Source organism: Leifsonia sp. 2MCAF36 (assembly GCF_052115525.1).
Taxonomy (GTDB): domain Bacteria; phylum Actinomycetota; class Actinomycetes; order Actinomycetales; family Microbacteriaceae; genus Leifsonia.
Genome location: NZ_JBFRGV010000003.1, coordinates 57,672 through 381,320 on the forward strand (window position 1 = coordinate 57,672; position 323,649 = coordinate 381,320).

At 69.2% G+C, this 323,649-nt stretch carries 306 protein-coding genes, 3 tRNA genes, 3 pseudogenes and 1 riboswitch (1 of these 313 cut by a window edge); of the genes and pseudogenes, 106 read left to right on the plus strand and 206 right to left on the minus strand.

From position 1 onward, the window contains the following. Together AB4079_RS05640 and AB4079_RS05645 are read right to left on the minus strand one after the other, a co-directional pair. Positions 1 to 673 carry the 5' portion of an MFS transporter gene (locus tag AB4079_RS05640; protein WP_441786316.1) on the minus strand. It extends 608 nt beyond the left edge of the window, so 673 of the gene's 1,281 nt are visible here — the first part of the coding sequence; the start codon lies at positions 671 to 673; its stop codon lies beyond the left edge, outside the window. After that, the gene (locus AB4079_RS05645) at positions 670 to 1,407 is read right to left on the minus strand and encodes an ArsR/SmtB family transcription factor (RefSeq protein WP_441786317.1); all 738 of its coding nucleotides are present in this window, start codon (positions 1,405 to 1,407) and stop codon (positions 670 to 672) included. The genes AB4079_RS05640 and AB4079_RS05645 overlap by 4 nt, the downstream gene beginning before the upstream one ends. Positions 1,408 to 1,491: 84 nt before the next feature. Here AB4079_RS05645 and AB4079_RS05650 point away from each other — a divergent pair, with 84 nt between their 5' ends. From AB4079_RS05650 to AB4079_RS05660, 3 genes are all read left to right on the plus strand, one after another. Next, on the plus strand, positions 1,492 to 2,940 hold the full coding sequence (locus AB4079_RS05650; protein ID WP_441786318.1) for an MDR family MFS transporter: 1,449 nt from the start codon (positions 1,492 to 1,494) through the stop codon (positions 2,938 to 2,940). 169 nt (positions 2,941 to 3,109) lie between these two features. Further along, a complete protein-coding gene (locus tag AB4079_RS05655; RefSeq protein ID WP_441786319.1) occupies positions 3,110 to 4,015 on the plus strand; it encodes a DsbA family protein in 906 nt (301 codons plus the stop codon). 179 nt (positions 4,016 to 4,194) lie between these two features. Further along, entirely contained in the window at positions 4,195 to 4,518 is a 324-nt protein-coding gene (locus tag AB4079_RS05660) for a hypothetical protein (protein WP_441786320.1), read from the plus strand. Here the strand turns inward: AB4079_RS05660 and AB4079_RS05665 are convergent. Then, entirely contained in the window at positions 4,515 to 5,147 is a 633-nt protein-coding gene (locus AB4079_RS05665) for a TetR/AcrR family transcriptional regulator (RefSeq protein ID WP_441786321.1), read from the minus strand. The two genes, AB4079_RS05660 and AB4079_RS05665, sit on opposite strands and share 4 nt — an antisense overlap. Positions 5,148 to 5,279: 132 nt before the next feature. On the opposite strand from AB4079_RS05665, the gene AB4079_RS05670 reads away from it, so the two are divergent. The 3 genes from AB4079_RS05670 to AB4079_RS05680 are packed head-to-tail and all read left to right on the plus strand — an operon-like array spanning position 5,280 to position 7,125. After that, the gene (locus tag AB4079_RS05670) at positions 5,280 to 5,876 is read left to right on the plus strand and encodes a DUF6230 family protein (protein WP_441786322.1); all 597 of its coding nucleotides are present in this window, start codon (positions 5,280 to 5,282) and stop codon (positions 5,874 to 5,876) included. Next, positions 5,867 to 6,412, plus strand: coding sequence for a DUF6114 domain-containing protein (locus AB4079_RS05675; protein ID WP_441786323.1), 546 nt, complete (start codon positions 5,867 to 5,869; stop codon positions 6,410 to 6,412). The genes AB4079_RS05670 and AB4079_RS05675 overlap by 10 nt, the downstream gene beginning before the upstream one ends. Beyond that, positions 6,409 to 7,125, plus strand: a complete 717-nt coding sequence (locus tag AB4079_RS05680) for a hypothetical protein (RefSeq protein ID WP_441786324.1) — start codon at positions 6,409 to 6,411, stop codon at positions 7,123 to 7,125. The genes AB4079_RS05675 and AB4079_RS05680 overlap by 4 nt, the downstream gene beginning before the upstream one ends. A gap of 192 nt (positions 7,126 to 7,317) precedes the next feature. Here AB4079_RS05680 and AB4079_RS05685 read toward each other — a convergent pair whose 3' ends face one another. Beyond that, on the minus strand, positions 7,318 to 7,938 hold the full coding sequence (locus tag AB4079_RS05685) for a J-domain-containing protein (RefSeq protein WP_441786325.1): 621 nt from the start codon (positions 7,936 to 7,938) through the stop codon (positions 7,318 to 7,320). 269 nt (positions 7,939 to 8,207) lie between these two features. On the opposite strand from AB4079_RS05685, the gene AB4079_RS05690 reads away from it, so the two are divergent. Then, positions 8,208 to 8,825 carry a class I SAM-dependent methyltransferase gene (locus AB4079_RS05690; RefSeq protein ID WP_441786326.1) on the plus strand — a complete coding sequence of 206 codons (618 nt, stop codon included), beginning with the start codon at positions 8,208 to 8,210 and terminating at the stop codon, positions 8,823 to 8,825. A 71-nt stretch (positions 8,826 to 8,896) separates the two neighbouring features. Here AB4079_RS05690 and AB4079_RS05695 read toward each other — a convergent pair whose 3' ends face one another. Further along, entirely contained in the window at positions 8,897 to 38,485 is a 29,589-nt protein-coding gene (locus AB4079_RS05695; protein WP_441786327.1) for a hypothetical protein, read from the minus strand. Between AB4079_RS05695 and AB4079_RS05700 the strand changes: the two genes are divergently transcribed. Continuing rightward, entirely contained in the window at positions 38,472 to 39,890 is a 1,419-nt protein-coding gene (locus AB4079_RS05700) for a hypothetical protein (protein ID WP_441786328.1), read from the plus strand. The two genes, AB4079_RS05695 and AB4079_RS05700, sit on opposite strands and share 14 nt — an antisense overlap. Positions 39,891 to 40,189: 299 nt before the next feature. Here AB4079_RS05700 and AB4079_RS05705 read toward each other — a convergent pair whose 3' ends face one another. Then, positions 40,190 to 40,534: a YciI family protein gene (locus tag AB4079_RS05705; protein ID WP_441786329.1), complete on the minus strand. Its 345-nt coding sequence runs from the start codon at positions 40,532 to 40,534 to the stop codon at positions 40,190 to 40,192. 131 nt (positions 40,535 to 40,665) lie between these two features. On the opposite strand from AB4079_RS05705, the gene AB4079_RS05710 reads away from it, so the two are divergent. Continuing rightward, a complete protein-coding gene (locus tag AB4079_RS05710) occupies positions 40,666 to 41,208 on the plus strand; it encodes a GNAT family N-acetyltransferase (protein ID WP_441786330.1) in 543 nt (180 codons plus the stop codon). A 52-nt stretch (positions 41,209 to 41,260) separates the two neighbouring features. Next, positions 41,261 to 41,458, plus strand: coding sequence for a hypothetical protein (locus tag AB4079_RS05715; protein WP_441786599.1), 198 nt, complete (start codon positions 41,261 to 41,263; stop codon positions 41,456 to 41,458). 14 nt (positions 41,459 to 41,472) lie between these two features. Here AB4079_RS05715 and AB4079_RS05720 read toward each other — a convergent pair. Continuing rightward, a pseudogene (locus tag AB4079_RS05720) lies at positions 41,473 to 41,799 on the minus strand (IS110 family transposase); the annotation flags it as partial. 319 nt (positions 41,800 to 42,118) lie between these two features. Between AB4079_RS05720 and AB4079_RS05725 the strand changes: the two are divergent. After that, on the plus strand, positions 42,119 to 42,304 hold the full coding sequence (locus AB4079_RS05725; protein WP_441786331.1) for a hypothetical protein: 186 nt from the start codon (positions 42,119 to 42,121) through the stop codon (positions 42,302 to 42,304). Positions 42,305 to 42,713: 409 nt separating this feature from the next. On the opposite strand, the gene AB4079_RS05730 is transcribed toward AB4079_RS05725, so the two are convergent. After that, positions 42,714 to 45,035, minus strand: coding sequence for a hypothetical protein (locus AB4079_RS05730; RefSeq protein WP_441786332.1), 2,322 nt, complete (start codon positions 45,033 to 45,035; stop codon positions 42,714 to 42,716). Between the two features lie 3 nt (positions 45,036 to 45,038). Then, entirely contained in the window at positions 45,039 to 46,148 is a 1,110-nt protein-coding gene (locus AB4079_RS05735; RefSeq protein WP_441786333.1) for a ribbon-helix-helix domain-containing protein, read from the minus strand. Between the two features lie 159 nt (positions 46,149 to 46,307). On the opposite strand from AB4079_RS05735, the gene AB4079_RS05740 reads away from it, so the two are divergent. The 4 genes from AB4079_RS05740 to AB4079_RS05755 all read left to right on the plus strand — a co-directional run bounded on the left by AB4079_RS05740 (position 46,308) and on the right by AB4079_RS05755 (position 49,559). Continuing rightward, positions 46,308 to 47,075 (plus strand): NgoMIV family type II restriction endonuclease, encoded by a 768-nt coding sequence (locus tag AB4079_RS05740; protein WP_441786334.1) that lies wholly within the window; start codon positions 46,308 to 46,310, stop codon positions 47,073 to 47,075. 138 nt (positions 47,076 to 47,213) lie between these two features. After that, complete coding sequence (locus AB4079_RS05745; RefSeq protein ID WP_441786335.1) at positions 47,214 to 48,392, plus strand: DNA cytosine methyltransferase; 1,179 nt, start codon at positions 47,214 to 47,216, stop codon at positions 48,390 to 48,392. A gap of 200 nt (positions 48,393 to 48,592) precedes the next feature. After that, a complete protein-coding gene (locus tag AB4079_RS05750; protein ID WP_441786336.1) occupies positions 48,593 to 48,985 on the plus strand; it encodes a very short patch repair endonuclease in 393 nt (130 codons plus the stop codon). Beyond that, a complete protein-coding gene (locus tag AB4079_RS05755; protein ID WP_441786337.1) occupies positions 48,951 to 49,559 on the plus strand; it encodes a hypothetical protein in 609 nt (202 codons plus the stop codon). Before AB4079_RS05750 ends, AB4079_RS05755 begins: the two co-directional genes overlap by 35 nt. Before the next feature lie 22 nt (positions 49,560 to 49,581). Here the strand turns inward: AB4079_RS05755 and AB4079_RS05760 are convergent, their stop codons facing one another. The 3 genes and pseudogenes from AB4079_RS05760 to AB4079_RS05770 form a co-directional block, all read right to left on the minus strand. After that, positions 49,582 to 50,004, minus strand: coding sequence for an HIRAN domain-containing protein (locus tag AB4079_RS05760; RefSeq protein ID WP_441786338.1), 423 nt, complete (start codon positions 50,002 to 50,004; stop codon positions 49,582 to 49,584). Between the two features lie 251 nt (positions 50,005 to 50,255). Then, a pseudogene (locus tag AB4079_RS05765) lies at positions 50,256 to 50,432 on the minus strand (RtcB family protein); the annotation flags it as partial. 67 nt (positions 50,433 to 50,499) lie between these two features. Next, positions 50,500 to 51,246, minus strand: a complete 747-nt coding sequence (locus tag AB4079_RS05770; RefSeq protein ID WP_441786339.1) for a hypothetical protein — start codon at positions 51,244 to 51,246, stop codon at positions 50,500 to 50,502. Positions 51,247 to 51,459: 213 nt separating this feature from the next. On the opposite strand from AB4079_RS05770, the gene AB4079_RS05775 reads away from it, so the two are divergent. Together AB4079_RS05775 and AB4079_RS05780 are read left to right on the plus strand one after the other, a co-directional pair. Further along, entirely contained in the window at positions 51,460 to 52,119 is a 660-nt protein-coding gene (locus tag AB4079_RS05775) for an MmpS family transport accessory protein (RefSeq protein WP_441786340.1), read from the plus strand. A gap of 56 nt (positions 52,120 to 52,175) precedes the next feature. Then, entirely contained in the window at positions 52,176 to 53,087 is a 912-nt protein-coding gene (locus tag AB4079_RS05780) for a DUF2510 domain-containing protein (RefSeq protein ID WP_441786341.1), read from the plus strand. 3 nt (positions 53,088 to 53,090) lie between these two features. Here AB4079_RS05780 and AB4079_RS05785 read toward each other — a convergent pair whose 3' ends face one another. Both AB4079_RS05785 and AB4079_RS05790 read right to left on the minus strand, forming a co-directional pair. Then, positions 53,091 to 53,744: a response regulator transcription factor gene (locus AB4079_RS05785; RefSeq protein ID WP_441786342.1), complete on the minus strand. Its 654-nt coding sequence runs from the start codon at positions 53,742 to 53,744 to the stop codon at positions 53,091 to 53,093. Between the two features lie 38 nt (positions 53,745 to 53,782). After that, a complete protein-coding gene (locus AB4079_RS05790; RefSeq protein ID WP_441786343.1) occupies positions 53,783 to 55,051 on the minus strand; it encodes a sensor histidine kinase in 1,269 nt (422 codons plus the stop codon). 169 nt (positions 55,052 to 55,220) lie between these two features. Between AB4079_RS05790 and AB4079_RS05795 the strand changes: the two genes are divergently transcribed. Together AB4079_RS05795 and AB4079_RS05800 are read left to right on the plus strand one after the other, a co-directional pair. Next, on the plus strand, positions 55,221 to 55,769 hold the full coding sequence (locus AB4079_RS05795) for a DUF4352 domain-containing protein (RefSeq protein ID WP_441786344.1): 549 nt from the start codon (positions 55,221 to 55,223) through the stop codon (positions 55,767 to 55,769). 81 nt (positions 55,770 to 55,850) lie between these two features. Further along, positions 55,851 to 56,219, plus strand: a complete 369-nt coding sequence (locus tag AB4079_RS05800) for a hypothetical protein (protein WP_441786345.1) — start codon at positions 55,851 to 55,853, stop codon at positions 56,217 to 56,219. Positions 56,220 to 56,282: 63 nt separating this feature from the next. Here AB4079_RS05800 and AB4079_RS05805 read toward each other — a convergent pair whose 3' ends face one another. Beyond that, complete coding sequence (locus AB4079_RS05805) at positions 56,283 to 56,792, minus strand: DUF1003 domain-containing protein (protein WP_441786346.1); 510 nt, start codon at positions 56,790 to 56,792, stop codon at positions 56,283 to 56,285. 124 nt (positions 56,793 to 56,916) lie between these two features. Here AB4079_RS05805 and AB4079_RS05810 point away from each other — a divergent pair, with 124 nt between their 5' ends. After that, a complete protein-coding gene (locus tag AB4079_RS05810; RefSeq protein ID WP_441786347.1) occupies positions 56,917 to 57,510 on the plus strand; it encodes a hypothetical protein in 594 nt (197 codons plus the stop codon). A 21-nt stretch (positions 57,511 to 57,531) separates the two neighbouring features. On the opposite strand, the gene mctP is transcribed toward AB4079_RS05810, so the two are convergent. The 3 genes from mctP to AB4079_RS05825 form a co-directional block, all read right to left on the minus strand. After that, positions 57,532 to 59,208, minus strand: a complete 1,677-nt coding sequence (mctP, locus tag AB4079_RS05815; RefSeq protein ID WP_441786348.1) for a monocarboxylate uptake permease MctP — start codon at positions 59,206 to 59,208, stop codon at positions 57,532 to 57,534. After that, positions 59,205 to 59,477, minus strand: coding sequence for a DUF3311 domain-containing protein (locus AB4079_RS05820; RefSeq protein WP_441786349.1), 273 nt, complete (start codon positions 59,475 to 59,477; stop codon positions 59,205 to 59,207). Before AB4079_RS05820 ends, mctP begins: the two co-directional genes overlap by 4 nt. A gap of 166 nt (positions 59,478 to 59,643) precedes the next feature. Next, the gene (locus AB4079_RS05825) at positions 59,644 to 60,174 is read right to left on the minus strand and encodes a hypothetical protein (protein WP_441786350.1); all 531 of its coding nucleotides are present in this window, start codon (positions 60,172 to 60,174) and stop codon (positions 59,644 to 59,646) included. A 251-nt stretch (positions 60,175 to 60,425) separates the two neighbouring features. Between AB4079_RS05825 and AB4079_RS05830 the strand changes: the two genes are divergently transcribed. After that, positions 60,426 to 61,544 (plus strand): chitinase, encoded by a 1,119-nt coding sequence (locus tag AB4079_RS05830; RefSeq protein ID WP_441786351.1) that lies wholly within the window; start codon positions 60,426 to 60,428, stop codon positions 61,542 to 61,544. Between the two features lie 54 nt (positions 61,545 to 61,598). On the opposite strand, the gene AB4079_RS05835 is transcribed toward AB4079_RS05830, so the two are convergent. Then, positions 61,599 to 62,741, minus strand: a complete 1,143-nt coding sequence (locus AB4079_RS05835; RefSeq protein WP_441786352.1) for an epoxide hydrolase family protein — start codon at positions 62,739 to 62,741, stop codon at positions 61,599 to 61,601. A gap of 64 nt (positions 62,742 to 62,805) precedes the next feature. On the opposite strand from AB4079_RS05835, the gene AB4079_RS05840 reads away from it, so the two are divergent. After that, positions 62,806 to 63,786 (plus strand): helix-turn-helix transcriptional regulator, encoded by a 981-nt coding sequence (locus AB4079_RS05840; protein WP_441786353.1) that lies wholly within the window; start codon positions 62,806 to 62,808, stop codon positions 63,784 to 63,786. 88 nt (positions 63,787 to 63,874) lie between these two features. Beyond that, on the plus strand, positions 63,875 to 64,279 hold the full coding sequence (locus AB4079_RS05845) for an aldehyde dehydrogenase (protein WP_441786354.1): 405 nt from the start codon (positions 63,875 to 63,877) through the stop codon (positions 64,277 to 64,279). 7 nt (positions 64,280 to 64,286) lie between these two features. Here the strand turns inward: AB4079_RS05845 and AB4079_RS05850 are convergent, their stop codons facing one another. The 3 genes from AB4079_RS05850 to AB4079_RS05860 form a co-directional block, all read right to left on the minus strand. Beyond that, entirely contained in the window at positions 64,287 to 64,622 is a 336-nt protein-coding gene (locus AB4079_RS05850; protein WP_441786355.1) for a hypothetical protein, read from the minus strand. An 88-nt stretch (positions 64,623 to 64,710) separates the two neighbouring features. Beyond that, positions 64,711 to 65,685: a hypothetical protein gene (locus tag AB4079_RS05855; protein WP_441786356.1), complete on the minus strand. Its 975-nt coding sequence runs from the start codon at positions 65,683 to 65,685 to the stop codon at positions 64,711 to 64,713. A 195-nt stretch (positions 65,686 to 65,880) separates the two neighbouring features. Beyond that, entirely contained in the window at positions 65,881 to 66,597 is a 717-nt protein-coding gene (locus AB4079_RS05860) for a DUF4190 domain-containing protein (RefSeq protein WP_441786357.1), read from the minus strand. A 142-nt stretch (positions 66,598 to 66,739) separates the two neighbouring features. Here AB4079_RS05860 and dinB point away from each other — a divergent pair, with 142 nt between their 5' ends. Continuing rightward, positions 66,740 to 67,936, plus strand: coding sequence for a DNA polymerase IV (gene dinB, locus AB4079_RS05865; protein WP_441786600.1), 1,197 nt, complete (start codon positions 66,740 to 66,742; stop codon positions 67,934 to 67,936). A 4-nt stretch (positions 67,937 to 67,940) separates the two neighbouring features. On the opposite strand, the gene AB4079_RS05870 is transcribed toward dinB, so the two are convergent. From AB4079_RS05870 to AB4079_RS05900, 7 genes are all read right to left on the minus strand, one after another. Then, positions 67,941 to 68,288, minus strand: coding sequence for a LysR family transcriptional regulator (locus AB4079_RS05870; RefSeq protein WP_441786358.1), 348 nt, complete (start codon positions 68,286 to 68,288; stop codon positions 67,941 to 67,943). A 77-nt stretch (positions 68,289 to 68,365) separates the two neighbouring features. After that, positions 68,366 to 68,584, minus strand: a complete 219-nt coding sequence (locus AB4079_RS05875; RefSeq protein WP_441786359.1) for a dodecin — start codon at positions 68,582 to 68,584, stop codon at positions 68,366 to 68,368. A gap of 102 nt (positions 68,585 to 68,686) precedes the next feature. Continuing rightward, the gene (locus AB4079_RS05880) at positions 68,687 to 68,974 is read right to left on the minus strand and encodes a hypothetical protein (protein WP_441786360.1); all 288 of its coding nucleotides are present in this window, start codon (positions 68,972 to 68,974) and stop codon (positions 68,687 to 68,689) included. Between the two features lie 360 nt (positions 68,975 to 69,334). Next, a tRNA-Arg gene (locus AB4079_RS05885) sits at positions 69,335 to 69,406 on the minus strand. A 24-nt stretch (positions 69,407 to 69,430) separates the two neighbouring features. Further along, on the minus strand, positions 69,431 to 69,946 hold the full coding sequence (locus tag AB4079_RS05890) for an HNH endonuclease (RefSeq protein ID WP_441786361.1): 516 nt from the start codon (positions 69,944 to 69,946) through the stop codon (positions 69,431 to 69,433). Between the two features lie 382 nt (positions 69,947 to 70,328). Continuing rightward, entirely contained in the window at positions 70,329 to 71,192 is an 864-nt protein-coding gene (locus AB4079_RS05895; RefSeq protein WP_441786362.1) for a C40 family peptidase, read from the minus strand. A gap of 224 nt (positions 71,193 to 71,416) precedes the next feature. Further along, a complete protein-coding gene (locus tag AB4079_RS05900) occupies positions 71,417 to 72,109 on the minus strand; it encodes a metal-dependent transcriptional regulator (protein ID WP_441786363.1) in 693 nt (230 codons plus the stop codon). Between the two features lie 127 nt (positions 72,110 to 72,236). On the opposite strand from AB4079_RS05900, the gene serC reads away from it, so the two are divergent. Together serC and AB4079_RS05910 are read left to right on the plus strand one after the other, a co-directional pair. Next, complete coding sequence (serC, locus tag AB4079_RS05905; protein ID WP_441786364.1) at positions 72,237 to 73,352, plus strand: phosphoserine transaminase; 1,116 nt, start codon at positions 72,237 to 72,239, stop codon at positions 73,350 to 73,352. A gap of 8 nt (positions 73,353 to 73,360) precedes the next feature. Continuing rightward, positions 73,361 to 73,516: pseudogene (locus AB4079_RS05910) on the plus strand (DUF2530 domain-containing protein); the annotation flags it as partial. Here the strand turns inward: AB4079_RS05910 and AB4079_RS05915 are convergent. Beyond that, complete coding sequence (locus tag AB4079_RS05915) at positions 73,445 to 74,377, minus strand: DUF3027 domain-containing protein (RefSeq protein WP_441786365.1); 933 nt, start codon at positions 74,375 to 74,377, stop codon at positions 73,445 to 73,447. The pseudogene AB4079_RS05910 and the gene AB4079_RS05915 overlap by 72 nt on opposite strands. After that, a complete protein-coding gene (locus AB4079_RS05920) occupies positions 74,370 to 74,750 on the minus strand; it encodes a cold-shock protein (RefSeq protein WP_441786366.1) in 381 nt (126 codons plus the stop codon). The genes AB4079_RS05915 and AB4079_RS05920 overlap by 8 nt, the downstream gene beginning before the upstream one ends. Positions 74,751 to 74,806: 56 nt before the next feature. On the opposite strand from AB4079_RS05920, the gene AB4079_RS05925 reads away from it, so the two are divergent. From AB4079_RS05925 to AB4079_RS05940, 4 genes are all read left to right on the plus strand, one after another. Next, positions 74,807 to 75,124 (plus strand): hypothetical protein, encoded by a 318-nt coding sequence (locus tag AB4079_RS05925; protein ID WP_441786367.1) that lies wholly within the window; start codon positions 74,807 to 74,809, stop codon positions 75,122 to 75,124. Between the two features lie 24 nt (positions 75,125 to 75,148). Next, a complete protein-coding gene (locus AB4079_RS05930; RefSeq protein WP_441786368.1) occupies positions 75,149 to 77,011 on the plus strand; it encodes a helicase-associated domain-containing protein in 1,863 nt (620 codons plus the stop codon). Between the two features lie 135 nt (positions 77,012 to 77,146). Further along, on the plus strand, positions 77,147 to 77,569 hold the full coding sequence (locus AB4079_RS05935) for a hypothetical protein (protein WP_441786369.1): 423 nt from the start codon (positions 77,147 to 77,149) through the stop codon (positions 77,567 to 77,569). A gap of 88 nt (positions 77,570 to 77,657) precedes the next feature. After that, the gene (locus AB4079_RS05940; protein ID WP_441786370.1) at positions 77,658 to 79,301 is read left to right on the plus strand and encodes a DNA repair helicase XPB; all 1,644 of its coding nucleotides are present in this window, start codon (positions 77,658 to 77,660) and stop codon (positions 79,299 to 79,301) included. Positions 79,302 to 79,461: 160 nt separating this feature from the next. On the opposite strand, the gene AB4079_RS05945 is transcribed toward AB4079_RS05940, so the two are convergent. The 4 genes from AB4079_RS05945 to AB4079_RS05960 are packed head-to-tail and all read right to left on the minus strand — an operon-like array spanning position 79,462 to position 83,235. Then, the gene (locus tag AB4079_RS05945) at positions 79,462 to 80,334 is read right to left on the minus strand and encodes an aminoglycoside phosphotransferase family protein (protein ID WP_441786371.1); all 873 of its coding nucleotides are present in this window, start codon (positions 80,332 to 80,334) and stop codon (positions 79,462 to 79,464) included. Next, positions 80,321 to 81,100: a pyrimidine reductase family protein gene (locus tag AB4079_RS05950; RefSeq protein ID WP_441786372.1), complete on the minus strand. Its 780-nt coding sequence runs from the start codon at positions 81,098 to 81,100 to the stop codon at positions 80,321 to 80,323. Before AB4079_RS05950 ends, AB4079_RS05945 begins: the two co-directional genes overlap by 14 nt. Next, a complete protein-coding gene (gene folP / locus AB4079_RS05955; RefSeq protein ID WP_441786373.1) occupies positions 81,093 to 82,061 on the minus strand; it encodes a dihydropteroate synthase in 969 nt (322 codons plus the stop codon). The genes AB4079_RS05950 and folP overlap by 8 nt, the downstream gene beginning before the upstream one ends. Next, complete coding sequence (locus tag AB4079_RS05960; protein ID WP_441786374.1) at positions 82,015 to 83,235, minus strand: NAD(P)/FAD-dependent oxidoreductase; 1,221 nt, start codon at positions 83,233 to 83,235, stop codon at positions 82,015 to 82,017. The genes folP and AB4079_RS05960 overlap by 47 nt, the downstream gene beginning before the upstream one ends. 103 nt (positions 83,236 to 83,338) lie before the next feature. Between AB4079_RS05960 and AB4079_RS05965 the strand changes: the two genes are divergently transcribed. Next, positions 83,339 to 84,031 (plus strand): response regulator transcription factor, encoded by a 693-nt coding sequence (locus AB4079_RS05965; protein WP_374009860.1) that lies wholly within the window; start codon positions 83,339 to 83,341, stop codon positions 84,029 to 84,031. A gap of 78 nt (positions 84,032 to 84,109) precedes the next feature. Further along, the gene (locus AB4079_RS05970; protein ID WP_441786375.1) at positions 84,110 to 85,795 is read left to right on the plus strand and encodes a sensor histidine kinase; all 1,686 of its coding nucleotides are present in this window, start codon (positions 84,110 to 84,112) and stop codon (positions 85,793 to 85,795) included. 206 nt (positions 85,796 to 86,001) lie between these two features. On the opposite strand, the gene groL is transcribed toward AB4079_RS05970, so the two are convergent. From groL to msrB, 4 genes are all read right to left on the minus strand, one after another. Beyond that, positions 86,002 to 87,621, minus strand: coding sequence for a chaperonin GroEL (gene groL, locus AB4079_RS05975; protein WP_441786376.1), 1,620 nt, complete (start codon positions 87,619 to 87,621; stop codon positions 86,002 to 86,004). Positions 87,622 to 87,812: 191 nt separating this feature from the next. Further along, a complete protein-coding gene (locus AB4079_RS05980; RefSeq protein ID WP_441786377.1) occupies positions 87,813 to 88,016 on the minus strand; it encodes a cold-shock protein in 204 nt (67 codons plus the stop codon). A 169-nt stretch (positions 88,017 to 88,185) separates the two neighbouring features. Then, complete coding sequence (locus AB4079_RS05985) at positions 88,186 to 88,737, minus strand: nitroreductase family protein (RefSeq protein WP_441786378.1); 552 nt, start codon at positions 88,735 to 88,737, stop codon at positions 88,186 to 88,188. Further along, positions 88,737 to 89,162 carry a peptide-methionine (R)-S-oxide reductase MsrB gene (gene msrB / locus AB4079_RS05990; protein ID WP_441786379.1) on the minus strand — a complete coding sequence of 142 codons (426 nt, stop codon included), beginning with the start codon at positions 89,160 to 89,162 and terminating at the stop codon, positions 88,737 to 88,739. Before msrB ends, AB4079_RS05985 begins: the two co-directional genes overlap by 1 nt. Positions 89,163 to 89,302: 140 nt before the next feature. Here msrB and AB4079_RS05995 point away from each other — a divergent pair, with 140 nt between their 5' ends. Next, on the plus strand, positions 89,303 to 89,626 hold the full coding sequence (locus tag AB4079_RS05995; protein ID WP_441786601.1) for a DUF3263 domain-containing protein: 324 nt from the start codon (positions 89,303 to 89,305) through the stop codon (positions 89,624 to 89,626). A 21-nt stretch (positions 89,627 to 89,647) separates the two neighbouring features. Then, on the plus strand, positions 89,648 to 90,214 hold the full coding sequence (locus AB4079_RS06000) for a LytR C-terminal domain-containing protein (RefSeq protein WP_441786380.1): 567 nt from the start codon (positions 89,648 to 89,650) through the stop codon (positions 90,212 to 90,214). 24 nt (positions 90,215 to 90,238) lie between these two features. On the opposite strand, the gene AB4079_RS06005 is transcribed toward AB4079_RS06000, so the two are convergent. The 5 genes from AB4079_RS06005 to pdhA all read right to left on the minus strand — a co-directional run bounded on the left by AB4079_RS06005 (position 90,239) and on the right by pdhA (position 94,935). Beyond that, complete coding sequence (locus AB4079_RS06005; protein ID WP_441786381.1) at positions 90,239 to 91,186, minus strand: DMT family transporter; 948 nt, start codon at positions 91,184 to 91,186, stop codon at positions 90,239 to 90,241. Between the two features lie 80 nt (positions 91,187 to 91,266). Further along, positions 91,267 to 91,389, minus strand: coding sequence for a hypothetical protein (locus tag AB4079_RS06010; protein ID WP_441786382.1), 123 nt, complete (start codon positions 91,387 to 91,389; stop codon positions 91,267 to 91,269). Between the two features lie 23 nt (positions 91,390 to 91,412). Next, positions 91,413 to 92,762, minus strand: coding sequence for a dihydrolipoamide acetyltransferase family protein (locus AB4079_RS06015; RefSeq protein ID WP_441786383.1), 1,350 nt, complete (start codon positions 92,760 to 92,762; stop codon positions 91,413 to 91,415). After that, positions 92,759 to 93,787, minus strand: coding sequence for an alpha-ketoacid dehydrogenase subunit beta (locus tag AB4079_RS06020; RefSeq protein WP_441786384.1), 1,029 nt, complete (start codon positions 93,785 to 93,787; stop codon positions 92,759 to 92,761). The genes AB4079_RS06015 and AB4079_RS06020 overlap by 4 nt, the downstream gene beginning before the upstream one ends. Next, the gene (gene pdhA / locus AB4079_RS06025) at positions 93,784 to 94,935 is read right to left on the minus strand and encodes a pyruvate dehydrogenase (acetyl-transferring) E1 component subunit alpha (RefSeq protein WP_441786385.1); all 1,152 of its coding nucleotides are present in this window, start codon (positions 94,933 to 94,935) and stop codon (positions 93,784 to 93,786) included. Before pdhA ends, AB4079_RS06020 begins: the two co-directional genes overlap by 4 nt. Positions 94,936 to 95,062: 127 nt before the next feature. Between pdhA and AB4079_RS06030 the strand changes: the two genes are divergently transcribed. The 5 genes from AB4079_RS06030 (at position 95,063) to AB4079_RS06050 (ending at position 99,844) form a co-directional block, all read left to right on the plus strand. Continuing rightward, positions 95,063 to 95,491, plus strand: coding sequence for an Lrp/AsnC family transcriptional regulator (locus AB4079_RS06030; RefSeq protein ID WP_441786386.1), 429 nt, complete (start codon positions 95,063 to 95,065; stop codon positions 95,489 to 95,491). Between the two features lie 272 nt (positions 95,492 to 95,763). Then, complete coding sequence (locus AB4079_RS06035) at positions 95,764 to 96,933, plus strand: low temperature requirement protein A (protein ID WP_441786387.1); 1,170 nt, start codon at positions 95,764 to 95,766, stop codon at positions 96,931 to 96,933. 45 nt (positions 96,934 to 96,978) lie between these two features. Then, positions 96,979 to 98,163 carry a thiolase family protein gene (locus AB4079_RS06040; RefSeq protein ID WP_441786388.1) on the plus strand — a complete coding sequence of 395 codons (1,185 nt, stop codon included), beginning with the start codon at positions 96,979 to 96,981 and terminating at the stop codon, positions 98,161 to 98,163. Then, the gene (locus AB4079_RS06045) at positions 98,160 to 98,906 is read left to right on the plus strand and encodes an enoyl-CoA hydratase/isomerase family protein (RefSeq protein WP_441786389.1); all 747 of its coding nucleotides are present in this window, start codon (positions 98,160 to 98,162) and stop codon (positions 98,904 to 98,906) included. Before AB4079_RS06040 ends, AB4079_RS06045 begins: the two co-directional genes overlap by 4 nt. After that, on the plus strand, positions 98,903 to 99,844 hold the full coding sequence (locus tag AB4079_RS06050; protein ID WP_441786390.1) for a 3-hydroxyacyl-CoA dehydrogenase family protein: 942 nt from the start codon (positions 98,903 to 98,905) through the stop codon (positions 99,842 to 99,844). The genes AB4079_RS06045 and AB4079_RS06050 overlap by 4 nt, the downstream gene beginning before the upstream one ends. Here AB4079_RS06050 and AB4079_RS06055 read toward each other — a convergent pair. Further along, the gene (locus AB4079_RS06055; RefSeq protein ID WP_441786391.1) at positions 99,822 to 100,223 is read right to left on the minus strand and encodes a PaaI family thioesterase; all 402 of its coding nucleotides are present in this window, start codon (positions 100,221 to 100,223) and stop codon (positions 99,822 to 99,824) included. The two genes, AB4079_RS06050 and AB4079_RS06055, sit on opposite strands and share 23 nt — an antisense overlap. Before the next feature lie 36 nt (positions 100,224 to 100,259). Here AB4079_RS06055 and paaZ point away from each other — a divergent pair, with 36 nt between their 5' ends. Continuing rightward, positions 100,260 to 102,323 (plus strand): phenylacetic acid degradation bifunctional protein PaaZ, encoded by a 2,064-nt coding sequence (paaZ, locus tag AB4079_RS06060; protein WP_441786392.1) that lies wholly within the window; start codon positions 100,260 to 100,262, stop codon positions 102,321 to 102,323. A gap of 99 nt (positions 102,324 to 102,422) precedes the next feature. Here the strand turns inward: paaZ and AB4079_RS06065 are convergent, their stop codons facing one another. Then, complete coding sequence (locus AB4079_RS06065; protein ID WP_441786393.1) at positions 102,423 to 103,046, minus strand: TetR/AcrR family transcriptional regulator; 624 nt, start codon at positions 103,044 to 103,046, stop codon at positions 102,423 to 102,425. A gap of 85 nt (positions 103,047 to 103,131) precedes the next feature. Between AB4079_RS06065 and paaA the strand changes: the two genes are divergently transcribed. From paaA to AB4079_RS06095, 6 genes are read left to right on the plus strand one after another with little or no spacing between them, the layout of a single operon-like run. Continuing rightward, positions 103,132 to 104,106: a 1,2-phenylacetyl-CoA epoxidase subunit PaaA gene (paaA, locus tag AB4079_RS06070; RefSeq protein ID WP_441786394.1), complete on the plus strand. Its 975-nt coding sequence runs from the start codon at positions 103,132 to 103,134 to the stop codon at positions 104,104 to 104,106. Next, positions 104,103 to 104,405, plus strand: a complete 303-nt coding sequence (paaB, locus tag AB4079_RS06075; protein ID WP_441786395.1) for a 1,2-phenylacetyl-CoA epoxidase subunit PaaB — start codon at positions 104,103 to 104,105, stop codon at positions 104,403 to 104,405. The genes paaA and paaB overlap by 4 nt, the downstream gene beginning before the upstream one ends. Next, positions 104,402 to 105,256, plus strand: coding sequence for a 1,2-phenylacetyl-CoA epoxidase subunit PaaC (gene paaC / locus AB4079_RS06080; RefSeq protein WP_441786396.1), 855 nt, complete (start codon positions 104,402 to 104,404; stop codon positions 105,254 to 105,256). The genes paaB and paaC overlap by 4 nt, the downstream gene beginning before the upstream one ends. Beyond that, entirely contained in the window at positions 105,250 to 105,732 is a 483-nt protein-coding gene (paaD, locus tag AB4079_RS06085) for a 1,2-phenylacetyl-CoA epoxidase subunit PaaD (RefSeq protein WP_441786397.1), read from the plus strand. The genes paaC and paaD overlap by 7 nt, the downstream gene beginning before the upstream one ends. 2 nt (positions 105,733 to 105,734) lie before the next feature. After that, the gene (gene paaE / locus AB4079_RS06090) at positions 105,735 to 106,823 is read left to right on the plus strand and encodes a 1,2-phenylacetyl-CoA epoxidase subunit PaaE (protein ID WP_441786398.1); all 1,089 of its coding nucleotides are present in this window, start codon (positions 105,735 to 105,737) and stop codon (positions 106,821 to 106,823) included. A gap of 12 nt (positions 106,824 to 106,835) precedes the next feature. Beyond that, a complete protein-coding gene (locus AB4079_RS06095) occupies positions 106,836 to 107,606 on the plus strand; it encodes an enoyl-CoA hydratase/isomerase family protein (RefSeq protein WP_441786399.1) in 771 nt (256 codons plus the stop codon). A 42-nt stretch (positions 107,607 to 107,648) separates the two neighbouring features. Here AB4079_RS06095 and AB4079_RS06100 read toward each other — a convergent pair whose 3' ends face one another. From AB4079_RS06100 to AB4079_RS06140, 9 genes are all read right to left on the minus strand, one after another. Then, positions 107,649 to 108,383 carry a hypothetical protein gene (locus AB4079_RS06100; RefSeq protein ID WP_441786400.1) on the minus strand — a complete coding sequence of 245 codons (735 nt, stop codon included), beginning with the start codon at positions 108,381 to 108,383 and terminating at the stop codon, positions 107,649 to 107,651. 110 nt (positions 108,384 to 108,493) lie between these two features. After that, positions 108,494 to 108,973, minus strand: a complete 480-nt coding sequence (locus tag AB4079_RS06105) for a hypothetical protein (RefSeq protein ID WP_441786401.1) — start codon at positions 108,971 to 108,973, stop codon at positions 108,494 to 108,496. Between the two features lie 62 nt (positions 108,974 to 109,035). After that, complete coding sequence (locus AB4079_RS06110; protein ID WP_441786402.1) at positions 109,036 to 109,191, minus strand: hypothetical protein; 156 nt, start codon at positions 109,189 to 109,191, stop codon at positions 109,036 to 109,038. A gap of 3 nt (positions 109,192 to 109,194) precedes the next feature. Then, entirely contained in the window at positions 109,195 to 109,725 is a 531-nt protein-coding gene (locus AB4079_RS06115; protein ID WP_441786403.1) for a hypothetical protein, read from the minus strand. 5 nt (positions 109,726 to 109,730) lie between these two features. Next, complete coding sequence (locus AB4079_RS06120; protein ID WP_441786404.1) at positions 109,731 to 110,093, minus strand: hypothetical protein; 363 nt, start codon at positions 110,091 to 110,093, stop codon at positions 109,731 to 109,733. A 3-nt stretch (positions 110,094 to 110,096) separates the two neighbouring features. Then, entirely contained in the window at positions 110,097 to 116,036 is a 5,940-nt protein-coding gene (locus tag AB4079_RS06125) for an RHS repeat-associated core domain-containing protein (RefSeq protein ID WP_441786405.1), read from the minus strand. Between the two features lie 236 nt (positions 116,037 to 116,272). Next, positions 116,273 to 116,947, minus strand: a complete 675-nt coding sequence (locus AB4079_RS06130) for a hypothetical protein (RefSeq protein ID WP_441786406.1) — start codon at positions 116,945 to 116,947, stop codon at positions 116,273 to 116,275. A 107-nt stretch (positions 116,948 to 117,054) separates the two neighbouring features. Next, entirely contained in the window at positions 117,055 to 118,392 is a 1,338-nt protein-coding gene (locus AB4079_RS06135) for a maltokinase N-terminal cap-like domain-containing protein (protein WP_441786407.1), read from the minus strand. A 54-nt stretch (positions 118,393 to 118,446) separates the two neighbouring features. Beyond that, positions 118,447 to 119,853, minus strand: coding sequence for a peptidoglycan DD-metalloendopeptidase family protein (locus AB4079_RS06140; protein ID WP_441786408.1), 1,407 nt, complete (start codon positions 119,851 to 119,853; stop codon positions 118,447 to 118,449). 129 nt (positions 119,854 to 119,982) lie between these two features. Here AB4079_RS06140 and lepB point away from each other — a divergent pair, with 129 nt between their 5' ends. Next, positions 119,983 to 120,717 carry a signal peptidase I gene (gene lepB / locus AB4079_RS06145; protein WP_441786409.1) on the plus strand — a complete coding sequence of 245 codons (735 nt, stop codon included), beginning with the start codon at positions 119,983 to 119,985 and terminating at the stop codon, positions 120,715 to 120,717. 17 nt (positions 120,718 to 120,734) lie between these two features. On the opposite strand, the gene AB4079_RS06150 is transcribed toward lepB, so the two are convergent. Continuing rightward, positions 120,735 to 121,697, minus strand: a complete 963-nt coding sequence (locus tag AB4079_RS06150; RefSeq protein WP_441786410.1) for a siderophore-interacting protein — start codon at positions 121,695 to 121,697, stop codon at positions 120,735 to 120,737. Between the two features lie 186 nt (positions 121,698 to 121,883). Here AB4079_RS06150 and AB4079_RS06155 point away from each other — a divergent pair, with 186 nt between their 5' ends. The 3 genes from AB4079_RS06155 to AB4079_RS06165 are packed head-to-tail and all read left to right on the plus strand — an operon-like array spanning position 121,884 to position 124,193. Next, on the plus strand, positions 121,884 to 122,228 hold the full coding sequence (locus AB4079_RS06155; RefSeq protein WP_441786411.1) for a YciI family protein: 345 nt from the start codon (positions 121,884 to 121,886) through the stop codon (positions 122,226 to 122,228). Then, positions 122,225 to 123,778, plus strand: a complete 1,554-nt coding sequence (locus AB4079_RS06160) for a carboxylesterase/lipase family protein (RefSeq protein ID WP_441786412.1) — start codon at positions 122,225 to 122,227, stop codon at positions 123,776 to 123,778. Before AB4079_RS06155 ends, AB4079_RS06160 begins: the two co-directional genes overlap by 4 nt. A 22-nt stretch (positions 123,779 to 123,800) precedes the next feature. Next, positions 123,801 to 124,193: a PLD nuclease N-terminal domain-containing protein gene (locus tag AB4079_RS06165; RefSeq protein WP_441786413.1), complete on the plus strand. Its 393-nt coding sequence runs from the start codon at positions 123,801 to 123,803 to the stop codon at positions 124,191 to 124,193. A gap of 25 nt (positions 124,194 to 124,218) precedes the next feature. Here the strand turns inward: AB4079_RS06165 and AB4079_RS06170 are convergent, their stop codons facing one another. From AB4079_RS06170 to AB4079_RS06180, 3 genes are all read right to left on the minus strand, one after another. Then, on the minus strand, positions 124,219 to 124,536 hold the full coding sequence (locus tag AB4079_RS06170) for a hypothetical protein (RefSeq protein WP_441786414.1): 318 nt from the start codon (positions 124,534 to 124,536) through the stop codon (positions 124,219 to 124,221). 55 nt (positions 124,537 to 124,591) lie between these two features. Then, positions 124,592 to 124,664, minus strand: a tRNA-Thr gene (locus AB4079_RS06175). Between the two features lie 46 nt (positions 124,665 to 124,710). Next, positions 124,711 to 125,613, minus strand: coding sequence for a DsbA family protein (locus tag AB4079_RS06180; protein WP_441786415.1), 903 nt, complete (start codon positions 125,611 to 125,613; stop codon positions 124,711 to 124,713). 326 nt (positions 125,614 to 125,939) lie between these two features. On the opposite strand from AB4079_RS06180, the gene AB4079_RS06185 reads away from it, so the two are divergent. Both AB4079_RS06185 and AB4079_RS06190 read left to right on the plus strand, forming a co-directional pair. Next, entirely contained in the window at positions 125,940 to 127,034 is a 1,095-nt protein-coding gene (locus AB4079_RS06185) for an ABC transporter ATP-binding protein (protein ID WP_441786416.1), read from the plus strand. A 98-nt stretch (positions 127,035 to 127,132) separates the two neighbouring features. Beyond that, complete coding sequence (locus AB4079_RS06190; protein ID WP_441786417.1) at positions 127,133 to 128,434, plus strand: DUF4032 domain-containing protein; 1,302 nt, start codon at positions 127,133 to 127,135, stop codon at positions 128,432 to 128,434. A gap of 73 nt (positions 128,435 to 128,507) precedes the next feature. On the opposite strand, the gene rlmB is transcribed toward AB4079_RS06190, so the two are convergent. The 5 genes from rlmB to AB4079_RS06215 all read right to left on the minus strand — a co-directional run bounded on the left by rlmB (position 128,508) and on the right by AB4079_RS06215 (position 133,286). Next, the gene (gene rlmB, locus AB4079_RS06195) at positions 128,508 to 129,527 is read right to left on the minus strand and encodes a 23S rRNA (guanosine(2251)-2'-O)-methyltransferase RlmB (protein ID WP_441786418.1); all 1,020 of its coding nucleotides are present in this window, start codon (positions 129,525 to 129,527) and stop codon (positions 128,508 to 128,510) included. Continuing rightward, the gene (gene cysS, locus AB4079_RS06200) at positions 129,524 to 130,957 is read right to left on the minus strand and encodes a cysteine--tRNA ligase (protein ID WP_441786419.1); all 1,434 of its coding nucleotides are present in this window, start codon (positions 130,955 to 130,957) and stop codon (positions 129,524 to 129,526) included. The genes rlmB and cysS overlap by 4 nt, the downstream gene beginning before the upstream one ends. A 26-nt stretch (positions 130,958 to 130,983) precedes the next feature. Next, the gene (locus AB4079_RS06205; protein WP_441786420.1) at positions 130,984 to 131,376 is read right to left on the minus strand and encodes a nuclear transport factor 2 family protein; all 393 of its coding nucleotides are present in this window, start codon (positions 131,374 to 131,376) and stop codon (positions 130,984 to 130,986) included. 119 nt (positions 131,377 to 131,495) lie between these two features. After that, positions 131,496 to 132,650 carry a 2-C-methyl-D-erythritol 4-phosphate cytidylyltransferase gene (ispD, locus tag AB4079_RS06210; RefSeq protein ID WP_441786421.1) on the minus strand — a complete coding sequence of 385 codons (1,155 nt, stop codon included), beginning with the start codon at positions 132,648 to 132,650 and terminating at the stop codon, positions 131,496 to 131,498. Between the two features lie 153 nt (positions 132,651 to 132,803). Further along, the gene (locus tag AB4079_RS06215; protein WP_021763858.1) at positions 132,804 to 133,286 is read right to left on the minus strand and encodes a CarD family transcriptional regulator; all 483 of its coding nucleotides are present in this window, start codon (positions 133,284 to 133,286) and stop codon (positions 132,804 to 132,806) included. Between the two features lie 139 nt (positions 133,287 to 133,425). Between AB4079_RS06215 and AB4079_RS06220 the strand changes: the two genes are divergently transcribed. Continuing rightward, the gene (locus AB4079_RS06220) at positions 133,426 to 133,932 is read left to right on the plus strand and encodes a hypothetical protein (protein WP_441786422.1); all 507 of its coding nucleotides are present in this window, start codon (positions 133,426 to 133,428) and stop codon (positions 133,930 to 133,932) included. A 38-nt stretch (positions 133,933 to 133,970) separates the two neighbouring features. On the opposite strand, the gene AB4079_RS06225 is transcribed toward AB4079_RS06220, so the two are convergent. Beyond that, complete coding sequence (locus AB4079_RS06225; RefSeq protein ID WP_441786423.1) at positions 133,971 to 134,654, minus strand: response regulator; 684 nt, start codon at positions 134,652 to 134,654, stop codon at positions 133,971 to 133,973. Then, entirely contained in the window at positions 134,651 to 135,802 is a 1,152-nt protein-coding gene (locus tag AB4079_RS06230; RefSeq protein ID WP_441786424.1) for a sensor histidine kinase, read from the minus strand. The genes AB4079_RS06225 and AB4079_RS06230 overlap by 4 nt, the downstream gene beginning before the upstream one ends. A 187-nt stretch (positions 135,803 to 135,989) precedes the next feature. On the opposite strand from AB4079_RS06230, the gene phoU reads away from it, so the two are divergent. Then, positions 135,990 to 136,646: a phosphate signaling complex protein PhoU gene (gene phoU, locus AB4079_RS06235; RefSeq protein WP_441786425.1), complete on the plus strand. Its 657-nt coding sequence runs from the start codon at positions 135,990 to 135,992 to the stop codon at positions 136,644 to 136,646. Positions 136,647 to 136,756: 110 nt separating this feature from the next. On the opposite strand, the gene AB4079_RS06240 is transcribed toward phoU, so the two are convergent. Further along, positions 136,757 to 137,179, minus strand: coding sequence for a 2'-5' RNA ligase family protein (locus AB4079_RS06240; protein WP_441786426.1), 423 nt, complete (start codon positions 137,177 to 137,179; stop codon positions 136,757 to 136,759). A 53-nt stretch (positions 137,180 to 137,232) separates the two neighbouring features. Next, on the minus strand, positions 137,233 to 137,982 hold the full coding sequence (locus AB4079_RS06245; RefSeq protein ID WP_441786427.1) for a phosphoglyceromutase: 750 nt from the start codon (positions 137,980 to 137,982) through the stop codon (positions 137,233 to 137,235). Between the two features lie 54 nt (positions 137,983 to 138,036). Here AB4079_RS06245 and AB4079_RS06250 point away from each other — a divergent pair, with 54 nt between their 5' ends. Further along, on the plus strand, positions 138,037 to 138,858 hold the full coding sequence (locus AB4079_RS06250) for a class I SAM-dependent methyltransferase (RefSeq protein WP_441786428.1): 822 nt from the start codon (positions 138,037 to 138,039) through the stop codon (positions 138,856 to 138,858). Between the two features lie 9 nt (positions 138,859 to 138,867). Here the strand turns inward: AB4079_RS06250 and ygfZ are convergent, their stop codons facing one another. The 3 genes from ygfZ to AB4079_RS06265 all read right to left on the minus strand — a co-directional run bounded on the left by ygfZ (position 138,868) and on the right by AB4079_RS06265 (position 141,110). Beyond that, entirely contained in the window at positions 138,868 to 139,983 is a 1,116-nt protein-coding gene (gene ygfZ, locus AB4079_RS06255) for a CAF17-like 4Fe-4S cluster assembly/insertion protein YgfZ (protein WP_441786429.1), read from the minus strand. Between the two features lie 7 nt (positions 139,984 to 139,990). After that, positions 139,991 to 140,587, minus strand: a complete 597-nt coding sequence (locus AB4079_RS06260; RefSeq protein WP_441786430.1) for an FABP family protein — start codon at positions 140,585 to 140,587, stop codon at positions 139,991 to 139,993. A gap of 172 nt (positions 140,588 to 140,759) precedes the next feature. Next, positions 140,760 to 141,110, minus strand: coding sequence for a hypothetical protein (locus AB4079_RS06265; protein WP_441786431.1), 351 nt, complete (start codon positions 141,108 to 141,110; stop codon positions 140,760 to 140,762). 98 nt (positions 141,111 to 141,208) lie between these two features. On the opposite strand from AB4079_RS06265, the gene AB4079_RS06270 reads away from it, so the two are divergent. From AB4079_RS06270 to pstB, 9 genes are all read left to right on the plus strand, one after another. After that, complete coding sequence (locus AB4079_RS06270; RefSeq protein ID WP_441786432.1) at positions 141,209 to 141,964, plus strand: response regulator transcription factor; 756 nt, start codon at positions 141,209 to 141,211, stop codon at positions 141,962 to 141,964. A gap of 82 nt (positions 141,965 to 142,046) precedes the next feature. Continuing rightward, positions 142,047 to 144,257, plus strand: coding sequence for an RNA degradosome polyphosphate kinase (locus AB4079_RS06275; protein WP_441786433.1), 2,211 nt, complete (start codon positions 142,047 to 142,049; stop codon positions 144,255 to 144,257). After that, positions 144,254 to 145,192, plus strand: a complete 939-nt coding sequence (locus AB4079_RS06280) for an NUDIX hydrolase (RefSeq protein ID WP_441786434.1) — start codon at positions 144,254 to 144,256, stop codon at positions 145,190 to 145,192. Before AB4079_RS06275 ends, AB4079_RS06280 begins: the two co-directional genes overlap by 4 nt. A gap of 105 nt (positions 145,193 to 145,297) precedes the next feature. Further along, positions 145,298 to 146,110 (plus strand): hypothetical protein, encoded by an 813-nt coding sequence (locus AB4079_RS06285; protein WP_441786435.1) that lies wholly within the window; start codon positions 145,298 to 145,300, stop codon positions 146,108 to 146,110. Positions 146,111 to 146,232: 122 nt separating this feature from the next. Next, a complete protein-coding gene (locus tag AB4079_RS06290; RefSeq protein WP_441786436.1) occupies positions 146,233 to 147,093 on the plus strand; it encodes a L,D-transpeptidase in 861 nt (286 codons plus the stop codon). A 157-nt stretch (positions 147,094 to 147,250) separates the two neighbouring features. Beyond that, positions 147,251 to 148,345 carry a phosphate ABC transporter substrate-binding protein PstS gene (gene pstS / locus AB4079_RS06295; protein WP_441786437.1) on the plus strand — a complete coding sequence of 365 codons (1,095 nt, stop codon included), beginning with the start codon at positions 147,251 to 147,253 and terminating at the stop codon, positions 148,343 to 148,345. Positions 148,346 to 148,444: 99 nt separating this feature from the next. Beyond that, on the plus strand, positions 148,445 to 149,392 hold the full coding sequence (gene pstC / locus AB4079_RS06300) for a phosphate ABC transporter permease subunit PstC (RefSeq protein ID WP_441786438.1): 948 nt from the start codon (positions 148,445 to 148,447) through the stop codon (positions 149,390 to 149,392). Next, positions 149,392 to 150,489 carry a phosphate ABC transporter permease PstA gene (gene pstA / locus AB4079_RS06305; RefSeq protein ID WP_441786439.1) on the plus strand — a complete coding sequence of 366 codons (1,098 nt, stop codon included), beginning with the start codon at positions 149,392 to 149,394 and terminating at the stop codon, positions 150,487 to 150,489. The genes pstC and pstA overlap by 1 nt, the downstream gene beginning before the upstream one ends. Positions 150,490 to 150,535: 46 nt before the next feature. Beyond that, complete coding sequence (gene pstB / locus AB4079_RS06310) at positions 150,536 to 151,315, plus strand: phosphate ABC transporter ATP-binding protein PstB (RefSeq protein WP_441786440.1); 780 nt, start codon at positions 150,536 to 150,538, stop codon at positions 151,313 to 151,315. Between the two features lie 119 nt (positions 151,316 to 151,434). Here pstB and AB4079_RS06315 read toward each other — a convergent pair whose 3' ends face one another. The 3 genes from AB4079_RS06315 to AB4079_RS06325 form a co-directional block, all read right to left on the minus strand. Continuing rightward, complete coding sequence (locus AB4079_RS06315) at positions 151,435 to 152,172, minus strand: anti-sigma factor (RefSeq protein ID WP_441786441.1); 738 nt, start codon at positions 152,170 to 152,172, stop codon at positions 151,435 to 151,437. Then, complete coding sequence (sigK, locus tag AB4079_RS06320) at positions 152,169 to 152,744, minus strand: ECF RNA polymerase sigma factor SigK (RefSeq protein ID WP_441786442.1); 576 nt, start codon at positions 152,742 to 152,744, stop codon at positions 152,169 to 152,171. Before sigK ends, AB4079_RS06315 begins: the two co-directional genes overlap by 4 nt. A 241-nt stretch (positions 152,745 to 152,985) precedes the next feature. Further along, positions 152,986 to 153,615: a DNA-directed RNA polymerase subunit beta gene (locus AB4079_RS06325; protein ID WP_441786443.1), complete on the minus strand. Its 630-nt coding sequence runs from the start codon at positions 153,613 to 153,615 to the stop codon at positions 152,986 to 152,988. 56 nt (positions 153,616 to 153,671) lie between these two features. Between AB4079_RS06325 and AB4079_RS06330 the strand changes: the two genes are divergently transcribed. Continuing rightward, positions 153,672 to 153,744, plus strand: a tRNA-Lys gene (locus AB4079_RS06330). A 91-nt stretch (positions 153,745 to 153,835) separates the two neighbouring features. Continuing rightward, entirely contained in the window at positions 153,836 to 154,099 is a 264-nt protein-coding gene (locus AB4079_RS06335) for a type II toxin-antitoxin system Phd/YefM family antitoxin (protein ID WP_441786444.1), read from the plus strand. A 17-nt stretch (positions 154,100 to 154,116) separates the two neighbouring features. On the opposite strand, the gene AB4079_RS06340 is transcribed toward AB4079_RS06335, so the two are convergent. Both AB4079_RS06340 and AB4079_RS06345 read right to left on the minus strand, forming a co-directional pair. Then, a complete protein-coding gene (locus AB4079_RS06340) occupies positions 154,117 to 155,058 on the minus strand; it encodes a DUF6578 domain-containing protein (RefSeq protein ID WP_441786445.1) in 942 nt (313 codons plus the stop codon). A 55-nt stretch (positions 155,059 to 155,113) separates the two neighbouring features. After that, positions 155,114 to 155,833, minus strand: coding sequence for an Ltp family lipoprotein (locus AB4079_RS06345; RefSeq protein ID WP_441786446.1), 720 nt, complete (start codon positions 155,831 to 155,833; stop codon positions 155,114 to 155,116). Positions 155,834 to 155,957: 124 nt separating this feature from the next. Between AB4079_RS06345 and AB4079_RS06350 the strand changes: the two genes are divergently transcribed. Then, the gene (locus tag AB4079_RS06350; protein WP_441786447.1) at positions 155,958 to 156,551 is read left to right on the plus strand and encodes a transporter; all 594 of its coding nucleotides are present in this window, start codon (positions 155,958 to 155,960) and stop codon (positions 156,549 to 156,551) included. Positions 156,552 to 156,612: 61 nt separating this feature from the next. Then, complete coding sequence (locus AB4079_RS06355; RefSeq protein WP_441786448.1) at positions 156,613 to 157,707, plus strand: calcium:proton antiporter; 1,095 nt, start codon at positions 156,613 to 156,615, stop codon at positions 157,705 to 157,707. Between the two features lie 20 nt (positions 157,708 to 157,727). Here AB4079_RS06355 and AB4079_RS06360 read toward each other — a convergent pair whose 3' ends face one another. Then, positions 157,728 to 158,306 carry a TetR/AcrR family transcriptional regulator gene (locus AB4079_RS06360; protein WP_441786449.1) on the minus strand — a complete coding sequence of 193 codons (579 nt, stop codon included), beginning with the start codon at positions 158,304 to 158,306 and terminating at the stop codon, positions 157,728 to 157,730. Positions 158,307 to 158,405: 99 nt separating this feature from the next. On the opposite strand from AB4079_RS06360, the gene AB4079_RS06365 reads away from it, so the two are divergent. Then, positions 158,406 to 159,110: an SDR family oxidoreductase gene (locus AB4079_RS06365; protein WP_441786450.1), complete on the plus strand. Its 705-nt coding sequence runs from the start codon at positions 158,406 to 158,408 to the stop codon at positions 159,108 to 159,110. On the opposite strand, the gene AB4079_RS06370 is transcribed toward AB4079_RS06365, so the two are convergent. Continuing rightward, positions 159,089 to 160,024 carry an aldose 1-epimerase family protein gene (locus AB4079_RS06370; RefSeq protein ID WP_441786451.1) on the minus strand — a complete coding sequence of 312 codons (936 nt, stop codon included), beginning with the start codon at positions 160,022 to 160,024 and terminating at the stop codon, positions 159,089 to 159,091. The two genes, AB4079_RS06365 and AB4079_RS06370, sit on opposite strands and share 22 nt — an antisense overlap. Before the next feature lie 16 nt (positions 160,025 to 160,040). Beyond that, positions 160,041 to 160,826, minus strand: a complete 786-nt coding sequence (locus tag AB4079_RS06375) for a DeoR/GlpR family DNA-binding transcription regulator (protein WP_441786452.1) — start codon at positions 160,824 to 160,826, stop codon at positions 160,041 to 160,043. A gap of 81 nt (positions 160,827 to 160,907) precedes the next feature. Between AB4079_RS06375 and galT the strand changes: the two genes are divergently transcribed. The 3 genes from galT (at position 160,908) to AB4079_RS06390 (ending at position 164,209) form a co-directional block, all read left to right on the plus strand. Continuing rightward, a complete protein-coding gene (gene galT, locus AB4079_RS06380) occupies positions 160,908 to 162,095 on the plus strand; it encodes a galactose-1-phosphate uridylyltransferase (RefSeq protein ID WP_441786453.1) in 1,188 nt (395 codons plus the stop codon). Then, positions 162,092 to 163,252 (plus strand): galactokinase, encoded by a 1,161-nt coding sequence (gene galK / locus AB4079_RS06385; RefSeq protein WP_441786454.1) that lies wholly within the window; start codon positions 162,092 to 162,094, stop codon positions 163,250 to 163,252. Before galT ends, galK begins: the two co-directional genes overlap by 4 nt. Positions 163,253 to 163,402: 150 nt before the next feature. Beyond that, positions 163,403 to 164,209 carry an MBL fold metallo-hydrolase gene (locus AB4079_RS06390; RefSeq protein WP_441786455.1) on the plus strand — a complete coding sequence of 269 codons (807 nt, stop codon included), beginning with the start codon at positions 163,403 to 163,405 and terminating at the stop codon, positions 164,207 to 164,209. 111 nt (positions 164,210 to 164,320) lie between these two features. On the opposite strand, the gene AB4079_RS06395 is transcribed toward AB4079_RS06390, so the two are convergent. The 3 genes from AB4079_RS06395 to glyA form a co-directional block, all read right to left on the minus strand. Then, entirely contained in the window at positions 164,321 to 164,803 is a 483-nt protein-coding gene (locus tag AB4079_RS06395) for a YbaK/EbsC family protein (RefSeq protein ID WP_441786456.1), read from the minus strand. Further along, positions 164,800 to 165,681 carry a bifunctional methylenetetrahydrofolate dehydrogenase/methenyltetrahydrofolate cyclohydrolase gene (locus tag AB4079_RS06400; protein WP_441786457.1) on the minus strand — a complete coding sequence of 294 codons (882 nt, stop codon included), beginning with the start codon at positions 165,679 to 165,681 and terminating at the stop codon, positions 164,800 to 164,802. Before AB4079_RS06400 ends, AB4079_RS06395 begins: the two co-directional genes overlap by 4 nt. Before the next feature lie 100 nt (positions 165,682 to 165,781). After that, positions 165,782 to 167,107, minus strand: a complete 1,326-nt coding sequence (gene glyA, locus AB4079_RS06405) for a serine hydroxymethyltransferase (RefSeq protein ID WP_441786458.1) — start codon at positions 167,105 to 167,107, stop codon at positions 165,782 to 165,784. Between the two features lie 33 nt (positions 167,108 to 167,140). Continuing rightward, positions 167,141 to 167,240: riboswitch (ZMP/ZTP riboswitch) on the minus strand. Between the two features lie 147 nt (positions 167,241 to 167,387). On the opposite strand from glyA, the gene AB4079_RS06410 reads away from it, so the two are divergent. Beyond that, on the plus strand, positions 167,388 to 168,917 hold the full coding sequence (locus tag AB4079_RS06410; RefSeq protein ID WP_441786459.1) for a family 20 glycosylhydrolase: 1,530 nt from the start codon (positions 167,388 to 167,390) through the stop codon (positions 168,915 to 168,917). Between the two features lie 19 nt (positions 168,918 to 168,936). Here AB4079_RS06410 and AB4079_RS06415 read toward each other — a convergent pair whose 3' ends face one another. From AB4079_RS06415 to AB4079_RS06430, 4 genes are all read right to left on the minus strand, one after another. Then, complete coding sequence (locus AB4079_RS06415; protein WP_441786460.1) at positions 168,937 to 170,181, minus strand: hypothetical protein; 1,245 nt, start codon at positions 170,179 to 170,181, stop codon at positions 168,937 to 168,939. Between the two features lie 82 nt (positions 170,182 to 170,263). Further along, positions 170,264 to 171,157, minus strand: coding sequence for a carbohydrate ABC transporter permease (locus AB4079_RS06420; protein ID WP_441786461.1), 894 nt, complete (start codon positions 171,155 to 171,157; stop codon positions 170,264 to 170,266). Next, positions 171,154 to 172,110 carry a carbohydrate ABC transporter permease gene (locus AB4079_RS06425; RefSeq protein ID WP_441786462.1) on the minus strand — a complete coding sequence of 319 codons (957 nt, stop codon included), beginning with the start codon at positions 172,108 to 172,110 and terminating at the stop codon, positions 171,154 to 171,156. The genes AB4079_RS06420 and AB4079_RS06425 overlap by 4 nt, the downstream gene beginning before the upstream one ends. Before the next feature lie 6 nt (positions 172,111 to 172,116). Beyond that, entirely contained in the window at positions 172,117 to 173,358 is a 1,242-nt protein-coding gene (locus AB4079_RS06430) for an extracellular solute-binding protein (RefSeq protein ID WP_441786463.1), read from the minus strand. A 362-nt stretch (positions 173,359 to 173,720) separates the two neighbouring features. Here AB4079_RS06430 and AB4079_RS06435 point away from each other — a divergent pair, with 362 nt between their 5' ends. The 7 genes from AB4079_RS06435 to AB4079_RS06465 all read left to right on the plus strand — a co-directional run bounded on the left by AB4079_RS06435 (position 173,721) and on the right by AB4079_RS06465 (position 180,982). After that, the gene (locus AB4079_RS06435) at positions 173,721 to 174,602 is read left to right on the plus strand and encodes an SIS domain-containing protein (RefSeq protein ID WP_441786602.1); all 882 of its coding nucleotides are present in this window, start codon (positions 173,721 to 173,723) and stop codon (positions 174,600 to 174,602) included. Further along, positions 174,599 to 175,627, plus strand: a complete 1,029-nt coding sequence (locus tag AB4079_RS06440) for an ROK family protein (protein ID WP_441786464.1) — start codon at positions 174,599 to 174,601, stop codon at positions 175,625 to 175,627. The genes AB4079_RS06435 and AB4079_RS06440 overlap by 4 nt, the downstream gene beginning before the upstream one ends. Continuing rightward, positions 175,624 to 176,535, plus strand: coding sequence for a 1-phosphofructokinase family hexose kinase (locus tag AB4079_RS06445; RefSeq protein ID WP_441786465.1), 912 nt, complete (start codon positions 175,624 to 175,626; stop codon positions 176,533 to 176,535). The genes AB4079_RS06440 and AB4079_RS06445 overlap by 4 nt, the downstream gene beginning before the upstream one ends. A 29-nt stretch (positions 176,536 to 176,564) precedes the next feature. After that, entirely contained in the window at positions 176,565 to 177,440 is an 876-nt protein-coding gene (locus AB4079_RS06450) for a class II fructose-bisphosphate aldolase (protein WP_441786466.1), read from the plus strand. Continuing rightward, positions 177,437 to 178,222 carry a DeoR/GlpR family DNA-binding transcription regulator gene (locus AB4079_RS06455; protein WP_441786467.1) on the plus strand — a complete coding sequence of 262 codons (786 nt, stop codon included), beginning with the start codon at positions 177,437 to 177,439 and terminating at the stop codon, positions 178,220 to 178,222. The genes AB4079_RS06450 and AB4079_RS06455 overlap by 4 nt, the downstream gene beginning before the upstream one ends. Then, the gene (nagA, locus tag AB4079_RS06460; RefSeq protein ID WP_441786468.1) at positions 178,219 to 179,379 is read left to right on the plus strand and encodes an N-acetylglucosamine-6-phosphate deacetylase; all 1,161 of its coding nucleotides are present in this window, start codon (positions 178,219 to 178,221) and stop codon (positions 179,377 to 179,379) included. The genes AB4079_RS06455 and nagA (AB4079_RS06460) overlap by 4 nt, the downstream gene beginning before the upstream one ends. A gap of 268 nt (positions 179,380 to 179,647) precedes the next feature. After that, complete coding sequence (locus AB4079_RS06465; RefSeq protein WP_441786469.1) at positions 179,648 to 180,982, plus strand: alpha/beta hydrolase; 1,335 nt, start codon at positions 179,648 to 179,650, stop codon at positions 180,980 to 180,982. A gap of 31 nt (positions 180,983 to 181,013) precedes the next feature. On the opposite strand, the gene AB4079_RS06470 is transcribed toward AB4079_RS06465, so the two are convergent. From AB4079_RS06470 to AB4079_RS06490, 5 genes are all read right to left on the minus strand, one after another. Next, a complete protein-coding gene (locus AB4079_RS06470; protein ID WP_441786470.1) occupies positions 181,014 to 182,243 on the minus strand; it encodes an MFS transporter in 1,230 nt (409 codons plus the stop codon). A gap of 140 nt (positions 182,244 to 182,383) precedes the next feature. Continuing rightward, a complete protein-coding gene (locus AB4079_RS06475; protein ID WP_441786471.1) occupies positions 182,384 to 182,938 on the minus strand; it encodes a cysteine hydrolase family protein in 555 nt (184 codons plus the stop codon). Continuing rightward, entirely contained in the window at positions 182,935 to 184,401 is a 1,467-nt protein-coding gene (locus tag AB4079_RS06480) for a purine-cytosine permease family protein (RefSeq protein ID WP_441786472.1), read from the minus strand. The genes AB4079_RS06475 and AB4079_RS06480 overlap by 4 nt, the downstream gene beginning before the upstream one ends. Before the next feature lie 45 nt (positions 184,402 to 184,446). Beyond that, complete coding sequence (locus tag AB4079_RS06485; protein WP_441786473.1) at positions 184,447 to 184,863, minus strand: PIN domain-containing protein; 417 nt, start codon at positions 184,861 to 184,863, stop codon at positions 184,447 to 184,449. Then, a complete protein-coding gene (locus AB4079_RS06490) occupies positions 184,860 to 185,072 on the minus strand; it encodes a hypothetical protein (protein WP_441786474.1) in 213 nt (70 codons plus the stop codon). Before AB4079_RS06490 ends, AB4079_RS06485 begins: the two co-directional genes overlap by 4 nt. 71 nt (positions 185,073 to 185,143) lie before the next feature. Here AB4079_RS06490 and purU point away from each other — a divergent pair, with 71 nt between their 5' ends. The 3 genes from purU to nagA (AB4079_RS06505) are packed head-to-tail and all read left to right on the plus strand — an operon-like array spanning position 185,144 to position 187,548. Continuing rightward, entirely contained in the window at positions 185,144 to 186,007 is an 864-nt protein-coding gene (gene purU / locus AB4079_RS06495) for a formyltetrahydrofolate deformylase (protein WP_441786475.1), read from the plus strand. A gap of 24 nt (positions 186,008 to 186,031) precedes the next feature. After that, on the plus strand, positions 186,032 to 186,394 hold the full coding sequence (locus AB4079_RS06500) for a YrdB family protein (protein ID WP_441786476.1): 363 nt from the start codon (positions 186,032 to 186,034) through the stop codon (positions 186,392 to 186,394). Continuing rightward, positions 186,391 to 187,548 carry an N-acetylglucosamine-6-phosphate deacetylase gene (nagA, locus tag AB4079_RS06505; RefSeq protein WP_441786477.1) on the plus strand — a complete coding sequence of 386 codons (1,158 nt, stop codon included), beginning with the start codon at positions 186,391 to 186,393 and terminating at the stop codon, positions 187,546 to 187,548. Before AB4079_RS06500 ends, nagA (AB4079_RS06505) begins: the two co-directional genes overlap by 4 nt. 130 nt (positions 187,549 to 187,678) lie before the next feature. On the opposite strand, the gene nagB is transcribed toward nagA (AB4079_RS06505), so the two are convergent. From nagB to AB4079_RS06540, 7 genes are all read right to left on the minus strand, one after another. Then, positions 187,679 to 188,464 carry a glucosamine-6-phosphate deaminase gene (gene nagB, locus AB4079_RS06510; protein ID WP_441786478.1) on the minus strand — a complete coding sequence of 262 codons (786 nt, stop codon included), beginning with the start codon at positions 188,462 to 188,464 and terminating at the stop codon, positions 187,679 to 187,681. Beyond that, positions 188,464 to 189,366, minus strand: a complete 903-nt coding sequence (locus AB4079_RS06515; protein ID WP_441786479.1) for an ROK family protein — start codon at positions 189,364 to 189,366, stop codon at positions 188,464 to 188,466. Before AB4079_RS06515 ends, nagB begins: the two co-directional genes overlap by 1 nt. Further along, positions 189,363 to 190,922 (minus strand): glycoside hydrolase family 3 protein, encoded by a 1,560-nt coding sequence (locus AB4079_RS06520; RefSeq protein ID WP_441786480.1) that lies wholly within the window; start codon positions 190,920 to 190,922, stop codon positions 189,363 to 189,365. Before AB4079_RS06520 ends, AB4079_RS06515 begins: the two co-directional genes overlap by 4 nt. Beyond that, complete coding sequence (locus tag AB4079_RS06525; protein WP_441786481.1) at positions 190,919 to 191,827, minus strand: carbohydrate ABC transporter permease; 909 nt, start codon at positions 191,825 to 191,827, stop codon at positions 190,919 to 190,921. The genes AB4079_RS06520 and AB4079_RS06525 overlap by 4 nt, the downstream gene beginning before the upstream one ends. Beyond that, positions 191,824 to 192,780 carry a carbohydrate ABC transporter permease gene (locus AB4079_RS06530; protein ID WP_441786482.1) on the minus strand — a complete coding sequence of 319 codons (957 nt, stop codon included), beginning with the start codon at positions 192,778 to 192,780 and terminating at the stop codon, positions 191,824 to 191,826. Before AB4079_RS06530 ends, AB4079_RS06525 begins: the two co-directional genes overlap by 4 nt. A gap of 89 nt (positions 192,781 to 192,869) precedes the next feature. Continuing rightward, on the minus strand, positions 192,870 to 194,219 hold the full coding sequence (locus AB4079_RS06535; RefSeq protein ID WP_441786483.1) for an extracellular solute-binding protein: 1,350 nt from the start codon (positions 194,217 to 194,219) through the stop codon (positions 192,870 to 192,872). 71 nt (positions 194,220 to 194,290) lie between these two features. Continuing rightward, positions 194,291 to 195,472, minus strand: a complete 1,182-nt coding sequence (locus AB4079_RS06540) for an ROK family transcriptional regulator (protein WP_441786484.1) — start codon at positions 195,470 to 195,472, stop codon at positions 194,291 to 194,293. 90 nt (positions 195,473 to 195,562) lie between these two features. Here AB4079_RS06540 and AB4079_RS06545 point away from each other — a divergent pair, with 90 nt between their 5' ends. Then, entirely contained in the window at positions 195,563 to 196,351 is a 789-nt protein-coding gene (locus AB4079_RS06545) for an SDR family NAD(P)-dependent oxidoreductase (RefSeq protein WP_441786485.1), read from the plus strand. Between the two features lie 85 nt (positions 196,352 to 196,436). On the opposite strand, the gene AB4079_RS06550 is transcribed toward AB4079_RS06545, so the two are convergent. Then, positions 196,437 to 197,651: an NADP-dependent isocitrate dehydrogenase gene (locus AB4079_RS06550; protein ID WP_441786486.1), complete on the minus strand. Its 1,215-nt coding sequence runs from the start codon at positions 197,649 to 197,651 to the stop codon at positions 196,437 to 196,439. A gap of 145 nt (positions 197,652 to 197,796) precedes the next feature. Here AB4079_RS06550 and AB4079_RS06555 point away from each other — a divergent pair, with 145 nt between their 5' ends. The 3 genes from AB4079_RS06555 to AB4079_RS06565 all read left to right on the plus strand — a co-directional run bounded on the left by AB4079_RS06555 (position 197,797) and on the right by AB4079_RS06565 (position 199,123). After that, a complete protein-coding gene (locus AB4079_RS06555; protein WP_441786487.1) occupies positions 197,797 to 198,249 on the plus strand; it encodes a GNAT family N-acetyltransferase in 453 nt (150 codons plus the stop codon). Beyond that, complete coding sequence (locus tag AB4079_RS06560) at positions 198,233 to 198,622, plus strand: MGMT family protein (RefSeq protein WP_441786488.1); 390 nt, start codon at positions 198,233 to 198,235, stop codon at positions 198,620 to 198,622. Before AB4079_RS06555 ends, AB4079_RS06560 begins: the two co-directional genes overlap by 17 nt. 78 nt (positions 198,623 to 198,700) lie before the next feature. Beyond that, entirely contained in the window at positions 198,701 to 199,123 is a 423-nt protein-coding gene (locus tag AB4079_RS06565) for a hypothetical protein (protein ID WP_441786489.1), read from the plus strand. 45 nt (positions 199,124 to 199,168) lie between these two features. Here AB4079_RS06565 and AB4079_RS06570 read toward each other — a convergent pair whose 3' ends face one another. The 3 genes from AB4079_RS06570 to AB4079_RS06580 are packed head-to-tail and all read right to left on the minus strand — an operon-like array spanning position 199,169 to position 202,032. After that, positions 199,169 to 200,992 carry a histidine kinase gene (locus AB4079_RS06570; protein ID WP_441786490.1) on the minus strand — a complete coding sequence of 608 codons (1,824 nt, stop codon included), beginning with the start codon at positions 200,990 to 200,992 and terminating at the stop codon, positions 199,169 to 199,171. 4 nt (positions 200,993 to 200,996) lie between these two features. Continuing rightward, positions 200,997 to 201,680: a response regulator transcription factor gene (locus tag AB4079_RS06575; protein ID WP_441786491.1), complete on the minus strand. Its 684-nt coding sequence runs from the start codon at positions 201,678 to 201,680 to the stop codon at positions 200,997 to 200,999. A 4-nt stretch (positions 201,681 to 201,684) separates the two neighbouring features. Further along, positions 201,685 to 202,032: a response regulator gene (locus tag AB4079_RS06580; protein WP_441786492.1), complete on the minus strand. Its 348-nt coding sequence runs from the start codon at positions 202,030 to 202,032 to the stop codon at positions 201,685 to 201,687. A 180-nt stretch (positions 202,033 to 202,212) separates the two neighbouring features. On the opposite strand from AB4079_RS06580, the gene AB4079_RS06585 reads away from it, so the two are divergent. Further along, the gene (locus AB4079_RS06585) at positions 202,213 to 203,175 is read left to right on the plus strand and encodes a hypothetical protein (protein WP_441786493.1); all 963 of its coding nucleotides are present in this window, start codon (positions 202,213 to 202,215) and stop codon (positions 203,173 to 203,175) included. Positions 203,176 to 203,263: 88 nt separating this feature from the next. Here AB4079_RS06585 and AB4079_RS06590 read toward each other — a convergent pair whose 3' ends face one another. The 10 genes from AB4079_RS06590 to sucC form a co-directional block, all read right to left on the minus strand. Next, positions 203,264 to 205,078 (minus strand): ABC transporter ATP-binding protein, encoded by a 1,815-nt coding sequence (locus AB4079_RS06590; RefSeq protein WP_441786494.1) that lies wholly within the window; start codon positions 205,076 to 205,078, stop codon positions 203,264 to 203,266. Continuing rightward, a complete protein-coding gene (locus tag AB4079_RS06595; protein WP_441786495.1) occupies positions 205,075 to 206,943 on the minus strand; it encodes an ABC transporter ATP-binding protein in 1,869 nt (622 codons plus the stop codon). The genes AB4079_RS06590 and AB4079_RS06595 overlap by 4 nt, the downstream gene beginning before the upstream one ends. A gap of 411 nt (positions 206,944 to 207,354) precedes the next feature. After that, a complete protein-coding gene (ddaH, locus tag AB4079_RS06600) occupies positions 207,355 to 208,554 on the minus strand; it encodes a dimethylargininase (RefSeq protein WP_441786496.1) in 1,200 nt (399 codons plus the stop codon). A gap of 24 nt (positions 208,555 to 208,578) precedes the next feature. Beyond that, positions 208,579 to 209,634 (minus strand): Glu/Leu/Phe/Val dehydrogenase dimerization domain-containing protein, encoded by a 1,056-nt coding sequence (locus AB4079_RS06605; RefSeq protein ID WP_441786497.1) that lies wholly within the window; start codon positions 209,632 to 209,634, stop codon positions 208,579 to 208,581. A 100-nt stretch (positions 209,635 to 209,734) separates the two neighbouring features. Then, on the minus strand, positions 209,735 to 211,315 hold the full coding sequence (gene purH, locus AB4079_RS06610; RefSeq protein WP_441786498.1) for a bifunctional phosphoribosylaminoimidazolecarboxamide formyltransferase/IMP cyclohydrolase: 1,581 nt from the start codon (positions 211,313 to 211,315) through the stop codon (positions 209,735 to 209,737). After that, positions 211,312 to 211,905, minus strand: a complete 594-nt coding sequence (gene purN, locus AB4079_RS06615) for a phosphoribosylglycinamide formyltransferase (protein ID WP_441786499.1) — start codon at positions 211,903 to 211,905, stop codon at positions 211,312 to 211,314. The genes purH and purN overlap by 4 nt, the downstream gene beginning before the upstream one ends. 39 nt (positions 211,906 to 211,944) lie before the next feature. Beyond that, positions 211,945 to 213,234, minus strand: a complete 1,290-nt coding sequence (locus tag AB4079_RS06620) for a cell division protein PerM (RefSeq protein WP_441786500.1) — start codon at positions 213,232 to 213,234, stop codon at positions 211,945 to 211,947. A gap of 55 nt (positions 213,235 to 213,289) precedes the next feature. Then, positions 213,290 to 214,672 (minus strand): hypothetical protein, encoded by a 1,383-nt coding sequence (locus AB4079_RS06625; protein WP_441786501.1) that lies wholly within the window; start codon positions 214,670 to 214,672, stop codon positions 213,290 to 213,292. 179 nt (positions 214,673 to 214,851) lie between these two features. Next, positions 214,852 to 215,739 carry a succinate--CoA ligase subunit alpha gene (gene sucD, locus AB4079_RS06630; RefSeq protein WP_441786502.1) on the minus strand — a complete coding sequence of 296 codons (888 nt, stop codon included), beginning with the start codon at positions 215,737 to 215,739 and terminating at the stop codon, positions 214,852 to 214,854. Positions 215,740 to 215,755: 16 nt separating this feature from the next. Then, positions 215,756 to 216,919 carry an ADP-forming succinate--CoA ligase subunit beta gene (gene sucC / locus AB4079_RS06635; protein ID WP_441786503.1) on the minus strand — a complete coding sequence of 388 codons (1,164 nt, stop codon included), beginning with the start codon at positions 216,917 to 216,919 and terminating at the stop codon, positions 215,756 to 215,758. A 234-nt stretch (positions 216,920 to 217,153) separates the two neighbouring features. Here sucC and AB4079_RS06640 point away from each other — a divergent pair, with 234 nt between their 5' ends. Both AB4079_RS06640 and AB4079_RS06645 read left to right on the plus strand, forming a co-directional pair. Continuing rightward, the gene (locus tag AB4079_RS06640; RefSeq protein WP_441786504.1) at positions 217,154 to 218,764 is read left to right on the plus strand and encodes a hypothetical protein; all 1,611 of its coding nucleotides are present in this window, start codon (positions 217,154 to 217,156) and stop codon (positions 218,762 to 218,764) included. A 57-nt stretch (positions 218,765 to 218,821) separates the two neighbouring features. Beyond that, a complete protein-coding gene (locus AB4079_RS06645) occupies positions 218,822 to 219,664 on the plus strand; it encodes an oxygenase MpaB family protein (protein WP_441786505.1) in 843 nt (280 codons plus the stop codon). Here AB4079_RS06645 and AB4079_RS06650 read toward each other — a convergent pair. The 3 genes from AB4079_RS06650 to AB4079_RS06660 are packed head-to-tail and all read right to left on the minus strand — an operon-like array spanning position 219,661 to position 224,423. Next, entirely contained in the window at positions 219,661 to 220,707 is a 1,047-nt protein-coding gene (locus AB4079_RS06650) for an FUSC family protein (protein WP_441786506.1), read from the minus strand. The two genes, AB4079_RS06645 and AB4079_RS06650, sit on opposite strands and share 4 nt — an antisense overlap. Next, positions 220,704 to 223,241 carry an ATP-dependent helicase gene (locus AB4079_RS06655; protein ID WP_441786507.1) on the minus strand — a complete coding sequence of 846 codons (2,538 nt, stop codon included), beginning with the start codon at positions 223,239 to 223,241 and terminating at the stop codon, positions 220,704 to 220,706. The genes AB4079_RS06650 and AB4079_RS06655 overlap by 4 nt, the downstream gene beginning before the upstream one ends. A 60-nt stretch (positions 223,242 to 223,301) precedes the next feature. Next, on the minus strand, positions 223,302 to 224,423 hold the full coding sequence (locus tag AB4079_RS06660) for a glycerophosphodiester phosphodiesterase family protein (protein WP_441786508.1): 1,122 nt from the start codon (positions 224,421 to 224,423) through the stop codon (positions 223,302 to 223,304). A 93-nt stretch (positions 224,424 to 224,516) separates the two neighbouring features. On the opposite strand from AB4079_RS06660, the gene AB4079_RS06665 reads away from it, so the two are divergent. Beyond that, entirely contained in the window at positions 224,517 to 225,122 is a 606-nt protein-coding gene (locus tag AB4079_RS06665) for a hypothetical protein (RefSeq protein ID WP_441786509.1), read from the plus strand. 58 nt (positions 225,123 to 225,180) lie between these two features. Further along, the gene (locus AB4079_RS06670; RefSeq protein ID WP_441786510.1) at positions 225,181 to 225,972 is read left to right on the plus strand and encodes a Bax inhibitor-1/YccA family protein; all 792 of its coding nucleotides are present in this window, start codon (positions 225,181 to 225,183) and stop codon (positions 225,970 to 225,972) included. Between the two features lie 70 nt (positions 225,973 to 226,042). Here the strand turns inward: AB4079_RS06670 and guaA are convergent, their stop codons facing one another. The 7 genes from guaA to AB4079_RS06705 all read right to left on the minus strand — a co-directional run bounded on the left by guaA (position 226,043) and on the right by AB4079_RS06705 (position 233,962). Then, complete coding sequence (gene guaA / locus AB4079_RS06675; protein ID WP_441786603.1) at positions 226,043 to 227,629, minus strand: glutamine-hydrolyzing GMP synthase; 1,587 nt, start codon at positions 227,627 to 227,629, stop codon at positions 226,043 to 226,045. Between the two features lie 37 nt (positions 227,630 to 227,666). Next, the gene (locus AB4079_RS06680) at positions 227,667 to 228,116 is read right to left on the minus strand and encodes a DUF3817 domain-containing protein (protein WP_441786511.1); all 450 of its coding nucleotides are present in this window, start codon (positions 228,114 to 228,116) and stop codon (positions 227,667 to 227,669) included. Between the two features lie 4 nt (positions 228,117 to 228,120). Then, positions 228,121 to 228,930 carry an SURF1 family protein gene (locus AB4079_RS06685; protein ID WP_441786512.1) on the minus strand — a complete coding sequence of 270 codons (810 nt, stop codon included), beginning with the start codon at positions 228,928 to 228,930 and terminating at the stop codon, positions 228,121 to 228,123. A gap of 56 nt (positions 228,931 to 228,986) precedes the next feature. Continuing rightward, positions 228,987 to 230,351, minus strand: a complete 1,365-nt coding sequence (locus AB4079_RS06690; RefSeq protein WP_441786513.1) for a cation:proton antiporter — start codon at positions 230,349 to 230,351, stop codon at positions 228,987 to 228,989. 6 nt (positions 230,352 to 230,357) lie between these two features. Then, on the minus strand, positions 230,358 to 230,891 hold the full coding sequence (locus tag AB4079_RS06695; protein ID WP_441786514.1) for a cation:proton antiporter regulatory subunit: 534 nt from the start codon (positions 230,889 to 230,891) through the stop codon (positions 230,358 to 230,360). A 111-nt stretch (positions 230,892 to 231,002) separates the two neighbouring features. After that, on the minus strand, positions 231,003 to 232,802 hold the full coding sequence (locus AB4079_RS06700; RefSeq protein ID WP_441786515.1) for a glycerol-3-phosphate dehydrogenase/oxidase: 1,800 nt from the start codon (positions 232,800 to 232,802) through the stop codon (positions 231,003 to 231,005). A 41-nt stretch (positions 232,803 to 232,843) separates the two neighbouring features. Then, on the minus strand, positions 232,844 to 233,962 hold the full coding sequence (locus tag AB4079_RS06705) for a GuaB3 family IMP dehydrogenase-related protein (RefSeq protein ID WP_441786604.1): 1,119 nt from the start codon (positions 233,960 to 233,962) through the stop codon (positions 232,844 to 232,846). A gap of 70 nt (positions 233,963 to 234,032) precedes the next feature. Here AB4079_RS06705 and AB4079_RS06710 point away from each other — a divergent pair, with 70 nt between their 5' ends. Continuing rightward, complete coding sequence (locus tag AB4079_RS06710; protein ID WP_441786516.1) at positions 234,033 to 235,199, plus strand: MalY/PatB family protein; 1,167 nt, start codon at positions 234,033 to 234,035, stop codon at positions 235,197 to 235,199. 86 nt (positions 235,200 to 235,285) lie between these two features. On the opposite strand, the gene guaB is transcribed toward AB4079_RS06710, so the two are convergent. Further along, positions 235,286 to 236,788: an IMP dehydrogenase gene (guaB, locus tag AB4079_RS06715; RefSeq protein ID WP_441786517.1), complete on the minus strand. Its 1,503-nt coding sequence runs from the start codon at positions 236,786 to 236,788 to the stop codon at positions 235,286 to 235,288. Between the two features lie 449 nt (positions 236,789 to 237,237). Between guaB and AB4079_RS06720 the strand changes: the two genes are divergently transcribed. Further along, positions 237,238 to 237,417, plus strand: a complete 180-nt coding sequence (locus AB4079_RS06720) for a hypothetical protein (protein WP_441786518.1) — start codon at positions 237,238 to 237,240, stop codon at positions 237,415 to 237,417. 81 nt (positions 237,418 to 237,498) lie between these two features. On the opposite strand, the gene rarD is transcribed toward AB4079_RS06720, so the two are convergent. Together rarD and groES are read right to left on the minus strand one after the other, a co-directional pair. Continuing rightward, entirely contained in the window at positions 237,499 to 238,440 is a 942-nt protein-coding gene (rarD, locus tag AB4079_RS06725) for an EamA family transporter RarD (protein WP_441786519.1), read from the minus strand. Between the two features lie 163 nt (positions 238,441 to 238,603). Beyond that, complete coding sequence (gene groES / locus AB4079_RS06730) at positions 238,604 to 238,900, minus strand: co-chaperone GroES (protein WP_055894868.1); 297 nt, start codon at positions 238,898 to 238,900, stop codon at positions 238,604 to 238,606. Between the two features lie 143 nt (positions 238,901 to 239,043). On the opposite strand from groES, the gene AB4079_RS06735 reads away from it, so the two are divergent. Further along, on the plus strand, positions 239,044 to 240,231 hold the full coding sequence (locus AB4079_RS06735) for a THUMP-like domain-containing protein (protein ID WP_441786520.1): 1,188 nt from the start codon (positions 239,044 to 239,046) through the stop codon (positions 240,229 to 240,231). A 33-nt stretch (positions 240,232 to 240,264) separates the two neighbouring features. Here AB4079_RS06735 and AB4079_RS06740 read toward each other — a convergent pair whose 3' ends face one another. The 8 genes from AB4079_RS06740 to glmS all read right to left on the minus strand — a co-directional run bounded on the left by AB4079_RS06740 (position 240,265) and on the right by glmS (position 247,046). Beyond that, entirely contained in the window at positions 240,265 to 240,897 is a 633-nt protein-coding gene (locus tag AB4079_RS06740) for a DUF4190 domain-containing protein (protein ID WP_441786521.1), read from the minus strand. 119 nt (positions 240,898 to 241,016) lie between these two features. Beyond that, positions 241,017 to 242,102, minus strand: coding sequence for a tRNA (adenosine(37)-N6)-threonylcarbamoyltransferase complex transferase subunit TsaD (tsaD, locus tag AB4079_RS06745; protein WP_441786522.1), 1,086 nt, complete (start codon positions 242,100 to 242,102; stop codon positions 241,017 to 241,019). Continuing rightward, positions 242,099 to 242,584 (minus strand): ribosomal protein S18-alanine N-acetyltransferase, encoded by a 486-nt coding sequence (gene rimI / locus AB4079_RS06750; RefSeq protein WP_441786523.1) that lies wholly within the window; start codon positions 242,582 to 242,584, stop codon positions 242,099 to 242,101. The genes tsaD and rimI overlap by 4 nt, the downstream gene beginning before the upstream one ends. Further along, a complete protein-coding gene (tsaB, locus tag AB4079_RS06755; RefSeq protein WP_441786524.1) occupies positions 242,581 to 243,201 on the minus strand; it encodes a tRNA (adenosine(37)-N6)-threonylcarbamoyltransferase complex dimerization subunit type 1 TsaB in 621 nt (206 codons plus the stop codon). Before tsaB ends, rimI begins: the two co-directional genes overlap by 4 nt. Before the next feature lie 9 nt (positions 243,202 to 243,210). After that, positions 243,211 to 243,657 (minus strand): tRNA (adenosine(37)-N6)-threonylcarbamoyltransferase complex ATPase subunit type 1 TsaE, encoded by a 447-nt coding sequence (tsaE, locus tag AB4079_RS06760; RefSeq protein WP_441786605.1) that lies wholly within the window; start codon positions 243,655 to 243,657, stop codon positions 243,211 to 243,213. A 50-nt stretch (positions 243,658 to 243,707) separates the two neighbouring features. After that, positions 243,708 to 244,838 carry an alanine racemase gene (gene alr, locus AB4079_RS06765; protein WP_441786525.1) on the minus strand — a complete coding sequence of 377 codons (1,131 nt, stop codon included), beginning with the start codon at positions 244,836 to 244,838 and terminating at the stop codon, positions 243,708 to 243,710. Further along, on the minus strand, positions 244,835 to 245,191 hold the full coding sequence (locus AB4079_RS06770; RefSeq protein ID WP_441786526.1) for a holo-ACP synthase: 357 nt from the start codon (positions 245,189 to 245,191) through the stop codon (positions 244,835 to 244,837). Before AB4079_RS06770 ends, alr begins: the two co-directional genes overlap by 4 nt. A 4-nt stretch (positions 245,192 to 245,195) precedes the next feature. After that, complete coding sequence (gene glmS, locus AB4079_RS06775) at positions 245,196 to 247,046, minus strand: glutamine--fructose-6-phosphate transaminase (isomerizing) (RefSeq protein WP_441786527.1); 1,851 nt, start codon at positions 247,044 to 247,046, stop codon at positions 245,196 to 245,198. A gap of 67 nt (positions 247,047 to 247,113) precedes the next feature. On the opposite strand from glmS, the gene coaA reads away from it, so the two are divergent. Both coaA and AB4079_RS06785 read left to right on the plus strand, forming a co-directional pair. After that, the gene (gene coaA / locus AB4079_RS06780) at positions 247,114 to 248,052 is read left to right on the plus strand and encodes a type I pantothenate kinase (RefSeq protein WP_441786528.1); all 939 of its coding nucleotides are present in this window, start codon (positions 247,114 to 247,116) and stop codon (positions 248,050 to 248,052) included. A 78-nt stretch (positions 248,053 to 248,130) separates the two neighbouring features. Beyond that, positions 248,131 to 248,439, plus strand: a complete 309-nt coding sequence (locus AB4079_RS06785) for a helix-turn-helix domain-containing protein (protein ID WP_441786529.1) — start codon at positions 248,131 to 248,133, stop codon at positions 248,437 to 248,439. A 42-nt stretch (positions 248,440 to 248,481) separates the two neighbouring features. Here the strand turns inward: AB4079_RS06785 and glmM are convergent, their stop codons facing one another. The 41 genes from glmM to AB4079_RS06990 all read right to left on the minus strand — a co-directional run bounded on the left by glmM (position 248,482) and on the right by AB4079_RS06990 (position 276,929). Then, positions 248,482 to 249,843, minus strand: coding sequence for a phosphoglucosamine mutase (gene glmM / locus AB4079_RS06790; protein WP_441786530.1), 1,362 nt, complete (start codon positions 249,841 to 249,843; stop codon positions 248,482 to 248,484). Positions 249,844 to 249,870: 27 nt separating this feature from the next. Further along, the gene (gene rpsI, locus AB4079_RS06795; protein ID WP_441786531.1) at positions 249,871 to 250,371 is read right to left on the minus strand and encodes a 30S ribosomal protein S9; all 501 of its coding nucleotides are present in this window, start codon (positions 250,369 to 250,371) and stop codon (positions 249,871 to 249,873) included. A gap of 48 nt (positions 250,372 to 250,419) precedes the next feature. Then, entirely contained in the window at positions 250,420 to 250,866 is a 447-nt protein-coding gene (rplM, locus tag AB4079_RS06800; protein ID WP_441786532.1) for a 50S ribosomal protein L13, read from the minus strand. A 177-nt stretch (positions 250,867 to 251,043) separates the two neighbouring features. Next, a complete protein-coding gene (gene truA, locus AB4079_RS06805) occupies positions 251,044 to 251,937 on the minus strand; it encodes a tRNA pseudouridine(38-40) synthase TruA (protein ID WP_441786533.1) in 894 nt (297 codons plus the stop codon). Next, complete coding sequence (locus AB4079_RS06810; protein ID WP_441786534.1) at positions 251,927 to 252,961, minus strand: GNAT family N-acetyltransferase; 1,035 nt, start codon at positions 252,959 to 252,961, stop codon at positions 251,927 to 251,929. Before AB4079_RS06810 ends, truA begins: the two co-directional genes overlap by 11 nt. Positions 252,962 to 253,044: 83 nt before the next feature. Beyond that, the gene (rplQ, locus tag AB4079_RS06815; RefSeq protein ID WP_441786535.1) at positions 253,045 to 253,629 is read right to left on the minus strand and encodes a 50S ribosomal protein L17; all 585 of its coding nucleotides are present in this window, start codon (positions 253,627 to 253,629) and stop codon (positions 253,045 to 253,047) included. Between the two features lie 55 nt (positions 253,630 to 253,684). Beyond that, on the minus strand, positions 253,685 to 254,683 hold the full coding sequence (locus AB4079_RS06820; protein ID WP_441786536.1) for a DNA-directed RNA polymerase subunit alpha: 999 nt from the start codon (positions 254,681 to 254,683) through the stop codon (positions 253,685 to 253,687). A 116-nt stretch (positions 254,684 to 254,799) separates the two neighbouring features. Continuing rightward, on the minus strand, positions 254,800 to 255,198 hold the full coding sequence (gene rpsK / locus AB4079_RS06825) for a 30S ribosomal protein S11 (RefSeq protein WP_018191944.1): 399 nt from the start codon (positions 255,196 to 255,198) through the stop codon (positions 254,800 to 254,802). A 41-nt stretch (positions 255,199 to 255,239) separates the two neighbouring features. Further along, positions 255,240 to 255,614, minus strand: a complete 375-nt coding sequence (gene rpsM, locus AB4079_RS06830) for a 30S ribosomal protein S13 (protein WP_374009700.1) — start codon at positions 255,612 to 255,614, stop codon at positions 255,240 to 255,242. A gap of 168 nt (positions 255,615 to 255,782) precedes the next feature. Next, entirely contained in the window at positions 255,783 to 255,896 is a 114-nt protein-coding gene (gene rpmJ, locus AB4079_RS06835; RefSeq protein ID WP_267181943.1) for a 50S ribosomal protein L36, read from the minus strand. Between the two features lie 80 nt (positions 255,897 to 255,976). Continuing rightward, positions 255,977 to 256,198 carry a translation initiation factor IF-1 gene (infA, locus tag AB4079_RS06840; RefSeq protein ID WP_011186713.1) on the minus strand — a complete coding sequence of 74 codons (222 nt, stop codon included), beginning with the start codon at positions 256,196 to 256,198 and terminating at the stop codon, positions 255,977 to 255,979. Between the two features lie 157 nt (positions 256,199 to 256,355). Further along, positions 256,356 to 257,186: a type I methionyl aminopeptidase gene (gene map, locus AB4079_RS06845; RefSeq protein WP_441786606.1), complete on the minus strand. Its 831-nt coding sequence runs from the start codon at positions 257,184 to 257,186 to the stop codon at positions 256,356 to 256,358. 17 nt (positions 257,187 to 257,203) lie between these two features. Continuing rightward, a complete protein-coding gene (locus AB4079_RS06850) occupies positions 257,204 to 257,818 on the minus strand; it encodes an adenylate kinase (protein ID WP_441786537.1) in 615 nt (204 codons plus the stop codon). Next, positions 257,815 to 259,137 (minus strand): preprotein translocase subunit SecY, encoded by a 1,323-nt coding sequence (gene secY / locus AB4079_RS06855; protein ID WP_441786538.1) that lies wholly within the window; start codon positions 259,135 to 259,137, stop codon positions 257,815 to 257,817. Before secY ends, AB4079_RS06850 begins: the two co-directional genes overlap by 4 nt. Positions 259,138 to 259,217: 80 nt before the next feature. Beyond that, the gene (gene rplO / locus AB4079_RS06860) at positions 259,218 to 259,907 is read right to left on the minus strand and encodes a 50S ribosomal protein L15 (protein ID WP_441786539.1); all 690 of its coding nucleotides are present in this window, start codon (positions 259,905 to 259,907) and stop codon (positions 259,218 to 259,220) included. Further along, a complete protein-coding gene (gene rpmD / locus AB4079_RS06865) occupies positions 259,907 to 260,092 on the minus strand; it encodes a 50S ribosomal protein L30 (protein ID WP_267182178.1) in 186 nt (61 codons plus the stop codon). Before rpmD ends, rplO begins: the two co-directional genes overlap by 1 nt. Next, entirely contained in the window at positions 260,092 to 260,814 is a 723-nt protein-coding gene (gene rpsE / locus AB4079_RS06870) for a 30S ribosomal protein S5 (RefSeq protein ID WP_441786540.1), read from the minus strand. The genes rpmD and rpsE overlap by 1 nt, the downstream gene beginning before the upstream one ends. Beyond that, the gene (gene rplR, locus AB4079_RS06875; RefSeq protein WP_441786541.1) at positions 260,811 to 261,182 is read right to left on the minus strand and encodes a 50S ribosomal protein L18; all 372 of its coding nucleotides are present in this window, start codon (positions 261,180 to 261,182) and stop codon (positions 260,811 to 260,813) included. The genes rpsE and rplR overlap by 4 nt, the downstream gene beginning before the upstream one ends. Positions 261,183 to 261,184: 2 nt before the next feature. Further along, positions 261,185 to 261,721: a 50S ribosomal protein L6 gene (gene rplF, locus AB4079_RS06880; protein WP_441786542.1), complete on the minus strand. Its 537-nt coding sequence runs from the start codon at positions 261,719 to 261,721 to the stop codon at positions 261,185 to 261,187. Positions 261,722 to 261,727: 6 nt separating this feature from the next. Continuing rightward, on the minus strand, positions 261,728 to 262,126 hold the full coding sequence (rpsH, locus tag AB4079_RS06885; protein ID WP_441786543.1) for a 30S ribosomal protein S8: 399 nt from the start codon (positions 262,124 to 262,126) through the stop codon (positions 261,728 to 261,730). 99 nt (positions 262,127 to 262,225) lie between these two features. Continuing rightward, the gene (rplE, locus tag AB4079_RS06890) at positions 262,226 to 262,813 is read right to left on the minus strand and encodes a 50S ribosomal protein L5 (protein ID WP_441786544.1); all 588 of its coding nucleotides are present in this window, start codon (positions 262,811 to 262,813) and stop codon (positions 262,226 to 262,228) included. Continuing rightward, positions 262,813 to 263,172, minus strand: a complete 360-nt coding sequence (rplX, locus tag AB4079_RS06895) for a 50S ribosomal protein L24 (protein WP_374009690.1) — start codon at positions 263,170 to 263,172, stop codon at positions 262,813 to 262,815. Before rplX ends, rplE begins: the two co-directional genes overlap by 1 nt. 3 nt (positions 263,173 to 263,175) lie before the next feature. Then, positions 263,176 to 263,544 carry a 50S ribosomal protein L14 gene (gene rplN / locus AB4079_RS06900; protein WP_018191958.1) on the minus strand — a complete coding sequence of 123 codons (369 nt, stop codon included), beginning with the start codon at positions 263,542 to 263,544 and terminating at the stop codon, positions 263,176 to 263,178. Then, positions 263,541 to 263,846, minus strand: a complete 306-nt coding sequence (gene rpsQ, locus AB4079_RS06905) for a 30S ribosomal protein S17 (RefSeq protein ID WP_441786545.1) — start codon at positions 263,844 to 263,846, stop codon at positions 263,541 to 263,543. The genes rplN and rpsQ overlap by 4 nt, the downstream gene beginning before the upstream one ends. Further along, positions 263,846 to 264,178: a 50S ribosomal protein L29 gene (gene rpmC / locus AB4079_RS06910; RefSeq protein ID WP_441786546.1), complete on the minus strand. Its 333-nt coding sequence runs from the start codon at positions 264,176 to 264,178 to the stop codon at positions 263,846 to 263,848. Before rpmC ends, rpsQ begins: the two co-directional genes overlap by 1 nt. Continuing rightward, on the minus strand, positions 264,178 to 264,597 hold the full coding sequence (gene rplP, locus AB4079_RS06915; RefSeq protein WP_426625144.1) for a 50S ribosomal protein L16: 420 nt from the start codon (positions 264,595 to 264,597) through the stop codon (positions 264,178 to 264,180). Before rplP ends, rpmC begins: the two co-directional genes overlap by 1 nt. A 2-nt stretch (positions 264,598 to 264,599) precedes the next feature. Then, positions 264,600 to 265,379: a 30S ribosomal protein S3 gene (gene rpsC, locus AB4079_RS06920; RefSeq protein WP_441786547.1), complete on the minus strand. Its 780-nt coding sequence runs from the start codon at positions 265,377 to 265,379 to the stop codon at positions 264,600 to 264,602. Beyond that, positions 265,379 to 265,771 carry a 50S ribosomal protein L22 gene (rplV, locus tag AB4079_RS06925; protein ID WP_441786548.1) on the minus strand — a complete coding sequence of 131 codons (393 nt, stop codon included), beginning with the start codon at positions 265,769 to 265,771 and terminating at the stop codon, positions 265,379 to 265,381. Before rplV ends, rpsC begins: the two co-directional genes overlap by 1 nt. A gap of 25 nt (positions 265,772 to 265,796) precedes the next feature. Continuing rightward, on the minus strand, positions 265,797 to 266,078 hold the full coding sequence (rpsS, locus tag AB4079_RS06930; RefSeq protein WP_441786549.1) for a 30S ribosomal protein S19: 282 nt from the start codon (positions 266,076 to 266,078) through the stop codon (positions 265,797 to 265,799). A gap of 12 nt (positions 266,079 to 266,090) precedes the next feature. Further along, the gene (rplB, locus tag AB4079_RS06935; RefSeq protein WP_374009686.1) at positions 266,091 to 266,930 is read right to left on the minus strand and encodes a 50S ribosomal protein L2; all 840 of its coding nucleotides are present in this window, start codon (positions 266,928 to 266,930) and stop codon (positions 266,091 to 266,093) included. A gap of 24 nt (positions 266,931 to 266,954) precedes the next feature. Beyond that, positions 266,955 to 267,254 (minus strand): 50S ribosomal protein L23, encoded by a 300-nt coding sequence (rplW, locus tag AB4079_RS06940; RefSeq protein WP_441786550.1) that lies wholly within the window; start codon positions 267,252 to 267,254, stop codon positions 266,955 to 266,957. Continuing rightward, complete coding sequence (rplD, locus tag AB4079_RS06945) at positions 267,254 to 267,904, minus strand: 50S ribosomal protein L4 (protein WP_441786551.1); 651 nt, start codon at positions 267,902 to 267,904, stop codon at positions 267,254 to 267,256. Before rplD ends, rplW begins: the two co-directional genes overlap by 1 nt. A 4-nt stretch (positions 267,905 to 267,908) precedes the next feature. After that, positions 267,909 to 268,568 (minus strand): 50S ribosomal protein L3, encoded by a 660-nt coding sequence (gene rplC, locus AB4079_RS06950; RefSeq protein WP_441786552.1) that lies wholly within the window; start codon positions 268,566 to 268,568, stop codon positions 267,909 to 267,911. A 14-nt stretch (positions 268,569 to 268,582) separates the two neighbouring features. Next, positions 268,583 to 268,891 (minus strand): 30S ribosomal protein S10, encoded by a 309-nt coding sequence (gene rpsJ, locus AB4079_RS06955; protein ID WP_018191969.1) that lies wholly within the window; start codon positions 268,889 to 268,891, stop codon positions 268,583 to 268,585. Positions 268,892 to 269,322: 431 nt separating this feature from the next. Further along, the gene (locus AB4079_RS06960) at positions 269,323 to 270,312 is read right to left on the minus strand and encodes a hypothetical protein (RefSeq protein WP_441786553.1); all 990 of its coding nucleotides are present in this window, start codon (positions 270,310 to 270,312) and stop codon (positions 269,323 to 269,325) included. A gap of 471 nt (positions 270,313 to 270,783) precedes the next feature. Further along, on the minus strand, positions 270,784 to 271,977 hold the full coding sequence (gene tuf / locus AB4079_RS06965) for an elongation factor Tu (RefSeq protein WP_441786554.1): 1,194 nt from the start codon (positions 271,975 to 271,977) through the stop codon (positions 270,784 to 270,786). Positions 271,978 to 272,091: 114 nt separating this feature from the next. Beyond that, positions 272,092 to 274,206 carry an elongation factor G gene (gene fusA / locus AB4079_RS06970; RefSeq protein ID WP_441786555.1) on the minus strand — a complete coding sequence of 705 codons (2,115 nt, stop codon included), beginning with the start codon at positions 274,204 to 274,206 and terminating at the stop codon, positions 272,092 to 272,094. Positions 274,207 to 274,303: 97 nt separating this feature from the next. Beyond that, positions 274,304 to 274,774, minus strand: coding sequence for a 30S ribosomal protein S7 (gene rpsG, locus AB4079_RS06975; protein WP_441786556.1), 471 nt, complete (start codon positions 274,772 to 274,774; stop codon positions 274,304 to 274,306). After that, positions 274,774 to 275,148, minus strand: coding sequence for a 30S ribosomal protein S12 (gene rpsL / locus AB4079_RS06980; protein WP_011186743.1), 375 nt, complete (start codon positions 275,146 to 275,148; stop codon positions 274,774 to 274,776). The genes rpsG and rpsL overlap by 1 nt, the downstream gene beginning before the upstream one ends. A 338-nt stretch (positions 275,149 to 275,486) precedes the next feature. After that, positions 275,487 to 276,533 carry a hypothetical protein gene (locus AB4079_RS06985; RefSeq protein ID WP_441786557.1) on the minus strand — a complete coding sequence of 349 codons (1,047 nt, stop codon included), beginning with the start codon at positions 276,531 to 276,533 and terminating at the stop codon, positions 275,487 to 275,489. Positions 276,534 to 276,632: 99 nt separating this feature from the next. Beyond that, complete coding sequence (locus tag AB4079_RS06990) at positions 276,633 to 276,929, minus strand: WXG100 family type VII secretion target (protein WP_374009678.1); 297 nt, start codon at positions 276,927 to 276,929, stop codon at positions 276,633 to 276,635. Between the two features lie 153 nt (positions 276,930 to 277,082). Between AB4079_RS06990 and AB4079_RS06995 the strand changes: the two genes are divergently transcribed. Continuing rightward, the gene (locus tag AB4079_RS06995; protein ID WP_441786558.1) at positions 277,083 to 277,841 is read left to right on the plus strand and encodes a hypothetical protein; all 759 of its coding nucleotides are present in this window, start codon (positions 277,083 to 277,085) and stop codon (positions 277,839 to 277,841) included. On the opposite strand, the gene AB4079_RS07000 is transcribed toward AB4079_RS06995, so the two are convergent. Genes AB4079_RS07000 through AB4079_RS07015 form a run of 4 tightly spaced genes read right to left on the minus strand, consistent with a single transcriptional unit; the run spans position 277,798 to position 280,674 of the window. Next, on the minus strand, positions 277,798 to 278,409 hold the full coding sequence (locus tag AB4079_RS07000; protein WP_441786559.1) for a hypothetical protein: 612 nt from the start codon (positions 278,407 to 278,409) through the stop codon (positions 277,798 to 277,800). The two genes, AB4079_RS06995 and AB4079_RS07000, sit on opposite strands and share 44 nt — an antisense overlap. Next, the gene (locus tag AB4079_RS07005) at positions 278,406 to 279,026 is read right to left on the minus strand and encodes a hypothetical protein (protein ID WP_441786560.1); all 621 of its coding nucleotides are present in this window, start codon (positions 279,024 to 279,026) and stop codon (positions 278,406 to 278,408) included. Before AB4079_RS07005 ends, AB4079_RS07000 begins: the two co-directional genes overlap by 4 nt. 14 nt (positions 279,027 to 279,040) lie before the next feature. Next, positions 279,041 to 280,390: a putative T7SS-secreted protein gene (locus AB4079_RS07010; protein ID WP_441786561.1), complete on the minus strand. Its 1,350-nt coding sequence runs from the start codon at positions 280,388 to 280,390 to the stop codon at positions 279,041 to 279,043. Beyond that, on the minus strand, positions 280,387 to 280,674 hold the full coding sequence (locus tag AB4079_RS07015; RefSeq protein WP_441786562.1) for a hypothetical protein: 288 nt from the start codon (positions 280,672 to 280,674) through the stop codon (positions 280,387 to 280,389). Before AB4079_RS07015 ends, AB4079_RS07010 begins: the two co-directional genes overlap by 4 nt. Before the next feature lie 137 nt (positions 280,675 to 280,811). Here AB4079_RS07015 and AB4079_RS07020 point away from each other — a divergent pair, with 137 nt between their 5' ends. Continuing rightward, on the plus strand, positions 280,812 to 285,326 hold the full coding sequence (locus AB4079_RS07020) for an FtsK/SpoIIIE domain-containing protein (RefSeq protein WP_441786563.1): 4,515 nt from the start codon (positions 280,812 to 280,814) through the stop codon (positions 285,324 to 285,326). Between the two features lie 21 nt (positions 285,327 to 285,347). Here AB4079_RS07020 and AB4079_RS07025 read toward each other — a convergent pair whose 3' ends face one another. The 17 genes from AB4079_RS07025 to AB4079_RS07105 all read right to left on the minus strand — a co-directional run bounded on the left by AB4079_RS07025 (position 285,348) and on the right by AB4079_RS07105 (position 307,939). Further along, positions 285,348 to 285,842, minus strand: a complete 495-nt coding sequence (locus tag AB4079_RS07025) for a DUF6121 family protein (protein WP_441786564.1) — start codon at positions 285,840 to 285,842, stop codon at positions 285,348 to 285,350. Between the two features lie 15 nt (positions 285,843 to 285,857). Continuing rightward, on the minus strand, positions 285,858 to 287,042 hold the full coding sequence (locus AB4079_RS07030; RefSeq protein WP_441786565.1) for a hypothetical protein: 1,185 nt from the start codon (positions 287,040 to 287,042) through the stop codon (positions 285,858 to 285,860). Positions 287,043 to 287,131: 89 nt separating this feature from the next. Further along, a complete protein-coding gene (locus tag AB4079_RS07035; protein ID WP_441786566.1) occupies positions 287,132 to 287,875 on the minus strand; it encodes a hypothetical protein in 744 nt (247 codons plus the stop codon). Next, the gene (locus AB4079_RS07040; protein ID WP_441786567.1) at positions 287,875 to 288,636 is read right to left on the minus strand and encodes a hypothetical protein; all 762 of its coding nucleotides are present in this window, start codon (positions 288,634 to 288,636) and stop codon (positions 287,875 to 287,877) included. The genes AB4079_RS07035 and AB4079_RS07040 overlap by 1 nt, the downstream gene beginning before the upstream one ends. Beyond that, positions 288,633 to 289,685: a type IV pilus assembly protein PilM gene (pilM, locus tag AB4079_RS07045; protein WP_441786568.1), complete on the minus strand. Its 1,053-nt coding sequence runs from the start codon at positions 289,683 to 289,685 to the stop codon at positions 288,633 to 288,635. The genes AB4079_RS07040 and pilM overlap by 4 nt, the downstream gene beginning before the upstream one ends. 24 nt (positions 289,686 to 289,709) lie before the next feature. Next, complete coding sequence (locus AB4079_RS07050) at positions 289,710 to 290,537, minus strand: prepilin peptidase (RefSeq protein WP_441786569.1); 828 nt, start codon at positions 290,535 to 290,537, stop codon at positions 289,710 to 289,712. Positions 290,538 to 290,539: 2 nt separating this feature from the next. Then, a complete protein-coding gene (locus tag AB4079_RS07055) occupies positions 290,540 to 292,177 on the minus strand; it encodes a hypothetical protein (protein WP_441786570.1) in 1,638 nt (545 codons plus the stop codon). Positions 292,178 to 292,194: 17 nt separating this feature from the next. Beyond that, positions 292,195 to 292,767, minus strand: a complete 573-nt coding sequence (locus tag AB4079_RS07060; RefSeq protein ID WP_441786571.1) for a PilW family protein — start codon at positions 292,765 to 292,767, stop codon at positions 292,195 to 292,197. Next, complete coding sequence (locus tag AB4079_RS07065; RefSeq protein ID WP_441786572.1) at positions 292,764 to 293,177, minus strand: type IV pilus modification PilV family protein; 414 nt, start codon at positions 293,175 to 293,177, stop codon at positions 292,764 to 292,766. The genes AB4079_RS07060 and AB4079_RS07065 overlap by 4 nt, the downstream gene beginning before the upstream one ends. Before the next feature lie 123 nt (positions 293,178 to 293,300). Continuing rightward, the gene (locus AB4079_RS07070) at positions 293,301 to 293,777 is read right to left on the minus strand and encodes a type II secretion system protein (RefSeq protein ID WP_441786573.1); all 477 of its coding nucleotides are present in this window, start codon (positions 293,775 to 293,777) and stop codon (positions 293,301 to 293,303) included. A 146-nt stretch (positions 293,778 to 293,923) separates the two neighbouring features. Then, positions 293,924 to 295,153, minus strand: coding sequence for a type II secretion system F family protein (locus AB4079_RS07075; RefSeq protein WP_441786574.1), 1,230 nt, complete (start codon positions 295,151 to 295,153; stop codon positions 293,924 to 293,926). Next, positions 295,153 to 296,598, minus strand: a complete 1,446-nt coding sequence (locus tag AB4079_RS07080) for a type IV pilus twitching motility protein PilT (protein ID WP_441786575.1) — start codon at positions 296,596 to 296,598, stop codon at positions 295,153 to 295,155. The genes AB4079_RS07075 and AB4079_RS07080 overlap by 1 nt, the downstream gene beginning before the upstream one ends. 16 nt (positions 296,599 to 296,614) lie before the next feature. Further along, positions 296,615 to 298,285, minus strand: coding sequence for a GspE/PulE family protein (locus tag AB4079_RS07085; RefSeq protein WP_441786576.1), 1,671 nt, complete (start codon positions 298,283 to 298,285; stop codon positions 296,615 to 296,617). Positions 298,286 to 298,536: 251 nt separating this feature from the next. Further along, positions 298,537 to 298,761, minus strand: coding sequence for a hypothetical protein (locus AB4079_RS07090; protein ID WP_441786577.1), 225 nt, complete (start codon positions 298,759 to 298,761; stop codon positions 298,537 to 298,539). Between the two features lie 355 nt (positions 298,762 to 299,116). Further along, positions 299,117 to 302,992 (minus strand): DNA-directed RNA polymerase subunit beta', encoded by a 3,876-nt coding sequence (rpoC, locus tag AB4079_RS07095; RefSeq protein ID WP_441786578.1) that lies wholly within the window; start codon positions 302,990 to 302,992, stop codon positions 299,117 to 299,119. A 47-nt stretch (positions 302,993 to 303,039) separates the two neighbouring features. Then, the gene (rpoB, locus tag AB4079_RS07100) at positions 303,040 to 306,537 is read right to left on the minus strand and encodes a DNA-directed RNA polymerase subunit beta (RefSeq protein ID WP_441786579.1); all 3,498 of its coding nucleotides are present in this window, start codon (positions 306,535 to 306,537) and stop codon (positions 303,040 to 303,042) included. Between the two features lie 289 nt (positions 306,538 to 306,826). Beyond that, complete coding sequence (locus AB4079_RS07105; protein WP_441786580.1) at positions 306,827 to 307,939, minus strand: SDR family oxidoreductase; 1,113 nt, start codon at positions 307,937 to 307,939, stop codon at positions 306,827 to 306,829. A 152-nt stretch (positions 307,940 to 308,091) separates the two neighbouring features. Between AB4079_RS07105 and AB4079_RS07110 the strand changes: the two genes are divergently transcribed. Then, complete coding sequence (locus AB4079_RS07110; RefSeq protein WP_441786581.1) at positions 308,092 to 308,973, plus strand: spermidine synthase; 882 nt, start codon at positions 308,092 to 308,094, stop codon at positions 308,971 to 308,973. A 9-nt stretch (positions 308,974 to 308,982) separates the two neighbouring features. Here the strand turns inward: AB4079_RS07110 and AB4079_RS07115 are convergent, their stop codons facing one another. Genes AB4079_RS07115 through AB4079_RS07130 form a run of 4 tightly spaced genes read right to left on the minus strand, consistent with a single transcriptional unit; the run spans position 308,983 to position 311,940 of the window. Continuing rightward, the gene (locus AB4079_RS07115) at positions 308,983 to 309,897 is read right to left on the minus strand and encodes a biotin-dependent carboxyltransferase family protein (protein WP_441786582.1); all 915 of its coding nucleotides are present in this window, start codon (positions 309,895 to 309,897) and stop codon (positions 308,983 to 308,985) included. Beyond that, positions 309,894 to 310,511, minus strand: a complete 618-nt coding sequence (pxpB, locus tag AB4079_RS07120; RefSeq protein ID WP_441786583.1) for a 5-oxoprolinase subunit PxpB — start codon at positions 310,509 to 310,511, stop codon at positions 309,894 to 309,896. Before pxpB ends, AB4079_RS07115 begins: the two co-directional genes overlap by 4 nt. Further along, positions 310,508 to 311,269, minus strand: a complete 762-nt coding sequence (locus AB4079_RS07125; RefSeq protein ID WP_441786584.1) for a LamB/YcsF family protein — start codon at positions 311,267 to 311,269, stop codon at positions 310,508 to 310,510. The genes pxpB and AB4079_RS07125 overlap by 4 nt, the downstream gene beginning before the upstream one ends. A gap of 26 nt (positions 311,270 to 311,295) precedes the next feature. Continuing rightward, positions 311,296 to 311,940: a CGNR zinc finger domain-containing protein gene (locus AB4079_RS07130; RefSeq protein WP_441786585.1), complete on the minus strand. Its 645-nt coding sequence runs from the start codon at positions 311,938 to 311,940 to the stop codon at positions 311,296 to 311,298. Between the two features lie 87 nt (positions 311,941 to 312,027). Between AB4079_RS07130 and AB4079_RS07135 the strand changes: the two genes are divergently transcribed. After that, a complete protein-coding gene (locus AB4079_RS07135) occupies positions 312,028 to 312,636 on the plus strand; it encodes a GNAT family N-acetyltransferase (protein WP_441786586.1) in 609 nt (202 codons plus the stop codon). A gap of 23 nt (positions 312,637 to 312,659) precedes the next feature. Here AB4079_RS07135 and AB4079_RS07140 read toward each other — a convergent pair whose 3' ends face one another. From AB4079_RS07140 to AB4079_RS07165, 6 genes are all read right to left on the minus strand, one after another. Then, a complete protein-coding gene (locus AB4079_RS07140) occupies positions 312,660 to 313,157 on the minus strand; it encodes a SprT-like domain-containing protein (protein WP_441786587.1) in 498 nt (165 codons plus the stop codon). 48 nt (positions 313,158 to 313,205) lie between these two features. Further along, the gene (locus AB4079_RS07145) at positions 313,206 to 313,670 is read right to left on the minus strand and encodes a hypothetical protein (protein ID WP_441786588.1); all 465 of its coding nucleotides are present in this window, start codon (positions 313,668 to 313,670) and stop codon (positions 313,206 to 313,208) included. Positions 313,671 to 313,843: 173 nt separating this feature from the next. After that, positions 313,844 to 315,010, minus strand: coding sequence for a PQQ-dependent sugar dehydrogenase (locus AB4079_RS07150; protein ID WP_441786589.1), 1,167 nt, complete (start codon positions 315,008 to 315,010; stop codon positions 313,844 to 313,846). 15 nt (positions 315,011 to 315,025) lie between these two features. Beyond that, a complete protein-coding gene (locus AB4079_RS07155; RefSeq protein WP_441786590.1) occupies positions 315,026 to 315,328 on the minus strand; it encodes a DUF427 domain-containing protein in 303 nt (100 codons plus the stop codon). Between the two features lie 40 nt (positions 315,329 to 315,368). Further along, entirely contained in the window at positions 315,369 to 315,950 is a 582-nt protein-coding gene (locus tag AB4079_RS07160; protein WP_441786591.1) for a 2-phosphosulfolactate phosphatase, read from the minus strand. Next, a complete protein-coding gene (locus AB4079_RS07165) occupies positions 315,947 to 316,444 on the minus strand; it encodes an EVE domain-containing protein (RefSeq protein ID WP_441786592.1) in 498 nt (165 codons plus the stop codon). The genes AB4079_RS07160 and AB4079_RS07165 overlap by 4 nt, the downstream gene beginning before the upstream one ends. A gap of 126 nt (positions 316,445 to 316,570) precedes the next feature. Here AB4079_RS07165 and AB4079_RS07170 point away from each other — a divergent pair, with 126 nt between their 5' ends. Genes AB4079_RS07170 through AB4079_RS07185 form a run of 4 tightly spaced genes read left to right on the plus strand, consistent with a single transcriptional unit; the run spans position 316,571 to position 319,528 of the window. Continuing rightward, positions 316,571 to 316,903, plus strand: a complete 333-nt coding sequence (locus tag AB4079_RS07170; RefSeq protein WP_441786593.1) for a YciI family protein — start codon at positions 316,571 to 316,573, stop codon at positions 316,901 to 316,903. Then, positions 316,900 to 318,237: an RNA polymerase sigma factor gene (locus AB4079_RS07175; protein WP_441786594.1), complete on the plus strand. Its 1,338-nt coding sequence runs from the start codon at positions 316,900 to 316,902 to the stop codon at positions 318,235 to 318,237. Before AB4079_RS07170 ends, AB4079_RS07175 begins: the two co-directional genes overlap by 4 nt. A gap of 53 nt (positions 318,238 to 318,290) precedes the next feature. After that, positions 318,291 to 318,857 (plus strand): hypothetical protein, encoded by a 567-nt coding sequence (locus AB4079_RS07180; RefSeq protein WP_441786595.1) that lies wholly within the window; start codon positions 318,291 to 318,293, stop codon positions 318,855 to 318,857. Then, positions 318,854 to 319,528: a DUF1684 domain-containing protein gene (locus tag AB4079_RS07185; RefSeq protein WP_441786596.1), complete on the plus strand. Its 675-nt coding sequence runs from the start codon at positions 318,854 to 318,856 to the stop codon at positions 319,526 to 319,528. Before AB4079_RS07180 ends, AB4079_RS07185 begins: the two co-directional genes overlap by 4 nt. A gap of 38 nt (positions 319,529 to 319,566) precedes the next feature. On the opposite strand, the gene AB4079_RS07190 is transcribed toward AB4079_RS07185, so the two are convergent. Next, positions 319,567 to 321,831, minus strand: coding sequence for a HelD family protein (locus tag AB4079_RS07190; RefSeq protein ID WP_441786597.1), 2,265 nt, complete (start codon positions 321,829 to 321,831; stop codon positions 319,567 to 319,569). Between the two features lie 259 nt (positions 321,832 to 322,090). Between AB4079_RS07190 and AB4079_RS07195 the strand changes: the two genes are divergently transcribed. Then, positions 322,091 to 323,649: DEAD/DEAH box helicase (locus tag AB4079_RS07195; RefSeq protein WP_441786598.1), on the plus strand; the 1,559-nt coding region annotated here is incomplete at its 3' end.

Consider the following 323,649-nt stretch of genomic DNA (forward strand, 5'->3'; position numbering starts at 1 on the left):
GGATGCGCCACTCGGTCGCGGTGGCGGGCTCCTGGCTGACGTGCTGCTGCGTCCCCGGCTTCTCCCCCGCCGGGTCGGCGAGGGGATGCGGACGGCTGAGCGCCACCAGCACGGCCGTGATGACGTAGGAGGCGGCATCCGCGACGACGACGCCCGGCAGCCCCCACAGCGCGAACGACAGGCCGCCGAGGGGCGACCCGACCAGCCGCGCGAGGTTGTCGCTCACCGCGATCAGCGCGTTACCGCGAGCCAGCTGGTCGGCGCCGACGAGCTGCGGGATCATCGCCTGCCGGGCCGGGTTGATGACCGCGCCGAGCACCGCCTCCACGGCCGCGACCGCGTAGACGATGCCCATCCGGTCGGCGCTCGCCGCCAGCAGCGGCAGCAGGAAGAGGCCCTGCAGCACGGCCACCACGACGATGGTGCGGCGGTGGTCCCAGCGGTCGACGAGCACGCCGAGGAAGCTGCCGAGCAGGAGCATCGGGACGAGCTCCACCAGGAAGACGGTCGAGGCCCCCAGCGCCGAGCCGGTCGCCGACAGTGCGAACAGCGGCAACGCGATCCTCAGCAGCCAATCGCCGGTGTCGGAGACGAGGCCCGCGGTCCAGACCAGGGCGAAGTCGCGGCGGAGCAGCGGGGAGGGCGAACGCTGCTGCGTCCCGGCGGCGGTCACGACTCGTCGCTCCCCGCCGCCCCGCGGCCCGAGTCAACTCCCGGCCGTCGCTGATTGCCCCCGATCGGAACTTGTGCTGCCGCTCGCGCCACCGCAGACGTTCCGAACAGCCGCCCTCGCTCGGCGTCCGCGTGGGCGGCGGCGATCGCATCCGGGTGCCGGAAGGCGTTCAGGTGCAGCGCCACCACGTCGCTGCCGGCCGGGGCGTCGGCGCGGGTGAGGGCGATGTAGGGGCGGATGAGCGCATCCAGCCGCTCCCCCAGCTCCCGGAGCTCGACCGGCGTCAGCTTGAGTGCGTAACCGGACAGCATGCTCGCCTCACGCCACTCCACCGGCTGCTCGTCGCGCTGGGCGATGGCGCGGTGCACGAGCGCGCGCTCGTCCTCCACCTGCCGGTCGGCGAGCGCGCGCTCGACGGTGTCCGACCCGATCAGGTACTCGGGGTCGTCGGTCCGCCCGAAGGCCAGGCCGGTGTTGGTCGAGCGCCAGGGACGTTCGCGACCATCGTCCGCCTCCACCGCCTCCACCAGCCCGACCTTGCCGAGGGCGCGCAGGTGGTAGCTGCAGTTGGAGGGGGTGGAGCCGACGACGGCGGCGCACTCACTGGCCGTGCGCGGACCGAACGACATCAGATGGTCGAGCAGCGCGAGGCGGAGCGGATGCGCGAGCGCCCGGAGCGCGCGCGGGTCGGTGACCGTGGTGCGCCGCTCCGCCTGGCCAGATGTGAAAGACATGTTTCAGAGTTTCGCGCGTACTCTCTTTCACGTCAAGTACCCACCCCGGGGAATGCCTCCCCCTCCCCCACGTTGTTGATGGATATGAACGAGCCCACCCGAGCGAGCGTCGGCTTCCGGTCCGAGCGCGGCCCCATCCTGATCGCCCTCATGCTGACGACCGGGCTGGTCGCGATCGACTCGACGATCCTTGCAACGGCGATTCCCTCGATCGTCAAAGACCTGGGCGGGTTCGCGCAGTTCCCGTGGCTGTTCTCCATCTACCTGCTCGCGCAGGCCGTGTCCGTCCCGGTGTACGCGAAGCTGTCCGACACGGTCGGCCGCAAGCCGATCGTCCTCATCGGCATCGCGCTGTTCCTCCTCGGCTCGGTGCTCTGCGGCTTCGCCTGGAGCATGCCCGCGCTGATCGCATTCCGTGCGCTGCAGGGCCTGGGTGCCGGCGCCATCCAGCCGATGTCGATGACCATCGCCGGCGACATCTACACCGTCGCCGAGCGCGCGAAGACGCAGGGGTACCTGGCCAGCGTGTGGGCGATCTCGTCCGTCGTCGGGCCGACCCTCGGCGGCGTGTTCTCGCAGTACCTGTCGTGGCGGTGGATCTTCTTCGTCAACGTGCCGCTCTGCATCCTGGCCGGGTGGATGCTGATCCGCGCGTTCCACGAGAGCATCGAGCGTCGGCGGCACCGCATCGACTACGCCGGAGCTGCGCTCCTCACCGGCGGTATGACGCTGCTGATCCTCGGCGTGCTCGAGGGCGGCCAGGCGTGGCCGTGGGACTCCGTGTGGAGCATCGGCGCGTTCGCCGTCGGAGCCGTGCTGCTGGCCGCCTTCGTGCTCGTCGAGCGGCGCGCAGCCGAGCCGATCCTGCCGCTGTGGGTGTTCTCCCGCCGGCTGCTGATCACCACGACCCTGATCTCGCTGGGCGTCGGCGGCATCCTGATCGGGCTCACCTCGTACGTGCCCACCTACCTGGAGGGGACCATCGGCGTCGTGCCCATCGTGTCGGGCCTCGCCGTCGCGGCGCTCACCCTCGGCTGGCCGATTGCGGCCAGCCTCTCCGGGCGGTTCTACCTGCGCATCGGGTTCCGCAACACCGCGCTGCTCGGGATGGGGATCGCGATCGTCGGTGCGATCTCTCTCGCCGCGACCTCCGTTGCTCCGTCCGTGCTGTTCGTCGCGGTCAGCTGCTTCGTGGTCGGGCTCGGGATGGGCCTCATCGCCACCCCGACGCTGATCGCCGCGCAGTCCAGCGTCGCGTGGAACGAGCGCGGCGTGGTCACCGGCAGCAACATGTTCGCCCGCTCGATCGGCAGCGCCGTCGGCGTGGCCGTCTTCGGCGCGATCGCCAACGCGATCATCGGCGCGTCCGCCGGCGGCGCGCACTCGCCGGCGACCATCCAATCGGCGTCGACCGCGGTGTTCGTCGCGGTGGCCGCGGCGGCCGTGCTGACCATCGTGGCCGGACTGGCGATGCCGCGCTCCCGCGTAGAAGACGTGGAGCTCGGCCGGGCTGCGCCCGCCACCGCCGACTAACCCGTCGCCACCCACCTGGTTGACGCAACACGCCGCGGCGCCCGTCGTGCGGACGGCGTGTTGCGTCAACCAGCCGGGCCCAGCGGGTGGAACCGGCGGTACAGCGCCTTCAAAGCTAAAGCCCCCTACGATCGTGGGAGAAGTGTCCGACGGCGATGGGATGAGCTGAATGTCAACTGGCAGGGGAACCACTGGTCCCACCAAACGCGACCGCCGTGAGGAGGCGCGCGAGACCGCCAGGAAGATGCGCGAGGAGGCCGCCAGGAAGGCCAAGCGCCGCAAGGTCGTCGTGCAGAGCTCGGTCATCGTGGGCATCGTCGCGGTGCTCGCGATCGTCGGCGTGGTCGTGTTCACCAGCGTCGGCGGGAGCACCAGCGCCGCCAACCCGAAAAACATGGCGAGCGGTGGACTGCTGCTCACCTCGTCGACGAAGGCGACCACGACGCCGGCCATCCCGGCAGGCGGCAAGCCGACGCCGACCAAGATGGAGCTCAACGGCACGACCGCGCACATCCAGATCTGGCTCGACTACCAGTGCCCGTTCTGCGACCAGTTCGAGACGACGAACAACAGCCAGATCAAGCAGTGGCTGGACGAGGGATCGGCGACGCTCGAGATCCACCCGGTCGCCATCCTGGACAGCACGCAGAACAAGCAGTACTCGACCAGGGCCGCGGCCGCCGCATCCTGTGTCGCCAACTCGCAGCCGAACACCCTGTTCGCCGTCAACGCGGCGCTGTTCGCCAAGCAACCCGACGAGCAGACCGGCACCGGGCTCACGAACGCGGAGATCACCACGATCGTGAAGGGTGCGGGAGCGGATTCGAAGGCCGTCAGCGACTGCATCGACAAGCAGACGTACGCCCCCTTCGTCACCTCGATGACGCAGGACGCGACCGGCAACTCCCAGCTGAAGAACCCGACCTCGGGCGGCTTCGGCACCCCGACCGTGTTCGTCAACGGCGAGCGCTACCAGGGCGGCTTCACCGACGCCACCCAGTTCGCGGCCTTCAAGGACGCCGCCGTCAAGGACGCCGGCTCCAACAAAACGATCACCTTCCCCACCACCAAGTAGCCCGCTCCCTTCCGCCCCACCCCCACCGTCGAGTCCTCACAAAGTGCACGCCGACACGGCGTGTCGCGTGCACTTTGTGAGGACTCGATGGCGTGCGGGGTGAGGGGAGGTGTACGGTCCGAGACGGAGCGGGACGGACGGAACCGACGTGATCGGCTGGAGCGAGAAGGGGGCACGGCGTGGAGCGCATTCCTGAGGACGGCGTCGACGACGTCGAGATCGGCGAGACGGACGCGGGCGAGACGCCCGGCTGGGCCGACCCGGCCGACGGCGACGTCGACTACGCGCTGAACGACCCCGAAGCCGAGGCCGACTTCGCCGACGAACTGGTGACCAACGACGCCGTGGCGGGCGAGACCATCTGGTCCGGTCCGGGCGACGGCAACGACGGCCCCACCGGCGGCCAGGCCCGCGAGGCCGAGCCGGTCTACGACGAGCACGGCGACGACGACGAGGACGACGGCGTACTGACCGAGGACGATGTGGAGGAGGAGGGCATCTAGCCCTCCCCGACCGCCCCCTCCCCGACCGCCCTCTCATCGGGCTGCTCCAGCGCATCCACCACACCGCGGGCGCTGCGCTCGAGGAAGCCGACGATCTGCGGCGACGGCAGGTCGGTGCCGACCGCACTCTCGACCAGCGCCTCCTCGGCGAACGCGACCCAGGAGCGCAGGGCGATGCGGAGCAGCGGCGTGTCCGGCACGCCCAGTTCGAGGAACACCGCGATGACGCGTTCCGCCTGCTCGCCGCGCGCCTCCTCGACGACCGCGCGCACCTCCGTGTCTCCGGATGCGACGCCGCGCACCAGCGAGTAGAACGTGCCGCTGTGCTCGCGGACGAACGCGACGATGCGGGCGAGGGTGTCGTGGAGGCGGTCCAGCGGCGGCAGTCCGGCGATCGGCTCCGTCGCGTGCAGCATGCTGTCGCGCGCGGTGCGCACCACCTCGCGGTGGAGGCCCTGCTTGGAGCCGAAGTAGTGGAACAGCAGCCCCCGCGACACGCTGGCGCGTGCCGACAGCTCTTCGATGGACAGCTGGTCCAGCGGGTTGTCGGCCAGGAACGCCACGCCGAGCGCGACGAGCTGAGCCCGCCGCTCGTCCGGCGTGAGTCGCGTGCGCCGGTCCGTCTCCATGCGCCGAGCCTAACCGTCGCCCCTGCGAACATGGTGCGCGCGTTCGACTATTGACAGGCGGTCAATAACGTCTAAGCTCACACCTGGACCTGACTGCGCCGACGCTGTCAAGTCCCCCGAACAGGAGGATCGATGAAGTTCCGAAAGCTCGCCGGGTCGCACGCCGGACGGATCGTTCTCGCAGCCGTCCCCGTTGCCGTCGTCTCGACTCTGCTCATGACCGGTGTGGCCCAGGGCGCCGTGCCCGTGTCGTTCGCGGTCTCGGGCAGCCAGTTCCAGATCAGCGCGTCGAAGCTCGACGGCACCGGCTTCTCGCAGTACGCGGGCGTTGCGCCCGACACGGCGGGCAAGGACCACCAGGTCGCCATCGCGAACATCAAGTCGGCCACGCTCGCCGACCTGTGCCAGTCGGTCGTCACGGACACCCCGCTGGGCAAGGTGGGGATGCTGATCACCGCGGGCGGCGGCGGCGCACCCGCCAGCGCGACCGACCTGCAGATCGGGATGACGGACCTCAAGGGCGACTCCGAGTTCCACAACATCCGCATCGGCGTGGACGCCTCCACTGTGAACACGACCGCGAAGGGCAGCGCCGGTGACTTCGCTCAGGATGCGGACACCGTCACGATCACGAAGCTCCAGCAGACCGCGTGGAGCACCCAGGCGTCCGTCTTCACCCTCACCGGCATGCATGTGCAGCTGACCGACGGCTCGAAGGGATGCTTCTGATCGTGGGAGCGCACGCGACCGGCGCCGAGCCGGCCTCCGCCGCCGCGGCGGGTGCCCGGGCGCGCTTCCGCGCCTGGCGGCGGCAGCGTCCGTTCGTCGGCGGCGTCCTGACCGCCCTCGGCGGTATCGAGATGTTCTTCTCCGGGCAGCTGGACATCGGCAAGATCCACGTGCAGCTCGGCATCGAGGGCCTGCAGGCGACGATCATCCCGATCCTGCTGGTGCTGCTCGGCGTCCTGGTGATCGCGATGCCGGCGCACCGTATCTTCTACGGCGTGATCGCGCTGGCCGTCGCCGTGTACTCGCTGGTCGGCGTGAACCTGGGCGGTTTCTTCATCGGGATGCTGCTGAGCACCGTTGGCGGCATCCTCACGGTGGCGTGGATGCCGAAGAAGGATGCGCTCGCGGCGGCCGACGAGGTCGCGGGGGCGAGCGACGACGTCAAAGTGGATGCCGATCCGGCTGACGACGCCGACCCAGCCGACCTGTTCGCCGACCCGAGCGAACCGGCCCCGCGGGAAGGCACGACCGCATGAGGCGCGCACGCCAGGGTGTCGCCGCCTGGGCCCTGGTCGCCTGCGTCGCCGCGGCGCTGACCGGGCTGGGTGCCGCCCGGGTGCCGGCCGTCGCGCCGGCAGCGTGGTGCATCCCGATCCTCGTGCAGTGCGGTGGGTCGAGCCCGACGCCGACCCCGTCGCCCTCGCAGGGGCCGGGCGCCCCTGGCGTGCCGGGCGTCCCCTCTCTTCCGGTTCCCGGGACATCGGGCGCGCCGGTCGCGCCCGTCCCGACCCCGACCACAACCGCTCCCCCGGCCCCCGCCGGCCCGGACGCGGGTGCCCCGGTCTTCACCCAGCCGCCGGCGCAGCTCGGCAGCCGGTCGATCTCCTTCTCGGGACTGAAGGGCGTGAGCGTGGTGACCGTTCCGCTCGCGGACGGCAGCCGCATCCCGGTGCTGAAGATCTCCGCGGACAGCATCACCATCGACGGCTTCAGCCTGACCGTCCGCAAGGAGACCGGCCCGAAGCTCGCCACCACGGCCGACCAGATGGCTCTGCGCGGCAACGTGCAGGTCTACGTCGACTCGGTGACCGCCACCGGCCCGGACGGCAATCCGTTGACCCTGGGCGCCGCGACCCCTCCGCCCGCAGACGGCCTGCCGCAGCAGCTGCTGCGCGTCACGCTGGGCCTCGTCGGGGTGACGGCGGACAGCATCCACTTCACCAACCCGCACCAGCAGCTGACGGAGTAGGCGCGGCCGCCGGCCATCTGTGGGACGCAACACGCCGTTAACCGCGTGCGATAACGGCGTGTTGCGGCCCATGGATGCGCGCGGGCGCCACGGGACGCGGATGCGGGCGCGCGGCCGCCTGCCACCTGTATGACGCAACACGCCGTCATTCACGTGGCGGTCGCGGCGTGTCTCGTCAACTGGATCGCACAGCTAGCGGCCGGACTCGCGGCGCAGGCGGCGGCGCTCGCGCCGCGACAGCGCGTCCCACGCCTCGCGCTGGGCTCGACGGTCGGCGTCGGCCTGGCGGATGCGGTCCTCCCGGCGCTGACGCCACCGGTCGACCTCGGCGTCCACGTCGCGGGTCGGTGTGACGACCGGCGGCCCGCCCTGCAACTGCCGCCGCGCCTCCACGATGCGGCGGTTGAACGTCTCCAGGTGCTCCCGCACGGACGTCTCGGACGCCAGCCGGTCGAGCCGGGCCTCCAGCTCGCGATCCTCCGAGCGGAGCAGGAGCGCCGGCGGCCCGAGCCCGGTGAGCTGCTCGCGCTCGATCTTGCGGCGGATCCACCAGTCCGGGTCGTGCGTGCCGGTGAGTCCCGGCAGCGGTTTGCCCGCGCCCGGCAGGTTGTCGAAGTCGCCGCGGCGGATCGCCTGCTGGATGGCCGTCTCGACGACCTGCGCGCGCTGCTCCATCGACGGCTGGCCGGCGTTCGCCTCGTCGACCTCCTCGCCGCGGGCCTCGGCCTCCCGGCGCAGGCGGTAGCGCGCGGCGTCGACGAGCGGGTCGGACTCGCCAGCCGCTGGACGATTCTCGTCGCGGTTGCGGGCCATGTCATCCACCCTACGCCGGTCGGCGCACCGGTCTTCGGCGCCTCCGCCAGCCGTCTGCTTCGTGAACGGTAGGTGAATATCCGAACATCGCGACCCCCGCTCGGTTGACTTTCCCCCCGACACGATTACTGTGTGCACTAAGCAACCGGATGGCAGGCTGAACCGCAGGGGGCGGGCAGCTGTACTGCATTCCCGGTGCGCGGCGGTCGGCTTTTTCGGGTGAGCCGACCGCCGCAACTTTTAACTCGCCACGCGTTACGCTGGCCCCCGTGAGCGACGACCAGCACCTGAGGATGGTTCGCGAGCGTTTCGACGACCGCGCCGCGCACTACGACGACAGCGCGATGCACCGTGGCCTCGCCGCCGCGGTCGCCGCCTTCGCCGACCTGGACGGCGTGGATGCGGTACTCGACATCGCGACCGGCACCGGGCTGGTGCTGCGCGCGCTTCGCGACCGTGGTTTCGCCGGCGCTCTCTCCGGCGTGGACCTGTCGCCACGGATGGTGGATGAAGCCCGCCGTCACCTCCCGGACGCCCAGCTGCTCGAGGCCGACGCGACTCGCCTGCCGCTACCGGATAATGCGTTCGACCTCGTGACCTGCGTGACTGGTCTGCAACTCTTCCCTACTCCGGCCACCGCGATCGCCGAGTGGGCGCGCGTCCTCCGCCCTGGCGGGCGTGCGGTCACTGCGACGTTCCTCGCCGTCGACCCGTCCCGCCACCGTGCCGCACCGCAGGCGCACGCCGATCACATCCCGTTCGACTCGGTCGAACAGTTGGATGCCCTGGTCGCACCCGCGGGCTTCTCAGTCGGCCGCACCGAAACGTGGGTGGACGGCGCGGACGAGCTCCTGATCGCGGAGCTCGCTCTGACGCAGTCCACCTGACCGCCTCCGACCCCACTGAGGTGCTCGTAGTTGCGTTCCTCCCCGGCGTGTCGGGCGCACCTACGAGCACCTCAGTGCGCGGCGCGGCGACGGCGCGACACCAGGAGCACCAGCCCCAGCCCGAGAAGCAGGAGCAGCAGCCCCCCGGCGAGCGGCGCAGCCGCCAGCGACGACCCCGTAGCGGCCAAACCTCCGGCGGCGCCCGCCCCGGTTGCCGCGGTCGCGTTGCCCGCGCCGCCTCCTGCCGGCGTGACCGGCACTGGCGGAGCAGGCGGCCCTGGCGGCGTGGGCGGCCCCGGCAGCGGCTGCGGCGCGGGCTCGTTGACGTAGACGTTGCGCACGCTCGCCCGGTTGTAGAGCGGGTCGGCGCTCTCGGTGGAGGTGCTGATCGTCTCGACGACGTATCCCGGCGGGAAGGACACCACGCCCGGGTTGAGGCGGACCGTCACCGTCTTGGGGCCGACCTCGCCGGCTGCGAAGATCAGCACCACGCTGTCGGCGTAGGTGAGGCCGCCGTCGATCGACAGCTGGGCGTAGGGCGTTCCGCCGCCGTAGCCGGCGGAGAGCGTGAGGAAGACCGTCGCCGTCGGCGGCGTCGCCAGCTCGATCGTGTACGTGTCGGTCAGCGGACCGCCGGGGAGCACGACGGTGTCGCCGCCCGACTCGATCACCGTGATCACTCCGGCGCCCGGAACCGGGATGACCGGCGGGATCACCACGACCGGCGGCGGGTCCTCGCCGGGGAGGAGGAACGGCGTGGGCGTCGGCACCGCGCCGGAGAACAGCGAGAGCGCGGCCGCGGCCGTGAAGTTCCGGAGAGTGACCGTGAGGCCTTCGCCCTTCAGCCCGTTGATGTTCGAGACGAAGGAGGCGAGGGAGTCGAACCCGGTGACCCGGACCGTGCTCGTGCCTGCCCCGCCGTCGAGCGACACCAGACCGTCGGTCAGGTAGCCGGCGACGGCGGGGAGCCGCGCCGCAGTCAGAAGGAAGGTGTCGTTCCCGGTCCCCGCCTCCACCCGGAGCTCGGCGAGGTTGTGGTTGATGACGAAGGTGTCGTTTCCGGCGCCGCCGTAGATCGTGGTCGGGAAGCTGATCCCGTCGCTCAGCAGGCCCAGCGCGGTGGCGAGCAGCGGGAACTGGTCCTCCGGATGCACGGCCGGTGGGGTGCGGGGAGCATCGTAGAGCTGCCCGATGATGAAGCGGTCGTCGCCGAGTCCGCCATCAAGGGTGGTGATGGCGCTGTTGTCGTCGACGACGAAGGTGTCGTTCCCGGCGAGGCCGTTGACGGTCAGGCGGCTGTTGATGTGGTCGTCGTAGTTGATCCGCTCGGCGGCGAGCAGGCCGTGCAGCAGCGCCACGAACGCGGGAAGCTCCGCTCCGGGCTGGTCGGGGATGATCGTCACCCCGCGGAGCAGGAAGACGTCGGCGGCGCCGGTTCCGTTGACCGTGAGCGTGTTGAGGCCGCCCCACGGGCCGGAGTTCAGCACGTTGAGGAGATAGTCGTGGTCCAGCGGGTCCGCTCCGCCCCAGGTGTCGACCGTGTAGCTGTTGTTGCCGGTCTGGCCGTCGAGCAGCAGCGCGTCGCGCACCGGCAGTCCGGCGTAGGCATCGCCGGTGAGGTCGAGGTGCGTGGTCGTCATGGTCTGCAGATGATCGACCACGAACACGTCGTTGCCGTCGGGGCCCGCCGCGGTCGCGGTCGCTCCGCCGTAGACGTTGGTCTGACCGCCGAGGAAGGTGTGGTCGAACAGGTAGGTGTCGACGCCGTTGCCGCCGAAGATGTCGGTCGGATGCCCGGTGACGGTCCCCGCGAAGTGCATGGTCGAGCCGACCGGGGCGAGCGGGTTCTGCAGGAACTCCCCGAGGATGGTGACCGTGGCGCCCTGGATGAGGCTGGTCACGGCGGTCTCCAGGTCGTCGCCGATCCGGAGCGTGACAGCGCCGAGGGCGACGATGCGGCCCTCTGCGAGGGTGATCGCCGCATCCAGCGTGCTGCCGGCGTCGAGCAGGTCGAGGTCGGCGTCGGTGCGCCCAGTGGCGAACGGCACGGTCAGTCGCACGTCGCCGAACACCGACTCGGCGCTGAGGACCCGGAGTGCGCCGGACGTCTGGGTGACGTAGATGTCGCCGTTCGGGGAGCTGCCGACCGGCAGCGCCGCTGTCCGGTCGGTCAGGGCGAAGAGCCGGCCGCCCTGCGTCGCGTCCGTGCTGACCTTAAGGTCGGATGCTCCGCTCGGCGACGCGGTGCCGATCGAGCCGTTGTGGGCGATCAGGTCGATGTTGGTTCCGACCACCTCAGCTGTGGTGCCGTCGACGTCGTTCAGGATGGAGCCGTTGTCGTCGATCAGCGCGACGTCTCCGCCGAGCGAGTCGACGAGTCCGACGTAGAGCGGGCCGGTGGTCTGCGCCAGGTAGATGCCGTGCAGGGCGAGCGCGTAGACGTGTCCGCGTGCCGCGTTGGACGAGTGGAATTCCAGGTAGTTGACGCTCGGCGCGAGGAAGCCGATCCCGCCGGTCGGCGCGAGCAGCGTGATCGTGTTGCCGGTCACCCGCGCTGTGGTGTCGTCTAGCGCGCTCACGTCGAAAATGGAGGCTGCGAGGTCGGGCGCGATCAACGTGACGTCGCCGCCGGTGGAGGTGATGGTGCCCACCCGCAGGTCGCCGACGGTCTCCGTGTCGGTGATCGACCCGTTCGTGAACAGGTCGATCTCGCCGACGCCGTCGCTGGTGGAGAACGGGATGGGCAGCTCGATGCCGGTGAGCGTCGCATCCACGTCGGTGTGGGCGATGAAGACCACCGACGCTCCGGTCGCCGTGTGCCGCACGTTGATGTTCCGTCCGGCGCTCAGGTCGCTGAAGACGTAGGTGCTCGGGAACGGGCTGTTGTTCGTACCGAAGGCGACGAGGACCGGGTCGGTGTCGCTGAAGGTGCCGCTGTCGGGGTGGAAGAACAGCTGGTACAGCCCCGAGAGCGCGGGGGTCTGCTGCACGTTCACCTGGATGGCGTTCGACCCGAACGGCGGCACGTCGTCGCCCTGCAGGCTGTCGCCGATCACGATGTCGATGTCGCGACCGGCGTGGATGAGCGGGAGGGTCGGTGTGAACGTGCTGGGCGCCGCCCGGAGGATGGAGGTGATGTCGAGCACCACATCCACTCGGGCGTCTGCGATCAGGGAGACCAGACGGGTCGGGTCGACATTGTCGATGAGGTAGTCGCTCTGCACCAGGACGACCGGGATCGGAACGCGGACACCGGAGGATGCGTCGAGCAGGCCGATGGTGCCGTCGTCGGCGAGGATCACCAGGGTGTTGGTGACGATCGAGGGGCCGTCGGGTCCGGCGAGGATGTCGCCGTGCTGGTTGTCGACGCGGGTCGAGCCGATCGGGTTGTCGATGACACCGTCGAGCACGAGCTGGTCGGTGCCGTTACCGGAGACCAGGTAGTTCTCGATGTCGACCGCGGTGGGGATGAAGATCGGGTTGCCGATCGAGAACAGGAAGCCGGAGCTGACTTCGAGCTTGATGTTGACGGTCGCCGCGACCGACGTCAGGTTGGCGACGGTGATCGCGTGCACGGTCATCGAGCGGCTGGAGGAGTTGTACAGCTTCACGAAGTCGAAGGTGTTCTGGATGACGAACTTTCCGTCCGTGCCGGTGATGGAGCCCTGCGGTGCGCTCCCGCCCGCCTGTGAGCCGACCGCGTTGGCGTAGAAGGTGGCCTGCGCTCCCCCGGCGTTGACGATGTCCTGCACCTCGATGATCCGGCCGACCGGGATGACCGAGCCGAGGCCGTACGTGTTGCCCAGGTCGTCCTTCACGACGACGCCGTACAGCTTCACGATCTTGCCCGTATCGTCGACGACCAGCTGCGGGTCGGCGGCATGGAGGTACACGGTCGCGTGCCACTGGATCAGCCGCTGCGCGTTCTCGTTCGTGCCTCCGTGCGAGCCGCCGCCGTCGAATGCGGCGCCGTCGGAGTCGGTCGGGCGGCTCCAGCCGGTGAGGTTCTCGAGCGCGTCGACCTCGAGGACGGCGGTGCGGATGACGGAGCCGAGATCGGCCGTCACCGTCGAGGTGCCGGTGTAGTTGATGTTGGAGGTGGAGTTGGTGTCACCGCCGAGGCAGCCGCAGTGGGCGTCGGAGGAGGCGATGAGGGTGATCTTGTCGTTGACCGCGACCAGCGTGACCGTCTCGTAGCCGACGATCTTCACGTCGTGCTCCAGGTGCACGAGGGTGTTGCTGGTGACGTACACGTCCGCTTCGGCGTCGGAGGCGGCACCGAGCGCCTTGGCGTGCGTGTGCGCGTTGTTGTGCGCGAAGACGCTGTCGACGCTCGCCGTGACGTTCACGTTGTCGGCGGTGAGGTGTGCGAACGGCTGCAGGTCGACGGTCGTGGTGATGCCGATGTTGAGGTCGCACTCCGGGCCGCCGCAGGTGCCCGCGTGGGCCGAGACGCCGAGGCCGCCGCCCTCGGCGTTGGTGCTGACGTCGCCGTTGGCCGCGGTGTGCGCCGAGACCGCGATGTCGTTGCCGGCCAGGATGGTGCCCGCGACCGTCGTCACCGTGCTGATCGTCAGGGTCGCGCCGGCGTGCGAGCTGACGCCCGAACCGAGTCCGCCGGCGTGCGACTGCGAAAGCGCCACGGCCTGGCCGAAGGTGAGGGGGTCGATGGTGACGTCGGCGCCCGCCGTGAGGATCGCGCCTGCGGCGACGAGGACCTCGGTGTCGGTGGTGGTGCTCGACTGAGCTGCAGCGCTGCCGATCGCGACCAGGCCGCCGCCGCCGTTTGCCGAGTCGGCGCTGACGCCGGCGTTGGAGCTGGTGGTGAGGATGATCGAGCCGCCGGCGGTGATCGTCGCGCCCTGGTCGATGGTCACCGTGACCGTCGCGTCCTCCGTCGCGGACGTGTTGGCGTGTCCGGAGCTGATGATGCCGCCGCCGGAGCCGTTGACCGTCGCCGTCGAGAGCTGGCCACCGCCGGCGGTCGCCCCGCTGATCCCGACGGCCGAGAGCGTCTGCGTGCCCGAACCGGCAGCGGTCAGGTCGATCACGAGTTGCTGGATGCCGCCCCCACCGGCACCGAGGTCGATCGGTGCGGCCGTGAAGGTTCCGGAGCCCGTGATCCCGGTGCCGTCGAGGGTGATCGCCGCCCCGCCCGGGGTGGTCGCCAGCTGGAAGCTGGTCGCTGTCGCACCGACGATGTAGTAGCGGCCGCCGTCGACCAGTCCCGTGATCGGCTGCTGTCCGGGGGTGAAGAACCGGTGGATGACCGCGCGTCCGGCATCCGAACGGTCCGGGGTGAGCGCGACGGCGGTGACCGGGATGGGGTTGTTGCTGCCGTCGAGGCAGGTTCCGGTGGCGTTGCACAGGTTCGCCGCGAGCCGGATCTGGTTGCCGTTGAGCGTGATGACGTAGTACGTGGCGCCGTTGACGAGGCCGCCGACCGGGTCGGTCGCTCCTTCGTAGACGATGGCCTGACCGGTGGTGAAGCCGTTGTTCGGGATGGTGATCGTGTTGTCGTCGACGTACGTGAGCGCCGGCGGGTTGCCGGAGATGATGGGCTTGAAGCTGCCGTCGACCGCGATCTCGACCTGGTCGGTCGTGAACGACTGCAGGGCGTTGCCGTTCGTGTAGGTGACCGCATCCCCGTTGCCGTAGCTGTTCGTCTGGGTGATGGTGTTGCCGCCGGTGACGTTCGAACCGGTCGCGCTGACCGCTCCGGTCGGCGTCGACGGGTCGAACAGCTGGATGTCGGAGTCGTCGATGACGTGGACGCGGTACTGGTGCCCCGAGATCAGTCCGGGGACCGCCGTGCTGCCGCTCGGCACGACGTAGATGACGAGGTCGCCTTCGTGCAGGTTGTGCCGGAGCGGGACGAAGTCGGCTCCGGAACCGGTGCCGAACTGGATGGTGTCGGTGGCCGGGTCGATGTTGGACGCGTCGAAGAGCGAGCCGAGCTGGATCGCGTTCTGGTTCACCACGATCACGTTGTACTGGGCGTTGTTGGTGAGACCGCCCACCGGCGTGCCGCCGTTGGTCGTGTAGGTCACCGTGCCGCCGGTGGTGAACGAGTGCGGGGCGGTCAGGGTGATCGTGTCGGTCCCGGTGTTGACGCCGGTGGCGCCGTCGAACTGGCTCTGGTTGAGGCTGGGCGGGGCCGTCGTGTTCTGCTGGGCGGTCAGGGTGACCGTACCTCCGGCGTAGATGCGGGCGTTCTTGGCGACCAGGAGGGTGACGGTCGGCGAGTTGACGACGGTCGCGTTGTTGGAGTCGATGTTCAGCAGGATGCCGACGGACGTGCTCAGCGCGGACGAGATGGACACCGGGTTGGAGGCGACTCCGACGGTGATGTCGCCGACGGTGACGATCGGTGCGTCGGCCGAGGCGAAGTCGGTCTCGGCCTTGGTCTGGGTTGTGGCGGTCGCTCCGGCGTCGGAGATGGCGACGCCCGCACCGCTGGTGTCGCTGATGAGCGCGGTCGTGGTGTCGACCGTGCTCGACTGCACTGCGATGGACAGGGCGCCCGGCGTGGTCGCGGTCGCTCCGTGGGCGGCGCCGAGCATCTTGGCGAACGTCTGCGCGCTGTCGGTCGCCGCGGGGTGCGCCGACGAGACGGTGCCGAGGCCGCCATTGACCGATCCGCCCTTCGCCGTCGTCGTCCCGGTGGAGCTGGCGAGCACGGCGATGGCCGCGCTCGGCGCGTTCAGGAGTGCGCTCTGGTCGATGCTGGCGGTGGTGATGACCCCGTTCGTGATGATCGCGGCCGGCGACGAGGTCGTCGCCGCGATGGCGCCGTAACTCTGCGCGCCCGCGGTCGTTGCGACCGTGTTCGTCGAGGTGGCCTGCACGGTCAGACCGGTCGCGAGGGTGAGCGTGCCGCCGAAGCCGGCAGTCGTCGCCGCGGCGATCTGGCCGGTCGGGACGGTGACGCCGAACTCCAGGAAGCCGCCCGAGGCCGTATCCGTCGAGGCGGTGACCGTGTTCGCCGTCGTCGCGGTGACGGCTCCGTTGCCGCTGGTGGCCAGCGCTCCGGTGCCGTACTGGCTCGTGACAGCGGCCGAGGACAGCAGCTCCGCATCCACCAGGGCCGCCGTGATGCCGGCGAGGCTGATGTTGAGCGAGTTCGCGACGGCGGTGACGGTGCTGGTCGCCGCAGCGGCGACGGTCGCTCCGGTCGACGCCAGCAGCGAGCCGCTCATGGTGGCCGAGACAGGTGCGGCGATCGTCGCGCCGGCGAAGAAGACACCCGCGGCGATCACGCCGCCTGCGGTGCTGCTGGCCTCCGCATCCACGCTGTTCCCGCCCGGGTTCAACGCCGAGACGGTGAACTGGCCGGATGCAGTGATCCGCGCGCTGGCGGCGACGGCGGCGGTGATGGCTGCGCTCGCCGCGATGTCGGCGCGGACGATGACGCCGGTGACGCCGCCGATGCTGAAGTTGCTGACGTTGCCGGTCGCCTTCGCCGTGTTGTGACCGCTCGCCGTGACGGTGAATGCGCCGGAGGTCGTCGTCCCGCCGTCGAACTCGGCTTTCGTGGCCGCCGCGATGTTCGCGATGGGCGACAGGCCGAGCAGGGCGATGCCGCCGCCCGACACCCGCGTCGGCGTCGAGGTCGCGCTGTTCGCCGAGGTCGCCCGGACCAGCAGCGCACCCGCTCCGGCGTCGACTGTCGTCGCGGCCGAGTCGACCAGCGCCTGGACGGCGGCGGAGGACAGCACCTTCGCGACCGTGTCACCGAAGGAAGCGGCGATCAGTCCGATGGAGACCACGGCGGACGTCGCGGACGTGGTGCTGGTCGCATCCGCGGTCACCGAGAGCCCCTGGCTGTGCAGGGAGTCGGCGAGCTCGGCCCTGGTCTCGTCGGCCACGAGGGCGGTGGAGGCGTTCGCCGCGCCGGAGTAGATGCCGATGCTCGCGGCGTCGGTGCTGGTGGTCGCGGTGTTGGCACCGGTCGCGACGACCTGCACGCTCCCGGTGGAGGTGAGGCCGCCTCCGCTGACGATGGCCACCACGCCGGCGCTCGACTGGACCTCCGCGTCGACGAGCGCGAGGGTGACGGTGAGCAGCCCCAGACCTGCACTCGTGCTGGCGGCGTTCGCGGTGCTGTCACCCGCTGCCTTGACGAGCACCGACCCGGAGGCCAGGACGGATGCCCGGAGCTCGGCCGTCGTGGCGCCCGCGAGCAGTGCGCTCGCGACGAACGCGCCCGCGTTGATGAGCCCGCCGCCTCCGCTGGTGACGCTCGCCTCGGCGTAGTTCCCATGGCTGCCGTCGGAGACGATCGTCGCGGTGACCGACACCGCGCCGGTGCTGCTGAGGCCGGCCGTCGAGCCGACGCTGGCAAGCACGTCCGCGTTGGAGGTGACCGTCGCGAGCGCGCTGACGCCCTGGCCGCCGCCGAGCAGGCTGACGGTGACGACGAAAGCGTCCGCGGTGGCCTGGTTCTGGCCGCTGGCGGTGACGGCGATCGATCCGGATGCGCTCACCACGCCATCCAGGTGCGCCTCGGTGGCTCCGTTGACGGTCGCGATCGGGAGAAGCAGGCTGAAGCCGATCAGGCTGAGGGCGGCGCTCGGGGTCTGCGCGGACGCGTGGTTGGTGGATGCGGCACCCACCGCCACCGCGCCGCCGGCGGAGATGCTCGACCCGCCGGTGAAGCGTGCGACGGTGGAGCGGTTGGTGACGGACCGGGCGACGTTGATTCCGGAGGTGATCGCACCGGTCGCGACGCTGAGCGTCGACGTGGTCGGCGTGCTGACGCCGATGGCCGAGATCGACGCACCGCCGCTAAGGGTGGAATGGCCGCTGTAGGTCGCCGCGGTCGTGCCGTCGATGGTGGCTACCGCCACGGCGCCCGAGATGCCGCCGCCGATCCCGGCCGCGACCGAGTACGCCTGCACCGGCGCGACGATGGTCGACTGGGCGAGCTCGCTGATGCCGCCGGCCGGTGCCAACGAGCCGATGACGACGTTCCCGATGCTCGCCGTGGTGTCGCCGTCGATGCTGGCGACCGCGACGGAGGCTCCAGCCGCTACGGCGCCGATCGCGCCGCCGATGGAGAGCGGCGAGACCGTGCGGGTCGCGATGGCCTCCACGTCGACGATGCCACCGGCGGTCGGGATGACGGCCCCGGAGTCGATGTGCGCGTTCTGCGTCGCGTGGCTGGTGATCAGCACGACCTGGCCGAAGACGGCGACGAGGCCGCCGACACCGGCGAAGCCGAGTCCGTCGTCGGTCTCCGTCAGTGACGTCGTCACGCGGACTCCCCCGCCCGCCGTGACGCTGGCGCCGGTCTGGATGGACGACTCGACGTTGCTGGTGATGCCCACGACCAGGATGGAGCCGCCCACCGCGACCGCTCCGCCCGCGGCCGTTCCCGCGACGCCGTCGAAGTGGATGTTCTCCCCGGCGCCGACGTGCAGCCCGCCACCGATGACGATGACGGTGTTCGCGCCGATCGTCGCGACCGTCCCTGCGGCGACGCTGTTGCTGAACTGGCTGCTGACGATGTTCGAGCCGGGCGCCGCGGAGTGCACGGTCTGGTTGGCGGAGGTCAGCGACGGCTGCATCCGGCCGTTGGTGTTGTCCGACGTGTTGTGCATGTCGGCGGTGCCGTCGAGGATGCCCTGGAAGCCGCCCTGGCCGGACCCGTTGGCGTGGCCACCGGCCTCGGTCGCCGCGTCCGGGCTGCTCGACGAGGTGTTCAACGCGTCGGTCGAGCCTTCCCAGGTGCCGCTGCCGTCGCCGACCGGGTTCACGCCGGAGTTCTCGGTCTTCGCGCCGTAGCGCTTGCCGTCGGAGCCGGTGACGACATCCCCCTGCTTGTACGCCGTCGCGCCCGACCAGGTGCCCTTGTCGGTGCCGTAGCCGCCCTCGTTGTAGGAGCCGGTCGGCTGCGTGCCGACGCCCCACACCGAGACCGAGCCGGCCGCTCCGACGAACCCGCCGCCGACGCTGACCGCGTAGGTCTGGATCTGCTTGCTGGTCATGGCGAAGAACGACGCGTCCTTGGCCGCGTGCAGTGTCGCGTACGCCCCGACGTAGGCCTGGGCCGTGACGTCGGCGACGCCGATGTCGATGCCGCCGGCCACCCCGACGAACCCACCGGCCACGCCGCCGCCGATCGTGAACGTCTTCACCAGGTCGGCCGCAGAAACGTTGATCGACTGCTGCGAGCCGGCGCCCGCCAGCAGGTTGATGCGCGTGCGGTTCAGCGTGTTGCTGTCGATGAAGGCGAGGGTCGTCGTGTGCACCAGCGTGACGTTGAGCGCCCCGGCGACGCCGACGAATCCGGCGCCGGCCGTGACGGCCATCCCGAACACGTTCTCGCTGGAGCCCGCCTGCACCGCCAGCCCGTTGAAGGCGGGGAGCGTGCCGAAGGAGGTGGCTCCGACCGTGCCGTCGTAGACGCCCGCCAGCGAGACGCCCGGCTGCTGCGCCAGCGCATCGACCGAGCTGCCTGCGCCGATGAAGGCTCGGGTGTCCTTGCTGACCGACGTTACGGCGACGCCGATGCCGACCCCGACCGCTCCGACCGCGATGCCGCCGGAGACCACGGTGATCTTCGAGGCGTCGTGCGCGGCGACGAGGATGTTGTTGCCGGCGACGATGGTTACCCCGAGTCCGGTGTCGGCGTAGGTGTGCAGCGTCAGCACGATCACGGCGGCGACGCCGGCGACCCCCACCGCGCCTCCGGCAGCGGCGGCAGCGACCGCGGTGACCTGGTCGGAGGCGGTGGCCGCGACGATGACGTCGCGTGCCGCATCCACCACCGCGCCTGCGCCGATCGAGCTGTCGGTGTTGATGGTCACGATGCCGACCGCGGCGTTGGCGCCGACGCCGACCGCTCCGGCCGCGACCGACGCGGCGACCATGAGGAGCTGGAAGGCGTTGCCCGCTCCGACGATCACGCTCTGCGCCGAGGACGCGCCCGCGTTGCTGGTGTTCACCTGGGCGATCCGGCCGATCGTGGCGGAGGTGTTCGCCGTCACGATGTTGACGCTGCCGCTGACCGACACCCCGACCGTGCCGAAGCCGGCCGCGACGCCGTAGCCGCCGATGGTGTCGCTGTTGTTCGCGGTGACCGCGACGCCGTGGAAGTTCGCGACCGTGTTCGGCGTCACGACGCTGGTCCCGGTCACCGCTGAGGCGTCGCCCGGAGGCTGGTCGCCCTGGCGCAGGATGCTGTGGGCACGGTCCGCGCCGGCCGTCGCTGCCGTGAGCGTGATCGGCGTCTGCACGGCGCCGCTGCAGTTGCTGCCGCCCGGATTCGCCTGGCAGGCGGTCGCCGCGAGCTCGATCGAGTGCGGGCCGGTGACGATGACGTAGTAGGTCTGGCCGTCGACGAGTCCGCCGATCGCCGTGCCGCCGCCCGCGCGGTAGACGACCGGGTCGCCGTTGGCGAGGGTCACGTCGTAGGGCAGGTTGATGACGTTGCCCGTCACATCCAGCGACGGGGTGAAGTACTGGCCGGCCGCGACGGGTGCTGCCGCCCTGTCCGTGGCGAGGATGCGCTGCGACTCGCCGCCGCGGACCGGCGGCGTCAGCGCGATGGTCGCACCGCCCTGCGTCGCCGACAGCTGCACCTCGTGCGCCGAGACCACGTGCACGTAGTAGACGCCGCCCTGGCTGAGGCCGCCGATGGAGGCGCCGCCGCCGTTGTCGTAGAGCACCTGCTGGCCCTCGGTGAAGCCGTGCACGTAGCCCAGGTCGATCGTGCGCCCGTCGGCTTCGATGGCGGTGGCCGGGGTGAACCGGGTGTCGACCGCGGTGACGGTGAAGCCTCCAGTGCCCGCCGTGATGCCCGCGCCGGTGCCGCGGGCATTCACGATCGAGTTGTCGCCGATGAAGGCGGTCGTCGTCTTCGTCACGACGGGCACGGCTGCGGAAGCGCCGACGCCGACCTCGCCGCCGATGGCGAGGCTGCCGGCGATGACGCTCAGCGTGAGTTGCTCGGTGGCAGCGATACGGGCGCTGCCGCCGGCCAGGATGGTGGTCCGCGAGGTCGCGCAGCCCGCGGCGGTAATGGTCGGTGCGGTGCACACCTCGCCGACGAACGCCTTGGTCACGATCGTGAAGACCGAGACCGCTGCGTTCAGCGCGACGCCGACCGCTCCGCCGGCGGAGGCGCCGGCCGAGATCGAGGTGACATCCTCGCTCGAGGTGGCGTCGACCGTCACCGAGCCGTTGGCGACCACGACGACCTGGGGTGCGATCCAGGCCTGGGTGTCCTTGTCGATGACCTCGACGTCCGCGCCCGCTCCGATTCCGGCGGACCCGCCGACGGCGAGCTGCCCGGCGATCCCGCGGACCGTGGTGGTGTCTGTGGCCGAGAGCGCGACTCCCTCGGTGGCGGCCGCCCCGACGTTGCCGCCGTTGATGGTCGCGCCGCGGTCGATGTGGGCGTGCGTGGTGTGATCGAGCACATCCACCGTGGCCGATCCCGCGACTCCGGCGGATCCGCCGACCGAGCCGCCGACCGCGATCAGCTCGATGCTCGCGCTCTGCGTTGCGCCGAGGGTCAGCCCGGTCGCGCCGTGCGCCCAGATGTCGTCGCCGCCGTCGATGTAGGCGTCGACGATGCTGCTGCGCGTCAGCACTGCCGAGGAGATGCCCACACCGGCGGATCCTCCGACGCTGATCTGTCCGGCGTAGAGGCCGAACGTCCCGCCGTCGTCCGAGGCCAGGATGCTGACGTCGCCGCCGGCGTGCACCGTCGTGGCCCGACCCGCGCCGCCGTCGATGTAGGCGCGCGTGCCCGGCGAGCTGGAGCCCGGGTTCAGCACCAGGACGATGATCGAGCCGGTGACTCCGGCGCTCTGCGAGGCCGCCGCGCCGATCGCGATCTCGGTGAAGCTCTCCGGGTCGGTCGCCCGCAGGCTGACGCTGCCGCCGACCGTGGCGACCACCGACGACCCGAGGTAGGCCCGCACATCCTTGTTGATCACGCCGACGATGACGCTGATGCCGACCCCGACGCTGCCGAGGCTCAGACCGAGAGAACCGGCGAGCTCGAACATCCGGATGTCGTCGGAGGCGGCGATGGTGATCGACTGGCCGGGAGTGGAGGCGATGGTCTGGTTGATCGAGGCGTGGTCGGCGATGTACGCCTGCGTGGTCAGGTCGAAGACGTCGACGATGAAGGCGCCGCCGACCGCCACGCCGCTGGTCCCGGCGCCGCCCGCGACCGCGACGCCGCTCACATCCGGCAGCTGCACGGCCGGGATGAGGCTGATGCCGAGCGGGACCAGGGACGCCGTCGCGCTCAGCGAGATCGCGCCGCCGGCGTTCACGACGGTCGGCTGCTGGGTGTTGGAGTCGATGGAGGCCAGCGTGCTGATCGACAGCACGTTGACGACGATGGCCGCGCCGACCCCCGAGCCGTCGAGGGAGAGGCCGCCCGCTCCGGCGATCGACTGCAGCCCCATCGGGTCGCTCGCCGCGAGGACGAGAGCGCCGCCGGAGGTGATGTGCGAGCCGGCGCCGACGACGGCTGTGTTGGAGAGGGTGAGCACCTGCACGCCGACCGAGCCGGCCACGCTCACGTCCCCTGCTCCGCCTGCGGCCGAGATGCCCCAGACGGTGAAGTCGTTCTCGGTCCCCGCCGCCGTGACGCCCTGCACCACGACGCTGCCGCCGGAGATGGTCGCGCCCGCGCCGATCGTGCCCGCGTTCGTGACGGTGGCGACGTTCAGAGCGATTCCCGCGCCGATGTTGTTGCTGTTGATCGCGGTGGAGGTGCCGACCGCCTTGGCGAGCGCATCCGTCGAGTTCGTCGCGCTGACGCCGATCGCGCCGGTCGCGGTCACCGTGAGGCCTGCGGCGACGCTGGCGGTGTTCGTGTCGGTCACCACGTTGACGCTGACCGCGGCGCCGACGCCGACGCCCTGACCGGAAGACTGCCCGGACTGGCCGCCCGATTCGGTGTTCGCCCCGCCGACTGCGCCGCCTGCGGACGAGCTTCCGGTCGGCAGCAGACCCTCGTTGCCGCTGGTGCTCGGCGTGTTCTGCACCGCGTTCTTGGACTGGCCGTCCGAGCTGCCGCCCGTGCCCGGCGTCGTGCCCTGCGCACTGGCGGTGACGTCGGCGCTTCCGGAGGTGGTGGTCGTCGCGGTCAGGATGACGGAGGCGCCCGAGATGTTGCGCACAGTGGCCGCTGTGGTCGTGACGATGACGACGTTGACCGCGATGATCGCGCCGACGGCCACGCTGCTGCTGGCCGCCTTCGCATCCCCCGTGATGGCGGCGGAGCCGGTGTGCGTCGCCGAGATGAGCACGGCGCCCGTCGCGGTGAGGCCGCCGGCGGCGGGCGTGCCGCTCGCGTTCGGCGTGCCGAGCCGTGCAGTGGTGACGCTGATGACGATGTTGATCCCGACCGCCGGGCTGACCGCGACCGACGAACCGGCGGAGCCGGCCGTGACCTGGTTGACGACAGGCTCGGCGGAGGTGGCGCTCAGCGTCACCGCGCGGCCGCCGGTCAGGATCGCGCCGTCCTCGACCTCGGCCCGGGTGACGTTGGTGGTGAGCACGTTGATGGCGATGGATGCGCCGACGCCGACGGTTCCACCGCCCCCGATGGATGCGTCGGCGAGCGCCTTCGCCGAGTCGGAGCGGAGGTTCTCGGCGATGAACGCGATGTCGCCCGTCCCGGCCGCCACCGTTGCGCTGCCCGGAATGAAGGCTTCCGTCGTGTCGGTGACCAGGTTCAGCGCCAGCGCGCCGGCCACCCCGATCTTCTTCGACCCGGCCCCCGCATCCGCCTCGACCGTGAAGGTGTGCATGGTGTCGGCTCCCAGGGCCGTCATCGTGGCCTGCACCTCGAAGCCGTTGCCGGCGACGTGGGTGCGCTGGCCGAGGAACGAGCGGTTCGTGATGGTGACCAGGTTCAGCGCGACGGCCGCGCCGACTCCCACGTTGGTCGCCTTCACCGCGGTGCCGTCGGCCTTCACCGCGCCGTCCACGTTCTCGGAGCTCTTCAGGCTGACGACCCCGCCCGCGATCAGCGTGAGGCCGTCCGGCAGCGTGGAGGTGGCGGTGACGTCGGCGATGTTGAGGGCGACCGCGGCTGCGACCGAGACCTTGCCGTCCGAGCTGGCGGCCGACGGGTTCGCGCTGGCCGTCGATCCCGTACCGCCGTTCGCCGTGTCGGTGTCGATCGCGTTGGTGCGCTCCTTCTGCGCCTGACCGTCGACGCCGCCCGCGGGCGCTCCGCCGTCGCCCTGCTGGGGCGCACCGCTGGCGGAGGCGCTCGCCGTCGCACCGTCGACCGACGAGCCGAACGCGCCGAACGCGATCCCGCCCCCCGCCGTGATGTTGCGGCCCGTAGTGCTGGTGACGCTGTGGGTGACCAGGTTGAGGGCGAGTCCGACACCGATGGAGGCGTTGGATCCGCCGGTCGCCACCGAACCTGCGCTCGTCGCCGCACCGGCGGTCTGGGTCGCGATCGCGGAGAACGATCCGGTGAGGACGATGGTCCCGTTCGCCGTGAGGGTGCCGATGCTCGCCGTCGTCGTCACGTTCGAGATGGTCACCGCGATGGCCGGCGACACATCCACCTTGCCGCCGGAGGCGCCCATCTTCGCGTCGGTCGTCGCGATGTCCCCCGCGGTCGCGGTCAGCGCGAAGTCGTGAGCACCGAGGACGGCGATGCCGTCATCGAGGAGCGCCACGGTGGTGTCGGTGATCAGGTTGAGGGCGACGGATGCGCCGACCCCGACGTTCGTGGCGGTCACACCGCCTGGTGTCGGCTCGGCACCGACGGTGAACACCGCATTGCTCACGGCCGTGACCGCGACATCCCCACCGGTCAGCGTCACCGTGCCGGAGAGCTCGGCGAGCGTCGCCTGGTTGATGATCGCGAGGGCGACCGACCCGGCGACCGAGATCTTGCCCTGTCCGGCCCCGGACACCGCCTGCGCGCCGTAGGTCGAGGTGGTGTCGCCGCCGTTGTTCGTCACCGTCGCGGAGACGGCGAGTGCGTGCGCGTGGATGCTGTCGCCCACCGGGAGGATCGCCTGGTTGGTGACATCCGCCAGCGTGATCGCGACGCCCGCGCCGATGGTGGCCGTCGCGCCGTGCGAGGCCGAGCCGTCGGCCGAGCTGGCCGCGTCGGTGTTCGCGCTGGAGGCGAGGGTGACGAGCCCGCCGGCGGTGAGGTCGAGGCCGGTCCGCTCGAGGGTGGCACGAGCGACGATGGTGGCGATGTCGATGCCCACGGCTGCCGCGACGTTCACCTTGCCGTCGGAGGTCGTCGCGCTCGGCGAGCTGGTGGAGCCGGAGGTCTTGCCGCCGTTCGCCGCGGACGTGGTGTCGGCGTTGTCGCGCTGGGTCGTGACCTGCTGGTCGACGCCGTCGCCCGCGCCGCCGCCCGAGGTCGCGCCTCCGGAGCCGGCGGCGCCGTTCTCCGGCGCGCCCGATGCCGAAGCGCTGGCCGACGCCGAGGACCCGCTGACGCCGGAGGCGACCAGGGTGATGGTGCCGCCGGCGATGATGCTGCGCGCGGTCGTCGCGGTGACCGTGTGGTTCGCGATAGTCAGCGCCAGGCCGACCCCGACCGCGGCGGTCGTGCCGCCGGAGACGATCGCACCGGCGGTCGACGAGGCGCTCGCGACCTGCGTGGCGGAGCCGGAGAACGACCCGGTGAGGGTGATCGGGGTGCCGAGGGTGCCCAGTCGCGCGGTGGTCGTGACGTTGGAGAGGGTGACCGCGACAGCGGGGGCGATGTCGACCTTGCCTCCCGCGGCCCCCATCTTCGCCTCGGTGACCGCCGCGTCCCCCGCCGTCGACCTGAGGCTGACGTTGGCCGCGCCGGTGAGGGCGATGCCGTCATCCAGCACCGCAGTGGTGGTGTCGGTGATGAGGTTGAGCGCGACGGAGGCTCCGACGCCGACGTTGGTCGCGGTGACGCCGCCGGGGGTCGGTTCTGCCTTGACGGTGGATGCGGCGTTGCTGGCCGCGACGATGGTCGCGTCGCCGCCGGTCAGCACCACGATGCCGGCGAGTTCGGCCGTGGTCGTCTGGTTGATCACTGCAAGGCCCAGCGAACCGGCGACCGAGATCTTGCCGCCGCCCGCGCCGGAGGTCGCCTGAGCGCCGTAGGTCGAGGTAGCGTCGGCGCCGTTCACGGTCTCCGTCGCCGACATGGTCAGCGCCTTCGCGTGCACCGTGTCGCCGGTGGGCAGCAGCGCCTGATTGGTCACGTTGGCGAGGGTGATCGCGACCGCGGCGCCGATGGTGGCCGTGGCGCCCTGCGAGGCCGACCCGTCGGCCGTCGTGGCAGCGTCGGTGTTCGCGCTGGATGCCAAGGTGACCAGTCCACCCGCCGTCAGCGCGAGGCCGGTGCCGACGATCGTCGCCTGCGACATGGTGGTCGCGAGGTCGAGCGCGACAGCCGCTGCGACGTTCACCTTGCCGTCCGAGGTGGATGCGCTCGGCGCGGTCGCCGCACCGGAGGTCTTGCCGCCATTGGCCGCCGAGGTCGCATCCGCGTTGTCGCGCTGCGTCTTGACCTGCTGGTCGACGCCATCGCCGGAACCGCCGCCACCCCCGGTCCCGGAACCGGCCGCGCCATTCTCGGGTGCGCCCGACGCGGACGCGCTGGCCGATGCATCCGAGCCGCTGACGCCCGACGCTTTCAGCGTGAGCGTCGTGCCGGCGGTGATGCTGCGTGCGCTCGTCGCGGTGACGGTGTGGTTGGCGATCGTCAGGGCGAGACCCACGCCCACGGCCGCGGTGGTGCCGCCGGAGACGACCGCACCTGCCGTCGACGAGGCACCGGCGACCTGGGTGGCCGTCCCGGAGAAGGCACCCGACAGGACCAGACCCGCGCCGAGCGTCCCGACGCTGGCGGTCGTGGTGACGTTGGACAGCGTGACCGCGACGGCCGGTGCGATGTCGACCTTGCCACCCGCCGCGCCCATCTTCGCCTCGGTCGTCGCCGCATCCCCGGCCGTCGCGCTGAGGCTGACGTTGGCCGCGCCGGTAAGGCTGATGCCGTCATCCAGCACCGCAGTCGTCGTGTCGGTGATCAGGTTGAGGGCGACGGATGCGCCGACGCCCACGTTGGTCGAGGTCACGCCTCCCGCGGTCGGCTCCGCCTTCACGGTCGATACGGCGTTGCTGGCCGCGACGATCGTCGCGTCACCGCCGGTCAGGACCACGTTCCCGGCCAGCTCGGCGGTCGTGGTCTGGTTCACCACGGCGAGGCCGAGCGAACCGGCCACCGAGATCTTGCCGCCGCCCGCACCCGAGGTCGCCTGTGCGCCGTAGGTCGAGGTCACGTCGGCGCCGTTGACCGTCTCGGTCGCCGACACGGTCAGCGCCTTCGCGTGGACCGTGTCACCGGTGGGCAGCAGCGCCTGGTTGGTCACGTTCGCCAGCGTGATCGCGACCGCGGCGCCGATCGTCGCCGTCGCTCCCTGCGAAGCGGACCCGTCGGCGGTGGTCGCGGCGTCCGTGTTCGCGGACGAAGCGAGTGTCACGAGCCTACCGGCGGTGAGGGCGATGCCGGTACCGACGATCGTCGCCTGCGAGATCGTGGTCGCCAGGTCGAGCGCGACCGCCGCCGCGACGTTGACCTTGCCATCCGAGGTGGATGCGCTCGGCGCCGTCGCCGCACCGGAGGTCTTACCGCCGTTGGCCGCCGACGTGGCATCCGCATTGTCGCGCTGCGTCTTCACCTGCTGGTCGACGCCGTCGCCGGACCCGCCGCCTCCACCCGTCCCGGACCCGGTCGCGCCGTTCTCCGGCGCGCCCGACGCGGACGCGCTGGCCGAAGCCGACGATCCGCTCACTCCCGAGGCCCGGAGCGTGAGCGCGCCGCCTGCGGTGATACTCCGCGCCGTCGTCGCGGTGACCGTGTGGTTCGCGATCGTCAGCGCCAGCCCGACGCCGACCGCCGCCGTCGACCCGCCCGACACGACCGCCCCGGCGGTGGTCGAGGCGCTCGCCACCTGCGTCGCCGTCCCGGAGAACGCGCCGGACAGGGTCAGTCCGCCGCCGGTCGTTCCGACGCGAGCCGTCGTCGTCACGTTCGAGAGCGTGACCGCGACCGCCGGCGCGATGTCGACCTTGCCGCCGGCCGCCCCCATCTTCGCCTCAGTGGTCGCCGTGTCGATGGCGGAGGAGCTGAGCGTCACGTTGGCCGCTCCGCTCAGGCTGATGCCGTCATCCAGCACAGCGGTCGTCGTGTCGGTGATCAGGTTCAGCGCCACGGACGCGCCGACACCGACGCTGGTCGACGTCACGCCCCCGGCGGTCGGCTCGGCCTTGACGGTCGACGCCGCGTTGCTGGCGGCCGAGATGAGCGCGTCCCCGCCGGTCAGCACGACGTTGCCCGCGAGCTCGGCGGTTGTCGCCTGGTTGACCACGGCGAGCGCAAGCGAACCGGCCACCGAGATCTTGCCGCCGCCGGCACCGGACGTCGCCTGGGCGCCGTAGGTCGAGGTCGCATCCGCGCCGCTCACGGTCTCGGTCGCCGACACGGTCAGCGCGTGGGCGTGCACCGTGTCGCCGGTCGGGAGGAGCGCCCGGTTGGTCACGTTCGCCAGGGTGATCGCGACGGCCGCCCCGATGGTCGCGGTCGCTCCCTGCGACGCCGACCCGTCCGCAGTGGTCGCCGCATCCGTGTTCGCGGACGACGCCAGCGTGACCAGGCCACCGGCCGTCAGTGCGAGTCCGGTGCCGACGATCGTCGCCTGCGACACTGTCGTCGCCAGGTCGAGCGCGACCGCAGCCGCGACGTTCACCTTGCCGTCGGAGGTGGATGCGCTCGGCGCCGTCGCCGCACCGGAGGTCTTTCCACCGTTGGCCGCCGAGGTCGCATCCGCGTTGTCGCGCTGCGTCTTCACCTGCTGGTCGACGCCGTCGCCCGCGCCTCCGCCTCCGCCCGTCCCCGACCCGGCCGCGCCGTTCTCCGGCGCACCCGACGCGGAGGCGGCGGCCGACGCATCCGACGAGCTCACACCGGAGGCGGTCAGGCTGAGGTCGCCACCCGCCGTGATGCTGCGCGCGGTGGTCGCCGTCACCGTGTGGTTCGCGATGGTCAGCGCCAGGCCGACGCCGACCGCCGCGGTGGATCCGCCCGAGACCGTCGCCCCCGCGGTCGACGAGGCGCTCGCCACCTGGTCGGCGGTCGCCGAGAACGACCCGCTCAGGGTGAGCCCCGCTCCGAGCGTCCCGACCGTCGCCGTCGTGGTCACGTTCGACAGGGTGACCGCGACGGCGGGCGCGATGTCGACCTTTCCGCCCGCCGCTCCCATCTTCGCCTCGGTGGTCGCTGCGTCGGTCGCGGTCGAGCTGAGGGTCACGTTCGCCGCGCCGGTCACGCTGATGCCGTCACCGAGCGCCGAGGTGGTCGTGTCCGTGATGAGGTTGAGCGCGACCGACGCCCCGACACCGACGCTCGTCGACGTCACACCGCCGGCCGTCGGCTCCGCCTTCACCGTCGACGTAGCCGCACTCGCGGCCGTGACGGTCAGCTCGCCTCCGGTCAGCGCAACGGCGCCCGCCAGCTCGGCGGTCGTCGTCTGGTTCACCACGGCGAGCGCCAGCGAACCGGCGACCGAGATCTTCCCGCCGCCCGCACCGGAGGTGGCCTGCGCGCCATACGTCGAGGTCGCGTCGGCGCCGTCCACTGTCTCCGTCGCCGACACGGTCAGCGCGTGCGCCGTGACGCCGTCGCCGATCGGGAGCAGCGCCTGGTTCGTGACGTTGGCGAGCGTGATCGCGACCGCGGCGCCGATCGTGGCCGTCGCACCCTGCGACGCCGAGCCGTCCGCGGTCGTCGAGGCATCCGTATTCGCGCTCGAGGCCAGCGTGACCAGGCCGCCCGCGTTCAGCACGATCCCGGTGCCGACGACCGTCGCTCGCGACACCGTGGTCGCCAGGTCGAGCGCGACCGCCGCTGCGACGTTGACCTTACCGTCCGAGGTGGATGCGCTCGGCGCGGTCGCTGCACCCGAGGTCTCGCCGCCGTTCGCCGCCGAGGTCGCGTCCGCGTTGTCGCGCTGCGTCTTCACCTGCTGGTCGACGCCGCCGCCCGACCCGCCACCACCACCGGTTCCGGACCCGGCCGCGCCGTTCTCGGGCGCGCCCGACGCGGACGCACTGGCCGACGCCGCAGAGCCGCTCACTCCGGATGCCGTCATGGTCAGGGCGCCGACGGACGAGATCGCCCGCGCGGTCGTCGCCGTCACGGTGTGGTTCGCGATCGTCAGCGCCAACCCGACGCCGACCGCCGCGGTCGAACCTCCGGACACCACCGCCCCCGCCGTGGACGCCGCGCTCGCGTTCTGCACGGCGGCACCGGTGAACGCGCCGAGGACACCGAGGCCGCCACCGGTCGACCCGACCCGCGCCGCAGTCGTCACGTTGGACAACGTCACGGCGACGGCGGGCGCGATGTCGACCTTGCCGCCGCTCGCCCCCATCTTCGCGTCGGTCGTCGCGGTATCGGTCGTGGTCGCGGTCAGACTGACGTTCGCCGCCCCGGTCAGGCTGATGCCGTCATCCAGCACGGCCGTCGTCGTGTCGGTGATCAGGTTCAGAGCGACGGATGCGCCCACCCCGACGCTCGTGGAGGTCACGCCAGCGGCGGTCGGCTCGGCGCTCACCGTGGAGGTGGCGCCGGACGCGGCCGTGATCGTCGCATCCCCACCGGTAAGCACCACGTTGCCCGCGAGTTCGGCGGTTGTCGCCTGGTTGACCACGGCGAGCGCCAGCGAACCGGCCACCGAGATCTTGCCGCCGCCCGCACCGGACGTCGCCTGCGCGCCGTAGGCCGAGGTGGCATCCGCGCCGTCGACCGTCTCGGTCGCCGTCACGGTCAGCGCGTGCGCGTGGACGGTGTCGCCGGCCGGGAGCAGCGCCTGGTTGGTCACGTTCGCCAGGGTGATCGCCACCGCCGCGCCGATCGTCGCGGTCGCGCCCTGCGACGCCGACCCGTCCGCCGTGGTCGCCGCATCCGTGTTCGCACTCGACGCGAGGGTCACGAGGCCGCCGGCCGTCAGAGCGACGCCCGATCCCTCCACGGTCGCCCGCGAGCTCGTCGTCGCGAGGTCGAGCGCGACCGCGGCGGCCGCATTGACCTTGCCGTCGGAGGTCGACGCGCTCGGGGTTGTCGTGGTGCCGGAGCCGGTGCCGCCGTTTGCCGCGGCGGTCGAGTCCGCGTTGGTCCGCTGCGCGGCGACCTGCTGGTCGACGCCGTCGCCCGCGCCTCCGCCGCCACCCGACCCGCTGCCGGCGGCGCCGTTCTCCGGCGCCCCCGACGCCGACGCGGTCGCCGACGCCGACGAGCCGGAGACGCCGGATGCTGTCAGCGCCAGCGTCGTCCCCGCGGTGATCGAGCGTGCGGTGCGCGCGCTCACCGCGTCGGTCGCCAGGGTCAGGGCCAGCCCGATGCCCACCGCCGCCGTGGACCCGCCGGTCACCACGGCACCCGCGACGGAGGTCGCGCTCGCCTTCTGCGTGGCCGTCGCGCCGAACGCACCGCTCACCGTGAGCGTCGCCGAGCCGGTGCCTACGCGGGCGGTCGTCGTCACGGTCGCCAGGGTCACCGCGACGGCCGGTGCGATGTCCACCTTGCCGCCGGCCGCGCCCATCTTCGCCTCGGTCGCCGCCGCATCCACTGCCGTCGCACCCAGCGTCAGCGCTCCCGCACCGATGACGGTCGCGGCGTCGTCGATGAGGGCGGAGGTCGTGTCCGTGACGATCGCCAGCGCGACCGACGCACCCACTCCCACGCTCGTCGAGCTGACGCCGCCGGCGGTCGGCTCGGCCTTCGCCGTGGTCGTCAGGTTCGACCCGGCCGTCAGGGCGACGGCACCGCCGGTGAGGGCGACGTTTCCGGTGAGTTCGGCCGTGGTCAGCTGGTTGACAATGGCGAGCGCGAGCGACCCGGCGACCGAGACTTTGCCGCCGCCGGCCCCGGAGGTCGCCTGGGCGCCGACGGTGGAGGTGGTGTCGGCACCGCTCGGGGTCACTGTCGCGCTGATGGTGAGCGCACCCGCCTGGATGCCGTCCGCCACCGGCAGGACCGCCTGGTTGGTCACGTTCGCCAGGGTGATCGCGACCGCCGCACCGATCGTCGCGGTCGCGCCCTGCGACGCCGACCCGTCGGCCGTGGTCGCGGCGTCCGTGTTCGCCGACGACGACAGCGTGACCGCTCCGGCCGCCGTCAGAACCAGGCCGCCGCCGACCACCGCGGCTCGGGATGTGGTGGTCGCGATCACGATCGCCACCGCCGCCGCGGCGTTGACCGTGCCGTCAGAGGTCGACGCGCTCGGGCTCGTCGTCGCCCCCGATCCGGCACCGCCGTTCGCGGCAGCGGTCGTGTCGGCGGTGGTGCGCTGCGCCGCGACCTGCTGGTCGACGCCGTCGCCGGCTCCCCCGCCTCCTCCGGAGCCGCCGCCGCTCGCACCGTTCTCCGGGGCGCCGGATGCGCTGGCGGTCGAGTTCGCGGCCGAGGTGCTCGTCCCAACGGCTGCGAGCGTCAGCGACGTCCCGGCGGTGAGCGTGCGGGACGTCGACGCGAGCACGGAGTGGTTGGCGATGGTGAGCGCCAGGGCGATGCCGACCGCGGCGGTCGAACCGCCGGCGACGACCGCCCCCGCGGTGGATGTCGCCGCCGCGACCTGGGTCGCGGTCGCCGAGAAGGCTCCCGTGACCACGATCGCGCCACCGCCTCCCGCGACTCCGACGCGCACCGCCGTCCTCACCGTCGACAGCGTGACGGCGACGGCCGGCGCGATGTCGACCTTGCCGCCGGACGCGCCCATGCGCGCCTCCGTCGTGGCCGCATCCGTCGCCGTCGCCGTCAGGGTCGCGTTCGCCGCGCCGGTCAGCGCGGCGCCGTCGTCGACGGTCGCCGTCGTCGTGTCGGTGACGATCGCGAGGGCGACCGACGCGCCGACGCCCAGGTTGGTGGAGCTGACACCGCCCGGCGACGGCAGCGCTGTCACGGTCGTGGCAAGGTTGGACGCGGCCGTCAGCGTCAGGTCGCCGCCGGTCAGGTGGGCCGCTCCGCCAAGCAGCGCGGTGGTGGTCTGGTTGACGATCGCGAGCGCCAGGGACCCGGCGACCGAGATCTTCCCGCCGCCCGCCCCCGAGACCGCCTGCGCTCCGACGACCGATTGGGTGTCCGCACCGTTGACCGTCTCGGTGGCCGACACCGCCAGCGACCGCGCCGCGACCGTGTCACCGGCCGGAAGCGAGGCGACGTTGGTCGCGTCCGCGAGCGTGACGGCGACCGCCGCGCCGATGGTCGCATCCACCCCCTGCGAGGCCGATCCATCGGCGGACGTCGCCGCGTCGGTGTTGGCCGACGACGCGATGGTGACGAGCCCCCCAGAGGTGAGCGTCAATCCCGTGCCCTCGAGTGTGGCCCGGGATGCGGTGGTCGCCACGACCATGGCCACGGCCGCCGCCGCGTTGACTTTGCCGTCGGAGGTGGAGGCGCTCGGCGTCGCGGTCGCCCCCGTGTCCGCACCCCCGTTGGCGCTCGACACGGCGGACGCGTTGCTCCGCTGCGCGGCGACCTGGTCGTCGACCCCGGAGCCGGCTCCCCCGCCGCCACCCGTGCCGGACCCCGCGGTCCCGTTCTCGGGCGCCCCGCCGGCCGAGGCCGTCGCGGTCGCCGAGCTCGCATCCGCCCCGGCCGCCGTCAACGTGATCGCGCCACCGGCCGTGATCGACCGGGCCGTCGTCGCGGTCACGGTGTCGTTCACGATCACCAGCGCGAGGCCGATGCCGACGCCTGCGGTGCCTGCCCCGACGACCGTCGCTCCGGCGGTGGAGGCGGCACCCGCCGTCTGAGACGCGGACACCAACACGGCGCCGGTCGCGGCGAGCGCCCCCGCGCCCGTCCCGATGCGCGCCGCCGTCGTGACCGTCGCCAGCGTGACCGCGACCGCGGGGACCACGGCGACCTTCCCTCCGGTCGCCCCCATCTTCGCCTCGGTCGCCGCGGCACTGACGGCGGTTGCCGTCACGCTCACTCCCGCAGCGCCGGTAACCGTCGAGCCATCGGCGATCGCCGCCCGGGTGGAGTCGGTGAGCAGGTTGAGCGCGACGGACGCCCCGACGCCGACGTTGCCGGACGCGACCCCCGAGCCGTCGGACGGGTCGGCCGCGACGGTCGACGACACGTCCGATGCGCCGGTGATGGTCAGCGCACCCCCGGCGAGCGTCACCGTCCCGGCGACCTGCGCGACAGTGGATGCGTTGACCACCGCGAGCGCGAGCGATCCCGCCACCGACACCTTCGCATCCGGCGCCCCCGCACCGCTGGTCGCTCGCGCGCCGATGGTCGAGGTGTGGTCTCCCGCGTTGTCGGCGACGGTCGCCGCCACCGTGAGCGCAGCCGCGGCCACAGTGTCGCCGACGGGCACGAGCGCCTCGTTCGTCGTGTTCGCCAGCGTGATCGCGACCGCCGCGCCGATCGTCGCGGTGCCGCCGTGGGCGGCCGAGCCGTCCGCCGTGCTGCCCGCGTCCGTGTTCGCCGCCGATGCGATCGTGACCGCCCCGGTCGCGGTGAGCACGACTCCGGTGCCGACGATCGCCGCCCGCGAGACCGCGTTCGCGACGATGACCGCGACGGCCGCCGCGACGTTGATCTTCCCGTCCGCGGTGGATGCGCTGGGCGCCGCGGTCGCGCCGGAGCCGGTCGCGCCGGTGCTCGCCGCCACCCCGTCGGCGTTGGTCCGTGCCGCGCCGACCTGGTCGTCGACGCCCGGCCCCGGTGCGCCGCCCCCGGCGCCCTGACCGGAGTCGGCCGGGTTCTGAGGCGCTCCGGAGGCCGAGGCGGTGGATGCTGCCGAGGTGACGCTGATCCCGGAGGCGCTCAGCCCGATCCCGGCACCGGCCGTGACCGACCGTGCCGCCGTCGCGAGCACCGAGTGGTTCGCGACGGTGAGCGCCAGGCCCAGGCCGACCGCGCCCGATCCGCCGGCGACGGCGCCCGTGGCGGACGTCGCGGCCGTCGCGTTCTGGCTGGAGGAGACGGTGAGTGTGCCGCTGAGGGCGAGCAGCATCCCCGTCCCGAGCCCGGCCGTCGTCGTGACGTCGGAGATCCCGACGGCCGCGTACGGCGCGACGGCCACGTTGGCGGCCGACGCGCCGCACTTCGCGGTGACGCTGAGCGCATCCGTCGAGCTGGCCGTGAACCCGATGTTGCGCGCCCCGGTGACGACCGCGCCGTCGCCGAGCGACGCATCCGTCACGTCGTTGACGATGCCGACCGCCGAGGCCGCGCCGATGCCGGTGGTCGGGGTGCCCGTCCCACCGTCTGCCATGAGGGCGGAGGTGGTGGTCGCCGCGTTCGAGGTGGCGGAGGCCGTGAGGTCCGCGCTGCCACCGGTGAGGGTCACGGTGGGGGCGGTGCCTGCGCCTGCGCTGAGGGAGGCGGTGGTCGACAGGGTGACGGTGGACACGGCCACCGCTGCGGCGACCCCGAGTGTCCCTCCGCTGCCGGCGCCTGCCGTCGCGGTGGTGGTGAAGCGATCCGTGCTGTCGGTGACCCCGGCGGCGTTGCTGGGGTTCACTCCCGCGAAGAGGGTGAGCGTCTTCGCGGTGATGGTGGTCTGCGGGCCGACGTTCGCACGGACGGTTGCGTCGGCCAGGGTGAGGGCGATTGCTGCGGCGATGGTGGCCGTGCTCGGTGGCCCGCGGTTCGCCGGGCTGCCGGTGGCGGTCGACGTCGCCGAGTCGTTCAGCGTCGCCCGGAGGCTGACGTTCCCGGCGGTGATGGTCACCCCGGTGATGGATGCGTCCGCCGACGCCGTGTGGATGGTGAGCGCCAGCGCGGCCGCCGCCGTCACGACTCCCGCCGGGGTGCTCGGCTGCGGCGGTGTCGCTCCGCCGCTGCCTCCGCTACCGCCCGGCAGAGCGCCGCCGGTGGTCGGCGCCGCGTTGTCGGCGAACGTGCGAGCGTCGGTGGCCTGCGAGCTCGGCGTCGCCTGCGCGCCGTCGCCCGGTGCTCCGGAGGCGGAGGCCGACGCGACCGTCGTGGTGGACGACGCCCCGGTCGCCGTGAAGGACACGTCGCCCGTCGCCGTGACATCCCGCAGCGTGGTCGCCTGCACGAAGTGCGTCGCGAACGTCAGCGCGATGGCGATCCCGACCGCCGCGCCCGCCGCATCCACTTCGCCGGTCGCCGTGGTGGACACGGGAGCCTGCTGGGTCGCCGTCGCCAAGAACGTACCGGTCAGCACCAGCGGCGCCCCGGTGCCGACCAGCGCCGTCGTGGAGACGTTGGAGGTGGTGATCGCGATGACCGGCGCAATCGCGATGTCGGGCGATGCCGCTCCCCCGTGCGCTTCGGTCGTCGCGGGAGAGACGGCGGTGGAGGTGAGCGTCAGGTCGTGTGCCCCGCTCAGCGCCGCGCCGTTCTGGATGCTCGCCGACGTCGAATCGTTGACGATGTTCAGCGCGACCGTCGCGCCGATCCCGACCGTCGTCCCGGACACCGTGCCCGGGAGCGCCTTGACCGTGTTCGCGTTGTTGGAGTGGGCGGCGATCGAGAGATCGGAGCCGGCGACCGTCACGGTTCCGCCCGGTGCGACGCTCGCTTCCGTGTTCAGGGTGACGACGTTGACCGCGAGGGAGCCAGCCACGCCGACGCTTCCGGAACCGCCCGCACCCGACGTCGACGTCGCGCCGAACGTGTTGGCCGCTCCGCCGGCCGGCTGCTGCGCGGCCGCGTCGATGGACACCGCGGGAGCCGTCAGCGTGACGCTGCCCACGTACGACGACGTGTCCACGCCCGCGACCGTCACGGCGACCGCCGTTCCGACGCCGGCCGAGCTGCCGCCGACCCCGCTGCCGTCCGCAGCGCTCGTCGCCGTGCCCGACGACCCGGCGTGCACCGAGATGGGCGCAGAACCTGCGACCGGTCCGCTGGAGTCGCTGACCGCGATCACCAGGCCGCCGCCGACCGGCGCGATGTACGCCGTGGTCCGCTGCGTCACATCCGTGAAAGCGAGTGCGCCCGCAATGAGGATCGCGCCGCCCGGTGCGTTCGCGTAGCCGCCCGGGTGCGAGCCCGTCGAGGTGCTGCTGTTCGGGCTGGAGTTGTTGCCGGTCGAACCGCCCGGGCTCGCGTTCGCGACCGTCACCACGGTGGCATTGGAGTCGGCCGCGACGACCAGGCTTCCCGCATCCACCCCCGCACTGCTGTGCGTGTCGATGTAGGCGGCCGTGTTCGTCGTCACGTGCGAGACAGCGATGCCGGCTCCCGCCGTCGCCGCCGTCGCATCGCCGGTGGTGGTCACGCTGGTCTGGTTCTTGGCGATGACCATCAGCACCCCGTGGGCCGAGATGGTGGACGCATCCGACACGTGGGTGATCGCGCTGCTGTCGATGTTCGCCGTCGCGACCGCGGCATCCACGTTCGTGCTCGCGCCCGTGCCGGTGGAGGTGACGTTCGCGTGCATCGTCGACGAGCTGCGCAGCGTGACGTCACCCGTCGCAACCAGCAGCGACGCCCCCAGCACCGCGACCGTGGCCGACGAGGATGCGGTGACCGTGTTGATCCCCGGGATGGAGCCGGCCCCCGGCGTCTGGGACGCGGTCGCCTCCAGGTCGATGGCCTTCGCGTGGATGGTCGCGCCGTTCACCGTCACGGACGCCGAGGCCGGCGAGCCGCCCGTCTGCGTGTCCGCAGCCGCGAGCGTGACGTTGCCCGCACCTCCCGCCCCCCGGGTGTCGATGGTCACACCCGAGTTGACGACGATGGTCGGCGCGTCGATCTCGAGGTCGGCCCCGGCGAGGATCAGGTCGCCGATGACGACCACGGTCACCCCGGTCGCGGTGTCGACGATCTTCAGCGACCCGGTCGGCGCCGCGAACGACACCGACTCCATCGACCCGGTCAGGCTGGTCACCGTCAGCTGGCCGCCGGTGCCCGGTCCGACCTGCAGCGTGTCGTTCGCGGCGCTCCCGTTGATCACCAGGTCGGTCGTGCCGGTCACCGTGATCGGCTCCAGCCCCGCGTACGTGATGGCGTGGCCCTCGAACGTGATCGTGCCCGAGTGGGCGTCCGTCGGGGTGCTGACCACCTGGCCGCCGACGCCGTGGAGCACCAGGCTGTCGAAGCCGCTCCCGCCGCCGTCGAGCGAGCCGCTGATGCTGCCGCCGTGCTCGAACGTGAAGGTGTCCGTGTTGCCGGACGCGCCGGCCAGGTTGCCGAAGCCGCCGAACTGCTGTCCCGCCACGGCGCCCGAGTCGGTGCCGTCTACGGTCCAGTCGGTGTCGCTGCTCGGGCCGTGCAGGGTGTTGCCGCTGCCGGTCGCCGCGATGGAGGCTGCCCCGGTGTAGTCGAGGGATGCGAGCCCGGTGCCGGTCACGCTGCCCGCGCCAGCTGCGCCGACGTTCCACTGCAGCTGGTCGCCGATGACCTTCAGCAGGTCGGCGCCGGTGCCCGCGTACGAGACCGGAACCGAGATCGGACCGGCCGACGTGTCGAACGTGATCGCGATGACCTGCCCGCCGACCGTCGTCACGCTGAGGCCGGTGAGGTCGGACAGTGCCCGGCGCGTGTCGACGCCGTTGTCGGTGACGACCAGGTCGGTCCCGTCGACGTGCACCGAGATGGTGTGCGCCGAGGACGCGGCGTCGGGTGCGTAGGTCCACTGCGCCGGGGTGGCGGCGGGGGTGGACGGGGCCATCGCCGCGAAAGCGGCGAACGTGGTCGGGGTGGATGTGGTGGTCGGGTCGGTGGGAGAGGTGCTCGGGTCGGTTGGGGTCGTGCTCGGGGTAGTCGGTGTCGTGCTCGGGTCGGTCGGGCTCGTGGTGTTCGCCGGGGCGGAGGTCGGAGCCGTCGCGGCCGGGTCGGTCGCCGCCGGGGTGCTGGAGTCGGTGGGGGCCGGGTCCGTCGTCGAGGTCGGGGCCGGAGTGGACGTCGGGTCGGGTGCCGTCGACGGCGTGGTTGCCGCGCTGGTCGCATCCGCCGGCGTGCTCGTGTTGGTCGGTGCGCTCGTGTCGGCCGGCGTGCTCGTGTCGGTCGACGTGCTGGTGTCGGTGGGAGTCGACCCATCGGTGGGCAACACGGCGGCCACGTCGACCGACGCGAGCGACATAGTGGACAGCTCGCGTGCCGCTCCACGTCCGCCGAGCATGACGCCCGCCTGCGCACTGGCGCCGTTCGACACCGGGGTCGACGTGTCGGTCGGGGTCGGTGTCGGAGCGGGGGTCTGGGTGGGTGTCGGAGTCGGAGTCGGAGTCGGGGTCGGGGTCGGGGTCGGGGTCTGCGTAGGCGTCGGCGTCGGCGTCGGCGTCGGCGTAGCCGTAGGCGTCGGCGTGGGCGTCGGCGTGCTCCCGACCTGCGTCGGCCCGGTCGTGCCCGGACCGCACGTCAGCGTGCTGCTGGACGTGGACGTGCTCGACGAGCTGGTGACCGTCCCGTTCCCGCTCGTCGAGGTGGGCGCCTGCGACGGTGTGGATGACGGCGTGCTGCCGGAGCTCACACAGTTCGTGCTACCCGGTGTCGTCGTCGTGCGCGGGGCCGTCGTGGTGGTCGTGCTCGCCGCCGCGCTCTGCTGCCGCGTGAGTTCCGCCGCGGCAGCCGCGACGATCGCCGCCAGCACCCGCGGATCGACCGACGTGACCCGCCGGACCACTGTCGTGGACGGTCCAGACGCCGGTGCCTCACCCGTCCCGGGCACCGTGATCGTGGTGGTCTGGACGACGCTGTACGGCGGTCCAGCGACCGGCACGAGCCGCATCTTCGGAGCCGCGGACTGCGTCCCAACGCTCGGCGAAACCGCCGCAACGGCCGTCCCCGGCGCACCGAAAACTGCCGCCTGCGACACCCCAAGAGCCACCGCCGCGATAATCGCCACGGGCATCCAAATGGCCCGATGCCAGAGCCTCAGCGGAGCATCCGTTCGGGCCTCGCGGACGGCCTCCGGGGCGTGCGTGTTCTCGGCGTCGCGGACGTTCCGTCCGATCGAATGCCGGGACACGTGGCACCCCCAATGCCGTAACAGCGCGGTACCACGACCATCTGGAACGTCATGCGTACTCGAAAAACAACGCTGCCGTTGGAGGCGCCCGAAAAAACCGTGTCTATAAAAAGTGTTGAATGGCCGCGGGTCAGTTTGCGAGAATCCCCGTCACCGAGCCTGAAGATACGCCCGCCGCGAGCGCCCGCGCAACAGCGTCTTCTCCCCTGTGGAAACGGGTGCGACCGACCGCGACCGTCTCGTAATCCCTGGTCAGGCCCGAATCCGGGAAGCACATCCCACACATCCCACGATCAAGGCCCCCAGATTGGGGGTAGGACTCGGCGGCCACCGTCCCGCCTTCACGCCCACCCGCATCCACACTCACGGCCGTATGCCGACCCCGGAATGGAGCCGGCCTCGCGACCTTCAGTACGAGTCCGGGTCGAAGACGAACGGCCGAACCTCCTGCGAGCACCGACACGCCACCGCGATCTTCGCGGCCCACCCCATCGCCTCGTCGAGCGTCGGAACATCGATGATGGTGAGGCCGCCGCTGAACTCTTTCGTCTGCGGATACGTGCCTTCGGTGACCGTCCCGTCCCCCGCGACGAGCACCGGTGCGACGCTCTCATCCTGCCCGCCGGCGAAGACGAGAACGCCGGCCGCTTTCGCCTCCCGAACGACCGCCCGGGCCGCGTCGGATACCGCGGGCAGCTCCTCCTCGGTGACCTGCATGGCCGGGCTGGGAAACAAGATCATGTACCGCGTCATACGTCTCTCCCGCTTCGTCCGCACTTTGTGCCGCCGACCCTACCCCGCCGCCGGCCGACACGGGAATGACCCGCGCGCGACCCGGCCGACACCCGTTGCGGCCGCCGCGACGGGTCGGCTAGGAAGGGTGGATGCTGACCGGAACGGCAGTGGCCCTGCGCGCCCGCCACGAAGACGACATCCCGATCCTCCTCGCCGAGCTGTACGACGACGAGGTCACCGGTTCGCGCGCCCAGGGCCGGCCGTGGCGTCCCACCGTCCCCGGCGCGCAGGACGCGCGCCTGCTCGGCGACAACTCGAAGGACGACGTCGTCTCGTTCTCCGTCGTCTCCCTCGCCGACGACTCCCTCGTCGGAATGGCCACCCTTTGGGGCATCGACACCCACAACCGTTTCGCCCACATCGGCCTCGGCCTACTCCCCTCCGCGCGCGGCCGCGGCTTCGGGACGGACGTGGTCGCGGTCATGTGCCACTACGGCTTCGTGGTCCTCGGCCTGCAGCGCCTCCAAATCGAGACCCTCGCCGACAACCACGCCATGCTCCGAGCCGCCGAACGCAACGGCTTCGTCCGCGAGGGCGTCCTGCGCGCGTCGGCCTGGGTGCTCGGCTCCTTCGCGGACGAGGTGGTGCTGGGCGCCCTGGCGGCGGAGTGGATGGGCGCGCAACCGAACTAGAACGAGCGTCCACCGATCGCCCCCGCCGAACTATGGTCGGACTGTGAAGCGAATGTGGCTGTTCCTCGTCCTCGGCATCATCCTCGTCCTCCTGGGACTGGTCTGGACCCTGCAAGGTTTCAACGTGATCGGCGGCTCCGCCATGAGCGGCTCGACCGTCTGGGCCACGGTGGGTCCGATCGTGCTGGTGGTGGGGGTGGTGCTGATCGTGGTCGCGGTCGTGCGGGGTCGGCGCCGCGGCGCCGGTTGACCAGGTGATGACGGCAGACCGCGCAACCGGTTCGCGGTGTGGTTGATCTGCTTCACAATGTCTTCGTCGAACCCGCAGAGCACGCCCAGCTCGGCGACCGCTTCGGCCTCGATGTTGATCGATCGCAACGCATGCGGGAGAGTGCGGGCGGCCTGGGCGATGATGAACGCGTCCCGCGGGTCGGTCTTGGCGTGCCCGGCGTGCAAGTCCGCGATCCGCCGCATTGCCAGGCCCGGCAGATAGCCGACCAGGATCCCCTCGGCTTGCGCGACCGCGACCGGGAGCGCCCCGATCGTCGCGGGCACGGCCCTCCTTACCGTAGTCGTGCTGAGCGCTTGCATTTCGAGTTCTTACTCGTACGACGAGCCCACCGCGTTACGCCCTGCACCGGTTGATCGGGCCGCCGCGTGTGGGGCCCTCGTGGGCAGCCCCGACAGGACTCGCCCAGCAGAAGGCCGACGAATTGGCTTGTGTCCAGGACGCTGCCGGGAAGTAAGTCCCCAGCAGCGGATCCGCACCAGCCGGGGATCCGCCGCCCGCCACCTCACCTTCCGATCAGCGACCGGGTGGCGGCGTCGCGTGGAATGAGGCGGTTCAATACGCCGAGACCTTTCAGCGCGTCTGCGGCCCGCTGGCGGGTGGGGCAACCCTGAGGACGACGTGTTCCTCAACCTCGGCGGGGACTATCCGGACCCCGACCGCTTCCAGATCGTGGTCTGGGATATTGGAGCGTTAGAGCCGATTGAGAGTGGAGCGACGGTCTGCACATCGGGCCGGATCACCCTGTACAAGGGCGTGGGCCAGATCGAATTGACCGACCCGAGCAAGATCGAAATCTACCGATAGAGAGACGCCTGATGCGCCTGCCCAGGCGGCCCGGCACATGGGAGGGGTCCGCAATCAGCACAGGCGCCCCGTCTTGCAGACTCGAGACCGGAGGACGGCCTTGTGGTGCTGGATCGGTCGAGATTGCCCCCCTCACCGACCACCATGAGTCCGCTAATGTGCATTGCGCAATCGGCCATTAGCGTAGGGTGCGCGCACATCAACACAATTCATCCACCTCAACCGTGACGGCGGCTCCGGGACATTACCGGCTCTAGCCCCGACTTCAGCAAGTATGTCTCTGACGGGACGACCCACGAGCTTTGTCCTTCAGCCGTACCAAGTTGTGCTCTACAGCACACAATCCTCCGCAGCAGCGGCCTACCATCCAGAGGTAGGCCACCGCGTCGCTTGTCGTCACGAATTGCTGTTACAGGTCTTCGTCCAGTCCCATCTGCTTTGTGAGGTCGTCGTAAGAAGGCATCATGAACAGCACCGACCGGGCCACTGCTTGCTGAGCGATCCGGATTTCCGCCTCATTCGCTGGCTTCCCGGAGCGATGCGTCTCCTTGGAATACTCCTCGTCGATGATCAGGAGCCCTAGTCCCACCCCAACCGCATAGCGGTCGGACGAGCGCTGAGCCCCTACGTCCTTCAAGTCTTTAGCTCGCGCAGAGATGTAGGCCTTGTATGGGGCGTAGGTCTCGTTGAGGAAGAGCGTCTTGACCGGAGTCTCACCGAGGGAAGCCAACTCTTTGTAGTCGTCCCGCTCTGCCAATGTGGCCGCGGCAACATCGTCGATGCTTCCGGGAGTTCCGTTGTTCCATGACTCGCCATAAGTCTCTGGAGTCGTCCATACGACCGCGACCTGGCTTCCCGCCGACGACCCTTTAGTGCCTGTCTTTGGTCCGGACGCTCCGCCGGTCGAGATTTCATCGACGATCTGGATCTTGGTTGTGTACGCGAAGCGAGGGCCCATTCCACCAGACGCCTTCAACCATCCATCCAGCTCTGCCACCAGTTCGAACTCCCCTTCAGCAGCTCCCTCCGGCACGTGTAGTTGCACGCGGACATATCCGTCGCGGAGCTTTCCGACGTGAATGTGCTTCGATACATCGATGTCCGCGCTCGTCGTGGAGAATGTCAAATCTCCACGTGCTCCGAGGAAGTCATCCGTAGCATTAAGCATGTACTCGACGTATCGATACTTGCCGTCCTCTAGCACGAGGCGATCCGGACCCTCGAAGGTGGTCGGGTTTGGATAGGTCTCGACCCGCTTACGGACACGAGGTCCCCCGTTGCCTCCGGCGGAGCCGCCCTTCGTGCCAGAGCCGCTGGTCCCGAAGCCCCGGAAGTTGAACGCAGACGAGATCCTACGGCTCACGTCCGTCATTGAACGCCCTGAGCTGGTGTTCGCAACGGCTTCGCGAACGAGTTGGTCATTGATCTTCGCCAGCTGCGGCCAACCACTAATGAAGTCCGCTACCTGGTCTTCGAGCTGAATGGCCGCCTCGTTGGACAGCATCTGCGACCTATCAGGAGTAAAGAGAGCGGTCCGGAGCTCGATGGGTAGGTTGTCCGTCTCGACCAGTACGAAGATGCGCTCGTCCAGCTTGTGAAGTCGTGTCCTCAGCTTGAACTGCGCCGAAGACCAGTGATGGTGGATCTGACCGTTGGACGTAAAGGCCAGAGTGTGGCCTTTCGCCACAAACCTTCTGCGGGACCCCTTGTCCCCGGTCGGGAACACCCAGTACCGGATGGGCAACTTGTAGGTCTGCCCGCCGTAAGAGTAGAGAACCTCATCGTCGTCCGTCGGCCGGTCCGGGCTGGGATTGTCGTCCAGGCGCTTTCCAAGCCCGCGGAGATACTCCCGCTTGCCGCGAGTGACCTCGTTCGTGAACCGCACGGGCATGACAGGGCGGAACAAGCGAGTGTTCAGGATGGTATCGAACGAACGCTCGTCGCCGGACCGGAGCGCCCGGTGGATGCCCTCGACCCCGTACGAGATAAGCGACAGCTGGGTACCGTACGCGAATTCGGGATAGTCGCTCGCCGGCGCGGACCAGGGAACGCCCCCACCAGGAAGCTCCGGGTCCGATGCCACCAGGTAGAACGCGGATTGGGCCTTCCCGAGCGCCTCCCACTGAACCACGGCCACGGAGATAAGGTCCTCGTGCGATCCCATTTCGGGCGCACGACGCGTGACCAACACCACCGCCTTCGCATTCCGATAAGTGCTAGCGCCGCCGATGCCGTACGCTCCCTGGTGCCATGCACTCGAGGTCTTGTGGCTCGACCCCAGTGCGAAAACCGTGTTCGGGATTTGCTCGGGTGTCATGCCGCATCCCTCATCGCGGTACACCACAGTGAGAAGCTTTGTCGATCTGGCAGGATGGTCCGACTCTTTGAATGCAACGGTCACCGTGTCTGCCTGCTGCTGGTAGTTGAGACCGCTCAGCAAGTCGTCCGCCGCCTCTTCGGGGGAAGAGTAAGGCACGCCTTCGATCGCTCCCCATTTCCTGACGGCGAGGCGCTCGAGAACGGCGTCCTGGCTGTTCGTGACCGGTTCGAGGGCCTTGTACTCATAGGAACCGCTTGATGCAAGCAAGCCGTAGTTGTTGTATCGATCTCCTACCGGGCGCTCCCACCGTGTGCCGATCGCCCCTTCGATCATCGCTGCTAGTGCATTCGCGTCCTCGACCGTGGCTGCGTTGATCGCAGCCTCGATGATTTGCCGGTTCGTCTGGTTCATAACTTACTGCTCGCTTTCGTTGAAGATCGACGTCGCTTCGTTGCTGGTTCTTTCCTTCTGGCTCCGCCCTCGAGCGGTCAGCCAGTACCGACCGTCGACGAGTTTTGGCTCGATCAGTCCCCACTCGCGGGCGCGAGCGATGTACCCCTGCGCGATCGAACTCGCGGTGGTGCGCGACCAGGACGGGTTGGCGGCCGCGAAAGTCGCAACGACCTGCTCCCTGTCCGGCGCCTCCGCAGCCACACTTAGGATCTGTCTGAATCCCCACATGTCGCCGGGAGCCCAAGTCTCGAGATAGGTGAGAAATGTCACCATCAGATCTTCCGAGTGAGGAAGGCTGAGGTTTATCCCCGACAGGCCCTTGACCAGGTCCCAGCCGCGCTGAGTAAGCGATGTGGCCTGGTCAGCACCTCGTCGAATGTCGAGCGCTTGCCAGGCGAAGAGGGGCCCGCTGGTCGAAATCGTGTTGTCTTGCTGAGGTGCGCCGATAGAACCGATCGCGAAGGCCTGAAAACCTCTTTCCGCGGACGGCTGCTTATTCACGTTGGTCGGAAAGAGAATGGTCAGCTTTGAAAAGCCGTCCGTAAGGGGTGCACGCTGAAGGCCGGCGCCGAATAGCCACGCGGCTCGAGTAGCGCGGCGCAGGTATTCATCGAAAGGAATCGGTCCGTCTTGCGTATACCTCGCAAGACGGTGCAGAGCCCAGATGGACACGTAATCGCGATTGTGGAAGCCGAGCAATGGCCCTTCAGGTCGCGATACAACGCCGTCGCCTGAGATGACCGGCGCCCGGGACGGCGCGAACAACGCAGTGCCAGCGAGGTCCCGAACCTCCACCTCTTCTCGCTCCCACTCCGGCAAGCCCGCGAGAAGATCCTCCGCGAGGCGGGAAGGAGGTAGCGGCTCGGAACGGACCGGTTCCGCGAGGGAATCGGGCGCTGCCGGATGCACGAGCTCGTTGAGGAGGTTTTCCACCGCTTCCTGAACGAGTTCCGCTCGCGTACGAAAGCCCCCGAGGCCAGCATTGATCTTCTCGTCCATGTCTCGAATGAGGGCGACAGGGAGCGGAATCTTCACTATACGGGAGCCAGCGTCCGGATAATTTGTGCTCATATAGCGACTATATTTGCTCATTGGCCTTTGCGCAAGAGATATATTCGCTATACCTCGTTTTGGGGGGCCCTTCGTGGTGCGTGTCTTCCCCATCTTCGGGTTTGGCGCCGTCTAGGTTTGGTCTCGGCGCCGACCGCAAGCGCCGGAACTGGACGGGCTATGAGCAACGCTCCCTTTGCCGACTCACTGCTGGGATGGAAGAAGGGTAAGTCTGGCCTGGTGCCCAATGCCGCGGACTCCAGCAGCGAAATGTCAAGGGAGATCGCAGCAGCGACTCTCGATCAGCTCGGTATAGATCGCAACACCCAGTCGGGCGTTGTGAATGCGACTACTGGACGCCCGTTGGAACTCGCGGTCGCTCGGACGCTGAAGCTCGACCTCGCTCACGCCGCCCCCACCCGGTCGTTCGAGGTACTGGAAAAGCCGGGCGACGTCACGAATTTCCTGCAGTACGAACATTTGAAGCGAGTAGACGACATAGCGAAGCGCAGTCCCGAACTCCGTACAACCCTGGGCACGGACTACCTGATCAAGCCGGACGTCGTCGTGGCATTGCCGGGCGTCGGCAACAAACGACTCCCGTTTCTTCATGCAGTCGTGTCGTGCAAGTGGACGATCCGTAGCGACCGGGTCCAGAACATCAGGCACGAGTACAACCAACTGATCCGGCACCGACGTGAACGGCTGCCGCACTTGATGACCGTCACCGCTGAGCCGCTGCCAACTCGACTCGCTTCTATTGCGCGGGGCACCGGGGAGGTGGACGCTACCTATCACATCGCGTTTGACGCGATGCAGATGGCCATTACTCGGCTGGCCAAGGCCGGAACGCTGACGAAGGACCAGAAGCGCGCGTGGGATGAGGTAGTCGATCTGGGAAGAGTCAGGCCGTACTCGGACCTTGCCGAGACCATCGCGCGCTGGTGAATGGGCGTTCTCTCGGGCTGCCGACTTCGGCGGGCTACCCAGCGCAGCTGACCGATCACCGGCGAAGTCCATTACTAGTGGGACGATGGAGGTTGCGCGCCTACGCGTTCTGTCGGAGGTCCCACGTACGATGAAGCCATGAGCTCTCCCACCATGATTGATCTGTTCGCTGGCTGCGGCGGTATGACCGTTGGATTCGCGGCGGAGGGCTTCGAACCGATCATGGCAGTCGAATGGGACAAAGCGGCCGCGGCAACATACGCCGCCAACTTCGGTGAAGGTCACGTAATCGCTGGAGACATCGCGCAGGTCGCGGACGAGGACATTCCCGAGGCAGACATCATCATCGGCGGACCGCCATGCCAGGGATTCTCGAACCTTGGCCTCAAAAACCTGGACGACCCGCGCAATCAGCTTTGGCGCGAGTACATGCGGTTTGTCGCAAGAGCGCACCCCAAGGTCTTTGTCATTGAAAACGTGGACCGATTCTCGAAGTCGCCAGAGTTCCAGATGCTGTTGGCCGAAGCTGACCATGGAGCACTCCAAGAGTACGAGCTGCGATTCGGAGTGCTCAACGCTGCCGACTACGGAGTAGCCCAACGCCGGAAGCGAACGATTATCATCGGCTCCAGGATCGGCGCCATCGAGCTGCCGAGCCCCACGCACGATCGTCAACCGCAAGATGAAAGCCTGAAGCGGTGGAGAACTCTGCGCGATGTCATTGCCGGCCTTCCTGCCCAGCCCGCCTCGACAGAGCTGCCGGAGGGCAGCAGCCAGTTCTTTGGGGAATTAATGCCGGGCGTGTTCACAGGTCTGGACCTGCACATCCGAAGGACACCCACACCAAAGAGCTTGGACAGGTACAGCTTCGTTCCGCCTGGGGGCGGCCGCTTCGACCTGCCCACGAAGCTCCTACCGAATTGCTGGGCGAACAAGCCCACCGGCACCACGGACGTCATGGGGCGCCTCCGCTGGGACTTGCCTGCAGTCACCATCCGGACAGAATTCTTCAAGCCCGAGAAGGGCCAATACCTTCACCCTCAATGGGAGCGTGGCGAGTGGGCCGAAGAGTTCGGTAAGCACCGCGGAAACCCCGCTAAATCGGTTGACCGCGTGATCACGCATTTGGAAGCGTCCCTGATTCAGGACTTTCCGCCCAACTACCGGTGGGTCGGGACCAAAATTCAAATAGCCAGGCAAATAGGCAACGCCGTACCTTCCGGGCTTGCTCGCGCGATTGCAAAGCAGATCCGCCCGTCTTTGGACGAGGGGGCGTCAAAGGACGTGCGCGAACTCGATCTTGAGCTCGCATTTTGACTTCTCTGGCGTGCTCGCGCCGCGACAAATAGTTTGGCCCCGAACACAGTCTCATCGTCTAGTTGTGGCGACCCGCGGGAACCAGTGAGCGGATAATTGGACCATGCTCCGGATTGTGCGCAGAGACGCTGCACTTGACAACGCGGTCGGCTGAGTTGCCTCGGCCTAATCCGGCGGTCTCCTGGGCCTCGTCTCCGTCGGTGCAGCGTTCAATGCGATCAAATCGCGGACGCGACACCGCTCCTGAGCTCGCGATTCGGCGGGAGCTGCACAAGTTGGGGCTCCGCTATCGCGTTGACTACTCGCCGATGGGTAATCGGCGGCGGGCAGACATCGTGTTCACTCGAAAACGCGTGGCGATATTCGTGGACGGTTGTTTCTGGCACGGCTGTCCTCAGCACGCGACGTTGCCTGTCCAGAACAATGCTTACTGGGCGCCGAAGCTCCAGAGAAATATCGACCGCGACAGAGAAACGAACGTCGAGCTGGAAGCCGCCGGCTGGACCGTGATCAGGATTTGGGAGCACGAAGATCCCGGAGTAGCGGTCCGCAAGATAGGTGTGGCGCTTCGTCTGGCGACGCCTGCGGGCTAGACCAGCTCTGGCTTCCGCTGATCTCAAGGGCGCAGCCTTCGAGCGGCTGATCTCAGAGGACCTGCGGCTTGCTTCAATTGAGCTTCGCAAGGACACACTCCCCGACAATCGTGGTTCGGACTCATGGAGTCAGACGGATAGCATTTTAGTTGTGCAAGGTATTTCACGAGCCGCATTCGGCCTGGCCTTCTTCGGAGTTGGGGCGACCCTGCTTTTTGGAGCACCCGTGGCGCTAATCAGCGGGTTTCAATACTGGCCGCAAGTCGGTCTCTTCTTCGTCGTACTCGGCGTGGTGCTGCTGATCTGGGGAGCTGTACGCATCACCGCTTCCGCTCGCCGACTTGCCCGAGAGCGCAAGGTGGCCCGCGAACAACGGCGTCGAGGTTGGAAAGACCAGATCGTCGATGCGACTGCCCAGCTACAGAAACTGAGATACTGGCGTTCGGTGGCGGAGTCTTATGGGGACGAGCTCCGTCTCGCGGAGATCGAGGTAGATATTCGCGCCCAAGAGGGACGTATTCAGTCCGCCGTCAATCACCTGAGTATCGACAAGACGGCGCCAGACGATATCTAGCTCGCGCCGGCGTGCGGCCGAGTTAGCGAAGACGAACCCCGCCATTCAGGTGTCGCATGATTTCTGGCTTGGCGGCGACAACTTTGAGCGGCTCGACAGACACAATGATCGCATCCAACACCTGGCCTTCGTCGAGCACCTTCGCGAGTCGACGAGCCTTCTGCGCGTTGTAGTAGCCCACCTTGTGACCCTGGATCACGATCGCGACCGCATTAGGATCGAACGCGTTCATCGGCTCCCGCTTCAGAAAAAGTATGAAGGAAGCCAATAAAGAAGGGGCGAGGAAACGAAGAGGGGAAGGAGCGAATACACGCAGGCACTCTCCGCCCGCGTGGATCTTCGGCCCGCGTTCTTCGCGCGCGATAGCGAATTCAACGTGAGCCGGCGGAATGCTGATGCAGGAGCGAGCAACCTTGACTCGCACGCGAACGAAAGGACGCAGCACCGTGTCCGTAGCGCAGGCTACGACACTGTGGTATCCGGTGCCAGATGAGAGGCTGTCTGCGCCGCGCGCACCCCGCGCTACCGTGAACCATGGTGACCACCCACGACCGATTCGATGACATCGTGACCGCCTTTGTCGGCCGCCCCGGAGTCACACCGCCCACCGCGGGCGGCCCGCGCCGGTTCGGTTCCGACACCCTCCGCGTGAACGGCTCCGTGTTCTGCATGGTCTCCAGCGGCGACCGCTTCGTCCAGCCACACGCTCTTCCCCCAGTGCGTCTCCTTCTGGGTGAAGTTACGGTGGCAGTTGATCCGCTCCACCTCGGTGACACTGGCGCCCATCCACTCGCTGAACTGTCGGACGACCCGGTCCATCATCTCCTCACGGTTGAGCAGGGCGTAGTGCTGTGCCCACCGCAGCTCGGTGATTCAGATTGGCCGCGACGACCCGATCTTGACTCACCCAGTTGCAGGCACGATAGAGGCGATAGGGCAATCAGCCGCCCGACTTCCCCAACCCGTACGTGTACTCGCCCGAGGTCCAGTTGATGGTCGCGTTGAAGAAGTATCCAGACTGTGTGCCGTCACCGTTGTCTTTGTTGCCAACGAAGCAATCGAATGTGGTGGTCGTGTCCGTCAGGTCGTCGGCGGAACCGGACACGGGGTTGCAACTCACGCCGAGTACGGGACCGGTCAATAAGCCCTTGGCGATGTCGTCCTCAGCCATCTTCTTGATGGCAGCCTCGACGGTCGTGATCGTCTGAACTCGCTGCGCTCGCTTGGCATCGTCGGCCGCTTGCTTGGCGGCCGCGGCAACTTTGGCCGCCCGGGCTGCCTCTGCCGCCGCAGCGGCTCGATCGTCGGCCTTTTTCTTCGCAGCGGCTTTCTCCTGCGCCACCTCTTGCATGTGAACGTTGTTCGCGACAACTGCCGCTGTCACCCCACCGGCGACCAGCAGGGCTACGACAACGGCAAGACTCATCCAGAGGACAGATCGCTTTTTCCTGGCGGTTCCCTCGGGCACGTCCGTGACGCCTGAGGCCTCGACGCCCTCGGCAGGGTCGGCAACCTCCGACGGGGCATCTTCCGTTTCAGCGGGCGCTTCGTCTCCGGATACCTCGGACCGCTCCTGCGGGACGACGCCATAGACCGGGCGCGCGTCGCCGGTCCACTTGTCACCGTCCCAATAGACTTCCTCGTCGCTGTTCTGCGGATTGGGGAACCAGCCGGGTGGAGTGCTCATTCGGGTGCCTCTCGCTACTCAGACCCGACCGTACCGAACCTGAGAAGACCCACACGACCCCACCTTTGGGGCAAAGGATGCCGACACGCTTCTCTCAGCGAACACTCACCCCCACTCTGGGGTTGGAAGAGGATGTCTCAACTCTGAAAGTCTGTAAAGGCTTGGGGGCTGAGGCCTCCACTGCGCTTCCCACACAGCAAAGGACCTTTGAGAATGAGCACCCTTCCTCCGCCGCCCGCACCCGAACAGCAGTACGCGCCCCCCGCACCCGCCCAGACCGGTAATGGTCTCGGCGTCGCAGCGTTGATCCTCGGAATCCTCGCGCTGATCGGAGCGTTCATCCCGTTCCTCAACTACGGTGCGTGGTTCCTCGGCCTGATCGGACTCATCCTCGGCATCATCGGCCTGCTCCAGAAGAACAAGAAGAAGGGCGTCGCGCTCACGGGCACGATTCTTTCGGGAGTCGCGATCATCCTCTCGATCGTTCTCGCCATCGTCTACACCGCAGCCTTCGCGTCCGCGGTGAACACGGAGATCAAGAAGCAGGATGTTGCGGCAACCCAGCCCGTCGACGTTGTCTACGACGTGACCGGCACGAGCACCGCCACCAACATCGTGTACTCGACGTACTCCGACGGTGGCTCGAAGTCCGAGACCGCTTCGGACCAGCCGCTGCCGTGGACAAAGTCGATCACCGTCAAGAAGGGCGGCACGTTCGACTTCAGCAGCTTCAGCGTCGTCGCGACCGCGGGCGCTGATGGCGGAGATCTCGCCTGCAAGGTCACCGTGGGCGGCAAGGTCGTATCCGAGCAGACGTCGTCCGGCCAGTTCGCGACGGTCAGCTGTTTTGCGACCGGAACCGACGGCAAGTAAAGCGACACTGGGTCCCGGCCGGAGAATTCCGGTCGGGACCCGGCCTCGAAACAATCGTGACTAACGCTCCCGCCGGGTGGTACCCGGACCCCGAGTATCCCGGACAGCAACGGTATTGGGATGGTTCCTCGTGGACTGTCAACCGTGCCCCGACTCTGACTCCCGCCACCCCGAACTCCGCCCCCGCGGACCACACCCCGAGTCGTCGATCCGGGGACTCCACGCAGGCCGTTCTCGGTCTGGTCCTCGCGATCCTCGGCTTCGTCCTCGGGGTGATCCCCTTCGCCGCGTGGTTCGCCTGGCTGCTGTTCGTTCCAGCGCTCATCCTCGCCATCCGTGTTCTCGTGCAGCGCCGGCCCGGCAGAGGGCAATCCACTTCCGCGATCATCGTCGTGGGAGTCGGGTGGATGATCTCCCTCGTCATGGGACTTGGATCGTTCGGCGCACTCGCTGACAACCCCGAGTCGCAGGCGAACGTCCCCACAGTCGCGTCATCTACGCCGTCCGCGAGTGCGACGCCGGCAAGCCCCACGCCCCCGAGCACGAGCACACCGACAGTGCCCGCTTCGCCCCAGACTCCGGGGATCGGCCAGGCCGTCACCAACCGTGCTGGTGTGTCGTTCACCGTCACTGGCGCTCAGTGCGGCCTCGGCGCTCAGGACAACGTGTTCGGCGATGTCGCTCCGAAGGGCCAGTTCTGCAAGGTCGACTTCGTCGTGGCCAACGGAAGCACCGGACCGCAGGTTCTAACGACGACGGACGTATATGGGTATATCGGGAACGGCCGCTACCAGGCGGAAACGAACCTGGGCACGTTCGGCGACGACTTCTACTCCACGACGGTCAACCCGGGGCTCAGCGTCAACTGCACCGTATTCTTCGACGTCCCGTCGGGCGCATCGCTCGATCGTGTGAAACTGATGACCGGTTGGTGGGGAGGCGATGGAGCGACTGTGACGCTCCGTTAGCGGTCAGGCGCCGGAGCGGGCAACCACGACGGCGAGCTCGGTGCGCGTCCGCACGCCCCACTTGGTACGAATGGCCGCGAGTGTCGACTTGACCGTCGTCTCCGCGACGAAGAAGGCTTGAGCCAACTCGGCATCCGACGCACCATTGGTGAGGGCTACCGCGAACTCGCGCTCTCGCGGCGTGAGCTGACCCATCTTCGCGACGGCCTCGCGGCGTGCGTCTGCACCACGCGAGTCCCGCACCCACATCGAAAGCTGACGCGCCGCACGCGGCGAGAAAGCCGCGTCGCCGGCCGCGACCTGCCGGACCGCGTCGATGATCCGCTGCGGGTCCTCGTCCTTGAGCATGAATCCGGACGCTCCGGCACTGACCGCGTCGAGAACGCGACCGTCTTCGTCGAACGCGGTCATCATCAGGAATCGCGGTGAGGCCTCAGCGAGCGACTGGACGACCGCCACTCCATCCATCCGTGGCATCCGCACGTCGCACAGCACGACGTCCGGGCGGTGCACCGTAATCGCGGCGGCGACCTCGTCGCCGTCGGAGCACCGAGCGACGACCTCGATGTCGTGCGAGGCACCGAGGACGGCGGTGATCCCAGCTGCCGCCATCGGGTCGTCGTCGACGACGAGCACACGGATGCGGCGGTCGGTCACGAACGGATTCTATCCAGCCGAGGACGCGCCACCCAAGCTCACGGGCGTGCCGGTGACCACGGCATCCACGCGACTACCGCAAAGGTGCCATCCGCGGTCGCACCCGCCCGGAAGGAACCTCCGACCAGCGCCACTCGCTCGCTCATTCCGCCGAGCCCATGGCCACCGCCGACCGACGTCGGCGAGGTTCCGGACGAAATCCAGTTGGATGATGAGACCGTAATCCCCGCGCCCGGGCCGCCGCGCACCTCGAGGCGGACGGGAGAGCCGGGCGCATGCCTGCGTGCGTTCGAGAGCGACTCCTGAACGATCCGGTAGCAGGCGTGGGCGACCTGCGGGTCGCAGGACGACATGTCTTCGACGAGCAGTTGCGCGCGCACATCGAGGCCATCCCGAAGCGCGTCATCGATCAGGCTTGGGATCTCTGCCAGACCCGTGCCGCCCGGCGTCGCGGCCGGATGCCGCAGCACGTGAACGACGTTTCGCAATTCGTCGAGCGAGGTCTGAGCCGTCTCTCGCACCGCGCGCGCCGCTGCGGCCGCCTTCTCGTCCGATCCTCCGACGGTCAGCTCCAAGGCGCCGGCGTGAAGGGACAGCGAACTCAGCTTGGCGGCGAGCGTGTCGTGCAACTCGCGCGCGAGCTCCTGCCGCTCGCGTTCCCGCTCGACCTGCTGGTGGAGTACGGCAACGTTGCGGTTGGCTGCCGCTGTCCCCCGCGTGGCCGCGTCCCTCTCGGCCCGCAGCCGCTGGGCGAACCCGAAGGCCGCGAACGGGACCACGGCCACCGCGGCGAGGATGGGCACCACCCAGAACAGTGCCAGGCGCGCGGGCGTGCCCTCGGCGGGGTCGCCCACGAAGCCGGCGAGCAGGGACGCGTGCGTCGCAACATCCCACGAGAAAGCCACAACGACCCCGACATACGTGCCCACCACGAGAGCCCAGCGGCGCCAGCCTGACGTCGCCGCGGTCACCGCAGCGACACTGACGAGGACGGTCATCGGGGATGTCGGGAAGACGATCGTCCCGCTGATCGCCAGAACCGACACCAGGAGCGGGTACTTGTGCCTCCACACCAGCATCACCGAGACGCCGATCATCGCGAAGGTCCCGGTTGTCGCGAGCAGCTGCACGGGAGCCGGGAACGTGGTCGTCCCCGCGCCATGGATGCCTCCCGCGGAGATAGCGAGAAGCGAGCAGACGACCGCCAGGCTGATCGACCCCACAAGCGCCCAGGCCCGCCGAGCACGCGAAGGTGCTGCAGGATCTGCCGGCGTCCGAACGCTCGGCGTGGGAGGGGGGACCGTCATGCTCCGATCGTAGGGGCGTGACGTGAGCGGCCTGTACCGCCTTTCGGAGGGACGCGTACCCCTCCTTTCGTGCACTCACGTCGGACCGAACCGAGGTGCCGCCCGCCCCGCCTCTCACGGTCTGCTGGTGGAAGCCGAAACCGGCCCCGCGAACTCACCAGGAGGCATCATGTTCCGTCGCATCACCGTCGTCACCGCCGCAACCGCCATCGCAGGCGCGCTCGCTCTCACCGGCTGCAGCGCCGGAACGCCCGCCGCAGGCGGGACCAGCAGCAACTCGTCGTCCGCGGCCCCGGCGGCCCCTGCTGCGGCTCCGTCCGCGCCCGGGCTGAACACGCCGGTCAAGGCGGGGTCCTTCGAGTACACCGCACTTGACGCGAAGGACGTCGGCAACACCGTCGGCACGTCACCGCTCTCGAAAACCGCTCAGGGCACCTTCATCCAGGTCGACCTGAAGATCGCGAACACCGGCAACAGCGCAGCGACCTTCATCGTCAACTACGTGAAACTCGTCGACGCATCCGGCAAGACTTTCGACGCCGACCCGACAGCAACCCTGTACGTCAGCCCGGACGCGAGCGCCTGGGTCGCCGCGATCAACCCCGGCAATGCGATCCAGGGCGCCATCCTCTTCGATGTCCCCGCCGGGACGAAGGCGGCAAGCATCCAGGTGAGCGACAACGCGTTCTCCAAGGGGCAGACGATCACGCTCGGCTGACCGGACCGGCGGCGGGCGGAACCCGAACCGCCCGCCGCCTTCGACCCCTCCCGCGAGCCGCCACCCGCGCTACCGTGAACCATGGTGACCACGCACGACCGATTCGATGACATCGTGACCGCTTTCGTCGGGCGTCCCGGAGTCACACCACCCACCGCGGGAGGCCCGCGCCGGTTCGGTTCGGACGCCCTCCGGGTGAACGGCTCCGTGTTCTGCATGGTCTCCAGCGGAGACCGCTTCGTCGTGAAGCTGCGCGCTGAGCGCGTGCAAGAGCTCATCGCCGCGTCCACCGGGGAGCCGTTCCGCGCGGGCAAGAAGAGCCCGATGCGGCAATGGCTTGTGGTGACGGACCCGTCGCCCGGCCTCTGGGAGTCGCTCGCCGAGGAGGCCTACACGTTCACCCGTGCCGACGGCGCCGCGCCAGAGAGGCGATCTGTCTCGTCGTCGTGAGGCTTGGCATTTTCATTTTCGGTGTGACGAACATCCAGGAGCGCAGCTGTAGGCGCTCCCGTCTCACACTCCCGTCGTCTCCCCGGCGGCAGCCACCTGCTTCGCCTGCACATCGGCGAGCACCCGAGCGTGGATCTCCTCCGTGAGCGAGTGGATCAGCCGGGTCAGTTCCGTGTTCTCCTTCAGCAGCGAGCCCTGCTCCTGGTAGTCGTGGTCGGCTTTCGCCTGCTGGAAGACGGCCTGCCGGTTCTGTCCGATCATCACGAACGTCGACAGGAAGATCGCCTCCAGCGAGACGATCAGCGTCAGCGTCGGCCACGGCGAGTTCTCGAAGACCAGCATCCACACCCCGAACAGGACGATGTGCAGGTAGACGAACCACATCGAGCCCGCGAAGGATGTGATTGCGTCGGCGACGCGCAGCTGAACGCTGGCAGCGCGGTGCTCAGCCTCCGCCAGCACGGTCGGATGCAGGGCGCTCCGGTCGGCGTTCTTCAGCAGGATGCGCGGGCGAAGGTGCGGGACGGGGTGCTTCACGGCGACAGCGGTGACGTCAGCCTTGGTCATGGTCATCTCTCCGAGGTTCGGGCGGGGCCGGCCCTGCCGGTCAGCACGAGACTAGGGCTCCCCGCTATCAGCAAGGCCTGAATTCGACCGGACGCGCGGGCGCCATTCCTTCGGCCACTACTGTGCGTATATGGAAGAGGAGGCGACGGCCGAACCCGAGTGGGTCATCCCGGCCGGCGCGCCCATCCGGATCTCCGATTGGCTGGCTCCCCCGGTCGCCGTTCTCTTGGGCGTTGTCCTCGAGGTATTCATCGCGGTCAATGCCTGGTCACGAGGAACGCCTGTCTTCGCGATGATCGGTGCTGGCTTACTTGCCGTAGCGGCGGTGGTGCTCGGCATCTTCGGTTACCGCGCATACCGCGACCTCACCCCGCGGGCCGTGGAGCAGTATTCGACGGTGATCGTGATCGGGCTCTTGGTGGTGGGCGCGGTTCTCTCACCCAGCTATGTCGGGATCCTGCTATTGGCTTCTGCGGGTCGTCTTGCGACCGCGCAGAGATGGCGACCGCTCCGACTCTTGCGCACCCTGATGCCGCGCCGCCTCTGGCTCCGCACGGCTGGCGTTGCGGCCATCGCGGGAGTGATCTGCATCCTGCTTCTCCCGCTCGCCCAGGGCCTCGATTTAGTACCGCTCATTACGCTGTCGATAGCCGGCCGAATCGTCGCGCCACTCGTCTTCGGGTTCGCGTTCCGACTCCGACCGGGCGCCTCCGGGATTTTCTGAACCTACCCAGCGGCACCGACCTCACCGATCCACCGTCGCCTCGTACGGCTCGAGCACCTCCACCACCTTCGGGTCGCCCTCGTCCGCGCCGTAGTCGGCGTGGGTGGTGCGGTCGCGCCCGTCCGGAACATGAAGCGCCCGGAAGACCAGGGTCAGCACGACCGAGACGATCGCGTTCATGACGAAGGCCGTGACCGCGATGTACACCGGAACATCCGTGAACGGGATGGGTGCGATCGACCCGCCGAAGTGTGCGTGCGTCACCGGGTTGACCACGTTGTACGCGGCGATCGTCCCGTAGAGGATGCCGACCGCCCAGCCGGCGAGCAGCGCCCAGCGGTGGAACCACCGCGTGTAGAGTCCCGCGACGATCGCGGGGAACGTCTGCAGTATCCACACGCCGCCGAGCAGCTGCATGTTGATCGCGGCCGACTGGTCCATCAGGATCACGAACAGCAGCGCGCCGAACTTCACTACCAGCGAGACGAACTTCGACACCTTCGCCTCCTGCGCCGGTGTCGCGTTCGGCTTGAAGAGGTCGCGGTAGATGTTGCGGGTGAAGAGGTTGGAGGCTGCGATGGACATGATCGCGGCCGGCACCAGCGCGCCGACGGCGATCGCGGCGAGTGCGACACCAGCGAACCAGGACGGGAAGTTGTCGAGGAACAGCTGCGGAACCACCAGCTGCGGGTTGACGACCCCGTCGAGTCCGATCGGCTTCGTGCCGGCCTTGATCGCCACGTACCCGAGCAGCGCGAGGAAGCCGAGCATCAGCGAGTAGATGGGCAGCACCACGGCGTTGCGGCGGATGGTGTTGCGGCTCTTCGTCGACAGCACGCCGGTCACCGAGTGCGGGTACATGAACAGCGCCATCGCGGAGCCGAGCGCCAGCGTCCAATAGGCGTTGAAGGATGCTGCGCCCGGGATCACGGAACCGACCGGGAGGTTGGTCGCCGGGTTGATCGAGGACATCTTCGCCTCGGTGGCCTTGAAGATCCCCTCCCAGCCTCCGAACTGGGCGGGCAGCCAGATGATCGCGACGATGACCGCGATGTAGATGAGGAGGTCTTTGACCACCGCGATCGCCGCCGGCGCGCGCAGTCCCGCTGTGTAGGTGTAGGCGGCGAGGACGACGAAGGCGATGATCAGCGGCAGGTCCTGCGTGAACGCGTTCGCGCCGCTGCCGAGACCCAGGACGGTCAGCACCGCCTTGATGCCGACCAGCTGGAGGGCGATGTAGGGCATCGTGGCGACGATCCCGGTCACGGCGATGGCGGTCGAGAGCGTCTTGCTTCCGTAGCGTCCGCCGACGAAGTCCGCCGGCGTCACGTAGCCGTGGCGGTGCGACACCGACCACAGTCGCGCCATCAGCAGGAAGACGATGGGATACAGCACCACGGTGTAGGGGACGGCGAAGAAGCCGCTGACCGCGCCGGTGCTCCACATCGCGGCGGGCACGGCGATGAACGTGTACGCCGTGTAGAGGTCGCCGCCGAGCAGGAACCAGGTGATCCAGCTCCCGAAACCGCGACCGCCCAATCCCCACTGGTCGAGGGTCTTCATCCCCCGCTCCTCCGGCGTGATCCGCCAGCGTGCGGCGACGAACCCCATGATCGCGACGATCACGAAGATGATGATGACGACGGTCAGCGCGACGCCGTCCACCGGGTGTGTGGGCCCGGCCGCTACGGCGGTCATTCGTCCACCTCCGGTCGCCGGACCGCGGCCCGGCGACGCCGGTCCTCACGGACGATGAGCGCGTAGCAGATCCACAGCAGCGCCGAATCGATCAGCACCCAGAGCATCTGGTACCAGTAGAAGAAGGGGATGCCGCCCAGCGCCGGCTCGCTGCGCGCGTAGATCGGCACCATCAGGGGCAGAACGATCGCGATCACCAGCAGGATGCCGGAGATCACGTAGGGAAGAGGGCGCGCCGGCCCCCGCGTCGGAACTTCAGGCGATGACATCAGCGTCCCCTCACCACACCAGCGGTCCTCCCGGGAAGCCCGCTGGGCCACCGGAAGTCGGTCGATAACGGCCGGATGCGGGCCACGGTACACCGCTCTGCGCGAGGGGATGCATGGTGCGGGTCGGCGTTTCTCGTCCGACCCGCGCAGGTAGTTCTGGTCTGAGCTAAGCGCGGGACTCCCGGGACAGCCGTCGGAAGGTCATGAAGCAGCCGAGGACGGCGAAAAGCAGGGCGAAAAGCACCTGCGGAAGGTAGGCCTGCCACATGTCGGCGTTGCCGAAGACGTTGTCCGCGTAGACCTGCCAGAAGTCCGGGCTGGTCAGCGCCTCGCCGAACGGGATCGAAGCGACGCCCACGATGTCCGTGAAGATCCCCGCCAAGAAGCTCAGGACCACGGTGACGGCGACGATCGCGACGATGCCCCAGAACGCTCCGCGTGTGACGCGCGCCCGGGATCCGACCCGATACAACCACACGGCCCCGACAGCGACTCCCCACGACACGATGGACGCAATGAAGCCGACATTCCAGAGGATCGTCCACGCGATGACACCGGCGGGAATGATGACCAGCGCCAGCGCCAGACCGCGCCCGACCCGTTCCGGCTGGCTGAAGGGCCGGGTCGGAGACGACGGGGCGAGCTGTTCGACCGCGTCGATTCCGGTGTCAGTACGGTCATCGGTCGCGTCGGTCATTCTGTCCCCCAGTCCGCGCATCCGTGTGAGGCGCGGTGGACAGCTTGGCACACAGCGGACCGCCAGGTCCCGCTCCGGGGACTCCCCAGTCCAGGTGCCGCGAGGGTGAGGACCGGGGACGCCTCCCTCTTGTGTGGTGACACGACTGCTGCTAGATTCCCGTTTGTTAGTTTGCCTTACTAACTAACAATCATTTCGCTCACGGGTGCGCGGAGGGGCCGTCGTGCTCGACGTCAACGAGGGAGTCGTCCATGAAACGTGCCATCTACACACTCGCGGCTGGGATGCTGGGGGCAGCGCTCTGCGTCGCGACCGCCGCGCTGCCGGCTGCAGCGGCCGCCGTGCCCGGGTCCGTGCCGGCGGGAGCATCCGCCGGCTCCAGCTCGGTTGCCGGATCCCACTCGCCGTTCATCCTTCCGGCCCTCCCCCTGCCGCCGCACTTCTCGGCTCCCTACGTCGACGTCACTTCGGTGAGCGATCTCGCGGACCTCTCCAAGGAGTCGGGTTCCAAGGTGCTGTCCCTCGCGTTCCTGCAGACCGAGGTTGCCGGATCCTGCACCGTGTACTGGGCGGGTAACACGGCGACGCCGGTCGCCGCGAACACTTTCGGCGACGCGATCGATCGCATCCGGCTGCGCGGCGGCGACGTGGTCCCGTCCTTCGGCGGATACTCCGCGGACACCACGAACACCGAGATCGCCGACAGCTGCACCGACGTCCACAAGATCGCTCTGGCCTACGAGAACGTCATCACGACCTACAAAGTGCAGCGCCTCGACTTCGACATCGAAGCCGATTCGCTCAGCAACCTGGCGGGCATCGACCGCCGCAACCAGGCGATCGTCGAGGTGAAGGCGTGGGCAGCCGCGCAGCACCGTCCGCTTTCGATCGCCTACACACTCCCCTCCACCCCGCAGGGTCTGGGAGCCACCGGTGTCGCCCTCCTGCAGTCGGCCGCGAAGTACGGCGCGCCGATCGACGAGGTCAACATCATGACCTTCGACTACTGGGACGGCGCCACCCACGACATGCTTGCTGACGCGCAAACCGCAGCCGCGGGCCTGGTCGGGCAGCTGCGGGCGACAATCGCTCCGAACGCCTCGGACGCGACCCTCTGGCACAAGGTGGGCATCATCCAGATGAACGGCATCGACGACTTCGGACCCCAGGAGACCTTCACGATTGCCCAGGCGTCCCCGCTGGTCGAGTGGGCGGCCGCGAAGCACATCAACGAACTGAGCTTCTGGGCGCTGCAGCGCGACAACGGTTCGTGCCCCGGAGTGAAGGGCGCGAACAACTGCTCGGGAGTGGTCCAGACGCCGTGGGCGTTCTCGAAGGCGTTCGCCCGGTTCACCAGCTGGTGGTACTGAGCTGAGCCGTCGCGGGGGCCAGCCACCAGGCTGCAGCCCCCGCGGCAGAAGCCCTCAGGCCTGGCGGCGGGCGCGGTAGAAGGCGCGGATGTCGACCGCGAGGACTTCCGGTCGCTCGAGGGCGGCGAAGTGTCCGCCTTCGTCGAAGCGGTTCCAGTGCACGATGTTGTCATTGTCGCGTTCGGCGAAGGTTCGGATGGTTTGGAAGTCGTCTTTGAATACCGCGACCCCCGTCGGGGCGTGGTTGATTCGCTGCTCGTTTTGTGCGTGCGCGTTGTCGTAGTAACTGCGGCTCATCCCGCTAGCCGCGTTCGCGAACCAATTCACGCTGACCTCGAGGAGAATCTTTTCCAGGGACACGAGCGACGTGCCGTTGCCGAAGCTGTTGAACAGCTCGCTGTATGCCAGAAGCCCGATCGGAGAGTCGCTGATTCCGGCGGCGATGGTCTGCGGTCGTGAGGTGTTCATCGTGTTGTAACCACCGACCGACTGGAACCACTTCATGTGCTCCAGGCCGGCGTAATCGGAGAGTTCAAGTCGTTCGAATTCGGAGGGGTCGCCAGAAGGGAACGAGAACAGCTGCAGTACGTGGAGGCCGAGAAACCCTTCCGGGTTGAGCAGTCCGATCTCCCGGGCGACCATGGCACCGTTGTCGGAGCCGTGGATCCCATAGCTGTCGTAGCCGAGCCCGCGCATCAGGGTGTCATACGCTGCGGCGACCCGGCCGACATTCCACCCCTCTTCCACGACGGGCTGCGAGAAGCCGTAACCGGGGGCGTCCGGAATGACCACGTCGAACGCGTCCTCGGCTCGCCCGCCGTGAGCGACCGGGTCGACGAGAAGGTCGATCATCTCGAGGTAGTCGATCGCGGACCCGGGATAGGTGTGGGCGAGCAGCAGTGGCGTCGCGCCGGGGCTAGCAGACCGGACGTGGATGAAGTGGATGTCCTGACCGTCGACCTCTGCGACGAACTGCGGGAAGGCGTTGATGCGATCCTCGGCCGCACGCCAGTCGAACCTCCGCCAGGCGTCGAGTGCCTCGCGGAGGTAGGAGTTCGGGGTCCCGGTCTTCCAGTCGTCGGTCGGTGCCGGCTGCGGGAGACGGGTGCGGGCGAGGCGTTCCTGCAGATCGGAGAGCTCGGTGTCGCTGATGGAGACGGTGAATGGGCGAATCGCCAAGGCAGTTGTGGTTTCCATGTGCTCAACGTTAGGGAGTGATTAGGATGAATATGTTCCTAATACTGATCTCGCCGGAGGACGGATGACCAGTCCCGCATCCCGACTGCTCGCCCTTCTCGCCCTCCTGCAGACCGGCACGGGGCGCTCCGGCTCCGAACTCGCCCAGCGGCTCGGCGTGAGTACGCGCACGGTGCGAGCCGACGTCGAGCGTCTCCGCGATCTCGGCTATCCCGTTGACGCGACACGTGGGCCGGTCGGCGGGTATCGGCTCGGCTCTGGCGGACGACTCCCGCCTCTCCTACTGGATGACGAGGAGGCGGTCGCCGTGGCCATCGGGCTGAAGGTCGCCGCAGGCGTGGCCGGAATCGAAGAATCTGGAGCCCGCGCCCGCAGCAAGATCGAGCAGGTGCTGCCCTCACGACTAAGACCGATAGTCGACGCGCTCAGCACGAGCATCGACCGCGGACCGGAGAACATCGACACCGACGCCCCCGACCCCGAGGTCGACCCTGCCGTCCTGCGAACGGTGGCCGCAGCGATCCGTGATGTCGAATGGCTGCGCTTCGACTACCAGGATCGAGCCCGGCTCGTGGAGCCATACCGCCTGCTCAGTTGGCAACGACGCTGGCACCTTGTCGCACGAGATCCCGAAACCGGCGAATGGGCAACCTTCCGGGTGGACTGGATGGCGCTGCGGATTCCCACTCGCCGCCGGTTCGAACCACAGCCACTCCTCGACGGCGACTACACCGCCTTCGCGATACGGACCATCGCGGCCAGCGGGTGGGCCGTGCACGCGCGACTGCGGATCGCCGCGCCTGCTCGGGCGGTTCTGGAACGCATCAACCCGACCGTCGGCATAGTCGAGCCGATCGATGAGGAGACCAGCGTGCTCCTGACCGGCGCCGACACCCTCGACACCATTGCGGCCTACATCGGGATGCTGATGATGGATTTCACAGTCGAGACTCCGGCGGAGCTCATCCCCAGACTCCAACTGCTCTCCGACCGCTATGCACGAGCAGTCGCCGGATCCGTACAAACACCCGCCACCGACCCGTGAACGATCGGGGCCGCATCCCTACCCTGCGTCACTCCGGCTCGGTAACATTCCGTAACAAAAGGACCACTGACGATCACGGGAGTTTCGCATGGACATGAGCATGATGACGATGATGGACACCTCGATGATGAAGGGCATGGACATGACGGCCATGCAGAACCTCATGGAGGCCTCCTCCGCGTGTGAGCAGGCCTGCACGATGTGCTCGAGCAGCTCGATGGGCATGGAAGGCATGGGCAAGTGCGCGGCCATGTGCGCGAACTGCGCCGACATGAGCAACACCATGATGCGCATGATGATGCGGCCGGCCGCGATGGACATGGACAGCATGATGGCGATGATGCAGGCGTGCATGGTCATGGCGTCGGCGTGCGCCGCCGAATGCAGCATGCACGCGGACATGAACGAGCAATGTCGGATGTGCGCGAAGGCCTGTCAGGAAATGGCAGCCGCCTGCGAGGCCATGATGACCTCGATGAAAGCGATGAAGTAACCGCTCGCTACAGCGAGCCCGCCGGCAGCACGTTGTACTTGGCGTCGCTGACAGCGAGCACGTCGTAGACCGAGTGAACCGCCACAGGGTCGCCGGCCTGCAGCGAGTCGGTGAGGCCGTCGTGGTTCCACAGAATCAGTGTGCTGTCATCCGAAAGAACAGCCACTTCGATCCACCCTGCCTTCGAGACCGACAGGACCACCCCATCCACCCACTTGGAGGGTGTCGCTGAAGCGAGCCGCACCTGCATGGGCGACAGCGCGTGCCCGGCAGCCGTGGCGGCACAGTCGTCATGGCACTCGAGCAGTGTGCCTTGAAGACTGGGGTGCAGCAACGGGTTCATGCAGGCCAGAGTACGAAACTCATCCGACGGCCGCCACCGAAGCGTTCACAGAGCGAAACAATCGGGGGTCGGCTGGCTCTCCCCTCCGCTATCCGTTGCTTGCTGGCGACGACACGTTGGTGGGAACTGTGACGGGCAACACGGGCTGATTTGTGAGGTATTGGATCCCTGAGAACATCAGGCCGGTCGAGGCGACAATTGTGATCGCTGAAATCATTGCGAGCTCGAGAATCGATCGTGCGTTCTCGTCACGGAACTTCTTCGCCCTGGCCGCCACTCTGGGCGACGCCGCACCCGACTCGAGCCGAATGTACGAGTTCCAGCCGTATACGAGTTGCCACGCGGAGAGGAGAAGGACGCCAACGAAGGTGGCACCCGCGAGGAGAGTGAGCAGGAACGTGACTCCCGGCAGCCCGTACAGCTGCACGATCTCCTTGATCTGGTTGAGAGCGACGCCGATGACTTGGGCGAAGATGTTGCCCGACACCGTCGCAGACGCGGCTGATCCATCCGCCTTCGCCTGCATCGCGAGCAGGTTGAACCCGCCCTGCGTCGAAGAATAGATCGCGATCCAAGCGCCCGTGGCGATCGCCAACGAGAAGACCACACGGATCGCCGCCAACCTCGTGCGCGAGGACCACATTCCTGCTCTCGCGGTTCGGACGATGGCAATTGCAAAGTTGGCTAATACGCCCATTGCTGTCCCGATGGTCAGCGCGAGCGCAATGGGGTGGTAAAAAACGAAAAGGCAGGCCAAGGCGGCCAAACCGATGCCGATTGCGGCTGTCGACTCGTTCGAAAGCGATTTGTCAGCATTGGGCGAATCGCGAAGAGAGGTCGTGATGTTGTTGGTGATCCTGATGCTGTTGTCGGCAATTGAGACGGCTCCCTGAATGCCGTCATGCACGATGATCTGGTTTCCGTCGTAATTCTGCGCGACAGGTCCCGACGGAGTCGTCTTGTTGCCTGACCGGGTACGTATCAGCGGGATGAGGGCCAGCAACAGCCCGGATACAACGCCGGCGACGGTGGCTGACAGGGTTGCAATCCAGAAATCGTTCACGAGTCACCTCCGCGAGCGGTCGCGGCGGATGCACGGTACTGATACCCAGGTTTTGACACGATTGCCTCTCACGGAGTCCATCGGCGAACGCTTGTCGTTCGCCGTAACGTGACACTAGGGGCAACCGCAGACAGTTCGGTCCACCTCGTCGCTGTGAGTGCAGCCGAACGCAGCGAAACCTGCTGGGAGAAGGCGCTAACCGCAGGTGGACGTGAGCCGTGTGAGGTCGTCCGAGGTCTGGGTGACCGCCGCAGTGACTTTCGTCGCGTCTCCCTGGCCGGGGGCTGCTGCTTCGTAGTCGACCAAGGCCGAGCTGAGGAGCGCCAGGTCGTTCTGTTCAGCATTGATGCCTTGCACCAGAGTGTCGTCGGAGATGCTTTGCGTTTCATCGGTGAACCGAGTGGACGCGACGACGACCTTCGATTTGGCGGCTGCGGGAGTGTCCTTCCAGGACGAAGTCGCAATGTCCGTGAGCGCGCTCGAAAGGGTGAGGGACGCCTTCTCGATAGTTGCGCAATCGGCGGTCGGCGACGCCATCTGTGTGTCAGCACTCGATGCTGCCGAGCTCTGTGCGACTCCGCCAATGACACTGAACACGATGACGACTGCAATCCAGAGACCGATCAACGCAAACTGTGCGTAGCCGATGATCGTCCCGGCAAGCGCGAGCCCTCGCCCCTTCTCACCCGTTCGTCGGATCTGGGCGAGCGCGATATGCCCACACACGATCCCGATCAGTCCGGCCCAGAAGGAGCCGACGAACCCGACGATGGCCAGCACGTTCCACGACGGTTCAGGCGCGTACGGCGGAGCGAATGGGTACGGCTGCACGCCGGGATCGACCCGCGTCCACGGATCCGGGGGCGGCGCCTCGGGGATTCCGCCGGAAGGTGGGATGACGTCGGGGACCATAGGTCTCCCATTGTGCTGTGTCCCGACCGAATCCGTCGCGCGTTTTGCGGCGCGAGTCCAAGACGAATCGATGCCAGCACCAACGCCGATGTCCGCGGTCCCTGCGACGATTCTGACGGACATGCGATGGATCGGAGGGCGGATGCGCGGCGAGGCGACGGTGCTGCACGCGGATCTCGACGCCTTCTACGCCTCGGTGGAGCAGCGTGACGCGCCCGCGCTGCGCGGCCGCCCGGTCATCGTCGGCGGCGGCGTCGTGCTGGCGGCAAGCTACGAGGCGAAGGCGCGGGGGGTTCGCACCGCGATGGGCGGCCGGCAGGCTCGCGACCTGTGCCCGGAGGCCGTGGTCGTTCCGCCGCGAATGGATGCGTACTCCACCGCAAGCAAAGACGTCTTCGCGATCTTCCGCGATACGACCCCGCTCGTGGAGGGACTGTCAATCGACGAGGCCTTCCTCGAAGTCGGCGGACTCAGACGCATCGCGGGCACGCCCGAGGAGATCGCGACCCGATTGCGGGAACGAGTTCGAGCGGAGGTCGGTCTTGCCATCTCTGTCGGGATCGCCCGCACCAAGTTCCTCGCCAAAGTTGCCAGCGCCGTCAGCAAACCCGACGGGCTGCTCCTGGTCGAACCGGAGCGGGAACAGGAGTTCCTCCTCCCGCTCCCGGTGGAGCGGCTGTGGGGAGTCGGCGCCGTCACGGCCGAGAAGCTGCACCGCCTCGGCATCCGCACCGTCGGTCAGCTCGCCGAGCTCGAAGCCGCCACGGCCGAGAGGCTGCTCGGCAAGGCGACCGGCGCGCACCTGCACGCGCTGGCCCGACTGCGGGACCCACGACCGGTCAACACCACGAAGCGACGCGGATCCATCGGCTCCCAACGAGCGCTCGGGAGCCGCCCACGCACGGCCGAGGAGCTCGACCTCATCCTCACCCAGATCGTCGATCGGCTCGCTCGCCGGCTCCGGGACGGGGACCGCACGTGCCGCACGGTCGTGCTGCGTCTGCGCTTCGGCGACTTCGCCAAAGCCACTCGATCGCGCACGCTCGGCTTCCCGTCAGACCGTACGTCGGTGCTGCTGACCGTGGCCCGCGGCCTCCTGGCTGCTGTTCAGCCGGACCTCACGGAGCGAGGTATCACCCTCCTCGGCATCTCGCTCTCGCAGTTGGGGCGATCCGACAGCTTCCAACCGGAACTGCCGATCGACTGGGATGACGGAGCACGTCTCGACACCGTGCTCGACGCCGTCCGCGACCGCTTCGGCGCAACCTCGGTCGCTCGTGCCGCGCAACTCGGTCGCGATCCCGGCTGGTCGACTCCACTACTGCCGGAACACGAATGACGCGCTAACGTCCCTGACGCTTCTTGTATGGTTTCGGCTGCCCCTTGACGGCCGGGGCTCGCCCCTTGCCCTTCGAAGCTTTGGCTTTGCCGCCGGCCGGGACGGCAGGCTTCTCGACCGGGGCAGGGGCCGCAGCGATCTCCTCCCGCGCCGTGGCGAGGAAGAGGACTCCCACCTTGGTCAGCCTGGTTTCCGCGGAGTCGCGGACAAAGAGGGGAGTTCCCACTTCCTCTTCCAGCTTCGAAATCGACGAGTAGAGAGAAGCGAGAGGGATGTTGAGGGCGATTGCCGCACGCGGAAAATGTAGCTCCTCGGCCACGGCGACAAACCGGACGAGCAGGGTGATATTCACGTAAGGCCCTTCATGGATGACGGATCCGCGCGGATCGCGCCCCACTCAACCGTACGCAATTCGACCGGCTGGGCGCGCTAGTCGGAGGGCTCTTCGAGCCGGAATCCCACCTTGAGGGTGACTTGGAAGTGCGCGACTCGGCCATCCTCCACTTCCCCGCGGGTGTCGGTCACTTCGAACCAATCGATGTCGCGGATCGTCTTCGACGCACGCTCTATCCCGTTACGTATCGCCGCATCGGTCCCCTCGGGCGACGTGCCCACGATCTCGATCACTCGGTATGTGCGATTAGTCACGGCAACGCTCCCAACACTCGTCTGCGCCCAGCTACGATCAGTGTGCCCCGTGACCGGCCACTGCCGCTACCAGCACGCGAATCGAGCACCAACAGCGCTGGCCTACATGGCGACCACCTCGCCCACTTCGACGCTGCCCCCGTAGGAGAGGCCGGGGCACGATTCGGCCAGCGCGGTCGCTGCGGTCAGGTCGGTCGCATCGACAAGCGCGTAGCCTGACAGCGCGTTGGCTCCGGCGGACGCTCCCAGCAGCTTGGTCGCCCCGATACGACTGCCCATGTCGGTGACTGCCGAGCCGAGATTCTGGAACCAGGCGCCCCAGGCGGCGACCTCTTCCTCCGTGGCATTCGCATTGGGGTCGTTGCGGAAAGCAAAAACGAAAGCAGACATGATGTGCTCCTTGCGATTCTGGTCGACCTCAGATGTCGACTCAGCAATACGACGTGGGAGCGCATCCGAAATCGACAGGCTCAGAAAATAGTTCTGCGACGTGATAGGTGACATGGATGCGGACGATGCGCTCGGACGCAGGGAGTGCCAGCCGCCCATCTTCCCTCCGACCCGGGGCGCACCTTGCGTCGGAGAGTCGGACGCGAATCTCCGACCGGCCGCGGTGTGTCGGAGATCTGGGCCCGGATGCGCGCGAGTCTCCGACGATAGCGTCCAGATCTCCGACGATAGCGTCCGGATCTCCGACGCTAGGCCGAGGCCGCGACTCAGGTGTCACCCATGTCGCGACTCATCACAAGGTGCCCCTGGAGGGACTCGAACCCCCAACCGTTTCCTTAGGACGGAACTGCTCTTCCATTGAGCTACAGAGGCTGGCGGGGCAAGTCTACCGAAGGGTCAGCCGGCCAGTTGCAGCTCGTGCCTGCGCCACGGCTCCGTGAACTCGTCCCAGTTGGGGTCGCTCCAGCGCATGCTGATCAGGCTGGCCATGTTGAGGTGCGGTTCTTTGAGCTCGAAGGGCAGCTTCCAGCCGAGGTCGCTGAGGAGGCGGTCCGACTTGACGTTGTTGCAGCGGAAGCAGGCGACGACGACGTTGTCCCAGGTGTGGGTGCCGCCGCGGGCGCGCGGGATGACGTGGTCGAGCGTGTCGCCGAACTTGCCGCAGTAGGCGCAGACGTGGCCGTAGCGCTCAAGGGCCGACTTGCGGGTGAGCGGGATGCGGCGGTTCGGCACGCGGATGTACTGGTTCAGGAGCACGACGCTCGGCGCATCCAGCACCAGGGAGCGGCTGTGCAACTGGGCGCCGCTGCCCGCGATGGTGGAGGCTTTGCCGGCCAGAACGAGCATGACCGCTCTTCGCGTCGCGATCACGCCGAGCGGCTCGTAGCTGGCGTTCAGAACCAGAGTTTTCATCTGCGACCTTCCCGAGGAACGTGAGAACGGCTGTTCAGGCAAACAAAAAGGGCACTGTCCGTGCGGACAGCGCCCAGGATGGCAGCGGCATGGTGGTGGCAGGCCACATGGAGGCGGTGGCAGGCCTCGAAGTGGTGGCGGCAGGCGAGGAACTCCAGGCCGCGCTCGTCCCACCCGGTCGCCCTCAGCGGCCCGGCGGAACGTGTTCCGGCCATCGGATCCTCCGAAAATCTGCACGCTGCGACACGCAGCGTCAGAACGCCAGGGTAACCCAGAAACGGCGCGCCACCTATTCGGGGCGCGCCGCTCGGGTGCTGCGGTGCGTAGTGTTCACCGGCCGGAAACCGAAGGAACGGCCAGCAGAGAGTTCAGACGTTGAGGCTCAGATGCCCAGACGGACGATGTAGTAGTCGCTCGTCCAGATCGGGCGGATCGAGATGGAGCGGCCGACGTCGGGCGCATCCATGATGTTGCCGTTGCCCGCGTAGAAGCCGTCGTGGCCGGACATGATGACGATGTCGCCGGGCTGTGCGTCCGCAAGGGAGATGCGCTTGCCCATCGCGGCCTGGCCTGACACGGAGTGCGGCAGGTTGATGCCGAACTGCGCGTACACGTACATCACGTAGCCGGAGCAGTCGAAGCCCGCGGGGCTGGCTCCGCCGTAGACGTACGGGGTGCCGATGTACTGCTTCGCGACCGAGAACACCTGCGAGAGGCTGAAGTTCGGGTACGGCGGGTTGGCCAGGAAGTCGGAGACCGAGGGGCCGCTGCTCGACTTGCTCGCGTAGGTGGTCAGCTCGATCGCTGCCTGGCGACGGGCCGCCTCGGCGGCGGCAGCGGCGGCAACGGCGGCCTTCTGCGCGTTGAGCTGCTCCTCGGTGGTGGCGGAGGCCGCGTCACGGCTGACCGCGGCGGAGGTGACACCGCCGACCTCGACCGTCTGCGACTGGGCCTTCTTCATCGCGTCCGCGGCGCTCGGGCCGAAGGCGGCGCTGTCGGTGCCGTTCGGGTTGAACGCGAAGGCGGGGAGAGACATGGTGGCGACGAGGCCCGCAGCGACGGTGATGACACCGGCGTTCAGGATCCAACCGCCCTTGCGCTTCTTCTTCGGCTGCTCGCCGGTCGACGCAGTGGTGCGCGCGGGCGACCCGGCCGTGCGCACGGCGCGACGGGAGAGGGTCGAAGAAGCGCTCTGGTTCGGGTGCGTGCGGTCCTTGTCGGGACCGGGCGTGCTCGATGATGCCAAAGTGTGACCTCCAGCGCTCCGGCAGCACTAGGGATGCTGCCCCCGTCCCAAGCTGGGTGGCTTCGGCTTCACGGATCGCGAGACGGGTCAAAGGGGGGGTGGAGCGTCGCGATCCAGGGTTCTGATGGGCCGGCTTCTGGCCCGTTCGAACTCGTTAGAGACTACGGGACCGCCTCCCGTTTGTCACATCTTTTGGAGGGTTTTTAACGAATTGGTAACGGGATTCAGGCGTCGACGAAGATGTGGGCCGCGAGCTCGTTGGGGAGCTCCAGCCCGGCGTCGAAGCCGTCGATCTGCACGGCGACGTACGAGCCGGCCGGAGAAAAAGTGCCGGTCGAGCCCGGAATAACACCCGCCTGCTTCAGCTGGAGCAGCAGCTCCGGGTCGACCTGCGCGGGCTCGCCGAGCCTCCGGATGCGCGCGGACACGCCGGAATCGCTGCCGCGGACGGCGTCGACGAGGTTGACGAGGCTCTCAGTGGATGCGGAGGTATCGGCTGCGCCCAGCTCGCCCAATCCGGGGATCGGGTTGCCGTACGGCGACTCCGTCGGGTGCCCAAGCATGGTCAGCAGCTTGCGCTCGACCTGCTCGCTCATCACGTGCTCCCAGCGGCACGCCTCTTCGTGGACGTACTCCCACTCCAGCTCGATGACATCGCTCAGCAGGCGCTCGGCCAGCCGGTGCTTGCGCATGACGTTGACGGCCTTGCGGCGGCCCTCGGCGGTGAGTTCGAGGTGACGGTCGCCGGAGACGACGACCAGGCCATCCCGCTCCATGCGCCCGACGGTCTGCGAAACGGTCGGACCGGAGTGCCCGAGGCGCTCCGAAATGCGTGCGCGCAGGGGGACGATGTTGTCCTCCTCGAGCTCGAGGATGGTGCGCAGATACATCTCCGTGGTGTCGATCAGATCGGTCATGTACCCCTCCACAGGACGGCGCGCGAATGTCGGATATCAGCCTACTTCCTGCGGCAGACAGCCAGACGCAGGCCGGAGCGGCCGTAACCCGCCGTCCCCGTGATGCAACAGCCAATACACTTCAGTTATGCCGGACGTGACGATCCCCTCTGACCTGCTGCCCGCCGACGGTCGATTCGGGTGCGGACCCTCCAAGGTCCGCCCGGAGCAGGTCGCCTACCTCGCCGGCGCCGGCGCGGAGCTGCTCGGCACCTCCCACCGCCAGGCGCCGGTGAAGAACCTGGTCGGCCGGGTGCGCGAAGGGCTCGGCGAGCTGTTCCGCCTGCCCGACGGCTACGAGGTGGTCATCGGCAACGGCGGCTCCACGGCGTTCTGGGATGCGGCCGCCTTCGGCCTGATCGAGAGGCGCAGCGAGAACCTCGTCTTCGGCGAGTTCGGCGGCAAGTTCGCCAAGGCGGCGAAGGCGCCGTGGTTGGATGCTCCCCACGTGATCGAGGCGCCAGGCGGCTCGCGCAGCGAGGTCGAGGTCGTGGAGGGCGTGGATGTGTACGCCTGGCCGCACAACGAGACCTCGACCGGCGTGATGGCTCCGGTCCGCCGCGTCAACGGCGACGAGGGCGCGCTGACCGTGATCGACGCGACCAGCGCCGCAGGCGGCGCCGACTTCGACGCCAGCAAGTCGGACGTCTACTACTTCGCGCCGCAGAAGAACTTCGCCTCCGACGGCGGCCTGTGGCTCGCGCTGTTCTCCCCCGCCGCCCTGGAGCGCGTCGAGCGGATCGCGGCGAGCGACCGCTACATCCCCGAGTTCCTGAGCCTCAAGAACGCGGTCGACAACACGCGCCTCAACCAGACGCTGAACACTCCCGCGATCGCGACTCTGGTGCTGCTGGAGAACCAGCTCGAGTGGATGAACGGCAACGGCGGGCTCGCCTGGGCCGACGCCCGCACGCGCGAGTCGTCCGGCGCGCTGTACGAGTGGGCGGAGCGGGTCGACTACGCGACGCCGTTCGTCACGAACCCCGAGCACCGCTCGCAGGTCGTCGTGACGATCGACTTCGACGACCGGATCGACGCGGCAGCCGTCGCGAAGGCGCTGCGGGCCAACGGCGTCGTCGACACGGAGCCGTACCGCAAGCTGGGCCGCAACCAGCTGCGCGTCGCGACCTTCACGGCGATCGACCCGTCGGATGTGCGGGCCCTGATCGGCTGCATCGAGTACGTGGTCGAGCGGCTGGGCTGACCAGCGCCATGCGCCTCTGGCTCCGCGACAACGAGCGACGGCCCGACCCGGTCCCCGTCAAGACGGATGACCGGCGGGCCGTGCTCGTCGGGCTAGGCCTGTGGGTGGTCGCCCTCGTCGTGGTGCTCATCGTCGGCATCGGGACCAGCACCTGGCTCTGGACCATCGTCGTCGGAATCGCCCTCGGGCTGCTCGGACTCGGCTACCTCACCGTCGCCCGCCGGCACTGACGCGGGAGCGGCGTCGAAGTCGGCGTCGTCGTCCTCCTCCTCGTCCTGCTCAGCACCGTCGCCTGACTCGTCCTCGGGTTCAGCGAGCGCTGCAGCCTCTTCGGCCTCCAGGTCGAGGACGGAGTCGACGTCGGTCTCCTCGTCGAAGTCGACGTCGACGCTGTCGATGTCCACGCCGTCGAGGTCGTCGTCACCGTGCAGGTCGTGCACGTCGCGGTCGTCCTCGCCGTCGTCGAACTCGTCGTCATCGGATTCGTCGTCGGACTCGTCCTCGTCCTCATCGTCCTCAACATCCTCGTCGCCCGCTTCCGCAGCCTGCGCGGCGAGAAGTTGCTGAGCGGCCTGGTAGTCGGCCAGGCGCTCCGACCACGGCACCCAGTCGGGTGCGAGGAGGGCGCCGTCGCCGGGCATCAGCTCGGTCTCGAGCACGGTCGGCTCGCCGTCCTCGTCGGCGCGGCCGAGCGTGACGGTCCAGCGCCAGCCGGGATACCCGGAGAGACGCGACTCGAAGTACAGCGAAACGGTGTGCGGGCCGTCGACGCGGTGGCCGAGCGGCTCGCCGATCGTCGCCTCCGGAGTGATCCCGGCGAGCGCGCTCAGCGCGAGCGGCGCAGCGGAGAGCAGGACCTCGTCCGCCACCGGCTCCGCCTCCGGCTCCGGTTCCGCGATGTCCGCGTCATCGATAGCCTCGCCGCCGGCGACAGCCTCGACCTCGCCGGCAGCTTCGCCCTCAGCGAAGACGACCTCAGCCTCAGCCTCAGCCTCGACGTCGCGCTCGTCGCCCAGCTCAGGCATCCAGGTCGTCCGCGACCTTGCGCAGCACCGCGGCGATCTTCGCGCCGTGCGCCTTGTCGGGGTATTTGCCCCGGCGCAGGTTGGAGCCGATGCCGTCGAGCAGCTTCACGAGGTCTTCGACGATGATCGCCATGTCGTCGGCAGATTTCCGCTTCAGCTTGGCGAGGCTCGGCGGAGCCTCCAGGATGCGAACCGAGAGCGCCTGCGCGCCGCGCTTGCCGTCCGCGATTCCGAATTCGAGACGGGTCCCCGCCTTGACGACGGCGCCGGCGGGGAGCGCCGAGGCGTGGAGGAAGACTTCCTGGCCGTCATCGGAGCTGATGAAGCCGAAGCCTTTCTCGTCGTCGTAGAACTTGACCTTGCCGGTTGGCATGGGAACCTCACTTCAGATGGGGGATCAGATGACCGTCCTCAATTATCCTTGATTTCGTGACCCAGCAGACCTCGCCGCCAGCATCGCGGCTTCAGCGCATCCTCGCCTACATCGTCGCGGCGCTCGTTATCCTCTCTCTGGTCTGCATCGCGGCCATCCTCATCGGCACCGCGGCGGGCCAGTTCGCGCAGCAGGGATCGGGCGAGGGCCTCTGGCCGACCGTCTTCGTCCTCCCCCTGGTGGCGCTCCCGATCGCCTTCGTGCTGATCATCGTGCTGCTGGTCGTGAGCGCGCGGCGCAACCGGGCGGCGAACCGCGCGGCCGGCGCCGGAAACAGCGCGAACGGGGCTAACGGCCCGAAGGGCCGGCGCTAGGCCTGGCGGCCGGCGGTTCGGCGGATGACCACGACGCTCGCTCTCGCAGCCCGGCTGCGCGGGCTGGACGATACTGTGCTCGCTTCGGTCCTGCACGGTCGCTCGTACCGGCGGACGGGCGTGTCCGACTTCTTCGACCTCGCCGATGCGCTGCTCGACGCGGACGCGCTGCAGCGCACCCTGACGCCGCTTGACCGCATCCACTTGGCGACGCTCGTCGTTCTCGACCGGGCTGCTACGGCGTTGACGACCGACGAGGTCACCGCCCTGCTCGCCGCAGAGCCCGCAACGGCCGGAGTTTCCCGGGATGCCGTGGCGGCGGCTCTGAAAGACATGGCCGATCTGCTGCTCACCGAGCCGGCCGAAGGTGCGTCGTTCGCCGTCTACGACGCCGTGACCGCTCAGCTGGCCGGATGGCCGGCCCTGGGCCTGCCCTCCGGCGACAGCGTCCTGCACACTCCCCCGCCGCCGGCCCTGGCCCCGGTGCCGGACACGGAGCGCCGGTTCACCGACCGGCTCGCCTCCGAGCGCGCGTTCGAATCCGTCGCGGCCGTCTCCGAGCTGCTGGCGGAGCTCGGCCGCGAGGGTGCGCGGCGGCTGCAGAAGGGCGGCCTCGCGCTGCCCGCCGTGAAGCGGCTCTCGGAGGCGCTCTCCCTCGACGCCGACCTCATCCCCGTCGCACTGTCGGCGGCCGAGCGCGCCGGGCTGGTGGCGGTGGGCGACGGGACGTGGCTGCCGACCGACGAGGCCGCCGCCTGGTCGCACTCCCCCAGCGCCGACCGCTGGCGCACGCTCGCGACCGCCTGGCTGGAGGCGCTCCCCGGCGACATCCGTACCCTCCTGGCGCTGCGCAGCCGGGCCGCCTGGGGCGACAGCCTGCGCGAACACGTCGCGTGGCTGTACCCGGCGTCGGTCGAGGAGGCGCAGCGGCGGGTGGATGCGCACACGCGCCTCGCGGAATGGCTGGGCGTGACCGCGCACCAGGCGCCGAGCTCGGCCGGTGCGGCGCTCGTGGAGGGCGGACCGGATGCGGCGACGCGTGTCATGGCCGCGCAGTTCCCGGCCGAGGTGCACCGCGTGTACCTGCAGCACGACCTGACGATCGTCTCGCCTGGGCCGTTGGCGCCGGAGATCGAGTCCCGCTTGCGCGGGCTCGCCGAGCTGGAGTCCCGGGCGCTGGCGTCCACGTTCCGCATCTCGCGCGCCTCGGTCGACCGTGCGCTGACGGCGGGAGAGACGGCGGAGGGCATCCGGGAGTTCCTCAGCACCATCTCGCTGACCGGCCTCCCGCAGCCGGTGGACTACCTCATCGCGAACGCGGCCGAACGGCACGGCCGGGTCCGGGTGCACGAGGTCGGGGGCGAGGGCGTGCGTTCGGCCGTTCGATCGGAGGACGCGACGCTGCTGCGCACCATCCACGTGGATCAGACGCTCGCCTCCCTGCGGCTCACGCCGACCCGGGAGGAGGAACTGGTCAGCCGGTTCCCGCGCGATGTCGTGTTCTGGGCGCTCAGCGACGCCCGGTACCCGGTCGTCGCGGAGGACGCGGACGGGAACGAGGTGACGCTGCGGCGGCAGCGGGTCGCGCATCCCGGAGCCGCCGAGGAGCAGGACCGCGACGCCGAGCTGGTCGTGCGGCTGCGCCAGGCGGAGGTGGAGGCGGGCGACGACACCGGAGAGCAGTGGCTCATCCGGCAGCTGGATATCGCGGTCCGGGCGCGGCAGACGATCGTGATCGAGGTGGCGATGCCGGACGGCAGTGTCGTCGACTACCTGCTCGAGCCGACCGGCGTCGGCGGCGGCCGCCTGCGCGGGCGGGACCGCGCGGCGGACATCGAGCGGACCCTCCCGCTCTCCAGCGTGCGCGGGATGCGCCCGGCCCCCTGAGTCGGGGCTGGCGCCTGCTGGGCCGACGACCACTATGCGGGCATTTCCGCGCGTTCGCACTCTGGCCGGTGCGGTCTACCCCTCCGTAGCATCGCGGTGATGCGATGGCGCACGTGACGGGAGACGACCAGCCGGATGACGACCAGTTACACCCTTCAACTGCCCGGGTTCGCCGCCCGCAGCACCTGGGGTTACGACGAGCTCAACGACCTGCTGCTCGCCTCCGTGGTCCCGGACTCCGCCGGCGAGTGTGAGCTCCCGCTCAAGATCGACGCCGTGACGATCGACCAGCTGCTCGACCGCATCGACACCGCCACGTCCGGCCGTTTCGGGATGGCGTCGCTGATCATCCTGCTCAGCCGCCTGGAAGTGCGCGGGCAGGCGCGGGTGTGGCTGGCGTCCCGGATCCGGTTCATCACCGACCAGACGCTGCTCGCGGAAGCGGCACGTTCCGATGTGCCGTGGGTGTCGGCCGAAGCACGCAACCATCCACTCTTCGACGAACCAATGTCGGCCACGTGCGTGTGCCCGGCCTGCGGGCGGTCGCACACCGGGTAGCGAACGAAGCGGCACCTCGGGCGCCAGCAGAACGGCGAGTGGCCACAACGGCAGGGAGCACCAGCCGCAGGGCGTAGGCTGGTCAGCTATGTCTGATGGCCCCCTGATCGTCCAGAGCGATCGCACCGTGCTCCTCGAGGTCGCCCACGCCGAGGCGGAGGATGCGCGCCACGACCTCGCGGTCTTCGCCGAGCTGGAGCGCGCGCCCGAGCACATCCACACGTACCGGATCACCCGGCTCGGCCTGTGGAATGCGCGGGCCGCCGGGCACACCGCCGAGGACATGCTCGGGACGCTGGAGCGGTACTCGAAGTTCCCCATCCCGCAGACGGTCTCCGTCGACGTGACCGAGACCGTCGCCCGCTACGGCCGACTGGTCATCGAGCGCGACGACGAGGGGACGCTGCTGCTGCGTTCGACGGACCTCCCGGTGCTTACCGAGGTCGCCAGCGCGAAGCGGATCTCTCCGCTGCTGCTGGAGCGGCGCGACGACGCGACGTTCGTCGTGGAGGCGTGGGCGCGCGGGCAGCTGAAGCAGGAGCTCGTGAAGCTCGGCTGGCCCGCTGAGGACCTCGCCGGGTACACGCCGGGCACGCCGCACGAGATCGGTCTGAAGGAGGACGGCTGGGCGCTGCGCGACTACCAGCGCAAAGCGGTCACCAACTTCTTCGACGGCGGCTCCGGTGTCGTCGTGCTGCCCTGCGGCGCGGGCAAGACGCTGGTCGGCGCCGGCGCGATGGCGACGGCGAAGACGACGACGCTCGTCCTGGTCACCAACACGGTCTCGGCGCGGCAGTGGCGCGACGAACTGCTGCGCCGCACCACACTGACGGCGGACGAGATCGGCGAGTACTCCGGGCAGGTGAAGGAGGTTAAGCCGGTCACCATCGCGACGTACCAGATCCTCACCGCCAAGCGGAAGGGCGAGTACGCGCACCTGGCGCTGCTCGACGCGCTCGACTGGGGCCTCGTCGTCTACGACGAGGTCCACCTGCTGCCCGCGCCGGTCTTCAAGCTGACCGCGGAGCTGCAGGCGCGGCGCCGGCTCGGGCTCACGGCGACGCTGGTCCGCGAGGACGGCCGCGAGGGCGACGTCTTTAGCCTGATCGGCCCCAAGCGCTTCGACGCGCCGTGGAAGGAGATCGAGGCGCAGGGCTTCATCTCCCCCGCCGCCTGCTACGAGGTGCGCATCGACCTCCCGGCGTCCGACCGGCTCAGCTACGCCGCCGCGCCCGACGACGAGCGGTACCGTCTCGCCGCCACCGCACCGGCGAAACTCGACATCGTGCGGCAGCTGGTCGAGCGGCACGAGGGTGAGCGCATCCTCGTCATCGGGCAGTACCTCGACCAGATCGACGAACTGGCGGACGCGCTCCACGCCCCCAAGCTGACCGGTGCGACGCCGGTGGATGAGCGCGAGCGGCTGTTCCAGGAGTTCCGGGACGGCCGCACCAAGCTGCTCGTCGTCAGCAAGGTGGCGAACTTCTCGGTCGACCTGCCGGAGGCGACGGTCGCCATCCAGGTGTCCGGCTCGTACGGCAGCCGGCAGGAGGAGGCGCAGCGCCTCGGCCGCCTGCTGCGGCCAAAGGAGTCGGGCCTGTCCGCCAACTTCTACACGCTGGTGGCACGCGACACGGTCGACCAGGACTTCGCGCAGAACCGGCAGCGGTTCCTCGCCGAGCAGGGCTACTCGTACACGATCCTCGACGCGCACGCGCTCGAGGCGGCGTAGCCCTCGCGCCTCCCCCCGGTTTGCCCCAAAGCGTCGCTTTCCCGCCGCGGGAACCGACATTTGGGGCAAATGTCGGCTGCGCGGGCCGGGACGACATTTGGGGCAAATCGTCGCTCTGGCGCCGCCGGAACCGACATTTGGGGCAAATGTCGGGGGCGGGTTAAGCGAGGAGGCGGGTCAGGGTGCGGCGGGCCTCGGGGTCGGCGGGGCGGTCGCGCACGGTGATCGCGGACTTCCACAGCGCCCAGCCTCGGGCCCGCGACCAGGTCGCGTCGTCCAGGCCGACGGTCGCGCGGAACGCCGAGCGGGCGGCGCCCTCGAACATGGTCCACGCGGGCACCAGGTCGCAGGCCGGGTCGCCGACGCCGGAAGTGCCGAAGTCGATCACGGCCGACAGCTCGCCGTCACTGGTCAGCAGGTTGCCGGGCGCGACATCCCCGTGGAACCACACCGGCGGCCCCTCCCACCGAGACGCCGTCGCCTCCTCCCACAGAGCGCGGGCCCGGTCCGCGTCGGCACCGAGCGACGGGAACGCGGCAAGCGCCTCCTCGCCGTACACGTCGGGCGGGGCGCCCCGGAAGAAGTTGTGCGTCCCGGGCCCCGGCGCGCCGCCGGTCGGCGCCGACCGCAACGCGACGACGAAGCCGCCGATCGCCTCGGCGAGCGCCACATCCTGCGCCACGTCGCCGAGGAGGACGACCGGTCGCCCGGGCAGCCAGCGGTAGACCGACCACAGAAACGGGTAGCCGTCGGCCGGCGCGCCCTCGGCGACCGGCTCTGGGATGGGCAGCGGGAGCAGCGGGGCGAGGCGCGGCAGCCAGTACTGCTCCTTGGCCACCTGCTCCCGGTAGCCCGCGGCGCTCGGCAGCCGGATGCTGAGGTCGTCGCCGAGGCGGAAGGTGCGGTTGTCCCACCCGTCGTGCTCCACCGGGCGGATGGGCAGCCCGCGCCACTGCGGGAACTGCGCGTCCACGAGCCGGCGCGCCAGCGACGCGTCGATGTGCGGCCGGACCTCGTCGTCAGGCGCGGACATAACGCAGCAGCAGCGTGTCGTCTCCCGCCAGGGTGTGGGCCAGCCGCAGGCCGAGCGGCACGATCGGCGCCGCGCCGGTTGCGATCCGCGACGACGTTCCGGCCTCCAGCCGCGGGCTGACCGTCAGGCAGAGCTCATCGACCGCGCGCGCGGCGATCAGGTCGGCGAACAGGTGCGGACCTCCTTCGCAGTGGATGCGCGTCAGCCCACGTTCGTGGAGCACGGCCAGGCCGCGCTCCGCCTGCACCCGCTCCCGGCCGCAGACCACGACGTCGGCGACCTCCCCGAGAGCTTCCCGCGTCTCCGGCCTCGAGATTCCGGTGGTGAGCACGATCGGCCGCTCCGGCGCGTCCTGGAAGATCGAGCTCCTCGGGTCGAGGTCGAGCCCGGCCGACACGATCGCGAAGACGGGGTGGGCGGTCATCCCGGCGCCGCTGCGCACGCGGGCGGAGGTCGGATCCACCCGCATCGCCCCGTACCCCTCGGCGCGCACAGTGCCCGCTCCGACGAGGACCACGTCGCAGAGGCGGCGCAGGATGTCGAACACGCGGCCATCCACCTCGTTCGACAGCCCGCCGGACAGCCCCTGGTGGGTGGCGGCCCCGTCCACACTGGTGACGAAGTTGACCCGCAGCCACGGGTCGCCGGCGTCCTCCTGGTAGAGCGCGGCGATGTCGTCGTCGCTCAGTCCGGTCTGCGACGGCAGCGGAGACAGCCGGTGGATGGCGGGAGCGGCAGGGTCAACCAGGCCGGCGGGGTCAGTCATTGAGGTCTCCCATGTTGTGCTTGAGGTAGGCCGGTTCGCGGAAGCCCAGCACCGCCTCCGTCATCCGCACCGCGGCGACCGAGGCGCGCACGTCGTGCATCCGGACGATGCGCGCGCCGTTCATCACGCTGATCACGGCGGCGGCGAGCGAGCCCTCCAGCCGCTCGCTGCGCGGTGCGTCGAGGGTCTCGCCGATGAAGTCCTTGTTCGACACCGCGGCCAGGGTCGGGTAGCCGAGGTCCGCGATCTCGCTGAGGCGCCGCGTCAGCTCGAGTGAGTGCAGGGTGTTCTTGTTGAGGTCGTGTCCGGGGTCGACGATGATGCGCCCCTCGGGCACGCCCGCAGCGAGGGCCCGCTCCACCCGGTCCGTGAGGAACGCCGTGACCTCGGCGACGACGTCCCCGTAGTGCGGACGCGGGTACGGCCGCCGCGGCTCGGCCAGGCTGTGCGTGATGACGAGCGTGGCGTCGCTGTCGGCGACGACCGGGGCAAGCTCCGGGTCGCGCAGACCGGTCGTGTCGTTGATGACCGTCGCGCCGGCGGCGATCGCGCGCCGCGCGACCTCCGCGTGGAACGTGTCCACCGAGATCACCACATCCGACCCGGCCCGGAGCGCCTCGACGACGGGGACCACGCGCTCCACCTCGTCCTCGACCGGGACAGGCTCGCCCGGCGCGAACGGCGCGCCGCCGATGTCCACCCAGTCGGCCCCGAGCGCGACGGCTTCGAAGCAGGCGTCCACCGCGCGATCGAACGCGTAGGTGCGGCCCTGGTCGAAGAACGAATCCGGCGTCCGGTTCACCACTGCCATGACGGCGACCTGACGCGAGAAGTCGAAGGTGCGCGCACCGATCCGGCGCACCGGGATGCGCAGCGGCGGCAGATACGGCATGTGCGGTCCCGCAGCAGCGGCGTCAGACCGCGGCAAGGTCGACGCTTCCGTCGGCGAGGCGGTCTGCATCCACCCGGGCACCCGAGCGGATGAGCCGCTGGATGTCGTCCTGCACGTCCCAGACGTTGACGTTCATGCCGGCGACGACCCGGTCGTTGCGCAGCCAGAACGCGATGAACTCCCGCGCCTCCACGTCGCCGCGGTAGACGACCCGGGCGCCGGCGGTCAGGGGGCCGTAGCCCGAATACTCCATGCCCAGATCGTATTGGTCGGAGTAGAAGTAGGGGATGTCGTCGTAGGAGGCGCGCTCGCCCAGGATCGCGTGCGCGGCGACCTTCCCGCTCGCGATCGCGTTGGCCCAGTGCTCGCTGCGCAGGTGCCGGCCGATCGCCGGGAGGAACGGGCTGGCGACATCGCCGACGGCGTAGACGTCCTCGATGCTGGTGCGCATCCCCTTGTCAGTGAGCACGCCGTCCCCCAGCCGGGCACCCGACCGCTCGGCGACCAGGGTGTTCGGCACCGCACCGACGCCGGCGACGATCACATCCGCTGGGATGCGCTCGCCCGACGCGAGGACGACCACCTGCTCGTCGCCGCCATCCACCCCGACGACCTTGGCGCCGTTGTGGACCACCACGCCGTTCTCCGTGTGCAGCCGCTCGAAGACGCGACCCAGCTCGCGCCCGATGGCCGCGCTCAGCGGCACCGACGCCCGGCCGAGGACTGTCACGTCGTTGCCGTACCCGCGGGCCGCGGCGGCGACCTCCATGCCGATCCAACCCGAGCCGACGACGACCACGCGCCGACCGCCGGGCTGCAGCGCCGAACGCAGCCGCTCGGAGTCCTCCCGCGTCCGCAGCGCGAAGACGGCACCGTGGCCGCTTCCGGGCACGCCGAGCGGACGCGCAGTCGCGCCGGTCGCGAGCACCAGGCTGTCGTAGGTGATCCGGCCGCCGTCGGAGACGAACAGCTCGTGCGCTCCCACCTCGAACGACCCGGCCTCCACACCGGGCACGAACTCGACGGCGTTGTCGCTGTACCAGTCGGCCGGATGGACGTCCGCCTCCTCGATGCCGCCGTCGCCCTTCAGGAACTCCTTCGACAGAGGAGGCCGGATGTACGGGCGGTGCTGCTCCAGTCCGAGCAGCAGGATGCGGCCGCCGAAGCCGCGCTCACGCAGCTCGGTGGCGACGGTTGCTCCGGCGAGGCCTGCGCCTGCGATGACGACGGTCGGATTCGACATGAGATCAGCATCCACCGTTCACACGGAGAGCGCCAGCGCCGCGCACTCAGGGCGCACCGACGGCTCACAGCTAAGAATCAGCTGACGCGCAGATACTGTCTCCATGAACGCCGGACCCCGCATTCTCATCGTCGACGACGAGCCGAACATCCGCGATCTCCTCACCACCAGCCTCCGTTTCGCCGGGTTTGCCGTCCGGGCGGTCGGAAACGGGGCCCAGGCGATCTCCGCGGTCCTCGAAGAGGAGCCCGACCTGATCATCCTCGACGTCATGCTGCCGGACATGAACGGCTTCGGCGTCACCAAGCGGCTGCGCGGCGCCGGGTACACCGCTCCGATCCTGTTCCTCACCGCGAAGGACGACACGGAGGACAAGATCACCGGCCTCACGGTCGGCGGCGACGACTACGTCACCAAGCCGTTCAGCCTCGACGAGATCGTCGCCCGCATCAAGGCCATCCTGCGCCGCACCATGCAAGCCGACGAAGACGCCGTCATCCGCGCCGGCGAGCTGACCATGGACCAGGACACCCACGAGGTCTTCGTCGGCGACACCCCGATCGAGCTCAGCCCGACCGAGTTCAAGCTGCTGCGCTACCTCATGCTCAACCCGAACCGCGTGCTGTCGAAGGCGCAGATCCTCGACCACGTGTGGGAGTACGACTTCAACGGCGACGCCGGGATCGTGGAGTCCTACATCTCCTACCTGCGACGCAAGGTGGATGCGCACTCCAGCGAGCCGCTCATCCAGACGAAGCGCGGGTTCGGCTACATGCTCAAGGCCGCCAAGGTCTGAGGTGCTCTGCCGGGCAGGGGTGCGTCGCCTGATGCACACATGTCCGGCACAGCATCCGCTGCATAGACTGACGGCCTGATGCATTCACGCCTGCTCGACCGCTGGAACGCGATCTCCCTCCGCACCAAGATCACGGGCGTGACCGTGCTCATGCTGACGCTCGGGCTGCTCGTCACCGGGATCGGCACGATGTCGATGCTGAAGCCGGTGCTGCTCGACCAGTTGGATGCGCAGCTCTCGGCCGCCTCGGGCGCCTCCTACCTGAACACCTACCTGTTCTCGTCGGACACCGATCAAGACAAGATCGCCACCGACGCCAGCCCCTCCGACTACTTCGCGGCGCTGTACGACAGCGACGGCAAACTGGTGAAGACCAACTGGTCCAACATCCCGTACGCGCACCGGCCCGACATCCCCAAGACGCTCACACTGGCGAACGCCAAGGCGATGCCGGGCGGGTTCACGCTGTCCAGCCACGACGGGCTGACCACCTACCGCGCCCTGGCGACGACGCAGACGTTCGCATCCACCGGCGAGCTCGCCACAGCGGTCGTCGCGACGACCACGTCGCAGATCGACACGGTGATGGCGAGCTTCCTCGCGATCTTCCTCGGGTTCGGCGTCATCGTCATCATCGTCGGCGCCGGGCTGACCCGGATGCTCGTGACGACGACGTTCGCACCGCTGCGCGAAGTCGAGCAGACGGCGGCGGCGATCGCGGACGGCGACTTCAGCCAGCGCCTCGGCGGAGCGACCCCCAACACCGAGGTCGGGCGCCTCAACCGGTCGCTCAACACCATGCTGAACCGCATCGACCGTGCGTTCAGCGACCGCGCCCGCACCATCGAGCAGATGCGGCGGTTCGTCGGCGACGCCTCGCACGAGCTGCGGACCCCGCTGGTGTCGGTGCGCGGCTACGCCGAGCTGTACCGGATGGGCGCTCTGCAGACTCCCGAAGACGTCGCCCAGGCCATGGATCGCATCGAGAAGGAGGCGATCCGCATGGGCATCCTCGTCGAGGACCTGCTCGAGCTGGCGCGCCTCGACGAGACCAAACCGCTCGACCTGCACCCGGTGGATCTGGTGAAGATCGCACAGGACGCCGCGATGGATGCCATGGCCGGCTCCCCCGGCCGCGTCGTCAGCGTGCTCACGCCGGAACCGGTCGTGCCGGAGGAGGACGACACCGTTGAGCCCGGCGTGGACACCGTTCCGATGACGCTCGCCGAGGCGGGAGCGCGGCCCAGCAACGCCACCGGCCCGATCGCCTTCGCCGGCTCTGCGCTGGCGCGGCTGCGCCGCGGTCGGGGGCGGCGGACCACGACGGAGCTGCTGCCCATCACCACCGCCGACCAGATCGTGCTCACGAAGCCGGCGGCGCCGGCCGAGCCGGCGATCGTCATGGCGGAGGAGAACAAGCTGCGCCAGGTCGTCACCAACCTGATGGGGAACGCGCTCCGGTACACGCCGGAGGGCAGTCCGATCGAGGTCGCGGTGCAGATCGACCACCGCACCGAGCGGGCCACCATCGAGGTGCGGGACCACGGGGACGGCATCCCGCCGCAGATCCGCGAGAAGATCTTCCAGCGTTTCTGGCGCGCCGACACCTCCCGCGCCCGCGAGACCGGCGGAAGCGGGCTCGGCCTGGCGATCGTCTCGTCGATCGTGGCCGCCCACAACGGAACGGTCGAGGTGGTCGACACCGAGGGCGGCGGCGCCACGTTCCGCGTCTCGCTGCCGCTGGCGGGCTCCCGCGCGTCGTAGGCCCCCCTCGCGCCCTGACCCGCCCCACGTCCCGCACCCGCATCCGCCACTCCTGTCGAGCGTGAGGTGCTCGTAGTTGCACCTGCATTCGGCGTGTCGCCCGCGACTACGAGCACCTCGGCGGAGCTCACGCGCGGCCGGCCCGCGCGGGGACGCGAAGAGGGCGCCTCCCGTGCGGGAGACGCCCTCTTCTGGTGCGGTCGGACTTAGAAGTCCATGCCACCCGTCGGGTCGCCGACGGGGGCGGCGTTCTTCTCGGGCTTGTCGGCGACGACGGCCTCGGTGGTGAGGAACAGGCCCGCGATGGACGCAGCGTTCTGCAGCGCCGAGCGGGTCACCTTCACCGGGTCGTTGATGCCGGCAGCGAGCATGTCGACGTACTCACCGGTCGCGGCGTTGAGGCCGTGGCCGACGGGCAGGTTGCGAACCTTCTCGACGACGACGCCGGCCTCGAGGCCCGCGTTGATCGCGATCTGCTTCAGCGGGGCCTCGATGGCGACGCGCACGATGTTCGCACCCGTGGCCTCGTCACCGGTCAGCTCCAGCTTCGCGAACGCGGTCTTGCCGGCCTGGATGAGGGCGACGCCACCACCGGCGACGATGCCCTCTTCGACGGCAGCCTTCGCGTTGCGGACGGCGTCCTCGATGCGGTGCTTGCGCTCCTTGAGCTCGACCTCGGTGGCCGCGCCCGCCTTGATGACGGCGACGCCACCGGCGAGCTTCGCGAGGCGCTCCTGGAGCTTCTCGCGGTCGTAGTCACTGTCGGTGTTCTCGATCTCGTTGCGGATCTGCTGCACGCGACCGGCGATGGCCTCCGGGTCACCGGAGCCCTCGACGATGGTGGTCTCGTCCTTGGTGATGACGACCTTGCGGGCCTGACCGAGCAGGTCGAGGGTGACGTTCTCGAGCTTGAGGCCGACCTCCTCGGAGATGACCTGGCCACCGGTGAGGATCGCGATGTCCTGCAGCATGGCCTTGCGGCGGTCGCCGAAGCCCGGAGCCTTGACGGCGACGGACTTGAAGATGCCGCGGATCTTGTTGACGATCAGCGTGGCCAGGGCCTCGCCGTCGACGTCCTCCGCGATGATGAGGAGCTGCTTGCCCGCCTGGATCACCTTGTCGACCACCGGCAGGAGGTCCTTGATGTTGGAGATCTTCTGGTTGGCGATGAGGATGTACGGGTCCTCGAACACCGCCTCCTGGCGGTCCTGGTCGGTGACGAAGTACTGCGACAGGAAGCCCTTGTCGAAGCGCATGCCCTCGGTCAGCTCGAGCTCGGTGCCGAAGGTGTTCGACTCCTCGACGGTGACGACGCCCTCCTTGCCGACCTTGTCGATCGCCTCGGCGATGATCTCGCCGATGGTGGTGTCGCCGGCGGAGATGGACGCGGTGGCCGCGATCTCCTCCTTGGTCTCGACCTCCTTGGCGGAGGCGACGAGCTCGTCGGTGACGGCCTTGACGGCCTTCTCGATGCCGCGCTTCAGCGTGATGGGGTCGGCTCCGGCCGCGACGTTGCGCAGGCCTTCCTTGACGAGCGCCTGGGCCAGCACGGTCGCGGTGGTCGTTCCGTCACCCGCGACGTCGTCGGTCTTCTTGGCGACCTCCTTGACGAGCTCCGCGCCGATCTTCTCGTACGGGTCGTCGAGCTCGATCTCCTTCGCGATGGAGACACCGTCGTTCGTGATCGTGGGGGCGCCCCACTTCTTCTCGAGGACGACGTTACGGCCACGCGGGCCGAGGGTCACCTTGACCGTGTCGGCCAGTGTGTTGAGGCCGCGCTCGAGGCCGCGGCGCGCGTCCTCATTGAAAGCAATGATCTTTGCCATGTGTTTCTCGTCCCTCCCGGACGTGTGCGAAAGATTCCGTCTATTAGCACTCGATCAGATGGAGTGCTAAAGCGATTCTGGCACTCGTTGCTGTGGAGTGCAAGACGAGCAGCACGGCGTGGCCCCCGGGGGAACGAGGAAGCGCCGCCCCCGACGAGGGGACGGCGCTCCGCGGATCACTTCCGCTGCTGTCAGGCCAGTCGCACCGACTCGGCCTGCGGGCCCTTTTGCCCGGAGCCGACCTCGAACACGACCTGCTGGCCCTCTTCGAGGACCTTGTAACCCGCCATGTCGATCGCGGAGTAGTGAACGAATACGTCCTGTCCCCCATCGTCGACGGTGATGAAGCCGAAGCCCTTCTCAGCGTTGAACCACTTCACGGTTCCGTTCGCCATGCCTTACTCCCATTGCTGTGTCGCTCGCGCGATCCAACGCCGCACGCTGAATCCCGATCCTAATGCTTGTAATACCTGGCTACGCCAGCGATTTTGCGAATCCGTACCGAAATGATTCCAAACAGAAACACCTGCGTAACAAAGCGGAACGCCCGGGCGCGTCGCGGGGTCAGTCGAGGGTGGAGAGGAACCGCTGAGGGTCGAGCGTGGTGCGGTGACCCTCCTTGCTGTCGGCGGGGATCCCGCCCACATAGAGCCAGCCGAGCAGCCGCTCGTTCTTCGCCAGTTCGTGCATCCGGTGCACCGCCTTCGATCGGGTGTGGTGGCCCGAGCGCCACATCACGCCCCAGCCGGCGTCGTGCAGCAGCAGGCTCAGGATGTGCGCGACGCCCGAGGCGACCGCATCCTGCTCCCATCCGGGAACCTTGTCGCTCTTCGACCGCACCGACACGACCGCCAGAAGAAGGGATGAGCGCAGCGGCTTGGCCGCCAGCTTCTCCGCCTCCGAGCCGGTCGCCTTGGCGTCGGCGACGAACGCGTCGCCCAGCCGGTGGCGCGCCGCCCCGCGCAGCTCGATGATGCGCCAGGGGTGCAGGGCGCTGTGGTCGGCCACCCGGCCCGCCGCAGCGACCAGGGGCAGCAGTTCCTCGTGGCTGGGCGCATCCGCCGTCACCCGCGAGTAGGAGCGGCGCTCCGCCACGCGGCGGGCGAGGTCGGTCATCAGGACTCCGGGGCGAAGTTCAGCGAGATCGAGTTCATGCAGTAGCGGTCGCCGGTCGGGGTGCCGAAGCCGTCCGGGAAGACGTGGCCCAGGTGCGAACCGCAGCTCGCGCAACGCACCTCGGTGCGGACCACGCCGAGGCTCTTGTCTTCGAGCAGCTGGACCGCCTCCGGGCGGACGGACTCGTAGAAGCTCGGCCAGCCGCATCCGGAGTCGAACTTGGTTCCGGCCTGGAAGAGCTCCGCACCGCAGGCCGCACAGGTGTAGAGGCCGGCGCGGCCCTCGTCGAGGAGCTCGCCCGTCCACGGACGCTCGGTTCCGGCCTCACGGAGGACCGCGTACTGCTCGGGGCTGAGTTCCCGGCGCCACTCGTCCTCGCTCTTGGAAACCGTGTAGCCCTCGCTGGACGTGTCGTTCTGTGCCATGCCGTTCCTTTCCTCTTCACCAGACTAAACGGCGTCGCGCCGCCGCCTGTTCCCGGTAGCGAACCGCGACGTGCCGGGCCGGAACCGGAAACACACAGGACCGCCGCCCTAGGATGACGAGCGAACGACGAGTGAAGGCGGTGAGCGTGACCCGGTCAGCCGACGGACGACCCGCCGCCGCCCGTGAGCCCTCGAACGGGGACGCGGGCGCTGACGCGCTGAGCGATCGAGATGCCGCGATCCTCGCATTCGAACGCCAGTGGTGGCGGCACGCCGGAGCCAAGGAGCAGGCCATCCGCGAAGAGTTCGGTCTCTCGGCGGCCCGGTACTATCAGTTGCTCGGCGCAGTGATCGACCGTCCCGAAGCGCTGCGCCACGACCCCATGCTCGTCAAACGCCTGCTCCGGCTGCGAGAGACGAGACTGGCTGCACGACACGCACGGACGCTCCCGTCCGCCGACTGACCCCAAGGACCGCATTCCCCGATGGCAGAGAAGTTCCCCCGCGACCGCTTCGACGAGATCCCGGACGACCTGACGCGGGTCGGCGCGCACCGGGGTCCCCGTCCGCGCGGCCGCGGCTGGATCGCGGTCGGATGGGCGGCCCTCGCGACCGTGCTCCTGGTCGGCGCCGGAGTCTTCGGCCTGTCGCTGGTGAACGGGAACATCTCGTTCCACGGCCCGTCCGGCTCCGGGAGCCGCTCGGGCTCGGCGAGCACGACGACGTCCCCGACTCCCACGCCGACGCCGACCATCACCCCGACCGTCAACCCTGCGCTCAGCGTCAACGTGCTGAACGGGACGACGACGACCGGGCTGGCGACCAAGGTGGCCGACAAGCTGACCGCCGCCGGCTGGAAGGTCGGCGCCACGGCGAACGCGGACCGCAACGACCTCGCGACGACGATCGTGTACTACAGCGACCCGGCGAATCAGGCCGCCGCGCTCGGCGCCGCGCAGTCCCTCCCCGGGGCGACGGTCCAGCAGAGCACGGCCTTCGCCGACACCGGGGCCGACCTGACGGTGGTCATCGGGGCCGACTACAAGCCCTGAGCCGCACGTCCGCCGGCCACGCGATCAGGTGCGCGTGCGCGCGCCCCAGCGGATGCTGGCGACAGCGACCGCGACGATCGCGAGGAGCGTGCCGCCGATGGTCGAGAAGGCGAGCGCCTGACTCGACGTGGGCAGCAATAGGTCGAGCAGGAGTGCCGCGGCGAGCTGGCCGGCCACCGTCGCGAGGCCGATGAGCAGGACGCCGGTGATGCGGACCAGCAGGGCGGTCGCGCCGATGAAGATGCAGCCGAGCGCGCCGCCGAGGTACAGCCACGGCTCGGTCGGGAGGTGCGCGGGCGGGCCGACGAACGACCAGCGCCCGAGCATGAGCACCACCAGGACGGTCGTCCCGACAATGAAGTTGACGAAGGTCGCGCTGAGCGCGCTCTCCGACACGACCCTCACCTGACCGTTGACGGCCTGCTGCCAGCCGGTGCCGAGGCCCCCGATGAGGGGCAGGATCATCAGCCAGACCGGCGCGCTGCCACCGAACTGGGCCGAGACCGCCCAGGTGACGGCCGCGAGGGCGAGCAGTGCTCCGACGAGTCGCGCGGGGGTCAGCGGGCGGCGGCCGCCCGGGCCGATGCCGACGCGGTCGAGCACCAGGCCGCTGATGGTCTGGCCGGCCACCACCGCGACGGTGAAGAGCGCGACGCCGAGAGCGACGGCGGTGAGGCCCTGCGAGAGCACCAGGAACGAGCCGGCGGCCCCGCCGCAGACGTACCACCACGGGATCCGACGGGTGCGGAGCGCGTCGCGCACCCGGGCCAGCCCACGCCTCCCGGCCGGGGCGACGGCCAACGCGACCGTGAGGATGATCAGCCCGGACCCGAAGGAGATGGCCGCGGCCGTGAAGCCGTCGCCGAGCCGGCCGCCGAGTTCGCCGTTGATCCGAGTCTGGATCGCCACCAGGCCGCCGCAGAAAAGGGCGATGACCACGGCGAGCCAGAGCGGAAGCGGGCGACGAGTCACTCGCTCCACCCTATGCCCGGCACCGCGCTCGGTCGGCCCGTCGCCGGGTCGCGGGTCGGCGGGTGCCCGATCGCCGGTCGTCAGGGCGCCGGGGCGTCGCCGTCGGTCGGCTCGGGATGCGGGAGCCAGTCGATGTTCTCCTCGGGCGCGACCTCCTTCTCCTCGCTGAGGTCGTAGTCGCCGTCGTTCTTCTTGTCGCTCATGCCGCCACCGTACGCTCGGTCCGTCAGGGAGCCAGTCCCGCCAGCGGACCGGGAGCATCGGCCAGGACACCGAGCGGCGACTCGATCGCGTCGGCGACTTCGCGCAGGAAGCCCGCAGCGACCCCGCCGTCGGTAACCCGGTGGTCGAAGACCAGGGACAGCTGCAGGATGCGGCGCGGCACCACGGCCCCGTCGACCACCCACGGCCGCTCGATCGCCCGGCCGAGGCCGAGGATGGCGACCTCGGGGTGGTTGATGATCGCTGCGCTGCCGTCCACGCCGAGGCTGCCGTAGTTGTTGATCGTGAACGTGGAGCCGGCGAGGTCGGCCGGGGGCAGCGTCCCGTCGCGTGCCGCCCGGGCGAGCCGGTCCAGTTCGGCGTCCAGCTCCCGGACCGACAGCTTGTCGGCGCGCCGGACGACCGGCACGAGCAGCCCGCGATCGGTGTTCGCCGCGAATCCCAGGTTCACGCCGTCGAAGGTGACGAGGCCCTGGCCGTCGGCTGCGACGCGGCCGGCGAGTTCGGGATGGCGTGCGAGCGCGGCGAGGGCGAACCGCGAGACGAACGAGAGGAAGGAGGGCGCGCGGCCGTCGCGGGTGAGACGGCGGCGGCCCTCCCACAGGTCGGTGGCATCGACATCCACCCAGACGGTGGCCTCGGGGATCTCGGAGCGGCTGCGCGACATCGTCTCGGCGACCGTGCGGCGCAGGCGGGAGAACGGGGTGGTCGCGGTGACGGCGAGGCCGGTGCGCGCGTCGGTGCCTGTGGCCGTGTCGGTGCGCGTAGCCGTGTCGGTGCGCGTTGCCGTGTCGGCCGCCGATTGCGTTGTCGCGAACGCGGCCTCCACATCCCGCCGGGTCAGCACGCCGTCCGGCCGGCTCGGGCGGAGGGTCGTCAGGTCGATGCCGTGGCTGCGGGCGAGTGAGCGGACCACCGGGGAGACCACGGGCACGATCCGGGGCGGCGCGGCCGGGCTGACCGCCGCCGGGCGCTCGGCGGTGAGCGTCGAGCCCCGGGAGACGCGCCCGCGGCGGCGTCCCCCGTGCTCGACCGTGCCGTAGCCGACGAGCACCTGACCCGAGCCGCTGGACGACTTCGCGGGCGACTCGGCCGCCGGCTCTGCCGGCGCGGCCCCCTCGTCCACTTCGATGAGCGGCGCTCCGACCAGGATGGTCTCCCCCTCCTCGCCGTGCAGCGCAGCGACCGTCCCGGCGTACGGCGACGGCACCTCGACCACCGATTTGGCCGTCTCCACCTCCGCGATCGGCTGGTCGGTGGTGACCGTGTCGCCGACGGCCACCAGCCAGCGCACCAGCTCGGCGTCCGTCAGACCCTCACCCAGGTCGGGGAGGGTGAAGACCCGGGGGCTCACGCGTCCTCCCACTGCAGCGCATCCACGGCGTCCAGCACACGGTCGATGTCGGGGAGGTAGTACTTCTCGAGCTTCGGCGGCGCGAACGGAGTGTCGAACCCGGTCACCCTGCGGACCGGCGCGAGCAGGTGGTGGAAGCAGCGCTCGGAGACGCGCGCGGCGATCTCCGCCGCCATGCTCGCGAAGCCGGGCGCCTCGGCGATGACGACGGCACGGCCGGTCGCCCGGACGGCTGCGCACACGGTCTCGTCGTCGAAGGGCACCAGCGAGCGGAGGTCGATGACCCCGACGCTGCGGCCGTCCTCCTCCGCAGCCTCGGCGGCGGCGAGCGCGACCGGGACGGAGGGGCCGTACGCGATCAGCGTCGCGTCGGTGCCCTCCCGGGCGACGCGGGCCCGGCCGATCTCGGGGAGCGGAGCATCCACATCCACCTCGCCGGTCGACCAGTACAGCTTCTTCGGCTCGAGGAACACGACGGGGTCGGGATGCGCGATCGCTGCACGCAGGAGGCCGTACGCATCCTGCGGCGTGGCCGGCGACACCACCGTGAGGCCCGGCGTGTGCACGTAGTACGCCTCGGACGAGTCGGAGTGGTGCTCGACGCCGCCGATTCCGCCCGCGTACGGGATGCGGATGACCATCGGCAGGCGCACGGCTCCGCGGGTGCGGTTGCCCATCTTGGCGACGTGGTCGACGATCTGCTCGAAGGCGGGGTACGCGAACGCGTCGAACTGCATCTCGACGACCGGGCGCATCCCGTTCATGGCCATGCCGACCGCGGTCCCGACAATGCCGGCCTCGGCCAGCGGGGTGTCGAAGCAGCGGTTCTCGCCGAACCGGGCGGTCAGGCCGTCGGTGATGCGGAAGACGCCGCCGAGGGTTCCGACGTCCTCGCCGAAGACCAGCACCGACGGGTCGGCGGCGAGCGCGTCGGCGAGGGCGCGGTTGAGGGCCTGCGCCATGGTCATCGTGGCGGGGGCTGTGGATGCGGCGCGGTCGGTGGGGGCGTCGTGCATGAGCGTCATCGGGCGACCTCCTGGGTGCGGGTGGAGTCGGTGGCAGCCGTGTCGGTCTCGGCCGATTCGGTGCCTGCCAGTTCGGTGCCGGCCAGCTCGGCGGCGAGATGCTCGGCCTGCTCGCGCAACTGCGGGGTGGGCGTCGCGTAGACGTGGGCGAAGAGCTCCTCGGGGTGCGGGTCGGCGTCGGCCATGATCGCGGTGCGCAGCTCGGCGGCGACCCGCTCGGCGTGCGCGTGGGTCTCGGCGTCGTCGCCCGCGTCCAGGGCACCCTGCGCGGCCAGCCAGCTGCGCAGCCGGAGCAGCGGGTCGCGGGCGAGCCACGGCTCCACCTCCTCCTGCGTGCGGTAGCGGGTGGCGTCGTCGGCGTTGGTGTGCGACTTCATGCGGTACGTGAGCGCCTCCACCAGGGTGGGTCCTCCGCCCTCCCGGGCCTCCGAGACCGCCTCTCCGAGCACCGCGAGCAGAGCGGCGAGGTCGTTCCCGTCGACGAGCCGGCCGCGCATCCCGTAGCCGACGCCCTTGTGGGCGATGCTTGGCGCGGCGGTCTGCCTGCTGAGCGGGACGGAGATCGCGTACCCGTTGTTCTGCACCAGGAAGACGACCGGCAGGTGGAAGACGGCCGCGAAGTTGAGCGCTTCGTGGAAGTCGCCCTCGCTGGTCGCGCCGTCCCCGCACATGGCCAGCACCACGGTGTCCTCGCCGCGCATCCGCGCCGCGTGCGCGAACCCGACCGCATGCAGCAGCTGGGTGGCGAGCGGGGTCGACTGCGGCGCGACGTGGTGGACGGTCGGGTCGTAGCCGGAGTGCCAGTCCCCGCGCAACAGCACGAACGCCTCGAACGGGTCGACACCGCGTTCGATCACGGCGACCGTGTCGCGGTAGGTCGGGAACAGCCAGTCCCGCTCCGCCAGCACCATCGCGGCGGCGACCTCGCAGGCCTCCTGCCCGTGCGACGACGGGTACACAGCGAGGCGGCCCTGGCGCACGAGGGCATCGGCCTGGTCGTTGAGCCGGCGGGCCAGCACAAGGCGGCGGTAGCCGTCGAGCAGGGTGTCGGTGGGGGGCATCGGGTGCCGGTCGTCCGGGTGGGACCCGCCGTCCTGGTCGATGAGCCGCAGCGGGGTGTCGCCGGGCAGCAGATCGTCCGCGTGCATCTGTTCTCCTTCGAAAGACGTCGCTCCTCTTCAGGATGACTTCGGCGGACGGCCAGCGCTACGGGTGCGAAAGAGTCGAGACGAACGGATGCGCTGGCGACGCTTCGGTGCCAGACTGTCCAGCACCATGGACGACATCGACGCACGCATCCTGGACGCTCTGCGAGCCGACGGCCGCGCCTCCATCACTGCGGTCGCCGAGACCGCACACGTCTCGCGGGCGAATGCCTACGCGCGGGTCTCGCGGCTGGTGGCGGAGGGCGTCATCACCGGGTTCACGACGAAGGTCGACCCGCGCCTGTCCGGTCGCGCCTCCTCGGCGTACGTCACGCTGCGCGTCGAGCAGGCGGACTGGCACGACCTCCGGGACCGGCTGCGCGGCATCCCCGAGGTCGAGCACTTCGCGCTCGTCGGCGGAGACTTCGACGTCATCCTGCTGGTGCGCGCCCGCGACAACGAAGACCTGCGGCGGGTGGTGCTGGAGGAGCTGACCAGCATCCCCTCGGTGCGCGACACCAAGACGTCTCTCGTGTTCGAGGACCACGACCTGCGCTGAGCTGTCGGGCGCCGCGCACCCGGTTGTCGCGCGCGGCATCGACCAACGTCGGTATGAAACGTTCGAATCTCCGACGCAAAGCGGTCAGGCGGAGATCCGACCCCTGGGGTGCCCGAATCTCCGACGCAAGCGGCCGAACCTCCGACGCAAGCGCCCGAATCTCCGACACAAGCGGCCGAATCTCCGACGCAAGCGCAGGTAGCTGCCGTGCTCGAGGACCACGACCCGCGCTGAGCGTCGCGCGGAGGTTCGCCGGCCGATACCCTCCCACTATGGCCGAGCTCAGCGACCGCGATCCCTCGCGCGCGCACTGGATGGAGCTGTTCTTCGACCTGATCTTCGTCGCGCTGGTCGGGCAGCTCGCGCACGGGCTGCACGTGCACCCCGGGTTCGGCTCGCTCGCGATCTTCCTGGTGCTGTTCGCCTCGGTGTGGTGGTCGTGGGTCAATCTGACGTTCGTGATCGACGTGTCCCCCGGGCTGACGGTGCGCGGGCTGTCCGTCGTGATGCTGTCCGCGATGCTCGCGATCGGGGCGATGGCCGTCGCCGCACCGGAGGCCGTCGGCGAGCGCGCCTGGCTGTTCGCCGCCGGGAACGCGCTGCTGCGGTTGATCCTGCTCGCGGTGTGGATCCGCCGGTCCTGGTCGGACGGACGCGCGTCTCGGGTGCGCCTCCTCGTGTACAACGGCGTGACCGCCCTGCTCTGGATCGTGTCCATCTTCCTGCCCGAGCCGGCCGGCTACCTGCTGTGGGCGGTCGCGGTGGCCCTGGAGGTGGTGCTGCTGACCACCACGGCCGCACGCTGGTCGGCGGCGGCGTTTGGACGGCTGAACGTCGAGCACCTCTCGGAGCGTTTCGGCCTGCTGGTCATCATCGTGCTCGGCGAATCGGTGCTGACGGTGGTCGCCGCGGTGAGCGGCACCTGGACTGCCGCCGCCGCCGTCACGGGTGTGCTCGGACTGCTGCTGGTCGCCGGACTCGCGTGGTCCTTCTTCCTCTTCGGGATCGACAGGATGCGGAGCGGGTTGGAGGCGCTGCGCGAGAGGGGCGACGTCGGCGCCATCCGGGACACGGTGGCGTTCCTGCCGTTCCTGCTGCTTGCCGGGGTGACCGCGATCTCGGGAGCGCTGGCGGGGGCGATTGCGCACCCCGCCGATCCACTGCCCGCGGCGCTGTCGCTGTGCCTTGGCGGCGGGATCGCGCTGTTCTACCTGACGAACGCGATGATCGCCCGGCGGTTCGGTGACGCCTGGCGTGCGATCCTGCGCTGGGCCGTCCCGGCCGTCGTCCTGCCGCTGGTCCTGGTGGTGGCCGGGTTCGCACTCCCCGCGCTGGCGACGGTGGTGTGCGCCGTCGCCATCCTCGTGCTGGTCGTCGCCGCGGCCGAAGCGGGCGTGCGGAGACGGTTGCCCAGAGGGTCGCGTTCTGCGACGATCGACTAGACTGAACGATCGTTCGGTAATTCGTCGGGTTCGAGGGAGAGCACGATGGCGGAGGCCTACCTCGTCGGCGGCGTGCGCACGCCGGTCGGCCGCTACGGCGGCGCGCTCGCGGGCGTCCGGCCCGACGACCTCGCGGCGCTCGTCGTCGCCGAGGCGGTGCGCCGTAGCGGCGCGCCCGCGGACGCGCTCGACGAGGTGATCCTGGGAGCTGCGAACCAGGCCGGCGAGGACAACCGCAACGTCGCCCGCATGGCCGTCCTGCTGGCGGGACTTCCGGACGAGGTTCCCGCCATGACCGTCAACCGCCTCTGCGCCTCCGGGCTCACCGCCGTCATCCAGGCCGCTCAGGCGATCCGGGCCGGGGATGCGGACCTCATCGTCGCAGGCGGCGTCGAGTCGATGACGCGGGCGCCCTGGGTGCAGGCGAAACCCGAGCGCGCCTTCGCGAAGCCCGGCCCGCAGTTCGACACGTCGATCGGCTGGCGCTTCACCAACCCGCGCCTCCTCGACCGCGACAAGGCGACCTACACCATGCCCGAGACGGCGGAGGAGGTCGCCAGGATCGACGGGATCGGCCGGGAGGAGGCGGACGCCTTCGCCCTCGAGAGCCACCGGCGCGCAGCGGCCGCCGCGGACGCCGGGCGCTTCGACGACGAACTGCTGTCGGTCGAGACGCCGTCCGGAACGGTCGGCGCCGACGAGGGCATCCGACGCGACAGCAGCCTGGAGGCACTGGCACGGCTGAAGCCCGTCGTCGCCGGCGGCAGCGTGGTCACCGCGGGCAACGCCTCCCCGCTCAACGACGGCGCGTCCGCGATCCTCGTCGCCAGTGCCGACGCGATCGAACGGTACGGCCTCCGTCCGCGGGCACGGATCGTCTCCGCCGCGAGCGCGGGCGTCGCACCCGAGGTCATGGGGCTTGGCCCGGTCCCGGCGACGCGAAAGGCGCTCGCGAGGGCCGGCCTCGATGTCGGCGACCTCGACGCGGTCGAGCTCAACGAGGCCTTCGCCAGCCAGGCCCTGGCCTGCATCCGGCGGCTCGGCCTCGACCCCGCCACCGTCAACGCCGACGGCGGAGCGATCGCGCTCGGCCACGCCCTCGGGTCGAGCGGGTCGCGCATCCTCGTCACCCTGCTCGGCCGGATGGAGAGGGAGGGCGCCCTGCGAGGGCTCGCGACGATGTGCGTCGGCGTCGGCCAGGGGACGTCACTGATCGTGGAGGCGGTATGAGCGACCAGCCCAGCCTCACCGTCGAGGAGCGCAGTGACCGGGTGGTCGTCACACTGAACCGTCCGGAGCGGCGCAACGCGATCGACCAGCGGATGGTGGATGAGTTGCACCGGGTCTGCGCGTCGCTGGAGGTCGCGCCGCGCATCCTCATCCTCGCCGGGGCGGGCGGCGTCTTCGCGTCGGGTGCGGATATCGCCGAGTTGCGCGAGCGCACGGCGGCTGACGCCGAACGCGGCATCAACGACACGATCTTCTCCCGCATCGCCGCCCTGCCGATGCCGGTCATCGCAGCGCTGGACGGCTACGCCCTCGGCGGTGGCGCCGAACTCGCCTACGCGGCCGACCTCCGGATCGGCACCCCACGGCTGCGCATCGGCAACCCGGAGACCGGCCTCGGAATCATCGCCGCCGCCAGCGCGCTGTGGCGGCTCCCCCAGCTGGTCGGCCTGCCGCTGGCGACCGAGCTGGTGCTGACCGGCCGCATCCTCGACGGCGAGGAGGCGCTGGCCGCCGGACTCGTGAGCGACCTGTACGAGCCCGGCGAACTGCTGCCCGCCGCGCACGCGCTGGCCGACCGGATCGCCGCGAACGACCCGCTCGCCACGCAGCTGACCAAGCGGGTGCTGCGGGCGCCGACGGCCGAGCATCCCGCCGCCGAGCGGGAGGCGCAGGCGCGGCTGTTCGAGTCGCCGGAGAAGCGGCGCAGGATGACCGAGTTCCTGGAACGGAGGAAGGCCCGATGAGTACACAGCAGCTTCCCGAGCGGATCGCCGTCATCGGCGGCGGACGGATGGGCGCGGGCATCGCGCACGCGTTCGTGATGGCCGGCGCCGACGTCGCCGTCGTGGAGCGCGACGCGACCGCGGCGAAGGAGGCGCGGGACCGCATCCTCGGGTCGGTGGAGAACAGTGTCCGGCGCGGCGCCCCCGCCCCGGACCCGGACCGTCTGCTGGTGACCGTGACCTGGGAAGCACTCAACGGTGCCGGGCTCGCCATCGAGGCCGTCCCGGAACTCGTCGGCCTCAAACGCGAGGCGCTGCGCCGCGCCGAGGACCTGCTCCCGGTGGATGCGGTGCTCGCGACGAACACGTCATCGCTGTCGATCGACGCCCTGGCGCAGGGGTTGCAGCGGCCGGGCGCGTTCCTCGGGATGCACTTCTTCAACCCGGTGCCCGCATCCACCCTGGTCGAGATCGTGACCGGGACCGCCACCGCCACGACCGCAGCCGAGGACGCTGCCCGCTGGGTCGGCGCCCTCGGCAAGACGGCGATCACCGTGCGCGACTCCCCCGGCTTCGCGTCGTCGCGGCTGGGCGTGCTGCTCGGGTTGGAGGCGATCCGGATGGTGGAGGAGGGCGTCGCCACGCCGGACGACATCGACCGGGCGATGACGCTCGGCTACAAGCATCCGGTCGGTCCGCTCCGCCTCACTGACCTGGTCGGGCTGGATGTGCGGCTCGACATCGCCGAGTACCTCGCGCGCGAACTCGGCCCGCGCTTCGAGCCCCCGGAGCTGCTCCGCCAGATGGTCGCCGAGGGGATGCTCGGGAAGAAGACCGGAAACGGCTTCTACGACTGGACGAAGGACGCCCCGCCGACCGGTGCGGCCGGGAACCCGCCGGCTACCGACGCCCCGCCGCCTACCGACGCCCCGCCGCCTACCGATCCGGGGCGTCGATGATGAGGTTGGTGATGCGCGCCGTGCAGATCCGGTTGCCGTCTTCGTCGCTGACCACGATCTCGTGCGATGCGATCGTGCGACCCAGGCGGATCGCCGTCGCGACCCCGGTCACCAGCCCCGACCGGGCCGCCCGGTGGTGCGTGGCGTTGATGTCCACCCCCACCGCGCTCCGCCCGGGACCGGCGTGGATGACGGCCGCCCACGACCCGAGCGCCTCGGCGAACGCGACCGACGCCCCGCCGTGCAGCAGCCCGAACGACTGGCGATTGCCCTCGACGGGCATGGTCGCCACCACACGTTCCGCGGACTGCTCCAGGATGCGCACCCCCATCTTCACGTCGAGCTCACCCAGTTCGATCGTCCAGTCGCCGTCGGCCATGCGGCCAGCATACGCATCCACACGAGGAGGCCTCACATGATCCTGCCCAGCTACATCCGTGATGGATGGTGGACCCCGGAGGACGCGCTCGGCAGGACCGCGGGCGACGCGGCGGAGGTACTCGACGCCTCCACGGGCGTACCCGTCGCCCAGGTGAGCGCGGCCGGCCTCGACCTCGCCGGAGCCCTCGAGCACGCGCGCACCGTCGGCCAAGCCTCGCTCGGCGAGCTCACCTTCCACCAGCGCGCGCTGCTGCTGAAGCAGCTCGCCCAGGCGCTCACCGACCGCAAGGACGAGCTCTACGAGCTCTCGGCGCAGTCGGGCGCCACCCGCGCGGACGCGTGGATCGACGTCGACGGCGGCATCGGCGCGCTGTTCACCTACGGGTCGAAGGGTCGGCGCGAGCTTCCCAACGCGCAGGTCGTGCTCGACGGGCCGGCGGAGCAGCTGTCGAAGGACGGCAGCTTCCTCGGCCGTCACGTCTACACCCGGCTACAGGGCGTCGCGGTGCAGATCAACGCGTTCAACTTCCCGGTCTGGGGGATGCTCGAGAAGCTGGGGCCGTCGTTCCTGGCCGGGCTGCCGACGCTGGTGAAGCCGGCGACGCCGACCGCGTTCGTCGCCGAGGCCGCAGTGAGGATCATGGTCGACTCCGGACTCCTGCCGGCGGGCACCCTGCAGCTCGTCTGCGGCCAGGTCCCCGGCCTGTTCGAGCACCTCCGGCTGGGCGACCTCGTCGCCTTCACGGGGTCCGCATCGACCGCGGAGCGGCTGCGCGCGCACGACTCGGTGCAGACCGGCGGCGTCCGCTTCACCAGCGAGACAGACTCCATCAACGCCTCGGTGCTCGGCACGGACGCGGTGACCGGCACTCCGGAATTCGACGCCTACGTGAAAGGGCTCGTCGTCGAAATGACGGCCAAGTCGGGGCAGAAGTGCACCGCGATCCGGCGGGCGATCGTGCCGGCGCCACTCGTCGACGACGTGATCGGGGCGGTCCGCGACCGGATCGCCTCCCGCGTCATCCTCGGCGACCCGCGGGCCGAGGGCGTCACGATGGGGCCGCTCGCCTCGCGGACACAGCGCGAGGAGGTGCTCCGGCAGGTATCCCGGCTGGTCGCCGCGGGTGGCGAGCTGGTGCTCGGCGGCCTCGACCAGCCGACCGTCCGCCTCGCGGACGGGGCCACCGGCGCGGCTCCCGAGGGTGCCTTCGTCGCCCCGCTGCTGCTGCGCTTCGCCGACGCGTGGACGCCGGAAGCGCACACGGTCGAGGCGTTCGGACCGGTGGCGAGCATCCTGCCCTACGAGACGGCTCAGGAGGCGGTCGCCCTGGTCGCCCGCGGCGGCGGGTCGCTGGTCACCAGCGTCGCCACGCACGATCCGGAGTTCGCGCGGACCTTCGTGCTCGGCTCGGGAGCCTACAATGGCCGCATCCTGGTGCTCGACCGGGATGACGCGCGCACCTCCACCGGCCACGGCTCGCCGATGCCGCACCTCGTCCACGGCGGCCCCGGGCGCGCGGGCGGGGGCGAGGAGCTCGGCGGGATCCGCGCGGTGCTGCACCACATGCAGCGGACCGCGCTGCAAGGGTCGCCCGACCTGCTGACGGCTATCACCGGGGTCTGGCATCCGGGAGCCGAGGCGCACGCCGGGGCGCAGCATCCCTTCCGCAAGTCGCTGGCGACCCTGCGCATCGGCGACCAGGTGCAGGCCGGCCCGCGCCAGATCTCGCTCGACGACATCGAACAGTTCGCGACCTCCACCGGCGACACGTTCTATGCGCACATGGACGAGGATGCGGCGGCCGCGAACCCGTTCTTCCCGGGCCGGGTGGCGCACGGCTATCTGCTGGTGTCCTGGGCGGCCGGGTTGTTCGTCGACCCGGCGCCCGGACCCGTGCTCGCCAACTACGGCCTCGAGGACCTGCGCTTCCTGACGCCCGTCGTCCCCGGCGACAGCATCCGCGTCGCCCTCACCGCCAAGCAGATCACCCCGCGCGAGACCGACGACTACGGCGAGGTCCGCTGGGACGCCCGCATCACCAACCAGCGCGACGAACTAGTCGCCACCTACGACGTCCTCACCCTAGTCGCCAAATAGCCCCCTCCTCCCCCACCGTCGAGTACACAAAAAATGCACGCGACACGCCGCGCGAGCGTGCAAGATTCGTGTACTCGACGGTGGGTGGAGGGACGGGGGTTAGCGGAGGGCCAGGGCGGTGATGGTGGCGGCGAGGTCGTCGGGGGTCAGGGGGCCCGAGGGGGTGTACCACTCGGTGAGCGAGTTGATCATGCCGAAGAGCAGGCGCGCGACGACGGCCGGGTCGGCATCCGTGCGCAGGGAGCCCTCGTCGCGGGCCTCCGCGACGAGAGCGGCCACGGCGTGGTCGAAGGCGCGCCGGCGCGCGAGGGCGGCGCGCTCCACGTCGGTGTTGCCGCGCACACGGAGCAGCAGCGTGACGTACGGCAGCCGGTCGGCGAGCACACGGACGGCACCCCGGAGGACGAACGCCAGCCGGTCGGCGGCGGCCCCCTCGGTCGCCTCGGGCGCGCGCAGCACACCCTCGAGACCGTCCAGGGCCTCGTCGAGTGCGAGACCGAGCAGCTCGTCCTTCGACGCGACGTGGTGGTAGATCGCCGACTTGGAGAGGCCGAGACGCTCGGCGAGCATCCCGATCGAGGTCGCGTCGTAGCCGTACTCGTTGAATGCGGTGACCGCGACTTCGAGGATGCCGCGCTGGTCGTATCCCGGACGCCCGCGGCGCAGCGCGTCGGTACCCGGAGCGTCGGTGCTCGCAGCGTCGGTACCCGCGGCGTCGGTCATCCGCTCAGTCTGGCACGCGAGCCCCTCGTTCGGATATACTGAACGAACGATCGGTAAGTAATGATCCGCGACTGGAGGGTCGATGATGACCACCGCCACCACCGACACGGACGAAGACGCCGGCCGGGCCCGCTTCGACGAGCTCATCGCCGCCGACTCCCGCGTCGAGCCGCGCGACTGGATGCCCGACGACTACCGGCGCATGCTGATCCGCCAGATGTCGCAGCACGCGCACTCCGAGATCATCGGGATGCAGCCGGAGGCCAACTGGATCACGCGCGCTCCGAGCCTGAAGCGCAAGGCCATCCTGATGGCGAAGGTGCAGGATGAGGCCGGCCACGGTCTCTACCTCTACTCGGCCACCGAGACCCTCGGCATCACCCGCGACGAGCTGACCGAGCAGCTGCTCTCCGGTAAGGCGAAGTACTCGTCGATCTTCAACTATCCGACGCTCAGCTGGGCCGACATCGGCGCGATCGGCTGGCTGGTCGACGGCGCAGCGATCTGCAACCAGGTGCCGTTGTGCCGCTGCTCGTACGCACCGTACGGCCGCGCGATGGTGCGCATCTGCAAGGAGGAGTCGTTCCACCAGCGCCAGGGCTTCGAGATCCTGCTGTCGCTGATGCGCGGAACTCCCGATCAGCAGCGGATGGCTCAGGATGCGGTGGACCGCTGGTACTGGCCGTCGCTGATGATGTTCGGGCCGCCGGACGCCGACTCCCCCAACTCCGCCCGCTCGATGGCGTGGAACATCAAGCGCTTCTCGAACGACGAGCTGCGTCAGCGTTTCGTGGCGATGCTCGTCCCGCAGGCGGAGGCGCTCGGCGTGACGCTCCCGGATCCGGACCTCCGCTGGAACGAGGAGCGTCAGGCCTACGATCTCGGCCCGATCGACTGGAGCGAGCTTCAGGAGATCATCGCCGGCCGCGGCCCGTGCAACGCGCAGCGCATGCAGCGGCGACGCGAGGCACACGAGGAGGGACGCTGGGTGCGGGAGGCGGCCGCCGCCTACGCCGCCAAGCAGGCCGAGGCGCGCATCCACGAGGGGGCCGTCGCATGACCGCCGAAGACATGAACACCGCACCGTGGCCGCTCTGGGAGGTCTTCGTCCGCGCGTCCCGCGGCCTCAGCCATGTGCACGTGGGCTCGCTGCATGCACCCGACGAGGAGCTGGCGCTCCGTAATGCCCGCGACCTGTACACGCGCCGCGGCGAGGGCGTCTCGATCTGGGTGGTCCCTTCCGACGCGATCACCGCGAGCGACCCGGACGCGAAGGGCGCCTTCTTCACCTCGCCCGCGGGCAAGAACTACCGGCACGCCACCTACTACACCGCCGCTGAGGGGGTGAAGCACCTGTGACCGACGCCCAACTCGACAGCGCCCACCTCGACCACGGGCACGTCGAACTCAGCGCCGTGACCCTGTCGGAGGAGTTCGTCGCCTCCGACGTGCCGCCGACTCCCGAGGTCGCCGAGTACGCCCTCTGGCTGGGCGACGACGCCCTCGTGCTGGCCCAGCGGCTGGGGGCCTGGATCACCAGGGCACCGGAGCTGGAGGAGGATGTCGCGCTCGCGAACATCGCACTCGACCTGCTCGGCCACGCCCGCTCCCTGCTCCGCTACGCGGGCTCGGCATCGGGGCGCACCGAGGACGATCTGGCGTACTGGCGCGAGGAGGGCGACTTCCGTTCCGCGCACCTGTTCGAGCAGCCGAACGGCGACTTCGCCCACACGATCGTGCGGCAGTTCGCCGCATCCCACTACCTGTACGTGCTGTACGACCGGTTGCGCGCCTCCACCGACCCGGTGCTCGCGGGGGTGGCCGCGAAGGCGGTCAAAGAGGTCGACTACCACCGCGATCACGCGGACCAGTGGATGCTGCGCCTGGCGCTCGGCACCGACGAGTCCCGCCGCCGCACCCTGCGGGCGCTCGAGGACGTCTGGCCGTACGTCGACGAGCTGTTCTCGGACGAATCAGGCGGAGATGAGCCCCTGATGGATGAGCTGGACGGTGTCGCCGTCCGCCCCTCCACCCTGCGCGCCCCGTTCGACGCCGACATAGCTCCCGTGCTCGCCGAGGCGGAGCTGGAGCTCCCTCAGGCCTTCCACGCCGCCGGCGGCGGTCGTCGCGGCCGTCACTCCGAGTACCTCGCGCCCTTGCTCGCCGAGCTGCAGGTGCTGGCGCGCCAGCATCCGGGGGCATCATGGTGACCCATCACGCGGACGCCGCGCGGGCGTGGTCGGCGGCCGCAGCGGTCGTCGACCCCGAGGTGCCCGTCCTGAGCATCGACGACCTGGGCGTGCTGCGCGAGGTGACCGTCTCGGACGACGGCGTGGAGGTGGTCATCACCCCGACCTACTCGGGCTGCCCCGCAATGGATGCGATCCGCGAGGATGTGGTCCGCGCCCTGTCCGCCGCGGGCTTCGCCGACGTGCGCGTCCGTCTCACGCTGTCCCCGGCGTGGACCACCGACTGGATCAGCGCTGCCGGACGTTCGGCGTTGCAGGAGTACGGCATCGCTCCCCCGTCGGCTGCCGGCCCGGTCCGGGTCAGCCTGTCGGTGAAGTGCCCGCACTGCGGCTCGCTGGACACCCGCGAGGTGGCCCACTTCGGCTCCACGTCGTGCAAGGCGCTGTTCGTCTGCCGCGGGTGCGGCGAGCCGTTCGACCATTTCAAGGCGCTCTGAGGATGGCGCGCGCCCGCTTCCACACCCTCGCCGTCGCCGAGGTGCGACCGCTGACGGCCGCCAGCGTCGAGGTCACGTTCGCGGTCCCGGACGAGTTGCACGGCGAGTACGACTACCTACCCGGCCAGCATGTCGCGCTGCGCGCGCACGTCGGCGGGCGGGAGCTGCGGCGCAGCTACTCCCTCTGCCGTCCGCCGACTCCCGGCCGGATCAGCGTCGCGATCAAGCGCGACCTCGGCGGTGCCTTCTCCACGTGGGCGACCAGCGAGCTGCGGGCGGGCGACCGGATCGACGTGATGAGCCCGCAGGGGACGTTCACGCTCGACCCCGCGCGAACGGCTGGACATCACATCGTCGGTATCGCCGCCGGGTCCGGCATCACGCCGCTGATGGCGCTGGCCGGCGGCATCCTGGCCGATTCTCCGACGTCGCGGGTGTCGCTGGTCTACACGAACCGCACCGCGATCGACGTCATGTTCCTGGAGGAACTGGCCGACCTGAAGGACCGCTACCCGTCCCGCCTCGCGCTGCACCACGTGCTGTCCCGCGAGCAGCGCTCCGCCCCTCTGCTCTCCGGCCGCATCGACGAGGAGAGGCTGCGGCGGATGCTGGACACCCTGCTCCCGCCGGACACCGTCGACGAGTGGTTCCTGTGCGGACCGTTCGAGCTGGTGCAGCTGTGCCGGGATGTACTGGAGTCGTACGGGGTGGCGCGCGAGCGCATCCACTTCGAGCTGTTCACGACCGGAGAGCCCGGCGAGGTCCGCGGCGACGTGGGCCGCCCGGTGGTGGTGCACGACGGCGAGCGCACGGCCGACATCGAGTTCACCCTGGACGGCCTCACCTCGACGGTGACCACCCCGGTGGATGCCAACGAGTCGGTGCTGAACGCGGCCCTGCGGGTGCGCCCGGACGTGCCGTTCGCCTGCACCGGCGGGGTGTGCGGCACGTGCCGGGCGCGCCTGATCTCGGGCGACGTGCGGATGACGGAGAACTACGCCCTGGAGCCGGACGAGCTGGAGCGCGGCTACGTGCTCACCTGCCAGTCGCATCCCTTGACCGACCGCGTCGTGGTCGACTACGACGTCTGAGAGGAGCCGCGCGTGATCGAACTGGAGATCGCCGACGGGATCGCCCGGGTGACGCTGAACGCGCCCGAGCGGCTGAACGCACTGGGACCCGACGACCTGCGAGCCCTGACCGCCGCCTACGCGGAGGCCGAGGCGGCCGGCGTAGGCGCTCTGGTGCTGCGCGGCGAAGGCCGCGCGTTCTGCGCCGGACGCGACATCGCCGGAGTGGACCCGGCGACCGACGATGTGAGCGGTTACCTCGATGGCCTGGTGACGCCGCTGCTTCAGCGCATCGCCGCCTTCCCCGCGCCGACGTTCGCGGCGGCGCAGGGGGCGTGCCTCGGCGTCGGCCTCGGCCTGCTGATCGCGACGGATGTGGTCTACGCGGCCGAGGATGCCAAGGTCGGCTCCCCGTTCGCCGCCCTCGGCGCTGCGCTCGACTCGGGCGGACACTGGCTGCTGGTCTCGCGCCTCGGCCCGCATCGGGCGCTCGACCTGATCTACTCGGGGCGGCTGATGTCCGGTGCCGAGGCCGTCGCTGGCGGTCTGTTCTCGCGTGCACTGCCGACGTCCGAGCTGCTCGGGGCTGTGGATGCGGCGGCCGCGGCAGCCGCCTCCGGTGCCACCCAGGCCTTCCTGGCGAGCAAGCGTATCGTCGCAGGGCTCCGCGACGGCTCCCTCGACCTGTGGGGTTCGGTGGCCGCGGAGAACGCGGCCCAGGAGGCACTCCGGGACACGGACGACTACCGCGAGGGCTTCCGCGCCTTCCAGGAGAAACGGAAGCCGCGGTTCACCGGTCGGTGACCACATCACGTATTCGGCGGCCTGCCATGAACCGTGATGGGGTCACGTTTCCCTTCCTTCCACAGTTGCCGTCGGTCCTTGTCGTCGCTCCTCCAGGAGGCGGACGAGCGCCTCCACCGCCGCGCGCGGACTCTGTTTCGGGGTCACACGCACGACGTCGAACGGGAACAGTAAATCGTCGTCACCAGAATCGACGACCACAACGAGCACGCCGCCAGAGTCGATCGTCTTGATCTGACTTCCGTTCCACACCCCGATAATTCTGGAGTACGGAAGCTCGAGAACGACACCCGGGCGCCACAGTCCCGCACTGAGCATCAACCCGTCCGGACCGAACTCGAGGATCGCCGAGAGTGTGCGCTTCGGAAACGGCCCCGCAGGGATGAGCGCGCGGCCAGGGATGTAGAGATAGTCGTCCCAGAGCACCCGAGTCAAAGTCATTTCCAGATGGGCCGACTGGTCTGCGCCGCCTACACCGCGCGAAGGAGACGTGCGCAGGTCCACGGGCAGCCGCGGGATGCCGAAATCGTTGACGATGTTGCTCTTCAACGACACCTGCGCCTCAACGTGCTCGCTGAAGCGAATCCGGCGAGCGCCATTAGAGGTGAAGAGATACTCCGGGTTGAAGACCCAGTTGACGTGGATCCAGGCCGGCGGGAGAACGAAGAGCGCGACCGCAATGAGGAAGGCTTGGGGAAACTGCACAAACACGGGCGGAAAAGCGAGGAAAATTGTCGCTGGGACGACGGCTAGATATGAGAACCAACTGGCCGCCACAATGAAACCAATCCGCCGGCGGCGTTCGCCCCACGTCCAACGACTGGCTGCTGGCGACCTGCCACTAGGGTCGAGCCCGAGCGCCCCCGCCCTGCGATTCCAAGCGAAAGTCATCTTGCTGCCAAAAGGCCGACCAGAATTCCGATTGCTGCGAGGAAGGCCGCGAAAACACATACGGCGACCCCCCAAAGCAAACGCAATCGGCTTCGCGAGCGACCAGAGCGCTGTGCCCCCGCCTCGACCAACAGCTTCTGCCATTGCGCGATCGGGTCGATCATCGATTCGCTCGGGCCGCCAGGGTGTGCAGCCCTGAAAATACTCAATCGTTTCTCGAGCGACGGTAGAGGCAGTAGAACAGTCCTCCCGCCCACGGCGGACAGCACAAATTCCTTCTCCACCCCGACAAGTCTCAGAGCGCTGAGTCCTGTGATTTCGATCCTGAGGTCAGACACGTCACAAGCCAATTCAACGCCCCGCTCGGATACCAGTTCAACGCGCTGACCCTCCAAAGAGAGCATGCACGGTATCCATGCGGCGGCGTTGCGCGTGCTCCGCGCCCACCACAGCACGCTCGCGAAATTGTTCGTCACGATGTCAACACTCCCGCGTGCCCGCCGCTTAGCTTTCCCGGATGATCGTTTGGGCGTGAGTATCAACTTCGTTGAACCTGTTGGATGATTTTGCCCCCGCCCTCAGCAACGCTAAGACCTGTACCAACACCGCTGACCGCTTGAACGACTGCCTTTGCGATTTCGAGTGCCAGTTCGAGGATCCAGGCTTTGATGACCTGCGGAATGAAGGGAGCCATAACCTATACGTCTTCCCCTGGATTCGTGGCCGCCACTCGGCTCCATAGATCGGCAACGTAGTCCTCCCTCTGTGCCACGGACGCGTACGTGATTCCCTTTGGGCCGGTCAGACGCAGTTGGAGCTCGTACGTCTTGTCAAGAACCGTCACCCCGAGAAAGAGAGTCTGATAAGTGATGCGGCCGTAATGCGTCGTTCCACCTTTCACGTCGGAGATAGTCGAAAGCGGGAAGGTCGCTATCTTCGTGGGCTGTGCTGAACCTCGCCACCATGTCATGGCCGATTCATCCACGATTACGGTGAACCGTTGCCCTGTTCGATGTGATTCCGTCCCAGATGCCGTCGCCATTCGGCGGAGGACCGCATTGGTCACCGATCCGTAGAGGCCAGTCATCGTCAGCGCCGTCGTAGGTGGGTTCAACGCGCCCCGTCTCACGGTGTTGAGTCGAATCGATGTGATGGTAAGAATGCCCGCCACAATGACCGCCACCACAGAGAGGGCCACGACCCCGTAGATGATTCCTTCGGTCGTCATTTGGTCTATCGCTTTCGTTTTGATGCTGTGTGATAGGGCTTTCCTGGCTCACGGATCACGGTGCCGGAGAGGGGGTCGAGTTGAGGCAACTCTCGGTAGCGGTTGGTCAGCGTGGTGTACCCGGATCGAGCTTCCCTGGTGCCGACCAGCCGAGCGAGCAAATAGAACAGAAGCGTTCCGCCTATGAGCGCCATCATGATGGCGGCGAGCATTCCGTAGGGGACGCCGCCGGGAACGAGTAGCAACCCGAGTCCCGATATCGCCAGCACTATGGCGAGGACCATGAAGGAGGTAGCCAATCGGAGCATGTTGACCGCGGCAAAGGGACAGGAACGCTTGAAAGGGCGAGGTGGCATGTTCTCTTTCATCGCCTACCCATTCCCACTGACCAGCCCGCCGCCACTAACAGCCGTGGAATATCCACTGCCGACGATTCCAAGAGCCGACATTGCTCCATTGACCGCGTCAAGCGCCCAATTTCGCACCCACGCCTTCACAGCCTGAGGGACGAACGGTATAAGGGTCAGCAACGCTCCTACGATGCAATTTGCCCAGTCGCTTCGCTTGTTCGTCTTGCCGGCTTGCATACACGCGATAGCTGTGCTGACCAACCCCGCTGCGCCGGCGATCGCGATAAATATCTCCCCGAACGGCGGAGGCGCCCAGATCAAGAACCCAGCCACACCGGAAACGATGCCGAAAACATTCGCCACCAAGGCCCAGTCGATGTCGTCGTGGCGGTCTTGGACGTTGCTTTGGCTATTCGGCCCGGTGGCTTTCGGGCTTGGCGGGTTCTTGGGCTTGTCTTGCGGGGGCTGGGGTTGCGGTGGGGCGGGCGGCGTGACGGCGTTGTGGGCCTGGACCGGGGTACCTACGCAGCCGGTGGGGAGCGCGTCGGAGGTTGGGTTGACACGAGCACACAGGTTGCCATCCACATCGACGTTGCTGGTGGGGTTGTTCCAGCCGTAACCGTAGCGGTTCTGCGATTGCGGTTGGTCGGCCGTTCCTCGCCACGGGTCCGGGGTGGTCCAGGCGGCCGCGGCGGGGTCGTAGGCGCGAGCGGCGTAGTGGTTCAGGCCTTGCGTTGGGTCGGTCTGCTCGCCGGTGTAGTTCTCGGGGGCTGACCATCCCGGCGTCTCGAACTGCTGAGCGCCCCAGTCGTCGTAGCTCGACAACTGTGTGATGGAGGAGCCCTGTGCTCCGGCGATCGTGGAACCGAGGCGGTCCAGGAGGTCCCAGGTGGCCTCCCCGTTCTGGCTGACGTGCTCGACCAGGTTGCCCAGCGCGTCACGGACCAGCGTCGACGTTCCCGCTTCAGCGGTCGTCTGAGCCGGGCTCGAACCGTCGAACGCGGTGTGTGTCGTGGTCGAGCCGTAGCCCGTCGTGTCGGTCGTGGTGGTGTTGCGGCCCAATGCGTCGTACCCGTAGGCCGTCGTTCGGCCGTCGCGGTTGATCTGCGTGGTCTGGCCTGCGGGGTTGTACGCGAACTGAGTCGATGTGCCGCTGATGGTCTGAGTCGTCCGGTCGCCGGCGTCGTCATAGCCGTAGATCGCGATTCCGGCGGAGACGCCACGGCCCCGATCAGAGGTCTCGGAGCGGGTCAACTGATCAGCGTCGTTGAATGAGGCCTGCTGCGTGAAATCGCCGTCGCGTGCCCCGGACCTCGACCAGCTCACACGGTTTCCCGCCGGATCGTAGCCGTACGCGTTCTTCTCGCCCGCACTCGTCGCAGAGGAACTGAGGCGGTCCAGCGCGTCGTAGGCATAGGTGATTGCGGTCTTGGTGACCCTCGCCTTCGGGGTGGGAGTCGGCGCTTGGCCCGTCGTCGTCAGCGCGTCTGGAGTATCGGTCATCGTGCGACTTGCCGCCGTTACGTTACCGTCGCCGTCATAGCCGTACTGGTACTTCAGGGCGCCCCCGTCCGGCACAGGGTTGGCGGGCACCGGGATGTTTCGGCCGCTCAAGTACGGTGCCGTCCGCTCGCACAGCGGCGCGTCCGTCTTGGTGCTGGCGCGGGCACCGAGGTACCCGGCCACGCTCGTGCAGTCGGCCGCCGCAGCGTCCCCGGCCGCATACGGCACGGGTGTGGGCGTTGCAGTCGGAGGCGACGAAGGCGACCGTGGCGTCGAGTGCGATATCGCGGTGATCCGGTCGTCGGCGTCGTGCTGGTATGTGGAGGTGACCCCTGTCGAGCGGGACTGCTCAGCCAGATTGCCGACGGCATCCCAGACGTAGGCCAACGAGCCCCAGGGAGAGGCCTGCGAGGTGACCTTTCCGGCCAGATCGTAGGTGTATGCCAGTTGCTGCCCGCTCGGCAGGGTAATGGAGGTGGTCTGGCCGGCCTTGTCGTAGCCGGTCTTCAACCGGCCACCCTGCTGATCGATCTGCGTCTGGACCCGTCCGGCCGCGTCATAGACGAAGCCAGTGACACCACCGGAATCGGTCATCGCGATGAGGCGCTGTTCCGGGTCGTACTCGAACGTTGCAATCGCGCCGGCGGCATCCCGCCGGATCAGGTCGCCTCGGTTGTCGTACCTGTAGGCAGTGGTGGCACCGGTCCCGGTGACCGTCGACGCGATGCGGCCGGCCGGAGTGTAGGTCGTGCTCGAGGCGTGGCCGAGCGGATCGACCTCGCGAGTCGTCCGCCCCGCTGCATCGACCTCGTACGTTGTGGTGTGGCCGTTGGGGTCGGTGACCTGCCTTCGATTACCGTCCTTGTCGTAGCCGTAGCGCGTAGTGACGTTGGTGGACGGATCGGCCGCGGCCGCGGCCTTGAACCCCTCGATCACCCGCCTGAGGCGCCCGACCGGGTCGTAGTCGTACACCGTCTCATTGCCGTTCGGGCTCATCAACGACGTCTGTTGACCCGCAGGGTCGTACCCGTAGGTCGTGCTTGCGCCCAGAGCGTCGATGGTGGACGTCTGCCGTCCGTCCCCGTCGAACGCGAACGCAGTGGTGTGCCCGTTTGCGTCCGTCACCTTGATGCGACGCCCGGCGGCATCGTAGTCGTACGTGGTGGTGTTGCCTTCGGGGTCGGTGATGGAGCGGAGGTGGCCCGTGGAGGTGTACGTAGCGCTGCTGACGCGCCCGAGCGGGTCCGTGCGCGAGACCACGTTGCCTGCAGCGTCGTAGCTGAAGGCGGTGGTTTCCTGCAGCGGCGAGGTGGTCGAGGTCAGGCGGCCGGCGGCGTCGTACGTGTACGTGGTAACTGCCGTGCCGCGGTCGGTCACCGCGGTCAGGTTGCCGTCGACGTCGTAGCCGTAGTCCTTGTGCTTGCCCAACCCATCCGTCACCCGTGTCACCCGGTCCATGACGTCGTAGGAGAACCGGGTAGCCACTCCGTCCGGATCGGTCAGCTTGACCAACCGCCCGACGCTGTCGTAGCCGAACCTTGTGACCGCACCGGTCGGGTCGACCTGCCGAATGAGCTCGCCCGTCTTGCCGTACTCGTATGTGGTCGTCCTGCCGGCCGGGGACGTGGCGCTGGTGAGGTGTCCGACACCGTCGTACGTGCGCTTAGACACACCGCCGTTGGCGTCGGTGACCTCGACCACCCGGTTCTGCTCGTCCGTGACGTATGCCGTCTGAGCACCCAGCGGATTTGTTTGCCCTGTCACAGAGTCCTCGCTGTCGAAAGCGAAGCTGGTGACTCCCCCGATGGCGTTGACCGCCTGGGTGAGGTGGAACAAAGCGTCCCAACTGTACTTTGTGACGGCCCCCGTCGGGTCGGTCACCTGCGAGACGTGGTCGTTCGGCTCATAGCCGTACGCCGACACGTTGCCCTCGGGGTCGGTGATTCTGACCAGACGATCGCCATTGTCCCAGCCGTACGACGTTGTGTGCCCGTTCGGGTCGGTTACCGCCGTGATGCGCCCGGCGCTGTCGTACGAGTACCTCGTCTTTGCGCCCGTCGCGTCGGTAGCGACGGTGATGTTTCCGGCCCCGTCATGCTGGTAGGTGGTCGTCGCCCCGGACGGCCGCACGCTCGCTATCAGAGTGCCCGTACTGTCATACCGGTTGGTGACGGTCGTCCCGTCGGGCTGGTGCGTGACCGTCAGACGACCGGAGCCGTCGTACGCGTACGCCCACGTTCGCGGCCGACCCTTGGCGCCACCAGCATCGGTCTTGGTCGCCAGCCTCCCGCTCGGCGTGTACGTGTACTTCGCGACAGAGCCACTGGGCGACGTCTCGGTGAGGATGTTTCCCGAGCCGTCATAGGTGTACGCGGTTGTTCGCTTGTTCTCGTCGGTCGAACTGGTGACGTTGTTCTGAGCGTCGAAGCTGAAAGTCGCTGTGGTGCCGTCCGCGTGCTGCACCTTGGTGATGCGATAGGCCGAGTCGTAGTGGTAGACGCTCTTCCGGCCGAGGGTGTCCGTGTAGGTGGTCTGCCCTGGCGTCGAGTAGTCGAGCGAACGCAGTTTGCCGACAGCATCCCATTGCTTCACGATTCGGCCCTGGCTGTCGTATTCGTTCTTCAAGTACTGAGCGCCCGTGGCATCCGTCGCGGTCAGCAGTTGGTGTGACCCGTCGTAGCTGAACGTGTGGGTGCGTCCGTCGGGAAGGGTCACTGTACTCAGGTCGCCCGCGCCGTCATACGACAGCCGCCAGGTATCGCCTCCGGGTCGCGTGAAACCCACGACCCGGCCGACGCTGTCCGACTGCACCTGGATCACCTGACCGCCGGGTGCGGTGATGGAGGTCAGGGGGACGAACTGCTGAGAGTTCTCGTCCGCCGGACCGTAGGTCAGCGACGTGGCGTTGCCGTTGGCATCCGTGTGTAGCAGAAGCTCGCCGATGCCCTCGATGTCGCCGGCATCGAACACCCACGATTCACCCGACACATCCGTGAGTACGAGCCGCCCGCCCGACTGTTCGGAGAGCGTCTGATGCAGGGTCGGGTCGGAGACGAAGCCTCCATTGCCGTCCGCGGTGAACACGAAACTCGCGCCGTCACCGCGCACCACCATCACGCTCCCGTCACTGAAGCGTTGCGCACGTGCTCCCAGGCCGAAAGACCAACCCGCGCCCACCCGCGAAAGCCGCCCGTCCTGGGAGTTGTAGAACAGGGTGAGGTCCGTCGATGAACCACCCAGGCCCGGGAGGCTGAACAATTTCTCCTGCTCCACCAGGTTGCCCGTCGAGAAGGAGAACGGCTCGCCGCCGTACGTGAGGTAGCTCTGCAGTCCGAGCGCGCGCCACCGCGCGAGGTCGGCTGCGGAAGGCGGCGACGGCCAGCCACCGGTGACAGGGTCCGTACAGTCGAACCCTTGCGTTTCCAGCCACTTCCCCAGGCCGGTCAGTATCCCCTCTCCGGTCTTCTGAAAGCCGACGGCATCGTCCATCACCGCCCGGTCGTAGTGGTTGTCCATGAAGAGGGGCTCCAGGTGCACGAGTGCACCCGGCACACCGTCGAAGTCAGGGCCGGGGAAGTTGCCGTTGTTGCCCAGGTTCTTCGCCGGCCGCCCGGTATACACGGGCAGGTTCCCCACCAGAGAATCGGACAGCGCATCATCCGCCGCACTGCCGCGCGAATAGGACTGCGAACCGCCTGTCGAAGGGTCAGAGCCGCCCCACGCGACCCCATTCAACGTGTTGAACCCGATGCCGAGGGTCGCCACGGGGTTCTGGTTCGCCGCTATCCCGGCACGAACCGATCGGCTTACATACGGCATCGCGGGGTCCTGGCGGGTGATTTGCACGACGGCGCGGCAGTCCTGCTGCAAAAGGCCCGCGACAAGCTGGGCCATCCGGATGTTGTAGGCGAGTTCGGTCACCGGCGGAGCCGGCGTCGATACGCGGCCTTCGTCGTCGTCCGGGTCGAGAACGATCACAGGTCCCGGCGGTGGAACGAACTTCGTGCCGATCACGACGAACTGTGACAAGTGGGTGGACTCGCCCTCGACCAGACCGGACTTCGCGTTGAAGTACGAGGGCAACGCGACCCAGGGCTCACCCTCTCTCTCGCGGGTGTAGATCTTCAGGGACTTCGCGTCGAGCCCCCTCTGCCTCACCTTGTCCAGGTCTGGCTTCACGCTCAGCGCCACACCGGGAATCACATCGGAGACAACCGGGCCCTTCTTCCCGCCACCGCGGGTGTGCGTCCGCTTGGCCGGGAACTGAGTATGCGGCTTTCCGGACGAGTCCTTTGCGGTGATCTGCACCGGTTCGGACACAGGCTCACCCGCGCCCGGTTGCTCCGCTTGCGCCGATTCTGCGGCATCCTTCGGAGCTTCGCCCACGGCGACGCTGAGGTCCGCGGCCACCTCGTTGCCGGAGAACGTCACCTTCGCGCCCACTGCGTCTGCCACCACCGTCGCGGACGTATTCGGCCGCACTGTGCCCTCAGCCGCCGGCGAAGGCGCCTCCGTCTGGGCAGTGACTCCGACATCCTGCACGGTGGCGGCCGCACGTACCTCGGCCAACGTCGCCGCCGCCGTCCGACGAGCGATTTCGAACGGAGAGGCCTCCGCCGGTGTTACAGTGCCGACCGCTATCAGCGAGCCGACTGTGACGGCGGCGACAGCGCCCCGCACCCAGTAGCCCCGCATCAGGCGTCCGCCCCGGCGAGCGCCGCCGAGAACAGATGTCGCTTGCGTGCCAAGAGCACTCCTGCCGCGATCAACGCGGCTGCCAGTGCGGCGATCAGGCCGATCGCGATCGTGGCACCGGTGCTGGCCAGAGCGTCGCGAGGCTTGACGCACGCGGCCAGTTGAAGGGCGTCCGAGACGCCGTCCGCATCATAGTCCTCGTGACCTGTACTGCAGCTCGCCGTGCCGCAGATGACGACAGATGCCCAGTTCGGGACGCCATTCACGTTGACATCCGTGTTGCCCGTCGAACACGTCGCCGAACCGCACACAATCTTTCGCGCGAAGTCAGGGACGCCGTCGCCCACCGAGTCTTCGGCAGGCGATGCGCAGGTCACCGACCCGCACGCCGTCACCTCGACCCAGTCGGGCATCCCGTCGGAGTCGCGGTCTTCCCGGCCCGTCGAACAGGTCGCGCTTCCGCACACCACCCGCTCCACCGCATCGGGGACGGTGTCGTGATCGGCGTCGCAGGCGCTCAGGTCACTCGTCGCCGAGCACGACGCCGCGACCCTGACGGTTGCGAGCGACGGCGCGGCGGACGCGAGGATGCTCAGCAGAGCGAACGCGACGCCCGCCGCGCACAGCGCCGCAAGGTGAATGGAACGAGTGAACCTGTTATGAAAACTACCCACGATAGGTAAGACGAACGAATCGTCTACCCGTGACGCGGTTGAGCGAAAAAACTTCGCTCAGTTTCTCAGCGACTGGCCGTCAGGCGTCTCCAGTGCGAAGTGGAATGTCAGCCGACCCGCGTCGCCAGCAGCCGCTGCACGGCCGCCAGCGGGATGGGGATCCACGCCGGGCGGTGCCGCGCCTCGTAGGCGATCTCGTAGACCGCCTTGTCCAGCTCGAAGGCGTCGAGCAGCTGACGGAAGTCATCCGTCTCCGTGCCGGCCACCGACGCATAGCCCTCGAGGTACGCCTTCCGCGCGTCCGCGGCCCAGGCGCTCGCGTCCACCGGCGTCTCGCGGCGTGCCAGCGAGCCCGCCACATAGTCGAACGAACGCAGCATCCCGGCGACGTCGCGCATGGTCGCGTCGGGCAGGGCGCGCTCCGCGAGCGGTCGCAGCGGTTCGCCCTCGAAGTCGATGAACTGCCAGCCGCGCTCCGGCGAGAACAGCACCTGGCCGAGGTGCAGGTCGCCGTGGATGCGCTGCAGCAGCGGCAGCGGCGCTGCGGCCGCTTCCTCGTACACGGCGGCGATCCCGGCGCGAAGCTCCTCGACCTCCGGAACCTCCGTGGTGGTGACGGTCAGCCGCCGGAACATGCCGTCGAGGGCGAGCGCCACATCCTCTTTCGAGGCCGGGGCGGTGGGCAGCGCCTTCGCCAGCAGCCGGTGCAGCTCGGCGGTCCCCGATCCCAGCTGGTGGGCGCGGTCCGTGAAGTCCTCGCCGCGCTCCGCAGCGCTCACCGCGAGCTCCCAGCCGTCCTCGGCGCCCGGAACGAAGTCCTGCATCAGCGCCAGCTCGCCGGAGGCGGTGCCGCCGTCCGCGGTCGGCCACCGGCCGGTCAGCCAGCCGAGCAGCGACGGTGTCCGCCGCGACCCCGCCGCGGTCAGCGCGGCGAGGGTGGAGACGTCCGGGTTCTCACCGTCCTGCACCACACGGAAGACCTTGATGAGCGCACGCCGGCCATCCTCGAGCTCGCCGACGATGGAGGTGTTGGACTGCTCCCCCGTCAGCCTGCGCGACGAGCGCAGCGCGAGCCGCTCACCCAGGGTGTGGCCTTGCGCGTGCGCCTCACGTCCCTCGGCACGGTCCTGGCCGGTCATCAGCTGCACGAGAGCGGCGACGTACGACTCCTCGGTCGGGCCGTCGTACAGGTACCGGCCGCCGGCCTCGCCGATGAACGCCGCCTCGTCCCCGTCGCGTTCGGGACGCGCGACCACCGGCACCTGATACATCCGCGGCGTGCGCGGCGCGTCGTCGCAGAAGAAGTGGGTGACGATGCGGACGTCGGCGTCGGACGGTTCGGCGTCGAATGAGGCGAGCAGGCGCAGGCGCGGCTCGACGTTCTTCGTCGAGTACCAGCGCTGGCGCCGCATCCAGGTTCCGACCAGCTCGGTGAGTTCGGTCATGTCTGAACCGTACGCCCGCTCCCACGATCGCGCGCAGGGGTTCGCACGGAATCCTCAGCGGGTGCCGAGGACGACACCGCGCGCCGCCATGAACGGCTGCGGGTCGATCTGCAGGCCGTTGACGTGGACCTCGAAATGGAGGTGGCAGCCGGTCGACAGACCCGTCGAACCGACCTGGGCGATCGGCTGGCCGGCAGCCACCTGCTGGCCGACCGTCACGCCGATGCCGCCGTCACGGATGTGCCCGTAGGCGGTCTCCACGCCGCCTCCGTGATCGATGAGGATGTAGTTGCCGTATCCGCTGAACGGGCCAGCACGCACCACGGTTCCGGCCGCGGCCGCGTACATCGTGGTGCCGCAGGCGGCGCCGATGTCGTCGCCGGGGTGGAACGGGTCCGTACCGAGCGGCCGGGACGGACGCGGGCCGAACACGTCGGTGAGACCGCCGTGCACCGGCAGCGCCCAGCCACCGGCCACGAGCTTCGGGTCGGAGGTCAGCACCTGCCAGCCCGACCCCGCCTCGATCACGGTCGGAGCGGCAGCGAGAGCGGTGGAGGCCGCATCCACCTGGGCCTGGGCGTCGGCGACCGCCTGCTGGCTGCCCTCCAGATCGATGGCGCTCACCGCATCCACCGCGCTCTTCGCCTGCTCGGCCAGCTTGTACGCCGTCTTCTTCTCGCTGGTCGCGGCGCGGATGGCCGCGTCGCGGTGCGCCGAAAGCGTCGCCAAACGGTCGGCGGCCCCGAGCTGGGTCAGCAGGTCGCCGGAGCCGTGCAGTGCCGCGCTGACCGGATCCTGTGTCAGGAAGTGCGTGCCGGTCGTGCGGAGAAGCGCGGTCACGACCGCCGCGGCCTCGGTCGCCTGCTTCTGCGCTGTGTCCGCCTGCTTCTGGATGGCGTCGGCAGCCGCCTGCGCGCGGTCGTGCTCGCGCTGGGCGTCCTCGGACTGTTGGGTGGCGTCGACGAGCTGCTGCTGGGCGGCCGCCAGGTCGCTGGCCAGCTGCACCGTCTGCTCCAGCTCGGACGGGTCCACCTGGTCGAACGAGGGGAGGTCGGGGGCGCTGAGCGTGATGTCGTCGGTCGGCACCGGCGCGGTCCCGGAGTCGGTGGTCGGCGTAGGCGTCGGTGTAGGTGTGGGGGTCGGTGTCGGAGTGGGCGTCGGAGTCAGACTGGGCGTCGGCGTCGGCGTCGGAGTCGGAGTCGGCGTCGGAGTCGGCGTCGGAGTCGGAGTCGGCGTCGGCGTGGACGTCGGGTCCGGGGTCCCTGTCGGGTCAGGACTCGGCCGCTCGGTCGCACCCTGCGTCGGCGCGGGGGTACACGTCGCACTGCAGTCGTCGGCGGACGCCACCGTCGGGAACGCCAGGATGCCCCCGGTCACCAGCGCGACGACGGCACAGGTGTGGAGGAGGCGCGGTCCCCCGAACCGCGTCGCTTTCCGTGGCACCTCGAAAGCTGTCCGCATGATGGCATCGGACCGGCGGCTGGCGCCGCAGGCCCGTAGTGAGATGCTCTCACCGCGGGCCACGCAGAACAAGACACGAGCCAAGGGTGTGATGCGGCTCACAGCCTCGGCACGTTACGGTGTGAGACTGTGACCGAAAGTACCACCGCCGCGAGCTCGCGCCGCTCCGCCCGGCGTACGTCCAGCTGGAAGACGCTCCTTCGCGATGTGGTGGTCATCTTCGTCGTCGCCGTCCTGGTCTCGTTCCTCATCAAGACGTTCGTCGCACGTTCGTTCTACATCCCGTCGGGGTCGATGGAGAACACCCTCCAGATCAACGACCGGATCATCGTCAACGAGCTCCAGCCGAAGGTGTTCGGCCTGCAGCGCGGCGACGTCGTCGTCTTCAAGGACCCGGGTGGATGGCTGCCACCGGCCCCGCCGCAGACCGGCAACGCCGTCCAGCAGGGCGTCGGCGCGGTCCTCGACTTCGTGGGGCTCGGGGCCTCCGACTCCGACCAGCACCTCGTCAAGCGACTCATCGGGCTGCCGGGCGATCGCATCAGCTGCTGCAACGCGCTCGGGCAGATGAGTGTCAACGGCGTCCCGCTGAAGGAGCCGTACGTGCTGCTGCCGGCGGGGGTGCAGACCGTCTCGGAGAAGTCGTTCGACGTCACCGTGCCGCGGGGCACAGTCTGGGTGATGGGCGACAACCGCTACAACTCGGCCGACTCGCGGTACCACATGGACGACCCGGGCAAGGGCTTCGTGCCGCTGTCCGATGTGGTGGGCAAGGCCTTCGTTGTCAGCTGGCCGGTGAGTCACTGGAGCTGGCTCGACGACTACCCCGACGTCTATCGTGGGGTCGAGCGCGAAGACCACTAGAACGGGCGCGCTCCCGCTCAGTTCTCGGCACGACCCCGCCGCCAGTAGCCCATGAAGGCGACCTGCGAGCGATCGATCCCGTAGTCGCGCACGAGCATCCGGCGCAACGTCTTGACCGCCGCCGACTCCCCCGCGATCCAGGCGTAGAAGCCGGCGTGCGCATCCTCCGGGCTCTCCCAGAGGATGTCGTGGTCGACATCCACCTCGTCGAGGCTCTGCTCTCCGGAGACGGCCGCGGTAGTCACGACCCGCGGATTGGCGTCCAGCCAGCGCTGGACGGCCGGGATGAGCGCTGTGCCGGTGCCTGCGTCGTCGTGGCGCGCGAGCCAGGTGACGCTGACGTCGTCCGGCAGGCGCAACGGCAGGACATCGTCTTTCGACGGGATCTCGATGAAGGCGCGCGCCCGGCGGCCGGGCGGGAGGGCCTCGAGGATGGATGCGATGGCCGGGGCCGCGGTCTCATCGCCCGCGAGCAGGAGTTCATGTGCGTTGCCCGGGCGCCAGTCGATGCCGACCCCGCGGTGGGGGCTGCGCGCGTCCGGCCCGATCACGACCAGCCGGTCGCCCGCCCGGACGGTGAGCAGCCAGCGGGAAGCCGGCCCGCCGTCCGGCCCACCGTCACCGTGCGCCACGAAGTCGACGTCGAGGCGGCACCGGTCCGGGTCGATCGCCCGCACCGTGTACGTGCGGAACGGGTTGCGCCGGTCCTCGGGCAGCGCGCGCCAGCGCTGGTACCAGTCGCCGGCCAGCTGCGCCTCGTGGTCGTCGAATCCGAGGTCGGACAAGCTCCCGTCGGCCAGAGGGAACAGCAGTTTGATGCGCTGGTCGAGGCATTCGGTGCCGAAGTGCTCGAAGTCGTCGCAGCGGAAGGTGACACGGGTGAAGTGCGGGCTGAGCCTCCTGACCTCTGCGACGGTCGCCCGGTAGGGCCGGTAGGCGGGCCTCTGGCGCTCGATGCGGGGCGGGGCGACGGTGGTCACGGCGGTATTCCGGGTCGGGATGGACGGCATGCTGGACTAAGGTAAGGCTACACTAACCTCCCCCCTCGTTCTCCTGGCGATCCGCTGAAAACGCGCGGTCTCGGGCCGTCTCGGGCCAGAATGTCGAGCAGCGGCCATCCCGTTCGACGCCCCGGTGAAGCGTTCGCTATCGAGAGGACAAAAACGATGAAGTACATGATGTTCGTGATCACCGACAGCACCCCGGACACCGAGCCGGACGACTCCGACGTCGACCTGTGGGTGGACGAGCTGGACTCCACCGGGAAGCGTGTCATCGGGGAGGTGCTGCAGCCGCCCGTCCAGTCACGGATCGTGCGCGTGCGCGACGGCAAGCGCTACGTCACCGACGGACCGTTCGCCGAGACGAAGGAGTGGATCTGCGGGTTCGACATCCTCGACGTGGACAGCCTGGAAGAGGCCATCGACATCGCCGCCCGCCACCCGATGGCGCGCAACGGTCAGTTGGAGCTGCGGCCCTTCATGCAGTGGGAGGAGACCGCGGGAGCGTGAACGGCCGGCCGGTCGTCGTCACGGCAGCGGGCGCGGTCCGCGGCCGCGACGACGGCCGCGTCAGCATCTGGCGCGGCATCCGCTACGCCGACCCTCCGACGGGCGCGCTCCGCTGGCGCGCACCGGTCGCCGCGACGCCCTGGCAGGGGGTCGCGGAGGCCGTGCGGTTCGGGCCCGCCGCGCCGCAGCGTCCCAACCCCTCGGTTCCGCTGGCACCCGGCGAGCCCGGCGGCCCGCGGATGGACGAGGACTGCCTGTTCCTGAACGTCGTCCGGCCGTCGGCTCCACCTCCTTCCGGCCGCCCGCGGCCCGTCATGGTGTGGCTGCACGGCGGCGCGTACGCGCTGGGCTCGTCCAGCCAACTCGTCTACCACGGCGATGCCCTGGTGACCGACGGCGACGTCGTGCTGGTGACGCTCAACTACCGGCTCGGCGCGTTGGGGTTCCTGGACCTCGGGGCGGCCGGCGTTCCCGGCACGGAGACGAACGTCGCGATGCGGGATGTGCTGCTCGCGCTGCGCTGGGTGCGGGACAACATCCACGCGTTCGGCGGCGACCCCCAGTCAGTGACGATCTTCGGTCAGAGCGCCGGCGCCGGACTCGTCACCGCCCTCCTGGCATCGCCGGCAGCCGAGGGGCTGTTCCACCGCGCCATCGCGCAGAGCCCGCCGGTCGGGTCGATGTACGGGCCCGAGCGGTCTGCAGCCGTCGCCCGGCGGTTCCTGGACCACCTGGGCCTCCCTCCTGGCGACGTCCAGGCCCTGCGCGACCTCCCTGTCGATGCGATCGTGGAGGCGGGGGCGGCGGTCTACACCGAGGTGCCGCGGACGCATCCCGGCACTCTCGCCTTCGCGCCGAGCGTCGGCGACGATCTGCTGCCGGAGTCGCCGCTGCGCGTACTCAGCGAGGGCCGCGGGCTGCCCGTGCCGCTCATCATCGGGACCAATCACGACGAGGCGACCCTGTTCCGCCTGATGCGGTCGCCCCTCCTGCCGATCCGCCGCGCGGCGCTCGAGCGTATGTTCGCAGCGATGCGCGACGAGCAGGCGGGAACCGGCGGGCGCGACCGCGTCGTTCTGCCACCCCGCGAGCGGGTGCTGGCCGCCTATTCGGGCCTCCGGCTCACCCGCAGTGTGCGCGTCGCGACGGACATCGCCTTCCGGATGCCCGCGCTCTGGCTGGCCGCGGGACACGCTGCCGTCGCCCCCACCTACCTGTACCGTTTCGACTTCGCTCCACCGCTGCTCCGGCTCACCGGGATCGGCGCGGCGCACGCCACGGACCTCCCGTACGTCTGGGGCGAGTTCGGAGGGCTCCCGCACGATCCGTCGTTCCTTCTCGGCGGCCGGCGCGCTGCGACGGCGGTGTCCGTGAGTGTCCGGGCACGGTGGACGGCGTTCGCACACGGAGGTGAGCCTGGCCAGGGATGGGCTGTGTACGGTCCGGACGACCGCTCGACCCTGGTCATCGACCGCCGGGATCGGTCGGTGCGCGACCTCGACGCAGCCCTTCGTGCCGGGTGGGGCGAGCAGGTCCTGTCCTTCGGCTGAGCGTTCTCCTAGACTCGCCCGTATGGTGCTGCTGCCTCTGCTGACCTTCGCGCTGTTCGTCTTCGCGCTCGTCGACATCATCATTCGCCCCGGCGACCAGGTGCGTCACCTGCCGAAGCTGGCGTGGGTGTTCATCGTCATCCTGCTGCCGCTCATCGGCAGCATCCTGTGGTTCGCCGTCGGCCGGGAGTACCAGCAGTCGTCGTCGCACCGGAGCACGCTGCGCATGCCGGCGGCGCGCAACCGGTCGCCCTACAGCGCCCCCAGCACCGAAGCGCCCTACGGCGGTCCCAGCAGCACGGAGGCGCAACTCGCCGCTCTCGAACGCGAGATCGAGGCGGCCGAGCGCGACCTCCGCATCCGCCGCCTCGAGGAGGAGCTGCGGCACCGCAACGACGCCGGCGAGCCTGCCTAGCCGATCCGCGGGCGGCGCGCCGTCTTCAGGCCGCGCGGCCGCTCCGGTCCACGCGCCAGACCCAGACCGCGCCGGCCAGCAACGTGGTCACCAGCACTCCCGAGCCCACCGCGGCCACGATCACCGGCACCACTCCCAGCGGGGCGACGCAGAGCTCGATCAAGCCCACCGCAGCCACCAGCACCGAGGTCGCGCCCACGAGGGAGGCGGAAACGGCGGCCACCGTGTCGAGCTCGAGCCGGCCTTTCGGTCCGGACTCGGGTTCGGATTCGGGTGCGACAAGCGCCTGCTCCGCAATCGGAGGCGATGAGGGCTCGGAAACGAGGGGAAACTGTTGGGTCATACCCTCAGAGACGAGGGCACCGGTCGTTTCGTGACGCACGAGACCCGGCACATCGAGCCGGCTGCGGGACTCGAACCCGCGACCGCTCGCTTACAAGGCGAGTGCTCTACCAACTGAGCTAAGCCGGCGTGGCGGTCGCCCGCCGACACCATCCTAGGGCAGCGGTCAGGCCGATCAGCCGCCCGGTGTCGGTGTCGGCGTGGGAGTGGCGGTCGAGGTGTACTCGTCGCCCTGCGACTGCAGGATGAACGCCTTGAAGTCGTCCGCGTCCGTCAGCGAGCCGGTGTACGGCTTGCCGTTGACCAGCACGAGCAGCGCGTTCGTCATCTTCGGGACATCCGAGTGCGGGATGGGGCCGCTGAGCGCGCGGTCGCTTGCCGTGGTCACCCAGCTCTTGAAGCGCCCGTCGTCGATGCACGAATCGATCTCACTGGCGCTTTCCGCGCCCGCGGCCTCCACGCGCTGCTTCAGCAGCTGATCGCTGAGTCCGGGCCCGCCCTCGGCCGGTTGCTTCTCGAACAGCGAGGCGTTGAACTTCCAGAAGGCGTTCGGGTCGTAGTTGGCGACACAGGCGGCAGCATTCGCCGCACGGAGCGAGTACTTCGTGCCTGCCGAGTGGCTCGTGTAGATGGCGACCGGGTGCATCTCCACCGTCACGGCGCCGTTCTTGACCAGGGGTTCCAGCTGCTTCAGGTTGGTGCGCTGGAAGTCTCCGCACAGCTTGCACAGATAGTCGGCGTAGATCCGGATGTCGACCGTGCTGGCCTTCGGGTCCGGCGTGCTGGCGACCGGCTTGGCGTCGGGCGCGAGGGCCATCGTGGTCTTCACTTTGAGGCCGGAGCCGACCACGACACCGTCGCTGGCCATGTTCTTCGGGCCGGGCACCGGCGGCCGAATGGCGCTCATGATGACGACGGCCACGATGGCGAGGACGGCGATGACCCCGATCGTGATGCCTCCACCGAGGAGGGCGCGGCGACGGCGTTCTTTGCGCTGGTGCGAGGTGCGGAGCTGGCGAGCTTTCTCCCGTGCGGCAGCGCGGACATCGCCGGGCCGGCTGTCGTCGGGATCGGTCATTTGGCTCATATCTTCCGGGTAGGGCTCTCGGGATCGAACGGGCCGCGCGGGGGACGCGGCGGGTGGCGCACTTGCCGCACGCACACAACCGGGACAGCGTAAACCGGCAGTCTGGGAATCGACCAGACGGTGGCTGGACGCACGACCACAGCGGGCACAGCGTCGGCGGGTCGCTCGCGGAGCCGGTTCACGGTCCGGTCGAGAGCAGGTCCCCCTATGCCATATTATGGCCAGTGGCATCGACGCCATCGGATGTCGACGTCACATTCATCCATTCACAACGGATCGTCCGGCACGTACCTGCCGGTGAAGGAGAAACGAACAACATGGCGACAGTCACTTACGACAAAGCGACCCGGCTCTACCCGGGATCAACCCGCCCCGCAGTGGACGCACTCGACCTGGAGATCGCAGACGGGGAATTCCTCGTTCTCGTCGGTCCCTCGGGTTGCGGTAAGTCCACCTCCCTGCGCATGCTCGCGGGCCTCGAAGAGGTCAACGACGGCAACATCTTCATCGGTGAGCGCAACGTCACCGATGTGCCGCCGAAGGACCGCGACATCGCGATGGTCTTCCAGAACTACGCGCTGTACCCGCACATGACCGTCGCCGAGAACATGGGCTTCGCGCTCAAGATCGCCGGTGTCGGCAAGGAGGAGCGCGCCCAGCGCGTCCTCGAGGCCGCCAAGCTGCTCGACCTGGAGCCGTACCTCGGCCGCAAGCCGAAGGCCCTCTCCGGTGGTCAGCGTCAGCGCGTCGCCATGGGCCGCGCGATCGTCCGTTCGCCCCAGGTGTTCCTCATGGACGAGCCGCTGTCGAACCTCGACGCGAAGCTCCGCGTTCAGACCCGTACGCAGATCGCCTCGCTGACGCGCCGTCTCGGCGTCACCACCGTCTACGTCACGCACGACCAGACCGAGGCGCTGACCATGGGCGACCGCATCGCGGTGCTCAAGGATGGCGTCCTGCAGCAGGTCGGCACCCCGCGCGACCTGTACGCACAGCCGAACAACGTGTTCGTCGCCGGCTTCATCGGCAGCCCGGCCATGAACCTGTTCTCGGCCGACGTCACCGACGGCGGCGTCAAGTTCGGCACCTCGGTCGTCCCGATCGAGCGCGAGACCATCGCGAACGCCGGCTCGTCTGTCACCATCGGCGTCCGTCCGGAGGACGTCGTCGTCTCGTCGACCGAGGGGACGGGCCTGAAGGTCACCGTCGACCTCGTCGAGGAGCTCGGCGCCGACGGCTACCTGTACGGCCACTCCGAGATCGACGGCAAGCGCACCGACATCGTCGGCCGCGTCGACGGTCGCGTCCACCCGAACGCGGGCGACACGGTCTACATCACCCCGAAGCCGGGCCACGTCCACGCGTTCCACGCGGAGTCGGGCGAGCGCCTCGGCGGGGCGGTCGTCGACTAAGCCCGTAGGCTTATCAGCCAAGGAGCGATTCCTCACTCTGCCGCAGTCCGGATCGGGCTGCGGCAGAGTGCTTTCTCACCACCGACCGGAGGACCATCGTGGCCGGATCCGTCAACATCACCGCAGCGACCGTCGACCCGGCGCTCCTCGACCTCCCGTGGAACATCCCCCTGGAGGACTGGTCGAACCAGCACATCGCGCTGCTGCCCAAGGGCATCAGCCGTCACCTGGTGCGGTTCGCCAACCTCTCCGGGTACGTCATCGCGATCAAGGAGACGACGGCCGAGATGGCGCAGCGCGAGTACGACATGTTGCGCACCCTGCAACGCTACGACGTGCCGTGCGTCGACCCGGTCGCGGTCATCAAGAACCGCACGGACGACGACGGAACGCCGCTGAACGCCGCACTGGTCACCCGCCACCTGAAATTCTCGCTCCCCTACCGCGCCCTCTTCTCGCAGACGCTGCGACCGGACACCGCCACACGCTTGGTCGACGCGCTCGCAGTGCTGCTGGTTCGCCTCCACATCGTCGGCTTCTTCTGGGGTGACGTGTCGCTGTCCAACACGCTGTTCCGCCGCGACGCCGGCGCTTTCGCCGCCTACCTGGTGGATGCGGAGACCGGTCAGCTGTACGAGGGCGGCCTCTCGAACGGCCAGCGCGAGAACGACCTGGAGATCGCGCGGGTCAACATCGCGGGCGAGCTGATGGACCTGGAGGCCGGCGGCCGCGCCGACGAGGAGCTGGACCCGATCCGCCTCTCCGAGGGCATCGTCGCCGCCTACCGTTCGCTCTGGAAGGAGCTGACCGGCAGCGAGTCGTTCTCGTCGTCCGAGCGCTGGCGCATCAGCGAGCGCGTCGAGCGCCTCAACGAGCTCGGCTTCGACATCGAGGAGCTGGCGATCAAGACGTCGGAGGAGGGCACGAAGGTGCGCATCCAGCCGAAGGTCGTGGACGCCGGGCACCACCAGCGCCGCCTGTTGCGCCTCACCGGCCTCGACACCGGCGAGAACCAGGCCCGCCGCCTGCTCAACGACCTGGACTCGTACGCTGCGACCCTCGGCAAGGAGGGCCTCGACGAGGAGGCCATGGCGCACGAGTGGCTGCTGCGCGTGTTCGAGCCGGTCATCCGCTCCATCCCCGCCGACCTGAAGGGCAAGCTGGAGCCGGCCGAGGTCTTCCACCAGCTGCTGGAGCACCGCTGGTTCATGTCGCAGAAGGAGGGGCGCGACGTACCTCTGGCCGAAGCGCTGACCTCCTACATCAACGACATCCTGCGGCACCGCCGGGACGAGGCGACCGTGATCGCCCCGCCGACGGAGACCATCGCCATTCCGGTGCTGGGCGCAGCCGCGACGGACGACGACGAGGACGAGGACGACTGGCGCTCGAAGGTCTGAGCGCCGCGCGTCGGCGCCCGTTCGTCACATCCGCCGCTGCTCGCGCAGGTGCTGACGTGACGAACGGCGTCGTTCAGACGCGGCCGCCGGCCTCGGCGCGGAGCTTGGAGATCTCGTAGAGCGTGACGCTCGCCGCGATTCCGGCGTTGAGCGACTCGGTGGAGGCACTGATCGGGATGGACACCACGGCGTCACAGGTCTCGGTCACCAGTCGCGAGAGGCCTTTGCCTTCGCTGCCGACGACGATCACCACGGGGTGGTCGGCGAAGGACAGGCCGGGAAGGGAGGTGTCCCCTCCGCCGTCGAGGCCGAGGACGAAGACGCCGGCCTTCTTGAAGTCCTGAAGCGTTCGCGTCAGGTTGGACGCCATCGCGACGGGCGTCCGTGCGGCGGCGCCGGCAGACGTCTTCCAGGCGGACGCGGTCATGCCGACCGATCGGCGCTGCGGGACGATGACGCCCTGACCGCCGAAAGCCGCGGTCGAGCGGATGATCGCACCGAGGTTGCGCGGATCGGTGATGCCGTCGAGGGCGACGAACAGCGGCGTCTTGCCGGAGCGGATGGTCTGGTCGAGCAGGTCACCGGGGTGGGCGTACTCGTACGGCGGCACCTTCAGCGCCACCCCCTGATGCACCGCGTCACGGCCGGCGAGCCGGTCGAGCTCCGGGCGCATGACTTCCAGCATGGGCAGGTTGCGGCGAGTCGCGATGGAGAGGATCTCCTTCATCCGGTCGTCGAACTCGACGCGAGCCGCAATGTAGAGCGTCGTCGCGGGGATGGCGGCGCGCAGCGCCTCCAGCACCGAGTTCCGGCCCGTCACGATCTCGCTCTCGTCACCGGTCTTGGCGCGACGCGAAGCACCCGACGCACCACGAGGGGCGCCGTCGCGGCCACCGCGCAGTTCGGCTTTGGCGGCCGCCCGCTCGCGGAGGGCCTTCGCCTTGCCCGCGGGGTGGTAGTCCCTGTCCTCCGCCTTCGGGGTCGGCCCGCGACCCTCCAGTGCCTTGCGGCCGTGACCGCCGGTGCCCACCTGGGCGCCCTTCTTGCTCTTGCGCACCGCCCCGGCGCGGGGCTTTCCACCCGAGTTCTTCATGATCCGATGCTCCAATGCGACCCCGTCGGGGTGTCTTCGATGGTTATTCCTGCCGCGGTCAGCTCGTCGCGGATGCGATCGGCTGCCGCGAAGTCTCGTGCGGCCCGGGCGTCCTGCCGGTCGGCCAGCAGCCGGCCGATCAACTCGCCGAGTGCCGACTCCGCCGCCGTCGAGCCGCCGGTCCGCCACTGCGGCGACAGCGGGTTGATGCCCAGCACCTCCGTCATGGCGAGCGCGTGCCCGCGTGCAGTGGCGGCCGCCTCCAAGTCTTCCGCATCCAGCGCCGCGTTCCCTGAACGCACGGTGTCGTGCAGCACGGCGAGCGCCTGCGGCACCGCCAGGTCGTCGTCCATCGCCTCGGCGAAGGCGTACGGGACGACCTCGACACCGTGGCCGGCGAACCGGGTGCCGGCGAGGCGCCGCTCGACGCGCTCGAAGAAGCCCGCGATGCGATCGAGCGCGGCCTCGGCCTCGGCCAGCGAGCCGTCGTTGAAGTCGATGGTCGACCGGTAGTGCGCCGAGCCGAGGTAGTAGCGGACGACCAGCGGGCGTGCGGCACCGAGCAGGTCGGCCGCGTAGACCGAGTTGCCGAGCGACTTGCTCATCTTCTGGCCGTTGACGTGCACCAGCCCGTTGTGCACCCAGTAGTTCGCGAACGCATCGCCGGCCGCCGTCGACTGGGCAACCTCGTTCTCGTGGTGTGGGAAGCGCAGGTCGAGGCCGCCGCCGTGGATGTCGAACTGCGGTCCCAGGTATCGCCGCGACATCGCGGAGCACTCGATGTGCCATCCTGGCCGGCCGTCGCCCCACGGCGAGGGGAATGCGGCGGACTCGGGCTCGTCGGCCTTGCGTCCCTTCCACAGGGCGAAGTCGCGCGGGTCGCGCTTCGCGCGCGGGTCGGCGTCCGCCGCTGCCTCCATGTTGTCGATGCTCTGCCGGGTCAGCTCGCCGTACGACGGCCAGCTCTTCACGTCGAAGTAGACGTCGCCGGAACCGTCGGCGGCCACGTAGGCGTGATCCGCTGCGATCAGACGCTCGATCAGCTCCTGCATCTGCGGGATGCTGGCGGTCGCGCGCGGCTCGTAGGTCGGCGCCTGCACGCCGAGCGCCCGGTAGGCGTCGGTGAACTCCAGCTCGAAACGGTAGGCGAGCGCCCACCACTCCTCACTCCCCCCGGCCGCCTGTGCGGCCGCGGCGTTCACCAGGATCTTGTCGTCGATGTCGGTGACGTTGCGCACCAGGGTGACGTCGAACCCGCGGTACGTCATCCAGCGGCGCAGCTGGTCGTACACCAGGGCCGAGCGCAGGTGGCCGATGTGCGGCGACGACTGGACGGTCGGTCCGCACACGTACATGCCGACCTCGCCGTCGCGCAGCGGGACGAAGTCGCGCAGGGCGGACGCCTTCGTGTCGAAGAGTCGCAGAGTCACGCCCACCAGCCTAGAGGGAGCAGCGGCTAGGAGGCGGCGCGCTGGGCGAGCTCCTCGTTCACCGGCCCGAACGCGACGCGGTCGAGCAGCAGCTCGATGTGCGCGATCCGCCCCTCCCGCACGGTCAGCAGTTCGACGCAGCGCACCGCGCCGGCCGCCGTGTCGGTGACGAAGTCGTAGACCACGCAGGCGCGGTCGCCGGCACTGAACACCTCTCGGATCTCGTTACGGACCAGCGCGGGCAGCAGCCGGTGCAGCGCCTTCAGCCAGCCTTCCTTGTCGAGGGTCGACCCCGCGAACTCGGCGACCAGCGCGACGTCGAGCAGGTCGTCGAGCGGGTCCTCATCGTGCGCGCCCACCGCCTGGATGTACTTGCGTGCGACCGTCTCCGCGTCGGTCTCCGCGTCCGTGGCTGCCATGTCCCGTCCTTCCCACGCCGCTGCCCGCGGCGCTCCACGGGCCACAGTAGGCCAGGGGACGGCCCTCGGCCAGCAGCCTGTCGCCGATCGAGAGGCCGTCTGGACAGGACGAGAGGCCGTCAGGACAGGAGCAACGCCGTCGCCTGCGCCGTGACGCCCTCGCCGCGGCCGGTGAAGCCCAACCCGTCTGTGGTGGTCGCGCCGAGGGAGACCGGCGCGCCCAGGATGGACGACAGCCGCTCCTCCGCCTCGGCCCGGCGGGCGCTGAGCTTCGGCCGGTTGCCGATCACCTGCACCGCGACGTTCCCGATCCGGAAGCCGGCCCCCTCGACCCGCCGCCGCGCCTCCGTGAGGAAGACGTCGCCGTGCGCACCCGAGAACCGCGGGTCGCCCGTCCCGAACACGCCGCCGATGTCGCCGAGGCCCGCGGCGGACAGCAGCGCGTCCACGATGGCGTGCGCGACCGCATCGCCGTCGCTGTGGCCGGCCAGCCCCGGCTCGCCCGGCCAGTGCAGACCGGCCAGCCACAGCTCAGTGCCGGGGTCGACGGCGTGCGTGTCGCTTCCGGTGCCGATGCGCGGCACCGTCCGGCCCGCGAGCAGGTCCTCCGCCCGCTGCAGGTCCCAGGGCGTCGTCACCTTGAACGCGCGCGCGTCACCGGGCACCACATCCACCCGGAAACCCGCCGCCGCCACCAGACCCGCGTCATCGGTCTCGTCGCTCTTCGCGAGGGCGTACGCGGTCAGCAGCTGCTCGCGCGGGAAGGCCTGCGGCGTCTGCACGGCCGACAGCGCCGACCGGTCCACCGTCTCGTGCACTGCGCCATCGGGGCCGACCCGCTTGACGGTATCGGCGACCGGTAGCCCGGGCACCACGCCGTAGCCGCGCTCGAGCACGGCATCCACGACGGCGTCGAAGAGGGATGCGGGCGCCAGAGCGCGCGCGGCGTCGTGCACCAGGACGACGTCGATGCGCGGGTCGACGACGGCGAGGCCCTCGGCGACCGACCGCTGGCGGGAGTCGCCCCCGGCGACGACGGTCACCGGCCGCCCGGTCACCCGCTCGGACAGCTCGCTCGCTTCCTGCAGCAGGTCCGCCGGCGCTACGACGATCGGGTCGGCCGCGTGGCGCATGCCGCGGACGGCATGGAGCGAATGCTCCAGCAGCGTCCGCCCTTGGAGGGTCACGAAGGCTTTCGGGCGCCCCGCGCCCAGCCGCGTCCCGGAGCCCGCTGCCACGACAACGACAGCAACCCGGGTCCCTGTGTTCTCCACGCACCCACCGTACCGGCCCGCGCCGTCGCGCGTGCTGTCCGTCGACACGTATGCGTCTGCTCGCCGCGCCGCAGACGCGACAAAGCGCCACAGCCTGTACCGGGAACGACGAAGGCCCCGCTGCGTGGCAGCGGGGCCTTCGTCGGAACGGCTCTAGGAGGCCAGTACCTCGTCGAGCAGGCTCGAAGCCTTCTCGTCGTCGGTCTTCTCGGCCAGCGCCAACTCGGAGATCAGGATCTGCCGGGCCTTGGCGAGCATGCGCTTCTCGCCTGCGGAGAGACCGCGGTCCTGATCGCGACGCCACAGGTCGCGGACGACCTCGGACACCTTGATGACGTCGCCGGAGGCGAGCTTCTCAAGGTTGGCCTTGTAGCGGCGGGACCAGTTGGTGGGCTCCTCGGTGAAGGGAGCTCGCAGCACCTCGAACACGCGGTCGAGGCCCTCCTTGCCGATGACATCGCGAACGCCGACCAAGTCGACGTTCTCAGCGGGAACCTCGATGGTGAGGTCGCCTTGAGTCACATTGAGCTTGAGGTATAGCTTCTCTTCACCCTTGATGATTCTCTTCTTGACTTCGGTGATCGTTGCGGCACCGTGGTGCGGATAGACGACTGTCTCGCCAACCTCGAAAAGCATAGATTTGTTGTCCCTTCAGCAATGAATAGGATACCACACGAGGCTCGTGCTAAGGTTCGCCCTCACGCCTCCCGGGCCCGCAGCGCGCCTCTCCCGATGGGATAGGGTTGGACTGAAAATTCCACCGGGAGGGTCATCCGTGAAAGCTCGAGTCGCGACGTCCGTCGCCCTCGCCCTGGCCGTCGCACTCGGGACCGCGGGATGCGGTTTCGTCGCTCCGCAGGCCACCACCAAGCACTACGACGCGAGTGACGGAGTGAGCGGCTCGGTCGGCACCGTCGACGTCCGCAACGCGATGATCATCACGGATGCGAAGAACGGCACCGTCGGAAACCTCGTGGTCACTCTGGTGAACACGGGCAACGCGACCCAGCAGGTGTCGATCAGCGCCGGCGACGGCAGTTCCTCCGCTGCGCGGGTCACGGTGAAGCCGGGCCAGGTGAAGCAGCTCGGGCAGGACCCTGAGAACGGCAGTGCCAGCGACATCCTGATCCCGGAATTCACCACGAAGCCGGGCGGCCTGTACTCCGTCTACTTCCGGTACGGCGACCAGACCGGCGTGAACCTCACGGTCCCTGTGCTCGACGGACAGCTCCCCGAGTACGCGAGCCTCGTGCCGCCGACCATCCTGCCGGCCGCCCAGTAACGCTGCCCGTAACGCCGCTCGGTCGGTAACGGCGGCGCTCAGGCGTTGAAGCGGTACCCGAGCCCGCGCACGGTGACCAGCATCCGCGGCTCGGACGGTGTCTCCTCGATGCGCGAGCGGATGCGCTTGATGTGCACATCCAGCGTCTTGGTGTCGCCGAAGTAGTCGCTCCCCCACACCCGGTCGATCAGCTGACCCCTGGTCAGCACGCGACCGGCATTGCGCAGCAGCAGCTCGAGGAGCTCGAATTCCTTCAGCGGCATGGAGATCTCCGCGCCGCTCACGGCGACCGTGTGACGGTCGACATCCATCCGGACCGTGCCTGCCTCCAGCACGCCGTCGTCCTGCAGTTCCTCCTCCTCGACCCGCCGCCGCATGACCGCGCGGATGCGGGCGAGCAGCTCGCGCGACGAGTACGGCTTGGTGACGTAGTCGTCCGCTCCGAGCTCCAGCCCGACCACGATGTCCACCTCGGAGTCCTTGGCCGTCAGCATGATGATCGGCACGTTGGAGCGCGTCCGGATCTCGCGGCACACCTCCGTACCCGGGATCCCCGGCAGCATCAGGTCGAGAAGGATGAGGTCGGCGCCGTTCCGGTCGAACGCGGCCAGCGCGCTGGGCCCGTCCTCGGCGATCTCCACCTCGTAGCCCTCCCGCTTCAGCAGGTACGCGAGGGGCTCGCTGAGCGCGCCCTCATCCTCGACGAGCAGGATGGATGTCACTGGTTGTCTCCTATCGGGGGTCCGGCAGTGGAGGCTTCGGGGAGCCGGATGGTGAACGTGGAGCCGCGCCCGGGCTGCGACCAGACGCGCACCTCCCCGCCGTGGTTCTGGACGGCGTGCTTGACGATGGAGAGCCCGAGGCCAGTGCCACCGGTGTTGCGGGAGCGGGCCTGATCCACCCGGAAGAAGCGCTCGAACACGCGGTCCAGGTCTTCCTCGGGAATGCCCTCGCCCTGGTCGGTCACCGCGATCTCGACGACGCCCCCGGCGTTGCGCACGCCGATCCCGATGCGGGAGTCGTCCGGGGAGTACTGGATGGCGTTCGAGATGAGGTTGTGCACGGCGGTCACCAGCAGGGCCTCGTTGCCGAAAACCAGCGCCTGCTTGTCCCCGCGCATCGCCAGCTCGATGTTCCGCGTCTCCGCCGCCACCCGGTTCTGGTCGATCGCCGCCTTGACCACCGTGCTCGCGGACAGCTCCGTGGCGGTCCCCAGCGCGTCCGTCGCCTGCAGCCGGCTCAACTCGATGATGTCCTGCGTGATGCGGGCGAGGCGCCGCGCCTCCTCCGAGAGCCGGAGCGCGAAGCGGCGCACCTGGTCGGGGTCGTCCGATGCGTCGTCGAGGGCCTCGGCGAGCAGGCCGACCGCCCCGATCGGGGTCTTCAGCTCGTGACTGATGTTGGCCACGAAGTCGCGGCGCACCGCATCCAGCCGGAACGACTCGGTGCGGTCCTCCGCCAGCAGCAGGACGTACCGGGAGCCCAGCCGGGCCACCCGAACGCTGAGGTGGATGTTCGCGTCGCCGAACGGGCCGCGCGACAGTTCGCGCTCCTCGGTGATCGACTCGCCGGTGCGTCGCACGTGGTCGACGAGCTCCACCAGGTGCGGATGCACGAGCGCACCGTTCCACACCAGACCGATCGAGTGGGCGCCGGGCGACGCCTTGATCACGTTGTTGGAGGGGTCGAGCACCACTCCTGCCGACTCCATCGCGTCGAGCACCTGATCCACGCCGTCCGGGACCGCCGGATTCGCGACCTGGACCGCATTGTGTCCGCGACGCTCGGCGATGTGCAGGACCCACACGAAACCGGCGCCGACGGCGAGCCCCAGGCCCAGCGACAGCAGCACCAACCAGGTGGAGTCCATGGCCCCAAGCGTACTGATTCGAATACACGCGCATGGACGCACGCCTCCACGGGCCGCGTCTTTTCGCGGGTACGTTAGACAGTGTTCAGCCCGGCGGCACCGATTGTTAACCTGTCGCGGCGAACATTCTTACGCCGGTCAGAGGGCCGGCATTCTGCGTGCCTGCACGCGAGGAAGGATCCACCCCATGCGCGAAGTCTTCCAGCAGGAGCTGGCGGAGGTTCAAGACCGCCTCGTCGAGATCGCCGAGCTGGTCGTCCGCTCCATCAAGAACGCCACGCAGGCGTTCAACGAGTCGGACGTGAGCCTCGCCGAGGACGTGATCGCCAACGACCACCGCATCGACGAGTTGACGGTGCTGCTCGACGAGCTGTCCATCCAGATCCTCGCCCGGCAGCAGCCGGTCGCGCGGGACCTCCGCATCGTGGTCAGCGCATTGCGCATAAGCGCGTCGCTGGAGCGGATGGGCGACATGGCGGAGCACATCGCCCAGCTCGCGCGTTACCGGTTCCCGGACAAGGTGGTGCCGAAGAGCCTGCGCTCGACGTTCGCCGAGATGGGCCGGCTGGATGTGCAGATCGCGGAGAAGCTGACCGAACTGCTGCGCTCGCAGGACATCCGCCTCGCGGACGAGATCCGCAACGACGACGACGACATCGACGAGCTGCACATCAGCGTCTTCGACAAGGTGCTCGGCGAGACGTGGAAGGGCCAAGCCGTCGACACGGTCGACGCGACCCTCGCCTCGCGCTACCACGAGCGCTTCGCGGACCACGCGGTGTCGATCGCCAAGAAGGTCCAGTACCTCGCCACCGGCGACTGGGCCCCCGACCTCCCCGCCTAACCCCCTCTCTGCTCCCCTCCCGCCCCACCGTCGAGTCCACACTTTTTGCACGCCCCCACGGCGTGTCGCGTGTAGAAAGTGTGGACTCGACGGTGGGTCGTGGCGCGAAGTTAGGCGGGCGGCAGGGGGACGCGAGCGGCGACGCGGCGGAGGCCACCGGGGGCTCGGGCTACGATGCACAGTTCCGTCAGGAGGGCGTGCTCGCCGGGGTGCAGGCGGCCGCGGCGCTGGTCCGTCGCGTGGGCACGGAAGTCCGCGCGGATGTGACGCTGGTCGCGGAGGGTCGCGCCCGTCGCATCCAGCGCATCCACCAGGGACGTGTGCAGGGCGACGAGCGCAGCGGACCCGCGCAGTACGGTCACCGGCACCGTGCCGTGCGTGCCGAAGCGCTCGCGCGTCGCACCGGCGATGGGGATGGGCGGCACGAGCGGCACCAGCGCGGCCACCTGGTCCGCCGCCAGCTCCGTCTCGAACGGAGGGACCACCGTCACGTGCAGCGGCCAGTCCGTGGCCGGAAACTCGTCCGGAGACACGTCGCCGCCGCGCCCCGGAAGGAACGCGACGACGACGAACGTGCTGGTCGTGGCTACTTCTTGCCCTGGGCGGCTACGGCGGCGGCACCGGCGGCGGCGGCCTCCGGGTCGAGGTAGTACGACGGCTCCAGCGGGGCGAAGTCGTCGTCGAGCTTGTAGACGAGCGGGATGCCGGTCGGGATGTTGAGCCCGGCGATGTCCTCACCTGAGATGCCGTCGAGGTGCTTCACCAGCGCGCGCAGCGAGTTGCCGTGCGCGGTGACCAGCACCGTCTTGCCGCCGGCGAGGTCGCGGGTGATGTCCGACTCCCAGTAGGGCAGCATCCGGGCGATGACGTCTTTGAGGCACTCGGTCCGGGGGACGTCGTCGCCGAGGCCGGCGTAGCGCGGGTCGCCCACCTGCGAGAACTCACTGTCGTCGGGCAGCGGCGGCGGCGGAACGTCGAACGACCGGCGCCACAGCTGGAACTGCTCCGGTCCGTACTTCTCGAGCGTCTCCGCCTTGTCGAGGCCCTGCAGCGCACCGTAGTGGCGCTCGTTGAGCCGCCACGACCGCTGCACCGGGACCCAGAGCCGGTCGGCGACGTCGAGCGCGTAGTTCGCCGTCTGGATGGCACGGGTGAGCACCGAGGTGTGCAGCACGTCGGGTGCGAGCCCCGAGTCGCGGAGCAGCTCACCGGCCCGCTTGGCCTCGGCGACGCCGGTCTCGCTGAGACGTACGTCGACCCAGCCGGTGAACAGGTTCTTCTCGTTCCACTCACTGCTGCCGTGGCGCAGGAGGATCAGGGTGTAGGGAGCGGCCATGCCCCCAATCTATCGGGTGACGGTGGTCCGCTGCCGCGCTGGCAGACTGGAGCCATGGCTTCCGGCGCGGTCGGCACGGTGACGCGTGGCACGACGAACACCAACCGGCTGCGCCGCGTCGACCGGTGGATCGCGGCGCTCCCCGAGCTGCGCCGCGCCCGCGACCCTCTGGTGGTGGACCTCGGCTACGGCGCCAGCGGCGTCACCGCGCTCGAACTGCATCAGCGGCTAGCGAAGGCGCGACCCGAGGTGGAGGTCGTCGGGCTGGAGATCGAGCCGGGGCGGGTGCGGACGGCGAACGAGCAGCTCGCTCGGCTGCGGGCCGGCGCGACGGGCTTCGATCCGTCGGCGCGCATCCGCTTCGGCCTGGGCGGCTTCGAAGTGCCACTTCCGGACGGTCGCCGGGCCACTGTCATCCGCGCCTTCAACGTGCTGCGGCAGTACCGCGAGGTCGATGTGGCGGCCGCATGGGGGCGGATGCGGTCCCGCCTCCAGCCCGGAGGCCTGCTGGTCGAGGGCACCTGCGATGAGATCGGCCGGATCGCCAGCTGGGTCGCGCTGGATGCGGACGGGCCGCGATCGCTCACCGTGTCCCTGCGCCTGCGCGGGCTGGACGCGCCGTCTGTCGTTGCGGAGCGGCTTCCGAAGGCGCTCATCCACCGCAACGTCCCCGGTGAGCGGGTGCACCGGTTCCTCTCGGAGCTCGACCGCGAGTGGCGCATCCAGTCGCCGCTCGCCGCCTACGGCCCCCGTCAGCGCTGGATCGCGGTGGCGCAGGCGATGCGCAGCGCCGGCTGGCCGGTGGTCGGCGGCCGGACGCGGTGGCGGTTGGGCGAGCTGACGGTGGAGTGGGAGGCGGTTGCGCCGGCGGAGTGAACGGTGGCCTCAGGCGCGCGGGGTGCGGGTGACCGCGCCGAGCCGGGGCAACCGTGGGACGTGCGCCTCCGCGCCCGCCTCGGGCGGCACCACGATCTCCTGCGCGGCGGCGACGTTGGTTCCGTCCGCCTCCACGGTGAGTGTCGCATCCGGTCTGGTCGACCGCTTGACCACCGCCAGGGCGATCGGTCCGAGCTCGTAGTGCAGGGCGACCGACGTGACCGCGCCCACCTCCTGCCCGTCCAGCGACACGGCGGCACCGGGCTGGGGATGCACGCCCTCCGAACCGTCCAGATGCAGCATCACCAGCCGCCGCGGGGGATGCCCCAGGTTGTGGACCTTGGCCACTGTCTCTTGCCCCCGGTAGCACCCCTTGCTCAGGTGGACGGCCGTGCGCAGCCAGTCCAGCTCGTGCGGAATGGTCCGCTCGTCGACCTCGGTCGAGAACCGGGGCCGCCATGCGGCGATCCGGAGCGCGTCGGCTGCCAGCGTGCCGGCCGACGCCAGCTCGCCGGACAGCACCCGGGCGACCAGCGAGGGCAGCGCGTCGCGTGGCACCAGGCGCTCGCTCCACGTCCATCCGGCGCCGGGATGCTCGCCCTGCGCGTACTGGTGCCCACCGGGCGTCACAGCGTGCCACGGGTCTCGCCAGATGAGCGGGACACCGTTCGGGGCGGCGATCGGCAGCGGAGGATCGGCCAGCGTGCCGATCGTGGCCAGGTCGGCGGAGCGGTCGGCGAGTTCGACCCGCAGCATGAAGCGCATGGAGTCGAGCCACCCCAGGAGTCCGGCGGCTTCCGGCCGGTCGACGAGCATCCACAGCGTCTCGCCGTCGTCGATCAGGCGGACGGCGTGCTCGACGCGACCGGTCACATCCAGCAGCAGTGTCTCCGACGACTCCCCCGGTTGGAGTCCGGTGAGCGCCTGACTCGTCAACGAGTTCAGCCAGCTCAGCCGGTCGGGGCCCTGGATGGTCAGCACCGCACGGTCGGACAGGTCGACGATCGCGGCACCCTCAGCCAGTGCCCGCTGCTCGCCGAGCGGATTGCCGTAGTGCGACGGCACGCCGACATCGGCGAGGTCGACCGCGCCAGCTAGGTCGAGGAAGGGCGAACGCTCCGTCATGATCGCCTCAGTCGACCTTGGCGAGGCGGGCCGACGCGTGCGTGCGCAGCTCCTGCCCGAGGGCGGCGATGTCCCACGCCCAGAGCAGGTGGTTCTCCACCAGCCCGTACAGGCGCGTCGCCGCGGTGTACTCCTTCGCACCGGCCGTGCGCAGGACAGCGTCGGTCGCAAGATCGATGCGCGGACCGGCCACCTGCCCGAGGTAGAGCTCGCTCACGCCATCCGGGTGGATGATCGACACGTCGATCTCGAAGGCGCCGTTCGAGGTCCGCAGCGCCTCGACCGACTGGGCCGTGTTGAACGGTCGCGTTCCGCTGCCCGGAAGCATCGCCGGACCGGAGTCGCCCTCGACGAGCTTGCGGTGCAGCCTCCAGTAGCCCGTCTCGGCGGCGAGCGGCGTCTGCTCCTCATCGAGCACCCAGGAGGTCGACGAGTAATTCAGGTAGCCGAGACCGTCGTGGCTGAAGCTGATCCGCTGGCCGAACTCCAGCTGGGTGTGCTCCTCGCCGACGGCGTAGTCGATCACGCCCGTGCCCTCCCAGATCCCGATCAACCAGGACAGGGGCACCAGCTCGGCGGGGAGGTCGGTCGGGATCTCGATCATGATCCGCGCCTCCCGGCTCAGCGCTGACCGCGGAAGAGGTTGTAGACCACCAGTCCGGAGACGCCGAGGATGGCGAGCGTTGCCAGGCCCAGAAGGCCGACGAAGAAGAGTTCGAGAGCGACCAGCATGCGACCAGTCTAACCAGCAGCCGCCGACATTCGGGCGGAGCGGCTCAGGCCAGGCCCGAGATGAGGGCGAGGATGCCGCCGATCAGCCCCAGCACCACGAAACTGCCGGCCAGCGTCGCGGCCAACCGGGTGACGAATCCGTCCTTCTGCTGCGTTGCCAGCTGGGCGACGAACGCGAGAAGTGCGCAGACGGCGAGCGCCAGCGACAGCCAGGAGGCGTAGGCGGCCGGGCGGGAGAGCACGCCGATCAGGATGCCGAGCACGAGTGCGACCAGCCAGATCGAACCGATGCTGGTGACGGTGACCCACCGCGGAAGCGCGGGCTGCACGGGACCGGCGGCCGCCGCTGGGCCCAGCGCGTGCGGTACGTGGTTCTCCGGTGTCTCGTCGCTCACCCTCCCATTGTGCCCCGCGCGGCCCGACCGCGGCTGTCCGGAAGGACGACCCCGCGTTTCCGGTAGCATTACGGCACCAGACGGATGAGGAGGAATGCGTGGCGCAACTTCTTATCCTCACGTCTGCGTCGGGTTCGTCCGCCTCCAGCACCACCGGGGCGATCAGTTCCTCCGTCGGCGATTCCGCCGGTCCGGGCGCCGAGGTGCTGCCCGCGCTGGCGCTGCTGAGCCACCGCGTCCGCCAGATCCCCGCCGAGCCGGCCTCTCTCATCAACGCGCCGAGCTGCGACCTCATCTTCGTGGATGCCCGCCGCGACCTGGCGAGCGCTAAGTCGCTCTGCAAGATCCTCACCACCACCGGGGTGACGGTCCCGCTGCTGCTCGTGCTGACGGAGGGCGGGCTCACCGCCGTGAGCGCCGACTGGGGCGTCAGCGACGTCGTGCTCGATGTGGCGGGCCCCGCCGAGGTGGATGCGCGCATCCGGCTCGCAATCGGCCGCCAGACCCAGGAGCACTCGCAGTCGAAGATCCAAGCCTCCGGCGTCACCATCGACGAAGCCAGCTACTCGGCGAAGGCGCACGGCCGTCAGCTCGACCTCACTTTCAAGGAGTTCGAGCTGCTCCGCTTCTTCGCGACGCATCCGTCTCGGGTGTTCACGCGCGAGCAGTTGCTCAGCGAGGTGTGGGGTTACGACTACTTCGGCGGGACGCGGACGGTCGACGTCCACGTCCGTCGCCTCCGCGCGAAGCTGGGCGACCTGGAGTCGCTGATCGGGACCGTGCGCAACGTCGGCTACCGCTTCAACGTCTACGAGGAGGACAACGACCGCCTCCCGACGTCGGTCCGTTCCTGAGTCCATTCATCCACAGGCAGCGTTTATCCACCGTTTACGTGCGACCGTCCCGGGCGCTTGCCCGCGGTGACATGATGGGTGGATGGACGAGCGCACCACTCTGGAGAACGGCCTTTTCGACACAGGGCTGGGCGGGAGCCTGGGCAGCGACTTCGACGACGACTTCGCTCCCTTCATCTACGAGCCCGACCCGTCCCTCCCCGAGAACCGCTACCTCGACCGTGAACTGAGTTGGCTCGCCTTCAATCAGCGGGTGCTCGAGCTGGCTGAAGACCCACTCCTGCCGGTGCTGGAGCGCGCGAACTTCCTGGCGATCTTCGCCAGCAATCTCGACGAGTTCTTCATGGTGCGGGTCGCCGGCCTGAAGCGCCGCATCGCGACCGGCCTGGCCGTGCCGACCAATGTCGGGCGTGCGCCGCAGGAGGTGCTGGCCGATATCTCCGAGATGGCGCACGAGCTGCAGCTGCGGCACGCCCGCGCCTACCACGACCTGGTGCAGCCGGAGCTCAGCAAGGCCGGCATCACGGTGGCGACCTGGGATGAGTTGGATGAGGCCGACCGGGCACAGATGCGCGAGGTGTTCTCGCAGCAGATCTTCCCGGTGCTGATGCCCCTCGCGGTCGACCCCGCCCACCCCTTCCCCTACATCTCCGGCCTCTCGCTCAACCTGTCGGTTCGCGTGCGCAACTCCCGTACCGGCAAGGAGCAGTTCGCCCGGCTCAAGGTGCCGCAGATGCTGCCGCGGTTCGTCCGCATCGACCAGCGCGAAGGGCTGGGCCAGGTCCGGTTCATCATGCTCGAAGACTTGATCGCCAACCACCTGGGCGACCTCTTCCCCGGCATGGAGATCCTCGAGCACCACGTCTTCCGCATCACCCGCAACGAAGACGTCGAGATCGACGAAGACGAGACCGAGAACCTCATCCAGGCCCTGGAGCGGGAGCTGCTGCGGCGCCGGTTCGGTCCGCCGATCCGGCTCGAGGTCACCGACGACATGGACCCGGTCACCCTCGGGCTGCTGGTCCGCGAACTCGACGTGACCGAGCAAGAGGTCTACCGACTGCCCGCACCCCTCGACCTCGGCGGGCTGTTCGACCTGGCCAAGATCGACCGGCCCGACCTGCACTACCCCAACCACGTTCCGACCACCCCGGCGCAGTTGATGCCGAGCGAGCCGAACGCCAAGCCGGACATCTTCGCTGCCATCTCGCGGCAGGACGTCCTCGTGCACCACCCGTACGAGTCCTTCGCCACGAGCGTCCAGGCGTTCCTGGAGCAGGCGGCGGCCGACCCGCATGTGCTCGCCATCAAGCAGACGCTGTACCGCACCTCGGGCGACAGCCCGATCGTCGAGGCGCTCATCGACGCCGCCGAGGCGGGCAAGCAGGTGCTGGCGCTGGTCGAGATCAAGGCCCGCTTCGACGAGCAGAACAACATCTCCTGGGCACGCAAGCTCGAGAAGGCGGGCGTGCACGTCGTCTACGGGCTGGTCGGACTCAAGACCCACTGCAAGCTCGCCCTCGTCATCCGCGAGGAGAAGGGGGTGCTGAAGAGCTACAGCCACATCGGCACGGGCAACTACAACCCGAAGACCTCCCGAATCTACGAAGACCTGGGGCTCTTCACGGACGACGACCAGGTCGGCAAGGATCTCACCCGACTCTTCAACGAACTGTCGGGCTACGCGATCGAGAAGAAGTTCAAGCGTCTGCTCGTCGCGCCGCTGCACCTGCGGAAGGGGCTCCTCAAGCGGATCGACGCGGAGCGGGCGAACGCCGAGGCCGGCCGCCCCTCCGGCATCCGCATCAAGCTGAACTCCATCGTCGACGAGGCGATCATCGACGCGCTCTACCGGGCCAGTCAGGCCGGTGTGCCGGTCGACCTCTGGGTGCGCGGCATCTGCGGGGTCGTCCCGGGCCGCGAAGGGCTCTCTGAGAACATCCGCGTGCGTTCGGTCCTCGGCCGCTATCTGGAGCACTCCCGCGTCTTCTCGTTCGTCAACGGCGGTGACCCCCAGGTCTACATCGGCAGCGCCGACATGATGCATCGCAACCTCGACCGCCGTGTCGAGGCCCTGGTCCGGCTCGCCGACCCGGAGCACCTGCGCGAGCTGGAGAACCTTTTCGACCTGGCGTTCGACGAGCGCACCGCGACCTGGAAGCTCGACCAGGACGGCGTGTGGACGCGGCACCACCTCGACGCCGACGGCAAGCCGCTGGTCGACCTGCAGAGCAAGCTCATCCAGCAGTACAGCCACCGCCCACGCAGCACCCGTACGGGATCGAGGCGGTGAGCCCGGCCATCTACGCCGCGGGCGCCCTCTGCTGGCGGGTCGTGGACGACCGGATCGTCGTGCTCCTGGTGCACCGTACCAAGTACGGCGACGTGACCATCCCCAAAGGCAAGGTCGACCCGGGTGAGACACTCCCGCAGACCGCCGTCCGCGAAATCCAGGAAGAGACGGGGCTGCGGATCGGCCTCGGAGTGCCGCTCGGTGTCTCCACCTACCCGCTGAGCAGCGGACGCGAGAAGATCGTGCACTTCTGGGCAGCGGAGGTCGGCGACAAGGCGATCGCCCAGTCGACGTTCGTCCCGAACAGCGAGATCGCGGCCATCGAGTGGGTCACCATCAAGAAGGCCCGCGGCTACCTCACCTACGAGCGCGACGTCGAGATCCTCGACGCGTTCGACGCGCTGGTGCACCAGGGCATCACCTCGACGTTCGCTCTGATCGCGCTACGGCACGGCAAGGCGGCCCCGCGTGACCGCTGGGAGGGCACCGACGCTTCGCGCCCCCTGGTCGAGCGCGGCGTGAAGCAGGCCGCCGCCGACGTCACGACGTTGCAGGCCTGGCGGCCGAAACGGATCGTCACGAGCGATGCGGTCCGCTGCGTCACCACCGTGGCCCCCCTGGCCGCAGCGAGCGGGATCAAGCCGCACCGCGACCACGGCATCAGCCAGGAGGCTTACGAGGAGGGCCAGCCGGAAGTGCGCCGGGTCGTCGGCAAACGCATCCGCTCGCGCAAGACGGCAGTGCTCTGCAGCCACGGGCCCGTCCTTCCCGAGATCATGCGCGAGATCGCCCTGGCGACGGGCACGATGCCCGGCGCCTACCTCAACGATGCCGCAGACCTGGATACAGGCGGCTTCTCTGTGGTGCACCTCTCGGCTACCAACCCGGCCTCCGGGATCGTCTCCATCGAGACGTACGCGCCCGTCGACGGCTAGAAACTGGCCGCAATCATCGTAGATGGTTGATACGTGTATTTTAGTTCCTCTAGGGTTATGCCCGGGTTGCCGATCGGCATCCTGAGTCAGCACTAGGGATATTGAATGACACGCTCAACACGAATCCGCTTCGGCGCCCTCGCGGCCGCAGCAGCCGTCGTCGCCGGCGGCCTCTTCGCCGCCGCTCCGGCCCACGCTGCGAACGGGACGATCACCGCCGCCAACACCACGTTCACCGCGGGAAACTGGGGCTCGGGTCTCACCATCACCGGTTCCGGCTTCACTCCCGGCTCCACCGCCACGTTCCTCTTGAGTCTCCAAAACCTGACCGTGATCGATACGCACGTCGCGACGGCACCCGTCGACGCCACCGGTGCGTTCACTGAGACCTACATCCCGCCAGTCGGGTTCCCGACGCTCGCGCCGGGCGCGGGGCTTACGCTCCTCGTGAGGACCGACGTCGGCGATCTTTCCAACTTCCTGTCGCTGACTGTGAACCCCGCTCTCCCGCCGAAAGGCATTCAGGCGAGGGCGACGACCGTGACGACCGCCGAGCTGGCGGACCCGAACACCGGCGTCAGCATCCACGCCGCCGGGTACAACCCCGGCGAGCTGGTCACCGCCACCGTCGTCTACGGCGGTAGCACGGACACAGTAGGCCCGCACACGGCGGCCGCAGACGGCACCGTCGACTTCGGCCTCTCCCTGGCCGCGGGACTGGCCGTGGCCGGCACCATGAACATCACCGTCGTGGGCGGCACCTCGGGTGTCAGCCAGAGCATCGACATCACGGTGACGGGCCCGGATGTCCTCGTCGACGGCAGTGAACCGTCCACCGCCCCGGTGATCGACGCCGCTGAGACACCCGCGAGCAGCGCTTCGACCTCCGCGGCAAAGCTCCCGGTCGTCAGCGGCTGATCACAGCCCTCCGCACGGCGGCGGTGTGGACCGGTATGGTCCGCACCGCCGCCGTATTCCCGTCTCCGTATTCCCACAGCGCGCGAGCCCCCATTCATCCCCCTACTCCCCTGGACCCCGCCATGACCCCGCCTCGTCTCCCCGCCGCCGCCCTCGCCGCTGCCATCGTGCTCACGACCGTCACAGCCTGCGGCACGTCCGTCACCAGCACCGCGCCCAGCGCCACACCGACGGCGACGGCGGACGCAGGTCCGGCGCTTCCCGCGGCGCTCACACCGACACAGATCGCCGCGCTGCCCGCGACCACCTACGACGCGGTCATTCCCGGATTGCTCGCCGCGCCCGCGGCGGCCAGGATCAAGGCCGCGTACCACGTCGCCTTCGACACGGTGGTCTACGGCGCCGACTTCACGACCCCGGTCGCACGCATCCCGGCAAAAGACTTCCTCGGCGAGCCCACGGTCGTCGTCCGGGTCGCGTCGAGGGGCAAATGGTCGCAGGTCCTGACGGCGGCCCGTCAGCAGCTTCCTTCGAAGGCGACCACTGACGCTCCTGCTCCCGCGCAGAGCTCCGCCTGGGTCCGCACATCCTCCCTGCAGATCGCCACCCCCCTCAGCCGGAGCATCGCGATCTCGGCTTCGAAGCAGACGCTCACGATTGTCGACGCGGCAGGGGAGGCACTGCAGACCTTCCCGGTCGGTGTCGGCACGTCCAAGACGCCCACGCCGACGGGTACCGGGTACCTGCAGGCGCGCTATCTCGACCCCGCTCAGAACCAGACCGAACACCGGATCCAGCTCACCTCCCTCCACGCGACGACAGCGGACGAGCCGTACGGCGGCTCCGACGGCGGCCTCATCGGCATCCACTTCCAGTCCACCGCCACCGGCGCGGTGTCGCACGGCTGCGTCCGGCTGTCCGCCGAAGCCATCGCCGCAGTGGATGCGCTCCCGCTGGGCACGGCGGTGCAGATCACCGCCTGATCACACCGCGGATTCACAGGGCCGCACGGACAAGAGAACACCCCGCGTTAACCTTCCGTTTACCGCTCCGGGGGACTCTGGACAGACACCGGGAATAGCGTCTCACGCGGGTCGCACCGACCCCGTCCTGTTGTTACTGATCCCCGAAGGGACAACTGTGAATCTCAAGCGCATCGGCGCTCCCGTGGCTCTGCTTGCCGCCGCCGCCATCTCGCTCACCGCCTGTGCGGCGAACGAGGGCAGCACGCCGTCCACCACGACGGCCAAGGCCTCGAACCTGACCGGCACGCTGAACGGCATCGGCTCGTCCGCCCAGGGCGCGGCGCAGACCGTCTGGGCCGCCGGCTTCCAGCAGGCCAACCCGAAGGCCACCATCAACTACGACCCGCAGGGTTCCGGCGCGGGCCGCAAGAGCTTCATCTCCGGCGCGGCCGACTTCGCCGGCTCCGACGCCGCGCTCAAGGACGAGGAGCTCGCCTCCACGTTCACCGGGTGCGCCGCGGGCAGCAAGGGCATCGACCTCCCCGTCTACATCTCCCCGATCGCCATCGCGTACAACGTCGACGGCGTCAAGGACCTGAAGCTCGACGCCGCGACCATCGCGGGCATCTTCTCGGGCAAGATCACCACGTGGGACGACGCCAAGATCAAGGGCCAGAACTCGGGCGCCACGCTCCCGTCGGCCCCGATCACGGTCGTCCACCGCTCCGACGACTCGGGCACCACCCAGAACTTCACCGAGTACCTCGCGGCGAACGCCCCCGACGTCTGGACTGCCCCGGCCGCCCAGACCTTCCCGTTCCAGGTCGGTGACGCAGCCAAGGGCACCTCGGGTGTCGCGGACGCCACCAAGAACGCGAAGAACTCCATCACCTACATCGACGAGTCGGGTTCGGCCGGGCTGAGCATCGCCCAGCTGAAGGTCGGCGACACCTACACGAAGATCAGCGCCGACGGTGCTGCCGCCGTGGTCGCCGCCTCCCCCATCGCCGACGGTCGCACGGCCAACGACCTGGCCATCAAGATCGACCGCAAGGACACCAAGAAGGGCGCCTGGCCGCTCGTTCTCGTCTCCTACGTGATCGCGTGCCAGCAGTACACGGACGCCGCCAAGGCGGACCTGGTGAAGGGCTACGTCGACTACATCATCTCCAGCGACGCCCAGAAGGCCGCCGCGGAGCAGGCCGGCTCGGCCCCGCTGTCGAGCGACCTCGCTGACAAGGTCTCGAAGGCCACCGCCAGCATCAAGTAGTGCTTTACCCGCTCGGCCTGGGCTGTCCACAGCCCGGGCCGAGCGGTGCTCCCACCTCAGCCGCCCTCCCCAGGCGCACCCGATGAGAGAAAGCAAGGAATGACCGCCGGAACCGCAGGAGCCATCAGGCCCAAAGCGAAGGTCCGCCTCGGCGACCGCGTCTTCTCCAGCAGCACCATCGTGGCCGGATCGCTCATCCTGGCCACTCTCGCCGCTGTCGCGATCTTCCTCGTCGTCCAGAGCATCCCGGCCCTCTTCGCCGGCCCGGGAGAACTCCCCAACAACGCCACCAACTTCTGGTCGTGGGTCTGGCCGCTGGTGTTCGGCACCATCTGGGCCGCCCTCATCGCCCTGCTGATCGCGACGCCGCTGTCCATCGGCATCGCCCTCTTCATCTCGCACTATGCGCCGCGCCGCGTCGCGTCGGTGCTCGGCTACATCATCGACCTGCTGGCCGCCGTCCCCTCGGTGGTCTTCGGCCTCTGGGGGATCGCGACGCTGTCGTCGTTCGTGCAGCCGTTCTACGCGTGGCTCGGCGCCAACGTCGGATGGTTCCCGCTCTTCGCGCCGCCCGTCTCGGGCACCGGCCGCACCATCCTCACCGCCGGCATCGTCCTCGCCGTCATGGTCATCCCGATCATGACGGCCATCTGCCGTGAGATCTTCCTGCAGACCCCGCGCCTGCACGAGGAGGCCGCGCTGGCCCTCGGCGCGACGCGCTGGGAGATGGTCAAGATGGCCGTCCTCCCCTTCGCCCGCAGCGGGATCATCTCCGCCATCATGCTCGGACTGGGCCGCGCCCTCGGCGAGACGCTCGCCATCGCGATGGTGCTCTCCCCCGCGCTCGTCGTGAAGTTCGCGGTGCTGCAGGCGCAGAGCCCGAACACGATCGCGGCCAACATCGCGCTGCAGTTCCCCGAAGCGACCGGGATCAGCGTGCAGGCGCTCATCGCATCCGGCCTCGTACTGTTCGTGGTGACCTTGCTCATCAACGTGCTCGCCCGTTACATCGTCAGCCGCCGCAAGGCCTTCTCGGGAGCGAACTGATGGCCTCCACCACTGTCACCGCAACGGCACCGCGTCCGCTCGCGAACTCCTACACCGCCGGCAAGCTGCCCCGCTGGGCGCCCTGGACCATGCTCGTCGTGTCGTGGGTGGTGTTCGGGGCGATCTTCGCCATCCTCGCCGCCAGCGGGACGACCAAGGACTTCAATATCGTCGGCGCGATCTTCTTCGGAACGGTGCTGTTCGACGTCGCGATCTATGCGACTTCGCTGCTCGTCGAGGGTTCGCGGAAGGCGATGGACCGGCTGGTCACGTCGCTGGTCGCCACCGCGTTCATCATCGCGCTGCTCCCGCTGATCTCCCTCGGCTGGACGGTCGTCGCGCAGGGCCTCGCCCGCTTCGACCTCACGTTCTTCTCCGAGTCGATGCGCAACATCATCGGCGACGGCGGCGGCGCACTGCACGCGATCGTGGGAACGCTCGAGATCACCCTGATGGCGGCCATCATCTCGGTCCCGATCGGCCTCCTGACCTCGATCTACCTGGTCGAGTACGGGCGCGGGACGCTGGCCCGCGGCATCACCTTCTTCGTCGACGTGATGACGGGCATCCCCTCGATCGTCGCCGGCCTGTTCGCCTACGCGCTGTTCGCGATGTTCTTCGGCCCGGCCATCCGCAACGGCTTCATGGGCGCGGTCGCGCTCTCGGTGCTGATGCTCCCGGTGGTGGTGCGCTCCAGCGAGGAGATCCTGCGGATCGTCCCCAACGAGCTGCGCGAGGCGTCGCTGGCCCTCGGAGTGCCGAAATGGCTGACCGTCCTCAAGGTCGTCCTGCCGACCTCGATCGCGGGCCTGGTGACCGGTGTCATGCTGGCCGTCGCACGTGTCATCGGTGAGACCGCACCCCTGTTGATCGTCGCGGGCTTCACGACGAGCATGAACTACGACCTCTTCAACGACCGGATGATGGCGCTGCCGGTGTTCGTGTACACCCAGTACACGCAGGCCGCCGGTCTGCACGCGCAGGCGTCGATCGACCGGGCCTGGACGGGCGCGCTCGCCCTGATCATCATCGTGATGCTGCTGAACCTGATCGGCCGCGTCATCGCCAAGGTCTTCGCCCCCAAGTACGGCCGCTGAACCGGCCCACCCGACTAGCAAGGCCAATTCTCAAAGGAGTCACGGCGTGTCCAAGCGCATCGAAGTCAACGACCTCAACGTCTACTACGGCAGCTTCCGCGCGGTCGAAGGCGTGTCGCTCACCATCGAGCCCCGCACCGTCACCGCGTTCATCGGTCCGTCGGGCTGCGGAAAGTCGACGTTCCTCCGCACGCTGAACCGCATGCACGAGGTCATCCCCGGCGCGTACGTCGAGGGCGAGGTGCTGATCGACGGCAACAACCTGTACGGCACGGGCGTCGACCCGGTGCTCGTGCGCCGGCAGGTGGGGATGGTGTTCCAGCGCCCGAACCCGTTCCCGACCATGAGCATCCGCGACAACGTGCTTGCCGGCGTGAAGCTGAACAACCGGCGGATGTCGAAGAGCGAGGCCGACGAGCTGGTCGAGTCCTCGCTCCAGGGCGCCAACCTGTGGAACGAGGTCAAGGACCGTCTCGCGCTCCCCGGCTCCGGCCTCTCGGGCGGTCAGCAGCAGCGCCTCTGCATCGCCCGCGCGATCGCCGTCTCCCCGGACGTGCTGCTGATGGACGAGCCGTGCTCCGCGCTCGACCCGATCTCGACCCTGGCGATCGAGGACCTGATCGAGGAACTGAAGAACGACTACACGATCGTGATCGTGACCCACAACATGCAGCAGGCCTCGCGGGTCTCGGATCGCACCGCGTTCTTCAACATCGCGGGCACCGGCAAGCCGGGCAAGCTGATCGAGTACAACGACACCAACCAGATCTTCTCCAACCCGACCGTGCAGGCCACCGAGGACTACGTCTCCGGCCGCTTCGGCTGATCCCGGACCTCGCCCCTCGCCCATCCGCCCCTCCGCCCCTCTGCCGAGTACTCAAAAAGTGCACGCGACACGCCGGTCCCGCGTGCACTTTTTGTGTACTCGGCGGTGGGTGCGGAGCGCTAGGAGGGGATGGCGACGATGGGAGGGGTGGTCGGCTTGGTGGAGCCGCCGCGCGGCTCGACGGTGACGCCGACGGTGTCGCCAGCGGCCATGTCGCCGGTGAGGACACGCCAGGTCGAACCGGAGCCGGCCGGCTCCATGGTGCCGGCGGGGATCGCCTGACCGTCGCGCATGTACCACAGCTCATAGGTCTTGTCCGCGGGCAACTGCGGGAGGTCGTTGGCGACGAGGGCGGAACGGCCGAGCGCTCCCGACCACACGAGCGTCGCGGTCCCGCCGCCGGCGATCGACGCGGTCGCGTGCTGGACGTCGGACGCCGCGTTGATCTGGGCCAACGCGGACGCCTGCTGCGAGGTGTACGAGTTGGTGCCGGAGAGGGCGGAACCGACGAACGCGCCGCCGACGAACAGCACGATGGCGGCGGCCGCGGCGCCGAGGAGCAGGGCGGGACGCTGGAACCACCGACGCTGGGCTGTGCGCTCGGCACCCCCCGTGGTCGTCGCTGGAGGGGCGGGCGCCGCAGGCGCTGCAGCAGGCGCAGGCGCGGATGCGGCGGGCAGCTGCGGGGTGTCCGCCAGCTTGGCGAACAGCGCCGCCTTCAGCTCGGGGCGTGGGGTGACCGCCTCGGCGGAGAGCGCCAGCTCAGCGGCGACCTCTTCAAAGGCGCGCGCCTCCTGCTCATCGTCCGCACCCAGGCGGTAGCCCAGTCGCCCCTCGCGGTCGTTCTCGGCGGTCATGTCGTCACCCCCAGTTCCTGTCGCAGCCGTATCATCGCATCGCGCAGCCGTGTCTTGGCTGTGCCGAGCGGGATGCCCAGTTCTGCCGCGACCTCGGACTGGCTGAGGCCGCCGTAGTACGCCAGGGCGACGGCCTCGCGCTGGGGCTCGCTGAGCTTCGCCATGGCCTCCTCCACCCTCTCGTGCTCCACGCGGACCTCCACCGTCTCGGCCACCTGGTCGTAGGCGGTCGGCAGGTCGCGGATGCCGACGGCCCTATCGCGGTCGCGCGAAGCCTGGGAGGCGCGGATCCGGTCCACGGCGCGCCGGTGGGCCATGGTGAGGATCCACGTCTGCGCTCGACCCTTATTCGGATCGAAGCGCGCAGCGGATTGCCACGCCTCCAGGTAGACCTCCTGTGCGACCTCCTCCGACTGCGCGGCGTCGATCAGGAAGCGGCGGATGAGGCCGAGCACCCGCGGCGCGGTGGCGTCGTAGAAGCGCGAGAACGCATCCTGGTCGCCCGTCGCCGTGCGGATGAGGAGGGCGTCGAGGTCGACCGCAGGGGCGTCCTCCACGTCGTCTCCGCTCATCCGGCCCGTCGGCGTTCCCGAGGGGTTCGCTCGGCAGAGTAGTGCCGGGCCGCAGAACGCCTCTCGGCGCGAGGCCGCTCGAAGCGGCTAGTTTTGGAGCCCGGGGTTACTGCGGCCCGGCGTCATCCAGTGTACAGGAGCGCTTCTGGCCGCCGCCGGGCGTGGCGTTCGCAGCGGGAGAACGCGGATGCGCGCGGAGGGGTTGACTCGCCGCCGCCGAGTAGACCCGGCACGTGCGTGCTCAGTCGAGGGAGTCGGAGCGCCAGAGTCGCGCGCAGGCCGTGAGCTCCTCCGCGGTCCGGGTGAAGCGCAGCGAACGCGTGGTCAGCTCGCTGGCACGTTCCGGGTCGAGGATGTCCCGATCGTCGGCGACGGACGCGGCCCCCGCCGCCGCCACCCGGCAGAACGCGGCCGCACGGTCGAGCGCAACGGCGAAGTCGCCCTCGAACAGCCCGCGCAGGATGCGGTCGGCGAGCTCGGTGATCTCGGCCGGTCCCGCCGGGTTGGGCGCTCCCGCGATCACCGGGTCGATGGACGGCAGCACCTCGGTTCCCCGCTGGTACAGGTACGCGGTGCCCTCCGCATCCTGTCGGATCAGCAACCGGAGCAGGTAGATGCGCCACAGCGCGCCGGGCAGGCTCTTCGCGTTCGAACGCGACCACAGCTCGGCGAGCGCATCGATGCCGTGCTCGTCGGTGAAGGCGACCAGCCGGTTCACCACCTCGGGGTCCGGGTTGTCGCGGACGCGCGCCAGCAGGGCTCGCGCGGTCTCGTGCGCGACCCGGCTGATCTGCGCGGGATCCTCGCCACCCATGAAGGCCTCGAACATTCCACTCGTGAACAGGGCGGGCTTGTGGAAGCGGTCGGACATCCTCCTATTCTGCCCCTGCGACCGGACCGGGTGAATCCACGCTAGATTGGAGGCGAGGGCCTGTAGCTCAGTTGGCAGAGCATCGGACTTTTAATCCGCGGGTCGTGGGTTCGAGCCCCACCGGGCCCACCCTTCGAAGCGTGGCCGTGTACTGGAATCGGTTGTGCATGTGGACGCTGCCGAACGAGTGGTACGAAATCGTGTACCACTTGGAGGAATGATGGCCATCACGGCGAGCGAAGCGCGAAGCGACCCGTTCGGGCTTATCGAGCGCGTCAACCTGGACCAGACCGCGGTCGAGATCATCTCCAAGCGCGGCTCCGCAATGCTCACGTCCAAGGACGAGTACGACGCACTTGTGGACACCGCGTACCTTCTGCGCTCCCCCACGAACACGCGCCGCCTCATCGACGCCTCCGTTACGCTCATACTGTGGGGGTTCCCCATGGACCCGTGCCTCGGCCGCATCACCTGCCGCGCCTGAGCACAGGAACGGCTACTTCATCGAGGCCCAACCGGTCCCGCACGGTCGGGCTGCACGTCGAAGTCCGCCAGCCACGGGAGGTACGGGATCCCCGCGCGCGCCCTCTCCATACGTCGGTACGTCGAGCTCGGTACCACCATGGCGCCCCCATCCAGCGGGAAGTGCGGCGCATCCGCCGTCGACCGGAGGATGTGGCCGTCGGGTAGACGGGCGAGCGACACGAATGTGCCATGATCGAGGGTTTCCGAGAACCCACCGTCGGCCGCGGCGGCGATGAGGTCGCGGAGGGTTCGGACGCCGGTGTCGCCGGCGGGCAGCCTCCAGGTGGCGCGCTCGATTTCCACTGTCAGAACGCTGCCGTACGCGTTCCAGCGCAGCTCGGCCGCACCCGAACGCTGCGACGACAGGGTCACTGCGGTGTCCCGGTGGTCACGGAGTATCCCGACCGCGTCGCCATAACGCGCGATCACCTCGCCGATCACGTCGGTCAATTGGCGCAGGAAGGCGTCTGCTGGGACCTCTTCTGGTATGCGGCCGGGCTCAGCCATGTCGGAACGCCGGTCCGGGGCCGGGAGGCGGGTGGCTTTCGGGATGCGCAGGCGAACGCGGTAGTCCGGGCCGCCATACCCTGCGGGGCCGCCGAGGTCCGGGACGGCGGGAACCTGACGTTCGATCCTGTCCGCAGGATCGCTCGTCAGGTAGTGCGCACCGGCAACCGGCACCATGCGGGTGTGGACCGCGGTGATGCCCTCGACCTGGCCGCGCACGTCCAAGGGCGGCGTCAAATCATTCGTCGGGTGACGGTCGTCGAAGTACTCCGTCCTGTCCACTCCGCCGCTTCGTGAGGCGACAGCGAGAAGGGCGAGGGTGATGTGGTCGCCAATGGCGAACGGCACACCGCAGCACGCGTACTCTCCCCCGAAGACGAGCACGTCGATCGTCGTCGTGGCCTCAAGCATGCCGCCAGGCTAGCGGCAGCAGCACGGCCACAACTACGGCCAGACGGATGGCGGCCTAAAGGCCGACCTGGCCCACCGCGTAGGCCGCCTGCTCCGGCGTGAAGTTGTTGCCATAGGGCGACGTCAGCTGATCGAGAAGCGAGTCGTGTGAGAACCCCTGACCGCTCGACATGTAGGCCTTCGCGGCGACGACCGCCTGTGCATTCCAGTCGGGGTTCAACGAGTCGACCGCGAGGGTGGCATCCGCCACCGGGAACCCGTTTCCGTAGGAAGACGTCAGCTGGTCGATCAGCCCCTGGCGACTGAATCCCATACCGCTCGACAGGTAGGCCTTGGCCGCCATGACCGCCTGGAGTTGCGAAGGGCTCATCGCAGGTGCAGCCGGCGTCGCGGGAGTGGGCGAAGCCGAGTGGAGAGACGCCGTCTTGACCACAGTCAGCTTCACTTTGGTTCCCGCTTTGACCCGAGCACTCGCTTTGGGCGACTGCTTCGTCACGGTCCAATCTTTGGAGAGCACCACGAAGCTGCCCTTTGGCGCACTGTATGCATAGCCCAACCCACCCTTTTTCAGGGTGTTCTTAGCGACATACGCGGTCTTGCCGACAACATTCGGAACGACCTTGGTAGAAGCAGTCGCGGCAACCTGGCCACCGGTTTCCGAGAAGGGAGCCACTGCCGCCCCGCTCGACACAGGCCCGACCACGAGAGCGGCTAAGGCAACCGCTGCAATGGCCAACAGCTTGTGGCGATTGAGGAGTCGTATCGGGGTGCGCATGTGAATTCCTTCAGTTTCGGGCTCGCTTGAAACGTATCGTTGGTCGACCAAGTGGGCCAACACCCCAGAGCGAGGGTCCACATTCAGCAACGAAATGTTCACCGTTCACCGCTAGCGTGAGCGCGTGGCCCCTTCCCTCCCCGAGCCGATCGAGCTCGAGCAGGACGAGTCGCCGGCGCATCCGGCCGCGTCCGCCCCGTCCTCCGCGTCCGCCGCGTCACGAAAGCGCGGATCGCTCGTCTCTATCGACGAGATGACTGTTCGACGGACCGCCACGCGCTTCTGGCCCGCGCTCACCGCCCTGGGCGTGGGATGCGTCGTGGCCACGCTCATCCTCGCGGCCGCCCTGCAGTCCGAGTTCCCGCTGTTCTCCGAGGCGTCGGCAGCGCGTGGCCGCGACTGCACGAAGATCGCCAGTGCCCGGCACGCGCTCGACGCCGCACTGGGGGCCCACCTGCCGTTGCGGTCCCGGGATGCGGACGCCGCCCGGGCCATCCGCTCGGCGGTCGCCGCTTTCGACGCGCGCACCCAGGATCTGGCGACCCCGGCCGTCCAGTCGGCGCTCGGCCCCATCCGGGGCGGACTCCACACCCTCTCGGACAGCGTCCAGGCCTACGCGGCGGCACCGAGCGCATCCCTCGCGGACGACGCGGTGGAGGAGGCCAACAGCCAGGTCACGCAGGCCTGGCGCGGCGCGATCGCCCGCGTCTGCTCCTGACTGCGCGAGCGGTACGCACCCGGGAGGGGGCCGGGTCCCGGCGGCCTGGCAGGATGGACGTATGACGGCGCTCGGCTCCTGGCTCGCACGGTGGTGGACGGTCGGGGTGCCCGCAATCGGCGTCGTGGTCCTGGTGGCGTTCTGGACGGCGGAGCTCAACACGGTGGCCGTCGCCGTGATCGCCGTCGTCCTGGCCGGGACGGTGCTCGCCGCCGTGCAGCACGCCGAGGTCGTCGCGCACCGGGTGGGCGAACCGTTCGGCTCCCTCGTGCTCGCGGTGGCGGTGACGATTATCGAGGTCGCTCTCATCGTCACACTGATGACGACGGGCAAGGACTCCCCCGAGCTCGCCCGCGACACCGTCTTCTCCGCCGTGATGATCACGATGAACGGCATCGTCGGGCTGTCGCTGCTGCTCAGCGCGTCCCGTCGCGAGTCCACCGCGTTCAATGCTCAGGGCAGTGGAGCGGCCCTCGCCACCGTGACCGCGCTCGCGACGCTGACGATGGTGCTGCCGAGCTTCACCTCCGCGCCCGGGCCGGTCTTCTCCACACCCCAGCTGATCTTCGCGGCGGTCGCCTCACTCGCCCTGTACGGGATGTTCGTGCTCACCCAGACCATCTCGCACCGCGACTTCTTCCTCCCGGTGGGCAGCAAGGGCCAGCCGCTGACGGAGGACGACCACGCCGAGGCGCCGTCGAACCGCACCACGTGGACCAGCCTCGCGCTGCTCCTGGTGTCCCTGGTCGCGGTCGTCGGGCTCGCCAAGCTGGAGTCGACGCCGATCGAGCGCGCCGTGACCGGGATCGGCCTCCCGCAGTCGTTCGTCGGCGTCGTGATCGCCCTGCTGGTGCTGCTCCCGGAGGCGATCGCCGCAGCGAAGGCGGCCATCCTGAACCGCACGCAGACGAGTCTGAATCTGGCGCTCGGCTCCGCCATGGCGAGCATCGGTCTCACGATTCCGGCGATCGCCGTCGCGTCGATCTGGCTGCCCGGCGCACTGCACCTGGGTCTTGGGGCGAGTCAGATCGTCCTGCTCGTGCTGACCGTGCTGGTCAGCATCCTCACGATCGTGCAGGGCCGGGCCGTCCGCCTGCAGGGCGGCATCCACCTGGTCCTCTTCGCCGCGTTCATCTTCCTGTCGATCGCGCCGTAGCGGGTCGTAGCGCGTCGCGGTCAGGCGGATGCGGTCGCCGCGTCGAACAGCTGCGCGGCCGCCTGCAGGGCCGCGTCGGGAGTGCCACCGCGCATCGCGGCGCTGGCGGACGCGCCGTCGAACAGCAGGGTCAGCTGCACGGCCAACAGGTGCGGGTCGCGCGCGCCGGCCGCCGCGGCCTGCCGCTCGAAGTAGGCGGTCAGCTCCTCCTTGAAGTGGCGGGCGACGATGGCGGCGGGATGCGCACGGTCGCGCAGTTCCGTCGCCACGTTCACGAACGGGCAGCCGTAGAAGTCGCTCACCTGCGCCGCCTCGTGCAGCGCCTCGAACACGTGCAGCGTCCGCTCGCGCGGACTGCCCTCATCATCCGCGGCGAAGTAGCCGGCGACGACCCGCGGGCCGTACTCCTGCAGCATCGTCGCGACGATCGCATCCTTGCCGTCGAAGTGCTGGTAGATCGACCGCTTGGAGACCTCGGCCTCCTGCGCCAGCCGGTCGACCCCCACCGTGTTGACGCCCTCGCCCATGAAGAGCCGGGCGGCTGCCGCCAGCACGCGGTCGCGCGGCTTGGGCTTCGGCAGGGTCGTCGCGGTGGTCATGTACCGATGATAGGGCGACGCTTGCAGAATGTAAACCGATCTGTGTACATTGAGTCCAGCATCGATACACAGATCTGTTTACTTTTTGGAAGGACCATCATGACCGACATCACCGGACGCGTCGCCCTCGTCACCGGCGCCAACCGCGGGCTCGGCGCCGCCTTCGTCACCGCTCTGCTCGAGCGCGGCGCCACGAAGGTCTACGCCGCCGCCCGCCGCCCCGAATCCATCGCCTCCCGCGACCCCCGCGTGGTTCCGCTGGAACTCGACGTGACCGACGCCGAGAGCATCCGCCGTGCCGCCGCCATCGCGACCGACGTCACCGTACTCGTCAACAACGCGGGCATCGCGGCGAACGCGTCGCTGGTGACCGGCGACCTCGACGAGATCCGCCGCGAGCTCGACACCAACTACTGGGGCCCGGTGCTCGTCACGCGCGCCTTCGCCCCGGTGCTGGAGGGTAACGGCGGCGGCGCGATCGTGAACATGCACTCCGCCCTCAGCTGGCTGGCCACCGGCTCATACAGCGCCACGAAGGCCGCCCTCTGGTCCGCCAGCAACTCGGCCCGTGTGGAGTTGGCGCCCGCGGGCATCCAGGTCGTCGGCGTCCACGTCGGCTACGTCGACACCGACATGGCCGCAGGTGCGGAGGGTGTGAAGGTTCCGCCGCAGCAGGTCGCCGAGCAGGCGCTGGATGCCGTCGCGAACGACGAGGCCGAGGCGATCGTCGGCGAGACCGCGCAGTTCGTCAAGTCACGACTGCACGAGGACGTCCGCGTGCTCTACCCCCAGCTGGCCAAGTAGGCCTCACCGCCGAAACCCTCCGGCCGGATGCCCCAACTCAGTGTCCAGGTCTCGCCCGGCTCCAGCCAGCGCAGACCGGTACCTGAGTTGAGGGCGTTCGCCGGGGCGGTCATCGGCTCGATCGCGAGGGCCACCCCGCCCGGCTTGGTGGCGAACTTCCGGTGCGTGAACACCTGCACGTAGCGGAATGCGTCGTCGCCCCAGAGCACCACCCGGCGGCCGTCGTCGGCGGCGAGGGAATGCTCGACGGGTCCGTCGGGCAGGTCGGCGAAGCCGGTGTCGAGGTCCAGCTCGCTGACCCGGCGGCCCGCGGACAGGTCGTACGGCGTACCGGCCACCGGCACCTCCCCGGTGATGTTGCTGCGGTCGTCCACCTCGAAGCGGGTGCGAGCGGCCACCGTCACGGTGAGTTGCTCGGGAGGGACGTCGGCGATCCGCAGGTAGGGATGGGCGCCGACCGCCACGGGCGCCGCCGCCTCGCCGACATTGCTGACGGTGTGGGTCACCGAGAGCCCCTCGGTGTGCAACTCGTGCGTCACGGTGGTCTCCAACGCGAACGGGTAGCCGGGCTCCGGGAAGATGGCGGCGGCCTGCGTCACGCTCGCGTCGCTGCGGTCCACCAGCTCGTAGGGGCGGCGGCGCAGCAGCCCGTGGATGGCGTTCCGCTTCGCCGGCTCGGTCAGGTCGAGCTGACGGGGCGCGCCCTCGTACTCCCAGCGCCCATCCGCGACCCGGTTCGGCCACGGCACCAGCACGATCCCGCACGCCGAGGGCGGCTGCTCCTCGGCCGGGTACGGCTCGGTCAGGTCGGACTCCGCGAAACGAAGGGACCGGATCCCTGCCCCCACCTGGACGATGGTGGCGCTCAGGTCGCCGAAGTCGAGTTCGTACTGATCACCGGTCGCGGGTCGCATGGGAACAGGTTAGGCCTCAGGCCACGACAACAGGGAGTCCTGCATCCCGCAGCGCTTCGACGGAGTCGCCCGGGGCCGACACTCCCGTGAGCAACTCGGCCACCTCATCCACCGCGGCGATGCGGCCCAGGTGGGTACGGCCCAGCTTGCTGCCATCGGCGACCACGACTGCCCGCTCCGCCGATCGCACCATCACCCGTTTGAGGTCCGCCTCGGGCAGGTTGACGTTCGTGATGCCGCCGGTGGGATGCACGCCGGTGCAACCGATGAATGCGATGTCGGCGTGCACACGCTCCAGCAGCACAGCCGCGAGGGGTTCGACGAGGGAGTGCTGCAGCGGCCGCAGCGTACCGCCCGTCACGACGACCTCGAAGCGCGGGATGGCGCGTTCCAGCTCCAGTGCGATGGTGAGGCCGTTGGTGATGACGGTGATCCCCTCCAGGTCGTCGCGCTCCACCAGCGCGCGCGCGATCGCGGCAGTGGTGGTCCCGACGTCGAGGAGCACGCTGCTGCCGGAGACGACCATCGCGGCGGCGGCCTGGCCGATGCGGCGCTTCTCCTCCGCCGACGACTCCAGCGCCTCCTCGAAGCTCACCTCACGCGTCCCCGCCGCGCGAAGCATCGCTCCGCCGTGCACGCGGCGGATGCTCTGCTCGCGGTCGAGCGCATCCAGGTCGCTCCGGATGGTCACATCGGACACCTGGAACGCCTCGCTCAGATCGGAGACGCGAGCGAAACCGGCGCGGCCGATCAGCTCGAGCATCCGTTCGCGCCGGAGTGCGGCGGGCAACGGTTCGCTCATGAACCCATGCTGGATCGCTTGCGTATTCTTGTCAATGCGAAAGCCACAGCGTATTCTGTCTTTCGAAAACGAAAGGATGGCATGGCTGCGATCACGAAGCGTCCCACCCGTCTCTCCGACGGCCGCGACCTCATCTACTACGACGACGCCGACACTACGCTGAGCCCCGAACGCAAGCCGGACCAGCGCGAGGCGGCCCCCCGTCCGGCGACCGCGACCATGCGCCAGGACCCGCTCACCGGCGAGTGGGTCTCCATCGCGGCCGCCCGCCAGAACCGCGTCATGCTTCCCCCGGCCGAACTCGACCCGCTCGCGCCGGCCACCCCGACGAACCCGTCGGAGATCCCCGACCTGTACGACGTCGCGGTGTTCGAGAACAAATCCCCATCGTTCGGGCCGCTGATCGACGACGGCAACGCGCCGGAAGGCATCGACGACCTCGCGGCCGTCGGACTCGGCCGCACCCGCACCTCCGTCGGCCGCTGCGAAGTCGTGTGCTTCAGCCCGGCGACGACCGGCGCCTTCGGCAGCCTCACCCCCTCCCGCGCCCGCACGGTGATCGAGGCCTGGGCCGACCGCACCGCGCAGCTGTCGGCACTGCCCGGCGTGCAGCAGGTGTTCCCCTTCGAGAACCGTGGCGAAGCCATCGGCGTCACCCTGCACCACCCGCACGGGCAGATCTACGCGTACCCGTACATCACGCCGCGAACGGCCAACCTCATCCGCTCGCTCGACGCCTACGGGCCCACCTTGTTCGCAGACATCCTGGAGCGCGAGCGGGCCTCCGAGCGCGTGGTGCTGGCCGGCGAGCACTGGACGGCGTTCGTTCCCTTCGCCGCCCGCTGGCCGATCGAGATCCACATGCTGCCGCACCGGCACGTCGCCGACCTGGCCGAGACGAACGCCGCCGAGCGGGACGAACTCGCCACCCTCTACCTGCGCGTACTGCGCGGCGTCGACGCGCTCTACGACTCCCCCACCCCGTACATCGCGGCCTGGCACCAGGCGCCGGTCGGTGTCCGGCGCGACGAGATCCGTCTCATGCTGCAGCTCACCTCCCCTCGCCGCGGCGCCGATAAACTGAAGTTCCTGGCCGGCTCCGAGGCTGCCATGGGCGCCTGGATCGGCGATGTCCCGCCCGAGCAGGCGGCCGCGGCGCTGCGCGAGGCCATCTCGCGCGCCGACGCGGAGAACCCGGTCGGCGAGCTGCCGGTCTCCGTCACCGAACTCGTGACCGCATCCACTACCGACCGAGAGGCTGACCGATGACCGACCTGCGAACGGCCGTCCGCGACGACTACACCCAGATCTTCGGCCACGAACCGGACGGCGTCTGGTCGTCGCCCGGCCGCGTGAACCTCATCGGTGAACACACCGACTACAACCTCGGCTTCGTCCTGCCGTTCGCCATCAACCGCCGCACCCTGGCGGCCGTCGGCGTGCGCGATGACCGCACCATCCGTGTCGGCAGCACGTTCACCGACGAACTGGTGGAGGTGTCCCTCGACGACCTGACCACGGAGGCGCTCAGCGGCTGGTCCGCGTACCCGCTCGGAGTCGTCTGGGCGCTCGGCCAATTCGGCGCCGACCTGGCGGCCGTGCCGGGTGTCGACATCCTGATCGACTCCAACGTCCCCGTCGGCGCCGGACTTTCGTCGTCCGCCGCCATCGAAGGGGCCGTCTCGTTCGCGCTCGACGAGATCTGGCAGCTCGGGCTCGACCGTCAGACGCTCGCCAGGGTCGGTCAGCGTGCCGAGAACGTCGCCGTCGGAGCACCGACCGGGATCATGGACCAGTCCGCGTCCCTCCTCGGCGAGCGCGACGCCGCCGTCTTCCTCGACTGCCGCTCGCTCGAGTCGCAGATCGTGCCGCTCGGGCTGGAGGATGCCGGGCTCGAGATCCTCATCATCAACACCGGAGTGATGCACGACCACGCGACCGGCGGGTACGCCGAGCGGCGGGCGTCCTGCGAGGAGGGCGCGCGCATCCTCGGCGTCGAGGCGCTGCGGGATGTGTCGGTCGCCGACCTCGACCGCGCACGCGAGCTGCTCGACGACGTGACGTTCCGCCGGGTCCGCCACATCGTCACGGAGGACCAGCGCGTGCTCGACACGGTACGGACCCTGCGCGAGGAGGGGCCGGCCGCGACCGGCGGTCTCCTCGACGCCTCCCACGTCTCGATGCGCGACGACTTCGAGATCTCGGTTCCCGAGCTCGACCTCGCGGTCGAGACGGCGCAGGCGAACGGTGCGATCGGCGCCCGGATGACCGGCGGCGGCTTCGGCGGCTCGGCGCTCGCACTGGTGCCGGCCGACGCGATGAGCCGCGTGCTGGTCGCGCTCGATGGCGCGTTCGCGGAGCACGGCTTCGGCCAGCCGGAGCTCTTCACCGTCCGCGCCTCCGAAGGCACCCGGCGCGAGAGCTGACGCGACGCGGCCGCCGCCCCTGACGGCAGGTGCGGCCGTTTGTCACATCCGCTGCTGCGCGCACAGGGGCGAATGTGACGAGCGAGCGCAGACATGACCGCAGCGGACGCGTTCACCTGCGCGTTACCGGGCAGGTGCAGGATGGGACGGGTGACGGAACAGCGCGCGAACGAGCCCGAGGTGACCTGGCTCGACCCCGACACCGCGCAGCTGCGGCAGCCGAAGTCGTCCCACTGGGAGGCACCCTTCCTGTACCTGCTGTTCGGGCGGGAGCGGTCCCTCCTCATCGACACCGGCGCCACCAGCGACGAGGAGCAGTTCGCCCTGCGGGGGACGATCGAGCGGCTGACGTCCGACTGGCTGCGCCGCAACCCGGTCGTGTTCGTGCGTCCGTATCCCCTGGTCGTGGCGCACTCGCACGCGCATGGCGACCACATCGCGGGGGACGCGCTGCTGCGCGGCCGACCCGGTACGACCGTCGTCGGGACCAGCCCGGCCGAGGTGATCGGCTACTTCGGCTTCCGCTCGTGGCCGGATGAGACGGTCGCGCTCGACCTCGGACGCCGCGTGATCGACGTGATCGGCGGCCCCGGCCACGAGCCCTCCGCCGTCGTGTTCTTCGACCGGAGGACCGGCATCCTGTTCACGGGCGACACCGTCCTGCCTGCACACCTGTACGTGCGCGACCTGCCGCAGTTCCGCGCCACGATCGAGCGCCTCATCCGGTTCCGCGACGACCCGACCGCGGCGGTCAACGAGCTGCGCGGCGCCCACATCGAGATGTCCACGAACCCCGGCGTGGCCTACCCCGCCGGGACGCTTCACCAGCCCGACGAGGCTCCGCTGCCGCTGCGTCCGCGCATCCTGGACCGCGTGCTCGCCGCCCTCGACGAGCTCACCGGCGCCCCCGGTGAGCGCGTCGTCCGCCGCCGCTTCATCGTCGTCCTCGACCGCTGACCTGCGCCCCCTCCCCCCCACCGTCGAGTCCTCACAAAGTACACGCGACACGCCGTCGGAGCGTGCACTTTGTGAGGACTCGACGGTGGGACTGCGCGGGAGGGGCGGAGCTCAGGGGGTGACGGGGGCGGGGGAGCCGGAGGTGAGGCGGACGAGTTCGTCGAAGGTGGTGGGGAAGACGGTGTGGGCGTGACCGGCGGCGGCCCAGATCTCGGGGTAGTCGGCGAGCGCCACATCCACCACCGTGCGCAGCCGCGTCGGGTGACCGAGGGGCGCAACGCCGCCGATCGTCTGGCCGGTCGCGGCCTTGACGGTGTCCGCGTCGGCCCGGCGGATGCGACCGCCGAGGTGCTCCCCCAGGAACGCGGTGTCGACGCGGTGCGCGCCCGACGTCATCACGAGCAGCGGCTCGCCGTCGAGGGTGAAGACCAGCGAGTTCGCGATCGCACCCACAGCGACGCCGAGTTCCGCAGCTGCGGCGACAGCCGTCGGTGTAGCGGTGTGGAACCAGCGCACCCGCGGCTCGACGTCGGCTGCACGCAGCGCGGCCTCCACACGCTCGACGGCGGGATGCGTCCGCTCGGCGTCCGTCATGCCAGCTCCCGCTCGGCCGACTCCACCACGTTCTGCAGCAGCAGTGCGCGCGTCATCGGGCCGACGCCGCCGGGGTTCGGCGACACCCAGGAGGCGACCTCGGCCACCTCGGGGGCCACGTCGCCCGCGACCACGCTCTTGCCGGTCACCGGGTCCTCGATGCGGCTCACTCCCACGTCCAGGACGATCGCGCCCGGCTTCACGTTCTCGGCGGTGATCAGGCCGGCGACACCGGCAGCGGCGACGATGATGTCGGCGCGCCGCAGGTGTTCTTCCAGCTGGCGGGTGCCGGTGTGCGTCAGGGTCACGGTCGCGTCGAACTCGCGGCGGGTCAACAGCGCACCGAGCGAGCGGCCGACGGTCACCCCGCGTCCGACGACCACCACATCCGCGCCCCGGATGTCGATGCCGTGACGCAGCATCAGCTCGATCAGGCCGCGCGGCGTGCACGGCAGCGGCGACGTGATCGGGCGGTTCACGTTGAGCACCAGCCGGCCGAGGTTGGTCGGGTGCAGGCCGTCCGCATCCTTCGCCGGGTCGACCAGTTCGAGGATGGCGTCCGTGTCGAGATGGCCGGGTAGCGGCAGCTGCACGATGAAGCCGGTGCAGTCCGGGTCGGCGTTGAGCTCCTCGACGACCGCCTCGAGCTCAGCCTGCGAGATGTCGGCGGGCAGGTCGCGGCGGATGGAGGCGATGCCCACCTCCGCGCAGTCGCGGTGTTTGCCCGCGACGTACCACTGCGAGCCCGGGTCGTCGCCGACGAGGATCGTCCCGAGCCCCGGCACGATCCCGCGCTCGCGCAGCGCGCTGACGCGCTCCCTGAGCTCGGCCTTGATCTCCGCGGCCGTCGCCTTCCCGTCCAGAAGCTGTGCGGTCACGCGTCTCTCCTAACGTTTCCGCCATCGAGTACACGAAAAGTGCACGTGAATCGCCGTGGCGGCGTGCACTATTCGTGTACTCGACGGATGGGCGGCGGGGTCAGATCGAGGAGGGCATCTCTACCGTGAAGGCGTCCTGGCCGGAGGGGGTCAGGCCCGGGTAGAGCGGGAAGGCGGCGGTCAGGGCGTCGACGCGGGCGCGCAGCGCGCGAGTGTCGGCACCGGGGCGCAGCGCGAGGGCGATGATGTCGGCCACCTCGGCGAACTCCGTGTCGCCGAAACCGCGGGTCGCGAGCGCGGGGGTGCCGATGCGCAGGCCCGAGGTCACCATCGGCGGGCGCGGGTCGAACGGGACGGCGTTGCGGTTCACAGTGATGCCCACCTCGTGCAGCACGTCCTCCGCCTGCTGGCCGTCGAGCTCCGAGGTGCGGAGGTCGGCGAGCACCAGGTGGACGTCGGTGCCGCCGGTGAGGACATCCACACCCGCAGCGCGCGAGTCGTCGGCGGTGAGGCGTTCGGCGAGGAGCTGGGCACCGCGGATGGTGCGCGCCTGGCGGTCCTTGAACTCCTCCGTCGCGGCGAGCTTGAAGGCGGTCGCCTTTGCGGCGATCACGTGCATGAGCGGGCCGCCCTGCTGGCCGGGGAAGACGTTGGAGTTGAGCTTCTTCGCGAGCTCGGTGTCACGGGCAACGATGAAACCGGACCGCGGTCCGCCGATCGTCTTGTGCACGGTCGAGCTGACGACGTCTGCGTGCGGGACCGGCGACGGGTGCAGACCGGCTGCTACGAGCCCCGCGAAGTGCGCCATGTCGACCCACAGCTTCGCGCCGACCTCGTCCGCGATCTCACGGAAGGCGGCGAAGTCGAGCTGACGCGGGTAGGCGGACCAGCCGGCGATGATGACCTGCGGCTTGTGCTCGAGGGCCTTGTCGCGGACGACGTTCATGTCGACGAGGAAGGACTCCGGGTCGACGCCGTACGAGACGGCGTTGTAGAGCTTGCCCGAGAAGTTGAGCTTCATACCGTGGGTGAGGTGGCCGCCGTGCGACAGCTCCAGGCCCAGGATGGTGTCGCCCGGCGTCGCGATGGCCGACAGCACGGCCGCGTTGGCCGAGGCGCCGGAGTGCGGCTGGACGTTGGCGTACTCCGCACCGAACAGTGCCTTGGCCCGGTCGATGGCGAGCTGCTCGGCGATGTCGACGTACTCGCAGCCGCCGTAGTAGCGGCGGCCGGGGTAGCCCTCCGCGTACTTGTTGGTCAGCACCGAGCCGACCGCTTCGAGCACGGCGCGCGGCACGAAGTTCTCGGAGGCGATCATCTCGAGGTAGTCGCGCTGGCGACCGAGCTCGAGCTGCAGCACCTCGGCGATCTCGGGGTCGACCTCGCTGAGCGGGGCGGTGAAAGTTGAGGGCAACGTGTCGGTCAAAACCGGCTCCTTCGTACAGGGATGGACCATCTGCGTATCGACCCAGGCGCGCGGCCGAAATCCACCCGTGTTCTCGGAGGTTGCGTGTCGCTCCCCGATGGTGACCATCTGAGCGCCAGTTGCGACGTGGGCAAGCATAGCAAAGCGGACCCGCCCTGGAACCCTTGCTGATAAGTTGCGAGCCCTGCGATACTCGCTGTGGCCGACCCCTCGTGGGGCGGGCGATGTCGGCCCATCCGCTCTTCTTGCGATTTGTGTCGCCGATGCGTCAGGAGCCATTGTGGTCGTTCCCCGCCCTGTCCGACTGGAATCCGCCGGTGACCCGTCGGTCTCCCCGCCCTTCGTCCTCTCCCCCGCGGCCCGGATCAGCGTTGCCGGAGACGGTGCGGATGCGGTGGCCCGTCTGCTGCGGGCAGAACTCGCGACGGATTGCGGCCAGGAGCCGGCCATCGTGCACGAGCCTCCCGCGTTCGGCGACATCGCGATCGTCATCGCGCCGGGTGAGGGTCCGCACGAGGACGGGTCGGACAGTGCGGAGCGCTACACACTGGAGGTGGCGGCCGAGGGCGTCCGGATCGGCGCGGTCACGCCCGCCGGAGCCTTCTGGGGCGTGCAGACGTTGCGCCAGCTGATCCCGGTGGGCTGCGACGACGCGCTGGCGATCGACGCCGTCCGGGTGCACGACCACCCGCGCTACGCCTACCGCGGGGCGATGCTGGATGTGGCACGCCACTTCTTCACGCCGGCCGAGGTGAAGCGGTTCATCGACGCGATCGCCGTGTTGAAGCTGAACCACCTGCACCTGCACCTCACGGACGACCAGGGCTGGCGCATCCACATCGAGTCGTGGCCCGAGCTGACCAGGGTGGGCGGGTCGACCGGGAGCGACGGCGGCCGCGGCGGCTTCTACACGCAGGACGAGTTCCGCGACCTCGTCGCGTATGCCGCTGAGCGGCACATCACCGTCGTGCCGGAGCTGGACATGCCCGGCCACACGAACGCCGCGCTCGCGTCGTATCCGGAGCTCGACCCGGAGGGCGTCGCGCCGGCCCTGTACACCGGGTCGGACGTCGGCTTCAGCACGCTGCAGACCGGCGACGCGACCACGGAGCGGTTCGTGCGCGACATCGTCCGGGAGGTCGCCGCCCTGACGCCCGGCCCGTACCTGCACCTCGGCGGCGACGAGTGCCTGAGCACCACGGACGCCGACTTCGTCGCGTTCGTCAGAGATGCCGCGCGCGTCGTGGTCGAGAGCGGCAAGACGCCCATCGGCTGGCACGAGGTCGGCAAGGTCGGCGACCTGCCGACCGGGACCGTCGGCCAGTACTGGGATTTCACCTCACCGCGCGGGAACGCCGCCGAGCTGGCGCGAGCCTTTGTCGGCGTCGGCGGTTCGCTGATCATGTCGCCCTCCGACGTCGCCTACCTCGACATCGTCTACGCGGACGGCGACCCGATCGGGCAGGACTGGGCCGACGGGCCGACCACGCTCCGGGACGCGTACGTCTGGGACCCCGCGCGCATCGTCCCCGGGATCGGCGACGCGCACATCCTGGGCGTGGAGGCCCCGCTCTGGACGGAGACGGTCGCGACGATCGAGGAGGCCGAGGAGATGGCGTTCCCGCGCCTCGCGGCGGTCGCCGAGGTCGGCTGGTCGGCGGCGCCGGCGGACACGGATGCGGTCGAGACCGTCCGCGATGCGACCGAGTTCGCGGCGCGCGTCGCGAGCCTGGCCGAGCACTGGGATGCGGCGGGCACGCGCTACCGTCGAGTGCCGGACGTCGCCTGGCCGGAGACCGTCGGAACCTAGCCGCTCACGGCCGCCGAGCTCACGGGTACCCGATGAACCAGAGCAGCACCAGCGCGACCGGCTGCAGTGCGATCCCCGCGAGGAGCACCACCTTCCGCGCCTTCCGATTCTGCGTCAGCCCACGCGCTCCCATCAGCGGAGACAGCGGCAGCAGGAGCCGGAAGGTGCTCTGCTGCGGCAGGAAGACGGCGAACAGGTAGAGTCCGTAGCTCACCGCGTAAGCCACCAGGTCCGTGCCGAGCGCGCGTACCGACGGCCGGGTCAGCATCCACGTGAAGGCGGCGACGATCCCGATGACGATCAGCGCACCGAGGATGCTGAGGTACCGCCAGCTGAGCAGGAACCACGGCGTCAGCGGAATGAACGCGACGTTGCCGATGAAGCCGGTCCACCACGACAGCTCGGTGCTGAGGTAGGCGTCGCCCGTTCCGGTCACCGCCGCGGCGATGATCGGCCAGGACATCCCGGCCACGGCCATCACCGCCCCCGAGACGATCATGCTGACCCGCTCGCCCGGGCGGAAGCCTTCGCCGCCGCGCCGAGCGTCCAGCGTCCGGATCAGCAGCATGATGCCCAGCGCGAGCGGAAGCGCCAGAGCTCCCGGCCGGGTGAACGCCGCCGCGACTCCGAAGGGCAGCATCAGCCAGTAGCGGCGCTGGGCCATCGCCAGGAGCGCGGCGAACATCAGCAGGAAGAAGAGGCTCTCCGCGTAGGCGATCTGCAGCACGAACGACAGCGGTCCGAAGCAGAAGAACGCGGTCGTCCAGAACGCGCTCGACACGCCGGCCCGCGCTGCGACCAGACGGAAGAGGACCAGGCTGGCTCCAGCTCCGAAGATCATCGCGACGGCGAAACCGGCCGGGTAGAACGTCATCCCGGTCACGAACATGACGCCGCGCACGATGATCGGGTACAGCGGGAGGAACGCCCAGGGGTTCTGCTGCACCGATCCGTTGCTGTCCAGCGGCAGCGACGTCGGGTACCCCTGCTCGACGATCTGGCCGTAGTACGCGGCATCCCACGAACCGGAGAACGTGAAGAACGTCGGGTCCATCGACGGGCTGGAGTACGACCAGTGGCCGATGTTCGCCGCGATGAACAGCGCAAGCATGAGCGACGTGGTGAGCAGCCGCGACACGGCGTACATCACGAGCACCGCGACCCACCACGGCACATCGCGCCCGGCGAACCGGAGCCGCCGCGGCACGGCCGAGGGGAGGTGCGTGAGCACCGACCGCCGTGTGCTCGTCGTGCCCGCTGTCATCGCCCCATCCGTCGCTCGTCCGCTGATTCGCCCCTTGGATGGTACCCGCGCACGCTGCTCGTCGTGACCGGTTGACTGTGGGCTACTTCACGCTGCCCGCCGTGAGGCCGCCGACCAGGCGCTTCTCGATGAGCGCGAAGAGGATCACCACGGGGATGACCGCGACGACCGACACCGCGAAGACGTACTGCCAGGCGGCGTCGTACTGGCCGACGAACTTGGTGAGCGCCACCGACAGCGGCTGGTTCGCATCCGTCGACAGGATCACCAGGCTGGCCGCGAACTCGTTCCAGGAGGCGACGAACGTGTAGATGATGGCGGTCACGATCCCCGGCCAGACCAGGGGCAGCTGGACACGGAAGAGCACCGTCCACTTGCCCGCGCCATCCAGCTGGGCTGCTTCGTCGACCTCCTTCGGGACGCCGGCGAAGAAGGCGTGCATGATCCAGATCGCGAATGCCAGGTTGAACGCCGCGTTCACGAGGATCATCGCCAACCAGGTGTCGTTGATGCCGAGCGCCACCATCTCTTTGAACAGGCCTGTTGCGAGCACCGTCGGCTGGAGCATCTGCGTGACGATGACGAGGAAGAGGAAGATCCCTCGCCCCGGGAACCGGAACCGCGCCGTGTAGTAGGCGGCCGGCACGCAGACGAGGATCACCAGCGCTGTGGCGAACACGGCGATCACGATCGTCGAGATCAGGTTGAACGGCAGCGGCGTCTCCGGCGTGGACCACATCGTGATGTAGTTCTCCGGATGCCACTGCGTCGGCAGGTAGGTCGGCGGGACCGCGAGGATGTTGTTCCTGCTCTTGAACGAGCCGATCAGCATGATCAGGTACGGCGCGATGAAGACCAGGGCGATGACGATCCCGGCGAGCACCTTCACGGGGGTACGCCAGGGGCGCGAGCGGCGGGAGCGGCCAGGACGGGGCGTCGGAGCGCCCCCGATCAGACTGGGGGCTGGCGCGGTCACGAGACCTCCTTCATCGGCTTCACGATCCACAGGTAGAGGCCCACCACGACCAGCACGATCAGGAAGTTGATCACGCTGAGCGCACTGGAGAGGTCGATCCGTTGCTCGTTCTGCAGCAGTTTGAACACGTAGGTGGTGGTCGTGTCCGCCTTGTAGCCGGGGATGGATCCGGTCATCAGTTTGAGGATGGGGAGCGAGTTGAACACGTTGATGATGTTGATCAGCGTCGCCAGCGCGATGGCGCCGCGCAGGTTGGGGAACGTCACGCTGAAGTAGGAGCGGGTCGCGCTCGCCCCGTCGACCTTGGCCGCCTCGAGCATGTCGCCCGGGATGCCGGCCAGGCCGGCCAGGATCGTGTAGGTCGTGAACGGCAGCGACACGAACACGGCGATGCCGATGGAGGAGATGAAGGCCGGCAGCGGCTCCTTTGTGAAACCGAACGGCTGGGCGAGCAGGTGGAGGTCGACCAGGAACTTGTTGATGATCCCGTAGTACGGGTCGAGGCCGTAGACGAAGACGGTCGTGGTCATCACGACGCTCGCGGCCCACGGGACGATGATCGCCATCCGCACCCAGCGACGGCCGGGGAAGTTGTTGTTGAGGAACTGGGCCAGCGCGAGCGAGATGACCACCGTGATCACGACGACCGAGACGACCCAGACGAGGGTGTTGACCAGGATGCCGGGAACCTCGGGACGCGAGAGCACCGTGATGTAGTTCTGCAGGCCGACAGGCCCGTGGTCGATACCCGCGAGGGAGATCTTCCGGGTGGAGTTGTAGACCATGTAGCCGGCCGGGAAGAGGACGACGCCGAAGATCAGGATGAGGGCGGGCAGGGTCCACGGGACCGCACGCAGCAGGTCCGACCCACGGCCGGGGGGCTTGGGGGACGCCCCGCGGCGGGGACGGCCGGTGGCCGCCCCCGCGCGAGTCGCTTCAGTCGTACTGGTCATCCGGGACTACTGGCCGTCGGCCTTCGCCTGGATGGACTTCAGCAGGTCTTCCGGCTTGGCGCCCTGACCCAGCTGACCGATCTGGCTCTGGATCGCGCCCTGCGCTGCGGACCAGTTCGGGTTGGTGGACGGGTAGAACTTCGCGTTCGGCAGCAGGTCGAGGAACGGCTTGATGGTCTCGTCGGAGCCCATCACGTCCGCACCGGACTTGGTGGTCGGCAGGAAGCCTTCCGCCTTGACCCACTTGGTGTAGACGTCCTTCGAGTAGAAGTAGTCGAGGAACTTCTTGATCGAGGCCGTCTTGTCGGTCTTGTTCTTGAACGCCATCAGGTGGTCTGCGACGCCCAGCGTGAACGGCGAGCCGTCCTTCGTCGGGATCGGCGCGATGCCGTACTGCAGGGACGGGTTCTTGTCCTTCAGCTGTCCGACTGTCGGCGGCAGACCCACCTGCATGCCGAGCTGGCCCTGGATGAAGACGTTCAGCAGCGGCGTGCGGTTGGTCGAACCGGGGTTCGGCTCCGTGTAGCCCTGGTTGATGATCTTCTGCATCTCGGTCGCGCCTTCGACGTTCTGCGGGCTGTCGATGGTCAGCTTCTTGGCGTCGCCGTAGCCTCCGCCCGCACCGTAGAACCAGATCGCGGTCTCGGCCTGCGCCTCTTCGCTGCCGAGCGGCATCCCGTACGGGGTGACTCCTGCGGCCTTGAGCTTGCCGGCGTCCTCCTCGAATTCGGCCCACGTCTTCGGCGGGGCCGAGATGCCGGCCTTGGAGAAGTCGTCCTTGTTGTAGAACAGACCGCGCGCCGAGGCGATGAACGGCAGACCGTACTGGGTGCCGTCGATGCTGGCGTTCTTCTTGAAGGCGTCCTGGAAGTCGTTCAGTGTGGATGCCGAGACGATGTCCTTGGCCGGGTAGAGCAGGTCGTCGGACGCGAACCCGGCGAACGCGTCGATGTTCAGGATGTCGGGCTGCTTCTGGGCCTGGATGCGCGTCTTGATGACGTTGTTGATATCGGTCCAGGATTCGACGTCGAGGTTGACCTTGATGTCGCTGTTCTTGGCCTCGAAGTCCTTGATGATCTGCTGCCACTCGGCTTTGGTGTTGTCCGAGTAGCTGGCGACCATCAGGTCGAGCGTCTGCGCGCCGCCGGACGAGCCTCCGGACCCGCCGCTGAAGCCGCAGGAGGCGAGCGTCATGGTGGCGACCGCCGCTGTTGCGACCGCCGCTCCCCACCGCAGTGACTTCTTCATTGACTTCCTCACTTCTTGAAGGGAAAACACGAACCGTCACTGCCGATGGTGCCTGCGCGACGATGCGTAGCTGTTTGATGCTTAGTGATTTGTTTCTGCTTGAAACAAGCACTTGCACTCAATGGATGATCGAAAGCATGACGCTTACGGGCCCCCGCGTCAAGGACAAAGCGAGAGATCGTTACACGGCGTTTACACCGACGCCCGGTTCCGGCCCCTTCTTTGCGAGAAACGATTGAACATGATTACTAGACATAGTGTTCGATCATCAGCAATCATTGTGAGGAACCAACCTTGCATCGACTTGCACGAACGCCGAACAGGAGCGACCAGTGACGCACGCATCCCCCGCAGGAGCCCACATGGAGGCCGAGCTGCGCTCGCAGCCCGAGACCTGGGCGACCGCTGCCGGGCTGCGGGACGAGCAGTCCCGGCTGCCCGCCGCGGGAGAGCGGATCGCGGTGGTCGGCTGCGGCACGTCGTGGTTCATGGCGCAGTCGTACGCCGCCCTGCGCGAACAGGCCGGCCACGGCGTGACGGATGCGTTCGCCGCCTCCGAAGCGCCCGTCCTCGACCGCCGATACGACGCGATCGTCGCGATCACCCGCTCCGGCACCACGACCGAAGTCCTCGAACTCCTCGACCAGCTGCGCACGGCAGGCAGCCGCGCACGCACCGTCGGCATCGTCGGCGACCCGCAGACCCCGTTGGTCGACCTGGTGGACACGGCCATCCGCCTGCCCTTCGCCGACGAGCAGTCGGTGGTGCAGACGCGCTTCGCAACGACCGCCCTCGCGCTGGTCCGCGCCTCCCTCGGCCACGACCTCTCCCCCGCGATCGACCAGGCGGCCGCTGCGATCGAGGAGGAGCTGGACGACGAACTGGTCTCCGCCGAGCAGTACGCCTTCCTCGGCGCCGGCTGGACCGTCGGCCTCGCCCACGAGGCGGCACTCAAGATGCGCGAAGCGTCCCAGTCGTGGACGGAGTCGTACCCCGCCAAGGAGTACCGGCACGGCCCGATCGCGATCGCGGCACCCGGCCGGGTCACCTGGATGCTGGGCGAGGCTCCCGCTGGACTCGCCGGCGACCTCGCTGTGACGGGAGCCCGCTTCGAGGACCGCCCGATCGACGGCATGGCCGACCTCGTCCGGGCCCAGCGCGTCGCCCTCGCCCGCGCCCGCCGGGCCGGCCTCGACCCGGACAGCCCGCGCAACCTGACCCGATCGGTGATCCTGTCCTCGTGACCCTCGACCCCGTACAGCTGCAGGCGCCGGCCGCCGCCCCGTTGGGGGGCGGCGCACCGGTGCTGGCCTTCGACGTCGGAGGAACCGACACGAAGGCTGCGCTCGTGGACGGCGAGGGCCGCCTGGTGCAGGTGGCGCGCATCCCGACGCCGCACGCGGGCACCGGCACCGGTGAAGCCGTGGTGGAGGCGATCGCCGGGCTGGCGGCGCGGTACGCCGCCGAGCATCCCGAGGTGGTGCCGCAGGCGGCAGGGCTCCTGGTTCCCGGCCACGTGGACGATGACGCCGGGATCGGCGTCTTCGCGGAGAACCTGGGCTGGCGCGACTTCCCGTTCCGTGCTCGTGCGGAGGGGGCTCTCGGCCTGCCGGTCTCCTTCAGCCACGACGTGCGCGGCGCAGGTGAGGCCGAGCACCGGCTCGGCGCCGCCGCGCCCTACCGCGATGTCGTGGTGATGGCGATCGGCACCGGGATCGCCGGTGCGATCTTCGTGGACGGCCGACTGCACTCCGGCGGCGGCATGGCCGGCGAGATGGGGCACTCCCGGGTCGCCGACGGGCCGGAGTGCGCCTGCGGAGGCGTCGGTTGCCTGGAAGCGGTCGCCTCCGCGGCCGCGATCGCCCGCCGGTACAACGCCCTCACCGGCGCCCGAGTGCCCGGAGCACGGGAGGTGCTCCAGCGGGCCGAGGAGGGCGACGCGGTCGCCCGCCAGGTCTGGGACTCGGCTGTCGACGCGCTCGCGCTCGACCTGTCGCACACGGTCGCCCTGCTCGCACCGGAAGCCATCGTCATCGGCGGCGGGCTGGCCCAGGCGGGTCAGGCGCTGTTCGGGCCGCTCGCCGAGAAGCTGGACGGCATCCTCACCTTCCACCGCCGGCCGGTGCTGCTGCCCGCGAGCATCGGCGAGAACGCGGGTGTCATCGGGGCGGCGCTGCGAGCGCGGGACCTGCTCGGCGCACCGGCGACGGCAGCGGCGGCTGCCGCGGCGGCGACGCTCCGACCGTCCGCTGCGGAGGCCGCCTCGTGATCCTCACCGTCACCCCGAATCCGGCCCTCGACCTCACCTACCGCGTCTCCGCCCTGCAGCCCGGCGAGACGCACCGCGCCGGGCCGCCCGCGGTGCGGGCCGGCGGCAAGGGGCTCAACGTCGCGCGGGTGATCGCGCAGACCGGCGGCCGGGCGTTCGCGCTGACCACGGCGGGCGGGCCCTCCGGCCTGCGCCTGGCGGACGATCTGGAGGCGTCGCGCCTACCCGCGGAGCTCATCCCGGTCGGCTCCCCCACCCGCAGCAGTGTCGCCATCGTCGACGAGGCCACCGGGGAGACGACCGTCGTCAACGAGACCGGCGGGCCGCTCACCGGCGCCGAGTGGACCGCGCTCAGGGAGGCCGTGACGCGACTCACCCTCCCGGCGACCTGCCTCGTCGGCTCGGGCAGCCTGCCGCCGGACGCGCCGGCGACGTTCTACGCGGAGTTGGTGGCTATCGCGACCGCGCACGGCGTGCCGAGCGTCGTCGACGCCGTCGGGACGGCGCTCCTGCTCGCCGCCGAGGCCGGCGCACACGTGGTGAAGCCCAACCGTCGCGAACTCGCCGAGTCGACCGGCCACGACGATCCCGTCGCCGGTGCTCGCGTGCTCCTGGACGCGGGAGCCGGGCTGGTCCTCGTCTCCCTCGGGGCGGACGGCATGCTCGCCGTGGCGCCGACCGGCGAGCCGCTGTACGCACACCTCCCGGAGCCGCTCACCGGCAACGCGACGGGCGCGGGGGACGCCGCGGTCGCCGCCGTCGCCTCCCTCCTGGCCTCCGGAACCGATGACCCCGCCGCGCTGCTCCGCCGGGCCACCGCCTGGTCCGGCTCGGCCGTCCTCGCACCCCTCGCCGGCGAGCTCCACCCCTCCTACCCGGAGCTCGAGGCGCGCCTCGTGACCGGCTGACACCGACCCCCGCCCACTCCGGAGCCACCATGCCTCTCGTCCCCACCTCCGACCTGCTGCACACCGCTGTCGCCCACCGGACCGGTCTCGCAGCGTTCAACGTCATCCAGCTGGAGACGGCGGAGGCTCTGGTCACCGCCGCCGAGCAGACCGGTCTCCCGGTCATCCTGCAGATCTCGCAGAACTGCGTGACCTATCACGGCTCGCTGGAGCCCATCGCCGCCGCGACCCTCGCCCTCGCTCGGGAATCCTCCGCGCACGTCGCCGTGCACCTCGATCACGCGGAGGACGAGCACCTGGCCCGTCGTGCGGTCGAGGCGGGCCTGGGGTCCGTCATGTTCGACGGGTCCACGCTCGATTACGAGCGCAACGTCGCCGCCACCATCCGGGTCGTCGAGTACGCCCACGCGAACGACGTGCTGGTGGAGGCGGAGCTCGGCGAGATCGGCGGAAAGGACGGCGCCCACGCCCCCGGAGTTCGCACCGACCCCGCCGAGGCGCGTCGCTTCGTGAAGGAGACCGGCGTCGACGCGCTCGCCGTGGCGGTCGGCAGCTCGCACGCCATGACCGAGCGCACGGCCGCGCTCGATCTCGACCTCATCGCGCAACTGCGACACGCCGTACCCGTTCCGCTCGTACTGCACGGGTCCAGCGGGGTCGCGGATGAGACCATCGAGCAAGCCATCAGCGCCGGCATCACCAAGGTCAACGTCTCCACCCACCTCAACCGCTTCTTCACGAACGCGATCCGCGGATACCTCGCCACGCATCCCGACGTCGTGGACCCGCGGAAGTACGTGGGCGTTGGACGGTCCGCGGTGACCGCGGAGGCGGCGCGACTGATGACCCTGTTCGACGTGGCGAGCCGCGGCGGCACAGGCGGAACGGAGACGGAACACCGATGAACAGAGCCGAGCGGCTGAACGCCGTCCTCGACCTCCTCGCCGAGGCCGGCCAGGTCGAGGTGGACGACATCGTCGCCAAGCTGGATGTCTCCGCGGCCACTGCGCGCCGGGACCTGGATGCACTGGCGTCGCAGCAACTCCTCACCCGCACGCGCGGCGGGGCGATCGGCCAGTCCGTCGCCTATGACCTGCCGATCCGGTACAAGCGCGAGCAGCACGCCCCCGAGAAGCTACGGATCGCACAGGCGGCGAGCGCCCTCGTCCCGCGCGGCGCCGTCGTCGGACTGTGCGGGGGGACCACGAGCACGGCCGTCGCGACGGTGCTCGGATCGCGGCCCGACCTGATGGAGCCGTCGCCGCATCCCAGCCTCACCGTCGTCACCAACGCCATCAACATCGCCGCCCAGCTGGTCATGCGCCCGCAGATCAAGACCGTGGTCACCGGAGGTGTCGTGCACGCGCGCTCGTACGAGCTGGTCGGCCCGTACAGCGACGTGGTGCTGGAGAAGATCACGATGGACATCGCGTTCATCGGCGTCAACGGCATCGACCCGCTGGTCGGCGCGACCGTGCACGACGAGGGCGAGGCGAGCGTCAACTCGCTGATGGCACGCCGGGCCACGCGTGCCGTCGTCGTCGCCGACTCCTCCAAGATCGGCCGGAAGGCGTTCGCCACCCTCGGCGGCCCGAAGCTGCTCACCACGCTGATCACCGACGAGGGCATCACCGCCGACCAGCGGGCCGCCTTCGTCGATCAGGGGTTCGAGGTGATCGTCGCGTGAGCGGCGACCACCTCATCCACTCGGCGCGGCTGGTCGACGGCGGGCACGTCGTCGAGGACGGCTGGGTGCGGTTCGCGGACGGGGTGGTCGCGGAGGTCGGCGCCGGGTCCTCGTGGCGGTCGTCGTGGCGGTCACGGCCCGCTGGGGCGGCGACGGATGCGGCGGGCGCGTGGCTGACGCCCGGGTTCGTCGACCTCCACGTGCACGGCGGCGGCGGCGCGAGCTTCGACGACGGCGCGGAGGCGATCTCGCGGGCACTGGACCTGCACCGGCGGCACGGGACGACGCGTTCGGTGATCTCGCTCGTCACCGCGCCCGTCCCCGAGCTCGCCCGACGGCTGCGGGAGGTGGCCGCCCTGACCGCGGCCGACCCGCGCATCCTGGGCGCGCACCTGGAGGGGCCGTTCCTCGACGTGGGCCACAAGGGTTCGCACGACCCGTCGCTGCTCCGACCGGCCACGCCCGCAGACATCGACGTGTTGCTGGCGGCGGCGGACGGCACTCTGCGTCAGATCACCATCGCCCCGGAACTGCCGGGTGGGATGGACGCGGTCCGCGCCTTCTCTGCGGCCGGCGTGGCGGTGGCGGTGGGGCACACGGGAGCGGACTACGACCGGGCGCTCGCGGCCTTCGACGCCGGGGCGAGCATCCTGACCCACGCCTTCAACGCGATGCCGGGGCTGCACCACCGCGCGCCGGGACCGGTCGCCGCCGCCGCGCGGACGCCCGGCGTCACGCTCGAGATCATCAACGACGGCGTGCACGTGCACCCGGAGGTCGTGCGGATGGCATTCGCCGCGGCATCGGGGCGGGTAGCCCTGGTCACCGACGCGATGGCGGCTGCCGGCGCGGCCGACGGCGACTACCTGCTGGGCTCCCTCAAGGTGGAGGTCCGTGGCGGCGTCGCCCGCCTCGCTGGCGGGGGCTCGATCGCCGGCTCGACCCTCACGCTCGACGACGCGCTCCGCCGCGCGGTGCAGGAGGTCGGCCTCCCCGTCGCCGAGGCTGTCCGTGCGCTCACCGAGACGCCCGCCGCCGCTGTCGGCCGCGGCGGCGACCTCGGGCGGCTGCAGCCCGGGTACGCCGCCGACGCGGTGCTGCTGGACGACGACTTCCGGGTGCAGCAGGTGTGGTGCGACGGAGAGCCGGTGCTCTGAGGCGGGTTTGCCGTCATAAAACGCGATGAGCGACGTCTTAATCGTCGGGACCCCTTACACGGTCCCGGAAACCACGATTGGAACCGCGCATCATGTCTCCCCAGACGAAGCTCGTCATCCCCGCCGTCCTCCTTGCGTCCCTCGGCGTCGGCGCTGCTCTCTTCGCTCACAAGGGAAACCCCAGCACCACAGCGAACGGGAATACGAGCCCGGTCCCTGCTCGTGCGCGGAACCGGGCTCGCCTCTTCACGGAGCCGAAACGGTGACTGTGTCTTCACGCCCTGCGGTACGGCGCATCCGCCGGATCACCGCGCTGCTTCTGCTCACCACGCTGGCAGTCGGCGCAGCGATCCTCGCGCCCGATCGCACGCCCGCGCGCATCGATGCGTCGCACAGCGCGATCAGTCAGGACGGCCTGGCGGATCCCGACTACGACATCGACGACAACCTTCGAGGGATCGCCGGCCTCAGCCCGCGAGAGGTTGCGAAGCAGTGGGCGTCCGCCACCGCGGCCGAGAAGACGGCTAACGCCGCCGCCCTTCCCCTATCCGTCGGCAATCTCAACGGAATCCCTTACAAGCTCCGGGATTCGCTCAATCGCCGCGCGCTGCTCGTCCGCATCAAGAAAGTGCGCGATCGACTCCGATCCTTCCCTGAGGATGAGGCGGCCAAGACATCCCTCAGCGCCTACCAGGCGATCACCAAAGCCCTCAAGCCGACGAAACCACGGCGCATGCTCATCGAGCTCACCGGCGACGTCATGCCGCTGGCCGCGATCAGCGTCGGAAACCTCGACACCGCCCGGCAGGCCACCTGGCTCGTTCCGGGAATGGGCACGTACAGCACCGACATGCCGCTCTGGTCCCTCGCCGCCCAGAACCTTTATGACGCGCAAGGCTCGGTCGGCGCGCCGAAGAGGCGGACGGTCGTCGCCTGGATGGGCTACGTCCCACCCCCGCCGCCCCCCAGCATCGAGGCATCGCGCGGCGACTACGCCGAACAGGGCGCGCCGCACCTCATCCGTGATCTGGAAGGGTTCCGGGCCGCCCGCAGCGCCGACATCGGTGACATCCGGGTCAACGTGGTGGCGCACTCCTACGGCACGACCGTCACCGCGGACGCGCTGGCCAACGAACCCCTCGACATCGACTCGGTCGTGATGCTCGGGTCGGCGGGGATCGAGAACACGGTGGGCTCAGCCGGGGCGCTGCACGCGCGCGAGGTTTACGCGGCGGAGTCCACGAAGGATCCGCAGGCTGTGCTCGGCCGTTTCTCACGGTTCGACCCCCGATCGCCGGCGTTCGGCGCGGCGGTCTTCTCCGTCGAGGGCGACCAGGAGCACAGCCTCACCGGCGTCACCGGGCACGCGCCCATCCTTCACTCCGCATGGAACGACGACGTGTCGTCGTCGCTGTGGCAGAAGATCACCGACATCAGCGAGCGCATCGACCGCTTCTTGGAGCACAAGGCCGCCTTCGGCTACCTGGACCGGGGAACGGAATCGCTGGCCAACACCGCCTCCGCGACGACCGCCCACCCCACGCGGGCCGTCAGCGTGCCGAGCGCGCCCAGCCGCAAGCCGTCTCGTCCGAAGGCGGAGTGACGGAAGCGGTCGCAGGACGCGTCTTCCGGCGTCAGGCGGCGGCGACCTCGGCGCGTGACCGCGTCATCCGCCCCACCACCACGACGAGCAGGAGCGAGACGACCAGCAGCCCGACGTAGCACCAGGGCAGCAACATCAGGCCGCCCGCGGCGAAGATCAGCGAGCCGACGAGCGCTCCCCCACCGATACCGATGTTGAAGGAGGTCGTGTACAGGGCGCTCGCCGTGTCACGGAATGCCGCGGACGACGTGTGGAGCAGGCGCGTCTGCAGCAGCGGCGGGAGCGCCCCGAAGGCGAGGCCCCACAGCAGGAACGCGATCAGGGCCGGGATGGGCTGGGCCGCGAGCACCGCCAGCGCGGCGACGGCCGCACCCGTCACCAGCAGCGCGAGGATCAGCCCGAGCTGCGGCCTCGGGCCGAACACGGAGCCGGCCAGCAGCAGACCGCCCGCACCGGCGATGCCGTAGACGAACAGCAGCGCACCGACGTTGCCCGACGGGATGCCCATCGGCCCCGTCAAAAACGGGACCACGAACGTGTAGAAGGCGTAGTGGCCGACCATCGTGACCGCCGAGATCAGGCAGACCATCACGACGGCCGGGATGGTGCGGTCGCGCTGCCTCGGAGCCGAACGGTCGCGCCGCCGCCCGCCGACCGCATCCGACTCCCGCTCCACCGCGGGCAGCAGCTTCCAGACCACGACGGCGCCGACCACCATGAGACCAGCGAGCAACCCGAACGAGAGCCGCCAGCCGAACAGGTGGCCGGCGAACGTGCCGAGGGGCACCCCGAGAACGAAGGCCAGCGTGCCGCCGCCCAGGGTGATGGAGACGGCGCGGCCGATCTGCTCCTTGGGCACCAGGTGCCCGGCGTACGCCCCGACGATCGACCAGAACATCCCGTGCGCGATACCGCCGAGGATGCGGGAGCCGACCACGAACTCGTAGGTCGGTGCGATCGCGGTCAACGCGTTCGAGATCCCGAGGACGATGAGGATGCCGATCAGCAGGCCGTGCCGCGGCCACCGCTTGGTCAGCGCCGTCAGCGGGGTGCTGGTGACCACGACAGTGAACGCGAAAACGGTGACGAGCAACCCGATCTGGGCCTCGCTCACCCCGAGCGAGGCACTCATGTCCGGCAGCAGCCCGGTCGGGATCATCTCGCTGGTGACGGAGAGGAAGGTGGCGGCGGCGAGGGCGATCAGCCCTGTCCACGGGAATTTCGGTGCAACGGGCACCGGGGTCGTCGAAGTGGTAGTCATGCGGGTCTGTCCAACGGACGGCGTTCCCCAGCCATTCCGCCGCGACGAACGGCGACCGAAGATTCGGAGGGAATGGCGGGTCGACTACGCGCTGATGTGCGCGCCCAGGGCCGCGCGGGAACCGCCGACCATCACCGATTCTACCGGAGGGCGTCCTGGATGGAAGCGCTGTCCGTGATCTCGATGAGCGGTGCGTACAGCGCCATGGCATCGAGCGCACGCTGGTGGTCGGCGTCGGACAGCCCCGCGCACGCGTCGGCGGCGACCCGGATGCGCACCCCGGCATCGGCCGCGCCGAGCGCCGTGCTCAGTACGCAGCAGTCGGTGGAGACGCCGGCGAGCACCACATCCTGAGATCCCAGCAGGGCAGCGCGCAGGTCCGGTCCCCACTTGCCGAAGGTCGGCTCGCTGACCACGGCGTGCCCGGTGTCGCGGAACGCGAGCACCAGGTCGTAGATCGGATCGTCCTCCGGGACCAGCGCGAACGGCCACTGCTCGTAGTACGGCACCCAGGCGCCCTCCGGCCGCTCCGGCGCCACGAACCGCGTGAAGACGACGCGCTCGCCGAACGCCGGGACCATCCCCGCGATCGCCGCCTCCGCCTCCGCGAACCGCGGGGTGAACCACGGGCTGGAGGGGGCGCCGAACACCTGCTGCATGTCGATCACCACGAGGGTCGGCCCCGCGTCGGTCACCGCTCCTCCTGGCGTCGCACCGCGCCGCGCGAGAACAGCAGCGTGCCCAGGTAGCCGATCACCAGCGCGACGAGCACGCCCAGGTTCGCGAACGCCCAGTCGCCCTTCGTCCCGCCGATCGGGCCCAGCAGATAGCCCTGCCAGCTGAGCCACTGCGCGGACCCGTTGGTGACCAGCCCCCAGCCGATCGCCGTGCCGATGACGATGAGGGCGATCGGCAGCCAGCGCACCGCGCCGTAGCGTCCGCGCCGGTCGTACAGCTCGGCCTCAGCGTAGTCGCGGCGCCGCAGCTGGATGTCGGCGATGAAGATGCCGCACCAGGCGGCGATCGGAACCCCGAGGGTGATGAGGAAGCCCTGGAACGGGCCGAGGAAGTCGGTGGCGAAGAACACCACGTAGATGGCACCGAGGGTCATGATGACCCCGTCGATGCCGGCGGCGACGTACCGGGGGACGCGGACCCCGACGCTGAGCAGGGCGAGTCCGGACGAGTAGATGTCGAGCACGGCGCCGCCGACCAGCCCGAGGACGGCGACGATCACGAACGGCACCAGGAACCAGGTCGGCAGCAGCGAGGCGAGCGCGCCGATCGGGTCGGCGGCGATCGCGTCGCTCAGCTTGGTCGACGACCCCGCCAGCAGCACACCGAAGATCAGCAGGATGACAGGAGCCAGCGACGAGCCGAAGGTCGTCCAGCCGACCACGCCGCCGCTGCGGGCCGACCGCGGCAGGTAGCGCGAGTAGTCCGCCGCCGCATTCACCCAGCCGAGGCCGAACCCGGTCAGCATGAACACGAAGCCGCCGATCACGTGCGGGGCGTCGCCTGCCGGAAGGGCTGCGACCGCGCCGAGGTCGATGTGGTTCAGAACGAGGAGGATGTAGACCACCGTCAGCACGCCGGTCACGATCGTGATGATCATCTGCATCCGCATGATGAGGTGGAAGCCGATGACGCCGCCGACGATTACCAGGGCGACCACCACGATGAGCGCGACCAGCTTGGTCACCACGCCGCCCTCCCAGCCCAGCTGCTGGAAGACCGTGGCGGTGGCGAGAGCCGCAAGGGACACGAGGACCGTCTCCCAGCCGACCGTCAGCAGCCAGGAGAGGAACGACGGAACGCGGTTCCCCTCCACTCCGAACACCGCGCGGCTGAGCACCATGGTGGGCGCTGAGCCGCGCTTGCCGGCGAGCGCGATCACCCCGCAGAGCAGGAACGACGCGACGATTCCCACCACGCCCACGATCGTGGCCTGCCAGAACGAGATCCCGAACCCGAGCAGGAAGGAGCCGTAGCTGAGGCCGAACACCGAAACGTTCGCGCCGAACCACGGCCAGAACAGGTCGCGCGGCCGTCCCCGACGCTCGTCCTCCTGGATGGTGTTGAGGCCATTGAGCTCGACATTGAAGGCGGACGCCGCGCCAGAGCGGGTGTCGGGCGTGTCCTCACCGGTGCTGGTCATGCACCGATCGTCGTGCACCCGCGGCCGCGCGTCAACAGCGGCGTGCTAGCCGGTCCACGGGTCCACCACCGGAATGCCCACGCCCTGAAGGCCCTTGTCGCGCGTCGCGATGGCCTCCGCCTCAGCGGCAATCGCCGTCGCCGCGATCATCGCGTCGGGCACACCGATCGGCCGTCCCGCGGACGCTCGAAGGGACACGATTGTCGCGTACTCCGCCGCTGCCACCATGCCGAAGGGGAGCGTTCTGCGGTGGTAGGACTCGATCGTCTCCAGGATGAGATCGGCCTTCTGCTGGGCCCGCAGGGTGTCGTCCATCAGGTTGGCGCCTGCCAGCATCTCCGCCACCGTCACCGTCGTAATCCGCACCGCGTCTTGATCGATCGAATCGAACCAGTCGAGGACTCGGGGGTTCAGGAGCGGTTTGATGAGCTCCGAGAGCACATTCGTGTCGAGCACGATCATTCGTCGAGCGCTTCGACCCGATTGCGGATGTATTCGACGAAGCCGAGCTTACGAATGCTTGGACGCGGATCCACCGGCTCGCCGACCGCTGCCTGCCCGATGATGTAGTGCAGCTCCTCGTCCACCGTGCGGCGGGACCCCTCGGCCAGACGCTCGATCGTCTCGTAGATGTCCTTGTCGATGCCGACCGTTACCGCGATCTGTTCCATCGTTATGCCTCCAATGCATTCATATGTTACATACAACCCAGCCTATCATCGCGGCCCGGTACCCTGATCTGGTGACCGACTCCCCCGCCTCCAACCACTGGGTGCTGACCTTCAGCTGCGCCGACCGTCCCGGCATCGTCCACGCGGTGAGCGGCGCGATCGTCGCAGCCAGGGGCAACATCACCGAGAGCCAGCAGTTCGCGAGCACCGACACCGGGCGCTTCTTCATGCGGCTGCAGGTCGAGTCGGAGGCCGGACGCGACGAATTCGAGGAGGCTCTGGCGCCGGTCGTCGAGCGGTTCGGGATGACGCACCACGTCGACAACGTCGGCCGCCCGCTCCGCACCCTGGTCCTGGTGTCGAAGGCCGCGCACTGTCTCAACGACCTCCTGTTCCGCCAGCGCGCGGGGCAGCTGCCGGTGGAGATTCCGCTGGTGCTCTCGAACCACGACAGCCTGAGCGACCTGGCCGGCTTCTACGGTGTCCCGTTCGAGTCGCGTGCGGTCGCCGGCGCGGAGGCGAAGGCGGCGTTCGAGGCGCGCATCCTGGAGGCGGTCGAGGAGCACGACATCGAGCTCGTCGTGCTCGCCCGCTACATGCAGATCCTCTCGCCGGAGCTGTGCGAGCGGCTGGCGGGACGCGCGATCAACATCCACCACTCGTTCCTGCCCGGCTTCAAGGGCGCCAACCCCTACCGGCAGGCCCACGCCCGAGGCGTGAAGCTGATCGGCGCGACCGCGCACTTCGTCACGAGCGACCTCGACGAGGGCCCGATCATCGAACAGAACGTCGTGCGCGTCGACCACAGCCACACCGTGCAGGAGCTCGTGGCGATCGGACAGGACGAGGAGAGCCGCACGTTGACGCAGGCGGTCAAATGGTTCGCGGAGGATCGGGTGCTGCTCGACGGCGCCCGAACCATCATCTTCCGCTGACCCGCCCGCCAGTAGACTGACCTGGTGACTTCCGCGCCCGACCAGCATGCCGCCGTCAAGGTGGGTTTCAACGATGTGCTCCGGTTCGTGCTCGAACTGTTCGCGATCGTCTCGCTCGGCCTGTGGGGTTTCCTCGCCTGGCCGCTGCCGTGGAACATCGTGGTCGGGATCGGCGCTCCCGCGATCGCCATCCTGCTCTGGGCGCTGTTCCGGTCCCCCCGTGCAGTGCTGCATGTCGACCCGTTCGTCAAGGCCGTCGTGGAGGTCGTCGTGTTCGGCTCGGCCGCGTTCGCCTGGTGGAGTCTCGGCCAGCCGATCGTCGCCATCGTGTTCGCCGTGATCGCGACCGTGAGCGGCATCATCAACGGCCGGCGCGAGTTCGCATGAGCCGCCTGATCGTCCACAGCGCCCGCAAGGTCGACGCCGACGGTCTGGTGGACGACTTCTGGCTGGTCGCCGAGGGCGCGCAGATCACCGCCACCGGGAGCGGCTCCGGATGGCGGCAGTCGGCCGCCGAGGGGACACCGGGCGACCAGGTCATCGATGCGCACGGGCACTGGCTGACCCCCGGCTTCATCGACCTGCACTGCCACGGCGGAGGCGGCCACCCCTACGACGACGGCGTCGAGGAGATGCGCGCAGCCCTCGCCACGCATCGGGCGCACGGCACCACGCGCTCGCTGATCTCGCACGTCGCCAATCCCCTGGCGTCACTCCGCGAGAGCCTCGGGATCGTCGCCGAGCTGACCGCGACCGACCCGCTGGTGCTCGGGTCCCACCTCGAGGGTCCGTTCCTCGCGCCCGAGCGGCGGGGAGCCCACGACGCACGCTTCCTGCGGGACCCGGAACCGGAGGCGGTCGAGGAGCTCATCGGCGCGGCGCGCGGAACCCTCCGCACGGCGACCATCGCACCGGAACTGCCGAACGCCCTCGAGTCCATCGGTGTGCTGATCGAAGCCGGCGTGGTCGTCGGCGTCGGCCACACCGCGGCGGACTACGCGCAGACGGTGCGCGCGTTCGAAGTGGGCGCGCGGCTGCTGACGCACGCCTTCAACGCGATGGCCGGCATCCATCACCGGGCGCCCGGTCCGGTCCTGGCCGCGATCGAGAACCACGACGTGACGCTGGAGCTGATCCTCGACGGCCTGCACGTGCATCCGCCGGTCGCTGGGCTGCTCTTCCGTGAGGCGCCCGGGCGCGTCGCCCTGGTGACCGATGCGATGGCGGCGGCCGGCGCCACGGACGGCGACTACCGCCTCGGCGGCCTCAACGTGACGGTGCATGAAGGGCTGGCCGTGCTGTCCGGCACGGCCACCATCGCCGGCTCGACCCTGACGCAGGATGCGGCCCTCCGCAACGCCGTGACGCTCGTCGGTGTCGACCCTGTGGATGCCGTCGCCGCCCTCACCCAGACGCCTGCGCATGTGCTCGGCGAGGGTCACCGCCTGGGGCGCCTGCACACCGGGTACGTCGCCGACGCCGTGCTGCTCGACCACGACTGGCACGTCCGCACGGTCATCGCCGACGGCGCCGCCCTCTAGCCGCCGCGCGCCGTCGCCGCCCGCCCTCGCGCGCCTTCCGACGCGCGCCCAACGCGGCGAGTGCCGCCCTTTGTCGCATTCGCCGCCGCGCGCCGCACCGCGGACGTGACAAACGGCCGCACTCGCGGCGCTACAGGGTCTGCCAGGCGGGCTTGTTCGCGTAGGCGTAGCGGTAGTAGTCGATGTTCTTCAGCCGCGACGCGGCTGCCTCATCGACCAGCACCGTGACGTGCGGGTGCAGCTGGACAGCAGACCCGGGGTTGGAGGCGGACACCGGCCCCTCGACCGCGCCGGCCAGAGCCTCCGCCTTGCCCTCGCCGAAGGCCAGCAGCATCAGGTGACGCGCCCTCATGATGGTCGACAGCCCCTGCGTGATGCAGTGCATCGGCACCTCGTCCTCCGACGCGAAGAAGCGCGCGTTGTCCGCGCGGGTCTGCTCGGTCAGCGTCTTGACGCGGGTGACCGACGCGAACGACGAGCCCGGCTCGTTGAACCCGATGTGCCCGTCCGTCCCGATCCCGAGCAGCTGCACATCCACCCCGCCCGACTCCGCGATGGCCCGCTCGTAGTCGGCGCCGGCGTGCTCGATGCCCTCGAGGGACCCGTTCGGCACGTGGATGAGCGACGGCGTCAGCCCCAGCGGTTCGACCACCTCGCGCGTGATGACCGCGCGGTAGGACTCGGGGTGACCGGCCGGGAGTCCGACGTACTCGTCGAGCGCGTAGCCGCGGACGTGGGACACGTCCACCCCACGCTCCCGGATGCCGCGCTCCAGCGCCCGGTACACCGCCAGCGGGGTGGAACCGGTCGCCAGGCCGAGCACGGCGTCCGGCTTCAGGGCGATGAGGTCCAGGATGCTGCGCGCGGCGAGCGCGCCCGCGGCGTCCTGGTCGGGGACGACGACGATTTCGGCCATCAGTTCTCTCCTACGAGTGCCGCACCCAGCGCGGCGACGGGGGTTCCTTCCGGGACGAGGCGCACCCTCCCGGCGAGGTCGAGCGACGCCAGGAACGGCGACGCGCGCTCCGCGTCGTGCAGCACCCCGTGGACGTCGCCGAGCAGGCGCTCCCCGAGGTGGCTCAGGCCTCCCCCGATCACCACGGTGGCGGGGTCGACGGTGAGCACCAGGACGCGCACCGCGGCGGCGATGCCCGCTGCCAGCCTAGCCGTGATCGCCCGGGCGTCCGGGTCGCCCGCGGCCGCGGCGGCGAACACCGCGCGAACTGGCAGCGGGTCGTGCGTGGGCCACTGGCGGGCCACTCCGGAGCCGCTCGCCACGGTCTCCAGGCAGCCCCGCTGCCCGCACGCGCACAGCGGACCCTGCGGGTCGACCGGCAGGTGGCCGATCTCGCCGGCGATCCCTCCGCTGCCCCGCCACAGCCTCCCGTCGACGACGATGCCGGCCGCCATCCCGGTGCCGAGGTTGAGGTAGGCCATGGTGCCGGACAGACCCAGCAGGTGGTACGCGCCGAGGGCGGCCGCCTTGACGTCGTTCTCGACGCGGACGCGGACGCCGACGCCCAGCCTCCCCGCCAGCATGCCGCCGAGCTCCAGCCGGTCGAGTCCGAGGTTGACGGCGTGGGCGACGTTCCCGGATGCGGTGTCCACCATCCCGGGCACACCGACGCCGATCGACTGGAAGGCGGCCGGCGCCAGCCCCGTCAGCTCGCCGATGCGCGACACCGCCGCCACAGCGGTGTCCACGACGGCGGCGTGACCGAATCCGGTGGGGAGCCGCACCCGCTGGGCCAGGGCGCCGCGCTCATCCACGGCGACCGCGTCGGTCTTTGTGCCGCCGATGTCGATGCCGAGCCTCACGACCTCTGCCCGAGCAGTTCGAGCAGGGCGCGCCCGACCAGCCGCGACGCACCGAAGGTCGCGATGTCGGCGTAGGCGCGGTCGTCGCTGGGCCAGCCCATGTCGACCACGAGCACACGCTCGCGTTCGGCGCGGAGCCGGTCGATCGCGGCGCGGGCGAACGCGTGCCGGTGGTTGTCCCTGCCGACGACCAGCACCGGCGATCGTGCGGCGAGCACGAGGTCGGGATGGTCGCCCTCGGTGAACAGCACCATCGGGTTGGCAGCGAACCTGGCCCCCCGCGCGCCCGTCGGATCCGCCTCCACCTCGGCGAACGGCCCCCACGGTGCCGTCCCCACCGCCATGTTCGCCACCGTATCGATCCGCACGACGGAGTAGATCCCGTCACTCTCCCGCACCCACTCCCGCGCATACGCACTCACCTCAATCGCCCGCCCCACCTCCCGCACATCCGCCCCCCGCAGCTCCGTCGAGTCCTCAAAAAGTGCACGCGACACGCCGTCGAGCCGTTCACTTTGTGAGGACTCGACGGTGGGGCGGATGGAGTGCGCGAGGGTGCGGACGCGGGCGGAGGCGTCGGCGAGACGGGACGGGGAGAGACGGGAGAGCGCGACGGCGGTGGCGATGGCCTGCTCGATGGCGGTGAGCTGGGCGTCGGTGTTCTCGGTGCCGATGCAGAGCAGGTCGCAGCCGGCGGCGAGCGCCAGCACCGCCGCCTCCGGGATGCCGCGCTCTCCGCTCGCACCGTGCATGTCGAGGGCGTCGCTGACGACGACGCCGTCGAAGCCGAGCTCGCCGCGCAGCATCCCCTCGATGATCGCCGGGCTGAGCGTGGCCGGAAGGGCCGCGTCGAGCTGCGGCAGCAGGATGTGCGAGGTCATCACCGCCCGCGCCCCCGCGGCGACGACCGCGCGGAACGGGACGAGTTCGCGCTCGCGCAGCTGGGCCGCCGACAGGTCGACCACCGGAAGTTCCCGGTGGGAGTCCGCCCCCGTGTCCCCGTGGCCCGGGAAGTGCTTGGCCGCGGCCGCGACGCCCGCGGACTGGAGCCCCCGCGCCCACGCCGCGCCGTGCTCGGCGACCACGTCCGCCGAGGTGCCGAAGCTGCGCACGCCGATCACCGGGTTGTCCGGGTTGGAGTTGATGTCGATGTCGGGCGCGAAGTCGAGGTTCACACCGGCGCGCCTCAGCTCCTCCCCCACCCGTCGCGCGACGTCCTCGGTGTAGGCGACGTCATCCAGCCGGCCGAGGATCGCGTTCCCGGGATAGGGCGAGCCGCTCTCGTAGTACAGCCGGGTAACGTCTCCGCCCTCCTCGTCGATCGCGACGATGGCGTCCGGGTTGGCTGCGTAGATGGCGTCGGTCATGGCGCGCAGCTGCTCGGCAGATGCGATGTTCTGACCGAACAGGCACACTCCGCCCAGGCCCTCCCGGAGTCGCGCGGCGAGCCACTCGGGGAGTGTCGTCCCGACGAATCCCGGCAACAGCGTCGCGGCGATGCTGCGGCGCAGGTCGGGGAGGGTCGGGGCGGTTTCGGTGACGGACGCGCCGGTCACCCCTTCACCGCCCCGCTGACCAGCCCGCTCGTCATCCGCCCCTGCACGATGAGGAAGAAGATGATGACGGGCACCGCGACCAGCGTCGACGCCGCCATGACCTGGCCCCAGTCGGTGGCGCGGGAGGCGGACTGCTGGACGAACCCGCGCAGCCAGAGCGGAAGCGTCGCGCTGCTCGACTGCGGCAGGATGACGAGCGCCACCGTGAACTCGTTCCAGGCCTGCAGGAACGCGTAGACGCCGGAGGCGACGAGTCCGGGGGCGAGCAGCGGGAACGTGATCCGCAGGAAGGCCTGGGTCCGGCTGAGCCCGTCCACCATCGCGGCCTCCTCGAGGTCGGCCGGGATGCCGGCGACGAAGCCGCGCAGCATCCAGATCGTGAAGGGCACCACCGCCGCGACGTACAGGATGCTGACCCCGACGACCGTGTTGAGCAGGCCGAGCGTGCCCATCAGCTTGTACTGCGCGATGAATAGGCCCTCCGCCGGGAGCATCTGGATGAGCAGCACCGCCAGGACGAACGCCTTGCGGCCGCGGAAGCGGAACCGGCTGATCGCGAGCGCCGCGAGGAACGCGAACGCCAGGCAGCAGACGACGGTGATCAGCGCGACGGCGACACTCATCCCGAGCGCCGGGAAGAACGTCCCGCCGGCGACGACCGCGCTGAAGTTGTCGAACGAGCCTCCGAACGGCAGCCAGGTCGGTGTCGTGTTCTGCAGGATGACGTTCGGCAGCAGCGCCGAGTTCACCATCCAGTACACCGGGAACGCCCAGATCAGGGCGAGCGCGACACCGAGGGCGCCGAGCAGCACACGCGAGGGGCGGATGCGGCGACGGCTCCGGGGCCGGGCGGCGACGGCGGTCGAGCGGGTGCCGGATTTACGAAGCGAGGGCGCAGCGGTCATGATTCGTCCTCCTTGAGCAGGTGGCGCACGTAGAACCAGCTGAGGGCGACCGTGAGCACGAGCACGAAGACGCTGACGGCGCTGGCCATCGCGAAGTCACTGGAGCCCACGCCGAGCTGGTAGATGTAGGTGCCGAGCAGGTTGGTCTCGCTGGCGATGGAGCCCTTGTCCTGCAGCAGCTTGATCTGAGCGAACACGCGCAGATCCCAGATGATCTGCAGCAGCAGCACGATGCCGAGCACCGGCCGGATGATCGGCAGGATGATGTACCGCAGCCGCTGCCATCCGCGTGCGCCGTCCATCTGCGCCGCCTCCACCACTTCGGTGGAGACCTGGGTGAGTCCGGCGTAGACAGAGAAGGCGACGAACGGCACGCTCATCCAGGTGACGATGACCATCGCCACGAAGAAGAACGAGAGCGGGTTCTGCAGCCAGTTGTGGTCCTGGAAGTCCAGCCCCCACGAGGTGAGGGTGTAGTTGACGACGCCGCGGCGCCAGTCGAACAGCCAGTTCCAGACGGTCATCGCGGCGACGACGGGCATGGCCCAGGCGAGCAGCAGAGCGACCTGCAGGATGATGCGCACCGCACGGTTGACGGCGTTCATCAGCAGGGCCATCCCGACACCGATGATCACGGTGACGAAGGCGGTCACCAGGCAGAAGGCGATGGAACGTGCGACGACCACCCAGGTGTAGCCGTCCGAGAACAGGGTGATGTAGTTCTCGAACCAGACGAAGGCAGCCGGCTTGCCGAACTGCTGGGCCAGCCCGAAGTGCTGCATCGACGTGATCAGCTGCCAGACGACCGGGTAGCCGAGCGCGACGAGCAGGATGACGATGGCCGGCAGCACCAGGCCGTACGGCGTGATCTTCCCGCGGCGCCTGCGCGGCTGGTTCGACGCCGGCGGCGGGGCAGGCGGCAGGATGAGGCGGGTGTCCTCAGTGGCGGTCACGGACGTCTCCTTGGTTGTTCCGTGTGACGCAACACGCCGCACCGGTCAGTGCCGACACGGCGTGTTGCGTCCCATGGTTCGAGCGGTGGTCAGCTCTTGACGTTCAGCAGAGCGTCGATCTTCTTGTCATACTCCTGCGCGAGGGCCTTCAGGTCGGATGCGTCGCGGATCTTGGAGAAGAACTCCTCCATCACGTTGCCCGACTCCACCGAGGCCCAGCCGGGTGCGGCCGGGGTCAGCTTGGAGTTGGACGCCGACTCGATCAGCGCCTTGGCGAACTGGTCGTCACCGAGGGACGACGTGTACTTCGAGTTCGCCGGGCCGAGGCCGTTCTGGCCGAGCATCTCCTGGTACTCCTTCGAGAACATGATCTTCAGGAGCGTCTTCGACAGTCCCGGCTCCTTGGTCTTCGCCGAGATGCCGATGTTTGAGCCGCCGGCGAACACCGGTGCCGGCTTGCCGTCGTTGCCCGGGAGCACGAAGGTGCCGAAGGTGGCGTCATTCCAGGTGCGGGTCGGCTTGCCGTCCGCGCCCTTCCCGAGGTCGCCGATCGACCAGTGCGCCCATCCCGGAGCCATGATGGTGGCGGCCGCCAAAGACGTGTCACCGGTCTTGTTGCCGTTGGCGTCGAGGGTCTGGTCGCTGTCGTTCACGTAGATGTACTGGTTCGAGTCCTTGGCGTCGTTCGGCGCCTTGGATGCGTTCTTGTACAGGTCCTGGAGCTGCTGGAGACCCTTGAGCGAGTTGTCGGACTCGAGCGTGGCCTTCCACTTCGTGCCGTCCTTCTTGGCGATGTCGCCGCCGTTGGCGAAGATCCAGGAGATGCCGTCACGCCAGTCCTGACCGCCGAGGAAGAAGCCGGAGAAGTTGTCGATCCCCTTCGGGTTCTTGGACGTGATGGTCGCGACGTTCGTGTTGAACTGGTCGAGGGTGGTGGGCACCGAGACCCCGGCCGCCTGGTAGACGTCCTTGCGGTAGAACATGTATCGCGAGCCGAAGTAGTACGGCAGCGTGTAGTTCTTGCCGTCCACCTTCCCGGCCTCCACGAACGACGGGAGCAGGTCGCTTCCGCCCAGCTCCTTGTACATGTCGGAGATGTCGAGGAACGCACCCACATTGGTGAACGTGGGCGATTGGGTATTGCCCATCTCGGTGACGTCCGGCGTGTTGTTCGCGTCGGGCAGCGCGGTGGTGAGCTTGGTGACGATGTCTCCCCAGTCCTGCTGCTCGATCTTGAGGGTCGCCCCGGTCTCCTTGTTGAACTCCGTCTTCAGGTAGTTCCGCAGCTTGTCCGGGGTGTCGGAGCCGACGAGCCACAGGGTGACCGTCTTGCCCTTGCCGTCGGTGCTGGCTCCGGTGGAGCCTCCTGAGGCGCATCCGGCGAGCACGAGAGCGGAAGCCGTAGCCACAGCGGCGAGGCCGACGAGCTTTCTCTTCATGGCTGTTCCTTTCGTAATGGTGGGACTCTGTTGGGTAGGGACTTCGAAATGGTCGATGGGGTGACGCGCTCTCACGAGACCCCCAGCCGTCCGGAGAGGACGAGAACGGCCGCGCCGCGCAGGACGATGTCCTGCCCCTGCGTGGTCATCCGGAGGGACAGTTCGGCGTGGTTCTCCGCCATCGTCCGGTTCCGGAGCGTGTGGACGGTCGCCTCGGCGAGCGGGCCGTCGAGCAGTTCGGTCGGGCCGCTGAGCACGATCTCCGACAGGTTGAGGGCGCCGACGACGGGCGCGAGGGCGATACCGAGCCGCTGGCCCGCTTCGCGCAGGATGGGGGTCGCATCCACCCCGGCCGCCTGGGCGTCGTGGAGGCCGCGCTGCAGCTGGGGGACGCTGAGCCAGTGCTCGAGCACCTGGTCGCGGTTGTACGTGGTGTCGAGCCCCAGGTCTGTGCCGACCATGACCTGGCCGATCTCGCCCGCCGCGTAGCGGCTGCCGTAGACGAGGGCGCCGGCGACGAGCAGCCCTGCGCCGATGCCGTGGCCGACGCGGATGAGCATCATGTCGCCGGCCGCTCCCCCGTAGGTGTGCTCCGCGAGCGCAGCCGCGTTTGCATCGTTGGCGACGATCACCGGCAGCCCGGTGCGCGCTGCGAGGTGCTGCTGGAGGGAGAGGTCGGCCCAGCCCAGGTTCGGTGCGGTGAGGATGGTGCCGGTCAGGTCGACGACGCCGGGCGAGCCGACCCCGATGCCGAGGATCGGGGCCGTCGCCGCCGCCACGAGCCGGTCGACGAGCGACTCGACCTTGCCGAGCGCATCCTCACCGGTCGCGACCCGACCGTCGTGGTCGGCCAGCAACACCTCGGCGGAGGCGATGATCGCGCCGTCGAGGTCCATCACCGCGCCGCGGAAGCGGTCGTGGTCGCTGAGGTCGACGCCGACGATCTGGTGGGCGCTGCGGTTGATGTCGAGGAGGACGGCCGGCTTGCCCGGTCGCGCCGACTCCCGCTGCCCCAGTTCGATGACGAGCCCCTCGGCGAGCAGCTCGGCGACGAGGTCGGAGACGGTGACCCTGGTCAGTCCGGTCTCGCGGGCGAGATCGGCGCGGCTGCGGGTGCCGGACCGGTACAGCGTCTGCAGGACGAGCGAGCGGTTGTGCCCACGCGCGTGCTCCGGGAGCACCTTGACGCGCGGCCGGAGCACCCGGCCCGGGCCCAGCCCGCCGGTGCTTCCCTGCACGTCCGTCGTCGTCATGTTTGTTAGTAAAGCTTACGAACAAATGAAATGCAAGAGACGAAATGAAGTCGTTACCTGGATGCTGGACAACGGCGGCAGGATGGCGGCATGACGTCGCCCAGCACCGCATCCACCCGCACCCCCTTCTCGCTCACCGGCTCGCGGGCACTGGTGACCGCCGCCAGTCGCGGACTCGGCCGCGAGATCGCGCTGGAGTTGGCCGGTCAGGGCGCGGACGTCGTCCTCGGAGTCCGCGACCCCGAGGGCACGTCGGAGCTGGTCGAGGAGTTGCGCGCGTTCGGGGTTCAGGCGACGGCGATCCGGATGGACGTGCTCGATCTGGCAGCGTGCCGATCGGCTATCGACGCGGCCATCGGCAACCTTGGGCCGATCGACATCCTGGCGAACAACGCCGGCGGCGGGATCGACGCACCGGCCCTGAAGGTGACCGAGGAGGACTTCGACCGGGTGTGGCAGCTCAACGCACGCTCGACGTTCTTCCTCTCGCAGCACCTCGCCACGAGCATGCTCCAGAACGGCGGCGGGTCGATCGTCAACGTCGCCTCGCAGGCGGGACTCGTCGCGCTGCCGGGCGAATCGTCGTACTGCGCCGCGAAGGCGGCGGTCGTGCACCTCACCCGCTGCCTGGCGGTGGAGTGGGGGCAGTACGGCATCCGCGTGAACGCGGTGGCTCCGACTTTCATCGAGACCGACGGCACCGCGGCCGCGCTCTCGGACGACGCGTTCCGCGCCGACACCGTCGAGCGCATCGCCGCGCTCCACCGCATCGGCGTGCCGCGCGAGGTCTCGGGAGCGGTCGCGTTCCTGGCGTCGCCGTCCGCATCCCTCATCACCGGCCAGACGCTCGCCATCGACGGCGGCTGGACCGCCCGCTGACGCGACAACCGCTTAACGATTTGCGCCGAATGTCGCCTCTCGCCGCCGCGAGAACCGACATTCGGCGCAAATGTGCGCGCAGCGTTCAGGCCATGCGGGTCTTCAGGTTCTCGGCGATCGCGTCGAGGAACTCCTCGGTGGTGAGGAACTTCTGCTCGGGACCGACGAGGAGCGCGAGGTCCTTCGTCATCTTGCCCTCCTCGACCGTCTTCACCACGACGTCCTCGAGGGCGTGGGTGAAGTCGATGAGCTCCTGGTTGCCGTCGAGCTTGCCGCGGTGCGCGAGGCCGCGCGTCCAGGCGAAGATCGAGGCGATCGGGTTCGTCGAGGTGGGCTTGCCCTGCTGGTGCTGGCGGTAGTGGCGGGTGACCGTGCCGTGGGCGGCCTCCGCCTCGACGACCGAGCCGTCGGGGGTGGTCAGGACCGAGGTCATCAGGCCGAGCGAGCCGAAGCCCTGCGCCACGGTGTCGGACTGCACGTCACCGTCGTAGTTCTTGCACGCCCAGACGTAGCCGCCCTCCCACTTGAGGCTGGAGGCGACCATGTCGTCGATGAGGCGGTGCTCGTAGGTGAGCCCGGCGGCGTCGAACTTCTCCTTGTACTCGGCCTCGAAGACCTCCTGGAAGAGGTCCTTGAAGCGGCCGTCGTAGGCCTTCAGGATGGTGTTCTTGGTCGACAGGTAGACCGGGTACTGACGGTCGAGACCGTAGTTGAACGACGCGCGGGCGAAGTCGCGAATCGAGTCGTCCTGGTTGTACATGCCCATCGCGACACCGGCGCCGGGCGCCTGGTAGATCTCGAAGGACTGCGCCTCGCCGCCGTCGGCCGGCTGGAAGCTCATCGTCAGCGTTCCTGGCCCGTCGAAGACGAAGTCGGTGGCGCGGTACTGGTCGCCGAAAGCGTGACGGCCGATGACGATCGGCTTGTTCCAGCCGGGCACCAGTCGGGGGATGTTGGAGATGATGATCGGCTCGCGGAAGACGACGCCGCCGAGGATGTTGCGGATCGTGCCGTTCGGGCTCCGCCACATCTTCTTCAAGCCGAACTCCTCGACGCGTGCCTCATCGGGCGTGATGGTGGCGCACTTCACGCCGACACCGTGCTTCTGGATGGCGTGCGCCGCGTCGATCGTGATCTGGTCGTCGGTCTCGTCGCGCTTCTGGATGCCGAGGTCGTAGTACTCGAGGTTCACATCGAGGTACGGGTGGATGAGTGAGTCTTTGATGGCCTTCCAGATGATGCGAGTCATCTCGTCGCCGTCGAGTTCGACGACCGTTCCGTCAACCTTGATCTTGTCCATGCTTCTCCTGGGTGTATGCCGTTTCAAGCCGACGACAGCTTACCTGAGCGCGACAACTATCTTGACATCGAGACAGTTTCTCTCGGCGAACCATCGGCTGCGGTCGGAGCTATGCGACGGTCGCCCCGCACGTTACCCTTTCGTCATGGCTGAGTTGAGACTGGAAGAGTTGAGCGCGCGGACCGTCGTGGCGGCGAACGCATTGACACTGAAGCCGGGCCAGGAGCAGTTCATCGCTCCGGTCTCCTACTCGGCAGCGGCGGCCGTCGTCGACCCGAACACCTCGTGGCAGCGCGTCGTCCTCGACGGCGACGAGGTCGTGGGCTTCATTATGGGCAATTTCGACCCGCACGCGGAGCACGACGAGTTCACCGCCATCCTCTGGCGCATCAACGTCGACGCCGACGACCAGGGCCGGGGCATCGGCACCTTCGCCGTGCGCGCCCTCGCCGATGAGGCCCGCGCCAGGGACCACCAGCGCCTCTACGTCATCTGGGAGTCCGGCGAGCTCGGTCCGGAGCAGTTCTTCCTCCGCAGCGGCTTCCAGCCCGTCGGAGAGACCCAGTACGGCGAGACGATCGGTGCCCTCGATCTCTGACCGCCCATCCGACCAGGTGCCGGGCGCTGGATCCGGTGAGGACGATGGCCAGGACTCCTTCGTCGAGCGCGTCCTCGCGGTCGTCGATGCCATCCCGCCCGGCCGGGTGATGACCTACGGGGATGTCGCGGCCACGCTCGGCTCGCGCGCCGCGCGCATGGTCGGCCAGATCATGGCCTATTACGGCAGCGACGTCCCCTGGTGGCGCGTCGTGAGGGCCAGCGGCCATCCGCCGGTCAAGCACGAGCACCTCGCGCTCCCCCACTACCGCGCAGAGGGAACGCCGCTGCTCGGCGCCGGCACGGCGGCCTACCGCGTGGACCTGCGGCTGGCCCGATACGATGACACTCGGAATCATCCCTTGGACCGATGAACCATTCAGATCCGTAGTGTTCACTTTCATAACGGAGCCCTTTCCTCCATTCCCTGTCCGCCTGCCCCTGGAGCTGCCGTGCCCCGCATCCGAACCGCCGGAGTCATCGCGACGACGACCGCTCTCGCTTTCGCACTCTCCGGATGCTCGGTGTTGACCGCTTTCGAACCGCATGTCTCCTCGGAGATCTTCGACACGGCCAAGGACCTGAAGGCGGCGCATGCGCCCGTCGTCGGTTCTCCGTCGTTCATCCCGGATGACGCGACGATCATCCGGGTCGACTACGACACTCAAGACGGGTCGGCGATCCTGACGTACTCGTCGAAGACGCACCTGGTTCCGAACACCTGCACGAAACCGACGGCTGTGCCGAAGCCGACCATCCAGGACAGCTGGTGGCCGGTGGACGGATTCCCGGCCCAGGCAGGCGACTGCGGAGGCGGCTGGTCGGCATTCGCGATCGGCGACCAGGTCTGGGCGGCTAAGGCCGCGACGAAGTAGTCGCGAGGTGGGCCCCAGTCGGGTCCCGCCGGCCCGCCGTCGCCGTCAGGACGCGACCGGGATGGTCAGCTCGATGATGGTGCCCAGGCCCTCGACCGAGCGCACATCCGCCCGGCCGGATACCGCCTCCACCCGGTCGCGCACCCCCTCCAGGCCGCCGCCCGGCTCGATTCTGGCGCCGCCCTGGCCGTCGTCCTTCACCAGCACCGTGACGGTCGCGTCGGCTCGTGTCACCGTGACGGAGCAGTTGCGGGCGCGGGAGTGCTTTGCGGCGTTGGCGAGGCACTCGGACACGCAGAAGTAGATCGTCTCCTCGACCACGTCGGGCAGCCGCTCGCTCAGCCCGACGCGCACCTCCACCGGCAGGTGGCTGCGCAGGCCGAGTTCTTCGATGGCCGAGCGCAGGTCCCCGTCGGTGAGCACCGTCGGGTGGATGCCACGGGCGAGCTCTCGCAGCTCACGGAGGGCATCGGCGAGCTGCTCCGACGAGCGCTGCAGGTCGCCGGCCAGCTCCTCGTCGCCATGCGCCTCCGCCTTCGAGGTGGCGATGCGCAGGCTGATCGCCAGCGAGACCAACTGCTGCTGGCTGCCGTCGTGGAGGTCCCGCTCGAGCTTGCGCCGGGCGAGGTAGCCCTCCTCGACGATGCGCAGGCGCGACTCGCGGAGCTCCTGGATGGTCCGCTCGAGCCGCGCCCGCAGGCGGTCGTTGTCGACGGAGAGCAGCAGGGCGGACGAGACGGCGTCGAGCAGCCGGTCGTCCTGGCTCAGCGCCACGTCGTGCTCGATCAGGGCGATCGGCCCCTGGTCCGAGTCGATCGCCAGGGTCGAGCGCCCGGCCCGGGGGATGGAAACCGCCTCCGGAGGGCGTTGCCCGTCGCTGGTCTGGTAGGTCTGCAGCGGCTCGTCCCACCAGAACACGCGCAGCGACGGGTCGTGCAGCGTCCGCGCGAGGCTCGACTCCCACAGCCCCCGGTCGACCTTGTCGCGCGCGACGATGACCAGGTCGGCCACACGCGATCTCAGCCCTCTGGCGTACAGCACGCCCCCGACGAAGGCGGGAGGGATGAGCGCGATGGAGACCGGCGGGACGAACTGCAGCCAGCCGCCGTCCCAGTCGAACGCGAAGCTGAGCGAGTCCTGGATCGTGCCGAGGCACCACAGCAGGATCGCGAGCGGCATGACGAAGGCGACGCGGCGCGCGGGCAGCGAGCTGGTGAACCAGCGCCCGATCAGCCGCGCAGCGACGGTGAGCATGAGCGCCAGCCCGACGAAACGCCAGCCCAGCCCCAGCCAGAAGTCGGCGGTGTCGCTGGGCAGCACCGCGTACGGGTTGGGCGCGCAGCCGCACTCCGCCGGCTCGGGCGACGAGAACAGGAGGATGCCGGCCAGACGGACGGTGAATGCGACCGTCACCGCCAGTACGATCGCCCGGTCGAACCGCGCCGTCAGCCGCCCGCTGGGGTAGCAGAGGACCAGGACGCCGACGAGCACAGCCCAGAGGTCGGTGACGCCCTCCACCCACGGCCACACCCAGCCCCACTGCCGGACCAGCGGGTACCAGGCGCCTGCCGACCAGAACAGGGCTGCGCCGACCATGAGCCAGCCCGGGACGAAGCTTCTGACCAGTCGCCAGGCGACCACCGCACAGATGATGTAGTCGAGAGCGACGCCGACGAACACGATCGCCCAGCCCACCCCGGAGGGGCGCGGACCGTAGTCGTCGGTCATGGCGCTCAGCACCTGGGCCAGCACGTTGGAGGCGATGGCGATGGTCACGAAGAGCGCGCGCACCAGCAGGCGTACGCCGTGCGGCCGCGCCACGGGACTCAGGGCGTCCGTGCGTGCGAGGTCCGGCCGCGCGACGACCACGGGCTCAGGTGTCCCGGCCGAGGAAGCGCAGCACCGCGAGAACCCGCCGGTGGCCCTCCGCGGAGTCCTCCACGTCGAGCTTCGCCATGATGTGCCCGATGTGCGACTCCACCGTCCGCAGGCTGAGGTGCAGTTCGCCGGCGATTCCGACGTTCGACTTGCCTTCGGCCATCAGCCGCAGCACGTCCCGCTCGCGGGCGGACAGGGACTCCACCGCGGCCTCCGACGAGCGCGCGGACACCAGCAGCTGCACGACCTCCGGGTCGACGATGGAGCCGCCCCGCGCCACCGTGCGGACGGCCGTCACCAGGGTGTCGGCGTCGGCCACGCGATCCTTCAGCAGGTAGCCCGTCCCGCTGCCCGAGCTCATGGCGCGAATGGCGTACGACGCGGTCGTGTACATGGAGAGCAACAGGACGCCGGCCTGTGACCCCCGCGCACGCAGTAGCTCGAGCGCACGCAGGCCCTCGTCGGTGTGCGTCGGGGGCATCTTGATGTCGAGGACGATCGCGTCGACGTCACCGTCGGCCTCGACCGCGGCGAGAAGCTCCTCGGCCGTGTCGACGGACGCGACGACGTCGATCCCACCCGCGCGCAGGATCTGCCCGATCCCCTCGCGCAGAAGCACTGCGTCGTCGGCGACGGCCACCCGGAGCGCGCGAGAACCGTCTGTCTGTCCCCCGCTCACGCGCTTACCTTAGCAGGCTGCGGATCGCCTCACCGGTCAACTCGTCTTTGTTGATGAAGCCCTCTGCGCCGCTGTCGGTGACGCGCCTGCCGTAGTCGGTCGCCGACCGGCTCGACGTGAGCACGACGACCGCTCCGGTCGCCCGCATCGCAGGCACGATGTCGAAGCCGCTGGCGTCCGGAAGACCCACGTCCAGGAGCACGATATCAGGCGCGAGGAGCCTGCTGAGCTCGACTCCCCCGGCTGCGGTGTCGCTGTCCCCGACCACCGTGAACAGTTCGAGGCGGAGCAGCTCCGCGGCCTGGGCTCGGAACCGCTCGTGGTCGTCGACGATCACAACGCGGAGGGACATGTGCCCATTTTCTCCGCACCCTCCCGGTCATTCATCCGTGCCTCCACGCATTCGGAATGAGGTGACCCCCCGGATGCGGGACGCCGCACACCGGACGAGCATATGAGGCAACCTCATCAACCCGAATGATGAGGTCGCCGGTCCGGCTCGGCGGACCGAATCCCACTCGAGGAGAGAGCGATGTCCATCGCGACCCGAACCGCCGGCCCGACCGGAACCGCCGTGGACCCCACGGCGACCGGGGCGGTCGCGGTGGGCGACCGCGCTCCCCGTTCCGGCACGCGCGGCACGCGCGGCACGCGCCCGTCGACGCCGATCGTCGTCATCGATCTGCCGCGAGTGGCGCAGCGGTTCCGCGAACTGCGAGCGGCGCTGCCGTGGGTGGACGTACGCTACGACGTCTGCGCTCTCGCCCATCCAGCACTTCTCCAGGCGGTCGCCGCGGACGGCGCCGCCTTCGTCGTCTCGCACGACTCCGGCCTCCCCGTGTTGCAGAGGACGGGAGCCGACCTCGGGCGCGTACTGCACGCGACGCCCGGAGCGCGCTGGCCGCGTCGCCGCACCGCCTGGGAGGCGGGGGGGCGCCGGTTCGTCGTGGACGACCCGCATGACCTCGACGGTTTCGCTGCCGCACCCGCGGGAACGTCCCTACTGCTCCGGCTCGACCCGGACGTCGCCGTGGAGGCTGCCCGCCGTGCACAGACGCTCGGCGTCCGGGTGGCCGGGCTCGCGCTGGACCTCGCGCCGGGTGCCGGATCCTGCGAGGTCCTGGACGCCGTGCAGGCGGCGGTCGAGACCGGCGCACGGATCGCGTCAGCCACGGGGCTCCGCACGGAGACGCTCGACCTCGGTGAGGTGTTCGGCGGACCGCGGACGAGGCGCCCCGAGCACGTGGCAGAACTGGGGCGCAGCATCCGCTCGCTCGTCGCGCCGGTCACCTCACGCGTGACCGTCACGGCGTCCGCGGGACGCGCCGTCACCGCGGACGCCATCACGATCGTCGCCGGCTCCACGGAGCGCTATGCGGACGCCGCGACGGCCAGCGACTACATCGACGCCGGCGCGGAGGTCCTCGTCCTCCGCAGGCGGCGCCGCATCCTGCGCCCGTCCCGGGCGCGCTCGACCTGGTCCCCGGCAGGCTGACTCAACCCCTCGGCCGACCGAAGACAGGCGGAGGGGACCACGGGAAGGCTTCCCCGTGGTCCCCGCCGGAACGCGGCGCGGCTGCCCGCTACACCAGCGAGTCCCGCCAGGCGGCGTGGAGCTGCGCGAACCGGCCGGTGCCCGCGATGAGGTCGTCGGGCGTGCCGTCTTCGACGACGCGGCCGTGCTCCATCACCAGCACCCGGTCGGCGATCGCGACGGTCGACAGACGGTGCGCGATGATCACGGCCGTGCGGTCCGCGAGCAGCGTCTGCAGCGCCTCCTGAACCAGCCGCTCGCTGGGGATGTCCAGCGAACTGGTGGCCTCGTCCAGGATGAGGACCGCCGGGTCGGCGAGGAAGGCCCGAGCGAACGAGATCAGCTGCCGCTGGCCCGCCGAGACCCGGCCACCGCGCTTGTTCACGTCCGTGTCGTAGCCGTTCGGGAGACCGGCGATGAACTCGTGGGCGCCGACCGCCTGTGCCGCGTGAACGATCTCGTCGCGCGTCGCGTCCGGCTTGCCGAGCGCGATGTTGTCGGCGACCGAGCCGCTGAACAGGTACGCCTCCTGGGTGACCATCACGATCGCCCGGCGCAGGTCCTTCGGGTGCAGGTCCCTGAGGTCCACACCGTCGAGCAGCACCGAGCCCTCGCTCGGGTCGTAGAAGCGCGAGATCAGCTTCGCCAGCGTCGACTTGCCCGCGCCGGTCGAACCGACCAAGGCCACCGTCTGCCCGGCCGGGATGTCGAGCGTGAACCGCGGCAGGATGACGCGGTCCTTCTTGTAGGCGAAGGTGACGTCGTCGAACCGCACGTGCCCCCGCGCCGACCACAGGTCGACCGGCTTGACCGGGTCCGGAACGCTCGGCTCCTCCTCCAGAACGCCCGAGATCTTCTCCAGGGCGGCCGCGGCCGACTGGTAGGAGTTGTAGAACATCGCCATCTCCTCCATCGGGTCGAAGAACCGGCGCGTGTACAGCAGGACGGCGAGCAGCACGCCGATCGCGAGCTGGCCGTCGGCGACGCGGAAGCCGCCGACCAGCAGCACGACCCCGACCGTCACGTTGCCGATCATCACGAGCCCGGGGTCGAAGATCCCGAACAGCTGGATGACGCGCGCGTTGACGTCGCGGTACTCCTCGACCAGCCCGCCGAACTCCTTCTCGTTGCGCTTCTCCTTGCGGAAGGCCTTGACGGCGCGGATTCCCGTCATCGTCTCCACGAAGTGCACGATCAGCTTGGCCGATGCCACCCGCGAGATGCGGAACAGCACCTGCGAACGCTTCTGGAACCAGCGGGTCAGGAAGTACAGCGGGACCAGCGAGCAGAGCAGCACGACGCCGCTGGTCCAGTCGATCGAGAAGAGCGCGATCCCGATGAACAGCATGTACAGGAAGCCCTGCACCAGCTGGTTGATGCCCGAGTCGAGCAGCTCGCGGATGGAGTCGAGGTCGCTGGTCTGCCGGGAGATGATCCGCCCGGAGGTGTACGACTCGTGGAACTCCAGCGAGAGCTTCTGCGTGTGCAGGAACACCCGCTTCCGCAGGTCGATCAGGATGGCCTGGCTGATCCGCGCACTCAGCACGGTGTACCAGGCGATCAGCACGGCGCCGATGACACCGGTGATCAGGTACGCGATGCCGGCCGCGGCGAGCGGGAACCAGTCCTGCTTGAGCAGCGCCGGCAGCCCGTTGTCGATGCCGAACGCGATGATCGCCGGGCCCGCCACCTGCGCGGCGGTGCTCACGACGACCACCACCGCGGTCAGGACCAGTCGGGTCCGCAGCGGGTGCAGTAGCGAGCCGAGCAGCCGCAGCGAGCGCCGCCGGACCTGCCTGCTCTCCTCCTTGTTGAGGTCGTTGCGCTCTTCGCCTTCGACGCCCAGCACAGTCGTTGCGCTCACAGGTTCGCCTCCTCCAGGATCTCGCCAGTCGTATCGTTGTCCGGCTCCTCGTCCTCCAGGCTGGAGATGACGAAGCGGTAGTGCTCGCTGGTGGCGAGCAGTTCGTGGTGGGTGCCGACGGCGGTCACGCGACCGTCCTCGAGCAGGGCCACCCGGTCTGCGAGCATCACTGTCGACGGACGGTGCGCCACGATCAGCGCGGTGGTCGCGGCGAGCACACGTCGGAGCGCCGCCTCCACCAGGGCCTCCGTGTCGACGTCGAGCGCCGACAGCGGGTCGTCGAGTACCAGGATGCTCGGGTTGGCCGCGACCGCGCGGGCCAGGGCGAGGCGCTGACGCTGGCCGCCGGACAGGCTGAGGCCCTCCTCGCCGACCTTCGTCTCCACCCCCTCGGGCAGGTCGTACACGAAGCCGGCCTGCGCCACGTCGAGGGCCTCGGTGAGCACCCGCTCCGCCTCCGCGGAAGACGGGTCGAGGTCGTCGCGGCCGAGCAGGACGTTGTCCCGCACCGATGCCGAGAACAGGGTCGCATCCTCGAACGCCATCGCGATGGCCTTACGGAGGTCGTAGCGGGTGAGGTCGCGCACGTCGACGCCGTCGACCTTCACAGCGCCACCGGTCACGTCGTAGAGACGCGTCGTCAGCGCGGTGAGGGTCGACTTGCCGGAGCCGGTCAGGCCGACCAGGGCCATCGTCTCGCCGGGCCGCACCGTCAGGCGGATGCCGTCGAGCAGGTCCGGGAAGCGCTCCGGCGAGTCCTGGTAGCGGAAATGCACGTCGTCGAACACGAGTTCGCCGCGCGGCTCGGTGATCTTCTTCGGCTCGACCGGGTCCGTGATCGTGTTGACCTCATCCATCACGTCGAAGAAACGATCGGCGGCGGTGCGCGTGTCGAACGTCATCGAGAGCAGGAAGCCGATGGACTCGATCGGGAAGCGCAGCACCGTCGCGGTCGCGAAGAACGCCACCAGCTCGCCGACGGACAACTGACCCTGCGACGACAACCACACGCCGACAACGAGGCAGATGCCGAACGCGATGTCCGGGACCAGGAGAAGCCACAGCCAGATTCCGGCGATGGCCTTCGCCTTCTCGATCTCCGTGCCGCGCAGTTGCTCGGCCTGGGACTCGAAGCTCTTGAGGGCATGCTTGCCGCGCCCGAACGCCTTGAGCACCCGGATGCCGTGCACCGACTCCTCCACAGCCGTCGCGAGGTCACCGGCCTGGTCCTGGCTGCGGCGTGCGATCACCGAGTACTTGTTCTCGAAGACGAAGCCGTAGATCCACAGCGGGATCGAGCAGACCAGGAAGATGAGCCCGAGGATCCAGTTCCACGCGATCAGGATGCCGAAGCCGACCACGATCGTGACCACGTTGACCACCAGCAGCACGATGCCGAAGGACAGCCACCGGCGGATCAGGCTCAGATCGCTGACCGCGCGCGACAGCAGCTGTCCGCTCGGCCAGCGGTCGTGGAACGCGACCGGGAGGTCCTCCAGCTGCTCGTACAGGGCGTTGCGCATCCGCGCCTCGACGTGGGTGCCGGGCGTGAGCACGAACCAGCGCCGGAGCGAGATGAAGACGGCCTCGGCCGCGCCCAGCCCGACGACCAGCAGCGCGGCCGGCCAGACGGCGGACGAGTCGCCCGTCGAGAGCGGGCCGTCGACCAGCCAGCGCAGCACCTGCGGGATGGTCAGCGCCACCAGGCTGGCGAGCAGCGCGGCGACCATGCCGAGCACGATGCGGGGCGCGGCGGACTTCGCGAACGGCAGGATGCGCAGCAGGGTGCGCAGGGTGCCCGCCCGCTGGGTGTTCTTCCCGTGGGTGTTGGGGTCGTTCTTCTTCTGTGCCGAAGCGACAGACATGGGGGTTCCGTTTTCTGTGAGTGGTCCGACGGGAGTCGGCGGCGAGCACGCGGAGGCGTCGCCGAAGGACCGCCGACGTTGGCAGACCTCGTGAAGGATGCGAGCGCGCGCCGTGGCGCGCGGAAGGGGGCTGTGAGCTACCGACCGGACGGTCGGCGGCCGGCCGCGAGCGCGGCGACGGACCCGGGCACGGTGGTCTTTCGTGCGGTCTCGATCGTCGTCATGGCGTCCTCCCAGCCTCGATGAATGCATCCTCAGTGCTGCAACAAGGCAGCCCTACAGGATATTGCCAGCTTCAGCGAGAAAGCAAGACTTTCTTCTCGACGGGCCCAACCGGCCCGTCGAAATGAGAGGAGAAGCCGGAATTTCGCTCGAGTGGTGACATCACGTCACCACTCGAGGCCGCCGGGCTCAGCGGATGCGGATCGACAGGCAGGTGACGCAGCCCTCGAGCTTCTCGAACTCCGAGATGTCGACCTGGACGACCGTGTAGCCGAGGCTCTCGACCAGAGCAACGGACTGCGGCGCGGACGACGACATCAGGACGGTGTCGTCCGAGAGCACCACGACGGCCGTCCCGTGCGCCTCGGGGACGGGCAGGAAGCGCTCGAAGACGCGCGGCTCGTCGACGATCGGCTCGTAGCCGATGACCGTTCCGTCGGGCAGGGCCGTGACCGCCGTCTTCAGGTGGAGCGCCTTGGTGACCGGCACGGCGACCACCGTGTAGCCGAGCGGGGCCACGATCGCGCGCAGCTGGCGCACGCCCTCCGCGTTGGTGCGGCCCCCGCGGCCGACATACACGGTGGAGCCCACCTTGAGGACGTCGCCGCCCTCCAGCGTGCCGGGAGCCTCGATGCGCTCCAGGCGCAGACCCTGCGCCCGCAGCGCGGCCTCGGTGCCGGCCGGCTCGCCCTGGCGCGACTCCGCGCCGGGCAGCGTGATCACGGCGGTGTCGCCGAAGACGACAGCAGTGTCCTCGACGAAGACCGAGTCGGCGAGGCCATCGGCACTCGCTACCTCGACGGTCTGCCAGCCTGCCGCGGCGAGCGCGGCCACGTAGGCGTCCCACTGCGCGTCGGCCACGTCCGTGTCCACCGGCTCGCGGTCGATGTGCGTCGTCAGGCCGTCGGCGAGGTTGGGCGCCGGGATGCGCACCAGCGCGATCCGACGCTCGGCCCGCTGATCGCCCTCCACCGCCCGGAAGACCGCGTAGCCGGCGGTCGGGAACGCCACAGCGACCGCGAGCCAGAACGGCAGGTTGATGCCGATGAACGACTGGAGCAGCTGCCCCCAGGCATCACCCGAGAGCGTCACCTTGAGCACCGTGAAGAGGATCAGGGTGCCGAGCACCGTGCTCACCAGGGCGAGCACGATGCCCGTCACCACGGCGATCCAGCGTCGGTCCATGGCGCCGAGCAGCGCGGCGACGAAGCCGAGCACCAGCGCCACCAGCGAGTTCCATCCCACATACGGCGTCGTGGTGGCGAGCGCCGCCGAGTTCAGCTGGCTGGCGACCAGGATCACGAACGTCGAGGCGACGAAGGCGATGGCTGCGACAGCGACAGCGGCGGAGAGGGATGCGACGAGCCGGCGGCCCCAGGAAGACGTCATGAGAACCAACCTAGTGGAGCGCCGCTATGCGTTGGCTGGCTCCCGCAGTCGCCCGAGCGCCAGCTCCTCCGCGGCCTGCAGCGTGGTGACGCCGCGTTCGTCGGCCGCACGGAAGATCTCCGCGATGGTGTCCCCGATACGCTCCACCCGCTGCTGCGTGGCCTCGGCGGTCACGCCCGGCTCCGACATCATGTCGAGGAAGATCACGCCGCCCGCGTTGACGACGAAGTCCGGCGCCCAGAGGATGCCACGCGCGGCGAGTCGTTCGGCGCCGGAGCGCTCGGCGAGCTGGTTGTTGGCCGGACCCACGACGGCCGCGACCCGCAGCTCGTCGATGACACGGTCGGTGAGCACGCCGCCGACGCCGGCGGGCACGAACAGGTCACCCTCGACGCGGTGCGCCTCCTCCGGCTCCACCCAGGTGGCGCCGAGCGAGGTGGCAAGCGCGCGCTTGGCCGGGTTCACATCCGTGACCGTCAGCACCGCGCCCTCCGCGGCGAGACGCATCGCGATGATCGAGCCGACGTGGCCCAGCCCGAGCACCGTCACCCGGCGACCGGCGACGGAGCGGCTGCCGAAGGCGCGCTCCAGCGTGGCCAGCAGGCCCGCGTACACGCCCGCGGCGGTCGCGTCACTGGGCTCCCCGACGCCGCCCTCCGACGGCGGCAGCCCGCAGACGTGCGCGGTTCGGCTGGCGACGACGGACATGTCCTCGGCGCTCGTGCCGACATCCTCCGCCGTCATGTAGCTGCCACCGAGCGTCTCGACCGCGTCGCCGAGGTCGAGCATGGCCTCGTAGCGCTCAGTCGGCGTGAGCACCGTACCGCGCGGCAGGTAGATGACCGCTTTCCCGCCGCCACGGTTGAGTCCTGCCGCCGAGTTCTTGAGCGTCATGCCCTCGGCCAGGCGCAGCGAGTCTGCCACCGCCTCCTGCCAGGAGTCATACGTCCACACGCGGCAGCCGCCGAGCGCGGGACCGAGGACGGTGGAGTGAACCGCGATGCTGATGGTGAGGCCGCTCCGCCTCCCCCTCACCACGTGCAGTGTTTCGTGCGGCAAGTCTGTGGGCAGGACGGACATCGGTGTCTCCTCGTGGGATCGCGGTGAAAATGTAGGCGGTCTTGTGGACCGCCGTCCATTCTCCCGCGCTCCCGACCGGGAAGCAACGCCGGACGGGACCCTAGTGGAAGAAGTGCCGCTCTCCGGTGAAGTACATGGTCACGCCCGCCGTCTTTGCCGCCGCGATGACTTCCTCGTCGCGGATGCTGCCACCCGGCTGGACGATGGCACGCACACCGGCATCGAGGAGGATCTGCGCTCCGTCCGCGAACGGGAAGAAGGCGTCCGACGCGGCAACAGACCCGCTGGCGCGGTCGCCGGCACGATCCACGGCCAAGTGGCACGAGTCGACGCGGTTGACCTGGCCCATGCCGACCCCGACGGACGCGCCGTCGTTGGCGAGCAGGATGGCGTTCGACTTCACGGCGCGGCATGCCTTCCACGCGAATTCGAGGTCGGAACGGGTCGCGGCGTCGGCCTCCTCACCGGCGACGAGCGTCCATCCCTCGGAGGAGAACTGTGTGAACCGGTCGCTGTCCTGCACGAGCACGCCGCCCGAGATCTGGCGGAATTCGGTCAGCGAGCGGGCGTAGTCGTCCGGAAGCTGCAGGATGCGCAGGTTCTTCTTGGTCTGGAGCAGTTCCAGCGCCGCCGACTCGTAGCCGGGGGCGATGAGCACCTCGGTGAAGATGCCTTTGACGGTCTCCGCCATCGCGAGCGTCACGGTCCGGTTCGCGGCGATGACGCCGCCGTAGGCCGACACCGGGTCGCACTCGTGCGCCTTACGGTGGGCCTCGGCGATGTCGTCGGCGACGGCGATTCCGCAGGGGTTCGCGTGCTTGATGATCGCGACCGCCGGCTCGGCGAAGTCGTACGCGCTGCGCAGTGCGGCATCCGCGTCGACGTAGTTGTTGTACGACATCTCCTTGCCGCCGAACTGTTCCGCTTGCGCGATGCCGCGTCCCCCCGGCTCCGCGTACAGGGCGGCCGCCTGGTGAGAGTTCTCGCCGTAGCGGAGGGTCTGCTTCAGCTCGGCCCGGGCCTCCCAGCGCTCAGCGAAATCGTCGGTGGACGGCGCGTCTCCCGCGAACCAGGCGGCGACAGCCCCGTCGTACGCGGCGGTGTGCGCGAACGCCTTCGCGGCCAGGTCGCGCCGCTGGTCGAACGTGGTGCCCCCGGCGGCCACAGCGGTCGTGATGGCGGAGTAGTCCGCCGGCGACACGACGATCGCGACGTTCGCATGGTTCTTCGCCGAAGCCCGCACCATCGCCGGTCCGCCGATGTCGATCTGCTCCACCACATCGTTCCCGACGGCACCCGACGCGACCGTCTCGACGAACGGGTACAGGTTGACCACGACGAGCTCGAACGGCTCGATGCCGAGCTCTTTCAGCTGGTCCTCGTGGGACGCCAGCCGTAGGTCGGCCAGCAGCCCCGAGTGGATGGCCGGGTGCAGCGTCTTGACCCGGCCGTCCAGCGACTCCGGGAAGCCCGTGACGGTCGCCACATCCGTCACCGCGTAGCCGGCGTCACGGATGGTCTGCGCCGTCGATCCCGTGGAGACCAGCTCCACCCCGGCGTCGGCGAGTGCCTTCGCCAGGTCGAGGAGACCGGTCTTGTCGCTGACCGAGATCAGCGCCCGGCGGATCGGGACGAGGTCCCGTTCCCGGTACAGGCTGGCGTCGTGACGGGGTCCGCTCATGCTCGGGCTAGCTCCTCGAGGTCGATGTGTCCGTTGGCTATGTCGAGGACGGCGTCGATCAGCAGCCGTCGCTCCACGGGTTTGATGCGCTCGTGCAGGGCGGCCTCGGAGTCTCCGGGCAGCACCTCCACGCGCTCCTGACTGATGATGGGTCCCGCGTCCACTCCGTTGTCGACGACGATCAGACTGGCGCCGGTCTGCGTCACGCCCGCGGCGAGGGCGTCGCGGACCGCGTGCGCTCCCGGAAACTCCGGCAGGTACGCAGGGTGGGTGTTGAGCAGGTCGGGCGAGAGCGCTTCCACCAGCCGCGGCGGCACGAGACGCATGAAGCCGGAGAGGATGGTGAGGTCGGGCTCCCACTGCTGGATCTGCTCCAGCAGGGCGTCGCCCCACTCCTCACGGCTCGGGTACGACGTATAGGGGACCGTGAAGGTCGGGATGCCGAAGAACTCGGCGTGCTCGAGGCCCTCCGCTTCGCGGTCTGCACCCACCGCGACGACGCGCGCGGGGAACTCGGCGTCCCCCGCCGCCTCCAGCAGTGCGCGCAGGTTGGAACCACCGCCGGAGATCAGCACGACAATCGAGAGCACGCGTCCAGCCTAGCGGCGAGCCAGTCAGCGGCGAGCCAGTCAGCGGCGCGCGCGGCCGCCGACGACCAGCCCGATCACCGCGGCGACGGCGACCTCCGCGGCCGCGATCGAGCCGACCAGCCACGGGTTCGGCCCGACATCGTGCAGCCGGCCGGGGCCGAGGGCGCCGGACGACCACCAGGCGAGCAGCCCCAACTGGATGCCCGCGACGACCCCGATCCCGACGGCGGTGAGGATGCGCGCACGGACGCCCGCCAGACCGCTGCCGACGGCATCCACTCGGGAGCGCAGCAGAACGGCCGCGAGGAACCCCGCGAGGAGCGGCACGATCACGCCGACGAGCCCGAAGGAGAAGCCGCCGGGAGGGATGACACCGAACAGCGGCAGGCCAGGGAGCGGTCCGAGTGCCGTCCCGAGCGGACCGACCGACGAACCGGTCCCGATCGCGAAGCCCGGACCGACCAGCCAGGATGCGATCCAGACCACCACGTTCGGCAGTACCGCGAGCTGGCCGATGGTCAGCGCCGCGCCGCCCGCCACACCGGTCTGCAACTGCTCGTACAGGCTGATGATGGTGCCGTAGTTGCCGAAGATCAGCAGAGCCAGGATGAGCGCGGCGATGCCGATCACGATCGCGGTCGCCGCCGTGCCCGCACGGAACGCGGCCGCCGCTCCCACGCGCAACTGCTCGGGGACCGCCAGGACACGGACGGGAGTGCGCAGAGCCGACAGGACGGCTGGGGCCGTACCGCCCTCCGACGGCGGCGTGATCGGCTCGGCTCCGTCGGCACCCGGCCGACCGGCCCGCTCCTCCGCCGGACCTCGCAAGGCAGCGAAACCGAAACCAGCGGCGATACCGACCGCGTAGACGAAAGGCGGCAGGGCGATCCCCTGCCAGACGGACGGCTGCACCACCACCGAACCGGACGACAGCACCACCACGGTTGAGATGGCGGCGAACGCCCCAAGCGCGCTGATCGCTCCCACCAGACGCTGATCGCTCTCGGCCGCGCGCATCCCGGTCCGGACGCCCAGGCCCGCGGTCAGGGCGGCGAACCCCAGCAGTGCAATGGTCACCTGGAAGGGCGCCGCCGCCGCGGGGAGGCCGAGCTGCGCGACGGTCTGCGGGTCCAGCGCGACGGTCAGGTTCACGCCGTGGCCGACCAGCCAGATGTCCGCCGCGGAGCGCCACACCACCCCGAAGTCGGCGCCGAGGTGGTACTCGGCCGCCCACAGGATCGTGATCGGCACCACGCAGATCCCGAGGCCGATAGCGGCCACGATGAGCGCCTCCAGCGCGGCGAGCAGGGCGACGGTTGTGCGACTCATGACCGAACGGAGCCTACCGTCGCGCGGCCCCGCCGGGCCGCCGACACTTCGGGGCTCAGGAGACCGTCATGACAGGGGTCTCCTCATCGGCCGCCTCAGGCACCGTGATCACGGGACGCTGCAGCAGTTCCAGGACCGCGACGACGAGGACCGCGAGCACCAGCGTCCAGATGATCAGCGCAGGCGAGAGCGGGCGGACGAACAGCACCACCACGGCCGCGATCACGGCGATGGTCGCGCGGAGGAGAGTGCGCTGGGCATACATCCACTCGCCGGCTCGTCCGGTCGTGATCCCATGCCGCTCCGCCGACTGGCGCACCCAGCCGACGCCGGAGCCGAAGAAGCCGCGCAACCGTCGCGGCACCGCGAACGGTCCGGCGAACCAGCCGACCACGGCCACCGCGATCGCCAGGACGAGCACCGCGACGGCGGTGGCGATCATGGCGTCGGTGACGGTCGAGAACAGGGTCCGGGCGAGTGCCGACGGCACGAGAGACGGCGAGGCGGACGCCACGAACACGAGCCGTCCGATCCCGATCGCGGCCAGAGTCAGCGCCATCGCGAGACCGAGGGCGACCGACGCCCACACCAGCGCGAGGGCGCGTCTCCGAGCGACCAGAACCCCCAGCGCGAGGAGCCCGATCGCCACCCACGGCAGCCAAGCGCCCGCTGCGATCGCCAGACCGTAGAACAGCTGAAGCGTCGGGATGGACGAGCTCTGCGCCACCGTGATCGTACGATCGACCGTCGGGATGCGGGATGCGAAGGTGAGCCCCTGATCCACCAGCAGCTGTTTCACCCGGCCGATGATCGGCGCGAGCTGGATGCCGACCGAGCCGTCCGAGCCGACGGTGATCGCTGCCTTCGGGTTGTTCTGCATCGTCGCGATCAACTGGTCGTGGCTGGTGCGCAGCGCCTGCTGCCACACCTGGGCGAACGCATCGGACGCCACGAACCGCTGGATCGTCGTCTGCATCAGCGACACGATCCCCTGCGCGAGCGGCGCCTTGAGCGAGTCGAGCGCCTTGGTGGCGACCGGGCCGGTGCCGAGCTGCGTGATCCCGTCGATCACCTGCGACGTGATCTGGGGGATGTCGACGTTGTCCTTGATGGCCTTCACGGACTCGTCGGTGACGAAGGATTGCACGTCAGGGTCGTGCGCCAGCGGGGCGTAGGTCGCGACGAACGAATCGGTGTCGGTCAGCTGGACCTTCGCCCACGACGCCACGACGGCGAGCGGGGCCAGGATGGCACCCACGACGATGAGAACCGTCGCCAGCAGGGTCCAGGCCCAGCTGCGCCGGTGCTTCCTGGCAGCGGGCGCGGGTACGGCGGGCACAGCGCCCGGCTCTTCGCCCGCCTGCAGGCGCAGCGACGCATTCTCGTCCTCCAGCGCGGCGATGCGCTGGAGTAGTTCGGTGTTCGTCAGGCGAGCCATCACGCCCCCTTCCGCCAGCCCGGTCCCGGTGCCGGGTCTCGGTGCGCACACTGTAACGCGGGCGGGGCGCGGCGCGGCAGGGAGTAAATGGCACAGAGTAAATGACACAGAGTAAATGCGGTCGCAATGCGGAAGGCCGGGACCTGTGCGGGTCCCGGCCTTCAGCGTGCGCGCGTCGACTAGAGCGCCGCGTACACCTCGCGGAGCAGCTCGGCGGTCTCGGACGGGGTCTTGCCGACCCTCACGCCCGCCGCCTCCAGCGCCTCCTTCTTCGCCTGCGCCGTGCCCGCAGAGCCCGAGACGATGGCGCCGGCGTGGCCCATGGTCTTGCCCTCGGGCGCGGTGAAGCCGGCTACGTAGCCGACGACCGGCTTGGTGACGTTCGCCTTGATGAAGTCGGCCGCGCGCTCCTCGGCGTCGCCGCCGATCTCGCCGATCATGACGATCGCCTTGGTCTCCGGGTCGGCCTCGAAGGCGGCGAGCGCGTCGATGTGCGTCGTGCCGATGACGGGGTCGCCGCCGATCCCGATGGCGGTCGAGAAGCCCAGGTCGCGCAGCTCGTACATCATCTGGTAGGTCAGCGTGCCCGACTTGGACACCAGGCCGATCGGGCCCTTCCCGGTGATCGTCGCCGGGGTGATGCCGACCAGCGACTCGCCGGGGGTGATGATCCCGGGGCAGTTCGGGCCGATGATCCGGGTCTTGTTGCCCTTCTCCTTGGCGTAGGCCCACGCCTCGGCCGAGTCCTGCACCGGGATGCCCTCGGTGATGACCACGAGGAGCGGGATCTCGGCGTCGATCGCCTCGACCATCGCGTCCTTCGCGAACGCCGGCGGCACGAAGATGATCGAGACGTCCGCCCCGGTCTTCTCGATGGCCTCGACGACGGTGCCGAAGACCGGCAGTTCGACGTCCCCGTGCGTGACGGTGGTGCCGGCCTTGCGCGCGTTCACGCCGCCGACGACCTGGGTGCCCGCCTTCAGCATGAGAGCGGTGTGCTTGGTGCCCTCGCCGCCGGTGATGCCCTGGACGATGACCTTGGAGTCCTTGTTGAGGAAGATAGACATAGTTTTCGTCCTTCGCTTACTTCGCGGCCAGCTCGGCGGCCTTGTCGGCGCCTTCGTCCATGGTGAGCGCGAGGGTGACCAGCGGGTGATTCGCGTCGGTCAGGATGCGGCGGCCCTCCTCGACGTTGTTGCCGTCGAGACGGACGACCAGCGGCTTGTTCGCCTCGTCGCCCAGTATCTCCAGCGCCTTGACGATGCCGTTCGCGACCGCGTCGCAGGCGGTGATGCCGCCGAAGACGTTCACGAACACGCTCTCGACCTGCGGGTCGTTCAGGATGACGTCCAGACCGGCTGCCATCACCTCGGCGGACGCGCCGCCGCCGATGTCGAGGAAGTTCGCCGGCTTGACACCGTTGTGCTTCTCGCCGGCGTAGGCGACCACATCCAGCGTCGACATGACGAGGCCGGCGCCGTTTCCGATGACACCGACCTGGCCGTCGAGCTTGACGTAATTGAGGTCAGCGGCTTTGGCCCTGGCCTCCAGCGGGTCGGCGGCGTCCAAGTCCTCGAGGGCCTCGTGGTAGAGGTGACGGAAACCGGCGTTCTCGTCGAGGCTGACCTTGCCGTCGAGGGCGATGATGTCACCCTCCTCGGTGAGCACCAACGGGTTGACCTCGACCAGGGTGGCATCCTCGCCGGTGTAGACCTCGTACAGCTTCACGAAGACGTCCGCGACCTTCTCGACCAGCTCGTCCGGGAACCCGGCCGACTGCGCGATCTCGACAGCCTTCGCGTGGTCGATGCCGCCGCGCGGGTCGACCTCGATGCGGGCGAGTGCCTCCGGCTTCTCGACGGCGAGCTGCTCGATCTCCATGCCGCCCTCGACGCTGGTCAGCGAGAGGTACGAACGGTTGGCCCGGTCGAGCAGGACGGAGAAGTAGAACTCACGGGCGATGCGGGCGCCTCCTGCGACCATGACGCGGCGCACGACGTGACCCTTGATGTCCAGGCCCAGGATCGCCTTCCCGGCCTCCTCGGCCTCGTCCGGGCTCTTCGCGACCTTGACGCCGCCGGCCTTGCCTCGACCGCCGACCTTGACCTGGGCCTTGACGACGGTCACACCGCCGAGCTTCTCGGCCGCTGCGCGCACCTCCTCCGGAGTGTCCGCGACGATTCCCGGAAGCACCGGGACCCCGTACTTCTCAAACAGGTCTCTGGCCTGGTACTCGTATAGATCCACGGTTATCCAATCCGCTGGTGGTCCGGTGCGCTCGCGGCTGCCGGCTGATTTCTCCGGGCGGTCCGACGCGAGATTAGCTCGACGCCGAGATAATTTTCGCCAGGAAGAACTGTAGCGCGTCCGCCTGAACAGGCCGTAACCGGCGAAGTGTGCACAGGCCGGCTCGGGATGCGTTTCTCCACCGTTTCGTTGATCGCCAGCCGACGGGCGGCCACCCACCGCGACGGTGGAGGCATGACCCAACGACCATTCACCCTGATCACTGCCGTGAGCCTCGTGGGGCTCGCCGTCTTCCTCGGAGTCCTGCAGAGCCTGTTCGGCCCAGCGGCGCCGGCCCGGGCACTCGTCTCGGACGGGCACGGGCCCGGCTACCTCTCGTCCGACGGGTGGTGGCTCGGTGCCTACCACTTCGACGATGGAGCACTCGGCTTCTGCCTGAACCCCGGCAAAGTGGCACCGGTCGGGCTGACCTACAGCTACGCCGACACCACGACGATCGGGTGGTGGACGCCCGAGCAGTCCGCTGTGTACGCCTACATCGCCCGCACCTGGGCAGGGAGCGGCGACCGGCTCACGGCAGCGGCCGGCCAGGTCGCCACGTGGATGTACGCGGGCATGTCCGACGCCGACGCGCACAACCGGGCCGGGCGCGCCGGCGCGGACACCGACGCCGTCTATGCGCGCGCTCTCGAGATGCTCGCCGAGGCGAAGGACCGCGGCTCGACCGGTGTCCGTGCCGCGGCGGTGGTCGAACTCGCGGAGACCGGGCCGGGCCGGGTGCGCGTCGAGCTGACGGTGGACCACCTCGGCGGACCGGAACTCCTCCCCGGGGGCGCCCACCCCGTCACGGTCAGCCTGGAGGGGGCGACCTTCGAGGATGGGAAAGACAGGAGTTCGGTGCCCTCGGGCACGGACATTCCGATCCTGTCGACCGGCACCGAGGCGAGCGTGTCCGTCACCGCGACCGCGACGGCCTCCGATCTGCCGTACGGCAACCGGGCCACGGTGGCCCTGCCCGCCGTGGATGCGCAGGCCGTGCTCATCGCCCAGCCCGCGACCGCATCCACCGACGCGACGGCCGATGTCGCCGGGCCCTCTCCGCTACCGTTCCAGCCGAACGTTCAGACGCGAACGACGGCTCCTGACGCGCACCCCGGCGCGGAGGTCGCGGACCGGCTGACGGTTGGCGTCCAGGAGGGAGACGGCCTGCTGCCCACCTGGGGTGTGCACTCGACGGCAGACGGCTTCGCGCCCGTGACCGCCGTGGTGGAGAGCACTCTCAACGGACCGTTCGCCGACCCGATCGCCGCAGCGGTGAAGGCGCCGGCCGACGCGCCCACGGTATGCACCGTCGAAACCACGGTCGACGGCGCACGCGAGTACACGACACCCTCCTGCGTCCTTCCATCCGCGGGGTACTACGTCTGGACGGAGACGATCGACCCGGCACGGACCGACGCGGAGCACGGGGGTGCGCGACTGAAGCCGTGGGCATCGGCCTTCGGTGCGGCCAGCGAGATCACCCACGCCGTTGCCCTCGCTGCGTCCGTCACGCCCATCCAGAAGACCGGCCAGCTGGCGAAGACCGGGTCCGACGTGACCGTCCCGACCCTTGTGAGCGGGGGGGCCGTCGCGACAGGGGCGGGGCTCCTCGGTCTCTCGCGGATGCGCTCGCGACGCATCGGTGCCTCTCGTCGGTCGCGACGGGCACGTGGCCGCAGGGCGGCGCTGGAGACCATCCGGATGGATGCGGACGGCGTGCAGCGGCCCGCGCGACGTCCGCGGGTCGCCGGTCGGCGGCTTCCCGGCCCGCGCCGCGCACGTTCGACCTGGGTCGGTCCGTGAGCGGCGACGGCAACGGTCTCTCCGCCTGCTCGCAGGACTACGCGTCAGGATGGGGTTGTGCGCAGATCCCGCAACAGACCCGTCGACGTGCGCGACATCGCGTCGGAGGCGCTGACGCTCGCCGGCGGCGGGCGGGCGCTTCTCTTGCAGATCGCTCATCCCGCCGTCGGCCGGGGAGTCGCCGAGCACAGCGACTTCGCCTCCCGCCTCATGGATCGCTTCGACGCGACGATGCTCTATCTGACGGCGTCGATGTACGGCTCGCCGGACGAGGTTCGCGCGATGCGGCGGATGGTGAATCGGGCGCACGCTCCGGTGCATGGTGGCCCGGTGGGCACCGACACATCCGCCGGCACCCACGGTGCGGCCTACAACGCGTACGACCCCGAGCTGCAGTTGTGGGTCGCCGCGACGCTCTACGAGACCATGATGAACCTGCACCGGCGGGTGTACGGGCCGCTGGCCGCCGACCAAGCGGATGCCGCCTATCAGGAGCTCGTGCGGGCGCTCTCGAACCTGCAGTTGCGGCCCGAGAAATGGCCGGAGTCGCGAGCGGCCTTCGACGAGTACTGGGAGCGCATGGTCCGTTCGCTGCGCGTAGATGGCGACGTGCTGGCGGTCTCACGTCAGATCCTCCACCCGAGCGGTGTGCCGTGGTGGCTGAGGCCGACCCTGCCGACCCTTCGGCTTCTCACCGCCGGACTGCTGCCGGAATCGGTGCGGTCGGAATTCCGCCTTCCGTGGAGCGCGCGCAGGCAGCGGCGGTTCGACCGGCTGCTCCGGTGCGTGACCTTCGTCTACCCCCGCCTGCCGAGTCGACTTCGGCATCGACCCCACGACCGTTACCTGGCGAAGCTCCGCCGAGCAGTCCAGCCGGAGGACCGCGTGCAGACAGGCTAGGGAGCGAGTCCGCGGCTACGCTCGATGCCTCGCGTCAGCAGAACGAGGACGATGCCCACCGCCGCGCCGAGGATGGTCTCCAGCACGCGATCCACGACGAGAACGTTCAGCGGAGTCGGGCTGGCCAGATGCGAGACCGAGAGCGCGAGCGGCGTGATGAAGACGAGTGCTGCGCCGTAATGCCGGGCGACCAAGATCTCAGCGAAGAACTGGCAGACCACGATGACGCCGATCACGACAGCAGCGGGCGGCGACCAGACGAGCAGCACGGCAGTCACGACGACGCCGACGATCGTCCCCACGATGCGATGCACGGAGCGCGAGATCGAGTGGGCGGCCTTGGCAGGAGGGATCACCGCGACCAGACTGACAACAGCCCAATAGGCATGCCCGAAGCCGAAGGCGAGGGCCACGGAGCCGGCAATGACGACGCCGATGACGTTCTGCGCCACGGTGAGCCACACGCGTGGATCACTGAGGGCGCCGAGGTCGAGGCTCGGGCGTCGACGCAGGTCGTTCACGAGGCCGGAGCGCGCCAGCAGTCCGTGCGAGATCCCCGGGATGCGGCGGATCGCCCAGCCGGACATGGTCAACAGCCACGCGAACGCCGCTGTAACGGCTGCCAGGCCGATGCGCGGGAGCACGTCGGCTGGTCGCGTCGGGACCCCGGCGCAGACCAGGAGCGCGAAGACGAAGAACAACGCCTGAGGCGGAACCATCTGGAACACCGTGACGAAAAGAGTCCCGCCGCCCACCACCGCAACCAGAGCGACCACCACCAGCGGCAGCGGCTCCCCCGCAGCGGCGAGGAGCGTTCCTGCGGCGATGCTCACCAGCAGGGCGATGGCCGCCACCGTCAGCGTGCGTACCCGGACGCGATACGGCTCGTTGCGCCCGTACAGCGCCGTGAACGCGCCGAAGGTCGCGTAGGCAGTCAGGTCGAGACGGCCGACGGCGAACAGCAAAAAGAGTGGGACAGCGACAGCGAGCGCCGCCCGCAGACCGACCTCCAGATTCTGCGGGGCCGAGAAGCGGCGACTCACAGCTTGTCGATCGGCGCGATCTTGATCAGGAGCTTCTTCGCGCCCGCCTTCTCGAACTGCACGTGCGCGACCCGCTTTGCGCCCTGTCCGGTCACCGCCGTGACCCGGCCGTCGCCGAAGTCGGTGTGGCGGATGCGATCGCCGGGAGCCAGCTCGAGGTCGCCGTTGTCGCGGACCTTACCGGTGACCCGGTTGGGCCACTCCGCCTTCGGCCGCTCCTGGCGGAACGTCGCCGCGGCGAGGCTGTCGTTCCACCCGCCGGAGCTGCTGCCGGAACCGGCGCCCAGGCCCGGACGCCGTGCGTTCAGCGCTCGCGACTGCGTCCCGCCGCGGCCGTTCGCCGAACCGGGCGACTGGCGCCAGTCGATCAGGTCTGCGGGGATCTCTTGCAGGTAGCGACTCGGCATGGCGACCGCGGTCTCGCCGAACTGCGCTCGGGTCATCGCCAGCGACAGGAACAGCCGCTTCTTGGCCCGCGTGATGCCCACGTAGAACAGGCGCCGCTCCTCCGCAGGACCGCCCGGCTCATTGGCCGACATACGGTGCGGCAGGAGGTCCTCCTCGATGCCCGTCAGGAAGACGGCGTCGTACTCGAGCCCCTTGGCGGTGTGCAGTGTCATCAGCGAGACCGAACCGCTCGAATCGTCGATCTCATCCGCGGCGGCCACCAGCGACACCTCGGTGAGGAAGTCGACCAGCGTCCCATCCGGGTTGTTGCGCGCGAACTCGCGCGTCACGGCCACGAGCTCGTCCACGTTCTCCGCGCGCGCCTCATCCTGTGGGTCGCGGCTGTTGCGGAGCACCTCCAGATACCCGCTCCCATCGAGCAGGAAGGTGAGAACATCGGCAACCGTCGAAACGCCGGCCGGGTTCGACGGGTCGATCTTCGCCGCCGCCTCGTCGAGCAGGTTCGACAGTTGCAGAATCGCATTCGTCACCTTCGGGCCGAGCCCCAGCGACGCGGCGTCGCGCATCGCGGCGCGGAACGTGAGGCCGTTGTCGGCCGCATAGCTCGCCAGCTGGGTCTCCGTCGCCGGGCCGATGCCGCGCTTCGGCGTGTTCAGGATGCGACGCAGAGCCAGGATGTCGTCCGGGTTGGCGACCGAGATGAGGTACGCCATGGAGTCCTTGATCTCGGCACGCTCGTAGAACTTCGTGCCGCCCATCACCTTGTAGGGAAGGGCCGACCGGATGAAGATCTCCTCCAGCGCTCGGGTCTGAGCGTTGGTGCGGTAGAAGACAGCGATGTCCTTGTAGTCCATCCCGGCACTGTGCAGCTTCTCGATCTCGTCGGCGACGAATTGCGCCTCATCGTGACCCGAGTAGCCGGTGTAGCCGACGATCTTCTCGCCGTCCCCGACGGCCGTCCACAGTTTCTTGTCTTTGCGGTCGAAGTTGTTCGCGATGACCGCGTTCGCGGCGCTCAGGATGTTCTGCGTGGACCGGTAGTTCTGCTCCAGCAGGATCACCTTGGCGCCCGGGAAGTCGCGCTCGAACTCGACGATGTTACGGATGTCGGCACCACGGAAGGCGTAGATCGACTGGTCCGAGTCGCCGACCACGGTGAGCGAGGCAGCAGGGATGAGGCCGGCCGCATCGCGCAGCGGCCGGACATTGCGACCGTGCTCTTCCAGATCGTCGACGATGTCCGGAGCCACGGGCATCGTCAGCTCGCGGATGAGCGAGTACTGGGCGTGGTTCGTGTCCTGGTACTCGTCCACCAGGATGTGGCGGAACCGGCTCTGATAGAGGGCTGCCACCCGCGGGAAGGCGCGGAACAGGAAGACCGTCTCCGCGATGAGGTCGTCGAAGTCGAAGGCGTTCGCCCGGCGCAGCTCGCGTGTGTACTGCCGGAAGATCTCGAGGAACATCACCTCCTGCGGGTCGCTCAGGTTCGCCGTGCGTGCATGAGTCTCGAGGTCGGTCAGCTCGTTCTTCAGCTTCGAGATGCGGTTCGCCGCAGCGCCAACGGTGAAGCCGAGCGTGTCGGCGGCCAGCTCCTTGATGATGCGCTTCAGGAGTGCGCGGCTGTCGCCGGAGTCGTAGATCGTGAAGCTCGCCGTCTTGCCGATCGTCTCCGCTTCGCGGCGGAGGATGCGAACACACGCCGAGTGGAAGGTCGAGATCCACATGCCCTGCGCCTTGCCGCCGAGCAGGTGTTCGACGCGCTCGCGCATCTCGTTCGCAGCCTTGTTGGTGAACGTGATCGCCAGGATCTCGCTCGGCCACGCCTCCCGACTCTCGATGAGCCCGGCGATCCGTCGGGTGAGGACGCTCGTCTTGCCCGAACCCGCTCCCGCGACGATCAGGAGCGCCTGACCGCGATACTCGGCGGCCTCCCGCTGCTGTGGGTTGAGCCCCGCGAACAACCGCTCGCTCGGCCCCCAGTGACCGGACCCCTTCGACCCGGAGCCCTTCGACCCCGAGTCGGCCGACTCGGCCGCCGCCGATTCGGCGCCGTCGCCCTGCCACCCGTCCAGGATGATCGGGACAGAGGAAGGGGTGGTCTGCGGGGCGTCGGGGAGGCTCGTCATGTCTCAGACGATTTTAGTCGCTGCCACCGTCATTCCCGCCGGGAGGCGTCGGTCGAGTGCTCAGAGCCCGTCGCGCACGGCCACCGCGAGATCGGGATGGTCCGCGAAAACGCCGTCCACGCCGGAGTGCAACAAGATCGAGAAGAATCGCCGCCAGTCGCCCCACTCCGTGTCCGCTCCGGTCGTCCGGAACTCCGCGGGCAGCATCGCGTTCTCGGGGCGCAGCGTCCAGCAGAACACGGCGAGCCCGGCCGAGTGCGCAAGGTCGACGAGGTCGGAGGTCACCGCCCCCACGTCGGCGGCATCGTCTTCGCCGAACAGAGCCATCGACACCGAACCCGACGAAAGCACTTGTGTCGTCTCGACGCTGATTCCGTCGACACGGTCGGCGGGTGCGACAGCGGAACCGAGCGCGTACAGGCCCCGCAGGGTGAGATCCGTGTCGTACCCGGGCGCCGACGACCCCAGCGCGGCGACGCGGTCGGCGGGCGCCCCGGAGTCCTCGAGCAAGTACACGCGTCGGCCGCGGAAGCCACGGTCGTACAGTTTCGCGAGCACGGTGCGCTCGAAACTCTCGACGACGACTCCCGACCGGTCGGTCCAGCCGGAATCGGCGAGTTCGGCAGCGAACAGCTCATCGAGCGGCAGCCCGGCAGCCTCGAAGTAGGTCGCGTGCTTCAGCTCTGCGACGAGTCCCGGCCCACGAGCGGACCCGCCACGCCCGCGTCCACCGCCGCCGGAACCGTCCCGACCGGAGCCGTCACGGCCGCCGTCGGCGCGACGCTCGACGAGGTCCAGCAGGTCCCGCAGCCGGAGCAGTGGGTAGTGCCCGTCGAAGGTGGAGTTCGCCTGACGCAGGGCAGGGATGCGTTCGCGCGCCCGAAGAGTGGACAGCTCATCCCAGGTGAAGTCCTCGGTGAACCACCCGGTCAGAGCGACACCGTCCACCTCTTTCGTCGTCCGGCGGTCGGCGAATTCAGGATGCGCGGCCACGTCCGTGGTGCCCGAGATCTCATTCTCGTGACGGATCACGAGCACACCATCCTTGGTCGCGACGAGATCCGGCTCGACCGCATCCGCGCCCAGCTGAAAAGCCAGCTCGTACGAGCCGCGCGTGTGCTCCGGCCGATAGCCCGGCGCGCCGCGGTGCCCGATGACCACGGGGGCGGTTCGCGCACGCATGGCCCGATACTAGCCGCGAGGAGGGCGCGCCTCGGGAAGCCGCCCAGGTCGCTCCTGAAGGCGGAGCGCCGTGACGAGTGCCAGAATCGTCGCGTGCCCGCCGACCAGAACGCGACACCCGCTCCGCAGGATCCGAGCGCCCTGGGCGACTCGAGCCACCCGGGCACCGTGCCTGAGCCCAGCGCCCGGAGCGCCCTGTGGGTGGAACCGGCCTCCCGGCTCCCCCTCCGCTGGGGCGGCTACCGGGCGCGCCTGCTGATCGGCCTCGGCATGATCGTGGTCGGCACCGCGTGCATCCTCGGCACGACCACGTACAGCCTGCCGCTCCTCCTGGTCGGGTCGCTGATGCAGCCCGCCGGCTGGGCCGTCGTGCCGTCGACCATCGGCCGGCGGGTCGCGGTCGCCCTGCCTGTCCTCGGCTTCACCTGGCTCATGCTGGGCGGTTCCGGCTTCGCGTGGTGCTACGCGGTGCCCCTCGCCGCCTGGCTCCTGGTGCGCCTCCGTCCCGTGCCTGCCTTCGCCGCGCTGGCGCTCCCCATCGGCTGGAGTGTCGTCATCCCCCTTCTCGTGCGCGACTACCAAGAGGGCTGGGTGACGATCGCGACGAGCACGGTGATCATCGTTGCCGCCGCCTGGGCGGCGCGGTGGATCGCCGTCCGCCTCGATTCATGGCAATCTGTCAGAACTCTCAGAAAATGACCGACTAGATTGGAGAGACGACACCGTCGTGACCGTCTCGTTCAGAGCAGAGGAACCAATGGCAACGTCAAACCCGGCCTTCTCCCAGAGCCCTGCCTTCCGCAATACGCCGACCACGGCGAGCGCCGAGCAGCTCGAGACGATGTTCCAGGCGCCCTCAGCGACCTCGGTCGAGACCGACCGCATGACGGTCGAGGACACCATCCGCAAGACCGCGGCCAGCTTCGCCGTCCTGCTGGCCGGCGCGGTGGTCGGCTGGTTCGTCCCCGGGCTGTGGATCGTCGGAATGATCGCCGGGCTCGTGCTCGCCTTCGTCAACATCTTCCGCAACCGCAAGAAGCTTCCCTCCGCGGGTCTCACGCTCGCCTACGCGGGCGCCGAGGGGCTTTTCATCGGCGGCATCTCGATGTTCTACGAGTCGTTCGCCGGCGGAGTCGTCATCCAGGCGGTGATCGGAACCATCGTCGTCGTCGGTGTCACGCTCGCCCTCTTCGCGTCGGGCAAGATCCGCGCGTCTGCCAAAGCAACCAAGGTTTTCCTCATCGCCATGGTGGGGTACCTGCTGTTCTCGGTGGTCAACATCATCCTGGTGGTCACCGGCGCTGTGAGTGACCCGTGGGGTCTCCGTGGTTCCTTTCACATCTTCGGCATCCCGCTCGGCCTGGTGATCGGCGTCCTCGTCGTCATCATGTGCGCCTACTCGCTCGTGCTCGACTTCGACGCGATCCAGCAGGGCGTGAAGAACCGCGCCCCGCGGGCGTACGGCTGGGCCGGTGCGTTCGGCATCATGGTCACGGTCGTCTGGCTCTACCTGGAGCTGCTGCGCATCTTCGCACTCTCACGGAACTGATCCCGGAGCGCACCAGACACACGAAAGGGGCCGCTGTGCATCGCACAGCGGCCCCTTTCGTCGGGAGAGGTCACTCCCACTCGATGGTCCCCGGCGGCTTCGACGTGACGTCGAGGACGACGCGGTTGACGCCGTCCACCTCGTTCGTGATCCGGTTCGAGATCTTCGCCAGCAGGTCGTACGGCAGACGCGTCCAGTCGGCGGTCATCGCATCCTCGCTGGAGACCGGGCGCAGCACGATCGGGTGCCCGTAGGTGCGACCGTCGCCCTGCACGCCCACCGAGCGGACGTCGGCGAGCAGCACGACCGGGCACTGCCAGATCTCGGCGTCGAGCCCGGCGGCGGTCAGCTCGGCACGCACGATCGCGTCCGCCTGGCGCAACAGGTCGAGACGCTCCTGCGTCACCTCGCCGACGATGCGGATGCCGAGTCCCGGACCGGGGAACGGCTGCCGGCCGACGATCGCCTCGGGGAGCCCCAGCTCGCGACCGATGGCGCGCACCTCATCCTTGAACAGCGTCCGCAGCGGCTCGACGAGCTCGAACTGCAGGTCTTCGGGGAGGCCGCCCACGTTGTGGTGGCTCTTGATGTTCGCCGCACCGGTTCCGCCGCCCGACTCCACGACATCCGGGTACAGCGTGCCCTGCACCAGGAAGCGGATCGGGTCGCCCTCGTTCGCGGCCTCGGCGATCAGGTCCGCTTGGGCCTGCTCGAAGACGCGGATGAACTCCCGGCCGATGATCTTGCGCTTGGTCTCCGGGTCGCTGACCCCGGCGAGAGCGTTCAGGAACTGCTCCTGCGCGTTCACCGTCACGAGTCGCACACCCGTGGAGGCCACGTAGTCGACCTCCACCTGCCGTGCCTCGTCCTGGCGGAGCAGCCCGTGGTCGACGAAGACGCACACCAGCTGGTCGCCGACCGCCTTGTGCACCAGCGCCGCCGCGACCGCGGAGTCGACGCCCCCGGAGAGCGCACAGAGCACCCGGCCGGAACCGACCTGAGCCTGAATGGCCGCGACCTGGTCGGCGATCACGTTGCCGCTGTTCCAGTCCGCCGGGATACCGGCGGCGCGGTGCAGGAAATTCTCGAGCACGGCCTGCCCGTAGGCGGAGTGCTTCACCTCCGGGTGCCACTGCACGCCGTACAGCTTGCGCTCGTCGTTGGCGAACGCCGCGACCGGGGTGCCGTCGGTCGACGCGAGCACCTCGAAGCCTTCCGGCGCGCGGGCGACCGAGTCGCCGTGACTCATCCACGCGGTCTGCTCCTCGGGCTGCCCGTCGAGCAGGACGCCTGCGTCGGAGATCCGCACAGCAGTCGAGCCGTACTCGCGCTGGCCGGTCTTCGCGACCTCGCCGCCGAGCACTGTGGCCATCACCTGGAAGCCGTAGCAGATGCCGAGCACCGGGACGCCGAGGTCGAAGATCGCCTCGTCGAGCTGTGGAGCGCCCTCTTCGTACACGCTGGACGGGCCGCCCGAGAGCACGATGCCGGATGGGCGCTTCGCCGCGATCTCGGATGCCGTGACGGTGTGCGGCACGATCTCCGAGTACACGTTGGCCTCACGGACCCGTCGCGCGATCAGCTGCGCGTACTGCGCACCGAAGTCGACGACGAGCACAGGCCCGGACGGGTTGGCGGAGTCGGCCCCGCCCAGCATGTCGGTGAAAGCAGCGTCTGCACTCATGGGATCTCCGCTAATTTGTGGCCTCCGCGAGGGTCGTGGCTTCGGCCTCCCGGCCGGCCAGGTAGGACTTCACCTGCTTGCTGATGCGCGCCTCCACGAAGAACGAGAGGAACGGCACGACGCCACCGAGGGCGATCAGGACGAACTTCGTGAACGGCCAGCGCATCAGGCTCCACAGGCGGAAGTCGGAGATGAGGTACACGACGTACAGCCAGCCGTGCGCGATCAGGATGCCGGTGCTCAGGTCGACACCGGTCGGCGCGACCGCGGTCTTCACCGGGACGAAGGTGAAGACGCCGTAGTTGCTGAACGCGAAGAGCTGGTAACCGAGGCCGTACTTGACGATCATCTCGACGCACAGCAGGAGCAGCATGATGCCCGTGACGTACGCGAACACCTGGTAGAACCGGAGCGCCCCGCGGATCTTCGGGAAGTCTTCGAGCTTGGGAGCGAGGGGCATACGCCTATTCTACGTTCCCCGCGGGGGCGCCTCCCCGCCCCGGAACCACAGCCTGCGCCTCCAGCGCACGCAGTTCGTCCTCTCGCTCCTTGGCGTCCTTCACCAGGCGGTACCAGAGGAACACCGCGAACCCGGCGAAGATGATCCACTCGGCGGCGTAGAAGAGGTTCAGCCAGTTGAGCTCGGTCTGCGCGATCGGCGGGGGCGAGTCGATTTGGACCAGGCCGTCCGGAGCACCGCGCTCGACGACGTACGCGGCGTAGACGTCGATCCCGTCGACACCGGTCCACAGGTTGTACAGCTGCCCGACGCCGAGGCTGCGCATCCCGGTCGGGTCCTTCTGCTTGTCGTCCGGTACCTGCGGCTGCTCGTCCGGCAAAATGCGCCCGACGATGCGCTGCGGGGTCGGCGGCTCTTCCGCCAGCTTCGCCACGGACGCCTTGGCTGTTGCCTCGTCGGCCGCCCAGCCGCGCGCGACGGCGAGGGCGATCGGCCGTCCGTCGGGGCCCTGGATGTTGACGTGACCGACCACCCACCAGCCGCTCGTCCCGTGGTTCAGGCGCCCCTCGAGCAGCTGGTAGTCGCCGGGGACGAACGTTCCGGTGACGTCGACCAGCTGGCCGACGGCGGTGTCCCGCAGCGGCGCTCCCGGGGCGGCCACTTTCGCGAGCGGCAGCACCGTCTCGGTCGGCGCCTCGACCGCTTTCCCGGACTCGACGGCCCGCTCCAGCTGCCACTGCCCCAGCCAGGCGAACCCGGCGGCGAGCAGCAGCGCGAAGACGAGCGCTCCGATCCATCGCGGGCGCAGCATCATCCGGAAGAGGGTGGTCTCGCCCGTGAGCGGAGGCCCTCCTGTGCTCGTGTCGATGATCAGTCCCGTTCCCGTTCGCCGCTGATGTCCTGCTGCATGGCGCGCTCGACCATCCGGTCGACGGCGTCCCGTGCCTCGTCCGCTCTCACCGGCTCGCGCACAGCCGCGTCGAAGTCGGTGGTTGCTGCATCCACGAGCGCGATCTCCTCGTCGAGCATGGGATTCGGCAACTTCTTCTTCCGTTCACGCCGGCGTTTCGGGCCGGCCCGTAGGATCATCGCACCGATCTTCTCGGAGTTCGCTGCGAGGATCGGGCCGAGCACGGCCATGATCAGAACGTACAGACCGGCGAACGGCTGGATGCGCGCATCCAGTCCGGCGGACACCGACAGCGTCGCGAGGATGAGCGCGAACTCCCCGCGGTTCTGCAGGATGACGGTGGTGTTGATGCCTGCCTGCACCCCCATCCCGTTGATCCAGGCGACGAACTGTCCTGCGCCGATGTTGAGCACGATGGTCATGCCGACCGCGATGAGCACGGGGACGAGGACCGACGGGAATTGCGCCGGGTTCAGCGCCAGACCGAAGTTGAGGAAGAAGAAGGCGGCGAACACATCCCGCAGCGGGGTGGCGATGTGCTCGATCTTGTTGCGGTACTTGGTCGCCCCGAGAACCAGGCCGATCAGGAAGGCGCCGATCGCGTCCGTCACACCCAGGAACTCGCCGATCCCGGCGAACAGCACGGCGAAGCCGAAGAACAGGATAGTGAACAGCTCGTCGTCCTTGGTGCGGAACAGCCGCGACACATAGCGGCCGCCCCAGCGGGCGACGGTGAACATGACGACCAGGAAGGCGAACGCGATGGCCAGCTTGGTGACGACCGGCCAGAAGTCCTTCTCGCCGCTGAGTACGACGGACACGATCGCCAGGTAGATGGCGATGAAGATGTCTTCCACGACGGTCACGCCGAGGATCATCGGCGTCTCCGTGTTCGCCAGCCGGCGCAGCTCGATCAGCAGCTTGGTGACGATCGCCGAGGACGACGTCGCGGTCATGCCCGCGATGATGAGCGCCTCGCGCGTCCCCCAGCCGACCATGAAGCCGAAGACCAGCCCGACCCCCATGTTGATGAGGATGTAGGAGCCGCCGGAGACGATCAGCTTGCCGAAGTTGCCGAAGAACTCGTCCTGGTCGAACTCCAGCCCGAGGTTGAAGAGCAGCAGGATGAGGCCGAAGACGGCTATCAGCTCGATGTAGCGGCTCTCGAAGTTGAGCGGGAACCATCCGGTGTGCGGGCTCGCCAGCAGCCCGACGATCATATAGATGGGGATCGCGGGGAGACTCACCAGCCTGCCCAGACGCCCGAGCACGTAGGCGACGAGCAGCAGGATTCCGAGAACGATGAGGTCTTCGCCGAGATGCATCGTGGATCAGCCTCCGGGCGGAGCGTCGGCGGTGGCCCGGGGGGCGACGCTGCCCGTGCGGAAGAACGAGAACGCCTTGGCGACCTTCTCGGGCGTACCCGCGACCACGAGGGTGTCGCCGGGGAAGACCTTGAAGTCGGGCGCGGGAGCCGGGTTGGCGGAGTCGCCGCGCACGACGGCCACGACGGTCAGGCCGACGAAGCCGCGGTCGCCGGGCGCCCCCAGCTGCTGACCGGCGATGTGATCGTCGTAGTCCACAGTGAACCAGTCGATGCTGAGGCCCGGGATCTGGTCCAGCGCGGTGAGCGTCTCGGTGATCTGCGTGCCGCCGAGCAGCTCGGCGAGCGTGTGCGCCTCGTCGTCGTTGAGGCGCAGCGAAACCTTGGTGACGTCGCTGCCGTCCTCATGGTCGGAGAACGTGATGAGGTCGCTGTGACCGGACCGGTGTGCGATGACGCCGACCTTGCCGCCATCGTCGGTCACGAAGGTGTGCAGCACCCCGACCCCGGGAAGCTTGACCCGTCGAACGTCAACCATCATCCGTCTCCATCCGCCGGGTTCGCCGGCATAAGGGGTGGGCTTCCAGCCTACCCGAGGCGCGCGCGGGCCCTCCCGGGATCACGTTCCCAGGAGGGCCCTCTGCGGTGCTTCTCAGCCGCGGTGCTTCTTCGCGGCCGCATCCTCTTCGACGATGTCGGGCGCCTCCAGGCGGATGCGGTCGGCCGACTCGTCGTCGGGCTGCAGCTGGCTGGCGCGCTCCGCCTCGACGCGCCGGAGGTAGGTCCGCACCTCGCGCTCCTCGCGGTCCTTGTCCCACCCGTGCACGCGCGCCAGCAGCGATGCCGCGACGGGCGCCGCGGAGGCGCCGCGGTCCCACGCCTCGATGGAGATGCGGGTCCGGCGCGCGAGCACATCCTCCAGGTGCAGGGCGCCCTCGTGCGTCGCGGCGTAGACGACCTCCGCGCCGACGTAGTCGTCGGCGCCGGGCAGCGGGTCGGCCAGCGACGGGTCCTCGCGGATCAGGGCCAGGATGTCTTCGGCGAACGTGCCGTACCGGTTCAGGAGGTGCTCGATGCGGGCGACGTGCAGGCCGGACTCCGCCGCGATGCGGCTCCGGCGGTTCCACGCCGCCTGGTAGCCCTCGGCGCCGACCAGCGCGATGTCCATCGTGGTGGAGGCGGGGATCTTGCCGTCGAGCGCGCTGACGGCGGCATCCACCGCATCCTTCGCCATCACCCGGTACGTGGTCCACTTGCCGCCGGCGATGACCACCAGACCCGGCACCGAGTGGGCGACGAGGTGCTCGCGCGACAGCTTCGAGGTCTGCTCCGACTCGCCGGCGAGCAGCGGCCGGAGCCCGGCGTACACGCCCTCGACGTCCTCACGCGTCAACGGCACGTTCAGCACCTCGTTGACGTGCGCCAGCAGGTAGTCGATGTCGGCGGCCGTCGCCGCCGGGTGCGCCTTGTCGAGGTGCCAGTCCGTGTCCGTCGTGCCGATGAGCCAGTGCCTGCCCCACGGGATGACGAACAGCACGCTCTTCTCGGTGCGGAGGATCAGCCCCATCTTCGACTGGAACCGGTCGCGCGGGACGACCAGGTGAATGCCTTTGGAGGCGCGCACCTTGAACTGCCCGCGCTCCCCCACCATCGACTGCGTGTCGTCCGTCCACACGCCCGTCGCGTTGACGACCTGCTTGGCGCGGATGTCGAACCGTTCGTCCGTCTCCAGGTCGTGTGCGCGCACACCGACGACGCGTTCGCCGACCTTGATGAAGCCCTCGACCCGTACCCGCGACGCCACATGGGCGCCGTAGTGGGCCGCGGTGCGGACCAGGTTCGCGACGTACCTGGCGTCATCCACCTGGGCGTCGTAGTAGGTGATGCCGCCGACCAGGGCGTCCTTGTTCATCGACGGGATGGCGTTCAGCACCTGCCGCTTGCTGAGGTGTCGGTGGTGCGGGACACCGGGAGGGCGTCCTCCGGAGTACGAGAAGATGTCGTAGAGCATCATCCCGGCGCCGATGTAGAAGCGCTCGTAGATCCGCTTGTGCAGCGGGTAGAGGAAGCGCACCGGCTTCACCAGGTGCGGCGCGATGCGCTGCAGCAGCAGGCCGCGCTCGATCAGCGCCTCCCGGACCAGCCGGAAGTCGAGCTGCTCGAGGTAGCGGATGCCGCCGTGCACCAGCTTGGACGACCGGCTGGAGGTGCCGGACGCGAAATCCCGTGCCTCCACGAGACCCGTGGTCAGGCCGCGGGTGGCCGCGTCGACCGCGGAACCGGCGCCCACGATGCCGCCGCCCACGACCAGGATGTCGAGTTCGGTGTCCTTGAGCGCGGCTATCGCTGCCGCTCGCTCGGCGGGTCCGAGCCGTGACGGATACGTCACCGCAGGGTTGGAGGCGGGCGTGGCGTGCCTGTCGCCGCCCGGAGCCGACTGAGTAACGGTCATCGTTCTCTCCCTCCCCGGCCGCCGACGGCCGGCAACTGGTCCTACTGTGTTCGGTAGGGCGCGACGACAACCTCGACGCGCTGGAACTCCTTCAAGTCCGAGTATCCCGTCGTCGCCATGCTGCGGCGCAAGGCTCCCACCAGATTCGCAGAGCCCTCCGCGACCGGCGCGGGCCCGTACAGGATCTCCTCGAGCGGGGCGATCTGACCCACCGAGACGCGGTTGCCTCGGGGCAGCTGTGAGTGGTGCGCCTCGGCGCCCCAGTGCCAGCCGCCGCCCGGAGCATCGGTGGCGCGGGCCAGCGTGGTGCCCAGCATCACGGCGTCCGCACCGCAGGCGATCGCCTTGACGATGTCGCCGGAGCTGCCGAGGCCGCCGTCGGCGATCACGTGCACGTAGCGTCCACCGGACTCGTCCATGTAGTCGCGGCGCGCCCCTGCGACGTCGGCGACCGAGGTCGCCATCGGCGCGTGGATGCCGAGGGTAGAACGAGTGGTGGATGCGGCCCCGCCGCCGAAACCGACCAGGACACCCGCCGCGCCGGTGCGCATCAGGTGCAGCGCGGCCGTGTAGGTGGCGGCGCCGCCGACGATGACCGGCACATCCAGCTCGTAGATGAACTTCTTCAGGTTGAGCGGCTCGACGTTCTTCGAGACGTGCTCGGCGGACACGGTGGTGCCGCGGATGACGAACAGGTCGACACCGGCATCCACGACCGTCTCGTAGAGCTCCTGTGTGCGCTGCGGCGAGAGGGCGCCGGCGACGGTCACTCCGCCCTCACGGATCTCCGCCAGACGACGCGTGACCAGCTCAGGCTTGATCGGCTCCGAGTAGATCTCCTGCATGCGTGAGGTCGCCCGCTCGGCCGGAAGCTCGCGGATCTCCGCCAGCAGCGGTTCCGGGTTTTCGTAGCGCGTCCACAGGCCCTCGAGGTCGAGCACTCCGAGCCCGCCCAGCTGGCCCATCATGATGGCGGTCGTCGGCGAGACCACCGAATCCATCGGGGCAGCGATGAACGGGATGTCGAACTGGTACGCGTCGATCGTCCACGAGACCGAGACGTCTTCCGGGTCACGGGTGCGACGGCTGGGGACCACCGCGATGTCGTCGAAGGCGTACACACGGCGGGCGCGCTTGGCGCGCCCGATCTCGATCTCCATACTCACGCGTTTCAGTCTAGGCCGCGACGAGCACTGGGCCAGTGCCGGATGGCCGTGGCACAGTGGTGGAGTGAGCGTCGAAGCCGAAACCCTCAACCGCCTGCGTCAGCGAACCAGCGAGAAGTGGCGTGCGTATCCCGACGATGTGCTCCCGCTGTTCGTCGCCGAGATGGACTACCCGCTCGCCCCTCCCATCGCCGACGCTCTGCACGCGGCGGTCGACCGCAGCGACACCGGCTACATCGGCCCCGACGACCGCACGCAGCGCGCCTTCGCGGACTACGCGCGACGCCGGTGGGGATGGGATGTCGACCCGGCGCAGACGCGCACGACGACGGATGTCGGCGTGGTCATCGTCGAGACGCTGCGGATGCTGATCGAGCCGGGCGACCGGGTGGTCGTCACGCCACCGGTCTATCCGCCGTTCTTCGACTTCATTCCGGAAGCCGGTGGTGTGGTCGAGGAGGTTCCGCTGCTCGACGGCGGCAGCGACGGGACCGGCTGGGCGCTGGACCTCGCCGGTCTGGAGCGTGCGTTCGCCGGCGGCGCGAAGGCGTTCCTGCTGTGCAACCCGCACAATCCGCTCGGACTCGTCCATCCGCGCGCCGAGTTGGAGGCGGTGGCCGAGCTCGCGGCGCACCACGGCGTGTGGGTGGTGAGCGACGAGGTGCATGCGCCGTTGACGCACTCGGGCGCCCAGTTCACGCCGTTCCTGTCGGTCTCCGCTGATGCGCGCCGGGTCGGCATCGCCGCCCACGCAGCCAGCAAGGCGTGGAATCTGGCCGGCCTGAAATGCGCCCTCTTCGTGACGACGTCCGGCGAGCTGGCCGAACGCGTCCACGGACTCCCGATCGAGGTGGAGGTGCGCACCAGCCAGTTCGGACGCATCGCGACGGAGGCCGCCTACCGCTCCGGGCAGGACTGGCTGGACGGCGCACTCGCGGCCATCGAATCCAATCGCGCGCTGCTGTCGCTGCTGCTGACCGACCGGCTGCCGCATGTCCGCTACCGGGAGCCGCACGCCAGCTACCTGGCGTGGCTCGACTTGCGGGAGCTGGGCTGGGGCGACGACCCGGCGGCGCGCATCCTCGAGCGGGCCCGCGTCGCGCTGAACCCGGGCACCGACTTCGGAACCCAGGGCGCCGGCTTCGTGCGCCTCAACTTCGCCTGCTCGCCCGAGGTGCTCACCGAGGCCGTCGACCGCATCGCCGAACTCGCCCGACGCTCGGGCGGCTGAACGCTTCTGCCGCCGTTCGTCACGTCCGCGGCTGGTCGAGCAGCCGCCGACGTGACAAACGACGGCGAACAGTGTGTCGGTCGGGGTCAGCGACGGTAGTTGGGGGCCTCGACGACCATCTGCACGTCGTGCGGGTGCGACTCCTTCAGCCCGGCCGCCGTGATGCGGACGAACTTGCCGCGCGACTTCAGCTCCGGGATGGTGCGCGCGCCGACGTAGAACATCGACTGACGCAGGCCGCCGACGAGCTGGTACGCGACGGCGGAGAGCGGGCCGCGGAACGGCACCTGCCCCTCGATGCCCTCGGCGATCAGCTGCTCGTCGCTCGGCACATCCGCCTGGAAGTAGCGGTCGCGCGAGTACGAGGTCTTCTTGCCGCGCGTCTGGAGGGCGCCGAGCGACCCCATGCCGCGGTAGTTCTTGAACTGCTTGCCGTTGACGAAGACGAGCTCGCCCGGCGACTCGGAGGTCCCGGCCAGCAGGGAGCCGAGCATGACGCTGTCGGCTCCGGCGACCAGCGCCTTGGCGATGTCTCCCGAGTACTGGAGGCCGCCGTCGGCGATGAGCGGGACGTTCGCCTCGCGGGCCGCGAGCGACGCCTCGTACACCGCGGTGACCTGCGGTACGCCGACACCGGCGACGACACGGGTCGTGCAGATGGATCCGGGGCCGACTCCGACCTTGATCGCGTCGGCGCCTGCGTCGATGAGCGCCTGTGCGCCCGAGCGGGTGGCCACGTTGCCGCCGACCACGTCGACGTGCGACGCGCGCGGCTCCGCCTTGAGGCGGCGGATGATGTCGAGTACGCCGGCGCTGTCGCCGTTCGCGGTGTCGACCACGATGAGGTCGACGCCCGCATCGACCAGCGTCATGGCGCGGTCCCAGGCGTCGCCGAAGAAGCCGATGGCAGCACCGACGCGCAGGCGGCCCTCGTCATCCTTGGTGGCGTCCGGATACTTCTCGCTCTTGTCGAAGTCCTTGACCGTGATCAGCCCGCGGAGCTTGCCGTCGGCGTCGACCAGCGGAAGCTTCTCGATCTTGTGCTCGGCGAAGATGGCGACGGCGGAGTCCGGGTCGATGCCGACCGGCGCCGTGATCAGCGGCTGGCGCGTCATGACGTCGCGGACCTGGGTGGTCGACCGCTCGAACGGCGACACGAAGCGCATGTCACGGTTCGTGATGATGCCCACGAGGGTGCCGTCCGGCTCGATGACCGGCAGACCGCTGACGCGGAACTGGCCGCACAGCGCATCCACCTCTTCGACGCTCGCCCCGGGCGTCGTGGTCACCGGGTTGGTGATCATGCCCGACTCGGAGCGCTTCACCTTGTCGACGTGCGCCGCCTGGTCCTCGATGGACAGGTTGCGGTGGATGATGCCGATGCCGCCCTGCCGTGCCATGGCGACGGCCATGCGCGACTCGGTCACGGTGTCCATCGCGCTCGACAGCAGCGGGGTCGCCATCGAAATGCGCTTGGTGAGCCGGGTGGACGTGTCCGCCTCGCTCGGGATGACGTCGGTATGCCCGGGGAGGAGCATGACGTCGTCGTAGGTCAAACCGATGAAACCGAACGGATCGGGCTGATCCATTTCACCCCTAACAGGAAGATGCGCGACTGTGGATGCTCAATGGTAACGGCAGAACCTGGGCGGGTATTCCGCCCCGATGAGGCGGTTGGGACGGCGGTGGCAGATCCCTCGCGTCATGAAATGGCTATTCCTTCGTCTCTACCACTGACGGGTCGATAGCATCTGTCGCTTCCAGTTCACGGGTGAGCGATCAGTTTTCGCCGTCGTCATGTACGACGAGAGGAAACGACGATGTACCGAAAAGCTCGATTGTCTGCAGCCGTGGCCATCACCTCGATCATTTGTGTCGTGGTGGGCGGATCTCTCACCGGCATCGCCTCGGTGAGCCAGCCGTCCATCACCGACCCGCTGGTCGCCCTGGGAATCGGCGTCGCGTTGTGAGGGGTTTCTTACTCACGGTGCGCCACTATTTCAGCCGTGCAACATGGAGTGCCTGGGATGCGACGCCGGTGCGATCGGCGGTCTCGTGGATCCTCGGAATCGCCCTTCCCGTTGTCGGGTTCGTTTTCCCGTCGCTGCTGCCCTGGTGGGGATGGCTGCTGGTCGGCTCTGCGTGGTTCGGCACGCTGATCATCGTGGGGCGAAGGCTCACTGACCGCGACCTGCGCGCAATAGAGCGAGAGGACTGACTACCCGGCGCGGATGCGCGATCCTACGAGCGGGTGAGAGCACTCGTAGGGTCGCGCCGATCTCGTCCGCCGATCCCGCACCTAGTCGACGGGCGCCAGGTCGAGCTCGGCGGCCCGCTTGCCCTGGCGTGCAGCGGCGATCATGTCGACGCTCAGGATGAGGAGCGCCAGCCAGACGATCGCGAAGCCGACCCAGCGCTCCGGCGGCATCGCCTCGTGCAGCACGGCGACGCCGACGACGAACTGGATGAACGGGGCGAAGTACTGGATGAAGCCCATGTAGACCAGCGGGAGCCGGCGCGAGGCGGCGGCGAAGAACAGCAGCGGCACGGCGGTGATGACGCCGGCTCCGGCCAGGAGCACGGCATGCCAGGGGCCGTCGCTGCCGATCGTCAGTCCGGCCGTGACGCCGACGACCACCAGTTGGATGATCGCGACGGGTGTCAACCACATGGTCTCCAGCGTCAGGCCGGAGAGCGCATCCACCCGGCCGCCGACCCGCTTCTTGATGAGCCCGTAGAAGCCGAAGGAGAAGGCCAGGATGAGCGCGATCCACGGCACCGACCCGTAGCCGACAGCGAGCACGATGACGGCGACGATGCTGACGCCGACCGCGACCCATTGTGCGACGCGGAGCCGTTCGCGCTGCACCAGCACGCCGAGGAACACCGTGACGATCGGGTTGATGAAGTAGCCGAGCGCCGCCTCGACGACGTGGCCGCTCACCGTCGCGAGAACGTAGGTCTGCCAGTTGATGTAGATGAACAGGCCGGCGAGTCCCATCGTGAACAGCACCCGCTTGTCGGTCAGCAGCGCACCGAATCGACCCCACGAACGGGTGACCGTCAGCGCGATGGCGCAGAACGCCAGCGAGAAGACGACGCGCCACGCCACGATCTCCCAGGCACTGGCCGGCGCCAGCGCCAGGAAGTAGATCGGCAGGATGCCCCACAGCACGTACGCGGAGACGGCGTAGGCGAGGCCGGAGGAACGGTGGGTGGTGAGGTCGTCTGTTGCTGCCACTCGTCCGACTCTACGCCCTGGTTCAGCGTCAGCCATTTGCCCCAAATCGCGGGATACCCGGCGGCCGCTTTCGGCCGACTTGCCCCAAATGTCCCGACTCGACAGCCCCGGAAACGACGACGGCCCGGCTGCAGGGCAGCCGGGCCGTCGGAAGAGGGATGCGTCAGCGAACGACGACCGCGAGAACGTCGCGGGCCGAAAGCACGAGGTAGTCCTCGCCGCCGAACTTGACCTCGGTGCCACCGTACTTGGAGTAGATGACCTTGTCGCCGACGGCGACATCGAGGGGGACGCGGTTGCCGTTGTCGTCGATGCGGCCGGGGCCGACGGCGACGACCTCGCCCTCCTGCGGCTTCTCCTTGGCGGTGTCGGGGATGACCAGACCGGAAGCAGTGGTCTGCTCAGCCTCGACCTGCTTGATGACGATGCGATCCTCGAGCGGCTTGATGGAGACCGACACGTTGACCCCTTTCCTGTGAAGAACAGTGTCTGACTAAGACTGATTAGCAACCTCATGGTGAGAGTGCTAACCCGAGTCTAGGGGGTGCGTTAGCAGTCCCGCAACGTGAGTGCCAGGCACCGGGGGAAGGTAGCGTGGACGCCATGGAACGGTCCGAGCTGGTCGCGCTGCTGAGCCCCGAAGGGCTCCGGCTCCTCGACTCCCTCCCGCCGTACCGCAGCGAGCAGGACGTGCTCCGGATCGTCAGCGACCTCCGCAAACAGGGGCACTCCCCCGCTCTCGTCGCCGCGGTGCTGACGCAGTCCAAGCTGCGGCGGAAAGCGCAGGCCAAGTTCGGCGAGTTCGCGTCCGGCATGCTGTTCACGGAGGCGGGCCTGGAGCAGGCCACGCGCCTGCCGGTCGCCGCGCGTCACGCGGGCCGGTTCCGCGCTGCCGGCATCCGTCGTATCGCCGACCTCGGCTGCGGGATCGGAGGCGACGCGCTCGCCCTGGCCGCGCTGGAGCTCGACGTGACCGCAGTGGACGCCGACGAGGTCACCGCGGCCATCGCATCCTTCAACCTGGCGCCGTTCCCGACCGCGACGGTGGAGCAGCGCCGGGCGGAGGACGTGGATCTGCGCGAGATCGACGGCGTCTTCCTGGACCCGGCCCGTCGCACCGCCGGGCACGGCCAGACCGAGCGCCTGGTCGACCCCGACGACTACACGCCGTCGCTCGGTTTCGCCTACGAACTGGCGACCGGCCGCTCCGTCGGCCTGAAGCTCGGCCCCGGCTTCGACCGCGACCTCATCCCCTCGACCGCCGAGGCGCAGTGGATCTCCGCCGACGGCCAGGTCGTCGAGCTCGGACTCTGGTTCGGCGCCCTCGCCCGCCCGGGCATCCGCCGGGCCGCTCTCGTGCTCCGCGGCGACCAGGCGGACGAGCTCACCGCCGAGGCGGACAGCGCAGACGAGGAAACCGGTCCCCTCGGCGAGTACCTGTTCGAGCCGGACGGCGCGGTGATCCGCGCGCGCCTGATCGGGGACCTCGCGCGACGGATCGGCGGCCGGATGGTGTCCGAGCAGATCGCGTACATCACCGCCGATGCACCCGCGGAGACGCCCTTCGCGGCGGGTTTCCGAATCCTCGAGACGCTGCCCTACGCCGAGAAGGACCTCAAGAGGGCGCTCCGCCAGCGCGGCATCGGCACTCTGGAGATCAAGAAGCGCGGCGTGGATGTCGACCCGGCCGCGCTGCGCCGGCGCCTGGGACTGAACGGCGACCGCCCGGCGACCCTGATTCTCACCAGGGTGGCCGGGCGGCACACCGCACTACTGGCCGAGCGGCTGTAGGCCGCGGGCCGCACTACGTCCGAGCAGCTGGGATCAGTAGTTGCTCGGGATGTTGTTCGCGATGCTGGCGAAGATGATCGCGAGGAAGATCCAGTAGATGATCGCGATCGCGATGCTGACGAAGCCGAGGATGATACCGGTGAGCCAGAATCCGCGAGCCTGGGGCTCCTTGTTCTTGCCGATGAAGCCGAGCACGATCGCGCCGATGCCGAACAGGAAACCGATGCCCCAGGCCAGGTTCAGCACGATGCCGACGATGCCGCCGACGAGGGAGAGGATGCTCAGGATCGGCGACTTGGCGGCCGGCTGACCGTACGGCTGGGCGTAGCCCGGCGCGGGCTGTCCATAGGCCGGCTGAGCGTAGGGCTGCTGGCCGTAGGGCTGCTGGCCCTGCTGCCCGTAGGGCTGCTGACCGTAGGGCTGCTGGCCGTACGGCTGCTCGCCGTAACCGGGCGCGGGCGGCTGCTGACCGTAACCCGCGGGGGGCTGCTGGCCGTAACCCGGGGCCGGCGGCTGCTGGCCGTAGTCGGGAGCGGGCGGCGGGACCGCACCGGTGTCGCCGGCGGGCGGCGCCGGAGGAACAGGCGGAACCGCCGGCGTCGCCGGGACGGCGCCGTTGTGCGTGTTGGGGTCCACCGGGTCGGTGGGGGCGTTCGGATCGGTCATGGGACCCATCTCCTTCATCGTGGAAGCTGGTCGGCGCCTCGCCGGAAGCAGGCTTCCTGAAAGAACGCTGTATCGCTCCATGGTGGCAGGGCCCCCGCTGAAGTGTCAACGCAGTACTGTCAGCGGCTGACCTGAATGTCGGTCACCGGCAGGGTCGAGTCCGCTGAGAAGGTCAGCTCGCTAGGTGCGTGCCCTGCCATGATCAGCTGCGCACCGAGCGCCGCGATCATCGCGCCATTGTCCGTGCACAGCGAGAGGGCCGGGATGCGAAGGGCCACGCCCGCCTCGGCCGAACGCTGCACCGCGAGCTGCCGTACCCGCGCGTTCGCGACCACCCCGCCGCCCAGCAGCAGTCGCGGGACGCCGTGGTCCCGGCAGGCCGCGAGCGCTTTCGTGATCAGGACATCGACGACCGCCTCCCGGAAGGATGCTGCGACGTCGGCGACCGGAACCTCCTCGCCGGCGTCCTGCCGCTGCTCGACCCAGCGGGCGACCGCCGTCTTGAGCCCGGAGAAGGAGAAGTCGTAGCGGTGGCGCTCGAGGTCTTTGGGGCGCGTCAGTCCCCGGGGGAAGCGGATCGCCTTCGGGTCGCCGTCCGCGGCCACCCGGTCGATCTGCGGCCCACCGGGATACGGCAGCCCCAGCACACGCGCCACCTTGTCGAACGCCTCCCCGGCCGCGTCGTCGATGGTCTCGCCGAGCAGCTCCACGTCGGAGACCAGGTCGCGGACCAGCAGCAGGGAGGTGTGGCCGCCCGAAACCAGCAGCGCGATCGTGGGCAGTTCGACCGGGTGCCCGGGTCCGCCCGAGGCGTCGAGCAGGTCCGCTCCGACGTGGCCGACCAGGTGGTTGACCGCGTACAGGGGCTTGCCGAGGGACACGGCGAGCGCCTTGGCCGCGCCGACGCCCACCATGAGCGCGCCCGACAGCCCGGGTCCGCTGGTGACCGCGATCGCATCCACCTCGGCCAGGTCGATGCCCGCGTCGGCCACGGCCGTCCGCAGCGTGGGCTCCAGCGCCTCGAGGTGCGCCCGCGCGGCGACCTCGGGGACGACGCCCCCATAGCGCGCGTGCTCCTCCATCGACGACGCGATCGTGTTGGCGAGCAGGGTGGTGCCACGGACGATGCCGACGCCGGTCTCATCGCAGGAGGTCTCGATACCGAGTACGAGAGGGCTCAGCCCGGCAGAAGGGGCGCGGTTCATGCGATCGTGGTCTCCGGGGTCGGGACGGCGAGGCGCATGACGACCGCATCCACACCGTCCGGCTGGTAGTACTTGGGGCGCACACCGATCTCCTCGAAGCCGAGCTCGCGGTACAGCGTCTGCGCCGCAGGGTTGTCGGCACGCACCTCGAGGAAGACCTCGTCGGCTCCGCGCCGGCGCGCCTCGCCGATCAGCGCCTGCATCAGTACGCGGCCGAGGCCCCGGCGTCGCGCGTGCGGCGCCACCGCGATGGTCTGGATGTCGCCCTCGGTCCCCCCGCGCGGCGCCAGCAGCCCGGCGTAGCCGTCGAGCTGCTCCGGCGTGTCCGGCTGGAAGGCGACCAGGTAGTAACCGTGCTCGCCGGTCACCTCCGAGAGCATCGAGCGCTCCGACCAGGCGTCGCTGGCGAAGACCGAGCGCTCCAGCTCCATGATCGCGGGGACATCGTCCGGGTTCGCGCGCCGCAGTTCGTAGGCGGTCACGCCGTCACCCGCTTCGGCCCGGCGGAGAGGGTCACATCGGGCGAGCGCAGGTACAGCGCCTCATCGCGGTCCATCGGTCGGCCGTTGGCGAAGCGGAGCTCCGCGAGCATCCCGAGGCGGCCGGCCGGGACCACGTCCGCCTCGATGCGCGCCAGGTCGGGATGCGGCAACTCGTCCGGCTTCGTCAGCCCCGGCCCGTCGAGGCGGACCGGGAGCCCCAGCTCGTCGGCGCCGGAGTAGGCGGTCCAGTAGCGCTCGCGGCGGCGCGCATCCGTCACCACGAGCAGGGGGCCCGCCTGGCCGGCCAGGTAGCGGTCGTAGGCGACGGCGTCGTGGCTCACCACCGGCACGAGCGGCTTCCCGGCGCCGATCGCGAAGGCTTTCGCCGCCGCGATCCCGACCCGGAGGCCGGTGAACGGGCCAGGGCCCATGCCGGCGACAACGCCGGACAGCGCACGCACGTCGATCCCGGCGACCGTCAGCGCCTCATCGATGAGGGTGCCGATCACTTCGGCGTGCCGCATCGTGTCGGTCTCGATCACCTCGGAGAGCACCCCGGCATCCCGGTCGACGACGGCCACGCTGGTGCCGGCGGACGTATCGATGGCGAGAAGCATGCCTCCAGCCTAAGCCTGGGCCCAGCGCGGCCCGTAGCCGGTGATGGTCACGGTGCGAGGCTCATCCAGCTCGTCGTCCGCGGGTTCCGTCATCCGCTCGTCCGCACCGGTCGGACGCTCGATCGCGACCTCCAGCCACGACTCGGCGACGCCATCCAGCATCCCGCTGCCCCACTCCACGACGACCACCGAGCGTGCGAAGTCGATGTCGAGGTCGTCGAGTTCGAGCGCGCTCGACAACCGGTACGCGTCGACGTGGACCAGCGGCACACCGCCGGAGAGGCTGGGATGCGTCCGCGCCAGCACGAAGGTGGGGCTGGTGACCGGGCCGCGCACGTCCATCCCGTCGCCGATGCCGCGGGTCAGGGTGGTCTTGCCTGCGCCGAGCGGTCCGGACAGGACCACGAGGTCGCCCGCGCGCAGCACGGTCGCGAGTTCGAGGCCGAGCGTGTGCATGTCCTCGGCGGTCGCAACGCGCCGCGTCGCGGGCGGGTGCAGAGCAGAACTCACCGGTCGCCGCCGACGAAGGTCCGGGTCAGCCGGCCGCCGAGCCGCGTGACGATCTCGTAGTTGATGGTGCCGGCGGCCTCCGCCCAGTCGTCGGCGCTGGGGGCACCGGTCGCGGGGTCGCCGAACAGGACCACCTCGTCGCCGACCTGCACGTCGAGGTCGCCGACATCCACCACGAACTGGTCCATGGCGACCCGGCCGCTGATCCGGAAGATGCGGCCGCCGATCGACACCGGCGCGCGGTTGGAGGCGTGGCGCGGGATGCCTTCGGCGTACCCGAGAGGGACCAGCACGAGGGTCGTCTCTTCGGCCGTGCGGTACGTGTAGTCGTATGAGACGCCCTTGCCTGCGGGGACCCTGCGCACCGCCGCGACCCGACCGCGGAGCGTCATCGCGGGACGCAGCCCCAGCTCGGTCCCGGAGCCGCCGCCGAACGGCGACAGGCCGTAGACGGCGATGCCCAGCCGCACCAGGTCGTACCGCGCCTCGGGCAGCGTCAGTGCCGCCGCACTGGCGGCGATGTGCCGCAGCTCCGGCTCCAGACCGGCCGCGCGCGCACGCTCCAGCGCCCGCTCGAAGACGGCGATGGCGGCGCGGTCGTCCTCCGGCGACGCGTTCGACAGGTGCGAGAAGATGCCGCGCACGACCACACCGCCGCGTGCCTCCAGCTCGCGCGCCCGGGCGAACACCGCATCCCAGTCGGACTCGGCGACTCCGTTGCGGCTCAGCCCGGTCTCGACCTTCAGGTGCACGAAGGCCGGCCGGTGATCCTCGTCCCCGGCGGCAGCGGCAGCGACCGCCTCCAGCTGACCGAGCGACGACAGTCCCAGATCGAGGTGTGCGCGCACGGCGGAGACGAAGTCCTCGCCAGGGTCGTGCAGCCAGGCCAGCACGGGTGCGGTGATGCCCGCCTCCCGCAGCGCCACGCCCTCGGCGATCTCGGCGACGCCCAGCCAGTCCGCGCCCCCGGCGAGCGCCGCGCGGGCGCTCTCGACCGCGCCGTGGCCGTACGCGTCCGCCTTCACGACGGCCATCACGTGCGGCGTCCCCACCAGCTCGCGGAGCCGGACCACGTTTGCGGTCACCGCGTCCAGGTCGACGACCCGCTCACGGAAGGCCGCCGTCACGGTGCGCTCTCCGTCACGACGAACGCGGTGGCGACGCCCGCATCGTGCGACATCGACACGTGGATGCGCACGATGCCGCGTTCGCGCACCTGCGCCTCGACCACGTTGTGCAGCACGAAACCGGGGTTCCTCTCTTCGTCCGGGACGATCTCCATGTCGTGCCAGCGCACGCCCTCCGAGCCGCCGAGGGCCTTGATCAGCGCCTCCTTCGCGGCGAACCGCGCAGCGAGCGAATGCACCGGCAGCGGGCGCTCCGCCTCCGTGAACAGCCGTTCCCGCAGCTTCGGAGTGCGGGCGATCGACCGCTCGAAGCGGGCAAGGTCGACGACGTCGACCCCGATACCGGTGATCACGGCGTCACTCGACGGTGACGGACTTCGCCAGGTTGCGCGGCTGGTCGACGTCGAGGCCCTTGGCGGCCGACAGCTCCATGGCGAAGATCTGCAGCGGAACGACGGCCAGCAGCGGCTCGAACAGCGGGGCCGTGAGCGGGATGCGGATGACCTCGTCCGCGAACGGCAGCACGGCTGCGTCGCCCGCCTCGGCGATCGCGATGACCCGGGCGCCCCTGGCGCGGATCTCCTGGATGTTGGAGACGACCTTCTTGTGCAGCTCGTCCGACCAGCGCGGGCTCGGCACGACGACGAAAACCGGCTGACCGGCCTCGATCAGCGCGATCGGGCCGTGCTTCAGCTCACCGGCAGCGAACCCCTCCGCGTGGATGTAGGCGAGCTCCTTGAGCTTCAGCGCGCCCTCCAGAGCGATCGGGTAGCCCACATGGCGGCCGAGGAACAGCACCGAGCGGGTGTCCGACATCCACTTGGCCAGCTGTGCGATGTCGGCGTGCGACTCGAGCACGGTCGCGATCTTCCCCGGGATGGTGTGGAACTCCGCGATCGCGTCGCGCTGCTGCGCCTCCGAGAACGTCCCGCGGATGCGGGCGAGGTGCAGACCGAACAGGTAGAGCGCGGTGATCTGCGCCACGAACGCCTTCGTCGACGCGACAGCGACCTCCGGGCCGGCGTGGGTGTAGAGCGCCGCGTCCGACTCGCGCGGGATGGTGGCCCCCTGCGTGTTGCAGATCGAAATGGCCTTCGCGCCCGCCTCGCGGGCGTACTTGACGGCCATCAGCGTGTCCATCGTCTCGCCCGACTGGCTGATCGAGATCACCAGCGTTCCCTCGGTCAGCACCGGCTCCCGGTAGCGGAACTCGTGGCTGAGCTCGACCGTCACAGGGACGCGGGCCCACTTCTCGATGGCGTAGCTGCCGACCAGACCGGCGTAGGCGGCCGTGCCGCACGCGATGATCGTGACGCGGTCGATGCCTGCGAAGTAGTCGTCGCCCAGGGCATCCAGTTCCGGGATGTGCACCGCGTCGCCGACGAGGCGGCCGCGCAGGGTGTTGGCGACGGCGTCCGGCTCCTCGGCGATCTCCTTCGCCATGAACGACGACCAGCCGCCCTTCTCGGCGGCGGACGCATCCCACTCCACCTCGAACGGCGCCACCTCGACGGGCATGCCGCTGAAGTCGGTGACGGTGACGCTCTCCGGCGTGATGGTGACGATCTGGTCCTGCCCGATCGCCATGGCACGGCGGGTGTGCTCGACGAAAGCGGCCACATCCGAGCCGAGGAAGTTCTCGCCGTCGCCCAGGCCGATCACCAGCGGGGAGTTGCGGCGCGCGCCGACGACGACGTGCGGCTGGTCCTGGTGCATCGCCAGCAGCGTGAAGGCGCCCTCCAGGCGCGAGACGACCGCCTGGAAAGCCTCCGGCAGGTCGCCGGTGCGGCGGTACTCGCGGCCGAGCAGGACGGCGGCGACCTCGGTGTCGGTCTCCGACTCGAAGGCGAAGCCGTCGGCGAGCAGCTCGTCCTTCAGCGTGGCGAAGTTCTCGATGATGCCGTTGTGGATGACGGCGAGGCGACCGTCGTCGCCCAGGTGCGGGTGCGCGTTCGCGTCGGTGGGGCCGCCGTGCGTCGCCCAGCGGGTGTGGCCGATGCCGGTCTGGCCGTTCGGGATGGGGTTCTCCTGCAGGTCCGCCGTGAGCACCGCGAGCTTGCCCGCCTTCTTCGCGGTCCCGAGCGCCCCGTCGGGGCCGATCACGGCGATTCCGGCCGAGTCATAGCCGCGGTACTCCAGGCGCTTCAGGCCGCCGAGCAACACTTCGAGGCTCTTGTCGGTACCGACGTACCCCACGATTCCGCACATGGTGGCGAGTCTACCGTGGGCTCGGTGGGGCCACGCTGCGAGCGCCCCCCTCTAGACTTGGTGGCCTATGGCTGAGAACGGCGGCGACTCCACCCCCTTCGTCGAGCTGAGCCGGGCCGACTGGGCGGAACTGGCGCAGAACACGCGCCTCCCGCTGCTGGAGACGGAGATCGTCCAGCTCCGCGGGCTCGGTGATCCGCTCGACATGCGCGAGGTGGAAGAGGTCTACCTCCCGCTCAGCAGACTCCTGAACCTCTACGTCGGCGGCGCGCGGCAGCTGCACCGCGTCACCAGCGATTTCCTGGGCGAGCGCGCTGCACGGACGCCGTTCGTGATCGGAGTGGCGGGTTCGGTCGCGGTCGGCAAGTCGACCATCGCGCGCCTGCTGCGCGAGCTTCTCTCCCGGTGGGACGACACCCCTCGCGTCGAGCTGGTGACCACGGACGGGTTCCTGCATCCCAACTCCGAGCTGGAGCGCCTTGGCCTGATGGAGCGCAAGGGCTTCCCCGAGTCGTATGACCGCAAGGCGCTGCTGCGGTTCGTGACCGCCGTGAAGAGCGGCGCGCAGGAGGTGCGGGCGCCTTTCTACTCGCACCTCAGCTACGACATCGTGCCGGACGCGGAGATCGTCGTGCGCCGTCCCGACGTGCTCATCGTCGAGGGTCTGAACGTGCTGCAGCCGGCGGGCGGCGGCAATCGGCTCGCGGTGAGCGACCTGTTCGACTTCAGTGTGTACGTGGATGCGCGAACCCGGGACATCGCGCGCTGGTACGAGGAGCGGTTCCTGAAGCTGCAGCGCGGAGCCTTCGCCAACCCGAAGTCGTACTTCCACCGGTACTCCGAGCTCACCGAGGAGCAGGCTCGCGCGCGCGCCGCCGCCATCTGGTCCCGGATCAACGAGCCGAACCTGTTGCAGAACATCCGCCCGACCCGGTCGCGGGCGAAACTGGTGCTGCGCAAGGACGACAACCACTCCGTCAGCTCGGTGCTTCTCCGCAAGCTCTAGGGTCTTTAAACCCGACGCTCAGATGCGGTGGGCAGCTGCGCTCTGGCATTGCATGCGATTGACGCGTAGGCATGAGGCATGTCGACTCCGCGCTCCCGTGCCGCCGAACTTTTCGGCCAGCGCGTCCGGGAGGCGCGCATCGCCCTCGGCATGAGCCAGGAGGACATCGCCAACCTGGCGGACATGCACGTCACCAACTACGGACGGGTCGAGCGCGGCGAGGCGAACTCCGAGCTGCACACGATCGTCCGGCTGGCCACCGCGCTCAATGTTGACCCGGCCGACCTGCTGCGCGGCCTCTACGGCAGCGAGATGCTGCCCGACCGCTCACGCGCCTACTCGGTGGCCGACTTCATCGCTGCCCGGCGGGCGCACGAGACCTCCTGACGGGCACTGCCTGGCGCGAACGGCCGCCGGAGCGCTAAGCGCTCAGAGCGCCAGGCGCTCCCGCACGACGTCGGCCAGCTCGTTGGCGAGACGCTCGGCCGTGATGTGGTCAGCCGCCTCCACCATCACGCGCACCAGCGGTTCGGTGCCGGACGGGCGCAGCAGCACGCGGCCGGTGTCCCCGAGTGCGCTCTCCGCCGTCCGTACCGCGGTCAGCAGCTGCTCGTCGGAGCGGACGCCGAGGTGGTTGACGTTCTTCACGTTGATCATGACCTGCGGGTAGACGGTCATCACCGTCGCCAGCTCGGCCAGCGTACGGCCCCGGCGCGCCATTTCGCTGAGCAGGTGGAGCCCGGTCAGGATGCCGTCACCCGTCGTCGCGAAGTCGCTCATGATGACGTGGCCGGACTGCTCGCCGCCGAGCGAGAACCGGTGCTCGTTCATCTCTTCCAGCACGTAGCGGTCGCCGACCGCGGTCTCCACGACACGGATGCCGCGGTCGCGCATGGCGAGCTTGAGCCCGAGGTTGCTCATGACGGTCGCGACGAGGGTGTCGTCGCGCAGTTTGCCGCGCTCCTTCATGCCGACCGCGAGGATCGCCATGATCTGGTCGCCGTCGACGATGTTGCCCTCGGCGTCGACGGCGAGGCAGCGGTCCGCGTCGCCGTCGTGCGCGATGCCGACGTCGGCGCCGGCTGCGAGCACCGCCTTCGCGAGACTGTCGAGGTGCGTGGAACCGACACCATCGTTGATGTTCATGCCGTCGGGCGCATCGCCGATGACGGTCACCCGGGCGCCGGCGTCGGTGAAGACCTCCGGCGAGATACCTGCCGCGGCGCCGTGTGCACAGTCCAGCACGACGTGGATGCCGTCGAGCCGTTGCGGGAGGCTGGCCAGCAGGTGGAGGACGTAGCGGTCCTCAGCGTCCGCGAAGCGGCGGATGCGCCCGACATCCGCCCCGGTCGGGGTCAGCTTGTCGAGGTCGAGGTGCTGCTCGATGCGATCCTCGACCACATCCGGGAGCTTGGTGCCGCCACGGGCGAAGATCTTGATCCCGTTGTCCGGCGCCGGGTTGTGCGAGGCCGAGACCATCACACCGAAGTCGGCGTCGAAGTCGGCGATCAGGAAGGCCGCGGCGGGGGTGGGGATGACTCCCGCGTCGTACACGTCGACTCCCGAGCTCGCGAGCCCGGCCGCGACGGCGGCGGAGAGGAACTCCCCCGAGACGCGAGGGTCACGGGCGACGATGGCCGTCGGGCGCTTGCCGGCGGCGCGCCGCGCCTCGGCGCTTCGGCCTTGCGTCAGTACAGCAGCAGCTGACTGCGCAAGGCCGAGCGCCAGATCGGCGGTGAGAGGCCCGTTCGCGAGACCGCGAACGCCGTCGGTTCCGAAAAGACGTGGCATGGACCGAAGCCTAAACGCTCGTGAGCGTTAGCGCTTGGAGAACTGCGACGCCTTGCGGGCCTTCTTGAGACCGGCCTTCTTGCGCTCGGTGACGCGAGCGTCACGGGTCAGGAAGCCCGCCTTCTTGAGGGTCGCGCGGTTGTTCTCGCGGTCGATCTCGTTGAGAGCGCGCGCGATGGCGAGGCGCAGCGCGCCGGCCTGGCCGGAGGGGCCGCCGCCGGTGATCTTGCCGATCACGTCGTAGGCGCCGAGCAGGTCGAGCACCTTGAACGGGTCGTTGATGAGCTGCTGGTGCAGCTTGTTCGGGAAGTAGTCGGCGAACTCACGGCCGTTGACCGTGATGCTGCCGGAACCCGGGACCAGGCGCACGCGCGCGATGGCCTCCTTGCGGCGGCCGACGGCCGCGCCGGGAACGGAGAGGACGGCGCGCGGGGCGGCGGCCGGGGCCTCGGAGGCGGGGGTCTCGGTCGAGTAGGACTCGACGTTGTCGGCCTGGGCCGACTCGATGCTGTCTGCGATCTTCGCCACGGTGGTGATAATCCTTTGTCTCTAAGTCGTGAAAGTCGTGGGCCGCGGTTACTGGGCGACCTGGCCGAGCGTGTACGGCTTCGGCTGCTGAGCGGCGTGCGGGTGCTCGCTTCCGGTGTAGACCTTCAGCTTGCGGAGCTGGGCGCGACCGATGGAGTTCTTCGGGAGCATGCCGCGGACGGCCTTCTCGACGGCGCGGACCGGGTTCTTCTCGAGAAGCTCGGAGTATGTGGTGGCCTTGAGGCCGCCCGGGTAACCCGAGTGGCGGTAGGCCTTCTTCTGCAGAAGCTTCTGACCGGTCAGGGCGACCTTCTCGGCATTGATGATGATGACGAAGTCACCACTGTCCATGTGGGGAGCGAAGGTCGGCTTGTGCTTGCCGCGCAGGAGAGCGGCGGTGTGGCTGGCAAGACGGCCGAGCACGACATCGGTCGCGTCGATGACGACCCAGTCGCGCTGGATCTCGTCTGCCTTCGGGGAATACGTGCGCGTCACAGTAGTGGCTGCTTTCTGTCTCGAACGGAGGTGTTCGTGAATCCCGCTCCGTGGGGGTTCGCCTCCCTCAGGAAGGGAACCGGGCCGGTGGAGGGCTCACGTTCGCATGCCGCACCGCAGTAGGCGCGGACACCAAGGATCAACTCTACGGGAGAGCGGCATCCCCGGTCAAACCAGCTACAGTTCGCGCAGCGCCCGCGTGCGCTCGGCACGCAGCGCGAGCTCGGCCCCTTCCGGGTACCCGACCTCCAGCAGGGTGAGGCCGCGGGCGGGCATCACCGTGAACGCACTGGTGCGTCGCCGCTCGTCGCGCAGCGCCACCAGGTCCCCCGCGCTGAGCTTGCCCTCGCCCACCTCGACGCACGCACCGACCAGTGCGCGGACCATGCTGTGGCAGAACGCGTCCGCGATGAGGCCGGCGACGAGCACGCCGTCGGGATCACGGTGCCAGGCGAACGCCTGCAACGTACGGATGGTCGTCGCGCCCTCACGCGCTTTGCAGTAGCTGGCGAAGTCGTGCAGCCCGAGCAGGCCGTGCGCTCCCATGTCCATCGCGGTGACGTCGAGGTCCGACGACACCCACGCCGTTCGGTGCCGCTGCAACGGGTCGCGGAGCGCCGCGCGATCGGCGACGCGGTACTCGTAGCGCCGCCACAGTGCGGAGAAGCGCGCATCGAAGCCCTCTGGCGCGACGGACGCGGCCAGCACCACCACGTCGGAGACCGGGCCCAGGATGCCGTTCAGCCGACGCTGCAGCGCCTCCTCCGCCGTGAGCGGGGGACGCTTGCCGTGCGGCTTCCGGAGCAGCGCCTCCTGAGCGGCCGTCAGATCGACGTGCGCGACCTGGCCCGTCGCGTGTACGCCGGCGTCGGTGCGGCCCGCGACCGTCAGGAGGGGCGGAATGCCCGCCCGCCGGAAGATCGTCGCCAGCGCATCCTCGAGCGTCCCCTGCACGGTACGCAAGCCCGGCTGACGTCCCCAGCCGTTGAAGTCGGTGCCCTGGTAGGCGACGTCGAGGCGGTAGCGGCGCGTCGGCCCCCGTTCGGCGAGCTGCGCAGCGTCAGTAGGCACGGACCATGCCCGTCTCGGATTGCGTGGTCACGAAGCCCATGCCGGTGTACAGCCCGAGTGCACCGGTCGGGTTGTCCGTGTCGACATCCAGGACCACCTTGTCGAGCCCGCGGGCGGCCGACGCCTCCAGCACGGCACGCAAGAGCGTCGGCGCGATCCGACGTCCGCGATACTGCCGGGTCACGGCCACGGTGGAGACGTAGGAGCTCGAGAAGCCCTGTCCCGGCCAGTCCTCCTCGCTGACATCGGTGAGCAGCACGCCCGCCACGTCGTCGTCGACCAGCGCGACGAAGGACAGCGCGGCCACGAAGGTCCCAGTCGTCAGCGCGGTGAACTGCTCGTCCGACAGCGGCTGGCTGCCCCAGTGGTCACGGAAGGCGTCGTCGCGCACGGCGTGGACGACATCGGCGAGCTCCGGCCGGTACGGCTCGATCCGCACCTCCCCCGTTGGCGACACGTCGGGGATGGGCACCGCGAGATCGCGCTCCATGGTCTGGAAGTACCGCACCGCCTCGAAGCCGCCCGCCTGGAGCAGCCGTCGACGGTCCTCGGCGCGCCGGTCCGCGTAGCCGACCAGCCAACCGGGCAGCCGTTTGTCCGACGCAGCCAGCTTCTGCTCCCCGCGCGTGCGCTGCCACGCGAGCAGTTCGCGGCCGATGCCCCTCCCCCGAGCGTCCGGATGCACTCCGCCGTTCATGAACTCGCGGACGAGGGTCTCCTGTCGCGGCGGCTCCAGGACGATCCCGGCCGCCACCACCCGACCGTCAGGCGCGACCGCGAGGAGAGTATCCGCCTGAAGGTCCACGAAGCTGTACCCGAGCTCCTCCTCGACCTCCTCGCGGGTGGTCAGGTAGTTCGGATGATCGGCGCCGTCCATGGCGCGCAGCACCGTGTGCACAGCATCCACGTCGTCGGCCCTCGCCGGCCGCCACTCGGCGACCTCCGCGTGCTGAGGACGGTACGTCGGAGGTGCGCTCACGCGGTCCCGAAGCGGCGGCAGCGAAGCATCGACGGTCGAGGTCATGCCTCTCACCTTAGAAGACCTCCGGAGACGGCGAAGGCCCCGCATCCAATGGATGCGGGGCCTTCGAAACCGGGGGAAGGGTGTTACGCCTTCTCCGCCTCGGTCTCGGCGTCGGTCTGACCGGCGGCTTCGGCGTCGCCGGTGGCGCCCTCCGCGACCTCGGCCTCAGCGGCCGCGGTCTCGGTGCTGGTCTCCTCCGCAGCCTCGGCGGTCTCCTCGGCAGTAGCCTCCTCGACGGCCGGCTCCTCGACCGGAGCGGCCTTCGCGGCGCCGGCCTTGGACGACTTGGACGACTTCACCTTCGGGGTGACGGGCTCGAGCACGAGCTCGATCTGCACCATCGACGCGTTGTCGCCCTTGCGGAAGCCGAGCTTCGTGATGCGGGTGTAGCCGCCCTCACGCTCGGCGACCAGCGGCGCGATCTCGGTGAAGAGCTCGTGAACCACGGCCTTGTCGCTGATCACCGCGAGCACGCGACGGCGCGCGGCCAGGTCGCCGCGCTTCGCGAACGTGATCAGGCGCTCAGCCACGGGACGCAGGCGCTTGGCCTTCGTCTCGGTGGTCTTGATGCTCTTGTGGGTGAACAGCGCTGCAGCCAGGTTGGCGAGCATGAGGCGCTCGTGCGCCGGGCCGCCCCCGAGGCGGGGGCCCTTGGTGGGCTTAGGCATGATCGGTTATCTCCAGTTGTGAAAAGGTCTGATGGCGAAGGTCGGGTGACGTGCCTCAGATGGTGGTGGACTCGTCCTCGTCGTACCCGCTGTAGAAGTGGGCGCCGTCGAACCCGGGAACCGAGTCCTTCAGCGACAGGCCCATCTCCGTGAGCTTGTCCTTGACCTCATCCACCGACTTCTGACCGAAGTTGCGGATGTTCATGAGCTGCGTCTCCGACAGCGAGACGAGCTCGCTGACGGTGTTGATGCCCTCGCGCTTGAGGCAGTTGTACGAACGGACCGACAGGTCGAGGTCCTCGATCGGCATCGACAGCTCGGAGCTGAGGACGGCGTCGACCGGCGCGGGGCCGATCTCGATGCCCTCGGCGGCGCTGTTGAGCTCACGGGCCAGACCGAACAGCTCGACCAGGGTGCGACCGGCCGAGGCGATGGCGTCACGCGGGCTGATCGCGGGCTTGCTCTCGACGTCGACGACGAGGCGGTCGAAGTCGGTGCGCTCGCCGGCACGGGTGGCCTCGACGCGGTAGGTGACCTTGAGCACCGGCGAGTAGATCGAGTCGATCGGGATCTGGCCCGCCTCGCTGTACTCGTTGCGGTTCTGCTGGGCCGAGACGTAGCCGCGGCCGCGCTCGATGGTCAGCTCGACCTCGAACTTCGCCTTGTCGTTGAGGGTCGCGATGACCAGCTCGGGGTTGTGGATCTCCACGCCCGCCGGAGCCGAGATGTCAGCGGCAGTGACCTGACCGGCACCCGTCTTGCGGAGGTACGCGGTGATCGGCTCGTCGTGCTCGCTCGACACGACCAGACCCTTGATGTTCAGGATGATCTCGGTGACATCCTCCTTCACGCCCGGCACAGTGCTGAACTCGTGCAGCACGCCGTCGATGCGGATGCTGGTGACGGCCGCGCCCGGGATGGAGGAGAGCAGGGTACGACGCAGGGAGTTGCCGAGGGTGTAGCCGAAGCCCGGCTCGAGCGGCTCGATGACGAACCGCGAGCGGAACTCGGAGATGTTCTCTTCGGTGAGCGTAGGACGCTGTGCAATCAGCACTATTTATTTTCCTTTCGACTGAGTGTCCGCTATATGACACTCGCGTCGCGCGTGAGGGACGACGTCGGCGAAGCCGGCGCCGTCCCTCGCTTGCGCGAAAATTTAACGGAGAGAAACTAGACGCGACGGCGCTTGGGCGGGCGGCATCCGTTGTGCGCCTGCGGGGTGACGTCGTTGATCGAGCCCACCTCGAGGCCGGCGGCCTGGAGCGAGCGGATCGCCGTCTCGCGGCCCGAACCCGGGCCCTTGACGAAGACGTCGACCTTCTTCATGCCGTGCTCCTGCGCCTGACGAGCCGCCGACTCGGCGGCGAGCTGCGCCGCGAACGGGGTCGACTTGCGGGAGCCCTTGAACCCGACGCCGCCGGACGAGGCCCAGCTGATCACCGCACCAGTGGTGTCGGTGATCGAGACGATCGTGTTGTTGAACGTGCTCTTGATGTGGGCCTGGCCCACAGCAATGTTCTTCTTTTCTTTCTTGCGCGGCTTGCGAGCGGCCGACTTGGGTGCTGCCATTTCTTCTCCTGAATCCTCAGAGCGTTGCTGGGCCGCAGGCCTTAGCGCGCCTTCTTCTTGCCGGCCACGGTGCGCTTCGGTCCCTTGCGGGTGCGCGCGTTGGTCTTGGTGCGCTGGCCGCGGACCGGAAGGCCCTTGCGGTGGCGAATACCCTCGTAGCTGCCGATCTCCACCTTGCGGCGGATGTCGGCGGCGACCTCACGGCGGAGGTCACCCTCGACCTTGAAGTTGCCCTCGATGTAGTCGCGGAGTGAGACGAGCTGGTCGTCGGTCAGATCCTTGACGCGGATGTCGCCCGAGATCTCGGTCTCGCGCAGAGTCTGCAGCGCGCGCGTGCGGCCGACTCCGTAGATGTAGGTGAGTGCGACTTCCACACGCTTTTCGCGCGGGATGTCGACGCCTGCTAGACGTGCCATGTGTTGGCTTCTCCTGTGATGAGTGGAGGTCTGCAGCGATCCCGGTGCCCCGGCCTCCTCCGAGGGTGTCCCCCGCGTCCGTTTCCGGACGCGGGATCTGGCATCGCTGTTTTCGTTATTCGGTTATGGGTGCTGCGTTCAGCCCGAGCCTTATCAGCCCGGACTCACTCAACCCTGGCGCTGCTTGTGGCGCGGGTTCTCGCAGATGACCATGACGCGGCCGTTGCGACGGATGACCTTGCACTTGTCGCAGATCCTCTTGACGGAGGGCTTGACCTTCATAAGTGTTTCTTACCTTTGTTCGCTGTCCTCGTACCTCACCCGGGGCTACCCATGGTGTGGCCGTTACTTACAGCAGACCTTTACTTGTAGCGGTAGACGATACGGCCGCGGGTCAGATCGTAGGGGCTCAGCTCCACGATCACGCGGTCCTCGGGGAGGATGCGGATGTAGTGCTGGCGCATCTTGCCTGAGATGTGGGCAAGAACCTTGTGACCGTTGGTCAACTCGACGCGGAACATCGCGTTGGGCAGGGCTTCGATCACGGATCCTTCGATCTCGATGACACCGTCTTTTTTGGCCATAGCCTCACTGTCGCTAAAAGTAGTGGTTTGCTGGTCGTGCGTTGATTGGCGAAAGGCACGTTGGAACGCGCCTAAGACACCAAGGATCAATCTTATGGGAAACGGCGCGATTCCGCGAATCCGCGTGTACTATCTGCTCCTGCTCTGAGCGAACAGCTCACGGGATGGGCGTCGGGGTCAGGCCGAAGGGTGCAAGTCCGGCCGCGCCGCCGTCCGCGGCGGTGAGCACCCAGATGCCGTCGTCGTGTACGGCGACGCTGTGCTCCCAGTGGGCGGCGGCCGATCCGTCCTCGGTGGCGACGGTCCAGCCGTCGTCCTTCACGTACGTCTCCTGGTTGCCGAGGACCACCATCGGCTCGATCGCGACGACCAGCCCGGGCCGGACCTCGGGCCCCTTTGCGCGGACGCGATAGTTGAAGACCGGCGGCTCCTCGTGCATCCGTCGGCCGATGCCGTGCCCGATGTAGTCGGTCAGGATGCCGTAGTCGCCCTGAGCGGCGATGTAGTCCTCGATCGCCTCGCCGACCTCGTTGAGGTAGCGGGCCGAGGCGAGCGTCGCGATTCCGCGCCAGAGCGACTGCTCCGTCACGTCGGCGAGTCGCTGCCGGTCGGCCACGATCCCGGGGTGCGCCGGATCGGGCAGCACGAAGGTGCGGGCCGCATCCCCGTTCCACCCCTGCAGGATGGCGCCACTGTCGACCGAGAGGATGTCACCCGGCTCCAGGATGCGCGCGCCCGGGATGCCATGCACGACCTCGTCGTTGACCGACGCGCAGATCGTGTGGTGGTATCCCGGCTCCAGCTGGAAGTTGGAGGCCCCGCCCGCCTCGACGATCGCGCGCTCGGCGAGGGCGTCGAGCTCGAGCGTCGAGACTCCCGCGGCCACTGCCGCCGCGACCGCGTCGAGCGACGCGGCGGTCGCCAGCCCAGGCGCGACCATGTCGCGCAGCTGCGCGGGCGTCTTGTAGATCGAGCGCTTCAGTTTCATCGAGGGGCGTGCGCCACTCACGCCACGGAGCCGCCGGCGGGCGCGCCCGCCACCGGGTGGATGCCGCGTTCGGCGAGAGCTGCAGCGATGCGTTCGGCGACCTCGTCCATCCCGCCCAGTCCGTCGACCGGAACGAGGAGCCCGCGGTCGCGGTACACCTCGATGAGCGGTGACGTCTCGCGGAGGTAGACCTCCTGGCGGTGCCGGATGGCCTCCTCCGAGTCGTCCGCTCGTCCCTGCTCCAGCGCGCGCTTGGAGAGTCGCTCGACGATCTCGTCCTGGTCGGCCGTGAGCTGGATCACCGCGCGCAGCTTCTCTCCGTCTGTGGCCAGCAACCGGTCAAGATAGTCGACCTGCGCCAGAGTCCGCGGGTAGCCGTCGAGCAGGAAGCCGTCTGCGGCGTCTTCCTCACGCAGCCGGTCGGCCACGAGCTTGTTCGTGAGACTGTCCGGGACGTAGTCGCCCGCGTCCACGATCGCCTTGACCTGCTTACCGAGCTCGGTCTCGTTCTTGATGTTGGCCCGGAAGATGTCACCCGTGGAGATGTCGGGGATCCCGTACGTGCTCGTGATGCGGGCGGCCTGCGTGCCCTTGCCCGCGCCGGGGGGACCGACGATCAGCATCCGGGTCAACGCAGCAGCCCTTCGTAGTGCCGCTGCTGGAGCTGGGAGTCGATCTGCTTGACCGTCTCCAACCCGACACCGACGATGATCAGGATCGACGTACCGCCGAACATGAAGTTCTGACTCGCCCCGATCACTGCGAAGGCGATCAACGGGATCAGCGCGATGAAGCCGAGATAGAACGAGCCGGGCAGTGTCACGCGGGTGAGCACATAGTCGAGGTACTCGGCCGTCGGGCGGCCCGCGCGGATGCCGGGGATGAAGCCGCCGTACTTCTTCATGTTGTCCGCGACCTCCTCCGGGTTGAAGGTGATGGCCACGTAGAAGTACGTGAAGCCCACGATCAGGAGGAAGTACAGCAGCATGTAGAGCGGGTGATCGCCCTTGGTCAGGTAGTTCGTGATCCAGGTCACCCACGGCGCCGGGGCCTTGCCCGCGGCCGGCTGGTTGAACTGGGCGATCAGGGCGGGCAGGTACAGCAGCGAGGAGGCGAAGATGACGGGCACGACGCCGGCCATGTTCACCTTGATCGGGATGTAGGTGTTGTTGCCGCCGTAGGTCCGGCGGCCCACCATTCGTTTCGCGTACTGCACAGGGATGCGTCGCTGCGACTGCTCGACGAAGACCACACCCATGACGATGAGCAACCCGATCGCGATCACGACCAGCAGGATCTCGATGCCCTGCGACTGGCCGACCGCCCAGAGGGAGGTCGGGAACTGCGCGGCGATCGAGGTGAAGATGAGGAGCGACATGCCGTTGCCGATGCCGCGCTCGGTCACGAGCTCGCCCATCCACATGATGAGGCCGGTGCCGGCGGTCATCGTGATGACCATGAGCATGATCGCGTACCAGGAGTCGTCCGTGATGAGCTGCGTGCACTGTGAGACGGCGGTGGTGCCGAACAGAGCGCCGCTGCGTGCGACGGTGATCAGGGTCGTCGACTGGAGCACGCCCAGCGCGATGGTGAGGTAGCGCGTGTACTGCGTGAGCTTGGCCTGACCGGCCTGGCCCTCCTTGTAGAGGGTCTCGAAGCGCGGGATGACCACGCGCAGCAGCTGCACGATGATCGACGCGGTGATGTAGGGCATGATGCCCAGCGCGAAGATCGACAGTTTCAGCAGGGCTCCGCCGGAGAACAGGTTCACCAGCGAGTAGAGGCCGGACGTGTCCTGGTTGGCGTTCAGACAGGTCTGAACGTTTCCGAAGTCGACGAACGGCGCAGGGATGAAGGATCCCAGCCGGAACAGGGCGATGATGCCCAGCGTGAAGAAGATCTTCCGACGAAGATCCGGGGTGCGGAAGATCCGCGCAACGGCGCTAAACAAACGTGCGTCCTGCTTTCCTAAGAGTCAGTCGGGGGGGCGGGCGCCCCCCCCCCCCCCCGACTGTGCTGCTCGGCGGGTGACTACTTTACAGAGCCACCAGCGGCGACGATCTTCTGCTCAGCAGAGCCGGAGACCTTGTCGACCGCAACGTTCAGCTTAACCGCAATGTCCCCGTTGCCGAGAACCTTGACCTTCTCGTTCTTGCGAACGGCCCCCTTGAGCACGAGGTCGGCGACGGTGACGTCACCGCCGGACGGGTACAGCTCGGCGAGCTTCTCCAGGTTCACGACCTGGTACTCGACCCGGAACGGGTTCTTGAAGCCGCGCAGCTTCGGCGCACGCATGTGCAGCGGAAGCTGGCCGCCCTGGAAGCCCGGACGGACCTGGTAGCGCGCCTTGGTTCCCTTGGTACCGCGACCGGCCGTCTTACCCTTCGAACCTTCACCGCGTCCGACGCGGGTCCTGTCCTTCTTGGCGCCGGCGGCGGGGCGGAGGTGGTGCACCTTCAGGACCTGCTCGCGGGGCTCCGCGACATCCTTCTTGGCGGAGGACTTAGGCGACTTAGCGGCCACGGTGTCATCCTTGGTGGAGGCGGCGGCCTTGTCGGCAGCGGCCGAAGCCGTCGCCTTCTTGGCCGGAGCCTTCTTCGCGGTGCTGCTCTTCTCGGCGGCCGGCTTGTCGGCGGCAGCCTTCGTGCTCGCGGCCTTGGTCGCGGGCTTCTTCGTGGCCGGCTTCTCGGCGGCCTCGGTGGTGGCCTTCTCGTCAGCCATTAGTCGATCTCCTCAACCTTCACCAGGTGAGCGACGGTGTTGACGTACCCGCGGTTCTGCGGGTTGTCCTCGCGGACGACGACGTCACCGATGCGCTTCAGGCCCAGACTGCGCAGGGTGTCGCGCTGGTTCTGCTTCTCGCTCACTTTGGACTTGATCTGCGTAACCTTCAGACGCGCAGCCATCAGGCACCTGCCTTCGCGGTCGCGGCGGCCTCGGCCGCCTCAGCCTCGGCACGCAGCAGGCGAGCCGGAGCCACCTGGTCGTAGTCGAGGCCACGACGGGCAGCGACAGCGCGCGGCTCCTCGAGCTGCTTCAGCGCCTCGACGGTCGCGTGCACGATGTTGATGGTGTTGGACGAACCGAGCGACTTGCTCAGGACGTCGTGGATGCCGGCGCACTCGAGCACGGCGCGAACCGGGCCACCGGCGATAACACCGGTACCGGCAGCGGCCGGACGCAGGAGGACGACACCGGCGGCGGCTTCACCCTGCACCGGGTGCGGGATGGTGTTGCCGACGCGCGGGACGCGGAAGAAGTTCTTCTTCGCTTCCTCGACGCCCTTCGAGATCGCCAGCGGCACCTCGCGGGCCTTGCCGTAGCCGACGCCCACCAGACCGTTGCCGTCGCCGACGACCACGAGAGCGGTGAAGCTGAAGCGACGACCACCCTTCACGACCTTGGAGACGCGGTTGATGGTGACGACGCGCTCCAGGAACTGGCTCTTGTCGGCGTCACGGCCACCGCGGTCACCGCGGGTTTGGTTGCGCTCACGCCCGCCACGGCGGGGCTCGCGGTCACCACGGCTGGTGGTGTTGTTATCGGTGGACGCAGCGGTCTCGACCGGCTGCGCGGTGTCCGTTACCGGTTCGGCCACGGTCTGCTCCTTGTTGTTCTCGTCGCTCACAGGTTCAGTCCACCCTCTCGAGCGCCTTCGGCGACAGCGGCGACACGACCGGCGTACTTGCTGCCTCCGCGGTCGAAGACGACCGCGTCGACGCCGGCGCTCTTCGCGCGCTCGGCCACGAGCTCGCCGACCTTGCGGGCCTTGGCGGTCTTGTCACCCTCGAAGGTGCGGAGGTCCGACTCCATGGTCGATGCCGAGGCCAGCGTGCGGCCCTGCGCGTCGTCCACGATCTGCACGAAGACGTGACGTGCCGAGCGCGTAACGACCAGGCGCGGACGGACCGCGGTGCCCTCGATCTTCTTGCGAAGGCGGGTGTGACGGCGGCCGCGAGCGGCAGCCTTGCTCTTTCCTCTGGTACCCAGAGCCATGATTACTTACCAGCCTTTCCGGCCTTGCGACGAACGACCTCGCCGGCGTAACGCACACCCTTGCCCTTGTACGGCTCGGGCTTGCGGATCTTGCGGATGTTCGCGGCGACCTCGCCGACGGCCTGCTTGTCGATCCCGGCCACGGTGATGCGGTTGTTGCCCTCGACCGTGAACGTGATGCCCGTCGGCGGCTCGACGGTCACCGGGTGCGAGAAGCCGAGCGCGAACTCGACGGCCGCACCCTTCTGCACGACGCGGTAACCGGTACCGACGATCTCCAGGCCCTTGGTGTAGCCCTCGGTGACGCCGATGATCTGGTTGCTGATGAGGGTGCGGGTGAGGCCGTGCAGCGAACGCGAAGCGCGCTCGTCGTCCGGACGGGTCACGAGGACCTGGTTCTCCTCGAGCTTGACCTCGATCGGGTTCGCGACGGTGAGGCTGAGCTCACCCTTCGGACCCTTGACGGTGACGGCCTGGCCGTCGATCTTCACATCGACCCCGGTCGGGATGTCGATGGGCAGTCTTCCAATACGCGACATGGCGGATTACCACACGTAGGCGAGGACTTCCCCACCCACGCCCTTCTTCTCAGCCTGACGGTCCGTGAGCAGACCGGAGGAAGTGGACAGGATGGCGACGCCGAGCCCGCCGAGCACCTTGGGGAGCTCCGTGGACTTCGCGTAGACACGAAGGCCGGGCTTGGAGACGCGCTTGATACCGGCGATGGAACGCTCGCGGTTCGGTCCGAACTTGAGGTTCAGGGTCAGCGTCTTGCCGACGCGGGCGTCGGCGACGTCCCATCCGGCGATGTAGCCCTCTTTGGTGAGGATCTCCGCGATGTGGGACTTGAGCTTCGAGTGCGGCATCGAGACGGTGTCGTGGTGAGCCGAGTTCGCGTTGCGCAGTCTGGTCAGCATGTCTGCGACCGGATCTGTCATGGTCATGGGGATTTTCCTTACTGACACCAGGTTTCGTTCAGCCGGACACGGCTGACGACCTGTGGTGGAAGCGGGCCGGCCAAGGCGGCCGGCCCGCAGGTGGACCTAGTTGGCCGCGTCGGTGGAACGGAAGGGGAACCCGAGCTGCTTGAGCAACGCGCGGCCCTCGTCGTCGTTCTTTGCAGTGGTCACCACAGTGATGTCCATGCCGCGGACGCGGTCGATGCGGTCCTGGTTGATCTCGTGGAACATCGACTGCTCCGTGAGACCGAACGTGTAGTTGCCGTTGCCGTCGAACTGCTTGTCCGAGAGGCCGCGGAAGTCGCGGATACGGGGAAGCGCGAGCGAGAGCAGGCGGTCGAGGAACTCCCACATCCGGTCGCCGCGCAGCGTGACGTGCGCACCGATCGGCTGGCCCTCGCGCAGCTTGAACTGCGCGATGGACTTGCGAGCCTTCGTGACCTGCGGCTTCTGGCCGGTGATCAGGGTGAGGTCGTTGACCGCACCATCGATCACCTTGCCGTCACGAGCCGCCTCGCCGACACCCATGTTGACGACGATCTTCACCAGACCGGGCACCTGGTGCACGTTGGTGAAACCGAAGTCGCTCTGGATCTGCTGGGAGATCTCGTTCTTGTACTTCTGCTTGAGGCGGGGCTGGATTTTGCCAGACTCCACTGCAGTGTCGGTCATTACAGGTCCTTACCAGACTTCTTGGCGTAGCGAACGCGGACCGTCTTGGTGACGCCGTCCTTCGTAACGCTCTCTTCGCGGAAACCGACGCGAGTCGGCTTCTTGGTCTCGGGGTCGACCAGCGCCACGTTCGAGACGTGGATCGACGCCTCGTGGGTCTCGATGCCGCCGGTCTTCGTGCCACGCTGCGTCTGGCCGACGCGCACGTGCTTGGTCACGAAGTTGACGCCCTCGACGATGACGCGGTTCTGCTCGACGAGAACCTCGATGACGCGACCCTGCTTGCCACGGTCACCACCGCGGGCCTGCGAGCGGCCCGAGATGACCTGGACCAGGTCGCCCTTCTTGATGTTCGCCATGGCTTACAGCACCTCCGGTGCGAGCGAGATGATCTTCATGAACTTCTTGTCGCGGAGCTCGCGGCCGACCGGTCCGAAGATGCGGGTGCCGCGGGGGTCACCGTCGTTCTTCAGGATGACCGCAGCGTTCTCGTCGAACTTGATGTAGGAACCGTCCGGACGGCGGGTGTTCTTGCGAACACGCACGACGACCGCCTTGACGACGTCGCCCTTCTTGACGTTTCCACCGGGGATCGCGTCCTTGACCGTGGCGACGATGACGTCACCCAGGCCGGCGTAGCGACGGCTGGAGCCACCGAGAACGCGGATCGCCAGGAGCTCCTTGGCGCCGGTGTTGTCGGCGACCTTGAGTCGGGATTCCTGCTGAATCACTTGGCCTTCTCCAGAATCTCAACCAGGCGCCAGCGCTTGCTGGCGCTGAGCGGACGGGTCTCGCTGATGAGAACGAGGTCGCCGATGCCGGCAGCGTTGTTCTCGTCGTGCGCCTTCACCTTGGAGGTGCGGCGGAGGACCTTGCCGTACAGGGGGTGCTTCACGCGGTCTTCGACCTCGACGACGATGGTCTTGTCCATCTTGTCGCTGGTGACGTAGCCGCGGCGGGCCTTGCGGTACCCGCGGACGATGGCCTCGTCGGCCGTCGACTCCGCGGCCGCGGCCTTGGTGGTCTCAGCCATTACTTGGCCTCCTCATCTGTGGTGTCGACCTCTGCGGTCTCGGCGGCCGGGGCCGCCTTCTTCGCGCGGGTCTTCTTCTCCTTGGCGGGCGTGGCCTCGGCCGGAGCCGGAGTCGCCCGGATCCCGAGCTCGCGCTCACGGATCACGGTGTAGATGCGAGCGATGTCACGCTTCACGGCGCGCAGGCGGCCGTGGCTCTCGAGCTGGCCGGTCGCCGACTGGAAGCGCAGATTGAACAGCTCTTCCTTGGCCTTCTTCAGCTCGTCGACGAGACGCTCGTCTTCGAAAGTGTCGAGCTCGCTCGAGGCAAGCTCCTTGGAACCGATCGCCATTATGCGTCGCCCTCCTCGCGCTTGATGATGCGTGCCTTGAGGGGCAGCTTGTGGATTGCACGGGTCATAGCCTCACGAGCGAGTTCCTCGGAGACACCGGAGACCTCGAAGAGGACCCGGCCCGGCTTGACGTTCGCGACCCACCACTCCGGCGAACCCTTACCGGAACCCATGCGGGTTTCGGCCGGCTTCTTCGTGAGCGGACGGTCGGGGTAGATGTTGATCCACACCTTGCCGCCACGCTTGATGTGACGCGTCATGGCGATACGAGCGGACTCGATCTGACGGTTGGTCACATAAGCGGGGGTCAAGGCCTGGATGCCGAACTCACCGAAGGAGACCTTCGTGCCACCGGTCGCCTGGCCGGTACGGCCAGGGTGGTGCTGCTTGCGGTGCTTGACTCTGCGTGGGATCAACATGGTTATGCCTCAACTCCTGCTGCGGCCGGCGCGCTCGAGGTTTCGGGAGCGTTGCCCCGGCCACCGCGACGCGGACGGTCGCGGTCGCGGTCGTTGCGCTCACGCGACGGCTTCTGGTTGGCCTGCTCGCGAGCAAGCTCCTTGTTCGTGATGTCGCCCTTGTAGATCCACACCTTCACACCGATGCGACCGAAGGTGGTCTTGGCCTCGTAGAAGCCGTAGTCGATGTTGGCGCGGAGCGTGTGCAGCGGCACACGACCCTCGCGGTAGAACTCCGAGCGGCTCATCTCGGCGCCGCCGAGACGGCCCGACACCTGGATGCGGACACCCTTGGCGCCGGCGCGCTGAGCGCCCTGCAGGCCCTTGCGCATCGCGCGGCGGAACGCCACACGGGCAGCGAGCTGCTCGGCGATGCCCTGCGCGACGAGCTGAGCGTCGGCCTCGGGGTTCTTGACCTCGAGGATGTTCAGCTGGATCTGCTTGCCCGAGAGCTTCTCGAGGTCGGAGCGGATGCGCTCGGCCTCGGCGCCACGACGACCGATCACGATGCCCGGACGGGCGGTGTGGATGTCGACGCGGACGCGGTCACGGGTGCGCTCGATCTCGATGCGGGACACGCCCGCACGGTCGAGCGACGTCTTCAGCAGGGTGCGGATCTTGACGTCCTCAGCGAGGTAGTCGCTGTACCGCTGGCCCGGCTTGGTGCTGTCCGAGAACCAACGCGACACGTGGTCGGTGGTGATGCCCAGACGGAAGCCGTACGGGTTGACTTTCTGGCCCATTACTTGCTCGCCTTCTTTGCTGCCTTGGCGTCCTGGACCTCATCCGGCGTCGCGAGGACGATCGTGATGTGGCTGGTGCGCTTGTTGATGCGGAAGGCCCGGCCCTGCGCACGCGGCTGGAACCGCTTCAGGGTGGTCCCCTCATCCACGAAGGCACTGCTCACGTACAGGTCCTGCTCGTCCAGGTAGGTGTTGCTCTTGTCGGCCTTGACCCGTGCGTTGGCGATAGCCGAAGCGACGAGCTTGTAGACCGGCTCGCTTGCACTCTGCGGGGCGAACTTCAGGATGGCCAGGGCCTCCTGGGCCTGCTTGCCGCGGATCAGATTGACGACGCGGCGGGCCTTCATGGGGGTAACGCGGATGTGTCGCACGCGGGCGATCGACTCCACCATTTCTCTCCTCCTTACGCCACCGCGGTCAGCGGCGGCGACCCTTCTTGTCGTCCTTCACGTGTCCACGGAAGGTGCGGGTCGGCGCGAACTCGCCGAGCTTGTGGCCGACCATGGTCTCGGTGACGAACACCGGGATGTGCTTGCGACCGTCGTGCACCGCGATGGTGTGACCCAGCATGTCCGGGACGATCATCGAGCGGCGCGACCAGGTCTTGATCACGTTCTTGCTGTTGGCCTCGTTCGCGGCGACCACCTTGCGAAACAGGTGCTCGTCGACGAAGGGGCCCTTCTTGAGACTGCGTGGCATCTTCTCGAACTCCTACTTGCGCTTCTTGCCGGCGTTACGGCGGCGGACGATGAGCTTGTCGCTTTCCTTGTTGGGGTGGCGCGTACGGCCTTCTTTCTGACCCCACGGGCTGACCGGGTGGCGACCACCGGAGGTCTTGCCCTCACCACCACCGTGCGGGTGGTCGATCGGGTTCATCGCGACACCACGGACGGTCGGGCGGACGCCCTTCCAGCGCATGCGGCCGGCCTTGCCCCAGTTGATGTTCGACTGCTCGGCGTTGCCGACCTCGCCGATCGTCGCGCGGCAGCGCGCGTCGACGTTGCGGACCTCGCCGGAGGGGAGGCGCAGCTGGGCGTAGGGGCCGTCCTTCGCGACGAGTCGGACGGACGAACCGGCCGAACGGGCGATCTTCGCGCCACCGCCCGGCTTCAGCTCGATCGCGTGCACGACGGTACCGGTCGGGATGTTGCGCAGCGGCAGGTTGTTGCCCGGCTTGATGTCCGAACCAGCGCCCGACTCGACGACGTCGCCCTGCTTGAGGCCGGCCGGCGCCAGGATGTAGCGCTTGGTGCCGTCGACGAAGTGCAGGAGCGCGATGCGCGCGGTGCGGTTGGGGTCGTACTCGATGTGAGCGACCTTGGCGTTCACGCCGTCCTTGTCATTGCGACGGAAGTCGATGACGCGGTACTGGCGCTTGTGGCCACCACCGATGTGACGGGTCGTGATGCGGCCCTGGTTGTTGCGGCCACCGGTCTTCGACAGCGGACGGAGAAGGGACTTCTCCGGCGTCGAGCGCGTGATCTCGGCGAAGTCGGCGACCGAGGAACCGCGACGACCGGGGGTCGTGGGCTTGTAGTTACGAATTGCCATGTCTGTTTTCCTCTAGTCCTTCGCTCAGCCGACGGCCGTGAAGATGTCGATGGAACCGGACTTCAGGGTGACGATGGCGCGCTTGGTGTCCTTGCGCTTGCCCTGACCGAACTTGGTCCGGCGCGTCTTGCCCTGACGGTTCAACGTGTTCACCGACGCGACCTCGACCTTGAAGATCGACTCGATCGCGAGCTTGATCTCGGTCTTGTTCGAACGCGGGTCGACCACGAAGGTGTACTTGCCCTCATCGATCAGGCCGTAGCTCTTCTCGGAGACGACCGGGGCGATGATGACGTCGCGCGGGTCCTTGTTGACTGTGGCCATTACGCGTTCACCTCTTCCTTGTTGCTCTTGCTTGCGATGAACGCCTCGAGGGCGGCCTGCGAGAAGACGATGTCGTCGCTCACGAGCACGTCGTACGCGTTCAGCTGGTCGTAGGTCAGCACGTGCACGGTCGGCACGTTACGGACGCTCTTGAAGGCCAGCGCGTCGTCGCGCTCGAGCACGATGAGGACGTGCTTCGAGGTGGCGATGCCGCTGAGCAGGTCGACGACGGCCTTGGTCGAGGGCGCGTCGCCCGCGGTGAACGTCTGGACGGCGTGCAGGCGGCTTCCACGTGCGCGATCCGAGAGCGCGCCGAGCAGAGCAGCGGCGATCATCTTCTTCGGGGTGCGCTGCGCGTAGCTGCGCGGCGTCGGGCCGTGGACGATGCCACCACCGGTCATCTGAGGAGCGCGGATCGAGCCCTGACGAGCGCGGCCGGTGCCCTTCTGCTTGAACGGCTTGCGGCCGGCGCCGGAGACCTCGCCACGGTTCTTCGTCTTGTGCGTGCCCTGGCGCGCTGCGGCGAGCTGGGCGGTGACGACCTGGTGGATCAGCGGGATGTTGGTCTGAACGTCGAACAGGGCCTCGGGAAGCTCGACAGAGCCGGCCTTCTTGCCCTTGAGGTCGACGACGTCAATCGAGGTAGCCATGAACCTAGGCCCCCTTCACTGCGTTGCGGACGAAAACGATGCGGCCACGAGCGCCGGGAACGGCTCCCTTGACCAGCAGCAGGCCCTTCTCGGCGTCGACGGCCTGGACCTTGAGGTTCAGGACGGTGACGCGCTCGCCACCCATACGACCGGCCATGCGCATGCCCTTGAAGACACGGCTCGGGGTCGAGGAGGCGCCGATGGAACCCGGCTTGCGGTGGTTGCGGTGCGCACCGTGCGAGGCGGAGACACCCTGGAAGTTGTGGCGCTTCATCACACCGGCGAAGCCCTTACCCTTCGAGGTGCCGACGACGTCGACCAGCTGGCCGGCCTCGAACGTGCCCTCGACGGTGAGCTCCTGGCCGGCCGCGTACTCGGCGGCGTCGGCGGTGCGGACCTCGGTGAGGTGACGGCGCGGCGTGACGCCCGCCTTGTCGAAGTGACCGGCGGACGGCTTGCTGACCTTGCGGGGGTCGATCTGGCCGTAGGCGATCTGGACGGCGTTGTAGCCGTCGGCCTCGGGGGTGCGGACCTGGGTCACGACGTTCGGCGTGATCTCGATGACGGTCACGGGGATGAGCTTGTTGTTCTCGTCCCAGACCTGGGTCATGCCGAGCTTCTTGCCGAGGAGGCCGCGCGAAGTCTTGGTCTCGATGTTGGACATGGTGGCACTCCCCCTTAGAGCTTGATCTCGATGTTGACGTCGGCGGGCAGGTCGAGACGCATGAGCGAGTCGACGGCCTTCGGCGTCGGGTCGATGATGTCGATCAGCCGCTTGTGCGTGCGCATCTCGAAGTGCTCACGGCTGTCCTTGTACTTGTGGGGCGAACGGATGACGACCACCACGTTCTTCTCGGTGGGAAGCGGCACCGGGCCGACGACGGTTGCGCCTGCACGGGTCACCGTGTCGACGATCTTGCGCGCCGAGGTGTCGATGACCTCGTGGTCATACGACTTAAGCCGGATGCGGATCTTCTGTCCCGCCATGTCTGACTCTCTCTCTGGTTATGGCGTCGTACGAGACGGCTCTTTCGAGTCGTTCTTCGCATTGGACGCGGTGCGACGTACGCGTGGGGAACGCCACTATTCTTCTGTCAACTCCACCGAGCTACTCGTGAAGGCCAAGGGCCTTCAGAGGCACAGGGATATCCCCAGGCCTCTGAGGTTGTCGGATTGAGCGTGTCCTGCTGCCTGCGGCCTAACCTCGTCCGCGGATCGCTGGGCGACTCTCGCGGTGGGCTATGCACTGCCTGGCAGTGATCCGGTTCGCACGCGCACCTGCACGCACGTTCCGAAATGTTGAACTAGACAAGTTTGCCAGATCGCGGCCAATGCTGCAACCCGGGCGTGTCGCACCGGCGCGTCGCGCTGCATGCTGCCGTTTGTCTCGTCTGCAACTGCGCGCCCGTCCGCACACGCTACCGAGGGGCGCACTCGTCCCAAGACCTGGCCTGGTCGCGTGGGAGGCCAGCCGCTGCGAGGGCGTTCGCAAGGGCATGAGGCGCGGTCGCGGTGGCCCAGCGCCAGCGGACCACGCACAGGCCGAGGGCGCGCAAGCGGTCCTCCCGGACCTTCTCGTCCAGGACGACCTGCTCGGCCGACCGTCCACCTCGGAGGGCCGGGTCCAGATACTTCGCGTCGCCATCGGCCTCGCCCACGAGGCCGAACGCCGGCCATGCGAAGTCGACGTATCCGATCAGCCCTGCCGCATCCTTAAGCGGGGTCTGGAGTTCGGGCCGTGGAAGCCCCGCAGCGTGCATGGCCACCCGACTCACCGACTCCAACGGCGACTCGGCGCGCCCATCCGCGAAGTCGATGACGTCCAGAGAGCGGCGATGCCCGCGCATCGGCTGAGCACGCTGCCAGGCGGCTCTGAGCGCATCCCTCTTGCCTTCGTAGCGCGGGTCGGCGAAGCGCCCGAACCGCTCGCGCAGTGCGTGATCGGCCATGGCGACGGCTGCGCCTGTCGGGGCTACCGCGGCCAGATCGACAACGGTCCGCTCGAGCGACGTGCAGAGCAGACCGTCCCGCTCCTTGAGGTCCTCGGCCGCGACATCGAGAGAGTGCGCGACCACGTTCGCTGAGGAGCGTCCGCCGCTCGTTCGGCCGACCGAGACGTGGATCGCGTCGGGTCGTGTCCCGACGATCGGCAGTGCGTGCATCGCGGCTGCTGACCAGTGGGAGAAGATCGGCGGTTGCTGCCGCGTCAATGCGATAGCACGGATGCGCAGAAGATAGCGCTCGCGATCGTCGAGCGCCTCCCACGCGGATCGTTCGACGTAGACGCCGCGGGCGACCCGTACCTCAGTCCCGCGCTGGGCTGCGCGGCCGTGCTGCTGTCGGGTCTCCGAGCGGTCACGAAGGTTTCTTACGAGCATGAGTTCGGGATAGCGGGGGCCGACTGTCATGCCTCCGGTCTAGCTCGCCGCCCGGCTCTGTCGCGCGCGATCCGCCTCAACTGTGGAGAGGTGCCTCCACCGCGCCGCTGTGGACGCTTCCAAGTGCGGCGGTTCGGAACGTGTGCGCCTGGGCGCGCAGTGGCGGATGCGACGAACGGGGGCGGGAACGCAGGAGCGGGGCCGGCGTTGCCGGCCCCGCTCGAGTGGCGCCTCGCGCCGCCACTCAGCTGAATCTTCACGACCGCTATGCGGCCCCGGAACTTCCGTTGCGAGAACCTGTCAGCGGTGTGGGCTGGTTTGCGAGGCCGTGGGTATCCATAGGCGCTCCTCTCAACGACGGGAACCGTCCCGGTTGAAACGGTGCGTCAATTGTGCAGCGCGGACGGCCTGAGGTAAACCCCTGTCCAGCGGAAAGCCAGGAACGCGAAAGAGGGCCGGGCCCGAAGGCCCGACCCTCTCACAAGCGAGGTCGCGAAGGACTTACTTGCTGATCTTCGTGACGGTACCGGCGCCCACGGTGCGGCCACCCTCACGGATGGCGAAGCCGAGGCCCTCCTCCATGGCGATCGGCTGGATCAGCTCGACCGACATGTCGGTGGTGTCGCCGGGCATGACCATCTCGGTGCCCTCGGGCAGCGAGATGACGCCGGTGACGTCGGTGGTGCGGAAGTAGAACTGCGGACGGTAGTTCGTGTAGAAGGGGTTGTGACGTCCACCCTCATCCTTGGACAGGATGTAGGCGGTGCCCTCGAAGTTGGTGTGAGGGGTCACAGAACCCGGCTTCGCGACGACCTGGCCGCGCTCCACGTCCTCGCGCTTGGTGCCGCGGAGGAGCAGACCACAGTTCTCGCCGGCCCACGCCTCGTCGAGCTGCTTGTGGAACATCTCGATACCGGTGACCGTGGTCTTCTGAGTCGGGCGGATGCCGACGATCTCGACCTCGGAGTTGATGGCGAGGGTTCCGCGCTCGGCGCGGCCGGTGACGACGGTGCCACGACCGGTGATCGTGAAGACGTCCTCGATCGGCATCAGGAACGGCTTGTCCTTGTCGCGGACCGGGTCCGGGATGGACTCGTCGACGGCCTCCATGAGGTCGAGGATGGACTGGGTCCACTTCTCGTCGCCCTCGAGAGCCTTGAGGCCGGAGACGCGGATCACCGGGGCGTTGTCGCCGTCGAAGTCCTGGCTGGCGAGCAGCTCGCGGACCTCGAGCTCGACGAGCTCCAGGATCTCCTCGTCGTCGACCATGTCGGACTTGTTCAGCGCGACGAGCAGGTACGGAACGCCGACCTGCTTGGCGAGCAGAACGTGCTCACGGGTCTGAGCCATCGGGCCGTCGGTGGCGGCGACCACGAGGATCGCGCCGTCCATCTGGGCGGCACCGGTGATCATGTTCTTGATGTAGTCGGCGTGACCAGGGGCGTCGACGTGCGCGTAGTGGCGCTTCGGCGTCTCGTACTCGACGTGGGAGATGTTGATCGTGATACCACGCTGACGCTCTTCCGGAGCCGAGTCGATCGACGCGAAGTCGCGCTGAACGTTGGTCGCCGACGGGTACTTGTCAGCAAGCACCTTGGAGATCGCCGCGGTGAGCGTCGTCTTGCCGTGGTCGACGTGACCGATGGTTCCGATGTTCACGTGCGGCTTAGTGCGCTCGAACTTGGCCTTAGCCACTGTGGTCCTCCTCAGGACTCTCGTGCAGGGCCACCGGTCGATGGATTTCGACCGGTGGAGCTGCGGGATTGGTTTCTTATGTTACGGGATGTTGCCTGGGAGCAGCGACCGAGGTCACTCGCCCTTGCTCTTCTGGACGATCTCGTCGGCGACAGCCTTCGGGACCTCCGCGTAGCTGTCGAACTGCATCGAGTACACCGCACGGCCCGAGGTCTTGGACCGCAGGTCGCCGATGTAGCCGAACATTTCGGACAGCGGGACGTTCGCGCGAACGACCTTGACGCCGCTCGCGTCCTCCATGGACTGGATCTGTCCACGGCGCGAGTTCAGGTCGCCGATGACGTCGCCCATGTACTCCTCCGGCGTGCGCACCTCGACCGCCATGAGCGGCTCGAGGAGCACCGGGTTCGCCTTCCGAGCGGCCTCTTTGTAGGCCATCGAGCCGGCGATCTTGAACGCCATCTCCGAGGAGTCGACGTCGTGCGCTGCACCGTCGAGGAGCGTCGCCTTGACGCCCACCGTCGGGAAGCCGGCGAGCACGCCGACCTGCATCGCGTCCTGGATTCCCGCATCCACCGAGGGGATGTACTCGCGCGGGACGCGACCGCCGGAAACGGCGTTCACGAACTCGTACGAGGTCTCCGGGGTGACCTCGATCGGCTCCAGGCTGATCTGCACCTTCGCGAACTGACCGGATCCACCGGTCTGCTTCTTGTGGGTGTAGTCGTACTTCTCGACCGTGCGGCGCAGCGTCTCGCGGTACGCGACCTGGGGCTTGCCCACGTTGGCCTCGACGTTGAATTCGCGCTTCATCCGGTCGACGAGGATGTCGAGGTGGAGCTCGCCCATGCCCTTGATGACGGTCTGGCCGGTCTCCTGGTTCTGCTCGGTGCGGAACGTCGGGTCCTCTTCGGCCAGCTTCTGGATCGCGGTGCCCAGCTTCTCCTGGTCGGCCTTGGTCTTCGGCTCGATGGCGACCTCGATCACGGGCTCCGGGAAGGTCATCGACTCGAGCACGACCTGGTGGTCCGGGTCGCTCAGGGTGTCACCGGTGGTGGTGTCCTTGAGGCCGATCACCGCGTAGATGTTGCCGGCGGTGACGTGGTCGACGGGGATCTCCTTGTTGGCGTGCATCTGGAAGATCTTGCCGATGCGCTCCTTCTTGCCCTTGGTCGAGTTGACGACCTGGGCACCGGAGTCGAGGTGACCCGAGTAGACGCGCACGTAGGTGAGGCGACCGAAGAACGGGTGCACCGCGACCTTGAACGCCAGCGCCGAGAACGGCTCGGTGGCGTCCGCGTGACGCATGATGACCTGCTCCTCGTCGCGCGGGTTGTGCGCCTCGATGGCGGGCACGTCGAGCGGCGACGGGAGGTAGTCGATCACAGCGTCGAGCATCGGCTGAACGCCGCGGTTCTTGAACGCCGAACCGCAGAGCACCGGGTAGATCTCGTTGTTAACGGTGAGCTTGCGGATGCCCGCCTTGATCTCCGCGATGGAGAGCTCCTCGCCGGCGAAGTACTTCTCGAGCAGCGCGTCGTCGGCCTCGGCGACCGTCTCGACCAGCTTGGCGCGGTACTCCTCGGCCTTGGCCTGGAGGTCGGCGGGGATCTCCTGGACCTCGTACTTGGCGCCCATGGTCACGTCACCCTTGGCGTCGCCGGGCCAGACCAGTGCGCGCATCTCGACGAGGTCGACGACGCCGACGAAGTCGGACTCGGACCCGATCGGGAGCTGCATCACCAGCGGCTTGGCACCGAGGCGGGAGACGATGGTGTCGACGGTGAAGTAGAAGTCGGCGCCCAGCTTGTCCATCTTGTTGACGAAGCAGATGCGCGGGACGACGTACTTGTCGGCCTGGCGCCACACGGTCTCCGACTGGGGCTCGACGCCCTCTTTCGCGTCGAAGACGGCGACCGCGCCGTCGAGCACGCGGAGCGAACGCTCCACCTCGACGGTGAAGTCGACGTGTCCGGGCGTGTCGATGATGTTGATCTGGTTCTTGTTCCAGAAGCAGGTCACGGCCGCGGACGTGATGGTGATGCCGCGCTCCTTCTCCTGCTCCATCCAGTCGGTGGTCGAGGCGCCGTCGTGGGTCTCGCCGATCTTGTGGTTGACGCCCGTGTAGAACAGGATGCGCTCGGTCGTGGTGGTCTTGCCGGCATCGATGTGGGCCATGATGCCGATGTTGCGGACCTTGTTCAGGTCGGTGAGCACGTCCTGTGCCACAGGGTTCCTCCGAAAGAATTGAAAGTGAGGGTGCCGTCCGGGCGCGGCACTGTCAGTGCAACGCCCGGACGGGCGCCGGGTTACCGGCGTTTGGGGTTTACCAGCGGTAGTGCGCGAAGGCCTTGTTCGACTCGGCCATCTTGTGCGTGTCCTCGCGACGCTTGACGGCGGCGCCGAGACCGTTGGACGCGTCCAGGATCTCGTTCTGGAGACGCTCGGTCATCGTCTTCTCGCGACGACCCTTGGCGTAGCTGGTGAGCCAGCGCAGCGCCAGCGTGTTGGCGCGGTGCGGCTTGACCTCGACCGGCACCTGGTAGGTCGAGCCACCGACACGGCGGGAGCGGACCTCGAGGGTCGGACGGATGTTGTCGAGAGCCTTCTTCAGCGTGGCGACCGCGTCCTGACCGGACTTGGTGCCGACGCCCTCGAGCGCGTCGTAGACGATGCGCTCGGCGAGGCCCTTCTTGCCGTCGAGGAGGATCTTGTTGACGAGCTGGCTGACGACCGGCGACCCGTATACCGGGTCGGCGACGACGGGGCGCTTAGGAGCGGGACCCTTGCGAGGCATTACTTCTTCTCCATCTTCGCGCCGTAACGGCTGCGAGCCTGCTTGCGGTTCTTGACGGCCTGGGTGTCGAGCGCGCCACGGACGATCTTGTAGCGAACGCCGGGCAGGTCCTTCACACGACCGCCGCGGACGAGCACCATGGAGTGCTCCTGCAGGTTGTGGCCCTCACCGGGGATGTAAGCGGTGACCTCGGTCCCGTTCGACAGCTTCACGCGGGCGACCTTGCGGAGCGCCGAGTTCGGCTTCTTGGGGGTGGTGGTGTAGACACGGGTGCACACGCCGCGCTGCTGCGGGTTGGCCTTCAGGGCGGGAGCCTTGGTCTTGGTGACCTTCGGCGTCCGTCCCTTACGGACCAACTGCTGAATGGTTGGCACTGAACTTCTCCTTTTATGGACTGCACGGTGACAGTTGTTGCTTCTACCCCAGGAGCCACCGACCCGCTGCGCGGGCGTGGGGGTTCTCGGGGGAATCGGCCGACAGGCGTCGTCCGCCGGCCGATATGCCGTGGGGGCCGGGATCCCGTGCGGTCTCCCTGCCCATCGGATGAGTACGTGCCGACCCGCTCGGCCCCTGCCCGTCAAGAGGGCATGAGTCAAGCGCGCGACTGAGCGCACACCCGATAAAGACTATCTGCCGTACACCCTGCGGTCAAATGGCGAGGGCCGCGTGAGCGCCCTGTCCGCGCACGGCGAAATCCGCTGCACGGCAGGGATCAGCCCTGCGCCGACCCGTCGCCGAGGTTCGGCTGGAACTCGGCGCCGCTGCCGGTGAAGGTCACGACGCCCGCGTAGGCGAACGGGATGTCCTCGGTGCTGACCTGCTCGGTGGCTCCGTCGGCCAGGCGGGTCAGGGTCGCCGTCGCCTTCACGCTGCCGTCCTCGCCGCGTGCGGCGAAGCCGCCGTCGCTCCACACCTGCTCGACGGTCACCGTCGGGCGGGCGTCCAGGGTCCAGCGGAAGTCGCTCGCGCGGATGCCGTTCTCCGTGTCCTCCGTGACGAGGAACGGGCAGTTGGCGGGCGCCGCGGCCTGCGACGCGAGGCAGCCGTCCAGCCAGGATTCGACGGCGGTCTGCGCATCCGTCGCGCCCGTCGCCGACAGCTGCGCCGCGAAGACGGTGGGATCGGCGGTCTCATTCACCGGGTGCGAGATGGCGACACCTCCGGGGAAGGTGAACTCCGAGCTCGGCGAGGTCACCTTCACCGGGTAGCTGCCCGGGAGGGCCCGCAGGCTCAGCTTCTGCACCTTGTCGTGGGCGGCGGCACCGCCGACGGTGTAGGTCAGGCCGGCCGGGCCATCCACCTCGACGCGGACGGTCTCCGGCGTGACCGGCGCCAGTTTCCAGAGCGTCAGCCAGGGGACTCCGCCGGCGCGCTCGACGCGGAACGTACGGCTGTAGGGGCGATCGCCCTCCTGCACGGTGGCCTCGACGGTCGTCACTCCGCCCCGGCTGACCGGGCGGCCCAGCGTGAACGACGTGATCCGGTCGCTGGCCCCCTTGTACGCCGCGTCATTGAGCAGGATGTCGCCGGAGCCGGCCGTGATGCCGCCCAGTTTCATCGCTTCGCGCGCATTCCCGTGGACGAGTGCTTCCAGGTACCGGGCGACCACCGTGCGCGGCATGTCCTGCACCACGGCGATCGTCGCCACGGACAGCATCGCGCCCGCCGCGGTGCACAGCACGGCGACAGCGGCGAGCGCCCACCAGTACCAGCGCACCCGGATCCGGCGTTTCGGCGCGCCCGCAGACTCGAGACTCATGTTCCCCCTTCGACCAGTCGCCAGCCTAGGGGCGGAACGCCGACGAGCGCGGGCACCCGTTCGGGGTACCCGCGCTCGTCGCGTGCTGCCTGGGCCGGCTCAGCCGCCGATGCCCTTGGCGAGCTCGCTGTCCACGTTCTGCAGCGCGTCTGCGGCCTTGGTGAGGAACTGCGACATTCCGTCGAGGCCGTTCACCGCCTCCGTGGTGCCCTTGGTGAACTGCTCGTAGGAGGTGTGGAACGCTCCCGACGCCTGATCGGTGACGAAGCCGCCGTTGACGAGCCCGTTCACCAGGTTCTGCAGCTCGTGGAGCTTGGCGGTGATGTCGTCCTTGCCCGCGGTGAGGCGGTTGGCGGCATCGGTCATCTCGCCGTACGTGACATTCATGTTGGCCATGACGGTCCTTATCCCTTCGGTTCGAAAGAGGCCGTACCCCCGGGGCCGACCAGCTACGTCCACCTAACCAGGGCCGGCCGGTGGGCGGAATGGGGAGCACTCCCCATCCGGCGGGGTTCACCACCGCAGGCCCAGCGGGATAGCCTGGCAGCCATGCCGTCGTACCGTCCGATGAAGCCGAACGCGAACTCCGCCGCCGCACGTGCGCAGCTGCCGCGCTCCGGCCGTGCCTCGACCCCGCCTTCGGGAGCGGAGCGGGTGCTGCGGCCGTTCGGCTACCTGCTGGTCGCGCTGGTCTGGACAGCGCTGAGCGTGGTCACGCTGCTGCTTCCTGCGGCTCTGCCGTTCGGCCTGTGGAGCGCCAACCCGGATTACAGCTCACGGGAGTTCCTCACCGGCGGTGACGTCGTCCCGATGGTGCTGTTCCTCGTGTTCGCTGTGGTCGTGCTGGTCCCGCTGCTGGGTTATGCCTTCGTGGCACTGCCGCTCGCGTCCGCCCCGCTGGCGGTGCTCTCCTGGACCTACGTCGGCCGCAGTCTGCTCCCGGCCTACGCCGACGAACGGCTGTCGAGCACCGGGTGGTCGCGGAACGTGATCGGCCCGCCGACGGTCGGACCGACCGCGATGTCGCTCCTGCCCGTCCGGCTCACGCCGTGGACGCGGTTCTGGACCGAGTTGATGCTGCTCGGTTGGCGGCCGGGCCGCGGCATCCTGGTGGCCGGCATCCCCTACGGGCTCGCGTCGATCGCGGTCTCGGGCTGGCTGTTCTGGCCGCTGGGCACCGTCGGCGTGGTCGTCTGGACGGTCATCACCGTCGCCCTCGTCGTTGCGACGGTCGTGCTGGTGGGACGGGCCTACCGGCAGCGGGTCAGCGGCCGGCGGCCGGCGTCGCGAGCGGTGCCCGGAACGTGATCGAGTCGATCATCGCGTCGAACAGCTCCAGGTAGAGCTCCGGCGCCGTCGCCGTGGGGGCATTCACGCGAGCGTGGATGAGGCGCTCGCCTCCGGGGGCGACGAAGCGGTAGTCGGCCACCAGCTCCGGCGCCGACTGCTCCTCGTACGTCGTCTGCCGGACCGTCGACCGGCGGCGGGCGGGCCCGAGGGACAGGTCGAGCGCGTCGTGGTCGGGAAAGCAGCGCGCGAGGTGCGCATCCGCTTGCTCCTCCGCAGCGGGGGCGGTGGGCCATTCCTCCCGCGACAGCACGAGCGAGGCGGGGAAGGGTACGCCGGGCAGGATCTCCAGCGACATGGCCAGGGCGAACGCGGAGCTGTCGTTGGCCAGCGCGACGAGCCGTTCCAGCTCGGACTTCGCGGTGTGCCGCACCCGGGCCAACCGGTCGGCGCGACCGACGCGTTCTGCGACGAGGCGACGGATGCGACGGGCCGCGGCCTCGTCGTCGTGGAGCGGGATCATCACCCAGGTACCGGGGAAGACGATCGTCAGCTCGTCGTCCAGCGACGTCAGGCGCGCGTCGCTCATGCGTACTCCCCCAGGCTGACGCGCAGCGAGTCGGCGATTTCCTGGGTCTCCTCGACCATGTCGGCGAAGCCGCCGACGAAGGCGGAGCGGAAGATCATCTGGAACGCCTGCGCCGAACCGACCGGGAAGATCGCGAAGACGACGCGCTGCTCGAGGAGCGCGTCCCCCGCCTCCTCGTCGGCGATCGCGGTGAGGTGCGTGAAACCGACCAGCTCACCGGTGGCGTGGGCGGTCCGCCACGAGCGGTAGCCGCGGATCTCGTAGCCCGGCTCACGGTGCTCGCCTTCCGCGTCGGCGGCCGCGAGGTAACTCTCCGGAGTGTCGTCGGTCTCCAGCTGGAGCAGTTCGACCGTCTGGAACGCGTTCAGAACGCCCGCGGCGGGCACCGGGATGTAGACCCGGGCGCGCGTCGCTCCCGTCGGGTCCTCCGCGTGCAGCACCCGCTGCAGCGCCCGCAGCCGCTCGGCCAGCTCGTCGGCGAGCCCGCCGGCGTCCAGGGTCGCGACCAGCCGCTCCGGCCAGTCGTCGCTCCCGTGCTCGCCGAGCAGTTCCACGTCGTACCAGCCGTCCGGCGCCTCGAACGAGAAGTCGACGATGTCCTGGGCGCGCAGTGTCATATCCGGTCCGCTCCTCAGCCGTTGTTGCTCTTGTAGGTCGGCAGGTACGTGTCAGCCCCCTGCAGAACGCGCTTCTGCACATCCACGTCGAGCTGCGGAAGGTCGGTGTGGCCGCGGCCGCCGTCGAGCTTGTTCACGATCGAATCGACCTTACCCGGCACATTCACCAGGTCGGCCCCCTTGCTGACCAGGGCCGAGCCCTGGTGGTATGCCGCGACCACGGTCAGCGGGTTCAACTCGCGGGCGTGGATGTCGTGCGAGACCGCCCGCACCACGTTCTGGTCGATGCCGAGCAGCGAGCGCACCGCCTTCGCCTTGTCGGCGCCGTTCGTGACGAGAGCCTTGTACGCTTCCCGCTGAGCGGCGCCCGAATCGCCGGCGACCTTCCAGATGTTGAGGTCCTTGCCCGGCTTCTGGAAGAGCTTCGTCGTGGCCGACCTCATCAGACGCCTGCCGATCTGCATCTTCAGGATGGCGTTCGGGCTGGTGTGGACGCCGCCGACCAGCCGCGGCACGCGGGCCAGCGACTTGATCCGGGCCGCCTTGCCGAGGAACGCGAAGATGCGGCCGCCGAACACGCTCAGCACGACCGTGACGGCGGCGCCCAGGATGTCGAGGAACGAGCCCTCGCCGTTCGCGAACTTCACGACGGCATCCACGAGCTTGATGATGGAGGCGACGATCGCGATCACCGCGAGGACCTGGCCGAGGATCGGCACCCAGGCGAGGAAGATCGCCAGCACGCCTGCGATGTCTCCGATGGTCTCGATCACCCCCATGACCTTGTCCCAGAACCCCGGGTTCTTGAGGCCGTTGTTGTGGTGGTCCACGACATCCACGATCGCGCTGACCGCCTTCTCGGCGGCGCGGTTCTTGCGGTCGCGTGCGTCGTACCAGGCCTGGTGCGCCGCCTGAAGCGCGGCGTTGGCGTGGCGCGCAGCATCGTCGGCGCCGTCCGCCTTCTTGCCTGCGGTGGAGGCGTCCTCCGGCTTGGCGTTCTGGGCGTCGGTGTGTGCCGTCGCGGCCGCCTTGTGCGCCGCGTCGGCGTCGCCCTGCTTCTGCTGGATCAGCGTGATCGCCTTCTCGGCGTCGTCCTGCGCGCCGCGGAGCTCGGAGGCGTAGGCGATGAGAGCGCCGGCGGTCTTCAGGTAGCGGTCCTTGGCCTTGCCGATGTCGTCGGCGGTGTCCTTCGACATCTCCTGCAGCTTGGACACGGCCTGCGATTTGTAGCCGTCGACGTCGTGGATCTTGTTCAGCTCCTTGACCGAGCGCTGGATTGCCTCGCCGATGGCCTGGTAGTGCCGGGCCTTCGACTCGAGGACGCCGGGGTCGCCGGTCAGCGGCTGGAACTCGTGGTCGCTCACTTGTCCTCCTTCAGGGCCTTGGCGAGGTCGCCGTCCACCTTCACGAAGTTGTCGGCGACGGCGGCGATGACCTGCTGCACGTTCTTCACGTTCTCGGTCATGTCCTTGCGCTTCTCGTTCCACTTGTGAGCGAAGTCCCGGACGTGGCTGTGCAGGTCGTCGTGGCCGGTGGCGTCGGCGACCTGGTCGCTGAAGTCGTCGGCGTTCTGGAACTCGCGCACCACGGCGTCGAGGTCGTCACGCAGCTGCACGAGTTCGTCCAGCTTGAGTACGAGATCGGACACTGTTCCTCCCCTGTCGGTCCACGACGTCCCGGTCCTCGGGTCATCCTGCCTTCAGCACCGTACCGGTGGTCCAGCGGGGAAGCGATGGGGAGCGGTCCCCATCCACGTGCGCCGGGCGGACTGGGTATGGTGCAAACGTGCGACTGAAACTGACTCTCGCCCGCCCGTCCGGCAGCAGCGATGACATCGTCGTCACCGCGGACGCGGCGGCCAGCATCTCCGAGGTCGCCGCGACCATCGCGCGGATCGACCCGCGGCGCACCGGACCCGTCGCTGCGCCCGGCGCCCTGACCCTGCGCGCGCAGCTTCCCGGCCAGGCCGACCCGCTCATCCTGCCGCCGGATGCCCCGGTCGGGGAGGCCTGGATCGGCAGTGGCGCGACGGTCGCCCTGGCCGACGCCGGACTCCACTACGCACCGCCAGAGCTGGGCGAGGTACCCGTGGTCGCGACGCTGCGGGTGCTGAACGGTTCGCAGGCCGGGACCGAGTTCCCGCTGCGGGCCGGCACGACCGTTCTCGGCCGCGACGAGTCGTGCGACATCGTGCTGGAGGATGCTCTGGTGTCGAAGCGTCACGTGCGCTTCGAGGCCGGCGACGGGGTCGAAGTCGTCGACCTGGGCTCGGCGAACGGCGTCGTCGTGGACGGCGGTCTGGTGACCCGGTTCACGGTCCGGCGCACCGAGACGCTGCTGCTCGGCGACACCGAGGTGGAGTTGGTGGTACGAGCTGCATCCGAGCTCCCCGCCGCTACACCGACCGCCGGCCCGGTGTTCTTCAACCGGTCGCCGCGAGTGGAACGGCGCTACGCGGGGCAGGTCTTCCAGGCGCCCGAGGTCCCCGCCGAGAAGGACGACCCGCCCTTCCCGTTGCTGGCGATGATCACGCCGTTGCTGCTCGGCGGGGCCATGTTCGCGCTGACGCACCAGCCGACCACCCTGTTGTTCGTGCTGCTCTCGCCGGTCATGCTGATCGGCAACTACGTCAGCGGGCGGTCCCGCGGGAAGCGCAAGCTGAAGAAGCAGATCGCCGTGTTCGAGCAGCGCCTCGAAGCGCTCTCGACGAAGCTCGAGCAGGAGCGCCGCACCGAGGTCGAACTGCGCAGGGCCGAGACGCCGACCACGGCGGACGCCCTCTCCGAAGCCGTGCGCCGCGGCCCGCTGCTGTGGACGCGACGCCCCGAGCACTGGTCGTTCCTCAACCTCCAGCTGGGCCGCGGGTCGATGCGCTCCCGCAACACCGTGCAGGCCGTCGACCGTGCAGAGCTGATCGTGGAGTTCCAGGAGCGATTGGATGCGGTGGTCGCCGCCAACGAACGCGTCGACGACGTTCCGGTGCTGGACAACCTGTACGAGTCGGGCGCCCTCGGCATCGCCGGCCCGGCCGACCTCATCGCCGGCTCGGTCAACTCGGTCTTGGTGCAGCTCACGGCGCTGCACTCTCCCGCCGAGCTCGCGGTCGCGGCGCTGGTCTCCCCGCGCTGGTCCCGCGAACTGAGCTGGCTCAAGTGGATGCCGCACACCTCATCGCCGCACAGCCCGCTGCCCGGCGGTCATCTCGCGGACAGCGCATCCAGCGCGTCCGGTGTGCTCAGCGCACTCGAGGGCCTGGTCGAAGAGCGCCTCGCCGACGCGCGGCGCGGGCGGCAGCGTCGCGGCGCCATGGAGCAGGAGAGCGCCGCGCTGGAACGCGGCGCCGAGGTCGGCCGGTCGCAGACGACCGAGGGCACGCCGTCGCCGGTGCCCGCGGTCGTCGTCGTGATCTCCGACGATGTGGCCGTCGACCGCGCCCGCCTCGTGCAGCTGGCGGAGGCAGCGGCCGACGCCGGCGTGTTCCCCGTCTGGATCTCCGACGACGTCACCACCCTGCCCGCCGTGTGCCGCACCTTCCTGCAGCACACGGACCAGCCGCACCGTGCGCGCGCGGGCTTCGTCCGCCTCGGCGAGACGGTCGAGGACGTCGTAACGGAGCCGGTGACGGCCGCGACGGCGCTCGACTACGCCAAGCGGATGGCGCCGGTGATCGACGCGGGCGCGCTGGTCGCCGACGCGAGCGACCTGCCCCGCTCCATCTCGCTGGTGACCCTGCTCGGTCACGAGCTGGCCGAGTCGTCCAGCGCGGTCGTCGACCGCTGGCGGCAGAACGCCTCCATCCACGACCGGACGTCGAGCGAACGGCCTGCGCGCCGCCGCCCCGGCACGCTGCGTGCGACGATCGGCTCCGCCGGGGTCGACGCCATGCACCTCGACCTGCGGACGCAAGGCCCGCACGCCCTCGTCGGCGGCACCACCGGCGCGGGGAAGAGCGAGTTCCTGCAGGCGTGGGTGCTCGGGATGGCGGCCGAATACAGTCCCGACCGTGTCACCTTCCTCTTCGTCGACTACAAGGGCGGCTCCGCGTTCGCGGACTGCGTTAGCCTCCCGCACTGCGTCGGACTGGTCACCGACCTGAGCCCGCACCTCGTCCGCCGGGCGCTCACCAGCCTCCGCGCCGAGCTGCACCACCGCGAGCACCTGCTCAACCGCAAGAAGGCGAAGGACCTGCTGGAGCTGGAGAAGCGCGGCGACCCGGACAGCCCTCCCGCCCTGGTGCTGGTGATCGACGAATTCGCCGCCCTGGTCGGCGAGGTTCCGGAGTTCGTCGACGGCGTGGTCGACATCGCCCAGCGCGGCCGCTCCCTCGGCATCCACCTGATCATGGCGACGCAGCGCCCCGCCGGCGTGATCAAGGACAACCTGCGCGCCAACACCAACCTCCGCATCGCGCTGCGGATGGCCGACGAGTCGGACAGCCAGGACGTCGTCGGGGTCGCTGACGCCGGCCACTTCGACCCGGGCATCCCCGGCCGGGGCCTCGCCAAGACCGGGCCGGGACGGCTGGTGCGCTTCCAGTCGGCCTACGCCGGCGGCTGGACCAGCCGCGAGCCGGAGCGGACCGGCGTGGAGGTGTCCGAGCTGCGGTTCGGCGGCGAGGTGCGCTGGGAGGAGGAGCGCCCAGCCGAGGAGCCGGAGCGCGACCTCGGGCCGACCGACCAGCAGCGCCTGGTGGCCTCCATCGTGCGCGCGCAGGCCGCCGCGCACATCCCGGGCCCGCGCCGCCCCTGGCTGGACGAGCTCGCCGCGGCCTACGACCTCGGGCTGCTGCGGCAGCGGACCGATGCCCAGCTGCTGCTCGGTGTGTCCGACATCCCGGACCGGCAGGAGCAGCGACCCGTCTACTTCCAGCCGGACATCGACGGCAACATCGCGATCTACGGCACCGGCGGCTCGGGAAAGTCGACGGTGCTCCGCTCCCTCGCCTCCGCGGCAGCGATCACGCCGCGCGGCGGTCCGGTCCACGTCTACGGGCTCGACTTCGGCGCCGGTAGCCTGCGGATGCTGGAGAAGCTGCCGCACGTCGGCTCGATCATCCCGGGCGACGACCCCGAGCGCATCATCCGTCTGTTCCGGATGCTGAAGGAAACGCTCGAAGACCGCGGCCCGCGTTTCGCCGAGGCCAACGCCTCCAGCATCACCGAGTACCGGTCGCTGACCCGGCGGCAGGACGAGCCGCGCATCCTGCTGCTGATCGACGGCTTCCCCGCCTTCCGGGAGGACTTCGAGATCCCGGCCGGGCGGTCGCAGTGGTACGACGTCTTCCGCGACCTGCTGGCCGACGGCCGGCGCCTCGGGATGCACGTCGCCCTCACCGGCGACCGCGCCGGCGCCGTCCCCACCGCCATCGGATCGCTGGTGCAGCGGCGGGTGGTGCTGCGCCTGGCGGAGGACGGCTACGGGATGCTCGACGTGCCCAGCGACATCCTCTCGGCCGCCTCCCCTCCCGGCAGGGCCATCGTCGACGGGTACGAGACGCAGGTGGCCGTGCTCGGCGGCTCTCGCGCGGTGGCCGACCAGTCGGAGGCCGTCCGCCGGCTCGCCGAGGCGATGGAGCGGGCGGGCATCGCGCACGCGCCCGTTGTCGGGTCCATGCCGAAGGAGCTCGCCCCGGCCGCCCTGCCCGACAGCGTCGGCGGACTGCCCGTGCTGGGGATCGGCGACCTCGACCTCGGGCCGCTCGGCTTCGAGCCGTCCGGCACCCTGCTCATCGCCGGTCCCCCGGCGAGCGGACGGACCACCGCCCTCGCCGCCGTCGCGGACGCGGTCGCGCGCTTCGACGCCGAGACGCGCCTGTACTACGTGGGCAGCGCCCGGTCCCCGCTGGCCGGCTCCGACCTCTGGACCGACCGGGCCCTCACGCCGGCGGACGCCGCCGAGCTGGCGAAGGATCTGGTCGCGGCCGTTGGCGATCCGGACACCGAGGGACGGATCGCGGTCTTCGTGGAGAGCATCGGGGACTTCCTGCAGACGCCCGCCGACTCACCCATCGTGGAGCTGGCCCGCGCCATCCGCCGCAGCGACCACTTGCTCGTCGCCGAGGCGGAGACCAGCGCGTGGGGCACCTCCTGGCCGCTGCTCGGCGAGGTGAAGAACGGTCGACGCGGACTGCTGCTTCAGCCCGACTCGATCGAGGGCGACCTGCTGCTCAAGACGCCGCTGCCCCGGCTGAACCGGTCGGAGTTCCCTCCTGGACGCGGGGTCTTCATCCAGAAGGGCGGCTTCACGCGGGTGCAGGTGCCGCTGGTGGATGCGTCCCTCCCGGCGCGGGTGCGGGTGTAGCCGGCTCGCTACTCCCCCCGCTCATTCCTCGTCGTCGTGCTCCCACGGCCAGCGCGGACGCCCGCGCTGGCGGAAGCGGCCGACCAGAACCAGCTGGTAGATCAGCGTCACGGCGAACGCCGCGAGGCCGGCCGTGATCGCCGGCCAGCCGATGAGCTGCGACAGCGCGAACAGGAAGTAGTGCAGCGGGTCGCCCGGGTCACCGATCGACCCCGCAATTCCTCCGGCCGTGATGAAGACGGCGTAGCACGCGATCCCGACACCGAACGCCGCACCCGGAGAGACGGATTGCTTGTCGCCGGGGACGCGCGTCCCGAGCACGATCAGGAACACGAGCAGCATCAGGGAGGCTGCGACCACCATGGTCGGCCCGACGAGCGGTCCGATCTTCGGGTCCCCGATGACGTCGCTGTCGGTGGCGAGCGAGATCAGCCCGAACGCACCGACGACGAGCGCGAGGTAGAGCGCCGTCGCGAAGAACGCGACGACGGTGGCGTAGGCGCGCTCATCACGCATCGATCACGCCGCCGGTCAGTACCCCTGCTGTGCGTACGCGGAGGCGGCCTGGTTCTGCGCGTCGGCGACCTGCTGCTCGTAGTCGGCCTGCGCCTCGGCGTTGCGCGCCTTCAGCTTGCGGCCGCGCGCCGCCAGCCACGCGCCGGTCCAGATGGAGATCTCACGGGCGATGACGCCGGCGAGGACGGCCAGTGGGCTCACCCACGCAGTCCGGAGCAGGATGGCGAACTCGTTCGGGTTGCGGGTCCAGTACTGGGCATCGATGAGGCCGGCGCCGATGTACACGAAGTACACGAAGATCCCGACGAACAGGCCGCCCAGGATGTACGCCCACCAGCGCGCGCGGTTCAGAATCTGAATGAGGACGACCATCCCGATGAAGAACGCCAGGATAGGAGCCCAGCCTCGCAGGCCGAATGCCACACCACCGGTGAAGAACTCCAGCAGCTGCGACAAGTACTCATCGCTCGGGGTGAGCAGCGAGCCGATGATGACCACAGCGGCGGCCCACAGGATGGCGAACGCCACAGTGCCGACGAGGGCGATGAGGATGCCGACGCCGCGGTTGCTCTTCTTCTTCGGCGGCTCGGGATGCTGCAGGTAGATGGGCGTGACGGGCTGCGGGCCAGGGGCGGCAACGGCTGCTCCGGTGACGGCTCCGGCGGTGGCCGGGACGCCCGCTGACGTCGCCTCGCCCGCAGGCGCCGTACCGTACGCCGCGGTCGGGGCTTCCCCGGCCTGGCTCAGGTTCGCGGCCTCGGCGGCCGCGATGACGGGGGTGGCCGACTCGGCGGGCGACGCCGTGTCGACGGTCGCTGACCCGGCGGCGGCCGCGCCCGGCTGCGCACTGTTGCGGGCCACGGCGGCGGCGACGTCGTCGTCGGTCGCGACGACGGGCTCGGGCTCCGAGATGGCCGACGGGCGCTGCGGCTCGGCGGCCGCGGGAGCCGGGACGGCTGCCGGGGCGGCGTCCTCCGCCGCTGCATCCCCGGCGGCCTCGTCGGCGGGACGGTTGATGTGCCCGCGGGCCGAAACCGGCTCCGACGGCGGCTCCACCACCTCCGGGTCGGTGTCCTGCGGTTCGGTGGCGGGCTCGGCTGCGGCCGACTCGGCCGGGGCGGTCGCGGGGGCCACCTGGTCGGTGTCCGGTGTGGGCTCGTACGTCGCGCGCTTGGGTGCGGACTCCGGCGTGTCGCTCATCCTGGCTCCTCCAGGGGCCCGGCGGGCCCGTTGCGCCCACTGTAGCAACGGGGCGGGCCGTGTCCAGGGAGGCGGGACCGGGGTTGGCGCTACTTCACCGGGGCGGGGGCCACCGCTTTCGCGAGGACGTAGACGTACCCCGAGACGGAATACGTCTCCGAGGGTGCAGCGGCTACGCCCTTGGATCCGCCTCCGGTCGCGGAGCTGTCGGCGCCGCCCGAGATGCCGCTCACCGTGAACAGCCTGGAGCCGTCCTGGAGGCGGTGGACGAACGCGATCGTGCGATCGAGCGGTCCGGCGACGCCGATCTTCACCGGGATCGCGAGGAAGTTGGCTGCGGTGATGGTGGGGTCGCTGTGGATGGGGAGGCCCTGCGCCGACGCCGTCGGCGGAGCGGCCGTGGCGCTGGGCGCCGGGGTCGGAGTGGAGGACGGAGTCGACGTCGGTGCGGGAGTCGGCTGAGCCGCAGGAGCGGCGACACCGGCCGGCGCGTACGCGATGGCGTCCGCCGGCGTCACGTTCTGAACAATGAGAGTCTCCGCCGACGCAGCGTCGCCGACCGCGTCGATGAACGCCGGCATGTTCTCGGTGGCCGGTATCGAGAGCCGCAGCTCCTCCAGCTGCCCGGTGAGCTCGCCCACTTTCTTGTTCTGCGCGATCAGCGTGTTGAGGGCTGCCTGATTCAGGGCGTTGGTCGCTACCGCCTGCTGGCGGGCCGCATCCGACTCCGCTGCAGCCTGAAGCGACGGCTGGACGCCGAGCACGAAGCCCCCCGCCAGTACGGCCGCTGCCCCGAGGCCGATCAGCAGCATGAGAAGCCGGTTCTTGTCCATCATTTGCCCTTCGCCGGCGTCAGGTACCTGTTGTCCCAGGCACCGACCCCGTAGTAGATGGTCGCGGTGGCCTGGTAGGTGCCCCCGGACTGGATCGTCACCGCCCCCGCCGCGGTGTCCGTCACGTCGCGCATTCCCCCGATGGTGGACAGCCACCGCGTAACCGATGCGAGGTCGGGTGCGGCGATCGTCACGGTCGCGGATGCGACCTGTGGGACGACGCCCGGTACCGTTGACTGCTGATACGGCGCGACCGGTGTCGCCGCGTTGATCGACACGTTCAGGATGGTGGAACCCGTCGGCAGCGTGCCGATCAGCTCCGCGCCGCGCGTGCCCCAGTCGATGTGGGTGGCACCGCCGACCGCCTGGGCGGCCTTGACCAGGGCAAGCTCCGACTGCGTGGTGCGCAGCGACACGTACTTCTGCTGCTGCTGGATGAGTTGCGTTCCGTGCGCCTGCTCCGCGACGAGGGCCGCTCCGGCGGTTAGCGCCAGTGCATTCGCACCGAGTACCGCAAGGAGGGTCACGGCGACGACGGCGACCAGTCCGAAGACCATCCGACGAACGATCTGTTCGTGCTTCCGGGACGTCCGGATCTCGGCCGGCAGCAGGTCGACGCGTGGCTCCAAGCCGGTCCGGATATCGTCGGCGGCGCCGGACGGACGGAACGTTGCGGCCTTCTTGGCCTTCGACCCGCCCTCGGCGTCGACTGATCTGGCCGCCTGGCGTGTGCCGGTGATCGCCTCACTTGCCGCGCTCATGCCGCCACGCTCCCCATCGCAAGGCCGAGCGCGACAGTGATCTCGCGCTGATGAAGGCGGAGATTCTCCGAAGTGAGGTTGCGTGAGATGCCGATCGTCGCGAACGGCTCGCCTTCGATGACGGGGAGGCGCGTGAACTCAGCGAGTGCGGCACCGAAGCCCGGTAGCTGCGCCGCCCCACCAGCCAGAACGATCCGCTCGACGGGCGCGTCGGCACGGGTGTTCGAGAAGTAGGTGATCGTGTTCCGAAGGCTCCCGAGAAGTTCGTTCACCACCTCGTAGATCACGGACAGCTGAGCGTGCTGCTGGGCATCCGCAGCGTTCGTGCCCAGGCCGAGGGTGCGCTTGATGTACTCGGCCTCACCCGCGGTGAGCTCCAGCCGTGTGCTGAGCGCAGTGGTGAGATCGTCGCCCCCGGTCGGGATCAAGCGAACGAACTCCGGGACGCCGTCCTTGGCGACGACGACGGTCGTCGTACTCGCGCCCACGTCGATGAGTGCGACCGTCCCACCGATCCGCGGACGGCTGACAAGCGCACGTTGAAGCGCGAACGGGATGAGGTCGACCTCGACCGGGGTGAGGCCGGCCAGTTGTACCGCCTTGACGTTCGCGAGGATGGCGTCTTTGACGGCCGCGATGAGCAGACCGCTGACCGTCGGTCCGTGCTCGCCCATCCCTTCGCTGGTGGGGTAGAAGTCGAGGATGGTCTCGGAGACCGGCAGCGGCAGCATCTCCTGGACCAGGAAGGGCAGCGACTCGCGGATGCGCGGCAGCGGTGCACGGGGAACGGTCAGGTCGCGGGCGAACACGCGCTGGTTCCCCATCCCGAGGACGACACGCTTGGTCTTGAATCCCGCATCCGACCACAGCCGCTTGAGCAGCCCTGCAGTCGTCTCAGCCTCGATGACCTCGCCCCGGCGAACCACTCCCGGCGGAATGTCGATCCGGCCGAAGCGGACGAGGGTGGGCTTGGCCTTCTCAGCGTCGACCAACTCCACAGCCCGGATGCTCGCGCTGCCGATGTCGACTCCTACCACGGTGTTCGCCATGTCACTCCCTCTCGTCCCGGCCGGTCATGCCAGCCCCGCAAATGCCAGGTACCCGTTCCAGATGGCCGGACCCGCGACCAGCCCGATCCACGCTCCGGCGAGCATCGACGGCCCGAACGGGATCCCGCCTCCGACGGAGACGCGACGTGCCGCCAACAGCACGAGCGCCAGGATTCCACCGACGATGAAACCGCCGAAGATCCCGATCACGAGCGCACTCCACCCGACCCAGCCGAGGTACAGCCCCAGCAGACCGGCGAGCTTCACATCCCCGAAACCCATCGCTCCCGGCTTGACCAGCCCGAGCACCAGATAGAACAGGAATGCTGCGGCCGCTCCGATCAGCGCACGCAGCAGCCCCCAGCCGTCGGCGTTCAGCACCGCGACGACCGTGAGCAGCCCGCCGCCCACGACGTACGCGGGAAGCACGATCCGATCGGGCAGACGGTGCGTGTCCAGATCGATCAGCGCGAGGGCGATCGAGACCGCCGCGAGGAAGAGGTAGGCGGCGAGCTCCAACAGCGATCCGGCGATACGGGCAGCAGACTCGGACGCGATGGCAGCCTCCAACGACGGGAGACGCCAGAGGGCCACAGCGGCGAAGCCGAGCGCGGTGACGAGCTCCACGGACGGATACCGCGCCGAGATAGGCGCACCGCAGTCCCGGCAGCGGCCGCGGAGGACCAGCCAGGAGACGACCGGGATGTTGTCGAACGACCGAATGCCCGCACCGCAGGCCGGGCAGGCGCTCGGCGGTGACACCACCGACCGTCCCGCCGGGACGCGGAAGACGACGACGTTGAGGAACGAGCCGATGAGCGACCCGAATACTGCTGCGAGGACGGCGACCATGATCACGACCCCGTGTAATTCCGGTTGGAGACGATGGTGCGTGTCGTGGTCGTGGATCCGCCGCCGGTGCTGGAACCGGTGGAGAGGTCGACGCCGGGAAGGCCGATGGCCACATAGCCGACCTGTGCGCCGCCGTCGATCGTGGCCGACCCGGCGAACACCTGACCCTGGAACCTCACGCCCGAGCTGATGGTCACGTCGCACGGCGAATACATCATCACCGAGGCCTTGATCGTGCCCGCCGAGTTTTGGAACACGGGAGCGCCGGAGACGGAGAAGCTGGTTCCCGAACTGCAGGTGGGCAGACCGTTGGCGGTGGTGTCCGGGTTGATGAACCAGACGCGAGCCGCGGCGGAGGGAACGATTCCGCCGCTGTTGCCGATGTTCACGGTCTTGGCGAAGAACGCGACGTCATTCGAGATCGCCAGCTGATCGCTGCCGGTCAGGGTGACCCCGTTCGAGCAGTTGCGTGCGTCGATGAGCCCCTTGCCGCCACCGAGCGAGGTGATTGCGTTCCGGAGAGTCGTGATCGAGCAGGTGCCCGTCGGAAGGACGACCGGGGTGAAGCCGGTCCAGACCGATGGGTCGTAGTTGTAGTCCACCCAGTTCGGAACACTGGGGGTGGCCGGCTGTTGGTAGGGCGACGCGCCCGGGCCGGTGGCGATCTGCGTGTACGAGCCGAGCGTGCTCGGGCGGTTCGTGTTCAGGATGGACGTGCCGGTCGCGTTGCCGATGATCTTGGAGCCCCAGTCGAGGGTGACGGTCCCGTAGTTCCAGATGTTGCCGCCGACGTAGCCGCCGGAGTTGAAGGTGGTGGTCGTTGACGTCAGGTTGCCGTAAATGGAGCTCGAGCCACCGGAGAGGGACGTGGTGGACGCGGACCAGGCGCTGCCCCGAATCGCGCCGCTCGAGATGGAGATCGAGTTCGCCACGGCGTTACCGCCCACCTGGACGCCTCCGCTGATGGCCAGCGCACCGCTGGCCCAGACGTTGCCCGTAACGCTGCAGGATCCCGACATGGTCAGGTTGCCGTTCTTGACGACCAGGTCCGAGGCGCCGCTGGACGCTCCGTCGCAGTTCACGTTTCCGGTGCTGATCATCACCTTTGGACTCGACCCGTCTACCGAGACGAGCGTGCCCGATCCGCCGAAGTTGCTCGAGGAGTAGGCGTAGACCGCGGGTCCGGAGGCCGCGATCTGGGTCGGCTGGGTCGACGGGCCGAGGACGGTCTCCAGGGTCTTGGAATCGTTCGCACGCTGTCCGGCGGTTCCGCCGTTGGCCGCGGTGCCGTTGGAGAGGATGCGCACGTTCGTGTTTCCTGCGGCCGGGCAGCCCTGAACCCAGCCGCTCCCGCCCGGCACGTAGACGACAGCACGGTAGACCGGGGTCTGCCCGGCGGCGCTCTGGTAGACCGCGCCCACGCTCGAACACGTACCCGTTTCGAGGCCCACGGTGGCCACCGCCACACCCGCCTCGGCGGCGCCCTGCGCTTGGACGCCGGCACGAGTGGCCGTGCTGAAACCGATGGCGTAGACCACCGAGCTGCTCATCAGCGCGATGAGCAGGATGGACACGGCCATCAGGGCGACGACTCCGCCGATTGCGAAGCCGCTGTCGCGGGCGGAGGTCAGTTCGCGCATCCTTGCGCGCAGGCGGGTCAATAGCATGTGCCGCTCGCCCCCACTCCGCTCTGCTGAAGGATCGTGGTCTGCATCGTCACGGACTGGCCGGATGCGACGGCAGCGACGAAACCGACTTGCAGATTCTGTCCGACGCCCTGGAATACCGGTGTCGTGCCGACCGGCGATACGCCGGTCGCGAGGCGCGTCCATGCCCCAAGCTGGGTCACGGTGGGAAGCACAATCTTCGTGCCGTCTGCCGTCGTCGTGGTCCGCAACGTGCTCGTGGACGCCTGGTAGTACCAGGCCTGGCACCTCCAGCCGAGGGTCGCACCGGTACTCGCGGTCCGTGCGACGAGCATCAGATCCGAACCGTTCGTCTGGACGGTGAACTCCGACGCGTTCTCGATCCCCTGCGTCAGGCTCCGCATCGTCTGCTGGGCGCTCGTTGCGGCGCCGGAACGGCTGGAGATGGTCGTCTGACTCTTCGACGCAGATGCGAAGAGTCCAACCGCCACTCCGATCAGCAGCACCGAGAGAGCCATCGCGATCGTCAGCTCCACAAGCGTGAGCCCGGCGTCACCGCGGGCGCGCTTCGTCGGGGCGTTCATGAGGCGCTCCTGACGATGACCAGGGTGGATCCGGTGGCGACGGCTTGAAGGCTATTACTGCTCATCACGGTAACGGTCACCTTGACGGTGCCGGGGTAGGTAGCCGGGCATACCCCAACGCTCCGCGTCGTCGAGAAGGTGACGCCGCGATCGTCCGTGAGGGGCCCGATGACAGCGGCGCCGTAGGACTGGATGGCAGCGCAGGTGGTGCCGATCGTCCGCGCGTCGACGAGATTCCTGTTCACGAACTGCGTGGCGGTCGCGACGCTGACGTTTCGAACGGAGGCTTTGAGGATGCCGACGAGAGACGGCAGGAGGGCGAGCGAGAGGATGGCGATCAGCAGCATCGCGATGAGGACTTCGATGAGGGTGAAGCCCTCGTCCTTCGATCGCTCGTCGGTGCGGATCATCAGTCGCTCCCAAGTGCTAGGTCGGGTGGGGAGTCGTAGCCGGCGTTCGGGCGCCGTGAGTGCGTTCAGAAACGCTGCTGCGACGGGAGGACGGGCGAGTCCGTCCTCCCGTCGCCGCGAGGGTTATGAGCAGCCGTTGTCCTTGACGCCACCCGACTGGTCGATGTGGAACGTCTTGGAGGTGTCCGGGCTGGTCGCTGCGATGCAGAAGGTGGTCCAAGTGCCGGTGACGCTCGGACCCTGACCCGATCCGTAGGTGACGCTGTTGGTGACACCCAGGTCGGCCCACTTCGTGGTTCCGCTGACGGTGGCCGTCGGGTCGAGGACACCGGTGGGAGCCGTGGTCACGGTGGTGCCGAACTGCGTGTATGCGGCCACGTACGCGGTCTTGGCGTTGGTGAGGTCGGACTTGACCGAGCTTTCCTTGGCGCCGTTCTGGACGCCGATGTAGATCGGGATCGCGATCGCGGCGAGGATGCCGATGATGATCACGACGACGAGGAGCTCGATGAGGGTGAAGCCCTTCTCGGACTGCTCAGTGAGCGAGTTGCGGCGAGCGTTCAGCTTGCCCATGAGGCGGAAGTACATTGCGGTGTCCATTCGGTCGGGCGGTCGGTGCCGGGGTGGGATGGTTCCTGTTTCGGTTCATCCGATAGCCCACGCTAGCTGTCAGGGTTTTCTCAGCAGAATCCCGCGATTGGGGGGTTTTCCAGGGGTTTTCCGCCCCAAAGCGGGGGTCGTGGCCGTCAGTGGATGAGGGATGTGATCTGAAAAATCGGCAGGTACAGGCACACGATCATGCCGCCGACGACCACACCGAGGAACGCGATGAGCAGGGGCTCGATCAGCGACGTGAGCGCCTCCGTGGTCGCTTGCACGTCGTCGTCGTAGAACGTCGCGACCTTCTCGAGCATGACCTCCATCGAACCGGCATCCTCACCCACCGCGATCATCTGCGAGACCATCTGGGGGAAGAACGGTTCGGCGATCAGCGGCTTCGCGATCGACTCGCCTCGCCGTACCGACTCGGAGACGCGTGTGAGGGCGTCCTGGAGCACCCAGTTGCCGGAGGTCTCCCCCACGATGCGCAACGCCTGCAGGATGGGCACGCCCGCGCTGATCATGCTGGAGAAGTTGCGGGCGAAGCGGGCGATCGCGATCTTCTTGAACAGGCTCCCGAAGACCGGCAACCTCAGCTTGAGCCGGTCTACCTGACGCCGAACACGGTCGGTGTTCTTGTTGTTGCGCCACCAGAGCCAGAACAGGACGGACCCGACCACCAGGACCGGGCCGACCCACACCATCGACTGGGACACGGTCACGAGGATCTGCGTGGGAAGCGGAAGCTGGCCCCCAAGCCCCTCGAACATCTTCTTGAAGATGGGGACGATGAAGACCAGCATGACGATGACGGAGACCAGCGACATCACGAGGACGACGACCGGATACGTCATCGCCGACTTGATCGTCGAGCGGAGCTTGACCTCTTTCTCGAAGTTCGTCGCCACCGAGTCGAGCGCGTGGTCCAGGAAGCCGCCGGCCTCACCCGCCCGGATCATGTTGATCATCAGGGGAGGGAAGTCCTCCGCGTGCGCCGCCATCGCGGTCGAGAGCGCGGTCCCCTCCTCGACGTCGTCCCGCACCTTGCTCATGATGACGGGAAGACGTTTGCCGTCCGCCTGGTCGGCGAGGATGGTGAGGGTGCGGAGGATGGAGATGCCCGAACCGATCATCGTCGCCATCTGCCGGCTCAGGATGGCCAGCTCCTTGAGCTTCACGCGGTGCTGGAAGCCGGGGATGGAGATCTCGCGCTGCAAGCCGGTCCCGGCGCCCGCCTGGCTGATGGCGACCGGCGAGAGCCCCATCGCCTGCATCCGCGAGACGACCGCCCCCTCGCTGCCCGCATCCAGGCGCCCACGGACGAGCTTGCCGGAGGAGTTGCGTCCGGTGTACGCGTAGGCGGTGGCGCCGGCCATCACCGCACCGTCCCGGAGTAGGAGTCGCCGTAGTCGATGTCGCTGGCGGCGATGGCGCGAGCGGATGCTTCGCCCGGCGACTCGACGCGCTGCACCAGCCGGCCGAAACCGGTCGTGTCGTGCGCCTTCTCCAGGCCGACGCGATGCGTGATCACGCCGCGATTGACCAGATCGGCGAGCTGCTGGTCCATGGTGTGCATGCCGAGGTCGCGGCCCGCCTGCATCATCGAGGCGATCTGGTAGGTCTTGCCCTCGCGGATGAGGTTCGCGATGGCGGGCGTCATGCGCAGCACCTCGGTCGCCACGGCGCGCCCCTTCCCGTTCGCCCGGCGTACCAGGGTCTGGCAGACGACGCCCTGAAGGGTGGCCGCGAGCTGGGCGCGGACCTGGTCCTGCTGATGGGGAGGGAAAACGTCGATGACGCGGTCGATCGTCTGGGGCGCATCCTGGGTGTGGAGGGTCGCGAAGACGAGGTGACCGGTTTCAGCGGCGGTGAGGGCCACAGAAATGGTTTCCAGGTCGCGGAGCTCGCCGATCAGGATGACGTCCGGGTCCTGGCGGAGGACGTGTTTCAGCGCGTTGGCGAAGCTGTGGGTGTCGTGTCCGACCTCGCGCTGATTGACGATCGACCGCTTGTGGCTGTGCATGAACTCGATCGGGTCCTCGACCGTGACGATGTGGTCGCTTCGCGTGGCGTTGACAATATCGATGAGCGCTGCGAGCGTGGTGGACTTCCCCGAGCCGGTCGGACCCGTCACGAGCACCAGCCCACGCGGCATCCCGGCGAACTCGGCGACTCCGGCGGGAATCCCCAACTCCTCGAGCTGTTTGATCTCGGTGGGAATGAGTCGGAAAGCCGCGCCATAGGCACCGCGCTGCTGGTACAGGTTGACGCGGAAGCGGGCATTCGCAGAGATCGTGAACGCGAAGTCCAGCTCGAGCTCGCGCCGGAACATGTCCTTCTGGCGATCGGTGAGGAGGCTGAACAGGGCGTGCTCCACCCGGGGGCGGTCCCAGGGCGAACCATCGCCGACCGGCCGGAGACCGCCGTCGACACGGATCATCGGTGCCGCGCCGACCGTGACGTGGAGGTCGGACCCCCGCTGCTCGATGATCTGACGCAGCGCCGAGATGAGGTCAGGATCGGCCAGAGCGAGCGCCTCGCGCTCGGCGTCGGTCAGCGTGCCTTCAGGAGGAGCGCTGATCGGCGCCGCCGCCGGAGTCGGCTGCGGAGCCGGCTGCGGTTGCGGCTGCGGCTGCGCGACAGGGACGTAGACCTGTTCCGGCTCGGCTGCCGCACGCATCCGCGCCTCGGACCGGAAGCGGGGCGCGGGGAACCACTCCCCCGGCTGCGGCGGTGCCGGGTTGACCGGGATCTCGTAAATCGGTTTGCCGCTGTCCGACTCCCACATGCTCATCGGCCCGCTCCACTCATCGTTGTCCACGCTTGAATCACTCCGCTCATGCGACCACCCGGAGGATCTCCTCGATCGAGGTGAATCCCAACTTGACCTTCTCCCAGCCGTCCTCACGCAGGCTCCACATCCCCTGCGCTCGGGCCGTTCGCTCGATCTCGGCGCTCGACGCCCGGCTGACCGCGAGGCGCTCGATCTCTTCGGAGACCGTCATCACCTCGTGCAAGGCCAGACGACCGCGGAAGCCCGTATTCGAGCAGAAGCTGCAGCCCACGGGTTGGAAGACAGTAGGAATGGCCTGCTCCGGGTCCATTCGCACCCGGAGCCGCCTCACGTCATCCTCAGACAGCTCTTTGGGCGCCTTGCACCGCTCGCACAGCCGTCGGGCGAGCCGCTGCGCGACGACGCAGTCGAGAGCGGAGCCGACCAGGAACGGCTCGATCTCCATCTCGACGAGTCGCGTGACGGCACTCGGCGCATCGTTCGTGTGGAGCGTCGACAGCACCAGGTGGCCCGTGAGTGACGCCTCGATGGCGATCTGGGCGGTCTCGTGGTCTCGGATCTCGCCGAGCAGCACGACGTCGGGATCGCTGCGGAGGATGCTGCGCAGTGCGCTCGCGAAGGTGAGGCCCGCCTTCGGGTTCACCTGGACCTGGTTGATGCCCGCCATCCGGTACTCCACCGGGTCCTCGACCGTGATCACGTTGATCTCCGGCTTAGACACCGCATTGAGCGTGGTGTACAGGGTCGTCGACTTGCCCGACCCGGTCGGGCCGGTGACCAAAATCATCCCGTAGGGCTTGGTGTACGCCGCCTCGAAGGCGCGCGCGTTGTGTTCCAGCAGATTGAGGTCACGGAGGGACATGCTCGTGTTCGTGTTGTCGAGGATTCGCATGACGACCTTCTCGCCCCACACGGTGGGAAGGGTGGCGACGCGGAGGTCGATCTGACGGCCCCCATGGGCCACCGACATGCGGCCGTCCTGCGGCTTGCGGCGCTCGGCGATGTCGATGTCGCTCATGATCTTCAGACGGCTTGTTACCCCGTTCTGGATGCTCTTGGGCGCGCTCTGCATCTCGTGCAGAACGCCATCGATGCGGTACCGGACCCGGAGCTCGTTCTCGCCCGGCTCGATGTGGATGTCGGAGGCGTGGTCCTGGATGGCTTGGCTTACGAGCAGATTGACGAAACGCACGATGGGGGCGTCATCTTCGCTGGCGTCCGACAGGGCGAGCGTGGCCTGTCGTTCGACGTTGCTCTCCTCCTCCAGCGTGCTGGAGAGGTCGCTGAGCTCGTCGTCGGCGCGGATGTAGCGGTCGATGGCGCCGAGCAGATCGCTCGCCTCGGCAACGACCGCGCGGACACCGACGCGAGCGGCCGCGCGGATGTCGTCCACGGCGAAGACATCGCCGGGGTCCTGCATCGCCAGGACGAGAAGGCCGTCCTCGAAACCGATGGGCAAGACGGAATGCCTGCGACAGATGCTCGCGGACACCAGCGCGACCGCCGTACGGTCGACCGGGTAGTCGGACAGTTCGACGAACGGGATACCGGCCTGGGCAGCTCGGGCGCGCGCCAACTGACCGGACGTGATCGCGCCACGCTCGATCAGCTCGCGCACGACGGACTCGTCCGCCGCCGGTTCGGTCGCCACACGGTCGAGGTATTCGATCGGCAGGTGGCCGTGAAGGATGAGGATCTCAGTCATGGACGCCACGGGGACCTCCTCGGGAAAATGGCTGCCGACGGGTCGGGTGAACGGCAGGTCCGACCGGTCAGGGGCGAGAAATCCCTGGACGGCTGGGCGTAGTCACCCTATTCAGCGACCCGGAGCGGGCAACAGACCCGCGAGAGGGTGCCCCGCCGGTGGGGGGCACCCACCTGCGGGGCGTGCATCCATCGTCCGACAGGGCCGTCAGCCGGCCCAGAGCGCCGACGCGCGATAATGCCGTCGAAGCGGGCCGAGGGTCAGCGCAGCTTGCCTCGGCGGCTGGCCAGGTAGACGAGGACGCCCGCCAGCACCGCGCATCCCATCGTCGCCGCCCAGTACGGCAGCGTTCCTGCGGCGTGGCCGGAGGCGGCCTGCGCGATGCCGACGATGAAGCTCACGACGGCGGCGACCAGCAGCACGCCCGCGAAGCCGACCATCGCGCGGCCGGCCGTATCGGTGTACTCGAGGAGCTGACGCCACATGCGTCCATTCTCCCAGACGGTAAGGGAGGAGTTTCGCACGCCAGAGGCTCGATTGTCCGCCGTTTCCGCCGACGGCGCCGCACCTCGAGCCGTCCCTCCTCCCTTTCCGACACCTTCTCCCCGGCGGGCGGGCCAGCGGGAAGGGAGGAGACCTCGCGCGACGCGCCGCGACGGTCCACTAACCGGAGGAAATGACGGACCGCCGCCCACCGGAATCCTCCGTCGCGCGCCGCGACATTTGCCCCAAGTGTCGGGAAAGGGGCGGCGTATCCCGCGATTTGGGGCAAATGTAACCCCGGGGCGACAACGACGAAGGCCCCCGGCGGGTGCCGGGGGCCTTCGTACGGGGTACCTATTAGTTGTAGGTGCCCGGGGTGTAGTCGTCCGAGCTGAAGCTGTCGAAGTCGACGAAGCTCAGGTCGCTCTCGTTGAACGAGGAGTCATCGGCGAAGATGCGGTTGGGGTACCGCTCCGCCTTCGCCTCCTCGGTCGCCTCGACGGAGACGTTCCGGTAGCGCTGCAGGCCGGTGCCGGCCGGGATGAGCTTACCGATGATGACGTTCTCCTTGAGCCCGATCAGCGGGTCGGACTTGCCCTCCATGGCCGCCTGCGTCAGGACGCGGGTGGTCTCCTGGAAGGACGCGGCCGACAGCCACGACTCGGTCGCCAGCGAAGCCTTGGTGATACCCATGACCTCCTGACGTGCGGAGGCGGTCTTCTTGCCCTCCTGCAGGTGAGCGCGGTTGATCTCGTTGTACTTCGAGCGGTCGACGAGCTCACCCGGCAGCAGGTCGGTGTCGCCGTGGTCGACGACGGTGACCTTGCGGAGCATCTGACGGACGATGACCTCGATGTGCTTGTCGTGGATCGGCACACCCTGCGAGCGGTAGACGCCCTGCACGCCGCCCACCAGGTGCTTCTGCACCTCGCGAACACCCTTGACCCGGAGAACTTCCTTCGGGTCGACGGTGCCGACGATCAGCTGCTGGCCGAGCTCGACACGCTGTCCGTCCTCCACCAGGAGGGTCGAGCGCTTCAGCACCGGGTAGACGTGCGGCTCGTCGCCGCTGTCCGGGGTCAGGATGACCTTGCGGGACTTGTCCGTGTCCTCGATGGTGATGCGACCGGCGGCCTCGGCGATCGGGGACGCACCCTTGGGGGTACGAGCCTCGAACAGCTCCTGGACGCGCGGCAGACCCTGGGTGATGTCGTCCGCGGACGCGGAACCACCCGTGTGGAAGGTACGCATGGTGAGCTGCGTTCCGGGCTCGCCGATCGACTGGGCGGCGATGATGCCGACCGCCTCGCCGATGTCCACCAGCTTGCCGGTCGCGAGCGAACGGCCGTAGCAGGCGGCGCAGACGCCGACCGCCGACTCGCAGGTCAGCACGGAGCGGACCTTGATGTCGGTGATGCCGGCGGCGACCAGCTTGTCGATGAGCACATCGCCCACGTCCTCGCGCGCCGCAGCGACCACGGTGCCGTCCGCCGTGACCGCGTCAGCGGCCAGGGTACGGGCGAACACCGAGTTCTCGACGTTCGGGTCGCGGGTGAGGGCGCCGTCCGCACCGACCGTGGCGATCGGCAGGTCGAGACCCTTGGTCGTGCCGCAGTCGTCCTCACGGATGATGACATCCTGCGAGACGTCCACCAGACGACGGGTCAGGTAGCCCGAGTCCGCCGTACGGAGGGCCGTGTCGGCCAGACCCTTACGGGCACCGTGCGTCGCGATGAAGTACTCCGCCACCGACAGACCCTCGCGGTACGAGGAAATGATCGGACGGGGGATGATCTCACCCTTCGGGTTGTTCACCAGACCACGCATACCGGCGATGTTGCGGACCTGCAGCCAGTTACCACGGGCACCGGACGTCACCATGCGGTTGATGGTGTTGTCCTCCGGGAAGTTGGCGCGCATGGCCTCGGCGACCTCGTTGGTGGCCTCGGTCCAGATCTTCACCAGCTCCTGGCGACGCTCGAGGTCGGTCGTGAGACCCTTCTCGAACTCCGAGGTGATCTTGGCGGCCTTCTTCTCGTAGCCGGCCACGATCTGCGCCTTGTTCGGCGGGGTCAGGATGTCGCTCAGCGACACCGTGACGCCCGAGCGGGTGCCCCAGTAGAAGCCGGCGTCCTTGATCCGGTCGAGAGCCGCAGCGACCTCCACCTTCGGGTACCGCTCGGCGAGGGCGTTCACGATCGACGAGATCGTGCCCTTGTCGGCGACTTCCTCCACGTAGGGGTAGTCCGCGGGGAGCGTCTCGTTGAAGAGGGCGCGACCCAGCGTGGTGTCCACGATGGCGGTGATCGGCTCGGCACCGGTGTCGGCTGCGTCGGACGGCACGTAGTCGGTGAGACGGATCTTCACCTTGGCGTTCAGGTGCAGCGAGCCCTGGTCCTTCGCGAGGATCGCCTCGGAGACCGAGGAGAACGCGCGACCCTCGCCCACAGCGCCCTCGCGGACGGTGGTGAGGTGGTGCAGACCGATGATCATGTCCTGCGAGGGCAGGGTGACCGGGCGACCGTCCGACGGCTTCAGGATGTTGTTCGAGGCGAGCATCAGGATGCGAGCCTCGGCCTGGGCCTCCACCGACAGCGGCAGGTGCACCGCCATCTGGTCGCCGTCGAAGTCCGCGTTGAACGCGGCGCAGACGAGCGGGTGGAGCTGGATGGCCTTGCCCTCGACGAGCTGCGGCTCGAACGCCTGGATGCCCAGACGGTGCAGCGTGGGCGCACGGTTCAGCAGCACGGGGCGCTCGCGGATGATCTCCTCGAGCACGTCCCAGACCTGCGGGCGCGAGCGCTCCACCATCCGCTTCGCGGCCTTGATGTTCTGAGCGTGGCTCAGGTCGATCAGGCGCTTGATGACGAACGGCTTGAACAGCTCCAGAGCCATCTGCTTGGGCAGACCGCACTGGTGCAGCTTGAGCTGCGGACCCACGATGATGACCGAACGGCCCGAGTAGTCCACGCGCTTTCCGAGCAGGTTCTGGCGGAAACGACCCTGCTTGCCCTTCAGCATGTCGCTGAGGGACTTGAGGGCGCGGTTGCCGGTACCCGTGACGGGGCGGCCGCGGCGGCCGTTGTCGAACAGTGCGTCGACGGCCTCCTGCAGCATGCGCTTCTCGTTGTTCACGATGATCTCGGGAGCACCGAGGTCGAGCAGACGACGCAGACGGTTGTTGCGGTTGATCACGCGGCGGTACAGGTCGTTCAGGTCGCTGGTGGCGAACCGGCCACCGTCGAGCTGGACCATCGGGCGCAGCTCCGGCGGGATCACCGGGACGACGTCGAGCACCATCGCGGCCGGCGAGTTGCCGGTCGCCAGGAACGACGAGACGACGCGCAGGCGCTTGATCGCGCGGATCTTCTTCTGACCCTTGCCGTTGGCGATCTGGTCGCGCAGCAGCTCGGCCTCGGCGGCCAGGTCGAAGGCCAGCAGACGACGCTTGATCGCCTCGGCGCCCATGTAGGCCTCGAAGTAGAGGCCGTAGCGGTCGAGGAGCTCGTTGAAGTCCGCGTCCTCCGGCTTGAGGTCGCCGACCTTGAGGGTGCGGAAGGACTCCCACACGCGCTCCAGGCGGGCGATGTCCTCGTCGAAGGACTTGCGGAGCTGACCCATCTCCTTCTCGGCGGTGTCCTTGACGCGACGCTTCTGGTCGGCCTTGGCACCCTCCTCCTCCAGAGCGGCGAGGTCGGTCTCGAGGCGCTGCAGACGCTCGGCGACGCGGGCGTCGCGCTGGTCGGACAGCGTCTTGATCTCGAGGCGCAGCTCGTTCTCGAGTCCGGGGAGGTCGGCGTGACGGCCGTCCTCGTCCACCGAGATGACCATGTACGCGGCGAAGTAGATGACCTTCTCGAGGTCCTTCGGCGCCATGTCGAGGAGGTAGCCGAGGCGGCTCGGCACACCCTTGAAGTACCAGATGTGCGTCACAGGAGCGGCGAGCTCGATGTGGCCCATGCGCTCACGACGGACGGAGGACTTGGTGACCTCCACGCCGCAGCGCTCGCAGACGATGCCCTTGAACCGGACGCGCTTGTACTTGCCGCACGAGCACTCCCAGTCGCGGGACGGTCCGAAGATCTGCTCTCCGAACAGGCCGTCCTTCTCGGGCTTCAGGGTCCGGTAGTTGATGGTCTCCGGCTTCTTGACCTCGCCGTAGCTCCAGCGACGGATGTCGTCGGCGGTGGCCAGGCCGATACGCAGCTCGTCAAAAGTTGTTGACTCGAGCAATGTTCCTACTCTCTTTGGAAAGATTCGTCAGTTGGCTGGCTACCGAGTCAGATCTCGTCGATGGACGAGGACTCGAAGCGGGAGGAGATGTTGATGCCCAGCTCTTCCGCAGCGCGGAAGGCCTCGTCGTCCGAGTCGCGGAGGCTGACGGTCTGGCCGTCGGCCGAGAGCACCTCCACGTTCAGGCAGAGCGACTGCATCTCCTTGATGAGGACCTTGAAGGACTCCGGGATGCCCGGCTCCTGGATGTTCTCACCCTTGACGATGGCCTCGTAGACCTTGACGCGGCCGAGGATGTCATCCGACTTGATGGTCAGGAGCTCCTGCAGCGCGTACGCGGCACCGTAGGCCTCGAGGGCCCACACCTCCATCTCACCGAAGCGCTGACCACCGAACTGCGCCTTACCACCCAGCGGCTGCTGCGTGATCATCGAGTACGGACCGGTCGAACGGGCGTGGATCTTGTCGTCGACCAGGTGGTGCAGCTTCAGGATGTACATGTAGCCGACCGACACAGGGTCCGGGTACGGCTCACCGGAGCGGCCGTCGAACAGCTGCGTCTTACCGGAGCCGCCGATCAGGCGGTCGCCGTCGCGCGTCGGGAGGGTCGAGTCGAGCAGACCTGCGATCTCCTCCTCCCTCGCTCCGTCGAACACCGGGGTGGCGACCTTGGTGCCGGGGGCGACCTTGTAGGCGGCCTCGGGGAGCTCAGCGGCCCACTTCGGCTTGCCCTTGATCTCCCAGCCGTTCTGCGCGATCCAGCCGAGGTGGATCTCCAGGACCTGCCCGAAGTTCATTCGACCGGGAACACCCAGCGGGTTGAGGATCACGTCGACCGGAGTTCCGTCCGCGAGGAACGGCATGTCTTCCACCGGAAGGATCTTCGAGATGACGCCCTTGTTGCCGTGACGGCCGGCGAGCTTGTCACCCGCGGTGATCTTCCGCTTCTGGGCGATGTAGACCACTACGCGCTGGTTGACGCCCGAGCCGAGCTCGTCGTCGCCGTCCTGCGAGTCGAAGACCTTGACACCGATGACGGTGCCCTCCTCGCCGTGCGGCACCTTGAGGGAGGTGTCGCGCACCTCGCGGCTCTTCTCGTTGAAGATCGCGCGGAGCAGGCGCTCCTCGGCCGACAGTTCGGTCTCGCCCTTCGGCGTGACCTTGCCGACGAGGATGTCGCCGGGGCGCACCTCGGCGCCGATGCGGATGATGCCGCGCTCGTCGAGGTCGGCCAGGAGGTCCGGGCTGACGTTCGGCAGGTCGCGGGTGATCTCTTCCTTACCCAGCTTCGTGTCGCGGGCGTCGACCTCGTACTCCTCGATGTGGATCGAGGAGAGGGTGTCGTCCTTCACCAGGTTCTGGCTGAGGATGATCGCGTCCTCGAAGTTGTGACCCTCCCACGGCATGAACGCGACCAGCAGGTTCTTGCCGAGCGCGAGCTCACCGTTCTCGGTCGCGGGACCGTCTGCGACGACCTCGCCCTGCTCGATCCGGTCACCCTCGTCGACGACCACGCGGTGGTTGTACGAGGTGCCCTGGTTCGAGCGGTCGAACTTGCGCAGGTAGTAGGTCTGGTACGTGCCGTCGTCCGCCTGGACGGTGACAGCGTCGGCCGAGACCTCGGAGACCACACCGGACTTGTCGGCGATGACCACGTCACCCGCGTCGATGGCCGCGTAGCCCTCCATACCGGTTCCGACGACCGGGCTCTCCGAGCGGAGCAGCGGCACCGCCTGGCGCTGCATGTTCGCACCCATGAGGGCTCGGTTGGCGTCGTCGTGCTCGAGGAACGGGATCAGGGAGGTACCGACCGACACCATCTGGCGCGGCGAGACATCCATGTAGCCGATCTCGTCGGCGGGGATCAGGTCGACCTCGCCGCCCTTCTGACGGGCGAGCACGCGCTCCTCGACGAAGTGGCCGTTCGGGTCGAGCGGGGCGTTGGCCTGCGCGACGACGAAGTCGTCCTCCTCCGAAGCGGTGAGGTAGTCGATCTGGTCGGTGACCCGGCCGGCGACGACCTTGCGGTACGGCGTCTCGATGAATCCGAACGAGTTGATCCGCGCGAACGACGCGAGCGAGCCGATCAGACCGATGTTCGGGCCTTCCGGCGTCTCGATCGGGCACATGCGGCCGTAGTGCGACGGGTGGACGTCACGGACCTCGACGCCGGCGCGCTCACGGCTCAGACCACCGGGGCCGAGCGCGGAGAGGCGACGCTTGTGGGTCAGACCCGCGAGCGGGTTGTTCTGGTCCATGAACTGGGACAGCTGCGACGTTCCGAAGAACTCCTTGATCGCGGCGACAACGGGTCGCACGTTGATCAGGGTCTGCGGGGTGATCGCCTCGATGTCCTGCGTGGTCATGCGCTCGCGGACGACGCGCTCCATGCGGGACAGACCGGTGCGGACCTGGTTCTGGATGAGCTCGCCGACGGCGCGGATACGACGGTTGCCGAAGTGGTCGATGTCGTCGACGTCGAGGCGGATGTCCGTCTCGACTCCGTTGCGGAGGCCCTTGAACGTGGTCTGGCCGTCGTGCAGTGCGACCAGGTACTTGATCGTCGCGATGATGTCCTGAACGGTCAGCACCGAGTCCGACAGCGGGGCTTCGAGGCCGAGCTTGCGGTTGATCTTGTAACGGCCGACCTTGGCGAGGTCGTAGCGCTTCGGGTTGAAGTAGAAGTTGTCGAGGAGCGCACGCGCGGCCTCGGCAGCGACCTGCTCGCCCGGACGCAGCTTGCGGTAGATGTCCTTGAGCGCCTCCTCCTTGGTGAGGATGGCGTCCTTCTCGAGGGTCAGCTCGATCGACTGGTAGCCGGCGAACTCGGAGAGGATCTCCTCGCTCGTGAGGCCGAGGGCCTTCAGGAAGACCGTGACGGACTGCTTGCGCTTGCGGTCGATGCGGACACCGACCTGGTCGCGCTTGTCGATCTCGAACTCGAGCCAGGCTCCACGGCTCGGGATGACGCGCGCCGAGTAGATGTCCTTGTCGCTGGTCTTGTCGGCCGTGGCCTCGAAGTAGACGCCCGGGGAGCGGACGAGCTGCGACACGACGACACGCTCGGTGCCGTTGATGATGAAGGTTCCGCGCTCGGTCATGAGCGGGAAGTCGCCCATGAAGACCGTCTGCGTCTTGATCTCACCGGTGAGGTGGTTCATGAACTCGGCCTCGACGTAGAGAGGCGCGGAGTAGGTCTTGCCCTTCTCCTTGCACTCGTCGATCGAGTACTTCTTCTCTTCGAGGAAGGGGTTCGTAAACGAGAGCTGCATTGTCTCGCCGAGGTCCTCGATGGGAGAGATCTCCTCGAAGATCTCCTCGAGGCCCGTGTTGGCGGGAAGATCCTGGCGACCCTGAGCCTCGGCCTCGACGACGCGTGCCTTCCACACGTCGTTTCCGACCAGCCAGTCGAAGCTCTCCGTCTGCAGTGCGAGCAGATCGGGAACCGTGAGGGTATCCGTGATCTTGGCGAACGAAAGACGAGATGCGTCTCGTCCGTTCTTGGGTGTCTTGTCAGTGTTGGTTGCGTTGCGCGCAGCAGCCAAGGAAATAACCTCCGTGTGCCCCGTCGGGCCAGTTACTCGGTCGTGGAGTTGTTGTGGACGAGAGAGCTCCCAGCCGCATCGCGCCGCCTCATCTGACCCGAAATGTCGGGCCCAGGCGCGCACGGAGAGTCAGAGCCGACCACAATATGAAGGCAGAAGTTGACTGGGAGCGCAAAGAACCACTATATGTCAAACAGACGCGCCATGTCCAGTCTTTTCTTGACCCGGCGCCCGTACTGCGGTATAACGCCCCGTCGGGCGGGGTATTCCCGGTTCGCTGGACCCGGAATCAGGGGCGCCGCGGGTGGAACGTCGGGAGCGTGTCGACGGTCGCGATGACCGCCTCCTCGCGGGTGCGGGGCGACCAGCCGAGCACCCGGCGCGCCTTCTCGCCCGAGGCGCGACGGACGGTGCCGAGCTCGGGCAGCGCGTCACCCACGCGGCGGCTGAACGGCGCAGCGGCTTTCAGCATCCACGGCGACATCAGCTTCGTGCTGACCCGGCGGCCCGCGGCCTCTCCCAGGTGTCCGCGGATCAGGAGGGCGACCTCCTGCGCGGCCATCACGTCGCCGGCGATCGCCAGGAAGCGCTGGCCGGCGGCCTCCGGCCGGGTCATTGCGAGGAGGTGCAGCTCGGCGACGTCGCGCACGTCCACGATGCCGAAGTGCACGTCGGGCAGGCGCGGGAGGCGTCCCTCCTTGACCAGCCGGACGAGTTCGATCGAACTGGAGATATCGGGCCCCAGCACCGGGCCGAGGATGCCGACCGGGTTGACCGTGGCGAGCTGCAGGGGCCCGCCCTCCGCGTCGATGAAAGCCCACGCCGAGCGCTCGGCGATCGTCTTCGACTGCACGTACGGGCTCAGCGGACGCCCGCTCTCCAGCTCCGTCCAGTCCTCCTCGGTGAAGGGACGCTCGGTCGGCGCGTGCCCGTAGCCGATGGCGGCGAAGGATGAGGTGAGCACGACCCGCTCCACCCCGGCATCGCGTGCGGCGCGCAGCACGCGCAGGGCACCGTCGCGCGCGGGCCGGATCAGTTCGTCCGGGTCCTTCGGCTGCTGGGAGGGGAACGGGGAGGCGACGTGCAGCACGAAACGGCAGCCGGCGACGGCCTCCGCCCAGCCGTCGTCGGAGGTCAGATCGGCGATGGCGAACTCGAGCCGGTCGCCGGGGTCGTCGATGCCGCCCGCGGCGAGCTGCGAGCGCACGTCGGCGGCGCGGGCGGGCGTGCGGATCGTCGTGCGCACCCTGTACCCCGCCTGCAGCAGCGCGATGACGCAGCGCGCGCCGAGGAAGCCGGAGCCGCCGGTGACGAGGATGAGATCGGGCGGCGTGCCCGGGTCGGGCTGGGTGCTCGGGTCGGGCTGGGTGCTCGGGTCGGATGGGGTGCTCGGGTCGCTCACGGACCCATCCTTCCCCGGTCCGGGCGGCGGCGCTACCGCCCGGTCGTTGGCTGGGGCTTGTCGCGATTGCGGCTGCGCGCGCAGGCGCGTTCGTTCCAAAGGACCGCCGACACTCACGATGCCGCCTCGGAGCCCGCGACTAGGCTGCCGGTGTGTCCCCGAACCCCCCTCCTCCTGTCCCCGCGGTCGTCCTCTCGGAGAGCGGCTACCTGGCGACCGTGGAGCCGGACCGCTTCGTGCCGGGCGCGTACCAGCTGGTGGTGGATGGGACGCCGCAGTCGCACGTCAACCTCGACGACCCCTCCCAGCTGTTCTTCGAGTACGTGCAGCGGATGGGCAACGTCATCGACCTCATCGGCGATCCGGGCGAGCCCATCACCGCGGTGCATCTGGGCGCGGGCGCGCTGACGCTGCCGCGCTACATCGCGTACACCCGGCCGGGTTCCCGTCAGCAGGTCGTCGAGCTGGAGAGCCGACTGGTGGACCTGGTGCGCGAGCAGCTGCCGCTCCCCCGCTACGCGCAGATCCGCATCCGGCACGGGGACGCCCGCGAGGTGGTCGGCAAGCTGCCCGCCGGGCTCCGCGGATCCGTCGACCTGCTCGTGGTGGACATCTTCAGCGGTTCGCGCACCCCGGCGCACGTGACCAGCGTCGAGTTCTACCGCTCTGCCGTCTCGCTGCTGAAACCGGGCGGCATCATCCTGGTCAACGTCGCCGACGGGCCGCCGCTGACCTTCGCCCGCAGCCAGGTCTCGACCCTCGGAGCGGTGGTCGAGAACGTCGCCGCGCTGGCGGAGACGCAGGTGCTGAAGGGGCGCCGGTTCGGGAACGTCGTGCTGGTCGGCTCGCAGTCGCCGCTGCCGCTGGAGTGGCTCCCGCGGCTGCTGGCGAGCGGCCCGCATCCCGCCAAGGCCGTCGCGGGTGGGGAGCTGCGCACCTTCGCCGCCGGTGCTCCCATCGTGACCGATGCGACGAGCGTGCCGTCACCGGCGCCGGCGCGCAGCATCTTCCAGACCGGCACCCGGCGCGACTGACGCGCCGGTTCAGGCATGCCGGAATGTGACCGGCTGGCCCGGACGGAGCTGCGCGAAGGCGTCGAGGGAGGCATCGGCGACGACGGCGATCACCGGGTAGCCGCCGGTCACCGGGTGGTCGGCCAGCAGCACGGTCGGGCGTCCATCCGGTGACACCTGCACGGCGCCGGCGACCATCGGCTCGCTGGGCAGTTCGGCGGTCACCGCCCGCTGGAGGACGGTCACTGGACGCGCTCCCGCCTCGACCGCGTGCTCGCCATGGTGTGCTGCGACCGGCGGGTCGAGCCGCATTCCGACCCGGTCGGATTCGGCGGCAGCGCGCCACTCCACCGTGAAGAATGCCTCCAGCGCCGCAGCCGTGAACCAGTCGGCTCGCGGCCCGCGGTGGGCGCGGACCTCGACGACACCCCGCTCAGGGTCGGCGACCGGCACGAAATCGAGCAGCGGCAGATCCGAGCCGGGATGCGCGCCGAAATCGAGCAGGTCTCCGCCCGTCAACGGCTCGGGCCCCAGCCCGGCGAGCGTGTCGCGCGACCGCGACCCGAGCACCGGCGCGACGTCGATGCCGCCGCGCACGGCGAGATACCAGCGCGCCCCCGCTGTGGCCGGGCCCAGGTGCAGGACCTGGCCCGCACGCGCGCGCACGGCGATGTGCGCATCCACCGGGCGACCATCGAGCAGCAGCAGACCCGTCGCGCCGGTCACCGCGAACCAGCTGTCGCGCTCGAAGAGTGCGTCGAAAGCGCCCAACAGCACCTCGATGCCGGCGGCCGTCTCGGCGTTGCCGAGCAGGCGGTTGCCGAGCCGCAGTGCGCCGCGGTCGAGCGCACCCGACCGGCCGACACCGATGGCGGCGAAACCCGGGCGACCCAGGTCCTGAACAAGCGCCAAGGCCCCGGGGTGGAGGATGCGGAGGCCGGTCACAGCGCCTCCCGGAAGCGGACGACCGTCCCCGGCCGCAGCAGGGCGGGAGGGTCGACGGTCTCGTCCCAGAGCGTGGCGTCCGTCCGGCCGATCAGCTGCCAACCGCCCGGGCTCGACCGCGGGTAGACGCCGGTGAACGCCCCGGCCAGCCCGACCGCCCCAGGAGGGACGGCCGTTCGCGGGGTGGCGCGGCGGGGCACATCGAGAGGGTCGCCGTCGGTCACCAGGTAGGCGAAGCCGGGCGCGAAGCCGCCGAAGGCGACGCGCCACGGCGATGCGGTGTGGACGCGGACCACCTCGGCCTCGGAGAGCCCGGTCAGCCGGGCGACCTCGGCGAGGTCCTCACCGTCGTAGCGCACCTCGACCTCCACCACGCGTTCCTCCACGGCCACCGGGGCGAGCGGCTCGGTGCGGTGCACCCAGGCGGCCGCTGCGCTCAGCGAGAGGATGCGGGGCTCGACGACGACACCGATGGTGCGGGCGGCGGGCACCAACTCCACGACACCGTCCGGCCGCGTGAGGTCGAGGCCGCGGAACAGCGCGAGGACCGCCTCCAGGTCGTCCAGTTCGACGAGCAGGGCGTGGTCGCCGTTCGGCAGGATGCGGCGCGTCACGCGAACGGCTCCACGGCGATGTCGGCGGCGGCGAGCGCCGCGCGGACGGCGAGAGCCATCGCGACGGCCCCCGGGGTGTCGCCGTGGACGCAGAGCGAGTCGGCGTCCAGGGTCACGTCCGTGCCGTCGACGGCGGTCACGGTTCTGTCGGTGACCATCCGGACCGCGCGAGCGGCGATCTCGGCCTCGTCGGAGAGCAGCGCGCCGGGCTCGGTCCGCGGGACGAGCGTTCCGTCGGAACGGTAACCGCGGTCGACGAACGCCTCCCGCACGAAACGCACTCCGGCCTCACCGGCCGCGCGCTCCACCGCGGAGTCTGCCAGGCCCAGCAGGGCGAGGCCGGGGTCGAACGCGACCACCGCATCCACCACGGCGTTCGCCTGGCGCTCGTCGTGCACGATGCGGTTGTAGAGGGCGCCGTGCGGTTTGACATAGCGCACCGCGGTTCCGGCGACGCGGGCGAGCCCGGTCAGCGCGGCGAGCTGATACAGCACTTCGTCCCGCAACTCGGCGGGAGGGACATCCATCGTTCGACGGCCGAAGCCGGCGAGGTCACGGTAGGAGACGTGCGCCCCGACGGTGACACCGTTCGCAGCGGCCTCCCGGCAGGTGGCCAGCATCGTGGAGGCGTCGCCCGCGTGGAATCCGCACGCCACGTTGGCGCTGCTGACCAACCGCAGCAGTGCGGCGTCGTCACCCATGGTCCACGCACCGAACGACTCACCCAGGTCGCTGTTCAGGTCGATGGTGCGCGGCATGTGGCTATTGTCTCAACTTCGGAGCCTCAAGCCGTGGCGGGCTCCGTTACCTCGGTCGCAGGCTCCCTCGGGGCTGGGGTCGCGGCACCGCTCCGCGCTGCCCTCAGCTCCACCGCCCGCGCCCGGTGCGCCCGCACTTTGGCACGGTTGCCGCAGCGCTGCATGGAGCACCAGCGCCGGGTGCCGCTGCGCGAGGTGTCCAGGTAGACCAGCTCGCAGTCGTCGGCCGAGCACTCCCTGATGCGACCGTCGATGTCCGGCCCGAACAGCCGCACAGCGTCGCGGGCCAGGGAGCCGAGAGCCTGGTGCGGGCGCGCATTCGTCCGCCCCGCCTGGCGGCCACCGCCGGCGAGCACCGGAGGGATGTCGGGGGTGGCGGCGAACAGGTTGATCACGTCCACGTCGTCCGGGGCGAGGTCCTCCCCTGCGCTGGCCTGGCGGGCGAGCCGCCCGATCGCCGATCGGAGGGCGCCGGCGTCGCGGAGTTCGCGCTCGCCGGCGGTCGGCGCGACCTCAGGGAAGCGCTCGGTGAGCCAGGCGTTCAGGCCGTCCGGGTCGAGGACGCCGGTATGCGCGAAATCGAGGGCGAGAGAGCCGGAGTCGAACCACCAGCGCTGGCCGTCGCTGGGCTCCAGCCACTGGCCGGTCCGTCTGGTGAGTAACGCTTCCATCGCCAGAACACCCTACCCGGCGCCGGCGTCCATCCAGGACCCGGGGCCACGGCTCGCCGGCCGAGCCGCCGCTGGCATACTGGGCGGATGACCGCGACCCGCCCCGACCCCCACGCCCAGCTGGACGGCGCGACGGTGCGCCTGCGGGCACTGACCCATGACGACCTTCCCGACCTGTTCGACGCCATCGGGCATCCCGAGGTGTACGCCGGAGGCTGGGGAGGCGGCCCGGCCGCCTTCCGCGACACCTACGAGGAGTGGCGGGAGCACATGCTGAGCTACCTGGACTGGGAGCGGAGCAACGTCACTGCGGTCGTCCTGCGTGACGGGGATCGGTTGGTCGGGACGACCACCCTCGGCGACGTCGACCTGGTCAACGAGTCGGCGCACATCGGCTGGACCGCCTACGCGCCCGAGGTCTGGGGCACCCGGGTGAACGCCGAGACCAAGCGTCTGCTGCTGGGAACGGCCTTCGATCACGGGTTCGAGCGGGTGAAGCTGCAGGCGGACGTGCTGAACGACCGCTCCCGCTCGGCGATCCTTCGGCTCGGCGCGCAGTTCGAGGGCGTACTGCGGCACACCCAGCGTCGTGCGGACGGCAGCTGGCGTGACACGGCCGTGTACTCCATCCTGCGCGAGGAGTGGCCCGGCGTCCGGGATGCGCTCGACGCGCGCCTCGGCCTCGCGCGCGCCTGACCGGAGCGGAACGGGCCCCGGCGCTACTCCGTGGCGGCCGCTGCGGCGACGCGGCGCTGCGACGACGAGACCTCGCGGTGCTGCCACGCGATGAGGTTCGCCGCGTCGAAACGGCGCGAGCAGGCGCCGCAGGCGAGAGCCCGCGCAGGCTTGCGATAGCGGTAATGCGTGTGTCCATGCGGACAGGTCCCCACCCAGGGCGCCAAATCGTCCGCGATGGCACCGCCGTGCAGCCGCTTGCCCTCGTAGCCGAGGTCGAGCGCGATCGCCCGCCAGCGCGGACCGTGACCGGCTCGCGACCCGGCGAGCGCGTGAGCGACCTCGTGCAGCAGAATCTGGTGGATCTCGTCGTCCTCGTAGCGCGCGGCCAGGTATCGCGAAACGGTGATCCGCTTGGAGGTGTAGTTGCAGAGTCCGGCTCGGGTCTTCGCGTTGTCGAACCCGAAGCTCCAGACGGCCGGGTCGAGGTGCAACGCGATCAGGGCGTCGGCCCAGCGACGGACACGATCGAGTTCGGCCATCAGGCGCGACCGCCGACCGGAGCGCTCCACTCCTCCATGCCGTGCATCCTACGCGCGATCGAAGCCCGACTCGCTGCCCGGAGCGACCCCAGAAGAGGTCGCGGGGTCGGACGATGTGCCGCGCTGCGCATCCAGAGCGGACTGGACGACGGCGACGGCGGTCAGCGCCGCCTGGATCTCGGCCGGCGACGCACCGAGCTTCTCGCGGAGGAAGACGGCGGCCGTCATGTCGGCCAGGGCGTTCTCGTAGTCGCCCGTGTCGAAGTACACCTTGCCGCGGTTCTGGATGGCGAACGCCTCGAGCGCCGTCCACTCGCGCCCGCGGGCCTCATCGACGCAGCCGGTGAGTTCCACCACGGCCTCGTCGGCCTTGTTCTGGTACTGCAGAATCTGCGCTCTGCGAACACGCGCCCCGAGCAGCTGCTCGCGATCACCCGTGAAGCGGGCCTGCCGCACGGCCTCGTTCGCGACCTCGTGCGCCTCGTCGAGCCGGTCGAGGAGACGCAGAAGCACGGCCTTCTCGTTGAGCGCGCTCAGGCTGCGCAGGCTGCCGAGCTCATCAAGACGCTCGCCGGCAGCGCGCAGATCGACGCGTTCGCGCAGGGTGGTCGGATCGTATCCGAGGATGATGCTCAGGGTTCTGCTCCCGATCGGTGTCTCGCCACCAGACTACCCGCAGGAGCGGCTCAGCCCGGGCGTTTGGCCGTCTGCGCAGGAGTGAGCGGCACCTCGATGAGCCGGTCGTCGCCCGCGCGCGGCGATCCGCGACCGTCCGTATTGTTGGTCAGCAGCCAAATGCGGTCACCGACCGCGACCACATCGCGGAGCCGGCCGAAGTCGCCGTCGAAGAACGGAGCGACCGTCACCGGGGCCGCCCCGGCCTTCGGCCACGCCGTCCACAACCGCTGACCCCGCAACGCGGCGAGGAAGACGGTGTCGCCGACTACGGCCAGCCCGCTCGGGCTGGCCTGAGCTGTCGGCCACTGGTACACCGGATCGGTGTACTTCGGATCGCCGCCGATGCCCTCCACCTCCGGCCAGCCGTAGTTCGACCCGGCGCGGATGATGTTGAGCTCGTCCCAGGTGTTCTGGCCGAACTCGGACGCCCACATCGTGCCGCGTGCGTCCCAGCCGATCCCCTGCGGGTTGCGGTGGCCGTACGTCCACACCGGTGAGCCGGGGAACGGGTTGTCAGCCGGCACGCGGCCGTCCGGCGTGACGCGGAGGACCTTGCCGCCGAGCGACGACACATCTTGGGCGTTCGCCGGGTTCGACGCATCCCCGGCCGTGATGTACAGCATCCCGTCGGGACCGAAAGCGATGCGGCCGCCGTCGTGGTTGGCCGCCTTGGGGATGCCGGTGACGACGGGTGTCGGCGCGCCGATCCCGTAGCTGCCGGGGGCGCCGGTCAACGGCATCCGCACGACCCTATTGTCATCGGCCGTCGTCAGGTAGGCATACAGCTGCGTCGGCGCGGACCCGGACGGAACGGCCAGCCCGAGCAGGCCGCCCTCCCACAGGTGCACTACGCCGGGCACGGTGCCGACGTCGCGGAAGCCGCCGCCTTGCAGCCGTTCACGGACACGGCCCGCGTCCCGCTCGCTGATCAGCGCTGAGCCGCCGGCGAGCGGCACCACCGACCACGGCGCGTCCAGCCCGGTCTCGAGCACGGTCGGCTGCGTGCCCGGTTGCCACGGGATGGCGGGGACCGCCTGCGACGTGCCGGTCGGCCGCGGCGTCGAGGTCGGCGTGCGGGTGGCCGTCGGCTTCGGTGGCGGCGCCGAGCATGCCGCCAGAACCGCGACGGCCGCCGCCAGGGCGAGAAGCCCTGAGCGGCGGCCGGGACGGATCATCGTGGCCCGCGGTCGTCAGTCGACGACGCGGACGTCCTTCCAGAACGCGACGTAGTCGCTGTAGTCCTTGCCGACCCGGTCGAAGGAGCTCGGGTATGGCGTCGGGTAGCTCCAGGCGCGGTCCTGCAGCACCCCCTCATCCGACTTCACCGAGAAGTACTGGCACTCGCCCTTCCAGGGACAGGTGTACGGGGTGGCGCTCTCGACGAGGTACTCGGACTTCACGCTCGCGGGCGGGAAGTACCAGTTGCCCTCGATGCGGATGAGATCCTCCTGCGGGGCCTCGGCGATCACGGTGTCGTTCAGCACGGCTTTCATGTAAAACCTCCTGTCGATGCGAACGTACGCCGCGGCGGGATCATTCCGCGGCGAGCGCACCGCTCTGCCGGGAGCCTCGCAGCACGGTCACAGTCTCGGCGGACCCGAGGCGGCCGAGCCCCGCTATGTCGGCGCTGGAGACGCCGGCGGCGACGCGCTCCTGGCCGGAGACGGAGGCGGTGAGGAGGTGCGCCACCGCGCCGCGGAGGCCCGTGAACGCCGCACAGGCGGCTGCCGCCTCGGGCGACGAGTAGTCGATTCCGAGGGACGCGAGGGCGTCGACCACGGCGCCCGCCGCGAGCAGATCCTCCACCGCGAAGCGCGGGGAGCCGACGGCCGTCGTGCCGCCTGCCGCGACCACTGCGACCATGGCCCTCCGGCCGAGCCGGACCTGCTCGTCGAGGATCCAGCGAGCGGCGGCAGCGGCATCTGTCAGACCGGCCGAGAGCACGGCCCCGTCTCCGGGGAGGTCGTCCACCGGCGCCGCCACGTCAGCGAGCGCATCCACCCAGACGATCACATCCGCGTCTTCGGCGACGGCGCGCGCACCGTCGCTGCCCCAGTCGAAGCGCACCTGATACTTCGCCTGGCGATGGGCGGCGGGAGGCGTCGGCTCGGTCACCGAGCCATCGTAGTTCGCGAGCCGGTCCGCGACGGCCGGACCTCGCCCGGCGACGGCCGCATCTGCCGCCGGATGAGCTCGAAGTCGTGCCGCGTCAGCTCGATCAGCCCGCGCCGCAGCTGGTAGCCCCAGTCCGGGCGGTCCCGGGTGAAGTCGAGGGAGCCGAGCAACGGGCGGATGGGCGTCGCCACCGCGTCGTGGTCCCACTCGACGCGCCGCCGCCAGGGCTTGAAGTCGCCCGCGGGCCCGGTCATCGACGGACCCTGCGTCACCTGGAACACCTCGTCGTCGGCGACCCGGCCGACCGCGGTGAACTGCTTGAGCGGCTCGCCGTCGGGGGACGACGCACGCGGCGAGTAGTACACGAACCCATCCGCCGGTCCCATCCCGATCAGCGGCGCTCGTGCCCCGTGGTTGACCTGCGCGAAGCCGCCGGCGACGCCGCGGAGGACGTGGTCGAGCTGCACAACGCCCAGCCAGTAACGGATCGCCATGCTCCCGTTCTAGCGCACACCGCCGTCAGTCGTGTCGAAACGGGCCGCAGCGGTTCGACGTGTCTGTATCCGGACCAGCGTGCGACGCGGGTGTGCGAACCGGGCGTGTGACGAGAGGATGGGACCATGCGATTCGTGCTGATGGCACTCGGCGAGGAGGGCGAAGGTGGCGGCGCGCCGGCGACGGCGCCGCGAGCGGAGCTCGAGCGTTACGACGCCGAGCTGGTCCGGGCCGGCGTCCTGCTGGCGGCGGAGGCGCTCCGGCCGGCGGAGGAGGGCGCCTGCGTCCGCTTCGAGGGCGAGCAGCGCATCCTGAGCCGCCCGGCGGTCGGCGCACTGAGCCGCTTCTGGATGCTGGAGACGGCCGGCGAGGAGGAGGCTGTGGAGTGGGCGCGGAGGTTGCCGCTCACGTCGGGGACAGTGGAGGTGCGGCGCGTGACGGGCGACGAGGGCCGATGAACGAGGACGGCGCCGGAGAGGACGCGACGACCGAGACCCGGACTGCTCAGTCGGCGACGACGGAGACCCGGACGGAGGAGACCCGCCGGGCCGTCGAGTCGGTGTGGCGCATCGAGTCCGGCCGCCTCATCGCCGGGCTCGCCCGCTCCACCGGCGATATCGGCCTCGCCGAGGAGCTCGCCCAGGATGCGCTAGTCGCTGCCCTGGAGCAGTGGCCGGACGCGGGCATCCCGCGCAACCCGGGAGCGTGGCTGACCACCGTCGCCAAGCGTCGTGCGGTCGACGGCTGGCGCCGCCGTGAGCGACTGGACGACCGTTACGCCGCGATCGCCCACCATCTGGAACAGGAGCTCGGCGACGACGACCCCGCCCGCGCGGCGCAGGAGCCGATCGGTGACGACCTGCTGCGGCTGGTGTTCGTCGCCTGTCACCCCGTTCTGCCGCAGGCCGGGCGAGTCGCACTGACGCTGAAGCTTCTGGGCGGCCTGTCCACGGAGGAGATCGCCCGAGCGTTCCTGGTGCCGCCCGCCACGATGGCGCAGCGCATCGTCCGGGCGAAGCGCACGCTCAGCGCGGCCGGCGTGCCGTTCGAGGTCCCCGAGCGCGCCGAGTTCGCCGAGCGGCTGGCCTCCGTGCTCGAAGTCGTGTACCTGATCTTCAATGAGGGCTACTCGGCGACGGCCGGCGACGACTGGACGCGGCCCGACCTGTGCCGCGAGGCGCTGCGACTGGGCCGTGTGCTCGCCGAGTTGACGCCGCGCGAGCCGGAGGTGCACGGCCTGGTGGCGCTGATGGAGTTCCAGGCGTCCCGGCTCGGCGCGCGCACCGCGGCGGACGGGTCGCCCATCCTGCTGCAGGACCAGGACCGCGCGCGCTGGGACCGCATCCTGATCGGGCGCGGGGTTGCGGCACTGGAGCGCTCGGACGCGCTGCGGCTGAGCCGGCGGCCCCGGCTGAGCCGCGGGCCCTACGCACTGCAGGCGGCGATCGCGTCCTGCCACGCGACCGCAGCGACCCCGGAGGCGACGGACTGGGAGGAGATCGTCGCCCTGTACGGTGCGCTCGCCGAGTTGCGGCCCTCCGCGGTGGTCGAGCTGAACCGCGCGGTCGCCCTCTCGATGGCGTACGGCCCGGAGGCGGGGCTCGAGGTGGTCGACCAGCTGGCGGTCGACGGTGCGCTGGCGTCGTACCACCTGCTGCCGTCGGTGCGCGCCGACCTGCTGCTGCGGCTCGGCCGCACCGCGGAGGCACGGCTGGAACTCGAGCGCGCAGCGGCCATGACCGGCAACGCCCGAGAGCGCGAGCTGCTGCTGGCGCGTGCTCGGCAGGCGTGACGAGCCCCACATCCCAGCATCGCATCCACCCCATCCGGGGTGACACTGGGAGCATGCGTGTGCTCCTCAAGCTGATCCTCGACTGCGACCCCGACGCCGCCTGGCGCGCCCTGCAGAGCCCGACCGCGTTCCGTGAGGTCGCGATGCCGTGGCTCGACTTCCGCTCAGACGAACCGGCGGGCTTCCCGACCACGTGGGGCGCCGAGCATCGGGTGCGGGTGAAAGCCCTCGGCGCCTTCACCGTCGGGACGCAGGCCATCCGCCTCGACACCCTACGGTCGACCGACCCGCGGGAGCAGGGCACGCGCATCCTGCGCGACAGCGGCGGAGGGACCGGCGGGGTGCTCTCGGCGGTTCCCCGGCTCGACCACCGGATGGCGATCGCGCCCGACCCCGCCGGTCCGGACGAGAACGGACGGCTGCGGACGCTGTACCGCGACCAGCTGATCGTGCGCGCCGGGGCGCTGACACCGATCGCCTGGTACGGCTTCTGGGCGTTCTGGCAGTGGCGCGGCGTGCGCCTGCGCCGGCTCGCGCCCACCTGGGCCTACGATCCGGAGGTGCGGGAGCCGGAGGATGAGACGGCCTCGGTGGAGCGGACGGGAGCGGCGGAGAGATGAGCAACGACGAGCTGACAGGCACCGAGCAGGGGACGACGCACGCGGCCACCGCGGTGCAGACCGCCGACTGGCGGCGGCGGGTGTTCGCGCTGTACGCCTCCGTCCGCCGGCTGGCCGCCCACGATCCGGCCGAGGCGCACACCTACTGGGTCTCCTGCCGCAACGACCTGTTCTCGTCGCATCCTGCCTCGCCGCTGCTGCCTGAGGACCGGAGGACGTTCACCGGCCTGGCCGTCGTCCCGTACGACCCGGACTGGCGGTTCGAGCTCCCCATCCACCCCGCCGCCGAGGCGACGCGGATGGACGTGGAGACCGGCACCGACGGCGTCGTGCCGTTCGAGCTGCTCGGCACCGTGCGCGTCCCCCTCGCCGGGACACTCGACGTGTGGCGGCTGTCGTCGTACGGCGGCGGGCTGTTCGTCCCGGTGAAGGATGCGCTGGCCGGCCGCGCGGGCGGGACCTACGGCGGCGGGCGGTACCTGATCGACACGATCAAGGGCGCCGACCTGGGGCTGGACGCGGACGACGGCGAGGCGTCGCTCGTCCTCGACTTCAACTTCGCGTACAACCCGTCATGCGCGTACGACCCGGCGTGGGCGTGCCCGCTGGCCCAGGCCGGCAACACGCTCGCCGTCGAGATCCCGGTCGGCGAGCGCTACGCCGGGGAATGAGCGGCAGACCCGCCGCCTGACTGCCGCCCCTTCCGTCCTCAGCGCGTGACGAGCGTGAGGCGCTGCGTCGGGCGGGTCATCGCGACGTAGAGGGATGCGGCCCCGCGCGGCGACTCCGCGGCGAGCCCATCCGGGTCGGCGAGCACGACCGCGTCGAACTCGAGACCCTTCGCCTCGTAACCGGTCAGCACGGCGATCGGGCGACTGAGTCCGGCGGCGCCGCGGCCGGCCGCATCCCCGAACCGCTCCCGCATCGCCGCGGCGACGGCCGGCAGGTCGGACGCGGTGGTGATCACCGCGAGCGTTCCTCCGTCGTCGATGCCGCGATCGTGGGCGACCGCGTCGGCGACGGCGGTCGCGAGCGCTTCCGGCGCGGTCCGCTCAGCGAGTCCGGGCACCGTCTGCTCGGCGCTCGCGGCCGCCACCCGGCGGATCGGCCAGTCGCCTTCGCGCACCGCACGCGTCGGCGTGATCGGCAGTCCCGCGCCGACGGCGATCCGTTCGGCCTCGCGCGTGATCTGGGCGGGAGTGCGGTAGTTGACGGTCAGCTCCTCCAGCCGCCAGGCGTCCTTGAACACCGGGGTCAGTGCATCCTGCCAGCTGGTCGCTCCGGCCGCCGACGCCACCTGGGCGATGTCGCCGACGATCGTGAACGACTTCATCGGACAGCGGCGGACCAGCACCCGCCACTGCATCGGGGAGAGCTCCTGCGCTTCGTCCACGACCACGTGGCCGTAGGTCCAGTTGCGGTCGGCGGCCGCACGCTCCGCGGTGGTGCCGCGCTCGACCTGCTCCGCGAATCCGTCCGCCAGCTGCTCGGCGCTGACCAGGCCCTGCACACCCATGTTGCGGATGGCCGCACGCGCGTTCTCGAGGTCGCACTTGCGCTGCCGCTCCCGGTCCCGGTCCGCCGGGTCCGGGCGTCCGGGGAAGTCGCCCAGCAGCTCCGCCGCCTCGTCGAGCAGCGGGACATCCGACACCGTGAAGGGCGCGGTCCGCTCCCGCAGCAGCGCCTCCCGCTCCTGCGCGGACCAGCGCGGCGTCAGCTCGGCGAGCCACGCCGGGCGGGCGAAGAGGTCCTGCAGCAGCTTCTGCGGGGTGAGCGGCAACCACGCGGTGTTCAGGAGGACGCGGACGTCGTAGGAGGTGCGGAGGTCCTCGCGCAGCACCTTCAGGTCGGCGTCGTCGATGGTCGAACCGGAGGCACGCAGCAGGGCGGCCAGCTGCTCGGTGAGCTCGGACAGCGCGCTCTTGACGAATGTCACACGGGCGACGTTGTGCGGCTTGCCGGTGCGCTGCGCCTTGACGATGGCCCGGTGGACGAGCTCCGGCTCCACCACCAGCCGCTCGTTCTCGACGACGATGGTCTGCGCGTCGGCCGGCGCCTTCTGCCGCGACTTCACTGCGCGCGACAGCAGCCGCGCCATCTGCGCGGAGCCCTTCAGGACAGCAGCCTCCGGCGCATCCTCGGTCGTCGCCTCCACACCGGGGAAGAGCTCGCCGAGGCTCGACATGACCACGCCGGTCTCGCCCAGCGACGGCAACACCGCCTCGATGTAGCGCAGGAAGGCGGTCGACGGTCCGACCACCAGCACGCCGGAGGCGCTCAGGCGCTGCCTGTTCGCGTACAGCAGGTAGGCGGCGCGATGCAGCGCGACCGCCGTCTTGCCCGTGCCAGGACCGCCCTGCACGACCAGCGCCCCGCGCAGGTCGGAGCGGATGATGCGGTCCTGCTCCGCCTGGATGGTCGCGACGATGTCGTGCATCCGGCCGGTGCGCTGAGCCGTCAGCGCGGCGAGGAGAGCGCCCTCGCCCTGCACCTGCTCGCCCGTGCCCTCGCCGTCGAGGAGGGCCTCGTCGAACACCTCGTCGTCGATCCGCGTCACGGTCCGGCCCGACATGGTCAGGTGGCGGCGGGCGCGGACGCCCATCCGCTCGCTCGCGGTGGCCTGGTAGAAGGCCCCCGCTTGCTGCGCGCGCCAGTCGACCAGCAGCGAGCGCTGGTCCTCGTCGCGGAGACCGACACGGCCGATGTAGCGGTGATCGGAGCCGTCGACCGCCTCCTCCAGCAGCAAACGGCCGAAGACGAGCCGCGCATCCACATCGCGGAGCTGGGTCAGCTGGTCCTCGTAGAGACGGGCGAACGCGTCCCGCTCACTCCGTGCCTGGTGGTTGCTGCCGACGCTGTCGCGGCGCACGCGAGCGAGCCGTTCCTCGGTCTCGGCGCGCACCTGATCCAGCCGCTCATACAGCCCCGAGACCACGGCGCGTTCGCGATCGAGCTCCGATTCCAGCACGCCCATGGCCACCTCTCGTTTCCGGGCCGAAAGTCTACGACCTCCGGATGGACATGCGCTGCCAGCATTCGTTCGGCCGTATGCATTAGGGTGAAGGAAGCGGGCCGAGTTGCCCGCTGCGTCGTAGAACGCTTCGCGCTGCGCAGGGCCACGCCCCGCACGCTTCTCTTCATACGGCGAACGATCGCTCCGATTTGGTGCGCTCGCCACCCGATCCGCCGCGGCACGACGCCCTCCGGATCCGTTGCCGGAAAGGCACAACCCCATGACTTCCACCTTCGCCCAGCTGGGCGTACCCGCCCCGCTCGTCGCCGTCCTCGCGGCCGACGGCAAGACCGACGCGTTCCCCATCCAGGAGGACACGCTCCCCGACGCCCTGGCCGGCAAAGACGTGCTCGGCCGCGGCAAGACGGGCTCGGGCAAGACCATCGCCTTCGCCCTGCCGCTCGTCGCGCGCCTCGGCACCGTGCTCGCCGGCGGCCGTCGCCGCCCTGGGCGCCCGCTGGCCCTCGTGCTCGCGCCGACCCGCGAGCTGGCGACACAGATCGCGGCGACCTTCCGTCCGCTCGCCGACGCCTACTCGATGCGCGTCTCCACCGTCTTCGGCGGCGTCTCGCAGAACAAGCAGGTCGCTGAGCTGAAGGCCGGCGTCGACGTCCTCGTCGCCTGCCCTGGCCGCCTGGAAGACCTGATGAAGCAGGGCTTCGTCAACCTCGACGCCGTCGAGATCACCGTGCTCGACGAGGCCGACCACATGGCCGACCTCGGCTTCCTTCCGGTCGTCACGCGCATCCTCTCGGCCACCCCGGCCGACGGTCAGCGCCTGCTGTTCTCGGCCACGCTCGACAACGGCGTGGACAAGCTGGTCAAGCGGTTCCTGCACTCCCCCGTGCTGCACTCCGTCGACGACGAGAACAGCCCGGTCGAGCAGATGACCCACCACGTGCTCCAGGTCGACGGTCAGGACGACAAGAAGGACCTCGTCGAGGCACTCGCGTCCGGCACCGGCCGCCGCATCCTCTTCACGCGCACCAAGCACCAGGCCAAGAAGCTGGCCAAGCAGCTCACCGCGTCCGGAATCCCGGCCGTCGACCTGCACGGCAACCTGGCGCAGGGCGCCCGCGACCGCAACCTCGCGGCGTTCGGTGACGGCAGCGTGAAGGTGCTCGTCGCGACGGACGTCGCCGCGCGCGGCGTCCACGTCGACAACGTCGAGCTCGTCGTGCACGTCGACCCGCCGGCGGAGCACAAGGCGTACCTGCACCGCTCTGGGCGCACCGCCCGCGCCGGCAGCGCCGGTGACGTCGTCACCGTGATGCTCTCGTCGCAGGCCGAAGATGTTCGGACGCTGCTGCGCAAGGCCGCGATCGCGGCCACGCCGCAGCGGGTCACCGCCACGTCGCAGGCGGTCACCACGCTCGTCGGCCAGGTCGCCGCGCGCGTGACGCCGGCGCCGGTCGCCGTGCAGACGGGCGGCGGTGCCTCGCAGGGCGCGAACGCCCAACGCAAGCGGGCGCGTCGCGCCGGCGGGACCGGAGCCGCAGGGGCGCCCCAGGGCGGCCGCGAGGGTCAGGGCGGTCGCGGCGCTCGCGACGGCCAGGGCGGTCGCGGCGGTCAGGGCGGCGGCTCGGGTCGCGGCGCTACCGGCGGCGGCTCGGCTGCAACGGCAGGTGCTGGCGCAGGCGGCGGCTCGCGTCGTCGCGGCCCGGGTCCCGCAACCGCTCAGGCGGGTTCCGCCGTGCGCGGCTCCGGCCAGGGCCGCACCGGCGGCCAGCCGACCGCGGGCCGCGCCGGCGGCGCCTCGCGCCCGGCCGGCGCACGCAC

Excerpts from the sequence above, each read along its gene's own strand:
- AB4079_RS07000 (WP_441786559.1), bottom strand. The coding sequence starts at position 278,409 with ATGAGCGACGCGCGCCTGACGTCGCTGGACGACGAGCTGACGATCGTC.
- AB4079_RS05985 (WP_441786378.1), bottom strand. The coding sequence starts at position 88,737 with ATGACCGACCTCGCCCGCCGCGTGGCGGAGCGCCGCTCCTACTCGCGG.
- AB4079_RS06470 (WP_441786470.1), bottom strand. The coding sequence starts at position 182,243 with ATGACTACCACTTCGACGACCCCGGTGCCCGTTGCACCGAAATTCCCG.
- rplF (WP_441786542.1), bottom strand. The coding sequence starts at position 261,721 with ATGTCGCGTATTGGAAGACTGCCCATCGACATCCCGACCGGGGTCGAT.
- AB4079_RS06365 (WP_441786450.1), top strand. The coding sequence starts at position 158,406 with ATGACCGACATCACCGGACGCGTCGCCCTCGTCACCGGCGCCAACCGC.
- AB4079_RS06670 (WP_441786510.1), top strand. The coding sequence starts at position 225,181 with ATGGCAACGTCAAACCCGGCCTTCTCCCAGAGCCCTGCCTTCCGCAAT.
- AB4079_RS06250 (WP_441786428.1), top strand. The coding sequence starts at position 138,037 with ATGGCTTCCGGCGCGGTCGGCACGGTGACGCGTGGCACGACGAACACC.
- guaA (WP_441786603.1), bottom strand. The coding sequence starts at position 227,629 with ATGCTGGGCGGGGCCGACTCCGCCAACCCGTCCGGGCCTGTGCTCGTC.
- AB4079_RS05680 (WP_441786324.1), top strand. The coding sequence starts at position 6,409 with ATGAGGCGCGCACGCCAGGGTGTCGCCGCCTGGGCCCTGGTCGCCTGC.
- galK (WP_441786454.1), top strand. The coding sequence starts at position 162,092 with ATGACCGACCTGCGAACGGCCGTCCGCGACGACTACACCCAGATCTTC.
- AB4079_RS06690 (WP_441786513.1), bottom strand. The coding sequence starts at position 230,351 with ATGCATCTCGGCGAAGACCTCATCGTTCTCGGAATCCTGCTGCTCGTC.
- AB4079_RS06985 (WP_441786557.1), bottom strand. The coding sequence starts at position 276,533 with ATGAGTCTCGAGTCTGCGGGCGCGCCGAAACGCCGGATCCGGGTGCGC.
- AB4079_RS06550 (WP_441786486.1), bottom strand. The coding sequence starts at position 197,651 with ATGGACAAGATCAAGGTTGACGGAACGGTCGTCGAACTCGACGGCGAC.
- AB4079_RS06455 (WP_441786467.1), top strand. The coding sequence starts at position 177,437 with ATGAACAGAGCCGAGCGGCTGAACGCCGTCCTCGACCTCCTCGCCGAG.
- AB4079_RS06165 (WP_441786413.1), top strand. The coding sequence starts at position 123,801 with ATGGTGCTGCTGCCTCTGCTGACCTTCGCGCTGTTCGTCTTCGCGCTC.
- AB4079_RS05730 (WP_441786332.1), bottom strand. The coding sequence starts at position 45,035 with ATGAACCAGACGAACCGGCAAATCATCGAGGCTGCGATCAACGCAGCC.
- paaA (WP_441786394.1), top strand. The coding sequence starts at position 103,132 with ATGACCACCGCCACCACCGACACGGACGAAGACGCCGGCCGGGCCCGC.
- AB4079_RS06450 (WP_441786466.1), top strand. The coding sequence starts at position 176,565 with ATGCCTCTCGTCCCCACCTCCGACCTGCTGCACACCGCTGTCGCCCAC.
- AB4079_RS05645 (WP_441786317.1), bottom strand. The coding sequence starts at position 1,407 with ATGTCTTTCACATCTGGCCAGGCGGAGCGGCGCACCACGGTCACCGAC.
- nagB (WP_441786478.1), bottom strand. The coding sequence starts at position 188,464 with ATGGCCGAAATCGTCGTCGTCCCCGACCAGGACGCCGCGGGCGCGCTC.
- AB4079_RS06435 (WP_441786602.1), top strand. The coding sequence starts at position 173,721 with ATGGAGGCCGAGCTGCGCTCGCAGCCCGAGACCTGGGCGACCGCTGCC.
- AB4079_RS06685 (WP_441786512.1), bottom strand. The coding sequence starts at position 228,930 with ATGATGCTGCGCCCGCGATGGATCGGAGCGCTCGTCTTCGCGCTGCTG.
- AB4079_RS07005 (WP_441786560.1), bottom strand. The coding sequence starts at position 279,026 with ATGACACTGCGCGCCCAGGACATCGTCGACTTCTCGTTCGAGGCGCCG.
- sigK (WP_441786442.1), bottom strand. The coding sequence starts at position 152,744 with ATGAGCGGAGACGACGTGGAGGACGCCCCTGCGGTCGACCTCGACGCC.
- AB4079_RS06065 (WP_441786393.1), bottom strand. The coding sequence starts at position 103,046 with ATGACCGACGCCGCGGGTACCGACGCTGCGAGCACCGACGCTCCGGGT.
- AB4079_RS06740 (WP_441786521.1), bottom strand. The coding sequence starts at position 240,897 with ATGACCGATCCGAACGCCCCCACCGACCCGGTGGACCCCAACACGCAC.
- AB4079_RS06995 (WP_441786558.1), top strand. The coding sequence starts at position 277,083 with ATGCCGTCGTACCGTCCGATGAAGCCGAACGCGAACTCCGCCGCCGCA.
- AB4079_RS07030 (WP_441786565.1), bottom strand. The coding sequence starts at position 287,042 with ATGAGCGACACGCCGGAGTCCGCACCCAAGCGCGCGACGTACGAGCCC.
- AB4079_RS05980 (WP_441786377.1), bottom strand. The coding sequence starts at position 88,016 with ATGGCGAACGGAACCGTGAAGTGGTTCAACGCTGAGAAGGGCTTCGGC.
- glmM (WP_441786530.1), bottom strand. The coding sequence starts at position 249,843 with ATGCCACGTCTTTTCGGAACCGACGGCGTTCGCGGTCTCGCGAACGGG.
- AB4079_RS05685 (WP_441786325.1), bottom strand. The coding sequence starts at position 7,938 with ATGGCCCGCAACCGCGACGAGAATCGTCCAGCGGCTGGCGAGTCCGAC.
- AB4079_RS05930 (WP_441786368.1), top strand. The coding sequence starts at position 75,149 with ATGACCACGACGCTCGCTCTCGCAGCCCGGCTGCGCGGGCTGGACGAT.
- AB4079_RS05655 (WP_441786319.1), top strand. The coding sequence starts at position 3,110 with ATGTCAACTGGCAGGGGAACCACTGGTCCCACCAAACGCGACCGCCGT.
- AB4079_RS06050 (WP_441786390.1), top strand. The coding sequence starts at position 98,903 with ATGAGTACACAGCAGCTTCCCGAGCGGATCGCCGTCATCGGCGGCGGA.
- AB4079_RS07135 (WP_441786586.1), top strand. The coding sequence starts at position 312,028 with ATGACCGCGACCCGCCCCGACCCCCACGCCCAGCTGGACGGCGCGACG.
- AB4079_RS06155 (WP_441786411.1), top strand. The coding sequence starts at position 121,884 with ATGAAGTACATGATGTTCGTGATCACCGACAGCACCCCGGACACCGAG.
- AB4079_RS06545 (WP_441786485.1), top strand. The coding sequence starts at position 195,563 with ATGACGTCGCCCAGCACCGCATCCACCCGCACCCCCTTCTCGCTCACC.
- AB4079_RS06680 (WP_441786511.1), bottom strand. The coding sequence starts at position 228,116 with ATGCCCCTCGCTCCCAAGCTCGAAGACTTCCCGAAGATCCGCGGGGCG.
- rplW (WP_441786550.1), bottom strand. The coding sequence starts at position 267,254 with ATGGCCACAGTCAACAAGGACCCGCGCGACGTCATCATCGCCCCGGTC.
- AB4079_RS06430 (WP_441786463.1), bottom strand. The coding sequence starts at position 173,358 with ATGAAGAAGTCACTGCGGTGGGGAGCGGCGGTCGCAACAGCGGCGGTC.
- ddaH (WP_441786496.1), bottom strand. The coding sequence starts at position 208,554 with ATGACGTCTTCCTGGGGCCGCCGGCTCGTCGCATCCCTCTCCGCCGCT.
- rplD (WP_441786551.1), bottom strand. The coding sequence starts at position 267,904 with ATGGCTACCTCGATTGACGTCGTCGACCTCAAGGGCAAGAAGGCCGGC.
- AB4079_RS07175 (WP_441786594.1), top strand. The coding sequence starts at position 316,900 with ATGAACGAGGACGGCGCCGGAGAGGACGCGACGACCGAGACCCGGACT.
- rpsC (WP_441786547.1), bottom strand. The coding sequence starts at position 265,379 with ATGGGCCAGAAAGTCAACCCGTACGGCTTCCGTCTGGGCATCACCACC.
- AB4079_RS06335 (WP_441786444.1), top strand. The coding sequence starts at position 153,836 with ATGGCCATCACGGCGAGCGAAGCGCGAAGCGACCCGTTCGGGCTTATC.
- map (WP_441786606.1), bottom strand. The coding sequence starts at position 257,186 with ATGAAACTGAAGCGCTCGATCTACAAGACGCCCGCGCAGCTGCGCGAC.
- AB4079_RS06180 (WP_441786415.1), bottom strand. The coding sequence starts at position 125,613 with ATGACCGATCCCGACGACAGCCGGCCCGGCGATGTCCGCGCTGCCGCA.
- pilM (WP_441786568.1), bottom strand. The coding sequence starts at position 289,685 with ATGGCGAACACCGTGGTAGGAGTCGACATCGGCAGCGCGAGCATCCGG.
- AB4079_RS07025 (WP_441786564.1), bottom strand. The coding sequence starts at position 285,842 with ATGCGTGATGAGCGCGCCTACGCCACCGTCGTCGCGTTCTTCGCGACG.
- AB4079_RS07130 (WP_441786585.1), bottom strand. The coding sequence starts at position 311,940 with ATGGAAGCGTTACTCACCAGACGGACCGGCCAGTGGCTGGAGCCCAGC.
- phoU (WP_441786425.1), top strand. The coding sequence starts at position 135,990 with ATGCGCGAAGTCTTCCAGCAGGAGCTGGCGGAGGTTCAAGACCGCCTC.
- AB4079_RS05950 (WP_441786372.1), bottom strand. The coding sequence starts at position 81,100 with ATGACTGACCCCGCCGGCCTGGTTGACCCTGCCGCTCCCGCCATCCAC.
- rpsJ (WP_018191969.1), bottom strand. The coding sequence starts at position 268,891 with ATGGCGGGACAGAAGATCCGCATCCGGCTTAAGTCGTATGACCACGAG.
- AB4079_RS07155 (WP_441786590.1), bottom strand. The coding sequence starts at position 315,328 with ATGAAAGCCGTGCTGAACGACACCGTGATCGCCGAGGCCCCGCAGGAG.
- AB4079_RS07150 (WP_441786589.1), bottom strand. The coding sequence starts at position 315,010 with ATGATCCGTCCCGGCCGCCGCTCAGGGCTTCTCGCCCTGGCGGCGGCC.
- AB4079_RS06660 (WP_441786508.1), bottom strand. The coding sequence starts at position 224,423 with ATGCGTGCGCGAACCGCCCCCGTGGTCATCGGGCACCGCGGCGCGCCG.
- AB4079_RS06205 (WP_441786420.1), bottom strand. The coding sequence starts at position 131,376 with ATGGCAGCCACGGACGCGGAGACCGACGCGGAGACGGTCGCACGCAAG.
- rplO (WP_441786539.1), bottom strand. The coding sequence starts at position 259,907 with ATGGCTGACGAGAAGGCCACCACCGAGGCCGCCGAGAAGCCGGCCACG.
- AB4079_RS06810 (WP_441786534.1), bottom strand. The coding sequence starts at position 252,961 with ATGACCTCGACCGTCGATGCTTCGCTGCCGCCGCTTCGGGACCGCGTG.
- AB4079_RS05820 (WP_441786349.1), bottom strand. The coding sequence starts at position 59,477 with ATGTCATCGCCTGAAGTTCCGACGCGGGGGCCGGCGCGCCCTCTTCCC.
- ygfZ (WP_441786429.1), bottom strand. The coding sequence starts at position 139,983 with ATGACGGAGCGTTCGCCCTTCCTCGACCTAGCTGGCGCGGTCGACCTC.
- AB4079_RS06035 (WP_441786387.1), top strand. The coding sequence starts at position 95,764 with ATGGCCGAGCTCAGCGACCGCGATCCCTCGCGCGCGCACTGGATGGAG.
- AB4079_RS05945 (WP_441786371.1), bottom strand. The coding sequence starts at position 80,334 with ATGTCCGCGCCTGACGACGAGGTCCGGCCGCACATCGACGCGTCGCTG.
- pstA (WP_441786439.1), top strand. The coding sequence starts at position 149,392 with ATGGCCTCCACCACTGTCACCGCAACGGCACCGCGTCCGCTCGCGAAC.
- AB4079_RS05915 (WP_441786365.1), bottom strand. The coding sequence starts at position 74,377 with ATGCCTGAGCTGGGCGACGAGCGCGACGTCGAGGCTGAGGCTGAGGCT.
- AB4079_RS06260 (WP_441786430.1), bottom strand. The coding sequence starts at position 140,587 with ATGATCGAGATCCCGACCGACCTCCCCGCCGAGCTGGTGCCCCTGTCC.
- AB4079_RS07065 (WP_441786572.1), bottom strand. The coding sequence starts at position 293,177 with ATGATCCGCACCGACGAGCGATCGAAGGACGAGGGCTTCACCCTCATC.
- AB4079_RS06490 (WP_441786474.1), bottom strand. The coding sequence starts at position 185,072 with ATGGAACAGATCGCGGTAACGGTCGGCATCGACAAGGACATCTACGAG.
- AB4079_RS06275 (WP_441786433.1), top strand. The coding sequence starts at position 142,047 with ATGGACGAGCGCACCACTCTGGAGAACGGCCTTTTCGACACAGGGCTG.
- AB4079_RS06140 (WP_441786408.1), bottom strand. The coding sequence starts at position 119,853 with ATGCGGACAGCTTTCGAGGTGCCACGGAAAGCGACGCGGTTCGGGGGA.
- AB4079_RS06135 (WP_441786407.1), bottom strand. The coding sequence starts at position 118,392 with ATGACCGAACTCACCGAGCTGGTCGGAACCTGGATGCGGCGCCAGCGC.
- rpmD (WP_267182178.1), bottom strand. The coding sequence starts at position 260,092 with ATGGCTGCGCGTCTGAAGGTTACGCAGATCAAGTCCAAAGTGAGCGAG.
- AB4079_RS06415 (WP_441786460.1), bottom strand. The coding sequence starts at position 170,181 with ATGACAGCGGGCACGACGAGCACACGGCGGTCGGTGCTCACGCACCTC.
- groL (WP_441786376.1), bottom strand. The coding sequence starts at position 87,621 with ATGGCAAAGATCATTGCTTTCAATGAGGACGCGCGCCGCGGCCTCGAG.
- AB4079_RS05715 (WP_441786599.1), top strand. The coding sequence starts at position 41,261 with ATGTGGCTGTTCCTCGTCCTCGGCATCATCCTCGTCCTCCTGGGACTG.
- AB4079_RS06990 (WP_374009678.1), bottom strand. The coding sequence starts at position 276,929 with ATGGCCAACATGAATGTCACGTACGGCGAGATGACCGATGCCGCCAAC.
- AB4079_RS06315 (WP_441786441.1), bottom strand. The coding sequence starts at position 152,172 with ATGACCGCCGAGAACGACCGCGAGGGGCGACTGGGCTACCGCCTGGGT.
- AB4079_RS05735 (WP_441786333.1), bottom strand. The coding sequence starts at position 46,148 with ATGAGCACAAATTATCCGGACGCTGGCTCCCGTATAGTGAAGATTCCG.
- AB4079_RS06595 (WP_441786495.1), bottom strand. The coding sequence starts at position 206,943 with ATGTCTGTCGCTTCGGCACAGAAGAAGAACGACCCCAACACCCACGGG.
- AB4079_RS05970 (WP_441786375.1), top strand. The coding sequence starts at position 84,110 with ATGCATTCACGCCTGCTCGACCGCTGGAACGCGATCTCCCTCCGCACC.
- AB4079_RS06655 (WP_441786507.1), bottom strand. The coding sequence starts at position 223,241 with ATGACGAGCCTCCCCGACGCCCCGCAGACCACCCCTTCCTCTGTCCCG.
- AB4079_RS06215 (WP_021763858.1), bottom strand. The coding sequence starts at position 133,286 with ATGCTTTTCGAGGTTGGCGAGACAGTCGTCTATCCGCACCACGGTGCC.
- paaB (WP_441786395.1), top strand. The coding sequence starts at position 104,103 with ATGACCGCCGAAGACATGAACACCGCACCGTGGCCGCTCTGGGAGGTC.
- AB4079_RS06010 (WP_441786382.1), bottom strand. The coding sequence starts at position 91,389 with ATGAGCGACAAGAAGAACGACGGCGACTACGACCTCAGCGAGGAGAAG.
- rplB (WP_374009686.1), bottom strand. The coding sequence starts at position 266,930 with ATGGCAATTCGTAACTACAAGCCCACGACCCCCGGTCGTCGCGGTTCC.
- pdhA (WP_441786385.1), bottom strand. The coding sequence starts at position 94,935 with ATGCACGCGGACGATCTGCTGCCCGGCGACACCCCGCTGCGGCTCATC.
- sucD (WP_441786502.1), bottom strand. The coding sequence starts at position 215,739 with ATGTCTATCTTCCTCAACAAGGACTCCAAGGTCATCGTCCAGGGCATC.
- AB4079_RS06485 (WP_441786473.1), bottom strand. The coding sequence starts at position 184,863 with ATGATCGTGCTCGACACGAATGTGCTCTCGGAGCTCATCAAACCGCTC.
- AB4079_RS07165 (WP_441786592.1), bottom strand. The coding sequence starts at position 316,444 with ATGGCGATCCGTTACTGGCTGGGCGTTGTGCAGCTCGACCACGTCCTC.
- msrB (WP_441786379.1), bottom strand. The coding sequence starts at position 89,162 with ATGGCACAGAACGACACGTCCAGCGAGGGCTACACGGTTTCCAAGAGC.
- AB4079_RS05940 (WP_441786370.1), top strand. The coding sequence starts at position 77,658 with ATGTCTGATGGCCCCCTGATCGTCCAGAGCGATCGCACCGTGCTCCTC.
- AB4079_RS05850 (WP_441786355.1), bottom strand. The coding sequence starts at position 64,622 with ATGAACCCGTTGCTGCACCCCAGTCTTCAAGGCACACTGCTCGAGTGC.
- AB4079_RS07075 (WP_441786574.1), bottom strand. The coding sequence starts at position 295,153 with ATGGCCGGCGCCACCGCCTACGCGTACACCGGACGCAACTCCTCCGGC.
- rpsQ (WP_441786545.1), bottom strand. The coding sequence starts at position 263,846 with ATGGCTGAGACCACCAAGGCCGCGGCCGCGGAGTCGACGGCCGACGAG.
- AB4079_RS06625 (WP_441786501.1), bottom strand. The coding sequence starts at position 214,672 with ATGGCTCGCCTGACGAACACCGAACTACTCCAGCGCATCGCCGCGCTG.
- AB4079_RS07040 (WP_441786567.1), bottom strand. The coding sequence starts at position 288,636 with ATGAGCGCGGCAAGTGAGGCGATCACCGGCACACGCCAGGCGGCCAGA.
- AB4079_RS06785 (WP_441786529.1), top strand. The coding sequence starts at position 248,131 with ATGTCGACTCCGCGCTCCCGTGCCGCCGAACTTTTCGGCCAGCGCGTC.
- AB4079_RS05670 (WP_441786322.1), top strand. The coding sequence starts at position 5,280 with ATGAAGTTCCGAAAGCTCGCCGGGTCGCACGCCGGACGGATCGTTCTC.
- AB4079_RS07050 (WP_441786569.1), bottom strand. The coding sequence starts at position 290,537 with ATGGTCGCCGTCCTCGCAGCAGTATTCGGGTCGCTCATCGGCTCGTTC.
- rpsM (WP_374009700.1), bottom strand. The coding sequence starts at position 255,614 with ATGGCACGTCTAGCAGGCGTCGACATCCCGCGCGAAAAGCGTGTGGAA.
- AB4079_RS06375 (WP_441786452.1), bottom strand. The coding sequence starts at position 160,826 with ATGAGCGAACCGTTGCCCGCCGCACTCCGGCGCGAACGGATGCTCGAG.
- AB4079_RS05830 (WP_441786351.1), top strand. The coding sequence starts at position 60,426 with ATGAAACGTGCCATCTACACACTCGCGGCTGGGATGCTGGGGGCAGCG.
- AB4079_RS06110 (WP_441786402.1), bottom strand. The coding sequence starts at position 109,191 with ATGGCTCCCTTCATTCCGCAGGTCATCAAAGCCTGGATCCTCGAACTG.
- dinB (WP_441786600.1), top strand. The coding sequence starts at position 66,740 with ATGCGCGGCGAGGCGACGGTGCTGCACGCGGATCTCGACGCCTTCTAC.
- tsaD (WP_441786522.1), bottom strand. The coding sequence starts at position 242,102 with ATGAACCGCGCCCCTTCTGCCGGGCTGAGCCCTCTCGTACTCGGTATC.
- AB4079_RS06045 (WP_441786389.1), top strand. The coding sequence starts at position 98,160 with ATGAGCGACCAGCCCAGCCTCACCGTCGAGGAGCGCAGTGACCGGGTG.
- AB4079_RS06705 (WP_441786604.1), bottom strand. The coding sequence starts at position 233,962 with ATGGAGATCGAGATCGGGCGCGCCAAGCGCGCCCGCCGTGTGTACGCC.
- AB4079_RS05675 (WP_441786323.1), top strand. The coding sequence starts at position 5,867 with ATGCTTCTGATCGTGGGAGCGCACGCGACCGGCGCCGAGCCGGCCTCC.
- folP (WP_441786373.1), bottom strand. The coding sequence starts at position 82,061 with ATGCAGACCGCCTCGCCGACGGAAGCGTCGACCTTGCCGCGGTCTGAC.
- rpsS (WP_441786549.1), bottom strand. The coding sequence starts at position 266,078 with ATGCCACGCAGTCTCAAGAAGGGCCCCTTCGTCGACGAGCACCTGTTT.
- AB4079_RS05740 (WP_441786334.1), top strand. The coding sequence starts at position 46,308 with ATGAGCAACGCTCCCTTTGCCGACTCACTGCTGGGATGGAAGAAGGGT.
- AB4079_RS05695 (WP_441786327.1), bottom strand. The coding sequence starts at position 38,485 with ATGGCCCCGTCCACCCCCGCCGCCACCCCGGCGCAGTGGACCTACGCA.
- AB4079_RS06640 (WP_441786504.1), top strand. The coding sequence starts at position 217,154 with ATGACCCAACGACCATTCACCCTGATCACTGCCGTGAGCCTCGTGGGG.
- AB4079_RS06170 (WP_441786414.1), bottom strand. The coding sequence starts at position 124,536 with ATGACCCAACAGTTTCCCCTCGTTTCCGAGCCCTCATCGCCTCCGATT.
- AB4079_RS06960 (WP_441786553.1), bottom strand. The coding sequence starts at position 270,312 with ATGACAGTCGGCCCCCGCTATCCCGAACTCATGCTCGTAAGAAACCTT.
- AB4079_RS05710 (WP_441786330.1), top strand. The coding sequence starts at position 40,666 with ATGCTGACCGGAACGGCAGTGGCCCTGCGCGCCCGCCACGAAGACGAC.
- AB4079_RS05835 (WP_441786352.1), bottom strand. The coding sequence starts at position 62,741 with ATGGAAACCACAACTGCCTTGGCGATTCGCCCATTCACCGTCTCCATC.
- AB4079_RS07090 (WP_441786577.1), bottom strand. The coding sequence starts at position 298,761 with ATGTGGCGTCAGCTCCTCGAGTACACCGATACGGCCGGCCGCGCGATG.
- AB4079_RS05965 (WP_374009860.1), top strand. The coding sequence starts at position 83,339 with ATGAACGCCGGACCCCGCATTCTCATCGTCGACGACGAGCCGAACATC.
- AB4079_RS06285 (WP_441786435.1), top strand. The coding sequence starts at position 145,298 with ATGACACGCTCAACACGAATCCGCTTCGGCGCCCTCGCGGCCGCAGCA.
- AB4079_RS05770 (WP_441786339.1), bottom strand. The coding sequence starts at position 51,246 with ATGAGCACTCCACCCGGCTGGTTCCCCAATCCGCAGAACAGCGACGAG.
- AB4079_RS06480 (WP_441786472.1), bottom strand. The coding sequence starts at position 184,401 with ATGACCAGCACCGGTGAGGACACGCCCGACACCCGCTCTGGCGCGGCG.
- AB4079_RS06020 (WP_441786384.1), bottom strand. The coding sequence starts at position 93,787 with ATGACGCTCATGCACGACGCCCCCACCGACCGCGCCGCATCCACAGCC.
- AB4079_RS05650 (WP_441786318.1), top strand. The coding sequence starts at position 1,492 with ATGAACGAGCCCACCCGAGCGAGCGTCGGCTTCCGGTCCGAGCGCGGC.
- AB4079_RS05920 (WP_441786366.1), bottom strand. The coding sequence starts at position 74,750 with ATGCCAACCGGCAAGGTCAAGTTCTACGACGACGAGAAAGGCTTCGGC.
- AB4079_RS07185 (WP_441786596.1), top strand. The coding sequence starts at position 318,854 with ATGAGCAACGACGAGCTGACAGGCACCGAGCAGGGGACGACGCACGCG.
- rplX (WP_374009690.1), bottom strand. The coding sequence starts at position 263,172 with ATGGCGAACATCAAGAAGGGCGACCTGGTCCAGGTCATCTCGGGCCGC.
- rplV (WP_441786548.1), bottom strand. The coding sequence starts at position 265,771 with ATGGTGGAGTCGATCGCCCGCGTGCGACACATCCGCGTTACCCCCATG.
- rpmJ (WP_267181943.1), bottom strand. The coding sequence starts at position 255,896 with ATGAAGGTCAAGCCCTCCGTCAAGAGGATCTGCGACAAGTGCAAGGTC.
- AB4079_RS06425 (WP_441786462.1), bottom strand. The coding sequence starts at position 172,110 with ATGACCAGTACGACTGAAGCGACTCGCGCGGGGGCGGCCACCGGCCGT.
- tsaB (WP_441786524.1), bottom strand. The coding sequence starts at position 243,201 with ATGCTTCTCGCCATCGATACGTCCGCCGGCACCAGCGTGGCCGTCGTC.
- purH (WP_441786498.1), bottom strand. The coding sequence starts at position 211,315 with ATGAGCGGACCCCGTCACGACGCCAGCCTGTACCGGGAACGGGACCTC.
- galT (WP_441786453.1), top strand. The coding sequence starts at position 160,908 with ATGGCTGCGATCACGAAGCGTCCCACCCGTCTCTCCGACGGCCGCGAC.
- mctP (WP_441786348.1), bottom strand. The coding sequence starts at position 59,208 with ATGACCGCCGTAGCGGCCGGGCCCACACACCCGGTGGACGGCGTCGCG.
- AB4079_RS05800 (WP_441786345.1), top strand. The coding sequence starts at position 55,851 with ATGGTGACCACGCACGACCGATTCGATGACATCGTGACCGCTTTCGTC.
- rpmC (WP_441786546.1), bottom strand. The coding sequence starts at position 264,178 with ATGGCGATCGGTTCCAAGGAGCTTGCCTCGAGCGAGCTCGACACTTTC.
- rplE (WP_441786544.1), bottom strand. The coding sequence starts at position 262,813 with ATGACCGACACTGCAGTGGAGTCTGGCAAAATCCAGCCCCGCCTCAAG.
- tsaE (WP_441786605.1), bottom strand. The coding sequence starts at position 243,657 with ATGCACACGCTCGGCCTCGAACTCGCGACCGTGCTGCGCGCGGGCGAC.
- AB4079_RS06735 (WP_441786520.1), top strand. The coding sequence starts at position 239,044 with ATGGAACGGTCCGAGCTGGTCGCGCTGCTGAGCCCCGAAGGGCTCCGG.
- AB4079_RS06585 (WP_441786493.1), top strand. The coding sequence starts at position 202,213 with ATGTCCATCGCGACCCGAACCGCCGGCCCGACCGGAACCGCCGTGGAC.
- AB4079_RS05790 (WP_441786343.1), bottom strand. The coding sequence starts at position 55,051 with ATGACGGTCCCCCCTCCCACGCCGAGCGTTCGGACGCCGGCAGATCCT.
- AB4079_RS06115 (WP_441786403.1), bottom strand. The coding sequence starts at position 109,725 with ATGACGACCGAAGGAATCATCTACGGGGTCGTGGCCCTCTCTGTGGTG.
- AB4079_RS07140 (WP_441786587.1), bottom strand. The coding sequence starts at position 313,157 with ATGGCCGAACTCGATCGTGTCCGTCGCTGGGCCGACGCCCTGATCGCG.
- AB4079_RS06355 (WP_441786448.1), top strand. The coding sequence starts at position 156,613 with ATGACGGCGCTCGGCTCCTGGCTCGCACGGTGGTGGACGGTCGGGGTG.
- AB4079_RS06370 (WP_441786451.1), bottom strand. The coding sequence starts at position 160,024 with ATGCGACCCGCGACCGGTGATCAGTACGAACTCGACTTCGGCGACCTG.
- AB4079_RS06620 (WP_441786500.1), bottom strand. The coding sequence starts at position 213,234 with ATGAGTCGCACAACCGTCGCCCTGCTCGCCGCGCTGGAGGCGCTCATC.
- AB4079_RS05805 (WP_441786346.1), bottom strand. The coding sequence starts at position 56,792 with ATGACCATGACCAAGGCTGACGTCACCGCTGTCGCCGTGAAGCACCCC.
- AB4079_RS05705 (WP_441786329.1), bottom strand. The coding sequence starts at position 40,534 with ATGACGCGGTACATGATCTTGTTTCCCAGCCCGGCCATGCAGGTCACC.
- AB4079_RS07180 (WP_441786595.1), top strand. The coding sequence starts at position 318,291 with ATGCGTGTGCTCCTCAAGCTGATCCTCGACTGCGACCCCGACGCCGCC.
- AB4079_RS06700 (WP_441786515.1), bottom strand. The coding sequence starts at position 232,802 with ATGACCGTTACTCAGTCGGCTCCGGGCGGCGACAGGCACGCCACGCCC.
- coaA (WP_441786528.1), top strand. The coding sequence starts at position 247,114 with ATGGCTGAGAACGGCGGCGACTCCACCCCCTTCGTCGAGCTGAGCCGG.
- AB4079_RS06030 (WP_441786386.1), top strand. The coding sequence starts at position 95,063 with ATGGACGACATCGACGCACGCATCCTGGACGCTCTGCGAGCCGACGGC.
- AB4079_RS06605 (WP_441786497.1), bottom strand. The coding sequence starts at position 209,634 with ATGTCCGTCCTGCCCACAGACTTGCCGCACGAAACACTGCACGTGGTG.
- AB4079_RS06555 (WP_441786487.1), top strand. The coding sequence starts at position 197,797 with ATGGCTGAGTTGAGACTGGAAGAGTTGAGCGCGCGGACCGTCGTGGCG.
- glmS (WP_441786527.1), bottom strand. The coding sequence starts at position 247,046 with ATGTGCGGAATCGTGGGGTACGTCGGTACCGACAAGAGCCTCGAAGTG.
- AB4079_RS07060 (WP_441786571.1), bottom strand. The coding sequence starts at position 292,767 with ATGAACGCCCCGACGAAGCGCGCCCGCGGTGACGCCGGGCTCACGCTT.
- AB4079_RS07125 (WP_441786584.1), bottom strand. The coding sequence starts at position 311,269 with ATGCCGCGCACCATCGACCTGAACAGCGACCTGGGTGAGTCGTTCGGT.
- AB4079_RS06185 (WP_441786416.1), top strand. The coding sequence starts at position 125,940 with ATGGCGACAGTCACTTACGACAAAGCGACCCGGCTCTACCCGGGATCA.
- AB4079_RS06290 (WP_441786436.1), top strand. The coding sequence starts at position 146,233 with ATGACCCCGCCTCGTCTCCCCGCCGCCGCCCTCGCCGCTGCCATCGTG.
- AB4079_RS07055 (WP_441786570.1), bottom strand. The coding sequence starts at position 292,177 with ATGCGCGAACTGACCTCCGCCCGCGACAGCGGCTTCGCAATCGGCGGA.
- AB4079_RS06395 (WP_441786456.1), bottom strand. The coding sequence starts at position 164,803 with ATGACGGACGCCGAGCGGACGCATCCCGCCGTCGAGCGTGTGGAGGCC.
- pstC (WP_441786438.1), top strand. The coding sequence starts at position 148,445 with ATGACCGCCGGAACCGCAGGAGCCATCAGGCCCAAAGCGAAGGTCCGC.
- AB4079_RS05745 (WP_441786335.1), top strand. The coding sequence starts at position 47,214 with ATGAGCTCTCCCACCATGATTGATCTGTTCGCTGGCTGCGGCGGTATG.
- AB4079_RS06340 (WP_441786445.1), bottom strand. The coding sequence starts at position 155,058 with ATGCTTGAGGCCACGACGACGATCGACGTGCTCGTCTTCGGGGGAGAG.
- AB4079_RS05960 (WP_441786374.1), bottom strand. The coding sequence starts at position 83,235 with ATGTCGAATCCGACCGTCGTCATCGCAGGCGCAGGCCTCGCCGGAGCA.
- AB4079_RS05775 (WP_441786340.1), top strand. The coding sequence starts at position 51,460 with ATGAGCACCCTTCCTCCGCCGCCCGCACCCGAACAGCAGTACGCGCCC.
- AB4079_RS06000 (WP_441786380.1), top strand. The coding sequence starts at position 89,648 with ATGGCAGAGAAGTTCCCCCGCGACCGCTTCGACGAGATCCCGGACGAC.
- AB4079_RS07035 (WP_441786566.1), bottom strand. The coding sequence starts at position 287,875 with ATGGACAAGAACCGGCTTCTCATGCTGCTGATCGGCCTCGGGGCAGCG.
- AB4079_RS06325 (WP_441786443.1), bottom strand. The coding sequence starts at position 153,615 with ATGTCCGACCGCTTCCACAAGCCCGCCCTGTTCACGAGTGGAATGTTC.
- guaB (WP_441786517.1), bottom strand. The coding sequence starts at position 236,788 with ATGGATCAGCCCGATCCGTTCGGTTTCATCGGTTTGACCTACGACGAC.
- AB4079_RS05845 (WP_441786354.1), top strand. The coding sequence starts at position 63,875 with ATGGACATGAGCATGATGACGATGATGGACACCTCGATGATGAAGGGC.
- AB4079_RS06245 (WP_441786427.1), bottom strand. The coding sequence starts at position 137,982 with ATGGCCGCTCCCTACACCCTGATCCTCCTGCGCCACGGCAGCAGTGAG.
- AB4079_RS06525 (WP_441786481.1), bottom strand. The coding sequence starts at position 191,827 with ATGACCGCTGCGCCCTCGCTTCGTAAATCCGGCACCCGCTCGACCGCC.
- rpsK (WP_018191944.1), bottom strand. The coding sequence starts at position 255,198 with ATGGCAGCACCCAAGTCGGCCGCTCGCAAGCCGCGCAAGAAAGAAAAG.
- rlmB (WP_441786418.1), bottom strand. The coding sequence starts at position 129,527 with ATGAAGAACTCGGGTGGAAAGCCCCGCGCCGGGGCGGTGCGCAAGAGC.
- AB4079_RS07190 (WP_441786597.1), bottom strand. The coding sequence starts at position 321,831 with ATGGGCGTGCTGGAATCGGAGCTCGATCGCGAACGCGCCGTGGTCTCG.
- infA (WP_011186713.1), bottom strand. The coding sequence starts at position 256,198 with ATGGCCAAAAAAGACGGTGTCATCGAGATCGAAGGATCCGTGATCGAA.
- AB4079_RS06055 (WP_441786391.1), bottom strand. The coding sequence starts at position 100,223 with ATGGCCGACGGCGACTGGACGATCGAACTGGGTGAGCTCGACGTGAAG.
- AB4079_RS05860 (WP_441786357.1), bottom strand. The coding sequence starts at position 66,597 with ATGGTCCCCGACGTCATCCCACCTTCCGGCGGAATCCCCGAGGCGCCG.
- AB4079_RS06540 (WP_441786484.1), bottom strand. The coding sequence starts at position 195,472 with ATGACGACGACGGACGTGCAGGGAAGCACCGGCGGGCTGGGCCCGGGC.
- AB4079_RS05795 (WP_441786344.1), top strand. The coding sequence starts at position 55,221 with ATGTTCCGTCGCATCACCGTCGTCACCGCCGCAACCGCCATCGCAGGC.
- AB4079_RS06230 (WP_441786424.1), bottom strand. The coding sequence starts at position 135,802 with ATGGACTCCACCTGGTTGGTGCTGCTGTCGCTGGGCCTGGGGCTCGCC.
- AB4079_RS05900 (WP_441786363.1), bottom strand. The coding sequence starts at position 72,109 with ATGACCGATCTGATCGACACCACGGAGATGTATCTGCGCACCATCCTC.
- AB4079_RS05665 (WP_441786321.1), bottom strand. The coding sequence starts at position 5,147 with ATGGAGACGGACCGGCGCACGCGACTCACGCCGGACGAGCGGCGGGCT.
- paaE (WP_441786398.1), top strand. The coding sequence starts at position 105,735 with ATGGCGCGCGCCCGCTTCCACACCCTCGCCGTCGCCGAGGTGCGACCG.
- AB4079_RS06360 (WP_441786449.1), bottom strand. The coding sequence starts at position 158,306 with ATGACCACCGCGACGACCCTGCCGAAGCCCAAGCCGCGCGACCGCGTG.
- AB4079_RS06120 (WP_441786404.1), bottom strand. The coding sequence starts at position 110,093 with ATGAAAGAGAACATGCCACCTCGCCCTTTCAAGCGTTCCTGTCCCTTT.
- AB4079_RS06580 (WP_441786492.1), bottom strand. The coding sequence starts at position 202,032 with ATGTCCCTCCGCGTTGTGATCGTCGACGACCACGAGCGGTTCCGAGCC.
- AB4079_RS07170 (WP_441786593.1), top strand. The coding sequence starts at position 316,571 with ATGCGATTCGTGCTGATGGCACTCGGCGAGGAGGGCGAAGGTGGCGGC.
- AB4079_RS05935 (WP_441786369.1), top strand. The coding sequence starts at position 77,147 with ATGACGACCAGTTACACCCTTCAACTGCCCGGGTTCGCCGCCCGCAGC.
- serC (WP_441786364.1), top strand. The coding sequence starts at position 72,237 with ATGCCGGACGTGACGATCCCCTCTGACCTGCTGCCCGCCGACGGTCGA.
- rplC (WP_441786552.1), bottom strand. The coding sequence starts at position 268,568 with ATGTCCAACATCGAGACCAAGACTTCGCGCGGCCTCCTCGGCAAGAAG.
- paaD (WP_441786397.1), top strand. The coding sequence starts at position 105,250 with ATGGTGACCCATCACGCGGACGCCGCGCGGGCGTGGTCGGCGGCCGCA.
- AB4079_RS06535 (WP_441786483.1), bottom strand. The coding sequence starts at position 194,219 with ATGAAGAGAAAGCTCGTCGGCCTCGCCGCTGTGGCTACGGCTTCCGCT.
- AB4079_RS06695 (WP_441786514.1), bottom strand. The coding sequence starts at position 230,891 with ATGATGGTTGACGTTCGACGGGTCAAGCTTCCCGGGGTCGGGGTGCTG.
- AB4079_RS05880 (WP_441786360.1), bottom strand. The coding sequence starts at position 68,974 with ATGTCTGCTTTCGTTTTTGCTTTCCGCAACGACCCCAATGCGAATGCC.
- rplQ (WP_441786535.1), bottom strand. The coding sequence starts at position 253,629 with ATGCCTAAGCCCACCAAGGGCCCCCGCCTCGGGGGCGGCCCGGCGCAC.
- nagA (WP_441786477.1), top strand. The coding sequence starts at position 186,391 with ATGAGCCGCCTGATCGTCCACAGCGCCCGCAAGGTCGACGCCGACGGT.
- rplR (WP_441786541.1), bottom strand. The coding sequence starts at position 261,182 with ATGGCTCTGGGTACCAGAGGAAAGAGCAAGGCTGCCGCTCGCGGCCGC.
- paaZ (WP_441786392.1), top strand. The coding sequence starts at position 100,260 with ATGATCCTGCCCAGCTACATCCGTGATGGATGGTGGACCCCGGAGGAC.
- rpsG (WP_441786556.1), bottom strand. The coding sequence starts at position 274,774 with ATGCCTCGCAAGGGTCCCGCTCCTAAGCGCCCCGTCGTCGCCGACCCG.
- AB4079_RS05890 (WP_441786361.1), bottom strand. The coding sequence starts at position 69,946 with ATGAAAACTCTGGTTCTGAACGCCAGCTACGAGCCGCTCGGCGTGATC.
- AB4079_RS05825 (WP_441786350.1), bottom strand. The coding sequence starts at position 60,174 with ATGACCGACGCGACCGATGACCGTACTGACACCGGAATCGACGCGGTC.
- rplP (WP_426625144.1), bottom strand. The coding sequence starts at position 264,597 with ATGTTGATCCCACGCAGAGTCAAGCACCGCAAGCAGCACCACCCTGGC.
- AB4079_RS06345 (WP_441786446.1), bottom strand. The coding sequence starts at position 155,833 with ATGCGCACCCCGATACGACTCCTCAATCGCCACAAGCTGTTGGCCATT.
- AB4079_RS05810 (WP_441786347.1), top strand. The coding sequence starts at position 56,917 with ATGGAAGAGGAGGCGACGGCCGAACCCGAGTGGGTCATCCCGGCCGGC.
- AB4079_RS06040 (WP_441786388.1), top strand. The coding sequence starts at position 96,979 with ATGGCGGAGGCCTACCTCGTCGGCGGCGTGCGCACGCCGGTCGGCCGC.
- AB4079_RS05840 (WP_441786353.1), top strand. The coding sequence starts at position 62,806 with ATGACCAGTCCCGCATCCCGACTGCTCGCCCTTCTCGCCCTCCTGCAG.
- rpsH (WP_441786543.1), bottom strand. The coding sequence starts at position 262,126 with ATGACCATGACAGATCCGGTCGCAGACATGCTGACCAGACTGCGCAAC.
- AB4079_RS07070 (WP_441786573.1), bottom strand. The coding sequence starts at position 293,777 with ATGGACACCGCAATGTACTTCCGCCTCATGGGCAAGCTGAACGCTCGC.